This is a genomic window from Butyricicoccus pullicaecorum DSM 23266 (assembly GCF_900167005.1).
Lineage (GTDB): Bacteria > Bacillota > Clostridia > Oscillospirales > Butyricicoccaceae > Butyricicoccus > Butyricicoccus pullicaecorum.
In genome coordinates this window covers 1-461,373 of record NZ_FUXW01000001.1, presented here as the reverse complement: position 1 = coordinate 461,373, position 461,373 = coordinate 1, and the positions used below count along the sequence as shown (strand labels likewise).

Here is a 461,373-nt window from a genome sequence, read left to right as displayed (position 1 = left end):
CGTATCATCAACGAGCCGACCGCTGCTGCACTGGCTTACGGCGTTGATAAGGAAACCGAGCAGAAGATCATGGTTTACGACCTCGGCGGCGGTACCTTCGATGTATCCATTCTGGATATCGGCGACGGCGTTCTGGAAGTTCTGGCAACCGCTGGTAACAACCACCTGGGCGGCGACGACTTCGACCAGCGCATCATGAACTGGATGGTTCAGGAGTTCAAGAACAAGGAAGGCATCGACCTGTCGGCTGACAAGATGGCTATGCAGCGCCTGAAGGAAGCTGCTGAGAAGGCAAAGATCGAGCTGTCCGGCATGACCTCCACCTCGATCAACCAGCCGTACATCACGGCTGATGCAACCGGCCCGAAGCACCTCGAGCTGACCCTGACCCGTGCAAAGTTCAACGAGCTGACCGCAGACCTCGTTGAGGCAACCATGGGCCCGGTTCGTCAGGCAATGAGCGACGCTGGCCTGCAGTCCGGCGATCTGGCAAAGGTTCTGCTGGTTGGCGGTTCCTCCCGTATCCCGGCTGTTCAGGAAGCTGTTAAGAACATCACCGGCAAGGAAGGCTTCAAGGGCATCAACCCCGACGAGTGCGTTGCAATCGGCGCAGCAATCCAGGGCGGCGTCCTGGGCGGCGAAGTCAAGGACGTTCTGCTGCTCGACGTTACCCCGCTGTCTCTGGGCATTGAGACCCTGGGCGGCGTATGCACCCGTCTGATCGAGCGCAACACCACCATCCCGACCAAGAAGAGCCAGGTATTCTCCACCGCAGCTGACAATCAGCCCTCTGTTGAGATTCATGTCCTGCAGGGCGAGCGTGAGATGGCTGCCGGCAACAAGACCCTTGGCCGCTTTACCCTCGACGGCATCGCTCCGGCTCCCCGTGGCGTTCCGCAGATCGAGGTTACCTTCGACATCGATGCAAACGGCATCGTAAACGTCTCCGCGAAGGATCTGGGCACCGGCAAGGAGCAGAAGATCACCATCACCGCTTCTTCCAACCTGTCCCAGGAAGAGATCGACAAGGCTATGCGTGAGGCTGAGCAGTTCGCTGCTGAGGACAAGAAGCGCAAGGAAGAAGTCGATGCACGCAACAGCGCAGAGCAGCTGGTATTCCAATCTGAGAAGGCAATGAACGAGCTTGGCGACAAGATCAGCGCAGACGAGAAGAGCGCTGTACAGGCTGAGATCGATAAGGTGAAGGAAGCTCTCAAGGGCACCGACACCGAGATGATCAAGATGGCATCCGACTCCCTGTCCAAGAAGTTCGGCGAGATCGCACAGAAGATCTACGCACAGCAGGCTCCGCAGGGTGACCCGAACATGGGCGGCCAGCAGGCCGGCGGTGCGCAGGGCGCACAGGGCGACTTTGTGGACGCTGACTTCACCGAAGTGAAGGACGAGAAGTAAGACACACGGAACATAAGGCGGAAAGGATGTCCTGACATCCTTTCCGTTTTCCGCTGTCTATCCCACTGTGCGAGGTAAATCTACATGGCTGATAAAAGAGACTATTATGAAGTGCTTGGCGTGGCAAAGGGTGCGTCCGACGACGAGATCAAGAAAGCGCACCGCAAACTCGCCAAGAAATACCACCCCGACTTAAACCGCGACAATCCGGAAGCGGCTGAAAAGTTCAAGGAACTCAACGAGGCTTACGAGGTTCTGTCCGATAAGGACAAGCGTGCAAAGTACGATCAGTTCGGCTTCGCCGGTGTTGACCCCAACTACGGCGCAGGCCAGGGCGGCTTTGGCGGCGGCTTCGGCGGCTTTGACATGGGCGATCTGGGCGATATCTTCGGCTCGTTCTTTGGCGGCGGCTTCGGCGGCAGCTCGTCCCGTTCGCGCCGCAATGCACCCCAGCGCGGCGAAACCCTCCAGCAGCGCATCATGCTCTCCTTTGAGGAAGCTGCGTTCGGCTGTGAGAAGGAAATCACCATTAACCGCACCGAGTCCTGTGACGAGTGCGGCGGCACGGGTGCGGAAAAGGGTACTTCGGTCGAGACCTGCTCGAACTGTCACGGTTCTGGCGTCGTGATGCAGACCCAGCGCACCCCGCTCGGTATGTTCCAGACCCAGGGCGCTTGTCCGAACTGCCGCGGTACCGGTAAGATCATCCGCAAGCCCTGTAAGAAGTGCGGCGGCACCGGCAAGATGCGCAAGAGCCGCACGCTCAAGGTCAAGATCCCGGCTGGTATCGATGACGGTCAGTCCATCCAGCTGCGCGGTCAGGGCAACGCCGGCGTAAACGGCGGCCCGAGCGGCGACGTCATCGTCACCATCTCCATCCGTCCCCATCCGCTCTTCACCCGCGATGGCAACAACGTCATCTGCGAGATCCCGATCTCCTTCCCGCAGGCAGCACTCGGCGATACCCTGCAAGTGCCGACCATCGACGGCAAGGTCGAATACACCATCCCTGAGGGCACCCAGACCGGTACGGTCTTCCGCCTGCGCGGCAAGGGTATTCAGAACGTCAACGGACGCGGACGCGGCGATCAGTATGTGCGTGTCAACATCGAAGTTCCCACCCATCTGACCGACCATCAGAAGCGTCTGCTGCGCGACTTTGAGGCTTCCACCACCGATGAAAACCAGACCCAGCGCAAGGGTTTCTGGGATAAGGTCAAGGACGCATTCAAGGGCGAATAAGACAAATCCATACAAAAAGCAATCCCCCGATCGACGTTAGATCGGGGGATTTTTTTAACGCTCGCTGAGCGGAGTATACTCATGTTCTTCGGCAACCGTCCGATAAGCCGGGCGGATGATCTTGTCGACGTTGATAAGCTCTTCCAGGCGGTGTGCGCTCCAGCCGACGATACGTGCGATGGCGAACATCGGCGTGTAGAGTTCATACGGCAGGTCGAGCATGGAGTAAACGAAACCGGAATAGAAGTCCACGTTTGCACTGACGCCCTTGTAAATACGTCGCTCCTCGGCGATGACCTCGGGTGCGAGGTTTTCCACCATGGTATAGAGCGCAAAATCGCTGTCTCTTCCCTTCTCATGTGCGAGTTTTTCGACGAAGGACTTGAAAATCTGCGCACGCGGGTCGGAAATCGAATAGACCGCATGGCCCATACCGTAGATCAGTCCCTTCTGGTCGAAGGCCTGACGATTCAAGATCTTGCGCAGGTATTCCTTGACTGCCTCCTGATCGGTGGGATCAGATACATGCTGTTTAATATCGTCAAACATCTGCACGACCTTGATATTTGCACCGCCGTGCTTGGGTCCCTTGAGGCTGCCCATAGCGGCCGCGATGGCCGAATAGGTATCAGTACCCGACGAGGTGACAACGTGAGTGGTAAAGCTCGAGTTGTTGCCGCCGCCGTGCTCCATGTGCAGGACCAGTGCGAGGTCGAGCACCTGCGCTTCGAGGGGGGTATACTTCATGTCCGGACGCAGCATACGCAGAAAGTTACCGGCGGTCGAGAGCGTATCGTCGGGGTAATGGATGTACAGACTGCCGCCCTTTTCATAGTGATTGTAGGCGTGGTAGGCGTAAACCGCGATCATCGGGAATACCGAAATGAGCATCAGACACTGGCGCAGCACGTTGGGCAGGCTGATATCGTCGGCATTGTTATCGTAAGATGCGAGTGTCAGAACGCTGCGCGACATCTTGTTCATAATGTCGTGCGAGGGTGCTTTCATGATCACATCACGCGTGAAGTTGGTCGGCAGCGTGCGTCCCTTGGCCAGCAGAGACTTGAATGTCTCAAGCTCGGCCTTGTCCGGCAGTCGTCCGAACAGCAGCAGATATGCGGTCTCTTCGTATCCCTTGCGGCCATCCTTCAGGAAACCGCGCACCAGGTCTTTGATATCATAGCCTCGATAACGCAGTTCGCCCGGAATGGGTACTTTGACGCCGTCCACTTGCTTGCTGGAAATGATGGACGAAATATTGGTCAGTCCGGCCAGCACGCCCACGCCGTCCAGGTCACGCAATCCGCGCTTCACATCGTATTCCCGATAGAGTTCGGTCGGTATATTGGTATGTTCACGACAGACGCCCGCCAGTGTCTCGATCTCCGGTGTAACCGTCAGCATTCCTTCCTGCGGCATTCTAGTTCTCCTCCTTTTGTATCACATTTGCTCTTTTGTACTTTATCGTATGAATATATAATACCACGCGATATCGACACTTTCATCTCAAAACCATCACATTTTCGTGAATAAATTATGAACAAAAAACAAGCGGATGCATCAATACACCCGCTTGTCTAGACAAAATTGCAATTTTTATGCGATTTATTGCGCATCCTCCGCATCGTACATCTGCGCTCTGCGGCGCTTGGCGATGCGGAAACTGAGGTAAGTCACCGGCATGACGCACACGACCATACAGACCACAAACGAGACCAGCATAATCGCATAAGCCAGCGGCGAACCTTCTCCCCTGAGTGCGCGCAGAACACAGGCAATCAGACCGATGGCTGCTCCGGCGGCGACCGATTCCAGCAGATAGTGCTTCCACGGGAAGGTATCCGCCTCAGCGTATCCAGACTCGTCATCCATGAGTCCCTTGCGCCACAGCATGACAAGTGCTGCCAGGTTAACCCCAATGACTACGATCACTTCCAGACCGATATACCGGAATGCCTCAAACCCGGCCGGTACACTGCCGCTGTACAGCTTGAGAAACAGGTCAATCAACAGCCCCGCGTTAAACAGATAATAGGCGATGCGGTATACCTGTCCAACCTCGTGCACGATGCGTTCATCCACAACTTTTTTATGTGTCATCTTGGTGACCTCCTATCATTCTTCCCAAAACAGTTCGTCCAATGTCTTTCCCAATGTCTTGCAAATGGCGATACACAGGTTGAGGGTGGGATTATATCCGCCCGCCTCGATCAAGCCGATGGTCTGTCGGGTCACGCCCACGGCCTCGGCCAGCTGGGCTTGTGACAGATCCTTCTCAATTCGTGCGAGCTTGAGCCGTTTATTTTTCATGCGCTCACCTCTCTCTGTGCTTACAGTATAATCTTTATCTTCCATTATGTCAACTATATATTGCATTATAGTTTTTATATTTTGCATCTGTGTTTGATGGAACTTTTTTCCGCGTCCTATCGTCTATTGAAATAGAAAGGTGGGAGATCGATGAAAAAATGGTTTTTGGGACTGCTCGCTGCGGCACTTCTGAGCGGCTGTGCAGGCAATGCAGGCAATACGCAGACTGCGGACGAGATCGCGCAGGCACTGGACACGCAGGGGTTGACCGGTACGGTGGAGACCGCTTCACAGAGCCGGATACAGACCCTGATCGGTACGCCCTACACCTACACGACCGAGGACGGTGCACAGATCGGTGTGTTTGTCTATAAAGACACCGATGCGGCGCAGGCTGATGCTGCCTGTGTGAGTGCTGACGGAGCCGGATATGACCGGGAAAGTACTGACGGTACAGGATACAATGTACGAACCAGCTGGGCCGATGCACCGCATTTCTATCGCAAGGACAATATCATTTTGCGGTATATTGGCAGTGACGCGGATGTTTTAACGGCGCTGGAAGCCGTGTGTGGCGCACAGTTTGCGGGAAGTGCTGCGGAATAAAAGAAAGACCGTCTCGATGAGAGACGGTCTTTTTGTGTTTTGGGATTGCGCGTCTGCGGACGCGCTTTTTAATTCTTTTTTTAGTTGATTTTCGCAGAAGCGAAAATCAAAAAGGGGATTCCGTGTCCTGCGGGACACGGCTCAGGGCGCTGCCCTGAGAACCCGCAAACCTTTGAAAAGGTTTGATCGAAACTTCAGTGTCAGATTTCGTTCAGATCGTTCATTTGGGCTTGTTTGCGCAGTTGTTTTTCCAATTTTTTGCGTTCACGCAGCTGACGGAAGAACTTTTGCAATTCCTCGGTGCATTCCTGTTCCATTAGACCTGAAACGAGTTCGGGTTTATGATTATAGGGCAGGTCAAAGAGATTGACGACCGAGCCGCACGACCCGGCTTTGAGGTCGGGTGCGCCGTAGTAGACGGTCTTAATGCGGGCGTTAATGATCGCGCCGGTGCACATGGGACAGGGTTCAAGGGTGACGTACAGATCGCACTGGTGCAGCCGCCAGCCGCCCAGTTTTTTGCACGCCTTGTGAATGGCTTCGATCTCCGCATGGCCGAGCGCGTCCTTTTTGGTTTCCCGTCGGTTGCGTCCGCGTCCGACGATCACGCCGTCGCGCACCACGACGCAGCCCACCGGCACCTCGCCTTCGGCAGCCGCCTTGCGTGCGAGTTTGAGCGCGGCATTCATAAATTTTTCGTGTTCGGTCATGGTGTCCTCCTGTCGGTTTTTGCCTGACTATCATACCATATTTTTCGCATATCGGCCAGCCCATGCACATAAAAAAGAAGCATGGAATGGATTTTGAAACTGCGTTATACGCTCTGGGGACCGTTCACCGTCGTGCTCATCGCCGCAACCGGTCTCCTGCTCACCCTGCGCACTCGCGGGGTACAATTTTGGTGCGTCGGTCAGCTCTTGCGCCCGTCATCCACGCGCCGACAGGACGGCATCACGCCTTTTCAAGCGCTGTGCACCTCGCTGGGCGGTACACTGGGCGTGGGCAATCTGGCCGGGGTTGCGTCCGCACTCACGCTTGGCGGTCCGGGTGCGGTGTTCTGGATGCTGATCGCCGCCTTTCTGGGCATGGCGACCAAGTACAGCGAGCTTGTACTCGCGGTCAAATACCGCATCCGCACGCCTGAGCCGCTTGGCGGGCCAATGGTCTATCTGTCCCGCGGCGCGGGTCTGCCCGGTCTTGCAAAGGTCTTTGCGATCTGCTGTGTGATCTCGGCACTGGGCACGGGTGCCGCCGCACAGGGCAGCGCCATTGCAGAAGCGCTCACGCCCATCGTTCCCCTGCCCCGTGGTCTGATTGCGCTGTCTGTCAGTCTGCTCCTTCTGCCCATTCTGCGCGGCGGCGGCAAGCGCATTGCGCGCGCGTCAGCGGTACTCGTCCCGATCATGACTGTAAGCTACCTTGTGGCTGGCGGGTGGGTACTGATCACGCATGCGTCCGAAATTCCGTCTGCCCTGGCGCTGATCGTATCCAACGCGATGGAACCGCTTGCCTGCGGCAGTGGACTGATCGGTTTACTGACCGCGCGCACGATCTCGGACGGGTTTGCAAAGGGTATCTTTTCCAACGAGGCCGGTATGGGTTCTGCACCTATCGCACACGGCTCGTCGGACTGTGAATCGCCCTGTGCCGAAGGCATGCTGGGCGCGGTCGAGGTATTTGTAGACACCTGTGTCGTCTGTCTGCTGACCGCGCTGGTGCTGCTCACGACAGGCGCATGGCAGAGCGGTGCCGACGGTCTGACCATGACCACACGTGCATTTTCCACCGTTCTGGGCGATGCTGCACCGTGGTTTATCGGGATTACTGTGGTCTTTCTGGCGGTCTCGACCGTGCTGGGCTGGAGCTTTTACGGTCTAGCCTGTCTCAAGTGGCTGGGCGCAAGGCCGGCGCTGTTGTCGCTCTATCCGGTCGGGATCGTGTGTTCGGCCGCGCTTGCCGGCTGTATCCCACTGACCGCACTCCTGCTCGTCACCGACATTACGGCCGCCTGCATGTCCTTCCCCAACCTCATCGGCCTTTGGACGCTGTCAGGTGAGGTATCCACCGAAACACGGCGTTTTCTCGCTCGACGGAAATAAGATCTCCCATACGTGTATTCTGCCATCCCTCTGACCAAAACACAAAACTTGTGTTTTAAGGAGGGATGGTTTTTTATATCTTTTCGAGCAGCCGTACCTTTGCTGCGTCGTACTCTTCCCGACTCAGATATCCACGGTCGACCAGATCAGCCAGGATTTTGAGCTGTTCCACCGGGGTCGGCTCGCGTCCCTGCACAGTCTGCGGTACTTTTGCAGCCTGCAACGGCAGCTTGTCAAATTCCTTTTCGGGCATGAGCTGACGCAGGCTGTCCAGCGAGCTGTACGACAGTTTGAGCATGCGCCCGTCTGCCATCATAAGCTCGGTGTAGCGCGAATCATGTTCAATCTTCTCGGTGTGCACGGGTGTGACCGAAACAGCATCCTCCAGAAAGCCCACATGCGTCAGGTGCGGCCGCCAACAGGCGCCATAGTCAAACTCGACTTCTCCGCCCGAGGTGATATACTCGTGCGACAGTTCGCCCTGTGCCCGGTAATAAGTAATCGCGGACACCTTCCAGTGCCAGACCTCCAAAAATTCCGGCTTGCGCGCGTACAGGGTCGGTGGCTGGTAAAAATACAGGTCGTCACCCTCGCGCCACATGTCATATCGTCCGGACGGGCATCCAGCCGGTGGGTTTTCTCGGGAAAAGACGACCGAACAGTCCGGGCCGTCCCACAGGTCAAACAGTGCATGCGCGGATACAACATCGGGATATTTGGCAAAAAACGTACATGCGCGGTGCAGATCATGCGCCCTGAGTACAGCGGTCTGTTCCCCTGTCAGCATGACTTCAAATTTCGGCCACTGGAAGAACAGGTGGTCTCCCTCCTCTTTGACCGGCTCACGCACCGGCGGCGTGTGTTCCAAGCGGTAAGCAGTGCGCGGCAAGCGAATTTCGATCAGTCGGTCAAGGGCCTCAGGTTCAGAAAAATCATAAGGGTTGACCTCCGGAAACAACGCGAAAGCATCCGAATCGATACGCAGACGCACGCATCTATAATTGGAATTGACTTCCGGAAACTGTACGTATGTATTCGTGTCGACGGGCAGCTGTACGCCTGCATAGGGCAGCCACGACTGCCCCTCGAGGCAGTCCAGTTCAATCGTATCCCCAACATCACGGAACGCCGTGCGGCGATCATCGTACGCATTTCTCGCGGCGTACAGCCGTTCCTGCTGCACGTCCTTATCGGTTTTCTCTTCTCGCAGTCCAAACAGACCCATCATCTTACCTCCTCGTAAACGCAAAAAGCAGCGCCGAAAAAGGCGCTGCTTTTGCCATATCCGCCTGCACGCCCTTTTCGGGTGACAAAGCGGTCAAAAATTCTTGATTTGTGTAAAAATCATCCCATCATCTGACGGCGACGGGACAGATTCATGGTGCCATCCTGCATGGATGCCAGCTGATCGAGGCACTTACCGGTGCCGTAAGCGACGCACGAGATGGCTTCCTCAGCCACGTGGGTCGGGATGCCGGTCTTGGCTGCAATGAGCTTGTCAAAGCCCCAGATCAGCGAACCGCCGCCGGTCATAACGATACCGTTGGTCGAGATATCGCCGGTCAGCTCGGGAGGCGTGCGCTCGAGTACGGTGTGTACCGCCTCAACGATGGAAGTCGTGACCTCCTCGAATGCCTCGAGCACCTCGGTCGAGGTGACGGTAAAGGTGCGCGGCAGGCCGGTCATCAGGCAGCGGCCCTTGATCTCCATGGAAACCTCCTCGAGACGCGGATAGACACAGCCGATCTGCATCTTGATCTCTTCTGCCGTGCGCTCACCGATGAGCACATTGTGCTTGCGGCGGATGAATTTGATGATGGCCTCGTCAAACTTATCGCCTGCAATCTTGATGGACGTGGACTCAACGATACCGCCCAGCGAAATAACCGCAATGTCGGTCGTACCGCCGCCGATGTCGACGATCATGTTGCCGTTGGGCTGGGCAATGTCAATGCCCGCACCGATGGCAGCCGCAAGCGGCTCCTCAACCAGGAACACGCGCTTTGCACCAGCCTGCGTGCCTGCGTCGATGACCGCACGTTCCTCGACCTCGGTGATGATGGACGGAACGCACATAACAACATTGGGCTTAAACAGACGGAAGCCCATGACCTTGCGGATAAACTCCTTGATCATGCGCTCGGTCATCTCATAGTCCGAGATAACGCCCTCGCGCATGGGACGGATGGCAACAATATTGCCCGGGGTACGTCCGAGCATTTTCTGCGCGCTCTCACCGACCGACAGGATCTTGCCGGTCTGCTTATCGACCGCGACAACAGAGGGCTCGTTTAACACGACGCCCTTTCCCTTTACATAAACAAGCACGGAAGCCGTGCCCAAATCAATACCAATATCGCTTGAAAAAATCATACGGTGACAACCAGCCTTTTCACATTCTGCGGGCAAATGCCCGGCCTCTGAAGCAATATATTCTCAGCTATTTATATTATAACTGCATTTTGGGCAAATGCAAGACTCGACCGAAATTTTCACGAATTATTCACGATTCTGCGGGCTGTTTTCCTACATTTTTCGTCACTTTTTTGCAGATGTGGGCGTTTGTGCCAGGCAGAGGAAAAACACCTCGGACGCACCCATCTGTCGCAGGATATCCACGCAGGATGCGGCGGTCGAACCGGTCGCCAGCACGTCATCGACCAACACCACGCGCTTACCGGTCAGGTCACAGCCTGGGACGGGCGCATAGGTGCGGTTGGCATTTTGCCGGCGAGCCGCGGCATCCTTCATGCGCAGCTGGGACTTGCCAAACCACGCCCGGCGCATGGTACGCACACAGGGCAGACCGCTACGCGCAGCGGCGTGCTTTGCCAGCACGTGTGCCAGATTAAACCCGCGCTTCCACCAGTGTCCGAGCGTGGTGGGCGCGTAGGTGATGAGATCGGGCTGCCAGTCGGGCAGTTTGCGCAGCAGGCAAGCCGCGACCAGACCACCGCCCCACTTGCCGAGTGCTGGCTTGTCGTGGTACTTGCAGTCGATGAGCACACGGCGCACCTTGTCCAGATACAGGAGCGCGGCCGCGCTGTCGGATGCGCCCTCGACTGGTTTGCCCTGTTCGCTTCGGTATCGCTCGCGCACCTCCTGTGCACACGACGGGCACAAAAGACCGCTTCCGGTCAGTCCGGTGTGACAGAGCACACAGCGCGGCGGGAAGAATAAGTCAAACAGCTTCATACTTGTTCGGGGTCGATCATGCGCAGACGGGTGCGCAATGCCGAATAGCGCTTGTTTCGTGCGTTGGTCTTGACCATATACTCGATGGCGTCCCCATTGCCCACCAGCACGAGCAGACGCTTTGCGCGGGTGATCGCGGTATACAAGATGGAGCGCGTGAGCAGACGCCGGGACATGCCGTTCGACACAGCCACGACCACCGCCTCGAACTCACTGCCCTGCGCCTTATGTACGGTCATGGCGTAAGCAAGCTCGAGTTCGCCCAGCATATCATAGGTATAGGTGGCAAATTTGTCGTCAAAGCGCACGATCAGGCATTCCTGAGCCGGATAAATCTGCGTGATCTCGCCCACGTCGCCGTTAAACATGCCCGTACCGGTCTCCGAGCCGTCCAGACTTTCCCACACGATATCATAGTTATTGCGCACCTGCATGACCCGGTCACCCTCGCGGAAGATGGTGTCACCGAATCGCTTTTCCGGCTTACTGGTTGCAGGTGGGTTGAGGGCTTCCTGAAGCATGCGGTTGAGCGGAATGGTGCCTGCGCCCTGCCGTCTGGCCGGGGACAGTACCTGAATCTGACTGGGGTTCAATCCGTAGTAGCGCGGCAGGCGTTCCTTGCACAGCGAGACCACAGTCGCCATGATATCGGCCGCATTGTCCTTTTTCATCACGAAAAAGTCACCGTCCTTGCGCGACGGTGCGGGCATCTGTCCGAGATTGATGGCGTGCGCGTTCATAACGATATCGCTCTGCTGTGCCTGACGGAAAATTTCGGTCAGCGCGATGACCGGCACGCAGCCCGAGCCGATCAGATCGCGCAGGAAGTTACCCGGTCCGACGGGCGGGAGCTGATCGGCGTCGCCTACCAGTACCAGACGTGCGCCCTGCGGCATGGCCTCGATGAGCGCCTGCATGAGTACCACGTCGACCATGGATACCTCGTCGAGCACGACCACGTCGCATTCGAGCGGATTGGTCGCGCAGCGCTGGAACGCCAGTCTGCCGCCGTTGGCGTACCCGGCTTCGAGCAGGCGGTGGATGGTCTTGGCCTCCATGCCGCACAGCTCGCTCAGGCGCTTGGCCGCACGGCCGGTCGGTGCGGCAAGCAGGACGGTCAGGCCCAATGCCTCGTACAAGTCCAGCATGCCGCGCACAGTGGTCGTCTTACCGGTACCCGGGCCACCAGTCAGGATAGTCACGCCGTACTTTGCCGCTGCCACGATGGCTTTGCGCTGGAGCGGTGCATAGTCAATGTCGGAGTCAGCTTCCAGCGAGGCCAGCAACTCCTCGAGATCGAAGTCGTACTGGTATTCGCGCTCAGCCATCACACGCAGGCTGTTCGCCAGATAGTCCTCGGCCTCGTGCATGACGCGCAGATAGACCGCGTCACGGTTGCAGATGAACTCACGCACAAGCTGGCCGTTGCTCTCCAGCCGCATGATGCCCTCCTCGACGCGCTCGGGCTCCATGACGACATCGTCATCACTCAGCAGGTCGGCTGCCGCCTTGACCAGCTTTTCTACCGGAATAAAGGTGTGTCCGTTGTCTAGGTTAAAGCGCATGGTATACAGGATACCTGCGTCACACCGCTCGGGAGACAGTCTGGGAATATCCAGATGAGCGGCCAGCTGGTCGGCCATATAAAACTCGATGCCGTAATATTCATCACACAGCATATACGGGTTTTCGCTCAGTGCGTCGACTGCTGCCACGCCCAGACGCTTATAGAGCAACGGCGTGAGCGAGACCGGCAAACCGTTTTCGGTCAAAAAGTCCATCAGCAGGCGCATTTCGCTCATCTCGGTGAACTGTTTGCCGATATCCCGCGCCTTGCGTGCGGTGATGCCGCGAATCTCGGTCAGGCGCTCGGGTTCGTTTTGCAGCACGTCGAAGGCCTCCGCGCCGAAGGTCTCGGCGATACGCATGGCGAGCTTGGGACCGATGCCGCGGATGAGTCCCGAGCCGAGATACTCTGCCACGCCACGGGCGGACTCGGGCAGGCGGCGCTCGAAGCTGTTTGCCTGGAACTGCTCGCCATAAGAAGGATGGGTGATCCAGGTGCCGTTACAGATCAGCTCCTCGCCCAGTCCGAGATTGGGGATGATGCCTGTCACCGTGACCTCCTCGCCGTCCCGGGCGAGCAGGCGCAAGACGACATAGCCGTTTTCAGTATTTTGAAACACGATCTGTGTGACCGTGCCATAAATTGTTTGCTGTTCCTGCACGTTGTCGGTTTCCTTTCCAATCCTGTTCGGACTGCGTTCCGGAACAGGAGAAATCCTCGCATGTGGTGCCGGTATCCACCCAGATGACGGTCAGACCGGGCAGAAATGTCCGTTTGGCCTGATCGATCTGGCGCAAAAGCTGTTCGGCCTCGGCGCTGTCGGGATCGAGGTAGAGATACAGCTCAGCTTTGCCGCGCACGCACACTGTACTATGAAAGATTATATCATAGACTGTTTTCAAAATGCAAATCAAGCCGGCTGCCGCCAGCATGCCCACTGCGCACTGTGCAAAAAATCCCATGCGCCCGCACCTCCTTACCGCATCCTATGCGCCTTGGGTGCAGTGCGTGAAAGGATAAAAAAAGCCCCTGCCTTTCGGCAGGGACTTTGTATCTTGTCATTGTGAGGCAAGGAAACGAAAATTACTCGTTAACCTTAACAACAACGCCGGAACCTACGGTACGGCCACCCTCACGGATAGCGAAACGCAGGCCTTCCTCGATAGCGATCGGGGTGATCAGCTCAACGTCCATCTCGACGTTATCGCCAGGCATGCACATCTCGGTGCCTTCCGGCAGAGAGATAACACCGGTTACGTCGGTGGTACGGAAGTAGAACTGGGGACGGTAGTTGTTGAAGAAAGGAGTATGACGGCCGCCCTCTTCCTTCTTCAGAACGTAAACCTGACCCTTGAACTTGGTGTGCGGATGAATGGTGCCGGGCTTAGCCAGAACCTGGCCACGCTCGATATCGGTCTTCTGGATACCACGGAGCAGAGCACCGATGTTGTCGCCAGCCTCAGCGTAGTCGAGCAGCTTGCGGAACATCTCGATACCGGTAACAACGGTCTTGCGGGGAGCGTCCATCAGGCCTACGATCTCAACTTCCTCGGACAGCTTCAGGATACCACGCTCTACACGGCCGGTAGCAACGGTACCACGACCGGTGATGGAGAATACGTCCTCGACAGGCATCAGGAAGGGCAGCTCGTCGTTACGAACCGGATCCGGGATATAGGAGTCAACAGCGTCCATCAGCTCACGGATGCAAGCATACTCGGGAGCGTTGGGATCGTTGGACTCGCAGGTCAGAACGTTCAGAGCGGAGCCACGGATTACCGGAACGTCGTCGCCCGGGAACTCGTAGGTGGACAGCAGCTCACGGATCTCCATCTCAACGAGGTCGAGCAGCTCGGGATCGTCAACCTGGTCAACCTTGTTCATGAATACAACAATGTAGGGAACGCCTACCTGACGAGCGAGCAGGATGTGCTCACGGGTCTGGGGCATCGGGCCGTCAGCAGAGGAAACAACCAGGATAGCGCCGTCCATCTGAGCAGCACCGGTGATCATGTTCTTAACGTAGTCAGCATGGCCCGGGCAGTCAACGTGAGCGTAGTGACGCTTAGCGGTCTGATACTCAACGTGAGCGGTGTTAATGGTAATGCCGCGCTCCTTCTCCTCGGGAGCCTTGTCGATTGCGTCGTATGCCTGATACTCAGCATCGCCAGCCATTGCCAGAACCTTGGTGATTGCCGCAGTCAGAGTGGTCTTACCGTGGTCGACGTGACCGATGGTACCAATGTTAAGATGCGGCTTATTACGTTCAAATTTTTCCTTAGCCATTTGAGAAAGCCTCCTTGTGTGTTTTTGGAATCGCTCTTATTGCAAAGAACGATCATCTAGAATAAGAGTCCAGTGATAAGACTATTCTAAAATACTTTCGCAAAAAAATCAACTATTAGTTGTCGTTTTTATTGCGTGCGTCGACAATTTTATCCTGTACGGACTTCGGAACCTCAGTGTAGTGGCTCGGCTGCATGGTGTACTGGCCACGGCCCTGGGTGCTCGAACGCAGAGCGGTTGCGTAACCGAACATCTCAGACAGCGGAACTGCTGCGGAGATTGCTTCTACGCCGCCGCGCGGCTCCATACCCTGGATCTGACCACGGCGAGCATTCAGGCCGCCGATAACGTCGCCCATGTAGTCCTCAGGAACCATTACGTCAACCTGCATGATGGGCTCCATCAGAACCGGATCAGCCTTGCGCATTGCTTCCTTGAACGCCATAGAACCAGCGATCTTAAACGCCATTTCAGAGGAGTCGACTTCGTGGAAGGAGCCATCGTACAGAGTAACCTTGACGTCAACAACCGGATAGCCGGCCAGAACGCCTGCCTGCATAGCACCCTGGATACCCTGGTTAACAGGCTCGATATATTCCTTCGGGATGGCACCGCCGACGATCTTGTTGATGAACTCGTAGCCCTTACCGGACTCGTTCGGCTCAACGATGATCTTGACGTGACCATACTGACCCTTACCACCAGACTGACGAGCGTACTTCATATCGACGTTCGCGTCGCGGCGGATGGTCTCCTTGTAAGCAACCTGCGGCTCACCTACGTTTGCCTCGACCTTGAACTCGCGAAGCAGACGGTCAACGATGATCTCGAGGTGCAGCTCGCCCATGCCAGCGATGATGGTCTGACCGGTTTCCTCATCGGTGTAGGTGCGGAAGGTCGGATCTTCTTCTGCCAGCTTAGCCAGCGCGATACCCATCTTCTCCTGACCAGCCTTGGTCTTGGGCTCGATTGCAACGCGGATAACCGGCTCCGGGAAGTTCATGGACTCCAGGATGATCGGGTGCTTCTCGTCGCAGAGGGTATCACCGGTGGTGGTATTCTTAAAGCCTACTGCCGCAGCGATATCGCCGGAGTAAACCATGTCGATATCCTTACGGGAGTTAGCGTGCATCTGCAGGATGCGACCCAGGCGCTCGCGCTGACCCTTGGTAGCGTTCAGTACAGAGGAACCTGCACCGATGGTACCGGAGTAAACGCGGAAGAAGGTCAGACGACCTACATACGGGTCGGTCATGATCTTGAACGCCAGAGCGGAGAACGGAGCATCGTCAGAAGACGGACGCTCGTCCTCTTCCTCGGTGTCCGGGTTAACGCCCTTGATTGCAGGAACGTCGGTCGGAGCGGGCATGTAGTCAACGACTGCGTCGAGCAGCAGCTGAACGCCCTTGTTGCGGTAAGCGGTACCGCACAGTACAGGGATAATCTGTACGTTGCAGACGCCCTTACGCAGAGCAGCCTTGATCTCCGGGATGGTCAGCTCTTCGCCCTCGAGGTACTTCATCATGAGGTCCTCGTCGAGCTCAGCAACTGCCTCGAGCAGAGCATCGTGGTACTCCTGAGCCTGATCCATCATGTCAGCCGGGATGTCCTCATCGCGGACGTCCTTACCGAGGTCATCATAGTAAACCTCAGCGCGCATGGTGATCAGGTCGATAACACCCTTGAAGGTGTCCTCAGCGCCGATCGGCAGCTGAATCGGAACCGCATTACACTTCAGGCGATCCTTCATCATGTCAACAACATTGAAGAAGTCAGCGCCCATGATGTCCATCTTATTGACGAACGCCATACGCGGAACGTGATACTCGTCAGCCTGATGCCAAACGGTCTCAGACTGCGGCTCTACGCCACCCTTTGCGCAGAATACGGTAACAGAACCGTCGAGTACGCGCAGGGAACGCTGTACCTCAACGGTGAAGTCAACGTGGCCCGGGGTGTCGATGATGTTGATGCGGTGATCCTTCCAGTGACAGGTGGTAGCAGCGGAGGTAATGGTAATACCACGCTCCTGCTCCTGCTCCATCCAGTCCATGGTAGCGGTACCGTCATGGGTATCGCCGATCTTGTAGTTTACGCCGGTGTAGTACAGAATACGCTCGGTCGTAGTGGTCTTACCGGCATCGATGTGCGCCATGATGCCGATATTTCTGGTTTTTTCAAGCGAATACTCTCTAGGCATATTGGCTCTCCTTTCAAATTCCTGCCGCTAATTAATAACGGTAGTGAGCGAATGCCTTGTTTGCCTCTGCCATCTTGTGCGTATCCTCACGCTTCTTGACAGAGCCGCCCAGATTGTTGCAAGCGTCCATGATCTCGCCAGCCAGACGCTCGCGCATGGTCTTCTCGCTGCGTGCGCGGGAGTACTTGGTGATCCAGCGCAGACCCAGGGTCTGACGACGCTCCGGGCGAACTTCCATCGGAACCTGGTAGGTAGCACCGCCTACACGGCGAGCCTTAACCTCCAGAGACGGCATGATATTTTCCATCGCCTCGGTAAAAACCTCCAGCGGCTCACGACCGGTCTTGTCGCGAACGATGTCAAAAGCACCATAAACGACCTTCTGCGCGACACCCTTCTTGCCGTCGAGCATGATAGAGTTTACCAGCTTGGTGACGAGCTTGGAGTTGTACATCGGATCGGGCAGAACGTCTCTCTTGGGAACATTTCCTCTTCTTGGCACTTTACTTCCCTCCTTCATATAGAAATGATTTCATTGGTACTCGGCACATTCTTTTCGTGCCGTTTTGCGCCTGTCCGGGTTTTCACTCGGAAAAACAGGACAAAGCGGTGGGCCGGTCTGCTCAAGGTTTGGGCAGACCGAACGGTTGCTTTGTGAAGCTGTGAAAAGCTCTCAAAGACTTTGATGCAGACAAATTTCCGGCAGGTTTTCGTAGAGACCGAGGACGAGGGCGCGGGGTTTAAGCCGCGCAGTCATCTATCGAACAATACGGAAACGAAATGCGGATTACTTGCCAGCCTTCGGGCGCTTTGCGCCGTACTTGGAGCGAGCCTGCTTGCGGTTTGCAACGCCCTGGGTATCCAGAGTGCCGCGGATGATGTGGTAACGTACGCCAGGCAGGTCCTTTACACGGCCGCCGCGAACCATTACAACAGAGTGCTCCTGCAGGTTGTGACCGATACCGGGGATGTAAGCAGATACCTCCATACCGTTGGTCAGCTTTACACGAGCGATCTTACGCAGTGCAGAGTTCGGCTTCTTGGGGGTCATGGTCTTAACGGTGGTGCAGACACCGCGCTTCTGCGGAGCAGACTGCTCGGTGGTCTTCTTCTTCAGAGAGTTCAGACCAACCTGGAGAGCAGGAGCGGTAGACTTTGCAACAACGGTCTCACGGCCCTTACGAACGAGCTGGTTAAAAGTAGGCATTCTATTTCCTCCTTCTTTCAAAGATATTCTATATTAAACAGGCTGCCCTGTTTAATTAGCAGATTTGAGCAGGGTGACAACGGCAGCGCCGACATCAATGCCGGCGGCATCTCCGAGTTCAACCATCGTGGGAACTTCGGAAAGCTCGACACCCAGTTCGCAGCACAAGTCACGGATCGGACGGATCACACGCTGTTCGGCGTCATCAGCCACAAAAACGGTCTGCGCGTTTCCCTCGCGGATTGCCTTTTTTGACTGTTTTACGCCGACGACTTTTGCCGCCTGCGATAATTCAGAAAGCATATTCTAACCTCCTATACCGCATACTCCTACAGTATACCCCCCAAACGCCCCCAGGTCAAGCATTTTTTCTCGATTCCCTTTTTTTCACAAGAAAATCGCTCCAGAGACCGTCCGACCTGTCTATTTTTCCCTTTTCACTCTGATAAATACATGAATTTTTCAGGTTTTTTCAGGCGAATGCGGTCGGTTTCCGGGGTTTGTACCCGAGATCGACACAAAAACAGGGGTTTTGCAAACAGTATGCAGTTTGTCTGTCAGTTTAGAAAGAGCCCCGAAACTTAGGTTTCGGGGCTGTGCTGTTGCGTTTATGGAAAGCAGGTCAATCAGTCGAGATTGACGGTCTGCTCGTAGTGGCCTTCGCAGTACTCGCTCATACCGGAACCAGCCGGGATCAGCTTACCGATAATAACGTTCTCCTTCAGGCCGAGCAGCGGGTCAACCTTACCCTTGATCGCAGCCTCGGTCAGGACACGAGTGGTCTCCTGGAAGGAAGCGGCAGACAGGAAGGATTCGGTTGCCAGCGATGCCTTGGTGATACCCATGAGGGTCGGGCTGCAGGTTGCCAGCTTGAGATCGGTCTCGCCAGCGTCGATGCGTGCCTGTACCTCATTGTTGTAATCCTCGAACTCGAGCAGGTCGATGACAGAACCAGGCAGTACCTTTGCGTCGCCTGCGTCCTCAACCTTAACCTTGCGCATCATCTGACGAACGATAACCTCAATGTGCTTATCGTTGATGTCTACGCCCTGCTGACGGTAAACTTTCTGGACTTCCTTGATCAGGTAGTCATGAACGGCACGCGGATCGCGTACGCGCAGGATGTCGTGCGGGCTGAGTGCGCCGTCGTTGAGCTGCTCACCCTGCTCGACGTACTGACCATCCTCGACACGGATGCCGGAGGAAGAAGCCAGCTGATAAGAACGGGTGTCGCCGTTCTCGGTGTTGACGATGTTGACCGTCTTGAGCGTGGTGCGCTTGGACTCCTCGATGTTGACACGACCGGAGATCTCTGCCAGCGTTGCAACCTTCTTGGGCTTGCGTGCCTCGAACAGCTCCTCGACTCGGGGAAGACCCTGGGTAATATCCGAACCTGCGACACCACCGGTATGGAAGGTACGCATGGTCAGCTGGGTACCGGGCTCACCGATGGACTGTGCAGCGATGATACCGACTGCCTCGCCCAGGCCGCACGGATCGCCGGATGCCAGGTTCATGCCGTAGCAGTGGGTGCAGACGCCCTTGCGTGCGCGGCACTCCAGAACCGAACGAATTTGAATGCGGGTGATGCCCATTGCAATGATCTTGTCAGCGTCAGCCTCGGTCATCATGTGATCCTTGGAGATGACCAGATTGCCGTCGTTGTCGTACAGGTCGTCAACCAGATAACGACCGATGAGACGCTCGTGGAACGGCTCAATGGTCTGGTTGCCTTCCTTAATATCCTCAACCCAGATACCCTTGGTTGCACCGCAGTCGTCCTCACGGATGATGACATCCTGCGAAACGTCAACCAGTCGACGGGTCAGGTAACCGGAGTCTGCGGTACGCAGTGCGGTATCGGCCATACCCTTTCGAGCGCCTCGTGCAGAGATGAAGTACTCGAGTACGGACAGGCCCTCACGGAAGTTCGACTTAATCGGGATCTCGATGGTCTTACCGGAGGTAGATGCCATCAGACCGCGCATACCTGCCAGCTGACGAATCTGGTTGATCGAACCACGCGCACCAGACTCTGCCATCATGTGAATGGGGTTATAGCGCTCCTTCTTCATGTTGTCCTGAAGCTTTGCAGCAACCTTCTTGGTGGTCTCTTCCCACTCGTGTACAACCAGACGGTATCTCTCATCGTCGGTGATGAAACCGCGCTTGTACTTGCGGTCGATCTGTGCAACCTTCTTCTCGGACTCCTGAACCATCAGCTGCTTCTCGTCCGGAACCAGCATGTCGGCGACGGCTACGGTCAGTGCACCCTTGGTCGAGTACTTGTAGCCCATTGCCTTGATGGAGTCCAGAACCTCAGCGGTCTTGTTGAAGTCGTGTACACGGATGCAGCGGTCGATGATCTTACCGAGCTCCTTCTTACCGCAGGTAAACATGATCTCGAGATCGAGCAGATTCTCGTCGTTTCTCTCGACGAAGCCCAGATCCTGCGGGATGCGTGCGTTAAAGATCAGACGGCCAACGGTTGCGTCAACCACACGGGAGACGGTCTGACCGCCGATGACGCGGGTCATACGAACCTTGATCGGTGCATGGATGCCAACGACGCCGTCGTCGTATGCCAGCATAGCCTCGTCGGGCGATGCGAAGATCTTGCCTGCGCCCGGCTCGTCCGCCTTGTCGATGGTCAGGTAGTAAGAACCGAGGACCATATCCTGCGACGGAACGGTAACCGGCTTGCCGTCCTGCGGCTTTAACAGGTTGTTTGCCGACAGCATGAGCAGACGTGCCTCGGCCTGTGCCTCAGCGGACAGCGGTACGTGAACTGCCATCTGGTCGCCGTCGAAGTCCGCGTTAAATGCGGTACATACCAGCGGATGCAGACGGATTGCACGACCCTCGACGAGCTTGGGCTCGAATGCCTGGATACCCAGACGGTGCAGGGTCGGTGCACGGTTCAGCATAACCGGATGGCCCTTGATGACGTCCTCGAGAACGTCCCAGACCTCGGTCTTTGCGCGCTCGACCATCTTCTTAGCCGACTTGATGTTGGATGCCAGACCGTCCTTGACCAGACGCTTCATGACGAACGGCTTAAACAGCTCGAGCGCCATTTCCTTCGGCAGACCGCACTGCCAGATCTTCAGATCCGGGCCGACGACGATAACCGAACGGCCAGAATAGTCAACGCGCTTACCGAGCAGGTTCTGACGGAAACGACCCTGCTTACCCTTCAGCATGTCGGACAGCGACTTGAGGGCGCGGTTGTTCGGGCCGGTAACCGGGCGGCCGCGGCGGCCGTTATCGATCAGAGCGTCAACTGCTTCCTGCAGCATACGCTTCTCGTTGCGCACGATGATGTCGGGCGCACCCAGCTCGAGCAGGCGCTTCAGACGGTTGTTACGGTTGATGACACGGCGGTACAGGTCGTTTAAGTCGGAGGTCGCAAAGCGGCCGCCGTCCAGCTGTACCATCGGACGGATTTCCGGCGGGATGACCGGAACAACGTCCATAATCATCCACTCGGGCTTGTTGCCCGACAGGCGGAAGGATTCAACAACCTCCAGGCGCTTGATGATGCGCATGCGCTTCTGGCCGGAAGCGTCGCGGAGCTCATTGCGCAGCTCCACGGACAGCTTCTCAAGATCCAGCTGCTGCAGCAGCTTCTTGATGGCCTCAGCACCCATCATTGCCTCAAAATCCTCGTCGTACTTTTCGCGCATGTCGCGGTACTCGGTCTCGGTCAGGATCTGCTTGAGCATGAGCGGGGTGTCACCGGGATCGGTAACGATATAGTTTGCAAAGTACAGCACCTTCTCCAGGATGCGCGGGCTGATGTCCAGAATCAGACCCATGCGGGAGGGGATGCCCTTGAAATACCAGATGTGGGAAACGGGCGCTGCCAGCTCGATATGGCCCATGCGCTCACGGCGCACCTTGGCACGGGTGACCTCAACGCCGCACTTATCACAGATCTTGCCCTTGTAGCGTACCTTCTTGTACTTACCACAGTGGCATTCCCAGTCCTTGGTCGGTCCAAAGATGCGCTCGCAGAACAGGCCGTCGCGCTCGGGCTTCAGGGTGCGGTAGTTGATGGTCTCGGGCTTCTTGACCTCGCCGTAAGACCACTCACGGATCAGCTCGGGCGAAGCCAGACCGATTTTAATGGCATTGAACGTGTTATATCCCATAATTTAGAAAGCTCCTCCTGTATCCGCGTTATTCGTCAAAATCGCCGTCGCCGTAGTTGTCTTCTCCGGCGAAATCATCGTCTTCACCGGCTTCTACAGCTGCGCTGTCGAATGCGTCGAGATCGGTGTCTCCATCTTCCGCGTCGTTGATGGCAAAGCCCGCTGCTGCGAACTCCTCATCCGAACCGCTTGCCGGAACCTCAGCCATCGGACGGCCGAAATCTACCTCGTCGTCCTCGTCCTCGGACAGCTCGATGACTTCCATGTTCTCGTCGAGTACCTTGATATCCAGGCACAGCGACTGCAGCTCCTTAACCAGAACCTTGAAGGACTCCGGTACACCCGGCTGCGGAACGTTGTGACCCTTGACGATTGCCTCGTAGGTCTTGACACGGCCGGTGATATCGTCCGACTTAACGGTCAGGATCTCCTGCAGGGTGTAAGCGGCGCCGTATGCTTCGAGCGCCCAAACTTCCATCTCACCGAAACGCTGGCCGCCGAACTGTGCCTTACCACCCAGAGGCTGCTGGGTAACGAGCGAGTACGGACCGGTCGAACGTGCGTGGATCTTATCATCAACCAGATGGTGCAGCTTGAGGTAATACATATAACCAACGGTAACGCGGTTGTCAAAGCGCTCACCGGTACGGCCGTCGTACAGCCAGCTCTTGCCGTCTGCATCGTAGCCAGCCTTGACCAGCATTTCCTGAATGTCTTCCAGGGTTGCGCTGTCGAATACCGGGGTCTCGACCTTCCAGCCCAGCTTCTTAGCTGCAAAGCCCAGATGCACCTCAAGTACCTGACCGATGTTCATACGCGAAGGTACGCCCAGGGGGTTCAGGACGATGTCAAGCGGGGTGCCGTCTGCCAGGAAGGGCATATCCTCCTGAGGCAGGATGCGCGAGATAACACCCTTGTTACCATGTCGGCCTGCCATCTTATCGCCGACCGAGATCTTACGCTTCTGAGCGATGTAGCAGCGGACAACCATGTTGACACCAGGTGCCAGCTCATCGCCGTTTTCACGGGTGAATACCTTAACGTCAACGACGATACCGGACTCACCGTGCGGTGCACGCAGCGAGGTATCGCGAACCTCACGTGCCTTTTCACCGAAGATTGCGCGCAGCAGGCGCTCCTCGGCGGTCAGCTCGGTCTCACCCTTCGGGGTAACCTTACCGACCAGGATATCACCAGCGTGAACTTCCGCACCGACGCGGATGATGCCGCGCTCGTCGAGGTCGCGCAGTGCGTCCTCACCGACGTTGGGCACGTCACGGGTGATCTCTTCCGGTCCGAGCTTGGTATCGCGAGCTTCGGACTCGTATTCCTCAATGTGAATCGAGGTGTAAACGTCATCACGTACCAGACGCTCGTTCAGCAGAACGGCGTCCTCGTAGTTGTAACCTTCCCAGGTCATAAAGCCGATCAGTGCATTCTTACCGAGTGCGATCTCGCCCTTATCGGTCGAAGGACCGTCAGCCAGAACGTCGCCCTTCTTGACACGCTCACCCAGATCAACGATCGGACGCATGTTGATGCAGGTCGACTGGTTGGAGCGCAGGAACTTGGTCAGGTGGTAGGACTTCTCCTCACCGTTGTCGTAGCGGACAGCAACTTCGCGAGCGGTCGAACGGGTAACGACACCGTCGCCCTCGGCCAGCGGGATGATACCCGAGTCAACTGCTGCCTTGTACTCCATACCGGTTGCAACAACCGGAGCCTCGGTCTTGAGCAGCGGCACAGCCTGACGCTGCATGTTCGCGCCCATCAGTGCACGGTTTGCGTCATCGTGCTCCAGGAAGGGGATGAATGCGGTTGCGACCGATACCATCATGCGGGGCGATACGTCCATGAGGTCTACATCCTTGCGGTCAACCTCGATGATCTCGTCGCGCATACGGCAGGTGATACGCTCGTTCTTCAGGCAGCCGTTCTCGTCGAGCGGCTCGTATGCCTGACATACGATGAACTCATCCTCGACGTCAGCGGTCATGTAGCGAACCTCGTCGGTGACGCGGCCGGTTGCCTTGTCGATGATGCGATAGGGTGCTTCGATAAAGCCGAAGTCGTTGATGCGCGCATAGGTTGCCAGGTACGAGATCAGACCGATGTTCGGACCTTCAGGGGTCTCGATCGGGCACATACGGCCGTAGTGGCTGTAATGTACGTCTCGAACTTCCATCGATGCGCGGTCACGCGACAGACCGCCGGGGCCCAGTGCGGACAGACGGCGCTTGTGCGTCAGCTCTGCGAGGGGGTTGTTCTGATCCATGAACTGCGACAGCGGAGAAGAACCGAAGAACTCCTTGATTGCTGCGGTCACAGGACGGATGTTGATCAGCGACTGCGGGGTGACGGTATCCATATCCTGGATGGTCATGCGCTCGCGGATAACGCGCTCCATACGGGAGAAGCCGATGCGAACCTGGTTCTGCAGCAGCTCACCAACGCAGCGCAGACGACGGTTGCCCAGATGGTCGATGTCGTCGGTCACGCCTACACCGTTGCCGATGTTGAGCAGGTAACAGATGGTTGCCAGAATGTCGTCGACGATGATGGTCTTGGGGATGAGGTCGTGGATGCGGGTCTCGACCGTCTGGCGGAGCTCGTCGCCGGTCACGCCGGAATCGATGATCTCCTTGAGGACGGTGAAGCGAACCTTCTCCTTGATGCCCAGATCGTCAGCCGTCATACCGCCGAGGTAATCGCTGAAGTCGTTGACATCAACCATACCGTTGCCGAATACATGTACCGGACGGCCGTCGGAGGACTCCAGAATGACAGAGTTTACGCCGCGTGCAGCAACGTTGACCGCCTGCTCACGGGTCAGGATGGTGCCTTCCTCTGCCAGAATCTCGCCGGTCATCGGATCAACAGCCGGGGTCAGCAGCTTGCGGCCAACCAGACGGCGTGCGATATTCAGCTTCTTATTATACTTGTAACGACCAACCGCAGAAATGTCGTAGCGGCGGGTGTCGAAGAACATGGCATCCATCAGGCTGGTAGCCGACTCAACAGAGGGCGGCTCGCCCGGACGCATCTTCTTGTAGATCTCGATCAGTGCTTCCTCAGCGGTCTTGGACGGATCGCGCTCGAGGGTTGCCAGGATGCGCTCGTCCTCGCCGAACATCTCGAGGATCTCGGCGTCGGTCTTGACGCCCAGCGCACGGATGAGCGAGGTAATCGGAATCTTACGGTTTTTATCGATACGAACGTAGAATACGTCGTTCATATCGGTCTCGTACTCGAGCCAAGCGCCGCGGTACGGGATAACCGTTGCCGACAGGATTGCCTTGTCGGTCTTGTCGAGCTCACGGCCGTAGTATACGCCGGGAGAACGAACGATCTGCGAAACGATTGCGCGCTCCGCGCCGTTGAAGATGAAGGTGCCAGACTGGGTCATGCGCGGGAACTCGCCCATGAAAATCTCCTGCTCCTTGATCTCGCCGGTCTCCTTGTTGCGCAGACGAACGCGCACCTTGAGCGGGCATGCATACGTTGCGTCTCTTGCCTTGCATTCCTCGATGCTGTACTTCGGCTCGTCGAGCGAGTAATCAAGGAAGGTCAGTTCGAGGTTGCCGGTGTAGTCGGTGATCGCAGAGACGTCCTCAAAGACCTCGCGCAGGCCGGTGGCCAGGAACCACTCATAGGACTTCTTCTGGATTTCGATCAGGTTGGGCATCTCGAGGATTTCCTCGATGCGCGCGAAGCTCTTTCTTGTGGTCTTGCCGTGCTGTACGTCTTTCACCATCATGTTGAACCCATCACTCCGTTTCTGAATTTCCGTGGACTTCATACGCCCGGAGGCGTGGCTATTTTTTCTCAATAACTCTTGCGCTCTTTTGAAAAGCGTGCTATTATGAAGATGGTTATCGGAAAATTTATCTTCATTTCGATAAGCGATTTATTATACCATATTTTCCAAGGTATAGTCAAGTGTATTTTAGACAAAAATACAGACGGTTTTCTTGTGGAAACCGTCTTTTTTGTTGCATTTTCAGGAGGTATGAACTGTTTTGCGTCTTTCCCGTCCCCTTGCACTGGTCTGTGCAGCCATCCTGACAGTCTCTTCGGCTTCTGCACTGACCGCTACCCGTTCCAATCAAAACATCTACGTTTATAACCAAAAATCCGACCTTTCTTCCTACGATGTAAACGGAAATAATTACGTCCGCGCCCGCGATTTCGCCCGTGTCACCGGCTGCTCGCTCGTGTACGATCCGGACACCTCTTCCATCTCCCTGACTTCGGGTGAATCTTACGATGCATCGGTCGAGAGCAACCCGGTCGAGACTGCATCCAAGGCCTACGCCCGTCCGACCCTGCAAACGGTCTATATCAACGGCCAGAAAACCGATATTCAGGGATACAGCATCTCGGGCTATAACTACTTCAAACTGCGCGACCTCGGCCGTGCGTTTGACTGGTCGGTGGTCTACAACGGTGCGCAAAAGCGCGTCGAGCTCAACCCCGAACGTCCTTATTTTGAAAAACAGGGCAACACCATCGTCTATATGTATCACGCCTTCACCGAAGACCCCAACCTGCTCGCTGCACAGCCCGATCTGTACACATCCCCATGGAAGCTGCGCTGCGACATTCGCGATATGCGCGCACTAGGCTACGAGCTGATCTCGCTCGAAGATTACTACGAGGGCAAGACCGAAAAGGGTAAAAAATACTTTATCATCACGATCGACGACGGTTATATGAATAACTACACCCTCGCCTATCCGGTTCTGGTTGAAGAGAAGGCTCCGGCTTCCATCTTCACCATCGTGCGCGAGATGGAAAACGAGCAGGGCAACTACTTCACCTCCGCACAGGCCAAGGAAATGGAGGAAAGCGGCTATGTGAAGGTGTACAGCCACAACATCGATCACATCGACTGTACTACGGTCAGCGGCCCGGAATTCAACCGCGAGCTGGAACGTGCTTACGAGTCGCTGCGCTCGGTACTAGGCGCGAAGGAATTGTTCTTCGCCTACCCTTACGGCTCGTACAACACCAGCACCTACGTCAACGTCCGTGACAACGGCTTCCGCTTGCAGATGGTGCAGAAACGTCTGTTTGCGGCTGACGACCTGATCGTTCGCCAGAATGTATGGTACACCAGCAACATGGCATCGCTGGTCAAGAAAGCACCGAAAAACTAAAGACAGGAAAAGGGTGTGGACTATCAGTCCACACCCTTTTTTATTTCTGCTCCAGCACTGTCCCCTTCAACTCTTCCGGATCAATCAAGGTCGCGACATCGCGTAGCACTTGTTCTTGATCGAGTACCCAATGCTTGAAATCGCCGCCCGAATAAAAGACAAAACTTTCGCTTCCAAGGTGTACCTCGTAACTTTTCTCCTTTTCATGCACCGATATAATCAAATCAATATCCACTTGATGACTTAGGTTCATCTGGTAGTTGTACAAGGTCTGGCGCTGTTTGGCCTTGTGCAGCACATCCAAAATCGCCTGCTCATCAAAATTCTCAACGAATTTGTAGAGCCCCTCCGTTTCATCCGCATTTCGCGCGAGAAACATGCTAATCCACGTATCTTCCGTATCAGACACAATTGGCTTGGGAGAAAACCAATACACAATTACTCCGATCACAACGACCGCCAGTACACCAGCTTTAAGCCAAATTTTTTCGACACTCACGACCCAAACACCTCACACAGTATGCGATCAAAGGCCTGCCCGCCATGTTTGTTTCTAAGTTTTTCTTTGATTAGATTTTACCTCTTCGCTCTCTTCTCGTAAATTGTCAATTTGTATATATTCTTCAAATCCTTTTATGCAACATGACGCATCAATTTCCCCTTCACTTTCGCACATTCATAAAAAAAACCACGCTCCGATAACTCGAAGCGCGGTCTATCAATACAAGAAGAAAAATTAGAGCACCTGGGACAGGAATTCCTTGAGTCTGGGGTGCTGAGGATTTTGGAAGAAGGTCTCGGGGTCGTTCTGCTCTGCAATCACGCCGCCGTCCATGAACAGGACACGGGTTGCAACCGAACGCGCAAAGCCCATCTCATGGGTAACAACAACCATGGTCATGCCCTCGTCTGCGAGCTCCTTCATCAGGTTCAGAACCTCACCGACCATTTCCGGGTCGAGTGCCGAAGTCGGCTCGTCAAACAGCATCACGTCAGGGTTCATTGCCAGCGCACGCGCGATCGCGATACGCTGCTGCTGACCACCGGACAACTGCTTGGGGTAAGCATTCGCCTTGTCAGGCAGGCCGACACGCGCGAGCAGCTCGAGTGCACGCTTGTCCGCTTCTTCCTGGCTCATCAGACCCAGTTTAACCGGTGCCAGCTTGATGTTTTCCTTAACGGTCAGGTGCGGGAACAGGTTGAACTGCTGGAACACCATGCCCATCTTCTGACGCATCTTGTTGATATCGTTCTTGGGGTCGGTGATATCAACACCTTCAAAAGTGATGGTACCACCGGTCGGCTGCTCGAGCAGGTTCAGGCAGCGCAGGAAGGTCGACTTACCCGAACCAGACGGCCCGATGATAACGACCTTTTCGCCCTTTTCGATGTGCTCGTCGATGCCCTTGAGCACGCAGTGCGAACCATAGGCTTTTTCCAGCTTTTTAACGTCGATCACTTTCGCGCAGCCTCCTCTCAAAGATTGCCAGCAACTTGGTCATAATCAGAACGATGACCAGATAGATCAGCGCAAGGCTGATGTACGGTACCAGCGGCAGATAGGTCTTGCTGGCAATAACCTTTGCTGCCTGAGTCAGATCCTGTACCGAGATGACCATAACAACCGAGGTCTCCTTAACCAGGGTAATCATCTCGTTGCCCAGTGCGGGCAGAATGTTCTTGATTGCCTGCGGTACGATGATGTAGCGCATGGTCTGGACATAGTTCAGACCGAGCGAACGGCCGGCCTCCATCTGTCCCTGATCGACAGACATGATACCCGAACGGACGATCTCGGCAACGTAAGCGCCCGAGTTGATACCGAACGTAATGACCGCGCAGACGGTTGCCTCAGCCGAACCCAGCTTGGGCACCATGATAACAAAGCCCATCAGCAAGAGCTGAACCATGACAGGGGTACCACGAATGACCGTCAGGTACAGCTTGCACACTGCATTGAGCACGCGGAGTACAACACCCGGACGGGTGCGCTTGGAGTCGTGCGCCGAACGCACAACCGCAATGAGAATACCGACAACAATGCCCAAAATCAATGCGCCGAGCGCAATGATGAAGGTCGTCTTCAGGCCATTGAGCCAGAATACGCGCCAGCGGTCTTCAAAGACAAATGTCTGAAAAATCTGATAGATGATATTTTGCAGACCCTCAGGCAATCCCTGCACCCAAGCGGGCATGGTCGTTACCCAATCTGCAAACGTTACAAATCCCACCGATTCATACCTCCTTTTTTCTATTTCCGGGAAATGTTAAGGGACGGAACAAGGGGCGGCATGAGCCGTCCCTTGTTTTTGCTGCTATTTTTGTGCAAATTACTCGTGGATGTAGTTTGCAATGATCTCGTCGATGGTGCCGTCAGCCTTGAGCTCTTCCAGAGCGGAGTTGACCTGATCGAGCAGCTCGGTGTTACCCTTCTTGACAGCTGCTGCGTAATCCTCAACAGCGTACTCGGTGTCCAGAATCTTCAGCCCCTGGTTTGCCTCAACGTAAGCCTTTGCCGGCTCGTTATCGATAACAACTGCATCGATCTGACCGTTTACCAGAGCCTGGGTTGCAACAACACCGGACTCAAAACGCTGTACATGCTCCTCACCCAGGTCGCCGGTGCAGTAGATGTCGCCGGTGGTGCCGGTCTGTACGCCTACGGTCTTGTCTGCCAGATCCTCAACGGTTGCAATGGCGGAATCTTCCGGAACGATGATGGACTGGATACCGGTTGCGTAAGACTCGGTGAAGTCAACCTGCTCCTGACGCTCGGGGGTTACGGTCATGCCAGCCAGAACGATATCGATCTGATCTGCGCCCAGTGCCGGAATCAGGGAGTCAAACTCCATGTTGACGATCTCGAGCTCCTTGCCCAGCTTATCTGCAACTGCCTTTGCAATGTCAGCGTCGATACCAACAACGTTGTTGTTCTCGTCTACAGTCTCGTAGGGCGGGAAAGTTGCGTTGGTACCCATGCGCAGGGTGCCGCCCTCAGCGCTGGTGTTTGCCTCGGTGCCCTCGGTCTGGGTCTGGTCTGCGGTGCTGTCCTCAGCCGGGGTCTCGCTGCCGCCGCAAGCAGTCAGTGCGCCGGTTGCCAGCAGGGACATTGCGAGCAGTGCTGCTAACTTCTTCTTCATTGTATTTTCCTCCTTGATAACATCCTCAATGTTTGATCGAGTATTATTATACACCCATTTACATAAATTGCAACCGCTTTTTGCACAAGTTTTACCGCCAAAGAGACAGTTTTTACAAGGAATTTCCGGTCAAAATCGGCGTTTTTTACAAACATCCCTGGCTTTTTTCCGGAAACCGCATTTTTTCTGTATAAATATTCATTCGTTGTATTCTTTTCCTCACCGTATGCATGCACAAAAACCTATCCCTGCACCCAGTTTTATGATATAATGAGAAATATTCTGTAAAATACGCGCCGGAGGAGATCATGTTATTCAATTCTTATTTATTCATGCTGATTTTTCTGCCGCTGTGTACCGCAGGCTGGTATTTTTGCGCAAAGCGCGGCACGCCGCGTCTGGGCACGCTCTTTCTGTTGGCACTGTCCCTGTGGTTCTACGCCGCAAATGACGTGCGCGGTCTTATCGTCCTGCTCGTCAGCGCTGTGGTCAACTGGCTCATCGGACGCCGACTGACCCAATCGCCCAAAAAGCCGCTGCTGGTTTTTGGACTGATCTTGAACCTTGGCACGCTGGGTGTGCTCAAGTACACAAACTTTGTGCTCGAGAACGTGTCCAGCCTCACCGGTACCACCATCGGCCCGGTGTCCCTGCTGCTCCCGCTCGGCATCAGTTTTTTCACCTTCCAGCAGGTCGCCTATCTGGTCGACGCCTATCAGGGCAAGGCCGAGCGCTATACATTAGATGAATACGCGCTCTTTGTCTCCTTCTTCCCCTATGTCACGAGCGGCCCGATCGCATTTCACAGCGAGATCATCCCGCAGCTGCGTGACCCCAAGCGCCGCACGCTGGATTGGGAGAACATCGCACGCGGACTGACGCTGGTCAGCTACGGTCTGGCTAAAAAAGTTTTGCTGGCTGACACGCTCGGCAAGGCAGTGAGTGCCGCCTGGACCGATGTCGGCAGTCTGTCCACCTCGACCGCACTGGTCGCCATGCTGTCCTACACCTTCCAGCTCTGCTTTGATTTCTCCGGCTATTGCGATATCGCCACCGGTGCCGCCCGCATGATCGGTCTGGATCTCCCGCGCAACTTCGATTCTCCCTATCGTTCGTGCTCGATCACCGCATTCTGGAAGACCTGGCATATGACCATGACCCGCTTTTTCACCCGCTATCTGTACATCCCGCTCGGCGGTTCGCGCCGCGGATTTGTGCGCACCTGCATTAACACCTTGGTTGTCTTTCTGGTATCCGGTCTGTGGCACGGCGCAAGCTGGACGTTCATTATCTGGGGCGGTCTGCACGGTCTGGCGCTGACGCTGTCCAAGATTCGTGACCGCTACACCGACAAGCGTCTGCCCCGTCCGCTCGGCTGGTTCATCACCTTCCTGTTTGTCAATATCGCATGGGTCTTCTTCCGTGCACCCAGCCTGACCGCGGCGCTGACCTTCCTGTCCAAGTTCTTCTCCGGCTGGACACGCCTGCCCTATACCTTATATTCCTGCTTTATGACCACCGAACTCAAGGTCGTCAATCAGGTGCTCGGCCTGCAAAGTGAGACGCTCGGTCTGACCGCAACCGTCTTTTTCCTGGTTCTGTCGCTCGTGCTCTGCCTCATGCCGCGCAACGCACTCGACCGCACTCTTGGCGAGCGCTTCCAGCCGTCCGGCATCCAGCTGGCCGTATCGTCCATTCTGCTTGTCTGGGCAATCCTGTCCTTCACCGGAGTGAGCACCTTCCTGTACTTCAATTTCTAAAGGAGGCCAACCATGTATCGAAAGTATGTCCTTCGCCTGATCGGTGTGGTCGTCGGCCTGCTTTTGCTGTCCGCCGCGACCGTACTTGTGCTCGACCCGGCGTTCCAGTATCACCTTCCCCTGCCCGGCATCGAAGCGACCTACACCAATGAACGCTATCAGAATGCCGGTCTGATTAAAAATCAGGACTATGATTCGGTGTGCATCGGCTCGTCGGTCACCTCCAACTTCCGTGCAAGCTGGTTTGACGAGCGCTTCGGCGGAAAAACGCTCAAAGTCAGCTATCCAGGCGGTACATTCGCAGACTTTGACATCGCACTCGAAACCATCTACGCCACCCACGACATTGAGCGCGTTTACTGGAGTCTCGACCCCCGTCTGCTGGCTGCCGACCCGCAGGACAGCGAGTCCATGCCCACCTATCTCTACGACTTCAACCCGCTCAACGATATCCAGTATCTGCTGAATAAAGATATCCTGCTCGAGTCGTGTGCGCAGACCGTCCTGGCCACGCTGACCGGAACCCATACCGATCTGGACGAGGCCTTTGTCTGGGAGACCGAAAGCACCAAGTACGGCCTGGATGTCGCCATCGCGTCTTACGAGCGTCCCAAGGATATCGGATTCCAGTACGACCGCCATGTCTTTAACGAAGACCTGCGCAAGAATCTGGAAATCATTGATAAGTGGGTGGACGGTCACCCCGAGACCACCTTCTACCTCTATTTCCCGCCGTACTCGACGCTGTACTTTGACAGCATCAAGCGTCAGGGTCAGATTGACGCCATGATGTTCCTGCTCTACGATACAGCCAACCGATATAAGGATAAGGGAAACGTCAAGTTTTACAGCTTCATCGACCAGAACGCCATTACCACCAACTACGACAATTACACCGACATGGTGCACTACCGCAGCGAGGTCAACCGCTACATTGTCGACTATATGGCCGACAATCCGCCGCTTGACGCTTCGGGTGTCGAGGCGATGGCAAGCCATCTGCGTTCACTCATGGCAAACTACGACTTTGACAGTCTCTACCCCCCGTCTGTACAAGATAAATATAAGTAAACGCAAAAGGAGTGCCGCACAATCTCGTGCGACACTCCTTTTTGATAGGAAGTAGAAGTAATCGATTAGCGCTTGTTATAGTCGGGATGGGTCGGCATGAACCAGCCGCTGTGCTCGGTGTGCAGCAGCGTCTCGGCCAGTTCGGACAGCGGCTGTCCCAGGTACTCGCGATAGAGCGCCTGCACATCAGGGTTTTCATGTGAGAAACGCAGGTTTGCGACCTCGTCCAATCCGTACAGCACCGAGCCACGGCTGTATGCCAGTTCTTCGCCGTCGTGGATGGGCTGACCACCGCCGCCCGCGCAGCCGCCCGGACATGCCATGACCTCGACAAAGTCATATCGGACGCGCTTTTCACGCATGGCCTCGATCAGTCTGCGGGTATTGCCCAGTCCGCTGACCACTGCGACATGAATGGGCGTGCCTGCGATGTCAAAATCGGCTTCACGCCAGCCCTTGTCACCGCGCACGTCGCGGAAAGCATCGGCAGGCGGGTTCTCACCAGTGACCATATAATAAGCGGTACGCAGGGCAGCTTCCATAACACCACCGGTCGCGCCAAAGATCACACCCGCACCGGTGCCCGTGCCGAGCGGCGAGTCGCACGCCTCCTCGGGCAGATTTTTGACGTTGATCTGATCGGCACGCAGCATGCGGTCGACCTCACGTGTGGTCAGTACCAAATCGACGTCCTTGCCATAATCCTCATTCTGCATGGTGCTGAGATCGCACTCGGACTTTTTCGCCAGACAAGGCATGATGGAGATGCAGAACAGCTTCTTGGGATCAACGCCGATCTTCTTAGCAAACCAAGTCTTGGCCGTCGCGCCGAACATCTGCTGCGGCGACTTTGCCGAGGACAGAAGTGCGGTCATGTCGGGATACTGCGACTTGAGGAAGCGCACCCAACCGGGACAGCACGAAGTAAACATGGGACCGTTGCGCAGTGCGCCGCTCTTGAGGCGCTCGAGGAATTCTGCGCTCTCCTCCATGATGGTCAGGTCAGCCGAGAACGTGGTATCAAAGATATAGTCAAAGCCCATCCGGCGCAGCGCTGCGGTCAGACGTGCGACCGTCGCCTGCTCGGGTGCCAGACCAAAGGCTTCGCCCCAAGCTGCACGCACAGCCGGTGCAATCTGGACAACGGTCACGATATCCGGATCAGCCAGCGCGTCCAGCGCGCGCTGTACGTCGTCGCGCTCGCGCAGCGCACCGACCGGGCAATGGGTGATGCACTGGCCGCACAGGGCACAGTCGGCATCCTTGATGCGGCGGTTATACGATACGTCGATGGTCGAGCGGCCGCCCGAACCGGTCAGCTCCCAAATGCCGAGTGACTGCATTTTCTCACATACCTGCACGCAGCGCATACACTTGATGCACTTCTTGGCATCGCGGTACAGTGGGAAGGTAGTCGTCCACATGGCGTGGATGCCGTGCGGCAGGTCTTCCTCGTAGGGATTGACCAGAATGCCCAGATCATTCGCCAGTTCCTGCAATTTGCAGTTACCCGAGCGCACACAGGTTGCGCAGTGGCAGTCATGCTGGGACAGAATCAGCTCAACGTTAACTCTTCTGGTCTCACGAGCGCGGGGCGAGTTGGTATGTACGACCATGCCCTCACGCACAGGGTTGTTGCAGGCGGTCACCATACGGCGCTCGCCCTCGACCTCGACGCAGCACACACGGCATGCGCCGATCTCGTTTAAGTCCTTGAGGTAGCACAGGGTGGGAATGACGATCCCGGCCTGCGCCGCCGCTGCCTTGATGGTCGTGCCTTCGGGCACGGATACGGTGATTCCGTTGATCGTTACGTTTACCATCTTTCCTGTCTCCCTCCCTTGAAATTGCCGTAGCCAAAGTGATCGCATCGCAGGCAACGCGAGGATTCCTGCATCGCCTCGCCCTCGGTCATGCCGAGAGATGCCAGCTCAAAATCACACACGCGCTCGGCTGCCGGACGGCATCCGGGCTGTACGCGGCCGCAGGCCGGGGTGTTGGTCAGACGAGCAGGCGGAACGGTCACGTCTGCACTGATCTCGTGATGGAAGCCCAGGAATGCGTCGATGTTCGCCGCCGCGACCTTGCCGGCAGCAACAGCGCGAATGACGGTTGCAGGGCCGGTGACTGCGTCGCCGCCGGCAAAGACCTTGGACTTTTCCTTAACGAAGGAGTCGGGCAGCGCCGAGATCGCACCGCGCACAGTCGGGATACCAGCCTCCTCGAAGGTCTTGGAGTCGATGCCCTGACCGATGGCCACAACAACGATGTCGCAGGGCGTGTGCAGGTCGGGCAGACCGGCATTCACCGGACGCGGACGGCCGTCCTTGCCCACCGGGCCGATCTGCTGGGGACGGGTGACAATCGCGCAGACGTTGCCCTGTTCGTCGGCTTCAATGGCAACCGGTGCCTGAAGCGGCATGATCTCGCAGCCTTCCTCGGCTGCCTCGGCAATCTCGTCGGCCAGCGCGGTCATGTCCTCCACGCGGCGGCGGTACATACAGGTAACTGAAGCCGCGCCCAGACGGCGCGCGGTACGGGTTGCGTCCATGGAGACGTTGCCGCCGCCGATGACGACGACATGTTTGCCGGTAAAGTCGGGTGCTTTTCCGCTGCCGGTCGCACGCAGCAGTTCGACTGCCGATAGCACACCCGTGCTGTCCTCACCCGGAATGCCAATCTTTTTATCGTTCTGTGCGCCGATGGACAGATAAATTGCGTCAAATTCATCTTCCAGACGCTCAAAGGAGATATCTTCGCCAATGCTCACACCGGTATGTACCTCGACACCGGTGGACAGAATGCAGTCAATGTCGGCATCGAGCACTGCCTGCGGCAAACGGTAATCGGGAATGCCGTAGCGCAGCATGCCGCCGAGTTTTTCCAAACGGTCATAGACGACAACCTGATGGCCCATCAGCGACAGGAAATACGCTGCGGACAGACCGCCCGGGCCGCCGCCGATAACTGCGATGCGTTTGCCCGTCGAGGGTGCGCAGGCCGGAGCCGGAACCACACCCGCGTGCTCGACTGCGTAGCGCTTGAGACCGCAAATGTTGATCGGCGCGTCCACCATGCTGCGGCGGCATCTTGCCTCACAGGGATGCTCACAGACGAATGCACAAGTGCTCGGGAACGGATTGTCCTTACGAATGAGGCGTACCGCGTCGGCGTAGCGCTTTTCGTTGATGAGCGCGATATAGCCCGGAATATCCACACCTGCCGGACACAGAGAGACACAGGGCACCGGCTGAGTCAGTCCGGTGATACAGCGATGATTGACCACGTGCTCAACGTAATCCTCTCGGAAGCCCTGCACGCCGCGCAGCACCATCTCGGCTGCCTCGGCGCCAATGGCGCAGTCGGACGAAGCGGCAATGACGCGCGCGGTCTTTTCGATCAGGTTGATGGTTTCGAGGTTTGCCTCACCGTCGAGTACCGACTCGACCAGCCGGGTCAGCTGTCCCAGACCGATACGGCAGGGCGAACACTTGCCGCAGGTTTGCGCGTGGCACAGACGCAGGAAAGAGAGCGCCATGTCGACCGGACACAGTCCCGGAGGGCTGGCGGCAATGCGGCGTTCTACGTCACGGTAGAGCCCTTCCACCACGGTCTGTGCGCGGCTGGGCGTCTCGATGTACATTCTGCTCATAAGCCAAAGATTTCCCCTTTCGCTCTAAAATATTTTCTCTCCATTCTCGTTGTGATAAACAGAACACCGGCACAATCAGGACTCTGATCGGTCGGTGAACAGCGTAAAATGACTGCGCTGGAAATCCAGCAGTCCTTCCCGTTTCATACAGCTGAGCACCTGAGACAGGGCGCTGCGGTCAACAGACAGGTAGTCGGCCAGCTCCTGGCGGTTAAACGGAATATCAAAACTGGAACTGCCCTGCGCTTCGGCCTGATCGGACAGATAAGCGAGCAGTTTCTCTCGGGTCGTGCGTCGGGAAAGGTGATCGATCTTGCGGGAAAGCATCAGATTTTTGCCTGCAAGAATGTGCATGAGGTTGTTGACCAGACGCACATGGAATGCACAAACGTGGGTGCACATGGTCAGCGCCTGCGCAATGTTGATGAAGAGCACCTCACAATCCTCGGCTGCAATAACGCTCACGGTGAGCGGTGCGCCGGGTGCGCAGGCGTAGGATTCTCCGAACAAGTCGCCCGCAGCAGACTCGCCCAAAATACTCCGATTGCCCCAGAAGTCATCGCGCAGGATGACCGCTCGGCCGCTCAGCACCAGTCCCACACTCTGTACCCGCTCGCCCTCATGCCAGATCACCGCATCCTTCGGATAGGTACGGCGCACCGGCCGCAGACAGCCGAGCAAAGCCTCTATTTCCTGCTGTGTAATCCCTGCAAACAGGGCACAGTGCTGTAAACGCTCGATCATATCGCCCATCTCTCCCTCTCGCTCTGACCTGTTTTTCCCAGTATACCGCGTTCCCGCAGGCATGTAAAGTGATTTTTGACCAAATGGTAAAATTCTTTGTGAGAAACAAGCATTCATCTGTTAAATTTGCAACAAAGTCTTTGCAGCCGTGTGCAGCATCTATGCACGGTGCAGTCTCAAAATAGACAGTAAGATGCAATCGATTCCCCATTGTGAAAGACCTGACAAAGACGAACAAAGCCACCGGGCAAACCGGTGGCTTTGTCACAAGGATTTTAGAATTTGAGGATGATTCAGGGGGTAGAACATGTTCCCACGCGTTCATACAGTGGGAGCATATCAAAGAGGGGGATGGTCAGGAGTTGGCACGCATCCGATTCAAGGGGCTCCGGACGCCTCCTGACTACGGTTATTATTATATCATGTCTTTTTCTTTTTGCAAGCGCTATATAACCAAATATTCTCCAAAATTTTCGCGCACGTTTTTGTTATATTGTACAACTTTCGTGCATTTCCGCTGCTCATCCGCCATACGGGTATATCCATCGATAGCGCCACACGCAGAAAATGGACACGCAAAGCGCCAATCCCTCGGCAATCGGTGCGGCAAACCATACGCCCGTCACGCCAAACAGCGCTGCCATGAGGATGATACTGCCCGACAGGAAGAACAGCGTGCGCAGGAAAGACAGGAACGCCGAGACGCGTCCATTGCCGAAGGCGGTGAACAATGCCGAAGCAAACAGGTTGCATCCCTTACACAGGTAGCTCAGGCCGTAGCAGCGCAAGCCCTCGACCGCAAGCACATACACCGCGCTGCCTGCCGGTGTAAACACGGTTGCTAGCGTACCGCCGAACAAACGTGTACCCAGCGTCATACAAATACCGACACACAGGCATAACAGCACGCTCAGACGGAAAGTCTTGCGAATATTGGCCTTGTCCCCTTTTCCGTAGTTGTAGCTGATAAGCGGTGCAACGCCCATCGCATAGCCTAGACTGACCGCGACCAGCACGAAGTCCAAGTATAGCACGATCGCGACCGCGGCCACGCCGTCCTGTCCCAGCAGGCGCATCATGGTGATGTTAAACAAGAAGGTGGTCACGCTCTCGGATAAATAGCTGACCATCTCGGACGATCCGTTTGCCGCCGCGTGCGCCAGCTGCTTCCAGTTGCGGGTCGGACGCACCAGACGAAAAGCTGCCTTGGAGTAAAAGCGGAAATAGCACAGGCCGAAAATCGCCGGAATGCAGAAACCGATTCCAGTCGCGATGGCTGCGCCAGAGATACCCCATCCAAAGACGCCCATAAACACCAGATCGAGCACGACATTGACGATGCCACTGCCGACTGTCAGAATCAATCCGATCTGCGGCTTGCCTGCGGCCACGATCAGGGTCTGGAACTGGATTTGCAGCATGCTCATGGGCAGAAAGCAAACGACCGGGAATGCGTAACCGTAGCAGTACGGGAACAGCACGTCATTGGCACCCAGCATGCGGATGATCGGCCGCAGGAAAATGAGCACCAGAGCGGCAAAGGCAATGCCGATGACGATGGTGACCGACAGGACGAAGGAGAAAATCTCATTTGCTCCCTTCTGGTCGCCCTGTCCCAGTTTGCGCGAGACAATCGCGGTCGTACCCGTTCCGAACATGGTGCCCAGTGCAACCACAACACCCAGAATGGGATACACAACATTGATGGCTGAAAACGCCTCGGTTCCGACCAGATGCGACACCAGTGTACCGTCGACCACAGTGTACATGGACAGTACAATCATCATAACGATGGATGGCAGCGTAAAGCGCAGCAAAAATGCCGGTGTGATCGGGTGATCCATTGCATGTTTCACGGAGGCTCCTCCTTTTCTTTCTGTTCTGTCCTCCTATTCTACCATCTGCCGCTCTGCTTGAAAAGGGACAGACTTGCGGCGTACATGCAAAACCGCCTGTCCGTCTGTAACCGTGCAGGCTGTCAGAGCAAAGGCCAACGGACATGCCCACCCTGCGGCAAAAGGGGCCTGTATGCAGAACCCTCCGGCTTCCGGCTGGCAGCGCACCACACCGCTCATAATCAGTGCGTCCAGCTTGGCATCCCCAGTCACAGCAGGTTGGCTTTCTGCCAATCCGCTGCCGTCCCCGGCATCCAGCACGTAGCGCGTGGGCAGGCTGTCTGCGGTGTATCCTGCCGTGCGCAGCGCATACCACGACAGCGTGCGCTGGACGCGCAGACTGTCCCCCACCGGTTCAGCCACATCGATGCGCAGCGGCGCACAGCCGTCCCGCAGACCGTACAGCCGCAAGATGTCATCGGTCTGCACCCGGCATTCGGCCACAAAGCGCACGCCGTCACTCTGCACCTCGACCTGTATCTGTCCCACCGTCTGTCCTCGGTACGATACCTCCATGCGCCGCCCTCCCCTTTCCGCGCACACAAAAAGCGCGTATCTACTTCTCATAGATACGCGCTTACCGTTCTTTTTATGCCACCGAATAATCGCCCGAGATCAGCACCTTGGTGCGCTCGGTCGCCTGCAAGCCCGCCGACTGGGTCGTCGCCGTGTACAGGGCGTACAGGTCAAGCGCCTCGCCCTCGGACAGCTCACCCACCTCGGACAGGTTGACCAGTCCACGGCCGCCGCTCTCGACACAGGTCGCCGCACCGCTGCGCAGTACGACCTCTGCCCCGGCTGCGAGATAGACCTTCTGTCCCGCCGACAGGGTCAGCGACCGCCAAGTGCCGCTGTCCGCCGCCGTGCCGCCGCCTGCGGCCGACACACGCTTTAAAAAGGTCTCATCCGACGCAACCGCTGCCGCTGCCGCTGTGATGCTCTCGTTGAGCTTCTGCGACAGTTCATTGATGCGTGCCGACAGGGTATTGGCCTGTGCGTTTGCCGCGTTCTCAGCCGTCTGCATGGCCTTGGGCGTGATGACCGCATCCAGATAGCTCTGCGTCACCAGCGGATCGTCCGATGACCCGGACTGCGCCACCGCGAAATAACCCGACACCAGCAGGCAGACCATGAGCACGGCTGCCGTCGAGGTGATAAATCTCTGTTGTTTTATCTTCATCCCATTCACTCCGTTGTCTGTTTATCCCTGCGGCGCACCCGATGCGCCCAGTCCAAAGCTGACCGCCAGTGCCTGATCGATCCGCCGCATGTGATCTGCGTCCAGTGTACCCATTTTCTCGCGCAGACGCTTTTTGTCCAGTGTGCGGATCTGCTCCATCAGGACGACCGAATCCTTGGTCAGTCCGAACGAGCGCGCACCGAGCGAGATATGTGTGGGCATTTTTGCCTTGTTGACCTGCGAGGTGATGGCGGCTGCGATGACGGTCGGGCTGTATCGGTTGCCCACGTCATTCTGGACAATAAGTACCGGCCGGATACCGCCCTGCTCACTGCCGACCACCGGACTGAGATCAGCATAGTAAATATCTCCGCGTTTGACTTTATGTTCCACGCTGTTCAACCTCCGTTTTCTCAATAGGACTTTGTACTCCTATTTTCCCCGCATCGGAGGCAGATATAACCGTACCAAACCGGAATTTTTTAGGTGTCTTATAAGTACACACGCGGGATGCGGTGCGACACCGCGCACAGTACCTCGTAAGAGATCGTTCCCGCCGCTTCTGCGAGGGTGTCTGCGGTCACTGCCGCGTCACCGAATACGGTCACAACGTCGCCGCGTGCCGCCTTCACGCCCTCAGGCAGGCGCACCATGAGCATATCCATGCACACACGTCCGATGACCGGAACGGCCTGTCCGTCCACGACAACAGCCGCACGGCCCGAGCAGGCACGCAGATAACCGTCGGCGTAGCCGATGGCGACAACCGCCTCACGGATGGTCTCCTCGGTGCGGTAGGTGCAGCCGTAGCTGACCAGACGATCCTTTTCCAGCTCACGCACCTGCACGATGTGGGTCTTGACCGTCATGACCGGACGGACGTTGATGCGCACCGGATTTGCCGGGTCGGGCTGGTAGCCGTACAGGATGATGCCCGCGCGCACCATGTCCAGATAGCTGTCGGCATACTGCACAACACCGCCGCTGTTGGCACAATGCTTGATAGGCAGCGGCAGACCGGCCTGTTCCAGACCGTCGCAGACCTTACGGAACAGATCGAGCTGCTTGTGAGTGAATTCGATGTCCTCGGGCGCTGCCGTATCCGCAACCGCGAAGTGCGTAAACGCACCGCCGACCTCGATGCCGGGCAGCTTGGCGATCTCCAGCAGCTCGTCGATGGTCTGCTGGGTGCGGTTTGCCTGGAAGCCCAGACGGGACATGCCGGTGTCCAGCGCAAAATGTACCTTGATCGGCTTGCCCTCTGCGACAGCCGCCTGCGAGAACAACTCGGCGGTCTCACGGTCGTAGACCGGGACGGTGATCTCATGGCGCACGATGGCTGGCATATCAATGACATCGACATAGCCCAAAATAAGAATCGGCGTGCGGATACCTGCCGCGCGCAGCTCGAGTGCCTCGTCACCGGTTGCGACGCCAAAGTACGCCGCACCGCGCCGTTCCAGACAGTGTGCGACCGGCACTGCGCCGTGTCCGTACGCGTTTGCCTTGACGATGCACAGCACCGGACGGCCTGCATGTTTTTGGATGACGTCAAAATTATGTTCCAGAGCGGACAGATCGATCTCTGCCCATGCCCGGTTCTGATTCATTGCCATTTCGGTTCTCCTCGTTGTTCACTGGAATTGCTCAAAATACAGCGTCAGCTGTTTGTCCCCGTCGCAGTACAGTTCGGCACAGACCGGCGCCATGGTGTCAGGATTTATCCAGACGGTTTTGGCGATAGCCGGACTCTGGTCGGCGGTCTCGTAGTGCAGGCGCACTGCAGCGATGTCCCCGACCGGCTCGGTGCTGACCTCGGTCGGCTCACCCGTGCGCAGATCGTACAGCAGATCGGCGATTGCGTCCGCCGGTGTCAATCCGGGGATGTTGTCCCCGCTAAACATCAGCTCAGCCTCAGCATAGCGCAGCGTAAACGCGTCCGCATGCTCGCCCGAGATCTCGACCTGTACGCCCGCAATACTCTCCGGGGCAGTGATTGTCAGTAAATCGTTATCCTCTTTATTATACTCGTAATTGACCTCGTATTCCAGCGCAGAATCACCGAAATCTGATAAAATTTTAGCGTGTGTTTGCGCTGATTGTAACCCCTCATAATACGCACGCACGGTCTCCCCTGCCGGCGGGGCAGAACTGCCGCAGCCTGTGAGCAGAACGAGCAGCAAAACACACCCAAATAATCGCTTCAGCCGTCACCACTCCCTTGTATTGTACTCGTGCAGTACCTCGGGCAGGACACTCAGCATATCGGTCGGTGTCATGCCGTATTCACTCAGGCGATTGGCGCACACATCACCACAGCGTCCATGCAGCCATGCACCGACTCGCGCCGCGTCTGCCGGACGCAGTCCCTGACCGATGAGTGACAGAATCATACCGGCCAGCACATCGCCGCTGCCGCCCTTGGCCATACCCGGGTTTCCGGTCGTGTTACACGTCACCGTGCCGTCCGGCGCAGCTACGACCGTCCGGTGTCCCTTGAGCAGCAGCACACAGCCATAGCGCATGGCAAACGCCGCCGCGTCCTCTGCCGTCGGATGGTCAATGCCGGTCAGGCGTGAAAACTCACCCGCGTGCGGTGTCAGCACAACCGGGTACGCGGTACTGCACAACTTATCTATATGTCCGCCCAGCGCGTTTATGCCGTCGGCATCCAAAACGATCGGACAAGGAAGCGAGGTGAGTGCAGTCAAGGTCAGTTCCCGGAACGCCGCAAAGTGTCCCAGACCGGAACCGATCAGACAAGCCGCGCTGCGCTCGGCACGATGAAGCGCATCCTGCCAGCTGTCTTCGGTATAGGGATAGATGACAGGCTCGTTGAGTTTGACCGCCAGAATGGGATAGATGTCTGCGGGAACGGCCAGCGTCACAATCCCGCTGCCCATACGCACCGCACCTTGGGCGGCAAAGTACGGCGCACCGGTATAGCCGCTCGAGCCACAGAACGCCCACACCCGACCATAATCATTCTTGCTCGTCTCCGGCTTCCGGCCGGGCAGTAAGGCATCTACCTGTACCTTGGTAAAGCGCTCTATTTGCATCAAAAATCGCCCTCCAAAAAAATCCAAAAAAATTTTAAAAATAGTGTTGACAAAAAGGCCTGTTATAGATATAATAAAGAAGCTGTCAGCGAGAGTCAAGAAAAAACGACAGCGAACAACAAAAAATCGAGGTGTGGCTCAGCTTGGTAGAGCGCTTCGTTCGGGACGAAGAGGCCGCAGGTTCGAATCCTGTCACCTCGACCATCTTAACAGCATTCAGTAAATCTGGATGCTGTTTTTTCGTATCTGCATAATTTTCCGTCAGGATTCGAACCTGCTTTTAATCGCGCCGCGAGCCGAAACCACACCGAAGGTGCGTGTTTCGAATCCTGTCACCTCGACCTCGTCGCTGTGGACGTCGTATCCCTCGCAGCGACTTTTTCAAAGTCACTTCTCGCTCACTTTGTCACAGCTCCTCTTCCAACACGACCCGCTGCGCTGGGCTCGTGTCGGAGCCTATTACAGCATTCAGTAAATCTGGATGCTGTTTTTTCATTTCTGCATAAATTTTCGTCAGCATTCGAACCTGCCTTTCAATCGCGCCGCGAACCGAATTCACACAAGCGCCATTTTTGCGAATCAGGAGTCTTCCCGCATTGCCAACAAACAAAGCCAATGTTTTTTCTGATCGTGATATACCGTGATATCACAAAATCCAGCTTCTTTCAAAAAGCCCGACAGCTGCGCTTGGTTGAAAATTCGCAGTCCATCGATCGCAGACAACCACTTGTCATCTCCGGCCTTCATCCCATCCGACTCATTCACAATCAGGAATGTTCCACCCGGTTTTAAAATCCGATACACTTCCCGAAAACTTTCGGTCGGACCAGGCCAGAAATACACTGTTTCAAACGCGGTAACCAAATCAAATCTTGCATCCTCAAAAGGTAATTTGGACACATCCCCCTGCACAATGCGGCAGCGTCCTTTTTGTATCTCGCGCTGATTGACCCGTCTGGTTTTTTCCACGGAGATTTCTGAATAGTCCAGCGCAGTCACTTTAGCAGTCGGATATCTCTGCAAAAGTGCCCTGACATTTCGTCCACCGCCGCAGCCTAACTCGGCGATCTCCGCAATTCCTGTTTGCGGCAGATATTGCATTCCCCAATCCGCAACTTCAGCATGTGCACGATTCATACCGGCAACCATCCACCTGCCCAACAAACCTTCGGGCTTGCGGGTATTACCGAAAAATGATTTCAAAATTCCCATAATGACCTCCAAAAAGCATTTATAGTTAGTTATTACTAACTTATATTTACTATACCCTCTTCCCGCAGAAAAAGCAACTAAATGTACGCTGTATACGATGCGAACAATCTTTTGTGAACACTTTCAGCGTTTGCTGTCGATTTATAAATTCTTCTGCTATCTCTTGAACTTTTTCAAAAAAATGCTTGACAAATCACGTTTCCGCTTATATACTGTACTCAATTAAATTCCTAAACCGATGAAAAAGAAGAGTACCCGAAATTCGGATTCGCACAGAGAGCCGCGGCATGGTGGGAGCGCGGTCGAGGATGGTTCGGGGAATGGACTTTGGAGGGCAGATCGAACGGGTCAAATTTTGACCTCAGTAGTGAGACGGGGACTCCGCCCGTTATCAGTGGAGCCTGCATTGATCTCGATGCAGATTTGAGCGGACGTATTTCATACGTCAATCCGGGTGGCACCGCAGAGGTTTCAGCGCCTTTGTCCCAGAAATGTTCCTTGGGACGATGGCGTTTTTTTCATGCCTTCTTCCCGCAATCAACTGATTTTCAAAGGAGTGTATGATCATGACCAAGATTCCCCATCGCCTGTATTTGACCGAAGACCAGATGCCCAAGCAGTGGTTCAATCTGCGTGCGGTCATGAAGGAACAGCCCGACCCGATGCTGCATCCGGCAACCCTCCAGCCCATGACCGAACGCGATCTTTATCCCATTTTCTGTGAGGAACTCGCCCGTCAAGAGCTGGACGAAACCCATGCTTACATCGATATCCCGGAAGAAATCCAGGAAATCTACAAAATGTACCGTCCTTCCCCGCTGATTCGTGCCTATGCACTGGAAAAAGCACTGGGAACCCCGGCTAAGATCTACTACAAGTTCGAGGGCAACAATACCTCGGGTTCGCACAAGCTCAACTCAGCAGTTGCACAGGCCTACTACGCCAAGCAGCAGGGGCTGTCCGGCGTGACCACCGAGACCGGTGCCGGTCAGTGGGGCACCGCGCTGAGCGAGGCGTGCAGCTACTTCGATCTGACCTGTGATGTGTTCATGGTCAAGTGCTCTTACGAGCAGAAGCCCTTCCGCAAGGCAGTCATGCGCGTCTTTGACGGCAGCATCACCCCTTCCCCGTCCACGACCACCGAGGTCGGCCGCAAGATTCTGGCCGAGCACCCGGACACCACCGGCAGCCTGGGCTGCGCCATCTCGGAGGCCGTTGAAGCTGCTGTCAAGAGCAACGGTTCCAAGCGCTATGTACTGGGTTCGGTGCTCAATCAGGTGCTGCTGCACCAGTCCATCATCGGTCTGGAGAGCAAGATTGCCATGGAGCAGCTGAACGAATACCCCGACATTGTCATCGGCTGCGCGGGCGGCGGCTCCAACCTGGGCGGTCTGATTGCACCGTTCATGGCCGACAAGATCACCGGCAAGTCCAATCCCCGCATCATCGCCGTTGAGCCCGCTTCCTGCCCATCTCTGACCCGCGGCAAGTACGCATACGACTTCTGTGACACCGGCAAGGTCACGCCCATGGCACGCATGTACACGCTGGGCTGCGGCTTCATCCCCTCTGCCAACCACGCAGGCGGTCTGCGCTATCACGGCATGAGCCCGATTCTGTCCAAGCTGTATCACGACGGCTACATGGAGGCAGTCTCCTACGAGCAGACCAAGGTATTCGACGCTGCCGTCCTGTTCGCAAAGCGCGAGACCATCCTGCCCGCGCCCGAGTCCGCACACGCCATCCGCTGCGCGATCGACGAGGCACTCAAGTGCAAGGAGAGCGGCGAGGCCAAGACCATTCTGTTCGGTCTGACTGGCACCGGATACTTCGACATGGTTGCCTATGAAAATTATCTGAATGGCAACATGAACGACTATATCCCGACTGACGCCGATCTTCAGGTTGGTTTCAACTCCCTGCCCGACATCCCGCAGAACAAGAATATTTGATAGAAAAAGCGCACGGTTCAATAAACCGTGCGCTTTCGTTTTAATAAGATTTGATTGCCCGTCGATTGTAGCAGAACATACCGATGGACACACCACAGATGATGCAGTAGCCCAGAACGCTCAGCCAGTCGGGAATCTGACCGAACAGGAAGAATCCCAGAATGGCAGCAAAGACGACCTGTGAATAGTCGAAGACCGAGATTTCGCTCGCCGGTGCGTTGGAATAAGCCGCTGTGATCGAGAACTGACCGCCAGCCGCTGCAAAACCTGCACCCAACAGGCTGAGGGTCTGCGCCAACGTCATCGGCTCGCCGTGCATGAGCAGCCAGGGCACAACCGACAGGCAGGAAAAGCCAGAGAAGAAGAATACGATATATGCACCGCGCTCCTCACGCTGGCTGAGCGCTCGTACTGCCGTATACGCTGCACCCGCACACACACCGCCGACGAATCCCACCAGGGCCGGGAAAAATTCGGTCAAATCAAAGCTGGGCTTAATGATACACAGCGCACCGCCAAATGCGACGATGATCGCAGCCGCCTGCACCGGTTTGACCTTCTCATGCAGGAAGATCAGCGAGAAAATAATGGCCGCAAACGGCGACAGCTTGTTGAGCATAGACGCATCGGACAGCAGCAGATGGTCGATCGCATAGTAGTTACACAAAATACCGATCGTGCCAAAGCTCGCACGCACGATCAGAAGCGGTAAATTGCCCTTTCTCCAGCGAAATCCACCGCCCTGCCGCATTAAAATGATTAAGGCGAACACGAACGCAACTGCATTGCGGAAGAAACTTTTCTGCACCGGCGGCAGGTCACCCGCCAGCCGAACAAACGCATTCATCAGTGCAAAACAGAACGCTGAGCACAGAATAAACAGGATACCTTTGGTTCTTGAGTTCACGTTTCCCACACCCTCCCCGTGTTTTCATGGTATATTTTATCTATATGTATGATACCACGCAGATGTTTTTTTCTCAAGGCTCTTGCACGCCTTCTAAAAATCTGCTATAATATTTTAGACGCCGGTATGATGGAATTGGTAGACGTAGCGGACTCAAAATCCGCCGGTGGCGACACCGTGCCGGTTCGACTCCGGCTACCGGCACCATGAAAAAGACACCCAAATGGGTGTCTTTTTTGTTATCTTTTTCATCTTTTCAGCCCAAAAAGGCTACGATCAAACAGCTGACCAGTATCACCGCAAATAGGATTGCAAGGGTCACGGCACACGCCTTGCGCTTCTCTTCCGGCGTGGGTTCTCTGGATACAGGCATCTGCACAGAGTTGTTATAGCGATTCCGGTTTGCCTGGTTGCTTTCCTCCATCGCTTGCCGGTAATGGACATACCCATCCAATCCCTTGCCATAAAATCCATAATCATGATCGTCTGCCATCCTGCGCACCTCCCGTATCATCTCAGCATCGTGCTTGTGCTTTCATTATATGAAAAAGTATCGGAAAGGTCAAGACAGCAAAAAAAGAGGACAGGCCATGCCTGTCCTCTTTGCATATCCGATTGTGCTTCAAAAAGAAACTTACTTTGCCATGGAAGCAACTTCTGCTGCGAAGTCGTCCTGCTTCTTCTCGATGCCTTCGCCACGCTCGAAACGAACGCACTTGACCAGCTTGATCTCGCCGCCCAGTTCCTTTGCAACAGCTGCGATGTGCTGCTCAACGGTAACCTTGTTCTCCTTAACGAAAGCCTGCTGCAGGAGGCAGTTCTCCTCGTAGTACTTGCCAATACGGCCCTCAACCATCTTGTGGATGATCTGCTCCGGCTTCGGCTTAGCAGCAGTCTTGTTCTCCTCGAGAGCCTGAGCCAGCAGGATCTCCTTCTCCTTAGCCAGGGTAGCCTCGTCGACCTCAGACTTGTCCATGAATGCCGGATTCATAGCAGCAGCCTGCATGCCGATGTCCTTACCCAGCTCCTTAACGGTAGCGTTGTCCTTCAGGTTGTCGGAAACTTCCAGAGCAACCAGGGTACCAATAACGCCGCCCATGTGGTTGTAAGCAACGTTTACAGTGTTTGCGTCGAAACGAGCGAAACGACGGATCTGGATGTTCTCACCGATGGTCAGAACCTTCTCCTGCAGAGCGGTCTCAACGGTCAGCTCGCCCATCTTGCAAGCCTTCAGCGCGTCAACGTCAGCCGGGTTCTCCTTGATGATAACGGTAGCAACGTCGTTTACGAATGCCTGGAAGTCAGCGTTCTTTGCAACGAAGTCGGTCTCAGCGTTGACCTCAACGATTGCAGCGATGCCGCACTCGTCGCAAACCTTAGCGCATACAACGCCCTCAGCAGCAACACGGTCAGCCTTCTTAGCAGCCTTTGCCAGGCCCTTCTCGCGCAGCAGCTCGATTGCCTTGTCGAAGTCGCCGTCAGCCTCGGTCAGAGCCTTCTTGCACTCCATCATACCTACGCTGGTCATTTCGCGCAGCTTCTTTACGTCAGCAGCAGTAAAAGCCATTTTCAGTTCCTCCAAAAAGATAAATTTCAGTGCATAAAAAACGCAGGGTGCGACGACTGACCGGCGCGCCGGGGGCGTCGCGCCCTGCGAATTAAAAATTTCGAGAATCCAGTCTCTATACTGTTTTCAGACGGGTTTCGTCTTACTCAGCAGCAGCTTCCTTCTCCTCAGCTGCAACCTCGAGCTGCTCGCCCTGCTTGCCTTCCAGAACAGCGTTAGCCATGGTCTGGGAGATCAGCTTGATTGCACGGATTGCGTCGTCGTTACCCGGGATAACGTAGTCAACTTCGTCCGGATCGCAGTTGGTGTCAACGATAGCGACAACCGGGATGCCCAGCTTCTTAGCCTCAGCGATTGCGTTCTTCTCCTTGCGGGGATCAACAACGAACATAGCGCCCGGCAGCTTCTTCATTTCCTTAACGCCGCCCAGGTACTTCTCGAGCTTAGCGATCTCGAGCTGGAGCTTGATAACTTCCTTCTTGGGAAGCAGATCGAAGGTGCCGTCTTCCTGCATCTTCTTGAGCTGGTTGAGACGGTTGATACGGGTGCGCATGGTCTTGAAGTTGGTCAGCATGCCGCCCAGCCAACGTGCGTTTACGAAGAACTGACCGCAACGCTCAGCCTCTTCCTTGATAGCGTCCTGAGCCTGCTTCTTGGTGCCGACGAACAGGATGGACTCACCAGCAGCAGCGGTGTCACGAACGAAGAAGTAAGCCTCCTCCAGCTTCTTGACGGTCTTCTGCAGGTCGATGATGTAGATGCCGTTACGCTCGGTGAAGATGTAAGCTGCCATCTTCGGGTTCCAGCGGCGGGTCTGATGGCCGAAGTGTACGCCGGCCTCCAGCAGCTGCTTCATAGAAATTACTGCCATTTTTAGTTTCCTCCTTGGTTTTAACCTCCATCCCGTTTCATCTGACAGGCGGCAACCGCTCCGAGAGCGGCCACCCGCCGCGTGCATCGCGGGATGTGTGTACTCGTACTTTCATATACTATCATACCACCCGTGGCTTTGTCAAAGGGATTTTTACATTTTTCCCGATTTTTACGAAGAAAACCACTTCTTTGTCCGGGGAGTTGGGCAGGATGACGCATAGCGGACAAAAATGATGTCCTCGCCGATCTTTTCGACCGACTCCCACGGGATGACGGCATCGTCTCCCCGTCCCAACAGGCCGAGCACACCGGCGGTCTCGGGGACGATCAGCGCGGTGATCTGCCCGCTGTCCGGGTTAAACTGTATGTCACTGACATATCCCATCCGCGCCCCGTCACACAGGTTGATAACCTCCCGACAGCGCAGCTCGCTGAGTGTCACATTGTTCTCACAGGATTCCCGCATTACGATCCCTCCCCCGGCAATGCCTTTTCAAAGAAAGTGGTCGTGGACATGCCCGACGGCCGGTTGTACCGTCCGAGCAAAAACAGACTGTCCGGGTCACCGGGCGAAATGATATTGATGCGCTCCTCACAGGTCAGCGTGCAGCGAAATCCCATCTCTTTTAGAATGTCCTCGGTCTCGTCACTGTATGCACCATACGGATAAGCATAGCACTGCGGCGGCGTCAGACCGGATTCAGCAAGATAGGTCTGGGAAAGATGCGTGTCGTCAGTCAGCATCTGCCGGTATTCCTCGACGCTCTCGCTTCGCTTTTTCAGACAGCCCTTGCGCACACTGTCATCGTGCAGATCATAAGAGTGATTGCCGATCTCGAACACGCCGCTCTCCTGCATCTCGACCAACCGTCCAGCCGACAGATACGACCAATAGGCGTTTTCCTGTCCACTTTCGGTGTAGAGCGCGGTCTGTTCGCCGATGACCGACACAACTGCCTGCATATCCCGCTCGGCCAACAGCGGATAAGCGTATAAGTAGTTATTGTAGAACCCATCGTCAAAGGTAATCAGCACCGGTTTTGCGGGCAAGTCTCCCTTGCCGTCAACAAAGTCCACCAGCTCACTAATCGTCACAGTCTCATACCCATTGTGCTGCAAGTAGTCCAGATCGGCCTCGAGTGCCGCCGGACTGAGTACATACGATCCCGCCCGCGCCTCGTCCTTGAGGATACTGTGGTACATGATGACTGGCAGCTGTACCCCGCCCTGCTCCAGCATGGCCGCGACCCGCTCGTCCGCCCGGTGCAGATTCCACGCACAGATGCCGCCCAGCAGCGCGATGGTCACCGCCATCTGCATGACCAGCTTGCCCATTCCGGTTCGTTCCATTTCCTTCCCTCCTTTTTGTCCGGTTCCAGTGTATGCAGCCATCAGACAAAAAAGAAGCGCAGGATTTACCTGCGATTGAAGTCGTCGAAAAACTGCGGTTTTTCGACGATCAGACGTCCGCCGCGCAAAGCGCTCTGGACGAAGAATGCCCGAAACCGCGCATAAATGAGCGGATTCCGGCATTTTGCTGTGTAAAAAGTCACGCACGTGTCGCGACTTTTTACGAAATTTCATGTGCGCCACAGGCGCAGAGAACTTTTCCAAAAAAAGCAGAAGCGCAGGGTTTACCTGCGCTTCTGGGAATATACCATGGGAATATACCATATTATACGCCGACCTTGTAGGTGTCGATCGCCTGGCGGACGTTTTCCTTGTCGCTGTCCTTGCCGTACTTGTCGACCTTCATGCGGCTCTTGGGCTCGTGGTTGAGCGATGCTGCGCCGCCAACGCAACCGCCGACACAGGCCATGCCCTCGATGAAGTTCTTGTCCAGCTTGCCAAACTTGGCCTTCAGCAGTGCCGCCTTGCACGCCTCAATGCCGTCACAAGCCTCGGCCTTGACCTCAAAGTCCAGACCCTTCTCCTTGATGACCTCGAGCACAGCCTCGGTCAGGCCGCCCGAACGGCCAAAGATACGGCCAAAATAGGACGCATCGTTCATGGACGTTTCTTCCAGGCTTTCCATCTCGATCTCGCGTGCGTCGATCATCGCCTGAAGCTCCTCAAAGGTCAGCACGCTGTCAATCCACAGATCAACATTCGGCAGACGCATTTCGGCCTTCTTTGCCGTGCAGGGACCAATGAAAATGCACTTGACCGGGCTTTCTCCGCCCAGCTTGACAAACTTGCCGATCTCAGCCATGGGCGACAGATTGTGCGAAATCTTGTCTGCCAGCTCAGGTACATGCTTCTTGATGTAATCGACAAAGGCAGGGCAGCACGAAGAGGTCAAAAATCCCTTCTCGACCAGCTCCTCGGCTTCCTTGTCGGCAACCATATCCGCACCGATTGCAGCTTCGACCACATAGTCAAAGCCCAGCTGACGGATGGCCGTTGCAACCTGTCCGAGCGTCACACCGTCAAACTGTGCAGCGATAGCCGGGGCGACGATTGCGACCGTCTTATAGTTTTCCTTCTTATTGCGGATGATATTGATGGCATCGACCATAAACGACTTATCCATGATCGCGCCGAACGGGCAGGCATACGAGCAAGCGCCGCACGAGATGCACTTCTCGGGGTTGATCTCGGCCTTCTTCTCCTCGTTCATGTGGATGGCACCGACCTTACAGCTGCGCTCGCACGGACGAACGTGCTCGGTGATCGCACCGTAAGGGCAGACCTTGGCACAGCGTCCGCACTCGATGCACAGGTCAAAGTCGATGTGTGCCTTGCCGTTTTTCTTGGAGATCGCCTGCTTGGGGCAGGTCTTGATGCAGCGCTGCGAGATGCAGCCGCGGCAGGACTCGCTGACCATGTAGCGCTCGACCGGGCACTCGTCACACGCGATCTCAATGACCTCGATGATGTTCGGATTGCGGCGGTCACCGCCCATTGCCAGTCGTACACGCTCCTGTACAATGGCGCGCTCCTTGTACACGCAGCAGCGCATGGTCGGCTTGGGGCCGGGCGAGATGAGCTTGGGAATCTCGTAGTAGGATTCCATCAGCGTTCCCTCGTAAGCACGCTTAGCAACCGCCTTGAGCACGCGGTACTTGAGCAGCTGCACATCGGTTTCAAATGTTCTCATTGGTGGTTTCCCCTCTTTCGTAAAATCGTCAATTCTTTCCCCGAATCAATCAAATCATCCCTTATTCGGTGCGATACTGTGCCGCACCATCGCGGTACAGGTTACCGCCTACGCTGTCCATTGCCACAATGGCAGTAAATCCCTCGACGGTCAGCCGCTTGACCGACTCGCATCCCAAATCCTCGTATGCAATCACATCGAGTGCCTTGACGCTCTCTGCCTTGACCGCACCGGCGCCGCCAATAGCGACCATGTACACGGCACCGTTGCGTGCCATCGCATCGGCAACCGCCTGTGAGCGCACGCCCTTACCGATCATGCAGGTCAGACCGGCGTCGAGCAGGCGGGGCGAATAAGGGTCCATGCGTCCGGAAGTGGTCGGACCGACCGAGCCAATGACCTGACCGGGCTTTTCCGGGGTCGGGCCTGCGTAGTAGACCGCTGCGCCGTCCAGATCAAACGGTAAGGCCTGTCCCTCGTCCATCGCTGCGACAATACGCTTGTGCGCCGCATCGCGTGCAGTATACAGCGTACCGGTCAGCGTGACCGTATCGCCTGCCCGTAGCTTGGGTGCGAACGCTTTGAGGTCTTGGGTCTTTAAATCATAGTGTGCCATGCTGGTTCCTCCGTCATTTATTGCCGCGCAGCGCGCCCAGAAGCTGGGCAAGCGTGGGTTTCTCGCGCATCGGACAGACCGGTTTTTCTTCGGTATGTACCACAGGTTTTGCCTCGGTCTTGTGTACCGGTTTTTCCGGCTTTGCCGCCTGCGGCTTGGGCTCGGGTGCTGTGCCCGACATGCGTCCGCGCAGACCGGTCATAATCTCGTCCAGCTGGGTCAGTGCCTCGGCGGCCTGTGCATTTGCCTTGGCGTTCTCGCGCTCGGCTGCGGCCAGTGCCTGTCGGTAGGACTCCTTGGTGTGCTCAATCGCCGCGAGCAGTCGCTCGGCCATCTGCTCAGCCTCACCGACCAGTGAGCACGCATCGTGCTCAGCGCGCTGCTGAATCTCCTCAGCGCGGCCATGTGCGCACAGCTCGATCTCAGCCAGACGTGCACGTGCCTCATCGTACTCGGCGCACTTGGAAATCATCTCGGCATTGTCCGCACGCACGTGATCAAGCGCGCTCTGCGCCTCTTCCAGACGGCTCTTGAGCGTCTGAAGCTCCTGCTTTGCCTGCTCGGCCTCATCCTGTGCCTGACGCACCTGCGCCTTGAGCGAGACAATGGTCTGCTCCTTGGCCTGCTCTTCCTGCAGCATGCGGTCACGGTCGGCGATGAGCGCCTGTGCGGCGCGATCGGCTTCGTCCTTTTCCTGCAGGATGCGTGTACGCTCCTGCTCGGCCTTATTCAGTTTTTCTTCGAGTGCACTGCGGCGGTCGGCTTCAACCTCGATAAAGTCGAGCACGTCTTCCCGCCGGAACCCAAAGGGTGCTGTGCGAAAACCCATTTCCGATTGGCTCATAATGTTTCCTTCTCCGCATAGATTTATCTACATTCAGACAAGATTATTATAACAAAATGCTCTAAAAAACACAACTTAAATCTATTCCCTCGCGAAAATTCTGGTTTTTTTGCAGTCAAATTTCGGCTAGATGTATTGCAATTCGCAAGACACCATGCTAAACTGTAAAAATATAATCAACCTTTTTCGGAAAGCAGGGAAATCAATATGCTGACAGTCAATGACTTCCAGGAAGCAGCGGCCCGCCTGAAGAATGTCATCCACACCATTCCTCTGAGCACGTCCTGCACCTTTTCCGCGATGACCGGCGCGGAAGTTTATCTGAAATATGAAAATCAGCAAAAAACCGGTTCTTTTAAAGTACGCGGTGCGTACAACAAGATTATGAAGCGTTACATGGAGGGCAACCTCAAAGCGGTCGTCGCCTCCTCCGCTGGCAACCATGCACAGGGCGTTGCCTTTGCTGCTGCTTCGGTCGGCGTTCCGGCAACCATCGTCATGCCCCGCTCGGCACCCATCGCCAAGGTCGCAGCAACCGAGGGCTACGGTGCCAAGGTCGTGCTGCACGGCTCGGTCTATGACGAGACCTACCAGAAGGCCTGCGAGATCATTGAGCAGACCGGCGCAGAGCTCATTCATCCGTTCAACGACGAGGATGTTATGGCCGGTCAGGGTACGATTGGTCTGGAAATCCTGAGCGATCTGCCTACGGTTGACATGATTTTTGTTCCTGCCGGCGGCGGCGGACTGATCTCGGGTGTTGCTGCCTGTGTCAAGCAGATCAACCCCCGCATTCAGGTCATCGGCGTACAGGCCGAGGGCGCATCTGCGATTGTGGACTCCTTCCATCAGGACAGCATCCGTCCGACTGCAACCGCACACACCATTGCTGACGGTATCGCAGTCAAGGAACCGGGCGACCTGACCATGCAGTACATCAACCAGTACGTCGATCAGATGGTCACCGTATCCGATGCCGAGATCGCGTCCACCATTCTTATGCTGCTCGAGCGCACCAAGCAGGTCGTCGAGCCCGCAGGTGCCGCTTCCCTTGCCGCTGTTCTGAATCAGAAGGTAGACATCAAGGGCAAGAAGGTCGTCTGCGTTATGTCGGGCGGCAATATCGATGTATCCTTCATCCACAAGGTTGTCGAAAAGGGTCTGGTCACCCGTCACCGTCACATCAAGTTCTCGACCATCATGCCCGACGTTCCGGGTGCACTGGAGAACTTCGCACACATCGTGGCCGAGCAGAATGCAAACGTCATCCTGTTCAACCATGACCGCGTTGCTGCCGATCTGGACATTGACGAAGCCATCATCGAGGTCGTCTGCGAAGTCAGCGGCGATGAGCACGCAAACCGTCTGCTCAAGGCGCTCAAGAAGGGCGGCTACGACATTTACAGCAAGAAGCAGGGCGGCTACGAGCTGTTCAACAAGAAATAATTTTTGCGCATCACAAAAGCGGGATGCAGTCCGAAAACCGGATTGCACCCCGCTTATTTTTTACTTCTTTCCTGTCATGGAGTCGGTCGCGTTTTTCACGGCGTTGCCAGCATCCTTGGCCGCGTCGCCAACCATGTCGCCTGCGTCTCCGACCATATCACCCGCATTATCCGCCATATCCTTGGCATCCTGGGTCACTGAGCCGTCACTCGGTGTCTGATTGTCACCGACCATATTTTTATCCCCCTGCACGTTCGAACCGTTGTCGGGTGCGTTGGGCAGGTCGGTGGTATCGTTATTCTGTGCCGCATCGTTCTGCGTGGTCTGGTCGGTCATATTGTTATCCGGCTTGGTGTCATTCTGATTGCCGCAGCCGGCCAGCATGGACGTGAGCGCCAGCGCCAGCAGGACAGAAGATAACATACGCTTTTTCATCAAATCTCGCTCCTTCCTTTTTGCGCTAGTATATGTGCTTTGTACGCGCATTAACCGGAAGCGAGACCGGAAAAATCCTGTCAGATTTCCATATTTATTTTTTTGAGGTGGCCGAGCACCGCCGCGCAGACCAGACCAGTTGCAAAGCCCATCGGGATGGACAGCACGAGCAGGAAGGGCAGATAGCCCACCACGTCGACCGTGCCCAGCACGAGAATAGCCGCGCCGATCTGACCGATATCATGTGCAGCCGCGCCCGCAATTGAGATCCCCGGAATGGAAAAACACCGTCCCAGACCGTACAGCAGCACGCGCATGACCAGCATGGACAGCAAGCCGCCGAAGAGCGAGAACAGAAACGCAGTGACGCTGCCCATAAACACCGAGGACAGAATAACGCGCACCACAACGACCGCGACCGTCTCACGCAGCCTCAGACGCGTCAGGGCAAAGAGTGTCACGACGTTCGCAAGACCCAGTTTGATGCCCGGAACGGGCACGGCGGCCTGTAAGGGAAACATGTGCTCCACGAGGGACAGCACCAGTGCTGCCGCGACCAGCAGACCGCACAGTGCGACCCGTTTGCTTGTCTTCATTTATCCCTGCCTCCTCTCATCGTGCCACCGCGTCCACGGTCGTATCTTCACCGATCAGACGCACGACGACACGGGTAGGCAGACAGACCGCCATCTGACCGGCACGGGTGAGCGTGCCGGTGTGGACGCACACCTGATCAGGACAGTTGGACGAGGCAAAGCGTACGCTCTTGCCGTCCACCTCGATGACGTTCGTGATGTCTCCCGCTGTCAGCGTGATGGTGTCCTGATAGCCGTCGGCCAAGCGTATGGTCTTGACCACGGTATCGCCCTGTTTGATCTCACAAGTCAGGCTGTCCGAGGGCTGAAAGAGAAAGGGCAAGGTGATGAGTCCCGCCAGTGCCAGTACGACCGCACAGATCACAAAATCGCCCCAGCGCAATTTACCTTGCATCGATGTACCCTGCTTCCTCGCCCATAAAGGTATACTGCGGCAATACGTTCTCGGTCGGAATGATGCGCTTGTCAGAGGTGATAAAAACCGCCTTGATGTCGTGTTCTGCGCAGAATTCCAGCCCCTTATCCAGTCCCTTGACAAACAGACCGGTGGTCAGCGCGTCGGCCTTCGCCGAATCGGTATCGACAACGGTGACGCTGCGCAGGCCGTTATCGGTCGGATATCCGGTCGAAGGGTCAAAAATGTGATGGTATCGCTTGCCATCCTGCATGAAATACCGCTCATAATCGCCCGAGGTCACGACCGATTCATCGGTCATGGAGATCACCGCAACCGAGCTTGCACTGTTGTCCGGGTCGGCGATGCCGATGCGCCAGGTGCCGTCCTCGCTGTTGGGATTTTTTCCGATGCCGTAGATATTGCCACCCAGCTGCGCGAGTGCCTGCATGGTATCGCCTGCCATCCGGCAGATGGCTGCCGCATCATTGGCCGCCCAGCCCTTGCCGATGCCGCCGAGGTCAACCTGTGCACCGTTGAGCAGCTGCACGGTATTGTTTCCCAATAGCTGAATATTGCGCCAGCCGACCTTCTTAAGCGTCTCATCGATCTCTGCCTGAGTCGGTACATGTTCGTGATCGGTACCGATGCCCCACAGATCGGACAGCGGTGCAGTGGTCGGGTCGTATGCACCATCCGTCAGTTCGGCATACTGTACCGCGGTCTCGATCGCCTCGTAAAGCTCGTCCGACACGGTGACCGGCTGACCGTTCGCCGCGTTGAGCGCAGACAGCTCACTCTCTTCCCGCTGGCGCGACATGAGCTGATCCAGTCCATTGATATGCTGCTCGATCTCTACCCTTGTATCCTCGGCCGTCTTTTCGTTCTTGTCATAGGTCGTAACGGTCATAAAGGTATCCATCGCATAAAAGTCCGACTGACTGGACGCAGGCTCACAGCCGGACACCAAAAGCAATGCGCCCAGCATACCCGCGGCTAATAGTTTCTTCATCTTCACAACAGGGCCTCCGTATCATTTGCTGATGGGAATTAGTATATCACAACTTTTGACGAAAGACTATAAAAACCGTCCAATTTTCCCATATTCGTGCGGTTTTGTCCGCACATAAGACAAAGCGCGCAGCCTGACGGCTGCGCGCTGAAAAAACTTATACATAGAACAGAATGTCGCTGTATGTCGGGAAGGGCCAGTACTCCTTGGACACCAGGTTCTCCAGTTCGTCCGCCAGCTTTCTGGCTTCCTTCATTGCCGGCAGAACCTCGTCGCGGTAGTAGCGCGACAGCTTGCGCGCGCCCACGCCGCCGGGTGCGACAGCGAATGCCTCGGTCAGTACATCCTTTGCAGCCTCTACCTTGTGCGCCAGCACGTCCTGTGCAGCGGACAGCGCAGCGGTCTTGTCGGTGACCCGGCGTACCATCTCAACCTCAGCCGGAGCGTCTACGCCGATCTGCTTCTTGAGTGCAACACCCTCAGCCAGATCACGGGAGAACTTGGCACAAGCGGGCAGGATGAGCTTGCGCAGCATATCGAGCATGGTCAGTGCCTCAATGCGCAGAGTCTTTGCGTACTCTTCGAGCAGAATCTCCTCACGCGAGCCAACCTCAACCGGGGTGTAGACACCGTGACGGGTGAACAGCTGCAGGTTCTTCTTGTCGGTGTAGTGCGGCAGGGCATCGGGTGTGGAAGCCAGATTGGACAGGCCGCGCTTCTTAGCCTCAACCAGCCATGCGTCATCGTAGCCGTTGCCGTTGAAGATAATGCGCTTATGCGCCTTGATCTCGCGAATGATCAGCTCGGACAGTGCCTGCTCAAAGTTCTCGGCCTGCTCAAGCTCGTCAGCGAACTGGCGCAGCTCTTCTGCTACCGCAGTATTCAGGATGGTGTTGGTACATGCCACGTTGAAGGTCGAACCGGGCATACGGAACTCGAACTTATTGCCGGTGAAGGCAAAGGGCGAGGTACGGTTACGGTCAGAGGTATCCTTGGGGATGTTGGGCAGAGCGCTGACGCCGATGTCCATGTGGGTCTTCTCGGCTGCGTGGTAGGTCTTGCCCGATACCATCGCGTCAACGACTGCGCCCAGCTCGTCGCCGATGTACATGGAGACAACTGCCGGAGGTGCCTCGTGTGCACCCAGACGATGGTCATTGCCCGCGCTCGCTGCCGACAGGCGCAGCAGATCCTGATACTCGTCGACTGCCTTGATGACAGCGGTCAGGAACAGCAGGAACTGTGCGTTGGAGGACGGGGTGTTGCCCGGCTCGAGCAGGTTCTCGCCGCGATCGGTCGAGATCGACCAGTTATTGTGCTTACCAGAACCGTTGATGCCCTCAAACGGCTTTTCGTGCAGCAGGCAGACGAAGCCGTGACGGTCAGCGACGCGCTTCATGACCTCCATGGTCAGCTGGTTGTGATCGACCGCAATGTTGGTGGTCTCAAAGATCGGAGCCATCTCGTGCTGGCAGGGTGCAACCTCGTTGTGCTCGGTCTTAGAGTAGATGCCGAGCTTCCACAGCTCCTCGTCGAGCTCTGCCATGAATGCCTTGACACGCGGACGGATGGAACCGAAATAGTGGTCATCCATCTCCTGACCCTTGGGTGCGGGTGCACCGAACAGGGTACGGCCGGTCAGGATCAGGTCGGGACGCTTGGCATAATCGCTCTTGTTGATGAGGAAATATTCCTGCTCAGGACCGACCGTGGTGGTAACATGCTTGCAGTCCTTGCCAAACAGGCGCAGTACGCGGCAAGCCTGCTTGGAGATCGCTTCCATCGAGCGCAGAAGCGGGGTCTTCTTGTCGAGGATCTGGCCGGTGTACGAGCAGAATGCAGTCGGGATGCACAGGGTGTGATCCTTAATGAATGCATAGGAGGTTGGGTCCCATGCGGTGTAACCGCGTGCCTCAAAAGTCGCGCGCAGACCGCCCGACGGGAAGGACGATGCGTCCGGCTCGCCCTTGATGAGCTCCTTGCCCGAAAACTCCATGATGACCGCGCCTTCGGCACCCGGGGTGATGAACGAGTCATGCTTTTCCGCGGTGATACCGGTCATAGGCTGGAACCAATGGGTATAATGGGTCGCCCCCATCGAAATGGCCCAGTCCTTCATTGCGTTGGCCACGATGTTTGCAACCGTCGGGTCGAGTGCGGTGCCCTCCGTGATCGTGCTCTTGAGCGCCTTGAATACGTCTTTGGGCAGACGCTCCTTCATGACCGATTCGTTGAACACCATACTACCGAACAGTTCGGGTACTTTGCTCATGGTTTGCCTCCTATTTTTAATCCAAGTTCAAATTTTGAGAGACGGCCCCCCTTGGGCCGGGTGCGGTCTGCGTTTTTCTCGCGGCAGACCAACTATAAATTTCATTATATGCGCATTTTTTCCCTTTGTCCAGCGCAGAACCGCCCTGTGAACGCCGGTTTTCTGCAATCGACAAGGATAGCCGTTCCACGCCGCTCCTTTCTATGCAAAATGCAAAAAATCCATTTTTCCGACCCTTCTCTCCTCCGATATCCCCTCTTGACGCGCCTTGCCAAACCGTTTATCATGGTAATATCTCATATTTTCCGCCAAGGAGGCCATTTATGAAACTTTCTTTCACAAAAATGCAGGGCTGCGGAAACAGCTATCTCTATTTTAATTGCTTTGAACAGTCAATCAAAAACCCGTCTGAGCTGGCCATTCGCCTCTCTGAAGTGCACTTCGGCGTAGGCAGTGACGGCATCATTCTGATCTGTCCGTCCGAGGTCGCAGACGCAAAAATGCGCATGTTCAACGCCGACGGCAGTGAGGGTAAAATGTGCGGCAACGGTATCCGCTGCGTGGGCAAATACCTGTACGATTATGGCATGGTTGATGGCCGCACCGAGATCACGGTCGAGACGCTGTCGGGCATCAAGCACCTGACCCTGTACCCGGAGAACGGCAAGGTCGTTCAGGTACGCGTGGACATGGGCGCTGCCATCCTGACCCCCAGCGAAATTCCCTGTACCCTGCCCCAGCAGGCAGGCACCGATCTGACCGTAAATGGTGTGACCTACGCGGCAACCGCGGTCGGTATGGGCAACCCGCACTGCGTCCTGTTCCAGGAGGAGGATGTAGACGGTCTGGATCTCGAGAAGATCGGCCCGGACTTTGAGCACCACCCTGCTTTCCCCGAGCGCGTCAACACCGAGTTTATCAATGTACTGGGCGACCACGAACTCAAGATGCGTGTCTGGGAGCGCGGCAGCGGCGAGACCTGGGCATGCGGTACGGGCACCTGTGCGGCGGCAGTTGCAGCCGTGCTCAACGGTCACTGCCCCAAGAACGAGGATATTCTGGTACACCTGCGCGGCGGCGATCTGACCATCTGCTACACCGACGAGACCGTCTGGATGACCGGCCCCGCTGTCACCGTATGCGAGGGTACCATAGAATCATGATTCGTTATCTCTTTTTCGACCTCGACGGCACACTGACCGACCCCAAAGAGGGTATCACCAAGTCGGTGGCCTACGCACTGGACAAGGTATGCGGCATTCAGGTAGACGATCTGGATACGCTGACCGCCTACATCGGTCCCCCACTCGTGACCGGCTTTATGGAGAATCACGGCGTAGACCGTGAGACCGCGCTCAAGTGTCAGGATGCCTACCGCGAGCGTTTCCGCGTAGTCGGTCTGTTTGAAAACCGTCTGTTCCCCGAGATGCCCGGACTGCTGGCCGATCTCAAGGCACAAGGCTACGTCCTGTGTACCGCGACCTCCAAGCCGCAGGACTTCGCCGTGCGCATTCTGGATCACTTTAACCTGTCCCAGTACTTCACCCTGATTTCGGGCGCGACCATGGACGGCACGATCTCGACCAAATTGCAGGTCATTGAGCACACGCTCGCGCAGCTCGGTCATCCCGACCGCGACAGTGTCCTGATGATCGGCGACCGCAGACACGACATCGAGGGCGCACACGCGGCACAGGTGCGTGCGGTCGGTGTTCTGTTCGGTTTTGGTTCGCGCGAAGAGCTCGAGCGCGCAGGCGCGGATGCCATTGCACCCACCATTGGCGACCTTCCCGCAGTCATCGCAGGCTTTGCCGACTAAGTTTATCTTCCCGCCGGGTTTTCCAGTGAAAACCCGGTTTTTCTTATGCGAAAAATCTTCCGAATATGCAGAAAACCGCAGTCTATTCAGACTGCGGTTTTCTGTACAGGGGTATCAGGTGCCGCTTGATCACGGCAATTTTAAGAAGGAGAGTTTTGGAGAAACGAATTTCTGAGTCACGCAGATTTACTGCATCTGTCGTGCCGGCATGACAAAAGCACGGAACAGAGGCAATTCCCGTGTATGGGAGATCGCATACTGTGCCCGGCATTCCGGACAAAACATTTGGTTATACAGAGCGATCTTACGGAAGCGATCCTCGGCCTGGCCAGTCAGATCCATTGTGTGAACATGATTACAGCGAAAGCGTACTTCGTACAGCATATGTGCGACCTCCTATATCTTAGATTTCATTAACTCGATTATATCCAAACATTTTTCGACATTCAACGGTATTATGCACAAATATCGATGTATTTTACAAGTATTATTTGTATCAGATGTCAATATTTTACACATCCTTTACAAAGATGCACCGAAAAAGTTATATTTTTCAGGTGATATTTTCTTGCAAAAAGTTACGAAATTTTTAGACTTTTGAGTCATCTTTTCCGTATATATCGAATTTTTTAGTTTTTGATATATGAAATCGATTCCATATATTCTGTGAAATCATTGCAAAAAAGAGCCGCCAATTCAAGGCGGCTCTTGATTTTCGCCGTATTTTTCGCAACACAGCGGCAATTCTTTATATGAATTGATTTTTTATGCCTGTGCGGTGATGGTGACCGTACCAGCCTCGGTTACAACATCAAAGCCAACCAGAGCCTTGAACAGGTCTGCTGCGGCGTAAGTCGTGCCGTCTACGATGTACGGTGCAACGCCATACTGTGCGGGAGCGGTCATGCCAACTGCATCCTCGATCTTGGTGGTCGAAACGTAGTTGTCGGTACCGATCTCCAGCGTCATCGAACGGGTGTCGTTCTCAACGGTAACGTACTCCTTGCCGTCCTTCTGCTCATAGCTGACCGTGCATCCCAGAGCCTCTGCTGCTGCGCGAACGGGTACAACTGCAACGCCGTCCTTCATCTCGCCCTTGACTTCCAGGGTCTTGCCGCCAGCAACAATGGTCAGCTCGGTGGTCTCAGCAGCGGTCTGCTCGGTCTCACGGGTTGCCTGGGTCTCGGTAGCGGTCTCCTCGGTTGCTGCTGCCGGCAGGATGACAACCTTCTGGGTGTAAGCCTGACCCGGATAGCTCATTGCAACGATGTCGTACCATGCCAGGAAACGGGTGCCCTCGGTCAAGTCAGCCTTGGTTACGATGTTCTTGGTCTTGTAAGGTGCGTAAGTGGTCTTGTCGTCCATGCGGATGATCATGCTGCCGTCTGCGGTCAGAACCTCGGTCATGCCCTCTTCGTTGGTAGAAACCGTGCCAACCTCGTGCAGGGATGCCGGGGTATTCTCACCCACGCCAACCAGAATCAGCTCGCAAGCCGACTGCGGCGGCAGGCTGCGGGTCATTGCCTTGGAGTAGTATGCGTAAATCTTGTCGCCTTCCTTGATGTCGGACAGTGCTGCGGCAGCACCGGTCTCGTTGTTTACGATCAGGGTGTCTGCGCCCAGGTTGAGCTGGATGTCCTGCTCATCGGTGGTCTTGACCAGAATCGAGGAAACGGTCTCGCCGTCCATGTTGATCTTGCTGACGGTTGCCATCGAACCGGTGCGGAAAGACTCCTTGACCTGCGGAACTGCGGTGGTCGTGGTCTCGGTTGCGGCGGTGTTATCGGCTGCCGAAGCGGTGGTCTCTGCTGCGGTCACATCTGCTGCAAATGCTACGCTGCTGCACGCCAGTACGGCACTCAGGCCCATTGCTAAAATCTGCTTCTTTTTCATAATCTTCGTCCTCCTTTGGATTCTCTTGTTAGGTTAGACGCAGGCTCTCTCCAAAAGTTCCAGGTTTTTCCCATTCTTTTGAAAAAAATTTTTATACGTCCATTCCGTCCGGCACCTGCACGCTGCCGCTCTGGCTGCGCAGGGCAGCGCTGATCGAAATGGCATAGGTCGAGGTGCGACCGCCGATCGGCATGTTTACATAAATGCGGCCGGTCTGCTGGCTGAACACACCGCCCTGCTCGGTCGCGCTGTAATCGACCTGCTTGAGCACGACGTTGGAACCGCTCACCAGCTCATTCAGCACGCTCGGCATAAAAGAAAACGCATATCGTCCATTTTGTGCACTCACGTCCATGACCGCACTGACCGGAATGCGGGCATCTGCCGTGCCCAGCGTCACCGGCTGTGCCGCCTTGACCGTTTTTCCGTTCTCGTAGCGATAGAGCGTACCGTTTTTCTGGTACAGTCCCATGATGAGCGTGCCATCCTGCCGCAGTTCAGCCGAGAAATCCTGACCGTCTACGGTCAGTGTACCGCTGCACGCAGCCTCGTTATAAGCATTGTCGGTGATGGTTGCGGTCAGATCGTAGGTGCGCGCACCCGACTGGGCATTCTGCATGCGTATCTGATCGTATGCCTGACAGCTCTGGAACAGGGTCAGCGTATCCGATGCCTTGCTCGCGCTGACGCTGCCGCGCTCCACGAGCGCTTCGAGCAGCATGTCTGTTCCGTCCGCCGTCGGACGGCTGAGTGCGGTGTAGCTCATGGCAACCACATGGTCACGCAGGAACGGGTCGGTGTCACAGTTGACCTCGTCAATTACCCCCAGCTTTTCGGCGTAGTCCAGCGCGGTCTTATAAGTATATCCATTTCCGTCCTCGTATCCCAGTGCACGCAGCAGGAAAGTCGCGTATTGCTGTGCGCTGCACGTATCGCGGGTGCCGAACTTGGTGTCGCTGACACCGACGGTCAACTTGTTCTCGTACAGCCAGCCGATATAGGGCGCCGCCCAATCGGGTACGTCGGTAAACGGAACGTCATAGTTTCCGGCCATCGCTGCATCTTCCTCACCCAGCAGGCGCACCAGCATAATAGCAGCCTCGGCGCGGGTAGGCGTGCGGTCGAGTTCGTAACCGTTCTGCGTACCAACGAGCAGTCCCATATTTTTGAGCGCATCGGCACAGTGTGTGAAGTTAGCCGCACCGGCCATACCAGTCAAAGCAGCTGCGGCCAGCACACCTGCGGTCGCTCTGCGCATCCATTGTTTCATGCGGAAAAGTTCCTCCTTGTCCTGTTTTTCTTCTCCATTGTATCACAAGCCCTCTGTTTCTGACAAAATAAATTTTTCCAGCCATCAAACCACAGGCAATCGGACATGCTGTAAGCATTGGAGGGATGACGATGAATCTGCAAAAATGTGCGGTGATCGGCACCGGTTTTGTCGGTGCGACAGCCGCTTACACACTGGCGACGAGCGGTCTGTTCTCCGAGCTGATTCTGCTCGATGTCAACCGTGCCAAGGCCGAGGGCGAAGCCGCCGACATCAGTCACGGTGTCTCTTTTGCCCAGCCCTGTGCCGTGCACGCCGGTGATTATCAGGACCTCAAGGACTGCGGTCTGGTCATTCTGGCCGCCGGAGCCAACCAAAAACCGGGTGAAACCCGCATTGACCTGCTGCACCGAAACGAAGTGATCTTAAAGAGCATTCTGGATGCCGTGCTTGCCGTCGCACCCGACTGCATTCTGCTCGTGGTGTCCAATCCGGTCGATCTGCTCACCTATCTGGCACAAAAGCTGTCTGGACTGCCCGCCTGCCGGGTCATTGGTACGGGAACCGTGCTGGACACTGCGCGGCTCAAATATCTGGTCGGTCAATATTTGCAGGTAGACAGCCGCAATGTGCACGCCTTCATCATCGGCGAGCATGGAGACAGCGAACTTGCTGTCTGGTCGTCGGCCAACGTGTCGGGCATGGATTTACCCGACTACTGCCGCATTGCGGGCAAGGAATTTTCGCAGTCGGTGCTGGATGACATCTACCAAAACGTGCGTGACGCGGCCTACCACATCATCGAGGGCAAGGGCGCAACTTATTACGGCATCGGTATGGCGGTACTGCGCATCGCACGCGCCATCGTGCGCGGAGAGCGCTCGGTGCTTCCGGTGTCCTCGGTCATTCAGGGACGATACGGTGTGGACGAAATCTGTCTGGGACTGCCGTCGGTTCTTGGCAAAAACGGCATCGAGACCGTGCTTGATCTGCCGCTCAGCTACGAGGAGCGCAAGCGGCTGGAATCCTCAGCGGCCAAGCTGCGCACCCTGCTCGACCAAATGAAGATCTGAACAGACGCAAAAAGAGACCGTCCAGATGGACGGTCTCTTGTGCTTGCAAAAAATCTTACTTTGCAGGAGTTGCAGGGGTCAGCTGGGTAGCCGGAACGGACTCAGCGGTCTTGTCAGCTGCTGCAGCCTCGTCCTTCTTCTCCTCAGCCGGCTTTACCTCGGTTGCCGGAGCGGTCTCGGTGGTGACGACCTCTGCTGCGGTCTCAGCCTCAGCGGTCAGCTCTTCCAGCGTCTTGTAGGTGTCCAGATCGGTCGGGTACTTGACCTCAACTGCGTCGCCAACCTTCTTGGTAGCCATGTTCATCTGCATGGTAACGTCGACCTTCATGCCCAGCATCTCCATGGTCATTGCCATGTCAGCCTTCTCGTCGTACAGACCGCCGTTCTTGAAGGTGACCTCAACGTCAGCCTTGCTCAGATCCAGAGCCAGCTTGAACATATCCTCGGTCAGGCCCTGTGCCTTCATTTCCTCGGTCAGCTCAACCTGCGTGGTCATCTGGCTGAACAGCTCGGTGAACAGGCCGTTGAATGCCTCGGTGTTGTAGCTCATCTTGTAGGTGTTGCCATCCTGCGAGATGCTGTCTACCATGCACAGCGGCATCGTGGTCATACCGGTCAGCTGCTGCATATCGAAGCCCTTGAGTGCAGTCTTAAGGTCAAGATCCTGCTTCATCTTGGAGCCCATCATGTTGGTGTATGCAACGCCGTCCTTGACGTACATTTCCATCGGAACGTCCATCTTCTCGGTCTTGCCGTCCTCGGTGGGTACGTTTACGGTCAGAGAGCCGGTCATAGCCATCTGCATCTCTTCGAGCTTGGCCGGGTCAGCCTTAACCTGTACGTTGAACTTACCTGCTGCATCAACGCTCAGATCTTCAACCTTCATGTTCATGGTGAAGTCAGCGGTTGCGTCAGCCGAGGTGGTTGCAGCAACAGCCTTGTAAGCCTCGTTGAAGTTGCGCAGTGTCTCAAAGGTCTTCTGCACCGGAGCTGCCTTCTCAGCGTCAACAGCCTTGTCGCCCACCAGCTTGGTCAGCAGGTCGGTCTCGCCGGACTTCGGAGCGACAGACAGTGCGGTGTAGCTCATTGCAACAACATCGTCACGCATGAAGTCGTCAGCGTCCATGTTGAACATATCGACTACGCCCTTCTCGGTTGCGAAATCGATTGCCTTATCGTAAGTAAAGTCGCCGCCCTCTGCATCGGAGTAGCCCAGTGCGCGCATCAGGAAGGTGGTGTACTGCTGTGCGGTGCACTTGTTGCCCGGCTCAAAGGTGGTTGCGGTTGCGCCGGAGGTCAGACCCTCATTGTACAGCCATGCAACATAGGGCTTTGCCCACTCGTAGCCGTTGTCCAGATCGGTGAACGGGAACTTGTCTGCGTTTGCCTCATAGTAAGTCTTGGCCTCTGCCTCCTTACCCAGCAGGCGAACCATCATGGTTGCAGCCTCTGCACGGTCGGGAGCGCGGTCGAGATCATAGCCTGCCTCAGAACCCTGGAACAGACCCAGATCCTTCAGAACATCTGCGCTGGAAGTAAAATTAGCGGCAGAAGCGCCCGATGCCAGCATAGCGGCTGCGAGCGAACCAATTACCATGGACTTCATTACTTTTTTCATTTCCAATCATCCTCCTTCAGGATACCTATGGGATATTATAGCACTTTACCCAAAGAAAGCAAGGCGAGCGGGCCTTTTTTCGCATTTGTTCATTAAATTTTTACAAAGAAACAGGAATGAATCAGATATCTTTTAGGACATCTGTCATTCCTGTTCTCAGTTTCAGAAACTATTTTTAGATATTTTTACGGCGTGTTGGAAATCTTGATGTAGCTCGAATAGCCGCTCGGCAGAGAAAATGCCGGTACATCTGTCGTTTTTACCGTCTCGGTCGACACGCTGTACATCACATCGTGAAGCGTCATATACAGCGAGCTGATGGCCGGGATTCCCTTGTCGTCGAAGGTCAGCTGCGCCGCACCCTCAGACAGCGTCATGGTATAGGTCTGTCCCTTTTGCGTGATATCGCCAATCAGGCTGCGTGCCGGCATGGGCGTCATCACAAGCGACAGAATGTTGACATCACGCAGGAAGGCTGCAACCTGATCGTCACGGTAATCGCCTGCCGTCCAGGGCGAAATGGAAATGCCGCTGCTGTCGCGCAGGACAATGACCTGCTGAGACACCGAATGACCGCCATTTAACGCAATCGACAGCATGCCGTCCAGGCGCGAGCGGTTGCCCTCGTTGATGAGCGTGCCGTGCAGGCTCATGCTGTTGCCCTTGCCGTCATCCAGAATGGCGGCAAACACGTCGCTCTGATACGGTGCACTCGCCTGTACCTGATTGGTCAGCGCAGTAATCTGAGCGGTCTCGGCGTGTACCGACTCGGCCTTTTTCGCGTCCACCGCACCGTCCTGCACCAGCTTGCCGAGCAGGTCAGTCTCGCTGCCCTTGGGCTTGAGCTCCAGCGCCATACGGCTCATCTGTGCCGCATCATCTCGACGGAAATCGTCTAGATCGCACGAGAAATTGTCGATCAGACCCACACGCATACCAAACGACAGCGCGTTGTCATAAGTAAAATCACCCGTCTGATCGGAATACCCCAGCGCACGCAGCATGAGCGCGGTGTACATCTGCGCGGTGCACGGCGACTCAGGCTCAAACTTGTCATAGCTTGCACCGCGAATCATCCCGCGATGGTAGAGCAGATTGACATACGGTTTCTGCCAGTCCTGTAAATCGGTAAACGGTGTTCCGGCAGCCTCCTTGGCCTCCTCCTCCAGTCCCAGCAGACGCACCAGCATAACCGCTGCCTCCGCACGGGTGCACGGCTCTTCCAGCTCGTACACCGGACGGCCAAAACGGTCTACACCTGCGCCCTGAAACAGTCCCAACTCATACAGCACGTCTGCACTCGCGGTGTAGTCCGCCGTGGGTGTGTTTTCTTCCACCACCTCTTCGGGCGGCGGAGTCATCTCGGACACCACTGCGCCCGCCGAACTGGTCAACAGTCCGACAGCGCAAAGTCCTGCAAGCAGTCGTCTCATTGACTTCCTCCTGTCACTTGTTCATCACAACCAGATGCGGATAAGCGATATCAATGCCTTCCTGATCAAAGCGCTTCTTGATGCGGCGCATCAGATCGGCACGCATGGCAAAGGTCGTACCATTGTCCTTGCCCCACAGCAGTGCACGCAGGACAACCGCCGAGTCGGCCAGCTCATTGACACGCACGGTTACACGCGGTGCGCCGTTTGCCTTGGCTTCCTCGGTACGCAGGTCCAGATAATCGGGATGTGCACCCACCTCGTCAGCCAGCACAGCCAGCGCCTGATCGACGTCGGACTCGTATGTGATGCCGATATCCAGCGTCAGGCATACATTCTTGTCGCCGTAGTCGGCATTCTCCACGATGGCTGCGTTCATGGTGCTGTTCGGGATGATGACACGCTTGTTTTCAATCGTGCGCAGCACGGTATGCCGCAGGCTGATTTCCTCAACCGTACCCGCGACACCCTGAGACACGACGTTCACAACGTCTCCGATCACAAACGGTCGGAATGCCAGAATCATCATGCCGCTGGCAATGGAGCCCAGCGCTTCCTGTCCGGCCAGACCAAAGACAACAGCCAGCACACCACCGGCTGCAAGCAGCTTAGTCATGGCCTCATTCAAGCCGGGAATGCTGGAAACGATGATGGCAAAGGCGGCAAAGTAGATCAAAAACAGCACCGGATAGCGCAGAAAGGCGGCAAGCGTCGCGCCCGACTTGTTGATCTCCTTCATGTGGTCGATCACTCTGCGGAAGATGCGGTTCGTGATCTTGACTGCAATGAGCATGATCAAAATCGTAACGACAATCAGCAGCGCCTTGCCCAAAAAGATGCCAAACGTATTATCATTGAAAAAATCATACAGCACCGACCACCAGGATTCGGGCAGCGCGGATTCCGCCATATCTCCGACCGCGCTGGTCACAGCCTCGGCAGCATCCGATACGGTATTGGTTCCGGTCTCCATAATTGCGTCCTCCTTTTCTCTTGATAGCGCGAGAGCCGCGCAATATCTGCGCGGCCCTCCTCTGACAGATCGTTTTTAAACTTAGTATGCGATGCCCCAGACGATCATCTTCTTGGCCGGCTTGCCGCAGATCGGGCAAACGTCGTCCAGGTGTTCCTGTTCGAAAGGCATGCAGCGGGAAGGCATACCGGTCTCCTCCTTGACCTTTTCCTCGCAGGCCAGATCGCCGCACCACATGGACTTGACAAAGCCGGTGTGCTCCTTGAGGATGTTCTTCATGTCCTCGATCGAGTGTGCTACATAGGTGTGCTCCTCGCGGTTCTTGAGCGCCTTGTCAAACAGTGCCTGCTGTACCTCGTCGAGCAGCTTGGGCACAACGGTGGTCAGATCCTCGAACTTAACAACGGTCTTCTCGCGGTTGTCGCGGCGAACCAGAACGCACTGGCCGTTCTCGATATCACGCGGGCCGACCTCGAGACGGAGCGGGAAGCCCTTCATCTCGTACTCGGCAAACTTCCAGCCGGGGCTGTTGTCGGTGACGTCGATCTTGGTGCGGATGCCAGCCTGCTTGAGCATCTCGTACAGCTCGGTTGCCTTGTCGATGACGCCCGGCTTGTGTGCTGCAACCGGGATAACAACCAGCTGGAAGGGAGCGATCTTGGGCGGCAGTACCAGACCCTCGTTGTCACCGTGGGTCATGATGATCGCACCGATCAGACGGGTGGATACGCCCCACGAAGTCTGATACATGTACTGGAGGGTATTGTTCTTGTCGGTGAACTGCATGTTGAATGCGCGTGCAAAGCCATCACCGAAGTAGTGCGACGTACCGGACTGCAGTGCCTTACCGTCGTGCATCATTGCCTCGATGGTGTAGGTATCCTCTGCACCTGCGAAACGCTCCTTGTCGGTCTTCTGACCCTTGAGCACCGGGATTGCAAGGTAGTCCTCACAGAAGGTCGCGTAGGTATTGAGCATGCGCATGGTCTCCTCGCGTGCTTCCTCCTCGGTTGCATGGACGGTGTGACCCTCCTGCCACCAGAACTCACGCGAACGCAGGAACGGACGGGTGGTCTTCTCCCAGCGAACAACCGAGCACCACTGGTTATACAGCTTGGGCAGGTCACGCCAGGAACGAACGATCTTCGCGTAATGCTCGCAGAACAGGGTCTCGGAGGTCGGACGGACGCACAGACGCTCCTCGAGCTTCTCCGAACCGCCATGGGTAACCCATGCGCACTCGGGTGCAAAGCCCTCTACGTGGTCTGCTTCCTTGAGCAGCAGGGATTCCGGGATAAAGATGGGCATTGCCACGTTCTCGTGACCGGTCTCCTTGAACATGCCGTCCAGAGTCTTCTGGATGTTCTCCCACAGAGCCTGTGCATAGGGGCGCATAATAACGCAGCCCTTGACCGACGAGTAGTCGATCATCTCAGCCTTCTTGACGATGTCGGTATACCACTGGGCGAAATCGACATCCATGGACGTGATCTCAGATACCAGTTTCTTCTTATCTGCCATTTGTGCAATCACCTTTTCTGTAAATTTAGGAATCGTGCGGCAAGCCTTTGGGCAATGCCGCACGCGGAATGCCTGATTGATTCTTACTTACACAGGCGGGACTTCACTTCATATTCCAGCTTCTCGACGAATTCAGCGATGGGCATGACAGTGGTCTTACCATCACGACGGTCACGTACAGCGACCTGGCCTGCCTCTTCTTCCTTATCGCCCAGTACCAGCATGTACGGTACCTTCTCAAGCTGTGCCTCGCGAATCTTGTAGCCAATCTTCTCGTTGCGCTCGTCAAGCTCGGTGCGGAAGCCCTTGTCCTCGAGCTGACGCTGAATTTCTTCCGCATATGCGCGGTTACGGTCGGTCATGGTCAGCAGCTTAACCTGTACCGGTGCCAGCCAGGTCGGGAACGCACCAGCGAAGTGCTCGGTCAGGATGCCGATGAAGCGCTCGATGGAACCGAAGACTACGCGGTGAATCATAACCGGACGGTGCTTCTGGTCATCCGCGCCGGTGTACTCAAGCTCAAAGCGCTCGGGCAGCTGGAAGTCCAGCTGAATGGTGCCGCACTGCCAGGTACGACCCAGGCAGTCCTCCAGATGGAAGTCAATCTTCGGGCCGTAGAATGCGCCGTCGCCCTCATTGATTACGTAATCCTTACCCATTTCCTCCAGTGCAGCCTTCAGGCCGTTGGTTGCCATCTCCCAATCAGCCTCATCACCCATGTGATCTTCCGGCATGGTGGACAGCTCAATGTGGTACGGGAAGCCGAACATGCTGTATACGTCATCGATCAGCTTGCAGACGCCCTTGATCTCGTCCTTAATCTGCTCACGGGTCATAAAGATATGCGCATCATCCTGAGTGAAGCAGCGTACGCGCATCAGGCCGTGCAGAGCACCCGACAGCTCATGACGATGTACCAAGCCCAGCTCACCGACACGCAGCGGCAGCTCACGGTAAGAGTGCGGCTGATTCTTATAGACCAGCATACCACCCGGGCAGTTCATGGGCTTGATAGCGAAATCCTGCTCATCAATGACCGTGGTGTACATGTTGTTCTTATAGTGATCCCAGTGACCCGAACGCTCCCACAGACTGCGGTTGAGCATGATCGGGGTAGAGATCTCCTGATAGCCCGCCTTGCGGTGAATCTCACGCCAGAAGTCAATCAGGGTGTTCTTGAGGATCATACCCTTGGGCAGGAAGAACGGGAAGCCCGGGCCCTCGTCCATCATAGTAAACAGACCCAGCTCGCGGCCCAGCTTACGATGATCGCGACGCTTTGCCTCCTCGATGCGCTGCAGATATGCATCCAGCTCATCCTTCTTGGGGAATGCGGTACCGTAAATACGCTGGAGCATCTTGCGGCTCGCGTCACCACGCCAGTAAGCACCGGTAACCGAGGTCAGCTTGAGCGCATTGCCCTTAACACGACCGGTCGAATCCAGGTGCGGACCAGCGCACAGGTCGGTGAACTCGCCCTGCTTGTAGAAGGAGATGACTGCATCCTCGGGCAGATCGTCGATGAGCTCTACCTTGTACGGCTCTTCCTTCTCTTCCATGAGCTTGCGTGCCTCGGCGCGCGGCAGCTCGAAGCGCTCGAGCGGCAGCTTCTCCTTGCAGATCTTCTTCATCTCTGCCTCGATCGCATCCAGGTGCTCCTGGGTCAGCGAGAACGGCAGGTCGATATCGTAATAAAAACCGTTATCGATCGCCGGGCCAATGGCCAGCTTTGCCTCGGGATACAGGCGCTTAACTGCCTGCGCGAGGATATGAGAGACCGTATGACGGTAGGTATCACGGTATTCCGGGTTTTCAAACGTGTACTGATTGTCAGACATAATGGTTCCATCCTTTCTGTGGCTTTGGGGCGAACAAAAAAGCCCACCCCCAAATCGAAATTGATTTCAGGGGTGAGCTTGTAAAACCCACGGTTCCACCCTGCTTGCAGCCATGACAACATGCCGCGGCTGCCGCTCGGAGCCCGTAACGAGGGCGATTCGGCACAGGATACTGTAATTTTCCCCTGTGCGGCTCAGGAACCGGTATGCCGTTTTCTCCAGCCCGATGTCCGCTTCCAGCCACGGCGGACACTCTCTGTCAGGCCGCCTGTTAGAATCCGGCGGTTTCCTTCAAAGCCTTTTCGATATGAAATCTTATAATGATGATACACCAGCGCACCGCCTTTGTCAACCAGACACCTGCCCAAAAACCGGTGTCAATTCAGGCAAAAGCAGGGCATTTTTCCAAAACTTTACAGATTATAGCGAGTCTTGAGCGTGATGCCGGTGTAGCAGAAGGAGTGCTCGGGCCGTCTGCCGTAGAGAATAAAATCGCGCAGCAGCATGAGCGGCCGGCTGCCCTGCTCGCGGGCGGTCTGGTCAATCAGAATGCTGATCGTACCCTGCCGCAGCTCGTCGATGTTCTGCGGGGTCACGTCGTAGGCGATGACGCGCACCTTTCCGTCCCGTCCGGCCTCGCGCAGTGCCTCGCACACGCCGTGCTGACCGTTGGCGGCGACGTAGATACCCGCAAGGTCGGGATGCTCTGCCAGCAGGTGTTGTGTCAGTTCATACGCGCAGTCATCGCGGTCAAAACATGGCTGGATAGGCAGCGTCATGATGCCGGGCGCAATGCAGCGCAGTTCCTCGGAAAAGCTCGTGCAGCGCATGCGGTGTCCGTCATTGCGCAGATGTCCGGTGATCGTTGCGACCTTTCCGTCCTGTGCGACCATCAGCGCCATCAGTCCCGCTGCCGTGCGGCCTGCACGGGCGTTATCCTGTCCGACAAAGCACATGCGCCTCGACTGCGGCAAATCGGCGTTGAACGTCACGACCGGAATGCCCTGATCGGCAATCTCGTTGAGCTTTTCGCAGATAATCGCATCATCTGCCGGTGTGATGGCCAGACCATGAATGCCCATCTCCATCAGTTCATCGAGGTACAGCATTTCCTGTATGGCATCCACCGACTCCATGGTGCGGATAACAACCTCCACGCCCTCTTTTTGCAGCGCACGCGCGGCCTGCTCGGCACCTTCCACAACGATTTTCATGGTTGGTGTCTCAGCCGACTGCACGATAATACCAATTTTGATCTGCTTGCGGCTGCGCGCCAGTGCCTGACCGACCGCATTGGGGTGATAACCCAGTTCCTCGGCAATTCTGCGCACCCGCTCGGCGACTTCCGGGCTGACGCGTCCGCGATCATGCAGCGCACGGTCTACCGTTCCGCGCGATACGCCTGCGATCTCAGCGATTTGTTTGAGCGTCACTGCCATCGCGACCCTCTCCTCCTTTTTCCCTTCTCTTTCCCTACGCCTCTTCCTTCTCTTCCGGTGCGTTCTGCTTGGCCTGCGCAATGCGCTCTTCCAGCACACGGATAAACTCTTTCTTCTCCTCGTCATTGGCAAACGCGCTGTTGGGCACAATCAGACCTGCCAGATCGTCCAGATACAGATACACCTGACGCGCTGCCTCTGTCACGCGCTTAAAGCTCGCGTACGGATGCAGGGTGTCCTCGCTCTCACCGATGAGCTGCACGCCTTCATCGGTCAATTTGAGCGTTTTCGGACCGCAAATGTGCTTATTGGTTGCGCGTCTGAGGGTCATGTGCACATGCTTGTGCACCTTGCGCTTGTACATTTTCGGACCGCCCAAGAAACAGGCAACCGCAAGGATCAGATACACCGCAACGCTGACAGGCGTCAGCGAATTGAGCGCGTACATCAGTCCGGTACCGCCGACGATGACCAGTCCCGCCAGAATGATGCTCATATTCCGGATAGACTTCTGGGTCAGCGGGTCATGATCGATAAAGTATATATTGTAGTCCACAAAATCCTGTGGCGTGATGACATAATTCAGTTCCATTTTTACTTCTCCGCAACTCCACTTCTTCGTTTATGTACCATGTGCCGCAATTCGGACAGAAATTCTGCCCGCTCGCTCTCGCCCCGGACAAATGCCGACGGCGGAATGACCACGGTCTGACGGTCTCCGTAGCTCAAAAACAGATATCCGTCCTCGTCTCCGATTTGCTCAATGCTGTCGTACAGCAGAACGTTGGTCTCCTCTCCATCGTTGATGTGCAGACCGTCCTCCTCTACGCTCGTCACGGCGGTGTAGGGTGTAATGCGCGGCGCGTACTTCTTTTCGGCAGTCTTGCGCATGCTGTCGCGCATCCACTGCGGAATGAGCACCCAGGCACAGACAGCCAGAATGGCGAACGGTATAATTGCAATCAGGCCAATCCGTCCAACGGCTTCAAGCAGTACGCCAACCAGCAGAATGCCCAGGCTGATCAGCCAGCGCATCCAGAAAATACGCGACGCGATGGCACGATCGTGCGCCACATGATATTTTTGATAGGCCAGGTACTCTTCCGGCCCAATCTCATAGCGATATTGCTGCAGCACAGTGTTCTCCTCCTTGCTCGTTCTGCCTTTTATGATACCATAACGTCCGCTTAGATGCAACGAAAAGAGCCGACCATTCGGTCGGCTCAGGTCGTCGGAAAACTGCGGTTTTCCGACGAATCAGCGTCCGCCGCGCAAAGCGCTCTGGACGAAGAACACCCGAAACCGCGCATCAATGAGCGGTCCCGGGTGTTTCGCTGTGCAAAAAGCCACGCACATGTCGCGTCTTTTTGCCAAAATCACACACGCCCTGCGGGGCGTAAGTGTTTTTAACAGTCAAAGAGCCGACCATTCGGTCGGCTCTCTTGGTGTCATTTTTGACTCGATATGTTCGGTTAGCAGGTCGCTAAAATTAGAGACCAGTGTGCTCCTTGATGTATGCGCGAGCCATCTTTGCGTACTCGAACGGATTTGCCTTTGCAGGATCCTGCTCAGCCTCGACCATGATCCAGCCTTCGTAGCCAGCCTTGTCGAGCAGCTCGAATACGTCGTCGAACTGTACGCAGCCGTCCGGATCACCCGGTACGGTGAATGCGCCGTTGCGGACAGCGTCCAGGAAGGACCAGTGCTCAGCACGAACCTTCTCAACGATCGGCATACGCATGTTCTTGAGGTGTACGTGACCTACGCGGTCAGCGAACTTCTCCAGCATCTTAACCGGGTCCTCGCCAGCGAAGGTGAAGTGGCCGGTGTCGAAGCACAGGAATACGTACTTGGGATCGGTGTTCTCCATCAGGCGGGTGGTCTCCTCAACGGTCTGTACCACGGTGCCCATGTGATGATGGAAGCAGGAACGGATGCCGTACTGCTCGAGGGACAGCTTGCCCAGCTTGTTCAGACCCTCGCACAGACGAGTCCACTCCTCATCGGTCAGTACGCGCTTGTTCTCCATGTCCAGAACGGAAACATCAGTCTTGCCCTGGATCGAACCGGACTGCTCGGAGATGTTGATTGCAGTTGCGCCAACATACTTCAGGTACTCCAGCTCCTTGATGAACTCAGCCTCAACCTCTTCGTACGGCTTGTCAACCAGGAAGGAAGAGAACCACTTGGACGCGATGGTCATACCACGTACGTCCAGCATATGCTTGAGGACAACCTTGTCCTCGGGATACTTATGACCGACCTCGGAACCGGTGAAACCAGCCAGTGCCATCTCAGAGACACACTGCTGGAAAGTGTTTTCGTCGCCGAGATCCCACATATCATCGTTGGACCAACCAATCGGGCACATACCGAGTCTTACTTTCTTGGGATCTAACATTTTTCATACCTCCGTAATGAAATTTGCAACCACCACGCAGAGAGCGCAGCGCAAGCTCTTCATGTTTCTATTGTATAAGACTGCACCACAAAAGTCAACTATCTTATAGCAAAGGTACCCAAATTTTCTTACGATTTAGACAAAAAGTACTCAGACACGCGCAACGCCGGTACGAACCGCAGCATCTGCAACGGCTTTGGCAACAGCACCCGTAACACGCGCGTCAAAGGCCAGCGGCATGATGTTATCCGCCGACAGTTCTTCGTCGGTGATGACGTGCGCAATCGCATAAGCTGCCGCCATTTTCATCTCTTCATTGATGTCCGATGCACGCACGTCAAGCGCACCTCGGAAGATGCCCGGGAAGGCCAGTACGTTGTTGATCTGGTTGGGGTAGTCCGAACGACCGGTGCCGACAACGGCTGCGCCGCCCTTCTTGGCCTCGTCCGGCCAGATCTCGGGTACCGGGTTTGCCATCGCAAAGACCATCGGGTCCTTGGCCATGGTCGAAACCATCTCGGCAGTCAACACGCCCGGTGCCGACAGACCAAAGAACACGTCCGCACCCTTGACCGCATCGGCAAGGGTACCGGTCATGTGGTCGCGGTTGGTGATCTTTGCCATCTCTGCCTGTGCCGGATTGAGGCGCTCGTCGCCCTCGCATACGATGCCGAAACGCTCGCACATGATAACGTTCTGCACGCCCAGGAACATCAGGAACTTGGTGACCGCGATCGCTGCCGCGCCGCAGCCGTTGACAACCAGCTTGATGTCCTTAAGGTCACGACCGGTCAGACGGCAAGCGTTGATCATCGCAGCCGCACAGCAAACTGCCGTACCATGCTGGTCATCGTGGAAAATCGGAATGTCGCAAACTTCCTTCAGACGGCGCTCGATCTCGAAGCAGCGCGGTGCCGCGATATCCTCCAGATTGACACCGCCGAACGAACCGGAAATCAGCTGGATGGTGCGCACGATCTCGTCTACATCCTTGCTCTTGACGCAAAGCGGGAAGGCATCCACGTCAGCGAAGGCCTTAAACAGTGCACACTTGCCCTCCATGACCGGCATGCCGGCCTCCGGGCCGATATCACCCAGACCCAGTACCGCCGTACCGTCGGTGATCACCGCAACCAGATTGTGACGGCGGGTGTATTTATAGCTCAGGGACGGGTCATCCTTAATCTTGAGGCAAGGCTCGGCAACACCCGGGGTGTAAGCGATCGACAGATCCTCACGGTTCTCAACCGGGCAGCGTGCAACGACCTCGATCTTTCCGCCCCACTCTTCATGCGCCAGCAGCGCTCTTTCCTTTGCGTCCATTTGCGAAACCTCCGTTTTGCGTGTTGTAATGTATATCTCTATTTTACCGCACCACGCCGCGTTTGCCTAGAGAAAATACGCCTCAATCGCTTTTTCTTCCGGCATATCCGACACGCCGCATTGCACAAAGACTTCCCTTCTGCTACAATACAAATAGAGGAACTTTCCTCTTATTTTCCTCGTCTATCTGCATATAAAGGAGATGACGCACGATGAAACGAACCAAACTTTTATTCATATTCTGCCTGCTGCTCGCCGGATTGACCGCCTGCGGCCCTAAGGACACAGCGGAAAATCCGTCCACGCCGCCCGATCAGTCCCAGTCGACGACCGACCAGCAGACCACAGACGATTCCCAGTCCACTCCCAGCACCTCTCAGCCCACCGACATTCCCGAAGACCCCAACGCAATCGACTTCTTTGACTGCGGTGTGCTCGATCTTCCAAATTCCGGTGAAACCACCGGTCGGGAAAACTTTGAAGAATTTCTCAACGTAACCGGTGTCGGCAAGTCTGCAACCATCCAGATCAAACAGTACACCACCGAAGGCGACCCCATCGTCTCCACCCTGTCCTGCGATGGTACTGCCTACACCTTGAAGACAGACAACAGCGCCGACAAATTCGCTGCGGAATCCGATCGCGGTGTCAAGGAGACTTCCTGGAAACGTCTGGTCATCACCGAAACCACGAAAAATGATACCCTCTATCAGGTCTTCCGTCTGACCAACCTCGACGAAGGCGCAGTTACCGGAGAAACGCCCGATGGCGATGACGTCTGCACCCTCTTCCAGGAACCCTTCGAAGATTAAATCCCGCCCGCAGCCGAAATTGAAGCTTTCGCTCAAGCCTTTCTCGAAAGGCTTGCGGGTTCTCAGGGCAGCGCCCTGAGTCGCATCCCGCAGGATGCGAAATCCCCCCTTTGATTTTCCCGTCCCCCGCAAGGGAAAATCAACCAAAACATAAAAACAAAAGGGATGTCCTGACGGACATCCCTTTTCTATTTGACTTAGAGCCTACGCCCCAATCAATTACTTACGAGCGATAGCCTTCTTAACAGCTGCTACGATGTCAGCTGCAGTCAGGTTGTACTCTTCCTGCAGGAAGTTCTGTGCACCAACCTGGCCAAAGCGGTTCTGTACACCAACCATCTCCATCGGTACCGGGCAGTTCTTTGCTACAACCTGTGCAACAGCAGAACCCAGACCGCAGTTTACCTGATGGTTCTCAGCGGTTACGATCGCACCGGTCTCCTTCGCGGAAGCTACGATCAGCTCCTCGTCGATGGGCTTCCAGGTGAACATATCAACAACCTTAGCCGATACGCCCTCAGCCTCCAGGGCTTCCTGAGCCTTGAGTGCCTCGTCTACCATGATACCGGAAGCGATGATGGTAACATCCTTGCCTTCCTTCAGGGTAACGCCCTTGCCGATCTCGAAGTCAGCACCGTCGTCGTAGACCTTTACGATGCCCTTACGAACCATGCGCATGTAGGAGAACTTCTTGGACTCTGCCAGCTTCTTGGTCAGGCAGTGAATCATAGCGTAGTCGGTCGGATCGATAACAACTGCGTCCGGGATGGACATGTACAGTGCGCAATCCTCAAACGGCATGTGGGTACCGCCGTTGTATGCAGCGCATACGCCGGGGTCGGAACCGATGATATGTACCGGCAGCTTTGCGTATGCTGCGGACATGAATGCCTGGTCGAATGCACGGCGGGAAGCGAAGCAGCCGAACGAGTGAACGAAAGCGGTCTTGCCGGCAGCGGTCATACCAGCTGCAACGCCGACAGCGTCAGCCTCAGCGATACCAGCGTTGAAGCACTGGCCGGGGAACTCCTTCTCCAGCTTCGCGGTGTTGATGCAGTTGTACAGGTCGCAGTCGATGTGTACGACGTTGCGGTCTGCCTTCATCATCTCTTCCATGGCGGTTACGTAACCGTCACGATTTGCACGGGAATCCTTCTCGTGCTTGCCAATCAAAGTAAAGCTCATTGTTCGATACCCTCCTTACTGTGCCTTGACCTTGGCGAGCTCTGCCTCTGCAAAAGCGATCGCCTCGTCCCACTGCTCCTTGCTCGGCTGCGAGGAGTGTGCGCCGGACGGCTCTGCAAAGGTGCAGCCCTTGCCCTTAATGGTGTTGAGCACGATGCAGGTGGGCTTGCCGGTAACCTGGTAAGCAGCCTCAACAGCGTCGTAAACCTGCTCTACATCGTTGCCGTCAGCAACATCGATGACGTTCCAGCCAAAAGCGTCGAACTTTGCGCCGATGCCCTTGCCGTGGCTCATGATGTCGTCAACCGAACCGTCGAGCTGACGCTTGTTGGAGTCTACGAAGCAAACCAGATTGTCCAGCTTGTAGTGTGCAGCAAACTGAGCTGCCTCCCAAACCTGACCTTCGTCGCACTCGCCGTCACCAACGAATACGAATACATGATTGGTACGGCCGTCAACCTTGTTTGCCAGTGCAGCGCCGGTTGCGGTGGACATACCCTGACCGAGAGAACCGGTGGTCAGATCAACGCCCGGAGTCTTGGTGCGGTCGGTATGGGACGGGAAATTGGTATGGGGCTGGTTGAGGGTATAAGCCTGCTCGAGAGGATAGAAGCCCTTCAGACCCAGGGTTGCGTACATAGCCGGGCCTGCATGACCCTTGGACATAACGCACCAGTCACGATCTTCCCAGCGGGGATTCTTGGGGTCAACCTTCATAACGCTGCCGTACAGTACAGCCAGAGCCTCTACAACGGACATGGAACCGCCGACATGGCCAAAGCCAAGCGAGCCGATGGTCTTCAGAGCCTCAACTCTGATTTCCTGGGCAAATACGCGCAGTTCCTTCATTTTTTCTGCTTTCTGCATTGCATACACCTGCCTATAATTACAGTTATTCATGTGAAAACCGGCCAAACCGCCTTTGGGTCTGCCGTTTTCTCCTTCTCACTACTTGTAGTCTATCATCGTTCTGGCTAAATTTCAATGCTGAGTTGGGGATTTTTCTGAAAAATTTTTTGTTACTTTGGTCACATTCTGATTGACTTTTATTTTCGAGCATTCCCAAAACCTCTGTGAAAAGCGTGCTTTTTCGCCCGATTCCGACCAAAAAATACCCCTTGGAGAAACATGCCGATTTTCGCCCGAATTCTGGTTGCTTTTTCGTTATTTTCTGATAAAATTATAAGCAGGGTTGTTTTGTTTTCTACGGCCTTCCGACTAATCCCGTCGGGAGCCGACAGCTGTATTTCTGTGCGCTTTGCGTCCGGCCATACGCGCGCGCAGATTCTTTACACATAAACCATGGCCAATCAGAGAATTTGGGATTGTGAAAAGCCATGCGCTTTCATCACACGGACATTAGGAAGAAAAGGGAGAATATATGAAAATCAGTCGTCTCAACTCGATCGAGCAGTACGTTATCTCGAAAGAGACCGTTTCCATCGATGAACTCTGCGAGGTCTTCGGTGTATCCAAGAATACCATCCGCCGCGACCTCAACGACCTTGAAGCACGCGGCCACATCGCCAAGGTTTATGGCGGCGTTACCACCGTCGGCTCGCCCGGCGCTGTCCCCATGCCTGTGCGCACCAACTTGAATTCCGCTGACAAAAACCAGATTGGTATGCTCGCCGCTGCCGAAGTACAGGACGGCGATACCATTTTCCTCGACTCGGGCTCGACGACCGTCTGCCTGCTGCGTTACCTGTCCGGCCGCAAGCGCGTGACCGTAATCACCCACTCGCTGGGCGCAATGAGCGAGGCTTCCAAGTACGATAACCTCAGCCTCATCTCGCTCGGCGGCATTTACAGCAGTGCTACCGACTCCTTTACCGGCCTTTCTACCTTTGAAATGCTGTCCGGTATGACCATCAACAAGGCATTTATGGCTGCAACCGGCGTTTCGCTCGAGAGCGGCATGACCAATACCACCTTCCTCGAAGCAGAGATCAAGCGCGGCGTTGTACAGCGTGCTTCGTCCATCTATCTGATGGCCGACTCGTCTAAGCTGGACAAGTCCGCTGTCATCTCCTTCTGCCAGCTTCAGGATCTGACCGCGTTCATCACCGATCGCCGTCCGCCCGAGAAATATCTGCATTTCTTCTCGGAGAACAACATCCGCGTGCGCTACGACCGCTGATTTACTGTCGATCGCTCACCGATCGCCGGTAGTCTGTCGGCGTACAGCCGTAGACTTCGCGGAATCTCTTGATAAAGTAGCTTACATTATCAAAGCCCACGCTCAAACTGATTTCCAGGATGGGCAGATCGCTTTCGCGCAGCAGACGCGAGGCACGCTCAATGCGCAGAAAATTGACGTGCTGCACCAGTGTTCTGCCCAGATTTTCCTTGAAAAAGCTGCAAAAGTACTGTGGAGACAAGCCAAACTGTGCCGAGACATCGGCAAGACGCAGGCGTTCGGTACAGTGCTCGCTGAGATATTCCACGATCCGGCGCAAAAGCTGTACTTTATACTCCTCACCCGACCGCTGGGCACGCTGTTCCAACTTTCCCGCGGCGGCCAACTGGCCAATCAGGTACAGCAATGCAGACTTGACCAAAAGTTGATATCCAAACGGCTGATCCGCACATACGCGGATCATTTTTTTTAGCTCTCGGAACAGTTCCTGCCCAAGCGCAGTCTCGTGCGACACGTAGGCCGGCAGCCGCAGGCCGCCTTCCTCCAGAGGCGCAAGCAGCTCACTTTGCGCAATGTCCGTCCGCCGAAACTGTAAAAAGTCCAGCGGAAATACAAACGCGCGGAATAAATTGTCCACACCGCCCCGAATTTCGTGCAATTGTCCCGAGGACACAAAAAACACGTCGCCTTCCTGCCCTGCATATCGGTGGTCGGCAATGGTCACCATGACCGTTCCGCGCAATACCGTGATAATCTCGGTCTCCGGATGCCAGTGATACGGCACCAGATCGGAGTCCTGCGCCTGCGGCGCCGAATAAATCTGAAACGGGAACCCCTGCGTTCCATGCTCTCGCTTTTCTCTGCGTGCGGCGTCCACGTCCTGCACTCTCTCCTTCCCTGTCTGATCGGCTCAGAAATACAAAAATCTTAAAATCGTGTTATTACACAGGAAGATACTGCAAGCATCCTCCCTGACATTTGACTATAATTATACTCAAGATGTACCGGAAAGACAAGATACAAGCCGGAAAACCCGGCTCTCCCTTTCTCCTTCTCACCCTTTCTCACCCTTATCTTGTCCCGGTCACGCACACCGCCCGCACCACGACTTTCGGAACTTTGTACGGAATTTTGTGGTATTGCCTGTGCAAAATGTCAAAATAGTTTGATATTTTCTCCAAAATTACGCAAAAGCGTTGATGATTTTTGGGTATCATGCTATAATGACTGTAACCGAGTATCTATGAATACTCCTCCCTGCGGCGGGCTTTTACGGCACGCGTGGGACTATTTTTTCTGGAGGTATGTGCTATGTACATTGATAAGCAAGTCAAGCGTGGCTACAACGAGTATATTCGCCTGGATGAGGGCATCGGCAAGGACGCTATGATGGACGTCGCTCTGCTCGTCATGGAGGACGGCGACACCTATTCTTTCAACGAGGCCGAAAAGGAACTCGCTTGCCTGGTTTTTGACGGCAAGTGCACCTTCGAGTGGGAAGGCCAGTCCTACGATGTAGACCGTCCCAATCCCTTCGATTACAATCCCTCTTGCCTGCATGTCTGCAAGGGCGTCGAGGTCAAGATCACCGCACACGGTCCCTGCAACATCTACGTGCAGAAGACCCTCAACGAGAAGACCTTCCCGAGCAAGATGTACAAGCCGGAAGACACCGACACCTGGGCACGCGGCAATCAGGGCGAGCTGATGGGCTGCATCAAGCGTGATGTTCGCACCTGCTTCGACCTCGACAACGCGCCCTACTCCAACATGGTTCTCGGCGAAGTCGTTAACCTGCCGGGCAAGTGGTCTTCCTACCCGCCGCACCATCATCCGCAGCCTGAGTGCTACTTCTATCGCTATGACAAGCCGATGGGCTTCGGCGCTGGCTGGGGCAACGGCGAGATCTACGAGACCCATCACAACGGTCTTGCAATCATCACCGACAAGATGCACTCTCAGGTCACCGCTCCCGGTTACTCCTGCTGCTACGCTTGGGGCATCCGCCATCTGCCGGGCGATCCGTGGGACAAGACCCGTATCGACGACGAGGAGCATCTGTGGCTGCTCGAGGACGATGCCAACGATCACATCTGGCATTGCCCGACCGGTAACTGATTTTCGTTTCCCTTTTTCACCAACCATATAGATTAAACCGTTTCTTTTTTAGGAGGAATGATTGACATGAAGCACATGGAAACCGTTCGCCTGACTGCAAGCCAGGCTCTGGTTCGCTTCCTCGAGAACCAGTACGTCAGCTACATCGACATGGACGGCAACGAAGTTGAGCACAAGTTCGTCAAGGGCATCTTCATGCTGCCCGGCCACGGCAACGTTGTTGGCTTTGCAAACGGCGTAGAGCAGGAGCTCAAGGACATGGTCGTTTACCAGGGCAAGAACGAGCAGGGCATGGCTCTGGCTGCAATCGGCTACGCAAAGCAGATGCGCCGCAAGCAGATCTTTGCCTGCACCTCTTCTGTCGGCCCCGGTGCCTGCAACATGGTAACCGCTGCCGCTACCGCTACCGCAAACAACATCCCGGTTCTGATCCTGCCGGGCGACATCTACGCTTCCCGTCAGCCTGACCCGGTACTCCAGCAGATGGAGCAGCCGCACAACCTGACCATCTCGGCACATGACGCATTCCAGGCTGTTACCAAGTACTGGGGCCGCATCAACCGTCCCGAGCAGGTTATGACCGACATGATCTCGGCTATGCGTGTTCTGACCGACACCGCAAACACCGGTGCTGTTGCAATCTCCCTGCCGCAGGACGTACAGGCTGAAGCTTACGACTACCCGGTTGACTTCTTCAAGAAGCGCGTATGGCGCATCGACCGCCGCCCGATCACCAAGTATGCTCTCGAGCAGGCTGTTGAAGTCATCAAGAACGCAAAGAAGCCCCTGCTGATCTGCGGCGGCGGCGTTCGTTACGCTGAGGCTCACAAGGTATTCAAGAAGTTCGCTGAGGACTTCGGCATCGCATTCGGCGAGACCCAGGCCGGTAAGTCGGCAATCGAGTGGACCCATGAGCTCAACCTGGGCGGTCTGGGCATCACCGGCGGCATCGCTGCAAACAAGCTGGCGCACGAGGCTGACGTTGTTATCGGCGTTGGTACCCGTTACACCGACTTCACCACCGCTTCCAAGTGGCTGTACCGCACCGATGCAAAGTTCGTCAACATCAACCCCTCCGAGTTCCAGGCTTACAAGATGGACGCTACCCCGGTTGTTGCTGACGCAAACGAGGCTCTGACCGCAATCGGCGAGGAGCTCAAGAAGATCGGCTATCACACCGACGCTGCTTACGCTGAGGCTGTTGCTGCTTACCGCAAGGAGTGGTTCGACGAGGTTGATCGTCTGGATCACGTTGTTTACACCGACAAGGAGTCCTTCACGCCTGAGATCAACGACGCAAACCGCGAGTGCGTTGAGAAGTACATCGAGGACACCGGCTGCAAGCTGTGCCAGACCACCGTTCTGGGTACCATCAACCGCATGATCGACGACAACGCAATCGTTGTTGCTGCTGCTGGCTCGCTGCCGGGCGACATGCAGGGTCTGTGGCGTGCACGCAAGACCAACACCTATCACATGGAGTACGGTTACTCCTGCATGGGTTACGAGATCGCTGCTGCTCTGGGCGCTAAGATGGCTTGCCCGGATCAGGAAGTTTACTCGATGTGCGGCGACGGCTCGTTCGATATGCTGCACTCCGAGCTGATCACCTCCATCCAGACCGGCCACAAGATCAACGTTATGCTGTTCGACAACGCTTCCTTCGGCTGCATCAACAACCTGGAAGTTGGTCAGGGCAACGCTTGCATCTGCACCGAGAAGAACATGCTCGAAGAGGGCGTGACCAACGGTATCCACAAGGGCAAGGTCATCCAGGTCGACTACGCTGCAATCGGCGCTGCTTACGGCTGCAAGACCTACACTGTTAAGACTCAGGAAGAGCTGGAAGCTGCAATCGAGGACGCAAAGAAGCAGACCGTTTCGACCCTGATCGATATGAAGGTCCTGCCCAAGACCATGTCTGCTGGTTATGAGAACTGGTGGCGTGTAGGCGTCGCTGAAGTTTCCACCAAGCCGGAAGTTCAGGCCGCTCGCAAGGCAATCGAAGATCATCTGTACGAGGCTCGTCACTATTAATCCGAGCATCCATCCAGAAATAACAGAAGGGTGTGGGAGCAATCCCACACCCTCTCTTTTTTTGACGCAAAAATAAAACCTGCCGAAAAGGCAGGTTTTTTTCTGTCTTACAGACGCTTGCTGCGCGTGCTCTCATCAAAATGCTCGATCAGCTCGACCATCTCGCCGCTCGGGCCCTTGAAGAAGATGTTGCGCAGACCGCCGAACAGGTTGGGCAGCTCGATCGGCTCTTCGGTGCAGAACTCACCCAGACCCATAACGCGCATCTCATTGACAACCAGCGGCAGGTTGGCAACCTCAATCGCAAAGTGCGGGATGACACCCTCACCTGCGGGCATCTTGCCGTCGCCCGGCTGAATGAGCTCGATCTCAAAGTTGGTCAGGGTCAGCATGGCCAACTGATTGATGCCGGTCGGCTTCTGTACGCTGTCGCGCATGGTGCATTCTGCACCCAGAGTCTCATAAAATTTGATAGAACGCTCGATATCGGTCGTATAAATTGCAATATGTGCCAGTCTCAGATAACTTCTCATATTAGGGACTTCCCTTCTTAATAATTCTCTTTCCCTATTTTACCACATGACCCTGCACTTGTAAAAGCAAAATGTAGCTTTTTTCTCAATATTCAACCGCCTGAATGGCCGGAAATTCTTCCATCATATTCATCAAATCGCCCGCGTCAAAATGCAGCGGCAGACGAATCTGCAAATCCATCGACACATTGCCGTTGCCTTCCTTCTTGGCCTTGATGTTCATGATCTCAACGTTGTACATCCGCAGTCTGCTGCGCAGTTCGGTCATCGCCCCCGGCTCGTCGCGCATGACGATGTGGAAGCACTCGGCCGACACGGCGTTCTTGAGAATGGGAGAATCGCGATGGATGAACGCCTGCACCAGGAAAATCGCCACCGTTCCGGCGATGCCCATGACATACAGTCCGCCGCCGATGGCCATACCACAGCCTGCCGTGCCCCAGATACCAGCCGCGGTGGTCAGTCCGGTGACCGTCGACTGATTGCGGCGGAAAATCATGCCTGCGCCCAGAAAGCTGACACCCGATACAATGCCCGCGGCGACACGCGAGGGGTCGAGCTTGACGGCCTCGCTCACCACGTCGAAATACGCATATTTTGATACAATCATCATAAGCGCCGAGGCGATAGCGACGATAAAGTGTGTGCGCAGACCGGCTGATTTGAGTCGGTTGAGTCGTTCGTAGCCGATGGCTGCGCCGCACGCGCCTGCCAACGCCAGACGGAACAAAAATTCCAGGTTCAGTCTCCAATCAATCGCTGTAATCATAATAATTATGTACGCTCCCTTCTGTGATACAAGGCCGCGTCCGCAGTCTATTGTAATATTATAGTAAAATATATGTAAAATATCAATACATAAATTTTACAATTAGAGGGATTCGTCCACAGGCAAAAAAACGCACGCCGGACTGGCTCCAGCGTGCGTTTGTGATTACTTAGCTTTATGCTTCGTCGTCTTCGTGACGAACGATTGCGATGGACAGCTCGTCGAGCTGCTTCTGCTCAACCGTGCCAGGTGCATCCATCATCAGATCCTGTGCATTCTTGTTCATCGGGAACGGAATGATCTCACGGATGGACTCCTCGCCAGCCAGCAGCATAACCATACGGTCAACACCAGGCGCGATACCTGCATGCGGAGGTGCACCGTAGCAGAATGCGTTGTACATTGCCGGGAACTTCGCCTTAACAGCGTCCTCACCCAGACGTACCAGCTCGAATGCCTTGACCATGATCTCGGGGTCATGGTTACGAACCGCACCAGAGGACAGCTCGACACCGTTGCAGACCAGATCGTACTGGAATGCGGTGATGGTCAGCGGGTCGACCTCGCCAGCGTGTGCCTTGTCCAGAATCTCTGCGCCGCCGTTGGGCATAGAGAACGGGTTGTGGCAGAACTCCAGCTCGCCGGACTCCTCGCCGATCTCGTACATCGGGAAGTCAACGATCCAGCAGAACTCATAGCGCTCGGTATCCATGTGGTTCGGGCACATTGCACCCAGCTTGCTGCGCAGAACGCCAGCAGTCTTCTGAGCAACGCCCTTCTTGCCAGCGGTCAGGCCGACAAAGGTGTTCGGCTTGAGGTCGAGTGCTGCGATGATGGCATCCTTCTTGTCCTGCAGGAACTTTGCGATACCGCCGGCAATCTCGCCCTTCTCGTCGAGCTTGAACCAGTAAGCCTTATTGCCCGACTGTACCTCAACATCTGCGCACAGCTTGTCGATCTGCTTGCGGGTTGCGGTGAAGTCGGTAACCGGAATAGCCTTGACGACATTGCCCTCAAACGGGCCGAAGCCGCAATCACCGAGCAGCTCGGTCACGTCGGTAACGGTCAGGTCGATACGCAGGTCAGGCTTATCCGAGCCGTAGGTCTCCATGGCCTCGGTGAACGGAATGCGCTTGAACGGTGCGCTCGATGCAACGTTGTACTTGCCGTACTTTGCAAAGATCGGCGGCAGAACGTCCTCCAGAACGGCAAATACGTCGTCCTGATTTGCAAATGCCATCTCCATATCCAGCTGGTAGAACTCACCGGGCGAACGGTCGCCGCGTGCGTCCTCGTCGCGGAAGCAGGGAGCAATCTGGAAGTAACGGTCAAAGCCCGATGCCATCAGCAGCTGCTTGAACTGCTGCGGTGCCTGCGGCAGCGCGTAGAACTTGCCCGGATGCTTACGGGACGGTACCAGGTAGTCACGTGCGCCCTCAGGAGAGGAAGCGGTCAAAATCGGGGTGGTGATCTCGAGGAAGCCGTGCTCGGTCATCGCAGCGCGCAGAGCGGCAACAACGTTGCAGCGCAGCACGATGTTGTTCTTGACCTCCGGGTTGCGCAGGTCGAGGTAACGGTACTTCAGACGCAGGGTCTCATCGGCCTCGCGGCTGCGGCCAACCTGGAAGGGCAGCTCATTGTAACGGCAGCGGCCGAGAACTTCGATCTTGGTCGGAACGACCTCGATGTCGCCGGTTGCCATCTTGGGGTTCTTGCTGTCGCGCTCGCGTACAACGCCCTCAACCGAAATGGTGGATTCCTTATTGAGTCCCTTGATGGATGCCAGCATCTCCTCGGTCTCAAGAACGACCTGAGTGGTGCCGTAGAAGTCGCGCAGGATGACAAACGCCAGGCTGCTGCCGACCTCACGCACGTTTTCCATCCAGCCGACGATCTTTACCGTCTGGCCGACATGCTCCATACGCAGGTCATTGCAGGTGTGGGTTCGAGACTGAAACATAATACACTTTCCTTTACATTGAAATTCGTCTTATCGATCCAGAATGACCGTACCGGCTGCACGTGCAGCAAGGCCGTCACGAATGCGCGCAAGCGCTTCGTCAAAGCCGGTGTTGGTCTGTTCGCCGGTCGCGAGCTCCTTGAGTGCGACGACGTTATTTTTGATCTCGTCCTCGCCCATGAAGATAACATAGGGGATGGCGAGCTTATCCGCGTAGGTGATCTTTGCCTTGAACTTCTTCTTTTCGCAGTGCAGCTGGACGCGGATGCCGTTGTCACGCAGACGGGTTGCCAGCTCGATGGCCGGGCCGACCTCGTCGGTCATGGGCAGAATCATGACGTCGGCGGGAGATGCCGGCGGGTTCTGATTGAGGTAATCCTTGTCCTGCAGGACGAAGAACAGGCGGGTCAGACCGATGGAGATGCCCACGCCGGGCAGCTTCTTATCGGTGTAGTACTCGGCCAGGTTGTCGTAACGGCCACCCGAGCAGATCGAACCGATTTCCGGGTGATCGAGCATGGTGGTCTCGTAAACCGTGCCGGTGTAGTAATCCAGACCACGTGCGATGGTCAGGTCGATCTCAAAGTGATCGGCCGGAACGCCGAAGCCTTCCATGTAGGTCGCAACCGTGGTCAGTTCAGAGATACCCTGATCGAGCGTCTCGTTCTTGCCCTCGTAACCCTTGAGTGCTTCCAGAATGCCCTGGGTACCGCCCTCAATGGTGATGAACTTGAGAATCTCGTCTGCCTGCTCGCTGGTTGCGCCGCAGTCCTCGGTCAGGATCTCACGTACCTTGTCCGGACCAATCTTCTCGAGCTTATCGATCGTGCGCATGACGTCGCTCGCCTTGTCGGATAGGCCGAGCATAGCAAAGAAGCCGTTGAGCACCTTGCGGTTGTTGATGCGGATCTTAAAGCGCTTGAGACCCAGACGGGAGAAGGTCTTATAGATGATGGACGGGATCTCGGCCTCGTTGATGATGTCGAGCTGACCGTCGCCGATGATATCAATATCCGCCTGATAGAACTCGCGGAAACGGCCGCGCTGGGCACGCTCGCCGCGGTAAACCTTGCCGATCTGATAGCGACGGAACGGGAAGGTCAGCTGTCCGTAGTTGAGTGCTACGTACTTTGCCAGCGGAACGGTCAGGTCGAAACGCATGGACAGGTCGGTATCGCCCTTCTGGAAGCGGTAGATCTGCTTTTCGGTCTCACCGCCGCCCTTGGCAAGCAGGACTTCGGACGCTTCGAGCACCGGGGTATCAAGCGGATAGAAGCCATAGAGCGCGTAGGTCTCGCGCAGGGTCTGCATGATGCGTTCCATCTGCTCCTGAGCCGCCGGCAGAAGCTCCATAAAGCCGGACAGTGTTCTGGGTTTGATTTTTTCCATCTGTACGAAAAACTCCTTCTGACTATCATTTTACCCACTGCTGGAACATGCAAAATGCCGCAGGACGCGGCATAAAAAGAGGCGCACCCGAACCCGCCGGGGCGGGCGGGTACGCCGGATGTCCGTTTGAATCAGCGGGACTTGGGATTTACAATATTTCTCCAATCGAGATCGCCGCGATCCAGGCCGAGAATGAGCATTTCTGCGGTCGCCGCGTTGGTTGCGATCGGGATATTATGCATGTCGCACAGGCGCGCGAGCACATGGATGTCGGGCTCGTACTGGCTGTTGGACATGGGATCACGGAAGAACAGGACGAGGTCGATCTCGTTGTACGAGACGCGGGCAGAAATCTGCTCCTCACCGCCCTGCATACCCGGGAGATATCGTTCAATTTTGAGACCGGTTGCCTCTGATACGAGTTTGCCCGTGGTACCGGTCGCGCACAGGTTGTGCTTTGCGAGGATGCCGCAGTATGCCATGCAGAACTGCACCATGAGCTCTTTCTTTCGATCGTGTGCGATCAAAGCGATATTCATAACTCTGTTGGTCTCCTTTCTAGTCATACCTTATAGCCGCATGAGCGGCAGGCGCTCTCCTTCCAGGCGGCGCGCAATGTTGCGGTAGGCCTGGGCTGCGCCCGATTTTTTATAGCTTACAACACTCTTTCCGCTGCCGGCGCAGGCGATCACGTCCTCATCCTCGGGGATGATTCCGAGCAGCTGCAAACCGGAAGTGTCGATTGCATCGTCAATGTTAGCGGCGACGCCGTAGCGCACCAGGCGTGGACGCACGCGGTTGACGACCAGACGAATGCGCATGATGCACTCGTCCTCCATCCGTCTGGCGACGCGCTCAGCGCCGCGGATGGAAGCGGGGTCGGGCATGGTCACGACAATGCCCTGGGTCGCGATCTGTGCATAGAGCGACAGCTCGGCGGGCAGTCCTGCCGGCCCGTCAATGATGACGTAGTCGTAACCGTCCTGCTCGGTCTGCTCGGCCAGACTGCGCATTTGGGACGCGGTCAGGTCGGGAAGATCGGCGGGTGCGGTCAGCAGGTACAGACCGCCGGTCGTCGGATGGGCGGCTGCCGCATGGGACAGCGATACCGTACCGCGTGCCACATCGGCAAACGTGAATACGGCCAGTTCGCTCATGCCGAGCACCAGATCGAGATTGCGCAGACCACAGTCGCCGTCCACAACCAGCACCTTTTTCCCTAGTCCTGCCAGCGCGGTCCCGACCGCAGCTGTCAGAGAGGTTTTTCCTGTGCCGCCCTTACCGGACGCAACCAAAATGATCTTGCGCATACTTCCTCCGAATGATTTCACACCTTACATTCAAGTATAAAGCAAAAAGCGGTCTGTGACAAGCCTATGGCGGTGTATTTTTACAAGTTTTTTCCGACATCCACCGAAACAAACCTTGGTCTTTTCCACAAGGGGTGTACAAACGACAGATTTTGCTCCGGACACATAGAAGCACCTGCAAGATATCCCATCTTGCAGGTGCTTTTGATCTTCCGTCTGCGCGGAATTTTTTACTTTTGCAGGGTGTACTCGGCGGGCACCGACTCCATCTCTCCTTCGCCCTGGAAGTAAGCGTCGAAGATATCGCGGGCAACCGGTGCGACCTCCGAACCATGTCCGGCGCACTCGCCGACGATAGCGACTGCAATCTCCGGATCGTCTGCCGGTGCAAAACCGATAAAGACCGCATGGTCGTTGGTATTGCCGTCAAAGTCCTTGCCGCCCGTGTGCTGTGCGGTACCGGTCTTGACCGCAATCGAAATCGGGTAATTTGCAAAGGTACGCGCTGCGGTACCGCCTTCGTCGGCAACCGACTGCATGGCGCTTACAACGGTCTGCAAATTGCTGGGGTCCACGTCGAGCTCCTGTGCAACCTTGGGCTCGTTCTCCATAACCGTACGGCTGTAATCGTACGACTTAACGCTCTTGATCAGCGTCGGCTGATAGCGGGTACCGCCGTTTGCCAGCGTTGCCGCATAGACAGCCAACTGGAGCGGGGTGATGGTGTTATCACTCTGACCGATTGCAGCCTGTACCACGTCACCGGGCTGCCACTGGTTGAGCAGCGGGTTGTTTTCCAGCATCTGTGCACGGTAGGTCGGGCCTGCGGCCGAACCGGCAATCTCTCCGACCTCGATGCCGGTCTTCTGACCGAAGCCGAACAGCTTAGACCACTTCTCAATGGTCGCACCGCCCAGCATGTAGCCAGTCTCGTAGAAGTAGATGTTACACGACTTCTGAATGGCCTTGGTCAAATCCTCGGTACCGTGCCAGCCCAGGCAGGTAAAGGTACGGGAGCTGAATCTCGTGTAATAGTGATTACAAACCATGATTGTGTTGGGGGTGATGACACCCTCTTCCAGACCAGCCAGTGCAATCATGGGCTTGAAGGTCGAACCGGGCGGATAAGCCATCTGGAAGGCACGATTGCGCGTCGGCTCGAGCGGATTGTCATTGATGGCCGCCGAATCCTCGAGGAAGGTTGCCTGGCTGTACGTCGGGTAGTTGGCTGCTGCCAGCACTTCGCCGGTGTCGACCTTGACAACGACTGCCGCGCCGCCGCGTGCACCCGAAATCTGCGAGAGGACGTTTGCCAAGGACTCCTCCGCAACCTTTTGCAGCTCGATGTCCAGCGTCGTGATGACGTTGTCACCTGGCTGCGGCGCGGTGGCCTCCATCGTACCCGTAACCTCACCGGTCACGTCGGTGTCCACCATGCGGCTGCCCTTCTTGCCGCGCAGGTACTCTTCCATGGACATTTCCAAACCGCTCTTACCAACGATATCGGTCATGGAATAGCCCTTGTCCTTGTACTTGTCCCAGTCTTCCTTATAAATAATGCCGGTACGTCCCAGAATCTGCGCTGCGCAGTCGGTTTCGTACTTGCGCACGGTCGAGGTCTCGATATTGACACCCTTGAACAGGCTGCTGCGCTCCTTGATCTCGGCAATGAGGTCCATCGGAACGTCCTCGACAAAGATGAACGGATTGGTGCGCGAGAAACCTGACGTCGACATGCGATAGCGCTGTTCCAAAATCCAGCGTGCATTGGACGGGGTGTAGGAATCGCTGATGTTGTAATACGATTTGAGCACTGCAAGCACGCTCGGCGCGTCCAGCTCCTTGGCCTCGCTGACACCGTACTTGGACTTGAGTCCCAGCTTATCCTGACCGGACGATGTACCGTTCTTCTCGTCGATAAACGAGGTCAGCGTGGTGTATACCGTATCATCTGCACTGCACGTGAAGGTGTACGGCTCCTGCTGGGTGATGGGTAGTGCGGTCGGCACGTCCACACCCGCCGAGATGACCAGCTGCACAAGCTGCAGCAGGATGTCATTCTGGTTGTCAAAATCCCAGTAAGCGTAGTCAAAGCGGATGGAGTAAACCGACTCGTTGGTGACCAGCGGCCGACCGTAACGGTCGAGGATCTCACCGCGTGCCGCCGAGACAACGCTCGTCGAAGTCAGGTGACGCTCGGCTTGCAGGCGGTACTGTTCACCGTTGATGATCTGCAAAGAATATAGACCGGCGGCTGACACGCCGCACAGCAAAGCAAGCACGACAAAGAGTGCAAGCAATCGATGTAACAGCTTTGTCTTGTTATCCATAGGGTAAAAAACCTCACTTCATACGGTCAAACCGCCGTGCCATGGTGCGCACGGGCAGGTAAATAAACGGGGACAAAACGATCGCGGCCAGAATCTCGCCGTACATGGATTGCAGGAACGGCAGAATCGGGTAGGATACGCGAACCATCGCCGACAGCACAAACTGCAAGCCGCGCAGAATGAGCATGCCGCCTGCGGTCAAAAGCAGATGCGACGGCCAGATGCGGCGCAGATAGCGTCCGCTGATTGCACCCGCAAAGGTGGCAAACAGCATAAAGTAGAGCGGCAGCAGGCCCTCTACGCCAGTGCCCGCCAGATCGTACAGAATGCCGGTGATCAGACCGATGGCCGCGCCGACGGCCGGGTTTTCCATGAGCGCAACCGCTGCGGGCACGCTGAACAAGAGATCCAGACGTGCACCGAACAGTTTGAGTCCGCCGAGCGGAGTTGCCGTCTCGAGCAGATAGAGTACGATCAGAAAAATGGTGTAGGAAACGATCTTATAGGTCGTAGTGCGGTCTCTCTGCATGGCGCATCACTCCGCTGCGGCATCGGCTGCCGCCTGATCGGTGGACTGTACCTGTCCCGAAGTCACGTCGGTGATGACGTACACGTCGGTGACCGTTGCCGGATCGACAAACGGACGAATGACTGCATAGTTATCCATGCCGTTCTCCTCGATCATGACGCGCTCAACCGTGCCGATCATAATACCCTTGGGGAAGATACCGCCCTCGCCCGAGGTCTGCACGGTGTCGCCGATGACGACATCGCTGTCCTTGCCCAGATAGGACAGGCGCAGCATGCCGCTGCCCATCAGCTCGTAATCACCCTGTGCAATGCCGCTCTCGCGGGTACGGGTGACCAGCGCACCGGCGTGCATGTTGGTGTCAAGCACGGTGGTGACCTTGCTGTAAGTCGGTGCAACCATGGATACATAGCCGACCATGCCCTCAGCCGTCACAACCAGATCGTTCTCGGACACACCGGCGAGCGATCCCTTATCGATCGAGATCGTGGTCGCCCACTGTCCGGGAGAACGCGCGATGACCTCGGCCATATCATAGTGGAAGGTCGGGTTCGCCTCGACCAGACCGGTCAGCACGCGCAGACGCTCGTTCTCGTCCAGCGCAACCTGTGCGTCACGCACCTGCTGCTCGAGCTCTGCAACCTTTTCGCGCAGCTGCTTATTCTCGGCCTCCATCTCGTCGTAGTTCTGGAAGTGATCGACCAGATGGCCGACCTTGTTCGTCACGACCGATACGCCTTTCTGCAGCGGCGACAGCACGGTGCCGACCGCCGCCGAAACCGGCGAGTCCTGTCCGGCTGCCCCGGTATAGGCAGCAAGACCGAGACAAACTGCCGCGATCAGCAGAATGACCGTCAGCAGTCTTGTGGTAAAGATATTTCGCAAGTGGGATCCCCTCTCCTAAAATCAGACCAGCTTTGTCTGGCGCATCCGCTCATACAGACGGCGCACCGGCAGGCCCATAACGCTGTAATAATCTCCCTCAATACCCTGGATGAACCGTGCGCCGGTACCCTGGATACCGTATGCGCCCGCCTTGTCCATGGGTTCGCCCGAGGCGACGTAGGACGCGATCTCCTCGTCGGACAGATCGGCAAAGCGTACGCGGGTTACGACCGTGTCGGTCAGCATACCCTGACCGGGGACGTAAAGCGCAAGGCCGGTCATGACCTCGTGCGTGCGTCCGGACAGCAGTCTCAGCATCCGGCAGGCATCCTGTTCGTCTGCCGGTTTGCCCAGCGCCTGGCCATCCAGCACGACCAGCGTATCCGAGCCGATCACAGCGGCCTGCGGGTGCAGGTCTGCGACCGCCCGTGCCTTGCCCGCGGCCAGTCTGGCGACTTCCTCGACCAGATCGGCGCCCGGGCGCAGTCCCTCGTCAATGTCGGCCGGACACACCGAAAAATCCGGTGTGATCAGCCCGAGCAGCTCCTGTCTGCGCGGGGACTGTGAAGCTAAAATCAGTTGCATTTACAGTAATTGCTCCTTTTACATTCCCATATCCGTTTTATTCGACACCGCGTCCGTACAGTCCGCGGGTAAAGCCGTCGGCAAAGGTCACTTCCCTGCCCTCGGTGTACGCCTGCCAGATCTCGCCAGCCCGCTCGGGTGACTCGGTGGTCAGGCAGATGCGTCCGAGCTGTGCGCCGACCTTCTTCCAGTCGTCCTTATCGGCCAGATACAGCGGCTTGCTGTTGAGCAGCGTGTTGCGGCAGCCGAACTCGGGCAGAAGCGCAAAGCGCTGGCCGGTGCGGTCGGTCAGGGTGGTAACGCCCTGCTTGCAGCTGCACTTGCCCGTCTTGCGCCGGATGGCACAGTTTTCAAAAATCATCAGCGGCAGATGGCCGTAGACCACCATTTCGGTCTGGATGGGCTTGTCGATGTCGCGCAGCTGTGCCGTGCGCAGTTCGAACGACAGCGTCTGTCGAACGACACCCAGCTCAGCCAGAGCATCGAGTGCCGCGCCGTTGCATACGTTAAGACCAAAGCCGCCGTGCACGGTAAATCCCTTACGCCTAAGCAGCGGCAGCTGTCCGACGTTCATCGCGCAGGCAATCTGCACACCGCAGTCGCACACGATATCCAGCATGCGCTCGATTTCGGGCTGCTCGGCATCGGTATAGATGCGCGGCATGTGCACCGCGAGCGGCATACCCGCAGCGAGCAGAGAACGCACGGTATCCGGTTCCCCGGCAAGCTCTGCGAGCGGGACGTAGACCGTCTGGGGCTTGTGTGCCTGCATGGCAGGGGTCAGCTGAGACAGCTTGCGTATCTCTAAAGTATACCCCTCGAATGCGGCGTTTTTGTGTCGATTGTGTGAAGTTTGGAACTGTTTCCAAGTTCTCTTAGGCGGCAGGCCGCGCAGCATGGCGACCGTGTTCAGCGCCGTGCGGCGCAGCGCGTTGATACGCGAGGCCGGAACCATCAGACCGTCGGGCAGGTCAATAATGAGATCGTCGTCCGGGTTTGCGACATAGAACGGCGTACCACCGGTCTTGACCAGATTTTTGACCAGCATGTCGCGGGTGGTCGGACGGTTCTTGGCCTGCTCGACCGGTTCATGGTCAGCGGTACCCGCATCGTGGTCTTCTCCGTCGGACACGCCGAGTGAAATGCCGTCCGGTGTGACCGTACAGGACATGGTGACCGGTACGAGCGGCGCTTCCTTGCCCTCGGCAAAGCGGTGTGCCGCTTCCTCGTAGAGCGACTTGACCTCGCTCATGGGCAGATCGGTCTTGGTGCCGAACATTTTGTCGTCCACCTTGCCGGTCAGATAGCCGTCGGTGAAGCCGTCACGCGAGAAGACCTTGCGCAAAACTTCGTTTTCTTCCTTGGTCGGGCCGCGCTGCTCGCGCAGCAGATCGGCGTAGATCTTGGTGACAATCGCGCTGTACTCCGGACGCTTCATGCGTCCTTCAATCTTGAAGGACGACACACCCATCCGGGTCAGGGTCGGAATCCACTTAGCCGCGCACAAGTCCTTGAGCGAGAGCGGATATCCCTTTTTGCCGGAGTCGTAGGTGTAGGGCAGACGGCAGGGCTGGGCACACAGGCCGCGATTGCCCGAGCGCTGACCGATGACCGACGACATGTAGCACTGACCCGAGTAGCACATGCACAGCGCACCGTGCACAAAGACTTCGGTTTCCACGCCCGCCTCGCGGGTGATCTTCTCGATCTCGTCCAGCGTACACTCACGCGACAGTACAACGCGGGAAAAGCCCAGTTCCTTGGCTTGCAGCGCACCGTCCAGCGTGTGAATGGTCATCTGGGTGGACGCGTGCAGCGGCAGGTCGGGTGCATGCTCGCGAATGAGCCGTGCCAGACCCAAATCCTGCACGATGAGCGCATCTGCGCCCGCTTCGTTCAGAAATCGCACGTCCTCCATGGCTTCGGACAGCTCACGGTCGAGGGCGACGATGTTGAATGTAACGTTGGTTTTGACCCCGCGGGTGCGGCAGTAGACAATGGCCTCGGCCATCTCCTCCCGCGAAAAGTTCTTTGCGCCACGGCGGGCATTGAACGTGCCAAAGCCCAGATAGACGGCGTTTGCACCGCTCTGCACGGCTGCGCGCACGCCCTCAAAGGAACCAGCCGGGGCTAATAATTCGGGCATTACTTTCCGCCTTTCTTCTTTTTCCCGCGCGGTGCCTGGGACTGGTTGATCTGAATTTGACGGTTGAGCTCGGCCTTGACCTTCTTAAGCTCAGCCTGCAAGGTTTGCATCTGTGCATCCCGCTCGTCCGGCTGCTCGTTTACCGATTCAGCCGCCGGTGCAGGCTGCTCTGCTGCCTTGTGTGCATTCTCCAGTTCCTGTTTGAGGCGTTCGATCTCGGCCAGATCGCCTGCATCGTGCTGCGGTGCAGCCTTCTTCTCGGCCTCTAACGTCTCCAGGTGTGCGCGTTTGACCTCTTCCTGCAAGCGATCGATCTCAGCGTGCAGCGGTTCGGGGTCTTCCATGTTGTTGTAATCCTTCTCCAGCTGACGCAGGCGGGTCAGCTCACGGCGCAGCTCACCGATCTCGCCGATCTCTCGTCCAGCCAGCTGAATCTTCGCCTTGGACAGCTCGGCCTTGACATCGGTCAGCTCCTTGTTCAGCTGCTCAAACTCAACGGTCGGGCGCACGTCGTGGTACGAATCGCGCAGACGCTGCATCTCATCGCGCAGGCGTGCGTTCTCGTCGGCCTGACTGCGGCGCTCGTCCAGTGCTGCCTGCAGCTGACGAATCTGGGCGTAGAGCGGTGCCGGATCGTTGCGCTTGAGGCGCTCGTCCAGCTCCTCGATCTGCGCTTTGAGGCGGCTGTTCTCTCCGACCTGCTTCTCCTTGGTGTCAAGGGCATTCTGCAGGTTGCGAATCTCATTGCGCAGCGGCTCGGGGTCGTTCTCGACCAGCTTGTGCTTGAGTCCTTCGATCTCTTCCTTGAGCTGAATGTTCTCGCTGACCTGCTTTTCCTTGGCATCGAGTGCGTTTTGCAGGTTGCGAATCTCGGCGTAGAGCGGTTCGGTATCGGTACGCGCGCCGCGCAGAATCTCGATCTCCTCATTGAGCGACTCGATCTGCTTGTTGAGCGCGTCGATCTGATCCTGTGCCTCGGCCGACTGGGTGGATTCCTTGACATGCAGTGCGTCGAGTGCAGCGTTCAGTTGTTCGATCTCGCTTTGCAGCGAATTTTCCTGCTCATGCACCGCAGCAGCCTTTTCGGCCTGTGCCTGTGTCAGCTCCTCGCGCAGCTCCTGTGTCTCGCGGGTCAGCGCCTGAATGCGCATCTGCAAGGCATCCATATCGGACAGTCTTGCCTTGGCTTGGTCACGATCACGGGTCAGCTGGTCGATCTGGCCGTTGAGTCTTGCCATCTCGGCATCGGACTCGGCGCACACGCTGTCATGCAGATTGTGTGCGGTGTCCAGCTCCTTTTCCAGCCGCTTGATTTCGGCCAGGAGCACGGCCGGGTCTTCATCCGGACGCGCACGGCGCATGGTGTCGAGCTCGTCCTGCATCAGGCCCAGCTCGCTCTTGCTTTTGGCGAGTGCTTCCTGCTGCTCCTGTGCCTGGTTCTTGTATTCCTCGCACTGATGGCGCAGCTTGACGGCCTCGTCGGCCATGTTCAGGGTTGCCAATACGCCGGTCGAAAACGTCGTATTGCCAACCAGTTTCTTGGCCTCTGCGATCTTCTGATCTGCCAGGGCCGCGATCTCTTTCATGTATGCTTCGGGTTCGTCCGCGACCAGCGAGAATTTCTGGCCTGCGATTGTTACGGTGAGACGGTTTTGCATCCCGATCTTCCTCCCTGTTAGTTGCATTGGTATACAGCATATTATTATAACACAATTCCTTTTGCCCCGCACGCAAATTTCCGCAAAATACCAAGAATTTGTGATTTTGCATGCACACTGCTGTTACCGCCTGTCCGGATGCGTCAACATCCACAAGCCGGCCCCAGATATGGCCTGCTCTCTTGTTTCTGCCGCCCGCTTATGATAGAATAAATTTATCTATCTACTACTTTATTAAAGGAGTCTTTTCCCATGTCCACTCGTTCCGATGCGCGCCGTCTGGTGCTCAAGATCGGTACCTCTTCGCTGACCTATCCCAACGGAAAACTGAACATTCGCTGCATCGAACATCTGGTGCGCGTCATCTCTGATCTGCACAACCGAGGATTTGAACTTGTCCTGGTCTCGTCCGGTGCGGTCGGTGTCGGTCTCAACAAGCTCGGCATCATGGATCGCCCGCGTGATATGCGCATGAAGCAGGCTGCCGCTGCGGTCGGTCAGTGCGAACTCATGCACATCTACGACAAGATGTTCCTCGAGTACGGCGTGACCGTCGCGCAGGTCCTGCTGACCCGCCACAATATCGCATCCGCCGAACACTACGCCAACGTCGAGGGCACCTTTGACGCCCTGCTGACCGCCGGTGTCGTGCCCATCGTCAATGAAAACGACGTTGTTTCCACCGAGGAGCTCAGCCGCGTTGAGACCTTCGGTGATAACGATACCCTGTCGGCCGTCGTCGCACAGCTGTGCAAGGCCGATCTGCTCATTATCTTCACCGACATCGACGGTCTGTACAGCGACAACCCGCGTGAAAACCCGGACGCGCAGCTCATCTCCCGTGTCGAGGCCATCAACGACGATCTGCGCAAGATCGCGGGCGGCCCGGGCACCAAGGGCGGCACCGGCGGTATGGCGACCAAACTGTCCGCTGCCGAAATCTGTATGGAAAACGGTGTCTCCATGCTCATCACCAAGGGCGACCGCGCCGAAGTGCTCTACGATATCGTAGACGGCAAGAAGGTCGGTACCCTGTTCAAGCGAAAGTTCAAGAGAAAGAAGGTTTGATCCCCATGCGCGATCTCATGACCATCGCCGAGGCTGCCAAAGCGGCCAAGTCGGCGGTTGCCAAGCTGGATACCAACGCCAAAAACGCCGGTCTGCACGCCATTGCCGACACGCTCCTGGCGCATACCGACGAAATCCTGTCCGCCAACCGTCTGGACATTGAGGCCGGACGGGAAAACGCTCTGAACGAAGGTCTGATTGACCGTCTGACCCTGACCGCAGACCGCATCGCCGGGATCGCCGAGGGCTGCCGTCAGGTCGCCGCCCTGCCCGACCCCATCGGTGAAGTGCTGTGGCAGCGCACCCGTCCCAACGGTCTGCGCATCGGTCTGCGCCGTGTACCCATGGGTGTCATCGGCATCATCTACGAAGCCCGCCCCAACGTCACCGTGGACGCTGCCGCACTGTGCTTCAAGGCCGGTTCGGCCTGCATCCTGCGCGGCGGCAAGGAGGCCTTCCACTCGTCCAAGTGTCTGTCCGACCTCATGCGTCAGGCGCTTGCAGACTGCGGTCTGCCGCAGGACGCCATCAATCTGGTCGAGGACACCACCCGCGAGAGCGCAAACCAGATGATGAAGCTCAACGGCTATCTGGATGTGCTCATCCCGCGCGGCGGCGCCGGACTCATCCGCGCGGTCGTGCAAAACGCGACCGTCCCGGTCATCGAGACCGGCACGGGCAACTGTCATGTCTACGTCGATGCCTCTGCCGATCTGGACATGGCCGCTCGCATTCTGGTCAATGCCAAGTGCCAGCGCATTTCGGTGTGCAACGCCGCCGAAAGCCTGCTCGTGCATCGCGATGTTGCCGAGGCCTTCCTGCCCATGGCACAGAAAGCACTCGCACCCGACCACGTCATCCTGCACGGCTGTCCGCGCACGATGGAGATTCTGGGCGACAGCATCGTCCCCGCGACCGAGGACGACTATGGCCGGGAATATCTGGCGTATGAGATTTCGGTCAAGGTGGTGGACTCCATCGACGAGGCCATCGCACACATCAACCGCTACAACACCGGACATTCCGAATGCATCGTGACCGAGTCCTACGCCGCTTCCCAGCAGTTTACCGACGAGGTCGACGCAGCAGCCGTCTATGTCAACGCTTCTACCCGCTTTACCGACGGTTTCGAGTTCGGTTTCGGCGCTGAGATCGGTATTTCCACTCAGAAGCTGCACGCACGCGGCCCGATGGGTCTGGAAGCACTGACCTCGCAGAAATACGTCATTTTCGGCAACGGACAGGTGCGCTGACATGGAACGTGAATTCAAATGGAAGGCATCCGCCCAGCAGTTTGACGCGCTGTGTCAGTCGCTCGGACTGCATCCCCATCCGCAGACCATCCTGCACATGGACGCGATCTACTACGACGATGCCGCACACAGTCTGCGCGACCGAAAAATCGGTCTGCGTCTGCGCAGTGAGAATGGCCGCCGTGTGTGCTGCATGAAGCTGCGCACCGAGGCGCAGAACGGTCTGCACGTGCACGAGGAATACGAGTGCGCTGCCGACACGCTGATCGACGGCCTGCAAAAACTGCCCGCGCACGGCGCATCGGCCGAGCTGTGTCAGCATCTGGCACAGTCCGAGCTTATTCCCATCGCGCACGTCTGTTTTGACCGTCAACCGGTCATGTGGACGCAGGACGGCTTCTCTGCCGAGCTGTCGCTCGACATCGGAACGCTGGCGAGCGGTTCGCAGTCGGTACCGTTCTGCGAGATCGAGTGCGAGTACAAAGAAGGCGACGCGGATGCGTTCCAGACTGCCTGCGAAGCACAGGCTGCACGCTTTGCACTGACCCCGGAACCGCTGTCCAAACTGGCGCGTGCACTTTCGTTGTCAAAAGTATGAAAATGTACCGGCCAAAACAGCGTTTATTTTGGTAAAGTTATAAAATCTTGCAAGATACCCCCGTTATCCTTGCAGTTTGAGCGGTGTCATTGTATAATGATTGCGTTGTATACGGAGGTCTGCACCCGTCGAATGTGAGGTATGTTTTGGCAGACAATTCCAGCACTTCCCGGCAAAAGCCCGGGAAAAAGTCCATTGTTTTCCTGTGTATCCTGACCGTTTTGGTGATCGCGTACGAGTTGTTTGTGAGTTTTGGACAGGAGATCATCTCCGATCCCATGCAGCAGCAGACCACCGTACATTTCATCGACGTGGGACAGGGTGACTGTTCGCTGATCGTGTCCGGCGGTGAAGCTGTGCTCATGGATGCAGGTCTGACGGCAACTTCCGATCAGGTGATCGCCTATCTGAAAGAGGCAGGCGTGACCCATCTGGTCGCCGCAGTCGGTACCCATCCGCATGAAGATCACATCGGCGGCATGGCAGCTGTGCTGGAAGCGTTCCCGACCGACGTACTCTATCTGCCCGCGCAGACCGCACTGACCGCCACCTATTCGGCCATGCTGGACGCTGCCGAGCAGACCGGTGTGTCGGTACAGGTTCCGAGTCCCGGACAGGTACTCGAGTTCGGCAACCATGCCAGTCTGACTTTTCTGGCACCCGCGCCCGATGACACATTCGACAATGTAAACAACGATTCCATTATCTCCATGCTTGCCGCGGACGACTTCCGCGTGCTGTTCACAGGAGACGCCGAAGCGCAGGCCGAAGAAGCAGTGCTGGCTTCGGGCGCCGATCTTTCCTGTGATGTGCTCAAAGTCGGACACCACGGCAGCGACACCTCGTCCACCAATGCGTTTCTGGATGCCGCATCGCCCAAAATCGCGGTCATTTCCTGCGGGAAGTACAACGATTATGGTCATCCGCACCCCGAAACACTCGCCCGTCTGGCAGAACACGGTGCATCCGTGCACGTCACTGCCGATTCGGGCACCTTCCGCTATCCAACCCCTGTCAACTAATAAAGGAGACAACGCCACATGAGAGAACAGGCAGTCGTTGACCGGTTCGAAGGCGATTTTATCATTCTGGAAACCGATCACGGTATGATCGAAATTCCCCGCAGCCATGCACCCGTTATGGCCGGCGAGGGCATGGTCGTCTGGTACGAGGGCGACCGCATTCTTGAAATCGACGAAGAGGAAACCGCTCGGCGCGAGGCCATGACCCGCCGCCGCTTCGAGCGGATTTTAGGAAAGAAATAAATCTAAACCGCAAAGGAATGAACCCCAATGAACCAGAAAAAGCCGTTTGTTACCCTGGAGCAAGTTCAGGAAATAGTCAAGAAGTACCCCACTCCCTTCCACCTCTATGACGAGAAAGGCATTCGTGAGAACGCACGCCGCATCAAGCAGGCATTTGCTTGGAATCCAGGCTTCCACGAGTATTTCGCTGTCAAGGCTTGCCCCAATCCCCGCCTGCTTCAGATTCTCAAGGAAGAGGGCTTCGGCTGCGACTGCTCGAGCTACACCGAGTTGCTGATGAGCGAGGCAGTCGGTCAGGTTGGTGAGGACATCATGTTCTCGTCCAACGTGACCCCGGCTGAGGATTTCGCACTGGCTGCAAAGCTGGGTGCAATCATCAACTTCGACGACATCACCCACATCGACTTCTTTGAGAAGATCGCTCCGTTCCCGGAGACCATGTCCTGCCGCTACAATCCGGGCGGTGACTTCAAGATCGAAAATGAGATCATGGATACCCCGCAGGATGCAAAGTACGGCATGACCCGTCCCCAGCTGACCGAGGCATACCGCAAGCTGATGAGCAAGGGTGTCAAGCACTTCGGCCTGCATGCGTTCCTGGCTTCCAACACGGTCGCAAACGAGTACTACCCGGTGCTGGCACGCCTGCTGTTCCAGACCGCAGTCGAGCTGCACGAGGAGACCGGCGCACATATCGCGTTCATCAACCTGTCCGGCGGCGTTGGCATCCCCTACCGTCCTGAGCAGAATGCAAACGATATCATGGCCATCGGCGAGGGCGTTCGCAAGGCATACGAGGAGGTTCTCGTACCGGCTGGTATGGGCGACGTTGCCATCTACACCGAGATGGGCCGCTTTGTTATGGGCCCCTACGGCTGCCTGGTTGCAAAGTGCCTGCACCATAAGCACACGCACAAGGAGTATGTTGGTCTGGATGCCTGCGCTGCAAACCTGATGCGTCCGGCGATGTACGGCGCTTACCATCACATCACCGTTCTGGGCAAGGAAGACGCGCCCTGCGATCACAAGTACGACGTGACCGGCGGCCTGTGTGAGAATAACGATAAGTTTGCCATCGACCGCATGCTGCCCGAGATTGACGACGGCGATTATCTGGTCATTCATGACACCGGTGCACACGGTTTTGCAATGGGTTATAACTACAATGGCAAGCTGCGTTCGGCTGAAGTCCTGCTGCGTGAGGACGGTACGACCGAGCTCATCCGCCGTGCAGAGACCCCCGAGGATTACTTCGCAACTCTGGACGTAACCGGCGTATTTAAGAAGTAATTTCCCGCCCGCAGGCGAAAATCGGGATTCTCAAGGGACGAGTCCCTTGAGTCCATCCAAGTGAAACTTGGTCGAGCCCGCAGGCTCGAAGCTCTCCTTTTGATTCCGGTCTTTTGACCGGAATCAACCAAAACAAACATCCATACAGCCGCCCATTCGGGCGGCTGTCTTTCCTTTCCCACAACTTCAAAGGAGTGCATTTCCTTGTCTCTGACCTTCCAAAAAGCCCAACTGTCCGACCTTGACCTGCTCGTCCAGACGCGCCTCACCGTCCTGCGTGCCGCAAACAAATTACCGTCCGATACACCGCTTCCACAAGTTGAAGAGCAATCGCGCATCTACTATGCCGACGCGCTGGCAGATGACTCACACACTGCCTATCTGGTCTTTGACAGTGATCGCTGGATTGGTGCGGGTGGCATCAGCTATTTTCGCGTTATGCCCACGGTGGACAATCCGACCGGTCAAAAGGGATACTATATGAATCTCTATGTTGCGCCGGAATACCGTCGGCAAGGTATCTGCACCAAGCTACTCGATCTGCTGACAGCCGATGCGCACGCCCGCGGCGTGACCTTTCTGACGCTGGAAGCGACTACAATGGGTCGACCGGTGTACGAGCGGTATGGGTTCCGGGCGATGGAACACGAGATGGTATTGCAGGAAGATATTTAAAAAGACCGTCCCAAATTGGGACGGTCTTTTTTGTGAGCGGCCAATGGCCGCGGGGGAAATTGCGCCGTCTGCGGACGGCGTTTTGGTTTTAGTTTAAGTTGATTCCCGGGTCGGACACCGGGAATCAAAAAGGAGTTCCGGACTCTGCGGAGTCCGGCTCAGGGCTCTGCCCTGAGAACCCGCAGCCTTTGAAAAGGCTGGCGAAACTTTCAGTAAGGGGTGCCGTGGTGGGTTTTACAGCAAAGCGACGATTTCACGCATGAGCGTCTGGAACTGCTCGCCGCCCTTTGCTGCCATTTCCTTGACTTCTTCATCCGACAGTGCATTTCCGGTCACACCCGCGGCCATATTGGTAATCATGGACACCGCGAGGACCGGCAATCCGCAATGTGCAGCCGCAATGCTCTCAAACACAGTCGACATGCCCACCGCATCGCCGCCCATCGCACGGAACATGCGGATTTCCGCCGCTGTCTCATACTGCGGGCCATTCACGCCGACATACACGCCATGCCGCAGGGACAAACCGCAATTTTTCGCGGCCTGATCGGCCAGATCACGCAAGTCCTTCGGGTAAACGTGACACATATCATTAAATCTTGGACCAACACGGTCATCGTTTGGACCGGTCAACGGGCTCTTTCCGGTGAGGTTGATATGGTCGTCAATCACCATAAAATCACCTACCGAAAAGTCCAGGTTGATACCGCCTGCTGCGTTGGTCAAAATGACCGTTTTAATACCCAACAGCTTGAATACCGGGATGGGATAAGACACCTCAGCCGGGGTATAGCCTTCATACCCATGCAATCGACCCTGCATGCACAAGACGGTCTTGCCGGACAACTCGCCCAGCACCAGTCGGCCTGCATGATCGGGTGCCGTGGAACGGCAGAAGTGCGGAACTTCACCGAACGGAACGGTCACCGGGTCTTTGAGTTCATCGGCCAGTGGGCCCAGTCCCGAACCGAGCACCAATGCGACACTCGGGATTCTCCCACCGAATGCACGGCTGAGAAACGCCGCACTTTCTCTCATCTTTTCATACATAAATGACCGCTCCTTTCCGGGTTTTACTTACAGCTGTGCGCGAATTGCGTCGGTTGCACGCTGTGCTTCGAACTTGACCTTCTCGATATCGATGGTCTTGTATTCGCCGTCCTGATACAGCACCTTGCCGTCAACCATGGTCAGACAGACGTCACTTCCCTGTGCCGAGTAAACCAGATTGGTCGTCCAGTCGTTAACCGGCACCATCCAGGGCTCGTCGACGTTCAGCACCGCAAGGTCAGCCTTCATGCCGACACGGACAAGACCGCTGTCATCGCGTCCCTGCGAGCGCATACCGTTGACCGTCGCAGCGGCCAGCGCCTCAGCCGGGGTGACAACGGTCGGGTCATGGGTTGCACCTTTGTATACATTTGCGAACAGGAACATCTCTTTGAAAAGATTGAGGTTGTTGTTGGAAGCAACGCTGTCCGTACCCAGCGCAACATGGATACCGCGCTTGAGCATTTCAGGTACGCGCGCAAAGCCGCTCGCAAGCTTCATGTTGCTGACCGGGCAGGACGCAACAGTCACACCGCGACGCTCCAGAATGGCAAAATCGCTATCATCCAGCCAGACGCAGTGCGCTGCCGTGGTCGGCTGATCGAACAGACCCAGCTTTTCAAAATATGCTGCGGGCGTCATGCCGTGACGTGCCTTGCACTCTTCGTGTTCGCTCTGGGTCTCGGACAGGTGAATGTGCACACGTGCATCAACCTGCTTGGCATGCTTTGCGACTGCCTCGACCATCTTGGGCGTGGTCGTGTACTCACCGTGAATGCACAGGTCAATCTTCAGTCTGCCATCACCTGCGTTCTGATAACGCGCAAGCAAGTCGCAATTGTCCTTGTAGGCGGCAGTCTGCTCGTAATCGCTGTCGTCAAAGACGGTCAATCCACGGCTCAGGTTGCACTTAATGCCCGATTCCAGAATGGCATCGGCCATGGTCTGGCTGAAAAAGTACATGTCAGTAAACGATACCGTACCAAAGCGCAGCATTTCGGCAATGGCCAGACGGGTTGCCGGTGCGACAGCTGCGTCGCTGAGCTTGTCCTCAAACGGGAAAATACGCTCGTTCAGCCAGCGCTGCAAGGACAGGTTCTCACCGTAACCGCGCAGCAGAGTCATGGGCGCATGCGAGTGCGCGTTGACCATACCGGGCATGAGCAGCTTACCCTTACCGTTATAAGTCTCACCAAAATCCTCGGTCGGACGCTCGGAACCGATATACGCGATCTTGTCCGCCTTGACGCCTACGTACTGGCCGTGCTTGACGGTAAAATCATCGGCTAAAATCGAAATATTTTCAAAAAGCATGACGATCAATCCTTTCTTTGTATCCATGATATCACAAAACGCGCGGCACTGACAAGTGTGTGCAGACGGATGCAAAAAATCCCGTGTATCCATTTGGATCACGGGATTTTGTTTCTTCAGGAAGCAGTGCGTGTGTAATGCGAAATCGGCAGATTGAGCAGAACAATGGCTGCCAGCACAAGCGCCATACCACCCAGCCGTCCAACGTCCAGCGGTTCACCAAAGAGCAGCATACCGACCAGCGCAGCGACAACCGGCTCCACGCAAGCCACGATGGAAGCCTTGCCCGCGTCCACCCGGGTCAGTCCCTTGGTGTACAGCAGATAGGGCAGGACAGTGCACAGCACGCCGCCACACAATGCCATAATGATCGTCTGCGGCGAGGAAAACACAATGCGTGCGGCCTGCACCGGCTGCGAGATGGGCAAAACACCGATGGCTGCAAACAGCATGGTGTAGGCCGTGATGGTACGGGAATCATAATCGCGCAGGGCAAATTTGCCAAAGACGGTATAGAGTGCATAGCCGATGCCCGAGGCCAGACCGAAGGCCAACGCCGCCGGATGCACCGACAAACCGCCCGAAAATGCACCGGTTGCCAGTCCACAGCCCACGACGGTCAGCGCCAGTGCACCGATCTTACGTCCGGTCAGCTTTTCCCCGAACAGCACGGCAGAAAACAGCATGACAAACACCGGCGCGGTGTACAGCAGCAATGCGGCAAGGCCGATGGTCGAGCGCTCGATACAGGCAAAGTAGCAAGAATTGAAAAATGCCAGACTGATCATACCCGTGCCGACAAAATACCACAGATGCTTCCAGGTCTTGAGCTTCAGCGCGCGGCGATCACGCACAAACAGCCAAAGCCACATAACAACAGCCGCACACGCGGTGCGCACGCCGACCGCCTGCGGCGAGGTCAGTCCCGCAGCCGAAAGCACCTCAAAAAACAGCGACAGCAGACCCCAGAGGGCACCCGCTGCCGCGATCATGGCGTAATATTGCTTCATACTCGATCCGCTCCTCTTTCGCTCTGCATTTTATTATAGCAGAGTGGTAAAGGAGTGTCAAACCCAGCGCAAGATCTCCTTCTTCATTCGTGAAATAATGCGCTTTTCCAGGCGTGAAATGTACGATTGTGAGATTCCCAGAAGGTCTGCGACCTCCTTCTGGGTCATGCTGCGCCGTCCGCCCAGTCCAAAGCGCAGACAGATGATTTGCTTTTCCCGCGGCGGCAGCTGAGACAGTGCCTGCCGGAGCAGTTCGCGGTCCACGTCGTCCTCAATCGGTCGAATGACGCTGTCCGGCTCAGTGCCCAGAATGTCCGAGAGCAGCAATTCATTGCCGTCCCAGTCCGAGGACAGCGGCTCGTCAAACGATACCTCGGCGCGCTGCCCGGACACCTTACGCAGATGCATCAAAATCTCATTTTCGATGCACCGGGAAGCATAAGTCGCGAGCTTGACATTTTTGTCGGTCTTATAGGTTCCGACCGCCTTCATCAGACCGATCGTTCCGATGGAAATCAAATCCTCCACGCCCACACCGGTGTTCTCAAACTTGCGTGCAATATACACCACCAGACGCAGATTGTGTTCAACCAGCGCGTCCCGCGCCTCGGGGTCTCCCGCCATCAGCCGGGCGATGCAGTCGGCCTCGTCCTGTCCGGTCAGTGGCGGCGGCAGCACCTCGGAGCCACCGATGTAATAAATGCCCCCGCTGCACAGCGCACGCAGGCGCGCCAAAATCCGTCTGAGCCACTTTTTCATTGTCCGCCTCGCTCCTTTCAAACACCGATGAGTCCATCGTACCGTCCGCCTGCAATCGGCTGCGCACTGATTGCCGCCAACCTGCAATCGGTCTTTCCCGCGTCCATGTGCACCTCGTCCAGCCGGAACGCGAGCAGCAATCCGCTGTTCTGTCCGACCGCTCGGTAAGGCAGCAGACAAAACCGGGTGCGCCACGCGTCGGGCAGACTGGCCATCTGGTCGCCTGCATTGTCCGACCGCAATCCGCTGACCACGCCTGCAAGCTCGCTCGGCAGCAGCCGTGCCGCCGCGTATCGATCGAGCAGCAGCGCAGGCCGTCCAGTAACCGGCTCGCACAGGGTGTTGCCCGTGTCACACAGCAAGTGCACGGTCGTCCGCTTTCCGGCAAAGGTCAGCTCCGCCTGTGCGCTCGGACGCTCGGCTCCGTTCTGTCCGGCTGTGCCGCGAAACAGCAGCCCGCTCGCGCACCAGCACAACAGCGCAGACGGAATGACCACGCGCAGCGGCACATCCAGATAGTACGCACCTCCGACGCGCAGCATAGCACCGGTCGCCTGACCGAGTGCCATCACCGCACCCGCGCAGGCACAGGAGACCAGACCGAATACCACCGAAACGCGCACAAGCCGACCTTTGCAGGGTGCAAACACCAGCGCGACCATGCCGATCCCAGCGGCCAGCTCGCACAGACCGTTCTGCAAAAAGGTAGTCGCAGGCAGAACGGCGCACACGGCATAGGCCGCGCCCACCGCCGCACCGATGAGCAGACGCACCCGCGGGACAAACACCCCGGCAATCCGCGCGGTGGCAAGCAGGAGCAGATAGTCCATTGCCAGATTGACCGCTGCAAGCACATCGAGATAAATGACCATGCTGTCCCTCCCTGCTCTCTATGATAGCAGACCGGACGGGCAGATTTTGTCCAACGGGTGACCGGGCAAAAAAATTCCCCGACAGGGAAATCTGTCGGGGAAAGATGTTTGTGTTAGACCAGTGTCATGGGAACGGTCAGCTGATTGCCGTTCGACAGGACGAGCACAATGTTCATCGTACCGGTGCGTCCAAAGACCAGAGGCTCCAGAGCTGTGCGGTACAGAACCACCTGATTGCCGCTGATGATGTACTGGGTACCCATGGCAAGCTGACTGCCGTCGAGCAGGACTGCCTGCACGACAACACTCGAGTCAATGTTGATGTTGATGGTCACATTCTGGTTGGCTGCGTTGCCTGCGGTCGCGCTGAAGGTCACCGCCTGGGTTGCAAGGCTAGCCAAGCCCGAATTCGAGGACGAAGACGAACCGCTGTTAGACGAGCTGCTGCCGCTTCCAAGGTAGATGGTCGCGGTCGGGTTGATGCCCGTGCTCATAATGACCTGTAGGGTGTACGTTCCGCTGGACAGACCGCTGAACGCATTCGACAGGATGCGGATGGAACCGGTGACCGGGTCATAGTCATACTGATAACCCGCCTGCAGGACACGGTCGCCCAGCATAACCGAGCGCACGGTAGCGTTATCCTCGGACACGATGGCAAGTACCACATCGCCAGCATAAGGCAGGTTGACCGTGGCCGGGGTCAGCGTGTGATTGGGCTGACTGCGGTCAACCGAGACCGACGTCCCCTGAATGGTCGCCGACATACCCTTGTTGAACGAGTAGGTCTGCGGCTCAATGGCACTGACCGCACCGTTTGCCTGGAAGACTGCATTCTGAATGGTACCAGTGCCCTCGATGGTTGCTGCCCCCTTAACAGTTAGCGACTCGACAAAAGCGCCTGCCGACAGGCTCAGACGGTTTGCATCCTGCAAGGTGACCTTGCCAAAGCGGCCATTCAGCGTCAGCGGCATATTCTTATCGCCGTAGACGTTGATCTGCTTGAGTCCGGAGGCGCCAGCCTGCAAGCTGGTCTGGGTCAGTCCGGCGGTGGTCATGACCGTGACCTGATCGATGTTCGTCGTACCAGCCGAGGTTACTTTCACCTCGCGTCCGGTAAAGGGCGAGCTGATATACAGTTCGGGGGCGGTGACGTTATTCAGCTGAACCGTGCCGCCCGCTGCAATCAGACGACCCTTGACGGTCACGTCAGACAGGGTCACTGCCGACTGGTTGAGTCCCTCGCTGATGTACAGATTGCCCGGAATGGTCACGCCAGACAGCGTGCACGCGCTCGTGATGGTCACGTTTTTGGTGTCCGAATTGAGAGACGAACTGTTATAGGTCGCGCCGGCCTGATCTAAGATCGTACCGGTGAAATAGTACAGAATCTTCGCCGCCTCGGCGCGGGTCACGCTGCGCTGAGGCTGGAAGGTGCCGTCGGTGTAGCCCGACACATAGCCGTTGTCGACCGCCCACTTAATATACAGTGCGCTCCAGGTGGCAATCTTGGACTTGTCGCTGAAGGACAGCTGGCTGGGTGTGACCGTTCCGGCATCGACCTTGCACAGTCTGCCCAGAATGGTCATGGCCTGCTCACGGGTGATGGCCTTGTCCGGGCCCATCTGGGTGCTGGACAGACCAGAGATATAGCCGTACTTGACCGCGATGCGCACCGACTCATAGTACCACTGGTCGGAGTCGACATCTTTATACTGGCTCACGTCGGCCTGCTCGGTGAACCCGAAAGCGCGGTTGATGTAGCGCATGAACTCCGCACGGGAGATCTCAGCCGTGGGCGTGAACTCACCTTTGCCGTTGGCATTGATGACACCATGTGCGCTGAGTGATCGGAAATATGGCTCCGACCAGTGGCCGGTGATATCATCTGCTGCAAAAGCCGCCGTCACAGCGCAGCTGCACACAAGCAATATGGTCAGCAAGCTGCGGGCGATTTTTTTCATCATCATAGCGTTCCCTCTCTTTCCGGTTGCTGGAATGATAGTTCATTATAGCAGTTTTCGTGATCGATTTCCAGTCTAAAGCGGCGATTTACACACTGCGTGTGTAGCGCACGAACTGTCGCCCCTTGCGGCTGACACCGCCAAGCTCGACAATGCGGGCACGCCCCAGACCGCGCACGGTGATGCGGTCGCCGGGTGCAACATCGGCATCGGGCTTGAGGCACTGCATCTGGTTGAGGAAGACCGTGCCCTTGTCGATGCGCTCCTGCATCTGCGCACGGGACAGGCGGAAGATGAGCGCGGCCACGCTGTCCAGCCTGAGAGACGCCACCGAGCCTTCCCCGTCCTCCTCATTGACCTCGGGTGAACGGAAATCGGTCAGCGCAATCTGACTGAGCATGACGCGCTTGCGTCCGGCTCGCAGAAAGTTCATCAGAATAAATTCTGCCATGTCCTCGGTGACAAAAAGCTCAGCACCATCGTCATGCAACAAGATATCGCCGACCACCGCGCGTTCGATGCCCAGACCCATGAGTGCACCCAGATAATCACGATGGGACAATGTATCTGCTGGACTCTTTTCGGCGCGCAGCAGCGCAAGCGGACTGTTTTCCGGCTTGATCGCGTCCTCAGCGGTCAGGTAGTCGGGCAAAAACAGCGCCATCACACGCTCGGCATCCGGGTAACCGCCCCAAAACACCGTCTGCGCCGTGATTCCAGTCTCGCGTGCGGCCTTGACGCACAGCGTGCGTTCGCGCAGATCGAGAAAGCGCGTGTGGGTCAGGTACGATCGCTCTTGGCTGACCTCATACTTATCAAAAAACTGCTGAAGCAGCATTTTATCCTCTGCTGTCTGCGCGAGTGCGCGCACAGCCTGTTCGCGGGTTTTCATACATTCCTCCTGATTCCGGCTGTCTGCACAAACCGGACTTTTTACCATTATACCACACTAAGCGCGAATTTTAAAAGGACGCCTTCAAGCTGGCAATTTTTTCTATGCATCACTCTACCATGTGTCCCTCAATTGTTATATAATAAAGTATACAAACTGACAGGATTGTGAGGGGATTTCGGATGGAAGATCGTTTGACTGCGGAAGCCATCACACGGCATCTGCACACCACACGCCTCGGACGTAAATTACTAATCGAGCCGTCTGTCGACTCGACCAACACCCAGGTCAAACAGCGCTTCGGCAATGAGGACGAGGGTTTTGTCCTACTGGCCGAGGAACAGACCGCCGGACGCGGTCGACTGGGGCGACAATTTGTGTCCCCGGCAGGCAGCGGACTATATATGTCCATTGTACTGCATCCCGATTTACCACTCGAGCGCATTTCCCTGCTTATGCTCATCTCGGCTGTCTCGATCTGCGAAGCACTTGAGCACCAGTGCGGCATCTGGCCGAAAATCAAGTGGGTCAACGATGTCTTTCTCCGCGGATACAAGTGCGCGGGTATCCTGACCGAGTCCTCCTTCTCGACCGGCGGCAGCAAACCGGACTTTTCGATCGTTGGTATTGGCGTGAATCTAAAATTTGACCGTGAGGCTTATCCTGAACTTGCAGACATCGCAGGCGGTATCTGGGACGAAACCCACCATTTACCTACCCGTGCACAACTCGCAGCATCCATCCTCAATGCGTTTGAACCGTGGTATGATAAGCTGCTTGCCGGAGAAAGTAAGGAACTATTGCAGGCATACCGCAGCCGTATGAATTGCCTGCGTAAGCGTATCATGGTCAGCTCTCCACAGGGACAGTATCCTGCAACCTGTGTGGATCTGACCGACGAGGGTAATTTGGTGATTATCGATCAGAATGGCACACAGACCATTCTGCGTGCCGGTGAAATCAGCGTCCGGCTGTGACACTTCCAAACCGCCAGACCCATTCCCGCCCGCAGCCCGTAGGCCACTATCCTCGTTCTCGCGCTGAGCGCGAATAAAACGAGTGTGCGAAATAAAGCTTTCGCTCAAGCCTTTCTCGAAAGGCTTGCGGAGTCTTGAGGCAGAGCCTCAAGTCGCCCGTCGCAACGGGCGAAATCCTTTTTGATTTTCCCGATCTCCCACGAGGGAAAATCAACGAAAATAAAAAAAGAAAAGCGCGACCCGCAGGTCGCGCAATCTCTGAAAAGACCGTCCTGTCGGACGGTCTTTTCCTTTTGTTTGTTTTAGTTGAAACCCGGGTCGTACACCGGGTTTCAAAAGGGAATTTCGCCATCTGCGGATGGCGACTCAGGGCTCTGCCCTAAGAACCCGCGGCCTTTTGAAAAAGGCCGGCGAAAGCTTCAATTTTTCCGTTTTTCCGGGTTATCCGCGCTGTCGAAAAAACAGACTTACGGCTTAAACCTCCATAATAATCGGCAGGATCATCGGGCTGCGCTTTGTTTTCTTAAACAAATAATTACTCAGCGCACTCTTGAGTGCACTCTTAATACCATTCCAATCACGCACGCCCTCGTCTAAGCAGCGATCCAGAGCCATTTGCGACTGAACGCGCAACTCTTCCATGAGATCTTCGGCCTCACGGACATAGATGAAACCTCGAGAAACAATATCCGGGCCAGCGATGACCACGCCGCTCTCCTTATCGATCGTGACCACGACAACCAACAGGCCATCCTCGGCCAAATGTTTACGGTCACGCAGAACGGCTGCGCCGACATCACCAATACCCAATCCATCGATCAGAACACGACCTGCCGGAACCATCGGGCACAGGCGTGCCGAGCGATCATCGATCTCAATCGGACGGCCGATCTCGGTAATGATGACATTGCGCGGATCGACGCCCATCTCCTCGGCCAGAGCTGCGTGCTTTTGCAGCATGCGATGCTCACCGTGTACCGGGATGAAATACTTCGGTCTGCACAGACCAATCATCAGCTTCTGCTCTTCCTGGCAAGCGTGGCCAGATACATGAATGGCTGCATTGCGATCATAAATGACCTCTGCGCCCTTGCGGTACAACTCGTTTACCATGTTAGAGACCGACTTCTCGTTGCCCGGAATCGCCGATGCCGCAATCAGAATGCGGTCACCGGTCACGACCTCAACCTGCTTATGGCTGGAATACGCCATGCGGTAGAGTGCGGACATGGTCTCGCCCTGCGAACCGGTAGACACGATGCACAGTCTGTTCTGCGGATAGCGGTTGATCGTGCTCACGTCGATGAGCACCTTACCGTCGTCGTGCAGATAACCGAGTTCCTGTGCAACCTGGGTGATCTTCTCCATGCTGCGTCCGCAGACTGCGACCTTTCGTCCGAAACGTGCGGCGATGTCCAGAATCTGCTGGAGGCGGCTGACGTTGGAAGCAAAGGTTGCGATGATGATACGCTGGTCACAGTTCTTAAAGAAATTCTCCAGCGACTGACCAACAACCTTCTCACTGGGCGTATAGCCGCTGCGCTCGACGTTGGTCGAGTCACTCATCAGCGCCAGAACGCCCTCGCGTCCGAGTTCACCAAAGCGTGCCAGATCGATCATCTCACCGCTGACCGGGGTCAGGTCGACCTTGAAGTCACCCGTATGGATGATCGTGCCGAGCGGCGTGCGGATGGCCAGTGCAACCGAGTCCGCGATCGAGTGGTTGGTGTGAATGAACTCGATGGTGAAGCATCCGAGCTTGATCACATCGCCAGCCTTGACCGTGTTCATGCGCACCTTCTCGGGCATGCGGTGCTCTGCCAGTTTGGTCTGGATGATGCCGCAGGTCAGGCGAGTGGCGTAGATCGGTGCATTGACTTCGCGCAATACATACGGGATTGCACCGATGTGATCCTCATGGCCGTGGGTGATCAGATAGCCGCGCACCTTCTTCTGGTTGCGCTTGAGGTAGGTCGTGTCCGGAATCACCAGGTCTACACCCAGCATATCGTCGTCCGGGAATGCCAGTCCACAGTCGATCACTACAATGTCGTTGCCATACTCGATGACCGTCATGTTCTTGCCGATCTCATTGAGACCGCCGAGCGGTATAATCTTCAGTTTTTCTTTCATAACTTCGATATCACTTTCCTTTGTCGTTTTACAATTTGGTTGAATCTTCATACGCCGGTCTTTCCGGCTTTCTCTCTTGTGACGAGGCCGCATCTTCGCGCCTCAAAATACCATCAAAAAAAATGGAACGGGTTGCTCCCAGAAAGCAGGCTCTCACAGCCCGCCCTTTCCGCACCGTGGGGGCAAACACTGTGTTTACTATAACACGTTTCCGCCGATTTGTACAGTGGGGTGCGTCCGCGCGTGGTCGACACAGACCGTCAGGCATGCCATAAAATCCGGCGGCTGACGCTCCGTTTTGTTACCGTTCTGTTACCTAAAATTTCGACAAGCATAAATCTAAAAAAAATCCAGTTACAGAATGGTTAAAATTTTTGAAATTTAAAGGCGATTTCTGTTATATTTATTTTATATATTACTATTTGTAATCGAATTTCAATTTTTTTCAAAAAATCATTTGACAAAGCTGGGTGAGGCGGGTATGATAGCACCTACGGATTGGTAACAAACCGGTTACAATCCAAGTTTTTTGTCCATTTATGCGTATTCAGACGCACAAACCAAGAAAAACGAGGAGATTTTTTGTATGAAAATTCGATGTATGAAAACCATGAGACGCTTCGCTGGTATGCTCGCCATCGGCTGTGTGCTGAGCACCGGAAGCGCTCTGGCTTATACCACCACGACGGAGAACGGCAGCGCTGCGGATGCAGTCATGGCGGCTCTCCCCTACGGCTACCTGTCGGCTTCCGCCGAGACCGTTGTTGACTCGGCCAGCGCGACCGAAGACATGCAGGCAGCTAAGAACCAGGTCGAGGAGGAAGAGCGTCAGGCACGCGAGGCAGCGGCTGCGGCAGCAGCAGCGGCAGCGGCTCAGGCACGCATCAACCAGCTGGTGAACGGCTCGGTCACTCCGCACTCGATCAGCAAGAGCAGCTCTCTGGCAGCTGACTCTGTCATCAAGAACAACTTCAAGAAGCTGGGCAACTACCGCCTGTCCTTCTACTGCCCCTGCGCAACCTGCAACGGCCGCTCGGATGCCAAGACCAAGCTCGGCACCAAGATGGCAGAAGGCCGCACCATCGCAGTTGACTCCCGCGTCATCCCGCTGGGCAGCCGCGTTTACATCGACGGCTACGGCGTATTTATCGCCGAGGATACCGGCGGCGCAATCAAGGGCAACCGCATCGATGTCTGTGTCGCAAATCACAGCCGCGCTTACCAGTTTGGCATTGATTATGCCGATGTTTACCTGATCGGTTAAGTTACAAATAAGTTACAAAATTTAGCCGTTTTTATATATTTTCAACTTTTAGGGCGTTCAAAACGCCCTTTTTTCATTATTTACAAAGAAAACTTGCATTTTATGGAATCTTGTGCTATACTATATGCAATTGTGAAACGAACGGCAGCCCATTTGCCGGCGTCGCAAGGCGGCGTATCCCACCAGTTTAAGAGGAGAATTTTATGAGATTTCTGAGCGTGAAAACAATTGTGCGCGGCGCGTCTGCGCTGGCGCTGTGTGCCTCCCTCAGCCTGGGCACCGCACTGGCTTACAACGGTGACCCCGAACTCGCATATACGACCCCTGCCCCCAAGGCAACCACTTCCACTACCGCTGCTGCCACCACAAAGACACAGCCTGCCAAGGCAGCCGCTCCGGTGATCGCAGCTTCGGCCTCTACCGACCGTCTCCAGCAGCTCATCTCGGGCGAGATCGTGACCCGCACGGTTGAAAAGCTGGACGCACTGGCAGCAGATGCCCAGATCACCCAGAACTTTAAGAACCTCGGTTCCTTCCGTCTGTCCTTCTACTGCACCTGTGAAAAGTGCTGCGGCGCTTACGCCACCGGACTGACCAAGTCAGGCACCACCGTGACCGAGGGCCGTACCATCGCAGTTGACCCCAAGGTCATCCCGCTGGGCAGCCGTGTTTACATCGATGGTTACGGCGTATTCATCGCAGAAGATGTCGGCAGCGCGATCAAGGAAAACAAGATCGACATTGCCGTCGGCAATCACGAGCAGGCACTCAAACTCGGCATCGACGAGGCAACCGTTTACCTGGTTGCCGGTGCTTGATCTATCCCGAATATGTGCAGTTTTAAGGACGCTTATGCGTCCTTTTTTCATGCTCGTATTTTTCCGAAACCTGACCCTGTTTTTTCACCTTCTCTTACATTATATATAAAGGTATTCACCCGCCTTGACACCTGTCGACCTGCCTTGCACGCAGGCCGTTTTTCTGTTATAGTATAAGGTATCGAAAACGAGGTGAATGTATTATGAACGCTGCCACGCGCCGCGAACAAATTTTGCAGCTGCTGAGCCAGTCGAGCGGCCCGCTGTCCGCTACCGCGATCGCTTCCCGCTTTTCGGTCAGCCGACAGATCATCGTCGGCGATATCGCCCTGCTGCGCGCCGCAGGCGCAGACATCACCGCAACGCCCCGCGGCTATCTGCTTGAGCGTCCAGAGGCGCAAAACCACCTTGAAATCAACATTGTATGCGAGCACGCAGATGACCGTCTGGCCGAAGAGCTGTACACCGTGGTCGACCTGGGCGGCGCCCTGATCGACGTGACCGTCGAGCATTCGATCTACGGGCAGATCTGTGCCCCCTTGCATATCTACTCCCGTTTTGACGCAGACGCCTTCCTGAGCAAGCTGGAGCGCGAGAACGCACGTCCGCTGTGTAATCTGACCGGCGGCATCCATCTGCACCGTCTGCGCTGCCCAAACGCCGAAGTACAGGCACGCGTCTTGCAGGCACTCAAGGACAAGGGATTTCTGCTCGAACGCTGACTGCACAAAACTGCCCCGCCGGGCAGTTTTTTTATTGTCTCTTTTATATCTTGACAGCTATCTTGATAACTGATATGATAGATTGCAGTCAGAGTCATCTGGCTGGTTGTCAAATATCTGTTGTCACACAAAAAAGGAGTCTTTTTCTATGTCCAGTCAAAAGCTGTACCGCATGGTCGTCGCAGCCCTGCTGTGCGCCGTCGGTATCCTCATCCCCATGTTCTCCCCCATTAAAATCAGACTCGACCCGGCATCCTTCACGCTGGCCAGCCATGTCGCGCTGTTCCTCGCAATGTTCGTCTCTCCCGGTGTCGCAGTTGCGGTATCCATCGGCACTACGCTGGGCTTCTTCCTCGCAGGCTTCCCGATCACGGTTGTTCTGCGTGCTGCCAGCCAGATCGTCTTCGCCGTCGTCGGCGCGCTCTACCTGCGCCGTCATCCCGACCTTGCCCTGCATCCCACCCGTCCGCAGACCCTGCTGTTCAGTTTCCTGATCGGTATTCTGCACGGTGTCGGTGAAGTCCTCATCATCCTGCCGTTCTACTTCGGTGGTTCTATGGCAGCATACGAGGCAAAGGGTTTCTTCGTCAGCGTCGTCCTGCTCGTCGGCGTGGGCACAGTCGTTCACTCCATGGTCGACTACGGCATTGCATCGGTCATCTGGTCGCCGCTGCGTCAGGTCATCCGTCCGAGCGCGCTGTGCGACACTTCCAAGCAGGCATAAATCGCCCCATCAAAAAAGCACTTCCAATCGGAAGTGCTTTTTTTCATGCAAATAGAAGACCGGCGCAGCGATGATACGCCGCGCCGGTTTCCCCTTCTCTTACTTTTTCTTGCCTTTTTCTGATATGATGCAAAATTACTTCTTGAGTGCGTTTACGTAAGCGAGAATGACCTCGATGGAATTCTCGACGCCCAGACGACCGGCATTGATGCACAGATCATAATGGTCGCTCTTGCCCCATACCTTACCGGTATAGTAGTTGTAATAGGTCGAGCGCTGCTTATCCATCTTCTCGAGCGCTGCGCGCGGAGACTTGCCGGACAGCTCATAATCGTCATGGGTCTGGATGCGCTGCAGGCGGTCATCTACCGAACCGGTGATGAAGAAATCAAAGCGATTTTCGTACTCGCGCAGGACATGGTCTGCGCAGCGTCCAACCAGAACGGCCGGGCCGCTGTCTGCGATCTCACGAATGATGTTTGCCTGTGCCAGGAACAGCTGGTCGGTTAGGGACATGCCATTAAGACCGGTAGAGCCAAACATGGTCAGCGAATAGAGCAAGCTGTTGGTTGCACGCTTGTCGAGCTGCTCGAACAGATCCTCGCTGAAGCCGCTCTTCTTTGCAGCACGGGAAATCAGCTCCCGATCATAGAATGGAATACCCAGACGAAGCGCGAGCTTGCGTCCGATCTCGCGGCCACCCGAGCCATACTGTCTGCCGATAGTAATAATGAGATTGTTTGCCATAATGACCCCTCCATTCTATGTGAAACTTGCATAATGTTTCTGTCATCATTATGGCACACATTATGCAAGTTGTCAACCGAAAGCAAAAATTTTTTCACACGCACCGGTTTCTGTAACAGATGCGTGTGAAAAAAGGTGGATTATTCGCCTTCTACAAGCATTTTGCCAACTTTATAGATATCGCCTGCACCCATAGTCAGCACGAGGTCACCCTCGCCTGCTTCCCGTCTGAGGTAATCGGCAATCTCCTCAAACGAACCCAAGCTGACTGCGCCCGGGATCTCGCGTGCCAGATCGTCGGACGAAATGCCGATCGTGTTCTGCTCACGTGCAGCGTAGATCGGTGCAAGCACGGCCTGATCGCACAGCTTGAGCGCTTCCACAAACTCTGCGAACAGCGCCTTGGTACGCGTATAGGTGTGCGGCTGGAATGCACAGAAAATGCGCTTGAAGTCCATCTGGCGTGCGGTGTTGAGGGTCGCACGCATTTCGGACGGGTGATGCGCATAGTCGTCCACGACCAGCGCGCCGGTGGACATACGTCCGGTCAGCTCAAAGCGACGGGACGAACCCTTAAACTGTGCCAGACCAGCAGCGACCAGCTCACCGCGCACTTCAAGGAAGGAAGATACTGCGCAGCACGCCAGTGCATTCATCATATTATGACGGCCGGGTACCGACAGGTTAACATGGGTGTACAGCTCGTTGTTCACCAGCACGTCGAACGAGTAATAACCGTTATTCAGCGTGACATTGGCCGGACGGACGTTAGCCGTGGGTGCGGTACCAAAGGTCATAATCTTGCGATCAATGCCCTGTACCGCCTGCATGGCGTTGTCGTCGTCCGCGTTGACAACGACCAGACCATTGGCCGGGGTCAGCTGACAGAATGCACGGAACGAATGGATGATATCGTCGAGATCCTTGAAGAAGTCCAGATGGTCAGCTTCCACGTTGAGCACAACCGCGATGGTCGGCGCAAAGGACAGGAAAGAATTGCAGTACTCGCAGGACTCTGCGACAAAGCACTCGTGACCACCGATGCGCAGCGTGCCGCCGATGGCGGGCAGATTGCTGCCGACCATGACCGTCGGGTCAAGTGCAGCCTGCATGGCAATAAGCGTCATCATAGACGTGGTGGTTGTCTTACCGTGGGTACCCGACAGGCAAATAACATCCTGGTAGTCGGTCATCAGGCAGCCCCACGCCTGTGCGCGCTCCATAACCGGGATGTTCAGCTCGTGCGCACGGACGATCTCCGGGTTATCGTCGTGTACGGCAGCCGTGCGGATGACGAGGGATGCACCCTCGACATTCTCTGCCGCATGGCCATAGTGAATGACTGCGCCCAGACGCTCCAGACGTTCGGTGACAGCCGAGTGTGCACGGTCGGAACCGGTGACCGGTACACCCATACTCAAAAGCAGTTCACCGAGCGAATTCATCGAGACACCGCCGATTCCGACAAGGTGAATGGTTTTTTTATGTTCAATAAAGGGCTTGATGGACAATTCCATGCGCATAGCCTCCAATTTATGATAAATATAGATTTGGTCTATGTATTATTATATGAGAAAGCAGACAGAATATCAAGCAGGAACATCGCTGCGGCATCCAAACAAAACCGTGTAAAGGAGACATCTTTTATGGAGATTACCGAGATCAAATTCCGCCGCTTTCCCAGACAGGGACGGCTGCTTGCCCTGGTATCGGTCACATTCGACGACGTGTTCGCCGTGCACGACATCAAGGTCATCGCGGGTGACGACCATCTGTTCCTCGCCATGCCCGCGCGGCGCACATCAGACGGACGATATCACGACATCGTGCATCCCATCGGCCCGCTCGTACGCCGGGAACTGGAACGTCAGGTGCTTGCAGAGTACCGCCGACTGACCGAAGCGCACGCCGGATAGACAGTTTGGCTTGCAACCTGCTCCGGAATGCGCTAAAATATACATGCTTTTAAATTTTGAAGGAGTAGAATGCAATGCGCGTTATGATCTTATCGGTGACCGCGGGGTTTGGTCACCACGCGACCGCAAAGGCGGTTGCAGATATGCTGCGTGACAAAGGGGCAACCGTAGAAACCGTCGATGTTTACACTTACATCAGCAAGATTGTCAAGGAAACCATCGACAAGGGCTATCTGTTCACCTCCAAGCACACGCAGGAACTGTATCGACTGGTCTATCTGCTGGCGGAAAACCGCGGCAGCGGCTATTTTTCCACCCGCATGTCCATCATCAACATCGTCAACGCGCTGGGCGCGACCAAATTTGCCCGCGTGGTCAACGATTTCGCACCGGATGCCATTGTGTGCACCCACGTCTTCGCCGCGCAGCTGGTGGACGACCTCAAAAAGCGTTCGCTGCTGACTGTGCCCACCATCGGCATCATCACCGACTACACCCTGCATCCTTACTGGGAGGAAGTGCCGCGCATCGAGTACATCGTGACGGCGAGCGAACTGCTCACCCATCGCGCGGTCAAAAAGGGCATCGAGGCCAACCGCATCCTGCCCTTTGGCATCCCGATTCATCCCAAGTTTAACCAGCCGATCGCGCAGCAGGATGCACGCGAACAGCTGGGTCTGGAACCCGACCGTCCGACCATTCTCATGATGGGCGGCAGCATGGGATACTCGGACAACAAAAAACTGATTTTGCAGCTTGGTCTGTGCGGTATTCCCTTCCAGCTGCTTGTCGTCTGCGGCAACAATAAAAAACAGTACGCCGAGATGGTCAGCATGGCCGACACGCTCACCGGCCCGTGCACGCTGCACCCGTATGGCTTCGTGACCAACGTTGAAGTCATGATGAGCGCCGCTGACTGCATCATCACCAAACCCGGCGGTCTGACCGTTTCCGAGGCGCTGGCTAAGAACCTGCCCATGATTCTGGTCAATCCCATTCCCGGACACGAGGAACGCAACGTGGAATTCCTGCTCAACAACGGCATGGCCTGTCTGGTCACCAAGACCTTCCCGGTCGATGAAGCGGTCTATCACCTGTTCATGAGTCCCCAGCGTCTGCGCACCGTGCGCGAGACCATGCATGCCATCGCGCATCCCGATGCCACCGAGCGGCTGTGCAACTTCATCCTGAACGACCTTATCCCCTGACTGCATCTGCGCCGTCCACACCCTGTGGACGGCGTTTTTCTGTTTCCGAATTTTCCTGCCGATCGCTGAAATCCACACGGCTCGGTCATTGACCCAGAGCGCACGGCGCAGTATAATTAGATTAGCAAATAAAACTAATTATGCCGGAAAGAGGGTTCCGGACTATTTGCAAAGAGAGAGTTTGAGCATTTCAGGCATATTGGGCCTATGAGGAGGAAGTCAATTATGGAACTAAAAGATGTGATTCAGCATCCCTATCTGCGTACTGACAGTTACGGCAAAATTTTCCTGTACTGTACCCCGAACGACTGCGCATGCGTACCGCGCCACACCATCCAGATGTCCGAGCCCGTCCGCCCCGACGTACTTCAGCAGGCGGTTAAGGCTGCGCTGCTGCGTTTTCCGCATATGATGATCGGCATTGAAGCCACCGACACCCAGCTGCGCTATCGCATCAACGTAGCAGACCCGGTCGTTCTGCCCTTCGACGGTCTGTGGAAGCGCTACTGCATCGGCACCGAGGACACCAACGGCTTCCTGTTTCTGGTCGGCTATCAGGACGACAAGATCTACATGGAATACCAGCACAGCACCTCTGACGGTCGAGGTTTCGAGGAGTTCATCCGCTGCGTACTGTTTAACTACCTCAAGCTGTGCGGCAAGCCGGTCGAGAACGACGGCACCGTGCGCGGCCTGGACTCGGTCTACACCATCGAGGAGAGCGAAGACGCATACAGCCATCTGGCAGACAGCTACTCGAGCGAAGGCATCTATCAGAAGCCTGCCGCGCTGCACGCCGAGGAGCTGACCGACGTAGGCGACCAGCCCGAGGTCATCACCGAGGTCACCTTCCCCTTTGAGCAGCTGCACAAGGCAGCCAAGTCCATGGGCGCCAGCCCGCTGAGCGTCATCGCACCGCTGTTCAGCCGTGCGTTCCGTCAGAAATTCGGCAAGGACTCGGACGCGCCGGTCATCTCTCAGATTCCGGTCGATCTGCGTCCGTATGTGCCCAGCGCGACGACTCGTTACTTCATCTGCTTCCTCGACCTGCCCTACGAGGCATCGTACGACGATCTGCCGCTTGAGGAAGTCTGCCGCCGCACCAAGACATTCTTAAAGGAACAGATGCTGCCCGAACGTCTGCTGTTCCGTGCCAAGCGCGCAAGCGATGTGTGCCGCGAACTGCACGAGCGCGACATCCCGCTCGCAGAAAAGGAAGCCGAGGCTTCCAATCTGTCCAAGAACTTCGTACTCGAAGACAGCTTCCTCATCACCAACGTCGGCGAGTTCCGTCTGCCCGAGTCCATGAAGCCCTACGTGCTCGACTACGGTGCGGTTCTGCCCTGTGCAAGTCAGCCGTGTGCGATGCTGGTCTCGTCCTACAACGGCAACATGAAAATTTCCATTGCCCAGCGCGGACACGACCTCGATCTGCCGACCATGTTCAGCAACTATCTGGCATCTCTCGGTGTTCATACCCGTCTGTACAGCTATCCTTTCCGCGTTACCTGGTACGACGGCATGACGGCTTCCAAGGCATACCGCCTGTAAGTCCTCTAAATACAAAAATAAAGCCCTGCATCCCGGTCCGATGCAGGGCTTTTTGCTTTACTTTGCCAAATGTTCGCCGTCGTAGCGGGTGACGTGGAACATGTAGCGCTTGGTCTTGGCCGGGAATCCCAGCTCACCGAGCACATCAACCAGATGATTCATCAGGTCGGGGCGTTCATCGCGCTGGGACAGCGAAATTTTGAGCGTATCGCGATAGGAGCTGACCAGCACGCCGAGCGGCTGATGGGCGCACGGCAGGATAGCGCCGTAATCCTCGATGTACTTCTCCATGCTGACCGGTACACGGAAGGGGCCGATGTTGGTCAGGATGAAGCTGTCTCGGCGGATATAATTACGCGCCTGTTCGCGCATCATCTGTTCCTTTTCCGCGATGGGCATGTCGGCCTGATGGCCGTCCTGTACGCGCTTTGCGTTCTTGAGTGCCCAGAAGGCTGCGTGCGGCAGTGCGCGCTGGGTGTCAAAGTACTCACTCATACGGCGTGCTGCCTCGACGACCGGCAGTTTGAAATACTCGTAGTGGAACGGCAGGTCGAGCAGCGCGACAAAGAAGCGCACGGTTGGCGTGCGGATATAAGTGCGCAAATCCATAGGAACCTCGGCGACGATATTGTCCGTGCGGTCGGTTCCGACGTAGTAGGTACGGTAGAGAGCATGACACAGTGCCGCCATGAGCAGGGTCAGGGGCGAAATATCATTGCTTTTTACGAATTTATGCAGCTTGGGGAACGAAATTGTGATTTCCGCCGTCCACTCGTTTTCATCTTCCATGTTGTCGAACTCGGGCAGGTGCAGCGCGGGCACATCGGGATAGTGATTCTCCGACGACTGCTGTGCCTTGCGCAGCTTGATAAAGCCGTCCTCGTTCTCTTCCTGCTGATAATCGGTATCCAGCGTGCGGATAGAGCCGTCATTCTCGACCGGCTTGCCGCACAGCTTGAGATAGTAATAGAGCACACACTTGATGAACTCATTGAAGCCGCGGCCATCCGAAGTACAGTGCTGATACTCCATGTAAATGGTCTTGTCCTTGTAGCCGCAGGTAAACAAATAGCCGTTGTTATCGTCCGAACCGATGTAATAGGGCGAGATATCGTCAAAGGGCAGCACGACCGGCGGCTTTTCGAGCAGACGATAGCGATACTGCTTGTCGCCGCGGGTCAGTCCAAGACCCATCTGCGGAAAGCGCAGCAGAGCGATCTTGAGCGCCTCCTGCAGCGTATCCGGCTGAACGGTTTCGGTCATGCGAATGATGTGTCTGGGTGCTGTGGTCAAATCACAGTGGGTGGCATACATAAAAATACAGCCATAGCTGTCCACGTCGAGCAAATGGTTAATTGCATGGTTGCGCATATACAGATTCATAACGAAACTCCTCATGTCCCTCCCGGGTGACCGGGTTATATGTCTTCTCACTACCTTGCTGGGTTCTCGATTTGGATACAATATTCATGCACCGCTGCACAGACACAAAACCTGTGCAATCGGATACTTTTATTATAGCTCTGCCCGCACAATTTCGCTACATGCCTTCGGACAAAAAATATATGGTTTCAATTATGCATTTTTGTTTCTTTTGTCTTGTCATTTTACATAAAATAAACAAAACCAGTCCATTTTGGACTGGTTTTGTACGATCTTGTCACTTTGTTTTCACATTTGTCGAATCAAAGTCGTTACACCACTTTTGCGCTCTTATGCGTTCGCCTCGACCGCCTGCGCGATCACGCGATAAGCCTCAATCAGGCGTTCTTTCGACCATGCGGCGTTTGCCGGACTGGTCGACGGCAGACAGACGGCCTCGATGCCGGTCTTGTCCTGACACAGCTTGCGGTAGTATTTATGCGAGGTCGCACCGGTGCAGAAAATCGCCTTGACCTGGGTCTGGGCGATCAGCCAGGGCAGGTCGTTGGGCTCAGGATTGCGGATGGACGTGTCGCTCGCGCCGCGAATCTCACAGGCCGCCAGTGTGTCCCACATGGCGATATGATGGCGCAGCGCAAGACTGCGCTTTTGCTCGATGGTCTGGGGCGCTTCCTCCCCAAACACGGCCGCCAGCACCGGCCAGAACCGGTTCTGCGGATGGCCGTAGAAAAATGCCTGCTCACGTGACTTGGGACTGGGAATGGAACCCAGAATGAGTACCCGGGAGTCGGGTGCAAAGAGCGGCGGGAAATTGTGGGTGACGCGGGTATATTCCATTTATGTCTCCTCCTCGATGACCTTCAAAAAGGCACGGAAGGCCGACGGCAGGGCATAATCGCCGCGCAGCGCGGACGGCGTTACCCAAGTAAGGTCTTCCACCGGCTCGGACAGCTCGACGTAGTAGCCGGTCATGTGCCACTCGATGTGTGTGAAAATGTGCTTTGCCGGACGCAGCGACAGCATGCGCTCCACCTTCCAGCCGTCAGCCGCGAGTTGGTCGCGCAGAGCAGACGGTTCGAGCGGGTGCTCGTAGGCCGGAAGCTCCCACATGCGCGCCAGCAGACCGATGTCCGGTCGCTTGCGAATGCCGACCAGACCGCCGCAGCGCGGCAGCAATACCGTGCGATGCACGACCGTGCGCGCCTTCTTGGGTGTGCGCACCGGGATGCGGTCGGTGGTCTGTTCGTGGCAGGCGCGGCACAGGTGCATGAGCGGACAGTCTCCGCAGCGCGGTGCACCGTTTGGAATGCACACGACCGCGCCCAGCTCCATCATCGCCTGATTGAACGCACCCGGGCGGTCGTGCGGTATGATAGCCGCCACCTGCGCCCGCATGTCCTTTTTGACCTTGGCATCGTCAATCGGACGCTCGTCGCCCGTAATGCGTGCGACCACGCGCAGAACGTTGCCATCGACTGCCGGTTCTGCAATGTCAAAGGCGATGGACGCTACCGCGCCCGCGGTGTAATCTCCGATTCCCGGCAGTTTTAAGAGTGCAGCATGGTCTGCTGGCATCTGTCCGCCGTAGGTGTCGCAGATGACCTGCGCTGCCTTGTGCAGGTTGCGCACCCGGCTGTAATAGCCCAGTCCCTCCCACAGTTTGAGGTAGGTTTCCTCAGGGGCATCAGCCAGGTCACGCACAGTCGGGCAGGCAGACAGAAACCGCTCATAATAAGGAATAACCGCCTCGACTCGCGTCTGCTGCAGCATGATCTCGGACAGCCAGATCCGATAGGGATCGCGCGTCCTGCGCCAAGGCAGGTCGCGGTGTCCGGCATCATACCACGCGAGCAGCGGTTCGGTTACCGCTCCGGTCACTTGAGCAGCGTGGCGCTGTCGCCCACGTAATACATGGTGAAGGTCGCGTTTGCGACCTCGGTGCCGTCGGAGTCGGTCACGTCCACGCCGTAAACCGCCGTCGTGCGTCCGACCTTGATCTCACGGGTCTTTGCAATCAGGGTCTTGCCCTGCTTGCCCGGACGCAGATAGTTGATGGATGCGTTGAGCGTCACACCCACGCGGCCATAGGATGCCGCTGCCGTGCCGGCTGCTACGTCACACAGCGCAAAGATTGCACCGCCGTGCGCATTGCCGAGCGGATTTAAATTATCGGGCTTGGCGGGCAGCTCGATCTCGGCGTAGCCCTGCCGGATATGGTTGACACGCAGTCCCATCAGTTCGTTAAAGCCTCCGTTCTCCTGTCGCTGACGGAGATAGGCCAATGCATCTGCCATATTTGTACATCCTTTCTCATTGGGTAATTTTTTCAGATTGGTGCTATCATATCATATTTTACCCCCTGCTTCAACTCTTCTACCCGCTTCATCCGCCTGATTTTGCTGTCTTTTGCCCCATTCTGCGCAGCTGACAGAAGCATCCGCGAGAACCGGGCGAGTTTTGTTGCTTTTCACATTGACAGAACGGTTAGGTTTAGCTTACAATAATGCATGAGAAGTTAACCTATGGCAACAAAATGGAGGAATCGAAAAAACATGAAAAAAACGCTTGCGGGACTGAAGCCCGGGCAGTCCGGTGTGGTGGACGGCCTGACGGCTGCGGGGGCAGTCAAGCGGCACTTCCTCGATATGGGCATCACCAAAGGCGTGCGCATCACGGTTGAGCGCATCGCGCCCTTCGGCGACCCGATCGCGGTGCGCCTGCGCGGATATAGTTTATCACTGCGGCGGGACGAAGCCGCCAAAATCGAACTGGAGGGTTAAGCCGTGCATACACTTGCAATCATCGGCAACCCGAACAGCGGCAAGACCACCCTGTTCAACCGTCTGACCGGTTCCAACCAGCACGTTGGCAACTGGCCCGGTGTCACAGTCGATCGAAAAACCGGTCACATCAACTATCAGGGCAAGCGCACCGACGTGGTCGACCTGCCCGGTATCTATTCGCTCTCTCCCTACACCCAGGAAGAGATCATTGCGCGCGAGTTCGTGCTGTCCGACGAGCTGGACGGTATTTTGAACATCGTAGACGCAACCAATCTGGAACGTAACCTGTACCTGACCATGCAGCTGATTGGTTTGGGTCTGCCCATGGTCATCGCGCTCAACTTCATCGACGACGTTGAGTCACAGGATATTCATATCGACTGCAACAAGCTGCGCGAGCGGCTGGGCGTGCCGGTCTATCCGATCTCGGCACGACGCGGTCTGGGCATGGACGCACTGCTCGAGGCGGTCACAGGCGAAATGCAGCCGCCCACCCATCAGCCTGCCTACCTGCACGGTGTGGGCGCGGCCATCCGGCGCGGTGCCGAAATTCTGGAGCAGACCAACATCCGTGCGTGCAGCCGTCCGTTCTACGCGGCCAAGCTGCTCGAGGACGACCCACAGATCGTCTCGCACGTCCAGCTGTCGCTCGAACAGAGACAGGAAATGGACGATCTGGCCGACGCGCTCAGCGCACACGAAATCGGACACGATCACGAGATGATGTTCGCGGATGCGGTCTATGATTACATCGAAGGCGTGGTGCGCGACAGCGTCCGCAAGCCTGCTCATCCCAAGCTCACCCCGACCGAACGCATTGACAAGGTCGTGATCAACAAATGGCTGGCTGTCCCCATCTTCATCGCCATCATGGCGCTCATGTTCTGGACAACCTTCGGCCCGGTAGGCGAATGGCTCAAGGGTATTTTTGAGACACTCATTCAGGGCAAGTTATCTCCCTGGTTGGAAAGCGCCCTGCTTGCAGCCGGTGCGTCCGACTGGGTCATCGGTCTGGTCTGTGACGGTATCATCGGCGGCGTCGGCGGCGTCGTCTCCTTCCTGCCGCAGATCGTCCTGCTGTTCTTCTTCCTGTCCATGCTGGAAGACACCGGCTACCTCGCGCGCATCGCGTTCATCATGGACACGCTGCTGCGCCGCATCGGCCTGTCGGGTAAGTCCTTCGTGCCCATGCTCATGGGCTTCGGCTGCACCACCCCGGCGGTCATGGCAGCCCGCACGATGGAAAACGAGAAGGATCGCCGCATGACCATCATGCTCACGCCCTTCATGTCCTGCGGTGCAAAACTGCCGGTCTATTCGCTCATCGCGGCCGCTATCTTCGGCGCAAACGCCGGTCTTGTCATCATCAGTCTGTACGTCTTCGGCATCCTCATGTCGATCTTTGCCGGTTTCGTACTCAAAAAGACCGTCTTCCGCGATGTATCCTCGGGCTTCGTGCTCGAACTTCCTCCTTACCGCCTGCCTACCTTCAAAGGCACGGTGCGCGGCATGTGGGACAAGGCCCGCGACTTCATCACCAAGGCCGGTACGGTCATTTTCCTGATGTCGATCGTCATCTGGGTCCTGCAAAACTTTACACCCACCTTTGCGGTCGCGGCTTCGCCCGAGACCTCCATTTTGGGTGTGTTTGGTCGCTTCATCGCTCCCATCTTCGCCCCCTTGGGCTTTGGCGAGTGGCAGGCTTCGGTCTCTCTGCTGACCGGTCTTGTCGCGAAGGAGGCAGTTGTCTCGACGATGAGCGTACTGTATGGCGTATCGGCCAGCGCCGATCTGAGCGCGATTCTGTCCGGTGTATTCTCTCCGGTCGCCGCCTACGCCTTTCTGGTATTCATCCTGCTGTACATGCCCTGCATGTCGGCTTTCGCAACCATCAAACGTGAACTTGGCGGCTGGCGCTGGGCGCTGGGTGCCGCAGCCTTCCAGACCTGTCTGGCCTGGCTGACCGCGTTTGTCGTATACCACGTCGGTATGCTTCTGTTCTGATCTTTGGAGGTGGACTATGCGGCAGATCCATGAATCTGGCGAAAATTATTTGGAAGTCATCCTGGACATCCAGCATGAGCTGGGCGTTGTGCGCTCGGTCGAGATCGCGCGGCGCGTGGGCGTATCCCGCGCATCGGTATCTAAGGCACTGAGCGTGCTGCGCGATATGGGACTGGTCGAACCGGCCTATTACGGTGAGGTCGTGCTGACCGAAGCCGGTCTGGAACACGCACGCGCAGTGCGCCGCCGGCACGACCTGCTGTGCCAGTACCTGCGCGATGTGCTGGGTGTCTCGCCTGAGGTCGCCGAGCATGATGCCTGCCGCATCGAACACGTTGTCTCGGACGAGCTGATCGAGCGCCTGGAAGCGCTGCTCGCCGACGGGACTGGCACAAATATGCGCACAAACGAGGAGGAATCCCAATGACGCAGCTGATCGCCGCCGATATGGACGGCACCCTGCTGGACAGTCAGAAACGGCTGTCGCCCGACCTGTTCCCGCTCATCCGTACGCTTCGCGCACGCGGCATCCGCTTTGCCGCGGCCAGCGGGCGGCAGTATCACAACCTATACGCGACCTTTTCCGAGATCGCCGACCAAATGCTGTTCATCGCGGAGAACGGCGCGGCGGTCTATGACGGCACCGAGTGCCTGTTTGCCGACAAGCTGCCCGCGTCCTACTTTGTCGGCCCCATCCAGACCATCCGCAGCCTGCCCGGTGTCAACGTCGTCCTCTGCACCCATGACGGCGCGTTCATCGAGTGCGATGACGACCCGGTTTTCGTGCGCAACGCGCACATGTACTATGAAAAGCTGGACGTCGTGCCCGATCTGATCGCACACCTCGAGCACCAGCCCGCATTCAAGCTGGCTGTGTTTGAACAGGGCAAGGCCGAGACCGGCTGCTGGCCGGTGCTGCGTCAGTATGAGGACAAGTTTGCCGTCGTACTGTCAGGCGCGGACTGGGTCGACCTGATGAACCCGGAAACCAACAAGGGTTCGGGTCTGCACCGCATGGCGGACTATCTGGGTATCCCGATTGCCGACACCATGGCTTTCGGCGACTACCTCAACGACCTCGAGCTGCTGCGTGAGGCCGGTTTTGCCTGCGCGATGGAGAACGGTCACCCCGATCTCAAGCGCATGGCAGACTGCACCGTCCCGTCCAACGACGAAAACGGTGTTGTCCGTGCCATCCGCGCACATTTCAATCTGTAATCTTTGATCTACGGTACGCATTCGCGTGCCGTATTTTTTTGCCCGGTGTATTCTGTCGATTTTCCACTTGACAAGACAGCAAAAAAGTTTACAATAAATATGTCTTAGCAGAGTAGACTGCTGCGCGTGAAGTGCCGCCGGAACGGGGAGTTGTCCGACGGACGAAAGGAAAGATTCCTTCCTGCGGTGCAGCTGTCGCATCCCGCTGCACACAATTTAAGAGCGGTTACACCTCTTGAAATGCGTGCACTCGAATTTTCTGGAGGTGTATTTTTATGGAAAAACAAAAAAATGTGTTTCGCCGCTCCCTGGACGAACTCAAGTCCCCTCGCGCACTGGTCATCACGGCCATGCTCATCGCACTCAACCTTACGATGGACCTGTTGGGTCTGAAAATCTATCTGACCCCTGAGCTGCGTGTCTCGGTCGGCTTTGTGTGCAACGCCTCGGTTGCCATGCTCTACGGCCCGACCGTCGGCATGATGACCGGCTTCTCGACCGACGTGCTCGGCTTTCTGCTCAGCCCCAACAACAACGCCGGTTACTTCCCCGGCTACACCATCACCGCCATCGTCGGCGGCCTGCTCTACGGTCTGTGGCTGTATAAGGGACGCCCATCCATCCCCCGCTGCATCGTCGCAAAACTGTCGGTCAACATCGTCTGCAACCTGTTTCTCAACACCCTTTGGAGCGCTCTTCTGTACCAAAAAGGCTTCTGGGTATTGCTCCCCGGCAGACTATTTAAAAACCTCATCCTACTACCCTTAGAGGTACTGATCTTGTGGGTTGTAGCAAATATTGTGCTTCGGCAATTCCGCAGAGTATTTTCCGGCTCTGTCAGTTCCTAAACCTTTAAATCCCCCGAAAGAGACAATCGGGGGATTTTTCGACCTCTTTTTTGACTTTTTACCCGTTACCTACTTTACAAATAGTAATAATGTGAGTATAATATATATACTTTTATGACGGAGTTTGACGAAAATGGCAAGTGATTTTGCGAGAACCCTTGCGCTGCTGCGCCGCGAAAAGAAAATAAGTCAGCGCACGGCCGCAAGTGACCTTGGTGTCTCTCAGGCACTGCTGAGCCATTATGAGAACGGGCTGCGTGAGCCTGGTCTCAGCTTTGTCGTGCGCGCAGCCGATTACTACGGCGTTTCCTGCGACTATCTGCTTGGTCGATCGATGGCGCGTGACGGTTCCTCGGTTCCGGCTGCCCGCATGCATGATGCGGCTTCCGATGAGTCGGGCGATCCCGAGAACGCCATCCAGCAAAGCCGCCGTCTGGTTGTCAATTCGGTTGCTATGCTGTTCGAGGTCGCAGAAAAGACCGGTTCAGAACAGCTGTCGAACGAGATGTATAACTATCTGTCTATGGCGATCTATAAGGTATTCCGCTACCTGTACGCAGCCGATCCCGGCGGCGTTGAGGAAGCCTTCCGCACGGCAAGCGAGCACTTTGACGGCCTGTGCAATGCGCACATGAGCCTGTCCGAGCTGCGTATCCGCGCCGCGGCGAAGGGTGAAGGCGGTTTCGGCCTGACCCGCGAGGAGATTCGTCTGCCCTCGCTTCAGCCCTCCGATCTTGCCCGCGCATTCCCCAACCTGTCCTCGTCCATGCTGACCCTGCTGCAGGCCGTTGCAGACCGCATCACGCCGCAGGATGCAGCGAAAACCAGCGCAGAAAAGCGCAGCAAGTAAGCTGTAAAGTTTTTTGTCCAAATTCTAAAAAAATCGTTGACACCACTCGGTTTTCATGGTATTATAGTTTACGTCGCTGAGGTGAGCAGCTCACCGAACCGAGTGGACCGAGAAAACGCTGGTATAGCTCAGTTGGTAGAGCAGCTGATTTGTAATCAGCAGGTCGGGGGTTCAAGTCCGTCTACCAGCTCCAAATCTCGAAGCGCAACTGCATATGGGAGGTTTCCCGAGTGGCCAAAGGGAACAGACTGTAAATCTGTCGTCTATGACTTCGGTGGTTCGAATCCACCACCTCCCACCATTTTATATAAAGATACTCTGCTGAGTATCTTTTCTTCTCTCAAATTCCCCAGCACTGTCCAGCCGGACAGGACAACTTGATATGGGAGGTTTCCCGAGTGGCCAAAGGGAACAGACTGTAAATCTGTCGTCTATGACTTCGGTGGTTCGAATCCACCACCTCCCACCAAAAAGAAACAGATACCATTCGGTATCTGTTTCTTTTTGCTTGTGGTGGATTCGAAAGCCGGCTCTTGACAAAGCGCCGGTGGCGCTTTGTAACCGGCGTGGCTTTCCCGCAGGAAAGCGAATCCACCACCTCCCGACATCTCACCTATACTACCGTTCTTCTTTGGTAATCCCCTAAGCCTCACCTCACACCGCCGCCTGTCACCGGCCACGACCTTCCCGCAGGAAAGCGAATCCACCACCGACCGGCACCTCACCTATACTGCCGTTCTTCTTTGGTAATCCCCTAAGCCTCACCTCACACCGCCGCCTGTCACCAGTCACGACTTTGCCATAGGAAAGCAAACACACCACCTCCCGGCACCTCACCTATACTGCCGTTCTTCTTTGGTAATCCCCTAAGCCTCACCTCACACCGCCGCCTGTCACCAGTCACGACTTTGCCATAGGGAAGCAAACACACCACCTCCCGTCACTTCATCCACACCGCTCCCCTCTTCCCCTCACCTTGCACCACTACGTCTTTCATCATTCCCCTATAACAAAAAACAGACGCAGGAGTCTTTCTCCTGCGTCTGTGTGCTATTACCAGATATGCGTCATCGTTCGAGGAATAGCCATGCCTCCAGCCCCATCAAACAGGCTCCCGCAATCAATACCACCTGAATAGACGGTACCATAAAAACAGCAAGACGAATCACGGTAAAACCTCCTTTAGTAAGCTAGAAATGTTGGTAACTCCAGTGCAATGCAGCACATCCAGACAGCAAACAAAATCACGATCGGCAGTTTTTCCAGCCGTTTTCCCGCTCGGGTATCAACTCCAAACAATCTTGCTACAAGCAGAAAACACAGCCATCCAACCGCCGCGCCCAGCGTGTTCAATATCAGGTCATCCACAGAGGTTGCCCGATAGGTAAACAGCTGGTTGATTTCAATGAACAGGGACATACACAGCCCCAAACCGATGGTTCGGCTTGGGCTGCGCCATCCACTCCAAAACAGGGGAACCAGAACGCCCAGCGGTACAAACATTACAAGATTGCCAACAATCTGGATCACACTTCCCACCACATCATTCGTGGTCAGAACCTCCGCGATATCATGGAACGGAATCAGTGACAGATTGATTGTACGTGCAAAATCTCGAATGATGATAAAATTCGTAGGCGTGCCGCCGGTGAGCTGAATCACAAAATACCAGTACACTGCCAGCAAGATCACGCCTGCCGCTGTATTAGTTCTGCGTCTCATCTCACATCCCCTACTTTCCAAACATTACTGTGCGTTAAACAGCTGGTTGATCAGCTCGGTCGGCATTTTACCTTCCGGATAGAACAGACTCTCCTTGGTTGCCCAAGTCTCATTTCCCTGATGATTCTCAATCATAGCCGAGATCGCAAGACTATTCTCATACGACGCGGTCTGTGCCAGGAATCCGCTTCTGGAGCTCATGGTTCCAGTAATTGCAGATTCCAAAAGCGCATCAATCGTAGCCGGATCGGTCACCGTGATGGTGTGCGCTTCTATGAAGCGATCCTGTCCATACTCGCCGTACTGATTCATGTAGTCGTAATATTCCTGCTCATCGTATTGGGTAATTTCAACCGAATTCACATTTTCATGCGTGAGCTCTACCGGCTCTACTCCTGTCAAACGCTTGATCAGCGTCAAGGTATCGGTATCTGCTGCGTAAACCATCAGGTCTGCACTATACAGGGCTCCGCGGTTGTCTTCCGGTCTTTCCGCCCATTCGTTTTCAATCGTCAGCTGCATAACCGGGAATTCTTTCAGGTGCGCTTCCGCATTCGCGATCTGATCGGCGCGCAGCTGGTCAATGACTTCCTGAATCTCATTGCGCGAGATCAGCGTCGCCTGCGGCAGCGTACCTTCGGGTGCTGCACTGTTTCTCACTTCCAGACGCGTCACACCTTCCTCATTCGTCTCAGTAATTTGAAGCGTCTGAAGCGTAGAATACTGCTTGAGATACTGCTCACTAGTCACCAGATCGACCATCTGATTCTCGATGACCTTCTGCGGAACTTCAGAATAGCGGCGCGATACACGGTTGCCGTTCTTCAGTGTATAGTAAATCGTATACGTGTGACTGCTGCCTTCGACTTCAAGGTCGCCATTGTTTGCAACCGACAGCTCAGCAAGCTGATGAATCTTCTCGATGCTCTCGGCATCAGTCAGCTGATTCTTTATATCGTCCTGATAATTATAATTCCAGTCAATGTTATAGTACGGACTTTCAATCGATGCCGATGCAATATCATCTACATCCGGAATATAGCTGTCATAACCAAAGACATCGTTCTTGATGCCGGCTACCACAACAACAGCCAAGATCGCCAGTACAATCATCTGCTTCCAGTGGTGCAGGAGTGCCTTAAAGTCAAAGTCATAAATGATCTCAACAACCATGTGACACAGAACCACACCAAAGACCAGACCAAACCACATACCACCAGACGAACCGGTAAAGATCGCTGTAAAGATCAGGCTGAACGCAAAGCCTGAGAAGATGCACATGAACCACTTGATCGGCGCCTTGACACGTCGGAACGAAACCGCCATGCCTGTGTTTTCACTCTTGCGGCGCACAAACAAGAAGTAGCTCAGTACACCCAGCACGATGGTCAGAACGACCGGGTAAAGCAGAATGGCCATGCCGCCTGCGGTATCCATCGCCGTGCTGGTAAACAGCGGAACGCTCATCGTATGCGAATGCTGCATGGTTGCGAGATAATTGCACATCGGGCTGCCGTACAGGACAAGGGTCTGCATCAGCGGAACGGCAGAGCTAAAGGTCTCATAGAACATTGCCTGATAGCACTGTACCATAACCATCAGCACCGGAATACCCAGCTGTGCCCAAATGCCCAGCAGGACGGTGATGATGGTGTTACCGGTCAGCACCGTGCACAGGACTGCAACCGTGTAATTGAGCAGGAAATACGCAATGTTGCCCAGAATGCTCTGTGCCAGCAGCGCTCCTGTAATCTGGCCGCCCAGGCCCATTGCACTGACAAAAATCAGTCCAATGACCAGCACGATCAAATAAAACGGCAGTACCAGCAGAACACCGCTGATATAATTGACCGCGAACAGCTTACCGCGGCTGATCGGCAGTGCGTGGTAGAAATCCACCTGACGGCGATCATGCAGGTAGCGGAACATCGCAACACCGCACAGGGTCGCCAGCACGATCAGCACAAGCTTGATAAACGGACTGTCAAACGAGATGACCTGTGCAATATTGTTCTGTGTATTTTTCAGCACATCTGCAGCCGTGAACACATAATCCGGTTCGGCTGCAAGCTCGAGCTGCACCCGGTAATTCTGTTGGATGGCAAAGATCGGCAGCAGCAGACCGGCCAGACAGCCCAGCACGCTCAGTGCAATCGCCCACATGCGGCTTGTCATGTTGTGCCGCACCAAGGACTTAAAGGAGAAGTTTTTTGAGGTCATAACCTGCCACCTCCGTTTCGCTGATAAAGATTTCTTCGAGCGTCAGCGGGAGCATCTCATAGAATGCAGGCTGAAGCACAGTCATGCGCTCTTCCAGCTGCTCGCGGGTACCGCGGGCGGTGATGGTATAGAGCGAACCGCGCTGTTCGCGCTTGAGCACCTCGATACCCGCAAACGGGTCGCCCTCGGGCGGCTGGCGCAGGATGAGCTGTACCTTGTGCAGTCCCAGCTTCATATCATCCAGGTCACGCGAGAACAGGATACCGCCGCGGTGCAGCAGGCCGACATGATCGCAGATGTCCTCGAGCTCACGCAGGTTGTGCGATGCGATGACCGGCGTCAGTCCGCGGTCGGCAACATCGCCCGCAAACAGTCCCTTGATGGTCTGTCGTGCAACCGGGTCGAGTCCGTCGAAAGTCTCATCACAGAACAGATAATCGGTACATGCACTCAGGCCGCAAATGACCGAAACCTGCTTCTTCATGCCCTTGGAAAACGTCCGAATCTTACGGTTTCCGTCCAGTCCGAAACCATCCATCAGCATGCGGTAACGTGCCTCGTCAAAGTTCGGATAAAAGGTCTTATAATAGTTTTTCATATCATCCGGTGTACTGTTCGGAAAGAAAAACTGTTCATCAGAGATGTAAAAGCAGCGCTTCTTGATCTCCTCATTTTCATATACTTCCTGCTCGTCGATGCGTACGATGCCCTCATCAGGTGCGAGGATACCGGCCAGCATACGCAGGAACGTCGATTTGCCCGCGCCGTTCGAACCGATCAGACCAAAAACCGATCCCTCATGGATTTCGGTGTCTACATGGTCGACGGCCAGCAGCGTGCCAAATTGCTTGGTTGCTTTTTCTGTACGAATCACTTGTCTTCCCCCTCCCCTGTCAGCCATTGCACAAGCTGTGCGTTTGAAATGCCCAACTCACGCGCTGTACATGCCAGTTCGGTCAGTTGCTGTTTGAGTTCGGATACGCGACGCTCACGCAGAGCGCCTGCGTTTGGCGAAACAAAGTTTCCCTTGCCTTTAACCGAATAGATCACACCTCGATTTTCCAGCTCACTATATGCTCGCTGAATGGTATTCGGGTTGATCGATAGCTCGGCCGCCATTTGGCGCACCGACGGCAGTTGACTGTCGACTTCCAAAACGCCGTGCACTACCATCTGCTCGATCTCATCCACGACCTGCTCATAGATCGGTCGTCCGTCTCGATAATTGATCCCCAGCATTGCGCGCCTCCTTTCTTCTGTTGTGTATTAACTGTACTATTCATCTTAGTACAGTCAAAGTATAACAGTTTTATGCTACAAAGTCAATAGGCAACCGGCGCGATTTATGATATGATATCAGTAAACATGAAAAACGTCCTTTTCCATCACAGGAGGCACATAAAATATGGTACAAATCGGCAATGAATGGGATGAAATCCTGAAAGACGAGTTCCAATCGGACTACTATGCACAGATTCGCGAAACGCTCAAACAGGAATATGCGTCCCACGAAATCTACCCGCCCATGCAGGATATCTTCAACGCCCTGCGGTACACCTCGTATTCCGATGTCAAGGCCGTTCTGCTCGGTCAGGACCCCTATCACGGCCCCGGTCAGGCGCATGGCTTATGCTTCTCAGTGCGTCCAGGTGTCGCTCCCCCACCCAGCCTGCAAAACATCTTTAAAGAACTGCAAAGCGATATGGGACTGCCCGCTCCGCACTCCGGCTGCCTGATTCCGTGGGCAAAAGAAGGCGTGCTGATGCTCAACACCACCCTCACCGTGCGCCGCGGTCAGGCAAATAGCCATAGCAAAATCGGCTGGACCAAATTCACCGACGCGATTATTCAAAAGCTTAACGACCACGAACAACCCATCGTATTTTTGCTTTGGGGCAGTAACGCTCGCAGCAAAAAAGCACTTATTACTAATCCCAATCACCTGATTTTGGAGACCGTCCACCCGTCTCCCCTATCCGCACATCAAGGCTTCTTTGGCTCCCGCCATTTCTCCCAGTGTAATGAATTCCTGATGGCACACGGCATCGCTCCCATCGACTGGACACTCGAATAAACCACCGCACCCCCAATTAAAGTTTCGATCAAACCTTTTCAAAGGTTTGCGGGTTCTTAGGGCAGAGCCCTGAGCCGTGACCCGCAGGTCACGGAACTCCCCTTTTGATTCCCGGTGTCCGCCCCGGGAATCAATCAAAAATAATAAAGAAGCGCGTCCGCAGACGCGCAATCCTAAAACAAACAAAAAGAGCGCAGCAAGTTGATGCCGCGCTCTTTTTATATCATATACTCGGATATTCTCACTTCATACTTCCCTTGGTTCCCCAAGTGTCGTACTCTCCCCACGACAGATAAACGTCATCCGCCGTCAGACCGGTTTCCTTCTCCATCAGCTCAAAGACTGCCTCGGTAAACGCCTTCTTGTTTTCAAACTCCGCAGTCTTATAGCAGCGCACGTCGACAAACGCAAGATCGCGCTTCTCTCCGGCAAAATACATGGTGTGTCCCTCGGAAAAATCCACCATCAGCGCCTTCTCACTCTTACCCGGAATCAGGCTGATCTTTTCTCCCAGACCACTCTTGATTGCATCCTTCTGCTGGTCACTCAGCTTCTTTGTCAGATTCACACAAATATACGGCATATTTTTTGTTCACCTCGTCGTGTAGATTTACCTCTATTATACCTTTTTACCCAACGACACGCAAATCTTTTTGAATCATTTGTAAATCTTTTTCATCAATACAGGACGAACGCATACTTTTGTGCTATGATAGACACACGGACATTGTATATCCGCATTTTGGAAACCGAAGGACTGAAGCACGATGGATATTAAGTGTACGCAAAATATTTTTAAAAGTTCAAACGGTCGATCCAACGTGGCGTACTATATCCTGATGCCCGAAGGCGTAGAACTGCGCGGCATTGTACAGATCTCCCACGGCATGTGCGAGTACTTCTCGCGCTATACCGTGTTCGCAAAATATCTGTGCTCGCTCGGATTCATCGTCTGCGGCAATGATCACATTGGTCACGGCGCATCTGCTGCCCGCTCGACCGAACTCGGATTTTTCGCTGTACGGGACGGCTGGAGCTTCCTCACCGAGGACATGAAAACCCTGACCGATATCATGCAGACCCGTTTTCCCGACCTTCCCTATTTCGTACTCGGTCACTCGATGGGCTCGCTCATTACCCGCCTTTACCTGACCGAAGTCGGAGACCGCCTCACCGGCTGTATCCTCAGCGGTACTGCCGGCCCCAATCCCTTCGCACGCACCGGCGTGCGTCTGGCAAATTCGGTCGCCCACTCCAAGGGCATGACCTATCGCTCGGCGTTTCTCTCCAATCTCGCATTCAAAAGCTATAACCGCCGCATTCCTGACCCGCAAACGACGTTCGACTGGCTCAGCCGTGACAAGAATATCGTCCAGATGTTCCAGTCGGACGCAAAATGCAACTTTGTGTTCACTGCGGCCGGATTCCGCGACTTATTCACCCTGGTCGAGCGTGCAAACTCCTCCAAGTGTTTTAAGTCCACCCCGCACGACCTGCCGCTGCTTCTGATCTCGGGCGACCGCGATCCGGTCGGCGGATACGGAGAGGGTGTGCGCCGGGTGGCGCGGCTGTATCAGGCTGCCGGACAAAAAGATCTGGATGTCATCTTTTATAAGGATGGCCGCCACGAGATTCTGAACGAAACCAATCACCTGGATGTCTTTGGAGATATCTCCCGCTGGCTGGAAAAGCACCTGCAATCTGCCGAGGCATCCGCGCCCGAAACAGAGGAGGATACCCCAGATGTTGACTGTGACGATTGAACAGTTACCCGATCAGCCGTTTACCGTACTCGGTATGGTGCGCGGCAGCACGGTACAGTGCAAGAACTTTGGCCGCGACTTTATGGCAGGCCTCAAAAACCTGGTCGGCGGCGAGATGGAAGGATACACCGAACTGATGAACGAGGCGCGTGATATCGCAACACAGCGCATGGAAGAACAAGCCGCGCGTCTGGGTGCCGATGCCATCATCGGCGTGCGCTACAACTCTTCCGAGATCGCACAGGGCGCTGCCGAGGTCATGGCCTACGGCACCGCAATCAAATTCCGTTAAAAAAAGACGCTCATACGAGCGTCTTTTTTCTTGTCCTATTTTACTTGGTCCACTGCGCCTTTGCTGCACCTTTCTCAAACTTCTCGAGGAAGCCCTTGACATTGGCCGCAATGTCGCCGCCAAAGACTGCCGAACCGGCTACGATGACATCGGCACCAGCTTCGATGCACTCGACCACGTTGTTCTGCTTAACGCCGCCGTCGATCTCCAGCTCGCACTGATAGCCGCCGTCCTGAATGGCCTTGCGCAGCGCACGAATCTTGTCCATGCACTCGGGAATGAAGCCCTGACCGCCAAAGCCCGGCTCTACCGTCATCAGCAGGATCATATCGCACTCAGGCAGCAGCTCGATTGCGGTCTCAACCGGCGTTGCCGGCTTGATGACGCATGCTGCCTTGATGCCAGCCGCACGAATCTTGCGCAGCTGCTCACGGGTGTCACCGTTTGCCTCACAGTGCACGGTAATAATATCCGAACCTGCCTTGATAAAATCGTCCAGATACTTGTCCGGGTCGGAAATCATCAGATGTACGTCGAGCACTGCGTCGGTCGCCTTGCGCAGCGACTTGACCACCGGTGCACCAATGGTGATATTGGGTACAAAATGGCCGTCCATAACGTCTACGTGTACATACTCCGCGCCTGCGTCTACTGCGACCTTAATGTCACGCTCGAGGTTTGCGAAGTCCGCCGACAAGATGGACGGAGAAAGCTTGATCTTCATGGGAATATTCCTCCTTTGTATGCTCCGGTCTGACAGCCTGTGCGCGTGCGCCCGACTGTCCCGGTAACCGCCTGTCGGCGGTCGCTCTCCTGCGATTCGGGTCTTCTCCCCCAAATCGCTCATATCCTTTGATTAAATTATACACGATTCCGGCGTAATTTCAACGACGTTTCGTCAGATTATCGCTTGCGCCATGCCCCCGGTTCGGGGTATGATATTAGTATGAATTTCCGCTGTTTCCCGTAATTTTTTGGTTATTTAACCAATATCGACACGGCCTCAAACGGCGGAAGCCCGAACAAAATCCACTTTTTGCATGAAGGAGTCCGAAATGGCAGTTTATCGTTGTTATTCCGAGAAGCGTCCCGGCTTTGACGTCGAGGCGCACGGTCTGTTTGACAGCCTGCACAATCTTCTGGAGATCGAAGCCCTGACCGGCGTGCGCTATCTGTGCCGCTATGATGTCGAGGGCGTGGACGAGGCAATCTATGCCAAGGCCAAGAACATCGTATTCTCCGAGCCGATGGCCGACGTGTGCTACGACGAGACGTTCCCCGCGTCCGAGGGTGCGCACACCGTTCTGGCTGTCGAGCCCCTGCCCGGTCAGTTCGACCAGCGCGCCGATTCCTGCGCACAGTGCATCCAGCTGATGGCTCAGGGCGAGCGTCCGGTCGTCGCTGCCGCAAAGGTCTATGTGCTCGAGGGCGAGCTGTCGGATGCTGATCTGGACAAGATCCGCGGTTACCTCATCAACCCCGTCGAAGCCCGCGAGGCATCGATGGACAAGCCCGAGACCCTGCATGCTGTTTACGAGATCCCGACCGAGGTCGCATCGGTCGAGGGCTTCATCCACATGGATACCGCTGCCCTGGACGAGATGCAGAAGTCCCTCGGTCTTGCGATGGATCTCGACGACCTGACCTTCCTCCAAACCTACTTCCGCGACGAGGAGCACCGTGACCCGACCATCACCGAAGTACGCATGGTCGACACCTACTGGTCTGACCACTGCCGCCACACCACCTTCCTCACCCAGATCGACAACGTGACCTTTGAAGATCCGATGGTACAGGAAGCTTACGACCGCTATATGGCTGCCCGCGTCGAAGTATACGGCGAAGAAAAGGCTGCAAAGCGTCCGGTCACCCTCATGGACATCGCAACCGCTGCCGCAAAGGTACTCAAAAAGCGCGGCTACCTCAAGAACCTCGACGAGTCCGAGGAGATCAACGCCTGCTCGATCAAGGTTACCGTTCAGGTGGACGGCAAGCCCGAGGAATGGCTGCTCATGTTCAAGAACGAGACCCACAACCATCCGACCGAGATCGAACCCTTCGGCGGTGCGGCTACCTGCCTTGGCGGCGCCATCCGTGACCCGCTGTCCGGTCGTTCCTATGTCTATCAGGCAATGCGCGTAACCGGTGCCGGTGACCCGACCGTTCCGCTGTCCGAGACCCTCCCCCACAAGCTGCCCCAGCGCAAGCTGTGCACCACGGCTGCCGCTGGTTACTCCTCTTACGGCAACCAGATTGGCCTTGCAACCGGCCTGGTACACGAGTTCTACCATCCGGGCTATGTTGCAAAGCGCATGGAGATCGGCGCGGTTGTCGGCGCGGCTCCGATCGAGAACGTCATCCGTGAAGTACCCGAGCCGGGCGATATCGTCATCCTGCTCGGCGGTAAGACCGGCCGCGATGGCTGCGGCGGTGCAACCGGTTCGTCCAAGAAGCACACCGAGGCTTCCCTCGAGACCTGCGGTGCAGAAGTTCAGAAGGGCAACCCGCCCGAGGAGCGCAAGCTGCAGCGTCTGTTCCGTGACCCTAAGGTTACCCGCATGATTCGCCGCTGCAACGACTTTGGTGCTGGTGGTGTATCGGTTGCCATCGGTGAGCTGGCTGACGGTCTGGACATCGACCTCAACGCAGTACCCAAGAAGTACGACGGTCTGGACGGCACCGAGCTGGCCATCTCCGAGTCTCAGGAGCGTATGGCTGTCGTTGTCCGCGCCAAGGACGTAGACGCCTTCATCGCTGCCGCTGCACGCGAAAATCTGGAGGCTGTCGTCGTCGCAAAGGTCACCGACCTCAATCGTCTGCGCATGACCTGGAACGGCAAGATGATCGCGGACGTTTCCCGTGACTTCCTTAACACCAACGGCTGTGCAAAGCATGCCGATGCCATTGTTCCCGCAATGCCCATCCCGGACGCTGCAAACCTGCCCGACGGCGACACCCCGCGTGAGAAGATCCTGCATCAGATGTCCTCACTCGGTATCTGTCTGGAGCGCGGCCTGACCGAGCGCTTTGACGGCTCGATCGGTGCAAACTCCGTCTTTATGCCCTTCGGCGGCAAGAACCAGCTGACCCCGGCACAGGTCATGGCAGCTACCCTGCCTGCACTGAACGGTCAGTGCTCGACCGCTTCCGTTATGGCCTTCGGCTTCGATCCCTACTACACCGAGCAGAACCCCTTCCTTGGCGCTTCTGCTGCCGTTGTTGAGTCGGTTGCCAAGCTGGTTGCTGCTGGCTGCGACTACAAGACCGCTTATCTGACCTTCCAGGAATACTTCGAGCGTCTGGGCCGCGATCCGCACCGCTTCGGCAAGCCGCTATCCGCCCTGCTCGGTGCATATAAGGCACAGGAAGAGCTGTGTCTGGCTGCAATCGGTGGTAAGGACTCCATGTCCGGTTCGTTCGATGATATGGACGTTCCGCCCACGCTGGTTTCCTTCGCAATTGCACCCGAAGAGGCAACCAACCTGATCTCGCCCGAGTTCAAGGCAGCTGGTCATCCGGTCTACCTGTTCGACGCACCTTACACCCCGGACGGTGCACCCGATTATCAGGCCATCAAGCCCATCTGGGAGGAGATCACCGACCTCATCCATTCCGGCAAGATCGTATCTGCTTGGGCGCTGTCGGTCGGCGGTGTATCCGAGGCTGTCTGCAAGATGACCATTGGCAACGACATCGGTTTTGCATTTGACGATATGTTCCCGAGCGAAGCACTCTTCCTCAAGAACTTCGGCGGTCTGGTCGTCGAGGCAACCGAGGAACTGCCCGCTTACTGGAAGATCGGTACCACCATCGCACAGCCCGAAATCGTACTGGGCACCGAGACCATCACTTTGGGTGAGCTCAAGAACGCGCTGGAAGGCACGCTGGAGTCGGTATTCCCGACCAAGGCACCGGCTTCCGACGACAAGCTGCACACCATTTCCTACACCGAGCGCAATGTTGCAGCACCGGCAGTTAAGTCCGCAAAGCCCCTCGCGGTCATTCCGGTCTTCCCGGGTACCAACTGCGAGTACGACACTGCTAAGGCAGTCGAAAACGCAGGCGGCGCAGCTGAGATCATCGTTGTCCGCAACTTCTCTGCCGACGCACTGGCACAGTCTGCTGCACAGCTGGAAGAAGCCATCCGCCGTGCACAAATGGTCATTATCCCCGGTGGTTTCTCGGGCGGTGACGAGCCCGACGGTTCGGGTAAGTTCATCGCTTCCTTCCTGCGTAACCCCGGCATCAAGGACGCAGTACACGAGCTGCTGCGCAAGCGTGACGGCCTGATGCTCGGTATCTGCAACGGCTTCCAGGCACTGATCAAGCTGGGTCTGGTTCCCTACGGCGAAATCCGTGATCTGGACGAGACCTGCCCGACCCTGACCTTCAACCTCATCGGCCGCCATCAGTCGAGCTACGTCACCACGCGCGTTGCATCGGTCAAGAGTCCGTGGCTGTCCTCCTGCCAGGTCGGTGACCTGCACTCCATCGCTATCTCCCACGGCGAGGGCCGCTTCGTAGCGCCGCAGGCTGAGATCGAGCGTCTGGAGGCAAACGGTCAGATCGCATTCCAGTACACCGATCTTGCAGGCAATCCGTCCATGGATATCGCATTCAACCCCAACGGCTCCATGTGCGCAATCGAGGGTATCACCTCGCCTGACGGTCGTGTCCTCGGTAAGATGGGTCACACCGAGCGCTTCAGCCCGTATGTGGGTAAGAATATCTACGGCGAGAAGTACCAGCCCATCTTTGAAAACGGCGTGAAGTACTTTAAGTAAGACTGTTTTCCCGTAAAAAAACGAAAACAACCGATTTTGTCGATTGTTGTAAGATTTTATAGTACAAGAGGACACTTTCACAAGTGTCCTCTTGTTTTCTCTCATTCACAATCATCATACGCCAACATGAAAAGGGACAGACTTTCGTCTGTCCCTTTTGCTCACTAACTTACCAATCACATGGTACGTTTCACGAAATTTAGCTTGCCGGACGAACCAGAACTTCTTCGGTCTCGCCGAGCATAATCGACTTCTCGCTCGGACGCAGTTCACCGGTATTCTCGTCACGACCCTGGAGTACAAACTTTGCATCTGCCTGACCGATGGTCTTAGATGCCTCTACCGAGCCTTCCCAAATCGGATCGCTGGGCTTGCGGTAACGGTTGAAGATAACGCCGAGCTGGGTGTCGCCTTCGTCCATCCAATCGGTCATCATGTTCCAGTCACCTGCGCTGTCGCCAAAGACCATCAGCGGGCCTGCGCCGGCATACTTGGGAGCGATGAAATTGGTGATGATCGTGCTCTTGCCAGGGCCCTGGGTCTGCGCATATTTGCCTTCGCCGCCCCAATCGTAATCATACTCATTGATGTAAACGCCGTTCTCGTCGAGCTTGTTGCGCATTGCAAAGATATGGTCTTCCGGTACGTCATAGCCCATTACCTTGCTTGCTGCAAGCACGGTATCAATCGGAGATGCCGAGACGATGTAAACGTCAATGCCGTTTGCCATCAGGGTATGATACAGGTCGAGCAGTTCATCGGTGAAGGTCAGGCCGGTTACGAAGCTAACCGACAGGACACCAGACTGACCCGGCTGTTCAATAGGCGAAGTCCAAGTTTCCTCTGCATAGCGGCCATAGTTTGCCCAATAGGTGTGCGATGCCGTTGCCAGCTTCTGTACTTCATCCGGCGTCATACCGGTGAACAGGTAGGTAACCCACGGATAGGATACTGCATGGTCAAAGTTGTCACCGATCGAGCTGTACATATAGCGCAACTTTGCCGCGAAATCCTGATACTGATTGGTTGCATGGATGTACGACAGATCCTTAGTACCCTTCATTCCCTTGTAATTTTCATACAGCCAGGTGTAATCGCTCGTGATATCTGCAATCAGCGTCTCGGGCGTTACGGTCTTGCCGTCCAGGCTCTTGCCCAGTTCCTTCTTGAGGTCGGGAATACCGGTTGCCAGTACGTCGGGCAGCTGCTCCGGGGTCATCTTGAATTCCAGGTTCTCAATCTGATAAACCAGAAGCGCTTCCTGAATATCGAAAATAACCGAAGTGTTATCGAAATCAAATACGACGTACTTACCCTTGTTGGCATTTGCATCGATTACAGCCTGAATGCGTGCACGCGTTGCAGGTGCCCAGTTGCCCTGAATCAGCTTGGTTGCATCTGCCTTGTACGAGCTGGTGGAATCAATGGAGATAGTCGAGCTTGCTGCATCCCAAGACAGACCAAAATCAAGGATTTCTGCCAGATCGCGCAGCTTGTAATAGTTGCTGCCGTCGATCTCGTAGCCTTGTACCGCTGCTGGCTGCTTGTCAACCGTGACCTTTGCCGTTGCAGCCTTGTCCGCTGCAAACGCTGTGGTCAGTGACGTCATGGCTAGTGCGGCGCCCAATCCCAGGGCAGCGAGTCTGCGCATTCTCTTGTCACTCATCAATGTTTCCTCCTTTTTTACATCTGGATGTACTTCCCGTCCACAGAGGACGACAACATAAAAAGCAGACATATTTCCTCAGCTGCTTTTCGGATACCTAATGATATCACCGGCAACCAAAAAAGGCAAGCATTTTGTCTATTTTCAGCAAAAAGACAAGTTTATCGCGTCAATTTTATGTATATTGTACATAGTTTCCGCGTTTTTTGTTACACTTCTCTGCATAAACTTTCGCTGCCTCTTGTCACAGCCAAAAGCATACGCTATACTAAAATCATCTACATATTGAAAAGGAGGAAATTTTGATGAAACACCCAAACCGCGCGACCGTTTTGTGCTGTAATCTGAACGGCACCAAAGCTGCCAAAATCAAGATGGCTGCGGTCAAACTGGGACTGCGCATCCATACGGTATCGCCGGATGAATTTACGCTTCCGCTCGGTCGTCTGGTCGGTCTGCCCGCATACGCCGACGCTGAACCGCTGGAAGGGGAACTCTTTACGCAGGAAATGCTGATCTTCCATAATTTTACCGAGCCGCAGCTCGATGCCTTTCTGGCGGAGATCCGCCGTGCAGGCGGCGTGCGCCTCAAGGCGGTCGTTACCCCAACCAATGCGTCCTGGTGTATCAGTGCGCTCTACCACGAGCTGGAAGCCGAACACGCGGCAATCCAGCAGCAGCGTCAGGCACACGACGAAAACAAATAAAAAAAGAAGCGCTTCGGCGCTTCTTTTTTTATTTGCAAGTATGAACTTACTTTGCGGAGTTTGCAGCTGCCATACGACGAGCCTTAGCCTCCATACGCTCACGGGTAACGTCCATCAGGACTGCCAGGATGATAACCAGGCCGAGTACCAGGTTCTGGAGCGCAGTATCAAAAGACAGCAGAGTGAAGCCGTTACGCAGAACACCGATGATCAGAACGCCGACCATAGTACCTGCCATGGTGCCCTTGCCGCCCATGAAGGATGCGCCGCCGATGATGCAGGCTGCGATTGCGTCGGTATCGTACGGCTGGATTGCTGCGGCACCATTACAGATACCAGAACGACCGGTGGTATAAACACCAGCAATTGCCGCCATCAGACCGGAGAAGGTGTAGCAGAAAGTCAGAACGTTTGCGGAGTTGATACCGGACAGACGAGCTGCTTCCGGGTTACCGCCAACACAGTAGATCGAACGACCCAGAGTCGTCTTGGTCAGGAAAATGTGCATTACAATGTACAGAATGATAACAAAAATAAATGCAATCGGGAAACCACCGACATCCGAACCACCGAACCAAGCCGTAGTCTCCGGGAAGCCCGAAACGATCTGAGAACTGGTAACCAACAGAGCAGCGCCCCACAGAACGTTCTTCATACCCAGAGTAGAAACGAAGGGATGAGGCAGATGCAGGCGGGTGAGCAGCAGGCCGTTGATCAGGCCGATTGCAGTACCAGCAACCAGTGCAACGATAACCATAACAACGCCATTATCTGTAATACCCTTCTGTAGCAGCATGCCCATCAGGCACGAGCAGAAAATTGCGTTTGCACCAACCGAAAGCTCAATGCCAGCAGTAATCAAACAGAGCAGCATACCAACCGAAACAAATGCATTAAATGTGCACTGTTTGAAAATACTCATAATATTGTTATAATTCAAGAAGTTCGGCGAAGCAATTGCCAGAATCACACACAGAACTACCAGTGCAGCCAGGGTACCAAGCGATACACCATTGCCGCCTTTTTTCTTTGTCATCGTCTTAGCCATCTAATGTTCCTCCCCATGCAGCCTTCATGATATCTTCCTGATTGAAATGTTTGCTGTCTCGGTCAACCGTCGCCATAACCTTACCGCCGCGCATAACGACAACGCGGTCGCTCATGCCCAGGATCTCGGGCATTTCCGAAGAGATCATAATGACGCACTTGCCGGCCTTGACCAGGCTGTTCATGACGTTATATACTTCGACCTTTGCACCGACGTCAATACCACGAGTCGGCTCGTCAAAGATAAAGATGTCTGCGTCCGCATTCAGCCACTTACCGATAACAACCTTCTGCTGGTTACCACCAGACAGCTGACCAACGATCTCATCGATCGACGGGGTCTTGATGCGCAGGGACTTGATGTGTTCCTGACCAGACTCTACGATCTTCTTCTCGTTCAGGAAGGGACCATTACAAAAACGCTTCATGTTTGCAAGGATCAGATTGGTACGAATGGTCTGTGCCAGAACCAGACCCTGACCCTTACGATCCTCGGTGAGGAACGCAATGCCATTGTTGATGGCCTGACGCGGATTCTTAATGCTGACTTCCTTGCCATGGATGTAAACCTTGCCGCCATCAATCGGATCTGCACCGAAGATCGCGCGCATGGTCTCGGTACGGCCGGCACCAACCAGGCCCGCAAAGCCCAGAATCTGTCCGCCGTATGCCTCAAAGTCAACACCAAAGAGTACGCCGCCCTCCTGCAGGTTCTCAACCTTCAGAACCGGCTCGGCACTCTTCTGACCGAACTCCTTGGGGAACTGATTGTCCAGGCTGCGGCCTACCATTGCGGTAATCAGCGAGTCATTGTCCCAATCCTTGGTGTCTCGGGTCTCGATGAACTCACCGTCACGGATAACGGTAACACGGTCACACAGCTCGAACAGCTCTTCCAGCTTATGAGAAACGAACACGATGCCGATGCCGCGTGCCTTCAGGTCACGGCAGGTCTTCATCAGCTGTTCGACTTCCTTCTCGCCGAGGGACGAAGTAGGCTCGTCCATGATAATCATCTTCGCATCGATCAGGACTGCCTTTGCAATCTCAATCATCTGCTGAACGCCCATACCGAAGGTACCCGCCGGCTTGTGCGGATCGATGTCCTGGCCCAGAGACGCCATGACTTCCTTTGCCTTCTTATGCATGGTGGGATAGTCAAGCAGACCACCCTTTTTGATCCACTTGTTGATAAAAATGTTGTCGGTAATGCTCAGAAGGGGCTCGATGTTCAGCTCCTGGTATACGCAAGCGATACCTGCAGCAGCGGACTCGTTGGGGTCCTTGAACTTTTTGAGCTGGCCTTCTACATAGATTTCGCCTTCATCAGGCTGGTGTACACCAGTGAGCACCTTGATCAGCGTGGATTTACCCGCGCCATTCTCACCGATCAGACCCAGAATCTCACCGGGCTTGACGTTGAGGTGCATGTTTTTCAGTGCGACGACGCCAGGGAAAAGCTTCACCGCATTTTTCAATTCTACTACATATTCACTCATCGATTCATCACCTGTTCTTCTCCGAGATGGGGGTGCGGAGCAAATTCTCGAAAATCGCTCTCGGCGCGATCTTAACCGTCCCCTTTACTGGACACGGCTGTCGCTCCGTCCATAGAAGTTTTTCAGGAAGCAGACATAAAACTCCCGCCCCAGCCCTCAGGCCCAGGGCGGGAGTGCTCTCTCTAATTAACTGTCGAGAAAAAGTGTGTACGCTGGATTAAATTATGCCAGGTAGCCCTTCAGGGTGTCCATGCGCTCCTGAGCGTTGTCCAGAGTTACAACGTCTGCACCAGAGTCGATGAAGTCCGGGATATCGGTAGCGCCGTCGAGCTTCTGTACAACAGCCTCAACAGACTTGTAACCCATCTCGTAGCCCTGCTGTGCAACAGACATGGTCAGCTCGCCCTTCAGGATGGACTGACATGCAGCCTGGATGCCGTCAAAACCGAGGTAAATGGTGTTTGCATAGTTCGGGTTTGCCTTACCGGTACGAGCAGCTGCCATAGCCATATCATCGTTGTTTGCACAGATGATTGCGATGCCGTCCGGGAACTTCTGCATGATTGCTTCCATGCAGTTTACAGCCTTATCAGCGGTAGCCTCAGCGTACTGGGTCTCTTCCTCGAGGAAGTCGCCGCCAGCCTCTTCGATACCAGCCATGTAACCAGCCTTACGAGCCTCGTTGGTGGAGTCGCCCTGTACACCGCAAATCTCGATTGCCTTAATCTCTTCCCAGCCAGCAGCCTTTGCAGCTTCTACTGCAGCAGCGCCGCCCAGCTTACCAGCTGCTTCGTTACCGGTACCAACGAAAGTGAAGACTTCGGGAGCATCGATATCGGTGTCAACTGCTGCGATCGGCTTAGTCTGGCCCGCAATCTTAGTCTTAACCATATCAGCCTGCAGCGGAGCAATAACAAAGCCATCATTGGAGGCATTGCTCAGTTCGGTCTCAATCATGCCCAACTGCTCATCATAAGCAGTCTCAGAGGAAGCGCCCTTAACTTCAACTTTTACATTCGGATGATCCTTGCCGTAAGCCTCAGCACCAGCCTTTACATAACCCCAGTACTCGGAAGCGGTGGTCTTCAGGATGACGCTAATGTTGTAGTTGCCGTCGCCAGCCTCAGCGGTGGAGGTGTCAGCGCTCTCAGAGCCCTTGGTGTCCTCAGTCGTGGTACCGCCGCAAGCTGCCAGAGACAGAGCCATAGAACCGACCAGCGCTGCTGCCATTAACTTCTTCACTTTCATAATGCAAACCTCTCTTTTCTTCACGCGCCCCGCTTTTGTGCGGAACGCTAAATTTACCCCTGTGAAATACACAGGTCATTGTCTATATTTTAAGTCCTCCACCGGACGCTGTCAAGGAGATTGTGCACTATTGTAAGTATGCTTAATTTTCGATTCTGACTTTGTGGAATTCGATTAAGAAATTTACAATTCCGATTTATTTTTTATGTGCCTTGTGCCTTTTCTCTTTTCTTCTCGGCAATCTCAATAAATTTTTGAATATATTTTGATGTTCTTTGTATTGTTCTCTGTGTCTTTTGTTGTGACCTTTCTGCTTGCATTTTTGTCACCCCTGCTCTAAAATAAAAAAGACAACACACAATTCTGCGTTTTTTCGCCTCACTTCCCCAACAATCACCATTTTCATTGTGCAAGTTGCACATTAACGTTTCATTTTTTTTGTACTCTTTGACTGACGTCATTTCGTACAAAGACAAATTGCACAAAATACTTCAGACAGAAATGAGGAATATGACCATGAAACTCGGTATTAAGACCTGCACCCTGGATATGCCCTACGAAGAAATGCTTGACTTCTGTGTGCGTGAACGCATTTCCTGCCTGGAAATCGGCACAGGCAACTGGTCAAGCGCCCCGCACATCGATCTTGACACGGTCGTTTCGAACAAATCTGCACGCACAAAATGGTACGACGCGATGCGCTCGCGCGGCCTGTCTCTGTGTGCACTCAACTGCTCGGGCAATCCCCTTGCATATAAGAAGGATATGGAAGTCACCCAGAAAACCTTCCAGCTCGCTGAGCAGCTCGGTATCCATAAGATTGTTATGATGAGCGGTCTGCCTGCCGGCTGCCCGGGTGACCGCACCCCGGTTTGGGTCACGACCTCCTGGCCGCCCGAGACACAGGACATCCTGCGTTATCAGTGGGAGGAAGTCGCCATCCCCATGTGGCGCGACATCGTGCGCATGGCTGCCGACTGCGGCATTGAAAAGATTGCACTGGAAAACCACGGCATGCAGCTGGTATACAATCCGGAAACCTGCCTGCGTCTGCGCGAAGCAGTGGGCAGCGACCTGATCGGTATGAACCTTGACCCCTCACACCTGTTCTGGATGGGCGGCGATCCCATGGAAGCCGCGCGTGTACTTGGTGAAGCCGGTGCACTCTATCACGTCCACGGCAAGGACTCCCGCATGGAGCGCCGTCTGATCGGCCCGAACGGTGTACTCGACACCAAGGGCATCAATGATTTTGCAAAGCGTTCGTGGAATTATGTCGCTGTCGGCGCCGGTCACGGCGTACAGTGGTGGCAGGAATTTTTCTCGGTCGTTCGCATGTGCGGCTACGACGATGTGGTCGCGCTCGAGATGGAAGATCTGACCATGTCCATGCTCGACGGTCACATCGCTTCGCTCCGTGCCCTGCGTGAGGCACTTGTGCTTTAAACAAAATTGCACATTGCACACTCTAAGCTGCCTTTTCTGCCGTTCTACACCCCATCCTTTGCCTAAAAATACGCCCGGAATTTTGGTTAAGCTTCCGATTTTACACGAAAAACATTGACCAGAGCGCACAAGTTGCGTATCATTAAGTAAGAGAGTCAACCAACTGTATCAGTTGGAAAAAAACGCTGGAAAGGACGTTGAAATCTCATGTTAAATATTGGTGTTATTGGCTGCGGCGCCATTGGCCGCGATCACATCCGCCGTCTGCATGACCTGGTACCGGGTGCAGAAGTTGTTGCTTGCGCGGATTATTTCCAGGAGGCTGCTGACAAGGTTGCAGCACAGTATGGCATTCGTGCATACGCATCTGGCGAAGAGCTGATTGCCGCTCCCGAAGTACAGGCGATCCTGATCACTTCTTCTGACGACTCCCACGCTGGCTATGTCCTCGAGGGTCTGAAGCATGGCAAGTACATCTTCTGCGAGAAGCCCCTGGCTCTGAACGCAGCTGACTGCGAGAAGATCATTGAGGCTGAGCTCAAGCATGGCAAGCGCCTGGTACAGGTCGGCTTCATGCGCCGCTACGACCGTGGCTACGCTGAGATGAAGCGCATCATCGAGTCCGGTGAGCTGGGTGCTCCCCTGATGATCCATGCATGCCATCGTAACGTTTCCCAGGGCCCGGGCTTCAAGACCGAGATGGGTATCACCAACGTTGCAATCCATGAGCTGGACATCTGCCGCTGGCTGCTGGGCGACGAGTACAAGAGCGCACAGGTTCTGAAGGTTCGTCAGAGCTCGCTGAGCAACAAGGGTTACGATAACCCGCAGATCGTTCTGCTCGAGACCCAGAACGGCTGCCGCATCGACGTTGAGGTACAGGTTGCTGACGGCTACGGCTACGACATCCAGTGCCAGGTTGTCTGCGAGAAGGGTACCATCAACCTGCCCGATCCGTACGCAGTTGTTAAGCGTGCAAACGCAACCCGCAGCTTCCCGATCCTGACCGACTGGAAGGATCGCTTCATCGAAGCTTACGACATCGAGATGACCGAGTGGGTTAAGTCCGTTGAGAACGGCAAGCTGACCGGCCCGTCCTCTTGGGATGGCTATGTTGCTTGTGTTGCAGGCGATGCCCTCAACAACTCCCGCGGTAAGGGCGTATTTCTCCCGGTTGAGACCATCGAGAAGCCCGAGCTGTACCGCTAATCGTACACATTATTTATGCAGATCGATAACAACCCGCTGGCCATCCAGCAGAATGAGCTCGATCAGCAGGGCAAAAAGCAGGAAGCGTATGAAATGAAGATGGAATTTCTCCGTCAGGTACGCGAATCCGGCGATCACTGCCCATGCAAGGAAGCCTGTCCCCATCACGGCAACTGCTTTGAATGCGTGACCATTCACCGTGGTCATCGCGATCACTTGCCGATGTGCATGTGGGATATGGTCAATGAGCGTTTGGCCGCGCTGTCCCACATGACCGAGGGCACGCTGCGCCAGTATGAGGACGAGCATGAATAAGCATTAAAAAACCGCCCATTCGGGCGGTTTTTTTTCTTGTCTTTATGGCTTACTTAATGCCGATGTCTGCAACATGGGTCAGGCCGCAATTTGCCTTGGCCAGACTGTGCGCCGGCTTTTCGGCATGCAGCGCGATGGTGTGATCGGCCATCGCGGCACCGACAGCCAGTTCCCCGGTGTCCGCGTTGACACCGCTGGGCAGGTCGATGGCAAATACCATACCGAACGAACGGCACAGCATGGTGGTCGCTGCGCGTGCCACGTCGGACAGTTCTCCGTGGAAACCAGTGCCATACACCGCATCAATTGCAGCGTCTGCATCGAAAATCCAGTTGATCTGATCCATTTGCAGCTCCTCGATCGGCCAGATCGGGGTCTTTTCGTCCAGCTTTGCAAAGTTCGCCCGCGCCTGCTCGCTCTTGGGCTCACCCTCGACCAGAATGACCGCTGCACGCACACCGCGCTCGCGCAGATAACGCGCTGCAACCAGTCCGTCGCCGCCATTGTTACCCTTGCCGACAAAAATCGCTGCTGTGCGCAGTACCGGCTGCTTCTCCTGCACGAAGTCTGCCACCGCACGGCCTGCATTCTCCATCATCTGTTCGTAGCTCAGGCCGCCCTCGGCTGCCTTGCGCTCAATTTCCTTCATCTCGGCTGCTGTTACCGTCATAGCTCCAATGCTCCTTATCACATCGTTTCTGTTTGGTTTAGTATACCGCACCCGCGAAAAAATCGCAAGCGTGCTCATCTATGCTTGACAGCCATTCGGAATACCCTACAATAAATATATACTCATGCTGCGTACCAAAGGGGTGATAACATGAAACGTCGTGTCATAACCATCGTGCTGGCCGTTCTGGTTTTGATTCTCTTATTTGTCCCATGCTCATTTACCCTGTTTACCAGCGAACAGACACTGACGCAGCCCAGCGGCTGCACACTGCGTGAACACAATCAGGGTGCTTCCCTCATTCCGATCGAGCTTTCTGCCGAGCAAGCCGCAGACGTAGGACAAACGCTTCGCGATATGACCTTGCATTTCCGTGGTCTGACCCGCCGCATCACGTCCGAACCGCCCGCAACCTTATACGAACTGTCTCTCTGGCACGAAGATGACCAAACTTTTACCGTCTGGGTCGATCGCAAACATCTTTATCTTCCCTTGCGTGCAGGATTCTTCGTCTGTTTTTCTCCTGCATCCGGTACGGATACGTTATTTTCAGCTCTTTCCCGTCTGCATGCCGCCGCATAACTTTTTGGCCGTCCCCTGTCGGACGGTCTTTTTGTGTCCTGCAACGGGCACAATCACGATTTTTGCACAGTTTTTCCGGCTGAATTTTTCCATGTAAATTTACCGGACAGCCGTTGTAAAACCCGGAAAAAGTCTTTATAATTTATGATGTATGTAAATTTATCGGATCGAGTAACCGTTATATAGAAGGAAGGGCCTAGATTATGAACAAAATTGGATTCGACAACGACAAATATCTGTCCATGCAGTCCGAACACATCAAAAAGCGCATCGCACAGTTCGGCGGCAAGCTCTATCTGGAGTTCGGCGGCAAGCTGTTCGACGACTACCACGCTTCCCGCGTTCTGCCCGGCTTCGCACCCGACAGCAAGGTGCGCATGCTCGCGCAGATGGCCGACCAGGCCGAAATCGTCATCGCCATCTCGGCTGGCGACATCGAGAAGAACAAAGTCCGCTCGGATCTGGGCATTACCTATGATGTCGATGTACTGCGTCTGATCGACGCATTCCGCGGCATCGGTCTGTATGTCGGTTCGGTCGTCATCACCCAGTACGCAGGTCAGGCTGCTGCCGATGCGTTCAAACGCCGTCTGATCGCACTGGGCGTCAAGGTCTACACCCACTACCCCATCGCAGGCTATCCGAGCAACGTACAGCTCATCGTCTCCGACGAGGGCTACGGCAAGAACGAGTACATCGAGACTTCCCGTCCGCTCGTTGTCATCACCGCTCCCGGCCCTGGCTCGGGCAAGATGGCAACCTGCCTGTCCCAGCTCTACCACGAGTACAAGCGCGGTATCTCGGCTGGCTACGCGAAGTTCGAGACCTTCCCCATCTGGAACCTGCCCCTCAAGCATCCGGTCAACCTCGCTTACGAGGCTGCAACCGCTGACCTCAACGATGTCAACATGATCGACCCCTTCCACCTCGAAACCTACGGCGTGACCACGGTCAACTACAACCGTGACGTTGAGATCTTCCCGGTCGTCAACGCAATCTTTGAGAAGATCGCAGGCGAAAGCCCCTACCACTCTCCCACCGACATGGGCGTCAACATGGCCGGCAAGTGCATCATCGACGACGATGCTTGCCGTGAGGCATCCTGCCAGGAGATCATTCGCCGCTATTATCAGGCGCTGTGCGACAAGCGCGACGGCCGCAGCGACGATACTGCCATTCACAAGCTCGAACTGCTCATGCAGCAGGCTAAGGTCTCCATCGAAGACCGCCCGGTTGTTTCCGCAGCGCTCAAGCGCTCGGAGGAGACCGACGGCAATCCGGCTGCTGCCATCGAGCTGCCTGACGGCACGATCGTGACCGGCAAGACTTCGTCCCTGCTCGGCGCGTCCTCGGCTGCGCTCATCAACGCACTCAAGCACCTGGCACACATTCCGGACAACCTGCCGCTGCTGCCCGCGCTCATCATCGAGCCCATCCAGCAGCTCAAGACCCAGGGTCTGGGCAACCACAACCCGCGCCTGCACACCGACGAAGTGCTGATTGCGCTGTCCATCTCGGCAACCACCAACCCGGTCGCAAAGCTTGCACTCGATCACCTGTCCGGTCTGCGCGGCTGTGAGGTACACTCCTCGGTCATTCTGGCTCAGGTAGACGACAACGTCTTCAAGAAGCTGGGCATGAACCTGACCTGCGAGCCCGTTCATCAGACCAAGAAGCTCTATCACAAGTAATTTCACAAAAAGTAAGCGCTCAGAGCACCGAATCCGGTGTCCTGAGCGCTTTTTGTTTGATATGGGGCAGTTATTCCAGAAATTTGCCTTTATAAAAGTTTTTCTTTCCGGTTTTTTGTGCGGTCAGACGAAAGATCACACAGCCGTCCGGACATACAATGGTTTTGCTGTACGTACCATCGCCGCCGACGTTCTGCAAATCGCCGCCGCTGCGCACCGCTTCCATCAGGGGAAACAGCATCAGCATGGTCTTAGAGCAGATCCCCTGTCCGTCTGCATTGACCGGACAGCCATACGTACAGGTATACCGATCACCAATTTCTTCGCCGTTGCGGCAATAGTGTTCGGTCTGTGTGCCACGCAGAAAGCCTGTGACTTCCACCGTGAACACATATTCCTCATCGTACCATTTTTTCATAAACCTTGCTCCGCCCCTTTCTTTTACGCCTTTTCGTTCTGCGCCGCGATCTTTTCCGCCAGTTCGTTCAGATAGACCCAGCGCTCCATTTTATATTCCTGCTGACGCTCCAGCTCTTCCTTCTGCGCGAGCAATTCCTGCAATTTGACGTAATCGTTAGCCGCACTCGCGATTTGCTGTTCGCACGTCTCAATCTTTGCAGCCAGCTGCTCAAGTTCCTCGTCGATGTGGTCGAACTCTCGCTGCTCGTTGAATGAGAATTTGAGCTTTTGCGGTTTGTTTGCCGGTTTCTGTGCCTTCTCGGTCTTTTCGGTCTTGACCCGCTCGGCTTTTTCCGCCGGGACGCGCTTGTCCAGATAATCGGAGAAATTGCCGGTATACTGGCGTACCTCGCCGCCGCGGCAGACCTCGAAAATCGAGTGCGCGATCTTATCCAGAAAATAGCGGTCATGGGATACCGCGAGCACGATGCCCGGGAAGGATTCCAGATAATCTTCCAGAATGGTCAGCGTTTCTACGTCCAAGTCGTTGGTCGGCTCGTCGAGCAGCAGGACGTTGGGCGCTTCCATCAGCACTGACAGCAGATACAGACGGCGCTTTTCACCGCCCGACAGCTTACCGATGAACTGATGCTGCAAGTCGCCCGAAAACAGGAACTTTTCCAGCATCTGCGAAGCCGTGAACGTACCTTCCGGGGTCTCGATGCGGTTTGAGATATCGCGAATCCAGTCGATGACCCTTGCATTCGGGTCAAGTTCGCGTCCCTCCTGCGAGAAGACACCCAAACGGACGGTCTGACCGGTTTCCACCGTACCGCTGTCTGGCTGGACACGTCCGGCGATGAGGTTTAGCAGAGTCGTTTTGCCCGCACCGTTGACACCGACCACGCCGATGCGATCATCGCGGGACAGAATGTAGGAAAAGTCCGAGATCACCGTCTGGCCGCCATATACTTTGGTGACGTGGTCAAGCTCGATGGTCTTGCGTCCCAGTCTCCCGGAAAGTGCGGACATCTGCACCCGCTCGCGCTCGACCGGCGCGTCCTGATCGCGCAGCGCCTCATAGCGCTCGATGCGGTCACGGCTCTTGGTACCGCGTGCGCGTGCGCCGCGCATGATCCACTGGTATTCCCGGCGCAGAATGGCCTGCCGTTTGCGTTCGCCTGCCTGCTCCATCTCCAATCGCTCGGCTTTCAGTTCGAGATAACGTGCGTAGTTGGCCTCATAGCTGTACAGCACGCCGTCCTCCAGCTCGACAATGCGATTGACCACGCGATCGAGGAAGTAACGGTCATGGGTAATCAGAATCAGGCCGCCGTGGAAGCGAATGAGGTAATCTTCCAGCCATGCCGCCATCTCCATATCCAGATGGTTGGTCGGCTCGTCCAAGATCAATAGATCAGACGGGTGAATCAGTGCGGATGCCAGTGCCACGCGCTTGCGCTGACCGCCGGACAGCGTGCCGATCTTCTGGTCATGGTCATTCAGTCCCAAACGGGTCAGCATGGTGCGCGCTTCATACTCTGCGACCGTGCGGTATTCGCTCGGCAGATCGCGGAACACCTGCTCTAACACGGTTGCGTCCGCGTCCATGTCCGGGTTCTGCGGCATGTACGACACCTGTACATTGGGAAATACCTGCACCGTACCGCTGTCCGGCTCCTCTGCACGCGCCAAAACGCGCAGCAACGTGGATTTTCCCGTACCGTTGATGCCAATGATACCCACCTTGTCCCCGGTATCCAGATAAAGGGAAGCGTCCCGGATAAGGCGCTTCATCCCGTAATTTTTTTCAATATGCTCGGCTGCTAAAAGCATAGTACAACTCCTTTCCGTGCACGCTCATTATACCACAGCCCGGTTAAAATTTGAATGCAAAACCCTCATTCCCGCCTCTGTCCCGGAATTTACCCAAAAGTTCATCCATTTTTTTGCGATGAACCAGAATTTTTTGCCGAAATGCACAAAACCCACTAGCATATAGATGGGATATTTGCTATAATAAATGTACCATGACAATCATATATGCAAAAAGGATTGGTGAAAATATATGAAATTAAATCTGGAGAGTTTGGAGAACAAACTGGCCTGGGAAAGCTACCGCATGCCGCAGTATGACATTCCCGCAATGGCAGCGCGCACCAAAGCCGCTCCGACCTGGCTGCATTTTGGCGCTGGCAGCATGTTCCGCGCATTTCCGGCCGTTCTGGCACAGCGTATGCTGACCGCTGGTCTGACCGATACCGGTATCATCTGCTGTGAGGCGTATGACGAGGAACTCATCGACGCTTGCTATCGCGCACACGACAACCTGTCGCTTGCTGTAACCCTGTACGCAGACGGCCGCCTGAAGAAGGAAGTCGTCGGCTCGATTGCTGAGGCGCTGACTCTCGGTACCGACTACGACCGTGTCGCTGAAATCTTTGCCGCTCCTTCCTTACAGATGGTTTCTTTCACCATCACCGAGAAGGCTTATCCGCTGCGCGACAACGATAAGAACCTCTATCCCGATGTCGCACACGACATGGAGAACGGCCCCAAGGGCACCCAGAGCCTGATCGGCCGCGTCATCTCGCTGTGCCTGCACCGTATGCACACCTGCGGCAAGCCCATCGCACTGGTATCGATGGATAACTGCCAGAACAACAGCATGCGTCTGCGCTGGTCGATGATGGAAATTGCCTATGCCTGGAAGGCAGCAGGTCTCATTGACGACGCAGAGCTGTCTTACCTGTCCGAGCAGGTTGCATTCCCGATCACCATGATCGACAAGATTACGCCCCATCCCGATCCCAAGATCGCCGAGCACCTGGCTGCTGACGGTCTGGAAGGCATGACTCCCTGTGTCACCGCTAAGGGCACCATATACGCACCCTTTGTCAATACCGAACAACCGCAGTACCTGCTGATCGAGGACAACTTCCCGGTTGGTCATCCGCCGCTTGAGCAGCTCGGCGTCATCTTCACCCGCAGCGACATCGTGCTCAAGACCGCAATGATGAAGGCCTGCACCTGCTTAAACCCCAACGACACCACCCTCGCAGTTTACGGCTGCCTGCTGGGCTACACCAAGATCAGCGACGAGATGCAGGACAAGGATCTTGTTAACCTCATCACCCGCATGAGCGAGATCGAGGCAATGCCCATGGTTTCCGACCCCGGCGTTCTCGACCCGCACGAGTACCTGCATGAGGCACTGGCTGTACGCTATCCCAACCCCTTCATGCCCGACACCCCGCAGCGTATCGCAACCGATACCTCGCAAAAGCTGGCAACCCGTTTCGGTGTCACGCTGCAAGGCTACTACGATTCCCCCCTGCCCAAGTATCGCGTCTGCAAGCTCAAGTACCTGCCGCTGGCACTGGCTGGCTGGCTGCGCTACCTGATCGGTGTGGATGACAAGGGTGAGGCCTTTGAACTGAGCCCCGACCCCAACCTGAAAATGCTGCAGAAGCATCTGGAAGGCATCAAGCTGGGTACCGAGAAGGTCACCGAGGCACAGCTCTACCCGATTCTGTCCTCCAAGCCCATTTTCGGCGTCAACCTGTACGAGGTTGGTGTGGCTGAAAAGGTCACCGAGTATTTCCGCGAACTGATTGCAGGTCCGGGCGCTGTCCGTCAGACCCTGCACAAGTACTGCGGCGACAACTAAATCTTATCTGCAACGCAAAAGACCGCTCGAATACGAGCGGTCTTTTTTGCTGTCGTTTTTAGTGCAGAGCGTTCTCATACGCCTGTGCAGTGCGTGCGTCAAAGCATACCAGAAGGACGCGCTCGGGCACCGCATGCGTTTGCAGAAAGGCTCGAATCTCGCGCACCGCGATTGCGGCTGCACGATCAAGCGGAAAGTGATAGACACCGGTGCTGATGGCCGGGAATGCTACCGTGCGGCAGTCGTGTTCTGCTGCGAGAGCAAGGCAATTGCGATAGCAGTCCGCGAGCAGGTCATCTTCCCCGCTCTGTCCGCCGTGCCAAATCGGTCCCGGTGTGTGGATGACGTACCGCGCAGGCAGTCGGTATCCGCCGGTGATCTTGGCCTGTCCGGTCGGGCAGCCGCCCAGCGTGCGGCACTCTGCCAAAAGTTCCGGGCCTGCCGCACGATGGATGGCACCGTCCACACCACCGCCGCCCAAAAGGCTTGTGTTAGCCGCGTTGACGATCGCGTCAGCCTGGATCTTGGTGATATCGCCCTGAACGATCTCGATTCTTGTCTGCATCACACCGACCTCCCATTGTACTTTATGTTCAGTATACGCCGCGCACGTGCTGCTTGTCAAAGGCACATCGGTATGGTAGGATAGAGAAAACATTGCAAAGAAGGTGTAATATGCACGATATCATCCAGCACACCGAACGGCGCTTCCGGTGGCTTTGTGCGATCGGTATTCTGGCTATCGCTGTTTACGCAGGGATTTACGCAATCGGACTCGGCGTACGAACCCCTGTACTGACCATCTTGTTATTTGCGGCATTCATCTGGCTGCTGCTGTTCGGAAACGGGATACTACATATACTGCACAAGTTGATTGGTGATACGACTGTGATACGCAAAGCGCTCTTTATTTTGCTGTCCGCGGTCGTGTGCCTGTCCATCCTCGCAGCGTCGGCTGTCTTGCTGTTCATCCCATTTTTCCTGCCCGAGCAAAAGATCGTCGAGCAGGATGGGACATCGTACGTGATGCAGGCCGAACTTGAGAGATGGGAAACCGTGGGATTTTCCTATCACAAGCGTGTTTTTCTGCTGTTTTACGAGCGCCAGCCGTCCTGGTCGGACACCGATTACACGCGCTGGCAGGAAAGTTAATCATTGGAAAGGAAGCGATTTTGTGCAAAAGATGACATATACCTGCTGCAAATGCGGCTGCAAAAAGTTCACACATCACACGTTTTACGGTGCAAAAGGGTCGATGGCTGCACTTTTCGACATTCCAAACGGGGAGTTTATCACCATCAGCTGTGCAAACTGCGGTTACACCGAATTTTATCTGAAAAAGACCGAGAGCGGCAAAAATATTCTGGATTTTTTGTCTGAAAACTGATTTTTCCTCTTTGACATTTTCCCACAGGCTCTGTATAATATGAGTTGATATGCGGATATCGTTCCGCTCCCGTCGTGCCGCTGATTTTGGCACGTCGGCCCTATTTTTTCTTTGATCTATGAAAGGAGTCACCAAAACCCATGTCCATAGTACTGTCCTACCGTGCCCTGCGCGATGAGCCCCTGTCCGCAGACGAGGCCGCGGCCATCGATATTGTGATCGCACGGTACCAGTCCGATTTCGAGTACCGCGAAGCGGCTGACGCATTCACGGTGAACCCCAGCGACCCCAACGCTTCCGAAGTCATCTTCTCCGGCACGGTCTGCCTGCCCGCAGAGGATGCCGAGTCACGCGACTACTGGATGTGCTGTCTGACCGATATCCGCCGCATTCTGGAGGATGCAGATTGGACCGTCTCGCAGGGCGACACTGCGCTCGACTGGGATGAGGACGACGGCTGGATGCTCCCTGAAACATAAAAACAAGACCGCCTTTGCTCTAAAAGGCGGTCTTTCTGTTAGGATTCGGTTTGTGAGACGCTTCGGTTGACCAGGAAGATACCGACGCAGACCAGAACGAGTGCGATTCCGGCGGCGGGGCCGAATACGCCCTGTTCACCGAGCAGCAAGGCGGACAGGAACACGCCGCAGACCGGGTTCATAAAGCCGTAGATCGATACCCGGCTGACCGGGTTGTGCTGGAGCAGCACCGCCCACAACGAGTATGCCACCGCAGACAGCATGCCGAGATAGCCGAGCAGCAGAAAAGCTGCGGGTGAGGTCGGATAGATGCGTCCACCGCCGATGAGACCGACGGCAATCAGCACCAGACCGCCCCACACGAACTGATAGCCGCTCAGCGTGACTGGAGATTCCCGTTTTGCGTACTGCTTGACCATGACCGACGAGATCGCGTAGGCCAGCGAGGAGATCAGGACGAAGCCCTCACCGTTCCACTGCATGGAAAAGTCCAGTGCTCCGCCGCGTGTATTGATGAGCACGACACCGGCAAAGCCCGCAACACAGCCGAGCAGCTTGGCGGCGGTCATGCGCTCCTGACGCAGGACGATGGCCGAAATCAGGATGGAGAAAAAGACGTTCGCCGAGACGATGATCGACGACTTGACGCCTGATGCGTGCGCGACACCGATGTAAAAGAAGATGTACTGCGTAACCGTCTGCACGAGGCCGAGTTTTAAGATCATCGACCAAGATGTAGGTTTTGGTATGAGCCAGCGACGTGCACCGATGCTGCCGATGCACAGCGCGAGCAGTCCGGCCAGTGTAAAGCGCAGTCCGGCGAACAGCAGCAGGCTGGGCGTGTGGTCTCCCGCGATGCCAAAGAGGCGATAGCCGATCTTGACGCACGGGAACGCGCTTCCCCACAGCATACAGCACAGCATGGCCAGCAGTCCGACCACGACCGGCTGCGTCAGAAATGCCGTCTGTTTGGATTTTGATTGCATGAATGTTTGTCTCCCTTATTTGTGATTCTTAACCCCAGATCTCCAGCGCTTGCTGGTAACAGGCCAGGCGATCGGGCCAGTTTTTTGGTGCGGGTGCGGTCTCGTCCCCGACTGTGATGGATGTTCCGTCCGCGCTGACCGTGTACTCTGCACCCTGGACGATTTTACCCAGTGCATCGTCTGAGATCGTCCAGCCGTTGATCGCATACTGCGTCGCCAGAAAGACTTCGACTGTATTGCCACGCTTCTTGGCGTATGTATTGGGGTTGGGGTCGGGTGCCGTCTTGCCCACGCTCCACTCCCAGCAGGCCGATTCCCACGGATAACGTTCAGCGATGTAAGATGCGGTATCCGCACCGTCAAAATCGTCCCCCATCGCCTGCAAGAAGGCCAGCTGCTCGCTGCGGTGGGTGAGCTGCAAATAGCCTGCGCCGCGATCGTTTGTACTGCATCCATGGGCAGCGTAATAGTCCTCACCGCCCTCTTCCAGCGTCAGACGCCCTTTCCCGCTCTCGCTCGCCGCCGTTGCAAAGAACATCGTGAGGCTTGGGCGGGATGTGATCTTGTACTTGCGCAGCAGATGATTAAGCTGCCAGACCTCCCCGAACGAGGTATCCCCCTGCCATCCAAAGTCGCGCAGCTGACCGCCTGTGATGGGGTACCATGCCATGCGCGCAAACCACAGCAAGACCAGTGCTGCCGCCGCACCGGCCAGTATCATGCGTCTGCGCTGCATGATTTGCTTCTTTTGGGCTTTGGATACCCGCTTTTTCGCAGTCGTTCCGGTCTTTGATCGGGTTGTTTTTCCGGTTTTGGAAGCGCTGGGCATCTGCATCCCCTCCCTTCGCATAGTTCCAGTATACGAAGTTTGTCCTATATTTGTCAACCATTCAAAGGAGGCCATCCCTATGGATTCCGCAAAGCGTATCGCCGTCATCGGCGCAGGCGGTAAGACCACCACCCTATCCAAACTGGCTGATCTGCACCGCACAGCACGGGTTCTGTTGACCACGACCACCCATATTTTCCCCTTTTCCCCGCCAGTGTGCGACCGGTTGTGTATCGCGCCGACCGCTGAGGAAATCACGCAGGCGCTTGCGCAGCCGGGTGCCGTCTGCGCCGGCGTTCCGTCCAAAAATGGGAAACTGACGGGGTTGTCAGAAGAGATTTTGCAAGCTGCAAGTCAAAGTGCGGACTGGATTTTCTACGAGGCCGACGGTGCCAAGTGTCTGCCGCTCAAGCTGCATGCGGACACCGAACCGGTGATTCTGCCGGAGACAGCGCACTGCTTTATCGTAGCAGGTTTGTCGGCGTGGGGCAAGCCGACCTGCGAGGTCATACACCGGTATCAGTTACGGGAAGATTGGGCGCAGAATCCGGGACGTTTGGTAGATAGTGCGGTGATTGCAGACTGTGTACGCGATGCGGTCAATGCGTGTGGGCTGCCGCATGCGCATTTGACCGTGCTGCTCAATCAGGCTGACACAGTGACGGAAAAAGTGGAAGAGATTGCGGCTATGGTACGGGAATTGGAAGCCGAGGAGTTAACATGCAAAACATGCAGTTTGCGGGAGGATAGCGATTTGGCTAGGGTCTTGTCGCTGGAAGGCATCCTATAAAAACCAAAAAAGAAAGACCAACCGAATCGTTGGTCTTTCCAGAAATTGCGCACTCTGTGGAGTGCGCTTTTTGTTTCTTTTCAGGTTGAAACCCGGGTCGTACACCGGGTTTCAAAAGGGGATTTCGCTGTCTGCGGACAGCGACTCAGGGCTCTGCCCTGAGAACCCGCAAGCCTTTCGAGAAAGGCTTGAGCGAAAGCTTCAATCAGGGGTGCGGTGGTTTAACGATACCTTTGATAGGTTTCCGGGTCATCGAGGTCGACAAGCGTTCTTTCTTCCGTCCAATCTACGAAAACTGTTTGCTCGGCGTACTGTCGATACACCCGTTTTCCGCCCTGATCACCAGTCAGCGTCATCAGCTCCAGTAAAAATCGTTTTGGAAAGACACACGGGCTGGACGGTCGATCTTGAATCTTGGGAACCGTGATTTTGTCCGTATCCAGGCATGTTTTGCACAGGGTGTGGACAAGCTCGACGGTCAAGAACGGTTGGTCGGCGTTCAAGAACATAGCTGCTGTCATCCGTTCATCCACAGCCTGTGCACCGGCTGCGACCGAATGCCCCATACCGAGCGCGGCATCGGGTGACGGGACAACCTCGAAACCGTGCTTTTGGGCATAGTCCTTGATTTCCGGGGTATTGGTAACCAAAACGCGCTGATCGAAGGGCAAATCTGCAATGAGATCGACCGGATAAGTGAAAACCGGCCGACCGTTCAAGGGCAGCAAGAGTTTGTCCTGTCCCATTCTCCGGGACAATCCGGCAGCCAGCACGACTGCGGCGATCATCCGACCACCTCGAACAGCACATCGATCATACCGCCGCAGATCATCCCTGATTTTCCGGCCTCACCATTGGACATATTGAAAGTCAGCAAACAGGGCTTGCGCTCCTGTTTGAGCGTCTCCGCCTTCTGGCAGACCTCATATTCCGCGAGTCCACCGCCGACCGTGCCCAGTTTATGCCCGTTGTCCATGAAGAACATGCGTGCACCCATACCGCGCGGTGCCGAACCCTGCTTGCGCACGACAGTTGCCATAATACCTGTCTGACCCTCTGCCAGCGCGGTCAGCATGGCCTCAGACAGTCCGGCATTGGCGCTGCCGCGCCGGGTCTGGATGAGTTCACCCACGATGGCTACCGCGATTTCCTCCGGTGTCTCAGCGCCAATCGACAGGCCGATGGGTGCGTGCACCTGCGAGAGCTGTTCTTCGGTCACACCCTCGCTTCTGAGCAGGTCAAAGACCGCTTTGTTTTTGCGCTTGCTGCCAATCATGCCGACATAGGTGCAGGTGTGCCTCAGCACCTCACGCAGGCATACCGTATCGGCAGCATGGCCGCGCGTTACGATGACAACCGACAGATCGGGCAGGCTCTCCCAATCCAGATGGACAAGCAGGTCGGTGAAATCCCGGCAGACGACTTCGTCCGCCTCGGGAAAACGAGATGGTTCAGCAAACTCCGGGCGATCGTCGGCCACCAGCACCCGATAGCCCAGCATTTTGCCCAGCTTGACCACGGGCATAGACACATGACCGCCGCCGCACACGAGCAGTGTTTTCTGTTGACACAGCGTTTCGCAGAGCACACGCGCACCGGTTTTGCGGTCAGTACAGATAAATGGCGGCTTGCATGCGGAAATGTCCTCTGCGGCGTCCACAAACGGCACCCCGTCTACCACATTCCGGCTCTTTCCCATGTCGTCGCCGTCCAGAACGGTCATGCGGCACACCGTATGGCCATCCAAAATGGCCTGTGCCAGCTGCTGATAGCTATTTTCCTGCATAAAACATCCCTCTCAGATGGTTAGATGGTGAAAATTCTGTGCAGTGACGCCAATGTCCGACAACAGCGCACGCAGCGCCTCCTCTGCTTCAGTCGGTGCACTCCACGCAAGACCGCACCCGGCTGTGATCTCGCGCGGCACCGGAATCAAACGCCCGGAAACATCGTGCTCACGGGCTGCTTGCTCGGTTTTCATGGCTGCTGTCGTTGTGTGGAAGGTCACCACCACACGCGGTGATTTTTTTCTGAGCATGCTTGACCTCCTTCACGCACCGATCAGCGCACGAATGGCACCGATGGCAGTATCGATCTCATCCTCGGTGTTAAAGTACGAGAACGAAAAGCGCACAATGCCCTGTTCTACCGTGCCCAGCGCATAATGCATGAGCGGTGCACAATGCGCACCCGCGCGGGTGCAGATGCCGTAATCCTCGGTCAGCGCGTCGGCCACTGCGCCTGCGTCCTCGCCTGCGAGGTTCATCGCAACGACCGCCGTGCGCAGCGGTGCGTCCATATCGCCGTAGACGATCACACCGGGCAGGTCACGAATGCCCAGATAAAAGCGTCTTGCGAGGGCTTCTTCCCGTTCCCGGATGGCATCCAGACCGGTCTGCGCGATAAAATCCAGACCGGCAGACAGACCGGCAATGCCGGTCGCGTTCATCGTACCGGCTTCCAGCCGTTCGGGATAATCGGCTGGGTGATGGCGGTCAAAGCTGTGAATGCCGCTGCCGCCGACCTTGAGCGGACGGATCTCCACGCCCTCGGCCACGCACAGTCCGCCCGTACCCTGTGGGCCGAACAGTCCCTTGTGACCGGTAAAACACAGAACCGAAATGTTCTGCTCTTTCATGTTGATGGGCAGCACACCGGCTGACTGCGACGCGTCCACGACAAACAGTAGACCGTTCTGCTGACAAAATGCACCGATGCGTGCGAGGTCCAATCCGTTGCCCGTGACGTTAGAGGCATGGGTACACACCACGGCACGGGTATTCTCGCGCAGCGCGGACGCAAAATCGTCGTAGCAGATGCGTCCCTGCTCATCTGCGGGTAAAATGGTCAATTCCAGTCCCTGATCTTGCAGCAAGAAGAGCGGACGGAGCACCGAATTGTGCTCAAGCGCGGTCGTGATGACGTGGTCACCCGGTGCAAACAGGCCAAAGATGGCCGTGCTCAGCGCATCGGTTGCATTATAAGCAAAACACACCCGCGCGGGGTCATCCAAACCAAACAGTTCAGCCAGCTGGGTGCGGCAATGGAACACCGACCGGCCGGCCGCAAGCGACAGCGGATGACCGCCGCGTCCGGGAGAACCCAGTGTGTCAAAGGCTTCACTGACCGCCTGCTTGACCGCAGGCGGCTTCAAAAATGAGGTTGCGGCAGAATCAAAATAGATCAAGGCAGCGAACTCCCTTCTGCATGGACAGGTGCAGGATGGCTTCGAGCACACCGCCCGCAATGTTGCGTGCCTTGTCCGAAATGGTATCGCAGTTGTCCTTCTGTTCCATGCGCGGGTCGATATCGGCAATCTTAAGTCCCTTCGTGACCGCGTAACCCGGTCGAATCAGACCGCGCAGCACACCGTCCAGCGTCGCATAGACCGGGGTCTCGCCGACCATGGCGATGACTTCACTCTTGTGCACCACGCTGCCGATGTCCACGGTCTGACCCTGTGCATCGGTCACCAGCGTAAGCGCACCGTCCGCCGGTGCGTGAATGACGCGCTCCTTGGCATAGCCGCCGATGAGTCCAGGAACACCGGTATTCGGGATAGCAGCGCCCGTGTACAGGATGCGTCCCAGACTGTGACCGCGCATGGTCTCGATGACCGAGTCCACATCCTCACCCGCCGTAAAACCGGGGCCGAGTGCGACCGTGATGCAGGCCATATCCCGCGTCGTACCCAGATTGCGCTTTGCCAGAATGGCATCGACCACGACGGTCGGATTTAATTTGCGGATGCTCTCGCCGGTCTCGTCCACGATGAGCGGCACTTCCCCGTTCTGCCAGACACGCTCCATCTGGTCAAGCGAATCGATCTTGCGGCAGGTCACGCCTTCAACCGTCGTCACGCCATCATAGACTGCTTCGGACAGGGCAGCACGGCGACGGATGGCCGACGGCTGTGCGCACTCGGTGAGCAGTACACGAAAGCCGCTGTTCACCAGTCGCACAATGGTACCGGTCGCGAGGTCGCCCGCGCCGCGTACAATGACACAATTTGTCACGGACGAATCACCTTCCCTGCGTTTGCCATGGTTTCCGCGATCACGTACATATTGGTCACCGAGCCGACCGCCAGCTTGTCTGCCAAACCGTAATGGTTGAGGCAGGTGCCGCAGGTCAGAATCTCGGTGCCGTTCTGTGCGAGCACCTTGAGGTCTTCCACGGTGTCCGCACCCTCGCACGACAGTTTTGCACCGCCGTTGTAGAGCAGGACGGTTGCGGGTGCCTCGTCCAGCTGGGTCAGCGCGTAGACAAAGCCCTTCATCAGTGCAGCGCCCAGCGTATCGTCACCGGTGCCCATGCAGGACGAGGACAGAACAACGACGGTCGGGCCTGCCGGAGCAGGCGTGCAGCACGGAACCGGGTCAAGGTCAGGCAGGATATTCGCCAGTGCCTCACCGGCATCGTTCATGACTGCCGACAGCACATCACTGCTGACCGGCTGAATGAGAATGCGCCATCCGCCGTCGATCTCGCTCGACTCGGCATTGAGGCCCATCTGACGTGCCATTTTCTCGACGTTCTGACGGGCGATATCGTTGTCGACCATGGTGATGACCGGCGTACCCTGTTCCTTGATCGCGTTTTTGGTGTCAATGACCGGCTGCGGACAAGCCTTGCCGCGTGCGTCTACAATCGTTGCCATACTGATGAACTCCTTTTTATTTGATATCGAATCACATTCAGGTTTTACCCTTCTACGATGATTTCCGCGTCCATACGCGGGATAAACTGACCAATTTTGCCGCAGGGCAGGCCGATGGAAGCGATTTCCGCGACGAAATCGTCGGCTTTGTCGGCATCTAGCGCGAACAGCAGACCGCCCGAGGTCTGGGGATCGAACAAAATCTCCTCGTCTGCGAAGGACAGGCCGCGCAGTTTGACCCTGCCCTCGGCAAAGTTGCGGTTGCGCTGGGCAGCAGCGGTCAGATAGAAACCGTCGGCGTAGTCTCGCGCCTCGGGAATGACCGGAATGCCTGCCATGTGCAGACGTGCGGTCAGGTCAGGACGGGTCATCTCGTGCAGATGACCGAGCAGGCCGAAGCCGGTCACGTCGGTGCAGGCGTGCACCGGGTAACGGTCGGCAATCTCGGACGCGTACTTATTGAGCGTGGTCATGGACTTGACCGCCAGCGCGAGTGCCTCGTCCGAGGCCGCGCCCATGCGTGCCGCCGTGCAGGTCAGACCCACGCCGAGCGGCTTGGTCAGGACGAGTGCATCCCCGACGTGTCCGGTATTGTTGGCGCGGATGCGGTCAGGGTGGATGGTACCGGTCACCGACAGACCGTACTTGACCTCGCTGTCGGCAATCGAGTGACCGCCCGCGAGCGAGCCGCCTGCCTCGATGACCTTCTCGCTGCCGCCCTGCAAGATGCGTCCCAAAATGTTGAGATCCATCTGCTCGGGGAAACATACGATATTGAGCGCAGTGCGCACGGTGCCGCCCATGGCGTACACGTCGCTGAGTGCGTTGGCCGCGGCAACCTGACCGAAAATATACGGGTCTTCCACCATCGGTGGGAAAAAGTCCAGCGTCTGCACGATGGCGAGGTCATCGGTCAGGCGATAGACCGCCGCGTCGTCGCTCGACTCGGTACCGATCAGCAGGTTGGGATCGGTCGGCCGCGGCAATTTTTCCAGCACTCTCGCCAGTGCCGCAGGCCCGAGCTTTGCCGTACAGCCGCCGCCTCTGCAAAATTGAATCTGCTCCACAGACTCACACCCCTTCAAAATATCGTGCCGCAAGGTCTAGCAGCGCTTGCTTGCCTGCCTTTTCAAACGCGCGGTAGCGTGTCAGCAGGTCACGTCCCTCGTTCGTCAGCACCGCACCGCCGCCGCGTGCACCGCCGATGCGGCGCTCGATGAGCGTGCATCCCAGGCAGGCCTCGCTGCCCTTGACAATATTCCACGCCTTGTTATAGCTCATGCCCATCTCTGCCGCGCTGCGGCGCAGCGAGCCGTACTTCTCAATGCCCTCCAAAAGCTGGGCAATGCCCGGACCGAAGGCCTTCACGCCGTCCGACAGGATACGCAGCGTCGCGTCGGCTGTAATCTGATGTGCCATTGTTGGGTCTCCTTTCCGATCAGGTGCGGGCGCACTCGCCGTCGGTATTCAGCAGCAGCCGCAGGCCGTGCCCAATCACATCGATAAACGCGTCCATGCTCTCGCGCACCGCCTTGGGGCTGCCGGGCAGGTTGACAATCAGCGTGCGTCCTCGGATGCCGCTGGTTCCCCGGCTGAGCATGGCACGACTCGTAAACTGCATACTATACGCGCGGATGGCCTCGGCAATGCCCGGGACTGCACGGTCGATCACATCTTGCGTGGCCTCCGGGGTCACGTCACGCGGTGCAAAGCCCGTGCCGCCGGTCGTGAGCACCAGATTGCAGCCCTGTTCATCGCACATGCGGCGCATGGCCTCGGCCAGCTGTGCGCGGTCATCCGGGACGATCTCAGTGCACACGACCTGATAATCGTTCGGCAGACGCTCTGCGATGGCAGGGCCGCTCAGGTCCTCGCGCTCGCCCATCGAGCCTTTATCGCTCGCCGTGATGATACCAACCTTGTACACCAGGTGCATTTCGTCGCCCTCGGCAATCTCGCCGCCGTGCAGCACACGCGCAAACACGCCTTCACGGGGCATGATGCAGTCGCCCATGCGCTGGAAAATCTCGCAGCCGTGGTGACACTGCTTGCCGATCTGGGTGATCTCGAGCAGTACCTCACCGCAGCCCAGACGGGTGCCAACCGGCAGACGTGCAAAATCAAAGCCGTCGACCAGCAGATTTTCACCGAATGCGCCGTCCTTGACCGCCGCACCGCGTGCGTTAAATGCCTGTACTTTATCGTAAGAGAGCAGGCTCACCTGACGGTGCCAGTTGCCTGCATGTGCGTCACCCTCCACGCCGTAATCGACGCGCAAAGTCGCCTTGTGAACATTTTCTTTCTGTGTGCCGCGTGCCGGACTGGTACAGACGGCAATGACCTTTCCCATATTATCCTCCAATTCCATTCATCGTGCGGTCGGCGGTATCGTGTTCGCTAAAGTGGTGACCGGTCGGCTTGCCATAAATCGCCCGCTCGATCGCCGCTTGCATGCCCTCTTTGCCGTCCCGCAGGTAGGGCTTGAGATCCAGCCCGTCGGGCTGTGCCAGACACAGGCGCAGCATGCCGTCGGCTGTCAGGCGGACACGGTTGCACGAAGCGCAAAAACGGTCGTGCACCGCACCGATCAGGCCGAACACACCGCCGTCCTGCCAGCCATAGCACACGGCAGGGCCGTTGCCCAGCTTGCCGCCTCGGAAGGGTGTAAATCCCGGCATGGCCTTTTGGATGATGTCCAGCACCTCGGCGTTGGACAAGCCCTGACGGCTGGCACCCAGTCCGACCGGCATGAGCTCGATAAAGCGCACCGGGCAGTCGTGTTCGCGGCCGAACCGCACCAGATCGACGATCTCGTCGTCGTTGAACCCGCGCACAGGCACCACATTTAGTTTGACCCGCATGCCGGCTTTCTGTGCAGCCTGCAGGCCGGAAAGTGCGTCTTTCAGCTTGCCGCACCGGGTGATCTCGGCGTATCGGTCGGGGCGCAGCGTGTCCAGACTGAGATTGACCCGACTGATGCCTGCATCGGCAAGTGCCTGCGCCTGACCCGGCAGCAGCAGGCCGTTTGTGGTCAGGGTGACCTCTTCAATGCCCGGAATCTCGCCCAGCATACGGGCGAGCGTGGGCAAATCGTGACGGCACAGCGGTTCGCCGCCGGTCAGCTTGACCTGCCGCAGTCCGAGCTGTGCCAGCGCACGCACGACCTCGGTGATCTCTTCAAAGCGTAAAATTTCCTCATGCGGCAAAAACGGTACGCCCGTCTCGGGCATGCAGTACCGGCACCGCAGATTGCAGCGGTCGGTCACCGACACGCGGACATAGGTGATGTTTCGTCCCAAGCGGTCGATCATCGCGCCGCCTCCTCTCTCTTGTTACTTGCCAAAACCGCAGTTCGGGTAGGTGCACACCGGGCAGTTCAGGCACAGGCCGCCCTCGCCCAGTGCGGCCAGATCGTCAGCGGTCACCGGGTCACAGGCTGCCAGTCGGGGCAGAACCAGATCAAAAATGGTGCGTTTTGCGTACATGACGCAGCCGGGCAGGCCGCAGACCGGCACACGGTTTTCTCCATAGTAGGACAGCAGGAACATGGCACCCGGCAGAACGGGTGCGCCGTAGCTCACGATGTCCGCACCGGTGTTCTTAATGCCCAGCGGGGTCTTGTCGTCCGGGTCAACGCTCATGCCGCCCGTGCACACGACCAGTTCAGCACCCTGTTCAATGAAGTCCAGAATAGCCTCAGTCAGACGTGCCGGGTCATCTCCCACGCGGCGCACGCCGACGGTCTCCATGCCGTACTCTGCCAGCTTGTTCTGTACGACCGGCGAGAACTTGTCCTCGATCAGTCCCTTTTCCACCTCGTTGCCGGTGACCGCAATGGCAGCACGACGCAGACGGTAGGGCATCAAGCGGAACAGCGGCTGGTCGCCTGCGGCCTGCTCGGCCTTTTTGAGCTTTTCTTCGGCAATCACCAGCGGAATGACGCGGGTACCCAAAATCTTGTCACCCTTTTTGACCGGCGTATTGCCGTGACGCGAGGCAATCATGACCTCACCGGCACCATTGACCGCCTTGAGACGTGCGGTATCCACCTTGAGCAGGCCGTCACAGTCGGCGGTCAGCTCGACCTTGCCTTCCTTGACTGCGCTGCGCACAAAGTGCTCGGTGCCGCACAGGTCGGCCAGTCGCTCGGCAGCCTCATTTTCGTGCAGCATGCCCGGTGTTTTCTCCCAGACGAACAGGTTTTCCTTGCCCATCGAGAGCAGAACCGGAATGTCCTCCTCGGTTACAATATGTCCCTTGCGGAATCGTGCGTCCTTATATTCTCCCGGAATGATCTGGGTCAGATCGTGGCACAGCACATGGCCGACTGCGTCCTCGGTTCGGATGGTCTTCATCGTGCAATACGCGCTCCTCTCATGCTCGTTTTCTTCATTTTATCATCCGGTCAAATGAAAAGCAACCGTTATTTGCCTCATGGGATAACGCGCAGTCCATCCAGAGACAAAAAAGAGGAGAGCTGCCCGTTCGGGACAACTCTCCTCATAACTTTTAACAGGGTTATTTCTGCTCGCCGTCGGCATTTTCAGCCTGCTGCGCCTGCGCCGCAGCCTGTGCAGCCTTCTGGCGCTCCATCAGCTCGTGCTCGAACTTTTCCAGACGTGCCATCATGTCCTTGGCCTGTGCAAATCCGGCTTCTGCCGCCTTGCTCATCCAAGCCTTGGCCTCGACCAGGTTACGGCCTACGCCGTCACCGTTCCAGTACAGTGCACCGACGTGATACTGCGCCGGGACGTGTCCAGCCTCTGCCGCCTTGAGTGCCCACTCGAACTCCTTTGCGCTGTCCTTGGGTACACCCTTGCCCTCGCGGTACATCTGAGACAGGTGGAAGCCTGCCGGTGCAAAGCCTGCCTCAGCAGCCTGCTCGTACAGGTGAGCCGCCTTCTCGGGGTCAGCCTCGATGCCGACACCGTTCAGGTACATAAATGCCAGATTCATCATGGATTCCGGGTTTTTCAGCTCCGCGCCGCGCTCGAACCAGTGACGTGCCTTGTCATTGTCGGCCTCTACGTGGTCACCCTTGGCGTAGCACAGACCGAGTACACCGGCTGCCGGGCCGCTGCCCGCATTTGCTGCGACTTCCAGCATACGCAGGCCGGTCTTCTCGTCCTGCTGAATGTCCTTGCCCTCAATCAGGCGCAGACCGGTGTACAGCAGACCTGCCGGGGTTGCACCGCGCACGGTGTCGCGGCGGGTCTCAAGGGTCTTGAGCAGTCCCTCAGCGCGCTTGTCGCCCGCTTCCTTGGACTTCTTGGCCCACTCACACGCATCTTCCATGAGCACGAGTACCTTCTCAGGCTCACGCACACCGAGGGTGCGCTTCCACTCGAGCAGTGCCATCTCGCGCATTGCGTTTGCGTTGCCGTTCTCAGCCAGCGGACGCAGCAGGCTGTCCGCCTTGTCCAGATCACACAGACCTTCGTCCTTGGCGTCGCGATATGCCATGCCAAGATACATAGCGCCGTTGTCGTCGCCCTGATCGTATGCCTTCTGGTACCACTCCATTGCGGTCTTCATGTCCTTTTCGAGCGTCTTACCCTCTTCGTAAGCAACGCCCAGCAGGATCATAGCACGTGCGTTGCCAGCCTCGGCCGCACGGCGATAATATTCGATGGCCTTGGGCATATTCTTCTCGGTGCACATGCCGGTCTCGTTGGCCATACCCAAAAACAGCATACCGCGCGGGCTGCCCTGCTCAGCTGCCTTGGCATAATACTCGAGTGCCTTCTTGGGATCGGCTGCAACGTCGCCCTCGCCCTTTTCATAGTACTGGCCGAGTGCTGCGGTTGCCTCCGCGATGCCCTCCTCGGCGCACTGTTCGTACAGTTCCATTGCCTTCTGGTGGTCGCCTGCCTTGGCAGCCTCGACAGCCTCGACAAAGCGGTCACCACCGCCGCCCTGCAGACGGATGATATCGGGCAGCATCTTCTTTGCCTTCTCAAAGCCCTGCGCCGATGCCTTTTCCAGCCAGTTGCGCGCACGGCCGAGCATTTCGGACTGCATTTCCGGGTTCAGATCGCGAGCGCGCTCCAGATACCACAGACCCAGATCATACTGTGCCTGCGCGTAATCCTGCTCAGCCGCACGGGTGTACCAGTGTACGGCTGCGACCGGGTCCTGCTCACAGCCGAAGCCACGGCGGTAAGCCGATGCCAGCAGGAGCTGTGCACGGGCGTTGCCCTGCTCTGCCGACTTGAGATACCAGGAGAATGCTTCCTCGGGACGGGGTTCAAACTCGCCCTCGCCGCCGTTCTCGCACAGAACGCCTGCCGAGCACTGCGCGCGGACATGTCCGAGCTCTGCCGCCTTGGTGTACCAGCGCAGCGCCTTGGTGTAGTCCTGACGCACGCCCTCACCATTTTCGTAGCACAGACCCAGATTGAACGCTGCCGGTGCCGAACCTGCACCTGCCGACTGGCGGAACAGGAAAGCTGCATTCTGGAAGTCGCCCTTCTTATAAGCTTCAACGCCCTGGCGCATCCACTCGTCGCGCTCGCTCTCCTGCAGGTTGTCCAGCAACTGCTGTGCCTTTTCGTGACCCTGTGCCGCGGCAGCCTTAGCCAGCGGAATGGCCTTATCAAAGTTGCGGTCTACCAGATCGCCCTTGCTGTACAGCAGTGCAAGGTTGAACTGTGCCGAAGCGTCGCCCAGATCGGCCGCCTTGCCCAGCCACTCGACTGCCTTCTCGCCATTGGGCTCAAAGCCCAGGCCCTTGACGTACAGCGTACCGATAAACAGCATCGCACGCGGATAACCCAGCTTAGCTGCTGCCATGGCGCAGTCAAAGCTGCGCTGGAGCGAGCGCTCTACGCCCTTACCGGCGAAGAACAGCTGGCCGAACTCAAAGATAGCTGCCGGCATGCCGCCCTTTGCGGCATCGCCCAGCGCCTGCAGAGCGGTGCTGTAATCGCCGCGGTCGCGTGCTGCGATACCTTTTTCATAGAGTGCGTTTGCCTCTTCCTCCGGGATCTTGAGGGTGGACTGGACCGGTTCAGCCGGCTGCTCCTCCACCTTCTCAAACATCGCACGGACTTCTGCGATCTTGGTCTCAGCCTCGCTGTGACCAAACTCCTTGGCCTGTTCTAACAGATCGAGCGCCTTGTCGTACTGCTGCGCTTCGAGCTGATCGAGTGCGTCCTCATAGAACGCACGCGCTTGTTTTGCACGTTTTTTCTGTTTTCTCTCTTCCGAATTACCAAATGGCCATATCATGCTTTTCGTTCCTCCTCACAGCGGACGCGCACACCCGCTGGTTGTCTAGCTTTCATTGTACCACAAGCCCGCCCGTTCCACAAGAAAACACAGCCTCTTTTTTCCGTCCTGCATTTTCTTTCATGGTTTCCTGCATTTTACTCCCATTTTAGCGATTTGTTTCCGTTGTTTTTGACTGTGAATTCAAACGTTTCCTTCGTCTATTCGCATTTTACATAAATTTTGGCCTTGCGATTTGGCCGTCACAAGCTTTGTTTTACTTGAAAGTTTCCCTGCATTCCTGTATAGTAATGTTAATGAAATCGGTGCAAAAAATATTTTTTTGTCAAAACCAAAGATTGTGAGGCGTCCATTATGAACAAACATACCCCGCACGACGCGACGGCGATCTTCCAGTACGAGGGAATTCCCGCCGCCAATCAGCTCGTTCCGCTTGGACTTCAGCACGTTGTCGCGGCTGTCGTCGGCATCGTCACCCCGTCCATCCTGGTAGCCAACACCTGCGGCATCGAAGGAGCAGATCGCACCCTGCTCATTCAGGTTTCCCTGCTCGTCACCGCACTCGCTACCCTGCTCCAGCTGTTCCCGATTTTCGGGCGCATCGGTTCCCGTCTGCCCGTCATCATGGGTATCAGTTTCGCCTATGTCCCCACGCTTCTGGCCATCGGCGGACAGTTCGACCTGCCCACCATCCTGGGCGCTGAGATCGTCGGCGGTGTCGTCGCCATCCTGTTCGGCATCTTCGTCAAGCAGATCCGCGTTCTCTTTCCGCCCCTCGTCACCGGTACCGTTATCTTTACCATCGGCCTGTCGCTCTATCCCACCGCAATCAAGTATATGGCAGGCGGTGCGGGCACCGAAGGCTTCGGTTCGCCCCAAAACTGGTTCGTCGCCATCCTTACCCTGCTCGTTGTTACCGTTCTGAGCCACTTCTGCAAGGGTGTCCTCAAGCTCGGCGCCATCCTCTTCGGTATGATCGTCGGCTACATCGTCGCTTACGCGATGGGCATGGTATCCTTCGCTGAAGTTGGTGCTGCTGGCTGGTTCAACCTGCCCGCTCCCATGCACTTCGGCATCACCTTCGAAGTCAGCGCATGCGTCTCGCTCGCGATTGTCTACATCGTCAACGCAGTTCAGACCATCGGTGACCTGAGCTCGACCACCATGGGTGGTATGGACCGTATGCCCACCGACAAGGAGCTGTCCGGTGGTATCATCGGTCAGGGCGTTATGAGTATCGTCGGCGCAATCTTCGGCGGTCTGCCCACCGCAAGCTACAGCCAGAATGTCGGTATCGTTACGGTAAACCGTGTCATCAACCGCGCAGTCTTTGCCTTCGCCGCAATCGTTCTGGCAGTCGCAGGTTTCGTACCCAAGATCTCCTCGATCCTCACGACCATTCCGCAGTGCGTCATCGGTGGTGCAACCATCTCGGTTTTCGCAACCATCACCATGACCGGCGTGCGCATGATTACCTCGGACGGTTTCTCCATGCGTTCGAGCGCTGTTGTCGGCCTGGCAGTTGCCATCGGCGTCGGCATCACCCAGGTACAGGGTTCGCTCGGCGGTTTCCCGACTTGGGTTACCACCGTATTCGGCAGCTCTCCGGTTGTCGTTACGACCATCGTTGCGATCCTGCTCAACCTGATCCTTCCCAAGGAAGAAGCAAAGAAGTAAATAAAACCGATTTCTCAAAGTCCCGCTTCGTACAAGCGGGACTTCTTTTATCCCCAAAAAACAATGCAAAAAGACCGCTCCCTATCTTGGGAGCGGTCTTTCTTTATGCGATTTCTTTACTTGGGCGTATACGGGGTATCCTCGAGCGGCAGCGAAGTTCTGAACTTGCCATCCAGCTTGTAATATGCACCCTGTACCGCGGGAGCGGTCGGAATAGAGGTGATCTCACCGATACCGACAGCGCCGCAGGCCAGGTCGGGCTTGTTCTTCTCGACCAGGATGGCCTCAACGTCCGGGGTCTTGTTGGCGCGGAACAGACCGAGTTGTCCGAGCTTCAAGGTCGGCTTGCCATCCTTGAGCGGGAAGCGCTCGGTGAGCGCATAGCCCAGACTCATGACAACGCCGCCCTCGATCTGACCTTCGCAGGCGTTGGGGTTGATCGCACGGCCAACGTCATGCGCTGCGACAACCTTTTCCAGCGTGCCATCCTCGTTGAGCAGTACGACCTGGGTTGCATAGCCGTAAGCGACATGGGAAACCGGGTTGGGCTTGTCAGCGCCCATCGGGTCGGTCTTTGCCAGATACTCGCCATAGAACTCCTGACCTTCCAGATCGGCCAGCGTACCATTGCCGCGTGCCTCAACCAGCTGCTGGCAAGCACGGCGGCAAGCCTCGCCGGTAACCAGCGTCTGACGGGAACCCGAAGTGACGCCAGAATCGGGTGCGGTGTTGGTCTGTGCTGCCACGTAAACCGTGTTCTCAGCCGGCTCGCCGGTAGTCTCGCAGACAATCTGGGTCAGCACAGTGCCCAGACCCTGACCGATGCACGATGCACCGGAACGAATGTGAATCTTGCCATCTTCTACGGTCAGGCGGCAGCGTCCCCAGTCGGCCAGACCGACACCGACACCGGCATTCTTCATTGCACAGGCGATACCGGCACGCGGATGGGACTCAAAGACATCCTTGACCGCTTCGAGCGTTTCAGCCAGTGCGGTGCCCTCGAAGGCAATCTGTCCGTTGGGCAGTACCTGTCCCGGACGGATGGCGTTGCGGTAACGAATCTCCCAGGGCGAAATGCCGACCATCTCTGCCAGCAGATTGAGGTTGCACTCGGTGGCAAAGCAGGTCTGGGTGACACCGAAGCCGCGGAACGCGCCTGCGGGCGGGTTATTGGTATAGACAGCCGTGCCGTCAATGTCGATGTTCTGGTAGTTATACGGGCCAGCCGCATGGGTGCAGGCACGCTGCAGAACCGGACCGCCGAGCGATGCGTATGCACCGGTGTCCGAGACAACCTTGACGCGGGTGCCGACCAGAATACCATTCTCATCGCACGCGGTCGTGCACTCAATGGACATCGGATGACGCTTGGGATGGATGAGCAGCGACTCTGCGCGGGTCAGCTTGACCTTAACCGGACGGCCGGTCAGGTAAGCCATGAGCGCTGCGTGATGCTGTACCGACATATCTTCCTTGCCGCCGAAGCCGCCGCCGACCAGTGCGTTGACGACGTGTACATGCTCTGCGGGCAGTCCGAGCATCAGTGCGCATTCGTGCTGCGTGGTATATACGCCCTGGTCGGACGACCAGATGGTCACCTTGTTCTCGTTGCGGTCAAAGTCCGCAATCGCGCACTCAGGCTCCATAAACGCATGCTCGGTAAACGGGGTCTCGTAATGACGGGTCACGACGTACTTTGCATTTGCAATCGCCGTGTCCGGGTCGCCTCTCTTGAGCTTCTCATGCGCCAGCACGTTGCCGCCGCGATGCACAAGCGGTGCGTCCTCCTTCATGGCCTCATGCGGGTCAAAGACCGGTTCCTTGACCTCATAATCGACCTTGACCAGCTTCTTGGCCTGCTCGACTGCTTCCAGCGTCTCGCCGCAGACCAGCGCGATGGCATCGCCCAGATAATGGGTGTAGCCCAGAATCGGAATCAGGGTATCCCAGTCGTGCTTGATATGGCCGATCTTATTTTCGCCCGGAATGTCGGCAGCGGTCGCGATGCGCACGATGCCGGGCACCTTCTCAGCTTCGCTCGTATCAATGCCGCGCACGATGGCACGCGGATACTCAGCACGGACAGCCGAAGCGTACAGCATGCCCGGAAATTCCATGTCGTCGGTGTACAGGCCGGTGCCCAGTACCTTCTCACGCACGTCGATGCGATGGATATGCTGTCCACCGATACCGGTGATGGGCGGAACTTCGGGAATCTTACCGCCACCCCGCTTGATTTCTGCTGCGAGTTCTACCGCGTCGATGATCTTCTTGTAGCCCGTGCAGCGGCAATAGTTGTTGCGCAGCGCAAAAGCGATCTCGTCGCGGGTGGGATTCAGATTCTGGTCAAGCAGCGCCTTGGCACAGATAACCATACCCGGGATACAGAAGCCGCACTGTACTGCACCGGCCTGGCCGAACGCGTAGACATACAGTTCCTTTTCCTCGTCGGTCAGACCCTCGACCGTCTGCACGGTCTTACCGTCCACGCGGGACAGCTTCTGTACACAGCACTTGGTGGGCTTGCCGTCGATGAGCACGGTACAGGTACCGCAGGCACCCTCCGAGCAGCCGTCCTTGACCGACTTGAGTCCGAGTTCGTTTCTCAGCACATCCATCAGGCGCTTGTCCTGTTCGGACTGATAAATCTTGCCGTTGATTGTCAGCGTATACATGATTTTCACCTCATTTTATCACGCGGGATGTACCGTCCGCGCCCGGTCTCGACCAGTTTGCCGTTCTGCACTGCGTGTACGCCGCTCAAAAATACATCGCGCACCGAGCCCGCCGTGCGGAATCCCTCAAACGGGGTATAATCACAGTTATGATGCTGATTTTCCGCCGAGATGGTAAAATCGGCCTTGGGGTCATAGATGACAATGTCGGCATCCTTGCCCACGTCCAGACTGCCCTTGCGCGACCACACGCCGAACATCTTGGCCGGATTCTCGGCCAGCATCTGGCACAGTGCGGTGACCGGAATGCGTCCGGACGCGACTGCTGCGGTGTACATGACGGTCGGACGGTGCTCGATGCCGGGCATACCGTTGGGAATCTTGGTGAAGTCGTCTCGTCCCATCTCCTTCTGTCCCTTGAAGTTGAAAGAACAGTGGTCGGTGGACAGAATGTCGATCTCGCCGTTTTCCAGTGCCTGCCAGAGTGCATCCTGATCGGACTGCGGACGCAGCGGCGGCGAGCAGACATACTTTGCGCCCTCGAAATCGGGCTTGTTGTACACTTCTTCGGTCAGGGTGAAGTACTGCGGACAGCTCTCGACCAGTACCTGCTGGCCGCGCTCGCGTGCCGCGCGAATCTCGCTCAGGCCGTCGGCGGTGGACAGGTGGACAATCCACGCCGGTGCGCCTGCCAGATCGGCAATGCGCAGGAAACGGGACACCGCTTCGCCCTCCACGATGGACGGACGGGTACGCGGATGCCATGCCGGGCTGGTGTGTCCGGCTGCGACTGCCTTCTCGCGCAGGCGGTCGAGCACCGGGCCGTTTTCACAGTGTACGCCCAGAATGCCGCCGATCTCGCGCATCTCGCACAGCAGATCGTACATCTCACGGTCGTCTACCATCAGAGCGTCATAAGCATAGTACGCCTTGAACGAGGTCACGCCCGCGTCTGCCATCTCGTGCAGCTCGCGGCGGGTCTGCTCATTCCAGTCGGTGACTGCCATGTGGAAGCCGTAGTCACAAGCACACTTGCCGTCGGCACGCTCGTGCCATACGCGCAGCGCGTCTTTGAGCGTGCCGCCCTTGTCCTGGGTGGCAAAGTCAATAAGCATGGTGGTACCGCCTACCAGCGCAGCTTCCGAGCCGGTCTTAAAGTCGTCGGCAGTCACCGTGCCCGAGACCGGCATATCCATGTGGGTATGTCCGTCGATAAAGCCCGGGAATACCAGGCAGCCGGTCGCGTCGATGTTGTGATCTCCCGACAGGCCAACGCCTACCTTCTGAATAATGCCGTTTTCGATCAGCAGGTCACCCGGGCGCGTCTCCGCGCCCGTGACCAGCGTACCGTTTTGAATACAGGTCGTCATGGTTTGCTCGCCTCCTCAGCCAAGCACGACATCGATCGCACGACGCAGTTCCTCAGGCAGCAGGGCGAAATCGGTGCCAACCTGGCCATGCCAGCGGTACTTCTCGCGGCCAAGGAAGCCGTCGTTGGTCGAATCGTTGAAATCCTCCTCGCAGGAGAACAGGGTGAATTTGTCCTTATAGGGAATGATGCCGATCGGGCACAGGCAAGCGCAGTTGCCGCACTCATTGCAGTAAGCATCAATATGAATGGCCATCTTGAGTTCGGGGATGGGATAGTTTGCACGGTTGGGGCAGACATCCACGCAGTTTCTGCACTTGTAGCAAGCCTCCGGGAAGGATTCCGGACGTGCCGGACGCGGACGATCGGCCTTCTTGTGGTAATAGTCATCGGCAACCAGTGCGTCGCACAGTGCGGTGAGCTTGGCAACGTCTACCTTGGACGGAACGCTCTCGGGCATTGCCTTTGCCAGACGGGTCAGGTTCTTGTAGCCGCCTGCCTTGAGCAGCAGGGTTGCCACGGTGACCGGTGCGATGCCGCAAGCGACAACGTCGGTGATGTTGTGCAGGTCAATACCGCCCGAGAAGGAGATCGGCAGCTCGCCGTCGAACGCCTCGCTCAGGATGCGGGCAACGTTGATCGCCAGCGGGAACAGCGGCTTGCCCGACATGTACATTGCATCGCCAGCCAGCTCGCCGCGGCGAATCTGAACCGGGAAGGTGTTGGTCAGCTTGACGCCGAACTCACGGCCGCAGGCCGCAGCCTTCTCGCGCAGACGGTCGAGCATTGCGATCGCGTCGTCCAGCTTGAGGTCGTGGTCAAAGTGGGTGGTGTCGAAGGAAATATAGCCGTAGCCCAGGTCTTCGAGCAGAGTCTTAACGCGCTCGTAGCCAACAAGGGTCGGGTTGCACTTAATATAGGTATGGAAGCCCTTCTCGGTCAGCAGATAGGACGCAATGCGCTCGATCTCGTCTGCCGGGCAGCCATGCATGGTGGACAGGGTGACAAACTGGGTCACGCACGGGTCAATGCTGCGCACAAAGTCCGCGTCTACATGCTCGAACAGGTTGAGGTGCGAAAGGGTCCAGTCGATGCCTTCCTTCCAGGCATCGGTACCCGATGCGTCGCGCATTGCATTGAGGAAACCGTCTACGGTCGGGCTCTGGATGCCCTCGAGGTTATAGCCCACGCTTGCGTGGAACTGGAACTTGTCGTCCAGACCGAACTCACGTGCCAGCAGGTGCAGGATAATGTAAGCGCGGATGTACTCGTCGCGTGCGCCCTCGATGGTCAGCTCGGTGCTCCACTCGATATTGTACGCCTCGTCGCCCGTCCAGATACAGGGCTTCTGGATGCCCAGCTGCTCACCGTACAAAATCTGTACGGTCTTGAGCTCGAACACACGCGCACCAGCGCCGAAACCTGCGATCAGGTTCTGTGCCAGCTGGGTGTGCGGGCCGGCAGCGGGGCCAACCGGGCAGGACAGCGGACGGCCGGCCATGGTCATGCCAAGGTCGGGTACACTGTCTGCGACCGGAACGTGATACAGCTCTTTCTTCTCACGGAAGTCGTGCAGCGAAGTGGTCAGCAGCTCCGCAAAGGGGATTGCTCTCATCTTGTCACTCATATTTTTCTCTCCTTCTCAAATCTCCATCGCAATGATGTGGTTGCTCTATGCTCTCTTCCATTCAAACAACAAATTTAGTGTGCGCCGAGCGACTTCCACAGTGCATCTGCCTGTGCACGGCACTCGTGCTGGATCTTCTCCTCGTCAATGCCGACAAGTTCACGATCCTGCATCAGGACACGGCCGCCGCAGATGGTGGTTGTTACGTTGTGGCCGTTCATGCCGAAGGTGATGTGACCGTTGATGTTGTCCGGGCCCAGACGGGTCATCGGACGGTAATCGGACACGATCAGGTCGGCGCGTGCGCCCGGACGGATGACACCGCAGGTATCTCCGAAATGGCGGTCGGCCAGCTTAGCATTATTGACAAAGGCCATATCCATGACTTCGCCGAAGCCGATGGACGGATGCTGGTTCATGTGCTTGACCAGCACGTTTGCAGTCTTGACCGACTCCAGAATATCCGAGGTGAAGCCGTCGGTGCCAAGGCCAACGGTCACGCCTGCACCGAAGAGCTTGAGGATATCGGTCACGCCAACCGCATTGCCCATGTTGGACTGGGGATTGTGTACGACTGCCGTGCCGGTCTCGGCCAGCATGCGGCGGTCTTCGTCGGTCAGGTAGACGCAGTGACCGCAGATGGTCTGCTCACCCAGAATGCCGTGACGTGCCAGACGGTGTACAACGGTCTCGTGATAGGTCGCGCTGCAATGGTCGCGATCGTATGCGCCCTCGCAGACGTGGATGTGGAAGCCTGCGTTGGTGTGCTCACGCGCAAAGGCCATGGTCTCCTCGGAGATGGTGAACGATGCATGCATGCCGCACATCGCCGCCAGCAGGCCGGACTTGTCGGTCTTGCAGTAGTTCTCGAAGCGCTCATTTTCCAGAACGCTCTGACGTGCCTTTTCCGCACCGTCACGGTCGGAAATCTCATAGCACAAGCAGGCGCGCACGCCCAGGGTGGTCGCTGCCTCAGCGATCTCGTCCAAGCTGCCCTCGATCTCGCCAAACGAAGCGTGATGATCGAAAATAGTGGTCACGCCCGAACGGATACCCTCGATGAGGGTCATGTACGCTGACATGCGGGTCATGGGACGCATCAGGTGACGGTCAATGTTCCACCAGGTACCCTCGAGCACGCCGGGGAAATCGGTTGCGCAGTTGCCCGGAATGGACAGACCGCGTGCGAAAGCCGAATAGATATGATGGTGCGCGTTGATGAAGCCGGGCAGGATGATACCGCCCTTGGCGTCGATGCGTTCTGCGTCGGGATGCGCCTGCTCCAGTGCAGCCGCCGTGCCGACTTCCAGGATCACGCCATCCTCAAACAAGACTGCACCCTGTTCCACCATCGGCTGCGCGGCATCCCTGGTCAAAACTGTGCCATTTGTCAATAGCTTTTTCATATTGCCTCCTCTTTTCTCCGTTTCTCACAAATTACTCTTCCATTTATTAGCGTTTTCTACCGAAAACAAAAAGGACGCAAACCCTTCCGGGCTCGCGTCCTCTAAAAATCAGCCGTTTCGAATCTCTCGAATGACCATTTGCGTGCAATAATCGAAATAGGCGTCAATATCGAACGCGGCCGGATCGATCAGGTACTGGAACGACGCACCCTCCATCATGGAGGTCATGACCGCCGCCAGCATTTCCGCCCGCTCATCTGGGACCTGAAATTCTTTGAGCATACTTGCAATTTTGCCCCGCCATACGCGGAACGAATCAACAAACGCCGCCTTGACCGCCTCGTCCACTCGAGCCTGTACCCAGAAATCGAGCTCTGCGAAGTCGTATCGCTGTTCGTTGACGATGAACTCACGTTTTTGTCCCCAAAAGACGCCGATGCGTTCAGGAAGAGAACTGCCGCAGCTGGACAGAAGTGCTTCCTGCAACTCCGCGCAGCGGTCAAAGACCTTCTTTTGCACGGCGAGCATCAGCTCGTGCTTGGATTTAAAATAATAATGAATGTTGGATTGGAACATCCCGGCTCGCTCGGCGATCAGTGCCATGCGTGTGCCGCTGATTGTCTTTTCATAGACCACATCGAACGCTGCATCCAGTATGCGTTCTTCGGTGTTTTCTTCACGGGCGTATTTGCCTTCTGTCATAGGCCTCAGTCTCCCTGCGCGCTATATTTTTGGTCAGATAACCAAACTTATATTTTCTTTAGTATACCTGTTTGACAAGCCTCTGTCAAGCGGCGGGGCACAAATCATAAAACCGGTTTTGTGGAAATACACCAGATTTTGAACGGAGAGAGATAATACTTCTTGTAAATAACAGGGGTACAGGGCAAAAAAATGGCCTGCAAGATTAGCTTTATTGTACCAGACATGATAGAATAGAGTTACAATAAAATATTCTGAGCATATCACTCCTCAGAAGGAGAGGGTCGGGATTTTTTCTCCTGTCCCTACAAGAAAGGCGGTGAGGATATATGCTCCCGAGCAACGAAAACCTACCACCCCATCTGCGCATCATTTCCAAGCGTGCCCGACTGGAGATCCCGGTCTCCGAGATTCACTTTATCGAGGTCTTTGACTGGAAATGTATTGTGCATTGCAACGCAGGCGTACAGCATGAAACCAACATGCCGCTCAAGGATATCCAAAACCGTCTCCCTTCCGGACAGTTCATCCGCTGCAACCGCAGCTTTCTGGTCAACCTCGACCATGTCTCTTCGGTTGAAAAGGACGCGCTGATCACCGACGGCGGAGCATCTGTCCCCATCTCCATCCGGAGCAGACCCGAAGTTCGGCGTATCTGCGCGGATTATTTTTGGCAAAAGGCAGATATCACCTGATAACCGGCATGGCTCCGGTTTCATGGCCGGAGCGTCTCTATTTCTCAATCGCCGGTTTTCGCAGCACAAAAAAAGACAGCCCTTTGGCTGTCTTTTTATTTTGTAATATTGTAAGATTACAGGTTCTCGGTGAAGAACTTCTGCAGAGCCTCGCAAGCTGCTGCCTCGTCCTCGCCCTCGACGGTGATGTGCAGTGCATCGCCCTGCTTTACACCCATACCCATCAGGCTCATCAGACGGGTTGCGTCAACAGCCTTGCCGTCCTTGTGCAGGGTAACCTTGCTCGAAAAGCCCTTAACAACCTTAACCAGCTGGCCTGCCGGACGAGCGTGGATGCCCAGTGCGTCCTGAATCGTGTAATCAAACTCCTTCATATTCCTGGTACCTCTCTTTCAGAATCTGTCCCCGAAGGTTAGGGGGTATTCTTATTGTACTGCCTGATGACCATTCCGTCAATGCTGACAGGCAATTTCTCCGCGCGATCTGCGATAAAATTTTACAAAAAACCATAACTTTTGTATCACATCCTATGTTATAATAAAAATATACCAAAAATGTACCACAAAGTTTTCAACCCCATTTCATTCGATAAAGGAGATGTATCCCCCTGAATACCGATACACCGCTTGTCAGCATTATTATCCCGGTTTACAACGCCGCTCCCGACCTTGCAACCTGCATCGAGAGTGTGCGCCGCCAGCGCTATCAAAATATCGAAGTTCTGCTGGTCAACGACGGCTCGAGCGACGCGAGCCTGCAAATCTGCCGCATGTACGCCCAGCGCGATCCCAGGTTCTGTGTAATTGACAAGGAGAACAGCGGCGTTTCCGCGACGCGCAATCTGGCCATTGAACGCGCGCGCGGCAAGTACCTGCAATTTGTCGACAGCGACGACTGGCTGGACGCAAACGCCACCCGCCTGCTCGTCGAACGCGCCGAGGAGACCGGCGCAGATTTGGTCATCTCCCACTTCTGCCGGGTCGTCGATGACAAAATCTCGGTCTATGGATTTTTGCAGTCCACCCGCGTCATGGATCAGCGTCTGTTCGCTCGTCATCTGCTCGACGAACCGGCCAGCTTTTACTATGGCGTCATGTGGAACAAGCTCTATCGGCGTAACCTCATTTTAGAGCACGACATCCGCTGCAACGAGGCCTTGCAGTGGAGTGAGGACTTCCAGTTCAATCTGGAGTATATTCGTTACGCGCAGACCTTCTGTGCCCTGCAAACACCCATCTACTATTATCGCAAGCGCGGCGGCAGTTTGACCGGTGCGCTCACAATTGGACGCACTTTGACCACCAAACTCAATCTTTTTGAGTATTATCGCGCACTTTATACCGGTCTTGGACTGTACGAACAGTTCAAGCCGCAGATCTACCGCTATCTCATCGCCTCGGCAAAAGACAACTGAATTTTGTTTTTTCTGCGAATTTTCGTCCGAACCGCTTGTCCTCTGGCAGTTTTTGTTATAGAATAAGATAAGTTTCAAGACTTACACGCGCAGGCGTGTTTGATTGAGGCGAAAAGGGAGGACAATCAATGATTCCAGGATATCAAACAGTTGACCACGACAAGATCGAGCGCATGCTCGCAGCGCGTCTGGAAGCTTTGGGGATTCCGGCTGAGGCGCTCGAGGAGCCGGTCGGCGATGGTACACTGCGTCAGCTCGTTTGCGATCTCATTGCAGACACGCTTGCAGAGGCGAAGGCCGCTGCGCAGCGTGATTTGTATAACCGTCAGCGCGCCGGACGCATCGCGGCTCAGAAACAAGGGGTAAATCTGGGTCGACCGAGCAAGAAGTGCTCGGACAAGCGCTTTTCCAAAATTCGTGATCTGTACGAATCGCATCAGATTTCAGCCGAAGAAGCTGCCCAGAGACTGCATGTCTCGGTGTCCACCTTCTACCGCTGGCTGCGCGAATCCCGCGAACACGACTAAAGACAAAAACGCCGCACCGATTGGTGCGGCGTTCTGTTTTTATAGGAAAGTTGAAGAAATAAAAAAAGACCCGAGCCTGAGGCTCGGGTCTGAAAAGCAATCTTTTAGTTGATTCCCGGGTCGGACACCGGGAATCAATTGGGGATTCCGCCGTCTGCGGACGGCGGCCAGGTTCCACCTGGACGGGCCAGGCTACGCGCCTGGACTGCGCCGGGCCGCAGGCCCGGACCCAATATAATCCTTATTTGCTCGTCAGCGGAACATCGTTATAGATATAATCGTTAAGCTGCTGGGCAGCCTGTTCCACGTCAAAGACGATATACTGTCCCTGACTGCCGCCGTAGCTCCATGCACCATCAACCGGAATGCGTCCGTGTTCGATGGTCGGCATACCGTGTTTGAGCATACCGATTGCAAGACCGGTAATTTGGGTCAGCGACAAATCCGAGGTTACGTATTTGAGCATTTTGGGTGCGAGCTGAATGAGCTCTGGAACGGACAGGCCACGGATACGGTCAAACATGGCTTCCAATACGATGCCCTGACGCTCCACACGGCCCCAGTCATCGCCCGTACCGCCCTTACGGATACGGCCATAGCTCATCGCCTGAATGCCATTGAGCATCTGCTTGCCGGATTTCTCGACCGGGCACTCGGGTGCACCGGCTGCACGGCAATACTCACCGATAAACTTGTTGAGCTCCTTGATCTCGTTCTCCTTGACGTCGATCTCAACGCCGCCCAGTGCGCCGATGAGGTTGGCCATCTGCGAGAAGTCGACCTGCACAAAGTGCTCAATATTCAAATCAAAGTTCTGGTTGATCGTGCGGATGGCCAGCGCCGGTCCACCGTAGCTGTACGAGTGGTTGAGCTTGGCCTCTCCGTGTCTATCGATTTCAACCTTGGAGTCGCGCATGAGCGAGGTGATCTTGACCTTGCCGCGGCTGCTGTCCAGTGACAGAACCATCATGCAGTCCGACCGTCTGGTGCCGTCGTTATCCGCGTCGACACCGAACAGCGCGATATTGGTCACGCTGCTGTCGCCCTTGTCACCCACTGCAAGGTCAGCGCCTCGCAGCGACTCGGTGTCCCGGTTATACTGAAGGCCGGTGATGAGCCCAAAGCCTGTCCGCACGCCGAAAAACAGCACTACGGCCACGACAATCAGGGTCAGCCAGCGTCGTATCATCCGGAACAGCCGCCGCGCACTCATCTTACTGATCCTCGAAAGCCATGTCGATGTAGGCCTGAGTGACCTCGATCAGACGCAGCGTATTGGTGTAGTGAACGTGACCAACCGGCATACCAGCGGTAACGGTGATGATATCACCCTGCTGTACCTTGCAAGCCTCAACAGCTGCGCGAACAGCCTGAGTGTACAGCTCGGTACCGGAGTTAACCTGCTTGATCAGCACCGGGGTAACGCCCCAGGACATGGTCATGCGGTGGAAGGTCTTCTCACAGTAGGTTGCACCAACGATGCTGGTGCCCGGACGGAAGGAAGAAACTGCGTAAGCAGTGGAACCGGACTGAGTAACAGCAACGATGCACTTTGCACCCAGGTCAGCAGAGGTGGTGCAGGTTGCGTGTGCGATCGCATTGGTCTTGCGCTCGCCCTTCATGTTCATTTCCTTGAACTCGTCACGGGTAACGCGGCGGCGATCATAGTGAATGGTTGCCTCAGCGTTGGATGCGATCAGGGACATGGTGCGAACGGTCTCAACCGGATACTTACCGACAGAGGTCTCACCGGACAGCATGATAGCGGAAGTGCCGTCGAATACTGCGTTTGCAACGTCGGAAACCTCGGCGCGGGTTGCACGCGGATTCTTGGACATGGAGTCCAGCATCTGGGTCGCAGTGACAACGCGCTTGCCGTTTGCAATTGCGGTCTTAATCAGGTGCTTCTGAATCTCAGGCAGCTCGTAGAACGGTACCTCAACACCCAGGTCGCCGCGGGCAACCATCAGACCTGCACACTCGGACAGGATCTCACGGATGTTGTTTACGCCTTCCATGTTCTCGATCTTTGCGATGATCTGAACATCCTCCTGGCCGTACTCCTTCAGGATCGCCTTGATGTCAAGGATGTCCTGCTTGGTGCGGGTGAAGGAAGCTGCGATGAAGTCAATGCCCTGCTGCAGACCAAAGATGATGTCTGCGCGATCCTTCTCGGATACGAAAGGCATGTTCAGCTTGATGCCCGGAACATTGATGGACTTACGGTTGGAGAGCGGGCCGCCGTTGAGCGCCTTACATACGATATCGGTGCCGTCCTTGATCTCCTGAACCTCAAACGCGATCAGACCGTCGTCGATCAGGATGCGGGTGCCGGGCTGTACGTCTCTCGGCAGACCCTCGTAGGTGATGGAAACGATGCTCTCGTCGCCCTCAACCTCACGGGTAGTCAGAGTAAAGGTCTGGCCGTCCTGAATCTCGATCTTGCCGTTCTTGTAAGTCTTGGTGCGGATCTCGGGACCCTTGGTGTCGAGCATGATACCGATGGGCAGGCCCAGCTCTGCACGGCACTCCTTAACCAGATCCATTCTCTGCTTGTGCTCTTCGTGCGAACCGTGGCTGAAATTCATACGGGCAACGTTCATACCCGCCAGCATCATATCCTTGAGTACCTGCTTGTCATCGGTTGCAGGGCCGAGCGTACAGATAATTTTTGTTCTGCGCATCATAAAAACATCTACCTCACTTCGTTATAAACAAATCAACAAAAACCGTACAATAAAATTATTTTTTAACCTTACACATTTTATCATTTTACCGCGTTCTTTGCAATGTATTCCTCAGCGTTCGCGCATACAAACTTTCATTTTTTCCACCTTGTTGAAAATTCCCCTGCTTTGGCTGGGTCGATTCGTGAATTTTGCCTCTTACGCACTTGCCACTTTTGCACGATTCGGGTATAATAAAGATATCTTTTGATTACATTTTGAGACATAAATTTCTGAAAGGAGACCGGAAATATGTCCAACTCCCCTGTTTTGGTGATTATGGCTGCCGGTATGGGTTCGCGCTACGGCGGCCTCAAGCAGATCGATCCGCTCGGTTCGAACGGTCAGATCATTCTCGATTATTCCATCTATGACGCGTATCGCGCCGGCTTCCGCCGCGTGGTTTTCATCATCAAACCCGAGCTGACCGAGGCCTTTGAACAGGCCATCGGCAGCAAGGCGCGCCGCTTGATGCAAGTCGATTACGTTTATCAGACGCTGTCTGCAATTCCGGACGATTTAACCGTTCCCGAAGGCCGTGAAAAGCCGCTCGGCACCGGTCACGCGGTCTACTGCATCCGCGACACGGTTGACGCTCCCTTTGCTGTCATCAACGCCGATGATTTCTACGGCGCTGACGCATTCCAGAAGATGTACAACTTCCTGTCCGAGGCTGCCGACGACGACAAGTACCGCTACTGCATGGTTGGTTACGCTGTCGAGAATACCCTCACCGAAAACGGTACGGTTTCCCGCGGTGTGTGCACCACCGATGCCGACGGTTTCCTGTCCGACATCATCGAGCGCACCAAGATTGCCCGCGAGGCTGACGGTGTCATCCGCTTCACCGACGGCGAGGGCGGCGAGATCGCGCCCGGCACCCCGGTTTCCATGAACCTCTGGGGCTTCACCCCCTCCTTCCTGCGTGAGCTGGACGCGCAGCTGCGCGACTTCTTCGCCGGCAAGCTGCTGACCGATCCCATGAAGGCCGAGTTCTATCTGCCCGCAGCGGTCGATACCCTCATCCGTCAGGGTAAGGCAACTGCCAAGGTGCTGACCACAAGCGCAAAGTGGTTCGGCGTCACCTATCAGGAGGACAAGCCCACCGTACAGCAGGCGCTGCGCGCGATGACCGAAGCCGGACAATACCCGGAGGATCTCTAAACGCCTATGAACACCAACACTCCCGTCGATTTCAGCGTATACTTCACCAAGCTGCGCGATAATATGGAAAACGGTCTGGATGATGCCTTTCAGTCGGTGCATAACGTATCGGTCGAAGGTCGCCTGACCGCTCTGCACGCCTGGTTCGAAAGCTACGCCGAGCAGAAGGTACTCGGCCTCATCTCGGTCGGCGCATCCACCCTGCACAGCAACGAACACCGTCTGCTCTTCTCCGTCCCCCATCTGGACAAGGACACGCTCGAAGACTGGTGGCAGTACGCGCTGACCCTCCAGAAAAATCTGGTCAAGCCCGACCCGCACCACCTGTTCACGCTCATCAGCGTCGTTCTGGTCTGCCGTGAATGTGACCCGGCCGCGCTGCGCCGTCTGCGCCGCTATGCCAGCGAGGTAAACTACCGCGCGCCCGAGAGCGGCTGGTCGTCCATCCGTATGGCTGTCGTCGATGCCTCTTCCGGCAAGATTCACGCCAACCGTCTGGGCGCTCCGCTCGTCAACCTCCTCCGTCCGGCTCTTCCCTGATTTTTCCCCGTTTTTTCCCCGTTTACCCTTGCAAAGCATACATTTTTGTGCTATGATGACAGATATGCAAATGCGCCCTTTCCTGGGCCTGACTCGAGATAGAATCTAAAGCAATAGTTTCGGAGGAATGAAAATGGGTACCCTGAAGTTAGTCCTTTCCATCGTGGAAGTCATTGCCTGCGTATTCCTGACCGTCGTCGTCCTGCTCCAGCAGGGTGCTCGTCAGGGTCTGTCCGGCTCGATCGCCGGCGGCGCAGACACCTTCTTCGGCCAGTCCAAGGCAAGCAATATGCAGCGCACGCTGTCCCGTCTGACCACTGCCATCGGCGTCATCTTCGTCGTCATCGCAGTCGTTATGAACTGTATCTGACATGAAGCTGCTTCTTGCCGTATTCTTCGCCGCGTTCGCCGTATGCGCCCTGCTCGTCATCTTCTTCCAGATGAAGTACGGCCGTCTGACCGGCCCGAACAGCGAAACGGCCAAACTCGGCACGGAATCCCCTGCTGCTAAGAAATGCCGCCATTATGCGGTGTGCAGCGCAGCGGCCGCAGCCATCTTCCTGATCGCTGCCTGTGCCATCGGCGCAACCCTGCGCTAACGAATAAGAGTCAAAAAAATACCCCGTCTGGCATGCCAGACGGGGTATTTTTTAGTTCGTCGAAAAACTGCGGTTTTTCGACGAACCAGCGTCCGCCGTGCATAGCACTCTGGACGAAGAATGCCCGAAACCGCGCATAAATGAGAGATTCCGGGCATTTTGCTGAACAAAAAGTCAGGCACATGTCCTGACTTTTTGTGCCATTGCAAACGCGCTGCGGCGCGAGGAGACTTTTTCGACAATCTGAAATACCCTATCCTGAGATCAGACGAGATATTTGCATTTCAAAAATAATTTTTTCATCCGTTCCGCTCGGCAATCCATCGCTTAACCGCTTTCCACTCCGCGGGATGATAACAAGCCAGACCATCTACGTCCAGCGCTTCGCCATCCGGCCAAATGAGCGGCTCTCCGGTCTCGAGCGTGTGCCCAAAAGCCGCAAGCGATACCCAGCGCATGCCGATCACCTCGCTGCCCGGTGCGAAGGCCTGTCCCGGTTTGCGGTCGTACAGGAAAACATACGCCATCTCGTCATCCAGTCCGCCATCCGGCCGCGCGTAACGCTGGTGACAGGGCGCATCCAGCATGGTCAAATCATCCGGATCGACCACCAAACCACATTCCTCCCGCGCTTCCCGCACAATCGCCTCGCGCGGCTGCTCACCCGCACCGATGTGACCGGTCGCCGCCTGATCATACCGTCCCGGATACAGCGGACGGTCGAGCGCACGGCGCTGGAGCCACACGCCCGGCACACCGTCCTGCGTTTCCAGTACCCACAGGTGTACGACTGCGTGGCGCAGCCCCTGACGATGCACGACTGTGCGCGGCTGGTCACCACATGCGCGTCCCTGCGCGTCCAGAATGGTCAAATACTCGCCGTCTATTGCACGCCGTCCGGCAATCAAGTTAAGTTTTTCTGTCCGCGGCAGCTTCTTGAGCGCCGCTTCATAGCCCAGCGCCTCCGAGCGATCATCAAACACCTCGCTGAACGCCAGCTTGACCGGCGCACGTCCACGCGTGTACTTGGCACCTCGTCCACTGTTGTGCGCTGCGAGCCGCGCAGTCAGGTCATTTGTCCAGCCGGTGTACAGCGTGCCGTCTGCGCACTCTAATATATATACGTATTCCATGCGTATTTCCTCAGCAATTCCAATCTACCTGCACCGGGTCTGCTTCATCCGGCACCATGACCTGTTCCAGCGTCTGCGATAGGCGCTCAAACTCAACATGTGCACGACTGTCATAGTCGGCTGCCGACCGTTCTAGGCCTAACTCGTGATATGCCGCAGCGGCCGCGCCATAAAAACAAAATCCCAGCGCATTGGTCGGCGTCTGAAGCACACCGCAAGCGGTCACGATCGCCCGCGCTGCCGCCTGCGCCGCCGGTTCGATCATGCGCTGCGCCAGTCCTCTCCCCTCCCGCAGTTGTTCTTTCAGCTGCTTTTGGGTCGCTTTCCCTTCCAGACATGCCTGAACCGTGTCCAGCAGTTGACTTAGACAAAGGTCTGTCGGATCAGCTGCCTGCGCAATCGGCAGATACCAGTTCTTTACACAGTCTGCCGCCCAACGCGCAAGGGTTGTCTTGCTCTGGGTTTCAATCTGCCGCATGAGTGTCACGATCTCCGTATCATCGGCCTTGCCCAGCATTTTCCTCAGTTTTGCCATGCACTTTCCCTCTTTTCTGTCACAGAAAACAAAAAGACACCTTCAGGTGTCCCTACACAACAGCTCTTAACCTCGCAGCACTGCACAAACAGCACACTGTACTTCTTCCCTTTTCTCTATTACCTATTCCTTCCAAAAATCCCGGGCAGGCAGAGGAAGTAAGTGAAGAGTGAATAGCGAATATGTAATAAGTAAAAATCCCGAACGCTGTCGCATTCGGGATTTTTGGTGCAGATGGTGGGACTTGAACCCACACGCCCTTGCGAGCACTAGCACCTGAAGCTAGCGCGTCTGCCATTCCGCCACATCTGCATTTTTTCTTTTGGGGCGTCGCTATCAGCAACATCATTTATTATACACGCTTTTTATGAAATTGCAAGCATTATTTTTCAATTTGTCGAAAAAATTTTTTGAAGGGTTTTCCGCTCCCTCATCGTCAGTATCCGACCATCGGGTATTTAGTCACTTACCACAGTGTAAGAGAACGGAAAATCCATCTTTTCGCACGGAAATCCAACCGAAAGTGAGGTACCAAAGCCCACAAATGCTTCTTCCTGCCAGTTTTCTCCCTGTGCGCCATACGCTCCCGCTGTGCCGTCGTGGAGCAAATATACCGTAAAAGGTTTTCCGGTATGCGCTGTAATGCGCTCGCTCAAATAACGGTCATAGGGCTGAGGTACATGTCTGAGCTTGCCATATCCGCCGCGCGACACAAAACAGCCCTCGTGTACATAGTTCGCGATGCTGATGACCGCCGTATCACAGACTGCACCACGTGCAGTCACGGTATCCAGCATTTCCAGCACGGTGCGCTCGATAAAATCAGACAGCGCATACGCAGCCTCACGCTCGGCGCAGTCGCTCTCACACTCCCACTGTGTCCACTCGGAAGCCTTGCGCATGCAGGTATGCACCACGAAGTTTCCGTCCTCACGCAGCACATATCCGCGCTTGACATAACTGTGACCGAAGTCAAATACCAGCGCATCCTTGCCCAGAAACGCCGCGTACTTGGCCGCACCAATGAGCGAAATCACTGCCGGGTGTGACGACAGGCGCAGTTCAATGCCCGAAAGTCCGCGAGATTCCAGATTGCGGCGCACAGCCTCGGTCAAAATCGCTCCGATCGGCCCGTGCAGCAGTCCGCCCGCCAGATAAAACCGGCGAATGCCCTGCCAAAATGCCCAGTGCTCCGGGGCCCAGTCCGACCGCTCACAGTGTTCCTGTCCGCCCTTGAGCGTCCAGAAAATCGAGCCGATATCATCTGCAACCTGCGCAACCAGCGCACGCGCGGAAGAAGCGTACTTGGGATCGATCAGGCAGTCCACGAATCGTGCCTGCCAGTCTCCATCATTCTCCAGCCCCTGTGCCGCCAGATATTCACACACAATGTGATGAATGGCCTTGGAAGAACAGCGCGTTTTAGCCGTGTCGTCCGCACACAAAATAGGCAGCTTATTGAGTGAAGCATGCAGCATCAGATATCCGTCTTTCAAAAATGGATTCACCATCTGGTTCACCGTCCTATGCACTGCCCAACCGGGTCAATTCGGCCTATTTTCGGCCATCCTTCCTAAATTTGAATAGACAAAACGGCGCGTTTACACACGCCGCCCAGCTATCATTCTTTCAATTATCCCTGTCTTTTACAGGGTTCAAGTCTTGTCCAAACTGCTGTGCAAAAACAACTTGCGATGCCGTTTCAAAAAGACTTGTTTTATAATCTTGGTGCGGGTAACAGGACTTCAAAACACTACTGTGTTTTGAATGTGAAATCCCGCAGGGTTCAAGTCCTGTCTGGACTGCTGCGCAAACACAACCTGCACTACACACTCGAAAAGACTTGTTATGAAAAATGTGGTGCGGGTAACAGGACTTGAAAACACTACTGTGTTTTGAATGTGAAATCCCGCAGGGTTCAAGTCCTGTCTGGACTGCTGCGCAAACACAACCTGCACTACACACTCGAAAAGACTTGTTATGAAAAATGTGGTGCGGGTAACAGGACTTGAACCTGCACGTCTGGGACACCAGAACCTAAATCTGGCGCGTCTGCCAATTCCGCCATACCCGCATATTGTTTTTCTATTATACGATATCCGCCGCCATTTGTCCAGCACCGAAACCAAAAAACCATTCCGCCGTTCTTCTTTCCTCACCCTATTTTCTCCCAAAATACAAAAAACGCGGGAAAATCCCGCGTTTCTCGACATTTTTATCCTTATACTTTCACCTGATCGGCTATCCCGTGCATGCTATCCTTGCGAAAACCCGGATGTTTGAACACCTGAACAACCAACGGAATGACCATCAAAATCCAGACGATCGGCTCGGCGATGATGACACCAAAATATGCCAGTTTGGGTGTCAAGAACAGTACAACTGCCACTTTGCCAAAGAGCTCAATCCCACTCGACAGAAGCGGTGTCCAGCGATCACCCACACCCTGAAGCGCATTGCGCAGAATGGAAATTGCTGCCGTGACAAAGTAAAACAGCGTATCGACCCGCAGATACAGACTTGCGGTATCGATCACCTCCTGGTTTTCCGTACCGGTCACCATGCGGATGAGCATGGGCACTATGGTATAGCTGAGCACGATCACAACCGCACAAGCTGTCCACGCAATGCACAGCGCCAGCCAGAGACCCTTGCGAATACGATCGGGACGGCGTGCGCCGAAGTTCTGACTGCAATAGGTCGCCATGGTCGCACCCAATACCGACATGGGCAGCATAAACAACTCTGTCAGGCGACGCGCCGCCGTGTGTGCGACAATAATGCTCTCACCAAAGGTATTGATGACACCTTGAAGCACGACCGAACCGATATTAACCAGGCAGTACATGAGCGCCATGGACAGACCAGCGCCATACAGCTGGGCAGCCATGTGACGTGTGACGCGGAAGTCCGCACCGTGCGGCCACAGTTCCGGGTACTTGCGATGGGCATAGACCAGACAGCACACAACTGATACTGCCTGCGCTGCAACGGTCGCCAATGCTGCACCCTGCACTCCCAGCTGGAACACACCGACACACAAGAGGTCAAGTCCAACGTTGAGCACCGAGGCGAGTACCAGAAAGATCAGCGGCGTTACCGAGTCACCCACCGCGCGAAGTGTGGCCGCCGAGGCGTTATAGAGCATGGTTGCCAGCATGCCGAGCAGAATGATACGAAAATAAGCTGCCGACTGTGCGAGCAGGTGCTCAGGCGTGTTGAGCAAGCGCAAAATCTGCGGCAGAAAGGCTACTGTGAGCGCAGTGAGCGTGAGCGCAGTCACAACGGCAAGCACAAAGATCGAACCCACCGACCGACGCACTTCGTCCCGGTCTCCGGCACCAAAATAACGCGCCGGAATCATGGCAAAACCAGTCGTGAGTCCTGTCATCATACCGATGACCAGACTGTTCAGCGAGCCGGTTGCACCGACTGCCGCCAGCGCGGTATCGCCCAAAAAGCTGCCCACGATGCGCGTATCCGCCAGATTGTAGAATAACTGAAACAGATTACCGATCAAAATCGGAATGGCAAAGCCCACGATAAGCGGTAAGGGCTTGCCCTTGGTCAAGTCTTTCACGTTGTCCCATCCTTTGGTCTAAAGTCAAAAAAAGTGTCGGCTGAAACCGACTGTATCAGTATAAGCGCATTGTCTTTCGCTTTCAATATGCGATTTTACCGAATTTTTACAGTTTTCCAACCACGATACGCACACGCTCGTTTTCCAGCGTTATATACAAATATGTTTCTTTATAATTGTGTAATACGTCCAGGAAACGCACGCACAGTTTCTCGACATTTTGTACAAGAAACGCATTGTATTTTTGTGCTATCTGTATATAATTAAAAATGTAATCAAGAAAAGCATCCAATACAAAATATATACTTCTACACAAGGAGGCAACCATCATGGGCAAGAAGCTTGATTTACTGGCCGAAGGATTTTTCTACGCACTGGCAAACGCGAACCGCATGACCCCTCCGGTTGTGGACGAGTATCTGCGCCGCGCAAAGTAAATATTTGCAACGAAAGCACTGATTTCCAGCAAAAAGTCAGTGCTTTTATTTTGCTCTTACGCAAAAAGTCATGCCTTTATCTGGCATGACTTTTCTTTTGGTACGTTTTTTATTCTTTATCCGGTCCAACATCGAACGCACCCGCGTTCTTCTGTTCCAGCACGCGGATCATGTGGTAAAACAGGTCGCTGATGGGCGTGGGTACACCATATTCCCGTCCCAGACGGGACAGCGTTCCCGAAAACATTTCTACCTCAGTCGGTCTGCCCGCCTCAATGTCCTGCAAGGTGGACGGCTTGCCCCACGCGGGCACGCACTTTGCCATTTCGCGCTGGCGGATGAGGTCATCCTCACCCAGATCGACGCCCATACGCTGCGCCACCGCGATGACCTCCCGGCAGGATGCCTCGCGAATCCAGTTCGCGTCGTTTCCGTCCTCGTACCACGCAGCATAGGGAATGCCCAGAATGGCCGCAGACTGATTTTCGCTGACGTTTGCCATGTACTTGGCCCACTTAATCCGAATCATATCGTCCGGATTTTCGTAGTGCAGTCCAGCGCGGTCGAACAGTTCCTGCACCCGTGCGACGCGGTCGCTGATTTCGTGGTTTTTAGACTCACCGAAATAATAGGTGCCCAGATTGGGGTCGTAGGTGCACACGCCGTTCTGCATGAGAACAGCGCGGCGCACCATGCCGTAAATCACATGCTCCCAGCCGTAAACCTCTGCAATCATCTTCTCGGCGCTGATACCGTTGAGAAAGGGCAAAATAATGGTATTCTCCCCCACCTGACCGGCAATGTCCTGAATTGCCTGCTCAAGTCCGCCAAATTTAACGGTTACGATCACAAGGTCGGCCGGTGTGGTCTGCTCGCCCGGTGATACGATCTGAAAATGGCAGTTTTCACCGTTGATGGTCACGCCCTGCTGCTCCAGTCGTTCCCGGCGTGCACCATCCGCGATGACCCGGAAATTCTCATAACCAACCGCGCGGCACAATTCCCGCGACAGCGAGCAGCCAATGCCGCCCAATCCGATCAGCGCTACCGTTTTGATCTGTTCCATCTGAAACGCCCCCTAAAAAGTCATGTTTTTCGTCTTATTGTATCATATCCTGTCTGTGCTGACAACGCGTATTCACGTCTGTCCCTTTTAACACCACGTATTTTGTGATATACTTTGTAGTATATTGGCTGATTGCAGCCTTTTTCCACTCATCAGGCGGGTTCTAGCTTCCCGCCGTACATTTTGGAGCGATTGACCGATGAAAAAACTTGTTATTGGCATTTTAGCCCATGTCGACGCGGGCAAAACCACGCTGTCCGAAGGGCTTTTATATCTTTCCGGTGCGCTGCGCCGCCGCGGACGTGTCGACCACAAGGACGCATTCTTGGACACCGACGCGATTGAACGCGAGCGCGGCATCACGATTTTTTCCAAGCAGGCCGTCTTCCCGCTCGGAGACGACGTGCAGGTCACCCTGCTGGACACTCCTGGTCACGTGGACTTTTCCGCTGAGATGGAGCGCACCTTGCAGGTGCTCGACTGCGCCATTCTGGTCGTAAGCGGTACCGACGGCGTACAGGGACACACACTGACGCTGTGGCAGCTGCTCGAGCGGCGCGGCATTCCGACCTTCCTGTTCGTCAACAAGATGGACCTGCCGGGCGCCGACCGCACCGCGCTGCTTGCCGACCTGCAAACCCAGCTGTCCGACGGCTGCATCGACTTTTCGGACACGCCGGACGCGCTCTACGAGGCGCTTGCGACCACCGACGAGGAACTGCTCGACCGCTATCTTGCAGGCGAGATGCCGACCGACGCGCAGATTGCCGGTCTGATTGCCTCCCGCCGTGTTTTCCCCTGCTTCTTTGGCGCGGCGCTGCCGCTCGATGGCGTACAGGAATTTCTGGACGGTCTATCCCGCTTTGCGCGCATCCCCGACTATTCGGGCGACTTCGCCGCCCGCGTCTTTAAGATTACCCGCGACGAACAGGGCGCTCGCCTGACCCATTTGAAGGTCACAGGCGGCAGTCTGACCGTGCGCAGCGCGATTTCGGGTGAGACTCGCGGCGAGAGCTGGCAGGAAAAGGTCAGCCAGATTCGCATTTACTCAGGTACGCGCTTTCAGACCACCGACCGTGCCGATGCAGGCACGGTATGCGCGGTAACCGGTCTGACCCAGACCTATCCCGGTCAGGCGCTGGGCGCCGACCCGGGTGGTGAAGCCGCTGTGCTCGAACCGGTTCTGACCTATCGCGTGCTGCCGCCCGACGGCTGTGACAGTCATACCTTGCTGCAAAAACTCCGTCTGATCGAGGAAGAAGACCCGCTTTTGCGTGTGCTGTGGAGCGAAGCGCTCGAGGAAATCCACATTCAGCTCATGGGACAGGTGCAGCTCGAGGTACTCACCCGCCTGCTCGACGAGCGGTTTGGTCTGGCGGTCACCTTCGATCAGGGCAATATCGTATACAAGGAGACCATCCAAAATGCGGTCATCGGCATCGGTCACTTTGAGCCGCTGCGCCACTATGCCGAGGTGCATCTGCTGATCGAACCTGCCGAGCGCGGCAGCGGCATCACGCTGGACACCCGCTGTCCGGCTGACCAGCTCGACCCGTCCTATCAGAGACTCATCCTAACCCACCTCGCCGAGCGCGAACACCCGGGTGTACTGACTGGTGCGCCGCTGACCGACGTGAACATCACAGTGCTGGCCGGACGGTCGCACGTCAAGCACACCGAGGGCGGCGACTTCCGGCAGGCGACCTACCGTGCGGTGCGTCAGGGATTGATGCAGGCGGACAGCGTGCTGCTCGAGCCGTGGTATGCCTTTACGCTGCGCGTGCCGCAGGGCAATGTTGGCCGCGCAATGACCGACATCCAGCGCATGAGCGGTACTTTTGAATCTCCCATCCAGCAAGGCGAGTTTGCCGTGCTGACCGGTGAGATTCCGGTTGCATCAGCACGCGGCTACGCCGCCGAGGTCACCGCATACACCAGCGGACGCGGTCAGCTGTCATGCACGCTGCTCGGCTATCGTCCGTGCCATAACGCCGATGCAGTCATCGAGGCTGCGGGCTACGACCCCGAGCGCGATGTGGACAACCCGACCGGCTCGGTCTTCTGCTCGCACGGTGCGGGTTATCTCGTTCCTTGGAACGAAGTCCCCGCGCACGCGCATGTCGATTCCGGTCTGTCTCTCACGCCCAAGGACGAACCTCAGCGCACGCCGCAGCGTGCAGCGGTCTGGTCGGGCGGTAGCGGTCTAGACGCCGAACTGGAAGAAATCTTTGTGCGCACTTATGGCCCGATCAAAAACCGTGGATTGGACGCATTCCGGCAGAGCCTCAAGCGCACCCCGCCGCCCTCGGTCGACAATCTCTCACGCGTCAAGCCTGACGACTATCTGCTGGTTGACGGCTACAACATCATCTTTGCATGGGACGAGCTCAAAGCCCTCGCCGACGACGATCTGGATGCTGCCCGCTCGGCGCTCATCCACCTGCTGAGCAACTATCAGGGCGTCAAAAAATGTCACCTCATTCTGGTCTTCGATGCCTACCGTGTCAAGGACAATCCCGGCTCGATCGAGAAGGTGCACGGCATCCACGTGGTCTACACCAAGACCGCCGAGACCGCCGACATGTACATCGAGAAAGCGTCCTATGATCTGTCTCGCGCCCACCGCGTCAAGGTCGCGACCTCGGACGGTCTGGAACAGGCCATCATTCTGGGTCACGGCTCCGAGCGCATGACGGCAAACGAACTGCTCTGGGAAGTTCGCGCCGCCTGCCAGCAGATCGAGGACTTTCTGCGCCATCAGTGACCTTACCCTATGCCAAATGCTTATAGCACACGGTGCTTTTCGATGAAAATCGCATCGGGCTTGACCACGTTCCGGGCTGCACGCTCAATTTCTCCAATTTTTCGCACGCGCTGCCGGTCAAAGCAGCTCGGTAAGCTATGACAAACCGGATGTGTTCCGGCTATTCCGTTCGGTTATACCCCCTCTATTGACATTCGTCAGGCCGCGGGCTATCATAAGGCTAACCAATCAGTTCAGTGCCCATCCACATGGGATGGGATAATAGGAAATCGGGTGCAAATCCCGAGCGATCCGGTCACTGTGAAACGGGAGCGTCTCCGTAAAAGCGCCATTGTCCGACGGACGAGAAGGCACGGAAATGCTGTGAACGTAAGCCAGGAAGCCTGCTGAACTGTGCTGGTGGGAACTTCCGCAGAAAGCGTCCCGCCGGCCGGTGCGCCGATCTGTGGTGCCGGTCTGCCTGCTTTTGCCCTGTTCTCACCGAACAGGGCTTTTTTGTGCCCCAAATCGACAAAAAATCAAAGGAGATCGATCACCCATGAACCTCGGAAAACGCCTGTTAGCCGGCGCACTCGGTCTGTGTCTGGTCTTTTCGCTCACCGCCTGCGGCGGCAGCAGCCAAAACACGCAATCCACCACGCCTGCTACGTCCGAGACGACGACGCAGTCGTCCGGCTATCCCCTGACCATCACCACCTACAACTACGCACGGCAGCCGGTGGAAGAGACCTTCCAAAAGGCGCCCGAGCGCGTATGGGCACAGGGTCAGGATAACATCGAGATCCTGCTCGCACTCGGTCTTGCCGACAAGATCGTAGGCGCATGCGGCCTGGACGGTGCAGTCCGCGCCGACTTGCAGGATGAATTTGAGACCATCAACTATTATGATACCTTCCCCGGCAAGGAGACCGTGCTCGGTCTTCAGCCCGACTTCATCACCGGCTGGTACAGCACCTTTGACGACAAGCGCATGGGTGATGTTGGCTTCTGGCACGAACGCGGCGTGAACACCTACATGGCGCTCAACAGCGCATGTCGCGGTTCGTCGACCGACGCGCCCCAGACGATCGCCGAGGAGATGGAAGACATTATGACGCTGGGCAAGATCTTCGGCGTAGAAGATCGCGCACAGCAGCTTGTGGACGAGATCCAGGACGAACTGGTCAAGATCCAGGACTATGTAAAGGACAAAGAGCCGCCGCGCATCGCCGTTCTGGAGGATGAGGGTGACAGCTACCGCGTGTACAGTCACACAACGCTGGGCGGCAACGTCGCGGAGCAGGTGGGTGCCGTGCTTGCCGTCGGTGCAGACGACAACACGGCGAACATCTCGGCCGAAGAATTGATTTCTGTCAACCCCGATGCCATCTTTATGGTCTGGTATGAGGGCTATACGGTCGGTGAGACCGACTACGCAGGCGATCAGGTGGTCGAACTGCTCACCAAGGACCCCAAGTTCGCCTCGCTCAGCGCGGTGCAGAACGGCAAGGTCTTCCCCATCAACCTGTCGGGCATCTATTGCAGCGGCATGCGCACGCTGGACGGTGTGCTGGACTTCGCGCAGGCACTCTACCCCGACCTGTACCCGGATGCCAAATAAGCCATGAAACAAAACGGAATACTTCGCGGTCGACCGACCTATCTGTTGGTCATCGCGCTTCTGACTGCTGCCGTCCTGCTCTCGCTTGCGGCAGCGGTCACCCTGGGCTCGGTAGACATCTCCATCGGAGAGGTCTACCGCGTCATTTTGTTTAAAACCTTTGGACTGGGCGACCCGGCGGTCTACGGCACAGGTGCGGTCAGTGACATTGTGTGGTTTGTCCGTCTGCCCCGGCTGGTACTCGCCGTCGGCGTAGGCATGTGTCTGTCGCTTGCCGGCGTGGTCATGCAGGCCATCGTGCGCAATCCCTTGGCCGACCCCTACGTGCTCGGTGTATCCTCGGGCGCGTCGCTCGGCGCTTCCCTCGCCATTCTGACCGGTGTGGGTACCGGTCTGCTCGGCGCAAACGCGCCCGGTGTACTGGCATTCATCGGTGCATTCGCCGTGTCAGTCGCCGTGGTCGCACTGGCAAACCTCGGCGGACGCGCCAACGCGGTCAAGCTGCTACTCGCCGGTACCGCGCTGTCGTCGGTGTGTGCAGCCTTCTCCAACTTTCTACTCTACCTGTCGGCAAGCGCCAACGCCGCCCAGACGCTCATGCGCTGGACGATGGGCAGTCTGGCCGGTGCCGAATGGCCGACCAACATCCCCATTCTGGTCATCAGCCTGCTCGGACTGCTCTTTTTCTGGAGTCAGTTCCGCACGCTCAACCTCATGCTGCTCGGTGACGACACCGCGCTCACGCTGGGCGTCGATCTGCACCGCAGACGGCTTGCCTATCTGCTCGTCGCCTCTCTGCTGGTCGGCTGCGCGGTCTACACCGCCGGGCTCATTGGCTTTGTCGGTCTGGTCATCCCGCACATCGTGCGCATCCTGTTCGGCTCCGACCACAAAAAGATCGTGCCGATCTCGGCGCTGCTTGGTGCCATCTTCCTGTTGTGGGCAGACGTGCTCTGCCGCGTGCTCATTCCGGGTGCCGAGCTGCCCATCGGCGTGCTCACCGCCATGATTGGTGCACCCTGCTTTATCTGGCTCATGATACGCCGCAAATACGGTTTTGGAGGTGGAGACTGATGGAAATTCGTACCGATGACCTGCACGCCATGCTGGGCGGCACGGAGATTCTGCACGGCATTGACTTTACCGCCGGTGACCGCTCGCTGGTCGGCGTGATCGGCCCCAACGGATCGGGCAAGTCCACGCTGCTCAAGTGCATCTACCGCGTGCTCAAGCCATCCGAGGGTGCGGTTTTTGTGGACGGTCAGCCGCTTTCCGAATACCGTGTCCGCGACTCCGCCAAAAAGATCGCCGTGCTTGCGCAGCACAACTTCTATAACTTCGAGTTTACCGTGCAGGATGTCGTGCTCATGGGACGTGCACCGCACAAACGGGCGCTGGAACGCGACTCGGCAGCCGATTTCAAGATCGTGCATGAGGCGATGGAGCGCGTTGGCGTTGCCTCGCTGCGTGACCGCTTGTTTTCCACCCTGTCCGGCGGTGAGCAGCAGCGCGTCCTGCTCGCCCGCGCACTGGCTCAGCAAACACCCTGTCTGATTCTGGACGAGCCGACCAACCATCTGGACATCAAATATCAGCTGGAACTGCTCGACCTGGTGCGTAGTCTGGACCGCACGGTCATTGCCGCCATCCACGATCTGAACATCGCTGCTATGTACTGCGATACCATTTTTGTCATGCAGTCCGGCCATATCGTCGCCGCTGGCGCTCCGCGCGACGTACTCACCCGCTCGCTCATCCGGTCGGTGTACGAAGTGGACGCCGACGTGTTCACCGACTCCGACGGTCTGCTGCGCGTGCTGTTTTATCCGCAGTCTCTTGTGTAGAATCGGTCTTCTTGTCGATTGCAGTATGCTTTCGTCTTATCCTGTGATATGATAAAGGAAACTCACATCTCCCACGGAGGCCGTTTTTATGAAACTCGCTTTGATCTTTCCCGGTATCGGCTACCACGCGGACAAGCCGCTGCTCTATTACAGCACGCGACTGGCACGCAATGCCGGATTTGACACCCGCACCATACAATATGCGCCATTCCCCGACGATGCGCTGCGTTCCAGAGAGCGCATGCTCGCATGCGTACGACAGGCGCTGGACGCTGCCGAAGCACAGTTCGGCAGCATTGACTTCACCCAGTGCGAAGAACTGCTCTTTATCTCCAAGAGCATCGGCACCGCGGTTGCCTCGCTGTTTGCCGACCGGCACGGCCTGACACCGTTCCACTTTTACTTTACCCCTGTGGATGCATCCCTGCCACGTTTACAGCCGCGCGGCATCGTATTTCACGGTACCGCCGACCCGCTGGCAACCACCGAGCTGGTCGCTGAGACCTGCCGGGAGAAGGAACTGCCGCTGCATCTGACCGGACATGGCAATCACTCGCTGGAAACCGGACAAGTGCTCGATGACGTGCGTGAGCTGCGCCATGTCCTCGAACTCTGTGAGCATTACCTGAAAACACTGTAAAAAACACCCCGGAACCGATTGGTTTCGGGGTGTACTTTTTTGAGATACAAAAAGAAAAGACCCGGAACATCCAAGTCTTTGTATCCATTGTTCTCTTCTTATCAAAATGTTACATCAATCTGCATTGCCCGTTTAGTCCGGAACATACACAATCAATTCCTTCACTTCACAATGAAACAAACCGCAGTACCGATCGAGCGTGCTCATTGTGAAATTATGATTATGTTTCAGGCGAGATATCTCCGCAGGATTGAGCATATATTCATATTCCAAATTATATGTACTAATTCCTCTTTCCTTCATCAAATTCCAAAATGGCTGCCACGAAATCATTGCTTTCTCCTGCTTCCGGTATATGCTGAAACCTACTCCTATTTACATCATAGAACAATATATTACATCTATGCAAGTTATTTTTTCATCGTGGTTGCTATATATTGGATTCACAGAGCTGTACATCTCTAGAAATCAATAGCAAAGGAGAACCATTATGGGAAAATCCGATAAAGTCAAAGAGCTGCAAAAGACCGACCAAAATTTTGTTGCTATGATGGACACCATGGAGAAAAGTCTGGATAACGCGATCGCATCGCATCAAAGCCATTTTGAGAAGAGTATCCAGGATTTTTATACGGGTGACTCCTTCAAGCACATTACCGTTCTGGAGAGCGGCGCACACCGCGATTACCAAATGCAGATGGACTTTACCATGTCCAACATCAGTGACGTCATCCGTATGACGGGCGAAGAAATTTTCGGTAAGAGCAGCTCATCTGAAAAAACACCGGAGCAGCAGAGCATTATCGATCCGCTCCAGCCCTACTATGATTGCGCCGTCAAGACGGCTACCGCTGCGCTTTCTAATGTACTTACGCTGCTTTCCTGGAGTCAGTCGGCTGAGTATATGATCGAGGAGCAGCATGTCTCTGTCGGACCGGGTATGACCCTGCATCTGCTGCTCCTCAACAAAGCCTTCCAAGGACAGACCAGTACCGATTCCAAAACCGTTCTGCAAAATTATATTGAGTACAAAATTATTTTTTCCCCGGAGCTCGGCAGCGCACAAGTCAATGTGCTCTATTTGCAGTCGCAGCTTACAGCCATGAACAGAAGTTTGGAGAAAAGCTCTGAATTCCAGGAAAAATTAAACGCACTCATGTTCAGCGATGAATATTGTGAAGAGGATATCGACGGCCCACTGCACAAAAAAGCAGCCAACTACGAGATTTGCCTCACCGATTTGAGAAATGCAATGATGCAGGCTCGTGCAGCCACGCTGGCGCTCCTGAAAGACTCCAGTGCCGATGGGCCGTTGACTTCCTGCCCGCATGCAAAGCTCAAAGAATATTTGGAAGGCAAGGGATTTGTATGCGCGTAATCGAACGTGTTCGTAACTTCATCAAAGATCCGCTCAATCGGGATAAAATCACCTTTTTGATGCAAAAGCGCGGTGGCTGGGAGCGCTGGTTTCAATTGGAGCTTGCATACTGGATCGCACACGACTTCAAGCAATATAAAGTCGAACTGGAAACACACGACTATGTTAATGGTGCGCTTCGGACAGATATATTGCTGACAAAAGGCACTGAATACAAAACCGCCGTCGAACTGAAATGCGAGCAGGCGAATGCTGACTCCAACCGATTTGTCCAGTCGGTATTCAATGACATTGAAAAAGCACAGCAGCTTTCATCCTCTATTACTGCGTTTACCGCAGTTGCCTTAATCCAAAACCCGGACACCATGGAGGTTGCAGATCAAATGCTGACCACCCTCACTGGGCAGCGCCCTGAGCTTATTTCTTTTGACTATGAAGGCTTTGATCTTCCCGGACTGTTATATTATAGCATTGTCCGGTAACCTGGCTGTTTCCTACGATATCTTCATATTTCACAACTCAAAGGACGACGATCACGGTCGTCCTTTCTTTATGTCTATTTTCTCGCACACAGCACCAGCAAGATTTCGCTCAAATTTTCCAAGGTGAATTGTGCGCCAGCACAAGAGAAGGTGGCCAGGGCCATTCAAATCCCTCGAAGAAAATAAAAAAAACCGGAACAAATTGTTCCGGTTTTTTTGGCGGAGAACGAGGGATTTGAACCCTCGCGACGCTTTCGCGCCCTACTCCCTTAGCAGGGGAGCCCCTTCACCACTTGGGTAGTTCTCCATTTTCACTTGTTCCGCCAATTAAAAATTGGCGGAGAGGGTGGGATTCCTTTTTCTGCGGAAAAAGCCACGGCGGTTGAAACATGCCACAGGCATGTTTCCAAGAGCCGCCTTTCGAATCCTATTTTATATTCCGCCAATTAAAAATTGGCGGAGAGGGTGGGATTCGAACCCACGCGCCCTTTCGGACAAACGGTTTTCAAGACCGCCTCGTTATGACCACTTCGATACCTCTCCGTATCACGTGTCCAATAAGCAGGTTCTATTATAGCATCGACCCTACCCCTTGTCAAGCACTTTTCTTTTTTATCTACATTTTACTTTTCCTGCCGGTTCGCCTTTACATGATTCCGGTATGATAGAATGTACAAAATTCGCGGTCTGCCTTGCCCTCACCGCGCAAAACCGATATACTAAATTTAGGTTTTCTGAAAAACCAAAATCCGCTCACGAATGAGGAATGCTGCCATGCCTACAATTTATTGTGTAGAAGACGACGTAAATATCCGCGAACTGGTACTGTACGCCCTGCGCGCTTCGGGCTTTGAAGCCGAAGGATTTGACAGTGCCGGACCGTTCTTTGAGCGCGTGGAAGAATCCTGTCCCGATCTTGCCCTGCTCGACATCATGCTGCCCGGTATGGACGGACTGACCATTCTGCACACGCTGCGCAACACCCCGCGCACGGCTTCCCTGCCGGTTATCCTGCTGACCGCCAAGACCGCCGAATATGACAAGGTACGCGGTCTGGACGACGGCGCAGACGACTATCTGTGCAAGCCCTTCGGGGTCATGGAGCTCATGTCCCGCATCAAGGCTGTTCTGCGCCGTGCTGCGCCCATGCAGCCCGCTTCCAGTGCGCTGACGCTGGGTGAGATCACGCTGGACACCGCCCGTCATACGGTCGAGGCTGCCGGTCAGCCGGTCGTATTGACGCTCAAGGAGTTCGATCTGCTGCACTACTTAATGGAGAACGCCGATATCGTACTCTCCCGCGAAAAGATCATGGAAGCCGTCTGGGGCTTTGGCTTTGAGGGTGAGAGCCGCACGGTGGACATGCACATTAAGACCCTGCGTCAGAAGCTGGGCACGCCCAGTGCACAGATTCAGACCGTGCGCGGCGTCGGCTACAAGATCGGAGCCGAGCCCAAATGAAAAAACAAATCTACCGCCGGATGCTGGCGTTGGCCATCCTGATCGCCCTGCTCACCAGTGGTGCCATGCTCGCGCTGCGTGTCCGGGACGGTCTGCATGAGCTGAGCGAACAGACTTCCCGTCAGGCTGCAATTGCTGCCGCCGGATATCTGGCCGCTGCCGATCCCGATGAGGCGCTGCACGCAATCGGCAACTCTGACACCTCGCGTGTGACCATGATTTCTGCCGACGGCACAGTGCTGTACGACTCCAACGCCGATGCCGCTACGATGGAAAATCATTCCAATCGCCCGGAGTTCGAAGCCGCTCGCGAGACAGGTACCGGTGAGGGCATCCGCATCTCGTCCACGCTCGACGAGCTGACCTGTTATGTCGCGCTGCGTCTGCCGAGCGGCGACGTGCTGCGTGTGGCCAACACGACCGACCTGCTTGTCCGCTCGCTGATCGACACCATTCCGGCTATGATCGTGGTCATCATTATCATCTGTCTGCTGTCGGCCTTTGTCTCGGCTCGTCTGACTGAGCAGCTCGTCCGCCCGATCAACGCCATCGACCCCACCAAGCCGCTCAAGACCGATGTATACGACGAGCTGACTCCGCTTTTGCGTCGACTCAACGCGCAGAATCAGCAGATCTCTCTGCAAATCGCCGCGCTGCGCCGCAAACAGATCGAATTTGATGCCATCACGGCAGGCATGGACGAAGGTCTGATTTTACTTGACGAGCACCTGTCCGTTCTGACGTGCAGCCGTGCTGCCCGCCGTCTGCTCGACGCGCCGGTCGCACCCGGTTTACCGCTCGATTCCTTTGAGTGTGACGAAGCCATTCTGCACGCCGCGCAGATCGCGCAGGCTGGTGAATCCACCGTCTACACCTTAGAGCGTGCCGGCAACCAGCTGCGCCTGTCCTTCAGCCCGGTGCACGTCGATGACGGCATTCGCGGCGTGGTCATGCTGGTGCTGGACATCTCCTCGCAGTACGCTGCCGAACAGTCCCGCCGCATGTTCACCGCAAACGTCACCCACGAGCTCAAAACCCCGCTGACCTCGGTACTGGGCTACGCCGAGATGATTCGTTACGGTCTGGCCAAGCCCGAGGATGTGCCCGGTTTTGCCTGTCGCATCCACGACGAGGCCGCCCGCCTGCTCGCGTTGGTCGACGACATTATGAAGCTGTCCCGTCTGGATGAAGGCCGCGGCAGTCTCAACTTTGAGGACATCGATTTGTACGAGCTGGCAGGTTCGGTGTGCGAGCGCATGAGCGACAAGGCGGCAAAGCATCAGGTACGCTTTGCCATGCACGGTGCGCCCTGCGTCATCCGTGGTATTCCCACCATGGTCGACGAAGTGGTCACCAACCTATGCGACAACGCCATCAAGTACAACCGTCCGGGTGGCACGGTGGACATCGAGCTCAAGAAAACCGCGTCGGGTGTCACCCTGCGCGTGGCCAACACCGGTGCTGCCATCCCGGCCGACTCCATCCCCCACATCTTCGAGCGCTTTTATCGCGCCGACGCTTCGCGCTCGCATGAAGTTCCGGGCACCGGCCTGGGTCTGTCCATCGTCAAGCACATCTGTGAGATTCACAGTGCGGTCATTTCGGTCACGTCCGAATCTGACAACACGGTATTTACTGTGCAGTGGCCGTCCGATCCCGGGGTGATGATGTGATCCCGCATGTCACAGTCTGTGAGGCATTGGTCACCCAGCTGTCACTCGATCAGTGCGAAACTCTGCTCTGTCCGTCCCGGTTGGATGCCCTGTCGCGCATCAGCCACCCGCAGGCGCAAGCTGCGTCCCTGACCGGTGACCTGCTGTTGTGTGCTGCTGTGCGTCACGTTCAACCGGATACCGCGTTCCCGCTCGTGCGGGCCGCACGGCCGTCCGGACAGCCCTATCTGACGGACTTTCCCGACCTGCACCTGTCCATCTCGCACAGCGGCGACCAAGTAGTCTGTGCGGTCGCGGATGTGCCGGTCGGCATCGATCTGGAACTGCCCCGCCCGGTGCGTCCCGGACTTGCCGCGCGATGGTTCGATGCCGACGAGCAAGCACTGATCGCACGCGATTCGTCTACTTTTTTCGATTTGTGGATGGTCAAGGAAGCCGTGCTCAAGGAAACCGGCTGCGGACTGGCACACGGTCTGCGCGAGGTTTCGGTCGCACTCGACCCACTTCCTCACCTGACGCGTCCGGTCTTTGGACAGTTACACGCAATCGCACGCGTTCGGCTGTCCTGCGGCCATCACGCCATGCTATCTGTTCCCGGAACGGTCTCGCCTGCCGTAACCGTCCTCTCGCCTCATATCACAGATTTTTTGTAAGTATTTACCGTCTGCACACAAATGCAGACGGTTTTTTTCAGCATTTTGCCTTGAATTACCCGGCTGAGATTGCTATAATATGGTTAGTAAACTATGTCGGCTGCCCGGAGCCGGTTTCCGGCCGCGCGGAGCACGTCCGGTATCTGGAAGTCTTAACGGAGGGTTTCTTATATGAAAAACATCTTGTTTGTCGCATCCGAATGCGTCCCGTTCATCAAGACCGGCGGACTGGCCGACGTTGTCGGCGCGCTGCCCAAGTCTCTTGACCGCGAACAGTTCGACGTGCGCGTCATCATCCCCAACTACATGGCCATTCCCGAGCGTTACCGCAACAATTTTGAGTACGTCTCACATTTCTATATGGATCTCGGCGGTCTGGGTTCGGTTTATGTCGGCATTCTGACCTATCAGCTCGACGGTGTCACCTATTACTTCATCGATAACCAGTACTATTTCGGTGGCCCCAAGCCGTACGGCGACATCCACTGGGATATTGAGAAGTTCTGCTTCTTCTCCAAGGCTGCACTGTCCATCCTGCCGACCATCGGTTTCCATCCCGATGTCATCCACTGCCACGACTGGCAAACCGGTATCGTTCCGGTATTCCTGCACACGCTCTTTAAGGATAACCCGTTCTATCACGGTATCCGCACGATCATGACCATTCACAACCTGCGCTTCCAGGGCATCTGGGACATTCCCACCCTCAAGCTGTACACCGGCCTGCCGGATTGGGTCTTCACCCCCGACCGCATGGAGTTCAAGCGCGATGCCAACATGCTCAAGGGCGGTCTGGTCTTTGCCGACCGCATCACCACGGTTTCCGACACCTATGCCGGTGAGATCCAGTGCGAATTCTACGGCGAGGGTCTGGACGGTCTGCTGCGCGCCAAGAGCGGCACGCTGTCCGGTATCGTCAACGGCATCGACTACGACATCTACAATCCGGCAACCGACAAGGACATCGACACCCAGTACAGCACCCGCAACTACCTCAAGGGTAAGGCAGCCAACAAGGCAGCATTGCAGAAAGAACTCGGCCTGCCCGAAGATCCCGACACCATGCTCATCGCTATGGTCACCCGTCTGACCGACCAGAAGGGTCTGGATCTGGTCAACTGGATCATCGGCCGACTGGTTGAATCCCGTGTGCAGCTGGTTGTCGTTGGTACCGGCGATCCGCGCTACGAGGGTCTGTTCCGCCACATGCAGGACGTAGAACCCGACAAGGTACGCGCTTACATCGCATTCAACGAGGGCTTCGCGCACAAGGTTTACGCCGGTGCGGATGCTATGCTCATGCCTTCGCTCTTTGAGCCTTGCGGCCTGACTCAGCTCATCTCGCTGCGCTACGGTACCGTGCCGATCGTCCGCGAGACCGGCGGTCTGCGCGATACCGTCCAGCCGTACAACGAGTATGAGCAGACCGGTACCGGCTTCTCGTTCTGCAACTACAATGCCGACGAAATGCTGTTCACCATCTACTATGCAGAGCAGACCTACTACGACAACCGCAAGGCATGGAATAATATTGTAAAACGCGGCATGCAGCAGGACTTCTCTTGGAACAGCTCGGCACGCAAGTACGAGGCACTGTACAACGAACTTTGCAGCTTATAAAACCGGACGTTTTCCCGGTTTTACCTCCTTCCCTATCCCCTTACATCACGTTTGACAGGCAGGGACGGCAAAAAACGCCGTCCCTGCCTGCATATCTATTTCCTGTTTCCTGCGATTACATTTTCTGAAATTGCAGGATTTTTTATTACAATCCAGTTACCTTTCTTGACATGCCTCCTGCCCCGCCCTATACTGTCACTGTATTAACATAATTCATACAGTTTAGCGAAAAGGTCTAAAAAAAGAAGTGAGAGGAGACTTTCCCATGCCAAAAATGACCGACAATCCATCCCCTGTCAACCAGCAGGATGTCACGCCGGAAGCTGACAAGGCGCAGAAGAATACCGCTCCCGTCCGCAACCGGTATGCCGATACGATGAACAAGCCTCACCGCAAGCTCCCCAAGCCGCTGCGGATTGGTCTGACCGTGCTGATTCTGGCCGGTCTGATTGGCGGCGGTGTGTATGTAGTCAAGAAAACCGGCCAGTCTGACACCGAATCCACCATCCAGACCGCGGTCTCCAGCCGCGGATATCTGGAAACCTACATCGAGGGCAACGGCTACACGGCTGCCAAGACCCGCGCCGAACTGGGTAAGGATATCAAGGGCAAGGTACTGACCATCAACGCACACACGGGCGACACGGTCAAGACCGGTCAGGTTCTGATGACCATTGACCCTGCCGAGACCCGCAAGGAGCTCGAACAGGCACAAACTGCACTCAACGAGGCACAGAAGAGCGTCAACGAGGCCAACAAGACCCTCAGCGAACTGGTCGTCACCGCCCCCTTTACCGGCCGTCTGCTGCCGCCGGGTGAAGTGACCTCGGAAAGCACCACCCAGACGACCAGCGGCGAGTCCACCACGACCCCGACCAGTCCGGAAGAAGTCAAGATTCAGAAGGGTGACGACGTGGCATCGGGCACCGTTCTGGGTACGTTGGTTGACGACACCAACATGCGTCTGGAACTCTATTACAGCTACGCATACATTGATAAGCTCAAGGTCGGCCAGACCGCGTCCATCTCCATTCCTCAGACCATGGGCTCGGTCACCGGCACGGTAGAAAAGATCGACCGCATCGAAAAGATCTCCAACGAAGGCGGCCGACTGTTCCGCGCAACCGTCACCTTCCGCAACCCGGGCACGCTCAAGGCGGGTATGGACGCGACTGCAACCATTGCAGCCGACGGTCTGAACATCGCGCCAACCGGCTCGGGCAAGCTCATGTACAGCCGCGAGACCAAGCTGACCGTCAAGGCGGCAGGCAAGGCGACTGCGAACTGCGCACCCAGCTATCAGAAGTTCTCGGCTGGCCAGACCATTCTGGCGCTTTCGAGCGAAGAGGCGACCACTGCGCTGCAGACCGCACAGCAGCTGGTACAGACCCGCCAGGAGACCGTTAAGGAACTCAACGAGCGCATCGCCAAGTGCACGGTCGTTTCCCCGATCGACGGTATGGTGCTGTCCATGAACGCTACCGAAGGACAGGAGCTTCTGGGCGACACCCCGCCCTGCGTCGTTGCAGATACCGATAACATCGTCATCAACGCTGACATCTCCATGAGTGATGTGGCCAGCGTACAGCCCGGTCAGCCGGCGTCCATCACCATGAACCTCGGCACCGATACCCTCACCTTCACCGGCACCGTTCAGTCGGTCGGTCTGGAAGCCAACAAGAACAACAACAGTCAGGGCTCTATGCCCACCTTCCCGGCAGTGATCTCGGTCGATCCGGTCGAGGGTCAGACCCTGCGTCCCGACTTCTCGGTTGAGTACCGCATCACCACCGCACAGTCCGAGGACTGCATCATGGTTCCCTCGACGGCTGTCGTCAACACCAACGACGGTGTCGCAGTCTTTGCACAGCCCGCAGAAGGCCAGACCTTCGAGAACACCCTGCCCATCCCCGAAGGCTCGGATGTGCCCGACGGCTTTGTACTCGTTCCGGTACAAATCGGTATTTCCGACTCCCAGAACACCGAGATCGTTTCCGGTCTGGACGAGGGCGTGACCGTCTTCCTCGCAGGCCCACAGGATCAGTATGACCAGAACAATATGGGCGGCTCGGCCATCGCGGTCGGTTAAAAGGAGGGCGAGACATTCATGTTTTTCCGCAAACACAGTCCACCGCCTCCAGCCGAGTTTGATGACTCCCTGCTCATCGATGTGCAGCATCTGAGCAAGATTTATCACGAAGGCAAGGAAAACGAGGTGCGGGCGCTGGACGATATCTCGCTCGCCGTGCCCTGGGGACAGTTCCTGTGCATTCTGGGCCAGTCGGGTTCGGGCAAGTCCACGCTGATGAACATTCTGGGCTGTCTGGATATCCCGACCTATGGCATCTATCGTCTGGGCGGTCAGCCGGTCAACGAAATGCGTCCGTCCACCCTGTCCGGCATCCGAAACCGTGAAATCGGCTTCATCTTTCAGGGTTTTAACCTCATTCCCGCTCTCACTGCGCTGGAAAACGTCGAGCTGCCGCTCATCTACCGCGGCATGCCCAAGGCGCAGCGCCGTGAACTGTCCATTACCGCACTCGAGCAGGTTGGCCTCGGCCACCGTCTGCACCACCGTCCGGCTGAGATGTCAGGCGGTCAGCAGCAGCGCGTCGCCATCGCACGCGCAGTCGCGGCCAAGCCGCCGATCATTATGGCCGACGAGCCGACCGGTAACCTGGACTCGGCCTCCGGCCGCGAGATCATGGAACAGCTGTCCGCACTCAACCGCGCCGGCACGTCCATCATCCTCATCACCCACGACAACCACCTCGCCGAAATGGCCGAGCGCATCGTCACCATTCAGGACGGTCACATCGTATCCGACCGTCCCGGAAAAGGAGGACTGTCATGAACTGGCTGCAAACCATCCGCATGGCGCTCAAGGCCATCTCGAACAACAAGGTGCGCTCCTTCCTGACCATGCTGGGCATCATCATCGGTGTCGGCGCGGTCATCTCGCTGGTCGCGTCCATTCAGGGCATGGCCACCCTGTCCCGCCTGCAATACGAGGCCATGGGCACCAATAAAATCACGATCTACGGCAATGGCCTCAAATCTGCCGACTGGAACGATCTGGAAGATACGCTGAGCATCGACCTGAAGGACCGCGTCAAAGGCTGGTCTCCCCAGCGCACCTACTATGACTGGCAGTCCAAGGGCGTGCAGTATCGCTCTAAGGTCCTGGCCAACCAGAAGTACACCACCAACATCTACTTTGGTAATCAGGATTACAGTACGGTCACCAACATGCGCATTGTATCCGGCCGTGACATCAGCGCCGCCGACTGCGCCCGCAGTTCGCGTGTGTGTATCATCGGTGAAGCCGTGCGCAAATACTTTTTCGGTGCGATGAGCCCGCTCGGGCAGCACATCCGCATCGGCGGCAAGAGCTTCGAAGTTATCGGCGTATACGCCGGCAAATACGGCGGCAAGCTCAACACCGGTGACCAGCTGGTCGTACTGCCCTACACCCTGCAGCCGCTGATGATGGAAGTCAGCGTCTATGACAGCCGCAACTACATCATTCAGGCACAGACCAAGGACGATATTCAGCCTATCGTCGACACAATCAACGGAAAATTCAAGTCCCGCGCAGGCAGCAACGGTTATTTTGAATGTAATTCCGATGCACAGTTCCAGGAACAGGCGCAGGCATCGAGCAATCAGCTCGCACTGCTCGGCGGTGGCGTTGCAGCCATCTCGCTGCTGGTCGGCGGCATCGGCATTATGAACATCATGCTGGTCTCGGTCACCGAGCGTACCCGAGAAATCGGTATCCGTATGGCGATCGGCGCACGCAGACGCGATATCATCGGTCAGTTCCTAGTCGAATCGGCAGCGGTATCCTGCTGCGGCGGCCTCTTAGGCATCGCGCTGGGCTGTTTCGGCTCGGCGGTCATCGGTAACCTGCTCATCAAACAGCAAACCGCTGCCATGTCCGGCTGGATGCCCGACATCGAACACTTTACCGTCCTGCCCTCGCTTCCGCTGGTTCTGGGCGCGTTCCTGTTCTCGGCGCTCTTGGGCATCATCTTCGGCCTGTACCCCGCAAACAAGGCAGCCAAACTGCAGCCGGTTGACGCGCTGCGCACGCAATAATTGAAGGAGGAAAGATATGGTTAGACGATCTTTTGTCTGCCTGTCCCTGTCGCTCGCGCTGCTTGCGGGTACGGCCGGGGCGGCATTTAAAGATATTACCGACGAAAATCTGGCACAGGCAGCGGCTTCGCTCGACGCACTGGCCATCATGGAGGGTGATGGCGTGGGCAACTTTGAACCGAACCGCAGCCTAACCCGTGCCGAGTTCACCAAGCTCGCCGCAGCTTCGCTCGGCGTAGGCGACGCAACCGCCTACCAGAGCTACACCCTGTTCCCCGACGTTCTGTACACCCACTGGGCGTCGGGCTACATCGCGGCCATGGTCAAATCGCCCGATCTGGCCAAAAAGCAGATCATCCGCGGCAACGCCGACGGTACCTTCACCCCGGAAAAACCGGTCACCTACGGTGAGGCGTGCACCATGCTGCTGCGCATGCTCGATTACACCACTGCTGACGTCGGCCCCATCTGGCCGAACGACTATGTCGTCAAGGCACAGTCCCTCGGACTGACCAAGGGTGCCGCTTCGCACGGCGTCAACGATCCCATCACCCGCGCGGATGCAGCCATTATGCTGCGCAACACGCTGCGCACCCCGACCAAGGGCGGCGAAAAGCTGTACACCGCGCTGTCCGGCTCCACACCGGTCGAAAACTCCATCCTGCTCGCGACCCCCGAGACCGATTCCTCGCTTCAGGCCGGTCAGCTGCGCTTCTACGAGGGTGGCCAGATCGTCACCCGCCCGGCAGCAAATTCTCTGGACAGTGCGCTGGTCGGTGCACGCGGCGTGGTCCTGTTCGACAAGACCGCAACAAGCAAGGTCAAGTCCTTCCTGCCCGAGGTTTCCGAGCGCGAGACCTACACAGTCGTACGCGCCGAGCGTCAGCAGATCGTCACTAAGGAAGGCGGTCAAATTGCTGTCGGACGCAAGGTTCCGGTTGTTGTGCAGGGCGCTCTGCAGGACTACATCGAAGCATGGTTTGATATCCGTCAGGGCCAGAAGGTCAACCTCTACTACGATAAGGACCACAATCTGGAACTCATCGCAGTCGACAACGCATTCGTCTCGGGCGACAGCTACGTCTGGGGCGTCGATACCGTGGCCATCCCCAAGGGCTACCGTGTCGAGCGCAACGGTGCGACCATCCAGGAAGGCGATATCCAGAAGTACGACGTCGTCACCCTCGATCCGACCACCCAGACCGCTCTGGTATCCAACACCCGCATCACCGGTGTATATCAGGAGGCAACCCCGTCCTTCCGCTTCCCGGAAAAGGTCAAAGTACTGGCAACCGAGTTCCCGGTCTCCGAGAAGGCCGCTCCGACCTTCGACAACACCGAACTCGGCAAGAAGGTCACGCTGCTGTTCGATGTCAGCGGTCAGGTACGTGCGGCAGTGCCCGAGAGCGAACTGTCTGCATCCATGAATGGTATCGTCACCGCAACCACCGAGAACGAGGTCACCGTGCAGCTGTTTAACGGTCTGACCATCAAGGGCCCGGTTGAAAAGGCAGTCAAGAGCGTGGCTGTCGGCCAGATGGTACGTCTGTCGCAGGATACGAACGGCAACCTGCGCGTCACCGAAGCGACCCGCACCACCACCAATCCGGGCGACTGGATCGTCTCCCGCGGTGTTCTGGGCAGCAAGCCGGTCGCACCCGATGTACAGGTCTTTGAGCGCGTTTCGGACAATGGCCCGCTCAATCCGCTCAAGCTCGAGGATATCAAGAACGATGTCATCTCCGGTAAGAACATCGAGACCGTCGTCACCGACCCGTCCGGTACGGTTACCGCCCTCATCATCCGCGACGCAACCGGCGAGAGCTGGGTATGGGGTCTGGTTGAAGGCGCATCGGTTGTCGTAGAAGAGCGTGTTGTCGGCGGTGATCCCAACGTCGAGGGCAGCGGCATCGTCATCCCGATCTACGACTACAAGGTCAAGATCACGACCCTTGAGGACGGCAAGCCCAAGACCTACACCATCGACGTTGTCGATCAGGTCGACGATCTTGTGGGCAAGCCCACCCCGCTCGGTCTGCCGCGTGCAGCGCTGTCCAACACCGGTGAGATGAACCTCATCTCTAAGAAGCCCATCCGCGTCGGCGCAGTCACGCTCCAGGCCTTTGACGGCTACCAGAGCGTCAAGACCGATGCCGGTGTTTATCCGATCGCAGACGATGTGCCGGTCTTTGTATCCCGCACCAACCAACTCATCACCCTGCGTCAGGCCAAGGCCGACTACGATGCGTTTGTACTCTATGCCGACGCACCGCTGTCCGAAGGCGGACGCATCTGCATGATTTCGGTTTCCTAACGTCCTCCTCACGCCATTGCATAGACAGAAAAACCCTCCGTACCATGCGGTACGGAGGGTTTTTCCTTTGGTTTGCATTCAGAAAGTATCGTGTTGTTTACTTCAGGTAGCCATTGAGGGTGTCCAGACGTGCCTGTGCATTCTCAGGCGTGATGATGTCTGCACCGGAGTCTACAAACTTTTCGGGCGTCTGGCCTGCAACTGCATTGCAAGCGGTCTCTACTGCCTTGTACGCCATGTCATACGCATTCTGTGCAACCGACATGGTCAGCTCACCCTTCAGGATGGATTCACAAGCCGACTTGTCGCCGTTGAAGCCCATGAAGATGGTATTCTCATAAGCCGGATTGCTGGCTGCTGCACGTGCTGCTGCCATTGCCATATCGTCGTTATGTGCACAGATGATTGCAACACCTTCCGGATGGGTCTGCATGATGGCTTCCATTGCATTGACCGCACGGTCAGCTGTTGCATCCGCGTACTGGGTCTCATCTTCCAGGAAGTCGCCGCCGCTCTCCTCGATGCCTGCCATGTAGCCGGCCTTACGCGCCTCGCTGGTCGCCTCGCCCTGTACACCACAGATCTCGATTGCCTTGATCTCGGTCCAGCCGGCAGCCTTTGCAGCCTCTACGGCAGCCTGTCCGCCCAGCTTTGCTGCAGCTTCGTTACCGGTACCGACAAAGCTCAGAACCTCCGGAGTGTCCGGAATATCGCTGTCAACCGCAATGATCGGTCGGGTCTCGCCTGCAACCAGCGTCTTGACGGTCTCAGCCTGCAGCGGTGCGATGACGTAAGCATCATAATCCGCCGTGTTAAGATCGGTCTCGATCATCGTAATCTGCTCTTCAAAAGCGGTCTCAGAAGACGGTCCCTTGACATCGACCTGAACGCCGTGCTCTTCCCCATAGGCCTCAACGCCAGCCTTGCAGTACTGTCAATACTCAGCTGCCAGCGTCTTGAGAATTACGCTGACCTTCTTGGCCTCACCGCCTGTGGCCTGCTCGGTGCCAGTGGATTCCGCAGTCGATGCAGAGTCGTCGGCAGGAGTCTCCTCTGCGCCACCGCCGCACGCGGTCATCGTCAGTGCCATTGCACCTGCCAGTGCTGCTGCCATCCATCTCTTCTTGTTCATCTCAACATCTCTCCTCTGTCTTCTCTTGTGGTTTGTTTTTGACACTCTTTTTCTCGTAAGAAAGCACAATTTTGCATGATATATTCCCTATTTTTTCATGCATTCTGCTTTTTCCTGATGACCCTATGATAACTTCCCGGGGCACAAAAGAAAATGAGGAATCTTGCTGTGCGTTTTGTAAATCTTGCTCTCTTCCGCCGGTGATAGACAAATCCTCTAATTTTTATCGTTTCCGTTTGTGCAAAACGTTCCGGATTCTTGATGGACCTTGCACATTCTTTTTCAATCTTCGCACAAAGCACACAAAAAGCGCGGTGCCACCCGGACACCACGCTTGTAAAATCTATGATTTGAGCCAGTCCTCAGACCGGATAGCGCCGGAAGGCACTCGGAGACAGTCCCACCCGGTTGCTGAATGCGTTGGTAAACGTCGTCACGTTCTGATATCCGACGTTTTGTGCGATGATCTTGACCGGAAGATCGGTCGTTTTGAGCAAATGCTTCGCCCGGTTGATGCGCACCAGAATAATGTACTCATGCGGCGAGTATCCGCACTCACGCTTGAACAGTCGGGAAAAATGGTACTGACTCATGTGCACACACTGCGCAACGTCGGCCAGCGAAATGGGTTCGGGATAGTGCTCACGGATGAACTTGGCCGCGATTGCAACCGGAGAGCGTGCCTCGTCCTGCTCCTCTGGCGCCGGACTGTCATCGAGCAAGGCGGTCAGCAATCCATTGAGTTTGTGCGACAGGCGCACCTCACCTGGTAGCTGCTCATTGCGGCAGGCAAACACCATCTCATACAGTCGCTCCTTGATCTCAGCGGCATTGGTCGAGTCAAAGACAAACCCTTTCTTCTGCTGGATAATCTGGTCATAAACTGGTCTGTGTTCGCACCGTCCAGATGCAGCCAGACAAATTCCGCGTTGCCGATTGTGTGGTACTCATGCGGCTTGTGACAGTTGAGCATGCCCACCTGTCCGGCTCCGGCGACCATGGTTTTGTCCCCACTCGTGACCGACAATCGACCGTCACAAATGTAAAACACCAGATAGTTGTGATAATCCTCGCGTTCAATGCGATAATCAAAATCGGTGTAGTAATATCCGCACGAGGTCATGTAGTACAGCATGCGGTGCGCCATGTCCGACGGCGTCTGAAAATACAGATCCGATCCCGATACCGTTCCGCGTTCCTTGCCCAGCATTGCTCGCACCCCCTTGATCAAAAATTCAAAACTCATTTTCTGTCATTATATCCCCTTCTAACTTTTCTGTCAATCAAGCATTTATTTCTTTGATTTTCTCTGTAATTTCATACTTTTACCAAATATTTTCAAATCGGTAAAAACAGCAAGAAATCCAAAGTGATGCGCAAGTTATCCGATTTTCTTTCCCTTGGCGCAGGACTATAATAAATGCAGATTTTAACCGATGACCGCGCGCCGGACGGGCGCATAGAGAGAAAAGATAGGGAGGAAACCGACCATGACTTCGAGAGAACGTGTCCTTGCCGCCATCAACCACCAGCAGCCCGACCGTGTACCGATCGACTTCGGCGCAACCGGTCAGACCGGTATCAGCGTTTGCGCGCTCTATCGTCTGCGTGAATATCTGGGACTGCCGAAAAAAGACCTGGATGTCTTTGAAATGGTGCAGATGCTGGGCGTTGTAGATGAAGATCTGCGCAAAATCATGAAATCCGATGTCATTGGCATGAACCATCCCGAAGACAGTCTGGGCATTATGAACACCGGTGCAAAAAAACGTTTTGTCATGCCCGACGGCACGCCGACGCTCATCAACGCAGGCAACGAATTTGACATCCTGCCCGACGGCGGCGTCAAGATGTACCCGCAGGGTGACCGCAATGCACCCCCGTCCATCTACATGCCCTCCGGCGGCTATTTCTTCGATATCATCGACCGTGCTCCCGAATACGACGAGGACAATCTGACCCCGCGTGAAGATTTCAAGAACTTCTTCTCGGTCATGAGCGACGAGACCGCACGCTACTATGAAAAGGAGTCTAAGCGACTGTTCACTGAGACCGACTACTGCGTGATCGGCAACCTGGCTGGCGCCGGTTTTGGCGACCCGGGTGCCATCCCCGCACCCTTTGAGAAGCACCCGCAGGGTATCCGCAAGTTTGACGAGTGGTGCATGGCACAGATTCTCTATCCCGAGTATGTACAGGAAGTCTTCGAAATGCAGACCGAGTTCATGCTCAAGAATCTGGAAATTTACAAGCAGGCAGTTGGCGATAACATCCAGATTTGCTGGGTCAGCGGCACCGATTTCGGCACGCAGAACGCAGAATTTATGTCTACCGACATGTTCCAGCAGCTGTACAAACCCTATTACAAGCGCGTGTGCGACTGGATTCACCAGAACACCAACTGGAAGACCTTCTTCCATACCTGCGGCTGTGTCGTCAAGCTGCTCGACGACTTTGTCGACATGGGTATGGATATCATCAACCCCGTGCAGCTGTCCGCCAAGGGCATGGACGCACGCATGCTCAAGGAAAAGTACGGCGACAAGCTGGTATTCTGGGGCGGCGGCGTAGACACGCAGGACATGCTGCCCAACGGCACCCCGGAGGAAGTCGCAGCACAGGTCACCGAGCGTCTGGATATTCTGTCCAAGGGCGGCGGCTATGTCTTCAACACCATCCACAACATCGTCGGAGACACCCGCGCTGAAAATATCTGGGCGGCTTTCCACGCCGTACATCAGTACAACGAAACGCATTTCGGTCGATAAAACTTTCTGGTACTTTTATCTTCTTCTATTTCCCCAGTAAAAACCGGTCTCCATACGGAGACCGGTTTTTTTATCGCATTTGTATAAAAAGAGACCCACTCATAAGCGAGTGGGTCTCTCCTGTTATTCGTTTATGAACGTGTTTGTGCAGTCAATCAGCGTACCAGATCGTACAGAACTGCGAGCATCTTTGCGCATTCTTCACGGCTTGCCGATACCTTGGGATCGAAGGTGTAGCGGCCATTGGTGACGTTGCCATCAATGATGCCAGCCTGCTGCATGACAGAGACCGGAGTCTGTGCCCAGCCGGAAATCAGGTTTGCATCTGCAAAGATCACCGGTGCATTCTTAGCAGGCAGGGTCTTGCCAGACGACTGTACGTAGCGGTAGATCATGGTTGCCATCTCTTCACGGGTAATACGCATGGTCGGTGCAAAGTTGCCGCCATCCGTACCGGTGGTGATGCCGCGATCTGCTGCCCATGCAATGTACGGTGCACTCCAGCGAGACAGCGGAACGTCCGGGAATCTGGACGAGGTATAACCGGTCACATTCGCGCCGGCAACGCCTGCCAGCATCTTGACGAACTCTTCACGGGTGACATACAGCGTAGGCTCAAAGTAGCCGCCGCCCGTGCCGTTGATGATGCCAAGAGATGCCAGCTTATTGATGTAAGTTGCACTCCAGCGAGAGGACGGAACATCAACAAATGCGTTGTAGGTCGGGGTAGTCGTTGTGCTGCCCGAACCGGTCTTGAGCGTATCGGTGGTGATAAGGAAGGTACCGAGTGCATCGGTGGTGAAGGTGACCTTCTTCTTGGAGGACGAGTAATCGGCCTTCATATCGGTGACGTAAGTCGGAGCTGCTGCGTAAACATCAGCTGCACCATAGACCGTGCTGCCACCGTAGGTTGCCAGCCAGGTCTTGTCGCCATTACCGATGCGGTAGACCTTGACATCCGAGGACTTTTCGCCGCTCTTGAGCTTGTAATCAAAGGTGACTTCAACCGAGCCGCGGCCAAGGTCGATGACATCGCTGCTACCGTCCTTGATGAGCAGGACGTACTGATCGTCGTCTTCTTCCTCGAGGTAGAACTCGATATTGGTCTTGTCACATGCGTCGTAAATTTCAGCCAGTGCACGATAATCGAAGGTTACAGTGCCCTGATTGGTGGTCAGCTTGAGGCCGGTATCCTCGTCCGCGATCTTATCAAGCGAGCTGCGCGGGACGGTGATGGTGGTATCATCGACCGACTTGGAGGTCTTGACATCGAGTTCGATGTAAGTCTTGTCGGCATCCTCGCGCTTTGCTTCCTTCTTGTTCTCGTCGAGTGCATCGGACAGGGCCGAAGACGAGAAAGTGACCGTTGCGCTGCCGTTCTTGACAGAGGGGGTCTTGTCGACGGTGGTGGTGGATACACGGTCACCGTTTACCTTGGAGGTGTCAGACGAAGACGAACCAGAGGACGAAGAGGAAGAACCTCTGTACGCATCAAAATCAACATCAATGTAATATTCGTTTGCTCCCGAGCTGCTGGTTGCGAAATACAGGCGGTCACTATTGTCCGAATCATCATCGGTATCAAACCACAGCGTAAAGCTGGTACCACTCAGATTATCCAGATAGAAATCGCCGATATAACGTCTGGAATTGTTCAGATCGCTAATTTTCTTCCAATCGGTGCTCTTTCCGGTAGACGAGACATACAGATCCTGAATGTTTTTGGATACACCATCCAGATAGACATCCAGATCAAAGCCGATCCAGTAGTCCTTGCTGCCATCTACAGTCTGACGATTCAGATAATCGTCTGCATCTGCATTCAGATCAAGATATCCTGTACCTCGACGAACAGACAAATCATATCTGCTTCGGTTGCTATCGTCAGATGCCTTGCTGGCAGACATTCGGAGACCTTCTTCTGCCTTGATCGTCAGCGTGCCCTTCTGGACGGTGACAGCATAATTCTTGCTGTTGCTTGTACCGGTGATATCATATGAACCAACCGCAGAAGTGCTCGTTGCCTTGGTGGTTAGCGTAACGCCCAGCGCATCCTTTGTATCATTGTAAGCCAATGCCCCAGTCGGAACGGTAAACGTCAAAGTCGGAATGGCATCGCCCTTGGTAATGGTCTTGTTATCTGCGGTGACAGTAACAGGTTTCTTTGTAATTTCAAACGTTGTGCTTGCAGAACCATGCTTTGACCCATCTTTACTGTCATAATATGCCGTTACCTGATATTTTCCCACATCCTTAGGCATTGTGGTCAAAACATCCTTTGTGTCCTGCGGATTCGGCTGTACTCTACGGTATTCATAGCGAACGGTCGCATCAGCTTCAACAGGCTGATCATCTACTGTGATAGTTGGTGCCGTAATCGCATCGCCATATACATTGGTTTCGGCTGGCTGTGTTGCAAATTTAACTTCGGTACCTACTGTTTTAGCAGGACGAACGGTTACTTTGATATCCTTGGTCAATTTGCCGCCGTCGTACGTTACCGTTACATACTCAGTTGTCTGCGCCTGAATGGTTTCCTTTGCCGTAATCTTATTGACTGCAAAGTCCAGATTTGTGCTGGAACCACTCTTTGCTTCTACTGTAATCTTATCGGTTACGGTCACTTCGTCTCCATACTGGTCAAGACCTTTGACAAACAGTTCCGCAGACTGTTTTGCCTCCAGCGTCAAACCATCCGTAACATCTTCGCTGCTCGATGTGCCCTTGTTCCAAACCTCTGTAATAGATTTCAGTTCACTTGCCGCACGCGAAACGGTCAAGGTAGCAGAGCCGCTTCCTGTAATGGAACCTTTCGCGCCCGCTTTAATGGTATAAGTACCCGCTTTGGCTTTCGCACTAACGGTTACTTTACCATCCTGCGATACCGTTACATCTCCTTGCTTTCCGTCTGTTGTCTCAACAGTCCATGCAACCTGACTTGTAATGTCATGCTGCTTTCCTTCGTCAGAATATGCTTTGACCGTAACATCCGGTGTCGCTGTACTTCCGTTTACCGTGACCGTTGATTGAGAAAGTTCAACTTCCTTTATCTCGTTAGATGTAACTGCGGCTTTCTCTAGCGTAAGCGTTGCTTTTTCACCTATTCCAGGTGTTGAGCCTTCTATATCTGCTGTCACCGTGACAGTATCTTCTACGGCATCCGCCTGAACCGTCACAACGCCTTTATTATCAATGGTTACCTTACCCGTGTTTTCAGATTTTGCCGGTTTTACATTCCATTTAACTTCCTTTTCTTGCGTGACAGGCTCATCAAATGCGTTCAAAAATTTGACTGTAAAAGCCTCCGTTGTTGCGCTTCCACTTTCCGGAATGGTCAATTTTGATTGACCGCCCGAAACTATTACCTTGAACACCTCTTGTTCCCCTGTGCGTTTCACTTCCAAAACATCAAACGCTGATGCATCCTCATTGTTTATCCTTGGCCTAATGGTATATGTTCCTGCCTTAGCTTTCGCATCAACCGTTACAACCCCATCTGCACCTACTGTTACATGCCTTGCGTCTCCTCCGTTTGTTGCCACAATCTCCCATCCAAGGTTTTCAGTAATCTCGGTGTTTCCATCCTCGTCCGTGAATACCTCAACTTTAATATCTTGTGGTGAAATGATTCCGTCTACGGTAACTTCTGATGGCGTAATGGTAACCTTCTTTATGTCTGCTGCACTTAACGAAGTGATTCCGCCTCCTTCGCCGCCCTCGCCCGGTGTACCTGCCCAAACAACAGGCTGCGTTGTATTCGGCTCTCTCGCAAACGCCATCGGCGCGCTGGTCGCAACCATTGCAACCGCCAGCCAGAAGGCGAGCGCACGTTTTGTATACGAACTCTTCATAGATCATTCCTCCTTCTTTGAGCTCGAAACGAAGGCGCGTCCCTTGCACACGCACTTCAAAAGTCTCTGTCTTGCTGTTATCCTTATTATAGGCGTATCCCTGGTCGGTGTCCAGCGAATTATGGTTAAAATTCAGTTAATATTTACAATTACACTCTCAAAATGCGTCTCATTTTGCAGCAAAAGACCCCACCGGGTTTTTCCCGGCAGGGTCTTTCGAGAGGTCAGAAAATCTGTATTTTTGCTTACGCACCCAGGCACAGCGGAGAGAATACAACGTATGCCAGGCACATAATAGCCAGAACGAAGGCTGCAACGTACTTGCCGTTCTTCCACGGAGTCAGATCGACAGCCTGCGCATCGTGCAGGACGAAATCGGTCTCACGCGGATGTACCTTGACGATAATTGCCATGATGATCATGTCAATGATAAACAGGAACGCGGTGAAGTACAGATAGTGGGTGTTCTCGAGGACCGGAATCTGATAGCGCAGATAGAACTGCAGCAGGAAGTAGAGAACAACGTGGATCGGAATAACGATCTTTGCAGCGATCGACGGAACCCTCTTCCAGAAGAAGCCGCACAGCAGGCAGACAAACAGCGGGGTGTTGAATGCAGCGAATGCAGAGTTTACGGTCGTGGTGATACCGCCCATGTACATGAAGAACGGAGACATGACGGTCGAAATGATCGCAACGATGGTACCGAAGTTCTGGCCAACCTTTACCATGTGCGCGTCGGTTGCGTTCGGGTTGAACATCGGACGGTGAATGTCCAGCGCATAAATGGTGGAAGCGGAGTTCAGAATGGAGTTAAACGACGACAGGATTGCGCCGAACATAACAGCTGCGAAGAAGCCGAGCAGCCACTTGGGCATAACGTCTGCAACCAGCATCGGGTATGCAGTATCGCCGTTGCCCCAGTCGGTAACCTCGGTGTACAGCAGGCGTGCGATGACACCCGGTACAACGATGATCAGCGGGGTGAGGATCTTGAAGAAACCTGCCAGAACAGCACCCTTCTGTGCTTCCTTCAGGTTCTTTGCACCGAAGGTACGCTGGATGATGGACTGGTTGGTTGCCCAGAAATACATATTGTTGACCAGCAGGCCGGTCAGCAGCAGCGGCCAGGGCAGGTAAGGCTCGTTGAGGTTGGGTGCGTCGATCGCGTTGAGCAGGGTCTTATCGGTGTTCAGGAATGCATCCAGACCTTCCATGAAGCCGCCGCCATGCGCTGCGCCCAGTGCGATCAGACCGAAGATCGGTACGAGCAGACCGCCGACGATCAGGCCCAGACCGTTGATCGAGTCAGAAACTGCGATCGCCTTCAGGCCGCCGAAGATTGCGTAAATGGAACCTGCGAATGCGGTTGCGACACAGACAGCAGCGATTGCCCAGAAACGAGCGGAACCTGCGTCCATACCGAACTGCGTAACAAAGACCTGATCGATGCCGAAGATGTTAACGAATACCTGTGCGCCGGCGTACAGTACGTTCGGCAGCATGATGATGATGTAAGAGAGCAGTACAATGAAGGAAACCAGACGGCGGGTACCTGCATCATAGCGCTGCTCGAAGAACTCCGGAACGGTGGTCAGACCGGTCTTGAGGTACTTCGGCATCAGTACGAATGCCAGGATAACCAGCGCGATGGCCGAGGTAACTTCCCAGCCCATCGGGCTCATGCCGATTCGTACAGCCTGGCCGTTGTTGCCGACCAGCTGCTCTGCGGACAGGTTGGTCATGAGCAGAGAACCTGCGATTACCGGGCCGGTCAGTCCGCGACCTGCCAGATAATAACCATCCTGCGTGTCCAGATTGTCACCTCTGGTCTTCCACCAGGAGATGATTGCGACAAGCGCGGTGAAGGCCACGAATGTCACAGCTGTGAACATAAGATTCATGCTTTCATCCTCTTTCTACACACATTGTCCCGTCGGGCAAGGCGTCCCGTCCGGTCTTTTTGGTTCGTCCCGTGTGCACTCCCCAGTAACTGCACGAGACGAAAACAGGGGTTTCCTGTCGCCTTTTGGATGTTTTTGACCTGTCGTTCATGATTCGTTTACAATTCCGACACGTCTTATTCACAAGTTCAATTATATCCAGTTGTGCCCGTGAACGCAATAAAAAATCCATTTTTCACCATATTTTTAGATATTATCACAAATTTCCCAATTTCTTTTTGTGCAACTTATCTGTATTCTGCGTGCCCGTGAACAAATTGCATAAAAAACAGGACGCTCAAAAGCGAGCGTCCTGTGCATTTTGGTTGAATTTAGATGTTATAGCGAGTTTTTATGAGGATATCCGTGTACATTTGCGAGCATGTCGGCTGTTTTCCCTCGATCAGGTACTCATACAGCAGCTGCGGCGGCTGTGTTCCCTGCACACGGGCGTTCTGATCGATGACAAATTCGATCTTGTTCTCGGCCAGGTCGATGCGATTCTGGGGCGTCAGGTCGTACGCGACCACGCGCACTTTGCGTCCCATCTTCTCGATCGCCTCGCACGCACCGTGCTGGCCATGCGCCGTGACATAGATCACATCCAGGTCTTCATGCTCTTCCAGCGCACGCAGCGTCAGCTCATACGCATAATCATCGCGGTTAAAGCAGTGCTGTAAGGGTAAAAGCTGGATATCCGGTGCAATTTTTGCCATTTCCTCGGCGAAACTGACATATCTTGCGCGGTGACCGTGGTTATTGGGATAGGCGGACAGGGTCAGCACCTTACCGCCTGCCGGCAGCATGGAGCGCACCAGACCGGCCGCTGTGCGTCCACCCTGTGCATTATCCATACCGACAAAACACATTCGGCGGCTGCGCGGCGCATCGCCGTTGACCGTAATAACCGGAATGCCCAGATCGACGACACGATCGAGTGCGGCATAGATTTCCGGGGAATCGCTGGGTGTGATCGCCAGACCCTTGATTCCTTCCTTGACCAGTGCCTCAATCGCGTCCAATTCCTGCTGTTCGCCCAGCGATTCCAGCTTGCGGATGACCACATCCAACCCACGCGAGCGCAGCTTGGCTGCCGCCTCCTCTGCGCCCTCGGCCACGGTCTGCATGGTCGGTGTCTCTACCGATTGAATCAAAAATCCAATTTTTACGCTTACTTTTGCGCGTGCAAGCGCCCGTCCGGCCTGATTTGGTTCATATCCGAGTTCAGCCGCGATCTGCCGGACACGCGCCTCGACCTCCTCGTTGACGTGGCCGCGGTTGTTCATCACGCGGTCGACCGTACCGCGCGAGACCCCGGCCAACTCGGCAATCTGCCGCAAGGTAACTGCCATTTGTTCTCTCCCTCTCAAATTTCACTTCTCTGATCTACCAAAAATGTGCCCGTGCACATAGAATGACAAACGCACAGTCTATCATTCTGTGCATAGTATGATATCACATGTCTTTTGCCTAGCATATCACAACTTTCGTACAAATGCAACCGAATTTGCCGCTCAAATGATAGGATAATCTTGTTTTTTGGGACTATGTGCAGGCACACAGAAACCGGGCGGAACCGCAGTCCGTCCGGTCTGTTCCTTTACTCTTAGCCGAAAAAGCGCTTGATCTCAATTTGTGCATTTTCGACCGAATCCGAGCCGTGAATGAGGTTTTCGGTCGTACAGTGGCCAAAATCTCCGCGGATTGTGCCCGCAGCAGCGTCCTCAAACTTGGTCGCACCCATCAAAATGCGCATGCCGCGCACGGCGTTCTCGCCCTCGACCACCATCGCCAGCACCGGGCCGCGGGTCATATAGGCAACCGTGTCCGGGAAAAACGGCTGATCCACAATGTGTGCATAATGCTCACGCAGGATGGGTTCGTCCAGCGTAATCATCTTCATCTGTTCGATTCGGTAGCCCTTTCGCTCGATGCGTGACAGGATCTCACCGATCAATCCACGCTCCAATGCATCCGGTTTGAGCATAATATAGGTGCGCTCTCTTGCCATCTGTGTAACTTCCTCCTTTATTTTCCTGCCCCGCTTAGACGCATCATCTGCCCGGGACAGCTACATACTAACTAAATTATAACAGATGTTTTTAGATAATTTGTGAATTTTTTGTGTACGCATCTGCTTTTTATTTGACGTTTTCAACAAAGACATGTACAATAATTTCATAGAACTGATTGGAGGGTTCCTTATGGCATTGTTCGATAAACTCGATGACCTGCGCGGCAAAGCGACAGAAATGATGCAGACCGGCGTAGACAAAGCGACCGAGATGATGCAGGCAGGTGTTACCATCGCCAAGCTCAAGACCGACAACATCGCGGAAGAGGACGCAATGCGCCGTGCTTATCTCGCCATTGGCAAGATGTACTTTGAACTGTACGGCGAATCCCCTGACCCGGCTTTCGCGACCGAATGTGACCGCATCCGCGCATGCAAGCGCCGCATTGCAGAAAATAACCTGCGTCTGGCCGAGATGAAGGATACACCGGAGCCGCCGGTTCCGCCCGCTCCCCCGGAGCCGCACCCCGTGCCCGAGGACGAACCGGTCCCGTTCGAGGCCGAAGAAGCGATCATCCCCGACGAAGACCCCACCTATACCGAACCCGAACCCGTTCCCTTTGAAGAGGAAGAAATCGCGGTCGATGAGCTCAAATAAACACAGCAGCCCCGCTAGGTCAGCCGATCCAGCGGGGCATTTTTGTGTAAAACTACGTTTTTGCGCGTGGTGAACCGCTATGATAAATCATGCAATATTCTGCATAGGGCATCTGCGGGCTGGTATGGGTCTCGGTCAGGACAAAGCCGAAATGCTCGTACAAAGCCACGTTATCTTGGGTAAATGTCTCAAGGACGACGTCCACTCCCTGCTCCTTGGCACGATCCAGCACAGGCTGGATGAGCGCACGACACACCCCCGTGCCCTTGGCCTGCCGTGCAACCGCAAGCTGGCTGATGTGGTAAGCTTTTTCGGTGTATTTCCGGTGCCAGTTGACCGCGTGGATTTGAGCAATGCGTCGATTGCGTGCCAGCAGCAAACGACGATCATGAGTCGGAAGGTGTAGCACATCCCACCCCACTTGCCCTGCACAGATCAGCTGAGCCAGAGGATTCTCCGATTCAGGACCATCCACTCCCAGCAAACCGCTCATATGGTCGTCATATAGCCATACTTCATGCTGCGTACAGTAAAACGTCATCTCTCGCCGCGTCATCCGCAGCAGCACCTCACGCGGTGCCTGCATGCCCTCGCGCAGGAATACAAAATGCTCGGTCTGCCAAAATCGATCGACCAAGAATTCTGCCATCGCTGGCACATCGGCGCGCCGTGCCTTTCTCATCACTGTCACCTCTCCTGTTCATCTGGGGTCTTCCACCAGCTCAAATCGGTATTTTTGGTTCACTTCCGGGTACTTTTCGTGGTCAACTTCGCTTGCAAACATGTCGTAGGGACGTACATAGAAGCCGTAATCTCCATACAGCGCCTGATAGACCACCATATCCTCGCCGGTCTCCGAGTGGCGCGCAATCAGCACGACCTGATACAGCTTGTTCTTAAAATGACGGTACCGCCGTCCCGGGTAAATGGTTCTCATAAGGTTCCTCCTAGTCATGATCGTGGGGATGGAAGCCGGATAGCTTGGGGTCGAGCAGTTCGGTGCCGCGCCGTACTGCCGCCGATCCATAGCGGTCTTTCAGACTGTCCATCGCCCGCTCAATGCGCTCAAATTTGTCTCGTTTTTCTGCGGTTCCGTCCAAATCCAGCTGTAAACTCACCTGATCGGCTGGTACCAAATCTCCTGCCGTCACGCCCAGCGTGCGGATGGGCAGCTTCCACTTGTAATGCCGCGCGAGCAGTCCACGGGCGTGCTCCATCAATTCGCGTGCCAGCCAAGTCGGCGGTGTGAGCTGGCATTGTCTGGTGTGCGTAACCAGCTGAATATCGCGGATGTACAGCGATACGCTGCCCGCGCACATGCCATGCCGCCGCAGGCGGTGGGCAACGTTCTCACACAGCGGCCACAGCACCAGATCGGCATCGGCCGGGGTTCGGATATCACGCGGCGCGGTGATCATATTGCCGATAGATTTGGCCTGTTCACGGTTGACATACTCGGCAACCGGGGTCTCATCCCGTCCGTTGGCATAATCGTGCAGGGTCGGCCCCATGCGTCCGAGCAGCATTTGCAGGGCTGCCGGGTCGGCTGCTGCCAGCTCGCCGATGGTGTGGATACCGATGCCCGCGAGCTTGGCTGCGGTCGCCTTGCCCACGTACAGCAGGTTGCCCACCGGCTGCGGCCAGACCAATTCCCGATAGTTTTCGCGGGAAAAGATGGTCACGGCGTCCGGCTTCTTGTAGTCGCTGCCCAGCTTGGCAAAGATTTTGTTGAACGATACGCCGATGGATACCGTCAGTCCCAGTTCCTCTTTGACCCGCGTGCGGATGGTCTGGGCAATGGTCTCCCCGTCTCCGAACAGTTCCCGACTGCCGGTCACGTCCAGAAAGGCTTCGTCCAAGCTCATCGGCTCAATCTGGCTGGTGTAGTCCAGGTAAATCTGGCGTACCGCCTGAGAAAACCGGTGGTACTCGTCGAAATGCGTGGGCACGATGACCAGATCGGGACACTTTCGCCGCGCCGACCACAGCGTTTCCGCCGTGCGGATGCCGTACTGCTTGGCCAGCGGATTGGCTGCCAGCACGATGCCGTGCCGTGCCTGCTCGTCGCCGCCCACGGCGACCGGCTTGTCTGCGAGGGTCGGGTTGTTGCGAATCTCCACCGAGGCGTAAAACGAGTTCAAATCACTGTGTAAAATGGTGCGATCGGCCATCTGCCTTCCCTCCTGTCCGGATTTTATGCATCTATCATACCATATCAGGGTGACGGATGCAAAAGAAAAATCGCACAGGTGTTCGGAAATCCCTGTGCGATTTGGCAGATCCTATTTTAACCAGCGGTTGCGATGGAGGACGGACGGCGGTGCGCCATTGCGCGCAAAGCGAGCGCCAGCCCGGCCATAATGAGCTGCTCGAGCGGAATGGCCGCCCAGACACCGTTGACGCCCATGAAAAGCGGCAGGATGAGAAGCAACAGTACGATCATCACTGGTTCCCCATAAACCAGAATATAGGCGTAGGTGTTATAGCCCGTTGAATAGAAATAGGCGATCGTGACCCGGATGACCGCGATGCCCAGATAACCGACGGCGATGATGCACAGGATGTATGCAATCATCTGCGCGGTGTCGGTCGATGCGCCGAAGATCACCGGGAACCAGTCGCGTCCGACGATGGTCAGCGCACCGAACACAACCGCTGCGCCCAGCGCGATGGTGTACGCGGTCTTGCAGATAAAGCGCACATCCCTGATGCGTCCCTCGCCCAGATACAGACTCATGGTCGGCTGACTGCCATCGCCCACGCCCTGCAAGATCAGCTGAATGACCACCGCGACATAGCTGACCACGGCATAGGCTGCAACGGCGCGCTCGCCGCCGTAGCGCACAGCGCCGAGGTTCACAAACATAATGACCAGATTGGGCGACATGGTCAGTCCAAAGGGTGACAGACCGGTCGCAAGCGTGCGTCCCACCGCCCAGCGCGTCGGACGGATCTGACTGCGCGGGACGTGACGTTCGGTAAAAATGAGCACGATGAGGCACAGAAGCGCGGTCACGCCCTGACCGATGATGGTCGCAAGTCCCGCACCGTACATGCCCCAGCCCAGCACGCCAATCATGGTGGCATCGAGCACGATGTTGGTGACAAAACCCGCCATCATGGCGCACATAGCAAAGAGTGAGCGTCCTAAATTGCGGAAAATAGGTGCAAGGCCAGTGGAAAAGACCTGAAAAAACGTGCCCAGAATGATGACTTGAATGTATTCCAGACCGCGATCGTAGACCGCGCCCGTCGCACCAAACAGGCGCAGCAAGGTCGGATGAGCAAACCACAGGCCAACCAACAGCAGAACACTGGACAGGGCGAGCATACACACGGTTGTTCCAAGATAGTGCTGACGCTCTTCTTCCTCTCCGCGTCCGAGGCAGATGGACATGTGAATGGAGCCGCCCATACCAATGCCCGTTCCGACCGCTTGCAGCAAAGCGGTCATGGGATAGGCGATATTGATACCCGCAAGACCACTGTCACCAATATACTGCCCAACAAAAAAGCCGTCTACGATGGCATAGACACCGGAAAATGCAAACGCGAGCACAGCAGGCAGCATGCTGCGCAGGTAGGCTTTCATCATACGCTGTCTTCCTCCTCAAATCCTGTACGTAATGCATCAATAAGCTGTTTATAGGTACGCAGCATGACCGCGCGATCATCGGGCGCAAGCTGTCTCATCGCCTTGCCCTCCCACTCATACATCGGTGCAACCTGCGTCTTGGCATACGCCAAGCCGGATTCAGTCAGCCGCAATACCTTGGTGCGCTTATCCTCGGGTGACGGCAAGCGCTCGAGATAGCCCTCTTTGACCAATCCGTCCACAATGGTGTGGATGGTCTGCTTGGGCAGATAGAGCCGATCCTGCAAACTGCGCAATGTACACCCAGTTTTCTGCTGAAACCACAACGCTTCCAGCACGGTCAGCCGATGGATGGACACCCCATGTGCGCGACACCAGTCGGCATATACCTGATTGAGCTCACACCAGAGCTCATAATGTTCCATTACCTCTTCGTGCAGCATCTCGCTTGCCCTCCTTATTTCGTCCGATTTCGGACTAATTCTATCATGTCCATCTGTCGCTGTCAAGCGCTGTCTGCTTCTGGTTTTTGCAACCATTTTCTGGTATACTGAAAGCATAAAAAAGACTACGATAAGAGGGATACCCATGCAGGATGCACGCTATTATCATCACCCCGACGAGCGCAGCTTTGACGCGACCGTGACCGGATGCCGCGCCTACAAGGACGGTTTGTTTGCCGTCACGCTGTCCGACACCCTATTCTACCCCGAAGGCGGCGGTCAGCCGGGCGATACCGGAACGCTTTCAGGTGTTCGTGTGACCGATACCCGCCTGTCCGGGGACGAAATCATTCATGTATGCGAGACAGAACTGCCCGTCGGACAGACCGTACACGGTGAACTGGACTGGGAACGCCGGTTCCGGCACATGCAGTGCCACACGGGCGAGCACATCTTTTCGGGCATCGCGCACGAATTGTACGGCTGCAATAACGTGGGCTTTCACCTGAGCCGGGACTGTGTGACCATCGACTTTGACCGGGTTTTGACCCCCGAACAGCTGGCAGAGGTCGAACGCCAGACCAACGAAGCGGTCTTTGCCGATGTGCCGACGGTCATTTCCTACCCGGACGCGGACACGCTGCACACGCTGAATTACCGCAGTAAGAAGGAGCTGACCGGCACGGTGCGCATCGTGGAAGCCGGTGGACGGGATGTTTGCGCCTGCTGTGGCCTGCATGTCGCACGCAGCGGTATGGTCGGCTGCGTCAAGGTCGGCACCCAGACACCTCACCGCGGCGGTATCCGTCTGACCCTGCTCATCGGCTGGGATGCTGTGCGCGATTACGACCAAAAACAGAAGAGTGTCACCGAGATTTCGCACATCTTGTCAGCTAAGCCGCACGAGGTTGCACAGGCAGTCGAACTCATGGCATCGCGCAATGACCGCTATAAAACCGAGGTCATCGCCCTGCATGAACAGATTTTCCGACTTAAAGCCGCCCTGCTGCCCAGCAATCAGGATCGCCTGTGGAGTTTTGCCGAGAACCTGTCTCCGGTTCAGATTCGCCAGTTTGCCGATATTCTGGCCGAACAGACCGGATGGGCAGCGGTGTTCAGCGAAGCGCCGAACGGCGGATATCAGTACGCAATTTGCAGCCATAGCGTGGACGTTCGCCCCATCTGTAAGGAACTCAATCAGGCGCTGAACGGACATGGCGGTGGCAAGCCTGCCGTCGTTCAGGGCGCTGTTCAGGCATCCCAGAGCGAAATCGAAACCTTCTGCCGAAATCTCTCGATCGATCTCCGCACCCAACACTAAAGTTTTCGCCAGCCTTTTCCAAAAGGCTGCGGGTTCTCAGGGCAGCGCCCTGCGTCGCCGTCCGCAGACGGCGAAATCCCCTTTTGATTTTCCCGTCCCCCGCAAGGGAAAATCAACTAAAACAAAAATGAAAACGCGACGCGCACGTCGCGTCATCCCCCGCGGCCATTGGCCGCTCACTAAAACCGTTTCCACTTTGGAAACGGTTTTTTCTCCCCCCAATTCCCTTACCACGCACAAATCCTTTACAAATTGTGCCTTGATTTCCATATTTGTTTCTGCTATACTGTTTCAATCATAAAATCGATCAAGGAGAGAATTTGTATGAAAATCGCCATTTTATACGATAGCGCAACCGGAAATACCGCTTATTTGGCCGAAGCTCTGCACAAGACTTACCCGGACGCTGCACTGTGCACACCGGATACCTGCTCGGTGACAGATGCTGACTGCGTCCTGCTCGGCTTCTGGACGGATAAGGGCACCTGCTCGGACAAGCTCAAGGCTGTCCTGCCCGAGCTTTCCAGAAAGAAGGTATTCCTGTTTGGTACGGCTGGTTTCGGTGCGTCCGACAGCTATTTCTCCCAGCTCATCGACCGCGTCAAGGCCGAACTGCCGGCTGACTGTCAGGTGATGGGCTGGTACATGTGTGCCGGCCGCATGGACGAGGGTGTTCGCCGTCGCTATGAGCAGATGTGTGAGAACCCGGAGACCCGTGAAAAGGGTGAAATGCTGCTGCGCAACTTTGAGGCAGCGGCAGCGCATCCGAATGCGGATGATGCGACGGCGCTGGTAGAGCGCTGCCGAGCTGCGCTTGGATGATGAAATATGCAATAAAGAAAGACCGCTTGGAAACAAGCGGTCTTTTTTGTGTTGCGCGTCTGCGGACGTGCTTTTGGGTTTATTTTTAGTTGAAACCCGGGACGGACACCGGGTTTCAAAGGGGTGTTTCGAGCCTGCGGGCTCGACCAGGTTCCACCTGGACGGGCTCAAGGGACGCGTCCCTTGAGAATCCCATTCTATTGGTGCGGTGGTGGTTACTGCATTTCGTAATAATGCGCGTAAATGCCATCCTTTTCGAGCAATTCCTCATGGGTACCGCGCTCTGCGATGCCATTATCCGCAACCACCAGAATTTCATCCGCGCCGCGAATGGTCGACAGACGGTGTGCAATGGTGATCGTGGTACGATTCTTAGCCAGTTCGGTCAAGCTCTGCTGAATCCATCTCTCACTCTCGTTATCCAGTGCGCTGGTCGCCTCGTCCAGAATGAGGATGGGCGGGTTTTTAAGGAACACACGTGCAATGGAAATACGCTGTTTCTGACCGCCCGACAGGCGTGTGCCACGCTCTCCGACGAAGGTATCGTAACCATCGGGCAGGCTCTGGATAAAGTCGTGAATGTTTGCCTTACGGGCAGCGTCCACGATCTCTTCCATGCTCGCGCCCGGTTTACCATACGCGATATTTTCGCCAATCGTACCGCAGAACAGATACACGTCCTGCTGAACAATACCAATCTGGCTGCGCAGGCTTTCCAACGTCAGTTCGCGCACGTCCTGACCGTCGATGGTAACACGACCGCCGGTGACATCATAAAAACGCGGCAGCAGCGAGCAGATGGTAGTCTTACCGCTGCCCGAGGGGCCGACCAGGGCAATAGACTTTCCGGCCGGGATGGTAAACGACACATCGGTCAGCACCGGCGTATCGTCATCGCTGTAATGGAAGGATACATTCTCGTAGCATACCGTACCGCGCACGTTCTCCAGCGGCTTTGCGTTCGGTGCGTCCTCGATGTCGGGTTCGGTGTCCATGACCGCGCGGAATCGACGGAAACCGGACAGACCCTTCTGCATCATCTCGGTCAGCTCGACCAAAATCTGGATGGGGCTGATGAAAATACCGATATACAGGGCGTACATGGCAAGGTCGGAAGCCTGCATCTGTCCCTTGGCAATCAGGTAGCCGCCAAACACCAGCGTAACCAGATACATCATGCCCTGGAAGAACAGGTTGCTGCTCATAAATCCGCCCATGCAGCGGTAGTTTGCCTGTTTGGAGGTCAAAAAGGCATGGTTGCTCTGGCGGAACTTATCGCGCTCGATGTTCTCGTTTGCAAACGACTGCACGACGCGGATGCCGGACAGCGTATCCTGCAAGCTGGCGTTGACATCACCAATCTTGCGTCGGTTGTCCAGAAAAGTCTCCTGCATACGGCGATTCTGGCGCATGGAGAATGCGAACATCAGGACGACAAGAATGATGAGCGGGATGGCAAGTCGCCAGTTGATGAGGAACAGGAATACAAACGAGCCGATGATCTTGACGAGCGAAATAAACAGGTTTTCCGGACCGTGGTGAGCAAACTCCGAGATGTCGAACAGGTCGGACACCAGTTTACTCATCATCTGACCGGAATTATTCTGATCATAATAAGAGAAAGACAGCTTCTGATAGTGGTCAAACAGCTGCTGGCGCATGTCGCGCTCCATGTTCGCGCCCATCATATGACCCTGATAGCTGACGTAATATTTGCACGCACTCTGCACAACATACATCAAAAACAGGCCGATGCCGATGGGCAGCAGTGCCTTGAGAATGACCGCACCCGGCTGAGTAAACAGCGTTCCGGTCAGTGTGCGCAGGATCTGCGGATAGGCCAGGTCAATAAGGCTGATGACCATCGCGCAGATGAGGTCAAAGAAAAAGACCGCGCGATAAGGTTTATAGTATCGGATAAATGATTTTAAAGTATCCACGCAAAAACTCCTTTCGGTAATTTAGTCGCAAAACGCAGCAAAACAGCCTCTCTTGCTCGTGCAAAAGAGGCTGAAAGCGCGTCGTTTCCGGACGGATACGATTCTTAGCCCTCGTACTCGTCTTCGTTTTCCCAGTTGTGCCAAACAGACTGTACGTCGTCGTTGTCCTCGAGGTTGTCGAGCAGCTTGCGCATCTTCTCCATATCCTCAGCAGACTCCAGACGGATGTAGTTCTGCGGAACCATCTCGATCTCGGCCTCGATGAAGGTCAGCCCTGGCCCTCGAGTGCCTCACGAACGGTACCGAAATCAGCGGGAGAGGTGTAAATGGTGAAGGTCTGCTCGTCGGCCTGGAAGTCCTCAGCACCGGCATCCAGTGCCAGCATCATAACCTCGTCCTCGTCCTTGTCGAGTTCTTCACGGTCAACGATCATAACGCCCTTCTGGTCAAACTGCCAGCCGACACAGCCGGTTGCACCCATGCCTGCGCCGAACTTATCGAGCAGGTGACGCACGTCAGCTGCGGTACGGTTACGGTTATCGGTCAGAGTCTCGACGATAACAGCGACACCGCCAACGCCGTAGCCCTCGTAGTTGATTGCCTCGTAATCTACGTTGCCGTTTGCGCCCGAGTACTTGTCAAGCATACGCTTGATGTTGTCGTTGGGCATGTTGTTTGCCTTTGCCTTTGCGATGACGTCGCGCAGGCGGCCATTGATATCGGGATTGGGCGAGCCGCCTTCCTTGATGGCGATCGCCATTTCACGGCCGATCTTGGTGAAGATCTTGGCCTTCTTTGCATCATTTGCGCCCTTACGCTTGGCAATATTATGCCACTTGGAATGTCCGGACATTGTATCGATACGCTCCTTATTCATGTAATGTTATCCTTTAGGATTTTATCAAATATTTGGATGCTATGCAAGGGTTCCGGCAAAAAATTATTGCATAATCCGGTGAGAAGCCGCCCATACTACGGGTGAACCAATCGAAAAGAGGTGATTTTGATGTCTAAGAATCCGAAGGCAGCAAACCAGAAGTCCAGTCAGCAGTCCACGCAGAAGAAGACCGAGTCCTGCACCAATCAGAACGGTATGTCTTCTTCCAACCAGAACGGCATGAATTCTTCTAACTGCCGATAACGTGAAAGAGAGCCCGCGCGGTGTGCATCCGTGCAGACCGTATGGGCTCTCGGTTACTTATGCTTCGGGCTGCGCAATGACGTCATAGAGCGCGTTGATGCGTTCGTAGCGGCCTTTGAGGTACAGCCAGCCGAACAGCGCTTCCAGCGCGGTAGCGTACGCGTACTCGGCCTTGGACGCAGCCTTGGGCACGCCGTGCACCTTGGTATTGCGCGCGCGGCGGAAGACGTCGGACTCCTCCTCGGTCAGCATCGGCAGAATCTTCTGCGCCGCTTCGTACTGTGCCGAGGCGCGCACGAGCGCGACTGTATGGCTGTGCAGATTGCGTGCGGTGGTCAGTCCCCCGGTGACCAGACGGCCGCGCGTCAGAAGCTCATAGACGCAGTCACCGACATGTGCCAGCGCGAGCGAGGACAGACGGCCGATGTCGGCGTCGTCCATGGTAAAATGCAGGTAATCGTTCAAATTCCATGCCCTCCTTTGGGTCGTTACCATTATACCGTATCCCAGGGCAAAAAGAAAGAGGTCTGCCGCAGCAGACCTCTTTTCACTTTGCAGATTTCAGGGACGAAAATTACTCGCCCTTGGGTGCCTCTGCTGCCGGAGCAGCCTCAGCGGCCTTGGCTTCCGCTGCAGCCTGTGCCGCAGCTCTAGCCTTCTCGGCCTGTGCCTTCATCATGGCATCGAACTTTTCCTTCTCTTCCTTGGTCGGGATGGGTTCGATTGCATTCTTCGGGCAAGCCTTGGTGCACATCTTGCAGTTCTTGCACTTGTCATAGTCGATGACTGCGACGTTGTTGACTACATGGATGGCATCGAACTTACAGGTCTTTTCGCACTTCATGCAGCCGATGCAGGCATTGGTGCAGACCTTCATTGCCTGAGCGCCCTTGTCGTGGTTCATGCAGTTAACGTGAACCTTCTTGGACTTGGGAACCAGATCAATGAGCTTCTTCGGGCAAGCAGCAACGCACTTGCCGCAGGCAACGCACTTCTCAGAATCTACGACAGCCTTGCCGTCTACGATGTGGATGGCATCAAATGCACATTCCTTTACACAGGAGCCCAGACCCATGCAGCCGAATGCACACTCCTTGGGGCCGTTTGCAACGCGCATTGCAGCGTTGCAGTCCTGAAGGCCCTCGTACTTTGCCTTGTCGATCGCATTGCAGCCACCGTTACAGTGAACATGTGCGACCTTGGGCTCAGCGGTGTCCGCCTCAACGCCCATAACCTCAGCGATCTTGGCAGCAGCCGCAGCACCGCCGACCGGGCAGCCGTTAACCGGAGCCTTGCCCTCAACGATTGCAGCAGCCAGACCGTCACAGCCCGGGTAACCGCAGCCGCCGCAGTTTGCACCCGGCAGGCAGTCACGCACGAGCGGTACGCGCTCGTCGACCTCGACAGCGAACACTCTCGCCGCGATACCGAGCAGCAGCGCGAACACGACGCCCATGACAAACAGCACGAGCACCGCGGAAACAATATTCATAGTATCCATTATTCTCGATTCCTCCCTCGCTTACTTGAAGACCTGCAGGCCGGAGAAGCCCATAAAGGACATAGCCAGCAGAGCAGCGGAAACCAGCGCAATCGGGAAGCCCTCGAAGCACTTGGGGCACTTGGAGGTCAGATCCAGACGCTCACGGATGGAGGCGAACAGAACGATCGCCAGCGTGTAGCCGACACCAGCGGCAACGCCGTAAACAACCGAGCCGATGAAGGAGTATCCGTTGTCGATGTTGCTGATTGCAGCACCCAGTACGGCGCAGTTGGTGGTGATCAGAGGCAGGAAGATGCCGAGCGCGGAGTACAGCGCAGGCATGGACTTCTTCATGAACATCTCAACGAACTGTACGAGCGTTGCGATAACCAGGATAAATGCAATGGTCTGCATGTAGCCCAGGTTCAGGGGGTCCAGGATGAAGTACTGGACAGCCCACGATACAGCGGAAGCCAGCGCCATGACGAAGATAACCGCCATGCCCATGCCGACTGCGGTATCGGTCTTCTTGGATACGCCGAAGAACGAGCAGCAGCCAAGGAACTGAACCAGGATGTAGTTGTTGACCAGGATCGCGGCGATTGCCAGCGACAGAATATCGGTCAGGCCCATAGAAGCAGGTAATGCAATAGACATTTACTTGCCCTCCTTTCCGGACATGATCTTCTGAATTGCAGCCAGGATAAAGCCCATGACCAGGAAGCCGCCTGCGGGCAGGATCATCATGGTTGCAGGATAGTCCACCAGGCCGGGGATCTGGATGCCCTTGTCGCCGATGATGCCAGCAGCGATGGTGCCAGCGCCCAGCAGCTCACGGAAGAAGCCCATGAGTACCAGAGCGAAGGTGAAGCCCAGACCCATGCATACGCCGTCGAGCGCAGAGGGCAGAACCTTGTTCTTAGAAGCATATGCTTCTGCACGGCCGAGGATGATACAGTTTACAACGATCAGAGGCAGGAACAGACCGAGGGAAGCTGCCAGAGACGGGATGTATGCGTTGAGCAGCATCTGAATCAGGGTAACGAAAGTTGCGATGATGGAGATGAATGCTGCAATACGGATCTTATCCGGGATGAACTTACGCAGCAGCGAGATAACCACGTTCGAGCAGATCAGAACGACGGTTGCCGCCGCGCCCATGCCGATTGCGTTGGACAGCGAGGTGGTCGTTGCCAGCGCAGGACACAGACCGATGGTCTGCATGAATACCGGGTTGTCGAGAAGGACGCCGGCTTTCAAACGTTCTGTAAATTTCATAGTGTTCTAGCCCTCCTTCTTAACCCAGCGTCGCAACGTATGCGGCTGCGGTGTTGACGCCGTCGGTGACAGCGCGCGAGGTGATGGTCGAACCGGTGATGGCGTTGATGGTACCGCCGTCCTTGGTGACCTGCAGCTGACCGTCAGCCGGCTGGCCCTGGTACTGCTTGATCCACTCAGGATCGGTCTGGGACTTTGCGCCGAGGCCCGGGGTCTCGCCGTGTGCGGTGACCTTTGCACCTGCTACGGTGCCGTCGGTGCTGATACCAACGATCATGGTCAGCTCACCGCCGAAGCCCTTGGGGTTGACCTGTACGCAGTAGCCTGCGTCCTGGCCATCAACGGTTGCCTTGTAAACGCCGGAGATGGCAGCAGCCGAACGGCCTGCCGGCAGGGTAACGCCTGCGGCTGCGACGTCCTCTGCGCTCAGAACGACGCCGAGGTCTTCAAACTCTGCGCCCGGAATGATCTCTTCCATCGCAGCGTTACGGGTGTTAATGTCATTCTGCTCGATGAGCGGCGCGGTAACCTGATTGACCACGCCCAGAAGCAGTGCACAGACAAAGGTAATCAGGCCCAGTACAACGATCAGGCGGCCAATGCCTTCGCCCTTTTTGGTTTCGCTCATAATTACTTGGCCTCCTTCTTATCCAGTGCATAGCCGAACTTGCGCGGATGCGTCTTCTTGTCGATGACCCAAACGAGCGTGTTCATCAGCAGGATGGAATACGATACGCCCTCCGGCAGACCGCCGAAGTAACGGATGAATACGGTCAGCAGACCGCAGCCAACACCGAAGATAATCTGACCCTTCGGGGTGACCGGGCTGGTAACGTAGTCGGTTGCCATGAAGATGGCGCCCAGCATCAGACCGCCGGACAGCACCTGGCTGAGCATCCACTCGAAGTGACCCTGTCCGCCAAGCGGGAAGATAAAGGTCAGAACAGCAACGGTCAGGATGTAAGCGGCCGGGATGTTGATGGAGATGACCTTGCGCCATACCAGATATGCGCCGCCGATGATGAGGGCGAGTGCCGAGGTCTCACCGATCACGCCGCCGGTCTGGCCGAGGAACAGGTCGAGGAAGTTTGCGTCAGGCAGTGCACCGTTCTTAAGCTGTGCAAGAGGGGTAGCGGTCGAGATCGCATCGGTAACGGTCACGTTGCCGAACAGCGGGAGCTCTGCGCCTGCGCGGGTCCAGGTGGTCATGAGTGCCGGCCAGGAAGCCATCATAAATGCACGGCCAGCCAGTGCCGGGTTCATGAAGTTCTTGCCGATACCGCCGAACAGCATCTTAACGATGATGACGGAGAACGCACCGCCGATGACCGGCATCCAGATAGGTGCCGAAACCGGTACGTTGAAGGCAAGCAGGATGCCCGTAACGACAGCGGACAGGTCGCCGGTCGTGCCCGGCTGATGGAGCAGCTTGTTGTACAGCCACTCAAAGAAAACACAGGAAATAACGGTTGCCACCGTGATCACCAGCGCACGTGCGCCGAAGGTGATGACAGCCACGACCAGTGCGGGAAGCAGGGCCAGGCACACATCAGCCATCAGGCTTCTGGTATCATCGGCCGCCTTGATATGCGGCGAGGAGGTGACAACGACTTTGCTCAGATCATACATCAGTTTTTACCCCCCTTACTTCTTCTCGGCTTCAGCCTTCGCCTTTTCAGCGTCAGCCTTTGCCTTCTCAGCCGCACGCTTGGCCTGGATCTTGCTCTTGGTCAGGCGGAACTGTGCAACCAGCGGAATACGAGCCGGGCAGACGTATGCGCAGGAACCGCACTCGATGCAGTCCATTGCACCGCACTTGACGCTCTCGTCGAGGTCGTTTGCCTTGCCGTAAACATTCATGTAAATGGGCAGCAGGTGCATGGGGCATGCCTCGATGCACTTACCGCAGCGGATGCACTGCGGATCGGCAACGCGCTTGTCCTCGTCCTCGCAGAATGCCAGGAATGCGTTGGTGCCCTTGAAGACCGGGATGTCCAGAGAGAACTGTGCAACACCCATCATCGGGCCGCCCATGAGCAGCTTGTTCGGTGCAGCCTTGAAGCCGCCGCAAGCGTCGATCAGCTTCTCAACCGGCGTACCGATGCGAACCTCGAGGTTCTTGGGGGTCGCAACTGCCGAACCGGAAACGGTGACGATACGGCGAACGACCGGCATACCGGTGGTAAAGCGGCGGTAGATTGCGCCGGTGGTGTCCACGTTAAATACTGCGCAGCCTGCGTCAGCCGGCAGCTTGCCAGACGGTACTTCACGACCGGTGCAGGCATTGATGAGCTGCTTCTCTGCGCCCTGCGGGTACTTACACTTGAGCGGATACAGATGCAGACGCGGATCATCCTTAATCAGTTCCTCGATCTTGGCGAACGTGTCCTGCTTGTTGATCTCGATGCCGATGATACCGGTCTGCGCACCGATGATGTCACACAGCATCTTCAGGCCGCCGACAACCTCTTCGGGACGCTCGAGGAGCAGACGATGGTCGCTCGTGATGTAAGGCTCACACTCGGCAGCGTTTACGATGACCGTATCCGCAACACCGATGGCACCCTTAATCTTGACGTGGGTCGGGAACGTTGCACCGCCATGACCGACCATACCAGCCGTCCAGATGAGGTTGATGCGCTCATCATTGGTCATGGATGCGAAATCGTAGGGATGCACCGACTCATGCAGGCGATCCTCGCCGTCATTCTCGATGACGATGGACATGACCTTGCTGCCGTTCGGATGCAGGCGCGGCTCTACCGCGACGACCTTACCGGAAACGGTCGCATGAACCGGAGCGCTGACGAAACCGCCGGCTTCCGCGATCATCTGGCCCATGTCAACGATGTCACCCTTCTTTACAATCGGCTTGGCCGGAGCGCCGATGTGCATGGATACCGGCAGGATTACCTGCTCGGGAGTGGGCATCGCCTCGATGGGCTTGGTGTTTGTTGCAGCCTTAAATCCGGGGTCAGAATGTGTGCCCGGATGAATGCCGCCACGAAACGTGTACACCATTTAAGATTCACCTCTCCAAATATTTTGTGTACTTCCACGGGCGTGCAGGCCGGAAATGCCACCGGCTCGCACGCCCGTTTCGTTTGCTTTACCTCTCCATCCCCCGACAATGCGCGGAATACGAGAAGATGATATCTCGTAATATCACAACTTAGATTATACTAAGAAAACCCCATAAGAATCAACTGTTTTAATCAAAAAACTTCAATAAAATACCGTGGTTTACCCCCTCAAAGTGTTAACCAAGGCAAACAATTCGTCAATTTTCACAAGAATGCCGCAAAAAATCGCCTTCCAGCCTGTTCGCAGCCCTCCAAATAAAAAATCCTGCATCCGTACCGAATGCAGGATTGAATCCGTGTATACGCACAAAACCTCATGCTGTGCCCATTGATTACAGGACAGAGAGTTCGGTTTCCTCGAGCGGGTAGCCGTCCTCGACGAACTTCGGCGCACGCAGAATGGCGGGGTCTTCGGGCAGATCGTCCGCTATCGTCACGCGCACGGCCTTGCCCTCAGGTGCACCGACCAGCGACACACCGCCGCCGTGACGCATGGCAATCTCGCACACGGTCGGCAGTCCCAGACCGGGCGTATGCCCCTCGATGACCGGCGGCAATCCGCTCGCCGTGCCCACGCGCGCACTGGCTGTGCACAGTGCCTGGAAGGCCTCCTCGGACAGCACCATACCATCGTCGGCCACCTCAAACCAGACATGTCCGGGTGCACCGCCCCAGCGCACGGTGATCTGACTGACACCGGGTGCCAAAATCGCATTGGTCAATAGATGATAAAGCGCCATGCGGATGCCGTCCATCTCGCACACCGCGGTCAGATATCGCCCTTCCAGCTCGATCGGGATGGTCGTACAGCGTGCGGCAAAGCGTACCGTGTCCGCGCACAGTGCACCGATCTCGCAGCGCTGCATGGTGCGCGGCAGCGTGGTTCTGCCGTCGAGCTGCTCAATCTCATGCAGCAGACGGCACATGCGCAGCACCGACTTCTGTCGTGCACGCGGCTCGTCCAGTGCCAGAACGGACAGCGCCGCTCTCAGACGCTGTTCTACCAGCTGGTCGCGCAGCAGCGGACCGGTCTGTGTTTCAGGTTCTATATATATGAGATGACCTTCCGGTCCCGGACAGATGGTAATGGTCACCGTGTGCCCGTCGATCACGTCGCGTGTGCGCATGGTCTCACCGCGGGCAATGGCGATGCGCACCGTGCGCGCAGCCAGCTCGCCGAGCACCTCGTAGATCGGCCGCAGCGCGGGCTGACCCAGCAGATCTTCCGCCCGGTCGGTCTGCGCAATAATGCGCCCGGCATCGTCCACCCGGACAAACGCACGGTCGGAGGCATCGAGCGCGTCGAGCATCTGCCGGACAGACCATTCCTGCCCATCCAGAAAATCTCTGAAATCCATATCCAGTTTTCCTCCAAGATTTTTGGCATCCCGCGCACCGCACAAAAATAAAAGGTTATTTTTGTGCAACTTGAATATGCGCATTTTATGCACTATTTTTGCGTAATATTTGGGTAAATTGATTACGTTGATACTATTATAACACGGGCGCTGTGTAGTTTGCAAAGAATATCCTGGAATTTGGCGGCCAAATTTGACAAATCTTTCACATAACAGGGATTGCGAAAAGTCGGGGGTGTGTTGTATAATAATTTCGGCAATGTTGAATACTTGGATTGTTAATAGGAGGAATATTGCAATGGCTATCAAAGTAGGTATCAACGGTTTTGGCCGCATCGGTCGTATGGTTTTCCGCGCTGGTCTGAAGAACCCGAACATCGAGTTCGTCGCAGTTAACGATCCCTTCATGACCCCCGACTACATGGCATACATGCTCAAGTATGACACCATGCATGGTCGTTACGACGGCACCATCGAGTTCACCGACGACGCTATCATCGTTGACGGCAAGAAGGTTCAGTTCTTCGCTGAGATGGATCCCAAGAACATTCCGTGGGGCAAGGTTGGCGCTGACTACGTTGTTGAGTCCACCGGCGTTTTCCTGACCAAGGAGAAGGCTCAGGCTCACATCGACGGCGGTGCTAAGAAGGTTATCATGTCTGCTCCTTCCAAGGACGACACCCCGATGTTCGTTATGGGTGTTAACCAGGACGCTTACACCAAGGACATGACCTTCGTTTCCAACGCTTCCTGCACCACCAACTGCCTGGCTCCGATCGCTAAGGTTCTGGACGAGGCATTCGGCATCACCGAGGGCCTGATGACCACCGTTCACTCTGCTACCGGCACCCAGAAGGTTGTTGACGGCCCGTCCAAGAAGGACTGGCGCGGCGGCCGTGCTGCTACCGGCAACATCATCCCGTCTTCCACTGGTGCTGCTAAGGCTGTTGGCAAGGTTTACCCGAAGCTGAACGGCAAGCTGACCGGTATGTCCATGCGCGTTCCGACCCTGGACGTATCTGTTGTTGACCTGACCTGCAACCTGGCTAAGCCCGCTAAGTACGAGGACATCTGCGCTGCTATGAAGGCTGCTTCTGAGAAGCCGCTGTCTGAGGGCGGTCTGAAGGGCGTTCTGGGTTACACCGACGAGGACGTTGTTTCTTCCGACTTCCTGGGCGATCCCCGCACCTCGATCTTCGACGCTAAGGCTGGCATCCAGCTGACCGACACCTTCGTAAAGGTTGTTTCCTGGTACGACAACGAGTGGGGCTACTCCAACAAGCTGCTGATGCTCATCGAGCACATGGCTGAGGTTGACGCTAAGTAAGTTCCTCCCGACAATCGATTTTTCAAAAGGCGCTTCCGCTGGGAGCGCCTTTTTATCGTCTCTCTCCCCGGCGTACACAAAAATCTGCCGGTCTGTCTCACTTTTTCATATCTTTCGGAGGCCTCCATGCGCTATCATTCCCTGCGCGCATTCGTCCACGGAGAACCGGTTCTGTCCGCCTCTCTGGTCTGCGCGGTCATCTCCATGTTTTTCGCGCCGCCTTCCGCGGCTTATCTTGGTTACATAGACACCCGCGTGCTCATCCTGCTGTTCTGCCTGATGGCGGTCGTGTCCGGCATGCAGAAATACGGTGTGTTCGACCTGCTCGCGCAAAAGCTGCTCGCCGGACGGCACGCCCTGCGCACCATCGTCCTGCTCCTGACCCTTCTGCCCTTCTTTACCTCCATGGCCATCACAAACGACGTCGCGCTCATCACCTTCGTCCCCTTCGCCATTCTGGTACTCGGTCTGGTCGGTCAGCGCGCGCTGCTCATCCCGGTCATCGTCCTGCAAACGGTCGCGGCAAACCTTGGCAGTATGGTCACACCGGTCGGCAACCCGCAAAACCTGTTCCTGTATGCCAGCTATGAGCTGTCCGCTGGTCAGTTCTTCGGCGTGGTTCTGCCCTTTGCACTGGTCAGTCTGGTCGGCGTCGCTGCACTGGCACTGTGCCGCAAAAGCTGCACCCTGCAAGTCAGCTTCGCTGAGCCCAAGCAAATTACCGACGGCAAGCGCGTGACCTTCTTCGGTGTGCTGTTTATCCTGTGCCTGCTCACCGTCTTTCATGTGCTTCCCGATCTTGCCCTGCTTGGACTGGTCTGCCTGTCGCTGCTCCTGATCGACCGCGACATCTTCCGCCGCATCGATTACGGTCTGCTGCTGACCTTCGTGTGCTTTTTCCTGTTCGCGGGCAACATCGGCTCGCTGGACGGCGTGCGCACCAGCTTGCAGAACATCGTCGGCAGCTCTCCCCTGCTGGCATCCCTGGCCGCCAGCCAGATCATCAGTAACGTCCCGGCTGCTGTCCTGCTACGCAGCTTCACCGAAAACTGGCAGGCGCTGCTGCTCGGTGTCAACATCGGTGGTCTGGGTACGCCCATCGCTTCGCTGGCCAGCCTGATTTCGTTCCGCTTCTATGCGCACACGCCTGAGGCCAAACCCGGTCGTTATCTGGCCTGGTTCACCCTCATCAATGTTGTGGGACTGGTCATTCTGGTCGCACTGGCTTGGGTGCTTGGGTATCTTGGCTGACTTCATTGAAAAAGACGCTCCGCATGGAGCGTCTTTTTTCATGCCCGAAAGTCAAATAATTCTCTGGGGTTCAGTTCTAATACTTCGCATAAGCGAAAAATGACATCCAGCGAAACACCGACTGTCGCCAATTCGATCGCACTCATATGGCTCCGGTCAATGTCCAAAAGCTCTGCCAACTGCATCTGTGTATATCCACGATCTTTTCTGTAATACGCGATATTCAAACCCAGTTTTCGATAGGACTCTCGATAGTTTTTATCCATTTGACTCACCTCATAACGATAGTATGGGGAAAGCCTTTCTCATTAAACCTTTTATCACACATCTTTTGACTGTTGACACAAGTCATTATATGCGCTATGATAGAGAAAACTGAATTCAGGTTATTTCAAAAAGAAAAAGGAGCAGGGAATCTCATGAAAAACACAAATGAAAACACGCATAAAAAAGCCTGGTACAAAAAGTGGTGGGTCTGGGTCGTCATTGTGATCATCGCAGCCGCAATCGCTTCTTCCGGCGATTCGAATTCGGATAGTTCTGTAACCGAGCCACAGTCTACCGCATCCTCGGAATCTTCTGCAGCCAGTCAGCCCGCTGTCACAGAAGAGACTGCACTCGCTATTTCAGCAAAAGACCTGCTGGATGCTTACGACAACAACGAAGTCAATGCAGACAACCAGTATAAAGACAAATTATTGTCCGTTACCGGCGTCATTTCGGATATTGGTGTCGTTTTAGACCAAACTTACATCTGCATCAATGGCGGCGGAGACTTTGAAATTCTGTCCGTACAATGTTATTTTGCAGACGAAACAGAAATCTCAGAAAAAGTAGCCGCACTGTCCAAAGGTCAGACCGTCACCATCACCGGCACTTGCAGCGGCCAATCGCTCAATGTAGAATTAAAGGACTGTATCATCGGTTAAGAACCGACAAAAAATCCCGGATCAAAACGATCCGGGATTTTTCTTTTCTATCAATATTAGATTTCACCGCACTGGATGGCCGCGATAGCGTCCTCAATCGTGCGATGACCGAGCGATACTGCGCCCATAGCCTCGGCACGCTTGCCAACCTCGTACTTATCCAGATTGACCGAGCCCGACAGGCACTGGGTGGTGACATAGACCTTAGTACCGCTGTGGATGAGCTTCTGGACAACCTTTTCCAGACGAATCGGGATACCGCCCGAGCCGTAGCCCTCAATGATGACCTTCTTATAGCGAGACAGGAAGGTGATAATGGACGGGTCGAGGTCGGGTACCAGCTTGAGCAGCACGAAATCCGAGTCGATATCCTCGACGAACTCGGGCTCACCGCCCAGCTTGGGCACGATATCCAGACGGACATTGCCCTCGCGGTCGATCGTACCGGCAAGCGGTGCGTTGATCGAGCGGAATGCGTTCATGCTCTCGCAGTCCACCTTGACCACGTGGTTGCCGCGGATAATCTGTCCGTGCAGCACGGCAGCGACACCAACATAACCCGCACGAATGACGCGGAAGGCGTCGAGCAGGTTGCGCTCGGCATCCGAACCGGGCACGCCGATGGGCTTCTGCGCACCGGTCAAGATAACCGGCTTGTTGAGGTTGCGCAGCATGTGATAGAGCAGCGCCGACGTATAGCCCAGCGTATCGGTACCGTGTGCGATGACAAAGCCATCATACAGATCATAATTTTCACGGATGATGCCGGCCAGCTTGACACGGTCTGCCGTTGTGATATCGGTCGAGTCGATGGAGAACGGATTCTCTACGACGACCTTGCAGATCTTGGGCAGCTCGGGTAAAAACTCGATCAGCTGCTCACCGGTCAGCGAGGGTGCCAGACCACGTCCGGTCTCACGACAGGCGAGCGTGCCGCCGGTCGCAATCATAAGTACATGTTTGAGTGACATAATGCGTTACTTCCTTCCGGAGAAAAATGCGAGTTTAGCGATAGCTGCGCGACAGAATGCCGATGACGTCATCACGGGTCAGCTGCTTGGCATCGACGCGGAACAGACCGCCCATATCAGCGAATGCATGGTCGGCGTACTTGCCGAAATCACCGTTTTCCATGCCGTAATCGCTCATTTTCAGGTTATCGACACCGCACTGCTTTTGCAGTTCGGCCAGAGCCGCGACAAAATCACCGTCTGCGCGGCCGAGAGCGTGCGCCATGTGGGCAAACTTGTCGGCGCAAACGTCGGCGAACAGTTTATAGTATTCGAGCGAAATCATAATCAGACCAGCGCCGTGCGGCAGCTTGGGATGGAAGCCGGACATAGCATGCTCAATGGCGTGCTCAGACGTACACGAGGACAGGCTCTCGACAAAACCAGCTAGGGTGTTCGCCAGCGCGACATCGGCGCGCGCTTCGGCATCCGAACCATCCTGTACCGCACGGGGCAGCGACTTGCCAATGAGCTCGATCGCCTTGAGAGAATACATCTCGCTTACCGGGCTTGCGATGGTCGCCAGATAGCCCTCGCAGGCGTGGAACAGTGCGTCAAAGCCCTGATATGCGGTCAGGTGCGGCGGTACAGTCATCATAAAATCGGGATCGACGATGGACAGCGTCGGGAAGGTCTTGTCATTACCGCCGCCAATCTTTTCCTCGCCGTTGGTGACGACCGTCCAGGGGTCGGCTTCCGTGCCCGTGCCCGCAGTCGTCGTAATCGCCACGATCGGCAGGGGCTGATTCTTGATCTTCTGACCCTTACCCGATCCGCCGTAAACGTAGTCCCACCAATCGCCGTCGTTGGTGGCCATAACAGCCGCAGCCTTTGCGGTATCGATGGACGAGCCGCCGCCCAGACCAACGACAAAGGTACATTCCTGCTCGCGGGCGATGGCAGCGCACTCGCGCACGTTCTCGATGGTGGGATTGGGCTGTACATCGCGGTATACGGTCATCTCATGACCGGCCTCAGCCAGTGCCGCACAGACTTTATCAACATAACCGAGCTTTGTGGTGGACGAACCGCCGGTGATCAGCAGACCGCGGCCTGCCGGCAGCGGTGCGCGGGACAGCTTCTTGACGCTGCCTGCACCGAAAAAGATGCGGGTCGGCATATAGTAACTGAAGTTTTTCATCGGAAGACTCCTTTTCAGACGCGTGGGTTTCAAAAGGTGGGCTGGTGATAAAAAACAGCCCGACACTATTATTATAACAGACTGCCGAGCGAATAAAAAGAGGGGCAAATGTAGAACTTAAACGGTTCTTTTTGTACAAAAATAAGCCCGAAAAGTCCTTGACGGTACCCCTATCCGGTGGTAATATAATACCAACAAAAGAAATGAGGTGAAAACAAAAGCTACTTACCATCTTCTCATTATTTGAAATCTTACTGAAAGGGGTGAGTCCCATGGTATCAGAAATTGAACAGGAGTTCCGTACCGCGCGGCTCGCCGGTGCCCACTAAGCCGAACAGCCGACGGAAACGACGTTCTCTGGGAGCATTCCGATGGGCATACTGATGAGTATGGCTCCGGCAGACTACGCGCCGATGGAAAGTTTTCGATAAAGACCCTGGCAGATAGGCCAAAGATCGAGGCGCTGCGGAGAAACGGAACAAAAGGGCACAATTGAATAGTTTGAAATAACAAGGGCTGCACGGGTGTGCAGCCCTTTTGGGAATCCCTCGTTTTCCATTACAAAGGGCGCACCGTTCCTCCTTCGGTGCGCTCTTTTTATGCCTTACCCCAGCGGGTGCGCACGCTCCCATGCGCGCAGCTCCTTCCGACGCAGAACGAAGTCGGGCAGATAGCGCATCCCCTCGGCATAAAAGTCCGCGCTGTGATTTTTCTGACGGATGTGGGACAGTTCATGCACCACGATGTAATCGCGCAGGGCTTCGGGCAGCAGCATAACGCGAAAAGAATAGCAAATGCGGTTCTTGGCCGAGCAGCTTCCCCACCGGGTCGCAGCTGCCGTGATTCGCACACCGGTCGGCTGAACGCCCATGCGCGCCGCCCAGTGCGCCGTCCTGACCGGTAAATCCCGCTCGGCCTGCTCGGTGAGATTGGCAATCTCATCCGCGGTCAGGATGTGCCGCTGCGCTGCCCGGGCGGTCTGCCGCGCGATCTGGGTCTGTACCCAGTCCTGATGCTGATACAAGATCTGTTCGGCCTGCGCTTTGGTCAGTCTGCGTCCGCCGCGCACCTCGACCTGTCCCTGTGCATTCACCCGAATTTGGATGCTCTTGCGCTTTGAGCGGATGATGGTATAGGCAAACGGCAGAATCATAGGTGTTCTCCTCTTTCGGACAGACAAAAAGCCCGCTCCCAAGCGGGCTTTCTTTGATGTACAGATTTACGGTTTCTGTCTGCGGTAATTGCCGTTGTCAAACGGCTCATAGTACGACAGATTGAGCATCCAGCCCGAGTCGAACTGTGCTGCGTAGCTGCTGGCAAGCTCGGCCGCCTTGTCCTTGGCCAGTTCAAACAGCTCGATGACGCTCTCGGTGCACACGACATCCGGGTTCCACAGGTTGCGCCACGGCGAATGCGACTCGTTGAGCGCATCCCACTGGGGCAGGCCGGTCTTGATGTGCGAGGTCAGCAGCGGACCCTTGCCCAGCAGTCGCTCGACCGTACGTGCCGGTCGGCTCAGGCCGCGTCCGCCCTGATAGAACAGCCGCTGGCAGGCCAGCATCTCGGCAAATGCCGGGCGCAGCTCGCTGGTCGGCACGTCCACGCGCAGCACGCAGCGAATGAGGTGATGCAGGATGACCGACACGACCGCGATCTCCTGGTCGTTCATCTGATAGGCTGCGGTGGGCAGGTGCAGGTGATCGCCCTTGTAGCGGTCATACAGTGCGCAGTCAATATCGGTCTCGATCTGGCAATGGATGGCCGAGGCATTCTCTCCGGGCATGGCGCGGATGCACTCGTGCTCCTGATAATATACGTAAGGATGAATGGTACTGTCCAGTGCGTAATGGCACAGGAAGCCGTAAAAATAGGCGGATGCGATATCATGGCTTTCATCGGTCAAGCGGTTGACCGACTCGGCAAAGACGGTAAACAATGCGTCGGTGCGTTCCTCATGCAGCCGGTTGCCCAGCTTGTGCAGCGGACTGCCGGCGTATACCTTGTGGAAAAAGAGCGGGTCGGGCCCTTGCAGACCCCAACGGAATACCGCAGGATGCAGAGCCGCAGCGCGCTGGGCAGCAGCCGGGAATACGGCAAGCGCCTGTTCGCCCAGCAGATCATGGGTCATAAAGTCCGCCATCTTCATCATTCCTTTCACACGATTTCTATGCACTCTATTATACAGGATGAAAGGGCGTACGGAAAGAGCGTGTGCAAAAAATAATGTATTTTTCCAGATATTCCCCGTTTCTCTTCGCTGTGCGCATCCCCAGTCTCCGACACCAGCTGAACTGTTTTGTCCGTGTTTTACAAATCCTTCATGCTTTCGCGCAGGCGATGGTGTATAATGATATTATAGGGTAATGTGTCGGCCAGACCGACACCCTGATACATACGAGAATAAAGGTGGGAATCCCAACATGAGCAATAAAAAAATCCTGATCGTCGAGGACGACGAGAATATCCGCGAGCTGCTGCGCCTGTACCTCGAGCGCGAGGGCTATGACATTTCCGAAGCGGAAAACGGTGCGATTGGTCTGTCCAAGTGGAAGGCAGAAAACCCCGATATGATGCTGCTCGACGTGATGATGCCGGTCATGGACGGCTGGCAGGTCATCCGTGAAATCCGTGACTCGGGCTCGAGCATGCCGGTCATCATGATCACGGCCAAGGGCGAGACCATGGACAAGGTATCCGGTCTGGAGCTGGGTGCCGACGACTATATTGTAAAGCCCCTCGAGATGCGCGAGGTCGTCGCCCGCGTGCGCGCTGTGCTGCGCCGTCTGTCCCCCGACGACAGCGGCAAACTGTCCTTTGACAACCTCATCATTGACAAGCAGGCTTACGAGCTCATCATCGCGGGCAAGCATGTGGACGCTCCCCCGAAGGAGATTGAGCTTCTGTACTTCCTCGCGCAGAGTCCCAACCGCGTATTCACCCGCGCCCAGCTGCTCGACGACGTGTGGGGCTTTGATTACTTCGGCGATACCCGCACGGTCGACGTACACGTCAAGCGTCTGCGTGAAAAGCTCGAGGGCGCGTCGGACAAGTGGGAACTCAAGACCGTCTGGGGTGTCGGCTACAAGTTTGAGACCAAAAACTGACCGCATACCAGGGGGAATCCAAGTTGAAACGAAGCTTTTTTGCAAAAAATTTCATTTCCTCGGTCATTTTGATTCTGGTGGCCTTTGGACTGGCCGGCGGCGCGTTCTTCTATCAGATGGATCGCTATTCCAAGTCGGAAAAAGAGTCCCAGCTGTCCGCGACCGCGGAATCGATCTCTGAGCTGACCAGTCTGGCGGTACAGACCGGTGACAGCCTCAATGTCGCCGTGCTCGATGCCTCGCTGCGCACCACCGCCAAGCAGAACCAAATGAGCATCATCCTGACCGACCTGTCGGGCAATATCCTGCTGCGCGTCGATCCCGACACCGGCAGTTACCGCAACAGCGGCACCATTCCCCAAAAGGTCGTCAATGCCATCACACGCGACAGCGTCTATTCCTCGGTGGGCACGCTCGGCTCGGTCTTCTCGGAAAAGCACTACATCGTCGGCGCGCTGTGTGAAGACAGTGCGGGCAAGGATCTCGCGCTGGTGCTGATCGCCGCGAGCAGCGAGCGTGTGGTCGGTGTCCTGCAGGAAATCACCCAGATTTTCCTCATTATCATCATCATTTCGCTGGTCGGTGCGCTGGTCGTCTCCTACTTTCTGTCTAGCCGCATGACCCGTCCGCTCAAAACCATGGCAAACGCGGCCAAAGAATTTGCAGCCGGTGATTTCAGCGTGCGCGTCCCCGAGGACAACCACTGCGACGAGATCGACGAGCTTGCCACCTCGTTTAACAACATGGCACGCGATCTGGAACAGCTCGAGGAGCTGACCCAGGGCTTTATCGGCAACGTATCCCACGAGTTCAAGACCCCGATGACCACCATCAGCGGTTTCGTCGACGGTATGCTGGACGGCACCATCCCGCAGGATCAGCAGCGCAAATATCTGGTTGTCATCTCCGAGGAGGTCAAGCGCCTGTCCCGCATGACCATGAGCATGCTCGCGGCGGCAAAAATCCAGTCGGGCGAGCTCATCATCAGCCCGGTTCCCTTCGACTTCTCGGAAATGGCAAGCCAGATTCTGCTGTCCTTTGAGCAGAAGATCACAGCCAAGAACATCGACGTCGAGGTCGACTTTGCCGACCGCCTGATGGTCATGGGTGACCGCGACCACGTCTTCCGTGCGGTCTACAATCTGGTGGACAATGCGGTCAAGTTCATCGACGACGGCGGCAAGCTGCGCGTCACCGCTTACCCGGCCGGCGCATTCTGCGAGTTCTCCATCTGCAACACTGGCGGCGGTATCGCGCCTGACGATATCCCGCACATCTTCGACCGCTTCTACAAGACCGATCGCTCGCGCTCGCGTGACCGCTCGGGTGCCGGTCTGGGACTGTACATCGTCAAGAATATCATCAACCTGCACGGCGGCGATATTTCGGTGCGCTCGGACGGCGGTGAGACCGAGTTTTCCTTCACCCTCCCGCTCGCACCCGTCACCAAACCCAACAAGAAATAACGTACACTGCCCAAGGCTTCGGCCTTGGGTTTTGTGTGAAAAAACGGTTATGTAAAAAAGCGAGAATTCACGGAATATTCATATTTGTGACAACAAAGTATCACAATCCGTGCGTACAATAAAGACAGATCAAAGGAAAGGGTGTTAGATCATGGATCTTCAGAATAAAAACAATTCCAATAACAATCCCTGGGAAAGCAACGATACATCTTCTCAGACCACACAGAATGAACCCACCACCGAACACGACGCATTCCATCCGGTTGAGGACGACGCACAATATCCCGACCAGCGCGTCTTCGAGCAGCCGTCGGACATTGCTTCCGACCGCATGGATACCCAGCCCCGACCGCTCAATCCCGAGCAGTCGTACCACACCAACACCGGTGCACAGCAGTCGTTCGATCCGAACGCACAGCAGCCCATGAACCAGCCGTCTCACCCGGCTTACGCAACCTATCAGGAGTGGATGCATCAGGAAGACAAGCGTGCTGCCAAGCATGCCCGCAAGCTTGCCCGTGCAGAGCGCCGCAAGAACCGCAAGTTTGGCCGCAAGCCCGTTCTGATCGCCGGTTCGATCGCCGCAGCCTGCGTCCTGCTGGTCGGCGGTATCGCCATCGGCAGCTCGATGAGCGGCGGCGCGGACAACAATTCTTCCTCGGTTTCGGCGACCTCGGTCAACTCCAACCTGCCGTCGGTCAACATCTCCAGCCCGACTACGACCTCCAACTCCACCAATGACGGCCTGTCCGGCGAGGAGATTTACGCCAAGGTTTCCCCCTCGGTTGTCTCCATTCAGGCGGTCAACCTGACGAGCGGTGAGGGCGGTACCGGTTCGGGCGTCATCATGAGCGCGGACGGCTACATCATCACCAACAACCACGTCGTTGTCGATGAAAACACCGGCGTACAGCAGGACAAGATCACCGTTTACATGTCGGACGGTACTTCCTTCCCGGCTGAGGTCATCGGCCTTGATGAGCAGACCGACCTTGCAGTCCTCAAGATCGACCCGGCAGGTACCACCCTGACCCCGGCAGAGTTCGGCGACTCGAATTCTTTGCTGGTTGGTGAAGAAGTTTACGCCATCGGCTCCCCCGGTGGTCTGGATCTCGCCAACACCATCACCGGCGGCCATATCTCGGCGCTCAACCGTGACATCACCATCGATGACCGCGTGATGAGCCTCATCCAGACCGATGCTGCCATCAACCCCGGCAACTCGGGCGGTGCGCTTATCAATAAGTATGGTCAGGTCATCGGCATCACCTCGGCAAAGCTGGGCATCAGCTACTATGAGGGTCTGGGCTTCGCAATCCCGATGGACACCGTAAAGCCCATCGTTGACGAACTCATCCAGAACGGCTACATCGCCGGTCGTCCGCAGATCGGTATTTCCGGTCAGAACGTTTCCGAGCAGCAGTCGGCAGCCTACGGCATCCCGCAGGGCGTGCGCGTCATCAATGTTGACTCTCGCTCCAACGCAGCCGCAGCCGGCGTACAGGCAAACGACATCATCACCGGCATCAACGGTACCGAGGTCACCGACATGGACGGTGTCAACGCGGTCAAGGATGAACTGTCCGCAGGCGACAAGATCACTCTGACCCTGTACCGCATGTCCACCGGCAAGACCTTCACGGTTTCCTTTGCACTGAACGATCAGCACGACCTGCAGGGCGATGACCCGGCACTGACGCAGGAAAGCGAGCAGAACCAGTACAGCCAGGGTCAGGACGGTCAGCAGTACTACAACCAGAACCCCTTCAACTACTTCTTTGGCTGGTAAACCTCTCTGAACCATATAAATAGAAAAACCGCTCCTCAAACAGGAGCGGTTTTCTTTGGCCTGATTACAGTTTTCGGCATTTGATGCCGTAGTTTCCCCGACTGCCCGGTTCATATCCCCGGTAAATCTCATGCGGAACACCGTCGATCTCTACGGTATCATCCTCTAAAAAGCGGCAGGTGTGACCGTTTTCCCGGCAATACCGCTCGATCGCCTGCTGTGCGTCCGCGACCGTCGGATAGGTGGATTTGTCATAGGTCACCCAGAACGATGGATGCAGCCATTTCATAGAGAATCCCTCCTCACAGCTCGGTGAATTTCAGGAACCACCCGGGCACATAGCCGTAATAGACACCCAGCTCGACCCGGTGTTTGACGCCGTTCATCAAAACAATGGCCGGTTTGTCGCGCTCAATAAACTGATAGTCGATGTGGTTTTTGATGCAGTAGCGCTCGATTTCGATGCAGAAAGCTTCGATTCCCTTGGGGCAGTCGTCCAGATCAACGATCAGACTGGCCGGCATGACCGTCGGCGTGCGCGTCCCCAGTGCGCCATTGAGCGCCTTAGCCATGCGTCGCGCCATGCTGTATTCGACCGTCCACAGGACGGCGAGCAAGATGAGGTTGAACAGCAGGCAGCGCTCCAGCACGTCAAAACCGGTCAGGCGGAAGAGCAGCCACCACAGAAATGCCGGAAGCACCCAGATATATCGCGCATTGAGACCGGACAAGTATGGTGTCGCCGGTCTGCGGCGCGGCGGTCGGCGATGCCACGCCATCAGCAGCACACCGGCCAGCATGTAGAGTACGGTCATGCATGGCAGCAGGTTCATCCAACGGGCAGAGATCGCGCTGTCCCCGAAGCTGTACACGGCAAAGAGCGCGGACACCATCAGGGCAAGTCCCAGACTGATACCGGACAGCAGCTGACTGCGGCACAGCTGCAAAAATCCCTTCATAACGTCCCCTCCTTCAGTCGCTCACGCAATTCTCTGGCATATTTGCGGGAGATATAGACATATTCTTGATTTGCCAGTCTGGCACGGATAAGGCCATTGGGCAGGGGTTCAAAACACTCGATGCGGTCTAAGTTGACCAGCACCCCGCGTGCGGCCTGCACAAAGCTCTGCGGTAGCAGACGCTGCACCTGATAGAGCCGTTCGGGCAGCGTCAGCACGTCGTCCATCGTGCACACGCGCAGCACTTCGCCCTCGGTCTCGATGCAGCAGACGTTCTCACAGTCCACCGGCACGGTCTGATCTCCCTTGCGGCACAGCAAGCGCACCGCGCGAAAATATTCCTGTTCCAAGTACCGTACCAGTCGGTCGGTCGCTACATCCTGCGCATGCAGGTGCAGGACGGCGTACTCCTCGGCCTCGGCCGGGATGCGTTTTTGCAAGACCTTCATGTGCACATTCCCCCTGTTCTGGCTTCAGTATACAGTCTGGCGTTCCCATGTGCAAGTCCTGCGCGGTAAGCGGTCATATAGCGCCGGTAAGTGGTCAAAGTGTTGAGGAAACAGCTGGTTTTCGTGCAGTTTTTTCGCAGTCCGACAAAAACCAAAAAATTTTTTAGACTTTCGGAACTTTTTCCGGCAACTGCGCGTCTTAATATTAGATAGAATTCGATGAAAGGAGCTGATCGGGTATGAACCGTGCCCCCATTATCCTGGGCATCGCGCTGATCATTGCAGCGATTGCACCCGGACGTGCACAAACGACAGCAACCGCAGCACCCACCGAACAAAACGCGGTCGTGCAGCAGATTCCGCTTGATGCGGCACAGCAATCCTCTACTTCCCTCAAAACCGCCGACGGTTTGATGGAAGGTTTTACCTACTCCCTGACTTTTTCCCAGCCTGACGGGCTGACCGGCGAGCTGACCAGCGTGCAGAGCTATCCCAACCAGTGGGACAGCGCCGAAGTAGATCGGCTGAGCACGGCACAGGCGATCGAGATGACCGGCAAATGGGACAGCGTGCCCCAGGCCACCAATCTCACCCTGGAAACACCCGGCAAGGACATCGAACGGGTGGAAGTTGAATTTGATCCCAATACCGCCTACGACCCGAAAACCGGTCTGCCGATGACCGAGTTATCCAACTACTCGGTGCAGAGCGTCAGCATGATTCCCTCGGAAGACGGTGAAGTGACCGCCTGCTCGTTCCCGGTCTCCTTTCTCTCTCCCGACGGAGAGCAGGACTATGACCAGGTCTTCTGTATCATCCATATCACCTTCCGCGACGGCGACAGCTGCGATATCGGCTGCGCGCTGACCCGAAAGGCTTAAATTCCACATTGCCAATCTTCTCCTCGCCCGGGGTATGCGATTTCTTTCGTGTGCTCCGGGCTTCTTTCTGCCTTTTGAGGCTGAATTGCGTGCAGATACTTGCCCTGCGCATCAAAACGCGGTACACTAAGCAAAATAAGAACGTTTCACGGGAGGATTCCGAATGAATAGTTATGAACGTATTTATGCCGTCGTGCGCAGTATCCCGCGCGGAACGGTTGCAACTTATGGTCAGGTTGCCCGTCTGGCAGGCAATCCCCGCTGGGCGCGCGTGGTCGGCTATGCACTGCATGTCAATCCCGACCCGGACGGCATCCCCTGTTATCGCGTGGTCGACCGCAACGGCTGTACGTCGAGTGCCTTTGCCTTCGGCGGCAGCGATATTCAGAAAGCATTGCTGGAAGCCGACGGCATCCCCTTCCTGCCCGACGGTCGAGTCGACCTCGCCGCCTGCCAATGGAACCCAAATCAGGAAATCTTATAATCCGTGCAGGAAATGAGGTAAAAAACTTGTAAAAATATGTCGCGCCGTGTATAATGATTAGACGGATAGAAACTAGTATCAAAAATTATAAGTAAGGAGAAAAACACATGAGCGCAACAATTTTTGCGGTTCTGCCTCCGATTATCGCAATCGCGCTTGCGCTGATCACCAAAGAGGTTTACTCCTCTCTGCTGATCGGTATTTTCGCAGGTGCATTGTTATTCTGTGGCGGCAACCCGCTGCACGCGACCGAGACTACGTTCTCGATCATGGGCAGCAAAATCAGCGACAACATTGGCATCCTCATCTTCCTGGTCATGCTGGGTATTCTGGTATCCCTCGTGACCAAGTCGGGCGCGTCCCGCGCCTACGGCGAATGGGCATCCCACGTCATCAAGAGCCGCCGCGGCTCGCTGCTGGCAACCTCGTTCCTCGGCATGTTCATCTTCGTCGACGACTACTTCAACTGCCTGACCGTCGGTACGGTTATGCGTCCGGTTACCGATAAGTACAAGGTTACCCGCGCAAAGCTGGCCTACATCATCGACGCGACCGCAGCTCCCGTGTGCATCATCGCACCGATTTCCAGCTGGGCAGCTGCCGTCACCTCCTCTCTGCCCGAGGATGCAGGCATCAATGGCTTTACTCTGTTCCTGAGCACCATCCCCTTCAACCTCTACGCACTGCTGACGCTGGCATTCATTCTCTGGCTGATGATCGCAGACGTTGACTTTATGGCGATGGGCAAGTACAACAAGAAAATTCTGGAGAGCGGCAAGATCGACTCGACCGGCGAGGAATCCACGGTCATCTGTGGTTCGGGTTCGGTTAAGGACCTCATCATCCCCATCCTGTTCCTGATCGTTGCCTGCATTTCGGCGATGATCTACTCGGGCGGCGGTATTCACGAGCTGTCCTTCGAGGCGATTTCCAACGCATTCGCAAACTGCTCGTCCTCCGACGCACTGGTTCTCGGCTCCTTTGCCGCACTGGTCTTCACCTTCCTGATGTACGTTCCCCGCGGCATCCTGACCTTCAGCCAGTTCTGTGAGTCCTTCACCGCTGGCTTCAAGGCAATGGTTCCCGCAATCTTCATTCTGACCCTTGCATGGACGCTGTCCGGCATCTGCTCGGATGATTACCTTAACCTGCGCGGTTTCGTTGCTGGTTTTGTGAATCCTGAGTCGGCCATCGGTCTGTTCATGCCCGCACTGTTCTTCCTCATTGCACTCGGTCTTGCATTTGCAACCGGTACTTCCTGGGGTACGTTCAGCATTCTGATTCCGATTGCTGTCAGCATTTTCGGCGCAAACGAGATGCTCACCATCACGGTTGCAGCCTGCCTTGCAGGCGCAGTCTGCGGCGACCACATCTCGCCCATCTCGGATACCACCATTCTGGCTTCCGCTGGCGCACAGTGCCACCATATCGACCACGTTTCCACCCAGATCCCCTACGCGCTGTCCATTGCAGCAATCAGCTTTGTCGGCTATCTGGTTGCCGGTCTGTCGCAGAACGGCTGGGCTGGTCTGGCAGTCGGCGCGGTTCTCATGGTGATCTACGCTACTGTAATGACCCGCATGGCGAAAAAGGAAGCGCAAAAGTAATGTTGAAGCTTTCGCTCAAGCCTTTCTCGAAAGGCTTGCGGAGTCTTGAGGCAGAGCCTCAAGTCGCGCTCCGCAGAGCGCGAAATCCCTTTTTGAAACCCGGTGCCCGCCCCGGGTTTCAATTAAAACAAACAAAAAAGGAAAGACCAACCGAATGGTTGGTCTTTCCAGAGATTGCGCCGTCTGCGGACGGCGCTTTTATTTTTCTTTTTGGTTGATTTTCGCAAAGGCGAAAATCAAGAGGGGTTTCCGGACTCTGCGGAGTCCGTCTCAGGGCTCTGCCCTGAGAACCCGCGGCCTTTTGAAAAAGGCCGGCGAAAACTTTATTTCGCCTGCGGGCGGGAATTACAGGCGTTCTGCCACAGCGTGCGCCTGATTCTTCGCCTGTTCCAGAATTCCTTCCACGTCCGCGCCGTCAATATCCAATCCTTCTGCCTCCACGACATCGAGTTCCGGAATGCCCAGCATACGCAAATTAGTTTTCAGGAATCGTGCGGCAAAGTCATCTTCCCGTGCTGCGCCCTGCGAATAAATACCGCCCTTGGTGCCGAAAAATACCGCGTGTTTCGCCTTGCACAGGCCAATCTGCGAACCGTCTTCCCCATACTTAAAGGTCAGGCCAGCCGCGCAGATATGCTCAATATAGGTGTGCATGGCTGCTGGGAAGGTTCCCTCCCAGAACGGTGCCGCAAGGACGATCAAATCGGCCTGCTGAAACTGCACCGCCTGCGCAAACCACGGATTTGTCCAGTCCTGCTTGGCGACTGCCGCGTCTCGCTCGGCCAAAGTGTCCCCAAAGAGCGGAACCAGACGCAGTGTATTTAAATCCGCGATTTCCACCGTGCAACCGGGTTTTCTCGCGGTCAATGTATCCAAAAATGTCTGTGCCAGCATGCGTGTGCGTGACTGCGCTCCGCGAATGCATCCATCTACAAATAAAACGCGCATATTTTTTGACCTCCTTGTTCTCCCTCCACTTTAAGACAGATCAATCTGTCTGTCAAGTCCGGTCTCTCGAACGGTAAAACTGTACCATCTGCTGAAAATGGTCGATTTCCCGCCCTCTGCCCTTGCAGCAAACGGTGTTTTAGACGTATAATGAAAACCGAATGAAACCAAACGTCCTAAAAATAGGGCCAAATGAAAGGGGGCGCGTCACGGATGGTAACCAACCTGACCGAGGGACAACCCGGTAAAATCCTGTGGCGTTTTGCGCTGCCTCTGCTGTGCAGCGTAGCATTTCAACAAATGTATCAAATTGCGGACAGCATGATCGCCGGCCAGTGCGTCGGCGGTGCAGCGCTCGCCGCGATCGGCGTATCGTATCCGGTCACCATGCTGTTTATGGCGGTCGCGACCGGTCTGAATCTGGGCTGTTCGGTTGCAGTATCCCAGCTGTTCGGCGCACGTGAGTACGACCGCATGAAAACCGCGGTCTCGACCTCCATCCTCGCCAGCCTGTGCATCGCGGTGATCCTGACGCTCGGCGGTCTGCTTTTCTGCACCGACATGCTGCGCGGTCTGGGTACCGAGGACTACATCTTTGCCGACGCAGACCAATATCTGCGCATCTACTTTTACGGCATGATCTTCCTCTTCCTGTACAACATCTGTACCGGTATCTTTAACGCACTCGGCGACAGCAAAACGCCGCTCTATCTGCTCATCGGCTCGTCGGTCGGCAACGTCATCTTAGACTACGTCTTGGTTGCTTTCTTTGACCTCGGCGTGTCCGGTATCGCCTGGGCGACCTTCCTTGCGCAGGGTGTGGCATCCGTTCTGGCCTTTGTCATCCTGCTGTCCCGTCTGCGCGGTCTGCAAAGTGCACCGTTCCGCCGTTTTTCGGGCAATATGCTGCTGCGCGTCGCCTATCTGGCCGTTCCCAGCATTCTCCAGCAGAGCTTTATCTCGGTCGGCAACCTGTTCATTCAGTGGCTGGTCAACGGCTACAACTGGGAGATTGTTGGCGGTTATTCGGCAGCTATGAAGCTCAATAACTTTGTGATCGTCGGTCTGACCGCCATGGGCAGCGCAATTTCCAGTTTTTCCGCGCAGAACATCGGTGCAGGACGCTATGATCGTGTCACCCAGGGACTCAAAGCCGGTATGAAAATTTCGGTCGCAGTCGCGATCCCCTTCTCTCTGCTGTTCGCGCTGGGCGGCTCGCTCGTGATGCGCCTGTTCGTCGGTGCCGGTGAGACCGGTGTCATCGCAGCCGGTGCGCTGTTTTTACAGGTCGTTACCCCGTTCTACGCCATGATTTCGCTCAAACTCAGCGCCGACGGCGTACTGCGCGGTGCGGGTGCGATGGGGCCGTTCATGGTCTCGACCTTCTCCGACCTCATCCTGCGCGTGGTGCTGGCTTACGTCTTCTCCATCGTGTTGGGTCTCGGTGTCATCGGCATCTGGCTGAGCTGGCCGGTCGGCTGGCTGATCGGCACAGTGGCCTCGCTTCTGTTCGTCCGCTCGGGCATCTGGAAGCAGAAAAAAGCATAAACTCTTCCCTCCGGTGTCATGCTAATGCAGGCAGAGGAGGGATTTTTTCTTGATTCGTATGGAGAATATCTGTAAAATATATGACAGAGGACGTGTCCGCGCGGTGGACAAGGTGAACGTGACCATCGCACCGGGAACGTATACGGCCATTTTGGGTGCGTCCGGCTCGGGAAAGTCCACGCTCATGCACCTGATCGGCTTGCTCGACCGTCCGACCAGCGGTGAATACTGGCTGTGCGGTCAGCCGACCTCGGATTTATCTGCACGCAATCGGGCGGCACTCAGCCGCGCACACATCGGCTTTGTCTTTCAGAGCTTCAGTCTGGTACCCGGCATGGATGCGCTGGAAAACGCCGCGCTTCCGCTGGCCTTCCGCGGTGTCTCGCGGGAAAAACGACTGGACTGTGCAGCCGATGCGCTGTGCATGGTCGGTCTGGGTGCACGCCTGCACCACACGCCCGAAATGCTGTCGGGCGGACAGCAGCAGCGCGTCGCCATCGCCCGTGCGCTGTGTACCAACCCCGACCTGCTGCTCGCCGACGAGCCGACCGGCAACCTCGACCCACGCGCGGCGCGCGAAATTCTGGACTTATTCGACCGTCTGCACGCGGACGGGCGCACGATTGTCTGGATCACCCACGACCAACAGGCGGCAAAACGAGCCGAACGACGAATTTTAATGCACGAGGGCAAATTGTGCCCGGAACAGGAGAATCAGAGATGAATCGACGGGACAAACATAACTACTATCTGGACATGGCGGACGTCGCACGCGAGCGCGGCACCTGCCTGCGCCGCAACTATGGTGCGGTCATCGTCAAAAACGATGTCATCGTTTCGACCGGCTACGTCGGCGCACCCCGCGGACGCGCCAACTGCATCGATCTGGGCACCTGCATCCGTCAGAAGATGGGCATTCCGCGCGGCGAGCGGTACGAGTTCTGCCGCTCGGTACACGCCGAGGCCAACGCCATCATCCACGCGTCCCGTGAACAGATGCTGGGCGCAACGCTCTATCTGGTCGGACGCGAGGCATCCACCGGTGAACTCATCCCGGACGCCAACTCGTGCACCATGTGCAAGCGCATGATTATCAACGCCGGTATCGCACAGGTCATCATCCGCCGCGACATGGATACATACGACATCATTGACGTGCAGCAGTGGGTCGATCACGACGAGTTGCTCGCCGGTGAAATGGGGTATTAAACCATGTTCCTGCTCCAAGGTATGGGCATGATTCTGGCCAATCTGCTGGCCATCGGTATCATTGTCCTGGTGGCCTGGCTTTTCCTGCGGCGCGGGCCGGTCACAGAGTCCAAGCTGCGCCGTATGGTCAAGGCCGATTCCATCCCGGCGCGTGACGTTTTGCCGTGCGGCGGTGATTTGGGCGCGATGGGTGCGCTTTTACGTGCGCTCGATCTGGGTGGTCAGCCGCGTGACCTCATCCGTGCGCTGATGGTGGACTGGGTACAGCAAAAGGCGGTTTTCACCCGCTCGTCCCCCAAGAAAAAGCTGCGTTCGTTCGGTGCAGACGTGCAGCTCGAGCTGTATTTTCCCGAGGAATCCCCCGCGCTCTCGGGCACTGCCGCCTTGCTCTATGACGCGGTACGCAGTTGGGCGGAAGAGGACGGCAGCTTGCAGCAAAGCGAACTCTATCAGGCCGCACGAAATGATGCACAGCGTGTGGATAACATTGTGCTTCAGCTCGTCCACGAAGGCCGCCGCAGTCTGCGCGACAAGGGCGGCTGTGCACCCGAGGCCAAAAAATCCAAGTTCGGCCTTTCAGACGACAACCGTGAACTGTACACGCCCAAGGGCATTCGCCTTGCCCGGGAGACCGCGGCCTTTGTGCACTTCGCATCGTCCGACCTCTGCGGACAAGCCGCTGTTTTGGCCGCCGCAGCTGGAAAAATTGAACAGGATGACCCGGCCTGCGTGCTGGCAGACGCAATTTTCGACGGTATGACCGCTGGAAAGCAAGTTTCTCGTTGACTTTTTCTGACAAACCGTGCTACAATAAAATATGCAAGGGAGCTTTTAGAAAAGCTGAGAGGAAAGCTATGCGCTTTCGACCTTACCTGATTTGGATAATGCCAACGTAGGGATGCACAAGCGGTTTTTGCGCGCGTTCCGTGCGCAAAGCGCGGAATCAAACGAAATACCAAAGGGATGCCCTGTGTGGGGTATCCCTTTTTTCTATGCGTTCGGCAAATAAAGGGAGGAAATACCATGAAAAAAGTATTAACCATTGCGGGCTCGGATTGTTCGGGCGGCGCTGGCATCCAGGCCGACCTCAAGACCATGTCGGCGCACGGCGTATTCGCCATGAGCGTCATCGTCTCGGTTGTCGCCGAGAACACGGCGCGTGTCATTTCCATCGAGGACATCTCGCCCAAGGTCATCGAGGACCAGATGGACGCGGTGTTCGAGGACATCTTCCCCGATGCTGTCAAGGTCGGTATGCTGTCCACGCCGCCCTGTATGCAGGCAGTCGCGCGCAAGCTGCGCCAGTATCAGCCCAAGCATTTGGTCATTGACCCGGTCATGTACGCCAAAAACGGGGCGCCGCTCATGAACCCGGATGCGGTCGGTGCACTCATCGAGTACATCCTGCCCCTGGCCACCGTGCTCACCCCCAACATTCCCGAGGCCGAGTGCATCGCCAAAATGGAAATCCACTCGGTTTCCGACATGGAGGAGGCTGCACGCCGCATTCACGCGATGGGCTGCAAAAACGTACTGGTCAAGGGCGGTCATGCAGTCGGCAACGCGCTCGACGTGCTCTACGACGGTCAGTCCTTCCACCACTTTGAAAACGAGCGCATCGACACCAAGAACACCCACGGCACCGGCTGCACGCTGTCCTCTGCCATCGCGTCCAATCTGGCACTCGGTCACGATGTAGTCAAGGCGGTCGGTCTGGCCAAGGACTACGTCACCGAGGGCATCCGCCACTCGCTCGCCATCGGCAAGGGCTGCGGTCCGTTAAACCACTTCCACGCGTTCTTTTCTGAGGAGGATTAAGCCATGAAATCGTCAAATTCTACCCGCAAACTGGCACTCGCCGGTCTGCTGACCGCCATCGCTGTTGTCGGCGGCATGTTCTCCATCCCGATCGGTGCAGCAAAGTGCTCGCCCGTGCAGCACATGGTCAACGTCCTCGCCGCCGTCCTGCTCGGCCCCTGGTACGCAGTCGGCTCGGCCTTTGTCACCTCGCTCATCCGCAACCTGATCGGCACCGGCAGCCTGCTGGCCTTCCCCGGTTCCATGGTCGGCGCTCTGCTCGCCGGTCTGCTCTACCAGCGCATCCAGCGTCTGCCGTCCGCTTTCGTCGGTGAGGTTTTCGGCACCGGTATTCTGGGCGCCATGCTGTCCTACCCCATCGCAGTCCTGCTCATGGGCAAGACCTCGGCGCTCTTCGCCTTCGTGCCCTCCTTCCTGCTCAACACGGTTGCCGGTTCCATCGTCGCCGTGCTCGTCATCTGCGCACTGGAGCGCACCAGCGTACTCAAAACGCTGCGCGTCAGCCTGCGATAAGTCCAAAAGGAGCGTTTTCCCATGAAATTTGATGCAAAAATGCTGACGCTGTACGCGGTCACCGACCGTTCCTGGCTGCACGGCCGCACGCTGGCCGAAGTGGTCGAGGAAGTCATCTTAGGCGGTGCCACCATGGTACAGCTGCGCGAAAAAGACAAAACACCCGACGAAATCTTAGCCTCAGCGCGTGAGATCGCGCCCGTCTGCAAGAAATACGGCGTACCGTTCATTATGAACGACTCCATCGAGCTTGCCCGTGCGGCAGGCGCGGACGGTGTCCACCTCGGTCAGAGCGACGTACCGGGTGACAACGTGCGCGAGCTGGCCGGTGACCTGATCCTGGGTCTGTCAGCCAACACGGTCGAGTCCGCCAAACGTGCACAGGCGCTGGGCGCCGATTATCTGGGCGTCGGCGCGGTCTTTGGCACGACCACCAAGCACGATGCCCGTCATCTGTCCCCAAAAGCCCTGCGCGAGATCACCTCGGCAGTCGATGTGCCGGTAGTCGCCATCGGCGGCATCAGCGCGGACAACATCTTGCAGCTGACCGGCTGCGGCATGCAGGGCGCGGCAGTCGTCTCCGCACTGTTCGCACAGGAAGACCCCAGACAGGCCGCACGCGATCTGCGCGACAAGGCCGAACGCATGAGACAGGAGGATACAGACAATGAAAACAACTGAACGCATGCTGGCTGCGACCACCGACCTCTGGCAGGCCTACTACGACCATCCGTTCGTGCTGGGCATCCAGAACGGTGACCTCGACCACGAAAAATTCCGTTTTTACACCATTCAGGACTATTTATACCTGCTCGATTACGCCAAGGTGTTCGCCATCGGCATGAGCAAGGCCGACGACCCGGACGTGATGCACGTCTTTGCCCAGTACATCGCGCAGATTATGGATTGCGAAATGAACATCCACGAGGGCTACATGGGTACGTTCGGCATCTCGCGTGAGGCGCTGCGTCAGGCTCAGCCCGCACTCGCCTGCCGTTCCTACACGTCCTACATGCTGGCCTGTGCGCAGGCTGGCGGCCCGGTCGAAGCACTGACCGCCATTCTGGCCTGTGCGGTCAGCTATGAGCACATCGCCCGCGAGATGGTGCGCCGCAAGCCCGACTGTCTGCACGATGCCTTCTACGGCGCATGGGTGACCGGCTATGCCTCCGAGCGCTACGCACAGGAAAACGTCACGCTGTGCGAACTGGTCGACCGACTGACCGCAGACTACACCGAGGCCCAGACCCAAAAACTCATTGATATTTTCCGTACCTGTGCGCGGTACGAGAAGGGATTCTGGGACATGGCCTGGAAGATGGAACAGTAAGATGCTGGAATTTCGTCATGTGACCTTTCAGTATGAGGTCGAGGACTTCAACATCATCGATGACCTGTCCTTCCACATTGCTCCCGGTGAGTTTGTATCCATCATCGGCGCGTCCGGCTGCGGAAAATCCACCATTTTCCGCCTGACAAACCAGCTTCTGCCCATGAAATCGGGTGAAATTCTGGTCGGCGGCAAGGATATCCATGCACAGAAGCGCTACTGCGGCTATATGCCGCAAAAAGACCTGCTCTTTCCCTGGCGTACGGTCGGGCAGAACCTGCGCCTGCCGCTCGAGATTCGCGGCGGTCTGTCGAATGCCGAAATGGAAGCCCGGGTGGACGCTGCGCTTGCACAGGTCGGTCTGGCAGATGCCAAGGACAAAGCGCCGAGCGAGCTGTCGGGCGGTATGCGCCAGCGCGCGGCCTTTGCACGCACGGTGCTGACCGACTCCGAGCTCCTGCTGCTCGACGAGCCGTTCTCGGCGCTCGACTTTCTGACCCGTATTTCCATGCAGGAATGGCTGCTCGGACAGTGGGAAGCCGACCGCAAGACCGTGCTGTTCATCACCCACGACGTCGAGGAGGCGATCTTTCTGTCCAGCCGCGTGCTGGTCGTCGAGGAAACACCCATCCGCCGCCTGACCTCCATCGAGGTTCCTGCCGGCTATCCGCGCACACGCGCCTGTCTGCGTGACCCGCGCATGATCGAACTGCGCGAACAGCTCATCGATCTGCTCAGAAAGCGGGGTGTCCAATGAAAAACACCTGTAAAAATCAGCTTCCCGCACTCATCGTGGTCTTTGCCCTGCTGATTTTGTGGCAAATGGGCGCGATGCACATGAATGCGGCCTACATTCTGCCCTCTCCGACCCAGATCTTGCAGAAATTGTGGGAACTGCGCGTCCCGCTCTTCACCGCTCACCTGCCTGCCACCATGCAGGTAACCGTCATTGGTCTGGCCATCTCCATCGTCTTTGGTCTGGCGCTGGCTATCCTGATGGACGCATACCCGGCGGTCTCGCGTGCCATCTACCCCATCGTCATCACCTCCCAGACCATCCCCACCACCGCCCTTGCTCCGCTCTTTGTGTTGTGGTTCGGCTACTCTATCTGGAGCAAGGTGCTCGTGACCGTGCTCATCACCTTTTTCCCCATCACCATCACGGTCTATGACGGTCTGCGCTCGGTGCGCGTGGAGATGATCGAGCTGCTCGAGACCTACGGCGCAAGCCGCATTCAGATTTTCCGCAAGCTCAAACTGCCCGCCACCCTGCCCTATTTCTTTTCCGCCCTGAAAATGGCCGTTCCCATGTCCATCGTGGGCGCGGCGATCGGCGAATGGCTGGGCGCACAGGCCGGTCTGGGCTACTTCAGCCGCCGCATGATCACCCAGCTCGACGGCGCAGGTGTCTTTGCCCCCATCGTCGTGCTGTCGGCGGTCGCCATCCTGCTCGTCTCCATACTCGCCCTGATCGAAAAAAAAGTCGTGCATTGGCGGGGCGAACAATAATAAAATCTATTGAAAGAAGGCTTTCCCATGAACATCAAACGTATGCTCGCCGCTGGTCTGGCGGCCACGCTGCTCGCGCTCACCGGCTGCGGCAGCACCTCGTCCGACGCGCAGACCGACACGCAGTCGGCTGATAGTCTCAAAACGGTCAATGTCGTGCTCGACTGGTACCCCAACGCCGTCCACTGCTTCCTGTACAACGCCATCGAAAAGGGATATTACGCCGAGGAAGGTCTGGACGTGCAGCTCCAGTTCCCGGCCAACGGAAATGATGCCCTGTCTCTGGTCGCTGCCGGTCAGGCACAGCTCGGCATCTACTATCCCATGTACGTCATCGAAGCACGCGCCGAACAAAATGTCCCGGTCAAGTCCATCGGTGCGGTCTGTCAGGAACAGCTGAGCGTCGTGCTGTCGCTCAAAGAAAAAAACATCACTTCTGCTGCGGACTTTACCGGCAAGACGGTCGGCTACGGCGGTTCTCCCCTGTCTGAAGCGCTGGCAAAGACCATGATGGAAAACGCCGGAGTCGATCCGTCCACAGTCACCATGACCGATGTCGGCATGGACCTGATGAGTTCCATGACCACCGGTCGGGTGGACGTGACGCTGGGCTGCATGCTCAACCACGAAGTGCCCCAGCTCGAAGAAGAGGGCTTTGAGGTCAACTACTTCAAAATGTCCGACTACGGCGTGCCCGCCGACTATGAACTGGTCTTTGTCTCCAACGACGATACCATCGAAAACGATCCCGAACTGCTCCGCGCCTTCCTGCGTGCCAGCAAAAAGGGCTTCGAAGACATGAAAAACGACCCTGACGGCTCGCTCGACCTGCTGCTCAGCCGCCAGAACGCCGAAAACTTCCCGCTGACCCGCTCGGTCGAGGAACAGTCCATGTCCATCCTCCTGCCTGCCATGGAGCACGAAGACGCTCCCTTCCTCAGTCAGGAACCTGCGGTCTGGCAGAACGACATCGACTGGCTGACCGAAAACGGTATGATTCACAACGCAGTCGCGGTCGACGACGTGATGGTCGACTTGGACGCATAAGCCTCCCACCTGCCGGAACACTCCGGCAGGCGTTTTTTTATCTCCATCCATCGACCGTTTTTTCCGTATTGCGCACACGCCTAAACGCCCTTATAATGAAGACAGCGAAACCCCCGCTTTGTCCATCTTACGAGGAGGTAATCTTGCATGAAACGCACTCTGTGTTCCGCTCTGGCCTGCCTGATGCTGCTGCCGACTTCGGCGCTCGCCGTGCAGGCAACACCCAACCACCAGCCCATCGTCCGCAATGGACAGGAAGTCTCGCTGGCGGGCTACGAGATCGATGGCTATACCTATTTTAAACTGCGCGACGTTGCCACCATCTTGAATGGCACCGAAAGTCAGTTTTCGGTCGACTACGATGGCACGGGCATTTCTCTCACGACCGGTCAGCCCTACACCCGCGTGCAGGGCGATCTGGCACCCATCCCGGACGGCACGGTCGCAGAGACTGCGCTCATCTCCCTGCCGCTGACCGTGAACGGTCAGTCGGTTACGCTCACAGCCTGCGAGGTCGGCGGCTTTAACTATCTCAAACTGCGCGATCTGGGCGAAGCGCTGAACTTCCCGGTCGATTACGAGGAAGCTACGCACACCATTTTACTCGGTGCGCATGCGATGCCGGCCGAGGCGGTTCTGGAACTCGTAAATAAAGCACGCGCCGCGCAGGGCGTGGACGCGCTGACGCTCGATCCCGATCTGTGCAAGGCGGCTGCTATCCGCGCCGAAGAACTGGGCACCTACTTCTCGCACGATCGTCCGGACGGAACCTCGTGCTTTACCGTTTTTGAGGAAGTCGGGATCAAATCTTACCACGCCGCAGGCGAAAACATCGCCAGCCGCTACGCCGACGCAAACGCGGTCATGAACGGCTGGATGAACTCTCCCGGCCATCGCGCAAACATCCTGAGCGAGGATTATTCCCGCATCGGTATCGCCCGCTCGGGCAGCGCCTGGGTCCAGCTGTTTTTGGACTGACAAAAATTTTTGTAAAATCAGGGAACCTTTCCGAATGCACGCCGTCTAATCTATCAGAAACCAAGAAATTCACCCCCTGATGCCCCACCGGGCAACGAAAGGAGAACCAAATATGATGTTTTTGAAGAGAACCGCGGCTGCCATTCTGGGTGGCGCGATCCTGTGCTCGGGCGCTGCATTCGCCGCAAATGTAAACACCGTTTCTGCTGAGCAGCCGGTTGCTGATACCGCTGTGAGCACCGACGTGACCGCGCAGGAGACCCCGGCAGTTCTGGCTGAGCGCAACCTGTACTACGGCAAGATCACCGAGATCACCCGCGACGAGCAGACCGGCGCAGTCACCAGCCTGCTGATGGAGTCCGAGAGCCACGGCGCGTACGTCTTCCACCTCGACGAGAGCACCCTGCTGCTCGACAGCGGTGCAGGCATCCGCACGACTGCGGACAAGCTGGCAGTCGGTGACGGTATCTACGTCTTCCACAGCCCCATCGCTACCATGAGCATTCCGCCTCAGAGCTTTGCCGAGGCCATCGTGACCAATATGCCGCAGGATGCAGGTAGCGCAATGCTGCACACGGTCGAGGCGGTCAAGAAGAATGAGGACGGCAGCGTGACTGTCACCACCGACCGCGGCGGTCTGCAGCTGACCATCGCCAAGGATGCCGTATACGGCGACTTCAACGGCCGTCAGATCATGGGCGCGGACGACCTGCGCGTCGGCACCCGCATCTTCGCATGGTATAACGGGGTTGAGCAGTCCTACCCTGCAAAGGCAACCACCAACCATGTTGCAGTTGCACCGGCAAAGGCACAGGAAAACATGACCATTTCGGTCGACGGCACCGCACTTGAAGTGACCGCAAAGATCGAGAACGGTACGCTGATGGTTCCGGCCAGCGCTGCCGGCAAGGCACTCAGCCTGACCGCGTCCTACGAGAAGACCGCTGAGGGCGAGAAGGTTACCCTGAAGAACGACAAGACTACCATGGTCATGGACATCGGCTCGGATTCCTACCTGGTAGAAGGTGATATGGTTCTGAGCTACGGTGCAGCAACCGTCATTGAAGACGGTGTCACCTGGATGCCTGCACAGGCACTGGCCGATCTGGCAGATGCCGATCTGTCGCTCGCAACCGGCGCTGTTGCATTCACCACCGCAAAGTAAATACCTCTCACGGAGGCGCTCGTCCTGATACGGGCGTCTCCTTTTTTGCATAAAAAAGAACCGGACAAGTCCGGTTAGAGTCGTCGCAAAACTGCGGTTTTTCGACGATCAGACGTCCGCCGCGCAAAGCGCTCTGGACGAAGAATGCCCGAAACCGCGCATAAATGAGCGTTTCCGGGCATTTTGCTGTGTAAAAAGTCACGCGCATGTCGCGACTTTTTACCAGATTTTATACGCGCCACAGGCGCAGGCAATTTTTTTTTGCACAAAAAGAACCGGACAAGTCCGGTTCTTTTGCATTTACTTTTTGCGCTTGCGGCTGATCTTGTTGTGCTGAATGTGGTATGTAATGCGCGGCATCAGCCAGTCGGGTGCCAGACGGTGGGCTGCCAAGGTGGCTTTCATGCCCAAGCCGGGAATGATGACCGCATGACCGCGCAGCATGTCGCGCACTGCGATCTTGGCGCATGTCTTGGCATCCATGCCCGGCAGCGCGAACTTGACTTCGGCCACGTCGTTGAACTCGGTCTTGACCGGTCCCGGACAGAGCGCCGAAATCTGCACGGCGCTGCCCTCCCGCCGCAGTTCCTCGCGGATGGCCTCGGTCAGGCGCAGAACATAGCTCTTGGTCGCGTAGTAGGTCGCCATGAGCGGTCCGGCCATAAATCCGGCAGACGATGCGACGTTCAAGATATAGCCACGATTTTTAAGTCGGAAATCGTGCAGGAACAGCTTAGTCAGGATGTGCACCGCAACGATGTTGGTGCGGATCATCTCCAGATCCCGGTCGAGCGAAGTCGCGGCAAAAGAGCCGCACATGCCAAAGCCTGCGTTGTTGACCACGATCTCCAAGTCCTCGCTGCGTGCGCGGCAGTAAAGCATCTTGCACTGCTCTGCGTCCGACAGGTCGGCTTCAATAATGCGGCATTTTACGGTCAGCTCGCGCGAGAGCGCCTCCAGACGGTCTCTGCGACGTGCGACCAATATCAGTTCGTAGCCCCGTGCGGCCAGCTCTCGGGCGATCTCCTGCCCGATGCCCGACGAGGCACCTGTAATCAGTGCTTTCACTTGTCTTCCTCCTTCCGATCACGGGACGGGCAGGCGCTGCTGCACCCGCTGCATCCACCGCAGCCGCCACAACCGCCGCCCTGCTTTCTCTGGGCGCGGATAATCTGCCAGGCCAGCAGCGCAAGCGCCGCGATCACACCCAGCACCATATAATCTATCATGGCTTATGCCCTCGTTTCTTTCAGATTGCTTTCATCATAGCGCATTTTGCGCCAATGGTCAATTCGTCTTTCTGTCCAATTATTCTTTTATTTTACCCGGTCGGTGTTATAATAGTAATAAACATAGACAAAGGAGGGGCGCGTTATGAACGAACTCGAGACCAGGCTCTACGCCCTGCTCGCTCGTCCCATGCGGGCGGAAGAACTCAAAAAATATTTGCCCGCCTATTCCAAGCAGCAGATCCGACAGGCACTCGACCAGCTGACAAACGAAGGTAAGATCCTCAAAAACAAGAAGAATCGCTATGCCCATGCCGAGCATTACGGCTGTCTGACCGGCGTGTTCCAGGCCACCGAGCGCGGATACGGCTTTGTGACACCCGAAACACCCGACGAAAACGGGGATGTCTTTATTCCGCCCTATGCCACCGGCAAGGCATGGCAGGGCGACCGGGTACTCGTCCACCTGACCGACTCGCCCCGCGGCCATAAGCGTGAGGGCGAAGTTATGCGCATCCTGTCCCTGTGCACCGACGAGATCACGGGTACGGTCATGCAGCGCGGCAAGACGGTCTTTGTCCGTCCGGCCTCCAAAAAATATCCCGACCTCATCATCCCCAAGAACCGTACCCTTGACGCTCGCTCGGGCGACCGTGTGGCCGTCAAGGTCATGTTCCGCGGTGACGGACGGCTTTCCGCACAGGGTGCAATCACCCAGATTTTCGGCCGGAACGGCACCATGGAGGCATCCATTGCCGCCATTCTGCACGAAAACGGCATCACCGTTCCCTTCCCGGACGAGGTACTGCGTCAGGCCGATGCTTGCGGCGATACCGTAGACCCGGCAGAAGCGGCACGCCGCATGGATTTGCGTGAAAAACTCATTTTCACCATCGATGGCGACGATGCCCGCGACTTTGACGATGCCGTATCGTTAGAGCCGATGGAAAACGGTCACATGCTGCTCGGCGTGCACATCGCTGATGTGTCCCACTACGTCACCCCGGGTTCCCCGCTCGACGATGAGGCCTACCGACGCGGTACGTCGGTCTACTATCCCGGCCACGTCGTGCCCATGCTGCCCGTTGCCCTGTCGAACGGCATCTGTTCTTTGAATCCCGATGTCGACCGTCTGGCGTTCTCGGCCTTCCTCGAGGTCGACAAGGACGGCAGATGTCATAAGTCCCAGTTTGCCAAGACGGTCATTCGCTCCAAGGCACGCATGACCTACCGCAAGATGAACGAAATCTTTGACGGAAACGAGGAGCGCCGTGCCGAATACGCCTTTTTGACCGAGACTGCCGACCGCATGCACGCGCTGTCGCAGGCTATGCGCCGCAGACGCATGGAACGCGGTGCACTCGACCTCGATCTGCCCGAAGCCGAGATTTTGACCGACGAGAGCGGCGAACCGGTTGAGGTATCCTTCCGGGCACGCGGCGATGCCGAGAAAATGATCGAGGAATTCATGCTCGCGGCCAATGAGGCGGTTGCCGGCTATATGACCCATCGGAACAATCCGACCGTCTACCGCGTCCACGAGAGCCCTGACCCGGAAAAACTGCGTGTCTTCGCCCAGTTTGCCCGTCCGTTCGGCTATCGTGTGGATGCCTCCAAGCCGAACGACACCGCACAGCTGCAAGCCGTGCTGGACGGCGCTAAGGACGATCCCCGTCAGCGTGCCCTGCCTACCCTGCTGCTGCGCTCGCTCGCACGCGCACGGTATGATGCCGAATGTCTGGGACATTACGGCTTGCAGGCCAAGGAATACCTGCATTTTACCTCGCCCATCCGCCGCTATCCCGATTTGGTTGCACATCGTATGCTGTTTAAGGCTATCTCCGGCCAACAGTACACCAAATTCGACTGGGTATTCTGCGAAGAGGCGGCTTCCCAGTCCACAACCCGCGAATTTGCAGCCGACACCGCCGAGCGCGACATCGACAAGCTGTATCTGGCCGCCTATATGGAACAGTTCATCGGTCAGGACTTCGACGGCGAAGTCTCCGGCGTGACCTCCTTCGGCCTGTTCGTCTCGCTCAAAAACGCAGTCGAAGGCCTCATCCGCGTGGAAGATCTGCCGGGTGACGACTACGAATTCGACGACCAGAAAATGATGCTCATCGGCCGCCGCTCGCGGGTACGCTATACGATGGGCACACCCATGCGTGTCCGTCTGACCGCCGCATCCCGCGTCACCGGTCTGATCGATTTTATCCCTGCCCCAGAAAGGAACTGACCCCAAATGCCCGGACTCATCTTGGAGGGCGGCACCTTCCGCCCGATTTTCTCCAGCGGCGTCATGGATGCGCTGCTCGATCACGACCTTATGTTTGACTACGTGATCGGCGTCTCTGCCGGTATCACCGACGGCTTCTCTTATGTCTCCCGCCAGCGCGGGCGCAATCTGGAGGTCGCCCGCCGCTTCCGCAACGACAAGCGCTATCTGTCTCCCGCAAATCTGCTCAAATGCCGCTCAATTTTTGGTTTGGATTTCGTCTTTGACACCATCCCAAACGAGCTCCTCCCCTTCGACTGGGATACCTTCCGCGCCTATCAGGGCAAGATTTTGGTCGGTGTGACCAACGCCGAGACCGGTCAGTGTGAATACCTGGACGGCAAGGATTTGGATGAAAAGTGCACCATGCTGCGCGCCACCTGCTCGCTGCCGGTCTACTTCCCACCCGCTCGCATTGGTGACAAAATCTACTACGATGGCGGTATCTCGGATTCTATCCCCATCCGCAAGGCGATTGCCGACGGAAGCCGGAAAAACCTGATCGTCCTGACCCAGCCCAAGGGCTATCGGAAGAAGATCAAACGGCGTGACCACGCTGCCGCGGCGGCATTGCACCGTAAATTCCCGGCAATGGCTGAAGCGATTTTGAATCGACCCAAGATGTATAACGATACCGTGTGCTTTTGTGAGCATCTTGTGCAGTATCAGCCGCAGAATACGGTGTTGCTGCAGCCGGAAACCCCGATCAATTCGTTTGAATCCGATGTGGATAAACTAGTCGCGGCGTATGACGAAGGATATCGACTGGCGGAAGAACGAATGGATGAGATCCGAAAGCTGTTCGATTAACCACCGCACCCATAATGAAGCTTTCGCTCAAGCCTTTCTCGAAAGGCTTGCGGAGTCTTGAGGCAGAGCCTCAAGTCGCCCGTCGCAACGGGCGAAACTCCCCCTTTGATTCCGGTCACAGACCGGAATCAACTAAAAAGAACAAAAAAAGCGCGACCCGCAGGTCGCGCAATACTCTGGAAAGACCAACCGAATGGTTGGTCTTTCCTTTTTGTTTGTTTTGATTGAAACCCGGGACGGACACCGGGTTTCAAAAGGGGATTCCGCGCTCTGCGGAGCGCGTCTCAGGGCTCTGCCCTGAGAACCCGCAGCCTTTGAAAAGGCTGGCGAAACTTTCAATGATTGGTGCGGTGCTAAGATTAGCCGCCGAACACCTTAATCATAAAGCCAGCAGCGATAGCCGAGCCAATAACGCCTGCGACATTCGGACCCATTGCATGCATGAGCAGGAAGTTTGCCGGGTTTGCCTTCTGGCCTTCGACCTGCGACACACGCGCTGCCATCGGGACAGCCGACACGCCTGCCGAGCCGATCAGCGGGTTGATCTTACCGCCGGACAGCTTACACATGACCTTACCGAACAGCAGACCGCCAACAGTCGACAGCATGAACGCCAGCAGACCCAGAATGATGATCTTGATGGTATCCCAGGTCAGGAAGGTGGAGGCAGTGGCCTTACAGCCGACCGACAGACCCAAGAACACGGTAACGATATTGACCATCGCATTCTGTGCGGTATCCGACAGGCGATCGGTCACGCCGCACTCACGGAACAGGTTGCCCAGCATGAGCATACCAATGAGCGGTGCAGTCTCGGGCAGCAGCAGGATGACAAAGATCGAAACCACGATCGGGAATACAATCTTCTCGGTCTTGGAAACCGGGCGCAGCTGCTCCATCTTGACTTCACGCTCTTTTTGCGTGGTCAGTGCGCGCATAAGCGGCGGCTGGATGAGCGGAATGAGTGCCATGTACGAATATGCCGCGATGGCGATGGGCGGCAGATACTCGGGTGCCAGCTTGGACGCGGTCAAGATGGCCGTCGGGCCGTCTGCGCCGCCGATAACACCGATGGCTGCTGCAACCTTATCCGGGAATCCCAGTGCCAGCGCGAGCAGGAATGCCGAGAAGATACCAAACTGTGCGGCAGCGCCGAGCAGCATGGACGACGGACGTGCGATCAGCGGGCCAAAGTCGGTCATTGCGCCGATTCCAAGGAAGATAATAGACGGATAGACCGCGTACTGAACGCCCTGATAGAACACCCAAAACAGGCCAACGTTGCCATTTCCATCGGGTGGGTTGAGCAGTCCGGTGAGCGGGAAGTTGGCCATCAGTACGCCGAATGCGATCGGTACGAGCAGAAGCGGCTCAAATTTCTTGACAATACCCAGATACAGCAGGACGCACGCTATCAAAATCATTACAAGGCTGCGCGGATCGTCCGCAAAGGCTGCAAATCCGGACTCTACCAGGATTTTTTGCAGCGTTCCAATGAAGGAGAATTCCATACCATGTATCCCCCTTTATGCCAGCGTGCACAGCGTCATACCGGTCTCGACCGGGCTGGCCTTGGACACACAGACTGCCGTAACCGTGCCGTCACGCGGCGCGCAGATCTCGTTTTCCATCTTCATCGCTTCCAGAATAAACAGAATCTCGCCTGCCTTGACGGCCTGACCGGCCTGACATCTGATATCCAGAATGGTACCCGGCATGGGCGCTGCGACGACCTCGCCCTTGCCTGCCGGTGCAGCAGCTGCCGGAGCGGCGGCAGGTACAGCCGGTGCCTTGGGTGCGGGTGCAGCCTGAACCGGTGCGGCTTCGCCAGCGTATACAGCGGTTGCCTGACCGCGTTCTACTTCTACTTCATATTTTTTTCCGTTTAAGGTGACTACATATTTCATGGTGACGCTTCCCCCTGTGTCAAAGTGCCTTGATCTTCTTAAAAATCAGTTCCGAGAGCGGAATACCGGTCTCATGGCTGACGATCGCCATAATGCAGGCTGCGGTCTTTTCGTCCACATCGATCAGCATGACCTCGCCGCCATACGCACCGCCAGCGGGTTCGGGTTCGGCTTGCGGCGCGGGTGCTGCCGGTGCGGCAGGCTTTGCCGACGCTGCTTTTCTTCCGCGGCTCTCAACCATCTGCACACAGCGTGAGATCAGCGGAATAAACGCACACAGCACCGCCAGCATGATAAAAACGATGACAATACCTGAAATGGCAATCAGGAAGGATTCACCAGTCAGATTTCCCAGCATGGCTTATCGCACCTCCTCGATGGTGTACGAAGTCACCAGTGCACGCCTGCGCTCACGCTCCTCGAAATACTGCTCGGCAGGCTGCGGGAATACAATATAGGACAGTACATCCAGATCGCTCTCTGCAAGGTCTCCCAGCGCTGCCTTGGCTGCCGAGAATTCCGGTTCCAGCGTCTCGGCATAGCGTCCGGTCACCATCGGCTGGTCGCCCAGCACCTTTCGAATCAGTTCGGGATTGATCTCACCCGGCGCCTTGCCATACTCACCGTGGATATACGCCTTGATTTCCTTGCCAATATTCTTATAGCGCTCACCCAGCAGCACATTCACAGTGGCCTGTACGCCAACCATCTGGCTCATCGGGGTGACAAGCGGCGGATAACCCAAATCAGCGCGCACGCGCGGTGTCTCCTCCAGCACAGCTTCCAGCTTATCAATCGCGTTCTGCGCCTTGAGCTGCGCCACCAGATTGGACAGCATGCCGCCCGGAATCTGATAAACCAGCGCATCGGTCTTGGTGGACAGTACATAGGGGTCAAACGTTCCGTTTTCCAGGAACTTTTTCTGAATGGGCTCGAAGTAATCATTGACTTCCTTCAAAATCTTGCTGTCTACACCGCAGTCATAGCCCATCTGGGACAGCGTGTAGACCATCGCCTCGGTCGTCGGCTGGCTGGTACCGCCCGAGAAGCAAGCCGTTGCCGTATCGATACCGTCCGCGCCAGCCTCGGCCGCCTTAAGATAAGTCATCGGTCCAAGGCCGGTCGTCGCATGGGTATGTACGAAAACGGGCAGCGACACCGCCTGCTTGAGTGCGGTGACCAGATCGAAGCATTCCTTCGGACTCATAATGCCGGCCATATCCTTGACGCACAGTGACTGACAGCCCATGCGCTCGATCTCCTTGGCCAAGCCCACATACATCTCCAGGTTATGGATGGGAGAAATCGTGTAACAAATCGTGCCCTGCGCGTGTCCGCCCGCTTCCAGGCAGGCCTCCACCGCAGTCTGAATATTGCGCAGGTCGTTGAGCGCATCAAAAATACGCACGATGTCCATGCCGTTCTCAACCGATGCACGCACAAAACGGCGCACAGTATCATCTGAATAGTGACGATATCCCAGCAGGTTCTGTCCGCGCAGCAGCATTTGCAGCTTGGTATTTTTCATGTGCTTCTTGATGATCCGCAAGCGCTCCCACGGGTCTTCATGCAGATAACGCAGGCAGGCATCGAAGGTCGCACCGCCCCAACACTCGATGGAATGGTAACCCGCCTGATCCATGCGGTCTAAAATACCCTCAAAGTCAGATGTCGGCATGCGGGTCGCCATCAGCGATTGCTCGGCGTCACGCAGCACGGTCTCTGTAATCTTCATTTTCATGGTGAATCGTCACATCCTTTGCCGTTCTCTCCGCAAGATTCTATGCAAATCTCACTTAATTTTATCATAGCACAATCCCGCGCAAAGTAAACCTTTTTATGCAGCTCTGCCAGAAAAAAGATTGTTTCTTTCTATTATATTATGGATATCGCTGTAACTTTTCTCTTCTCTGTTGACTTTCTGCCCCAAATGCGCTATGATAATGAGACTGCGTACAATCGCTCTATACAGATTATTTTTCGCAACACGACACTTTTTTGCGGGATACATCGCCGGTATCCAAAGTTGCTGTTATAAACCTCTGTATCTTGCGGTAACGAAACTTATTTTTATAGGTCTCTGTAGCTCAGTTGGATAGAGCGACCGCCTCCTAAGCGGTAGTACGATCGCCCGCCAAAAGTTGTAAAAAATTGAATATTTCTGTATATGCCTCCGTAGTTAAATGGATATAACAAGCCCCTCCTAAGGTGGCGTTACAACATACAACTCAGAAAAACTCAGTACGGGATTGCAGTTCGACTCTGGTCGGGCTATAATCATATATTAGACACGTCCATATAGCTCAGCTGGATAGAGCACTCGCCTCCTAAGCGAGGGGTCGGAGGTTCAAATCCTCTTATGGACGCCAGCTCATAACGCCGAAAGCCTTTGTTTTCAAGGGTTTTCGGCTTTATTTGTTTTCAGTCGCAGATGAGCACCGCATCTGATCTTAGAGCTATGATTACTCAAAAAAATTTTTGTAGCACCACAAACAGACATCGAACTCTAGTGAAAAAACAAAATTTCCAGCTAATCATTAGCAAGAAAAAGCCTGTTTTTGCTAATCAGAAAGGCATTCCTGCTAATCAGAGCCAAAATGGTGCAAAAAACCTTGCTAATTAAAAAGGTGGCTGTTGCGTGTTCTACGTCGTTATGCCAAATACAATCTAATATTTTTTCGTTTACATAGAGTGTTTATTTCTCCCTTATTAGGGAGTGAATAGACACTCTTTTTTTGTTTCCAGACTGCTTCTGAAGCGACTGGAGGAAAGGAGGTATTTGAATCATGAAAACGCAATATGCCGCTGATAAACCAAGCGACTGTCGATACTGCTACTACTGGAAAAACAAAAGGACAGGATGCAGTCTGGGCAAAGCAAACTGTTACTATCGGATTTTATCGCCGCCTAAACTTAAAAGCGATTGCGATGGATGCCCTTATGGGCGAGCGCAGCCCTGCATTGGGTGGTGTACGAAAAAGCTCTTGCGTGAGGTCATCGGAAAGGGGTGATGGAAAATGAAGTGGCGATTACTGGCGATGATCCTTGTTTGCTGTCCTTATCGTATCAGGGATGGCACTCTTAAAATGGCTCCTCTGAGCACAGAAAGATTATTCAGGAAAAAGGCGGTGAGGAGGAGCAATGTATGATTATTTCTACGGACAGCAGGCAGAGCTATTTTCATTCTATCGGGTTCCCAAAGTTCTGTTTACAGACGAAAAATTCTCGAATATATCTTCTGATGCAAAACTGCTCTATGGTATTATGCTTGATCGTATGAATTTATCGGCAAAAAACGGATGGGTGGATGAACTTGGTCGGGTCTATATCATATTCACGATTGAAGAAATTAAATGCGCACTTGGATGTGCAGAGAAAAAAGCAGTAAAGCTCTTGCATGAGTTGGAAAATAAATGTGGCTTGATCGAACGCAAACGTATTGGACTGGGGAAGCCCAATTATATCTATGTAAAAAACTTTGTGGATAACTCTGTGGAAAGACAATTCTTGAATTGTCAAAAGGACAATTCTGGAACTGTCGATAAAACACTTCAAGAGTTGTCAAAATCACAAGGTAATAATACTGATATTAAAGATACTGAGTATAGTGATACTGATCCTATCCTATCTTCCGATTTTTCTGGAAGGGATGTGGAAAAGGATGAGGAATTTCAGAGCTACTATCAGTATTTTTATGAAGAACTTGAAATGGACTATCTTTTCAGGGAATTTCCCTATGATAAAGAAGTCCTGGAAAGCATTTTGGAAATATTGGTTGAAACCGTATGTAGCAAACGAAAGTTAATTCGGGTAGCCAGTGATGATAAGCCAGCTGAGGTTGTACGAAGTCGTTTGATGAAGTTAAATTCCGAGCACATTCGCTATGTACTAGACTGCTTTAAGGACAACACAACCAAAATCCGCAACCCTAAACAATATGCTCTTGCTGCTTTGTATAATGCGCCAGTTACGATAGACATAAAAATTGACGCCGATGTACGGCATGATATGGCTTCTGGGTTGATTTGAAAGGTGGTGATATAGAAATGAGAGAAACAATTAGGAAAGGTAAGGTGATGATTTTTGGCAAAAGCAACCGTCATGGCAGTAGTTAACCAGAAAGGCGGAACAGGAAAAACAACTACCTGCGAGAATCTGGGAGTTGGTTTGGCAATGGAAGGTAAAAAAGTGCTTTTGGTAGATACCGATCCACAAGCATCGCTCACTATTTGCCTCGGTCATCCTGTTCCGGATCAGCTTTCTCCAACATTATCGGATATGATGGGAAAAATCCTTTCAGAGCAGCCTATTGCTCCTGGCGAAGGCATTCTGCATCATCCGGAAGGTGTTGACTTGATGCCTGCCAACATTGAGTTATCCGGTTTGGAGGTATCGTTGGTTAATGCTATGAGTCGAGAAACTATTCTCAAGCAATACCTGGATACCGTAAAACAGAACTATGATTTCATTCTTCTGGACTGTATGCCCTCTTTGGGGATGCTTACAGTTAATGCACTGGCTGCGGCAGACAATGTACTGATTCCAGTTCAGGCGGCATATCTCCCTGCGAAAGGCTTGGAGCAGCTTTTACAGACTGTCAATAAGGTGCGCCGCCAAATTAATCCGAAGCTGCGAATTGAGGGCATTTTGCTGACAATGGTAGATAGTCGCACGAATTATTCCAAAGACATCAGTAATCTGATTCGGGAAAATTATGGTGGCAAACTCAAAGTTTATAAGACAGATATTCCCCGTTCGGTTCGTGCTGAAGAAATCAGTGCAGAAGGAACCAGTATTTTCAAGCATGATCCGAAAGGCAAAGTAGCCGATGCCTATCGAGTATTGACGAAGGAGGTGTTGAGCAATGCCGAAAAAAGGCGGAAACATCAGCTTGAGCAGCTACGATGATATTTTCCAGACCGACCAGTCACGAGAGGAAGCTCAACAGGAACGAGTGCAGGAAATTCCACTTTCTGAACTCCACCCTTTTAAGGGACACCCCTTCAAAGTGCTGGATGATGAAGCCATGCAGAAAACCGTCGAAAGTATCGCACAGTTTGGTGTTATGACTCCTGCAATCGCCCGTCCCCGTCCGGAAGGTGGATATGAGATAATCGCTGGACATCGCCGCCACCATGCTTCTGAGCTTGCTGGCAAAGACACCATGCCGGTGATTGTACGGGATATGGATGATGATGCAGCTACAATTTTGATGGTAGATTCCAATCTGCAAAGGGAAACACTCCTCCCCAGTGAGAGAGCTTTTGCTTTCAAAATGAAATTGGATGCAATGAAGCGCCAGGGTATGCGCACTGATTTAACTTCGGTGCAAGTTGCACCGAAGTTAACGACCGCCATCATAGGTGAAGAAAGCGGAATGAGTAGTGACAATGTAAAACGCTATATTCGACTCACAAATCTCATTCCTGAGCTGTTGGATATGGTAGATGAAAAGAAGATCGCCTTTAACCCTGCGGTCGAAATTTCTTATCTGAAACCAGAGGAACAGCAAGACTTTCTGGAAGCAATGGACTATGCACAATCCACCCCTTCTCTGTCCCAGGCGCAACGTCTGAAAAAATTTAGCCAGGAAGGAAAATGCAGTTTGGATGCCATGTGTGCAATCATGTCTGAGGAAAAAAAGGGTGAATTGGATAGGGTAACAATTAAACATGATGTACTTCGTAAGTATTTCCCCAAATCTTATACCCCAAAGCAAATGGAGGACACCATTATAAAACTGCTCGAACAATGGCAGCGAAAACGTGAGAAATCTATGGAGAGATAAGGAGGACGCATAAATGTTTACAGAAAAAGAAATGAGCGATGCTTTGAAATGGCTATTTGATCTGTTTCAGCTGGAGGACTATGAAGCGTACGATGAAGAAGAAGTCGGCTGTGCTGCCTTGTGTCTGCCGGAAGTTTGTATGGCTCTGCGAGATAGGGCAGAAACACCGTATGAGTACGTCGTAAAAACCAATATCGACCGTGGATTCGAGTACCGTGGCAAGGAACTGTTCATGCAGAGAGCTTGTCTGATTTATTCGGATATGGAAATCGGCATTTACGACATGACCGATACTTCCTATAATCGGGAGCTGTGGCTGCTGGAAGATATGAGTTTTGCTCTGGTACACAACGTCAGCATGGTCATCAAGTCCGGTGACTTCTACTATGCTACGGAGTATCGCTCGATTGTGAAACTGCTGAAGGAAAGAGACGACCTGTTCTTTACACCGGAAAGTCTGACCGAGGAACTGGAAGAAATGTGTATTCCCCAGTGGGAAAACGAAGCGACTATTTATGAGCTGTAAGGCTTGTGGATAGTCGCTTTTGTTATATCCGAAAGAAATGGAGGTAGATGTATTTGAAAGAATATGACATCAAAATCACCGAAACCCTCGAAAAGACGGTAACTGTAAAAGCAGAATCAATGGAAGCTGCACAAGCAAAAGTTGAGGAGGAATATTACAATTCCGAACATATCCTCGATTCCGAAAATTTTACCGGTGTGGATTTTTCGGCAGAAGCTGAACGTGAAATTGTGCAGGAACAGAAAGAACAGCTGGATGTTTTGCTCGTCAAGCCGGGAATGTATCCCCAGGCGGTTCAGATAGGCGGCGAGCTGGAAGATTTGCAGAAAGCTGTTGGCGGCGATATAGAAGCGGTCTATCCCTACAATGAACCGGTGGCATTGATCGTTAATGACGAAGGAAAGCTGAATGGTAGCGAACTGAACCGGGCTTTACGGGATAATGAAGGACAGATTTATGACATTGTCGCCGGTGATTTTCTGGTTGTCGGTTTGGGTGAGGAGAACTTTGCTTCCCTCTCTCCTGAACTAATGGAGAAATTTGAAAAAGAGTTCCATCAGCCGGAAATGTTTGTCCGTATGGGGCGTAGTATTATGGCACTTCCCTTGCCGGATGACAAGGTGAAAGCTGCGGATGCCCCTCTGAAATCAGAATCCATTCCTCAAAAAAGCAGTCCTGACAGGGATGTTCTTTAAGGAGGTATGAGATGCCGGGGAAAACAGTTGGAGAGTTAATGGAAGAAATGCGAATAAAGGCAGGTGCCAAAGAATATCATGGACATTCTTATATGGACTTGCAGAGATTTGCCGATGATACCAGGCACATGATTATTTTTGATGTTCTCACGAATGATTCGCCTGTGGGTTGGAAAGGCGAGCGAACCAGGCTGTATCTTTCCCAGACCGGTTATGAGAAGGCTTTGGAGAGTCAGCAAAAAGGTCAGATTAAAATTATCAGTCATGCCAATGTCAGAAATGGCAATTTGCATTATGAGCATAAGGAACAGGTTCGTTGATGCTAGAATTCTCATTATGAGGAGGTGATAAGAATTGCAGGAAGAAGTAGAAAATAGAACAGTCAATTTGGCAATCAGCACTTCTCGGTTGACAGTGCGGACGATTATTGCGGGTATCCGCAAATATTTGCAGCACCGTGAAAAGGTGAAAGCCCGAAAAGGTAGAGATCCAGCTGTTCACGGCAAACAGTCGGTCAAAAAGCTGTTAGGACAGAACCAGGGGGCTGCCAATGCAGAAATTGAAAAAGAAGGCATCAAAGACTTTGAACGTCTTGCCAAAAAATACGGCGTGGATTTTGCTGTAAGAAAGGATAAAACAGTTGATCCTCCCCGCTATTTTGTGTTTGTTCGTGCAAAGGATTCGGATGCTTTGGATGCAATCTGCAAAGAGCATCAGGCAAGGACAATGACCAAGGATAAAAAGCCGAGTGTGCTGGCACAACTCAGTAAATTTAAGAATCTGGTGGCGTCGCTGCCCAAGAAGATTCGTGAAAAGAAACAGGAGCGTGATTTATGATAGATACAAGAAAAATCAAAAAGCTCCTGATTCTGAATATCCCATATATCATTGTGGGATTGATTGCAACAAATATCGGAGAAGCATGGCGTATGGCTGAGGGTGCAGACAGTTCTGCAAAACTCCTCAGCCTTTTTTCTACGCTCTCTGTTGCATTCGGGAATCCTCTGCCGAGCTTTTACGCACTTGATTTGCTCATTGGTATTGTCTGCGGTGCCAGTTTACGGCTTGCAGTATATCTGCGAGGAAAAAATGCAAAAAAGTACCGCCACAATGTTGAGTATGGTTCTGCACGTTGGGGAACCGCCAAAGATATTGAACCTTTTATGGCTCCAAAGTTTGAGGACAATGTGATTCTCACAAAAACAGAACGATTGATGATGAGTAACCGTCCGAAAAATCCTGCCAATGCCAGAAATAAAAATGTTTTGATTGTTGGCGGTTCCGGTTCAGGTAAGACAAGATTTTGGCTCAAACCGAACCTGCTTCAGATGCACAGTTCGTATGTAGTTACAGACCCCAAAGGCAGTATCGTCATCGAATGTGGCAATGCCCTTTTGAAGAACAACTACAACATCAAGATTTTCAATACTATCAACTTCAAAAAGTCGATGCACTATAACCCGATGGCGTATATCCACTCGGAAAAAGATATTTTGAAATTGGTGACTACACTGATCGCCAATACAAAAGGAGATGGAAAAGCCGGGGATGAGTTTTGGACAAAGGCAGAAACCCTGCTCTACTGTGCGTTGATCGGATATATCCACTATGAAGCACCTGTGGAGGAGCAGAACTTCTCTACTTTGATTGAGTTCTTGAACGCAATGGAGGTGCGTGAGGACGATGAGGAGTTTCAAAATCCTGTGGATATGATGTTTGAAGCATTGGAAAAGAAAAAGCCTGACCATTTTGCCGTCCGCCAGTATAAAAAATATAAATTGGCTGCGGGCAAAACAGCAAAAAGTATTTTGATTTCCTGTGGCGCTCGTCTGGCTCCTTTTGATATTCAGGAAGTCCGGGATGTAACTGCCTATGATGAGTTGCAGCTGGACACTTTGGGTGATAAAAAGACTGCCCTATTTCTCATCATGTCAGATACGGACAGTACCTTTAATTTCCTGATCTCCATGATTTACACCCAACTTTTTAACCTGTTGTGTGAGAAAGCAGATGACGTGTACGGCGGTCGCCTTCCTGTTCATGTGCGTTGTCTGATTGATGAAGCTGCCAATATCGGGCAGATTCCCAATCTGGAAAAACTGGTTGCCACAATCCGAAGTCGTGAAATTTCCGCTTGTCTGGTATTACAGGCACAATCTCAGCTGAAAGCAATCTATAAGGACAATGCGGATACCATCATTGGCAACATGGATTCCCGTATCTTTCTTGGCGGCTCTGAACCTACTACTCTGAAAGAGCTGAATCAGGCGCTTGGGAAAGAAACCATTGATACGTTTAACACATCAAACACCAGAGGTAACAGTCCGTCTTACGGAATGAATTATCAAAAACTCGGTAAAGACCTTGCTTCCGTGGATGAGCTTGCGGTACTCGATGGCAGCAAGTGCATCTTGCAGTTGCGTGGTGTGCGACCATTTTTGTCGGACAAATATGATCTCACGCAACATCCGAACTTCAAATTAACCGCAGACTACGACAAAAGAAATGAATTCAAGATCGAAGAATTTCTCAGCCATCGCTTACGCCTAAAAGCAGATGATAAATTTGTCGTAGTGGATGCGGATTGACCATAAGCAGAAAGGAGCTGAGCGGATGAATGATTTGAAAACTGTGTCTGCACTGGTTAAACAGATTCTTGAAGATGATGTTGGTGCCAGGAACAGCGATAATGTGCTCTATTTGGAAATTCTTCGATACTATTCCGCAGAAAAAGGGATTGATCTGTATCGCCTCTCGGTGCCTGATTTCCTGATGAAACTGGAACAGAAAGGTTTTCCGGCATTTGAAACGGTTAGGCGTAGCAGGCAAAAAGTACAGGCGACTTATCCTGATTTAGCTGCGACTGGTGCTGTAGGAGCTTTTCGAGCAAGGAACGAAAAAGTGTATCGGGAGTTTGCCAAGAGTGAGGTGTAATATCTGCACAAAGAAAATTGGAAGGTGGTGGTGATATATATGACTGTGTAAAAATGCATGGTGTAACATCTGTAATCTTATCCCTCCAACCGCAACAGCGGTCTACGGAGGGGTTTTTTGTACTCAAAATTCATAATTCAAGATTTAGGAGGATAAGTATATGGCATTTTTCGGTTCCGCAGTTGACGTTTTGAAGGTGCTGGTCATCGCTCTTGGTGCTGGTCTGGGTATCTGGGGTGCAATTAACCTGCTTGAGGGTTACGGCAATGACAATCCGGGAGCAAAATCCCAAGGTATGAAACAGTTGATGGCAGGCGGCGGTGTTGCTCTGATCGGAACTACACTGGTTCCGCTGCTTGCGAACCTGTTTTCTTAATTATCGGAGAAAATCCGACAGGTGGCGAAAGCCGCCTGTTTACATATAGGTGACTATATGAATCTATCAATATGGAGGAATTTGAAAATGGCTGAATGGCGTCTTTACGGAAGTGACAGAAAAGATAGGTTTGAAAAGGAACTTGTTCCCGATGAACTGGCATATACGCTCATGTGCTACCAGAAGGAGTTGGGAATGGAGTTTGGAGTTCCTGAACTGCTGGAACTGGAGAAAATCAAGGCACTGACATTGATTGCGGAAGCGATCAATGATGCACCGGAGTTTTTGCTGGACAATGTAGGGCGTGCAGTAAAGGAAGGTATTTTCAGTTCTGTACCGGAGGCTCTGGAATCCATTGCCGATGCAATTCTTGATCAAAACACATAATCAATTTCAGAAGGCGGCATTTGCCGCCCTTACATAGCCAGGTGACTGTTATTCGGTTACCTGGCTATTTTCATATCCTCAGACTTTCGGCAGGTGCACATGGCGAAGGGCTGGGAATTTCATCAACCTATTTTTATCACAAGGAGGAAAACGTATGGCATTCTTCAACAGCGCAGTAACCGTTCTTCAGACTCTGGTAGTCGCACTTGGTGCTGGTCTTGGCATCTGGGGCGCAGTCAACCTGCTTGAGGGCTACGGCAACGACAATCCGGGAGCAAAGTCCCAGGGCATGAAGCAGCTCATGGCAGGCGGTGGTGTCGCTCTGATCGGAACTACACTGGTTCCGCTGCTTTCCGGTCTGTTCGGTTAAGAGACAGAACGTTCACAAGTTAGGAGGGGGTGGTCAATGGCACAGTCTTTATTTGAAGTGGTAAAGCAATCTGTTACCACAATAGCTGCCGCAGAACATTATGGGATTGAGGTAAATCGGAGTGGGATGGCAAAATGCCCATTCCACTCCGACCAATCCCCCAGTTTGAAGCTGAACAACGAGTATTATTACTGCTTTGGATGCGGTGCAACAGGTGATGTGATTGACTTTGTTGCCCGATTGTTTCAACTCAGCAATAAGGATGCAGCTGAAAAGATTGCCGCAGATTTCGGACTTCAGTATGACAATCATGTTCCGTATGTTCTGCCAAAACGAACAGCCACAGCTGCTCAAATTCAAAAGCAGCGGGAGCGGTATACTTTTGGTGTGCTGGTTCGCTATCACCGTCAGCTGCAAGAGTGGTTGGAAATGTATTCGCCTGAAAGTCCGGAACAGGAGATTGATCCCAGATATGTAGAAGCAATTCATCAAAAGGATTATGTAGAATACCTGATGGACACGATTCTTTCTGGCGATCCGGAAGAAAAAACATCCATTTGTGCAGAACGCAATCCGGATATTCGGAAAATTGTCCACCGCCTTTCGCAGCTATCAAATGAAAATAAACAATTAAAAGATGAATCATTATCGAGATAACAAGGAGGAAAACGTATGGCTTTTTTTACTTCCGCAGTTGGTGTTCTTCAGACTTTGGTCATTGCACTCGGTGCCGGTCTTGGCATCTGGGGCGCAGTCAACCTGCTTGAGGGCTATGGTAACGACAATCCGGGAGCAAAGTCTCAGGGGATGAAACAGTTAATGGCGGGCGGCGGTGTCGCTCTGATCGGAACCACACTGGTTCCGCTGCTTTCCGGATTGTTTGGCTAAACAGAAAAAGGAGGTAATCGCCTTTGGACTTCATACTCCAACAGATCACAGACTGGCTGAAAGAAATGCTCATCAGTGCCATTATAGGGAATCTGTCGGGGATGTTTGAGTCCGTCAACAATCAGGTTGGCGAGATAGCAACCTCCGTGGGCAGAACTCCGGCGAGTTTCTCGCCGGAAATTTTTGCTATGGTTCGCAACATCTCCGAATCAGTGATAATTCCCATTGCAGGGTTGATTCTCACATTCATAGCCTGCTATGAGCTGATTCAGCTGATAATCGACCACAACAACCTTGCTAATTTTGAAACCTGGATTTTTTTCAAATGGATTTTCAAGACCTTTGTTGCGGTCATGCTCATCACCAACACATTTAATATCACAATGGCAGTTTTCGATGTGGCACAACACGTTGTAAATGCAAGCGGCGGTATTATCGCCGGTAATACCGCCATAGATGCTTCTGGACTGGAAGCGTTGGAAGAAACACTCCAGGCAATGGACTTAGGTCCGCTGATTGGCTTATTGCTGCAATCTTTTGTTGTGCAGATCACGATGTCTGCCCTTGCCATTATCATTTTTGTCATTGTTTATGGCAGAATGATTGAAATATATTTAATGGTGAGCCTTGCACCCATTCCGTTCTCAACTTTTGCAAACCGTGAACAAAATCAGATCGGGCAGAACTATCTGCGTTCTTTGTTTGCTCTCGGTTTTCAGGGCTTTTTAATCATCATCTGTGTTGGTATTTATGCGGTACTGGTACAGTCCCTTGCATTTACAGATGATATTATTGCGGATATTTGGGGTATCATGGGCTACACCGTATTGCTCTGCTTTACCCTGTTTAAGACAGGAACGCTTGCAAAGAGCGTATTCAATGCACACTAACAGAGAGGAGGTGTTTGTTTGGCAGCATATATCCCTGTCCCTCGTGACCTGACGAGGGTAAAATCCAAGGTGTTCTTTAACCTGACAAAACGGCAGCTCATTTGCTTTGGGGCAGCGGCGCTCATCGGAGTGCCGCTTTTCTTTTTGCTCAAATCTTCTGGCAATGTCAGTCTAGCAGCATTGGGCATGATTATCGTCATGCTTCCGTTGTTCTTCCTGGCAATGTACGAAAAAGACGGGCAGCCGCTTGAGGTTATCGCACACCACTTTATTCAGGCGAAGTTTGTTCGCCCTAAAATCCGACCATATCAGACTGACAACTACTATGACGTACTGCTTCGTCAGTACCAACTCGAAAAGGAGGTAGAACGCATTGTTTTTCCAGAAGAAAAACCAGGCAAGAGAAATAAAAATGCCCGCCCATCTCAATCGGAAACAGCAGAGAGAAATTAAAGCTGTTGTCGAACGGGCAAAAAAGGATAGTGGTGTTCCGCAGACTGCCCAGCAGTCTATCCCATTTCAGAGAATGTTCCCGGATGGGATTTGTCGTGTAACAGACAGTTATTACACCAAAACCATTCAGTTCCAGGACATCAACTACCAGCTGGCACAGCAGGAGGATAAAACTGCCATTTTCGATGAATGGTGCAGCTTCCTGAATTTCTTTGACAGTTCCATTCACTTTGAGTTGTCCTTTATGAATATGGGGACTGATGCGGAGAGCTTTGAAAAAAGTGTCCGTATCCCGTTTAAGAAGGACGAGTTCAATCCCGTTCGTGCGGAGTACAGCCAGATGCTGAAGAAGCAGCTTGCTCAGGGAAATAATGGCTTGACCAAAACAAAATATTTGACTTTCGGTATTGAAGCAGAGTCCATGCGTCAGGCAAAGCCGAGACTGGCTCATATTGAAAATGACCTTCTCAACAATTTCCGTCGCCTGGGCGTCATTGCAACTCCGATGGATGGTAAAGAGCGGCTGCGCCTGATGCACGCTATGTTCCACATGGGGGACGACGATAAGTTTTTCTTTGACTGGAAGTGGCTGGTGGAATCCGGGCTTTCTGTAAAGGACTTCATTGCCCCTACCGCCTTTGCGTTCAAAGGAAACCGCACTTTTCAGATGGGTAGTCTGTATGGCTCCATGTCCTTTCTGTCTATTACGGCATCCGATCTCAGCGACCGGATGCTGGCAGATTTTCTGGATATGGAATCCAGTCAGATTGTCACCATGCACATTCAGTCGGTAGACCAGACCGCTGCTATCAAAACCATCAAGCGCACCATCACAGAGCTTGACCGCAGTAAGATTGAGGAGCAGAAAAAGGCAGTTCGTGCCGGATATGATATGGACATCATTCCGAGTGACCTTGCTACCTATGGAAGGGATGCCAAGGCACTGCTGAAGGAGCTGCAAAGCCAGAATGAGCGTATGTTCATGGTCACGTTCCTCATTATGAATACCGGACGTACTGAGCAGGAGCTGGAAAACAACGTGTTTCAGGCACAGAGTATCGCTCAGAAGCACAACTGCAATCTGCGACGCCTGGATTTTCAGCAGGAGCAGGGACTGATGAGCAGCCTGCCCCTGGCGCAGAATCTGATAGAGATTCGCCGTGGACTGACTACCAGTTCTACGGCTATTTTTGTGCCGTTTACCACACAGGAACTGTTTCAGAGCGGCGGCGAAACGCTCTATTATGGTCTGAACGCACTGTCTAACAACCTGATTATGGTGGACAGAAAGAAACTCAAAAATCCAAACGGACTGATTCTGGGTACTCCCGGTTCCGGTAAGTCCTTCAGTGCAAAACGAGAAATCACCAATGCCTTCCTGGTAACGGACGATGATGTCATTATCTGTGATCCCGAAGCGGAATATACTGCCCTGGTTCACAAGTTCCATGGACAGGTCGTGAAAATCAGTTCTTCCAGCACCAACTATATCAATCCGATGGATATTAACATCAATTATTCAGAGGATGATAATCCGGTGGCATTGAAAGCTGATTTTATCCTGTCTCTCTGTGAACTGATTGTAGGCAGTAAGGATGGATTGCAGCCGGTCGAAAAGACAGTTATTGACCGCTGTGTGCATCAGATTTATCAGCGGTATTTTGATGATCCAAAACCGGAAAATATGCCCATTCTGGAGGACTTGTACAATGCCCTTCTGAAACAGGAAGAAAAAGAAGCGCACCATGTTGCAACTGCCCTTGAAATCTATGTTAAAGGTTCTCTGAAGGTGTTCAATCACCGAACCAATGTAGATATTCAGAACCGTCTGGTGTGTTACGACATTAAGGAACTGGGCAATCAGTTGAAAAAAATTGGGATGCTGGTTGTACAGGATCAGGTCTGGGGACGTGTCACCCAAAACCGTAATGCAGGAAAATCTACTCGATACTATATCGACGAGTTCCACTTGCTGCTCAAGGAGGAACAGACAGCAACCTATTCCATTGAAATTTGGAAGCGATTCCGTAAATGGGGCGGTATTCCGACCGGCATCACCCAGAACGTAAAAGACCTGCTTCGCAGTCCGGAGATTGCCAACATCCTGGAAAATTCGGACTTCATCTATATGCTCAACCAGGCAAGCGAGGACAGAACCATTCTGGCTCAGCGCCTGAATATCTCTCCCCATCAGCTCTCCTATGTCACAAATTCCGGTGAGGGCGAAGGACTTTTGTTTTATGGCAACGTGATTCTTCCGTTTGTTGACCGGTTCCCGAAGGACATTGAGCTGTACCGTATTATGACCACCAAATTGTCTGAGGTATCCAAAGAAAAGGAGGGGTAATAGATGGCGAAAAGACCTACCCGACTCCGTTTTACTGAGGATGATTTGTCCAGCGATGCGGTAAAAAAGGCTGCTGCAAAAGCGGAAAAAGCCGCATCGAAGGCAGAAAAGGCAGTGGATAAAATCACTCCAAAGAAACACCGCAAGCTGCGGCAGGAAGCTGATGTTTCCGCTAGCAGAACTGCAAAACTTCGTTTTGGCAAGGCAAAGGCAGATGATATTCCCCCAAAGCCTTCCGGTATCAAACGAACGGCAACTCATGCACCGGTAGATACCCTGTCTGCGAATGTCCACAAATCTATCTCTCGATATGAAGATGATAATGTGGGCGTTCAGACAGCCCATCAGACAGAGCTTGGTGCGGAAACTGCTTGCCATGTTGCCGATCATGCGGTTTACAGTCATAAGCTGAAAGCCTATGACAAGGCAGAAAAGCTGGTGAGCAAATCAGATAAGGCAAATGTGAATGCACTGTTTGAAAAGTTCAAAAAGGACAATCCCAATGCTTCTTCCAATCCTCTTTCACGATGGCAGCAAAAGCATAACATCAAGAAAGAATATGCCGCAGCACGAGCCGGAAAAGGTGGAAAGGCTACGGCAAAGGGTGCAGAAAAGACTGCAAAAGGAGCAAAAAGTCTGACACAGAAGATTACCGATTTTTGTGTGTCACACAAGACAGCATTGCTCTGGGTTCTGGCAATAGGACTGTTATTCATGGTCATATCCGGAATGTTTTCCTCCTGCTCAACCATGTTCCAGGGCGGTACGCAGGTAGTATTGGGAACCTCCTTTACTGCGGAAGATGAGGACATTCTGGGGACAGATGAAGATTATACGGCTTTGGAAAATGATTTGCGAAGCCAGGTAGACAATATTGAATCCACCCATCCGGGATATGACGAATACCGTTATGCTCTCGATGAAATCGGACACAACCCCTATGAGCTGGCATCTTATTTGACGGTTGTCTTTGAGGATTATACCCGTGAAGAAGTGCAGGCAACTTTGCAACAACTTTTTGAACAGCAGTATGAACTGATTCTGGAAGAAGAAGTGGAAATCCGAACAAGAACAGAAACCAGAACCGGCACTCGAACGCACACTGACCCGGAAACCGGAGAGACTTGGGAAGAAGAATATGAATATGAGGTGGAAGTCGAATATGAATATTATATTCTCAATGTCACCTTGCGAAATTATGGTCTGGGTAATGTGATTCGTTCATCAGGATTGAGCGCAGATCAGCTAGAACGATATGAAGTGCTGCTGGAAACCTTGGGGAATCGCTCCTATTTGTTTGGTGAAGATGTTTCCTCTGCCCCTGGAGGAGGTGGTGAATACACCGACTATGATATTCCAGGTGAAGCACTGACGGATACTGCCTTTGCCAACATGATACGGGAAGCCGAAAAATATCTCGGTTATCCGTATGTCTGGGGTGGTTCTTCCCCTTCTACCAGCTTTGACTGCTCCGGATTCGTCAGCTGGGTTATCAATAACTGCGGCAATGGCTGGAGTGTCGGCAGACAAACTGCGAACGGGCTTAAAAATCTCTGTGCTATTATCCCGCCTTCCGAAGCGAAACCAGGAGATCTGATTTTCTTCCAGGGAACCTATGGCACATCGGGCGCTTCTCATGTGGGCATTTATGTGGGCAATGGGATGATGATTCACTGCGGCGACCCGATTTCTTATGCTTCCATTGAAACAAATTATTGGCAGCAGCACTTTTACTGCTTTGGCAGAATCCCTTAAGCTGCCGGAAAGGAGAACTATGGGCGCAAAATTAGAAAGGCTTGGTGCTGAACTTGCAAAGGCACGAAAAAAGAAAGCGGAATGGGATTCCAGAGTAAAGGATTTGGAGCGCAGATACCGTGAGGAGGAAAACTCCGAGATTCACGAGATGGTACACGCTGCGAACCTGACCCCTGACCAGCTTTCCGAACTTCTTAAAATGTTTGCGGAAGATTCCGCACCGAAGCCGGAAACGATTCAATCTGTAAAAGAGGAGGAAACTACACATGAAAATTAAATATCTGGGCGCTACCTGTATGGCGCTGCTTTTGAGCATCGGGATGTTTTCCACAACGGCATTTGCCTATGCTTCTGAGGCTCCTGCTGAAACTACGCAGGAGCAGACAGAAGAAACCGTACCGGAAACCAGTGAGCCGATGGAGCCGCTTACTCCGGATGGCAATATGACACTGGTGGACGATGAGGGGGAACATCCTTCTGTGGGGAAACAGTTCATCACTGTTGTAACGAAAACCGGCAATTATTTCTATCTCATTATCGACCGTGATGATGAAGGTAAAGAAACGGTTCACTTCCTGAACCAGGTAGACGAAGCTGATCTGATGAAACTGATGGATGAAGGAGAACTGGAGCAACTGAAACCTGTTGAGGAAACCAAGCCAACTCCTGAGCCGGAAACCAAGCCGGAGACTGATACTGAAGTTCAAGAACCAGAGCCGGAGCCGGAAAAGAAACCCAATGTTCTTCCTGCTATTTTGACTATTCTCCTGCTTGCCGGTGGCGGCGGCTTCTATGCTTTCAAAAAACTCAAGGGTAAGAAAGCAGAAAAAGCCCAGGAAAAGCCTGATCCGGATGCCGATTATGTCGATGAGGAAGATTACGGGTATGAGGAATCCGATAACCAGTCTCCAGATGAGGATGATGCGGAGTATTTGGATGAGGAAGATACCAACGAGCCGGTGTAAATGACTATCGGCGGACAGCCTTCGGGCTGTCTTACATAGCAGTCTTACATTTCGGTGTATGGCTGCTTTTTTATTTTTCAGAAAGGAGCAGATGCAAATGAAATTAGTATTGGCTGAAAAGCCATCAGTGGCACAAAGTATTGCAAAGGTACTGGGTGCGACAAAGCGTGAGGATGGATACCTGGAGGGAAATGGTTATGTGGTCAGCTGGTGTGTGGGGCATCTGGTGGAGCTGTCACAGCCGGAAGCCTATGACGAGAAATATAATAAATGGGCGTATGCAGACCTCCCTATTTTTCCGGATCAGTGGAAGTATCAGGTGTCTGCCAGCACCAAAAAGCAGTTTGGAATTCTCAAAAAACTGATGGCAAGAAAAGATGTAGAGAGCCTTGTGTGTGCGACAGATGCCGGACGTGAGGGTGAACTGATTTTCCGTCTGGTTTATCAGCAGGCTGGATGCCGAAAGCCCTTTGAAAGGCTCTGGATTTCCTCTATGGAGGATTCCGCTATCAGAGAGGGCTTTGAGCAGCTGAAACCGTCAACAGAATATGATGCTTTGTATGAAGCGGCATTATGCCGGGAGCGAGCCGACTGGTTGGTTGGAATTAACGCTACCCGGCTTTTTTCAACCCTTTATGGACAGACGTTGAATGTGGGACGGGTTATGACCCCTACTCTGGCAATGGTCGTGATGCGTGAAGCTGCAATCTCAGCTTTTAGACCGGAGCCTTTTTATACAGTAGAGCTGGCTTTTCAGGACTTCACTGCGTCTGGCGAGCGGATGAAGCAAAAAGTTCTTGCGGATGATGTTGCCCGGAAGTGTGTTGGTTCGGTTCTGAATGTCACAAAGGCAGAAAATAAGGAAAAATCTGAAAAGCCGCCTGCCCTGTATGATTTAACTTCTTTGCAGAGGGATGCAAACCGGGTGTTGGGATTCACAGCACAGCAGACACTGGACTATACCCAGAGTCTATACGAGAAAAAGCTGGTCACTTATCCCCGTACTGACAGCCGTTATCTGACAAGTGACATGAAGGATATGCTTCCGAAATTGATAAAGTCGCTTTTCAACATTTTCCCTGTGGAGGATGTGAAAAACGTTCCGGTTCATGCGGAGCAAGTGATCAACGATAAGAAAGTTTCTGACCACCACGCAATTATCCCCACCAAAGAAACTCTAAAATTCAGTCTGGAGGAACTGCCTAAAGGCGAACAGGCGATTCTTCGACTGATTGCAACCCGCCTGTTTTGTGCGGTCGGTGAGCCTTTCCGGTACAACGAAAGCGTGATTGAACTTTCGGATGGAAATTATATCTTTTCTGCCAAGGGCAAAACAATAGTACAGTCTGGATGGAAAATTTTCTCCGGAAAACCTGCTGATAAGGATAAAGAGAGTGAAAAGCAGCTCCCTTCGCTTACCGTTGGTGAGGGCTTGAGTGTTCATTTTGCTGAGGTAAAAGAAGGAAAAACGTCACCGCCCAAGCATTTTACAGAGGACACCCTTCTGCAAAGTATGGAAACTGCTGGTGCAGATGAAATGCCGGAAGATGCGGAACGTAAGGGACTGGGGACACCGGCGACTCGTGCTGCCACGATTGAAAAGCTGGTACGAATCGGCTTTTTGGAACGTAAAGGTGATAAGAAAACCAAGCACCTGATTTCCACCCATAAAGGAACCGCTCTGGTAACCGTGATGCCGGAACAGATTCAATCTCCATCCATGACCGCTGACTGGGAAGCAAAGCTGCTCATGATTGAGCATGGAGAATATGACAGCAATGCTTTTCTGGAAGAAATTCAGGATATGATTTCCGCACTGGTGCAGACCTATGAAAAGGTAAAAGGGTCAGATGTGCTGATGGCAAAGGAAGTGCAGACGGTGGGGGTTTGTCCTGTCTGTGGCAGCTCCGTCACAGAACGGCAGAAAGGATTTTTCTGTTCCAAAAGAGAATGCCATTTCGCCTTATGGAAAAACAGCCGTTATTTCGAGAGCATCGGAAAAAGCCTGACATCAGCGGTGGCACAAAAGCTCCTGTCCAATGGAGAGGTTAAGCTCAAAGGATGTAAATCTGCTAAGACCGGCAGAATGTACGATGCAATCGTTGTGATGACAGTAACGGAGGAAGGTAAACCGCAGTTTAATATGAATTTTGAGAACGGAGGAAACAGTAAATGATGAATGAGTTTAATCCGGATGGCAAGGACATTCGGTTCATTGACAGCCATTACAGAGATTTGTTTCGCATCCCGGATGGCGGAACGATTCAGGTACACTACTCCGATGATTCGGTAGTCATTAAGCCCTGCAAGTTTATTGATGAGTACCATACACAGATTGGAAACAATGTGTTCCACATCTGCCAGTTTGCAGAACTCCTGGAGCGTAACGGAAGCTATTGTCAGGCGGAGCCGGAAATCATGGGTGATGAAGCTGCATGGCAGGTTGGGCGAGATCAGTATCTTGCAATCCAGACCTGTGAAGATGGTTATGACTATACGCTCTTTGATAAAGAATTTCATGAGATTGATGGCGGTCAGTTGGACAATCCAGAGCTGTCTATGCTGGAAGCACGAGCTGAAATTCTGGCTGGATTTGGACTTCAGATGAGAGAACTGCGAGTACAAGTATATGAAGAAGTCATGGAAAAAGCAGAGGCTGTTGAAGCTGTAAATGCTTCTTTGCTTGACCTGGCAAAACAAATTGACCAGTTCTCTGATGAGTACGATCACTATGAATATGCTGACAGAGTTGATGATAAAAAGAGCAACATTGTTGAGATTTATCATGATCTCACAAATGGAAACACTGCTCCGTACCGGGATTTTTTAGAACAGGTTATTGAAGATTCGGATGAAATTTCTGTGGTACAGGCAGCAACACAGTTAAAGAATGAGTTGGATAAGGCGGTTTCTCGACCTAAAGAATCCGTAATTGATCAGTTAAAACAGATTTCGGGACAGACAGTACCATCTAAAATGTCGCACAGCTTCAAGGAACCCGAAAGATAAGGAGGATAATCTATGTCACAGGAAAAGATTGAACGTTGGAATGAAGTCGATGGCAATCTCGGTAATGAGGAAAAGCTGCAAGCGTTTCTGGACAGCACCACGGATGCGTATGCGATTTTGCAGCTGCGCCGTACAGACGAAACAGTTTATGAACGCTTTGAATCCTATGAAGCCCTGAAACATCAGGGAAAAGAGCCGGACATTGACCATTATGATGTGATCTATATGGCTCCGCTCTCCTCTTATACTGACCAGATTGCCATGCTGGAAGGACTGTACACAAAGTTTAATGTGGAGCGTCCGGAGGATTTCCGGGGGCACAGTTTGTCTGTCAGCGACATCGTGGCACTGAAAACTGATGCTGTGGTATCTTTTCATTATGTGGATTCTATCGGTTTTCAGGAGCTTCAGAGCTTTATGAAGCCGGAGAATTATCTGAAAAATGCAGAGATGGCGATGGAGGACGATTATGGGATGCTGGATGGCGTTATCAATAATGGCAAAGCACCTGCCACGGAAGAACGTTCTTCTGTCCTGGCACAGCTGAAAGAACAGCCTGTTCTGGATAGTCCCCATAAACCGCCCAAAGCTCACTCAGAGAGGGAGATGGAATGATGGATTTAACCATTGATGAAAAAATGCTAATACTCTTATACAGTCCGGGAACCAGAATGGGGCTGTATGGAGCATTGCAGCAAATGAAAGAACAGCTTGAGGAGGATGAAACAGAACTTTTGGATTTGACCAATTCTGTTTTACAGAAATTATCTGATATGGATGATGAAGCCTTTGAAAAGCTGAATCTTTCTCTGAATTTATGAAGATTGGAGGGAAACAATGAATCCGAAAGAGAGGTATTATTCCGGTGTGGCAAGAGAGACAATCCATAGAATCACTGCCAACCGAGAGAACTGGACTTCTTTTCTGGCGACGATGGCTCGAAACTATGATTTCACCTATCCGGAACAGGTGATGATTTATGCACAGCGTCCCAATGCTACCCTGTGCAAACCTTATGAGGAATGGAACACAGAGCAGTATCGACGCTATGTGAAAAGGGGTTCCACTGGTATTGCCCTTTTTGTGATGAACCAGGATAAACCGTACCTGCGGTATGTCTTTGATGTGGCGGACACAGGTGTGCGTCGTTCTTCTCCGTCAATTACATCGTGGAGAGTGACCGATGAAAACCGCCGTTTTATAATGGATGAGATGGAACGTGTCTTTCAGGTTCCGTCAGAGGGAATTTTGGAATATCAGCTGGAAAATATCGCAATCAACCTTGCCAGAGAGTATTGGGACGATTTCAAAAAGCCGATCCTCGACATCGTTGCAGATAGCTTCCTGGAGGAGTATGATGAATATAACATCGAGGTAGCATTTAAGACCGCAGTGGCAAACAGTGTCTCCTATGCGATGTACAGCCGTATTACCGAGAATCCGGATAACTATTTTGAGCATGAAGATTTTCAAAATGTATTCGACTTTAATACCCGTCAGACGGTAAATGCTCTTGGTACGGCGGTCAATGCAGTCAGCTCTCGAATGTTTGGAGAAATCGAAAAAGCCATAGAAGCCTTTGAACAGACAAAAACCGTGGAAAGGAGCCATGATTATGAAAGAAATGACTTACACACAGGTCGGGGATTACCGGATTCCGGACATCGAACTGAAGAACACCGAAACGAAACCGTTGGGCAAGTACGGCAGAATGCGGAGGGCGTTTCTGCAAGAGAACAATCCGATGTTGCTGAACGACCTGATTCTCAGCGAGCAGCTGTTCCCGCATCTCCAGGAGATCGACGAGACAGCGCACCGCAGAGTGGAGCAGTTGATGATAGAACTGCTGGAGAAGAATCCGGCACCGGACAAAGCAACACAGCAGGTGGCATGGGTGCAGCACATGAACAGCCTGAAAGCACAGGCAGAGGAAATCGTGACAGCGGAGCTTATCAACAGCTGAGTTTGAACCTTTTCCTTTCAAAATCAGAACAAATCAGCTTTATTGACGAAGCAGAGAGCAAAACGCTCTCTGCTTTTTCTTTATCTGAAAATCAGATCGACCAGGTGCTCACTGTTGGCGGAAATGAAGCTAATCTCCGAATGATGGTGGCACTGGAATATATGAAAGGAAAATCCACAGAGGAGATTGCAAAGCGTCTGCCTGAACTCTATCGTGGCAGCAATGGCTTTAAATTGGATGGGCATGAGGTTAGCGCATGGTTTGATGAGCAGTGTATTCATCTTGCTAGAGGAAAGACTGCCTGTTTTGCACCGTCCAGACAGATCGTATCCTGGCAGGAAGCCGCCGAGCGTATCGGTAAGTTGCTGGAGAATGGCGAGTACGCAACCAATGTAGAGCTGGTGGAGGCTCCGGGTTATGAGCGAACAAAGATCGCAGAATCTTTTTGGTATTTGTATCATGATCTTTCTGATAATGCCAGAGAACAAGGCTTCTTCCCGTCTTTACAGGAAGTCCGTAGCGTGGGATTTCCGGCAGAAACGGCAGAGCTGGCTCAAAAGTTGAATGACAGTCAATTTAGAGCCGGACTGAAAGCTGAATATCAGAACTTTTTACAGGCACACAATGAGGATTCTTCTTTGCTGCGATTCCATTATCATAAGCTGGAACGCCTGGCACAGCGGCTGGAGGAGCTTGATCTGCCGCTCAGAGAATACCAGAGCAGTATGACCATGCCCCCGATTGTCCGTCAGTTCATTACCGATGATGAAATCAATGAATCCCTGTCCGGAGGCAGTGGTTTCTCCGGTGGAAAAGTCCGTATCTATGAATATTGGCAGGAAGAACATTCTGCAAAAGAAAAGGCGGATTTTTTGAAAAATGAGTATGGGACAGGCGGTCACTCTCATGCCCTTTCCGGTGCTTCTGGCAGTGGTGAAGATCACGATGCCAAAGGAATCCGATACACCAAAAGCGGCTGTGACAAGGTTCAGCTATCCTGGACACAGGTTGCCAATCGCATTGATTCCTTGATTAAACAGGAACGTTATTTTGACAAGGATGCTCTGGAACAGTATCAGCAGGAACAACAAGCTGTGGAACAGGACAATCCTACTGAACCTGAAGATTGGGAACAGATAGATGAAGCTGTTATTCGTGAAGCACTGGAACAGCGCAGTATGGAAGAAAGTCCATTCGTCCAGCAGGTTATGCGAGATGCAGAAGCCATTGCTGCTGAAGAAGAATCCTATGAGCGATTTAGCGTGATTAAAACGGAAAACGGTTATGCTGTCTGGGATGATATTCGGGATGAAATCTATGTAGATGATGAGGGTATCAGCGAGGAATTCACCAGTGAGTGGCAGGCAAATGATTATTTGCAGGAGGTCAAAAAGGCGGTTTTTGCAAAAGAATCTGCGGAGTGGCTGTACAATGAACGCTCTAAATTTGAAGCAACACAGGAACCGGCATATCAAGTGGGCGATGCTGTCTTTCTGGAGGGAGAAGTATACAATATCACTGCCATTGGAACTACTGATGTACAGTTGCTGCCGCCAGGAATGGTGTACCCAATTTATCGGGCAGAAAGCAAAGAGAATTTTGAACGTCTTTTAAGACAGGATGAACGCAATACCCGATTTGTTTCAGGTGCAGAGCCGGAAAAAACCGTTGTCGTGTCCGAGCCGGAGCATTTTATTGACCACTACTATGTGGTAGAAGATTTACAGGTTCGAGGGGCGCTTCAGCTCAAGGAGTACAGTACTTTTGAGGATGCACTGAGAGCCTATCATGAATTGCCTTCCACGCAGATGAAAGCTCTGGGCGCTATGAATACGGCGCAACCTTTTCCGGGCAGTTTGGACTTTATGCAGTGCAAGGACGGTCAGGATACCATTATTGAGGACTATAAAAAGGTCGCAGGGTGGGAGCATCCCGAAGTCCTTGAGGTTATCCACAAGCTCGAAACTGCGATTCAGACAAAGGAAATTCCGGATATTCCAGCAATCAATTTCCACATCACAAATGACCATCTTGGTGAAGGCGGAGCGAAAGCAAAATTCAGAGCCAATATGGATGCAATCCGTGTCCTAAAAGAATTGGAGTTTGATGGGCGAAATGCTACTCCGGAAGAACAGGAAATCCTTTCCCAATATGTCGGTTGGGGTGGACTCTCAGATGCTTTTGATGAAAACAAGGCAAACTGGGCTGAGGAGTTCAGAGAACTCTATACAGCCCTGTCTCCGGAAGAATATGCGGCAGCACGAGCCAGCACCCTGAATGCCCACTATACCAGTCCTACCGTTATTCGTGCCATCTATGATGCGGTCGGACAGATGGGATTTGAAACAGGAAATATCCTGGAACCTGCAATGGGTATCGGTAACTTTTTCGGGATGCTTCCTGACGCCATGCGAAACAGCAATCTCTATGGAGTGGAGTTGGACTCCATCAGTGGGCGTATCGCTCAGAAACTCTATCCTAACGCTGAAATCAAGGTGGCAGGCTTTGAAACTACGGATCGCCGGGATTTTTATGATTTGGCGGTCGGCAATGTTCCGTTCGGCAACTACAAGGTTTCGGATAAGCCATATGATAAGTTGGGGTTCTCTATTCATAACTATTTTTTCGCAAAAACGCTCGATCAGGTTCGTCCGGGCGGTGTGGTTGCATTTGTGACCAGCCGTTTTACGATGGATTCTAAAAACTCTGATGCCAGAAAATATATGGCACAGAGAGCGGAACTTCTGGGAGCCATTAGATTGCCCAATACGGCATTTAAGGCAAACGCCGGTACAGAGGTTGTATCTGACATCATCTTTCTTCAAAAGCGTGACCACCCCATCGACATCATGCCGGACTGGGTGCAGCTGAATACTACACCGGACGGTTACACCATGAACAGCTACTTTGTAGAGCATCCGGAAATGGTTTTGGGAGAACTTTCTATGGAAAGTACCCAATATGGTAAGGATGATCTCACAGTCCGTCCCCGTGAAGATATGGAGCTGGCTGACCTTCTTCATGAAGCTGTTACCCGGATCGGTGGCACTTATGTTCCTGCGGAGCTAACTGAAGAAGCAGACAGCCAGGAAAAAGAACAGATTACCATTCCTGCCCGCCCAGACGTGAAAAACTTCTCTTACACGGTCGTAGACGGTGAGGTATATTTCCGGGAAAACTCTGTCATGCGGTTAGTGGAACTCAACGACAAAGCCAAAGAACGTGTCAGCGGCATGGTGGAACTTCGCCGCATTGTGAATGAACTGATTGAATATCAGCTGGAGGACTATCCAGATGATATGATTCAGGCAAAACAGGCAGAGCTGAATACTGCTTATGATGCGTTTACCGCAAAAAATGGGTTAATCAACAACAGAGCCAACAGTCAGGCTTTTGCTGATGATTCCAGCTATTATCTTCTGTGTTCACTGGAAAACTTGGATGAGGACGGTCATCTCAAGAGCAAAGCGGATATGTTTACTAAGCGTACCATTAAACCGGAACGTAAAGTGAACAGCGTGGATACACCGTCTGAAGCACTGGCGATTTCTATTGGTGAGCATGGCAAGGTGGATTTGCCCTATATGGCAGAACTGCTGGGGACTCCCGGTGAATATGATTCCATTATAACTGAGCTGCAAGGTGTGATTTTCAAAGACCCGATGGCTCCGGATGACCCTGTTTCAGGCTGGCAGACAGCTGATGAGTATCTCTCCGGCGATGTACGAAGTAAGCTCAGGATTGCACAGATGGCGGCACAGAAAGACAGTTCTTTTGAAATCAATGTGCAGGCACTGGAAAAGGCGCAGCCAAAGGATTTGGATGCTTCTGAGATTGATGTCCGTCTGGGCGCAACTTGGATTGACCCTGCCTATATCCAGCAGTTTATGCAGGAAACTTTTGAAACCCCGTATTATCTCCGCCGCACGATTGAGGTCAAGTTTTCGGAACTGACAGCAGAATGGAGAATCAACGGAAAGAGTTCTCCGAGCCAGAATGATGTGGCAGCATACACGACCTATGGTACGGAACGTGCCAACGCCTACCGTATTTTGGAGGAAACTCTGAATCTGAAAGATATTCGTATCTACGATACCATTGAGGATGCGGATGGCAAGCAGAAGCGTGTGCTGAACAAAAAGGAAACTACTCTGGCACAGCAGAAACAACAAGCAATCAAGGATGCGTTCCGGGACTGGATTTGGAAAGACCCGCACCGCCGTGAAGCACTTGTAACCAAGTATAATGAACTGTTTAACTCCACCAGACCTCGTGAATACGATGGCAGCCATATCCGATTTGGTGGCATGAATCCCGATATAACCCTTCGGGAACACCAGCGAAATGCCATTGCCCATGTGTTGTATGGTGGGAATACCCTGTTGGCACATGAGGTTGGTGCTGGCAAAACCTTTGAAATGGCGGCTTCCGCTATGGAAAGTAAACGCCTGGGACTGAGCCAGAAGGCATTGTTTGTTGTTCCCAACCATCTGACCTTGCAGTGGGCAAATGAGTTTCTTCATCTGTATCCCAGTGCCAAACTTCTGGTGGCAACCAAAAAGGATTTTGAAACGGCAAACCGCAAGAAATTCTGTGCGAGAATTGCCACCGGTGACTATGATGCAGTCATTATCGGTCACAGTCAGTTTGAAAAAATCCCTCTTTCTCCGGAACGTCAGGAGCGCCAGCTGCGGGAACAGATTGATGAGATTGAGGGAGCGATTGCAGAACTCAAATATCAGAACGGCGAGAATTTCACCATCAAACAGATGGAGAAAACGAGAAAATCCCTGCAAACCAGACTGGATAAACTTCTCTCTACTGACAGAAAGGATGATGTTGTTACCTTTGAACAGCTGGGCGTTGATCGGCTGTTTGTAGATGAGAGCCACGCTTTCAAAAACCTCTTTTTGTACACAAAAATGAGGAATGTCGCTGGTCTTTCCACTTCGGAAGCACAGAAATCTTCGGATATGTTTATGAAGTGCCGCTATATGGATGAATTGACCGGCGGGCGTGGCGTTATTTTTGCAACAGGTACTCCCGTATCGAACTCCATGACGGAGCTTTATACGGTTATGCGATACCTTCAGTACGGGACACTTCAAAAGAAGAATCTGACCCATTTTGACTGTTGGGCATCTACCTTTGGTGAAACAACCACCGCTATTGAGTTGGCTCCGGAAGGAACCGGCTATCGTGCCAGAACCAGATTTGCAAAGTTTTTTAACCTTCCGGAACTCATGAATATGTTTAAGGAAGTTGCGGATATTAAAACCTCCGACCAGCTTCATCTCCCAGTGCCGGATGCGAAATTTGAAACGGTTGTTGTGCAGCCTTCTGATTATCAGCAGGACATGGTAGCAGACCTTTCGGAACGTGCAGCGGCGGTTCATTCCGGTATGGTTGACCCATCCGAGGACAATATGCTCAAGATTACCGGCGATGGAAGAAAGTTGGGGTTAGATCAGCGTTTAATCAATCCACTGTTGCCGGATGACCCAGAAAGTAAGCTCAATGCCTGTGTGCAAAATGTGCTGCGGATTTGGGAAGAAGGAAAGGCTGACAGACTGACCCAGCTCCTGTTCTGTGACCTCTCCACCCCGAAAAACGATGGCACGTTTAATGTCTATGATGACATCAAGGCGAAGCTGATAGCAGCCGGTGTGCCAGAGAAAGAAATTGCATTTATTCACGATGCAGATTCTGAAGCAAAGAAAAAAGAACTGTTTGCAAAGGTACGTACTGGTCAGGTTCGTGTGCTGATGGGCAGTACACAGAAAATGGGAGCCGGAACAAACTGCCAGGATCGCCTGGTGGCGCTTCATCACTTGGATGTGGGCTGGCGTCCCTCTGATATGACCCAGCGAAATGGTCGAATTATCCGTCAGGGCAACCAAAACAAGGAGGTGCAGATCTATCAGTATGTAACCGAGGGAACTTTTGATGCGTATCTTTATCAGACACTGGAAAACAAGCAAAAATTCATTTCTCAGATTATGACCTCGAAATCGCCTGTCCGTTCCTGTGACGATGTAGACGAGCAAGCTCTGTCCTATGCCGAAATCAAGGCTCTGTGTGCCGGAAATCCGCTGATTAAAGAGAAAATGGACTTGGACATTGATGTGGCAAGGCTTAAGGTTCTAAAAGCTGACCACCAGAGCCAGCAGTACCGCATGGAAGATAAACTCCTGAAATACTTCCCTGCGGAGATTGAAAGGCAGACAGGCTATATTCGTGGCTTTGAAGCAGACATCCAAACGGTTACAGCTCATCCCCAGATTGCGGAAGGATTCTGCGGTATGGAAATTTTGGGCAAGCACTATACGGAAAAAGAGGATGCCGGTGAAATGATTCTTGCCGCCTGCAAGGAGATGAAAACGACCGAGCCAATCCCTCTTGGCAGTTATCGTGGCTTTCAGATGGAACTTTCCTTTGATAGTTTCCGGCATGACTTTGATATTACCCTGAAAGGCGCTGTAAGCCATCGTGTATCGCTTGGAACTGATGCCAGGGGAAATATCATCCGACTGGACAATGCCCTCTCCAGCATCCCTGAGAAGCTGGAGAAAGCCCATGAACAGCTCACCAATCTTCAAAATCAGCAGGAAGCGACCAGAGCGGAACTGGGGAAACCCTTCCCGCAGGAAGCGGAGCTTGCTGAAAAAAGTGCTCGTCTGGCAGAACTGGATGCGGCTCTTAATATGGAGGACTCCATGCCGGAGCGTGAGGAAGCAGAACAGGCGGATAAACCTTCTGTGCTGGCAGATCTGAAAGCCAAGTCAGAGCATATTCCTCCGTATCGGGCATCTGGTGGGCGTGAGGAGGTGCTGTAATGGGCAGACGGGATCAGGATGTTCACTTCCTGGCATCGAAAGAGGAAGTGCAGCGAATCCATGAAAAAATGAATGAGCTGGGTATCCGGAGCATGGGGGCATATCTCAGGAAGATGGCTCTGGATGGATACTGCATCAACCTGGATTTACAGGATGTGAAAGAGCTGATTTCCCTTCTGAGGAGATGCAGCAACAACCTGAATCAGTATGCTAAAAGAGCCAATGAAACCGGCAATATTTATGAGTCAGACATCAAGGATTTGCAGGAACGATTGGAGGAAATCTGGACAGATATGAAGGAGGTGCTGGTGCGACTGTCCAGTATTCAGTAATCATAAAAAAGGGCTGTGGCAACAAAATTGCCGCAGCCGTACATATTGACATCGTTGTGTTATCAGCTGTAAGGCAGTACAATAAAAACAGAAAGGGGTGTGTGACCGTGAGAATCCTTGGTTTTTTCGTGAAGATTATCTTAAAACTGATTGCATTGCCGGTATTACTGGTTTTAGGTGTTGTTTGCTTGTTGGCGAAAATCGCCTTTGAGCTATCGTCCTTTTTTATAGGCGCACTGATTCTGTACATCATCGGTTGCAGTATTTATTGTGTCTTTCAATCTCTGTGGTTGCAGCTCGCCCTTCTTGTGGGAATCGGCTTGGCGGTCTATGCAGCATTGTTTCTCTTTGTTGTATTTCAGGAGATTGGAGAAAACATAAAGGAAAATCTTCGTGATTTTATTTTTTCATAAGAAAATATGTTGTAAGGCTGCCTGCGGGCAGTCTTATTTTTGTGCTGCTTAGGAGGCTTCAGCGTTTGGCGGTGGAATTGTTCACAAGTTTATGGTATGATTTAACTGAGTAAAGTGAACGATAAATTCGTATTTGTGTATTTGTGGAGGTGTTGATTATGGAAAATACTAAAAAGAAAAATTGGATGATAGCAATCTCTGTTGCTATTATTTATTTAGCAGTTAGTATTCTTTTTGATTTGTGGTTTTTTTCTTGGATCATATGGGTCGCATATGCAATTTATAGATTTATTGTAAGATAGTCAACTTAAGGTGAAGAATGAGAATATACAAAGTATTAAAAGATAAAAAACGATATCTTGATTTATTGCTTTTGGCAGATGAACAAGAAGATATGATTGACCGCTATCTTGAAAGAGGTGCAATGTATGTACTTGATGATAACGGCATAAAAGCGGAGTGTGTTGTCACAAGTGAAAGCGATGATATTTTAGAAATCAAGAACATTGCCGTATTCCCGGAATATCAAGGTGTGGGCTATAGAAGAGCATTGATTGAATTTATTATTCGAGAATATAACGGAAGCTATTCTGTCCTGCAAGTTGGGACAGGTGACAGCCCATTAACGATTCCCTTTTATGAAAAGTGCGGCTTTGTAAAATCGCATACGATAAAAAATTTCTTCATAGATAACTATGACCATCCAATCATTGAATGTGGTGTTCAGTTAACGGACATGGTATATCTACAAATGAAACTTTAAGTACACTCGACACAATCAAATATGAAAAACTAACCGTTGATCTACACCGCCGTGTGTGAAATCAGCGGTCTTTTTGTCTTTGCCCTTATATTCAATAGGGTATCATGACAGACTTAATAAGTAATTAAACTGCTTGCGGGCATTTTGAGAGGATGGTGAACCAATGGCGGCAACAAGATTGATCGCCCTTCATATTAACAAGGGTAAAACGGTAGCACAGTGTCTGGCAGATCGTACTGATTATTCCCAAAATGCTGCGAAAACAGAAGATGGAAAATATATCAGTTCTTATGAATGCGATCCTAAAACAGCCGATGAAGAATTTCTTCTGACAAAGAGGCAATATCAACATATCACCGGCAGACAGCAGAAAAATAACATCATTGCCTATCAGATACGCCAGTCATTTAAGCCGGGAGAGATTACTCCAGAAGAAGCCAACCAGGTCGGATATGAAACAGCAATGCGTTGGACAAAAGGAAAACACGCCTTTATCGTGGCGACACATATTGATCGTTCCCATATCCACAACCACATCATTTATAACTCGACTTCTTTGGACTGTACCCGTAAATTCAAGAATTTTTTCCTTTCCGGGCTTGCGGTTCAGCGATTAAGCGATATGGTTTGTATTGAGCATGGATTATCAATCATAGAGCCAAAGCCATACCGGGAACGGATCAAGAGAACGACATTTCCCAGAAAGCGTACCAAGCGTGATGAGTTGTGTGCGGCAATCGACCAGATATTAAAAAAGAAACCAAAAGATTTTTCCGATTTTGTTCTTCAGCTTTCAGAGCTTGGGTATGAATTTAAGGATGGAAAGCAACCGGCTTTCCGGCATAGTGGGGAGAAGCGATTTATTCGTCTGCGCTCTCTTGGAGAGGGATACAGTCAGGAGGATATAATTGCAATTCTGTCCGGTAAGTCTGTTCAGAAAGCATCCAGAGCAAGCAACCAGGTTCATACTCAAAGAGAGTTTAATCTGCTGATAGATATTCAGGCGAAGATGGCAGAAGGTAAATCAGCGGGATACGAGCGGTGGGCAAAAAAATATAACCGCAAAGAAGCTGCCAGGACAGTTTGCCTTTTGAAAGAAAAAGGTATCGGTAATTATGAAGAATTGACTGCTTTGACAGAGCAGCTCAGCCACCGATTTGCGGAGCTATCCGATACGATTAAAGCCAATGAAAAAAGAATGGTTGAGATTGGAGCATTACAGACACACATCAACAACTATTCCAGAACCCGTCCGGTATATGAAGCTTATCGAAAATCTGGATATAGCAGAAAGTTCTTTGAAGAACATCGAGAAGAAATTCAGCTTCATAAAGCTGCCAAGCAGGCATTTGACCAGCTGCCGGATAAGAAAGTTCCGTCCAGAAAAACCTTAAACGAGGAGTTCTATCGGTTGTCAGCAGAGAAGAAAAAAGCCTATGCTGAGTATCGACAAGTCCGAAAAGATATGCAGGAATATCTGACTGCAAAACAGACTGTGGAGCATATTCTGGGCATTGACAGGAAGAAACGAGAAGAAAAAGAAAAGCAGCGAGAAGAAGAAAATCGACAGTAGAATAGAAACAGCCATAGGCAGCCCTGTTCCTGGGTTAGCCTATGGCTTCTTTTTTATTTTTCGTATGGTTCTGCACTTTCAGCCATTTTAATGATTTCTTCATCAGCGATTGTTTGCGGATTATATTCCAGAACATAGCTGACTTCCGGAGAATCCGTCCAGCATAAATAGCCACGACTCTTTGTTTTATAAAGTGCGGCATCCCAGTCCTGAATTTTCATTTGTTCACAGCTGTTGGCGGATTCAGGGTTAAAAAGAACGTTGAGGGCATCTATATTCAGACCGGTTATCTCGTTGGGATCAGCCTCGTAATAGGTGGTTTTGAGGATATGGTAATTGATATTTGCATCTTCTTTTCCGTTGCCGTACACCAAAGTTGCCGCCACTTCTGTTTTGGATTGTTTCTTGAAGTCATCACCTAAAGCGTTTTCTACCCGCTGTACCATTTCATCAACATCAGATGATGCGGTATCCGCTGGCTTTAATTTTACCAACCAAAATGCAACTGCAATCAATAAAATCACTACAATAACTGGAATAAATAAATTTCGTTTTTTCCCCATGGTTCCTCCTGCCTCTTACTGACTGGCTATTCTTCAGCAGCCAGATTGATAAATTTTTTCCCTGATTTTTGGACATACCCAAAGGTCTGATATGCTCCGCCGGAAGGATGCTCTACATACAAAATCACTAAGTCAGAGCGGTCTACCATTACCCGGTTTCGGATTTGAAAAGCAGATTTGTAGTGTGTCGTTGCCGCCTGTTCGCAAATCTCAATCTCGTCATAATAGTCACGAAATGAATCTTCATTATCACGAAATTCGGCGGTCGGATACGGCATGACCCAGATCAAAGCACTATTATCGTCCCGAATTCTTCTTTTGCATCTGCGTATGGTTGAGGATACGAGCTGGTCGAATTCACCGTCACGTCCGACCAGAAATTCAATATATTCTTCTCGTTTTAACAAAGAGCTAATAATTTCCTCTAACTGTGATTCTATGTGAAGTGGATTGTCGATTTGCCTGTGTCCGAAAAAGCTGACCGAAAATATATTCATAAAATCTCCTCCGCAGGAAAGATTAGTAATGTAATCACCAATGATTTTCTATATTCATAATTATACTACCAATTAAAAGGAGAAGAAAGCATAAATTGACTTTAGTATTACCAATGTCGTCTCCTGATTCGTAATAAAATAATTATGGAAGGGAGGAGATGTAGTGGTTGATATGCCATACGAAGATTTTATCCGCACTCGCATTACGGAATTGCGTATTGCAAAAGATGTTTCTGAACACCGGATGAGTTTGGATTTAGGAAAAAGCGGTTCTTATATTCGTGGAGTAACCAGTGGTGCGGCTTTACCCTCACTTAGAGAACTTTTCAATATCATGTCGTATTTTGATATGACACCTTCAGAGTTTTTTGCACCATTGGAGAATAATGACACTCCCTATCGTAAGCTCTGCGAACAGCTGCGGATGCTCAGTGATGAAGATTTAGAGAAAATCTCTACTTTTATAAACTGGATCACATAATATATGGGTATAAAAAATTAACCTGAGTAGTTTTATGGCTACTCAGGTTTTCTGTTTTAATACTATCAATCAAAGAAGATGGAGGCATAAATTAATTTTATATCACATCGCAGGAGTCTAAATTTAGGGAATAGTCGTTCGTACATCTATTGAACAAAGAGTTGTGCAGCTCTGTCTATGACATATATTTCTAAATACTTCTAAATGAATTGTATAAACGCAAAAAGAATATCAAGAACACACGAAACTTTTTTAGAATGCGCTTATCTTTCGTTGAATTGTGTAGAAAAAAGTGGTATAATACTAAAGAAATCATAATTTTAGAGGTGGCAAATGGAAGTTAGTTATAAAAAATTATGGGTCATGCTTGCAAATAGAGAAATGAGTAAAGCGGAATTGAGAAAATTAGCAGGGATCTCCCCTGCAACTTTTACCAAACTTCGACGAAATCAAGAAGTTTCGCTATCCGTATTGCTTAAAATAGCAGACGTGTTAGATTGCGATGCGGGGGATATAATAAGTTTTATTAAGGAAAATAAGCGTGAGGAATGTAATGGTTATAAAGAGTAGGTATCATTTCATTTCTTACCATAATACAAGGGTGTGAAATAATTTAGAATACACGTTAATGGGGGATAGGGAAAATGGTTAATGGCGATATATATAAACAAATAGAAGAACATATAAGAGGAAGAAAGTTTGATCAAAGCAATGCGATTAAGATTCAAGAGGTTAAGGCGCAGGTTTATAGTTTAATTAATGGGAACAGGACTCAATTAAAAAACGTATATGGCCTTGGCTGCTTTATAACCGATTCCACTATGATGTCTGATTCAGAATTATTGTTGGCAATCTTGAAAAATTGTGATGAAGAGGTGCTTTTAGGTTTAGAAATAGAGTTTGGGAAGAAATCAAAAATATCCGAAATAATAAGAGAAAAGATACTTAATATTTCCGCCCCCAAAAATGAAAATACTGAAGAGACAATTACAACTTTGGAAAGCATGTTAAAGGAAAGCGAAAAAGTTAATAACAAGTTGTACTCGCTCGTTTGTAAATATATGGACGAGAGGGGATTTCAAAGCGATGCGGAATTTTATAATTCTATTTTTATGTCTCGTCAGAATTTTGCCCGAATACGGAATAAAGCAGCTAATATTGGCAAGGAAACAGTGTTGTGGATAATATGTGGATTGGGATTGAATTATATACAAGCTTATCAAGTTCTTAGTGCAGCGGGTTATATGTTTAAACCAAATGATAAGAGAGATGTTATTATTTCATACATTACGAAGAATATTGAGGGGTATGATCTTGACTTGGTAAATGAAGTGTTGTACCACTTTGGATTAAGAACTTTTTTTGATAACTAATATTGTAAATAGATAATTGACGTATCCGTACTCTGTATATGCTAAACTTAATCCGTAAAGGAGATGATTTTAGTGTGAACAGAATTATTCTTATTAGAGATTGCGCTTTGGATAAAAAAGGGAAAAAGTATATTAAAGCTACCATACCCTACAATGGCAATATAGTTAATGCTAGTGAAACAATAGTTTCAGGTGTTATAGTTTCAAGTGTTTATGAAGAATACTGCGATATAACGGAATTGCTGATGAATCAAATTGTAGCTTCTGCAATGCTTGATGTTTCAATGAAGAATATTTATATTGTAGATTCTAATACCTTACAGAATCCTAATAAAACATATTCCTCGAAGACAATTCGGTACTTTGTGAGAAAAAGAAAAGAAAATGGTGACATTTTTCTATTTGTTGGGAATAATAGAACATCTCGATTGATTGCAAAGTTATGGGGATTTAAACAGGTGCACTTGTTATAAAATGTAAATAAAGAACAGTATTTAAATGAACATAAAAGGGGGAGAATCGAGATTGAATAGAAAACCTCATATTCAATCATTGTCAGAATTCAAAAGAGGGATAAGTAAGGACTTAATTTGCACTAATGATCAGGTTCAACATAATGTTAGGAGTGATACTGGTCTGATAAACACATTATCTCCTCTAAAAAATGGAAATAATTCATCGGTGAGCATTTCTTCCAGAAACAACATCTTGAACTTTGCCCACCCTGTCGATGCCGCTATTATCAAAACATTGGATAATCCGGCTATCAACACAATATTTAATAAAATAGTTCAAACGGGTATCGATGCAACATGGGGATTATCGTTAGCTACAGGTATTCATGTTGGACCGAATACATATCCGGAACTATACAAGATTGTTATTGAGTGTGCCGATAAGCTTGGAATACCTATTCCTTATGTGGTTATTTCCGATCAGATAAAGGGAATAAATGCGTGTACTGCGGGAACGAATCAGTTTTCGTTTATTGCGATAAGTAGTATGCTTCCACTGATAATGAATATAGAAGAACTGAAATTCATAATCGGTCACGAATGTGGGCATTTGGCATTGGGACACGTTGTGTATCACACTGCTATCAATATGGTTGGTTCTGTTAGTGAATTGCTTCCGATTGTGGGGGATGTAATTTCAAAAACAATCACATTTCCCCTGAATGCTTGGAGTAGACGATCTGAAATATCCGCTGATAGAGCCGGACTTATTTGCTGTGAAGACATTGAAATTGCAGCAAAAAGCTTACTAAAATTAGAGGCTGGATTACTTAATATTGACGAAATTGACATTGATACTTATGTAAATGAAAGCAATACTGTGTTGCAAAATACCATGTTAGGAAAATTTGGTGAAATAACCATGTCTCACCCAATTATTCCTAAAAGAATTAAGGCGTTACAACTTTTTAGTAACTCGATTGTATATATAAAGGCATTGGGTATCAAGTCGGAAGCATCGAATTCATTATTGACAGAGGAAAGACTGTCTGCTGAAACAGAAAAAATTATTGAAATTATGTAGGAGGTAATTTATTCATGAACGAGCGGAAAATGGATGAACTCATAGCTAATGTTGACTCAGTTTTAAATAAAAGTAAAGCTAGTAGTTCACCGAACCAAGATAAAATCAATCTTTTTATTTTAGGACAACCACATCACAATTTGTTTAAACTCATCTTTGAATCATGTTCTTTTACTCCAAAGAACACACTGGAGGGTTACTTTGTAAAAGCATATAAATGTGATATTTATTATGGAGATTCTGAAAGACTGTATCATTTGGATAGCAGCGAAAAGAAGGAAGTTGACTATTCATATGTGACAAATGTTCTATCAACATTCGATAATGTCATTAACAACTTGAGGTTTGAATACACAACAAATCAAGTATGGGCTAAAGACATCAATATTCACTTAATTGTTTCAGATAATGATTATGCCGATGTTGATTGGAATTTTATCAATAAAAATGCAGATTATGTCCTTTTTTCACTTTCGGCAACAGCATTGTTGTCTATGTGTGAAAGAAAAATTTTGCGTACCATTTTATTACCCAATATGGGTAATGAATTAGGTATCTTATTAACAAACGACAACATGATTTTATCAGATGATAGAGGGTTTATAGAGACTTCTTTGACAAAGGTGTTTGGAGACTATTCTTCCCCTATCTTCCGTTTCCCTGATGTAGATGAAGAAAGATTGGCGTATTTTTTGAAAGAGTTGCCCCAAAAATCTGCGAAACTAATCGAGAAAAGGCAAAAAAGAGCAAGAAAAATTGAATTAAATGAGCTTTTAACAGAGCTTAAACTTCAAATTGAAGTTCTTTCATCTGATAATGAAAAATTGGACGATGCAATTGAATTACTCAGTGAGAAGTTGCAGAAGTTGCCGGATCGGAAAGAATCAGCATTTCGTAGAGCAAGAATGAAGTATACATCTAAACTGCGAATTGAGTTGTCCGAAGCTGTTTCAGTTTTCCATCAGGAATTTAACGAAGCTTTAGAAAAGGAAATAGCTTCAAACAATGATGTGCAAGAATTGGAAGCTATCATTCCTAACTATATTAAGAAACAATGGGAAAGTGAAGCTAATGTTTTGTTTGATCGTGTACAGTCATATTCTGAATCCATTGGAATTGAATTAAAAGATTATATCAATGATGATATTATTTCGTATATTGCCGATGGCATTTCAGAAGATTTTGCAAACTATGTTTTTGGCTTGACAAAAATGTATATGAAAAAGCAACCTAAGAGTAATGGACCCGTTATTCAAGTCAAAAGCTTTGATTTTGAGTTGCCGAAAGACAATTCTAAATTGAAGAAATATGGTGTTGTGGCATCTGGCGTCGCACTGGTAATGTTATCTCATCCGATTGTTGGAATTGCTGTCGCTGTCCTTGGGTCAAAAAAAGTAGAAAAAGAAAGCGAAAAGAAATTTGTTTCTACTAATAAACAGGCTTTACTGGATGCTTCATACAGGATGTGTAGTGATTATCACAGTGAAATGGATTTATGGATAGATCAAATGATCAAGTTTATTGAAAGTCATTTTGAACAATGTATAGCCGAATGCTATCATCAAGTTATTGACATGATGATAGAAGCAGTAAAAAATAAACAGCAAGATTTTTCAAGCCATGATGAAGAATTGGGCGAGTTAAATCGGTTAAAGAATCAAATCGAAGCAGAAATAAATGAGGCAAATTAGACAAATTGAGGGAGGAAATGGAAATGGCATTTATTAATCAAGAAACAAAAAACAAACTGGAAGCCATTGCAAAAAACATGAGAAACTATGCTGTTCTCGTTGATGAACCGACAAAAAAAGGTGATGTCGGTATGGGAATGCCCACGGAAGCTAAGATCTTCCGTGAAAATGCTGATGATGTCCAGAACGGTGTTTTCAAAGTGCTCGTTATGGGTAAATTCAAAAACGGAAAGAGCACATTCATCAATGCCCTTGTCGGCAAAGTAATGATGGCTGCTCGTGCCACTGCTTGCACCGCTGTAATCGCTACTGTAGAATATGGTAACGATACAGACAATGTAAAGGTTGTATATTCCGACTCGTCTGATTCTAAAAAAATGACACTTCGCCAGTTTACTGATGAATTTGCTCTTTCAGAAGAAGACCAGCAATATATTGAAGATGGCGGTCGGCTTGACAGGTTCGCAAATGTGTCTCATGTAGAAATGCAGAGTAGGGATGAAATCTTTGCTGATGGTGTCAGACTCATTGACTCTCCCGGTCTTGAAGAGGCAACAGCTCGAACTAGGGCTACAAATGAATTTGTACCGAAAGCTAATGCCATTATCTTTACACTTTCTGCAACGAGTCTGTTCTCCTCTGCCGAAAAAGAATATATTGCAGCAAATTTTGCTGGAAAGAGTATGCGCAATGTATTCTTTGTTGTCAACCGAATTGATAATTTGACAGAAGGGCAGCTTGAAGCAAGTGTTATGCCTTCTGTCCGCATGGGATTGGCAGACGTATTTACTGATCAAAACGGACGCTTTGACGATGTTTTATATAGCAAGCGTGTTTTCTTTACCAATGCGTATGGCGCTCTGTGTGCACGAACTGGCGAGCAATATAAGATTATTCTTGGTAAGAAAGAGGTACCTGTAGATATTGATATTGAAGATACTGGTATGTTGGAGTTTGAAAATTCCCTGCGTGAATTTTTGAACTCTCCTGACAGAATCAACGCTACATTTAATTCAACACTGCAAAATATGGCAAATACATATCAGTTGGCATCAAGAAGTGTGGAAGCTGCAAAAATTGTGCGAAGTCAAAGTAAAGAAGAACGACAGATTAATGCAGCGAAAGCACAAAAGAGATTGGATGAAGCAATGCAGGATGTTGAGCACATCAAGAGCGTTGTTAGAACATCAGCCACCACAATTGCCAATAAAACATATCTGGACTTGCTTTCATTTGTGCAGAATGATATTCCACGTGAATTTGCCGCAATCGCTTCAGGTGAAGCAAAAAGAGTCAAGTTTGGTATGGGACAAATGTTAAAACTTGCAACTGCTAACCTTTTTAGAAAAAGTGAAAAGATAGAAGAAGTATATCAGCCTTTTTTAGAATCGGTTCAAAATTACACTAAGTCTCAGTTGCAAAATTGGAATGATAGAGTTCCTACCGTTATTGACCAAGACATCCAAGACATGGAAGCCGAACTTGATACGAAAATCTCTGATTTTGCATCAAATCTTGTGGCGGCTGAGAATATGTTTACATACGGTACAGAAAAAGGTGCAGGACACGGTAATGACGAGGGTTTGAAGACTGGAATTCAAAATATCATTGCTTTTGTAGGCAATCGTGACTATAGCTTTATGATCGAAAACACGGCAAAGGGTGGTACGGATTGGATGACCTTTGCTAAGCGTTTTGCTGCACAGGCAGGTATTGACATAGCCCTTGCAGTACTAACCGGAGGTTTGTTTATTCCTCTTAAACTGTTCCTTGAAGTTGTCAGTACGGGATATCGTGCAAACAGAATGGCTAATGACATTATTATAAACCTTGGTAATGAGGCTTTTGCTGGTCTTTTAGCAAATATAAAAGAAAGAGAAGTTGAATTCAAGGAACAAATTATTTCTGAGTTTGATAATCGTGGTATAGAGATTGCTGCTGCCGCAAGTGGATTGGCAAATGATTATCAGAAGAGTATGGACAAACTCCTCAATGAAAATAAAATGAGTGATGCCGAGATGAAGGCTGAAAACGAACGTGCTGATTCTACACTTGCTCAAATGCGAGATTGTATTGATGCCATTCATAAAGAGCTTTATGGACACACGCCCACAGAAGAAGAGTTTTTGAAATTGGCGAGAAACGAAAAAAAGAAATAATATTCCTCAATTAGGATTTGGGAGGTCAAGAAATGACACTTGAACAAGAGTTTCAAAAGCAGTGGACAAGCTTAAGCAACTATTTGAATTCTGAAATTATAAAAGCAAATAACGGAGATGTTGATTGGAACAGAATTCAGTCATTGTTTGAAAACGAAAAAAGGAAGTGGTTTTTGCCTGGGCAGTACAATAACGCCTGGTTTGAAAAATTGAAAAGAACCGACCCTGAAGTTGCTCAAAAGTTTGAAGACGCTCTTAAAAGTATAAAAATCAAATTAATTCAACAGGAAATCAAGAGTTCTCCGGTTATTGTAGTCGGAGCAGTAGTCATCGGGGTAGTTTTGGGGTTTGGCGCAGGTAAGATCTTTATGCCAACTTTATTATCCACTCTGATATGCACGATTGGAGGCGGAGTGATCGGAGTCGCTATTGGAGCAACTATATGGTCTAAAAAGAAAAACGAAGCACTTGAAGCACTTTGCTCGACCTTTTTAGAGCATCTTAACGAAGAGGGTGAAGTACTTGCCCGTATAATTTCCGGGGTAAATTAAAGTGGTGCAACAAAGGGCAAGCCTACCAGCTTGCCCTTTGTTTATAATAGGCTCCAATTGTAAATGAGTAGTTTACATGTTTTATATTAATATATTGTAGAATAAGGACAGTAATACATGGTTGTGGTGGTATTGTTACTATTCCGTTTAACCATATCCAGATAATCTATTAGAAAGGAGCAATGATATACTGTAGCAATGGTATATCACGGATGCAGATATGAACATGAAACCATCGGTACAGGCGGCTGTAAAAAATGGTGAATTATTAAACAAAAAAATTATTGCCAGATGCCAAGAAGTTGACGATACAATTAAAGCAATAACTCTTGCTTACGATCAGCCAGTCAGTGAAAAGTGTTCTTTTGTTATTTCTTTTGTTGGAAGGTTCAAAACTGGAAAATCATCTTTAATCAATGCCTTGATAGGCACTGAAATATTACCTACAAAAGCAACAACTGCGACATCAGTGGTAACAAGAGTTTTTTATGGAAAGATTCCGAAGTGTTGGCTAAGAACAAAAGACACAGATCAAGAGATTAGTATTGAGGAAGGAAAAGACATTATTCTTACTTATAAGGTCACGGATGTACAAAATCCAGTTGAGGTCATCTTTGAGTTGCCGATACCATGGATTAAGGGAAATATAGAGTTAAGAGATACCCCTGGAATGGATGATAGTTCACAAGATGGTAAATTAGAAACAATTGCGTTAAATGCTTTAAGAGATACAGATTTGTGCATTTGCGTTTACGATGCAAGCACAATGATTAGTGAAAAGGAGAGAGAAAGAACCCAGGCTATACATAAGATGATGTCTGGCAACCTTGTTTACGCTGTTAATTGCACAAATAGACTTAATTCTATTGAAAGTGTAAATCAGGTTGAGCAACTTGCAGAAAGCTTCTTTGGTGCCTTGCACTATTCGATACCTGGAATGGGGAAATATTATTTAATGTGTTCTGCACCCAAAATGACAGAATTGGATGGCTTTGATAAATGGCTTCAAAATTTTGTCAGCCAAAAGAATTTACCGATGCTTAATAAAGTAAGAAAAAAAACGGGCAATGGACAAGTTGTATTTTATCGGGAGGAATTTTCCGTTGAGGCAAGTAACTATGTTGAGCAAATAAAGCAACAAATTATTTATTTGAGTGGTATGCACGAAGAGGTTCTGAGACAGATGCAGAGAGCAAACACTCAGGCTGCACAAGCTGAAGTTGCCGAGTTTAATCGAAGGGTTAGCAACTTGGAAAATGTCTTTACTGAGATTACCTCCAGTTTCATCGGAAAAATACAAGAATGTAAAAACAAAGGAAACGATTATGAAGATAGTACCAAATCAGTAACTCAGGAGTATTTTGTTGAACGATATAAATCAATTATTGGCAATTACGGAAGTTATTTTTCTAAGAATGATGTTCAATTTATTAGACAAGCATTCCAAAGCGTTTCTTTTCCCGGTCTCCATAAAAAATCAGTTAAGGCTACAAGTGGAGAAAAAAATGGCTGGACAATTGCAGGTACGGTGATTGGAACTATTATTGCTCCAGGTGTCGGAAGTGTGATTGGTGCAGCGTTAGGAAGAGGAATTGGCGCATCGGATACTATAGTTGACGACTCTGTGGATAACACGATGAGTTTTATCAGAAATACGATTGTTCCGTTGATGAAAAGAACTATCAATAGTAGGATTTCCACAGTGAATAGAGAGATTAAAAACAAGGGAAATCGGGAATGCCATAGTGGTTTAGAAACTCTAATTTCTGAAACGATTTCTATACAGCGGATGCTCAGTCAATATTGATATCTGACACTTTTACTTACATCTTAAAACGGTAGATTGCAATCTGTTTCAAAGATGTAAATGAGGAGTTGACACACTTTATATTTCCTCCTGATAAAATCATAGCATCAAACAAAGGAGGTTGGGGTATATGTTAACAGTTAATAAGTCATCAAAATCCTATGCAATTATCGAACAAAAAGCAGGCAGCAATCTCGCTATGCAAGGCCTTTCCGGATTGCTCGGGTTTCCTTTTACAACGATTGCCGATGTGGGGGCAGTTTTTACCCATTATGGTCCGATGATTAACGATATTCGTAAAATCTATGAACTGCCTGAGATCAATACAAAGGCTCTCCGACCTATTCTTGAAGGTTGTAGCGAAGAAATTTTATCAGATTTGCTGTTCGATAAGATTGGCGGTCAAATCCCAATTTTAGGAATTCCTTTTAATATGATGTGTGCAAAAGCAATGACTTGGAGATTAGGGATTCTCTTTACTATGTTGGCTGCAAGAGGACAGGAAGTAAATGTAGAGAATACAAGAAACGCTACTATTCTTATTCGAAAGATTTTTCCTCAAACGAAGACGTTCTCTTTTTCCAAACCTTCCATTGTTATATTTGAAAAATTGGTAAACACAATGGAGGATGAAACTGTCGAGGACTTTAATAGTAAGGTTATGAAAATTCTGAATAATCTAGACTGAGAGGAGTACAAAAATGATTGAGCTTAAAATTCAACTGGATGATATTGACTATAGCGGTATTGCAGAGCTGGCAATGCCTGTCGTAAAGGAGAAACTAGGTGAAAATGGCGGTTTTTTCGGTGGACTTATTGGTAATCATGTTCCAGAGTCGGCACTTAACGGAGCATTCAATGGTTTTCTCAAATTTCTCTCACCAGAACAAAGGGATGATATTGCTTTGAGCCTTATTAATAAATATGAGGATAAAATCGTAAAGTTACTTCAAAACACCGCTTCTGATAAAGGCGTAAAAATTACTGTTAAATCTTTATCTGCGAACAAAGCAGATAAAAAAGAGACACTATAATTTTATTGGAGCATCATAAATATACAAAACATTTTCAACAGGGGTAGGAGGAGATGGAATGGGGAAATCGGTATTTAACCCTGAAAAGATGTATACTTACATCAAAGGATTCGCTACTGCTCTGCATATGGAGCAAACTTTGAAAGCACTATCCTATGCAAGAGAAAAGCATCAGGGGCAATTCAGAAAAAGCGGTGATCCGTACATTGTACATCCACTGACAATGGCTTGTGATGCCTTGAGTATGGGAATCAAAGATGATAATACGATTGCCACTATTCTGCTCCACGATGTGTGTGAGGATTGCGGTGTTTTGCCCGAAGAGCTTCCTGTGAACGAGGATGTTCGGCGTGGCGTGCAGCTCATGACTTTTATCGTAATGGAGGGAGAAACGAAGGAGATGGCTAAGAAGCGGTACTATAACATGCTTATCCAGAGTAAGGAAGCTGTTATCACTAAGCTCATCGACCGCTGTCATAATGTTTCCAGCATGGCAGGCACATTCTCTGTTGAAAAACTGAAATCTTACATAGCTGAAACAAGAACTTATATTCTGCCTTTGCTGAGAAAAGCAAAGGATTGTTATCCCGAGGAATCAGACAGGTTATTTACGTTGAAATATCATATTACCAGTGTTGTTGATGCGATTGACTTGACTATGCAAGCCTACGAAAGAAAGGATTAACTTATGGAAATGAAATGTAAAAAATGTGGGTATAAATATGTATCGGCACCGGATCGTTATTGTGTTAACTGCGGGTATCACTTCGACTATATTGAGAGAGAAGAAACACTGGATATTCAGACAATGAAACAAATGCCAAATCTCCTTTACATCCGCACAGGAATGTGCGCTATTTGTGAAAAGGGTGAAACAAGAAAAGGGTTGCACGCTTACGCAAGTATTACAAACAAAGGGGTTCTTATTGAGGTGTTTGAAAAATTCCAGTATGGCTTCCTTGCGAATAAGAAGTGGAGGTTTAAAGAAAACCCCCGCATTTTGTTACCGTATGACCAACTGGAAATCATTCGTGGCGATTATAATGGAAAACAGGTATGTTACTATTGCTATAAGACACCTCAAGCAGGTGAATTAAGACTGAATTTCAATGCAGATGGGAGCATTTCCAGCAAGTTCAATTTAAATGAGGAAATGAAAATCCTGGCAGAAAAATTTATGTCGTTATAGATTATACATATGTATCCAGATAAAAAATAATGGTCTTGGAGGGGAAAAACATGGACTATTATTTGGAAAGATTTCTTAAAGCGCAGGAGCACAGTTATAATGCAGCTCTACAGGAAATTAAAAGTGGTTGTAAGCAAACACATTGGATGTGGTACATCTTCCCACAGCTTAAAGAACTCGGTCGTAGCTCAACAGCTCAATATTATGGTATAAAAGATCTCGAAGAAGCAAAACAGTACCTTGCGCATCCCGTTCTCGGAGCCAGGTTGAAAGAGATCAGTGAAGCATTGCTCACACTTAATACAGATAATCCATATAGCGTTATGGGAAGTATTGATGCATTAAAATTGTGTTCGTCAATGACTCTATTCGCAGAAATCGAAGGATATGATTCTGTCTTTGGAAAAGTGATTTTCAAATTTTATAGTGGAAAACGTGATATTAAGACAATCGAAATATTATACAGCAATCATAACTGAAAAGCATGGACTAAGAGAAGGAGCTTCATAAAAGGAGGGGTGGATTATGGGTCGAATAATTGATTTCATTGAACATTTATCAGAACAGGCGAATAACCAGAAAAAAGTCAGGATTGCCGAAGCGTGTAAAACTGGCGATGCAATGGCCATGTACGAAATGGCATATATGATGCGGAGCCAGTGTAATCCAGAGGAAATTGAACTTTTGGAACGGTATGAGGATGAGCCTTCACAGGAGAATGCTGAGAAGCTATCTACACGGAAAAACCTGAGTTTAATGGCAAAAGCCTATATGATGTGGGCAGTTCGAGCTGCTTTGTACGGTTCTGCGGATGCAGCAGAATTGATTGAGAAGTGTTCACTTTATAAGAAACTAGCCTATATCCCCTATGATATGTTTACCGGAAAAAGTAAAGATTACATAAGTATTTGGAAGAGTACTGTCCTTTATGAGATTGGCTTTATCGATGTACCGCAGGAGTATGAAGAATGCTGCTTGTCTTATGACGCAGATAAAAGAATTTATGATCTGCACTATTTGAGCGATTATGAACCACCAGACGAGTACGGATTTGGAGCAGAATGGGAGTATGACGATATCTATTTTGACGAATTTTTTTGCCGCCTGTCAGAAAAGCCTTAACTCTAACACAGAAAAAGCAAAATTCACCAATTAAAGTGACCCCGTTGACTGCATCCTGCAAGGAGGGAGTCATAATGAATTTTTATGAGATTCCATGCGATGAAATCGGCTACTTTCGTGAAGAATATGACTTCCTGAGTAATTTTTATCCAACGAAGGTATTATTTGATGGTATTATATACTACAATTCGGAAGCGGCTTATCAAGCACAGAAATGTTTACAACAAACAGACAAAGAGCAGTTTGCGCTTTTATCTGCCGATGAAGCTAAAAGACTTGGAAAAAAGGTAGAGATGCGACCGGACTGGGACGATGTAAAATTTAAGATCATGAAACGAGTTGTGTATGAAAAATTTACACAAAATCCAACACTTGCACAAGACTTGTTGGATACAGGGGATCGAATATTAAAAGAGGGAAACTACTGGAAAGATTTATATTGGGGTGTGGATTTAAAAACTGGTGAAGGTGAAAATAATCTCGGTAAAATTCTCATGTCTTTAAGAGATTATATCCGACAAAACGGAATATCTGATGTATCCTCCTGTTATCATTCTTTATCGGGTCCGTTTGATGGGATATGGATCAGCGATCAGGACATTACACTGTCAGGGTGTGAATGTATCGTTAACGCTACCAATGAGGTGTTGTTCGGCAGTGGTGGTATTGACGGTGCAATCTATCGTGCAGCTGGTCAGGAATTAAGGGAAGAATGCGCCACACTCGGCGGATGTCGAGTGGGCGAGGCAAAATTAACGAAGGGATACCGATTGAAAGCGAAGTATATTATCCATACAGTCGGTCCCAGATATCCCTCTGAGAATTGTCGTGAAAATTTAGCAAAATGTTATGCGGCAAGCTTGGATTTGGCGAGAAAGTATGACATTCACAGCATTGCGTTCCCGTCAATCTCCACTGGAAAATTTAGTTATCCAAAAAAGGAAGCTAGTGAGATTGCTGTAAAATCTGTACATACCTGGATAACGGAAAATGATGATTATGATATTAAAGTTGTCTTTTCCTGTGTTGATCCTAAACTATATGAGTTGCTTTATACAAGGTTGTGCTGCCTATAGAAAGAATGTGTATTTATGATAAACGCAAAAATTGGTCTGATCAGTGATTTGCATTTATATAAAAAGACCACTAACATTGAGCGAGCACTTTCAAAACTTCATGACATCGAACTGCTCTTGATAGTTGGAGATATTGCAGATCGAGCAGAAGAAAAACAATACGATATGTTGCTCACATTATTAAAAGAGCAATTTAATGATGCGGCAGTTTATTGTGTGAGCGGAAATCACGATAATCCTGCAAGAGATGATACGAATTACAGGTTGTTTGAGAGAAAAGTAAATAATGAATATCCTTCGCTTATTGATGATTGTGGAGCGTTTTATAAATGTATCAATGAACATATTGATTTGATCGGATTGAATCCTACATATTGTCAAAAGCAATTCTTCTTTCCAGACAAGGGTCGTCAGTTGGAATTTTTACAACAAAGTCTCAACAGAAGCTCCTGTAATTATCATATTATAATGTGTCACCCCCCTCTCATTTTGCATAATCCCCAGAGAACAACAGATATGACACCCTACATTGTGGCGGAACAGGATAAGCGATTTCAAGGAATACTCGATATGAATAGAAATGTAATATTAGTATCAGGGCATACCCACCTCTCTCCTACTGTAGAGTTTGATGATACACACAACAACATGTATATTAACGATGGAAGCATTTGTCCCACAGTTCAGAAAGATGGTAGCGGCAAAATTCAGCAAGGAAATGTGATTTTACTTGAGATATGCAGCGAGGGGCTGTTTATAACAGTAAAAGGGGTTCATACAGACAAAATTTTTATGGAAAAGTTTGTGGGGATTTAAAATAAGCGTTTCTGGAGGTAAATATGGAAGAAAACAGAGCTTTTTTTGCACCAGAATTCAAATTTCGAATTATCAATGAAGATATCAACAGATCCGATTGCCAATGTATCGTAAGAGAGCTTAATCAAGCAGCGAATTTTCAAGAGGAGGATGGAAAACTAATTAGAGAATATGTTAGTGGTTGCACCCTTATCAAAAATTCCTGTGAAAAACCAGACTATATCATAAACACAGCCGCACCTTATTATGAAATGGAAGATGAAGACTCATTGTTAGAAAATTGCTATTTAAGTTGTCTGGAGATAGCAAATGAGAATCACATTCATAGCATTGCGTTCCCTTTGCTCTCGACTGGTACGCACGGTTATCCAATCTATGAAGCCGTTCCGATTGCATTTTTTGCTGCTCGTAAATGGCGATATGCACATTGGAATAGCCCTATGGAAGTAATTTTTTGTTGTGAAGAACAGATTGCTTTCGATATGATGTGTCTGCACCTCAAAGTATGGCAAAAACTTTATGCAGGATTTCTAAGCGAATACCTCCCTGAATGCCGCATGAAAGTGATCCGACAAGATATTACAAATCTGGAATGCGAGTGTATTGTAAATTCTGCTAACACTAAACTGGCTGTTAGTGGTGGATTAAATGGTGTGATTCATAGAGCGGCAGGGTCGGCACTTCAAGAGGAATGTCAAAAGCTGAATGGATGTCGGATCGGCGAAGCTAAAATTACAAGAGGCTATCATCTGAAGGCTAAGTATGTAATTCACACTGTCGGACCTGCCTATGGAACACCTGATGCAGAAGGATTGCTGAAAAAATGCTATTACAATTGTTTGGAAGTTGCCAGAGAAAATGATATCCATAGTATTGCTTTTCCGATGATTTCAACCGGAAAATTTGCTTTTCCTAAAGCTGCTGCGGCTAAAATTGCTTTTACATCAGTTCTTGACTGGCAGAAAAAGAATTACTGCTACAATATGGAAATTGTGTTTTGCTGCTTCGAACCAGATTCTTTTGATTTCATATCTAGACATTTACATAATTGGAAATATAACGATGAAAACCGGCGAAGCGAGACACAAGGACTTGTTTTCCACTGTCAAAAGTTGCAATTTTACCCGGAAGATGAAAAACTTATGGCGGAAATGTCTGTAAGAGAGCGGATTGAATATAGACGTAAGCTCAAAGATATGGGAAGATATATTGTTTTGGAGGAGAAATAAACGCATAGGTAATTGCATGATACCTTTGGAAAATCCATCTGGACGCAGGAAAAGACGAAAATAGCTCAATGAGAGTATTGAGTTTGCGAAAAGAATTTGAAAATACTTGAGGAGTGAGAAATGAATATGAAACCAGTTATCATAATGGGGCATCTTATTATTCCTTCCGGAACTGAGCAAATTTATCCACGTACTTATGAAGGGAATATGCGCATTCGCTCTGTAATTGTACCAGAAAGTGTTAAAACCATTGGAGTGCGTGCCTTCGCCAATTGTAAAAATTTAACCAGCATCACACTATGCGAGGGCATTGAAACCATAGAATCCAATGCTTTTACTGGCTGCACTAAATTAAAAAGTATCCAGCTTCCTGCCAGCATCAAACAGATCACGGGTTGGGCTTTTTACGACAGTGGATTGCAGAAACCGGTTTTGAGTGCAGATGGTCGTATTCTGGTTTGTTGCCCTCAGGCTGCTGCGGGGACGGAATATAGTGTTCCTAAAAGTGTTCGGGAAATCGAAATGCAGGCATTTGTAGAACTGCATAATCTGCAACGGGTAATCTTGCCGGAAGGATTACAGGTTATTCGAGAAAGAGCGTTTATTGCCTGTGGTTTTGAGTCCGTATCATTACCTAAAAGTATAAAGCATATTGAAGCAGGAGCATTTTATGATTGCGAAAAACTAAAAGACGTAACTGGATTGCAAAAAAGTGATCCGGTGGAATATGCAGATGAATTTTGGCGGATACAGGGAAAACGATTAACTATGCCATGCGGGACGGATCAGCCACAGATACGCCATTGGGACGAATCAGAATTCCAGAGTATTGCCCGAAGGTGTGCAGAAGCTGATGCCTCAGCTATGTATCAAATGAAGGAATATTTCTACCATAAATCACTGCAATATCCGGACGTGATCTTTTATGCAAGGGCAGCAAACTTTTGGCTGTATCGTGCTTATCAATATGGAAATCAAGAAGCAAAAATGTTTTTAGCAAAATGGGTTGATGCTCATCCAGGACAACGACTTCGTACTGTGAGATTATCAAACAGTCTTGGTGGAACATTGCAAGGATATTTGCTGAATGCCATGGGATTTTTGGATTTCGAGGAAGAACGTGAGTATACCCTCCATTGCGTGGACAAAGAAGGTCTTGTTCTCGTTGACAGCTACGAAAGCGAAGATGGTCCCGACGAAGATGGCTATGGGAGTGAAATATATTATGACTGGTGGTTCGTTGATGATTGTTTAAACTTCATTCCGGGAGCACCGATTCTTCACAGTTATTCTTCAAATGATATGAGGAGCAAAAGTGCGGAACAAAAACTTTCCGACATACATGAACAGACAGTAAAGCTGAGGAAACGAAAAATTGTCGAATAGATTGGAAGTTAATATTATCTGATTTTTGATAGAAAAGGGTTGGTAATAGTAGAATGATTGGTTTTATTCATACGAATGAGCATAATGTACCAAAATACTATATAGGTATTATTTTATGCTCGATTTTAAGCGTATCTATTTACATTTGGAGTCTCTTAAGTGCTTCGGAAAACGTTTCCTTTTTTAACCGTGATGTTGGGTTCTACTATATATTCAAATACCTTTATCTGGCAGTATTCGGTGTGTTGGGGAATTTGCTTTATAAAAATAAAGTTAAAACAAAATATTGGGGGATTGCTGCGATTGGTGCATTAATTCTTTATTGTTTTATCATAAACAACCTGTTTTGCTATGATTATTTATATGCTATTAAAGAATTATGTCTTTCTTTGTGGTCGGTATTTACCTATTTATTTGGTAGCAAAATTATTAGAATCAATCGAGATAAAGGCAAAACTCAATATATACTTGGAATGGGAATTTATTTTGCGCTGCTTACACTTGCTATTTTCTTAATTGAAAATATGCTCATTCCCTCAGAGTTTTATCGGCGAGATTCTGTTGAAATGATTTTTATGTTTGTTATTGGAATTGCCTCGTGGCGTATAATAGAAAAGCAGCATTGTATAGAGAAAAGCATTTTAGAACTCAGCATGTTTTCCGCATTAAGTTTTCTAGCAATATTTTGGAAGCATGAAAGAATATCGAATATCATAAGTAGCCTGATAAATCCTATCTCGTCCGTCCCTATAGATAATTTGCATACTGATAATTGGATCGGATATCGTATGAGTTTGGCTTGGAATGCCTGGTTTGGCGATATGTCTCCTTTTTTAGATGATACATTTTACGTCAACGTAGATAACTGTTCGTTCTTTTGGATTAAATACCAAAAAGGTTGGTTGCCGTTTATCGTTGCTTTTTTAGCAGGAATACTTTTACTATACTTTGTTGCAAGAATTTCAAGGAGCAGCAACATCAGGAAAAACTCCTTTGCACAGATCCTTTTGGTATCCATCTTTTCTCTTTGTGCATTAGGATATTTAGCAGAGCTGTTTTTGATAACATCCACAGATATTGGCGCATTGCTTCTGCGGAACCCAGGGGAAATATTACTGCTATGGATGTTGTTTGGTTTCGCTTTAGGAGATGACAAATATGAAGTCGAGAGCAATCGAAAGAGAATTGCTAAAGATTAAAAAGAGAGAAAACCAGATATTAAAAAAGGCAACAAATAAAGATAATCCGTTATGGAAAACAAAGTTGGAAGAAAAGATTCCTGATAAGGTCATCATTGGCTTGGAAAAGATGTTCTGCAAAGCATTCTCTCTTATTTTTGAAAATGGAAATATGCTTATTGAAAAAACATATGATAAAGAATCGTTTGAGAAAGACTTTAAGATTAAAGATTACGCAATAGATCTGAAAGGCGGTAAACGAGAAATCAAAAACATGAAAAGAGATGCGGCTATGGGGAATACACTGAACATGGCTTTTTCAACAGCGGAGGGTATTATTTTAGGAGCACTTGGTATTGGTCTGCCGGATATCGTTATTTGGGTTGTGGTTCTGCTTCGAGGTGTTTATGAAACAGCACTTAAATATGGATTTGATTATGCATCGCCTGTAGAGAAGATGTTTATATTAATGATGTTGGAAACATCTATGTCAACAGGAATAAATTGGAGTGAGCTAAATACAAAAGTTAATGACTTTATTGAACAGGAGACAATAGTAAATCCAACAGAAGAAGAAATACGAAGACAAATCCAATCAACTTCTAACACCTTTGCAACGGATATGCTGGTGATGAAATTCATACAGGGATTACCTGTGATAGGTATTGTTGGTGGTGCAATGAACCCAGTGTACTATGGCAGAATTATGTCATATGTACAATTGAAATATCGAAAAAGATATTTGGAAGGAAAGGTGAAAAACTATGATAGAAAATTATTTTGATTGGGTTGTAGATATGAATGAAGTGAGAATGAATAAACAAGAATAGAGTAAACTGGACGATATAAGGAGATATATGTATGAATAAAACATTGAGAAAAGCACTATTGCTGGAACGTTGTCGAAAAGGTGATAGTAAGGCAATGCTTAAAATGTCAGAATACGGCGATGCAAAGATTGCAAATATGTGGCTTGTACGGGCAGTTTTATACGGAAATGAAGAAGCTAGAGAAATTCTTCGTTGTAATCCCTCACGTGCTTCCGATACACTCATTCCAATCGAGAATTTTATTCCGGGAAAGAGTATGGTAGGGTGCAGCAGAACTTATAGTGCAGAAGAACTGCTGGAAATTGGTTTTGACAATTTGCCAAATTTGCAAAAATCGTATCTTTTGATGGGGCTGTCAAACGAAAGGGTACTTCTTTTGGCAACAGATACCGAACCTGAATCGCCGGGCAAGGATGTGTTCGGGGATCGAACATATTACAATTATTATACTTATGATGAATTTTTCCATCGAATCTCCAAAAAAACATGTGAGGATAATCCTATTTTTGCATATGGATTAGGCGTTGCATATTTTGAAGCGCATAAGCATCTTCCAGATCTGCGGATTGATTGGCTAGTAGAGGATGGCATCATTAAAATGTAAATACAAAAGTTGATAACTTTATTGAACAGAAGACAATAGTAAATCCAGCAGATGAAGCAATGCGAAGGCAAATCCAATGGTCTTCTAACTCCTTTGTAACGGATATGCTGGTTATAAAATTCATACGAAATATTGGAAAAGATATTTGAAAAGGGAAAATAAAAATGAAAGAGAATTATTTTGATCATGTGAATCGAATACAAACTTTGATTCAGGATCGAGCTTGTTTTCCTCCAGCCGATGAAGAATTTAAAACATCGCCAAACCTGGTTCAAAAATGTAGAGAGGATGGTTCAATTTGTCCATTTTATGGTGATACCGTTGTGTTTCAACTTCCAAAAAGTATGAAACAATATCTTTCTTCTATCCAAAAATCGCTTTATCAGGAGCATGGAAAATTCCTATCAGAAATACTTCCGGAGGAATCACTGCACATTACACTACATGATCTAAGCGCATCAACAAAAAAAAGTGAAATAACACCAAAGATCGAATCACACGATAACGTTATAAAATCATTCTTGCCTTCTCTAAAAGATAAAGGAACTATCAGCCTTGTTGCAAAGGGTATGGTAAGTATGGTAGCAAGTTCCATTGTAATGCTGTTTGAGCCGGTCGATGAGCAGGTTCATAATACTATTCAACAGATGTATGAGTCTGTTGATGAAATATGTCCCCTTCCTTATCCATTGACACTTCATTGTACGCTTGCATACTATAAACCAGGCACATATTCTCCGGAAGAATGGAGCAGTCTGTATAAATTTATCAGCCAGTGGAACAGTCAAAATTCAGATGGAATTCGATTTGCTCTGGATAGCAACATGATTGATTATCAATTTTTTTGTTCTATGAAAAAATATGAAAGCATAGTTAGTTAAGCGTTACGGAATCCTTTTTTGCATAGTTCAAAAGAAAGAATTCTCTGACAAGTTCTATAAAACACTTTCTCCAATTTTTCAAAAATTCTAAATTTGATATACCTCTCGGTGTCTGGAAAATGTGTAAATCAGCACAACACCCACCTCTTTTGGCGATCTTAAAAACATTCATAACACAAAATCGAATCGGTGATCCATTAAAAATATACTCTCTAAAACCGAAGGTGCAGCCGACATTGAAGATGTCGTTCAAAGGGGATTGGGGATGCTCCCCCAACAAGCAAATTTGCGAAGAATGACCCAAAGGGAAATTCGAGAAAATGAGTGAACCTGTACAGGTTTACACTGCTTGCCAATTTGTGAGATTATGAATTTAGTATCGAGAATAGGGTACACCTAAATTTTGCAATGCTGCAACCCTATCATCGTTGCATGGATGAGTTGAGTATATTGCACTGAGAAAACCATCATGCGGAACATCTGAGATATGTTGGTCTAATACCGTCGCTAATTCAAGACCAAAACCAATTTTATAAGCAAATTCATCAGCCAGATACTCATTTTGTCTCATAGACCACATCAGAAAAAGCATACAGAACTTTACCCATAACCAAGAAAGTGCTGTTGATATTCCTGCGAAAACTGCGGTAATTATACCCATTACACCACTACGAGAGCATATTGCGAACAGCCCCATGATTGCAGAAAAAATCCAGTAGGATATTTTGATTAACAGGAGGCACCCGGATATAAATATATTGCCCCCGCCAATCAATAATTGGATAACAGTATGTCCGTATGAGAGATGTCCGATCTCATGGGCGAGAATTCCAAGTATCATATCATCGGAGAGTAAAAGCAATCCGTCAGTTATGCATAGTGTTTGCCTACCTAGAGCAAATGCATTTGGAGCAGGATCATGGATAATCTTCACTTTCACTTTTTTAGGACAGTATGATGTGTTCTCTTTTGCTTTATCTAAAACATATTGAACCAGCGGGACAACTCGAAGTTTTATATCTACTCTTTTTATATCGCTTGCTCCTGCGAAGGCAGCCAGGCACATTTCGCCTAATGGGGATAAGCTGATAGCTACTGTGAAAAAGTAAATACAAATCAGTTCAACAATGCTTCCTGACGAACCGAACACAGCAACAATCAGCAGAATATTAAGAGTAAAGAACAGAAGAGTTCCTAAGTTTGAGAAGCGAACAATTCTGCCTACACGATGCCAAATATCCATAATGCACCCCCCTTTTATCGTGTTGTTGGTTTGAGCTTGCATTGTTTAATTACTCAAATGTAAAGAAATCTTTGTTTCGCTCTTTGAACAGAGCAAAGACAGTCTCTAACACAAATTCGTTTTCAACACCAACATATTCTTCTGTTTCATCGTCAATTTCTTTCAGCTGCAAAATAACAACTTGCCCATCCGAATCTCCAATAGGAAGCAGGACAACATATTCGTTCTGGCGATACGGTATTAAGTCAAGAAATTCAAATTCAACTTCGTTCCCATTCTCATCATTCAAAGTTATAATGTTGTCTTCATCCATGTCGTCGTTCCTTTTCTTAATATAAATAATTATCGTTGATAATGATGCCTAATAGTTCAAAGAGATTATCCTTTTTGGAAAGAATGCATTTTTTCATGGCTTGTTTAATTTGTTCCGTTGAAATGCTATCAGGCAACATTTCCCTTGGGACACCATGACCGAATTGCCGAAAATACTGTTCTTCGATTTCATAATACTCATTATCAATTTTCGGTTCAGGTGTATTAAGGAAGCTATTCATAAAATCTGCAACGCTCTTGTTTTTGTCCATTGTATGCACCTACCTTTCTCTGCTCAAGACCCTAACATGATTATCTGGTCTAATAGAATCAATCATTGAAGAAAAAATACCAAACGCTGTAGGAAAGAAATTTGCTAATAGCTCTAATTTGCCTTGGTCTCCCATAGACGCTTCAAAAAAGTGGGCAAAGGCTTCTGCTTGTAGATTGCCCGGTCTCGTCCAATAGTTCCTTGAGTGACCATAATTTCCGTGCAATTGACCATTTGTTGTCGCATCAATTAAGTCCGAGAAGGAGTGAGCTGAATCCTGCCTAATACGGGTCAGAAAAGCAGTTTGCTTTTCCACTGGAAGATTGTTATATAAGCTCAGGATTCTTTGTCCGTCCTCAACCAGTGCCTCAGCAAATTCTGGAGTATTGGATAGATTGCTCCGATAGTTGCACGAAGCATGGTCGATCATGTGAGCAAGCTCGTGGAAATAAGTTGTTCCTGCACCTCTTGGATTTGTCATATCAGAAGCTGCATTGTAGTAGACTCCTCGTGAATGCCCTATATAATTTCCCGGTGAGTAATGTGCTGTCTGATCCGGTGGATATTCAGAATCTTGTATCATCAGTTTACCAGCGAAATGGTCAAACACTTCTCTGACATTCTGCTCTGCATTTTCATGGCGTTGTGATATAACAGCGATATATCCGTCTGGTGTGCTACCTTGGGTTAGCACGCCAAGGCAATACTGATAAGACGAATTACCAACATTAGGTGTTTGCAGACCCTGGAGGAAAGAATTTCGTGCAGAAGGAGTGTCCAAATTAACATTATCATATTCTTGTACACTTTTGGCAAGTGAAGCAACGTATTTTTCGGCCTGAAGCATAATCTGTAAAATATCATTCAGGGCTTTGTTGCAATCTTTTACGATAGTTCCCAGCTCATCGTACTTCTTGTCATTCCATCCAATTCCCAATTGCTGATATTTCATCTTCACAGAACTTCTTGTAGTTTCGATAGAAGAAATGGAGGTCCGCATATTTTTCAGTATTGTCAGTAATTGAGTTGCATCAGCATTTACGTTGCTCAAACACTCACCTCCTCATTTGTTAATCATTTCGAGTGTAGCTACCTGTTACTAAAACCGGGATATATGTATCAAGCGATTGAGCTGCAAGTGTTCGATGTCGCCCATCACTCTGAAATACATAATAAGAACCTACCTGCGCAACCTGGACAGGATTATTGTAATAGCTACGAATGGTATCATCTAACACTGGGTTTTGTGAAAGCTCATCCAAAGACATTCCTGACTCAGTATTTTGACGAACATCTTGGATGTGCGAAGCTCGCCTTAGAATGTTTTCTCTCGACCATCCCTCTCGACCATTCCGTGTCCAAAATCCTTCCGGGTTCCCAAGTTCTCGGTCACTGAGATAAACTCCTTCAATATCCCTTGCTCTAACGTATACGAGTTCTGGATTTTCATTTCGAGAAAAGGTATAGTTCCCGTTCTCCCAATAATCTCGATATTCTTCATAGTGATTTCCACGGGAAAAATATCGTTCAGCTGATAGTCTGTCTTGAACAAATGCAAGATTAGAACCAAAGGTATTTGACTCAAAGGTGGTTGTATCTGCACTTGATGGTGTAACAGCAAAACTACTGGTCTGAGGTGTGCTTGCAGATATTCCATTTGTAGATCCTAGTTGAACACTTTCGTATTCACTAAGGCTCTTGGCGAGTAAAGCCACATATTTTTCTGCTTGAAGCATAATTACCAATATGTCATTGAGAGCCTTGTTGCAGTCTCTTACAACCACGCCCAACTCGTTGTATTTTTTATCTTGCCATCCAGCACCTAACTGTTCATATTTCATCTTTACAGATTTTTTGGTAGTTTCGATGGAGGAAATGGAATCCTGCATTTTTTTCAGCATTGCGAATAGCTGAACGGAGTCAGCATTTACCATACTCATTTCATCACCTCCTGGCAGCGGATTTTGTGAAGTGCAAAGCGGCGATGTGTCAGGAAAGTCTGACACATCACTGCTTCGGCAAGATTTAATTTAGAGAGGAAAGAAATTGTTCCAACTCAGCAGCGGTCGGTGCAATGTACGGTTTCATCTGGTAAGTATCCTTAACACCGTCTGTGAAGTATACGCTCCTTTCTTTTTTCGTTTTGTTGGTTCATTTTCGCCAGTGTGTTCGTGTCGTTTGCTGTGACGAGAACGCAACATAGACACAAAGAAAACACAAGGGCGAGCTTGCTCGTTTATATACCCTTGTGTTTTCGACTGGATATGTTAAGGTAACAAACAGTAAATGACACGTTACAGACTGCAAAATGTACCAACTGAAAAAAGAAAGAATACCGTTGTGTGCTTTATTTCTCGATCAGCTTTTCAAACATGAGGAAAGGTTTTTATAAAAAAAGAGTAGTTACCGTTTTTTGGTAACTACTCTTTTCCTTTTTTAAGGTTTAAAGTCCTGGAAGTTTAGGTGTTTTGGGTATTGGTGGTGTAGGTAGCTGCAAGCTTTCCAATTTTTGTTGAATTGCTTTAAATTCAGGGGTTTCTTGGTGTTGATTTTGAACCATTTTTTGCTCTATTCTCTCCAAAGTCGGTTGAATTTCTTTCCCTGATACTTTACGATTTAATTCTCTTTCTAAGGTCTCTTTCGGACTAATGGAAGGCGTTTCTAAACTTGAATAGAAGTTTCACTCCTTCTCTATTATAAAGCCTTATATCGCTAAATAAGCCCGTTTTATGAAGGGTTTCTAAGCTGAAATGAACGGGTTTACACCCGGCCTTGACCTCCGCCCGCTGTCCCGCTGAATGGGTGGACAAGGCGGCCAATCCCTCAAAGTGCTTGGACGCTCTCTTTCTGATTTTGGAGCGTTTCTTTTCTAAAAATTGAAATGGGCGGGAAGCCATTTTAGGGCTTTCCCGCCTTGATTACTTTTTAGCAAAGACGGGCGTGACTGTCAACGGCGGCGCATGAAATGCGCCGTTCATCTTGACCGTTGACTGGCTCGGCTGGCTTTGCTATCTTCCTGACAAATGGGAATGTCTAAGATAGTAAAGACGTCCCACATGCAACTCTTTCTTTTATTGCGGAAACCGTATCTTTAATTGTGAATGTAGTTGTGTCTATGACATTTGATTCATATATCCCCAAACCGGAAAATTGCTCCCACATTGTTTCCACTAATTCAATATTTGTTTTTCTATCTAATTTTGAGCGTTCCACAGCTCGCTTCATAGTTTCTTTTTTACTCGCTCTTAATACAATATAGTGTACCTCGTAATCTTCTTGGGCAAGAGCTTTCCATGGCTCCAAAAACCATGGCCCGACAATCCCATCTACAATTACATCATATCCGCCACGAGCATATCGCTTTGCAGCTTCTAAAAAGGCTTCAATGACAACCAGATTTTGCTTGTTGGATTCTGGCAAATGTGGTGGTATTGCGCCTTTGCTTAAGTAATGAAAAAAGTCATCGGTGTGCATATGCACTGATTTATCCATATCTGATTCCTTTGCGACAATTGACGCAGTTGTTGTTTTTCCTGTCCCCGGTGAGCCTGTAATCACAATAATTCTTCCTTGATTCATCTGTATTTTCCCTCACAATTTGAATTTATCACTTTGTTCCTGCCTGCTCAATCATCTTCTTCGCAAACTGGTTTTCCCTGACCCTGATTGCCCACCAAGTAAAAAAGCGGTTGGCGATTCAACCGCTTTTTTACTTGAACCAATTCTTCTAAATTATCATTTAAGCGATTCTCAAACTGTTTGTCAGTAAAATTGACTATATTTGCCATATTAAGCCACTTTCTCTTTATTCAAAACTTGTTTTGAGTAACGATTCATTGACCGCCAATACTCATGAACGGCTTGTAATTCTTCTAAAGAATAATCAAAAAGATTTACACGTTTTGCAAGCTTTAATTGGTTTAATAAATTGACTTCCAATAATTGAGAGTCATTTTTATTTAATTCATGGTTCAAAACATAGTTTAATACTCGATTATAAACGCTTGCCGATAATTCGTTAATGATCTCTATTTCAAATGTTTTTTCATACGTAACTGCCATTTCATTTTCACTCCTTTTAAAGTTTGTCAGGTAAATATTTCCGTATATATTCTTCTAAGGCTTGATCCATAACTTCTTTTACGTTTCCGCCATTCTTTGCTGTTTCGATTTTTATGATATGGTGCAAGTCAGCACGAACACGAACCGTCTTATCTCCCATTATATCTTTTTTTGCACTGATTGGTGTATCATTTCGTTTTGCTTTTTGTGCGCCTAAATTTCCCACAATCACTCACTTCTTTCTATTTCTTCTTATTCTTATTTTATCATCAACAATCACAAATCACAAGTGATTTGTGATTAATCACTTGTGATTTGTGATTCTATTCTTTTTCGTTTTCTAATTGAATGATTCGCTCAAGCATTTCAAAAAATACGTTCTCATACATGGATAAAACTTTTTTGTCATAGCCTTTGTGTTCTGTAATTCCGTTTTTAGACCAGGTACTTACTTTATTACTTCGCTTGATAATATTTTGGAAAACCAAGTTATCTTCTTTATGTTGCTTGTACAGTTCTTCCAGGTTTGATTTTATCGTTGCGCTGTCCGTATCAACTAAATAAGGAACAAAACCGATCATATCTAGTCCAGGGTTAAACTGTTCTTGTAAATCAATCAAATAGGAAATATAGTTTTGAATGTTGTTTGTACTTTCTTCTTCTGCTTGTAAAGGGATCATAACGTAATCACTTGCCACGATTGCATTATTTGTATAAACGCTTGGCGTTGGTACAGTATCAATAATAATGAGATCATAGTCACTTTTTAAAGGTGCTAAAAGAGTAGCAAGCAATCTACTTTCATTTTCAAAAGTCCATGAGCGAGTTAATTTTGGCAGTAACATCAAATCAAACGTGCCAGGGATCAAGTCTAAATTATCAGTCAAATGAACAATAGAAGAAGCCAAGTTTCCATTTTTCAGTCCTTCATAAAAATTAACACGTGGCAATTCTACCTTAAATGTTTTTGCTAAGTCTTTTGTCAATGTTGCTTGTAAGTCCTTATCGATCATTAAAACTTTTAAATTAAATTTGTCTGTCAAGTAAGCAAACATAGTCGATAATTTTGACTTTCCAACACCACCTTTAAAATAATTGTTTAAGATAACAATCGCTTCATTTTTACTGTTTAAAATACGTCTTAATTCTTCAAGTATTTTGAGTTCTTCCTTCTCCATAACTACGCCCCATTCTTTTTTTGTATAGTAATATTGTATCATTAGGAATCACAAATCACAAGTGATTTGTGATTAATCACTTGTGATTTGTGATAAGTGATTTGTGATTAATATATAAAAGCCCTCTTTAAAGGGCTTTTATGCTTATTTTGAAAAAGAGATAAAATCAATATATCCCTTTTCTCCGATTTTTACAACGGCATTGTAGGACTTTCTATCTTTCGTTTTGATTCCTTTTACCAGGGTTTCTTTTCCCTCTAGTAATTCTTTTACATTTGTTTTGGTGAGTTTTTTCTTTCTAAAATGTTCAGCTAAAGTGAAGGTACATTCAGGATAATTTGAACAACCATAAAACGATTTTTTTAATACAATATTGTTGCCACACTTAGGACATTTTCCTACAAGGGGTCCCGAGCGCTTAGTGGGAATTTGTACCCCTTATCGATACAAATTCCCCGTAGGCGCTAGGGACCTCTTTAGCTCCTTGGAAGCTGTCAGTAGTATACCTAATAATTTATCTACATTCCCTTTAGTAACGTGTAACTTTCCAAATTTACAAAAGCGACTCATAGAATTATTTCCTCCCGTTAAATAATAGATAACTATTAAAAATAGACAATACTTGCTCATAAGTAACGGTACTTAAATTGTTTACTTTGGCGTGTTTCATTGCTTGATGAAACTGATTTTTAGTAAACAGTTGACGATATTCTCGATTGACCCATTTTGAAACAAAGTACGTATATAGCTTCCAATATTTATCTGGAACATCTGTGGTATGGCGGGTAAGTTTTATTAAGACACTGTTTACTTTTGGTTTAGGATGAAAGCATTCCGCTGGCAGCTTAAGCAATTGCTGAATCGAGACTTGAGTGTGCAAGAGCAACCCTAGTGTTCGGTGAATATCCAAGGTACGCTTGTAGAATCCTTCTTCAACAATCAGATAGATGTCAGACGCATGGCTTTCAAAAACCACTTTTTTAATAATTTGTGTGCTTAAATGGTAAGGAATACTCCCAACAATTTTATACCTCTGTTTGTTAGGGAATTGAAACTGTAGAATATCTTGGTGAATTAAAGTGACACGAGTATTCAGTTTTAATTTTTCTGACGATAAGTTGAATAGATGACTGTCTAATTCAATAGACGTTACCTGTTTACTTATTTTAGCCAGTTTCGTCGTTAAATGCCCTTTACCTGTTCCAATTTCGTAAACGGTATCGGTTTCTTTTAAATTCAATTGTTTTATTATTTGGTTGAGTACTTTTTCACTCGTTAAAAAGTTTTGAGAATATTTTATATTTTTGTTCATGTAATCACTCCTTCTTAATTACAAATTTTTAGCATCTAATTTAACTTCAATTCCTATTATACAAAATTTTAAGATACTGCACTATCAACACACTCTTAAGTTTGCTTCTAAGTCTTATTTCCATAACTTCTTTCATTTGGGAATAATTCAAGCTGGCGAATCATATAATGTGTACTTGGAATGTAATCAAAATAAAACAATAGTGCTAGATATAAACTCCATGGAATTGGGCGTGTCCGATTTTCGTAGGCACTATAAGTTTGTCGTGAAATACCAACAGCCGAAGCAATTTCTTCTTGTGATGCACCAACTTTTCCTCTGAGTGCGGGTAACTCAATCGCCAATTGAGTGGCCAAGTTCTCTTTCTCATCTTTACTAAAATTCCAAAACTGCTTATAAGCATCTCGCCCTACAAATTGAATCAATAAATCTCCTCCTGGGTATACTCTTTCGTAGAGTACATTACTCCACGAAAAAACACCGCCAAACACTGAAAACTCAGCATTATTTGACGGTGTTGACAATTTATTTGACGGCTAATAAATCAGAAAGCCGTTGCATATTTTCTCTTTTTAAATCCATGGATGGGTGTACATAGCGATTCATTGTAATATTCACGCTGGCATGACCCAATATTTCGCTGAGACTTTTTACATCGAATCCAAGCTCTATGCACCTTGTAGCAAATGTATGACGTAACGAGTGATAATTTGCGGAGGTGATTCCGCTGTTTTTCAATACCTTCTTAAAATGATTTTGCATGGTTCTTGGTTCTAATGGATTCTGATCGCTATTGGTTAGGATGTAGCCAGTAGAAGAAGCTTTGTGTGCTGTAAGAATAGTCATTAAGCCATGGGGTACTGGAATAGTACGGATGGAGCAAGCACTTTTTGGTGTGGTAACAACAATCCTTGTCTTGTATTCACTGTTGGTTCTATCTTGGATTCTCTGGAGCGTTTGATGCACGTGGATTGTGTAATCTGAGAATGAAACATCTTCCCATCGTAACGCACAAATTTCACCTACTCTGAGACCAGTGAATAAACATACTAATATACCAATATTGCAGGAATCAAGATTAGAATACAAGTATTGGCATAATTTTTCCTGTTCAGCACGACTCAAAACTCTCATTTCCTTCGTTTGACGTTTTATCTGTATAGATCGTGCGTCACAAGAAATGGCTTTCCCGTTTCGGGTGGCAAATTGTAAGACATTTCGAATTAGAGATAAAATATCTGAAACAGTTTTAGAGGAAAGTCCATTCTCCTTTAATCCACCAGAAACAAGGAAAAAATTACACTGCGTTTCAATAAACTCGTGTGTTATATCACGCAATTGTTTGCTTCCGAACACAGGAAGTATATACGAGCTGAGAAGATTCCTATATTTGTTGCTTGTAGATTCCTTCACTTTAGGACATATAGCTTGAAACCATTCCATAGCAACCTGTTCAAATTGATCTGAGCTAATTTCTGGATCGACAGTGACAGAATTACTCGTGCACGAACTTTGACTGATAAGTTTTGCCTTGACTTCTCGATATGACTTTGCATAAACATAACCGTAATTGGCTTTGCCTGTAGAAGATCGGGACTTAATGTATCTTCCTTCCCATCTGCCGTCTTTCCTTTTGTAAATATTTTCTCCTTTTCGTGCCATAAGGTACACCTCCTTCAATATGACTATAATTCTGACGGCAAATTGTGACTTTGGAACTTTCTAAGATGGATTTTTGTGCAAAACCTCGTGTTTTATGTCCCTAACATATTGACAAACAGTGCGACAATTTGTAAAATAAAGATATAAACTAAAAAAAACAGAGAAGAATGCGATTCGTGGAGTAATGTACTCTACGAATTTTTTATTTTAAAGAACCTCAAGATAGCTCATATTGTCGTCTTGGGGTTCTTTTCATTCTATCATTTAATGCAATCTGCCTATAAAATTTTATCATATTGCATTTATAAATGCAACTTGCACCCGATGTTGGTTGTTGAGATTTTTGGTACATTTTATAATGTATAGCAGAATCATACACAGCATGGAGGTGATTGAAACGCAACCGGAAATTGATTACGTTAAGATTGGTCAGCGCATTAGAGCTGCCCGACTGGAAAAGGGTTATAGTCAGGCTGATTTGGGTGCGTTGGTTGGTTGCTCGAACAATCATATGAGCCATGTTGAAGTTGGACAGACGAAAGTTTCTTTGGCAATGCTTCTAAAACTGGCATTCGTCTTGGAAAAGAACTTTGACTATTTTTTACTGGATACCCCATATGCAAAATGCGACAGCATCATTGATAATGAGATTGCTGCAAAACTGAAAAAGTGTAATGTAACAACATTGATAACCGTAGGAAAGTTGATTGATGTCTTGATTGACCAGCAAGAGATGATAAAAAAAGCGGAGCTTGATTGATATAATGAAAAAGAAGCCCATTGACGGTACAGAGTGAACTGCTATGGGGTTCTTTTTTGCAGCACAATATACTGATTCTTTAAGAAGCAAAAAGTCCACCAGTCATGATGCACTACGCATCGTACTGGTGGACTTTTTCTGTAAAGATATAAAAATAGATATTCATATATCGCCATAACCAATGTCGTTATCGTAGGCATGAAGATCTTCTTTCAGGAAATCTGCTTTACGAATATACATCGAATTTACCAGCTCTCCTTTTTCGTGGAGCAGGCTGAATTTGTAGTCTAATAATGCTGCCGGTACATAGAGCATTTTAGCCGTTTCAAAAAATGTGTGTTCCGAAAGGCATTCCAGGACTTTCCCATCTTCTAACAGAAGCTCCGCCGCAAAGAAGTTTGCTTCATTTTCTTCGATTGATCTATCATCAAAAACTTCCATTTCTTGAAAGCCGTGCATCATAGCGATTTTTGTATGCAGGACAGCGTGTCCTAATTCATGTGCGACTAATATACGCTCCAGGATACCGTTCACATTGTGATCTATCACGATATTCTTTTGTCTGGACTGGTAATAGAAGAAGCCCTTCAATTTCTTCTGTAAATCGTAATAGTGGATTTTGATACCTAACAGCTGACATAGCTCGTAAGGGTCTCTGGTGTGATATTTTCGCACAAGCTTATCGACAGTTTCAATGATATGCTCTGCCGTTTTCATTTGCTTCACCTCCGAATCGCACACAGAAAACATATTCTGTGCTTGAGGATTTTACTCTTTATCTTTATGCTTTCTGTATTTCTTCGGAGTGTACTTTTCCCGTGCTGTTTTCTTAGAGTCCATATAAACTGACATAATCGCCTGGAAGAATACATCTTTTGCGTCCTCGTCCAATTCTCCACCGGCAAACAGAGAATTTACACGACCCAACACTTCCTGAGCTTCTTTTGCTCCTTTTGAACCGAAGTTTTCCTTTGCCTCTAAAATAAACATATCCTGATCTATATGGCTCTGGCTATCCGTTTCAGATTCGTCCAAAAGATAGGACACAGAGATATGCAGTGCTTCAGCAAGTTTTCTGATGTTGCTTTTTCTGGGGAGTGTTCCGAGCTGCTCATAGGTGTAAAGGGATCTTTCGGAAATGCCGGTCATCTGGGCAAGCTCCGTTTGAGATAGGTTCATAGCCAAACGAGCTTCTTTAATTTTTTCTCCAAATGTCATGGTAGTATCCTTCCTTTCAAAAAATATTTATTCGTAACTTCCGATTATTTGTTGACAAACTTCTGGAAAATGCTATAATAAGAATCATAACAGAAGTTTTAATTCCACTTAATTATATATCGGAACTTTTATAAAGTCAAGAACTTCCGATTTCACTTCTGTTATTTTAATCAAATATCGGAAGTTATAGTCATTCTTGTCCCATGGTATTTGTTTCCCTTTAGCCAAGTGACAGGAGTTAGAAAGGAATTCTTATTTTATGGATTAGGCTGAAAGGAGATTCTGAATGAGCAGATATAATACACAGGTATTAAGCAGTATTCGAATGCTTTGCCGGATGCAGAACATTGACGAGAAGGTTCTGTATGAAAGAGCAAAGCTGATTTTATCCATATATCGAGAGGTGTGCTGGTCTACCATTGATCGTGCGAATGATGTATGTGATACCCTTATTTGTACTTACGGTGACAGCTTAGATGGTGCATTGATTTATCTGGAGAACTTTGCTCCGGATGAAGCGAGAGAACGATTTGAAGAACGCATTCGCAGCTTATTTGAGACAAAGTGGATCATTGAACTGGTAGATATGGCTATGTTGAAAATCAGAGAATATCCAGATAAAGGCGCTCTGTACTGTGAGATTATCTCAAAGGCATATCTCAACCGCTTCAAGTACAGGGAATCAGAAATGCTGGAGGTTTTGAATATGGAACGCAGCACCTACTATGACCGAAAGAAAGAAGCGATACTGTTATTTGGTCTGTCACTTTGGGGAACAGCCATTCCTAAATTGAAAGATTTCCTGGAAAGTGCCCGGGAGGAAGAAGCATTGTGTTATTGTGAATGCTAAGACAGGATTTTAGTCCGACTAAAATCCGATGAAAATACGACGGTTCCCCTACTGAAAGTCCGACTTGTCCAGTGTTAAAATGGCTATGCTGGGAGATAGCGGCATAAAATTGAATAGAGAGAGTTACGCCTCGTGCCTGTAATGGGTACGGGGCTTTTTTTATACCTGCCTATTTTCCCCCATAATTAACACAAAGGCATGAACGAGAGCTTGGAGTAATTTACTCCGGCTCTTTTTTTATGCCTGCAAGGAGGACAGGCAGATGGCAAAGGGTATTGAGAATCGGGCACGATCTCCTCCCGCTGTTTTTGATTTTGCAACTTCACAAATTCAAAAACACGGAGGAACGAAAATGTATTACGACTTGGTTGAAAGCGGAAAAAGAATTAAAGCCTTGAGAAAGGAACATGGGCTTACACAGGAACAGCTTGCGGAGCAGTTAGGTGTTGCCGCAAACACCATTGCACGAATTGAAACCGGCAACAGAGGTATCTCTATTGATTTGGCAATCGAACTGGTTGTGCGCTTTGAGACAACCCTTGATTACATATTTTTAGGTCGTGAATAACCTCAAAACTATACCTACGAGGCAATAAAAACTTGCATGAGGAACAGGTACAATTTAGATACAGCCAAAGAAAATCGGCTGCTTGATCCTTGAAAACTGAATACACAGTCATCGAATACGTTCCTGTTGCCGGTGCGAGAGCATCAGCCACATCAGCGGTACGCCGAGACGTATCGGATAGAGAAACAGAACGACTTTCTTCTATAAATTAAGCGCTTGTCTCTCTCCCGATGCCAGCGATCAATACTGGCTTGTAAATATTGGGTTGCTCCCAATACGGCCATGAAAGCAACAGGATTAAAGATACTTCTCTACGGAGCTGGCGGAGAACCCGGCAGAGGTTAGATTCCTATGGAACTGATTCGCAATCAGTCGTTCGGTGATTCCCTGAGGGCGTAAGCCCTCTTTCCCAGGGGTGCGTGGCAAATATGGGACACATAGACTTTTGGACTGACTGCCTGATTCCTTTCTGGCAGTCAGTTATTACATAGCCAACGAAAGGAGGTCATGGCACATGATGAAAGAAAATTGGGTATATTGCCGTGGTGATATTTATTGCGCCAAGCTGGACCCGGTAGTTGGGTCGGAACAAGGCGGCATCCGTCCGGTTATCGTCATTCAGAACGATACCGGTAATAAACACGCTCCCACATTGATTGTGGCAACGGTCACCACCAGAATCCATAAGAAAGCGAATATGCCGACGCACTTTGTTATTTACGACAATCCTGCATTCAAAGAAGCGTCCGTTGTTCAGCTGGAACAGATTCGTACCATTGATAAAAGCAGGATTGATAATTACTTAGGTAAGGTAACGCCCCGTGAAATGGTAGCGATTGAGAAAGCCTTATCTGTCAGCCTGGCAATGGAACAGCTGAAAAAGCGTTCCCCAAAACATAAAGCAAAGAGAGCGAAGGAGTGAACATAAATGTTTGAAGAAAGAATCGCTGCCATGAATCAGCGCACCGAAGAAGCGATGGCTGCTAACGCAGTTCAGTTTGATAAGAGAACCTATACGGTTGATGAGATTCAGGATATTCTGGGCATCAGCAGAACCAGCGCATACAACCTTGTGAAAAAGAAAGTTTTCCATAGCGTCCGCATCGGTGGCAGTATCAGAATCTCCAAAAAGAGTTTTGATGAGTGGTTGGATCATCAAATGTAAGATTTGTCAAGGGCGTCGTACAACCCGGCGACAAACTTCAAAACATATTGAGAGTTCGATAAAATGTAGCCATGACAAGAAACACATGGCTACATTTTTTACATAGGAGGTTGTACGATGGCGGAAATGAGAAAACGCACGAGTATGTCTGTTCTGGAAATGGGCAGGATGCTCGGTCTTGGTAAAACGGAGTCATACTGGCTCATTAAGAAGAATTACTTCAAAACCATTCTTGTCGGCAACACCATGAGGGTGATGATCGACAGCTTTGAAGAATGGTATGCCAATCAGTTCAAATACCAGAAGGTCGATGGAACCCCTCCCGGCGAGGAATTGAAGAAAACTACATATTCAATGGAGGAGCTTGGACAGCGCCTTGGGCTGAAAGAAGCGACTGCTTACGAACTGGTTGCCAAAGGGCATTTTGATGTGGTCGATGTCCTGGGCAAGCGCAGAGTGACAAAGGAGAGCTTTGAAAGATGGTATGCTTCTCAAACCGATTACCGCACGGTAGAGGATCAGGAACTGGATGCAGATATTATGGCATCCACCTACGGTCTGCCGGAAATGGCAAGAATGCTTGGGGTACATCGTCAGACCATTTACTATATCGTTGCCAATGAAGATTTTGAGCTTATCAAGGTTGGCAGGTATAAGCGAGCTACCAAAGAGAGCTTTGAAAAATGGTATCACAATCAGACCCGCTACCAGTTAGCGGAAGATAGACAGGAAAGGAGCTGATTACATGGCATCTATCGTTAAGAGAAAAAAGAAGTATTCTGTGGTTTATACATACACCGATGAGAACGGCAACAAGCGTCAGAAGTGGGAAACCTTTGAAACGAATGCCGAAGCAAAGAAAAGGAAGTTGCAGGTTGAATATGAGCAGGAGTCCGGAACCTTTATTCCCCCTTCTGCTAAAACCGTCAATGATCTTTTGGATGAGTATATGTCAATCTATGGTGTGAACACCTGGGCGATGTCTACCTATGAAAGCAGAAAGAGCCTGATTGCAAACTATATTCGTCCCCTCATCGGTGATATGAAGCTGGAGGATGTCACGCCGAGAATCATGGACAAGTATTACCGAGATTTGCTTTCTGTCAAAGCGGTTTCTTCTAAGTATGTAAAAGCCCGTACAGAATATCTGACTCCGCATACTGTCCGAGAGGTTCACAAGACATTGCGAAATGCTTTCAATCAAGCGGTCAAGTGGGAATTGATGACCAGAAACCCTGTGGAGCACGCTACGCTGCCGAAAGAAGAACACAAGACCAGGGATATCTGGACAGCAGAAGTGCTCCAGAAGGCTCTGGAAGCCTGTGACGATGATATTCTTCGTCTGGCTATTAACCTTGCCTTCTCCTGTTCCCTGCGAATGGGCGAGCTTCTGGGGCTTACCTGGGACTGTATTGACATTTCCCCCACCAGTATTGAACTTGGTCAGGCAAGCATCTTCGTTGAAAAGGAGTTGCAGAGAGTAAATCGTGAAGCGATGGCAGATCTGGACGGTAAGGACATCATGTTCAAGTTCCCACCGACCTTCGCCAGTACGCATACCGCATTGGTTCTCAAAACTCCTAAGACCAAAACAAGTGTCCGCAAGGTGTTCTTACCGAAAACCGTAGCGGAAATGTTGGTACAGCGAAAGGCTGACATCGAAGAACTGAAAGACCTTTTCGGTGACGAGTTCGTAGACTTCAATCTGGTTTTCTGTTCTTCCAATGGCAAGCCGATTGAGGGGCAGGTTATCAACCGTGCTTTCAATAAGCTGATTGAGGAGAAGGGACTGCCGAAAGTGGTTTTCCATAGTCTCCGACATTCCAGTATCACTTACAAGCTGAAGCTGAACGGCGGCGATATGAAATCCGTTCAAGGCGATTCCGGTCATGCACAGGTCAAGATGGTAGCGGATGTTTACTCCCATATCATCGACGATGACCGCAGACTGAACGCTGAAAGAATGGAAGCTGCGTTCTACTCAGGCAGACAGGCAACGCCTGAGCCGGTTCAACCAGCCGCAACGGAAAGCTCCGCTGATGATAAAGAACTTCTTCTGAAGCTTCTGCAAAATCCGGAAATGGCAGCACTCCTGAAGTCGCTGGCAAAAACATTATAGTAACTGCAAGGGCAGATCCTTTTACATAGCTACAATAGCTGTAAAAGGGTCTGCCCTTATTTTTTTGTTATGGAGGTCAACGAGTATGGATAGAATCTTTATGGACGAGTATTACGAGCATCTGAGAGCTGACAATATCGAGGCATTTTCCAAGGAAAGGAACGACGAATATGTTGGCAGAGCTGAGGAATACAAAGCAGCAAAGTCGGCATTGCTTGAAGGATTGGGACTTGAGCATTTGTTTGACCATAGCCATGAACTGACTCCGAAAGAGAAAGAAATATGGATGCTGTTCGATAGGGTTGATGTAGCAGAGCTTCTTGCAAGGGATGCTTTTGCCAAGGGTGCTTATATGCTCGGCGCTGAGGATAGAGAGATTATGCTGAAATAAAAAAAGACCTGCTTCGGCGGGTCTAAATTACATAGAATCATTGAGTCTGAAAAACCTTTGAAATTCTTAATAATTCTGGTTGAAAAATTCATTTTGAAATGATATATAAAACAGACTGAAATCTGTGTCTAAGGACACCCGCACCCTCACACGAGAATGAATAGGATTTCCTATCATTTCGCATCACGAGAAGTTACATAGTGACATTTACTTGCACTTGCAACGTCCACCAAAAATCGAAAGACTTGCTAATTTCGAGCCAATCGGACGGTGTAAAATCCCTCTGAATTAGCTATCACAGCGTAGTATCAGATGGGATTTGAAATGCTGAAAAACCTTGTATTTCCAAGCATTTTTAAGCATTAGATGCCACTTCCCGATGTCGTATCGGGTCTACTCCTAAGGGTTAGTTGTGAGTTCGATTCTCGCCGGGGGTACCAAAAAGGAGTCAAAACAATTGTTTTGACTCCTTTTTTCTTTTTTTGCAATAAATTTCCTAATTGCATAATCTCCCTTTTGTTTGAATATTTTGCCTACGCCCTCCATTTTGATTTAGTCACTAAATCTGACGTCTGCCTACATTTGCCTACATTTAAACAATTTCAGTCTCTCTCAAGCACTCTCAATCCATCTCTTTCAGCAATTCAGTCAACAGATCCGGATGTGTTTTGAGTAATGCCTTGATGCGCTGCACGGTATCTGCATCCACATGCTGTTCTTGTTCTACATTACCTACTTTTGCAAAGAAACCAGCATCCATCTCCTGCGCTATCAGCTTACGATCAGCATCAAATCCGTGTGCGTATGTATCAGTTACCATACGAGCCTCAGCATGACCTGTATCGCCCTGAACAGCCTTAATATTACCGCGACTCAATTTGAGTTTTAACGAAGTACTACTATGCCGCAAGCTGTGAAACACCACTGGACGCAGCTTATTTTTTGCAATAAAGTTATAAAACTTCTTGTCGATGACTCTCTGTTCGTAAGGATTCCCGTTGATCTGTGCCACGACTAAATCCCGATCACAATATCTATCTCCCATCTTCTGTTTATGCTCTTCCTGTTGCGCCTTAATATTTCGCAGCTCTTCCACAACAGCGTTAGGAAGATATATCGTCCGATTACTGCTGTCTGTCTTGGGCGCTTTGAGTACTAACGTCGTCGTGGCCTGTTTAGGCATGATGCTAGGGAATTTGTATAGAATCGTACTTCTATTGACTCGTTCTAACGCTTCAATGCTATTATTGTTACAACGATGCAACTCCCGATCTACTCGCAAATATGCGGCTCCTCCGTTAACTTCTTCATCTGAAATATGGACATTACGCCATTGTAGCCCTAGGATCTCTCCAAGCCGCATGCTGCACCCCAGTGCAAGGTACAGACACAGACGAAGAGGCTGTTCTTCACAAGCCGATAGAGCTTCAATTGCTTCATCATCAGACCACACTTCCCGCTTCTTTGACTTTGCCGTCGGGAGCGTTGCACCCATCGTAGGATTAACCGATGTATACTCCCATACCACAGCCTTTCCAAAAGCACTTTTGAGCAACTTATGTATGCGACTAACGGTATGGGCTGTAATTTTTGCTCCTGTATCCATATGACCAGGCACCACAACTGCCGGTCGATCTAAGAGCATTGTGTAATAAGTATCCATATCCCGAACTGTAAGTGAGCGTACGTAGCGGTCTCCGATATAGGGCTTAATATAATTTTTGATAAGTCCTAAACTCATAGAATAATATGAGTTTCCCCTCTTTTTCAACCCGTAGTTCTCCACATATTCGTCCAAGAAATCGCTAACCGTAATCTCTTGCTTGGCCTCCCGAACCGTACCTTTTTTAATTTTAACTGGCGGCTCGAAGGTACCATTCTTTTTCGCCAATTTAATCTGCTTATCTCGAATTATAGCTTCATCTTCTGATTTGAATGTCTCTGTGCGCGGAGAAGTTTCCCCTGGACAACGATATGAAACTTGATATCGGTTACCTCTTTTTCGTATAGCCATTGACTTTTTCCTCCCAAGTATTATGATTGTAACTATAAAAGCACTGCCCACCATCAAGCAGCAGGCAGTGCTTACCACGAAAAATCAGGCCCTGAGGTCTGTTCCCTCCTTTAGAAAACAAATAAAGTTTTCTTTTGGGATACGGTAATGGTTCCCCAGTTTCAGCGCCTTAATCTTCCCGCTGTTAACGAGGTGATAGGCTTTATTGCGACCAATCGATAAGGTATCTGCAATATCCTCCACCGTAAGGACAAAAGGCATAGACTCGAAGTTTGTATACATCATAAGTAAAATTCTCCTTTCTATTATATACTTTTAAATAATACATACCATTTTTTGCCAAATTTTGCGCCTAAATTTCTGAGGACAGCCCAATTCCGCAATATCCTCGCTTTTGCATTTCACCTATGCGTTTTTGCACCGTTACATTGGGCATATTAGACAACTTTTCTGCCAGCAATCGTGAAAAGTTAATTTTAGAAATACCGGGCCATCCTTGTTCTTCTGCATAATTCAAATATGCAGAATAGAGGTCTTCGGTTGTAACCCATCTATCCTCGCCCAAAACACAATACTCTGATATAAACCGCTCAATAGAATAAGCACCTTCTCTAGCATCTCGCGACGCATACTCCTCCGGTATTGGCACTCTGGTTACTGCAAATTTTCTTTGAAACAGGTCTTGATATGCCTTCATTGCCTGTGCCACTATATAAGCAGATTCTTCCAGAAGAGATTTATAAAGCTGAGGTGTTGCTTCCCGCTCGGATACTGGATTGGAAAACGGAATAACCACCATACGATTCAACAGCGCTTTTTCATTTGAAATATTGGTTATGCGTAGTGGATGGTTTCCCGCAAATAAGAGTAATGGCTTACGATAAATCGTTCGGCTATTTTTATATTTAGCTTCCACCTTGATTGGATCATCTCCTACGATTTGCTTAATTACGCCCACTGCAATTGAGGGTAATGGAGAATCAGGAAGATCTAAACATGTTGCCAGCATCTTTCCTTCTAATGTAGATGTTGTAAAACGATTGGAAAAGTCATGAACACCAGCCATGCTTACTACCTGTTCTCTTCCTAGTAACTCTTCTAAAAACCGACCAAACTGTGTTTTTCCTGTATTAGAGGCTCCCAGTAATACATAAAACACTTTAGCTTCATACCCCGTCATTGCAAGAGCTACAAGTTCTAACAACTGTTGTCTCACATTTAAATTTTGACTATCAATCTGAGCAACAAAATTTTCAAATGTAGAACCATAAAATGCTTCACAAACTTCATATGCAGTAACATTTAGGTATGTAAAGAAGCCGTCTTCAGGCTTATGTGGATAAACTTCACCAGTTAACAAATTTAGCGTTCCATCCAATAAATTAACGGTATGGGGCGGAGGCTCCAACTCTTTACTCTGCTGTATCTGAGGATTGGATAGAAGCATATTATATAATTTTTGATATTCCCTAGTAGTCAACACATCTCCACAACCACTGCTATCCAACAGCTCTCGCTGTCGAACAATGCACGCTCTAGGAGATAAGTGCTTCCAACAAGGCTGTATAAACTCGAAAAGCTCTTCACGATAAACCATAAGTGTCATATTATCAATTAAAAATTTCTCTAGCTTATTTAAATCTTGATTTTCTCGACTTCTCCCCAACCCCTCACTAATATCAGGAGGGGTTGGGATAACAAATCTAGGTCGAAAAAGACTTTCTACCTCACTTTGACTTAATACTTCACCTTGAAGAATACAATTTTCCTGAATTTCCTTCAATTCTACAATCTTTTTAGAATCTTCCTTACTTTCTAAAATGCCCCAAAAATAAGGTTCTCCACTGGATAACACTGTATAGTCTTGAAAATCAAGAAGATTATCTTCATTACTATTTGGACAAAGCAGTAATGGACACATTCTATCCCCTGCATCCAATACTTGCATTGGATTCAATTTACTAGAATCGATTATATCCTCAAGACTTCCTGTTGGCATCAGGTTAAAATGATATAGATTAGAGGAATACTCTTCATCTTTCAAGGTCATAAACTTCATATGTCTCATGATTTTGATCACTCTCCCTAATTTGTACACCAGTGGCATTCTTCAGCAATAGATCGCCTTCATATCCATAAAGCTTCATATATTCGCTATCCATCGAATAACATACGACTCCAATTTCCGGTGTAAAACGAGCTTTAATACAAAGCGGCATTGTTTTACCGGTATTACTGTCCCGGGACGAAACGGCACAGATAGCCAAACATGTGAGGTCATACGTCCCCTCCAGCGACGAAGAAAGTGCCTTCCACTCCGCATCTGTCCGAACAAACTCAGCTGATCTTTTATATTCTTTCCCTCGTTGCAATAAAAGATATCCATCGAAACTTTCCTCATTCCAAAACTTACCAGAATCGTAAAGCCACAACTTGACTATCTCAAACCTTCGCCCATGTGTGACAAAGACAGGCTTTTGATCTGGTATTGTGCAAATGCCAAAGCTATACGATTTGTTGTGCATAATCCCAAGAGAAATGTCGTTTACCAATTTCTGCATTGTGTTGTTCATATAAATTCCTCCTCAACGGCGAAATCGCTCGCCATAATTTTCTATAGACTAACACATAATTTTTGCCTTAGCTTGCAACAAAAAAATTTTTTAAGGACTGAATAAAAAAATGCATTTCACCCCTACTTCTGATTACCAGCATACCTACGAAAACGCAATGAATGATATCGTAACATACTGGAATCAATTTCCTAGAGAGGATATCCATCTCAAAAAGAAATCAGATCAACGTTTCAAATGGCTTTCTATCTATCGCAATACAGTTCAAGCCCATTGGGAGCCTATTAGTCCTCAATGGCTGCATTGGTTGCATAAAAGTAGCTTTACTAGTACTCAAAATGCAACTCCCGACCAGCAAGATTCTAATATTGATTCACAGAATATTGAAGATTTTTTCTTTCCTGCACTGAACAAAACGAATACCGTTATCGAACACCTAACTGCGATACTTCCTGATACTGCCAATGTTAATAAAATTCTTTCTGTATTGGTTGCTGCATATATGGCTCGAAGCAATCCAATTCCCTATGAAGAAAATATTGATGGAAAAGGTCTCTACTCAATTTTAGTGGACGACCCCCATAACCTCCCCCCAAGTAAATGCCGAACGTACGCGCAAGTATTTCTCCCTCTTGAACTAAATCATGCCGGGCTCAAAGCACAAAAAATGCAGGATCTTGCAGAGTCTCAACCCCTTTTCAGGCATGCTCTGTATCTAGATATTTTCCTAAACGGAATTATTCATGAATATCAAGCGGGTCGCTGTGATATTCATGCATCCGTATATTTGTTTGAAAGTAAATCAAACTTGTTAAAGCTCTATTTTAGATATGATCTTGACGATTTAATGTCATTATCAAAAAATGATCTTTATGAAAAACTCAACGCCGCATTGTGTAAAGATTTATATTATCCTTTAGGTTATATACCCTTTGGTATACGCCTACTGTACATGCTATGTATTAAAGAAAGTGATACTAAAGAATCGGCAGATAAACTATTTAAGGATTATTATGGCGATTTCAACGGTGATAATATGCTATTTTCCCCACTAGAGATGGCTAATCTCTCTGATCTCGGCTATAATGCATCTCCAATTGATGATAATAACGAGGGTGAAAACGAAGAGGATGATAAGGATGACGAAGATGATGACGATGACAAGTCTGAAGCAATCTTCCTGCTGGATCACTTGACAAAATATAATAAGCAATTTGATTTACTACTTCACACTTACGCTGTGTTAGGTAAGGTTATTACGCCTTCCGACGCTAGTAGTAAAACCATTGCTCATGCCATCGACAATTCTGCTGCAATACTAAAAGAACTAGATAACTTAATTGCTAAATCAAATGATTTAAAAAAAGCCGTACAAACACTAAAATCATCTCGGGCAGATGGACAAATGGGCAAAGACAAATCTTAATTTTCCCTAATTAGGCAAAAATGGCTGCTGTATGTTGGATTTTTCTGTTTTATACTGCCCATCTGCCCATTCGCCCAATGGAAATCAGTGATTAGCAAATCTCTTCAAATCACTACGCTTAACGCGCCAGAGCTTGCCAATACGAAATGCCGGAAGTTCTCCCGAATGCACCAGTCGATAAAATGTACTTTTCCCAATGCAAAGGAGATTCATAACTTCTCTTGGAGTTAAAAACTCATATTCAACATCCAACATTTCCTCGTCTTGTTCGCAAGTGATATCAAAATATTTCATAAAAATTCCTCCTTAACTTCTCATAACGAATAAAATGTATTTGTGCTCTTTATAGCTTGTTTAGCGTTATTTTGTCTCTTTCATATCATATATTATTTAATAGACAGACCGTTATCCCCGTAATTCCAGTGATTTACGAGAATAATGGTCTGTCTTTTTATTGGAGAAAATTTCGCAATTCTGCTTACTTTTCTCTAAAAATTTATATTTACGAGTCCAAAAAGGAGGAATTCAATATGCTTTATGTTATTTTATCAGCTATCCGCAGCGTACTGTGGGAACTGGCACAGAAGCTATTTCGCGTATATCAAACCGTGTGAACTGATTACTGTAAAGGAGCGTGATCCCAAATGATAAACTGAATTTTTCGCCCAGCAAGATCTGGGCTATTGTCATTGCCGGTGCAGCTACGGCTTTATGTGCCGCGATTGATCTAATTTTACAGGAGGATAACTATGACAATACTGACTATCGCACCAAATAAAAAACCTGTTGTACAAGAAATAGATGGCCGTCTGGAAACCATGCAATCCCTTGTGGGAGGCATAATCCAGGCGGTCTATCCTTTTGAAGAACCTGTCGCCGTAATCTGCAACGATGAAGGTAAGCTGCTCGGACTGCCTCCTAATCGTGTTCTCCGTCACCCGGAGACAAAAGAGGTGTACGATATTCTCTGCGGCACGGTGTTTCTGTGTGGTGCTCCACCGGAAAGCGAATCCTTTGTAAGCTTAACTGCCGACCAGCTGGAGCGATATCAAAAAATGTTCTCTAGCCCGGAACTATTTTTGAAAACTGAGTATGGTCTTATGATATTCAGAATGGAGGAATAATGTCTATGGAACCGATGGCTACTTGTGTTTTATGCGGCGAAAACTTTGCCGAAAGCCAGAGCATTTATCTGGATGATGACTGTCTGTGCCCCACTTGTGCTGAGGAAAGAACCGTGCTCTGTGCTCAATGTGGAGAACGCATTTACAACGATGATAACGCTGGTGATGCGCGGATTCCATTATGTGAAAGCTGCTATGATCGCAGCTATGTCACTTGCAACGACTGCGGCAGAGTCATTCATCTGGATGATATTTACTATGCAGAAACCGATGAAGATGATGATACCCCTTTGTGCTACGACTGCTATACCCGCTCGTCTTTGGAACGGGTAATTCATGATTATAACTATAAGCCAGAACCAATTTTCTATGGAGAAGGCCCCCGCTATTATGGGATAGAGTTGGAATTAGACAACGGTGGTGAAATCCGCAAAAAAGCCGCATCCTTGCTCGAAGTCTCCCAAAGCAACGGAGCTGAGACCCTATATTGTAAACACGATGGGTCTCTCAATGACGGTTTTGAATTGGTAACCCATCCAATGGCGCTGGACTATCACAAACAGGAAATGCCCTGGCAAGCTATTTTGCAGAAATGTGTAGAATTAGGCTACAGCTCTCATCAGGCTGGAACCTGTGGGCTTCATATCCATGTAAGCCGCAGCGCGTTCGGAGTGCTCGAAGAACAGCAGGATGCCTGTATTGCCCGAATCCTCTACTTCTTTGAAAAGAATTGGGAAGAACTGCTCAAGTTCTCTCGAAGAACAGCTCTCCAGCTAGAACGCTGGGCTGCTCGGTATGGATACAAGGAGCAACCTATGGATATCCTCGACCATGCGAAAAAGGGCTATCACGGCGGCAGATATACCTGCGTAAATCTCCGAAATCATGATACTATTGAATTTCGTATGTTCCGAGGCACGCTGAAATACAACACTCTAATTGCCACATTGCAGATGGTTGATCGCATCTGTGATATGGCTCTTTCTCTCTCTGACGAGGAGTTAAAAGCCATGTCTTGGACAACCTTTGTCTCCGACTGTCATCAGCCTGAACTTGTGCAATATCTGAAAGAACGCAGGCTTTATGTAAATGAACCTGTAGAAAGTGAGGTAGAACTCTAATGTGTTGCTTATTCGGTCTTTTCGATTACGGCGGCTTCCTCAGCGATCTCCAGAAAAACAGAACACTGTCTGCTTTAGCAAAAGAGTGTGAGATTCGAGGGATTGATGCTACCGGAATCGCCTATAACACCGGTACATCCCTTCATATTTTCAAAAAGCCGTTGCCCGCTCACAGGCTTCGATTTCGCATTCCACACGGTGCTTCTGTGGTGATGGGTCATACCCGAATGACCACTCAGGGAAGTGAGAAGAAAAACTACAATAACCATCCCTTTCGTGGAAAGGCTGGTGGAACGGACTTTGCCTTGGCTCACAACGGTATGATCTATAACGATGCTGACCTGCGCCGAGCGCGTAAGTTGCCCCACAGGAAGATCCAAACAGATAGTTATATCGCGGTTCAACTCATCGAAAAACAAAAAGCCCTCAATCTGGATACGCTGCGCAATATGGCAGAACAGATTGAGGGCTCTTTTTCTTTTACGGTACTGGACAAAGCAAACCATCTGTACCTGATTAAAGGCAACAATCCCCTATGCATCCTTCGTTACCCCAAAGCAGGTCTTCTCATCTATGCTTCTACGAAGGAAATTTTAGAAAAAGCAATGCCCAATATGCACCTTCCTTCAGAGGCTCCAGAGCATATTCCACTGGACAGTGGAGAGATCGCTAAAGTTGACTGCTCTGGTCAAATCACACGCACAAAATTCAGTATGAACCATCTATGGCTCAACCGTTTTCCTCTCCGTGGAATTACTTGCTGCCGGAATGGACGAGCCAAACGATATCATCCACCTCTAACAACCGCAGAAGACATGCTGTATTTGGAGGATTTGAAATCCGTCGCCAGTAGCTTTGGCTATTCTTCAGAAGATATAGACCATCTATTAGCCCTCGGACTCACATTCGATGAGATCGAATCGTACTTATATGAGATAGATCTGTAAGCTTTATCGAATATAGTGATTGTGCCAAAGGTCGAATATATGTCATTAGGGTACACGCTATTGACATGGCAAAAAAATATCCCATTAGGGTCAATTCTCAGCTTTTGACATATGCCATATGCAAAGATGACCCTAATGGGAATTTCTTTCATGCATCAAAGGAGAAATAACAATTGAAGATCGGATACATTCGTGTTAGCACACGCGAACAGAACACCATCCGCCAGGAATATATGATGGAAGCACTGGGAGTAGATGAAGTTTATATCGACCGGATGAGTGGAAAGAATACCGATCGTCCGGAATTAAAAAAGATGTTGGATTATGTACGTAAGGGCGATACTGTTATTGTTGAGTCTATCAGCCGCTTTGCAAGAAATACGCGCGACCTTCTAGGGCTAACAGAACAGTTGACAGCCAAAGGTGTAGAGTTTGTTTCTCAAAAGGAAGCAATCGACACAACTACCCCCACTGGGAAATTCATGCTGACTGTATTTGGAGCTGTTGCTGAGCTCGAGCGGGAATATATCCTCCAGCGTCAGCGCGAAGGTATTGCAATTGCCAAAGCACAGGGCAAATATACCGGCCGCAAACCAATCCAACATCCAGATTTTGAAATGGTGGTCAAACGCTGGAGAAACGGCGAAATTACCGCTGTTGAAGCGATGAAACGCCTTAACATGACTTCCAGCACTTTTTATCGCCGAGTTCGGTATCTCCATAAATAACGCAAAGACAGTCCATTCCTATATTTGAAGGACTGTCTTTTTTTGCCATCATATCTTTCTATCCGAGATTTTTGGTGATAAACTGAATATAATAGTCACGCCGGTGGAGGTGAGCCCCATGCTTCAAGAGATTCAGGTTTTGCACCAATCGCCAAAGAGCCTGATTACGCTCATGCTGAATACGGAAACCGGCCAGCGGGTCGTATCAAAGGTGCTGCGCGGCGAGCATCCAGTCTATGAAAATTTACGGGCAATGAATCATCCCTATCTGCCAAAGATTTTCTCCGTAGAATATCGTGACGGAAAAACTTACATAATCGAGGAATATATCGAAGGTGTATCCCTGCAACGTGTCTCTCTTTCCGAGCGGGCATTAACCAAGGCCTTTCTCGAATTATGTCAGGTACTGGAATTTCTTCACGTACACAGCATTCTTCACCGAGATATCAAGCCCGATAACCTACTATTGGCATCGGATGGACACATTCGCCTGATCGACTTTGATGCCGCTCGTCAGCCAAAAAACGATCAAGTACAAGATACGCATTTACTGGGCACACGCGGATATGCACCGCCAGAACAGTACGGTTTTTCGCAGACCGATGCCCGCACCGATCTCTATGCGCTGGGAGCTACGTTTCGTCAATTACTGGGGCCAATCTCTCGCCGTGGAAGATGGAAGCACATTTTGCGAAAATGTACTGCACTTGACCCTAAAGATCGCTATGCATCGGCTGCGCAGATCCGTCGTGCGGTATATCGAGGCCGACTTTTTCGTTGGATCATCCGTCCAATCTGTTTATCGTGCGCAGCATTGTTTACATTCGTATGTCTTTCAGTATTTCTTGATCCCTCTTCCCGCGTCACTATGCTTTCTGTATTAGGAATGTCAGATACGCAAGTCTGGCAAGATGACCAGATCGATACCGCAGCGCTGCAAAAAGCCATTGCAGATGGTACCGCTCCCCTGATGTACGAATACGCCGGAACAGAAGTATTAAATGCCTATGATTTGCTGAAAGCAGAAAATCCAGACCTGTTGATTCTCTATTCTGGTTATATGGATACGGATGGTGCACTGGTATTCGGCTGTCTGAACGCTACATTTCTCATCAGGTACGGCACTTATGCATATAAGGGATTACACAGCCTCGTAAAGGTCACAAAGGATCAGATCATAACGCCCATTACAATCGATGAATATGACAATTATGCACCTGCGGTAATCGCGATCTATGCAGCCATCGAGCAGATGCCAAAATCTGACTAAAAGAAATCCGCTGACCCAAAGTCAGCGGATTTTCTATTCTAATACTTCGATTTCATGGTCATAAAGAAGTTCATTGGCATCAATAATAGACATTTTTTTGCTGAAAGCAAAGAGCAACAGTGCATCGCGGGGATCTCGCGGATAAAGTTCCCGATGACCTGCTTGTTTAAGAAGGCTCTGTGTTTCTCCAACTGTCAATTGCAAACCGAAAGCCAACGCAATTACCTTGTCGCGAGAAGGGAATTTCTTTCCCGAGAAAATCTGATACACATAGGCTTTATTCAGATTAGAATGACGCACAACATCCGCTCGTGTCAATTCTTTCCGCTCCAGCCATTCCTGCAGATACTCCGGCAGAGTGCATATCTGCATTTCATCTCGGTTTTTTTCAAAGTAACTTACAATATCATCAGCCATCTGGATTTCATGCGTGAGTTCATCCGTATTTTTCATCTTTTCTGATCCCTCCCGCTCCATAATAACATTATTATAACGCAAAAAGGTTAGCTGTTGGCTAACCTTTTTTGTTGGAAGATTTGATATCTTTTTAATAAAAGATACTCAAAGTAAGGGGGCAGAGAAAATGAATACAAACGAATTTCATCAGGAATCAACAGGAACCAAAAATATCAGCGATTTTGCAAAAACTCAAAATGACAATAAATCCGGTTGTGCCGCAACAGTTATGATTCTCTTAGTCATTAGTCTTCTGGTTTGGTTTATTTTCTTCCGCAGCACAGCCCCCAAAGAGGTCACTACAGAAATGCTAGAGTCTGGCATTGTCGAAGCAATTACCCAAAAAGAAATCATACGGCAATTAGAAGATGCAAATTTTCATTATTATCTGGATGATATCGAAACCATTGAAGTAGCCGTCTATATGCCAAATCCAATCAGCCAGAATCCAGCGGCTCAGCAAACAGGTAGCCGATATGAGGTGCAGGATGGATACGCTTATCCTGTTAAAATGTCATTAGAGTTGCATCTTACATTGTATGATATCTATGGAGAGTCGTTTGAAAGCAATCCAATTGATATTGATGTATCTGGTATTATTGTCTATGTAACAAATGTAGATACATATGCATTTCGAAATGTAGAAATCGAATACGAAGAGGACTTCCAAAGTTTCCTGGATTTGGTTGAACTAGCTGCTTGGTGGCAATAAATCGCTGGATTATGGCTGTTACGATAAGACAAAAGCAGAGGCCGCAACGGAGATGCCCCCCGCTGTGGCCTCTACTCTATTCTCATTAAAAACAGTTTCAGTATTTCCTCTGCCAACTTGAGTTCCCGTGGTGTACACCGTTGGAGTAAGTCGAGAACTGCTGATGAGTCACCCGGCTCGTACCCTGTTCCAAACAGGATATACTCCATCGGCAGATGCATAGAGCGTGATAGCTTAATTAATGTATCAATAGACATCTGAGATGTGCCAACCTCTAACTGACCATAATATCCCGTTCCGATATCTGCTAACTCAGACATTTTTTCACGCGTTAGGCCCAGCTCTTGCCTCCGCTTCCGTAAACGCTGACCGATTTCGCTCAGTTGCTGCTTCTCCATTATGCTATATCACCTCTTTTTTGTTATTGTAAAGGGTGATTCACCGTGTTAAAATATGTTATAAGATATCATATTTTATTATCTTATGTAGGGCCGAGGTGATAACTATGTATTGCAGATTCTGTGGCGCAGAAAACTCAGATGAACATCAATACTGTAAAAAATGTGGAAAATCGTTAGCTATTGCAGAAGCTTCCTCCAGTGATAACGTGAATCTACCGCCCAAACAGCAAGACGCAGCATTAGATAAAAACACCTGTGATCATGGTGTTATTTGTCCCAATTGCCATTCTGGCGCGGAATTCTGTCATCCCATTGTCAAAACAGATATAACGACTTCTGGAGGATATAGCTTTTGGGATGGCTGCTGTGGCATGATTCTGTTAGGGCCAGCAGGACTTCTATGTGGTGCCTGTGGGCAAACAACAACGAAAATTAAAAGTGCCACTTGGTGGGTCTGCAAGAATTGTGGTAAAGAATTTATGGCAACACATTCTGCCATGGAGCAGGCCAGCGTTTCCATGCGCAGTTCAGCAATATATACTGCAATTATCGGTGCATTTTTATCAATGGATGTTCAAACGGAAAAGCCAATATGGATTATTGCCATTTTGATTCTTATCATTTTAGGACTTTGGGGTTCTATCGCTTTAAGGATTGAGGAAGTAACTGGTCGGCCTGTGGAAAAACTCTTACCTGAGCATGAGGTCACAGCTTTCTGGACCCGAATTGCAGCATATAGCATTATCAGCCTGATTGTAGGTCTGCTATTCGGTCTGGCAATGAGCGAATGAAAAAATCTGTCTATCAATATCTTATGCTTTTAGGGCGCGTCACAGGTTGCCACCAAATGCCAGAACGAAGCTTTTTCCTCAGAGGATATCAATTTCCCGTTTGTGCTCGATGTACCGGTGTATTCATTGGTCAAACATTAGGCATTGTATCAAGTCATTTTTTTCTATTATCAAAAGACTGGATTAGCTTTCTCTGCTTTATCATGTTTCTCGATTGGTATTTGCAGCGAATGAAACTATTGCTTTCCACAAATATACGACGTTTTGTTACCGGAAGTCTATGCGGCTATGGCTTGGGACAAGCATATTTTCAAATCATATTATATTTTATAAAATGAGGTGGAAAAATGGGAACACCATGTAAAAAATGCGGATTTATACTAGATGATGACGCACAATTTTGTAGCAAATGTGGCACAAAAGTGGTTGCTTTTCGCTGTCAAACGTGCGGCAAAATAATTCCTGACGATTCCAGCTTTTGCCCGATTTGCGGCGCACCTACCACTATCGCGAAATCGCAAACGACAACGGAAACTTCTGGACCAATAACATCGCCAAATGAAAGTTCAGCTACACAAGCAATTCCAGTATTCCAAGAGACGGCACCATCCTCTCCCAAGTCTCCAAAGCGGGAAGCCGAAGAGGCATCATTTTCCTGCACATATTATAATCTTTTGAACGCTTTTACAGAAATAACGTCCAAATTATATAGTGACCACATTCTTATCAGCAAACGATTGGGTCGTAATACAGTAAAATGCGAAACATTGGCTGAAATTCCTTACTCTGATATCGCAGGTACAGCTGTGCAGACCAAGCATTCTCCTCTTATAATTACACTTTTCGGAACTCTTCTTGCACTGACAGTTTGCATTCCTTTTTCTAAAAATGGTGGAGTGCTTATCGCCTTTCTGGTCTTTATTTTGACTATTGCAGGAATCTGGCGTTATTCCTTCCAAATTCGTCATCTAGAATTAGTGATCACGGAGAAAACAGGAAAAGAAACTTGTATTCCATATAATACAAAAGCCGATTTAGTCAAAATTCAGTCACTTCTTCAAGGCAAGCTTGAAAGGAGAGTCCTTTCCGAAAGCGCTTTACAACTTATCATCGAAAAAAGAACTCCTTATTATTATCGACAATTCAACAATATTACATCTGTAAAACAAAGTAATTTCAACTGGGCTGCTTTCCTCTTTGGTCCTATCTTCTGTTTCTATCGTAGCGGAGGCAAATTATTCCGCGAGTTTTTTCTCACTTTTTACATTTTACTCGGAACATTCTCCATCGTGTTTTCTGTGTTCACGACTCTTTTTGTTAAGAATGCAAATGATATTGTATTACCTTGGGGTATCACGTATATTGTCTTAGCAATCGCTTTATTTATCTATTATCTGTTCTGTACCATTCGTTGTGGCAAACAATTCAATCAGCACTACGCACAATATTGTCAAACACAACTTGCAATATATCCGCAGAAAAAAAAGCAAAATGAGACTTCTATTCCCAAGGCGATTATTGCTTCGATTGTAATAGGGCTTTATGTTGGGATTGTAAATGCAATATGCGCCTTGCTGATTGTTAATTCCTGTATAGGCTTGTTATTTGGAGGTCTGAACAGATATGACCTTCCTTTCCACGATACTGTCAGCATACCTATAAACGACACAGATAATCAAAATATAGAGCCAGTATCTGACGCTATCTCACTGTCAGACTATATAGGAACATGGTATGTCACCAGTGCAGATGATAATGGAGCCTTTTCAGCAAGTACTTATACAGATCTGTTAGGCTTAGAATTAGAACTCGTAAAACTGGATTCTGAATACTATGCTTATCTGTATAGCACTTTGGATACTTCATCTTCCCCCGCATATCAAAGTATAAACGGAGATACTTTACTGCCGATTATACAGGATACAGATGACACATGGAAAATCCGATATGATGAGGTAAATTCAGCTACCGGAGAAAAAGTTGGACAAGCTGTACTTACATTATCGATCAATCCATTAGGAGAGGTTTATGCAGAAATTTCCAGTACATCTATCTATGAAATGAATCGAACAAAGCTTTTCAACATTTCTGAATGGCAGGATGGGCAATATCTATACTACGATAAAAACAACTCATATAGTCATGACTTTGATGGCACTTATCCCATGCCCGCATTGCTATGCGAGTCAAGTCTGCGCGAATGTGTGTATGGTACATGGTATTCGGGCACTGGATCATCGGCTGAACGTACGCAAATTGATCCAAGTAATATTTATGTCCGATCCGCAAAATGGGAGCTTTATCGCGACAATTCATTTTATATGAACTTTAGTTATAAATCAGATCCTTCTATGACACATACACTCTGCGCACCGTATTTGGCCGATGAAATCAGTATAGATGGCAGGTCCTATTACAAAGACTTTGTCTCTGCTAACGCAAGTGCCTCCTATCTGCCATCAGCAGATGCTCTGCAATATTTTATTGCACATTGCGACACAGAATACTTTACAGAAGCTGATATCCAGACATTTGACGCAGATATGTGCCGGATTGCACGCAACAGCATCTATGCTCGTCTGGGACGCAAATTCGATTCGCAGGATCTCACCCTGTATTTCGAGCAATATGATTGGTATATTCCTGTAATTGATCCCGAGGATTTTTCTGAGGAGATGTTAAATCAGTATCAAATTGCCAACAGAGATTTGATTGTTACATTTGAAACCAAAAAAGGATATCGATAATATGAAACATTTCTTTCGCATCTTGCTCGTCGCAAGTCTTTTAAGCCTTGTCGGATGTGCCCCTCACGCTTCTACTGACACTGCCCCGGCAAGCTCCACATCAATAGCCACTGAAAGCAGTGAGTACGTACAAATCGAACCAACTCCGCCTACCACAACGGAAAGCTCTTCTGTGAATAACAGCACTGTTGTAGACGAGCCGCAGACTGATACAGTAGCCGAAAAATCTGGCAATGATTATACAATCGTCATTGATGCCGGTCACCAAGAAAAAGGCAATCATGAAAAAGAACCAATCGGCCCTGGGGCCAGCGAGATGAAAGCAAAAGTATCAAGCGGAACCAGCGGCACGGCGAGCGGGTTGGATGAATATGAACTGAATTTACAAGTTGCGTTAAAACTCCAGCGCGAATTGGAAAACCGGGGTTACCGCGTAGTTATGGTACGCACATCGAATGATGTAAATATCAGTAACGCTGAGCGTGCCGCGATCGCCAATGATGAGAATGCAAATGCCTTCATTAGGATTCATGCCAATGGTTCTGAAAATCCGGCTGCCAAAGGTGCTATGACAATTTGTCAGACAAGCGATAACCCCTATAATGGTTATCTTTATCAGGAAAGTAAGCAGTTGTCCACCTTAGTGCTGGATCATTTGGTCGCTGCGACAGGCTGTGAAAAAGAGTATGTCTGGGAAACCGATACTATGAGCGGCATCAATTGGTGCAATGTTCCAACCACTATTGTGGAAATGGGATATATGTCAAACGCCGAGGAGGATTTACTCATGGCTACCGACGCATACCAAGAAAAAATTGTAACCGGAATTGCCAATGGCATAGATGAATTTTTAACCTAACCGTACGACAAATCTCATATGTAAAATACTGTCTATTAACATTCTTGAACTACTACAGCTGTCTCATGTATTTTTTGCGTGAGACAGCTATTTTCAAACAATTAACTTTCGATTTTTCAACATCCAATGATTCTATCCTGCCTATTGTATATACGAACAATCGTCTATGGAATATAACGCTCATCTCATGATCCTCACCTATATCGAATCTCATATATTCCTTTTATCATTGCAAAGAGTATACACAAATGATAAAGTATTAAATATAAAGACTTTGTAACCACTGCCAAAGAAATTTTACTGACATCTGATGAAGGACGGTGATACACATGCGTTATAAAATTGCCTCTTTCAATATGAAAAATTGGGGCAGAAATCCCTCCCGAGACTTTGAGAAAATTTCCGATATAATTGTCGAGGAGGATCTTGATATAGTTGCATTTCAGGAAATATGGAGTGAAGGAGCTGGAGTTAAAAGATTACTGCAAGAAGATGTAAAGCACCAACTTTATAATTGGGATCTGCATTGGGCTGTTCCTCGAGAAACAAGAGATCTGACAAAAATTGAAGAAACAATAAGCAGACGAAGTGAAGGATATGCATATATTTGGAACGCACGCAAATTCAAGCTAACAGAGACTACTACACTGCAAGGAGCTATTCGAAAATATGAACCTCGCATTGTACAAAGACATGCATCAAGTTTTGTTCGTGCACCGTATTATATCCGACTTCAACCTTTATACGGTGGTTTTTTTGATCTACGCTTACTGAATATCCATATCTACCATGGCGGAAGTTCTACTTGGTCCAATATCGAAAAGCGTAAGCAAGAATATGCTACGCTAGTAAAAGAAATATATCCCGAAGTTAGTCAACGGAGATATGGAGACTTTCGTCCTGCATATACCATTGCAATGGGTGATTACAACTTAAATATTATTCGTCCGAATATAACAGATTTACCTGACGATAAAGGAGCATTTTTAAACGTAGATGAAGAAATTATAAGCATTCCTCAATATGGAATCGTTCAAACTTTTCAAGATCAAAAAACAACTCTCAAATCGAAAGAAAATGGCTATGCCAATAATTTTGATCACTTTACATATAGCCCTGATCATTCATCTTTCTCCGATGTTTCCTTTCAAGTTATTGATGCAGTTGAAAAGTATTGTGATGGCGATTTCTCATATTATTTGAAAAACATATCAGATCATCTTCCTATAGTGATGGAAATTGAACTTTAATTGGAAGGGGAAATATATGCTCATGAAAGATGGATACGGTATTTACACAATCGAAGAAAAGAAGAAGGCCGCATATGCACTGAATCTATGCACAGTTTCAGTCTCACAAATCCTTCATTACAACGATATCAATGTATTAGAGCAAGAGTATACTGCTATCTTAAACAATTTAAATTTAGAGCAAATTCCTAAAGATGAAGCTCTTTTAAATGTACTCAAGCAAATTTTAGATGTCATAACTTATTTCCGCATCTCAGAAGGCGACCAAAAAATGGTGGATCTCGAATATCAGCACAGAATAAAAACTGCCATCTGGTCTGCAATTCCGAGTGTAGGTGTAATCTTTGCTACCAGCAACCCAATCGCGCTAGGACTTACTTTAGCAACTCAAGTGGGTACTGGGTATATGAATTACCGTCGCAATCGAGCTGAATATCAATTGGGGAAAGAAAAAGCGGAATGGCAATTAAAAAGAGCTGCAATAGATCAACTGAATGGGCTAAGTAAAGAACTTTTTGAAACATCGTGGCGACTTGCTGGAGAATATGAATTTCCCGATGAATATCGTCTGACAGATCAACAAATCCATGAATATGATGAATTTTTACTAGAGGAAAATTCGATTAAACGTTTTAATAAGCTTTACTCTTTAAAAAATAAGTTTGATGTATATCCTCCATTCTGGTATCAATTAGGAAGTACAGCCAATAGCATTTATCGGAACAATTCCTTTGGCTTAGACGCGCAGTGCAAAGACGAATATCGCCGACATGCTATTAACGCCTTTGAAAAATATCATGAATTAAACCGTTTCAGCATTTTACGACATGACATCTTAACGTCTTCTTGGGCACTGGAGTATATTGATCTTTTAGATCTATCTCTGGACGATGAAAAGCAGAAAGCTCATGAGCTCGTAAAATTAGCCGAAGAATATTCCGGCAATGCAAATGACATACTAGAACTATGTGCATATGCATATTTAAAAATCAATGATCGCAAAAACGCTGCAAGACTTTTTAATATTCTAGTCAATAATGACTATAACCTTGCAGTGAATGCTAAAATATTAAGTGCTATCTACATTCAGAGCTCTCGAGACAAAAACACAAGAGAAGATGCCCTGCGTGCCTATAAAATGTTAACTCTAATTGTCGATCCACAATATATCCTTCCAATGCCAAGTCTAAATATTGATCTACAAAGTTGGATGCCTGCATGGGAAGAACAGCCAATCGAAGAGCAAACCACGCCGCCTCCCGGTGAAGATTACAGTGAATTGAAGGCTTTAATCAGTAGCCGTCACAAAATTCTCGAACAGGATTCAAAAACGAAAGAAGCTCTAGAAAATTTTCTAAAAAATTATGCTTCCAAAGTTGCTGAAAAATCTATCATTGGTATGATTCAATCACCCATTGTTTTATTTACTACCTGGGGCATTCATTTTATATCAGGCAACCAGGGAGTAGGTATTGCCTATAATAACATAGACTTCTGTAAAACCACAGTGACAAGAACGAAAAATGGAACTCCACATGGCACTTATCTTTGTACAAAAGGAAAAAACGCACAATACCATCTAGATATAGATAATCCTGAAAACTTTCTCGAATTGTTACAAACAGCTTCCAAACTACCAGCCGCACCTACGGATACCATCGAGGCAATACAAAATATGCCACAGGCAGTCAAACTTACATACAGTAAACTGTTAGTCCTATTCAGTCAACAATGTGAATTAGATTGGGTGGAAACTATCCGATTCGCACATGATTTGCAAATGGATGAAAAAAACTTTGAGTCATTTATGGTATATGCTCACGGATCTCATGTTGACGATGAATTGTCTTCTTTAATCACAGAACTAAAATCGTTATCTCCTTATCCGAATGAAGAGAGTATTGCTTATGCATTAATTCAATCGATGGTCGCTTTAATTCAGTTTTCAAGCGGGCGGTGCCAAGATCTTACAGTGAGAGAAACCAACTATATTGATCAAATTGCTGGAATGATTGGAATAAATAAAGAAATGGTCGATAAATTTATTCCTGTCTGCCAGATTCCTTATCGTATTCTACGACAAGATATTACGGAAAAAGAAATTTCCAAGTTAGGTCAGGGACTATCAACTGTTGCCGCCGGTGTTGGCGTACCTATTATAACAGTTTTAGGAGCCTCATTTTTATATGCAAATGTATGGTGGTTTATGTTTATCCCCGGAATTGGCACTGTAATCGCAGCTAGTGTGTTAGGAATTGCTGCTGTAACCAAATTGTTTGGCGCACGTAAAAAAGGAGCTGAACGCATGAGTAAATCCAAATCGGAACAGCTTTCTACGGCAAAGAAAAGTTATCTCTCTTTGTATAAAAAAGCTAACGCCCTTCCAGTTGAAAATTTTTCATCTCTGGTCCTCAAGGCTGCTGCAAAAACAGATCCTTCAATTGAAGAGTATATAAGAATCCAAGCAAGCATGGCATACCCGTACAATAAATAAAAATACTATGATATCATCCTACACTTCTGCCTACAAAGACAACGGTACTGGTTAATTTTATTCAACGAAGATCTAAAATTCGTTAACAGCCACATCCTAGTAATCTCTTATGACGCAAAAGGACTATCAAAGAGCCATATAATTGGCTGAAAACGACTGAATAAAGATATGTACCGTACTCCTAAGCGACAGGCCACTGGTTCGAACCCAGCCGGGGGGTGCCAAAAGCACCGCTGCAAGCCATTTTTTGCTGGTTTGCAGCGTTTTTTATTTTTCTTCTCCCGGCCTGCCGCTCGTTTGAGGCCGGGAGAATTTTATGCGCTGCTATGTATATCCTGCTAAGAAGAAACGAACGATTTCCACGTTCCTGCTAAGAAAAATCCCATCTTTGCTAATTGGAGTTTTCGGACTTACCTGCCGCCCGGTGCCGCCGAGAGCAGCGCAGCCAGGGTATTTGCCAGTTCCGGCGACTGCCGGAGCTGTTCCACCAGGGCCTCCAGATCCAATGTGGCGGGAGCCTGTTCCCTGGGTTCTTCCGGGGGATGGACCTCCCGAAGATTGGGATTGGCATAGAAGGCGCTCTCAAACTTCTGGGCGTTGATCTTGCGGTCCTCGTCCAGGATATGGGCATACACGCTGGTAATCATGTCGATCTCCGCATGGCCCGTGTCGCCCTGCCTTCTCCCGCAGCTTCTCAAACTCCTTCAGGATGATGCGGTCCTCACAGGGTCGGCCGTTGGGCAGCGCCACTACCAGGTCATAATCCTGATACTCGTCACCGAGAAAGCCCCGCAGCTCATCCTGGGCTTTCTTCCATTCCCGCAGGATGTAGGCCAGCGTCTTGGGCAGCCATACCTTGCGGATACTGGAGTCCGTCTTGGGCTTTTTCAGGATCACTCTGGTGCTGGTGTTGGGAAACAGCGGCGTAAAGATGTGGTAGACGTCCTTCTGCCCCAGCATCTCAATGGCCCGTTTGGAGGCCCGCGTCAGCTCCTTGTCGATATAGACATAGGCATTGTCATCGGCAATATCCTCGTCGGAGATATGGACATTGTTCCAGGTCAGCCCCAGGATCTCGCCCATCCGCAAAGAGCAGGCAAAGGACAGGTTCATGGCCACATAGAGCTTGCTGTCCGTACACTGGTCCAATGCGGTGCGGATCATATCAGCGGTCCAGATGTCCCGCTTCTTATACTCCGTCTTGGGCAGGATCACATTTTCAAAGGGGTTCTTGGAGATCAGCTCCCACCGCACCGCCTGCTTGAACGCGCAGCGCAGGAGTTTGATGATCTTCTCAATAGTGGAATTGGTCACAAAGTCCGTCTTTGCGTGATGGGTCCTGGTATTCACCGCAGGGGTTTTCTGCAAAGTCTGGATGTACTTGTCCACTACTCGCGGGGTGACCTCCTGCACCTTCATATACCCGATGATGGGGTTGATGTAGTTGGCGATCAGCGAGTTTTGGCTGTCGTACATGGAAACGCCCCACCGCTTTTCTCCGTAGAGGGAGACGAAGTCCAGCAGGAACTCCGAGATACTTTGATTGCTGGGCGGGAGAAAAGACCGGGTGGTTTTCTGATTCTCTATCTCCGCCTTGCGCTTCAATGCGTCCTGGTAAGAGGTGCGGGTCTCCCATTTCTGCCGGGTCTCACCGTTCTCGTCCGTATAGTTGTAGACAATGGAATAATTCTTTTTGCGTTTGATAATCGAAGCCATAACGATACTTCCTTTCTAAGTCATAGGTCGAGCGACTCCAGCCACTCATCGAATGACCGCTTGGAAATGCGTATGGCGTTGCCAATTCGTACAATTTTGAAGTGTCCTTCCTTCACGAGAAGATAAGCGGATGTTCGGCCAATACCCAGGATTTGAGTAATGTCCTCCACCGTATAAGTTCTTCGCTCCGGGGACTCCTTCTTCGTACCGTTCCATGCTTGTGACATGGCAGCCCCCTTTCTAAAACAAGAACGGCGCGTTGAAGGAAAGTCATAACTTGCCTATCCTCATTCTAACGCGCCATTCCGGGTTTGTCTGCTGCTAATCAAAAAGTTTATGAATTATCCATAAACTTAAAAGCAACAGGATTGCTTAAAAAGAAAGAGGCAGAAAACGGATGGCTGCTGGCCGCAGCTCCACGGGAATTTCACCCCGGCCCATGCTGATGGGTGCGCCGCGCAATGCTTTGAGGGCGTTCAACGCGGGAGTCTCATTATCCTGCCTGCGCGTCCTCGCCCACAGGATGCCACACCTGTTTTGCGGCCTGGTGTTCGTCGCTCTCCTGTTTGGTAGGGGTCCCGTCCTGCGGACTTGCAACAGGGTCATGGCGCACCGGCCGACCGGCTCCACGCAGACAGATCGTATCCGTCTGCCTTATGCTGCGCCGGAGGCCTCCCGCCGGGCTTTCTTTGTAAAGGAGCTATAACGAGACGCCGCGTGGAAAGGGGAACACGCAGCGCCCGGCCCTGGATCAGCTCAGGTCAAAATCCAGGATGGAGATAATCAGCTTTGCTTCCAGCCGACCGCGCAGATCTTCGTCCACCTGGGGACGGGGATAGCCGTCAGGGCCATAGCTCGTCCGTGTAGACAGCGCGGCGATGTAGCCGGAATAGTGCCGGACTACCCGGCTCACCGCTTCGGGGTTGCCTCCGACAGCGGCGGCGATCACCGGATAAGGGATCAGCGACGCCCGCGTGCACGCAGATTTAATCATCCGCTTCACCTCCCATCAGCTCCTTCAGCAGCCGATAGGCTTTTTGCCTGCGGGTATTGACCGTCCGGCGGGCCATGTCCATGTACTTGGCGATCTGTTCATCGGTCATCCGCAGGAACCAGTGCATCATAAAGATTTCCCGGTCCTTCTGGGACAGCCCCAGAAGTGCCTCGGCCAGCCGGTCGTCCTCGATCAGGATCACAGCGCCCTTCACAGGGAAGGTCGTGTACTCCCACGAGTAGCGGTCATAAACCGCAAGCTAGGCCATTGCATCCTCCGGCAGCTCGCTGAGTGAGACCTCACGCCGGCTCCGTTTCCGAAGCTGCGTGTAAGCGTTCATTGCTTCATTCTTGATGGATCTCTTGCAATAGCTGTCAAAGGCGTGCTGCTTATGCTCGTAGTGGCGGTCAGGTTTCAAGTTCTCACCTCCCTTCGTGCCGGGAGGCAGTTTTTTTCTTCCCCTTTCGCTCACTACTCGTTCACGAGTGGTCCGGTTTGGCCGGTTTTCGGGATCTATCTGAAAAAATTTTTTGCCGCTCATACTTGGCTCCTTTCGTTTCGTTCGGGTTGATAGGCCGGAACGAAACGGGGCGGGGAGCGGTAGCCCACGCCCAGGCACTCAAAGAGACGGGGTTTGCGAAATATGAGCCACAGTATATAAAAAGCGAGCCACGACTCACTTTCATGAGCGTGGCTCGCTGTTGCGTTATTGGAATGTTTTTCGTAGTGGCATGGGCATTCGCCGCTTAAGCGGTAAACCCCGCCTTATTTTGACCTCCTCTGTATTGGCACTCTCATTTATATCGCCCTTTACTTCAGAATTATGAGTTATAACTCACTTGATATGAGCTTTATGGTTATTTATATGAGCGGAAGTACACCCTACAATGATGTAGAGGTGATGTGTAGTGAACAATCGCTGGATCTATTTGCATGGAAGGTGCGGTCAGAACGGAAGCGGCAGCATCTGACGCAAAAACAGTTAGCTGAACGCCTCGGTATGAACCCCCGCACGATCATAGATTTGGAGACCTGCCAAAGTAATCCGAAATTTGAAACGGTGGTCCTTGTCGCCAAAGAATTGAATATCAGCGTGGATGCCGCCATTTTCCCGGAAATGGTAAATCAGACAGTCTCGAAAACAGTCGTGGACTTCTTTGCCGGGAAAAGCGAAGCAGAGATTGAAAAATATATTGCGCTCTGCAAGCAGGCGGAAGCCTTCCAGAAAGACGAGTAACGCGGTCGGGTTCGATGTGCCCGGCCGCGTTACTGTTTCACCCGTTTGCTATGCGGGCAGATCATTCTTTTCTTGTTTTATAGGCATCGCGCAGACGCTCGAAGGACTCCTGGCTGATGACATGCTCCATCCGGCAGGCATCCCTTTCCGCCGTTTCCGGGTCTACGCCGGCTTCAATCAGTCGGTCAGTAAAGAAGCGGTGCTTTTCGTAGATCTGCTCCGCCACTTCCCGGCCCACATCAGTCAGGTGCAGGAAATAGTCGCTGTCCATCGTCAGGAAGCCCCCGTCCCTCAGGGTCGCCACCGCATGGCATACGCTGGGCTTTGTGACCTCCAGGTGCCGGGCCACATCTACGGAGCGCACCATACCCGTTTTCTTATGGAGAACAAGGATAGTCTCCAGATAGGCCTCCCCGGACGCACGGAGTTTCATTTGAACCTCCTTTACTGAGTAAGTCTCCAGCCGATGGCCTCCTGCCTGGCTGATACAAAGTCGGCATACAAGCCCTCCCGTTGGATCAGCTCCGCATGAGTGCCGCACTGGACAATATGGGCGTCATTCAGCACGAGAATCTGGTCGGCGTTCCGAACGGTTTTCAGACGGTGGGCAATCATAATAATGGTCTTGTCATGGGTCAGTGCCTCAATCGCCCTCTGCAGTTCGTCCTCATTCTCCGGGTCAACGCTACTGGTGGCCTCGTCAAGAATGATGATGGGCGCATTTTTCAGCATGGCGCGAGCGATGGAGACACGCTGCTTTTCACCGCCGGACAGAGTCCCGCCGCCCTCACCGATCACAGTGTTATAGCCATCCGGCAGAGCGGAAATAAAGTCATGGCAACAAGCCTTTTTTGCGGCCTCCACCACTTGCTCATGGGTGGCGTCCGGGCAGCCAAACTTGATGTTGTTCTCAATCGAATCGACAAAGAGGTACACGTTCTGGAACACCATAGAAATATTCTTCATCAAGCTGTCCAGTTTGAAATCCTGCACATACGTACCGCCAATGGTGATCTTCCCGGCGTTCACATCCCAAAAGCGGGCAATCAGATTGCACATAGTTGTTTTGCCAGCGCCAGAGGGGCCGACTATCGCCGTTGTTGTCTTTTCCGGGATGGTAAAGCTGACTTGATCCAGTATTTTGCGGTCTGCGTAAGAAAAATCCACCTTGTCAAATACGATCTCGCTGGACTTCGGCGTAATATCGGTGCCTTCCTCGTCCATTATCGGCGTATCGTCAATGGAGTTCGCCGTATCCATCGAAGCCGCCAGCATTTGCAGCAGAGAAGCCATATTTCCGGCGTTTTCCAGATCATTGAACACCATGAAAGAGGCGATCACCAAAATCAGGCCGTAGGCCAGCGACAACGATCCGTTCAGCCAGAACCAAACCGATGCCAACAGCAGCAGGACACTGAACACCCGGACAACCACCTGCTTGATGGCGTCATAAGGGACGCTGGCCTTTGTGAGTTTCAGGTTATCCATGCAGCTTGCCCGAATGGCACCGCCGATGGATTGCGTGCTGTCCCGTTCCAGGCCAAAGGCTTTGACAATCCCCATGCCTTGGATGTACTCCAACACGGACTCCACAAGGGACTCCTGTGTATGTTGGCGCACACCGCTCAGAGCCGCTGACTTGCGGAGCGCCAGTTCTGCCGCAGCGAGGTAAAGCAGGACACCGGCAGCGGCCACAAGGCCAATCTGCCAATCGAAGATCAGCAGGACGATGACAAGGGCCACCGAGTTAAAAAAGCCGCCCAGCACAGATACCAGGACACGGGCAGCCGAGTTTTCTACATCGCCCAAAGTGGTGGTGACAATGGCCGTGATGTTCCCGATGCTGTTCTTGTTGAAGTAGCCCATCGGGATGTAGCGCAGGCGATCTCCGATGTGGATGCGCTTCTCCGCTACCATGCAGTAGCCGGTTTCCGTCTGCTCCATTGTGGAGAAATAGGTCGTGATGATGCGCCCAATGAGAGATACGGCCATGATCCCCAGCGAAATCCAAATTACACTGCTGTCCCGGTTGTCAGATACCAGCGCGCTGATCACTACAAAGAGAGCGGCAAACTGCAAGGCAGAAAACAGCCCGGACAAAAACGCAAACAGCAGGGATTTCTTCAGCAACCCCTTCTTGCTGCCTGCAAAGGCAAAGACTTTTTTCAATGTTCCATACATCTGACAACACCCCCTTACATCTGGTCTTTCGCGCCAATATGCGCCTGCCACATATCCCGATAGAGGGGGAAGGTTTCCAACAGTTTCTCATGCGTACCCTGTGCGTGGATGGTTCCATCCTTCACAACAACGATATTGTCCGCGCCGGTGATGGTGGACAGCCGGTGTGCAATCACGATCAGGGTCTTGCCGACGGTCAAAGCGGAAATGGCCTTTTGTACCAGTGCCTCATTCTCGGGGTCAATGTAGGCAGTTGCCTCATCCAAAATGACAACCGGCGCGTTCTTCAGCATGGCGCGGGCAATCGCAATCCGCTGACGCTCCCCGCCGGAGAGGTGGGAACCGGCGCTGCCGACAACCGTATCATAGCCATTGTCCAGTTTTCGGATAAAGGCATCGCAGCCGCTCTGTTTGGCAGCCTGTTCCACTTCCTCATCTGTGGCGCCGGGCTTTCCCATACGGATGTTTTCCCGGATACTGCGGTTGAACAGGTAGTTGTCCTGGGACACATAGGAAATCTGGTCTGCGATCTCATCCAGCGGAATATCTTTCAGCTCATACCCGCCCAGCGTAATGCTGCCGGAGGTGACATCCCAATACCCGGCGATCAGCTTTGCCACCGTCGATTTGCCGGAGCCGGACGGCCCCACAAGAGCGGTCATGGTGCCGGGCCGGATGGTCAGGCTCACATCATGCAAGACTTCTGTTTCCCCATCGTAGGAGAAGTACACATGGCCCAGGGAGATGCTTGTGTCCGCCAATTTGACCGGCGTATCTTTATGGTTCAATTCCTCTGCGTTTAGGAGCTGACTGATTTCCTCCACATTTGTCCCCAGTACAGCCAGATCGTCCGTAAAGGTGAACGCCGCGATAATCGGCCCAACAAGGCCCAGAGAGAAAATCACAATGGACAGGAAGGTGGAAAGTTCCAGGCTTCCGGAGAGCCAGAACACAAAGCCGCAGGGCAGTACGCAGATCAGCACCGAGGGCAGGATGGCGTTATAGGCGCTCATGGTTTTCTGATTTTCCCGCATCCAGTCCACATAGTAGTTGGCGTTGTAATTCACCGCGTCAGAATATTTTTTGTAGGAACCGGCGGATTGGCTGAACGCTTTCACCACCTCAATGCCTCCGATATATTCCACGATGGCGTCTGCCATCTGCTTGCCCGCCTTGACTGCGCCCTCCCACTTGACGGGATAGTTTTTCATACCGGCGGACATAACCACAAGGCCCACCACGAGAGTGACAAGGGACAAAAGCGCCATACGCCAGTCCAGAATAAGCAGGTACACGACAATCACAATGGGAACCAGCACATTTGCGGTCATTTCCGGGATCAGGTGTGCAAAGGTCGGCTCCATTCCCTCCACCCGGTCAACAATCGTCGTTTTATACTGTCCAGAGGGCGTATCCAAAATCGTCCCCATTGGCACACGGGCAAGTTTCTCGGTAATGTTCTCCCGCAGATCGCGCAGCGTGTAATAGGTTGCTGCGTGAGAAATGACTGTTGAAAGATTGGCGAAAACAACCTTTCCCAAATAACCGCACAATGCAACGATACAGGCCGTCATATAACTGGAAAAATCCTGCTCTCCCGACAGCATCAGTGTGACAATATGCGCCACGCAGAAATAGGGCACCATCTGGCAAGCCACGCCTAATACCGCAAGGATAATGCTGCCGATGAATTTTCCATGATAAAGTTTGCCCCATCCCCATAAGACGCCTATGGGTGACTCCTTCTTTTCTTCTTTCACTTTACAGATACCCCCTTTATGAAATAGTTTCTAATTTTTTCAAGACCGGCCTCATCCATTTGAAATTTGTCGATGATGGAACCGTCCTCAAAATGGACAATATCCGTACAACAATCTAAAAGCAGCTCAAGATCATGGGTAATGACATACAAGGTAATGCCTGCATCCCTGACTTGTTTCAAGACATTGGCAACCTCTTTCATGTGTTTGTAATCAAGACCGCTGGTCGGTTCGTCAAAAAATAAGATAGAACGCTTGGATGCGATTGCCGAGGCAATTGCTACCCGCTGCTTTTGGCCGCCGGAAAGGGACATAGGGTGTCTGTCTTTGAAGCCGATTAAATCTAACTCGGCAAGGATTTCCTCAGCCCACTCCTGATTTTCCTCCTCCATACTGATCAGGACTTCATCCAGCACAGTTTCCGTGAAAAGCTGGTGATTGACTTCCTGCATCACCATGTAGCAGGTATTTAGTCTGTCTTTAGGCCGATAAGTTCTGCCGTTCCAGATCACCTCACCGCAGCGCTTTTCAAGGCCGCAGAAACACCGGGAGAAGGTGGACTTTCCAGCTCCATTATTCCCGATGATCCCGACAATACGATTTGCGGGGATTTTACTTTCCCGGATGTGCAGCGTTTCCGGTTCGTTTTTGTAGGCAAAGCAGAAATTGCGAAGTTCCATTTGCTGACCGGCCTGGGGCAATGCTTTCGGCGGCAACAAATCTTCAAGAATAAAGGTACGCAGCCCCAACTTGGCTCTCTGTTGCTCCGTCAGGCTCTCAAACTCCGCTGCGGAGTAATCTTTTTCCACCTTTCCGCCGGTAATATAGATAAAACGATCCGCAAGACCGCGCAGATAGTAGAGCCGATGCTCTGACACTATAATTGTTTTCCCCTGCGACTTCCAAAACGCAAGTATTGCTCTCAGATCGAGGATAGAGGAAGCATCCAGGTTGGATGACGGCTCATCCATAACCAGCACATCCGGCTCCATGATGGATACCCCGGCACAGGCAATTTTTTGCTTTTCCCCGCCGGAGAGATGAAAGATATTGCGTCCCATCAATTTCTCCAGGCGGAAATCCCGGATGGTCTTATCTAATCGTTCCCGAATACTTTGCTCCGGCTGGCCGAGATTTTCACACCCGAATGTGATTTCGCTGGTTGTGTCCACATTGAAAAATTGTGAGCGGGGGTTTTGAAACACGCTGCCAACCGTTTTCGCGGTATCATAAAGGGGCTGTTCCGAAACCTTTGCCCCATTTACCCACACTTCTCCATTCATTTTTCCTTCATAGTAATGGGGAATCAGACCGTTGATCAGCCTGGTAATTGTCGTTTTTCCACAGCCGCTTTCGCCGCAAAGTACGACGCATTGACCGTCCTCTACGGTCAGATTTATATCATAGACTCCACCAGCGTTCTCGTTTTCTTCTCCATAAGAGAAAGTCACATGGTCAATCCGTATCATAGGTTCACCCCCTTCCGTCAAAAAGAAATCTGCTGCTGAAACAAAAACAAGGCAAAACAGATAACGCAAAACAGAATCGCAATCAAATCTTGAACATGGAAACCGATCTGGCACACGTTTGTACGTTTAACGGGGGCTCCAAGCCCCCGTGTCAACGCAGCAGCAGAAAGTTCATCACCAATCTTCACAACGGACACCATCAAAGGAACAAGGCGATATTCCACCATCAGGAAAGGATTTTTCCCGCCGAATCGTATGCCCCGCATTTTCATTGCATCCCGGATGGCCTGATATTCTTCGCTGATGGTTGGGAAAAAGCGAAAAATGACAGACATTGGAATCACGATTTTTTCCGTGATGTGCATACGCTCCATTGCGCCGATAAACTCACTGACCGAAGTGGATGAGATCAGATAGGCACCTGTCATAATGCCGGGCGCAAACCGCGTCATGATAGATGTCACTGCCAGCACGATGAACGAGAGTAATCCGCTCAAACTCGTAAGGGCAATCCGTTCCAGTATAAAGCAAACCGCATATAGCACCAGATATTTTCCTGCTGTTTTGAAACGGCGTTCCGACAAAATCAGAGCAAAGGGGACAAGGCTTAGACACGGCTTGACGATGTTCATAATTCCTTCGTTACTGGTACTGAACATCAGTGTTGTAATCGTCAGCAGCAGAATGAGCTTTGTCCGGGGATCAAGCAGGATTCCTTTTCTTTTTTCGGTTGTTGCTGAAAATGATAGCCCGTTCATCACACAATGCCCGCTTTAGCAAAATGCTTTTTCAGAAGCGCCTTACCTAAAAGTCCGCCCAGGATCGCAAAAATGAAGATTCCGGCGATTACCAGAATAATGCTCCACATAGGCATAACAGCCATTACCCTGTCAGCGTATTCCTCACCAAAGCTGGCCGCAAAACTGGCCCAGGAATCCTCAACCATGAAATACATGGGGATATATGTACCAACCATCCAAAGGCTGAACACCGCATACCCGATCAGGCTCTTCTTGGCGCTTTTATAACCGCCGGATTTCAAGATCAGATCTCCCAGCAGCCCAAAAATCACGCCCATCGGTACGCCCCAAAATCCCATGCCAGTCAGCCCCATCAGCAGGCCGCTTAAAATTCCCATAATTGTAACCATGCCAAATTTTTTAACTCTGGTCAGGAACAGCATGAACGGGATGCCGGTAATCAAAGACCACAATGCTCCGAGGATCGGCAAAAAGATAGGTACAAAGCCGATGGGAATGGCGACACAGCAGCCAATCACAAAGTAGAGAACGGTGAACAGGCCGAGGTTAATCAGGTCTTTTGCTTGTAACTTGTTACTCATAACGAATACCTCCATTCATTTGCTGGTTAGCGTTTTCTAACCTCTCTATAAGATACCATAGTTAGCAGTAGCTCTCTACAACCAATCATCTTTTTGGCTCCAAACAGCAACGAGTTTTTTTATTGACTGACTTCGTTCGCAATTCTATAATATAATTAAAATCCAAAGCTATGAAGCGGGCAATCGAATGACAGGAGCAAAAAATGAAGATTGATGATATTATTAGAAAATATATTGAAATACCTGGGATTTCACTAAAGCGCAGCAATTATAGCGCGGAGCTGCTCTTGAACGGGAAAGAAGGAAAGGGCTCCATGACCTTTTTCCCGCTCTTTCCTGGAATTACTGTTGCTTACATCTTTGTAAATTCACCCACTTGGACAGCGCCGAATTTTTGCGGAAATGGCTCCGTAGAAAAAGGCCCATTACTTGTAAACTACTGTGTAACTGGTCGTTGCGAAATGATTTTGAACAACGAAAACTTTGTTTATGTAAAGGACGGTGAAATCTCTCTAACAGAACGCTTTGCTCAAAAACAATATGTCTATCCCCGCCGCATATACGAAGGAATGGAATTTTTTGTTGATATTGATACCCTGACAGAACAAAGCACATGGGTGCAAAAGGAATTTGCCATTGACTTTCATAGAATTGTTGACCGCTTTTGTCCTGAAGGGGGCACCTATATTTCATCTGTTCTCCCCGAGGGCGAAGAAATATTAACAAAACTTTGGGGATTATTTGATATTCCTGTCCCATATTCGATTTCACAAATGAAAATATACACATTAGCACTGTTTTCTCTATTGCAAAACATCAACGACATACCGCCATCACAAGCCTGCACTTTTTTCACAGAAACACAGGTAGATATTGCAAAGCGGGTAGAAAGGATCATTACTTCTGATCTGCGTCAACATCATCCGGCCTGGGAACTTGCCGCGCAGTTTTCTGTTAGCGAAACCAGCTTAAAAAATTACTTCCGCGGCGTTTTTGGGCAAAATATATCTATTTATCTACGAGAAGTCAGAATGAAAAAAGCTGCAGAGTTACTGACTTCTACAAGATTGTCCGTTGCAGAAATAGCAGAGCTGGTCGGCTATATGAATCAAAGCAAATTTGCATCAGTTTTCAAAAAGCAGTTTGGCCTCTCGCCGCTGGAATACCGGCGGTCAAAGAATTTGGAGAACAGATAAAAGTAAAGGCGGTATTATCACCTGTTAAAGGCAATAATACCGCTTTTACTTTAGATTTCTTCTCAGTAACCAGCCAAAATCTCCGTTTCAAATTGTAGTATTGATAGGGGGGAGAACGAAGGAAAGGTTACGATAGCAAGCACAGCCAGTGAGTACCCACTGGTGGATTTTCGGTTTAGGGGGACCCCCTGCCCCTAAACACAAAAATGCTTGCTGGGATAGTCCCAGACCCTTATGAGAACGGAGGCGGTGCGGCATGGCAAATCGAAAGCGGAATATCCAGATGAAATTCTGGGTCACAGAGGAGGAGAAACGGCTCATTGACGAGAAAATGGCTCAGCTTCCTACAAAGAGGTATGGGGCGTATCTGCGCAAGATGGCGATTGACGGATATATCATCCAGGTGGACACCACCGACATTAAGGAAATGACAAAAGCCCTGGGCTCCATTGGCCGGAACATCAATCAGATCGCCAAGCGGGTCAACGCCGGAGGCCCTACCTATCAGGCCGACATGGAGGAAATCCGGGAGAGATTGGAGCAGATATGGCAGTTACAAAGACACATCCTATTAAGTCAACGCTGAAAGCGGCCATTGACTATATCTGCAATCCCGACAAGACGGATGGAAAACTGCTGGTGTCCTCCTTCGGCTGCACCGCAGAGACCGCCGACATTGAGTTTGCCTGGACCCGCCGCCACGCCATCGACAAGGGAACGAACCTGGGCCGCCACCTCATCCAGGCGTTTGAGCCTGGGGAGGTCACACCGGAGGAAGCCCACCGGATCGGCATGGAACTGGCGCGGGAGGTCCTGGGCGGCAAATATGAATTTGTCCTCACCACTCACATTGACAGGGATCACGTCCATAATCACCTGATCTTCAATGCGGTCAGTTTCCAGGACCACCGGCACTACCACTCCAACAAGAGAAGCTACCATGAAATCCGCCGTACCAGCGACCGTATCTGTAAAGAGCATGGCCTGTCCGTCATTGTCCCCGGCCAAGACAAGGGCAAGAGCTATATTGAGCATCAGGCGGAACAGAACGGCACCAGCTATAAGGCGAAGCTCCGCTCCGCCATCGACCGGCTTCTGCCCGGCTGCACCGACCTGGAGGACCTGCTCCGCCGCCTCCAGCGGGAAGGGTATGAACTGAAACGGGGCAAGTACATATCTGCCAGAGCTCCGGGTCAGGAGCGGTTCACCCGTTTGAAAACCCTGGGCGCCGACTACGCCGAGGAAGCCCTGACCTCCCGGATCGCTGGCAAGCCCAGTCCTTACCGCCAGCCGAAACAGCGCACCGGGAGGCCCAGCCTGCTCATCGACATCCAGAACAATATCAAAGCCCAGCAGAGTGCCGGCTACAAACATTGGGCAACTATTGAGAACCTAAAGCGGGCAGCGGAAACGCTGAACTTCCTGACGGAGCATGGCATTGGAAGTTTAGAGGAATTGTCCGAGCGGTGCGATGGAGCGGCAGCCGCCACCGCCAGGGTAAAGGCGGATCTCCGAGCAACCGAAAAGGAAATGGAGCGGCTGACCATCACCATGAAACACGCTGCCACCTACCGCCAGCTCCGGCCCCTGTATGAGGAATACCGCCAGTCCAGAGACAAGGAGAAGTTCCTCCGGGGGCATGAGGGCGAGATCATCCTGTTCGAGGCGGCGGCAAGGGAGCTGAAACGGTTGAACGCCGTACCCCTGCCCGCCGCCCAACGGCTCCGGGCCGAAATGGATGAACTCACCGCCAGAAGGACCGCCCTGCAATCGGAATACAGGAAGGCTCAACAGAAAGAACGGGAGTACGACACCCTCAACCAAAACGTCCGTATCTTATCTGGAACGGTCAGAGGATGTTGTACTCCCGAAGGAAAAATCGAATGAACTCGAATAAATGAAATAATCAGCCCAGTTGCCAACGGGCGCTCTCACTCTGGAGTTCCACCATACGGCGGTAGAGGCCTCCGCACTCCATCAGTTCCGCAGGCGTACCCTGCTCGGCCACACGGCCGTTTTCCAGCACTACGATGTGGTCGGCTCCTGCCACGGTGCGCATCCGGTGGGCAATAACCAGCACCGTCTTGCCTGCCAACAGGCGGGAGAGCGCACCCTGCACCTTTGTCTCGTTTTCCACATCCAGGCTGGCAGTGGCCTCGTCCAGCAGGACGATAGGGGCGTTCTTCAAAAGCGCTCGGGCGATGGAGATGCGCTGTCGCTCTCCGCCGGAGAGTTTTGCGCCGTTTTCCCCGATGGGGGTATCATATCCCTGGGGCAGGCGGCAGATGAACTCCCCGCAGTTGGCGGCCTCGGCCGCGGCCCGCACCTCATCGTCGGTGGCGCCTCGCTTGCCCAGACGGATATTCTCCATCACCGTGTCGTCAAAAAGCACCACATCCTGAAACACCATGGAGTAATCGGTCAGCAATGCCTCCGGGTCCACTGTGGAGATGTCCACGCCGCCTACCTTGATGCTTCCCTCTGTTACATCCCACAGCCGGGCAGCCAGTCGGGCGCAGGTACTCTTACCGGACCCGGAAGGACCCACCAGGGCAGTCACTTCGCCCTCCCGGGCGGTAAAGCTCACACCGTCCAGCACTTTTTTCTTGTCATAGGCAAACCCCACATGGTCGAACTCAATATCGTAGCCCTTGGGCTGAAACACCTCTGCACCCTCAGCCGTGGGGGTGTCGTAGATCTCGTTCATGCGGTCGGCGGATACTTGGGACACAAACATCTCAGCGATGAGAGCCAGGCTCTGGTCAAAAGGCGCATACACGCGGGTAATAACCAGCAGGAACAAAAACAGCAGCATGAAGTCAATTTGCCCGGAAAGAATCAGGCCGGCTCCCACCAGAATGGTGGTAGCTACCCCCAGGCGCATGATGACGCTGGCCGCATTGACGAAAATGCCGGTCCCCAGCTCGCCCTGGATGGTGACCTTCTCATGGTCGTCGATCTTCTGATTGAGCCCGGCCAGATAGCGCTCCTCCTGATTGGTGGCGCGGATCTCCCGTACATTTTCCAGAGCTTCCTGAATGCCGTCGGAGACGCGGATCGCAGCTTTTTTCGTCCGCTCAGAGGTCCGGGCGGAAATCCTCCGGGTGCCGAACAGCAGACCGAAGGCCACCGGCACACCCCACAGGCAGGCGATGGCCAGCCGCCAGTCATACACCAGCAGGCACACCGCGATAATCGCCGTGGAGAGATAGGCCCCGTACAGATAGCCCAGCACATGGGACCAGACATGTTCCATGCGGTTCACATCGCCCATAATGGTCTCGGTCAGATCCGCCAGATCCCGCTTGCCGAAGTAGCCCAAAGGCAGTTTGCGCAGCCGCTCCGCCAGACTGAGACGGGTGGATCTCACCTCGTTATAGACCAGTCCATAGGTGGCGTAGTACTGCTGAAGATGAGTCACAAAGGAAAGGATCAGGAATACAACCACCAGCCCGAGCAGGAGGGCTGCGTTGGGCAGCGGCTGGTCGTCTGTAAAGGTTCCCATCAGGCCGTACATCAGCAGATACAGGATGCTCATGCCGCCCATGACGACAAGGTTGACGATGACCGTCCAGAAGGCTCCCTTTTTGACATTTTTTACGCCCTGGTCGGTGAGGGCATATTTCCTCTGAAAGTTTTTGCTGAACATATTCTTCACCCCTCTCTCACTGTTCGCTGGTGATTTTCCACTGGACCGCCTTGTTGTAATCCGCCCACATCCGGGCATAGAGGCCGCCGGCGGCAGTCAGCTCCTGATGGGAGCCCTGCTCCACGATGCGTCCCTCCTCCAGCACCAGGATCTTGTCCGCACCCACCACAGTAGACAGGCGATGAGCGATCATGATAACGGTGCGGCCACGGGTCAACTCGGTAAACGCCTTTTGGATTAACGCCTCGTTCTCAGGGTCAGCAAAGGCGGTGGCTTCATCGAGAACCACGATGGGTGCATCCTTCAGGATGGCCCGGGCCAGGGCGATGCGCTGCTGCTCGCCGCCGGAAAGATAAGTCCCCTCGGAGCCGATCAGGGTGTCCATGCCCTGGGGCAGTTTCTCCAGAATGTCCTCACACTGGGCGGCCTTCAACGCCGAGAGCACCTGCTCCCGGGTGGCGTTGGGACGGGCAGCCCGGACATTCTCCAAAATGGAGGCTTTGAATAGGCGGCTGTTCTGGAACACAAAGGCGATCTGATCCATGAGTACATGGGGATCGATCTGCCGCACATCTACGCCGCCCACCTTCACTACGCCGGAGGTGGCGTCCCAGAAGCGGGGGATCAGGCTGGCAGCGGTGGTCTTGCCGCCGCCGGAGGGTCCTACCAGGGCTACGGTCTGTCCCGGCTCCGCTGTGAAGGACACATGGGAGAGGGCGAAGGTCTGGGCCCCGTCGTAAGTAAAGCTCACATCTTCAAATTCTACACGGCTGCTTCCGGGGGATTGAGGGTGTTCAGGCACTTTCAGTTCCGGGGCGCACATGACCTGGTCAATGCGCCCCAGCGCAGTACTGGCCAGCATCATACCGGATGCGGCAAACATGATTTTGGCAAGCGCGGTGGAAATGATGGCGGAGAACACTGCGTAAAAGGCGAAGTTTGTAATAAATCCCGCAAAGTCGCCGCCGGCCAGAGTTCCGGGAGCCAGGAAAAGAGCCGCAGGCACCAAGAACACAAAAGCGCCCTCGGTAAAGGTCAGATTGATGGACTGGGGCACACGACACACATCGCCCTGATAGTGCTCCGCTTTGGAACTGTAATCCTCAATGGCCTCCTGAAAGGCTTTGAAGGAATAAACGGTCTGCTGGAAAATCTTGACCACCGGTATGCCCCGGACATACTCGGTGCCCGCCTTGGTCATGCGATCCTGGGCTGCCTGATACTCTGCCATCAGTTTGGCGTTTTTGCCGCCCATCATGGAGAACATGGCAATCATGGAAATCACCGCCGCCAGCAGGCAGGCCGCGCCCATCCGCCAATCAAAGACGAACATCAGCACCAGCATGGACACAAACAGGGTGATGGTGCCTACGATGTCCGCCAGATTGTGGGCAAGCAGGGTCTCGGTATCGGCCGCCGCCGCATCCAGCCGTCCCCGGATGAGACCAGAGGCGTTGGAGTCGAAGAAGCCCAGAGGGGCTTTCATCACATGGGCGACGCCCTGCTTGCGGATGTTAGCCGCTGTGCGGAAGGCCGCCAGATGGGTACACATCAATCCTGCAAAGTACAAGACGATGCCGGCCACCGCAAAGGCAAACGCCAGCCAGCCGTATTGTGCGATGTCCTGCGCCCGGGTCCAGTCCGGCGCTACGGCAATCAGATCCCGGGCCACCAGCCAGATACAAATGTAGGGTGCCATGCTCAACAGCATGGACACCGCCGACAGGGCCAGCCCCAGGAAGGTCAGCCCCTTGTGACTGCCTGCGTAGTCCAGCAGGACCGCAACATCACTCTTTTTCTTCTGCTTCATGGAAAAACCTCCTTCTTCAAGTTAGTAATAACTAACTAATATTCAAAAAAGATAGGGGTCATCCCCCCATCAATTTCAGCCATCCACCCGTGTAGAAAGTTCGGAACTGTTCTACATCCCGCAGGGCCTGCTCTTTCGGCATATCATGTACGACGATCTCAAAAAGGCCGTTGAACATTCCGCTGGCGATGATGTGGCAAAGAGACTGGCTCAGTTCCGGGACCTCCCGGCCCAGGCGGCGGAGAACATCCATGTAACGGAGCGTGTACTCCACCTCCACCTCTACCATGTTGTGGACAAAGTGCTCGTAGCTGGTGCCCTCGGCCTTGCACAGCAGCAGCTTCACCGGCTCCCGGTGATCGCAGATATAGTCCAGCATCCAATGGACACACTGACTGGACTCCAGCCCCATGTGCTCCGGCTGCTCCTGCTCCGGCAGTTCAGAAAAGGAAGTCTGCGCCTCCATGAACCGCCCCATCAAAGCGGCGGCGTGTGGCTCCACGATGGAGGCAAAGAGTGCTTCCTTGCTGGAGAAATAGCCGTAGAACGCACCAGTAGTTACCCCGGCATTTTTTACAATCTGCCGCAGAGAAGCCCCTTGAAAGCCCTTGTCCAGAAATTCGCTCATGGCTGCCTCTTGGATTTTTTCCAGAGTGACATTAGATTTTTCTTCCATAGGACTCCTCCTCATAACAGCGTTATATAACACTGTTATAATACGACTGCGGCGGTAGTTTGTCAAGTGGAATACAAAAAGAGCCCAGCGCATACGCGCTGGGCTCTGTCAGGAAACTTTATTTTGTTTTTTCTGGGGCAGAGCAGCCATGCTATGGAAACTTACTCCAAGAGTAGACAGGTTGTGGAGCATGGCGGAGGTGGTTGGAGGCAGGATGCCTGCCACGCCAAGACCGATCAGCGCCCCATTGAACCCAATGACAAAGCGGTAGTTGTTCTGGATGCGGTACATTAAGCCCATGGCCAGCTGCCGCAGGCGCACCAGCTCCCACAGACTGTCGGCAGCAATGGTGATGTCGGCGATCTCCCTGGCAATGGCCGCCCCGTCACTGATGGCGATGCCGGCGTCCGCCTCAGAGAGGGCCGGAGAGTCGTTGATGCCATCCCCCACCATCAGTACGGTGTGCCCCTCCCGCCGCATAGCAGCCACATACTCAGCCTTATCCGCCGGGAGAACTCCGGCCCGGAAGTCATCTACCCCCAGTTGCTCCGCAATGGAAGCGGCGGTACGGGGGCTGTCCCCGGTCAGCATCACCAGTTTTTTTACGCCCAGATTTCTTAGGGCAGATAGGACCTCCCGCGCCTCCTCTCGCAGAGGATCGGAGATGCAGATTACGGCGGAGAGCACCCCGTCGATGGCCAGATAGAGCTGGGAGAATTCAGGGGGCAGGGCATCAAATTTGTTTTCCTCACCCTCGGGAATCACGCACTTCTCGTCCTCGAAGATGAAGTGGGCGCTGCCAATGCACACTTGCTCTTCATCCACTGAGCTGGCAATGCCGTGAGCAACCAGATACTCCACCTTAGCATGGCGTTCTTCGTGGCTCAACCCCCGGCGTTTGGCCTCCTCTACCACAGCGTTTGCCATAGAGTGAGGGAAATGCTCCTCCAAACAGGCGGCAAGACGCAGCATCTCCGCCTCCTCCATACCATTGAAGGGGATGACGCGGGCCACCCTGGGGCAGGCATGGGTGAGGGTACCGGTCTTATCAAAGACAATGGTATCGGCGCTGGCCACAGCCTCCAGGAACTTGCCGCCCTTGACCGTGATGTGCTCCCGCCCCGCCTCCCGCATGGCAGAGAGCACCGCCAGGGGCATGGCCAGTTTCAGGGCACAGGAGAAGTCCACCATAAGTACCGACAAGGCCCGGGTCAAGTTCCTGGTGAGTGCAAGGCTCACCAGGCTGCCGGCAAAGGTATAGGGTACCAGTTTGTCTGCCAAGTTGGATGCTTTGGCTTCGGCGGCGGACTTCATCTGCTCGGAACGCTGGATCATCTCCACGATCTGGTCATAGCGGCTCTGGCCGGAGGCCTGCTTTACCTCCAGCACGGACTCGCCCTCCTCCACCACAGTGCCGGCATAAACCGCGCCGCCGGGCCGCTTGGCCACGGGGACGGATTCGCCGGTGAGGGATGCCTGGTTGACGGTGATCTCTCCCTCCGCCACCACGCTGTCCAGGGGGATGACGCTTCCGGCTCGAACCACGACCCGGTCGCCGGGTCTGATCTGGCCGATAGGGGTGAGCACTTCACCAGCCTCGGTTTTCAGCCATACCCGATCCACATGGAGAGACAGGCTCTCTGCCAGGTCGGCTACGGACTTTTTCCGTGTCCAATCCTCCAGCAGTTCACCGATCTCCAACAAGAACATGACAGTGCCGGCAGTACCGAAGTCCCTGCGGCAGACGGAGATCCCGATGGACAACGCATCCAGCATCTCCACCTTGATCTGACGATGTCCCAGACAGCGCAGACCTCTGTGCAGAAAGGGGATCATGTGCCAAACAATCCGGGCGATCCGCAGCGGGGCGGGCAAAAACAGGGCAGCGGCTGCTTTCACCGCCACCTTGCCTACCAGCTTCTCTTGGAACTCTCGGTTCAGAGTCCGGGTGCTGTGGCCGGACAGAGTGACAGACGACTCCGCCCCGGCCCAGGTGAACGCGCCGAGGGCGGAGAGGACAGCTTCCCGGTCTCCCGTATAGGTCACGATGACGCAGCAGGTGCGCTCATGGACCACGGCCTCCCGGATCCAGGGCTGTCCCTTCAGCCAGGTTTCCAGCAGATCCGCCTGGCGGATCGTCATGTTTTTTTGCCGGAGCCGCAGACGCATCCGGCTCCGGCTCTCGTGTACGATGGTTGCTCTCATGCAAGTCTCCTTTCATGAAAAAAGGAGCCGTTTTCCGGCTCCCTTCCGCAGTTTTTAGGCTTCCTGACCTTCCACCTGAGCCTCGGCTTCCTTGGCGTCCCGGGCCTCGTTGATGTCCTTGGCAGCGGCCAGAATGTCGGCGGCGTTCTCCTGAACAGAGGTAACGGTCTCCATTACGCTCTCCTTCATCCGCAGACCTGCGGCAGTGATGTGAGTATAAGCCTTCTTGGCATCTTTGCTGGTAAGCAGTTTTAAGCCGGCAGAGCCAAACAGGGCGCCGCCTACAAAGCAGGCCAGTCTGACATAGTGTTTCATCATGGGAACCTTTCCTTTCGCTCTATGCTTATTTGTGTTTGTAGCCCGTAATCATCACCATGACCATGCAGATCACGGCGCCCCAGGCCCAGAAGCGATGTTGTTTCATTGCGATCTCCTCCTGCTCGGAAACAAACGCGTCCCGCTGTGTGCTGAAATAGTATAGCAGATGGGATGCCCCGTGTATCACCCAATCGGACGGTGTTGTGCCGGTTCAGACATTTTTCGATACACGGTCGGCGACATACCATACTGCCGCCGGAAGGCGGCGGAGAACTGGCTGGCACTGCTGTATCCCACGGACTGGGCTACCCCCAGCACGCTGAGGGAGGAGTCCCGCAGCAGCTCCGCCGCGCGCTCCATCCGCCGCTGCTGCAGCCAGGTGTGGGCCGGCAACCCGTACAGGCGACGGAACCCCTCCTTGAATGTAGTTGCAGAGAGGCAGGCACGGCGGCTCAAGGTCGAGATGGAGAGAGGTTCGTCCAGATGCGCCTCCATGTATCGGCGGGTTTCTGCCAGGGTCCGGGTCAGCTCCTGATCCAGCACCGGGGCCATTTCCGCCGCTGGTTCCCCCTGGGCAGATAGCAGATACAACAGTTCCACCGACTTCCACACGCACCAGCGTGCCCGCTCGCTCTGGGGCAAACGATCCAGGTCAGCGAAGGCCGCCTGGCTCCAGGGAGAGGAACCCTCCACGGCGCAGCCGCCCCGGCTGGCCATCCACCGCCGCACTTGCTCCGTGTTCAAGGCCAAACCGCCCAGCAGGTCACAAATGGCTTTTAGACTCGCCCGGGCACCCCGAGCGTCCACCGCCACCAGCACACCCTTTAAGCCGGTCTCCACTCTGGCATCGGTCAGATGGGAAATGTCGGTGAGGAGAAGCACCTGCCGGGTACCGAGCCGCAGAACCGACCCACCCCGCCGGGTCAGGGTGATTCCTCCAGCGAGGCAGAACAATACCTCAAAGTGCAGAGGCTCCAGCCGAAGGGGCAGAGGAAGTGTCCTCTCGCACAGAGAAAACAAGCAGGCCCGCGCACCAGGCATCACTTGGGTCCATTCCCCCTGTTCTGATAAACATTCTGCCAGCATCCGCTTGCCTCCCCTCTATTGATCTGTGTCTCAGATACTTATCGGCCAAACAGCCCTTTCTTCTGCCAAGACTCCTTCCGAATCTCCCCCACATCATAGCCAGTAGCGGAAATAGCCGCCTGTAAAGCCTCTTGATCCAGTTCCGTTTCCGTGATTACCACAGTCTCTTTTTTACTCCGAGATGAGGTGACCTTCTTCACCGGAAAGGCTTTCCGCACCGCATCGTTCACATGGCTCTCGCACATACCGCACATCATGCCGTCTACTTGGATTGTGTATTTCCACATCTTCTGTCCCTCCATTCTTCTTAAAGTCCGTTTCGCTGGTTCCAGCATATACGGTACACTTCATCAGAAGCATCCCAATAGTTGAATAGTAAGTCAAATGCTGTGCTCAGCCGCACCATTTGCCGCTTTTTATGAGATGCCACTCGGTTCTTCGTTTTCCAAAAGGCTGCTGTTTTCCCGCATCGCCAGAACGCAGAGCCAATGCTTTTTTGCATTCCGATTTATGATGATCTCAGAAAAACCTGCCTCGGTGAGAAAACGGGCAAGTTGGTCTCCATCGAAGATCCTCATCCCATCAATGACAGAAAGCCACTTGCTGGCGTGGGGATCTTCTCCGTCCGACTCATTGACGATCAGAAAGATGCCGCCCGGCCGCAGAGTGCGGTACACCTCCCGGAAGCTCTCCGTAGGACCAGGCCAGAAATATACCGTTTCAAATGCGGTCACCAAATCAAATGCACCATCCTCGAAGGGAAGGCAAGACACATCTCCCTGTATGATACGGCAGCGCTGGCTTGCAGCCCCTTGCGGTTAACACTCTTGGCCTTTTCCACAGATATTTCTGAATAGTCTAAGGCGGTGACAGTCGCAGCAGGATATTTTCGTAAAAGGGCTCGGATATTCCGCCCACCACCGCAGCCCAACTCCGCAATCTCGGTGGGACCTGTTTCGGGCAAATGGCTAAGGCCCCAATCCGCGAGGGCAGCATGGGCATGATTCATGCTGCCCACCATGCACCTGCCCAGCAATCCTTTCGGCTTGCGGGTATTGTTGAAAAAAGCCTTTAATATTCCCATAACCGCCTCCGTGATTCGAAATTGAGGTTAGCATAAACTAACCATAATGCATTATAAATTTTTTTTTGCAGAAAAGCAATATACAAGTATGCTATCATGCTATTTTCCGCTGTGGGAAATGTGGAAAACGGCCGCTTCACCGATGGAAAACAAATATTCACGGCCCGATGGAAAAGCTGTAAGCTTTCCCACAGCCCGCAAACATTGTTTCCCACAGCTCCGCCCCTTTGACCGTTTACACACATTCCCACAGCGCCTACTACTGCTACTGAAAATGAGCGCCATCACCGAAATGATGATGGCGCTCATTCTTTATCTCCGTATCCTTCTTCAGCAAGATTAAGTATATTCTTTTTTTCTTTCTGCGCATAGCGCATGGTCCAAGTGGCATTCAAGAATCTGTGAAAATCCAGTAATATCAACGGCTTGTAAGCAAGGCTTTTATCCAAATACTACTTCAGCGGTGAGTAAATGAGGCCACAACGAGATAAACCGTGTCAAAGGCCAGCAGCATCCACAGGGCGGGATTGCTCCACACGCCGCTACTCCCGCCGGCCTGACTTCTCTCGCGCTTCCGTCCCCGTCTTTTCAGCAGCAGGCGGATCCCTCCTGTCACTGCGATCACCACCGAGACAAACACCAGAGCCAAGGTAGCCAGGGCACCAGGAGTGCCCGCCTGGCGCAGTAGCGGCAGCGCCACAGCAATGCTGTTTCCGGCGATGTGCAGTCCGATGGACGTCCCCAATCCGTAGTGCAGGGCCGCATAGCCGAAAATCAATCCGCACCAGAAGGCGGACAACCCCTGATAGAGATCGTGGTGCATCAGCCCGAAGCACAGGGCCGACAGTAAAATGGCCTGCCGCGCCCCCCCTGGCAGCAAGCGGCGCAGCACCACTCCTCGGTAGATCAGTTCCTCAAGGACAGGACCGACTATACAAATATATATTGCCAGCAGCGGTGTGGCGATTTCTTCTCCCACTGCCGCCGCTTGGGCGGTGAAGCCAACCAGGTTCCACACCCGCTCTAGAACCGGAGTAAGTACCATGACGGCAAGATTTCCACTCAGCGCCACACTTATGAGAAAAACCAGCGTGCCCAAAGAGGCCTTCTGGGAAGAGAAGTGAGGGGCTTCGCCGCTCACTAGTGAGGACCAGAGCAGGGGGATCGCCGATGCCACCGCGCAGCTAAGGAGCAGCACGATACCCTCCGGCAAGCCGGGAACAGAAGACAAAAGTTTTTGCAGTAACCCAAACAGCACGCTGTATGCGAATAAGCTGCACCACAGCCATGTCAAGCTGTGTAGCGGGGGAATCTTTTTGTTCATAACAACCTCCCATGCGGCCTTGGCCGCAAAATTTGTCCTAATTATAGCATATTCCCGTCGATTTGCAAGCAGCTTTAACAAATTTTAAGCTTTTTTTAAAATAGCTCCATCACCAAACGCACGGCTGCCGAGCTCATTCAGTACATCGAGGTTTGTCCTGCGGTCAAGGAGAACAGAATCACCAAAACTGCATTGGATCCTTTGAGGTACCGGATTGCCGGAAAATCCCCGAGCGGGACATTCTTTTGGAAACGAGAAAAGGCGTAGCATTAAGCTACGCCCCCGCACAGATCTCTATAATAAACTTGGAAATAAAAAAATGCGGAGTATCATCAGCAGACCTTTTCAGATCCTTTAATGATACTCCGTATGGTGTGTTTGTCAAACGAAAATGTGAGCAAAAGGGCCCCAAAAAAGTGAGCACCTTCAGCACCAGATTTCATGTCGTGAGCAATGTTTTTCCCAAGTACCAAATGCTCACCTTTTGAGTACCCGGAAAGATGAGGGCCTTTTGCAAGAGTGAGTGCCCTGGGGGCCTAATGCTCACATTTGAAATTCACGGATCAACTTTTCTCCTTTCCGCATTTTGAAGAATAGCGGATTAAAATACCAGCAGTAAGAATCATGATACACAAACCGGATATGAAGAACCAAACATTTACACCTACGTTTTCTGCTATCGGGCTGCTGAAAAGCAAGCCAATCGGCATTGTAACAGAAGAAATTAAGGTAAGTACCGAAAATGCCCTCCCCATTTTTTCAGGGGATATGGTTTCCTGCATATAGGCAGTCAATGGGATTGTATGGACATTACCAGAAGCCCCTAAGCAGATACAGCCTCCCGCAAAGAAAAACCAGCCTACATAAGTAGGCGGTATGATACCGCAAAGCAGCGACATCATTCCCATTCCAAACAAACCGATGAACGAAACTCTGATTTTACGATTTATCTTCAGCACACTGGAAAATAAAAGGGAAGATGCCATCATACCGATTGCAAAAGACAATTCCACAACGCTGCCATACATTGCCGATAATTTAAAATAGTCACTTGTCATGAGCGGATAAAAGGAAGATAGTGGCGCATAGAAGAACATACAAAGAGCCTCTGCAATCACGACATAAAACAATTTTTTATCTTCTTTGAATACCTGCAATCCTTCTTTTATCTCTGCGATAAAATGCTGTTCTTCTTGCGCTGTTTTTTCAAGTTTTGGGATTTTAACAACAGCTAACGCAATACTTGCTAAAATTGCTCCTGCTACATCACTCATTAAAACGACCGACATCGGGAAAATCGCATACAAAGACGCACCGATTACCGGTCCCAATAAAAATGAGCCGGAATTGAGAAGCTGCATCCACCCATTTGTTTTTACTAACTGGTCTTTTGGTACAAGCTGCGGGATGATCGACTGTATTGCCGGCTGCTGGAATGTGCTTCCAATTCCTCTCACACACAGCATAACAAATACTGTCCACACAGGCAGGTCAAAAAAGAACAGCAGTCCTGCATAAATCAGTGCAACTGCACCCATTGCCATATCCGAAAAAATAGAGATAAATTTTCGGTTATAACGGTCAGCCGCAATTCCAGCCAGCGGACTGAATAAGGTCATTGGGAGATAGGCAACAAGTCCTGATATTCCCAGCATTAACGGCGAAGATGTTTTTTCGGCAAGCCACCAAATCAGAGCAAACTGAACACCGTGACTTCCCAACATTGAAACTGCCTGTCCCAATGCTACAATCATAAACTGTGATTTCCATTTTTGTGTTTTTTCCATATCAAATTGTCCTCTCATTTTCAAAATAGTTTTTCAAACAGGGGACAATATCAAGTGTGATAATCCCCTTATTATACTGCTGCCGACATCAAGCCACCTCCCTTCAAAAGATTTTGATTTTTGTTTTTATAACATGGCTTCCAGATATTTTTTTAATCCGTCACGATATTTTTTTGTAAGCGTCAGATATTGCTGTTGTTCCTCCGCCGTCCATTCATTCCAGATTTTATTCTCAATCTCATGCAAAGGCATTATTTTTTCTGCTGAAAATTTCTTTCCCTTTTCCGTTAGACAGAGAATGGTATTTCTGCCTTTCCCTTGTTCCAGATAGACAATTTCCTCTTTTTCTAATTTGCGAATGGCTGAATTGATTGTCTGGCGACTGATACCTGTAAGCTTACTGATTTCACTTTGCAGGCATTGTCCGCCTTTCTCACAAAGGACATACAGAATATTTTGAACGCTATCTGAAATACCCATTTTTACAGCCACTTCGTGGTATAAAGCGTTGATCTCTCCTGCTAAATAGGTGTATTGTCCCGTTTCTAAATAGTGCAAAATCTTCCTCCTCCTTTTATATGTCTGATTTCGTACATTCTTATTATATCCGATTTCGTACATAAGTCAATAGTTTTTTATTTTTAAGGAATAATGTGGCTGCTGTCTATCAAATTCTTATGTGTTACTTTACCACACATGAACATTGGAGGCAGGGTTGTCCTGACCGTAACCTTCCAGAAGGTTGATGCCGCCCCACACGCACAGGCCGCCGCCCAGGGCGATGACCAGAGTCTGCAAAACGTCGATAGCGTTAGTAAAAAAGCTCATATTCACATTTCCTTTCGTTCAGTTGAATTGTTGGGTTGAAGGTCGGTGGCTTTCAATTCGTACAGATCGAAAGGCTCGTCCGGCTTCACAATGGCCGGTCTGCGTTTCATGTACCGTTCAATGTCAAAGGTGTTTTTCTTGTCGGCGTCGGCAAGGTACTTGTAGCGGGGATGGCGGGTTATATCAAACTTGTCGCTGAAAAACGGCCGCACCCCTCGAAGCTGCAAGATACACTTGCCTCCGTCCATCACCGCGATCTCGTCCTGGGTCATCAGCTCCTTTCCTAATTTCTGATAGTTGAGGCCGTGGGAAACCTGGCTGCCCCGGTTCTCGGATTGACCCACGCTGTCGATGGTCTCCTTGCCCAGCAGCTCCGAGATTTCTTTCAGGGTGGATTTCTCCTTGCCTCCCAAAAACAAGGTGGTGTCGCAGTTGCCTACAATGGTATCCGCGGCGTCCTTGTAGATGGTCTTTAACTGACTTTGGGACTGCAAAATAATAGAAGTCGAGATTTCCCGGCTCCGGATGGTGGCGATCAGCTTGTCGAAGTTGGGTATCTGCCCGATATTGGCGAACTCGTCCAGGAGGCACCGCACATGGACGGGCAGCCTGCCGCCGTACACGTCGTCCGCCTTGTCGCAAAGGAGATTGAATAGCTGGCTTTGCAGCATGGCGATAACGAAGTTGAAGGTGGTGTCCGTGTCGCTCATAATGAGGAACAGCGCCGTTTTCCGGTCGCCCAGGGTATCCAGCTCCAGTTCGTCGTCCGACATGATCTCCCGCAGCTCCGCAATATCGAAGGGGGCAAGGCGGGCGCCGCAGCTGATCAGGATGGATTTCAGGGTCTTGCCGGCGGCCAGCTTGAATTTGCGGTACTGCTTCACGGCGAAGTGGTCCGGGCGCTCCTTCTCCAGCTTGGCAAACAGAATATCCACGGGCGACTGAAATTCCTCGTCGTCCTCTCTGGCCTCCGATGCGTTGATGAGCTCCAGCAGCGTGAGGAAGTTCTTTTCTTCCGGCTCCGCCTCGTACCAAATGTACCCAATCAGGGCGCAGTACAAAAGCCGCTCGGCCTTGACCCAAAAATCTTCGGAGGATTTTTCTCCGTCGCCTTTGGTGTTGGCGATGATGACATTGACCAGTTTGAGGATGTCTTTCTCTGACCGGATATAGGCGAAGGGGTTGTATTTCATGCTCTTTTTGAAGTTGATGGTGTTGAGGACCTTGATGCGGTACGGCTCATAGATGACCTTCCCGCGGGCATCCCGCATGGGCTTTCCGTTCTCGTCCAGCTTGGGGGCGCCCCGGCGAAGCATGGTTCCCACCTCAGACAAAAGCTGCCCTTTGGGATCGGTGACCACATAGCTGCTGTGCATCTGCATGAGGGAGGGCTTGACGAAGAAACGGGTCTTGCCGCTGCCGCTGCCGCCGATGACCAGGATGTTTTTGTTTCGGGCGTACTTGGGATTTTTCGGGCGGCTGGACATGGTGAGCTTTTCCGTCTGGGTCAGCGGGATGTTCCGGTCGGGGACCGGATCGACATAGGGCGTAATATCCGCCGCCGTGCCCCATGAAGCGTTTTGTCAAGTGCTATTTTGAGTTATTGACGCACAATCAAGGTGAAAGCGCGAAAGTGCAAAGCGCAAAGGGTCTGCACTTTGCGTTTTCAGCTTGCGGGTTCGGGCGGCTGCTTCTTCTTGATGAAGTTGTACCATTGACCGCCGACGCGCCTTGCGCCCAAAATGCCGCCCATGTTGCGCTTGGCGTTCTGCACCGTTCTCTCGGATATTCCGGCTTCGGCTGCGGCCTTTACAATGTCCTCGCTGGCAAGCTCTTTCCCGTCTGCAAGCAAGTCCAGTATCAGCCGTTCCGCCTGTTCGGTCTTGGTGGCGGTGTTCCCGCCCGCGCCGGATAGCAGCTCGTCGGCAGTAATGTCATATTCGCCTATCCATGAAAAGCCTGTTTCCGGGTCAAGGCAAAAGGCTATGGGCTTGCCCTCCGGCGCAAGGGAAGATTTGTCATGGACGATTACCCGCACATTCGGCTCCCGCTTCACGCGCCCGATCAGCAGGACGCTACGGGCGGCGGCTCGAAAGTCGATAGAGCCTAAGCCCCGGTAGGCGCTCTGCCCTCCGGCAGCTTTGTTGAGGTGTCCGATAAGAATAACGGCGCAGCCGGTACGCTCGGCAACTTCGGCAAGCCTGCGGAACATGGGGCGCACTTCATTCGCCCGGTTCATGTCGGTTTTCTCGCCCATGTACGCCTGTATGGGGTCAAGGATTATCAGCCGCGCCCCGTTCTGCGTGATTGCTTTTTCTATACGCTCGTCAGATAGGGTAAGTTCCTGCTTGGCTTCGTCAATGACAAGAACGCGGTCAAGGTCTGCTTCGGCTTCTATCAAGCGGGGCTTGACGGTATCGCCCAGCCCGTCCTCGGCGGTCTGGTAAATCACTTGGAATGGCGGCAGGGGCTTCATGCCCGGCAGCGTTCCCCCTGTGGTGCAGGCGGCGGCAAGGCGCAGGGCAAAGGTGGTCTTGCCCTCGCCGGGGTTGCCCTGCACAATGGTTACTTTCCCAAAGGGGATATACGGCTCCCATAGCCATTCAACAGCTTGTGTGTCAACCTCGCTCATGCGGATAATCTCAACCGTTTCTTCCTGTGGCGGCGGCTCTTTCAAGCCGTAAACGGCTTCCCGCAAAAACTTCCCGTCTGTGATTTCCGCCCGGTGCTGCAATACTTCGTTCCAGTCCTTGTAAAGCGGCACAAGGCAGTGGACGGTGTAGCCCTCCGGCATGAGCTTCACAAGGCGGCTGCAAGCGTCGTTCCCGGCTTCGTCACTGTCAAGGCAGAGGTAAACGGTCTTGATGTTCGGACGGTCAGAGAGAAAGCGGAGCAGGGCTTTTTCTCCCACGCCGCCCAATGACAGGTAGCTTTGCTTCTGCCATTCCTTTTTGAACAGGCAGAGGAAAGAGAGCAGGTCAACGGGGGCTTCAAAGACAAAAAGCCTTTCGCCCTCGCCCCGGTAGCAGAAGTTAAAGGCTTTGTCGCTGCCTTTCACATCAAGCCGGAAGTTTCCTGCCGTTCCCTTGCTGTGGGCGTAGCGTGGTATTCCGTCCCCGTCCCGCCCCACGAATACGGCGTTGTGGTGGGCTGCGTCCTCGTAAATATCGCCGCTGGCAAAGAAAAAGCCCGTCACATCTTCATCAATGCGGCGGGCTGTGGTGAGGTAGTTCCTCGCTGTTCGGTTGTCGGGGCTGCGGGGCGGCAATCGGAATTGAGGGGAGTCCTGCGGCGGCGCGGCTCCCTTTTCTCCTGTGAGAAGTTCAACGGCTTCGGTAAAGCTCTTGCCGAAAAACTCCATGACAAAATCAACGGGGCCGCCGCCCTTGCTCTGGCTGTGGCGATACCACTTGTTGCCCCGGACGGTCAAGCTGTCGTGCCGTTTCCATCGGTATTCCTGTCCGGCGCGTTCCAGCGGTTCCCCCTGCGATTGCAGGAACAAAACAAGGTCGGCTTGGTTTGCCCGGTCTATTTGTTCTTGGGTATAGTACATGACTGATACCTCGCTTTCTGTGGTTGAATTATTCATAATTCTTGAGTATAATGAAATTGACAAAATCAGTATTGGAGAGGGGAACAAGAGTGAAAAAACTTATTTTAGGTATAGCAGTTATGGCAATCGGTGCTATCAGCACAATTTCTATCATTGTTGCGACAGTATTATCTCCGTTAAATCCGTACTCTTACAATGGTATTGGCGGATGGTATGGTTGCCTTTTAGGAATGGATTTAGTTATGCCATTTACCATTTCTATCATTGTTGCGATTATCGGATTGGCGATTGCAGTATGGGGAGTATTTGACAAGAAAAATTAGGGCTATTACCTCTCCTCTAATTGAACAGCGTAAAGGACGGACAGCTTGCCCGTCCTTTTCTTTATCTCTCCTGTTCGTGCCGTTTGGTGCGGGTCTGCGTCTGTTCCGGCTGGTCGGCGCGGAGTGCAATATCCACGCACCTGCGGATATTTTGAAGTTCGGAAAGGTCGCTGCGGGTGCCTTTCAGCTTGGCGTATTCCGTTTCCCTCTGTGTTTTGAGGGCGGCATATTCTTTCTCCCATGCGGAGATCGGCAGGGTTTTCACACCCTCCGGCAAATGGGCATGGAGATAGCGGTTTGCCGCGTTCCAAAGGGTCAACTCGGCGCGGCGGGCTTCCGCAAACTTCTCCTGTTTTCCTTTCCAGCGGATTTGCCGGTACTCGTCTTGTACGGGCTTGTAGGTCTGATAATTCCTGCCGTACTCAATGAGCTTTTGCAGCTCTTTCATGCGCTGCTCGGCGGTTTTCATTCCCGCCCGGATAGCGTCGGCCTGTTCGCTGACAGAGGAAAGGGCTGCGTCCAGCTCGTCAAGGGTAGAGATACCATGCTCGTAAAGATAGTTGACCGCCGCCGCTACGGTTTTCAGTTCGTCGGCTGCGTGCTGCCTTTGCCAACTCTGCGAATACTTCCGGCTCTTTTCTCTCTGAACGCTCAAATACTTCATCAGCAGATTTGCAAGGCCGGGGGATTGTTGTGGTTGCTCCGGGGCGGTTTCCCGCGCTTTGAACAGGTCGGCAATCCACTCTTTGAGCTTCCCAACCTGCGCCCGGATTTCCCGGATAAGGCGGTTTGCCTTTTGGATATTGCGGTTCAGTTCGCCTTTCTCGGTGACTATACCTTTCTTCTCCATCTGGCAAGCCGCCACACCCATGTGGACGGTAGGCAGCTCGTCAATGCCGCGCTCGGCGTTGCTGCGGTGGTCGATACGCTGCGGGATTCCGGCTCGTTCAAGGTAGGCGTTTGAAATATCCGCCCATGCCTTACGCCACAAGAGGGCGTTGCCCTTGTCGTTCCAGCCGGTCAGGTCAACTTTGTGGGTCTTGTATCTGCCACTTGGCAAGCGGATACGCTCGCCGTTTTCATCGAGGTCATATTCCTTTCTGGACTTCGCCGCCCACGCGCCGCGCTCGTCAAGGGGGCGCATGGTGAGCATGATGTGACAATGGGGATTGCCTTTGCCGGTGTCGTGAATGGCATAATCAACGCACATTCCTCTGGAAACAAATTGAGAGGAACAGTATTCCCGGACAAGCCGGATCTGTTCCTCTCTGGATAACTCTATGGGGAGTGCCGCGTCAATCTCTCTGGCAAGCTGGGCGTTCCCGGCTTTCTCGTAAAGCTCCACGCTGTTCCACAAGGTTGAACGGTCAGAGAAAGAGGGCGGAGCGTGGGTCGGCAGCATGATTTCTGTATGGACAACACCGCCTTTGCGGGTGTAGTCGTGGGTCATTCCGTCCCACTCATTTGTCAGCTTTTCGCCGCTTCGGTAGGCGGCAGCGGCAACGGCTGATTTGCCCTTGCCCCGGCTGACAATGCTGATGTTACAATGATAAATGGCTATGGGTATCACCTCCCGGATAGGATAACAAAACCCGCAAAAATGGTACAGACGCCAAAGGCGGGTGTACTGTTTTTGTGGGTGTGCAGAGATAGCCGCGTAAGCGGCGCAAGGGGTGCAGCCCCTTGTTGCGGCAAAGCCGCCATATCGGAGCGCGGGGAAAGTTCCCTGTGCGGAGATAAGCCCTCGGCAGAGCGCACACGCCCGCAAGGGTGTATAAGTGCGCCCTTTGTTCCAAAGGGATTATTCGCTTTTCCCGCCCTCGGTGCGTTTTTTCAGATAAGCCCGCGCTTCCTCGCTCGTCAGGGCAAGCCGGAGAAAGGTGGCGGCTTCCTCGTCGGTCATGCTCTTGGCTTCCGGCACAATGCTCTCAAAGACCGCGCCCCGGACGATCAGCCGGTGGCTGCGCGTCCGGCGTTCCTCTTGGGACAGCTTTTGCCGCAACACCTTTTCCCGGTTTTCAAGCTGTCGGATTTTCTTCTTCCCGTCCTCAATCTCGGCGGTCAGTTCCTCGCGGGTTTTCTCTCTTGGTTTCGTCATGGGTGGTCGCTCCTTTCTGCCTATCGGCATAGAAAAAGGACAGTCGATTTTCTCGGCTGTCCCTTGTGGGTAATTTATTAGTTTTGCTACACTTGTCTTTTCGTAAGAAAAATGGATTTATTTTTCGTATCAACTTCAAATGTCGTTTCCGATGTGCGAATAAATTCGGCTCCTATGGGAGCAGTGATATATTCGTAAACATCCTTGTCCAATTCATAGCACACTTCACCAAGCGACATCAATACAATGTTTTTCATATCTGAATTATAATGTTCATCTTCGTTTCCTGCCAAAAATGTCCATCCGCTGTCTGCTGGATTATTTGGCTCACGTCTATACATAAAGCCTACTTTCCAACCTTCCTCTACAATTCTTCTTGAAACGAGTGCACCTTGATTCATAAGTGTGCGTATGTTTTTAATTTTATCATACTGACTTTTATGATTCAAAAAAGTATTCCTCATTTCATCGCTGACAGGAATGTTAGTGCCGAGGCTTTCTATATTTGCGTCCCATTTATTGTTGTCCTCTGCCTGATGCTTCAAAAGCACAGCCAAATCCAATAATTGTTCTTCTCCGCACTCAATATGAGTACGAACCTCTTTGCACATATTCTTTCCAGCGTTGTCAAAGACAAACACCCGCACCGTTCCATCTCGATAAAGCAGAAGTTTCATAGCACCCATTTGGGCTTCATCATCATAAAACATCATAAAAGGCGGCAACTTATCATTGACATACCATTCAAATTCTGTTCCATCTTTGCTGTTCATAAAATAGACAGCCCCATTTTCTTCCAAATCGCTGAATTTTACCTGCGGCAAATATCGTTCCTTGTTCTGTTCCATAATAGTTTTAATTTCATTTAAAATCATGTTCATAATAAACTGCTCCATTTCGTATTATCCGTTGTAATTGTCATCTCTATTTCAAGATTTATCGCTCTATTTCTTTGAGAAAATTATAGCACAAACCTATGAACAAATCTACATTATTTCAGCCTGTCGGCGGCGTTGTTTTCTCTGGCAAACCGTCGCGCCGCTTCCCGCCTTTCCTCGCTGTATGGGGCGGTCAGACGGAAAGAGAAACGACCTTTCTCAATATCAAACTCCATACAGCCCGTTTCGGGGTCTGCGTCGGTCTGCTGGCAGATCGACGGATAGCGGCGGCTGTAATCAAGCAGCCGTTTCTTCAAGGCGGTGTTGTGGGTGCGGATATGGATAAGCGGGTCTTTCTCGTCAAACCAAATGTCGGTGGTCTTTTCCTGCTTGGTAAGCCCTGTTCGCATAAATGCTCCTTTCTGCGCCCTCTTTTGGAAAGAGGGGCATTTTTGAGGGATTTTTCCCGGCTCTTGACTTGGGGAAAATGGGGATTTTCAAATGGAACCCGCCCCAATGAACCATTCTTCGTCCGGGCGGCTCCTATCGCGTGATTTCCGTTTTTTCCGGCTCTTGACCGTCAGACGCGGATAAACGCGAACTGTCGGCAAGCACCAGTTTGAGCAACTTGTCGCGGAATGTTTCTGTGCTGCTGTGATTGAAAAATAACTCTGCAACAATGGTCTGCCCGTTCCTCTGGGTCGTGATGATACTGTCGGGGGTCTGTTCTGCCATAGGCGGCTCCTTTCTTTGGGCGTAAAAGAGGGATTTCCCGTAGTTCGGAAAATCCCTCTTGGTTGACGGTTATTCTGTTTTACTGTGTGGGCTGTGCGGCGGCTGCCTGTGCCTTTCTCCTTGCCCGGTATTCCCGCGCTTTCATGCGGTCATACTCCCGCTGCTTTTCAAGGTTTCGCGCCCGGTACTCCCTTGAATACTGCCGGTGGTATGCGCGGCTCTTTTCCTTTTTGGCTTCTTCGATTTCCTCCCGCATTTGCCGGATTTCCTGCTCGGTCGGCTCTGCAAGCTGTGTCACTTCGTTCTCAAACTTGCCGATATAATTGAAATATATGCTGATGTGCTGGATTGCGTATCTCGCCCTTTTCTGGTCGCGCTCATGCACTTCAATCCGGCTGATAAACTCGTTGAGAATGGCGGGTGTCAGGTCGGTAAAGGCAGCATGGCGTTCCGTCAGCTTCAAAAACTTCTGCGCCCGTCCTCCCGCGTTCTCGTAAGCGGATAGCTGCTCTTGGAGCGTGGCAAGCTCCGTTTTCAGCGCGTAGTATTCTTCTGAATACTTCTGCGACATCTGCTCATAGCGGTCTTGCGGGATTGTGCCAAGGGCATTGTCCTCATAGAGCTTGTTCAGCACCTTGTCGATCTGTTCAAGGCGCGTCGTGATTTGGGGGATACGCTTCTGCTGTTTCTTGGTCTTGTCGGTCTGCTGCATGGCAAGGCTCTTTTTCACTAAGGCTTCAAACTCCGCCCGGTTGCTGATAGCGTAGTCCTCGATTTTCTTCAGCACTTCCGCGACGGTCTGCATGAGCAAATCCGCGTCAATGATGTGCGGGGAATTGCATTTGGGGTTTTTGGCTTTCCCCTTGTGGTACTCGCTGCAATAGGCAACATGACGCTTGCCGCCGTTTCGATAATCTATGCGAATGTGCATTTTTGCGCCGCAATCCTTACAGAAAAGCAAGCCCGACAAAGGGTGGATTTCCCCGTCCCCGTTGGGGCGTTTGACGGGCGCATTTTCCAAAATCCGCTGTACGGTTTCAAAGTCGGTGCGGTCAATAATCGGCTCATGCACATTTTCGGTTATCTGCCATTGGCTCCGGTCTACATAGTGGTTCCGCTTGTCGCGGAAGTGCTTTGTGGTCTTGAAGTTGACAACATCACCGCAATACTCCTGCCGCGTGAGGATATGGGTCAAGGTGGCTTTGTTCCACTTATAGCGGTTGGCCTCATTGAGCGCCCTGTTTTTGCAGGTTCCCCGCCCGCGCTCTTTCATGTAGAATGTGGGCGTTGGGATTTGCGCCTGCGTCAGATATACGGCGATTTGGTTTCGGTTTTTCCCGTCCAGAAACAGGCGGAAAATCAAACGGACAACTCCTGCGGCTTCCTCGTCGATTATCCAAAAATCCTTGTTGTCCGGGGATTTGACATAGCCATAGGGGGCTTCGGTGGCAATCGGCTTTCCACTCATGCCCTTTGTCTTAATGCCGGTCTTTACTTTCTTGCTGATGTCCTTTGCGTACCACTCCGACATGATATTGATAAAGGGCGCAAACTCCAATGTGTCGGGCTTCTCGCTGTCTATCCCGTTGTTGACCGCGATAAAGCGCACATTGTTCCGTCTGAATATCTCCATCGCGTTGCCGACTTGGAGATAGTCGCGCCCCCAGCGCGTCAGGTCTTTCATAATGCAGACACCGATTTTCCCGTTCTCCACATCGTCCATCATGCGGGAGTAGGCAGAACGGTCAAAAAACCTGCCGCTTTCGTCATCGTCAATGTAGTGCCGGATATTGGTTAAGTGCTGCCCTCTGGCATAGTTCTCCAAAAAGATTTTTTGGTTCTGTATGCTGTTGCTCTCACCGCCGTCCCTGTCCTCGTCGCCCACGGAAAGGCGGGAGTAAAGGGCGGTAATTTTGCTATAATCAGTCATGTGCATAACCTCCTGTGCGTCCATATAGGCGTCCTTTACACTTAAAATTATGCACTCCATCGGGCGCTACCGTACTCGATGCCCTTGCGGTATTTGCGGGCGTTTTTCCCTTTGGCGTACACCGCCAGCCGGACGATGACCGCCCCGGCGATACCTGCCAGCAGGTCCAACGGATGCAGGCTTGGTGCCGCATAAGAAAACGCCTCTGTAAAGCCCTGGCTCAAATGCAGGAACTTTTCAGAGGCGTCAAGGCCGGGCGCAAGGCGCACCGCCTGGCAGAGCTTGTCAAAGAGATACACGAACAGCAGATACGGGAGGTTGGGGATCAGCTTTTTTTTCCAGTCAACCGTCATAATTCCACACCCCGGTCTTTGGTCTTGACCTTCTCCCGCTGGCGGTGCTGGGCTTTGGACTGCTGTTTCGCCTGCTCCAGCTCCTTGCGGATGGAGGGCTTTTTCTCTTTCTCCAGGTTCTTTGCGGAGAACTCCCGAAAGGCTGCCGTGATAACGTCGGCATCCCGGCCCTTGAAGAACACCAGGTAGCGGGGTATATCGCCGCTGGTGTCCTTTTTCAGCGCGAAGTCAATGCCGTACTTCTTGGCGGTGGCGGAAAAGGCCCGGATGTTCTGGTCGGTGATCTCGATGTTTGAAACGCCGGTGTTGTGCTTCATAAGCTGCCGGAGGGTCTGCTTGCCGTGGTGCAGCTTGGTCTTGTGGCCGGTCACGCCCTTCTGCATCTCGTCCAGCACTTTTTTCATGGCCTGTTGCAGCATCCCGGCGGAGAGCTTGGTGGCCTCCACACAGAGGGCAACGGTGCGCTGGGTGACTTCTTCCTGCATGAGTGATTACCTCCTTTCTCCGCTGCCGTACAGGTCGTGGTTCACCAGGGACGCATAGTAGCTGTCGATGGTGGCCGGGGCGTTATACAGGGCAGCCAGCAGATATTTCTTGATATTGCGGACATAGGTGGTGTTCTCCCGCATACGGTCCAACACATACTCGATGTGAGAACTGTTTAGCTTCAGGAACCGGGATTTCACCACCTCCGCCGGATAGTCGTCCCCGGCAATGCGGATCGTCTCCCTGCGGGAACAGACGGTATCCACCATGAGCTCCACCAATTCATTCAGCATATCCCGATCCAGCCGGTCATCTCGGCATAGATAGTCATACTCGATATTCTCCAAAATCAGTTCCCGATAGTTCTCTCGCTCCCGCATCCAGTCCCGTCCAGCCCTGTTGCCCCCTGCGGGGGTTTGGGGGCTTGATTGGATAGGATTTGATCCTTCCGTACTTGATGAATCAGTATTTGATATTTGGTTACTTGATCCTTTAGTATTTAATTGTGCGGGGTTTTCCTGTTCAGGTTTTCCCAAGACAGGAGAATCCAAGACTGGTTTTACCTGAACTGGATTTTCCCGTTCAGGTTTTCCCGGTTTAGGTTCCGGCGGTCTGGGCTGCTCCAAAATCGTGTACTCGATGCTGCCGAGCCGCCCGTTGGCGTTACGGACTCTTTCACGGATAATATACCCCGCATCTTCCAGCTCCCGAACCGTAGCACAAATGCTGTCCACTCCATCCCGGCATATCCGGGCAAGGCCTTTGGTGGTGTAGTCCCAGTCCTCCGGCAAAGACAGCATCATGGAGAGCAGCCCTTTGGATTTCAGGGACAGCCCCGCATTTCGCAGGTGGTGGTTGGACATCACCGTGTAGTCACGGGTTTTCTCAATGCGAAATACCGCCATGTTATCACCTCCTTTCGGCGGTCTAAAAAGTGTTGATTTTTGGGTCCCTATGCCGCCTGGACACCCCGGAGGGGAAAACCTATGGGCGGCGACCTTTCGGTTGGTTGTGGGAGAAGAAATATTGGATTTTCGACTCCTTTAGGGGCATTTCTAGGCATGAAAAAACGCCATAGGCTTTGGCTCATGGCGTTCGACACGATATTCAATTTTTGCACAAACATTATCTTCGTAGCGCTATTATCGAGTATGGCATTTTAGTTTTTTGAATTAAATTGGTTTATAATCGTAGGAAATTGACTTTACATCATATACTTTTGTGCTAGTGCACTTGAATACACTGGGATCAAAAACTGCCAAATTGAACCCCTGTTTGCGCATGGTGCTTCCATACTCAATCCCATCGTAACCTTTGCTTCGGATAAAATCACTAATGTACTGGGTCGGGAGATAATCTAGTACATTGTCGTTTCGCAAAGGTTTTGCGATCTCCTGTGCAATCATTTTTAGGTGCTCAATATTTACGGCATACTGAGTCAAATCAAAACCATAATCAATGCCAATAAACGGACTAATGCGATCAATGTTAGCAAGATTAATGACTTCAATATCTTTCAGTAGTTTAAAACTGCCTACTGTAACATAGTCATACACACCGGCTCGAATTTCATATAGTGTCGTTTCTTTTTCATCAGCGAGATACAATATGCTAATTCCAACAGGATTAACACGCCCACCCCTTGCTTTGTCATCTGGAGGTGGCCCCATCTCAGTGCGTCTGTATCCTTTTTCATCATGACAAATCCTGGAACGATATAAAGTTTCTCCCTTACGATGTGTTTTTACTGCACACCGCAAAAATGTAAAAAGTCGCTCTGTATTGATGTAGTCACTATGAAAACGGTTTTTTCTTTTTATTCCTTCTACAAAGTCAGACCAGCAGTTATTCTTCAAAATAGAGTTCTCCTCTAAGTAATCACGATCTTGACTTTGCTTAATTCCCACAGGACTATCAAATAGTTCTGGTTGATCTTCATATCGACTAGAACAAATTTTTGTAATCAGACGATATATGACGTCTGGTTTTACGGAAAAAATATTCCAATTATTATAAAGAATATTTTTAATTAGATCCGTTTGACCACGAGGAAATCCATCTGGCAATTCGGAAACAGGAGAATATATGTCCAATAATCCATCAAGAAGTTCGGCTATTGTTGTATCTTTGCCAATTTCATAAACTGGAACATTATGTTTTCCGCAAAAGTCACAGTCTCCTGTTTTTTTGTTGCCGTTGATGATTGCTTTAATTTCAGCATCAGCAAAACAATTACTGCAACAGAACATCCTTACACCTCGCTTAAGTATCTACCCATCAATTCGAGGTGATGCATGAGAGAAAGTTTTTTGACTGTTCCCAGTCCTGGATAAGACTGCTGTTCGTAGTGCTGCAAAAAGATTTTCAAACCTTCAGTCAATTGAACCGGGTGAGGGTCGGCGTTATACCATTCAGCAAGTTTTGAAACGGCTTGATAAAACTTCAACGCCGGGTTAGTAATATCTTCATTAGAATCAGAAACAAAGTGCCTTACTCTCAAAGATCCATTATTCGCAAAATACACAATATGGATTGCTACAGCATAAGGTGCAAAACCAGCCTCTAAATATTCATTGCCAACAACTGAATAGTCGGAAAATCCAACAAATCCATCTTCTTTATAATACAAATGGTCATCTGAAAAGAATTCGTCAACAACATCCTGATAATCAGCATTACGTTCCTGCTTTTCAAATTTATCGTCAAGCAAAACTTTATGGTGTCGAACTTTGCGTCTAAAAACGCTTTCATCTGGCATTAAGGCAAAGCGAGGGACTACTTCCCCAAAAGCAGTTTCATATAAATCTAAATAGTCTCGATCAGTATTTATCACAAGGAGATCCTCTTTATTGACTCCATGTTTGTCCCAATGCTTCAGCAATGCCCTCGCATTTCTTTGCATTATCATAGATTTTATTATTATTGGATTTTCATACTGATCTGCAAAGCGCTGTTTATAGCCCGCTTCTTTGGTTTCTTCTTGAACATCTTGCCAATCGGACATAAATGTACCCACAGCAGGATTACGAATTACAGAAAGAGGATGATTCGTTTTAATGAAATCAGCCATAGTGTTCACAAGGGTAGGGGACAATTTAACAGGCTCGATGATTGGAATAACATAGTCTCCAAGTAAATTGTTGTTGGCAAGTTCACGTAATGCAAGTAATTCGTATTGCCGACCTCGCAAATAAGGAAAATACATATTGACTAACCTCCGTACTTCTGTTTTAGAAATTCACGAAGCTTTTCCATTTCGGATTTAGATGGGTTTGCAAAGTAAAAAAGAGATTTCAATTCATATGGAATTTGCGCCAAAGTGCTTGTCTCAATGCGGTTTCTGCATTTCAATTGTTTTAATGACATTGCATATGCGTCTAGAATTGGAATGTTAGAAAATTGATTAAGACATTCACCATAGTAAAACGCTTGAGATGTTTCTGGAAGTTTACCATAATATTCGAGCAGAATGCGTTCGAATTCTTGTTTGTGTAATATCTTGAATATAGTAGTATGGTCTAAACTAGAGTTATTTTCGACTGGTTCTTTCCGTAGCTTGGCGCTTATGGTGTTTTTTGATGTTAGGACATAAATCCCGACGGGAGTATCATCAAGAATTGTTCGGGCTCGTTCATACTGACCTTCAGAAGTTACTACACAGACATGATTGAATCCTTTGTAGTAATCTCGAAGCTGTGTTTCAAGACGGTCAAATGTATCTAATTCGGTCTTAATTTCATAAACAACAGCTTTTCCGTTTATTAAAATAAAATCAGCCTTTGACTTGCTTATAGGAATCTGTGTTAATGCGGTTGTTGTATTTATACTATGTCGTCCAAGTAAAAGTTTATTGAGCAATGTGTTTTGGTAGAAGTATTCGTTCCTATATGACTTAGACATAAAGTGATATATCTCACTTATTAATGTTCCATTTTCTAAATTTTCAGGATCATTTATAAATCTCTTGATTACTGCACCATATGTGACATTGTTACTTGAACTTGATCTAAGCATATCGAGAAAGACATTTTGGGTGAAAAACCGATTTAAAATAAGGTTATTTTCCGGCAAACAATCACCCTCTTTCAATACTTATAATAATCCATTTTTATTATACCACAAATGCAAACTATTTGGTACCCATTTATATACACTTTTTATAGGACAAAATTTTTCGCCTACATTGACCAATCTAAAAAACAATATTCAAATATAGATACACAAAAGCCGCTGTAAGCTAATAGCCTACAGCAGCTTTTGCTTTTATTCTGTTTCGTCGTCCAACCCCTCTGCCTTCAGCCAATCTTCAAAAGACTTCCTGGAGATGCGGATCATGTTGCCGATGCGGATCGTCTTGAACGCTCCGGAGTTGGCTAGCTTATAGGCCGTAGCGCGGCCGATACCGAGAATGGCTGCGATGTCATTCACGGTGTATGTTCTGCTTTGCGGCGTTCCTTTTTCGTTGGGTGTGTTGGTACTCATAAGATTATCCTCCATCTGTGCTAACAGCATTTTGAAATGACCCCTGGAAGCCCTCTGTCACAAGGGGTTCCTGCTAATACCTTGCTAATACGACATTTGAAAAGCCGTTGTAAGGCAGCATATTTCAGGGGAATTTGTGCAAATTGACCTGCCTCCAGGCAGCACAATTTGCGAAGAAACAATATGGGAAGATATGATATGAACAATTTACGAAGTGGTACGCCGTACTCCTAAGCGGTAGGCCGGAGGTTCGAATCCTCTCAGGGACGCCAAATCAAAAAACTGAAAGCACCCTACTATGGTGCTTTCAAAAAATCAGAGAACGGTGTGATTTCATAGTCACGCCGTTCTCTTTTTTCGTCGTTTATTTTCCTTTTATCCTTCTGCAATCTGTATTCGTAAATATATTTGTATCTCCCGCAAAAAGAAAGTCGTCATCCGCAGTACATTTTCGTGCTGCAAATGACGACCTTCTTGCAATTCATCAAGTTATTGATATGTCATGATCTAATCATCCCTGATTTTCCTGTGCATCGGGCAGTAATCTGACTGCAGCCAGTCGATGGAAAATGGCCGCAAACACCAGCGCAAATGTCACGCCCAAAACGGTATCCACAATACGCAGGATGACCGCTCCATGCAGTCCATAAATTCCGGTTCCCAGCATGAGTGCACCAAAGCAGTTCATTGCGGTCTTATAGCGATAGTCCACGCAAAATCCCAGACACAGACCGCCCAGCGGTCCCATCAGCATGTGCATGGATTCCGGTAAGATCTGGTACAGGACAAAAAATGCACACGAGCCGGCAATCGCGCCCACAATACGCTGCCAAAAACGGGTCGCTGTGCTGCCGCAGTACGGATATTCCGACAGCAGCGAGGCGCAGGCAAAGCCCATCCACATAAAGCGCTCCACGTCAAACACCTGTCTGGCAGTCAGAATCAGGCTCACACCGAGTGCCATACGCAGCTGCCACAGATGCGCATGCGTGGTCAGGTCAAACTTTCGGATTACATGATGAAAACGGACGGTTTTGTGCTGATGACGATGCTTGAAAAACAGAATGGCACCGCAGATGACGTATCCCACGATGGCCAAAAGTACACGCCGGACGAGATCTTCCCCGAATACCGGGTTTCCGGTCAAATAAATGTAAGCAAAGTTGTACAGGCCGCCGTTTCCCATTTCAGGCCGCTGCGTGGTCATGTAGAGCAGCGCGAAAAAGGCTGCAAAGTGCAGCGGAATCAGCAGTACCGGTGGCAGCACTGCAGCCAGACTGGGCACAAATACCAGGATAGCCAGCACGGCTGCCAATGTAATCAGGGAGTCCCCGACACAATATTCAAAATTGACAAAACGGATGCCCAGCATCATACAGAACAATGCGACAGCCAGTGGGGTATTATTCGCACCGAAAATACCGGACAACAGGCTGATAAACACGATGGCAAATGCCACGATCAGTGCCGAGCGCACCGCCATTGCCACCCAGTAATATGTTTTCTCCTTCCTTGTCTCACACGCGGCAATTTTCCGCTTGAGTATGGAAGGGTCCATCTGCAACGCATCATAAAACTTCATGGTCAAGTGTCTTTTCCTGTCCTTTCTCAATCTGTGCAGCCAATCTGTCTGCGTAATACATAAATGCCTCAAAATCCTCGCGCGAGCTGCGCCATAGGTCATAAAAAGGCTGCAAAATGCTCTCATATCCTTTTTTGAGCTCGGCAAGACCGGTTTCAGTGATAAACAGCTGATAGCTGCGCTCGTCCGTCGTCTGCCGCTCTTTGCGGATGCAGCCCTTCTCATAGAGCGACTTGAGGCACCGGCTCACCGCCTCTTTCTTCATACCGCTGCTCTGGCTGAGCAAAACGGGCGTATTCTGCTCCGGCTTGAGATACAGATGCGCCAACAGCTCACATTCACTGGCTGTCAGCAAAAATTTACGCACGGGCAGCAGCGAACGCATGATTTTTTGCATCTGCTGCTGATAGTGCATCATATCAGTCCATTCCATGTTGTCTTTCAGTCCTCCAGCATTTAGTTAACTTTGTTAAGTATAATTCCTTCTTCTCGTCCTGTCAAGTGATGGGCTATATCCCGGTTTTGCCAGCTTTTCAACGGGCATAAAAATACCCGTCCAGTTCCAGTTTGAAACCAGACGGGTATCTTATTTTTATCTCAGTGCTATGCTTCGCTGCCCCACGGGATCATATTGACCACCAAAGCGGTGATAATGCCGATCGTAGTGTCCAAAATACGATTCAGGGCAAAGCTCACCGGACTTGCATCGGCCTGATGGGTGACCGTGACGCACAGAAAGACCACGCACATCAGAAATGTGCCCTTTTCCTGTCCAATCCAGACCGAAAATTTGATAATCGGGATGAGCAGGAGCGACAGCACGGCATAACGCAGCACCTCGACCGGAATATAAAAGACATACCGCTCAAAGAGCAAAAACAGCATGCCCCAGATGCCGCCGATGATGGTCGCAATCTCGCGGTTTTTGGCCTGCCAGATGCTGTCCTGCTGGCTGCGCTGCATGCACAAAATGGCTGCGATCGCCGCGTAAAACGGCACGCCGGTCTTTCGGATGGTGTCGAGGACGAAACACAGAAAGACCGCAATGACGGTTTTCCAGATGCGTCCTCCAACCCGAACCGGAAAGCCCATCATATTTTCTGATAGCTGCCCTTGAGGGTGTAGCTGTCCAGAATATGACCGTCCATCGCGCGGTGCAGCTCATTGAGCAGGAAACCGGGTGCAAGGTCGAGCGTGCAGTCGAGGGCGTAGACGTGCAGCTCGTAGATGTGATCGCGGTCGGGCGGCATCATGCCGCCGTAAAACGACGATTGCGCACGGCTCTGGCTGCCGCCCTGCATGCTCGTCCAGCTGTTGCTTCCCTGCACAAAGTCGGTCGCGGTCTGACTCTCGTTCTCGTGCAGCTCGGTGCGCGTGATATTGGCAGCCAGCCAGTGCATCCAGGCAAAACCACCGGTTACAGGATAAGCGTCCTTATCTTCCAGAACCAGGGCAAACGATACCGTTCCCTCGGGTGCCTCCTCGATCTTGAAGGGCAGCGAGTACGTAGGCATACCGTGATCGTTAAACTGGGTGCCATGTCCGCCAAAACGGTGATCGATCACACCGTCAATAATACCTTTGCTTGTCACAAACATAATAAAATACCTCCATGCGGTTTTTGCTTGTCAACATCATAACCGCTTGGAGGCTTTCTGTAAATTACCCACTTTTTTGTTGGTATCATCCGGGCAGGATGCCCTTTTCGATTAGCACATCTTCTTTGCCGTGAGATTTGAGGTACTTAATCCCGATTTGCTGCATGATTTTAAGTGCTTCGAGCAGTTCTCTTCCCTGCTCCTCGGTCAGCGAATACTCGACCCGCAGCGGATAGCCGTCAAAGGTCTTTTTCTCCACAAAACCATAGTCAATCAGCTCTTTGAGGTGTTCGAGCAGCATTTTTTGTGTGATTCCGTCAATGTCCTTTTCCAGTCTGGACAGTGAAGTCGGACCCAGCCGCAGCCGCCACAAAATGATCGGCTTCCACTTTCCCTTAATCATATCATGCACCAGCTCCAGCGGGCAGGTGAAGGCATCTCGCATTTTCAAGGTCAATCCCTCCTTCTGCTCTTATGATATCCGAACGCTGGCACAAATGCAATGAAAACATGTTGCATTTGGGTCTTTTTTATCCTTCGAGAGACACAATCCGCGTACACAAATGATCGAGCAGCGCACTGTTATGGCTGACAATGACCAGTCCGATGTCCCGCGCCTGCGCTTCTTCGAGCAAAAACTGCCACAACTGCGCCTGTGTGACCAGGTCAAGCATGGCCGAGATCTCATCGCACAGCAGGAACTTGACCGGTACGGCCAGCGCACGCGCAATGCAGAAGCGCTGCAATTCTCCACCCGACAGCTCCCGCGGGAAGCGGTCGAGCCACGCAGGCTGGATGTGCAGTGCGTCGAGCAATCGCTGGTCGATCGGCCCGGCCTCGGTCAGCGACTGCCGCAGACGAATGCGCGGGTCGAGCGCCAGTTCGGGATGCTGCCAGATCATCTGCACTGGGCACGCGCCCGGATAGTCGGACAGCAGCTTGCCGTCCAGCGTGACCGTGCCGCGCTTCGGCTGCATATATCCGGCGAGCAGCTTGCACAGCGTGGTCTTTCCTCTGCCGCTCGGCGCGAACAGTCCCACCCGCTCGCCGCTCTTGACCGTCAGGTTCACATCATCCAGCACGGTTTTATGTCGGTATCCAAAGTCAATCTGGCTTGCTTGCAGGATCATGTCTCGTCCTCCCCATCATACAGGCAGCGGATGTGTCCGGTATCGGTCTGGCGGTACGGAATATGCGCACGCTTGCGGCAATCCGCGCGGCAGATGGGACACCGGGGCGCAAACTGGCAGCCCTGCGTGATCTCTCCCGGATAGGGCTGGGTGCCCGGAAGCGTGTGAAAACCATTCTGCGGCAGCGCCTGCCACAGTGCGCGGGTGTAGGGATGGCGCAGGCGGTCGGGTGTGGTCTGCTCAATGGTCTCGCCTGCGTACAGCACGACGATCTGATCGGCAACCGTCAGCGCAAGTTCCAGATCGTGCGTAATGAACAGTACCGCCGCGCCAGCCTCGGCCAACTCGCGGAAATGTCCGAGCATACGCTTGGCCGACCGTGCATCCAATCCGGGCGTCGGCTCATCCGCAACGACCAACCGGGGACGCTCCATCGCAGCAGTCGCAATCAGCACCCGGCGCGCCATACCGCCCGACAGCTCGAACGGATACATCTGCTCGGTCTCCTGTCCCAGTCCGTACCGTTTGAGCGCCTCACGGCATTTCTGTACGGCCTCGGCTGTCCGACTGCCCCGTCGAATCTGTGCACCAACCTGCATGAGCGGGTCCAAACAGGTCGTGCCCTGCGGAACGAGCACGATCTCCTGTCCGCGCAGCGCCTGTGCCCGTTTTGGCGTCAGCGGCTGCCCGGCATACAAAATGCGTCCGCTCATGTGGCTGTTATAGGGCAGAAGTCCCAGAATGGCGTGTGCCAGCAGGCTTTTGCCCGAACCGCTCGCACCCACGACCGCGACCACCTGACCGCTCGATACGGTCAATGACAGATCGTGCAGGACGGTCAGTTCGCGCTGATGCAGGCCGGTAGTATACTGGGTAAACGAGAGCGACAAGCCCTCGACGCGTAAAATGTCTTGCACTGTGTCCTCCCTCCTTACCGCTGTGCGCTGGACGGGTCGAGCAGCCGTCTGAGCCGGTCACCGATGGACGCGAACAGCAAAACGGTCAGCATGAGCGCCAGACCGGGGAACAACGCCAGCCACCAACGTCCGGTCGTCAAATATCGCATACTTTCGGACAGGATCACACCGATCGCGGGCTGTTCGGGCGGCAGTCCAAAGCCCAAAAAGGTAATGCTGGCCTCGTGCAGGATGGCGTGCGGGAACTGGAGCACCAGTCCGACGACAAACTGCGGAAGCAAATGGGGCAGCATGTGGCGCTGGATGACGCACCAGCGCGAGACGCCCAGCTTGCCCGCGGTCAAAATATACGGTGCCTGCCGCAGCTGGATGACCTCGCCGCGGATGACACGGGCGAGCGACGGCCAGTGACTGAGCGCCACACCCGCGACTACGCCAGTCAGTCCCCGTCCGAATGCCAGCGCGATGAGCATGACGAGCAGAATGTGCGGCACACCCATGGTCAGGTCGATCAGCCAGCTGATCACCGCGTCCGCCCGTCTGCCGAGCGTCGCGGCAGCCAGTCCGAGCACAAGCGCGAGTACAGCACTCACGCCAGCGGTCAGCAAGCCGATGCGGATGCTCAGTGACAGTCCGGCCAGCGTGCGTGCCAGCATGTCACGCCCCAGCCAGTCGGTGCCAAAGAGAAAATGCGCACTCGGCGCGGTATTTTTGCGTGCAAAATCGGTCACAAGTGCCTCGTCCGACAGGATCATACCGGAAACCGTGACCAAAATCAGCACCAAGACTGCCGCACCCAGCGTAAAACAGGTCTTTTTTCGTTCGTTCCAAGCCTTCATAGACCGCGTGCCGCCCCCCTTCGGATTCTCGGGTCGATCACGCCGTACAGCAAGTCGGCAATCAGATTGCCCGCAAAGACCACTGCGGCTGTGATGACCGTAATGCCAAGCAGCAAGGGCAGGTCACCGCCCAGCCCGGCGGTCACGGCTGCCTGTCCCAGTCCCGGATAGGAAAAGACCTGTTCGACCAGCACCGAGCCGCCGATGATCTCACTGATCGAGCCAAATTGCAGCGTCAGTGCGGGCAGCGCCACGCCGCGCAGACCGTGCCGGAGCACGATCGACCGGGTGGATTCTCCCCGTGCACGGGCGAAAAAGACGTAATCGGACGCCAGAACGTCGATCATCTTTTCCCGCGTGTGCAGGGCGATATTGGCAACGCCCGTGATGCTGAGCGTCAGCACAGGCAAAATGGCGTGTCGGACGCGGTCGGCCACACTGACTGCTGCCTGTTCCATGCCGATGGGCACAGACAGACCGATGGGCAGCCAGCCCAGCCAGACCGAAAAAATCAGCATCAGCACGATGGCCAGCCAGAACGCCGGGGTGCTGGAAATGAGCAGACAGTAACCCCGAATCAGGCGGTCGGGCAGCCGTCCATGAAACGCTCCGGCAAGTACGCCGAGCGTCAGTCCCAGCACACCGGACAGCAGCCATGCAGCAGTCAAAATCCCAACCGACGCGGCCAATCGCTGTCCGATCACGGTCAAAACCGGCTGTCGGTACAGGAGAGACGTTCCGAAATCGCCGTGCAGCACGCCGGACAGCCAGTTCAGATAGCGTTCAGCGGCTGGCGTGTCCACGCCCCAATAGGCGTTCAGCTTGTCGATCTGCTCGGCACTCATCGAGCCAAGCGCGGTCTGTCCGATGTTGGTCTGCAAGGGGTCAAGCGGAGACAGCGACATGAGCACAAAGGCTGCCAGGCTGACGCCGAGCAGCAAAACTGCCATGCGAATCAGTTTTTTCCCGGCAAACTGCAAACGGTGCTTCATGTCCTTCCTCCTTTATTTGCTCCAAGTCCACGCGTCCACGTTGTTGACCAGCGACCAGCCGTGACCGTGCGGGTGAATCTTCTGCTCGGCAATCTGCAAGCCTTCGCGCACCCAGTACAGGTGATCGACGTTGACCAGCCAGACCCACGGGATGTCGCCATCCTGGGTCACACCGGTCGTGCCGTCCCACTGAGCCTTCTGCCACAGGGCATAGGCAGTTTCCAGATCGTCACTTGCCAACGCTTCGTCCATATATTGGTCGACGGTCGGGTTGGAATAGGGCGAGTAGAGCGCGGTGTCCGAGTCCTCGCGGGTGTGATAAATGTTATAAAGTTCCATCGGCGTGTGCGCACCCCAGCCCCAGACAAGGGGTTCGGACAGGGCACGGTCATAGGCGGTATCCCAGCCCACGCCTTCAATCTGTACCGAAATACCGAGTTCGGCCATCTGGTTTGCAAAATCAGCCGCCAGCGCCTGACGTACCGAGTCGTCACTTGCGTACAGGATGGTCATTTCTGCCTTGACGCCGTCCTTTTCGCGCACACCGTCCGCGCCCATCGTCCAGCCGGCCTCGTCGAGCAGCTGCATGGCAGCTTCGGGGTCGTAAGAAACTTCGGACGCATCGCTGTACCACGGCATCTGGTCGCACACGCTGTACGCCGGGGTGCCGTGACCGGCGAGCACGTTGTCGATCATCTCCTGACGGTCAATGCCCAGATTGATCGCGCGGCGCACGCGCACATCGGCGGTCAAGTCATTGCCCACCGTGCGGCCCTGCGCGTCGGTCGTGCGCGGCGTGGCAGGCAGGTTGAGTCCGCGGTTGTCCACCGTCTGATAGGCTTCAAGCGAATACCCGCTCACGGTCTGGTCAGCATAGGTCGCGGACGTGTAGGACACGTCCACCTGTCCGGCCTGTGCAGCCAGAAACGCTGCATCCTCCTCCATAAACAGGATGGTGACCGTCTTCATCTTGGGTGCTTCGCCGTAGTAGTCGGGGTTAGCCTCCAGAATGACCTGCTGGCCGCGGTCCCACTGCTTGAGCATGTATCTGCCCGAACCGATGGGATTGGCACCGTAGGTCGCACTATCGTAAGCATGCTCAGGCAGGATACCCACGACCGCCATGGTGTACGGCCAGATGGAAAAGGCCTGATTCATGTGGAACTGCACGGTCGTGTCGTCGATGGCCTCGGCAGAATCCAGCATAGTGAAATCGCTCACCGTGCTCTGTTCCTTGACTGTGTTATAAGTAAATGCAACGTCGGACGCGGTCAGCGGCTCGCCGTCGGTGAACTTGACGTCGTCCCGGATGGTGACCGTCCAAGTCAGACCGTCTTCCGACACGGTGTAGCCGGTCGCAAGGTCGTAACCGATGGTCAGATCGGGATTTGTGACCGTGAGCGTGCTCTGAATGAGCGGCTCGTGGACGTGTTCGCCCGCGCCCCAGCCGTAAGCCGGGTCAAAACCGGCAGCCGGTTCGGAATTGACATCGAGCGCGATCACAACCGCATCGTCTGCATGGGTCGTTTCCTGCGTAGTCGGCTGTGCGCCGCAGCCTGCAAGCAGGCAGAGCATCAAAAACAGGGATAGAATCTTGCGGATTTTCACGCGTTTTCCTCCTTATTCAGCGCCTGCCGTACAGCTTGGGCGACGGTATCATAGGACAGTCCGGTTTTCCGTGCGATGGCGGCCACGTCCTCAAATTCCGGTTTCACATGGGTGATGCCAAAGCCCTCAGCTACCTTGACGCGCACTCTTCCCCAGGCTGTGGATACTTCACGCGCGGACGGCTGCAAAAAATATTTTTCACAGCGGCGCACGCGCAAACCGTTGGTGGTGGTCAGAGCAAGTACCCGCTCGGCCATGCGTGCGGTGTCCTTGTCCTCGCACAGCACGGTCAGCACCTGACCGGCTCTGCCCTTCTTCATCGTGCCCGGAACGGTGTACACGTCCAGTGCACCCGCGGCAAGCAGCTGTTCGCAGGCCAGCGCCAGCGCTTCGGCGGACAGATCGTCCAGATTGCAGACAAGCTCGGTGATGGTGCCGTTTGTCTGTGCTTCGCTCTCGCCCAAAAAGGCGCGGATGCAGTTTGCCTGCTCCTCAAATTGCTTGGTACCGATGCCGATACCCACCTTCTGGGTGCGCATGACCGGCATTTTTTCGAACGCGTCGGCAAAATGGGTCAGCAGAGCCGCACCGGTCGGGGTGCACAGCTCGCCCTGCACGCTGCCGCTATAAACCGGAACCCCAGCCAGCAGATTGGCAGTTGCCGGTGCGGGTACAGGCATGACGCCGTGTGCGCAGCGCACCGTGCCGCTTCCCACATGTACCGGAGAGACGACCACGCGGTCGACACCCAGAAGGTATATTGCGTAGCATACGCCGGTCACGTCTGCGACTGCATCCAGCGCACCGACTTCATGATAATGCACGTCGCCCACCGGGCAGCCGTGCGCCTTGGCCTCGGCCTGTGCAATGGCATCATAGACCGCACGGGCGTGCTGCTTGACTGCGTCCGGCAGATTCAGACCGTCGATGACTTCCGCGATATGACCGGGCGTTGCATGGTGGTGATGGTGGCCGTGTGCATGGGTATGATCGTGATGGTGGTCATGTTCGTGGTCATCGTGATGATGGTCGTGGTCATGATGATGCTCGTGGTCATGGTCATCGTGATGATGATGGTGATGCTCGTGATCGTGCTCATCGTGGTGGTGATGATGGTGTTCATGTTCATGATCGTCATGATGATGATCATGGTGGTGGTGCTCGTGCTCATGCGCGTCCGGCTCGTGTTCCTCTTCCCCGTGTACGGTCACGCGCATGTGCGTACCTGCGATACCGCAGGTCTTAGCCGGTTCGGCAGTCACCTGCACGCCGTGCAGACCCAATTCCTGCATTTTCTGCAAAAATGCGGGCTGATCGTCCAATAATTCATAGAGTGCAGCCATCAGCATATCGCCCGCTGCACCCATATTGCATTCCAAATACAGCGTTTTCATTGTCAGTCCTCCAATCCTTCCATCTGGTTGATGCGGCTGGCCAGATAGCCCGCGCCGAATCCGTTGTCAATGTTGACCACACTGCACCCGGATGCGCACGAGTTGAGCATGGACAGCAGTGCGGACAGGCCGCCGAAGCTCGCACCATAGCCCACGCTGGTCGGCACGGCAATCACCGGACAGTCGACCAGACCGCCGATGACCGAGGCCAGCGCGCCCTCCATACCGGCAACCGCAACCACGCAGCGTGCGTCCATGAGCTCGTCCAAACGGGACAGCAGGCGGTGCAGCCCGGCGACGCCCACGTCGTACAGGCGCACCACATGATTGCCCAGCACTTCGGCCGTCAGCGCAGCTTCCTCCGCAACTGCCATGTCGCTCGTGCCGCCGGTTGCGACTACGATCTTGCCCCGGCTGGCGTGTGCGTCCGGGTAGGCGATGGCAAGGCGCGGAATAGGGTGATAGTCGACCGGGATAACCTGTGCGACCGTCTCCGCCGGCTGCGCATCCAACCGGGTGATGAGAATGTTTCTGCATCCGCGCTCGCCCATGGTTCGCGCAATGCCGATGATCTGTTCGGCGGTCTTGCCCGCGCCGTAAATCACCTCGGCTGCACCCTGGCGCACGCTGCGGTGAAAATCCACCTTTGCGTATCCCAAATCCTCAAACGGTTGGCGTTTGAGAGCGGTCAGCGCCTGTTCCGGCGTGGTATTACCGTCTGCAACCTGACGCAGCAGCTGCAAAATCTCGTGTTTGTTGTCCAAAATCGACGCTCCCCTCTTATCTCGACGCGCGGCGCGGGGTCAAATCGAGGACAACCGCGTCAAAGTCCGCACCCAGTGCGGCGATGATCTGTTCGTATCGTGCGGCCGCCTGCGCCAGCTGCGCCGCAGTCATCTCCAGCCGTGCGGTATTGCCCGCAAGCCGGACGCGGAAGTCGGTGAAGCCCAGTTCTGCGAGCGCCTGCTCGGCACGCTCGATTTTGGTCAGCTTGTCCTGTGTAATCGGGGTTCCGGTCGGCACGCGGGTCGCAAGACAGGCGTATGCAGGCTTGTCCCAAGTAAACAGATCAGCCTGTCTGGACTGTTCGCGCACCTGCGCCTTGGTCACGCCGCACAGGCGCAGCGGGGACAATACCGAGAGTTCCTTGAGCGCACGCATACCCGGTCGGTCGCTCGCGTCGTCCGACGCGTTGGTGCCGTCGAGCAGGACGGTATAGCCATCTGCACGGACGCGCTCCCACAGCGTTGTAAACAGTGCGTGTTTGCAGTGGTAGCAGCGGTCAGCGCCGTTCTCCACGGCCTTGGGTACTGACAAAATATCAACCTCGATGACGGTCATCGGAATGTCCAGCTGCTCTGCCAGCTTTTTGGCGTCCTCCAGTTCAAAGGCGGGCTGGAAGGCGCTGTGTACATAGTAGGCGCGCACGTCACAGCCATACTTTTTGGCTGCCCACAGCACGAATGCCGAGTCGACACCGCCCGAAAAAGCGACTGCCGCCCGGGGATATTGGGTAAAAAAGGCTTGTAAAGTCATAAAAATCACCCTTTCATAAAAAACAAAAGGCATCTGCTCTCGATTGCTCTGAGCCCACGCCTCCTTCATCTGCGTTCCTTTGCCATAGTTCTGATATCAGAACTATGGTTCTATATTCGACTTTATTATACCATACCGGCAGACAAACATCCAAGAAGAATCTTCGGCGTGTGCGCCGTTCATGGCATCATTGCGAAAAAAACGAATCACAGCTATTTCGCTGTTATGATACCATATAGAGTGCACTCCATGTCAATCCCCTGGCCTGCCGAAAGGCGTACAAATACCGGGTTTGAACACACAAAAACCGCCCTTTTTGGGGGCGGTTTTCACTTATGCCGACTGTACGGCATTCCGTTAGGCTTTCTTATGATACTTGCGAACCAAATAAACCACCAGCGCACCAATGCCAATGATCGCGACGATGTTAAGTATGGTGATCAAAATACTGTATCCATCCAGTGCCACGTATGTCATCCCGGTTCATCCCTTTCACAGGTATCGTTTTATGGCTCTATTATATCCTATGGTTTTGGTCTGTGCAAGTGCGGGATTTACGCGCTCAGGTGCAGAGAGCCGCGGATCTCCTCCAGTGCGCCCGGGTGCAGCTCGACGGCCTGCACGTACCGGTCAGGAATCTTGGAGCAGTTTTCAATGCCGAAGTCGGTCACCGGTCGGAAACCGAAACGGCTGTAATAAGCCGGGTCACCCACCAGAAAAGCAGCGCGATAGCCCATATCTGCTGCCCGCGTGAACGCCTCGCGCAGCAATGCGCCGCCGATGCCCTGACCGCGCAGGTCTGCACGCACGCACAGCGGAGACAGATACAGTGCCGTGCACGCGCCCTCCTCGGTCTGTACAGTGCGCTCGGTGAGCAGTACGTGACCGACCAAATTGCCGCCCTGCTCTGCGACCAGCTCAAGCGCCGGGACATAACCACGGCTGCTGCGCTGGGCGATCACCCAGTCCTGCTCGCACCCGTCCGAGATGCGCGACTGCGCAAACGCCTGCCGGATCAGCCGGTAAACTGCGCGATAATCCCCAATTTTGATTTGCCGAATGTGCATAGTTCCTCCCTTTTGCATCCCCCTCGGATGCGTCAAAAAAACGGCACAGCGACGCGCGCTATGCCGTTTGTCGATGGACTTTATTATAGCACATTTTCGCCCGCTTGCAAAGTCAAAGCATGGGGGCAAAGAGGCGCAGAATGGAGGCCGCGATCGAGGCCAGCCACGGAACACTGCGGAACCACTCGTCATCGATCTGACGGCTCAGTCCCATGGTGTCGAGCACGTCGTCGCGAATCTCGCTGATGGTCTCGCCGCCATACAGCACGGTGCCGCACTCAAAGTGCAGGAAGAACGAGCGAAAATCCATGTTCATCGTGCCGACAACTGCAACATCATCGTCCGAGAGGATCATTTTGGCATGCAGGAAGCCCGGTCGATACTCGTAGATTTTAACGCCTGCCCGGTGCAGCTGCTGGTAATACGAGCGCGTGACGCGGTAGACCAGCTTTTTGTCCGGGATACCCGGTGTGATGATACGCACGTCGATTCCCGACTGGGCAGCGACGGTCAGCGCGGTGATCATCTCGTTATCCAGAATCAGATAGGGCGTTGTGATATAGACGTACCGCTGGGCGCGGTTGATGATGTGCATGAACACGGTCTCGCCAACGTTGCGGTCGTCGAGCGGACTGTCGTAGAACGGCTGCACATAGCCGTCACCCGAGCGCACAACGGTCGGCATATAGCGGTCACGATCAAAGAAGCGGTCTTTGGTCGTGTACTCCCACATTTGCAGGAACATCTCGGTCATGTTGGCGACACCCGGGCCCATCAGACGGACACCGGTGTCCTTCCAATGGCCAAAGCGTATGCGCTCATTGATATACTCATCGGCCAGGTTGATGCCGCCCATAAAGCCAATGTTACCGTCCACGACGCAGATTTTGCGGTGGTCACGGTTGTTGAGGTAGGTATTCAGGGTGGGAATGAAGCGGTTAAAACGCACGGCGTGGATACCCAGCGAGCACAGGTATTTGTCATAGCTGTGCGGGAGTGTGCCGAGGCAGCCCGCATCGTCATACATGACGCGCACTTCACAGCCTTCCCTGACCTTGCGAACCAGGATATCCAGCAGGGTATCCCACATTTTACCGGGTTCGATGATGAAGTACTCCATAAAAATGAAGTGCTCCGCCGATTCCAGTGCCTCACACATGGCGGCAAACTGCTTTTCACCAACCGGATAATAGGTCGTTGCGGTATCTCCCCAGACCGGCATAGCGCTTTCGTTCTGGATATACCGTGCGCCGCGGGTATAGCGCGGCAGTGCGGCAGCCATCTCCTCGCTTGCAGGCGGTTCGGGAACGGCAGAAAAATCCGGATGGCGCAGACGCTGACGATGACGAGCGCGATTGCGATTGAACGGGGTATTGCCCCAAAACAGATAAAACAATCCGCCGAAAATCGGGAAGAGTAAAATCAGTACAATCCAGGGGATTTTATATGCTGGATTATCATATTTTCGAATCAGCCAGATGACAATAATTGCACTGAGGATGGTGCACATGCGATAGACCCACATCCAGCTCAGGCTGACAAAGGCAATCACACAGATCACTACGGCCGCCTGAACTGCCAGCAAAACACCGCCGACAAAGCGCCGGTCAGCGATCAATTTCTGTAACTTTTTCAGCATAACCCCTCCAAAACCATTATTTTTCTCCTGATATCATCATAAACCGACATTTGTCAAAAGTCAATCAAACCCGTGTAAAGTCTGTTTAAATTCCCCTCCGGCGCTGCATTCCCGGTAAGAGGTGGTTTTTTCGTTGTAATTTCCCGCCGCTCTGCTATAATGGAAGAAGAATTTCAATTTCTGCCGGGAAAGGCAGAGGCAGAAGGAGCTGTGACCATGCTAACCCACAATAAAGTCCCTAAATCCGAGCTTGATGCCCGTTTGTCCGCTCTGCGTGCGGCACTGACCGCGCGTGACCCGGCCTGGGAAATGGTACTCATCAACAACAAGATCAGTTTGTACTATCTGACCGGAACCATGCAGGATGGCGTTCTGGTCATCACCCCCACCGAGGCGACCTTCTGGGTACGCCGCTACTTCCCCCGTGCGCAGGAAGAATCCCTGTTTGGCGATCTGCGCCCGATGAAGTCCTTCCGCGTGCTCGAAGGCAGCTATTCTGTCCCCGCCTGCGCTTATCTGGAGTGCAAGACCGCGTCGCTCGAATGGCTGGGAATGGTGCGCAAGTATCTGCCCTTTGCCGACTACAAGAACATCAGCCCGATTCTGGCCGATCTGCGCGCGCACAAAAGCGCATACGAGCTGGACTGCATGCGCCGCGCCGGAGCTATCCATGCCGAAGTACTCGAGCGCGTCACGCCCGGTTTGCTGCGTGAAGGCGTGAGTGAGGCCGTGCTGTGCGCGGACATCTACCGTGCTTTCCTCGAGCGCGGTGCAATGGGTATCTCTCGTTTCAATCAGCTGCTCGGTGAAGATGTCGCCGGTCTGTGCGCGTTCTCGGAAAACGGTCTGCGCGTGACCGCGTTCGACGGCCCGGACGGCAACGCCGGTACCTGCATCGCAATGCCTGCCATCGGCGACAATCGCCGCCTGCTGCAAGAGGGCGACCTCGTTCTGCTGGACATCCCGTCGGGCGTGGACGGTTACCACACCGACAAGTCGGTCGTCTACTTCTACGGTGATCTTGACCGCCACCCGGCTGCCGATCGCATCCGCCGCGCTTACGCCTTCTGTGCCGAGTTCGAGCGCAAGGTCGCCGAGCGTATGGTTCCCGGCGCAATTCCTGAGGAAATCTTCCTGGAGCTGTGGCCGACCATTCCCACAGAGTTTGCCGAGGGCTTTATGAATGGCGGCAAGTTCCTGGCGCACTCGATCGGTCTGGTCATGGACGAGGCTCCGGTTATCGCACGCGGATTTAAGGCTCCGCTGGAAGCTGGTATGACCTTTGCGTGTGAACCCAAGATCGCCCTGCCGGGTGTCGGTGTGGTTGGCACGGAAAATACGTATGAGATCGTCGCACAGGGCGCCGCTCGCTCGCTGACCGGAAATATTCTGGATTTGCAGTGCATTCGGGAGTAAACCCCGCCGTCAGGCGAAATAAAGTTTGGATCAAACCTTTTCAAAGGTTTGCGGGTTCTCAGGGCAGAGCCCTGAGTCGCACTCCGCAGAGTGCGAAACTCCCCTTTTGATTCCCGGTGTCCGACCCGGGAATCAATCAAAACATACATAAGAAAAAGACCGTCCTTTGGGACGGTCTTTTTTATGAGCGCACTTTGTGCGCGGAGAATTGCGCGTCTGCGGACGCGCTTTCATTTTTTATTTTAGTTGATTCCGGTCAAAAGACCGGAATCAAAAAGGGGATTCCGTGTCCTGCGGGACACGTCTCAGGGCTCTGCCCTGAGAACCCGCAAGCCTTTTAAAAAAGGCTTGAGCGAAAACTTCATTTAGAGCACCGGCTTAGTTGCTTCCAGGCCGCTCAAGTATTTCTTCTCGAAATACTCAACCGCCTCACGGAACTCGGGTGATGCCTTATACGCATGCTTACTGAAATCGTGCGTATCAAAGCCCTTCTTGCCCTCTGCCAGCTGAATGGTATAAATCGCGATATTCGAGCAGTGGTCGCCGATCTTCTCCAGATCGTGTACCACCTCGAGGAACGGCAGACCGGTCTGAATCGAACACAGTCCAGCGTTCAGTCGTTCAATGTGACGATTCTTAAGGATAGCCTTGAGCATATCGACGACTTCCTCAATCGGCTCTACCTGACGTGCAATCGAAGCCGACTGCTCCAGATAACCGTTTACAGTCTTTTCCAGCAGCTCGCTAACGGCGTCAGCCATAATCTTGAGCTCGGCTGCCGCCTCTTCAGAGAAGTGACCGCCGGTCTCACGCAGCGAAGTGACTGCGTCGAAAATGTTCTGCTCATAGTCGCCGATCTTCTCGAAGTCACTCAGCGAGTGCAGCATCTCGGCGTGCTGACGGCGCAGGCCGCCCGGAAGATCGGAGCGAATCTGTACCAGATACTTGGCAATCTCAACCTCTGCACGGTCGAGGAAGCTCTCATGTTCGAGGAAGAGTTCCGCATTCTGCTGCACATTGCTAAACAGCGGGTCCATTGCAAGCGCATAGTTGCTGAGCGCTGCGGTACCCATGTCTGCGATGCAGTGCTGTGCCTGATCGAGTGCGATGGAAGGCGTTGCCAGAAGGCGCGGCTCCAGCTTTGCCAGCGGGTCTGCCTTCTCCTCCTGTGCCGGGATGGTGTGCTCGGCCAGGAAGACCAGAACACGGGTAAACGGCAGGAAGAGCAGCGTCACAACGACGTTAAACAGCGTGTGGAAATTTGCGATGCCGGCCTTGTCGATGGCCTCGCTCCAGAAACCAAAGCCGACCGTATACTGAAACGCATAAACTGCGGTCAGGAAGATGATCGAACCAATGAGGTTAAAGTAAAAGTGTACCATTGCCGTACGGCGTGCATTCTTGCTGCCGCCGATGGACGACAGGAACGCGGTGATACAGGTACCGATGTTCTGACCAAGAATAATCGGGATCGCAGCCGAATAGGTAATAGCACCGGTCGTAGACAGCGCCTGCAGGATACCGACCGAAGCCGAAGACGACTGGATGATCGCGGTTACACCCGCGCCGACCAGAACGCCCAGGATCGGGTTGGAAATGGCAGCGAAGATCTGCGAGAACTGCGGCATATCGGCAAGCGGCGCAACCGAGCTTTCCATGGTCGCCATACCGATGAACAGCACGCCGAAACCGATGAGAATGTCAGCAATGCTGCGGCGGCGCTTGCTCTTGCTGGTCATCAGCAGGATAATACCGATCAGCACCATGATATACGCCAGATTCTTGGGCTTCAAGATCTGCATGAGGAAGGTATCCCCCATCGTGCCCGAAGAGTCCAAACGTAAAATCTGTGCGGTGATCGTGGTACCGATGTTCGCGCCAAGGATAACACCGACCGACTGCTTGAGGGTCATAATACCCGCGTTTACAAAGCCGACGACCATAACCGTCGTAGCCGAAGACGACTGGATAACAGCGGTTACAACCATACCCATGAGCAGCGCCGAGAAAATATTGCCCGTCATCTTTTCGAGCGTCTTCTCCAGCTTTGCACCGGCAGCCTGTTCCAGGCCGTTGCCCATCGTCGTCATGCCGTAAATGAACAGTGCCAGGCCTCCGGCCAGCTGCACAATGTTCATCAAATCAAACCCCATGATTTACTCTCCTTCTCTGATCCGGTCTTTTGATTTGTTTCGCATTTTTCCGATTTATTTTCCTCGAATTTTACCAACTTAATTATATCTTTTTACTTTTCAAGATGTCAACCTATTTTCGCAAACTTTGTTCTTACAAAATTTACAAATCTTTTTCCTTGCGCAATCTCCGGGAGGTGCATTTTATGCAAGATTCTGTTATACTGATTTCGACCGCAATCGAGCCCGGCGCTCGCTCGTCCAAACGCACCGCGTCCACGCTGTACGGGGATGCGCTGGCACGTGCCGGAGTGTCCGGCGTCCTGTATGCAGGCGGTGATCCCATCGCGCTGGCTGGCCGCTGCGACGGGCTGCTGTTATCGGGCGGCGGCGATCTGGAGCCCGCACTTTACGGCCAAACACCGCAGTCGCACCGGCTGTCGCTCGACCCCGTTCGTGACACCGAAGAACTGGCGCTGCTGCGCGCGTTCTGCGCCCTGCGCAAACCGGTTCTAGGTATCTGCCGCGGCATGCAGGTCATCAACGTCGCCTTCGGCGGCACCCTGCTCCAAGAAGTCGCCGGTCACGACGGCATTCCCCACCCGGTCACAACCGTCGCCGGGACGCACACCGCCCGCCTGACCGGCGGGTTCTTCAAAGCGAGCAGTTACCACCATCAGGCAGTCGGGCAGCTCGGGCACGGTCTGTGCGCCGCGGCCTACGCCGCCGACGGACTGATCGAAGCGCTGGAACACCGCTCGCTGCCCATTCTGGGCGTGCAATGGCACCCCGAGCGCATGATTCCCGGTCTGTGTACCGATGTCCCGGCCGATCACAGTGCGCTCTTTACTTATTTTATCCAAAGGAAGCCCAAACCATGAAAAATTACCGCGTCGTCAACCTGGAACTGACCTTACCCGCCGTGCGCGACATGCCCGAGCGCATCACCCGCGAGGTGCGGCAGGCGCGTGCGCATCAGATTCGCGTCATCAAATTCATCCACGGTTACGGCTCGACCGGTCGAGGCGGCAAACTGCGCCTGGCAGTCCGTCAGACACTGATCCGCGCCGCGCAGGCCGGACAGATTGCCTGCTGCATCCCCGGTGAAAAACTGTCCATCTTCGACGCAGACACCCAGCGTGCCCTGCGCCTGTGTGATGAACTGCGCCGCGACCCCGATCTTGACCGGCACAACAACGGTGTGACCATCGTCGTTCTATAATTTTTATCCCGCAACAAAAAAGAAAGAAGGCTTTTCCCATGCTTTGGCTTGTTATGGCTGTATTATCCGCATTTTTTGCCGGTCTGACCGCTATCTTAGCCAAATGCGGCATCAAACACACCGATTCCGATGTCGCAACCGCCGTCCGCACGCTGGTTGTCCTGATTTTCTCCTGGATTATGGTGGTGATCGTCGGTTCCCTGCCCACGCTCTCGTCCATCGCGCCCCGCTCGCTGCTGTTTCTGGTGCTGTCCGGACTGGCGACGGGTGCGTCCTGGCTGTGCTATTTTAAGGCACTTTCCCTCGGTGACGTGAACAAGGTCGTACCCATCGACAAGTCCAGCACCATCCTGTCGGTTCTGTTCGCCATCGTCTGCTTCTCCGAGACCGCACATCTGGCCGTTAAATTCATCGGCACTGCGCTACTGGCCGTCGGCATTTTCCTGATGATCGAGAAAAAGCAGTCATCCACCGTCCAATCTGCGAACAACCGCTGGATGCTGTACGCTGTCGGCTCGGCTGTCTTTGCCGCGCTCACCTCCATTTTGGCCAAGGTCGGTATCTCGGAAGTCGAATCCAATCTGGGCACGGCCATCCGCACCTGTGTCGTACTCATCATGGCATGGCTTGTCGTCTTTCTCAAAGGAAAACAGAGCGAAATCCGCAAAATTGACCGGCACGAGCTCATCTTTATCCTGCTTTCCGGTCTGGCGACCGGCGCATCCTGGCTGTGTTACTACTACGCCATTCAAAACGGCATCGTCAGTGTGGTTGTCCCCATCGACAAACTCAGTCTGGTCGTCACCGTCGCTTTTTCCTACATCTTTTTCCACGAAAAACTCAGCAAAAAAGCCTTCCTCGGTCTGTGTCTCATGGTCATCGGCACGCTTGCGATGGCCATTTGGAGCTAAAAAAATACCTCCCGCACGGTATCTTGCTTGCCATGCGGGAGGTTCTTTTATATTTGGTTTAGTTCAGGAAATCCTTGAGTTTCTTGGAGCGGCTCGGATGCCGCAGCTTGCGCAGTGCCTTGGCCTCGATCTGGCGGATACGTTCACGAGTAACGTTGAACTCCTTGCCAACTTCCTCGAGGGTACGGGTGTGACCGTCCTCAATGCCGAAGCGCAGACGCAGTACCTTTTCCTCACGAGGCGTCAGCGTCTTGAGCACCTCGACCAGCTGCTCCTTGAGCAGCATGAAGGATGCTGCCTCAGCCGGTTCGGGCGCATCGTCGTCCGGGATGAAGTCGCCGAGGTGGGAGTCCTCCTCCTCACCGATCGGGGTCTCGAGCGATACCGGTTCCTGTGCGATCTTGAGGATATCGCGCACGCGGTCAACCGGCATGTTCATCTCGGCTGCAATCTCCTCGGGAGACGGGTCATGACCCAGCTCCTGAAGCAGCTGGCGGGATACGCGGATGACCTTATTGATGGTCTCAACCATGTGTACCGGGATACGGATGGTACGCGCCTGGTCTGCAATCGCACGGGTGATCGCCTGACGAATCCACCAGGTTGCGTAGGTCGAGAACTTAAAGCCCTTGGTGCAGTCGAACTTCTCAACCGCCTTAATCAGACCCAGATTACCCTCCTGAATCAGGTCCAGGAAGAGCATACCGCGGCCAACGTAGCGCTTTGCAATGGATACAACCAGTCGCAGGTTGGCCTCTGCCAGACGCTTCTTGGCACGCTCGCCGGCCTTAACAGCCTTATTCAGCGCGGCAATCTCGTCCGCGCTGACTGCAACCGCACCCGGCTGGGTCATTGCGTCCAGCTTCTCAGCTGCCTGATTGCCCTCGAGCATCTTCTGTGCCAGGTCGATCTCTTCCTCAGGGGACAGCAGGTCAACCTTACCGATCTCCTTGAGGTACATACGTACCGGGTCGTCGATTGCGAAGCCCTCGGCAAGCGCCGACGTGTCCACCAGCTCTTCTTCGGGCACTTCCTCGACTGCCGATGCCTCGAACTCTTCGTCGTCGTCACCGAGCGGTACGTCGAGCACGCCTGCCCCCTCGATCTCAATGCCCTCGTTCTCGAGCATCTCGTAGACCTTATCGATCTGGTCGGTCTCAAGCTCCAGCGGCGACAGCGTATCCGCAATCTCCTTGAGGGTCAGTTTACCGTTCTTCTTACCTCTTGCCATCAGATCCTTGACGACCTGCATCTGCTGCGCGAGCTGTTCTGCACTTGCCATATCTTATTTGCCTCCCATTTTATCTGCTTTCATTTTGGAATAGGTGATCATCGGGTCTTCCCCACCGGATGTCGCGGCCTGCTCCAGCTGCCGCTGGGTGCGCCGCTCGTCCATGATCTTTATGTAATCGTCGAGTGCCTTCTGCCGCCGCTCGGAACCCTGCGGACGGGATAAAATCTCGGACAGCAAGGCAAGCTCTCCGTCATCCAGGTAACCCTCATACCCGCTGACCGATACCGGCGCGCCTTGCTGTTCCAGTTCCAGCGCACGGGCGTAAATCTTTGCGAGTACAGGGGCGGAAAAATCCTCCGGCCGCAGGCGCTGGGCCAGCGGGGCTAAGAGGGATGGATCGGTAAAAATCAGACCCAGAATGCCTTCCTCTGCACGTCCCGCGCGGATGTCGGGATAGTGTAAAGCGCGATCCTTGGGCTGTGCGTTCTGCACGGCGGCGCGAATGGCGCGGTGTTCTGCCGTGCGCTCGCGTTTGTTGCGCTGACCGATGGCGCGTTTGACCTCGATTCTGAGTGCGTCGGTTGTGACACCGGCCATCTTGGCTACGCGTCCCATGTAGACTTCGCGCTCGATCTCGCGCGGAATGGCCGCCAGCATCCAGGCTGCCTGCTTGAGAAACTCGATGCGCTGGTCGTCCTCGGTCAGGTCGAACTTTGCCGCAATCTGTTCCAAGCGGTAGGCATTATGCCCTTCGCTCTGCTCGATCAGCCTGCGGAACGCCTCGGCGCCCTTGGCCTTGATGAACTCATCGGGGTCCTTTGCGCCCGGAATGCGCAGGACGTTGACCTGCAAATCGGCACGCTTTAAAATATCGATGGCACGCTGGGCGGCGGCTTGTCCGGCACCGTCCGCGTCATACGAAATGATAATCTTTTTGGTGTAACGCGCGATCATACGCGCCTGTTCGTCGGTCAGGGCGGTGCCAAGACTGGCAACCGCACTGTCGAACCCGGCCTGATGCAGCGCAATGACATCCATATAGCCCTCGGCTAAGATAAAATAGTCATTCTGCGTCTTTTTGGCCAGATTGAGCGCAAACAAATTGCGTCCTTTATGGAAAATCCGGGTGTCCGGGGAGTTTAAATACTTGGGTTTTGAGTCGTCCATGACACGGCCGCCGAAGGCGATGACCTGTCCGCGCACGTCGATGATCGGAAACATGACGCGCCCGCGGAACTTGTCATAGATCGCGCCCTTCTCGTTCTTGACCACCAGACCGGCGTCCAGCAGTTCGTCCTTGGTGTATCCCTTCTTCTGCATCGCGTCCATCGTTGCATGGAAGGAGTCGGGCGCATAGCCCAGACCAAAGCGGTTCATGGTCTTGCGGGACAGTCCGCGTCCGGCAAAGTAGCGCTGTACCGGCGTGTACTCCGGCCGCCACAGGGTATCGTAGTAAAATCGCGCCGCGTCCTTCATCAGCGCTAATAAGCGCTCGCGCCGGCGCGCGGTGCGCGGGTCGATGGTGTCCTGCGGGACTTTCAGGCCGCAGCGGTCGGCCAAAAACTGTACCGCGTCGCGAAATTCCAGTCCCTCGGCGCGCATGACAAAGTTAATCACGCCGCCGCCCGCACCGCAGCCAAAACAGTGATAAATCTGCTTGTCGGGCGAGACCGAAAACGACGGGGATTTCTCGTTGTGGAACGGACACAGGCCAAAATAGTTGGCACCCTGCCGTTTGAGGCTGACATAGCGCGAGACCACATCTACAATGTCACTGCGTGCAGTCAGCTCGTCCAAAAATGCGTGATCGATCGGCATTGTGTCCACCTCCCTTGAAAAAATATGCTATGTACGGTTCCAGGAGCGCGGCAAGAAGAGATCCTTACAGCACGCAATGGCGTAGCGGTCGGTCATCGAGGCCAGATAGTCGCACACGATGCGTGCGCGGCTGTCGCCGTCCTCGGTCAGCCGCTGATAAGCCGCCGGAAGCGTATCGAAATGGTTGATATAGTGATCGTACAGGGTGCGCAGCATCCACTCGGCGCGTGCGTCCTGCGCGGCCGACTGGCCGTCATACACCCGCTCGAACAGGAAGCGTCTGAGCGCCAGCATGGCCTGTTCGGTCTCGGCATCCATGCCGATTTCGCGGTTTTTCACCCCGTAATCGATGACCGCGCGCACCAAGGTATCGATGCGCTGGCCGTGGGTTGCGCCCAGCGTGTTCTGGATGTCCTGCGGGATGTCCCGCTCGGCCAGAATGCCTGCGCGAATGGCATCGTCGATGTCGTGATTGACGTAGGCGATGCGGTCGGCAAAGTGAATGAGCCGACCTTCCGGGGTCTGGGCGTGCCGCCCGCCTGTGTGGCACAGGATGCCGTCCCGCACCTCGTGCGACAGGTTGAGCGGTTCAATCCGGCGCACCATGCGCACGCTCTGCTCGTTGTGGCGAAAGCCCTCGGGACAGACCGCGTTCAGCGCACGTTCTCCGGCGTGGCCGAGCGGCGTGTGCCCCAGATCGTGCCCGAGTGCGATGGCCTCGACCAAATCCTCGTTCAGCCGCAGCGCTCGCGCAATCGTCCGCGCGATCTGCGAGACCTCAAGCGTGTGCGTCAGCCGGGTGCGGTAGTGGTCGCCCTCGGGAGAAATGAACACCTGTGTCTTGTTGGACAGTCGCCGGAATGCCTTGGAATGGATGATCCGGTCGCGGTCACGGGCAAAACAGGTGCGGATGGGACAGGGCGCAATGGGCTGTTCCCGACCAAGTGAGCGGTCGGAAAAGGTCGCCCAGTCACACAGTAAACTGTGCTCCAGGGCTTCGGACTGCTGACGGATGGTCATGGTCTGCGCCTCCCTTCCGAAAAAATCTCTCCATAATATATATACGCAATGGATGGCCGAAAAACTTTTTTTCCAGCCCATTTTTTCGGGATTTTTTTATCTTTGTACAGGTTGTACAAGGAGACTCGCTTTTTCGATGGAATGTCCGGTTGTCCTGACGGTGATTTTGCTCAGCGGATGCGTCGTCCGCGGAAGGCAACCTCCATCTCCTCGGCGTAGACCGTACCTGCGGTTGCGTCGGCCAGGGCCGCGTTGAGTGCATCCAGACCGCCGACCGGCTGGATGACGGTCAGCGTCACGTCCGCACCGTAGTCGGTGTCCTCAATCGTGCAGTCATGCGCAGGCAGTACCTGCTGCACAACGCCGAGCAGATTGTACGGGCATGCGATGAGCAGGGTGGAAAACCGGCTCATCTGCTGGATTCCTGCGGCAGCGACCGCGATCTGTGCGCCCTTGGTGTAGGCACGCACCAGCCCGCCCGTGCCCAGCAGAATGCCGCCGAAATAACGGGTCACGACACAGCACACATTGACCAGTCCCTCGTGCCGCAGCACGTCCAGCATGGGCATGCCCGCCGTACCCTGTGGCTCGCCGTCGTCCGAATAGCGCATCAGGTTGCCCTCGCGCAGGATGTAGGCATAACAGTTGTGCGTCGCATCCCAGTAAGTTTCGCGCATTTCCTTGATTTTGGCGGTTGCCTCCTCCGGGGTCTCGACCCGCCACAGGCGGCCAATGAACTTGGAGCGCTTTTCTACAAAGCTATCCTCTGCGTAGGCTTCAAACGGAATAAAATAGTCCTTTTCCTCTGCTGTCATGCCTCTTCCACCCGATATTTCTGCATCTGTCCACACAATTTATCGTCCACAATGACGGTCACGAGCGTACCGGCCTCGCCGTACTCGATGGACTTGACCTGACCTTCTCGGTGCAGCACGTCGAGCGCTGCGCCGTCGCTGTACGGAATGCACAGGTGCATCTCGTGCTTGCCGCGTCCGAGTGCCTTCTCGATCGCTGCCAGCAGCGCCTCAGTGCCCTCGCCGGTCTTGGCCGAGAACAGCACACCGTCGCGTGCGGCCGGCAGTTCGTCGCACTTATCGGCCTTATTGTAGACCATCACGCGCGGAATCTCCTGTGCGCCCAGCTGCTCGATGACCTTGTCTACGGTCGCAGCGTGAATCTCCCAGTTGGGATCGGACACGTCCACGACGTGCAGCAACAGATCGGCGTAAGCCAGCTCCTCGAGCGTTGCCTTGAAGGCCGATACCAGATGGTGCGGCAGCTTGCGAATAAAGCCAACCGTGTCGGACAGCAAAATTTCCTGGGTGTCCGAGATGCGCTTTTTGCGCGTGGTCGGGTCCAGGGTGTCAAACAGGCGGTCATTGGCCTCGATGCCCGCGTCGGTCAGCAAATTGAGCAGCGTGGACTTGCCCGCGTTGGTATAACCCACGATGGCAACCAGCGGCAGCTCGGTCTTTTTGCGCTGGCGGCGCTGAACAGCACGCACCTGTCTGACCTGCTCGAGATCTTCGCGCAGCTTGTCAATGCGTCTGCGGATGTGTCGGCGGTCGGACTCCAGCTTGCTCTCACCGGGGCCGCGCGTACCGATACCGCCACCCAGTCGGCTCATGGCATGACCCAGACCGGCCAGACGGGGCAGAATATACTGATACTGTGCCAGCTCGACCTGTAATTTACCCTCACCCGTGCGGGCACGCTGGGCGAAAATGTCCAAAATGAGCGCCGAGCGGTCGAGCACGGTCTTGTCGGTCATCTCCTCGAGCACGCGCATCTGCGAGGGTGAAAGCTCGTTGTCAAAGATGATCAGGTCGGCCTCGTTGGCCTCGGCCAGCTCCTTGACTTCCTGCGCCTTGCCCTCACCGATGAAGGTACGCGCATCGGGCGCCGGTCGGGTTTGCAGCGTCATCGCCACGGTCTCCGCGCCTGCGGTCTCGACCAGTGCCGCAAGCTCGGCAAGTGTCTCCTCGTCGGCGTTCTCATCCATGCCGAAACTGTGGCATCGCAGGCCAACCAGCACGGCGCGTTCCTTTTTCGGCTTGTCAAATTCCATTTCCATCATGTGCTACACATCCTTTCCCGGTCTGTGTCGGTCTCGATTGGCTCCCCTTCCGGGTCGTCCCCTCTTGACAAATTGTTCTCGCTCTATTATTGTATTAAGTACATGGTACAGTAATACACAAAAGGGCAGACCGTCCCCCGTCCGGTCTGTGCACCAAACAGAAAGGAGATCAACCCATGAAACGACTTATTTCCGGTCTGCTCACCGCGGCGCTGTGTCTTGGCAGTGTGCCGACCGCGCTGGCCGCCACGACGACCCAGACGGTCACGGCTGGGGCTTCGTCCGACTTGACAAATGCCCGCCGCGCCGATTTACAGACCCTGCTGGATACCCTCGCCCAGCATCCCGACCTGTACCACGCAAACAGCAAACAGGTTTTTGATTCCAAGGCGGCCGAGATCCAGTCCGGTCTGGCGCAGATGTCCGACGTCGACTTTGCCCTTGCTCTCTGCGAACTGGCCGCACTGGCGCAGGATTCACACACGAGCGTGTCCATCGGCTCTCAGATCAGCGGTCAGGTGCGCGTGCTGCCCATCGGTGCAACCGTGGTCGACGAGGGCATTCTGCTCACCCGACTGCCGGAAGCAAACAAATCCGCGCTAGGCGGCATTCTCACCGCAATAAACGGTGTATCCATGGACGAAATCTACCAGAAGATGATGCCCATGTTAGGCGGCGATAATGCGGTCTATCAGCACCGGAAATTCTCGCAGGCGTTTTATATCTATGAAATTTTAGCCCATTACGGCGTATTGTCCGACCCGAACGGCATTGAGTTGACCATTCAGCAGGGTGACCAGGTGCAGAAGATCACCGTGGACGCGGTCGACCGCACCACCCTGTCCAAAATGCAGCTTGCACGTCTGGAACGCAAGGCTCCGGCAACGGCTCCGGACAAAAAGAAACTCTATTTTGCAAAAGCGCTCGATGCGCGCACGCTGTACATCCAGTACAACAGCTGCAAGGAAGACCCCAAACTGCCCATGCAGACCTTTACCCAGCAGGTTGTCGACCAGCTGGACGACAAGGGCTATGATCGAGTCATCCTCGACCTGCGCGGCAATGGCGGCGGCTCGGACGGTGTCATCATCCCGCTGCTGCATGTGCTCGAAGAGCGGCACAAACAGGACGGTCTGGCGTTCTACACCTTGATCGGCTCGGGTACCTTCTCGTCCGCACTCATCAACGCGGTAGAGTGCAAGCAGGCAGGCGCAACCATAGTCGGTACGCCGTCCGGCGGCAGCGTCGATCACTTCGGCGCGGTGCGTCCGTTCACGTTGGAGCACAGCGGCTTGCAGGTGAGCTGCTCGACCAAGTTTATCGACCTCGCCCCGCTGCTCCCGGCAGCACAATCCTATGACGTGCAGCCGTTCGAGCCCGATGTGCTCGCACCGCAGACCCGGACAGACTACCTTGCAGGTGTTGACTCGGCTGTGCAGGCCATTCTGTCCCGCACCGATGATGCCGGACAGCCGGCGGCAAACCTCAGCCGCGGCGCACTGGCCGTACAGCTTGGTCGGGATTACGCCGCACGCACGGGCACTGCACTCAATAACCCGGACACTTCGTTCGGAGATGTGTGCATCATCGCTTACGATGCACCCTATATCAGCTGGGCGGCGCACGCCGGTCTGATGTCGGGCGACAGCGCGACCGTCTTTGCCCCGAACCGTGCGGTCACCCGGCAGGAACTGGCCGTCGTGCTCTCGCGGTACGCTGCGCTGTGCGGTCATCCGCTGACGGCGGACGGTGCAGTGACCATCACCGATAATGCCTCGATCGCCTCCTGGGCACAGGATGCCGTGCAGGCGCTGGTCAGCCGCAAGGTGCTGACGCTCACAGACGGCGCGTTCGCCCCCAGCCAGACCGTGACACCGACGCAGGCTGACGCGGCAGTCCGCGCGCTCGATACGCTTATGGATCAAATGTAAGTTCGACTGTTTTGGAAGCCCGCCGGGATGCGTCCCGGCGGGTTCTCTGTTTTTTCCGTTCTCAGCAATAGAAAAGCCATCGATCACGAGCGCAATCGATGGCTTTGCATTACTTGTCCAGATTGAAGCGCTTCTTGAAGCGATCAACACGTCCGCCGGTATCTACCAGCTTCTGCTTACCGGTGAAGAACGGGTGACACTTCGAGCAAACGTCAACGACGATGTTCTCCTTGGTGGAGCCAGTCTCAATGACATTGCCGCAAGCGCAACGAATGGTCGTCTGCTTATAATCGGGATGGATGCCCTGCTTCATGTTGTTTCACCTCTTTCCGGTTATGCCTTACAGTCGTAAAAATATAATATCATACCTTCCACGAGATTGCAAGCATTATTTGAATTTTTTTGCTGGAAAAACTTTATTTTTTGTAGACAAGATCGGCCTCTGTCCATCCTTTGAGGACGGGCTGCATGGAACGCGCAATCTTCTTAGCGCCTTCCAGGTCGTGCAGCAGGTAGTTACCGCACTCAATGCGGCTCACGCCGGGCACGTCGCCAGTGAAATCGACGACAAAGTCCATGGTTTCCTGCACCAGACGGATGGCGTCCGACGGCTTCATGTCGCGCACGAGGAAGTAGAAGCCGGTCTGGCAGCCCATCGGGCCTGCGTAGATGATCTGATCGGCAAAATCCGAGTTGCGCACGTAAGTGGCAAACAGATGCTCAAAGGTGTGGGATGCTGCGGGCTCGAGGTACACGCCGCCATTCGGGGTGACCATGCGCACGTCGTAGGTGGTAATGTCCCCGTCGATGCGCGAGGTGTACATGCCCGGGGTCAGCAGGTCGTGATTGACCTCAAAACTTGCGATTCGCTTCATAATGAATACGCTCCTTTGCTGATTTGCGTTCTGATTGTATTATAATTCGCCGCGTGCAAAATGACAATCGATTTTTTACGGCAGAACCGATACGATGGTATCATGCACCTGATCGGGCAGGCTGCGCACCTGTTCCCGGCTCAGATCGGCGGTCGGAACGGGCGGATGGATGGTGACGCGCACGGTCGCCGGACGAATCCAGAAGCCCTGCGCCTCCATCAGGCGATAGGAACCGTCAATGGTGACCGGTACGATGGGCGCACCGGCACGGGTGGCAATGCGGAAGGCACCGCCCTGAAACCTGTGCATCGGGCCGCCGCGCGAGCGTGTGCCCTCGGGAAAGATGGACACGCTGCGTCCGCTCTCGAGCAGGCGTTCCCCGTCCACAATGACCTGTGCACCCGCTCGGGGTGACGAGCGGTCGACGAACAGGCAGTGCAGATGGCGCATCCAGGCGCGTACAAAGGGCAGCTTTGCAAGCTCCTGTTTGGCAATCAGTCCGTGCGGTTCGTGCAGAACGGTCAGCAGGATGGGAATGTCAAAGTTTCCCTGATGGTTGGCGACGTAGACCGCCGGTTCGTCGGGCAGGTTATCCTGTCCGGTGACCTCGACCTTTGCCCCGGCCAGCCGCAGCAGTCGCCGCGCCCAGCGCCGGACAATGCCCTGCACCAGCTCGTCGGCGTGGGCATTCCGTCCGCGCTTCTCCAGCCACCAAATATAGCCGCTGACCGGAATTGCAGCCAGCAAATACAGCCAAAAATACACAAACCAGATCACAGTCCGCATGGTTTTTGCTTCCTTACTGCGCCTTGGGCGCTAAATTTTTGATTTCCTTTTGATAGATTCGAGCCAGTACCGCGTAGGAAATCACAACCGCGATGTACTCGGCAAACGGGAAGGCATACCAAGTCGCACCCAGACCGAAGAAGTAGCCGAGCAGGGCTGCAACCGGCAGAATGATGCACAGCTGACGGCAGAACGAGACGACGAGCGACGCCAGACCGTGGCCGATCGCCTGAAAGACAGTCGAATTGATGATGCCGAAGCCCGCACCAAGAAAGGACAGGCTGATGATGCGCAGCGCGGGAATGCCGGTCTCCAGCATGTCCGCAGTTGCTGCCGGGTCATTCGCCGGGGTAAAGAGCATAATCATCTGCGCAGGGAAAATCTGGAAAATGACCGTGCCCACGCCCAGAATGACCAGTGCCGAGATCAGGGTAATGCGATAGGCGCTGAGCAGACGATGTCGGTCGCGTGCGCCGAAGTTGTAGCCCATAACCGGCAGTGCACCCTGATTGAGTCCAAAGACCGGCATGAAAATAAAGGTTTGCAGCTTAAAGTAAACGCCCAGAATGGTAACTGCAGTCTCGGAGAACTGAATCAGGATGGCGTTCATGCCTGCCGTCAGTACCGAGGACAAACTCTGCATGATGATACCGGGCAGACCAACCTGATAAATTGCACCGATCATGCGCAGATTGGGCTTCCAGCCGCGCATACGCAGCGCGAGTACCTTCTGATGGACGAACACGCCCCACAGACCAATCAGCATACCGACGACCTGACCGATGATGGTTGCGAGCGCCGCACCGCGGATGCCCATCTCGGGGAACGGGCCGATGCCGAAGATGAGCAGCGGGTCCAAAATGATGTTGACGATCGCACCGGTCAGACCCTGACACATCGGAATGATCATATTACCGGTCGACTGCTGAATCTTCTCGCACATGATGGAGACCATGACAAAGATACTCAGTCCCACCGCGATGTGCGAATAGCTGACCGCCTGTTCAAGGACGGCTGCATTCTCGGTAAAACCAGCAAGGAACGGACGGCTGCCCAAAAATCCCAGCAGGATAAACACGATACCGCCCACAATGGACAGTACCACGCCGTGTTCGGCCGCATTGTCGGCCTTTTCCTGATCCTTTGCTCCCAGGCAGCGCGCGATCAGCGAGTTGACACCGACACCGGTACCGACCGCAATTGCGATGACCAGCTGCTGAAGCGGAAAGACCAGAGAAACGGCGGTCAGTGCACTGGCCGAGTATCGTGCGACGAAAATACTGTCGACAATATTGTAGAGCGCATTGATGAGCATGGAAATCATAGCCGGCAAGGCCATGCTGAAGATGAGCGGTCCCATGCGCATGGTGCCCATTTTCTGTTGCGACTGCAAAAAAATCCCTCTTTCTGAAATATAACTGTTTACCTGTCCCCCAGACAGGCGCAATGTCTATTCTACCCGACGAGCTGACGCTTTGCAAGGGCGGATTTCCTCAATTTTTGATTTCTTTTGTCAAGGTTCGATCTTATTCGCCCGATTGACGCGCGATGAACTCGGGACGCAGCTTGGAGTACATGATCTTCTGTGCGCTGTACAGTCCGGAGTAACCGGAGAACATGTACGACACTGCGCAGCCCAGCGCAAACAGCAGCAGACCGTCGCCGCCGAACAGCTCATAGGCCAGCAAAATGGAGGTCAGCGGGCAGTTGGTCACGCCGCAGAACACGGCGACCATACCCACACCGGCTGCAAACGAGCCGGACAGGCCGAGAAAACCACCATAATAGCATCCGAAGGTCGATCCGACAAAGAACGCCGGAACGATCTCGCCGCCCTTAAAGCCCGCACCCAGCGTCAGTGCGGTCAGCACCATCTTAATCAAGAATGCCGCCGGGTGCGCGTAGCCGGTGAACGCACGCCAGATCACCTGCATGCCCGCACCGTTGTAATCCCGTGTGCCGAGCAGCAGCGTGAGCACGACCACGATGCAGCCGCCCACGAATACACGCACGTAAGGATGGGGCAGATAACGCGCATACAGACGCTGAATGATGCCGAACACCTTACAAAACAGCACCGCGACCAGTGCGCACAGCAGGCCGAGCACGATGACCTGACCGAGTGCCAGCGGGGTCAGCTGCGGAATGCCGTAGACCAGAAACGCTTCGGGCACGCCGCCCAGCGCACGCGCGGTCATCAGGGCAACCAGAGAGGCCAGCAGGCATGGGAACATCGCCGCGTAGTACATGACGCCCACGCTCACGACTTCCATGGCAAACACGGCTGCCGCCAGCGGTGTACCAAACAGAGCGGAAAAACCTGCCGCCATGCCGCACATCTTGAACACACGCTCGTCCTTGTCGTCCAGACGCATCAGACGGCCAACCGAGGCCGAAATTGAGCTGCCCAGCTGGAGCGCTGCACCCTCTCGGCCGGACGAACCGCCGAACAGATGGGTAAGCACGGTTGCAATGATGATGAGCGGTGCGGTGCGCAGCCGAATGGGCGCATTATCGCGCACCGAAATGAGCACCAGATTAGTGCCTCCGTCGCGCGCCATGTCGCACGCGCGATACATCCATACAATGAAAAGGCCGATGACCGGCAATCCAAACAGAATATAAGGATATTCTCCGCGCCACTCGGTCACGACCGCAATCGCGTGGTGAAATCCCACACCGACCACGCCGACCACGACACCAATCAGGCACGAAAAAAAGATCCATCGTATAAAAGTCCATGCATTCCGCACGGTACGATGGGAAACGCCGTCGGTCATCTGCTTCCAGAGTCCTGTCTGCTGTTCGTTCTGCTCTACCTGTTCATCCATTTCATCCATTCTGTGCGCCCCCTCTCTTCCGACCGTCCCGGCTGTCGCGATTTCCCCCGCCGTCGGTCTTTTCCCGGCATATCTTGTGCTTTCATCGTATCATATTCGCCTCAAACTGGCAAGATATGTCTGCCTGCAAGCACAAAGAAAAACCCGCTCAGACAAGAGCGGGTTTTTTTCAGACGCATCGAGCGTCAGTCTTACTTGTGTGCCGAAACTGCGGTATCCTTGAGTACGACGTCGTGTGCGCCGCCCTCGACGATCGAGGTCGCGGAAACCAGCGTGATCTTTGCCTTCTCCTGCAGCTCGGAGATGGTCAGCGCGCCACAGTTGCACATGGTCGAGCGAACCTTGTTGAGCGTCAGGGTGACGTTATCCTTCAGCGAGCCGGCATACGGTACATAGGAGTCAACGCCCTCCTCGAAGGACAGCTTCTGCGCGCCGCCCAGATCGTAACGCTGCCAGTTGCGCGCACGTGCCGAGCCTTCGCCCCAGTACTCCTTCATGAAGGTGCCGCCAATGTTGACCTTGTTGGTGGGCGACTCGTCGAAACGGGAGAAGTAACGGCCGAGCATGATGAAGTCTGCACCCATTGCCAGCGCCAGGGTGACATGGTAGTCGTGTACGATACCGCCGTCCGAGCAGATCGGGATATAGATACCGGTCTCCTTGTAGTACTCGTCGCGTGCTGCTGCAACCTCGATGACTGCGGTTGCCTGGCCACGGCCGATACCCTTCTGCTCACGGGTGATGCAGATGGAGCCGCCGCCGATACCGATCTTGACGAAGTCTGCGCCAGCCTCTGCCAGGAAGCGGAAGCCCTCGCGGTCAACGACGTTGCCTGCACCGACCTTTACGGTGTCGCCGTAGTGCTCGCGAATCCATGCGATGGTGCGAGACTGCCACTCAGAGAAGCCTTCCGAAGAGTCGATGCATAGTACGTCAGCGCCAGCCTCGACCAGTGCCGGTACACGCTCAGCGTAGTCACGGGTGTTGATACCCGCGCCAACGATGTAGCGCTTGTCCTTGTCGAGCAGCTCGAGCGCATTTTCCTTATGAGAATCATAGTCCTTACGGAATACCATGTATACCAGATGCTGATTCTCGTCTACCAGCGGCAGGGAGTTGAGCTTATGATCCCAGATGATATTGTTTGCTTCCTTGAGGGTGGTGTCTGCCGGCGCCGTAATGAGCTTTTCAAACGGCGTCATGAAGCTCTCAACCTTTTCCTCGGTGGACATACGAGAGATGCGGTAGTCACGGCTGGTTACAATGCCGAGCAGCTTGCCGGTTGCGGTGCCGTCGTCGGTAACTGCGACGGTCGAGTGACCGGTCTTCTTCTTCAGTGCCAGAATGTCTGCCAGGGTCTGGTCGGGCTTGATGTTGGAGTCAGAAACGATAAAGCCAGCCTTGTACGCCTTGACGCGTGCTACCATTGCGGCTTCGCTCTCAACCGACTGCGAGCCGTAGATAAAGGAAATACCGCCTTCTCGTGCCAGTGCGATTGCCATCTTGTCATCGGAAACTGCCTGCATGATCGCAGAGACCAGCGGGATGTTCGCATACAGTGCGGACTGCTCGCCTTTCTTAAACTTTACGATCGGCGTGCGCAGACTTACGTTTGCCGGTACGCACTCAGAGGAGGAATATCCCGGTACCAACAGGTACTCGCTGAACGTACGAGAGGGTTCGGAAAAATAATACGCCATAATGTCTTCTCCTTTACCGCATATTGCTGATTTTTGTTATGTATCATTATACCGTTTTGTACATCCAAAGTAAACCCGCGTTTTGTCAAAATTTGCGGGTGAAAGCGCCCTGTCAGGCTATGCAAAACGCCGTTGGGCATTCAACCAAACAAAAATCCGACCGTTTGCTTACGCCTTTTCGCCTTGCAGACTGTATCGGATGCGATCCTCGATTACCTGGCTCGGGTTATAAACTCCATTTTCCGGCACTTCCTGCGAGGGAACAATATCCAAATAAGCCAGATGATTGACAAACTCTGAGGGGACATCTTCGAAGATGAGCAGCGTTGCGTTGTACTCGGTATCCTCGACTACGGTTGCGGGATAGATCGTCCCACTATCCGACACCAGAAAAGCCGCACCGGGCGGGGTATTCTGATCACGCACATAGATGACCGGCGTGGTACGGCAGACAACCGACAGCGCCTGCGGGTAATAGTACGCCGTGTACATGATGCTCGACTGGTTCTCGTCCTTACTGTCTTCCCAGATGACCTGGCGCTCCAATTCGCCCCCGATTTTCTCGGAAATCGCAGTCATACGCTCGGTGTAATAGTCACTTCGTATATCATGTACCTTTTGACTGAAATAAAACAGCGGTATGGCAATTAAAATTACCATCAGCAGCGCCTGCGCAATATGTCCTTTGTGATCTTTCAAAATTGTCATATCAATCCGCCACCTTCTATGAACTGCTGTCCATCTTTATTTTATTGTATCAGCCCGTTCATCAAATGTACATCCCGATTTCTCACAATTTATTGCTTTATTTTTTCACACAGACCTTGCGACATCGATGTCAGACGCATATAATCAGTAAAAAGACTTGTTTTACCGGTTAGGAGGATGTGTTTTGCCGACTTGCAGCGCGTGTCAGTTTTATGTCAGCAGGCGGAAGCGGTCAGAGAGCAATGATCGCGTTTTGGGGCATTGTACCATGCCGAGAATTAAGATTCGCCGACCGGATGCTCCGGCCTGCTTGCGCTTTGTCCCAAAGGACTTCCGCCCGCAGGCGAACTAAAGCTTTCGCCAGCCTTTCTCGAAAGGCTGCGGGTTCTTAGGGCAGCGCCCTGAGTCGGACTCCGCAGAGTCCGAAATCCCCTTTTTTGATTTTCCCGTCCCCCGCAGGGGAAAATCAACTAAAATTTAATTTTTAGCGCTCGCCGCAGCGAGCAAGACTCTTTGCGCGCAAAGCGCGCTCATGAAAAACGCCTAAAGCGTTTTTCCCATAGCGGCTGACGCCGCACCCCCGTTCTCCGTTCATGACTTGGCCGAACGAGTCGGCCACAGCCTTACGGGAAAATACCCCACCGGGGTATTTTCTGATTCCGCAAGGCTCCTTAGAAGGAGAACGAAGGCCAAAGGATGGACAACCTACGGTTTGCCTCCATCGCTAAAAAATATTCCACCGGAATATTTTTTACGGTACGCTCGAAAATCGCGTACCGCCGCTCACCTCGAGCACGCACGCCTACGGCGTATTTTAAGGCGCGCTCTCGTCCCTTTGTGACCCCGTTTTCCCTTTCCGTCAGATGTACATTTCAGCCGCCGACAGGGTGAGAATGTACGAGCTCCGCACAGCGGGTGCGAACTGTCCGGCGCTCCCGGTTGTGCTGGGACTGCGTTGTGACAATATACTTTGGGGAACGACTGCGAGCCAAGTAAAGGTTTTGTACGGTCAGG

The 461,373-nt window shown here is 52.8% G+C and carries 451 protein-coding genes, 10 tRNA genes, 8 pseudogenes, 3 riboswitches and 1 other annotated feature (1 of these 473 only partly in view); of the genes and pseudogenes, 198 read left to right on the top strand and 271 right to left on the bottom strand.

The features are described from left to right. A protein-coding gene (dnaK, locus tag B5D52_RS02295; RefSeq protein ID WP_016147562.1) for a molecular chaperone DnaK crosses the window boundary here: on the top strand, positions 1-1,413 show its 3' portion. It extends 426 nt beyond the left edge of the window; the window shows 1,413 of its 1,839 coding nt (coding positions 427-1,839); its start codon lies off the left edge, out of view; it ends in the stop codon at positions 1,411-1,413. Positions 1,414-1,497: 84 nt separating this feature from the next. Next, complete coding sequence (dnaJ, locus tag B5D52_RS02290) at positions 1,498-2,655, top strand: molecular chaperone DnaJ (RefSeq protein ID WP_016147563.1); 1,158 nt, start codon at positions 1,498-1,500, stop codon at positions 2,653-2,655. A 54-nt stretch (positions 2,656-2,709) separates the two neighbouring features. Here the strand turns inward: dnaJ and B5D52_RS02285 are convergent, their stop codons facing one another. The 3 genes from B5D52_RS02285 to B5D52_RS02275 all read right to left on the bottom strand — a co-directional run bounded on the left by B5D52_RS02285 (position 2,710) and on the right by B5D52_RS02275 (position 4,965). Beyond that, a complete protein-coding gene (locus tag B5D52_RS02285) occupies positions 2,710-4,074 on the bottom strand; it encodes a citrate/2-methylcitrate synthase (protein WP_016147564.1) in 1,365 nt (454 codons plus the stop codon). Positions 4,075-4,260: 186 nt separating this feature from the next. Further along, a complete protein-coding gene (locus B5D52_RS02280) occupies positions 4,261-4,755 on the bottom strand; it encodes a DUF6773 family protein (protein WP_016147565.1) in 495 nt (164 codons plus the stop codon). Between the two features lie 15 nt (positions 4,756-4,770). Then, the gene (locus B5D52_RS02275) at positions 4,771-4,965 is read right to left on the bottom strand and encodes a helix-turn-helix transcriptional regulator (protein ID WP_016147566.1); all 195 of its coding nucleotides are present in this window, start codon (positions 4,963-4,965) and stop codon (positions 4,771-4,773) included. Positions 4,966-5,115: 150 nt separating this feature from the next. Here B5D52_RS02275 and B5D52_RS02270 point away from each other — a divergent pair, with 150 nt between their 5' ends. Next, positions 5,116-5,571, top strand: a complete 456-nt coding sequence (locus tag B5D52_RS02270; protein WP_016147567.1) for a lipoprotein — start codon at positions 5,116-5,118, stop codon at positions 5,569-5,571. 200 nt (positions 5,572-5,771) lie between these two features. Here B5D52_RS02270 and tadA read toward each other — a convergent pair whose 3' ends face one another. Then, entirely contained in the window at positions 5,772-6,281 is a 510-nt protein-coding gene (tadA, locus tag B5D52_RS02265) for a tRNA adenosine(34) deaminase TadA (RefSeq protein ID WP_016147568.1), read from the bottom strand. An 81-nt stretch (positions 6,282-6,362) separates the two neighbouring features. On the opposite strand from tadA, the gene B5D52_RS02260 reads away from it, so the two are divergent. Beyond that, positions 6,363-7,670 (top strand): alanine/glycine:cation symporter family protein, encoded by a 1,308-nt coding sequence (locus B5D52_RS02260; RefSeq protein ID WP_016147569.1) that lies wholly within the window; start codon positions 6,363-6,365, stop codon positions 7,668-7,670. A gap of 73 nt (positions 7,671-7,743) precedes the next feature. Here B5D52_RS02260 and B5D52_RS02255 read toward each other — a convergent pair whose 3' ends face one another. The 12 genes from B5D52_RS02255 to rpoB form a co-directional block, all read right to left on the bottom strand. Beyond that, complete coding sequence (locus B5D52_RS02255) at positions 7,744-8,919, bottom strand: SHOCT domain-containing protein (RefSeq protein WP_178139588.1); 1,176 nt, start codon at positions 8,917-8,919, stop codon at positions 7,744-7,746. Positions 8,920-9,014: 95 nt separating this feature from the next. Then, a complete protein-coding gene (gene mreB, locus B5D52_RS02250; RefSeq protein WP_040332527.1) occupies positions 9,015-10,043 on the bottom strand; it encodes a rod shape-determining protein in 1,029 nt (342 codons plus the stop codon). Positions 10,044-10,208: 165 nt separating this feature from the next. Further along, complete coding sequence (locus B5D52_RS02245) at positions 10,209-10,865, bottom strand: ComF family protein (protein WP_016147572.1); 657 nt, start codon at positions 10,863-10,865, stop codon at positions 10,209-10,211. Next, entirely contained in the window at positions 10,862-13,093 is a 2,232-nt protein-coding gene (gene recD2 / locus B5D52_RS02240) for an SF1B family DNA helicase RecD2 (RefSeq protein ID WP_016147573.1), read from the bottom strand. The genes B5D52_RS02245 and recD2 overlap by 4 nt, the downstream gene beginning before the upstream one ends. Beyond that, positions 13,035-13,394 carry a hypothetical protein gene (locus tag B5D52_RS02235; protein ID WP_016147574.1) on the bottom strand — a complete coding sequence of 120 codons (360 nt, stop codon included), beginning with the start codon at positions 13,392-13,394 and terminating at the stop codon, positions 13,035-13,037. Before B5D52_RS02235 ends, recD2 begins: the two co-directional genes overlap by 59 nt. A 121-nt stretch (positions 13,395-13,515) precedes the next feature. After that, positions 13,516-14,718, bottom strand: coding sequence for an elongation factor Tu (gene tuf / locus B5D52_RS02230; RefSeq protein ID WP_016147575.1), 1,203 nt, complete (start codon positions 14,716-14,718; stop codon positions 13,516-13,518). A 115-nt stretch (positions 14,719-14,833) separates the two neighbouring features. Continuing rightward, entirely contained in the window at positions 14,834-16,918 is a 2,085-nt protein-coding gene (gene fusA, locus B5D52_RS02225) for an elongation factor G (RefSeq protein WP_016147576.1), read from the bottom strand. A gap of 31 nt (positions 16,919-16,949) precedes the next feature. Next, positions 16,950-17,420, bottom strand: a complete 471-nt coding sequence (rpsG, locus tag B5D52_RS02220; RefSeq protein WP_016147577.1) for a 30S ribosomal protein S7 — start codon at positions 17,418-17,420, stop codon at positions 16,950-16,952. Positions 17,421-17,705: 285 nt separating this feature from the next. After that, the gene (gene rpsL / locus B5D52_RS02215; RefSeq protein WP_016147578.1) at positions 17,706-18,125 is read right to left on the bottom strand and encodes a 30S ribosomal protein S12; all 420 of its coding nucleotides are present in this window, start codon (positions 18,123-18,125) and stop codon (positions 17,706-17,708) included. Between the two features lie 51 nt (positions 18,126-18,176). Further along, positions 18,177-18,428, bottom strand: a complete 252-nt coding sequence (locus tag B5D52_RS02210) for a L7Ae/L30e/S12e/Gadd45 family ribosomal protein (protein WP_016147579.1) — start codon at positions 18,426-18,428, stop codon at positions 18,177-18,179. 323 nt (positions 18,429-18,751) lie between these two features. After that, positions 18,752-22,279 carry a DNA-directed RNA polymerase subunit beta' gene (rpoC, locus tag B5D52_RS02205; protein WP_016147580.1) on the bottom strand — a complete coding sequence of 1,176 codons (3,528 nt, stop codon included), beginning with the start codon at positions 22,277-22,279 and terminating at the stop codon, positions 18,752-18,754. Between the two features lie 28 nt (positions 22,280-22,307). Next, complete coding sequence (gene rpoB, locus B5D52_RS02200) at positions 22,308-26,078, bottom strand: DNA-directed RNA polymerase subunit beta (RefSeq protein ID WP_016147581.1); 3,771 nt, start codon at positions 26,076-26,078, stop codon at positions 22,308-22,310. Positions 26,079-26,298: 220 nt separating this feature from the next. Between rpoB and B5D52_RS02195 the strand changes: the two genes are divergently transcribed. Then, complete coding sequence (locus B5D52_RS02195) at positions 26,299-27,438, top strand: polysaccharide deacetylase family protein (RefSeq protein WP_016147582.1); 1,140 nt, start codon at positions 26,299-26,301, stop codon at positions 27,436-27,438. A 40-nt stretch (positions 27,439-27,478) separates the two neighbouring features. Here B5D52_RS02195 and B5D52_RS02190 read toward each other — a convergent pair whose 3' ends face one another. From B5D52_RS02190 to B5D52_RS15855, 5 genes are all read right to left on the bottom strand, one after another. Beyond that, positions 27,479-27,937 (bottom strand): hypothetical protein, encoded by a 459-nt coding sequence (locus B5D52_RS02190; protein WP_016147583.1) that lies wholly within the window; start codon positions 27,935-27,937, stop codon positions 27,479-27,481. A gap of 237 nt (positions 27,938-28,174) precedes the next feature. Then, positions 28,175-28,897 carry an amino acid ABC transporter ATP-binding protein gene (locus tag B5D52_RS02185; RefSeq protein WP_016147584.1) on the bottom strand — a complete coding sequence of 241 codons (723 nt, stop codon included), beginning with the start codon at positions 28,895-28,897 and terminating at the stop codon, positions 28,175-28,177. Continuing rightward, the gene (locus tag B5D52_RS02180; RefSeq protein ID WP_016147585.1) at positions 28,884-29,669 is read right to left on the bottom strand and encodes an amino acid ABC transporter permease; all 786 of its coding nucleotides are present in this window, start codon (positions 29,667-29,669) and stop codon (positions 28,884-28,886) included. The genes B5D52_RS02185 and B5D52_RS02180 overlap by 14 nt, the downstream gene beginning before the upstream one ends. Positions 29,670-29,768: 99 nt before the next feature. Beyond that, on the bottom strand, positions 29,769-30,578 hold the full coding sequence (locus B5D52_RS02175; RefSeq protein WP_016147586.1) for a basic amino acid ABC transporter substrate-binding protein: 810 nt from the start codon (positions 30,576-30,578) through the stop codon (positions 29,769-29,771). Further along, positions 30,575-30,814: a hypothetical protein gene (locus tag B5D52_RS15855; protein ID WP_087370216.1), complete on the bottom strand. Its 240-nt coding sequence runs from the start codon at positions 30,812-30,814 to the stop codon at positions 30,575-30,577. The genes B5D52_RS02175 and B5D52_RS15855 overlap by 4 nt, the downstream gene beginning before the upstream one ends. A gap of 96 nt (positions 30,815-30,910) precedes the next feature. Here B5D52_RS15855 and B5D52_RS02170 point away from each other — a divergent pair, with 96 nt between their 5' ends. Next, the gene (locus B5D52_RS02170) at positions 30,911-32,338 is read left to right on the top strand and encodes an MBOAT family O-acyltransferase (RefSeq protein WP_178139587.1); all 1,428 of its coding nucleotides are present in this window, start codon (positions 30,911-30,913) and stop codon (positions 32,336-32,338) included. A gap of 12 nt (positions 32,339-32,350) precedes the next feature. Then, positions 32,351-33,409, top strand: a complete 1,059-nt coding sequence (locus B5D52_RS02165; protein ID WP_016147588.1) for a phosphoheptose isomerase family protein — start codon at positions 32,351-32,353, stop codon at positions 33,407-33,409. 65 nt (positions 33,410-33,474) lie between these two features. Here the strand turns inward: B5D52_RS02165 and B5D52_RS02160 are convergent, their stop codons facing one another. From B5D52_RS02160 to B5D52_RS02115, 10 genes are all read right to left on the bottom strand, one after another. Next, positions 33,475-35,232, bottom strand: coding sequence for a [FeFe] hydrogenase, group A (locus B5D52_RS02160; RefSeq protein WP_016147589.1), 1,758 nt, complete (start codon positions 35,230-35,232; stop codon positions 33,475-33,477). Then, positions 35,226-37,061, bottom strand: coding sequence for an NAD(P)-binding protein (locus B5D52_RS02155; RefSeq protein ID WP_016147590.1), 1,836 nt, complete (start codon positions 37,059-37,061; stop codon positions 35,226-35,228). The genes B5D52_RS02160 and B5D52_RS02155 overlap by 7 nt, the downstream gene beginning before the upstream one ends. A 75-nt stretch (positions 37,062-37,136) precedes the next feature. Beyond that, positions 37,137-37,805, bottom strand: a complete 669-nt coding sequence (locus tag B5D52_RS02150) for a Crp/Fnr family transcriptional regulator (protein WP_196801226.1) — start codon at positions 37,803-37,805, stop codon at positions 37,137-37,139. A 521-nt stretch (positions 37,806-38,326) separates the two neighbouring features. After that, positions 38,327-39,661 carry an MATE family efflux transporter gene (locus tag B5D52_RS02145; protein WP_016147592.1) on the bottom strand — a complete coding sequence of 445 codons (1,335 nt, stop codon included), beginning with the start codon at positions 39,659-39,661 and terminating at the stop codon, positions 38,327-38,329. A 33-nt stretch (positions 39,662-39,694) separates the two neighbouring features. Beyond that, the gene (locus B5D52_RS02140; RefSeq protein WP_016147593.1) at positions 39,695-40,216 is read right to left on the bottom strand and encodes a hypothetical protein; all 522 of its coding nucleotides are present in this window, start codon (positions 40,214-40,216) and stop codon (positions 39,695-39,697) included. Between the two features lie 73 nt (positions 40,217-40,289). Continuing rightward, positions 40,290-40,880: a hypothetical protein gene (locus B5D52_RS02135; RefSeq protein ID WP_016147594.1), complete on the bottom strand. Its 591-nt coding sequence runs from the start codon at positions 40,878-40,880 to the stop codon at positions 40,290-40,292. A 21-nt stretch (positions 40,881-40,901) separates the two neighbouring features. Continuing rightward, a complete protein-coding gene (locus tag B5D52_RS02130; RefSeq protein WP_016147595.1) occupies positions 40,902-41,273 on the bottom strand; it encodes a type II toxin-antitoxin system PemK/MazF family toxin in 372 nt (123 codons plus the stop codon). Between the two features lie 98 nt (positions 41,274-41,371). Then, positions 41,372-42,496 carry an alanine racemase gene (alr, locus tag B5D52_RS02125; protein ID WP_016147596.1) on the bottom strand — a complete coding sequence of 375 codons (1,125 nt, stop codon included), beginning with the start codon at positions 42,494-42,496 and terminating at the stop codon, positions 41,372-41,374. A gap of 18 nt (positions 42,497-42,514) precedes the next feature. Then, complete coding sequence (locus tag B5D52_RS02120) at positions 42,515-43,063, bottom strand: hypothetical protein (protein WP_016147597.1); 549 nt, start codon at positions 43,061-43,063, stop codon at positions 42,515-42,517. Positions 43,064-43,090: 27 nt separating this feature from the next. Further along, positions 43,091-43,939, bottom strand: a complete 849-nt coding sequence (locus B5D52_RS02115; protein ID WP_016147598.1) for an NAD(P)H-hydrate dehydratase — start codon at positions 43,937-43,939, stop codon at positions 43,091-43,093. A 127-nt stretch (positions 43,940-44,066) separates the two neighbouring features. Between B5D52_RS02115 and B5D52_RS02110 the strand changes: the two genes are divergently transcribed. Further along, positions 44,067-44,143 (top strand) — tRNA-Pro (locus B5D52_RS02110). A 375-nt stretch (positions 44,144-44,518) separates the two neighbouring features. On the opposite strand, the gene B5D52_RS02105 is transcribed toward B5D52_RS02110, so the two are convergent. Beyond that, the gene (locus B5D52_RS02105) at positions 44,519-45,151 is read right to left on the bottom strand and encodes a class I SAM-dependent methyltransferase (protein WP_016147599.1); all 633 of its coding nucleotides are present in this window, start codon (positions 45,149-45,151) and stop codon (positions 44,519-44,521) included. Between the two features lie 229 nt (positions 45,152-45,380). Then, positions 45,381-45,642: a binding site (T-box leader), on the top strand. A gap of 75 nt (positions 45,643-45,717) precedes the next feature. Between B5D52_RS02105 and B5D52_RS02100 the strand changes: the two genes are divergently transcribed. Next, complete coding sequence (locus B5D52_RS02100) at positions 45,718-47,103, top strand: TrpB-like pyridoxal phosphate-dependent enzyme (RefSeq protein ID WP_016147600.1); 1,386 nt, start codon at positions 45,718-45,720, stop codon at positions 47,101-47,103. A gap of 40 nt (positions 47,104-47,143) precedes the next feature. Here the strand turns inward: B5D52_RS02100 and B5D52_RS02095 are convergent, their stop codons facing one another. Then, a complete protein-coding gene (locus B5D52_RS02095) occupies positions 47,144-48,010 on the bottom strand; it encodes a DMT family transporter (protein WP_016147601.1) in 867 nt (288 codons plus the stop codon). Positions 48,011-48,130: 120 nt separating this feature from the next. Between B5D52_RS02095 and B5D52_RS02090 the strand changes: the two genes are divergently transcribed. Beyond that, a tRNA-Leu gene (locus B5D52_RS02090) sits at positions 48,131-48,217 on the top strand. 49 nt (positions 48,218-48,266) lie between these two features. Here B5D52_RS02090 and B5D52_RS02085 read toward each other — a convergent pair. The 5 genes from B5D52_RS02085 to B5D52_RS02065 all read right to left on the bottom strand — a co-directional run bounded on the left by B5D52_RS02085 (position 48,267) and on the right by B5D52_RS02065 (position 51,800). After that, positions 48,267-48,503 carry a hypothetical protein gene (locus tag B5D52_RS02085; RefSeq protein WP_016147602.1) on the bottom strand — a complete coding sequence of 79 codons (237 nt, stop codon included), beginning with the start codon at positions 48,501-48,503 and terminating at the stop codon, positions 48,267-48,269. 141 nt (positions 48,504-48,644) lie between these two features. Then, positions 48,645-49,577: a translation elongation factor Ts gene (tsf, locus tag B5D52_RS02080; protein WP_016147603.1), complete on the bottom strand. Its 933-nt coding sequence runs from the start codon at positions 49,575-49,577 to the stop codon at positions 48,645-48,647. Positions 49,578-49,719: 142 nt separating this feature from the next. Continuing rightward, the gene (gene rpsB / locus B5D52_RS02075; RefSeq protein ID WP_016147604.1) at positions 49,720-50,448 is read right to left on the bottom strand and encodes a 30S ribosomal protein S2; all 729 of its coding nucleotides are present in this window, start codon (positions 50,446-50,448) and stop codon (positions 49,720-49,722) included. 171 nt (positions 50,449-50,619) lie between these two features. Further along, positions 50,620-50,916: a PRC-barrel domain-containing protein gene (locus B5D52_RS02070; RefSeq protein ID WP_016147605.1), complete on the bottom strand. Its 297-nt coding sequence runs from the start codon at positions 50,914-50,916 to the stop codon at positions 50,620-50,622. Continuing rightward, on the bottom strand, positions 50,916-51,800 hold the full coding sequence (locus B5D52_RS02065) for a polysaccharide deacetylase family protein (RefSeq protein WP_016147606.1): 885 nt from the start codon (positions 51,798-51,800) through the stop codon (positions 50,916-50,918). Before B5D52_RS02065 ends, B5D52_RS02070 begins: the two co-directional genes overlap by 1 nt. A gap of 32 nt (positions 51,801-51,832) precedes the next feature. Here B5D52_RS02065 and B5D52_RS16305 point away from each other — a divergent pair, with 32 nt between their 5' ends. Next, positions 51,833-52,144: a hypothetical protein gene (locus tag B5D52_RS16305; protein ID WP_207651140.1), complete on the top strand. Its 312-nt coding sequence runs from the start codon at positions 51,833-51,835 to the stop codon at positions 52,142-52,144. Here B5D52_RS16305 and B5D52_RS02060 read toward each other — a convergent pair. From B5D52_RS02060 to B5D52_RS02050, 3 genes are all read right to left on the bottom strand, one after another. Further along, positions 52,126-53,550 (bottom strand): 4Fe-4S dicluster domain-containing protein, encoded by a 1,425-nt coding sequence (locus B5D52_RS02060; protein WP_016147607.1) that lies wholly within the window; start codon positions 53,548-53,550, stop codon positions 52,126-52,128. The two genes, B5D52_RS16305 and B5D52_RS02060, sit on opposite strands and share 19 nt — an antisense overlap. 61 nt (positions 53,551-53,611) lie before the next feature. Further along, the gene (locus B5D52_RS02055) at positions 53,612-54,166 is read right to left on the bottom strand and encodes a FumA C-terminus/TtdB family hydratase beta subunit (protein WP_016147608.1); all 555 of its coding nucleotides are present in this window, start codon (positions 54,164-54,166) and stop codon (positions 53,612-53,614) included. A 13-nt stretch (positions 54,167-54,179) separates the two neighbouring features. After that, on the bottom strand, positions 54,180-55,010 hold the full coding sequence (locus B5D52_RS02050; protein ID WP_016147609.1) for a hypothetical protein: 831 nt from the start codon (positions 55,008-55,010) through the stop codon (positions 54,180-54,182). Positions 55,011-55,217: 207 nt separating this feature from the next. Between B5D52_RS02050 and ilvA the strand changes: the two genes are divergently transcribed. Further along, a complete protein-coding gene (gene ilvA / locus B5D52_RS02045; protein ID WP_016147610.1) occupies positions 55,218-56,456 on the top strand; it encodes a threonine ammonia-lyase in 1,239 nt (412 codons plus the stop codon). A gap of 60 nt (positions 56,457-56,516) precedes the next feature. On the opposite strand, the gene B5D52_RS02040 is transcribed toward ilvA, so the two are convergent. From B5D52_RS02040 to B5D52_RS02020, 5 genes are all read right to left on the bottom strand, one after another. Further along, positions 56,517-56,891, bottom strand: coding sequence for a hypothetical protein (locus B5D52_RS02040; RefSeq protein WP_016147611.1), 375 nt, complete (start codon positions 56,889-56,891; stop codon positions 56,517-56,519). Between the two features lie 80 nt (positions 56,892-56,971). Beyond that, positions 56,972-57,487, bottom strand: a complete 516-nt coding sequence (locus B5D52_RS02035) for a Gx transporter family protein (RefSeq protein WP_016147612.1) — start codon at positions 57,485-57,487, stop codon at positions 56,972-56,974. A gap of 16 nt (positions 57,488-57,503) precedes the next feature. Beyond that, entirely contained in the window at positions 57,504-57,881 is a 378-nt protein-coding gene (locus B5D52_RS02030; protein WP_016147613.1) for a NusG domain II-containing protein, read from the bottom strand. Next, the gene (locus B5D52_RS02025; protein WP_242825643.1) at positions 57,871-58,893 is read right to left on the bottom strand and encodes an FAD:protein FMN transferase; all 1,023 of its coding nucleotides are present in this window, start codon (positions 58,891-58,893) and stop codon (positions 57,871-57,873) included. The genes B5D52_RS02030 and B5D52_RS02025 overlap by 11 nt, the downstream gene beginning before the upstream one ends. A gap of 157 nt (positions 58,894-59,050) precedes the next feature. Beyond that, positions 59,051-61,165, bottom strand: a complete 2,115-nt coding sequence (locus B5D52_RS02020; protein WP_016147615.1) for a glutamine synthetase III family protein — start codon at positions 61,163-61,165, stop codon at positions 59,051-59,053. Between the two features lie 323 nt (positions 61,166-61,488). Between B5D52_RS02020 and dapF the strand changes: the two genes are divergently transcribed. Beyond that, complete coding sequence (gene dapF, locus B5D52_RS02015) at positions 61,489-62,328, top strand: diaminopimelate epimerase (protein WP_016147616.1); 840 nt, start codon at positions 61,489-61,491, stop codon at positions 62,326-62,328. Next, positions 62,325-62,984: an HAD hydrolase-like protein gene (locus tag B5D52_RS02010; protein ID WP_016147617.1), complete on the top strand. Its 660-nt coding sequence runs from the start codon at positions 62,325-62,327 to the stop codon at positions 62,982-62,984. Before dapF ends, B5D52_RS02010 begins: the two co-directional genes overlap by 4 nt. Positions 62,985-63,170: 186 nt before the next feature. On the opposite strand, the gene B5D52_RS02005 is transcribed toward B5D52_RS02010, so the two are convergent. From B5D52_RS02005 to B5D52_RS01995, 3 genes are all read right to left on the bottom strand, one after another. Then, positions 63,171-63,368, bottom strand: a complete 198-nt coding sequence (locus B5D52_RS02005; protein WP_016147618.1) for a hypothetical protein — start codon at positions 63,366-63,368, stop codon at positions 63,171-63,173. A 381-nt stretch (positions 63,369-63,749) separates the two neighbouring features. Beyond that, a complete protein-coding gene (locus tag B5D52_RS02000; RefSeq protein ID WP_016147619.1) occupies positions 63,750-64,877 on the bottom strand; it encodes a stalk domain-containing protein in 1,128 nt (375 codons plus the stop codon). 91 nt (positions 64,878-64,968) lie between these two features. Continuing rightward, positions 64,969-66,147: an S-layer homology domain-containing protein gene (locus tag B5D52_RS01995; RefSeq protein ID WP_016147620.1), complete on the bottom strand. Its 1,179-nt coding sequence runs from the start codon at positions 66,145-66,147 to the stop codon at positions 64,969-64,971. 131 nt (positions 66,148-66,278) lie between these two features. Between B5D52_RS01995 and B5D52_RS01990 the strand changes: the two genes are divergently transcribed. Continuing rightward, a complete protein-coding gene (locus tag B5D52_RS01990) occupies positions 66,279-67,220 on the top strand; it encodes an L-lactate dehydrogenase (RefSeq protein ID WP_016147621.1) in 942 nt (313 codons plus the stop codon). A 55-nt stretch (positions 67,221-67,275) separates the two neighbouring features. Here the strand turns inward: B5D52_RS01990 and B5D52_RS01985 are convergent, their stop codons facing one another. From B5D52_RS01985 to B5D52_RS01940, 10 genes are all read right to left on the bottom strand, one after another. Further along, positions 67,276-68,838, bottom strand: coding sequence for an S-layer homology domain-containing protein (locus B5D52_RS01985; protein WP_016147622.1), 1,563 nt, complete (start codon positions 68,836-68,838; stop codon positions 67,276-67,278). Positions 68,839-69,023: 185 nt separating this feature from the next. Beyond that, the gene (locus B5D52_RS01980) at positions 69,024-70,271 is read right to left on the bottom strand and encodes a hypothetical protein (protein WP_016147623.1); all 1,248 of its coding nucleotides are present in this window, start codon (positions 70,269-70,271) and stop codon (positions 69,024-69,026) included. Between the two features lie 13 nt (positions 70,272-70,284). After that, positions 70,285-71,244 (bottom strand): mechanosensitive ion channel family protein, encoded by a 960-nt coding sequence (locus tag B5D52_RS01975; RefSeq protein ID WP_016147624.1) that lies wholly within the window; start codon positions 71,242-71,244, stop codon positions 70,285-70,287. Positions 71,245-71,325: 81 nt separating this feature from the next. Continuing rightward, positions 71,326-72,765 (bottom strand): proline--tRNA ligase, encoded by a 1,440-nt coding sequence (gene proS, locus B5D52_RS01970; RefSeq protein WP_016147625.1) that lies wholly within the window; start codon positions 72,763-72,765, stop codon positions 71,326-71,328. A gap of 83 nt (positions 72,766-72,848) precedes the next feature. Continuing rightward, positions 72,849-74,603 (bottom strand): threonine--tRNA ligase, encoded by a 1,755-nt coding sequence (thrS, locus tag B5D52_RS01965; protein WP_016147626.1) that lies wholly within the window; start codon positions 74,601-74,603, stop codon positions 72,849-72,851. Positions 74,604-75,016: 413 nt separating this feature from the next. Continuing rightward, positions 75,017-76,042, bottom strand: coding sequence for a LacI family DNA-binding transcriptional regulator (locus B5D52_RS01960; protein ID WP_016147627.1), 1,026 nt, complete (start codon positions 76,040-76,042; stop codon positions 75,017-75,019). Positions 76,043-76,076: 34 nt separating this feature from the next. Next, the gene (locus B5D52_RS01955; RefSeq protein WP_016147628.1) at positions 76,077-76,634 is read right to left on the bottom strand and encodes a YcxB family protein; all 558 of its coding nucleotides are present in this window, start codon (positions 76,632-76,634) and stop codon (positions 76,077-76,079) included. A gap of 2 nt (positions 76,635-76,636) precedes the next feature. Further along, positions 76,637-77,179 (bottom strand): YcxB family protein, encoded by a 543-nt coding sequence (locus B5D52_RS01950; protein ID WP_016147629.1) that lies wholly within the window; start codon positions 77,177-77,179, stop codon positions 76,637-76,639. Between the two features lie 352 nt (positions 77,180-77,531). Continuing rightward, the gene (iolE, locus tag B5D52_RS01945; RefSeq protein WP_016147630.1) at positions 77,532-78,443 is read right to left on the bottom strand and encodes a myo-inosose-2 dehydratase; all 912 of its coding nucleotides are present in this window, start codon (positions 78,441-78,443) and stop codon (positions 77,532-77,534) included. Positions 78,444-78,593: 150 nt separating this feature from the next. Then, positions 78,594-79,766: an NAD(P)-dependent malic enzyme gene (locus tag B5D52_RS01940; RefSeq protein WP_016147631.1), complete on the bottom strand. Its 1,173-nt coding sequence runs from the start codon at positions 79,764-79,766 to the stop codon at positions 78,594-78,596. Between the two features lie 212 nt (positions 79,767-79,978). Between B5D52_RS01940 and B5D52_RS01935 the strand changes: the two genes are divergently transcribed. After that, positions 79,979-80,578 (top strand): DUF4362 domain-containing protein, encoded by a 600-nt coding sequence (locus B5D52_RS01935; protein WP_016147632.1) that lies wholly within the window; start codon positions 79,979-79,981, stop codon positions 80,576-80,578. Positions 80,579-80,797: 219 nt separating this feature from the next. Here B5D52_RS01935 and B5D52_RS01930 read toward each other — a convergent pair whose 3' ends face one another. Both B5D52_RS01930 and B5D52_RS01925 read right to left on the bottom strand, forming a co-directional pair. Continuing rightward, complete coding sequence (locus tag B5D52_RS01930; protein ID WP_016147633.1) at positions 80,798-81,763, bottom strand: transketolase family protein; 966 nt, start codon at positions 81,761-81,763, stop codon at positions 80,798-80,800. Between the two features lie 15 nt (positions 81,764-81,778). Continuing rightward, positions 81,779-82,612 (bottom strand): transketolase, encoded by an 834-nt coding sequence (locus B5D52_RS01925; RefSeq protein ID WP_242825625.1) that lies wholly within the window; start codon positions 82,610-82,612, stop codon positions 81,779-81,781. A 532-nt stretch (positions 82,613-83,144) separates the two neighbouring features. Between B5D52_RS01925 and B5D52_RS01920 the strand changes: the two genes are divergently transcribed. After that, the gene (locus tag B5D52_RS01920; protein ID WP_016147635.1) at positions 83,145-83,903 is read left to right on the top strand and encodes a DeoR/GlpR family DNA-binding transcription regulator; all 759 of its coding nucleotides are present in this window, start codon (positions 83,145-83,147) and stop codon (positions 83,901-83,903) included. A 1-nt stretch (position 83,904) separates the two neighbouring features. Here the strand turns inward: B5D52_RS01920 and B5D52_RS01915 are convergent, their stop codons facing one another. Further along, positions 83,905-84,789, bottom strand: a complete 885-nt coding sequence (locus B5D52_RS01915; RefSeq protein ID WP_078689094.1) for a helix-turn-helix transcriptional regulator — start codon at positions 84,787-84,789, stop codon at positions 83,905-83,907. A 425-nt stretch (positions 84,790-85,214) separates the two neighbouring features. Here B5D52_RS01915 and B5D52_RS01910 point away from each other — a divergent pair, with 425 nt between their 5' ends. Further along, the gene (locus B5D52_RS01910) at positions 85,215-86,021 is read left to right on the top strand and encodes a 5-deoxy-glucuronate isomerase (RefSeq protein ID WP_016147637.1); all 807 of its coding nucleotides are present in this window, start codon (positions 85,215-85,217) and stop codon (positions 86,019-86,021) included. Positions 86,022-86,096: 75 nt separating this feature from the next. Beyond that, complete coding sequence (gene iolD / locus B5D52_RS01905) at positions 86,097-88,058, top strand: 3D-(3,5/4)-trihydroxycyclohexane-1,2-dione acylhydrolase (decyclizing) (protein WP_040332796.1); 1,962 nt, start codon at positions 86,097-86,099, stop codon at positions 88,056-88,058. A 107-nt stretch (positions 88,059-88,165) separates the two neighbouring features. Here the strand turns inward: iolD and B5D52_RS01900 are convergent, their stop codons facing one another. The 12 genes from B5D52_RS01900 to B5D52_RS01845 all read right to left on the bottom strand — a co-directional run bounded on the left by B5D52_RS01900 (position 88,166) and on the right by B5D52_RS01845 (position 102,152). Next, on the bottom strand, positions 88,166-88,591 hold the full coding sequence (locus B5D52_RS01900) for a VOC family protein (protein ID WP_016147639.1): 426 nt from the start codon (positions 88,589-88,591) through the stop codon (positions 88,166-88,168). Between the two features lie 85 nt (positions 88,592-88,676). Further along, complete coding sequence (locus tag B5D52_RS01895; RefSeq protein ID WP_016147640.1) at positions 88,677-89,360, bottom strand: MgtC/SapB family protein; 684 nt, start codon at positions 89,358-89,360, stop codon at positions 88,677-88,679. Positions 89,361-89,535: 175 nt separating this feature from the next. Beyond that, the gene (gene aspS, locus B5D52_RS01890; RefSeq protein ID WP_016147641.1) at positions 89,536-91,320 is read right to left on the bottom strand and encodes an aspartate--tRNA ligase; all 1,785 of its coding nucleotides are present in this window, start codon (positions 91,318-91,320) and stop codon (positions 89,536-89,538) included. Positions 91,321-91,350: 30 nt separating this feature from the next. Next, positions 91,351-92,709: a histidine--tRNA ligase gene (gene hisS / locus B5D52_RS01885; RefSeq protein ID WP_016147642.1), complete on the bottom strand. Its 1,359-nt coding sequence runs from the start codon at positions 92,707-92,709 to the stop codon at positions 91,351-91,353. A gap of 131 nt (positions 92,710-92,840) precedes the next feature. Continuing rightward, positions 92,841-93,248 carry a methylglyoxal synthase gene (locus B5D52_RS01880; RefSeq protein ID WP_016147643.1) on the bottom strand — a complete coding sequence of 136 codons (408 nt, stop codon included), beginning with the start codon at positions 93,246-93,248 and terminating at the stop codon, positions 92,841-92,843. Positions 93,249-93,278: 30 nt separating this feature from the next. Further along, positions 93,279-94,019, bottom strand: a complete 741-nt coding sequence (locus B5D52_RS01875) for a nucleotide-binding protein (RefSeq protein WP_016147644.1) — start codon at positions 94,017-94,019, stop codon at positions 93,279-93,281. A gap of 230 nt (positions 94,020-94,249) precedes the next feature. After that, a complete protein-coding gene (locus B5D52_RS01870) occupies positions 94,250-96,349 on the bottom strand; it encodes a penicillin-binding transpeptidase domain-containing protein (protein ID WP_016147645.1) in 2,100 nt (699 codons plus the stop codon). Positions 96,350-96,362: 13 nt separating this feature from the next. Then, positions 96,363-96,878 carry a hypothetical protein gene (locus B5D52_RS01865; protein WP_016147646.1) on the bottom strand — a complete coding sequence of 172 codons (516 nt, stop codon included), beginning with the start codon at positions 96,876-96,878 and terminating at the stop codon, positions 96,363-96,365. A 6-nt stretch (positions 96,879-96,884) separates the two neighbouring features. Next, a complete protein-coding gene (gene mreC, locus B5D52_RS01860) occupies positions 96,885-97,763 on the bottom strand; it encodes a rod shape-determining protein MreC (protein ID WP_016147647.1) in 879 nt (292 codons plus the stop codon). 21 nt (positions 97,764-97,784) lie between these two features. Beyond that, positions 97,785-98,348, bottom strand: a complete 564-nt coding sequence (locus tag B5D52_RS01855) for a Maf family protein (protein ID WP_016147648.1) — start codon at positions 98,346-98,348, stop codon at positions 97,785-97,787. A gap of 37 nt (positions 98,349-98,385) precedes the next feature. Further along, on the bottom strand, positions 98,386-100,494 hold the full coding sequence (locus B5D52_RS01850) for a U32 family peptidase (RefSeq protein WP_016147649.1): 2,109 nt from the start codon (positions 100,492-100,494) through the stop codon (positions 98,386-98,388). Continuing rightward, complete coding sequence (locus B5D52_RS01845) at positions 100,494-102,152, bottom strand: cell division protein ZapA (protein ID WP_016147650.1); 1,659 nt, start codon at positions 102,150-102,152, stop codon at positions 100,494-100,496. Before B5D52_RS01845 ends, B5D52_RS01850 begins: the two co-directional genes overlap by 1 nt. Positions 102,153-102,404: 252 nt before the next feature. Between B5D52_RS01845 and proB the strand changes: the two genes are divergently transcribed. The 7 genes from proB (at position 102,405) to B5D52_RS01810 (ending at position 108,301) form a co-directional block, all read left to right on the top strand. Further along, positions 102,405-103,220: a glutamate 5-kinase gene (gene proB / locus B5D52_RS01840; protein ID WP_016147651.1), complete on the top strand. Its 816-nt coding sequence runs from the start codon at positions 102,405-102,407 to the stop codon at positions 103,218-103,220. A gap of 5 nt (positions 103,221-103,225) precedes the next feature. Further along, positions 103,226-104,473 (top strand): glutamate-5-semialdehyde dehydrogenase, encoded by a 1,248-nt coding sequence (locus B5D52_RS01835; protein WP_016147652.1) that lies wholly within the window; start codon positions 103,226-103,228, stop codon positions 104,471-104,473. A gap of 1 nt (position 104,474) precedes the next feature. After that, positions 104,475-105,071, top strand: coding sequence for a CYTH domain-containing protein (locus B5D52_RS01830; protein WP_016147653.1), 597 nt, complete (start codon positions 104,475-104,477; stop codon positions 105,069-105,071). 146 nt (positions 105,072-105,217) lie between these two features. Next, positions 105,218-106,093, top strand: a complete 876-nt coding sequence (locus tag B5D52_RS01825; RefSeq protein ID WP_016147654.1) for a ComEC/Rec2 family competence protein — start codon at positions 105,218-105,220, stop codon at positions 106,091-106,093. An 18-nt stretch (positions 106,094-106,111) separates the two neighbouring features. Next, entirely contained in the window at positions 106,112-106,336 is a 225-nt protein-coding gene (locus B5D52_RS01820; protein WP_016147655.1) for a DUF3006 domain-containing protein, read from the top strand. Between the two features lie 27 nt (positions 106,337-106,363). Then, on the top strand, positions 106,364-107,626 hold the full coding sequence (locus tag B5D52_RS01815) for a diaminopimelate decarboxylase (RefSeq protein WP_016147656.1): 1,263 nt from the start codon (positions 106,364-106,366) through the stop codon (positions 107,624-107,626). Between the two features lie 204 nt (positions 107,627-107,830). Next, complete coding sequence (locus B5D52_RS01810; RefSeq protein WP_016147657.1) at positions 107,831-108,301, top strand: GNAT family N-acetyltransferase; 471 nt, start codon at positions 107,831-107,833, stop codon at positions 108,299-108,301. A 234-nt stretch (positions 108,302-108,535) separates the two neighbouring features. Here the strand turns inward: B5D52_RS01810 and B5D52_RS01805 are convergent, their stop codons facing one another. The 7 genes from B5D52_RS01805 to B5D52_RS01775 all read right to left on the bottom strand — a co-directional run bounded on the left by B5D52_RS01805 (position 108,536) and on the right by B5D52_RS01775 (position 116,162). Next, the gene (locus B5D52_RS01805) at positions 108,536-109,351 is read right to left on the bottom strand and encodes a purine-nucleoside phosphorylase (RefSeq protein WP_016147658.1); all 816 of its coding nucleotides are present in this window, start codon (positions 109,349-109,351) and stop codon (positions 108,536-108,538) included. A gap of 27 nt (positions 109,352-109,378) precedes the next feature. Beyond that, positions 109,379-110,665: an amidohydrolase gene (locus tag B5D52_RS01800; RefSeq protein WP_016147659.1), complete on the bottom strand. Its 1,287-nt coding sequence runs from the start codon at positions 110,663-110,665 to the stop codon at positions 109,379-109,381. Between the two features lie 116 nt (positions 110,666-110,781). Beyond that, entirely contained in the window at positions 110,782-111,675 is an 894-nt protein-coding gene (locus B5D52_RS01795; protein ID WP_016147660.1) for an EamA family transporter, read from the bottom strand. 57 nt (positions 111,676-111,732) lie between these two features. Further along, complete coding sequence (gene sigE, locus B5D52_RS01790; RefSeq protein ID WP_016147661.1) at positions 111,733-112,434, bottom strand: RNA polymerase sporulation sigma factor SigE; 702 nt, start codon at positions 112,432-112,434, stop codon at positions 111,733-111,735. Between the two features lie 17 nt (positions 112,435-112,451). Continuing rightward, entirely contained in the window at positions 112,452-113,306 is an 855-nt protein-coding gene (locus B5D52_RS01785; protein ID WP_016147662.1) for a sigma-E processing peptidase SpoIIGA, read from the bottom strand. Between the two features lie 113 nt (positions 113,307-113,419). Beyond that, on the bottom strand, positions 113,420-115,276 hold the full coding sequence (locus tag B5D52_RS01780) for an S-layer homology domain-containing protein (RefSeq protein WP_016147663.1): 1,857 nt from the start codon (positions 115,274-115,276) through the stop codon (positions 113,420-113,422). Between the two features lie 82 nt (positions 115,277-115,358). Further along, positions 115,359-116,162, bottom strand: a complete 804-nt coding sequence (locus B5D52_RS01775; protein ID WP_016147664.1) for a YlmH family RNA-binding protein — start codon at positions 116,160-116,162, stop codon at positions 115,359-115,361. 182 nt (positions 116,163-116,344) lie between these two features. Here B5D52_RS01775 and B5D52_RS01770 point away from each other — a divergent pair, with 182 nt between their 5' ends. Further along, entirely contained in the window at positions 116,345-117,139 is a 795-nt protein-coding gene (locus tag B5D52_RS01770) for a biotin--[acetyl-CoA-carboxylase] ligase (protein ID WP_016147665.1), read from the top strand. Positions 117,140-117,613: 474 nt separating this feature from the next. Here the strand turns inward: B5D52_RS01770 and B5D52_RS01765 are convergent, their stop codons facing one another. Then, complete coding sequence (locus B5D52_RS01765) at positions 117,614-119,323, bottom strand: ribonuclease J (RefSeq protein WP_413813317.1); 1,710 nt, start codon at positions 119,321-119,323, stop codon at positions 117,614-117,616. 550 nt (positions 119,324-119,873) lie between these two features. On the opposite strand from B5D52_RS01765, the gene B5D52_RS16660 reads away from it, so the two are divergent. The 4 genes from B5D52_RS16660 to B5D52_RS01745 all read left to right on the top strand — a co-directional run bounded on the left by B5D52_RS16660 (position 119,874) and on the right by B5D52_RS01745 (position 122,800). Beyond that, positions 119,874-120,536 (top strand): 3D domain-containing protein, encoded by a 663-nt coding sequence (locus tag B5D52_RS16660; protein ID WP_278246317.1) that lies wholly within the window; start codon positions 119,874-119,876, stop codon positions 120,534-120,536. Positions 120,537-120,739: 203 nt separating this feature from the next. Continuing rightward, entirely contained in the window at positions 120,740-121,354 is a 615-nt protein-coding gene (locus tag B5D52_RS01755; protein WP_016147668.1) for a 3D domain-containing protein, read from the top strand. Between the two features lie 203 nt (positions 121,355-121,557). Beyond that, entirely contained in the window at positions 121,558-122,076 is a 519-nt protein-coding gene (locus tag B5D52_RS01750) for a transcription repressor NadR (RefSeq protein WP_016147669.1), read from the top strand. A gap of 148 nt (positions 122,077-122,224) precedes the next feature. After that, positions 122,225-122,800, top strand: coding sequence for a hypothetical protein (locus tag B5D52_RS01745; protein ID WP_016147670.1), 576 nt, complete (start codon positions 122,225-122,227; stop codon positions 122,798-122,800). Positions 122,801-122,935: 135 nt separating this feature from the next. On the opposite strand, the gene B5D52_RS01740 is transcribed toward B5D52_RS01745, so the two are convergent. After that, positions 122,936-123,547: a cytidylate kinase-like family protein gene (locus B5D52_RS01740; protein WP_016147671.1), complete on the bottom strand. Its 612-nt coding sequence runs from the start codon at positions 123,545-123,547 to the stop codon at positions 122,936-122,938. Between the two features lie 140 nt (positions 123,548-123,687). After that, positions 123,688-125,064 carry a UDP-N-acetylmuramate--L-alanine ligase gene (gene murC, locus B5D52_RS01735; RefSeq protein WP_016147672.1) on the bottom strand — a complete coding sequence of 459 codons (1,377 nt, stop codon included), beginning with the start codon at positions 125,062-125,064 and terminating at the stop codon, positions 123,688-123,690. A 129-nt stretch (positions 125,065-125,193) separates the two neighbouring features. On the opposite strand from murC, the gene B5D52_RS01730 reads away from it, so the two are divergent. The 3 genes from B5D52_RS01730 to B5D52_RS01720 all read left to right on the top strand — a co-directional run bounded on the left by B5D52_RS01730 (position 125,194) and on the right by B5D52_RS01720 (position 128,222). Then, the gene (locus tag B5D52_RS01730; RefSeq protein ID WP_040332532.1) at positions 125,194-125,463 is read left to right on the top strand and encodes a SpoVG family protein; all 270 of its coding nucleotides are present in this window, start codon (positions 125,194-125,196) and stop codon (positions 125,461-125,463) included. Between the two features lie 74 nt (positions 125,464-125,537). Then, positions 125,538-126,671 (top strand): MGDG synthase family glycosyltransferase, encoded by a 1,134-nt coding sequence (locus B5D52_RS01725; protein WP_016147673.1) that lies wholly within the window; start codon positions 125,538-125,540, stop codon positions 126,669-126,671. 225 nt (positions 126,672-126,896) lie between these two features. Beyond that, positions 126,897-128,222, top strand: a complete 1,326-nt coding sequence (locus tag B5D52_RS01720) for a hypothetical protein (RefSeq protein WP_016147674.1) — start codon at positions 126,897-126,899, stop codon at positions 128,220-128,222. Positions 128,223-128,279: 57 nt separating this feature from the next. On the opposite strand, the gene B5D52_RS01715 is transcribed toward B5D52_RS01720, so the two are convergent. The 4 genes from B5D52_RS01715 to B5D52_RS01700 all read right to left on the bottom strand — a co-directional run bounded on the left by B5D52_RS01715 (position 128,280) and on the right by B5D52_RS01700 (position 131,899). Further along, positions 128,280-129,605, bottom strand: coding sequence for a hypothetical protein (locus B5D52_RS01715; RefSeq protein WP_016147675.1), 1,326 nt, complete (start codon positions 129,603-129,605; stop codon positions 128,280-128,282). 330 nt (positions 129,606-129,935) lie between these two features. Beyond that, positions 129,936-130,442: a DNA-deoxyinosine glycosylase gene (locus B5D52_RS01710; protein ID WP_016147676.1), complete on the bottom strand. Its 507-nt coding sequence runs from the start codon at positions 130,440-130,442 to the stop codon at positions 129,936-129,938. After that, entirely contained in the window at positions 130,443-131,483 is a 1,041-nt protein-coding gene (gene mutY / locus B5D52_RS01705; RefSeq protein ID WP_016147677.1) for an A/G-specific adenine glycosylase, read from the bottom strand. After that, the gene (locus B5D52_RS01700; RefSeq protein WP_016147678.1) at positions 131,480-131,899 is read right to left on the bottom strand and encodes a PaaI family thioesterase; all 420 of its coding nucleotides are present in this window, start codon (positions 131,897-131,899) and stop codon (positions 131,480-131,482) included. The genes mutY and B5D52_RS01700 overlap by 4 nt, the downstream gene beginning before the upstream one ends. A 258-nt stretch (positions 131,900-132,157) precedes the next feature. Here B5D52_RS01700 and B5D52_RS01695 point away from each other — a divergent pair, with 258 nt between their 5' ends. The 9 genes from B5D52_RS01695 (at position 132,158) to B5D52_RS01655 (ending at position 137,777) form a co-directional block, all read left to right on the top strand. Further along, complete coding sequence (locus B5D52_RS01695; RefSeq protein ID WP_016147679.1) at positions 132,158-132,385, top strand: FeoA family protein; 228 nt, start codon at positions 132,158-132,160, stop codon at positions 132,383-132,385. 3 nt (positions 132,386-132,388) lie between these two features. Then, positions 132,389-134,392 carry a ferrous iron transport protein B gene (gene feoB / locus B5D52_RS01690; protein WP_016147680.1) on the top strand — a complete coding sequence of 668 codons (2,004 nt, stop codon included), beginning with the start codon at positions 132,389-132,391 and terminating at the stop codon, positions 134,390-134,392. Between the two features lie 16 nt (positions 134,393-134,408). Then, complete coding sequence (locus tag B5D52_RS01685; protein ID WP_016147681.1) at positions 134,409-134,819, top strand: metal-dependent transcriptional regulator; 411 nt, start codon at positions 134,409-134,411, stop codon at positions 134,817-134,819. Next, a complete protein-coding gene (locus B5D52_RS01680; protein ID WP_016147682.1) occupies positions 134,816-135,610 on the top strand; it encodes an HAD family hydrolase in 795 nt (264 codons plus the stop codon). The genes B5D52_RS01685 and B5D52_RS01680 overlap by 4 nt, the downstream gene beginning before the upstream one ends. 106 nt (positions 135,611-135,716) lie before the next feature. After that, positions 135,717-135,820, top strand: a riboswitch (THF riboswitch). Positions 135,821-135,885: 65 nt separating this feature from the next. Continuing rightward, positions 135,886-136,458 carry a folate family ECF transporter S component gene (locus B5D52_RS01675; protein ID WP_016147683.1) on the top strand — a complete coding sequence of 191 codons (573 nt, stop codon included), beginning with the start codon at positions 135,886-135,888 and terminating at the stop codon, positions 136,456-136,458. Positions 136,459-136,591: 133 nt separating this feature from the next. Next, positions 136,592-137,308: a helix-turn-helix domain-containing protein gene (locus B5D52_RS01670; protein WP_016147684.1), complete on the top strand. Its 717-nt coding sequence runs from the start codon at positions 136,592-136,594 to the stop codon at positions 137,306-137,308. Positions 137,309-137,425: 117 nt separating this feature from the next. Next, a tRNA-Thr gene (locus B5D52_RS01665) sits at positions 137,426-137,501 on the top strand. A gap of 23 nt (positions 137,502-137,524) precedes the next feature. Next, positions 137,525-137,609: transfer RNA gene (locus B5D52_RS01660), tRNA-Tyr, on the top strand. 83 nt (positions 137,610-137,692) lie between these two features. Next, positions 137,693-137,777: transfer RNA gene (locus B5D52_RS01655), tRNA-Tyr, on the top strand. Between the two features lie 713 nt (positions 137,778-138,490). Here B5D52_RS01655 and B5D52_RS01650 read toward each other — a convergent pair. The 4 genes from B5D52_RS01650 to B5D52_RS01635 are packed head-to-tail and all read right to left on the bottom strand — an operon-like array spanning position 138,491 to position 142,489. Continuing rightward, positions 138,491-139,030 carry a VanZ family protein gene (locus B5D52_RS01650; RefSeq protein ID WP_016147685.1) on the bottom strand — a complete coding sequence of 180 codons (540 nt, stop codon included), beginning with the start codon at positions 139,028-139,030 and terminating at the stop codon, positions 138,491-138,493. Between the two features lie 24 nt (positions 139,031-139,054). After that, complete coding sequence (locus tag B5D52_RS01645) at positions 139,055-141,250, bottom strand: ABC-2 transporter permease (RefSeq protein WP_016147686.1); 2,196 nt, start codon at positions 141,248-141,250, stop codon at positions 139,055-139,057. Next, entirely contained in the window at positions 141,225-142,124 is a 900-nt protein-coding gene (locus B5D52_RS01640; protein ID WP_016147687.1) for an ABC transporter ATP-binding protein, read from the bottom strand. Before B5D52_RS01640 ends, B5D52_RS01645 begins: the two co-directional genes overlap by 26 nt. Beyond that, a complete protein-coding gene (locus B5D52_RS01635; RefSeq protein ID WP_016147688.1) occupies positions 142,121-142,489 on the bottom strand; it encodes a GntR family transcriptional regulator in 369 nt (122 codons plus the stop codon). Before B5D52_RS01635 ends, B5D52_RS01640 begins: the two co-directional genes overlap by 4 nt. A gap of 166 nt (positions 142,490-142,655) precedes the next feature. Here B5D52_RS01635 and ung point away from each other — a divergent pair, with 166 nt between their 5' ends. After that, positions 142,656-143,324, top strand: a complete 669-nt coding sequence (gene ung, locus B5D52_RS01630) for a uracil-DNA glycosylase (protein WP_016147689.1) — start codon at positions 142,656-142,658, stop codon at positions 143,322-143,324. Positions 143,325-143,565: 241 nt separating this feature from the next. Here ung and B5D52_RS01625 read toward each other — a convergent pair whose 3' ends face one another. After that, positions 143,566-143,892, bottom strand: coding sequence for a tautomerase family protein (locus B5D52_RS01625; RefSeq protein WP_162608121.1), 327 nt, complete (start codon positions 143,890-143,892; stop codon positions 143,566-143,568). A gap of 253 nt (positions 143,893-144,145) precedes the next feature. On the opposite strand from B5D52_RS01625, the gene B5D52_RS01620 reads away from it, so the two are divergent. Together B5D52_RS01620 and B5D52_RS01615 are read left to right on the top strand one after the other, a co-directional pair. Continuing rightward, entirely contained in the window at positions 144,146-145,087 is a 942-nt protein-coding gene (locus tag B5D52_RS01620; protein WP_159446496.1) for an alpha/beta fold hydrolase, read from the top strand. Further along, positions 145,068-145,379, top strand: coding sequence for a YbjQ family protein (locus tag B5D52_RS01615; RefSeq protein ID WP_016147692.1), 312 nt, complete (start codon positions 145,068-145,070; stop codon positions 145,377-145,379). Before B5D52_RS01620 ends, B5D52_RS01615 begins: the two co-directional genes overlap by 20 nt. Before the next feature lie 40 nt (positions 145,380-145,419). On the opposite strand, the gene rpe is transcribed toward B5D52_RS01615, so the two are convergent. Next, positions 145,420-146,103: a ribulose-phosphate 3-epimerase gene (rpe, locus tag B5D52_RS01610; protein ID WP_016147693.1), complete on the bottom strand. Its 684-nt coding sequence runs from the start codon at positions 146,101-146,103 to the stop codon at positions 145,420-145,422. Between the two features lie 331 nt (positions 146,104-146,434). Between rpe and B5D52_RS01605 the strand changes: the two genes are divergently transcribed. Continuing rightward, positions 146,435-150,163, top strand: coding sequence for a phosphoribosylformylglycinamidine synthase (locus B5D52_RS01605; protein WP_016147694.1), 3,729 nt, complete (start codon positions 146,435-146,437; stop codon positions 150,161-150,163). A 199-nt stretch (positions 150,164-150,362) separates the two neighbouring features. Here B5D52_RS01605 and B5D52_RS01600 read toward each other — a convergent pair whose 3' ends face one another. Further along, entirely contained in the window at positions 150,363-151,829 is a 1,467-nt protein-coding gene (locus tag B5D52_RS01600; RefSeq protein ID WP_016147695.1) for an HAD family hydrolase, read from the bottom strand. A 305-nt stretch (positions 151,830-152,134) separates the two neighbouring features. On the opposite strand from B5D52_RS01600, the gene B5D52_RS01595 reads away from it, so the two are divergent. Further along, the gene (locus B5D52_RS01595) at positions 152,135-152,536 is read left to right on the top strand and encodes a DUF3783 domain-containing protein (RefSeq protein WP_016147696.1); all 402 of its coding nucleotides are present in this window, start codon (positions 152,135-152,137) and stop codon (positions 152,534-152,536) included. Positions 152,537-152,582: 46 nt separating this feature from the next. Here B5D52_RS01595 and B5D52_RS01590 read toward each other — a convergent pair whose 3' ends face one another. The 4 genes from B5D52_RS01590 to B5D52_RS16300 form a co-directional block, all read right to left on the bottom strand. Further along, positions 152,583-153,584: an ABC transporter permease gene (locus tag B5D52_RS01590; RefSeq protein ID WP_016147697.1), complete on the bottom strand. Its 1,002-nt coding sequence runs from the start codon at positions 153,582-153,584 to the stop codon at positions 152,583-152,585. Next, positions 153,577-155,082 (bottom strand): sugar ABC transporter ATP-binding protein, encoded by a 1,506-nt coding sequence (locus B5D52_RS01585; protein ID WP_016147698.1) that lies wholly within the window; start codon positions 155,080-155,082, stop codon positions 153,577-153,579. Before B5D52_RS01585 ends, B5D52_RS01590 begins: the two co-directional genes overlap by 8 nt. A gap of 222 nt (positions 155,083-155,304) precedes the next feature. Then, positions 155,305-156,330, bottom strand: coding sequence for a sugar ABC transporter substrate-binding protein (locus B5D52_RS01580; RefSeq protein WP_016147699.1), 1,026 nt, complete (start codon positions 156,328-156,330; stop codon positions 155,305-155,307). A 203-nt stretch (positions 156,331-156,533) separates the two neighbouring features. Next, positions 156,534-156,743: a hypothetical protein gene (locus B5D52_RS16300; protein ID WP_143287734.1), complete on the bottom strand. Its 210-nt coding sequence runs from the start codon at positions 156,741-156,743 to the stop codon at positions 156,534-156,536. Positions 156,744-156,846: 103 nt separating this feature from the next. Here B5D52_RS16300 and B5D52_RS01575 point away from each other — a divergent pair, with 103 nt between their 5' ends. From B5D52_RS01575 to B5D52_RS01565, 3 genes are all read left to right on the top strand, one after another. Beyond that, positions 156,847-157,776, top strand: coding sequence for a sugar phosphate isomerase/epimerase family protein (locus B5D52_RS01575; protein WP_016147700.1), 930 nt, complete (start codon positions 156,847-156,849; stop codon positions 157,774-157,776). A 207-nt stretch (positions 157,777-157,983) separates the two neighbouring features. Further along, positions 157,984-158,985: a Gfo/Idh/MocA family protein gene (locus tag B5D52_RS01570; RefSeq protein WP_016147701.1), complete on the top strand. Its 1,002-nt coding sequence runs from the start codon at positions 157,984-157,986 to the stop codon at positions 158,983-158,985. A 15-nt stretch (positions 158,986-159,000) separates the two neighbouring features. Continuing rightward, positions 159,001-159,300, top strand: a complete 300-nt coding sequence (locus B5D52_RS01565; protein ID WP_016147702.1) for a hypothetical protein — start codon at positions 159,001-159,003, stop codon at positions 159,298-159,300. A gap of 49 nt (positions 159,301-159,349) precedes the next feature. On the opposite strand, the gene B5D52_RS01560 is transcribed toward B5D52_RS01565, so the two are convergent. Then, positions 159,350-159,970 carry an NAD(P)H-hydrate epimerase gene (locus B5D52_RS01560; protein WP_016147703.1) on the bottom strand — a complete coding sequence of 207 codons (621 nt, stop codon included), beginning with the start codon at positions 159,968-159,970 and terminating at the stop codon, positions 159,350-159,352. A 150-nt stretch (positions 159,971-160,120) separates the two neighbouring features. On the opposite strand from B5D52_RS01560, the gene B5D52_RS01555 reads away from it, so the two are divergent. Both B5D52_RS01555 and B5D52_RS01550 read left to right on the top strand, forming a co-directional pair. Further along, entirely contained in the window at positions 160,121-160,552 is a 432-nt protein-coding gene (locus B5D52_RS01555) for a hypothetical protein (RefSeq protein ID WP_016147704.1), read from the top strand. Between the two features lie 203 nt (positions 160,553-160,755). Next, positions 160,756-162,243: a DUF1846 domain-containing protein gene (locus tag B5D52_RS01550; RefSeq protein ID WP_016147705.1), complete on the top strand. Its 1,488-nt coding sequence runs from the start codon at positions 160,756-160,758 to the stop codon at positions 162,241-162,243. Between the two features lie 70 nt (positions 162,244-162,313). Here B5D52_RS01550 and B5D52_RS01545 read toward each other — a convergent pair whose 3' ends face one another. The 4 genes and pseudogenes from B5D52_RS01545 to B5D52_RS16800 form a co-directional block, all read right to left on the bottom strand. Next, complete coding sequence (locus tag B5D52_RS01545; RefSeq protein WP_016147706.1) at positions 162,314-162,661, bottom strand: TIGR04076 family protein; 348 nt, start codon at positions 162,659-162,661, stop codon at positions 162,314-162,316. Positions 162,662-162,684: 23 nt separating this feature from the next. Further along, positions 162,685-162,912: pseudogene (locus tag B5D52_RS16810) on the bottom strand (ABC transporter C-terminal domain-containing protein); the annotation flags it as partial. Positions 162,913-163,248: 336 nt separating this feature from the next. Next, positions 163,249-163,572 (bottom strand): annotated as a pseudogene (locus B5D52_RS16805) (ATP-binding cassette domain-containing protein); the annotation flags it as partial. 171 nt (positions 163,573-163,743) lie between these two features. Beyond that, positions 163,744-164,439 (bottom strand): annotated as a pseudogene (locus tag B5D52_RS16800) (ATP-binding cassette domain-containing protein); the annotation flags it as partial. Between the two features lie 271 nt (positions 164,440-164,710). Between B5D52_RS16800 and B5D52_RS01535 the strand changes: the two are divergent. Beyond that, positions 164,711-166,312 (top strand): mannitol dehydrogenase family protein, encoded by a 1,602-nt coding sequence (locus tag B5D52_RS01535; protein WP_016147708.1) that lies wholly within the window; start codon positions 164,711-164,713, stop codon positions 166,310-166,312. 58 nt (positions 166,313-166,370) lie between these two features. Here B5D52_RS01535 and B5D52_RS01530 read toward each other — a convergent pair whose 3' ends face one another. Then, positions 166,371-166,877, bottom strand: a complete 507-nt coding sequence (locus tag B5D52_RS01530; RefSeq protein WP_016147709.1) for an O-acetyl-ADP-ribose deacetylase — start codon at positions 166,875-166,877, stop codon at positions 166,371-166,373. Between the two features lie 110 nt (positions 166,878-166,987). On the opposite strand from B5D52_RS01530, the gene B5D52_RS01525 reads away from it, so the two are divergent. The 3 genes from B5D52_RS01525 to B5D52_RS01515 all read left to right on the top strand — a co-directional run bounded on the left by B5D52_RS01525 (position 166,988) and on the right by B5D52_RS01515 (position 168,178). After that, positions 166,988-167,464 carry a hypothetical protein gene (locus B5D52_RS01525; RefSeq protein ID WP_016147710.1) on the top strand — a complete coding sequence of 159 codons (477 nt, stop codon included), beginning with the start codon at positions 166,988-166,990 and terminating at the stop codon, positions 167,462-167,464. Between the two features lie 31 nt (positions 167,465-167,495). After that, positions 167,496-167,699: a zinc ribbon domain-containing protein gene (locus B5D52_RS01520; protein WP_242825644.1), complete on the top strand. Its 204-nt coding sequence runs from the start codon at positions 167,496-167,498 to the stop codon at positions 167,697-167,699. Positions 167,700-167,839: 140 nt separating this feature from the next. Continuing rightward, the gene (locus B5D52_RS01515; protein WP_016147712.1) at positions 167,840-168,178 is read left to right on the top strand and encodes a hypothetical protein; all 339 of its coding nucleotides are present in this window, start codon (positions 167,840-167,842) and stop codon (positions 168,176-168,178) included. A gap of 38 nt (positions 168,179-168,216) precedes the next feature. On the opposite strand, the gene B5D52_RS01510 is transcribed toward B5D52_RS01515, so the two are convergent. Next, positions 168,217-169,164 (bottom strand): DMT family transporter, encoded by a 948-nt coding sequence (locus tag B5D52_RS01510; protein WP_016147713.1) that lies wholly within the window; start codon positions 169,162-169,164, stop codon positions 168,217-168,219. A gap of 28 nt (positions 169,165-169,192) precedes the next feature. Continuing rightward, entirely contained in the window at positions 169,193-169,900 is a 708-nt protein-coding gene (locus B5D52_RS01505; protein WP_078689091.1) for a hypothetical protein, read from the bottom strand. A gap of 172 nt (positions 169,901-170,072) precedes the next feature. Between B5D52_RS01505 and yqeC the strand changes: the two genes are divergently transcribed. Then, a complete protein-coding gene (gene yqeC, locus B5D52_RS01500) occupies positions 170,073-170,783 on the top strand; it encodes a selenium cofactor biosynthesis protein YqeC (RefSeq protein ID WP_016147715.1) in 711 nt (236 codons plus the stop codon). A 221-nt stretch (positions 170,784-171,004) separates the two neighbouring features. On the opposite strand, the gene B5D52_RS01495 is transcribed toward yqeC, so the two are convergent. The 12 genes from B5D52_RS01495 to B5D52_RS01440 form a co-directional block, all read right to left on the bottom strand. Continuing rightward, positions 171,005-171,571, bottom strand: a complete 567-nt coding sequence (locus B5D52_RS01495) for a nucleotidyltransferase family protein (protein ID WP_016147716.1) — start codon at positions 171,569-171,571, stop codon at positions 171,005-171,007. Further along, positions 171,568-172,569 carry an XdhC family protein gene (locus B5D52_RS01490; RefSeq protein ID WP_016147717.1) on the bottom strand — a complete coding sequence of 334 codons (1,002 nt, stop codon included), beginning with the start codon at positions 172,567-172,569 and terminating at the stop codon, positions 171,568-171,570. The genes B5D52_RS01495 and B5D52_RS01490 overlap by 4 nt, the downstream gene beginning before the upstream one ends. A 12-nt stretch (positions 172,570-172,581) precedes the next feature. Then, complete coding sequence (locus B5D52_RS01485; protein ID WP_016147718.1) at positions 172,582-172,821, bottom strand: putative Se/S carrier protein; 240 nt, start codon at positions 172,819-172,821, stop codon at positions 172,582-172,584. 12 nt (positions 172,822-172,833) lie between these two features. Then, positions 172,834-173,970 carry an aminotransferase class V-fold PLP-dependent enzyme gene (locus B5D52_RS01480; RefSeq protein ID WP_016147719.1) on the bottom strand — a complete coding sequence of 379 codons (1,137 nt, stop codon included), beginning with the start codon at positions 173,968-173,970 and terminating at the stop codon, positions 172,834-172,836. Next, on the bottom strand, positions 173,957-174,799 hold the full coding sequence (yqeB, locus tag B5D52_RS01475; RefSeq protein WP_016147720.1) for a selenium-dependent molybdenum cofactor biosynthesis protein YqeB: 843 nt from the start codon (positions 174,797-174,799) through the stop codon (positions 173,957-173,959). The genes B5D52_RS01480 and yqeB overlap by 14 nt, the downstream gene beginning before the upstream one ends. Next, positions 174,796-175,443: a sulfurtransferase-like selenium metabolism protein YedF gene (gene yedF / locus B5D52_RS01470; RefSeq protein WP_016147721.1), complete on the bottom strand. Its 648-nt coding sequence runs from the start codon at positions 175,441-175,443 to the stop codon at positions 174,796-174,798. Before yedF ends, yqeB begins: the two co-directional genes overlap by 4 nt. Before the next feature lie 44 nt (positions 175,444-175,487). After that, complete coding sequence (gene selD / locus B5D52_RS01465; protein ID WP_016147722.1) at positions 175,488-176,510, bottom strand: selenide, water dikinase SelD; 1,023 nt, start codon at positions 176,508-176,510, stop codon at positions 175,488-175,490. Between the two features lie 4 nt (positions 176,511-176,514). Further along, entirely contained in the window at positions 176,515-176,862 is a 348-nt protein-coding gene (locus B5D52_RS01460; RefSeq protein ID WP_016147723.1) for a winged helix-turn-helix domain-containing protein, read from the bottom strand. Positions 176,863-176,881: 19 nt separating this feature from the next. Beyond that, the gene (locus B5D52_RS01455) at positions 176,882-177,793 is read right to left on the bottom strand and encodes an MOSC domain-containing protein (protein ID WP_016147724.1); all 912 of its coding nucleotides are present in this window, start codon (positions 177,791-177,793) and stop codon (positions 176,882-176,884) included. A 1-nt stretch (position 177,794) separates the two neighbouring features. Further along, positions 177,795-178,754: a GTP 3',8-cyclase MoaA gene (gene moaA, locus B5D52_RS01450; protein WP_016147725.1), complete on the bottom strand. Its 960-nt coding sequence runs from the start codon at positions 178,752-178,754 to the stop codon at positions 177,795-177,797. 21 nt (positions 178,755-178,775) lie between these two features. Beyond that, positions 178,776-179,798 carry a molybdopterin-binding protein gene (locus tag B5D52_RS01445; RefSeq protein ID WP_016147726.1) on the bottom strand — a complete coding sequence of 341 codons (1,023 nt, stop codon included), beginning with the start codon at positions 179,796-179,798 and terminating at the stop codon, positions 178,776-178,778. Between the two features lie 163 nt (positions 179,799-179,961). Beyond that, complete coding sequence (locus tag B5D52_RS01440; protein ID WP_016147727.1) at positions 179,962-182,673, bottom strand: SEL1-like repeat protein; 2,712 nt, start codon at positions 182,671-182,673, stop codon at positions 179,962-179,964. A gap of 354 nt (positions 182,674-183,027) precedes the next feature. Between B5D52_RS01440 and B5D52_RS01435 the strand changes: the two genes are divergently transcribed. Continuing rightward, positions 183,028-184,350, top strand: a complete 1,323-nt coding sequence (locus B5D52_RS01435; RefSeq protein WP_016147728.1) for a uracil-xanthine permease family protein — start codon at positions 183,028-183,030, stop codon at positions 184,348-184,350. A gap of 116 nt (positions 184,351-184,466) precedes the next feature. Here B5D52_RS01435 and xdh read toward each other — a convergent pair whose 3' ends face one another. The 5 genes from xdh to B5D52_RS01410 form a co-directional block, all read right to left on the bottom strand. Next, positions 184,467-187,028: a selenium-dependent xanthine dehydrogenase gene (gene xdh, locus B5D52_RS01430; RefSeq protein ID WP_016147729.1), complete on the bottom strand. Its 2,562-nt coding sequence runs from the start codon at positions 187,026-187,028 to the stop codon at positions 184,467-184,469. 5 nt (positions 187,029-187,033) lie between these two features. Beyond that, positions 187,034-188,398, bottom strand: a complete 1,365-nt coding sequence (gene hydA / locus B5D52_RS01425) for a dihydropyrimidinase (RefSeq protein WP_016147730.1) — start codon at positions 188,396-188,398, stop codon at positions 187,034-187,036. Between the two features lie 15 nt (positions 188,399-188,413). Beyond that, positions 188,414-190,024, bottom strand: coding sequence for a hypothetical protein (locus B5D52_RS01420; protein WP_016147731.1), 1,611 nt, complete (start codon positions 190,022-190,024; stop codon positions 188,414-188,416). Between the two features lie 74 nt (positions 190,025-190,098). Beyond that, positions 190,099-191,430 carry a putative aminohydrolase SsnA gene (ssnA, locus tag B5D52_RS01415; RefSeq protein ID WP_016147732.1) on the bottom strand — a complete coding sequence of 444 codons (1,332 nt, stop codon included), beginning with the start codon at positions 191,428-191,430 and terminating at the stop codon, positions 190,099-190,101. 108 nt (positions 191,431-191,538) lie between these two features. Further along, positions 191,539-192,132: a TetR/AcrR family transcriptional regulator gene (locus B5D52_RS01410; protein WP_016147733.1), complete on the bottom strand. Its 594-nt coding sequence runs from the start codon at positions 192,130-192,132 to the stop codon at positions 191,539-191,541. A gap of 329 nt (positions 192,133-192,461) precedes the next feature. Here B5D52_RS01410 and B5D52_RS01405 point away from each other — a divergent pair, with 329 nt between their 5' ends. After that, positions 192,462-192,827 (top strand): LytTR family DNA-binding domain-containing protein, encoded by a 366-nt coding sequence (locus B5D52_RS01405; protein WP_016147734.1) that lies wholly within the window; start codon positions 192,462-192,464, stop codon positions 192,825-192,827. A gap of 116 nt (positions 192,828-192,943) precedes the next feature. Here the strand turns inward: B5D52_RS01405 and B5D52_RS01400 are convergent, their stop codons facing one another. Then, positions 192,944-193,201 (bottom strand): HPr family phosphocarrier protein, encoded by a 258-nt coding sequence (locus tag B5D52_RS01400; RefSeq protein WP_016147735.1) that lies wholly within the window; start codon positions 193,199-193,201, stop codon positions 192,944-192,946. 227 nt (positions 193,202-193,428) lie between these two features. Here B5D52_RS01400 and B5D52_RS01395 point away from each other — a divergent pair, with 227 nt between their 5' ends. Next, entirely contained in the window at positions 193,429-194,241 is an 813-nt protein-coding gene (locus B5D52_RS01395; RefSeq protein WP_330392180.1) for a glycosyltransferase family 2 protein, read from the top strand. Between the two features lie 128 nt (positions 194,242-194,369). Beyond that, on the top strand, positions 194,370-194,768 hold the full coding sequence (locus tag B5D52_RS01390) for a helix-turn-helix domain-containing protein (RefSeq protein ID WP_016147737.1): 399 nt from the start codon (positions 194,370-194,372) through the stop codon (positions 194,766-194,768). A 241-nt stretch (positions 194,769-195,009) separates the two neighbouring features. On the opposite strand, the gene B5D52_RS01385 is transcribed toward B5D52_RS01390, so the two are convergent. Beyond that, entirely contained in the window at positions 195,010-195,957 is a 948-nt protein-coding gene (locus B5D52_RS01385) for an LCP family protein (RefSeq protein WP_159446495.1), read from the bottom strand. A gap of 25 nt (positions 195,958-195,982) precedes the next feature. After that, positions 195,983-197,455, bottom strand: coding sequence for a pyruvate kinase (pyk, locus tag B5D52_RS01380; protein WP_016147739.1), 1,473 nt, complete (start codon positions 197,453-197,455; stop codon positions 195,983-195,985). A 291-nt stretch (positions 197,456-197,746) separates the two neighbouring features. Here pyk and B5D52_RS01375 point away from each other — a divergent pair, with 291 nt between their 5' ends. The 4 genes from B5D52_RS01375 to B5D52_RS01360 all read left to right on the top strand — a co-directional run bounded on the left by B5D52_RS01375 (position 197,747) and on the right by B5D52_RS01360 (position 199,797). Then, the gene (locus B5D52_RS01375; protein ID WP_016147740.1) at positions 197,747-198,658 is read left to right on the top strand and encodes a nucleotidyltransferase family protein; all 912 of its coding nucleotides are present in this window, start codon (positions 197,747-197,749) and stop codon (positions 198,656-198,658) included. Positions 198,659-198,664: 6 nt separating this feature from the next. Beyond that, complete coding sequence (locus B5D52_RS01370; RefSeq protein ID WP_016147741.1) at positions 198,665-199,198, top strand: DUF8052 family protein; 534 nt, start codon at positions 198,665-198,667, stop codon at positions 199,196-199,198. A 133-nt stretch (positions 199,199-199,331) separates the two neighbouring features. Next, positions 199,332-199,568, top strand: a complete 237-nt coding sequence (secG, locus tag B5D52_RS01365; RefSeq protein WP_016147742.1) for a preprotein translocase subunit SecG — start codon at positions 199,332-199,334, stop codon at positions 199,566-199,568. 1 nt (position 199,569) lies between these two features. After that, on the top strand, positions 199,570-199,797 hold the full coding sequence (locus B5D52_RS01360) for a hypothetical protein (RefSeq protein WP_016147743.1): 228 nt from the start codon (positions 199,570-199,572) through the stop codon (positions 199,795-199,797). 299 nt (positions 199,798-200,096) lie between these two features. On the opposite strand, the gene B5D52_RS16735 is transcribed toward B5D52_RS01360, so the two are convergent. From B5D52_RS16735 to B5D52_RS01320, 7 genes are all read right to left on the bottom strand, one after another. Continuing rightward, positions 200,097-200,930: a GIY-YIG nuclease family protein gene (locus B5D52_RS16735; RefSeq protein WP_016147744.1), complete on the bottom strand. Its 834-nt coding sequence runs from the start codon at positions 200,928-200,930 to the stop codon at positions 200,097-200,099. Between the two features lie 10 nt (positions 200,931-200,940). Further along, entirely contained in the window at positions 200,941-201,465 is a 525-nt protein-coding gene (locus B5D52_RS01350; protein ID WP_016147745.1) for a putative immunity protein, read from the bottom strand. A gap of 226 nt (positions 201,466-201,691) precedes the next feature. Beyond that, a tRNA-Leu gene (locus tag B5D52_RS01345) sits at positions 201,692-201,777 on the bottom strand. Positions 201,778-201,923: 146 nt separating this feature from the next. Further along, on the bottom strand, positions 201,924-202,976 hold the full coding sequence (locus B5D52_RS01340; RefSeq protein WP_016147746.1) for a hypothetical protein: 1,053 nt from the start codon (positions 202,974-202,976) through the stop codon (positions 201,924-201,926). Between the two features lie 479 nt (positions 202,977-203,455). Continuing rightward, a tRNA-Leu gene (locus B5D52_RS01335) sits at positions 203,456-203,539 on the bottom strand. Positions 203,540-203,686: 147 nt separating this feature from the next. After that, on the bottom strand, positions 203,687-205,045 hold the full coding sequence (locus B5D52_RS01330; protein WP_016147747.1) for an MATE family efflux transporter: 1,359 nt from the start codon (positions 205,043-205,045) through the stop codon (positions 203,687-203,689). A gap of 546 nt (positions 205,046-205,591) precedes the next feature. Further along, complete coding sequence (locus tag B5D52_RS01320; protein ID WP_016147749.1) at positions 205,592-206,548, bottom strand: ketopantoate reductase family protein; 957 nt, start codon at positions 206,546-206,548, stop codon at positions 205,592-205,594. 199 nt (positions 206,549-206,747) lie between these two features. On the opposite strand from B5D52_RS01320, the gene B5D52_RS01315 reads away from it, so the two are divergent. The 5 genes from B5D52_RS01315 to B5D52_RS01295 all read left to right on the top strand — a co-directional run bounded on the left by B5D52_RS01315 (position 206,748) and on the right by B5D52_RS01295 (position 213,396). Beyond that, a complete protein-coding gene (locus B5D52_RS01315; protein ID WP_016147750.1) occupies positions 206,748-209,312 on the top strand; it encodes a translation factor GTPase family protein in 2,565 nt (854 codons plus the stop codon). Positions 209,313-209,531: 219 nt separating this feature from the next. Next, positions 209,532-209,717: riboswitch (cobalamin riboswitch) on the top strand. A gap of 133 nt (positions 209,718-209,850) precedes the next feature. Then, positions 209,851-210,912 carry an ABC transporter substrate-binding protein gene (locus tag B5D52_RS01310; protein ID WP_016147751.1) on the top strand — a complete coding sequence of 354 codons (1,062 nt, stop codon included), beginning with the start codon at positions 209,851-209,853 and terminating at the stop codon, positions 210,910-210,912. 3 nt (positions 210,913-210,915) lie between these two features. Then, a complete protein-coding gene (locus tag B5D52_RS01305) occupies positions 210,916-211,986 on the top strand; it encodes a FecCD family ABC transporter permease (protein WP_016147752.1) in 1,071 nt (356 codons plus the stop codon). After that, positions 211,986-212,756 (top strand): ABC transporter ATP-binding protein, encoded by a 771-nt coding sequence (locus B5D52_RS01300; RefSeq protein WP_016147753.1) that lies wholly within the window; start codon positions 211,986-211,988, stop codon positions 212,754-212,756. The genes B5D52_RS01305 and B5D52_RS01300 overlap by 1 nt, the downstream gene beginning before the upstream one ends. A gap of 88 nt (positions 212,757-212,844) precedes the next feature. After that, complete coding sequence (locus B5D52_RS01295; RefSeq protein ID WP_016147754.1) at positions 212,845-213,396, top strand: alpha/beta hydrolase; 552 nt, start codon at positions 212,845-212,847, stop codon at positions 213,394-213,396. A 132-nt stretch (positions 213,397-213,528) separates the two neighbouring features. Here the strand turns inward: B5D52_RS01295 and B5D52_RS16795 are convergent, their stop codons facing one another. Further along, positions 213,529-213,699, bottom strand: coding sequence for a helix-turn-helix domain-containing protein (locus B5D52_RS16795; protein ID WP_413813318.1), 171 nt, complete (start codon positions 213,697-213,699; stop codon positions 213,529-213,531). Positions 213,700-213,886: 187 nt separating this feature from the next. On the opposite strand from B5D52_RS16795, the gene B5D52_RS01285 reads away from it, so the two are divergent. Together B5D52_RS01285 and B5D52_RS01280 are read left to right on the top strand one after the other, a co-directional pair. Further along, the gene (locus B5D52_RS01285; RefSeq protein ID WP_016147756.1) at positions 213,887-214,774 is read left to right on the top strand and encodes a hypothetical protein; all 888 of its coding nucleotides are present in this window, start codon (positions 213,887-213,889) and stop codon (positions 214,772-214,774) included. Next, positions 214,765-215,256 (top strand): hypothetical protein, encoded by a 492-nt coding sequence (locus B5D52_RS01280; RefSeq protein ID WP_016147757.1) that lies wholly within the window; start codon positions 214,765-214,767, stop codon positions 215,254-215,256. Before B5D52_RS01285 ends, B5D52_RS01280 begins: the two co-directional genes overlap by 10 nt. Before the next feature lie 217 nt (positions 215,257-215,473). On the opposite strand, the gene B5D52_RS01275 is transcribed toward B5D52_RS01280, so the two are convergent. Continuing rightward, a tRNA-Ser gene (locus B5D52_RS01275) sits at positions 215,474-215,563 on the bottom strand. 147 nt (positions 215,564-215,710) lie between these two features. Further along, a tRNA-Ser gene (locus B5D52_RS01270) sits at positions 215,711-215,799 on the bottom strand. Between the two features lie 231 nt (positions 215,800-216,030). On the opposite strand from B5D52_RS01270, the gene B5D52_RS01265 reads away from it, so the two are divergent. The 8 genes from B5D52_RS01265 (at position 216,031) to B5D52_RS01230 (ending at position 227,078) form a co-directional block, all read left to right on the top strand. Continuing rightward, a complete protein-coding gene (locus B5D52_RS01265; RefSeq protein WP_016147758.1) occupies positions 216,031-216,717 on the top strand; it encodes a response regulator transcription factor in 687 nt (228 codons plus the stop codon). Beyond that, positions 216,714-218,390: a sensor histidine kinase gene (locus B5D52_RS01260; RefSeq protein WP_016147759.1), complete on the top strand. Its 1,677-nt coding sequence runs from the start codon at positions 216,714-216,716 to the stop codon at positions 218,388-218,390. The genes B5D52_RS01265 and B5D52_RS01260 overlap by 4 nt, the downstream gene beginning before the upstream one ends. Further along, entirely contained in the window at positions 218,387-219,043 is a 657-nt protein-coding gene (locus B5D52_RS01255) for a 4'-phosphopantetheinyl transferase family protein (RefSeq protein WP_016147760.1), read from the top strand. Before B5D52_RS01260 ends, B5D52_RS01255 begins: the two co-directional genes overlap by 4 nt. A gap of 171 nt (positions 219,044-219,214) precedes the next feature. Then, positions 219,215-220,663: a glycogen synthase GlgA gene (gene glgA, locus B5D52_RS01250; protein WP_016147761.1), complete on the top strand. Its 1,449-nt coding sequence runs from the start codon at positions 219,215-219,217 to the stop codon at positions 220,661-220,663. 265 nt (positions 220,664-220,928) lie between these two features. Beyond that, positions 220,929-222,752, top strand: a complete 1,824-nt coding sequence (locus B5D52_RS01245) for an efflux RND transporter periplasmic adaptor subunit (RefSeq protein WP_016147762.1) — start codon at positions 220,929-220,931, stop codon at positions 222,750-222,752. Between the two features lie 18 nt (positions 222,753-222,770). After that, positions 222,771-223,517 (top strand): ABC transporter ATP-binding protein, encoded by a 747-nt coding sequence (locus B5D52_RS01240; protein ID WP_016147763.1) that lies wholly within the window; start codon positions 222,771-222,773, stop codon positions 223,515-223,517. Beyond that, positions 223,514-224,764 carry an ABC transporter permease gene (locus tag B5D52_RS15850; protein ID WP_016147764.1) on the top strand — a complete coding sequence of 417 codons (1,251 nt, stop codon included), beginning with the start codon at positions 223,514-223,516 and terminating at the stop codon, positions 224,762-224,764. The genes B5D52_RS01240 and B5D52_RS15850 overlap by 4 nt, the downstream gene beginning before the upstream one ends. A gap of 16 nt (positions 224,765-224,780) precedes the next feature. Next, positions 224,781-227,078 carry an S-layer homology domain-containing protein gene (locus B5D52_RS01230; RefSeq protein WP_016147765.1) on the top strand — a complete coding sequence of 766 codons (2,298 nt, stop codon included), beginning with the start codon at positions 224,781-224,783 and terminating at the stop codon, positions 227,076-227,078. Positions 227,079-227,175: 97 nt separating this feature from the next. On the opposite strand, the pseudogene B5D52_RS01225 reads toward B5D52_RS01230, so the two are convergent. The 5 genes and pseudogenes from B5D52_RS01225 to B5D52_RS01215 form a co-directional block, all read right to left on the bottom strand. After that, positions 227,176-227,994, bottom strand: a pseudogene (locus tag B5D52_RS01225) (sugar ABC transporter substrate-binding protein); the annotation flags it as partial. An 18-nt stretch (positions 227,995-228,012) separates the two neighbouring features. Further along, a complete protein-coding gene (locus B5D52_RS16440) occupies positions 228,013-228,210 on the bottom strand; it encodes a hypothetical protein (protein ID WP_016147767.1) in 198 nt (65 codons plus the stop codon). Between the two features lies 1 nt (position 228,211). Beyond that, positions 228,212-228,421, bottom strand: a complete 210-nt coding sequence (locus B5D52_RS16295; RefSeq protein ID WP_178139585.1) for a hypothetical protein — start codon at positions 228,419-228,421, stop codon at positions 228,212-228,214. A 151-nt stretch (positions 228,422-228,572) separates the two neighbouring features. Next, a complete protein-coding gene (locus B5D52_RS01220; RefSeq protein WP_051113154.1) occupies positions 228,573-228,944 on the bottom strand; it encodes an AraC family transcriptional regulator in 372 nt (123 codons plus the stop codon). After that, a complete protein-coding gene (locus B5D52_RS01215; RefSeq protein WP_051113155.1) occupies positions 228,938-229,420 on the bottom strand; it encodes an AraC family ligand binding domain-containing protein in 483 nt (160 codons plus the stop codon). The genes B5D52_RS01220 and B5D52_RS01215 overlap by 7 nt, the downstream gene beginning before the upstream one ends. Before the next feature lie 280 nt (positions 229,421-229,700). Between B5D52_RS01215 and B5D52_RS01210 the strand changes: the two genes are divergently transcribed. Further along, positions 229,701-230,978 carry a uroporphyrinogen decarboxylase family protein gene (locus B5D52_RS01210; RefSeq protein ID WP_016147769.1) on the top strand — a complete coding sequence of 426 codons (1,278 nt, stop codon included), beginning with the start codon at positions 229,701-229,703 and terminating at the stop codon, positions 230,976-230,978. A 155-nt stretch (positions 230,979-231,133) separates the two neighbouring features. Here the strand turns inward: B5D52_RS01210 and B5D52_RS01205 are convergent, their stop codons facing one another. The 4 genes from B5D52_RS01205 to ndk all read right to left on the bottom strand — a co-directional run bounded on the left by B5D52_RS01205 (position 231,134) and on the right by ndk (position 238,783). Further along, the gene (locus B5D52_RS01205; protein ID WP_016147770.1) at positions 231,134-234,829 is read right to left on the bottom strand and encodes an S-layer homology domain-containing protein; all 3,696 of its coding nucleotides are present in this window, start codon (positions 234,827-234,829) and stop codon (positions 231,134-231,136) included. A 245-nt stretch (positions 234,830-235,074) separates the two neighbouring features. Continuing rightward, positions 235,075-236,733 (bottom strand): solute:sodium symporter family transporter, encoded by a 1,659-nt coding sequence (locus tag B5D52_RS01200; RefSeq protein WP_016147771.1) that lies wholly within the window; start codon positions 236,731-236,733, stop codon positions 235,075-235,077. Between the two features lie 371 nt (positions 236,734-237,104). Beyond that, entirely contained in the window at positions 237,105-238,124 is a 1,020-nt protein-coding gene (locus B5D52_RS01195; protein WP_016147772.1) for a LacI family DNA-binding transcriptional regulator, read from the bottom strand. Between the two features lie 254 nt (positions 238,125-238,378). Continuing rightward, positions 238,379-238,783, bottom strand: coding sequence for a nucleoside-diphosphate kinase (gene ndk / locus B5D52_RS01190; RefSeq protein ID WP_016147773.1), 405 nt, complete (start codon positions 238,781-238,783; stop codon positions 238,379-238,381). 193 nt (positions 238,784-238,976) lie between these two features. Between ndk and B5D52_RS01185 the strand changes: the two genes are divergently transcribed. Next, positions 238,977-239,444, top strand: coding sequence for a hypothetical protein (locus tag B5D52_RS01185; protein ID WP_016147774.1), 468 nt, complete (start codon positions 238,977-238,979; stop codon positions 239,442-239,444). Positions 239,445-239,496: 52 nt separating this feature from the next. Here B5D52_RS01185 and B5D52_RS01180 read toward each other — a convergent pair whose 3' ends face one another. The 5 genes from B5D52_RS01180 to B5D52_RS01160 form a co-directional block, all read right to left on the bottom strand. Then, positions 239,497-240,126 (bottom strand): GNAT family N-acetyltransferase, encoded by a 630-nt coding sequence (locus B5D52_RS01180; protein WP_016147775.1) that lies wholly within the window; start codon positions 240,124-240,126, stop codon positions 239,497-239,499. 18 nt (positions 240,127-240,144) lie between these two features. Further along, positions 240,145-240,381: a DUF1653 domain-containing protein gene (locus B5D52_RS01175; protein WP_016147776.1), complete on the bottom strand. Its 237-nt coding sequence runs from the start codon at positions 240,379-240,381 to the stop codon at positions 240,145-240,147. Between the two features lie 10 nt (positions 240,382-240,391). After that, positions 240,392-241,615 carry a DNA polymerase IV gene (gene dinB / locus B5D52_RS01170; RefSeq protein WP_016147777.1) on the bottom strand — a complete coding sequence of 408 codons (1,224 nt, stop codon included), beginning with the start codon at positions 241,613-241,615 and terminating at the stop codon, positions 240,392-240,394. A 116-nt stretch (positions 241,616-241,731) separates the two neighbouring features. Next, positions 241,732-243,039 (bottom strand): MATE family efflux transporter, encoded by a 1,308-nt coding sequence (locus tag B5D52_RS01165; protein ID WP_016147778.1) that lies wholly within the window; start codon positions 243,037-243,039, stop codon positions 241,732-241,734. Next, complete coding sequence (locus tag B5D52_RS01160; RefSeq protein ID WP_016147779.1) at positions 243,036-243,482, bottom strand: MarR family winged helix-turn-helix transcriptional regulator; 447 nt, start codon at positions 243,480-243,482, stop codon at positions 243,036-243,038. The genes B5D52_RS01165 and B5D52_RS01160 overlap by 4 nt, the downstream gene beginning before the upstream one ends. A gap of 145 nt (positions 243,483-243,627) precedes the next feature. Here B5D52_RS01160 and B5D52_RS01155 point away from each other — a divergent pair, with 145 nt between their 5' ends. Next, entirely contained in the window at positions 243,628-244,803 is a 1,176-nt protein-coding gene (locus B5D52_RS01155; RefSeq protein ID WP_016147780.1) for an alanyl-tRNA editing protein, read from the top strand. A 36-nt stretch (positions 244,804-244,839) separates the two neighbouring features. On the opposite strand, the gene B5D52_RS15845 is transcribed toward B5D52_RS01155, so the two are convergent. Beyond that, positions 244,840-245,073, bottom strand: a complete 234-nt coding sequence (locus B5D52_RS15845) for a hypothetical protein (protein WP_143149451.1) — start codon at positions 245,071-245,073, stop codon at positions 244,840-244,842. A gap of 54 nt (positions 245,074-245,127) precedes the next feature. On the opposite strand from B5D52_RS15845, the gene bilS reads away from it, so the two are divergent. Then, complete coding sequence (bilS, locus tag B5D52_RS01150; RefSeq protein WP_016147781.1) at positions 245,128-245,625, top strand: flavodoxin family protein BilS; 498 nt, start codon at positions 245,128-245,130, stop codon at positions 245,623-245,625. Positions 245,626-245,840: 215 nt separating this feature from the next. Here bilS and B5D52_RS01145 read toward each other — a convergent pair whose 3' ends face one another. After that, positions 245,841-247,565 carry an ABC transporter ATP-binding protein gene (locus B5D52_RS01145; RefSeq protein ID WP_016147782.1) on the bottom strand — a complete coding sequence of 575 codons (1,725 nt, stop codon included), beginning with the start codon at positions 247,563-247,565 and terminating at the stop codon, positions 245,841-245,843. Between the two features lie 104 nt (positions 247,566-247,669). Continuing rightward, positions 247,670-248,418 (bottom strand): annotated as a pseudogene (locus B5D52_RS01140) (YebC/PmpR family DNA-binding transcriptional regulator). A 153-nt stretch (positions 248,419-248,571) separates the two neighbouring features. On the opposite strand from B5D52_RS01140, the gene B5D52_RS16655 reads away from it, so the two are divergent. Beyond that, on the top strand, positions 248,572-248,706 hold the full coding sequence (locus B5D52_RS16655; protein ID WP_016147784.1) for a hypothetical protein: 135 nt from the start codon (positions 248,572-248,574) through the stop codon (positions 248,704-248,706). 57 nt (positions 248,707-248,763) lie between these two features. Here B5D52_RS16655 and B5D52_RS01135 read toward each other — a convergent pair whose 3' ends face one another. The 8 genes from B5D52_RS01135 to B5D52_RS01100 form a co-directional block, all read right to left on the bottom strand. Further along, on the bottom strand, positions 248,764-249,171 hold the full coding sequence (locus B5D52_RS01135) for a Mini-ribonuclease 3 (protein WP_016147785.1): 408 nt from the start codon (positions 249,169-249,171) through the stop codon (positions 248,764-248,766). Positions 249,172-249,280: 109 nt separating this feature from the next. Continuing rightward, positions 249,281-250,207 (bottom strand): RnfABCDGE type electron transport complex subunit B, encoded by a 927-nt coding sequence (locus B5D52_RS01130; RefSeq protein WP_016147786.1) that lies wholly within the window; start codon positions 250,205-250,207, stop codon positions 249,281-249,283. 21 nt (positions 250,208-250,228) lie between these two features. Continuing rightward, positions 250,229-250,846 carry an electron transport complex subunit RsxA gene (gene rsxA, locus B5D52_RS01125; RefSeq protein WP_016147787.1) on the bottom strand — a complete coding sequence of 206 codons (618 nt, stop codon included), beginning with the start codon at positions 250,844-250,846 and terminating at the stop codon, positions 250,229-250,231. After that, a complete protein-coding gene (gene rsxE, locus B5D52_RS01120; RefSeq protein ID WP_016147788.1) occupies positions 250,847-251,467 on the bottom strand; it encodes an electron transport complex subunit RsxE in 621 nt (206 codons plus the stop codon). Between the two features lie 19 nt (positions 251,468-251,486). Beyond that, entirely contained in the window at positions 251,487-252,095 is a 609-nt protein-coding gene (locus B5D52_RS01115) for an RnfABCDGE type electron transport complex subunit G (protein WP_016147789.1), read from the bottom strand. A 2-nt stretch (positions 252,096-252,097) separates the two neighbouring features. Next, on the bottom strand, positions 252,098-253,096 hold the full coding sequence (locus tag B5D52_RS01110) for an RnfABCDGE type electron transport complex subunit D (protein WP_016147790.1): 999 nt from the start codon (positions 253,094-253,096) through the stop codon (positions 252,098-252,100). 15 nt (positions 253,097-253,111) lie between these two features. After that, positions 253,112-254,488: an electron transport complex subunit RsxC gene (gene rsxC / locus B5D52_RS01105; protein WP_016147791.1), complete on the bottom strand. Its 1,377-nt coding sequence runs from the start codon at positions 254,486-254,488 to the stop codon at positions 253,112-253,114. A gap of 394 nt (positions 254,489-254,882) precedes the next feature. Then, positions 254,883-255,908, bottom strand: coding sequence for an ATP-binding protein (locus tag B5D52_RS01100; protein ID WP_016147792.1), 1,026 nt, complete (start codon positions 255,906-255,908; stop codon positions 254,883-254,885). A gap of 298 nt (positions 255,909-256,206) precedes the next feature. Here B5D52_RS01100 and gap point away from each other — a divergent pair, with 298 nt between their 5' ends. Beyond that, the gene (gap, locus tag B5D52_RS01095; RefSeq protein WP_016147793.1) at positions 256,207-257,235 is read left to right on the top strand and encodes a type I glyceraldehyde-3-phosphate dehydrogenase; all 1,029 of its coding nucleotides are present in this window, start codon (positions 256,207-256,209) and stop codon (positions 257,233-257,235) included. 126 nt (positions 257,236-257,361) lie between these two features. Beyond that, positions 257,362-258,486 (top strand): SLC13 family permease, encoded by a 1,125-nt coding sequence (locus tag B5D52_RS01090; protein WP_016147794.1) that lies wholly within the window; start codon positions 257,362-257,364, stop codon positions 258,484-258,486. 38 nt (positions 258,487-258,524) lie between these two features. Here the strand turns inward: B5D52_RS01090 and B5D52_RS01085 are convergent, their stop codons facing one another. Then, the gene (locus B5D52_RS01085; protein WP_016147795.1) at positions 258,525-258,752 is read right to left on the bottom strand and encodes a helix-turn-helix domain-containing protein; all 228 of its coding nucleotides are present in this window, start codon (positions 258,750-258,752) and stop codon (positions 258,525-258,527) included. A gap of 153 nt (positions 258,753-258,905) precedes the next feature. Between B5D52_RS01085 and B5D52_RS01080 the strand changes: the two genes are divergently transcribed. Continuing rightward, complete coding sequence (locus B5D52_RS01080) at positions 258,906-259,415, top strand: OB-fold protein (RefSeq protein WP_016147796.1); 510 nt, start codon at positions 258,906-258,908, stop codon at positions 259,413-259,415. A 56-nt stretch (positions 259,416-259,471) separates the two neighbouring features. Here B5D52_RS01080 and B5D52_RS01075 read toward each other — a convergent pair whose 3' ends face one another. From B5D52_RS01075 to B5D52_RS01060, 4 genes are all read right to left on the bottom strand, one after another. Next, entirely contained in the window at positions 259,472-260,386 is a 915-nt protein-coding gene (locus B5D52_RS01075) for an asparaginase (protein WP_016147797.1), read from the bottom strand. A 34-nt stretch (positions 260,387-260,420) separates the two neighbouring features. Next, positions 260,421-261,566: an iron-containing alcohol dehydrogenase gene (locus B5D52_RS01070; RefSeq protein WP_016147798.1), complete on the bottom strand. Its 1,146-nt coding sequence runs from the start codon at positions 261,564-261,566 to the stop codon at positions 260,421-260,423. Between the two features lie 604 nt (positions 261,567-262,170). Further along, positions 262,171-262,719, bottom strand: a complete 549-nt coding sequence (locus B5D52_RS01065) for a M48 family metallopeptidase (RefSeq protein ID WP_016147799.1) — start codon at positions 262,717-262,719, stop codon at positions 262,171-262,173. 66 nt (positions 262,720-262,785) lie between these two features. Beyond that, positions 262,786-263,715 (bottom strand): zinc dependent phospholipase C family protein, encoded by a 930-nt coding sequence (locus tag B5D52_RS01060; protein WP_078689084.1) that lies wholly within the window; start codon positions 263,713-263,715, stop codon positions 262,786-262,788. Positions 263,716-263,986: 271 nt separating this feature from the next. Here B5D52_RS01060 and B5D52_RS01055 point away from each other — a divergent pair, with 271 nt between their 5' ends. The 3 genes from B5D52_RS01055 to B5D52_RS01045 all read left to right on the top strand — a co-directional run bounded on the left by B5D52_RS01055 (position 263,987) and on the right by B5D52_RS01045 (position 267,925). Next, positions 263,987-264,670, top strand: coding sequence for a response regulator transcription factor (locus B5D52_RS01055; RefSeq protein WP_016147801.1), 684 nt, complete (start codon positions 263,987-263,989; stop codon positions 264,668-264,670). Between the two features lie 23 nt (positions 264,671-264,693). Continuing rightward, positions 264,694-266,136: a sensor histidine kinase gene (locus B5D52_RS01050; RefSeq protein WP_016147802.1), complete on the top strand. Its 1,443-nt coding sequence runs from the start codon at positions 264,694-264,696 to the stop codon at positions 266,134-266,136. A 151-nt stretch (positions 266,137-266,287) separates the two neighbouring features. Continuing rightward, on the top strand, positions 266,288-267,925 hold the full coding sequence (locus tag B5D52_RS01045) for a S1C family serine protease (RefSeq protein WP_016147803.1): 1,638 nt from the start codon (positions 266,288-266,290) through the stop codon (positions 267,923-267,925). Positions 267,926-267,989: 64 nt separating this feature from the next. On the opposite strand, the gene B5D52_RS01040 is transcribed toward B5D52_RS01045, so the two are convergent. From B5D52_RS01040 to B5D52_RS01030, 3 genes are read right to left on the bottom strand one after another with little or no spacing between them, the layout of a single operon-like run. Continuing rightward, positions 267,990-268,214 (bottom strand): DUF4318 domain-containing protein, encoded by a 225-nt coding sequence (locus B5D52_RS01040; RefSeq protein WP_016147804.1) that lies wholly within the window; start codon positions 268,212-268,214, stop codon positions 267,990-267,992. Between the two features lie 13 nt (positions 268,215-268,227). Beyond that, a complete protein-coding gene (locus B5D52_RS16200; RefSeq protein ID WP_016147805.1) occupies positions 268,228-268,884 on the bottom strand; it encodes a DUF4318 domain-containing protein in 657 nt (218 codons plus the stop codon). Then, positions 268,881-269,333, bottom strand: a complete 453-nt coding sequence (locus tag B5D52_RS01030; protein WP_016147806.1) for a LytTR family DNA-binding domain-containing protein — start codon at positions 269,331-269,333, stop codon at positions 268,881-268,883. Before B5D52_RS01030 ends, B5D52_RS16200 begins: the two co-directional genes overlap by 4 nt. Before the next feature lie 239 nt (positions 269,334-269,572). Here B5D52_RS01030 and B5D52_RS01025 point away from each other — a divergent pair, with 239 nt between their 5' ends. The 4 genes from B5D52_RS01025 to B5D52_RS01010 all read left to right on the top strand — a co-directional run bounded on the left by B5D52_RS01025 (position 269,573) and on the right by B5D52_RS01010 (position 272,523). Next, complete coding sequence (locus B5D52_RS01025) at positions 269,573-270,214, top strand: hypothetical protein (protein WP_016147807.1); 642 nt, start codon at positions 269,573-269,575, stop codon at positions 270,212-270,214. 163 nt (positions 270,215-270,377) lie between these two features. Next, a complete protein-coding gene (locus tag B5D52_RS01020; RefSeq protein WP_016147808.1) occupies positions 270,378-270,698 on the top strand; it encodes an MGMT family protein in 321 nt (106 codons plus the stop codon). 107 nt (positions 270,699-270,805) lie between these two features. After that, a complete protein-coding gene (locus B5D52_RS01015) occupies positions 270,806-272,305 on the top strand; it encodes a Na+/H+ antiporter NhaC family protein (protein WP_016147809.1) in 1,500 nt (499 codons plus the stop codon). Next, the gene (locus B5D52_RS01010) at positions 272,305-272,523 is read left to right on the top strand and encodes a hypothetical protein (protein ID WP_040332536.1); all 219 of its coding nucleotides are present in this window, start codon (positions 272,305-272,307) and stop codon (positions 272,521-272,523) included. Before B5D52_RS01015 ends, B5D52_RS01010 begins: the two co-directional genes overlap by 1 nt. A gap of 127 nt (positions 272,524-272,650) precedes the next feature. On the opposite strand, the gene B5D52_RS01005 is transcribed toward B5D52_RS01010, so the two are convergent. Then, positions 272,651-273,253 carry an FMN-dependent NADH-azoreductase gene (locus tag B5D52_RS01005; protein WP_016147811.1) on the bottom strand — a complete coding sequence of 201 codons (603 nt, stop codon included), beginning with the start codon at positions 273,251-273,253 and terminating at the stop codon, positions 272,651-272,653. A 213-nt stretch (positions 273,254-273,466) separates the two neighbouring features. Between B5D52_RS01005 and B5D52_RS01000 the strand changes: the two genes are divergently transcribed. The 13 genes from B5D52_RS01000 (at position 273,467) to B5D52_RS00940 (ending at position 284,370) form a co-directional block, all read left to right on the top strand. Continuing rightward, positions 273,467-274,801 (top strand): MATE family efflux transporter, encoded by a 1,335-nt coding sequence (locus tag B5D52_RS01000; RefSeq protein ID WP_016147812.1) that lies wholly within the window; start codon positions 273,467-273,469, stop codon positions 274,799-274,801. Positions 274,802-274,859: 58 nt separating this feature from the next. Continuing rightward, positions 274,860-275,525, top strand: coding sequence for an ABC transporter ATP-binding protein (locus B5D52_RS00995; protein WP_040332831.1), 666 nt, complete (start codon positions 274,860-274,862; stop codon positions 275,523-275,525). Further along, positions 275,522-276,010, top strand: a complete 489-nt coding sequence (locus B5D52_RS00990; protein ID WP_016147814.1) for a deoxycytidylate deaminase — start codon at positions 275,522-275,524, stop codon at positions 276,008-276,010. The genes B5D52_RS00995 and B5D52_RS00990 overlap by 4 nt, the downstream gene beginning before the upstream one ends. A 3-nt stretch (positions 276,011-276,013) precedes the next feature. Beyond that, entirely contained in the window at positions 276,014-276,796 is a 783-nt protein-coding gene (locus tag B5D52_RS00985; RefSeq protein ID WP_016147815.1) for a hypothetical protein, read from the top strand. Between the two features lie 25 nt (positions 276,797-276,821). Next, positions 276,822-276,927, top strand: a riboswitch (TPP riboswitch). 106 nt (positions 276,928-277,033) lie between these two features. After that, on the top strand, positions 277,034-277,828 hold the full coding sequence (gene thiD, locus B5D52_RS00980) for a bifunctional hydroxymethylpyrimidine kinase/phosphomethylpyrimidine kinase (RefSeq protein ID WP_016147816.1): 795 nt from the start codon (positions 277,034-277,036) through the stop codon (positions 277,826-277,828). Positions 277,829-277,831: 3 nt separating this feature from the next. Next, positions 277,832-278,341 carry an energy coupling factor transporter S component ThiW gene (thiW, locus tag B5D52_RS00975; protein WP_016147817.1) on the top strand — a complete coding sequence of 170 codons (510 nt, stop codon included), beginning with the start codon at positions 277,832-277,834 and terminating at the stop codon, positions 278,339-278,341. A gap of 21 nt (positions 278,342-278,362) precedes the next feature. Further along, entirely contained in the window at positions 278,363-279,022 is a 660-nt protein-coding gene (thiE, locus tag B5D52_RS00970; RefSeq protein WP_016147818.1) for a thiamine phosphate synthase, read from the top strand. Continuing rightward, positions 279,009-279,671, top strand: a complete 663-nt coding sequence (gene tenA, locus B5D52_RS00965; protein WP_016147819.1) for a thiaminase II — start codon at positions 279,009-279,011, stop codon at positions 279,669-279,671. Before thiE ends, tenA begins: the two co-directional genes overlap by 14 nt. 1 nt (position 279,672) lies before the next feature. Next, entirely contained in the window at positions 279,673-280,428 is a 756-nt protein-coding gene (locus B5D52_RS00960) for an ABC transporter ATP-binding protein (protein WP_016147820.1), read from the top strand. Continuing rightward, a complete protein-coding gene (locus B5D52_RS00955; protein WP_016147821.1) occupies positions 280,425-281,180 on the top strand; it encodes an ABC transporter permease in 756 nt (251 codons plus the stop codon). Before B5D52_RS00960 ends, B5D52_RS00955 begins: the two co-directional genes overlap by 4 nt. 27 nt (positions 281,181-281,207) lie before the next feature. After that, positions 281,208-282,227 (top strand): ABC transporter substrate-binding protein, encoded by a 1,020-nt coding sequence (locus tag B5D52_RS00950; protein ID WP_016147822.1) that lies wholly within the window; start codon positions 281,208-281,210, stop codon positions 282,225-282,227. Positions 282,228-282,374: 147 nt separating this feature from the next. Next, the gene (locus B5D52_RS00945) at positions 282,375-283,205 is read left to right on the top strand and encodes a CAP domain-containing protein (protein WP_016147823.1); all 831 of its coding nucleotides are present in this window, start codon (positions 282,375-282,377) and stop codon (positions 283,203-283,205) included. A gap of 112 nt (positions 283,206-283,317) precedes the next feature. Further along, a complete protein-coding gene (locus B5D52_RS00940) occupies positions 283,318-284,370 on the top strand; it encodes a stalk domain-containing protein (RefSeq protein ID WP_016147824.1) in 1,053 nt (350 codons plus the stop codon). Positions 284,371-284,377: 7 nt separating this feature from the next. Here the strand turns inward: B5D52_RS00940 and B5D52_RS16290 are convergent, their stop codons facing one another. The 3 genes from B5D52_RS16290 to B5D52_RS00930 form a co-directional block, all read right to left on the bottom strand. Further along, positions 284,378-284,578 (bottom strand): hypothetical protein, encoded by a 201-nt coding sequence (locus B5D52_RS16290; RefSeq protein WP_207651138.1) that lies wholly within the window; start codon positions 284,576-284,578, stop codon positions 284,378-284,380. A gap of 92 nt (positions 284,579-284,670) precedes the next feature. Next, positions 284,671-285,438 (bottom strand): SDR family NAD(P)-dependent oxidoreductase, encoded by a 768-nt coding sequence (locus B5D52_RS00935; RefSeq protein WP_016147825.1) that lies wholly within the window; start codon positions 285,436-285,438, stop codon positions 284,671-284,673. After that, positions 285,435-285,599, bottom strand: a complete 165-nt coding sequence (locus B5D52_RS00930; protein ID WP_016147826.1) for a FeoB-associated Cys-rich membrane protein — start codon at positions 285,597-285,599, stop codon at positions 285,435-285,437. Before B5D52_RS00930 ends, B5D52_RS00935 begins: the two co-directional genes overlap by 4 nt. 145 nt (positions 285,600-285,744) lie before the next feature. Between B5D52_RS00930 and rnr the strand changes: the two genes are divergently transcribed. Then, complete coding sequence (rnr, locus tag B5D52_RS00925) at positions 285,745-287,838, top strand: ribonuclease R (protein ID WP_016147827.1); 2,094 nt, start codon at positions 285,745-285,747, stop codon at positions 287,836-287,838. Positions 287,839-287,844: 6 nt separating this feature from the next. Further along, the gene (locus tag B5D52_RS00920) at positions 287,845-288,687 is read left to right on the top strand and encodes a patatin-like phospholipase family protein (RefSeq protein WP_016147828.1); all 843 of its coding nucleotides are present in this window, start codon (positions 287,845-287,847) and stop codon (positions 288,685-288,687) included. Positions 288,688-289,046: 359 nt separating this feature from the next. Here B5D52_RS00920 and B5D52_RS00915 read toward each other — a convergent pair whose 3' ends face one another. The 4 genes from B5D52_RS00915 to B5D52_RS00900 are packed head-to-tail and all read right to left on the bottom strand — an operon-like array spanning position 289,047 to position 292,329. Next, positions 289,047-290,198, bottom strand: coding sequence for a sodium ion-translocating decarboxylase subunit beta (locus B5D52_RS00915; protein ID WP_016147829.1), 1,152 nt, complete (start codon positions 290,196-290,198; stop codon positions 289,047-289,049). Between the two features lie 15 nt (positions 290,199-290,213). Next, complete coding sequence (locus B5D52_RS00910; RefSeq protein WP_016147830.1) at positions 290,214-290,594, bottom strand: biotin/lipoyl-containing protein; 381 nt, start codon at positions 290,592-290,594, stop codon at positions 290,214-290,216. Positions 290,595-290,613: 19 nt separating this feature from the next. After that, positions 290,614-290,952 carry an OadG family transporter subunit gene (locus B5D52_RS00905; protein WP_016147831.1) on the bottom strand — a complete coding sequence of 113 codons (339 nt, stop codon included), beginning with the start codon at positions 290,950-290,952 and terminating at the stop codon, positions 290,614-290,616. 3 nt (positions 290,953-290,955) lie between these two features. After that, positions 290,956-292,329, bottom strand: a complete 1,374-nt coding sequence (locus tag B5D52_RS00900) for a pyruvate carboxylase subunit B (RefSeq protein ID WP_461949953.1) — start codon at positions 292,327-292,329, stop codon at positions 290,956-290,958. A 557-nt stretch (positions 292,330-292,886) separates the two neighbouring features. Here B5D52_RS00900 and B5D52_RS00895 point away from each other — a divergent pair. The 32 genes from B5D52_RS00895 (at position 292,887) to B5D52_RS00745 (ending at position 323,857) form a co-directional block, all read left to right on the top strand. Beyond that, positions 292,887-292,963 (top strand) — tRNA-Arg (locus B5D52_RS00895). 430 nt (positions 292,964-293,393) lie between these two features. Further along, entirely contained in the window at positions 293,394-293,615 is a 222-nt protein-coding gene (locus tag B5D52_RS16285) for a hypothetical protein (RefSeq protein ID WP_040332537.1), read from the top strand. A 120-nt stretch (positions 293,616-293,735) separates the two neighbouring features. After that, complete coding sequence (locus tag B5D52_RS00885; RefSeq protein ID WP_016147834.1) at positions 293,736-294,623, top strand: DUF6017 domain-containing protein; 888 nt, start codon at positions 293,736-293,738, stop codon at positions 294,621-294,623. 72 nt (positions 294,624-294,695) lie between these two features. Further along, positions 294,696-295,502: a ParA family protein gene (locus B5D52_RS00880; protein ID WP_040332538.1), complete on the top strand. Its 807-nt coding sequence runs from the start codon at positions 294,696-294,698 to the stop codon at positions 295,500-295,502. Next, on the top strand, positions 295,459-296,382 hold the full coding sequence (locus B5D52_RS00875) for a ParB/RepB/Spo0J family partition protein (protein ID WP_016147836.1): 924 nt from the start codon (positions 295,459-295,461) through the stop codon (positions 296,380-296,382). Before B5D52_RS00880 ends, B5D52_RS00875 begins: the two co-directional genes overlap by 44 nt. A 13-nt stretch (positions 296,383-296,395) precedes the next feature. Further along, complete coding sequence (locus tag B5D52_RS00870; RefSeq protein WP_016147837.1) at positions 296,396-296,908, top strand: hypothetical protein; 513 nt, start codon at positions 296,396-296,398, stop codon at positions 296,906-296,908. A 53-nt stretch (positions 296,909-296,961) separates the two neighbouring features. Then, the gene (locus tag B5D52_RS00865; protein ID WP_016147838.1) at positions 296,962-297,603 is read left to right on the top strand and encodes a DUF3846 domain-containing protein; all 642 of its coding nucleotides are present in this window, start codon (positions 296,962-296,964) and stop codon (positions 297,601-297,603) included. 11 nt (positions 297,604-297,614) lie between these two features. Continuing rightward, positions 297,615-297,923 (top strand): DUF5720 family protein, encoded by a 309-nt coding sequence (locus B5D52_RS00860; RefSeq protein ID WP_016147839.1) that lies wholly within the window; start codon positions 297,615-297,617, stop codon positions 297,921-297,923. A gap of 34 nt (positions 297,924-297,957) precedes the next feature. Then, complete coding sequence (locus tag B5D52_RS00855) at positions 297,958-298,440, top strand: PcfB family protein (RefSeq protein WP_016147840.1); 483 nt, start codon at positions 297,958-297,960, stop codon at positions 298,438-298,440. Next, a complete protein-coding gene (locus B5D52_RS00850; RefSeq protein ID WP_016147841.1) occupies positions 298,437-300,191 on the top strand; it encodes a VirD4-like conjugal transfer protein, CD1115 family in 1,755 nt (584 codons plus the stop codon). The genes B5D52_RS00855 and B5D52_RS00850 overlap by 4 nt, the downstream gene beginning before the upstream one ends. A gap of 25 nt (positions 300,192-300,216) precedes the next feature. Further along, positions 300,217-300,537, top strand: coding sequence for a hypothetical protein (locus B5D52_RS00845; RefSeq protein WP_016147842.1), 321 nt, complete (start codon positions 300,217-300,219; stop codon positions 300,535-300,537). Between the two features lie 160 nt (positions 300,538-300,697). Then, entirely contained in the window at positions 300,698-300,913 is a 216-nt protein-coding gene (locus B5D52_RS00840) for a Maff2 family mobile element protein (RefSeq protein WP_016147843.1), read from the top strand. Between the two features lie 87 nt (positions 300,914-301,000). Further along, the gene (locus tag B5D52_RS00835; protein ID WP_016147844.1) at positions 301,001-301,300 is read left to right on the top strand and encodes a hypothetical protein; all 300 of its coding nucleotides are present in this window, start codon (positions 301,001-301,003) and stop codon (positions 301,298-301,300) included. A gap of 154 nt (positions 301,301-301,454) precedes the next feature. Further along, positions 301,455-301,670, top strand: coding sequence for a Maff2 family mobile element protein (locus B5D52_RS00830; RefSeq protein WP_016147845.1), 216 nt, complete (start codon positions 301,455-301,457; stop codon positions 301,668-301,670). A 36-nt stretch (positions 301,671-301,706) separates the two neighbouring features. After that, entirely contained in the window at positions 301,707-302,327 is a 621-nt protein-coding gene (locus tag B5D52_RS00825) for a CHC2 zinc finger domain-containing protein (protein WP_016147846.1), read from the top strand. Positions 302,328-302,342: 15 nt separating this feature from the next. Continuing rightward, a complete protein-coding gene (locus tag B5D52_RS00820) occupies positions 302,343-302,558 on the top strand; it encodes a Maff2 family mobile element protein (RefSeq protein ID WP_016147847.1) in 216 nt (71 codons plus the stop codon). A 23-nt stretch (positions 302,559-302,581) separates the two neighbouring features. Further along, positions 302,582-303,448: a VirB6/TrbL-like conjugal transfer protein, CD1112 family gene (locus B5D52_RS00815; protein ID WP_016147848.1), complete on the top strand. Its 867-nt coding sequence runs from the start codon at positions 302,582-302,584 to the stop codon at positions 303,446-303,448. Between the two features lie 18 nt (positions 303,449-303,466). Beyond that, positions 303,467-303,901: a PrgI family protein gene (locus B5D52_RS00810; RefSeq protein ID WP_016147849.1), complete on the top strand. Its 435-nt coding sequence runs from the start codon at positions 303,467-303,469 to the stop codon at positions 303,899-303,901. Then, positions 303,861-306,248, top strand: a complete 2,388-nt coding sequence (locus B5D52_RS00805; RefSeq protein WP_016147850.1) for a VirB4-like conjugal transfer ATPase, CD1110 family — start codon at positions 303,861-303,863, stop codon at positions 306,246-306,248. The genes B5D52_RS00810 and B5D52_RS00805 overlap by 41 nt, the downstream gene beginning before the upstream one ends. A gap of 3 nt (positions 306,249-306,251) precedes the next feature. Next, positions 306,252-308,003 carry a C40 family peptidase gene (locus B5D52_RS00800; RefSeq protein WP_016147851.1) on the top strand — a complete coding sequence of 584 codons (1,752 nt, stop codon included), beginning with the start codon at positions 306,252-306,254 and terminating at the stop codon, positions 308,001-308,003. 19 nt (positions 308,004-308,022) lie between these two features. Then, on the top strand, positions 308,023-308,280 hold the full coding sequence (locus B5D52_RS00795; protein WP_016147852.1) for a DUF4315 family protein: 258 nt from the start codon (positions 308,023-308,025) through the stop codon (positions 308,278-308,280). Next, positions 308,270-308,968 carry a DUF4366 domain-containing protein gene (locus tag B5D52_RS00790; RefSeq protein ID WP_016147853.1) on the top strand — a complete coding sequence of 233 codons (699 nt, stop codon included), beginning with the start codon at positions 308,270-308,272 and terminating at the stop codon, positions 308,966-308,968. The genes B5D52_RS00795 and B5D52_RS00790 overlap by 11 nt, the downstream gene beginning before the upstream one ends. Positions 308,969-309,065: 97 nt before the next feature. Beyond that, a complete protein-coding gene (locus B5D52_RS00785; RefSeq protein WP_016147854.1) occupies positions 309,066-311,144 on the top strand; it encodes a DNA topoisomerase 3 in 2,079 nt (692 codons plus the stop codon). Then, positions 311,141-311,977, top strand: coding sequence for an LPD16 domain-containing protein (locus B5D52_RS00780; protein WP_016147855.1), 837 nt, complete (start codon positions 311,141-311,143; stop codon positions 311,975-311,977). The genes B5D52_RS00785 and B5D52_RS00780 overlap by 4 nt, the downstream gene beginning before the upstream one ends. Before the next feature lie 12 nt (positions 311,978-311,989). Then, positions 311,990-312,592 carry a YodL domain-containing protein gene (locus B5D52_RS00775; protein WP_016147856.1) on the top strand — a complete coding sequence of 201 codons (603 nt, stop codon included), beginning with the start codon at positions 311,990-311,992 and terminating at the stop codon, positions 312,590-312,592. Beyond that, positions 312,589-312,798 (top strand): transposon-transfer assisting family protein, encoded by a 210-nt coding sequence (locus tag B5D52_RS00770; RefSeq protein WP_016147857.1) that lies wholly within the window; start codon positions 312,589-312,591, stop codon positions 312,796-312,798. The genes B5D52_RS00775 and B5D52_RS00770 overlap by 4 nt, the downstream gene beginning before the upstream one ends. A 16-nt stretch (positions 312,799-312,814) precedes the next feature. Then, the gene (locus tag B5D52_RS16430) at positions 312,815-320,776 is read left to right on the top strand and encodes an SNF2-related protein (protein WP_016147858.1); all 7,962 of its coding nucleotides are present in this window, start codon (positions 312,815-312,817) and stop codon (positions 320,774-320,776) included. Next, on the top strand, positions 320,776-321,108 hold the full coding sequence (locus B5D52_RS00760) for a plasmid mobilization protein (RefSeq protein ID WP_016147859.1): 333 nt from the start codon (positions 320,776-320,778) through the stop codon (positions 321,106-321,108). Before B5D52_RS16430 ends, B5D52_RS00760 begins: the two co-directional genes overlap by 1 nt. Positions 321,109-321,209: 101 nt before the next feature. Continuing rightward, a complete protein-coding gene (locus B5D52_RS00755) occupies positions 321,210-321,521 on the top strand; it encodes a hypothetical protein (RefSeq protein ID WP_016147860.1) in 312 nt (103 codons plus the stop codon). A 158-nt stretch (positions 321,522-321,679) separates the two neighbouring features. Continuing rightward, a complete protein-coding gene (locus B5D52_RS16790) occupies positions 321,680-321,823 on the top strand; it encodes a WxxxWxxW domain-containing protein (protein ID WP_016147861.1) in 144 nt (47 codons plus the stop codon). 17 nt (positions 321,824-321,840) lie between these two features. Then, the gene (locus tag B5D52_RS00750; protein WP_016147862.1) at positions 321,841-322,284 is read left to right on the top strand and encodes a GNAT family N-acetyltransferase; all 444 of its coding nucleotides are present in this window, start codon (positions 321,841-321,843) and stop codon (positions 322,282-322,284) included. Between the two features lie 163 nt (positions 322,285-322,447). Further along, positions 322,448-323,857, top strand: a complete 1,410-nt coding sequence (locus B5D52_RS00745; RefSeq protein WP_016147863.1) for a relaxase/mobilization nuclease domain-containing protein — start codon at positions 322,448-322,450, stop codon at positions 323,855-323,857. A gap of 53 nt (positions 323,858-323,910) precedes the next feature. Here the strand turns inward: B5D52_RS00745 and B5D52_RS00740 are convergent, their stop codons facing one another. Further along, complete coding sequence (locus B5D52_RS00740; RefSeq protein WP_016147864.1) at positions 323,911-324,420, bottom strand: hypothetical protein; 510 nt, start codon at positions 324,418-324,420, stop codon at positions 323,911-323,913. Between the two features lie 26 nt (positions 324,421-324,446). Next, positions 324,447-324,917 (bottom strand): hypothetical protein, encoded by a 471-nt coding sequence (locus tag B5D52_RS00735; protein ID WP_016147865.1) that lies wholly within the window; start codon positions 324,915-324,917, stop codon positions 324,447-324,449. 172 nt (positions 324,918-325,089) lie between these two features. Here B5D52_RS00735 and B5D52_RS00730 point away from each other — a divergent pair, with 172 nt between their 5' ends. The 23 genes from B5D52_RS00730 (at position 325,090) to B5D52_RS00620 (ending at position 345,863) form a co-directional block, all read left to right on the top strand. Then, positions 325,090-325,398 (top strand): helix-turn-helix domain-containing protein, encoded by a 309-nt coding sequence (locus tag B5D52_RS00730; protein ID WP_040332539.1) that lies wholly within the window; start codon positions 325,090-325,092, stop codon positions 325,396-325,398. 333 nt (positions 325,399-325,731) lie between these two features. After that, complete coding sequence (locus B5D52_RS00725) at positions 325,732-325,968, top strand: helix-turn-helix domain-containing protein (RefSeq protein ID WP_016147867.1); 237 nt, start codon at positions 325,732-325,734, stop codon at positions 325,966-325,968. A gap of 74 nt (positions 325,969-326,042) precedes the next feature. Further along, a complete protein-coding gene (locus tag B5D52_RS00720; protein WP_016147868.1) occupies positions 326,043-326,771 on the top strand; it encodes a hypothetical protein in 729 nt (242 codons plus the stop codon). Positions 326,772-326,845: 74 nt separating this feature from the next. Further along, positions 326,846-327,244, top strand: coding sequence for a hypothetical protein (locus B5D52_RS00715; RefSeq protein ID WP_040332540.1), 399 nt, complete (start codon positions 326,846-326,848; stop codon positions 327,242-327,244). Positions 327,245-327,296: 52 nt separating this feature from the next. Continuing rightward, entirely contained in the window at positions 327,297-328,310 is a 1,014-nt protein-coding gene (locus tag B5D52_RS00710) for a M48 family metallopeptidase (protein ID WP_016147869.1), read from the top strand. A gap of 14 nt (positions 328,311-328,324) precedes the next feature. Further along, positions 328,325-330,001 (top strand): hypothetical protein, encoded by a 1,677-nt coding sequence (locus B5D52_RS00705; RefSeq protein ID WP_016147870.1) that lies wholly within the window; start codon positions 328,325-328,327, stop codon positions 329,999-330,001. Positions 330,002-330,024: 23 nt separating this feature from the next. Continuing rightward, positions 330,025-332,160 carry a dynamin family protein gene (locus tag B5D52_RS00700; RefSeq protein ID WP_016147871.1) on the top strand — a complete coding sequence of 712 codons (2,136 nt, stop codon included), beginning with the start codon at positions 330,025-330,027 and terminating at the stop codon, positions 332,158-332,160. A 32-nt stretch (positions 332,161-332,192) separates the two neighbouring features. Continuing rightward, positions 332,193-332,711 (top strand): hypothetical protein, encoded by a 519-nt coding sequence (locus tag B5D52_RS00695; protein WP_016147872.1) that lies wholly within the window; start codon positions 332,193-332,195, stop codon positions 332,709-332,711. Positions 332,712-332,937: 226 nt separating this feature from the next. Beyond that, positions 332,938-334,518 carry a dynamin family protein gene (locus B5D52_RS00690; protein WP_159446494.1) on the top strand — a complete coding sequence of 527 codons (1,581 nt, stop codon included), beginning with the start codon at positions 332,938-332,940 and terminating at the stop codon, positions 334,516-334,518. A 130-nt stretch (positions 334,519-334,648) separates the two neighbouring features. Then, complete coding sequence (locus B5D52_RS00685; protein WP_016147874.1) at positions 334,649-335,206, top strand: hypothetical protein; 558 nt, start codon at positions 334,649-334,651, stop codon at positions 335,204-335,206. Between the two features lie 13 nt (positions 335,207-335,219). Then, positions 335,220-335,552 (top strand): hypothetical protein, encoded by a 333-nt coding sequence (locus B5D52_RS00680; protein ID WP_016147875.1) that lies wholly within the window; start codon positions 335,220-335,222, stop codon positions 335,550-335,552. A gap of 58 nt (positions 335,553-335,610) precedes the next feature. Then, complete coding sequence (locus B5D52_RS00675) at positions 335,611-336,237, top strand: HD domain-containing protein (RefSeq protein ID WP_016147876.1); 627 nt, start codon at positions 335,611-335,613, stop codon at positions 336,235-336,237. Between the two features lie 3 nt (positions 336,238-336,240). Then, positions 336,241-336,741: a hypothetical protein gene (locus B5D52_RS00670; RefSeq protein WP_016147877.1), complete on the top strand. Its 501-nt coding sequence runs from the start codon at positions 336,241-336,243 to the stop codon at positions 336,739-336,741. 50 nt (positions 336,742-336,791) lie between these two features. Next, entirely contained in the window at positions 336,792-337,220 is a 429-nt protein-coding gene (locus B5D52_RS00665; RefSeq protein WP_016147878.1) for a DUF1810 domain-containing protein, read from the top strand. A gap of 46 nt (positions 337,221-337,266) precedes the next feature. Next, the gene (locus tag B5D52_RS00660) at positions 337,267-337,863 is read left to right on the top strand and encodes a hypothetical protein (RefSeq protein WP_016147879.1); all 597 of its coding nucleotides are present in this window, start codon (positions 337,267-337,269) and stop codon (positions 337,861-337,863) included. A gap of 74 nt (positions 337,864-337,937) precedes the next feature. Then, entirely contained in the window at positions 337,938-338,939 is a 1,002-nt protein-coding gene (locus B5D52_RS16425; RefSeq protein ID WP_016147880.1) for a macro domain-containing protein, read from the top strand. Between the two features lie 15 nt (positions 338,940-338,954). Beyond that, a complete protein-coding gene (locus tag B5D52_RS00650; RefSeq protein WP_016147881.1) occupies positions 338,955-339,755 on the top strand; it encodes a metallophosphoesterase family protein in 801 nt (266 codons plus the stop codon). 23 nt (positions 339,756-339,778) lie between these two features. Beyond that, on the top strand, positions 339,779-340,984 hold the full coding sequence (locus B5D52_RS00645; RefSeq protein WP_016147882.1) for a macro domain-containing protein: 1,206 nt from the start codon (positions 339,779-339,781) through the stop codon (positions 340,982-340,984). A gap of 126 nt (positions 340,985-341,110) precedes the next feature. Further along, positions 341,111-342,370 carry a leucine-rich repeat domain-containing protein gene (locus B5D52_RS00640; protein WP_159446493.1) on the top strand — a complete coding sequence of 420 codons (1,260 nt, stop codon included), beginning with the start codon at positions 341,111-341,113 and terminating at the stop codon, positions 342,368-342,370. Between the two features lie 53 nt (positions 342,371-342,423). Further along, on the top strand, positions 342,424-343,569 hold the full coding sequence (locus tag B5D52_RS00635) for a hypothetical protein (protein WP_016147884.1): 1,146 nt from the start codon (positions 342,424-342,426) through the stop codon (positions 343,567-343,569). Continuing rightward, positions 343,529-344,332 carry an EcsC family protein gene (locus tag B5D52_RS00630; protein WP_016147885.1) on the top strand — a complete coding sequence of 268 codons (804 nt, stop codon included), beginning with the start codon at positions 343,529-343,531 and terminating at the stop codon, positions 344,330-344,332. The genes B5D52_RS00635 and B5D52_RS00630 overlap by 41 nt, the downstream gene beginning before the upstream one ends. Positions 344,333-344,409: 77 nt before the next feature. Then, the gene (locus B5D52_RS00625; RefSeq protein WP_016147886.1) at positions 344,410-344,982 is read left to right on the top strand and encodes a hypothetical protein; all 573 of its coding nucleotides are present in this window, start codon (positions 344,410-344,412) and stop codon (positions 344,980-344,982) included. Positions 344,983-345,146: 164 nt separating this feature from the next. Next, complete coding sequence (locus B5D52_RS00620; protein WP_016147887.1) at positions 345,147-345,863, top strand: DUF1868 domain-containing protein; 717 nt, start codon at positions 345,147-345,149, stop codon at positions 345,861-345,863. A 373-nt stretch (positions 345,864-346,236) separates the two neighbouring features. Here the strand turns inward: B5D52_RS00620 and B5D52_RS00615 are convergent, their stop codons facing one another. The 14 genes from B5D52_RS00615 to B5D52_RS00540 all read right to left on the bottom strand — a co-directional run bounded on the left by B5D52_RS00615 (position 346,237) and on the right by B5D52_RS00540 (position 355,903). Then, the gene (locus B5D52_RS00615; RefSeq protein ID WP_002588966.1) at positions 346,237-347,106 is read right to left on the bottom strand and encodes a zinc metalloprotease HtpX; all 870 of its coding nucleotides are present in this window, start codon (positions 347,104-347,106) and stop codon (positions 346,237-346,239) included. A gap of 49 nt (positions 347,107-347,155) precedes the next feature. Continuing rightward, on the bottom strand, positions 347,156-347,419 hold the full coding sequence (locus tag B5D52_RS00610) for a DUF1292 domain-containing protein (RefSeq protein WP_002304397.1): 264 nt from the start codon (positions 347,417-347,419) through the stop codon (positions 347,156-347,158). Between the two features lie 16 nt (positions 347,420-347,435). Continuing rightward, the gene (locus B5D52_RS00605) at positions 347,436-347,690 is read right to left on the bottom strand and encodes a hypothetical protein (protein ID WP_002588965.1); all 255 of its coding nucleotides are present in this window, start codon (positions 347,688-347,690) and stop codon (positions 347,436-347,438) included. Between the two features lie 9 nt (positions 347,691-347,699). Next, a complete protein-coding gene (locus B5D52_RS00600) occupies positions 347,700-348,740 on the bottom strand; it encodes a hypothetical protein (RefSeq protein WP_002304399.1) in 1,041 nt (346 codons plus the stop codon). A gap of 19 nt (positions 348,741-348,759) precedes the next feature. After that, on the bottom strand, positions 348,760-349,629 hold the full coding sequence (locus tag B5D52_RS00595) for a hypothetical protein (protein WP_002578944.1): 870 nt from the start codon (positions 349,627-349,629) through the stop codon (positions 348,760-348,762). A 1,093-nt stretch (positions 349,630-350,722) separates the two neighbouring features. Further along, entirely contained in the window at positions 350,723-351,268 is a 546-nt protein-coding gene (locus tag B5D52_RS00585) for a P-loop nucleotide/nucleoside kinase family protein (protein WP_002304402.1), read from the bottom strand. Positions 351,269-351,315: 47 nt separating this feature from the next. Continuing rightward, positions 351,316-351,477: a hypothetical protein gene (locus B5D52_RS16780; RefSeq protein WP_002304403.1), complete on the bottom strand. Its 162-nt coding sequence runs from the start codon at positions 351,475-351,477 to the stop codon at positions 351,316-351,318. Between the two features lies 1 nt (position 351,478). Further along, positions 351,479-351,751 (bottom strand): antitoxin, encoded by a 273-nt coding sequence (locus tag B5D52_RS00575; RefSeq protein WP_000301765.1) that lies wholly within the window; start codon positions 351,749-351,751, stop codon positions 351,479-351,481. 16 nt (positions 351,752-351,767) lie between these two features. Next, entirely contained in the window at positions 351,768-351,977 is a 210-nt protein-coding gene (locus B5D52_RS00570) for a peptide-binding protein (protein WP_000527318.1), read from the bottom strand. Positions 351,978-352,074: 97 nt separating this feature from the next. After that, positions 352,075-352,929 (bottom strand): ParA family protein, encoded by an 855-nt coding sequence (locus B5D52_RS00565; RefSeq protein ID WP_002594335.1) that lies wholly within the window; start codon positions 352,927-352,929, stop codon positions 352,075-352,077. 144 nt (positions 352,930-353,073) lie between these two features. Beyond that, positions 353,074-353,358, bottom strand: a complete 285-nt coding sequence (locus B5D52_RS00560; protein ID WP_073459356.1) for a topoisomerase C-terminal repeat-containing protein — start codon at positions 353,356-353,358, stop codon at positions 353,074-353,076. Positions 353,359-353,503: 145 nt separating this feature from the next. After that, the gene (erm(B), locus tag B5D52_RS00555) at positions 353,504-354,241 is read right to left on the bottom strand and encodes a 23S rRNA (adenine(2058)-N(6))-methyltransferase Erm(B) (protein ID WP_002292226.1); all 738 of its coding nucleotides are present in this window, start codon (positions 354,239-354,241) and stop codon (positions 353,504-353,506) included. Between the two features lie 107 nt (positions 354,242-354,348). Beyond that, positions 354,349-354,732: a helix-turn-helix domain-containing protein gene (locus B5D52_RS00545; protein WP_099323097.1), complete on the bottom strand. Its 384-nt coding sequence runs from the start codon at positions 354,730-354,732 to the stop codon at positions 354,349-354,351. Positions 354,733-354,766: 34 nt separating this feature from the next. Next, a complete protein-coding gene (locus B5D52_RS00540; RefSeq protein ID WP_002304408.1) occupies positions 354,767-355,903 on the bottom strand; it encodes a tyrosine-type recombinase/integrase in 1,137 nt (378 codons plus the stop codon). A gap of 382 nt (positions 355,904-356,285) precedes the next feature. Here B5D52_RS00540 and B5D52_RS00535 point away from each other — a divergent pair, with 382 nt between their 5' ends. Next, on the top strand, positions 356,286-356,663 hold the full coding sequence (locus tag B5D52_RS00535; protein ID WP_002578940.1) for a helix-turn-helix domain-containing protein: 378 nt from the start codon (positions 356,286-356,288) through the stop codon (positions 356,661-356,663). Positions 356,664-356,825: 162 nt separating this feature from the next. On the opposite strand, the gene B5D52_RS00530 is transcribed toward B5D52_RS00535, so the two are convergent. Together B5D52_RS00530 and B5D52_RS00525 are read right to left on the bottom strand one after the other, a co-directional pair. Further along, positions 356,826-357,380 (bottom strand): ImmA/IrrE family metallo-endopeptidase, encoded by a 555-nt coding sequence (locus B5D52_RS00530; RefSeq protein WP_002304410.1) that lies wholly within the window; start codon positions 357,378-357,380, stop codon positions 356,826-356,828. Positions 357,381-357,431: 51 nt separating this feature from the next. Then, the gene (locus tag B5D52_RS00525) at positions 357,432-357,881 is read right to left on the bottom strand and encodes a helix-turn-helix domain-containing protein (RefSeq protein WP_002304411.1); all 450 of its coding nucleotides are present in this window, start codon (positions 357,879-357,881) and stop codon (positions 357,432-357,434) included. Positions 357,882-358,167: 286 nt separating this feature from the next. On the opposite strand from B5D52_RS00525, the gene B5D52_RS00520 reads away from it, so the two are divergent. The 7 genes from B5D52_RS00520 (at position 358,168) to B5D52_RS00490 (ending at position 362,974) form a co-directional block, all read left to right on the top strand. Then, the gene (locus B5D52_RS00520; protein ID WP_002304412.1) at positions 358,168-358,731 is read left to right on the top strand and encodes a hypothetical protein; all 564 of its coding nucleotides are present in this window, start codon (positions 358,168-358,170) and stop codon (positions 358,729-358,731) included. A 262-nt stretch (positions 358,732-358,993) separates the two neighbouring features. Continuing rightward, a complete protein-coding gene (locus B5D52_RS00515; protein ID WP_002304413.1) occupies positions 358,994-359,299 on the top strand; it encodes a helix-turn-helix transcriptional regulator in 306 nt (101 codons plus the stop codon). A gap of 517 nt (positions 359,300-359,816) precedes the next feature. After that, entirely contained in the window at positions 359,817-360,221 is a 405-nt protein-coding gene (locus B5D52_RS00510; RefSeq protein WP_002304415.1) for a type II toxin-antitoxin system PemK/MazF family toxin, read from the top strand. 6 nt (positions 360,222-360,227) lie between these two features. Next, complete coding sequence (locus tag B5D52_RS00505; protein WP_002304418.1) at positions 360,228-360,464, top strand: helix-turn-helix domain-containing protein; 237 nt, start codon at positions 360,228-360,230, stop codon at positions 360,462-360,464. A gap of 117 nt (positions 360,465-360,581) precedes the next feature. Continuing rightward, positions 360,582-361,205, top strand: coding sequence for a helix-turn-helix domain-containing protein (locus B5D52_RS00500; RefSeq protein ID WP_002304420.1), 624 nt, complete (start codon positions 360,582-360,584; stop codon positions 361,203-361,205). Positions 361,206-361,209: 4 nt separating this feature from the next. Next, positions 361,210-362,583: a site-specific integrase gene (locus B5D52_RS00495; RefSeq protein WP_002304423.1), complete on the top strand. Its 1,374-nt coding sequence runs from the start codon at positions 361,210-361,212 to the stop codon at positions 362,581-362,583. An 85-nt stretch (positions 362,584-362,668) separates the two neighbouring features. Continuing rightward, positions 362,669-362,974 (top strand): hypothetical protein, encoded by a 306-nt coding sequence (locus tag B5D52_RS00490; RefSeq protein WP_002304425.1) that lies wholly within the window; start codon positions 362,669-362,671, stop codon positions 362,972-362,974. A gap of 622 nt (positions 362,975-363,596) precedes the next feature. Here the strand turns inward: B5D52_RS00490 and B5D52_RS00485 are convergent. The 4 genes from B5D52_RS00485 to B5D52_RS00470 form a co-directional block, all read right to left on the bottom strand. Continuing rightward, on the bottom strand, positions 363,597-364,988 hold the full coding sequence (locus tag B5D52_RS00485; RefSeq protein WP_016147888.1) for a site-specific integrase: 1,392 nt from the start codon (positions 364,986-364,988) through the stop codon (positions 363,597-363,599). Positions 364,989-365,072: 84 nt separating this feature from the next. Continuing rightward, positions 365,073-365,273, bottom strand: a complete 201-nt coding sequence (locus tag B5D52_RS00480) for a helix-turn-helix domain-containing protein (protein ID WP_016147889.1) — start codon at positions 365,271-365,273, stop codon at positions 365,073-365,075. Positions 365,274-365,340: 67 nt separating this feature from the next. Further along, positions 365,341-367,047 (bottom strand): DNA primase family protein, encoded by a 1,707-nt coding sequence (locus B5D52_RS00475; RefSeq protein WP_207637498.1) that lies wholly within the window; start codon positions 367,045-367,047, stop codon positions 365,341-365,343. After that, the gene (locus B5D52_RS00470) at positions 367,022-367,561 is read right to left on the bottom strand and encodes a hypothetical protein (protein WP_016147891.1); all 540 of its coding nucleotides are present in this window, start codon (positions 367,559-367,561) and stop codon (positions 367,022-367,024) included. Before B5D52_RS00470 ends, B5D52_RS00475 begins: the two co-directional genes overlap by 26 nt. A gap of 157 nt (positions 367,562-367,718) precedes the next feature. Between B5D52_RS00470 and B5D52_RS00465 the strand changes: the two genes are divergently transcribed. Continuing rightward, a complete protein-coding gene (locus tag B5D52_RS00465) occupies positions 367,719-368,987 on the top strand; it encodes a hypothetical protein (protein ID WP_147535108.1) in 1,269 nt (422 codons plus the stop codon). A gap of 84 nt (positions 368,988-369,071) precedes the next feature. Here the strand turns inward: B5D52_RS00465 and B5D52_RS00460 are convergent, their stop codons facing one another. After that, positions 369,072-369,281: a helix-turn-helix domain-containing protein gene (locus tag B5D52_RS00460; RefSeq protein ID WP_016147893.1), complete on the bottom strand. Its 210-nt coding sequence runs from the start codon at positions 369,279-369,281 to the stop codon at positions 369,072-369,074. A 455-nt stretch (positions 369,282-369,736) separates the two neighbouring features. On the opposite strand from B5D52_RS00460, the gene B5D52_RS00455 reads away from it, so the two are divergent. From B5D52_RS00455 to B5D52_RS00435, 5 genes are all read left to right on the top strand, one after another. Next, positions 369,737-370,111 (top strand): DUF3846 domain-containing protein, encoded by a 375-nt coding sequence (locus B5D52_RS00455; protein WP_016147894.1) that lies wholly within the window; start codon positions 369,737-369,739, stop codon positions 370,109-370,111. Between the two features lie 5 nt (positions 370,112-370,116). Continuing rightward, the gene (locus B5D52_RS00450) at positions 370,117-371,232 is read left to right on the top strand and encodes an amidoligase family protein (protein ID WP_016147895.1); all 1,116 of its coding nucleotides are present in this window, start codon (positions 370,117-370,119) and stop codon (positions 371,230-371,232) included. Beyond that, the gene (locus B5D52_RS00445; protein ID WP_016147896.1) at positions 371,232-372,179 is read left to right on the top strand and encodes a class II glutamine amidotransferase; all 948 of its coding nucleotides are present in this window, start codon (positions 371,232-371,234) and stop codon (positions 372,177-372,179) included. The genes B5D52_RS00450 and B5D52_RS00445 overlap by 1 nt, the downstream gene beginning before the upstream one ends. Positions 372,180-372,352: 173 nt before the next feature. Continuing rightward, positions 372,353-372,907 (top strand): recombinase family protein, encoded by a 555-nt coding sequence (locus tag B5D52_RS00440; protein WP_016147897.1) that lies wholly within the window; start codon positions 372,353-372,355, stop codon positions 372,905-372,907. A 118-nt stretch (positions 372,908-373,025) separates the two neighbouring features. After that, positions 373,026-374,177 carry a serine/threonine protein kinase gene (locus B5D52_RS00435; protein WP_016147898.1) on the top strand — a complete coding sequence of 384 codons (1,152 nt, stop codon included), beginning with the start codon at positions 373,026-373,028 and terminating at the stop codon, positions 374,175-374,177. Between the two features lie 33 nt (positions 374,178-374,210). Here B5D52_RS00435 and B5D52_RS00430 read toward each other — a convergent pair whose 3' ends face one another. Beyond that, positions 374,211-374,630, bottom strand: a complete 420-nt coding sequence (locus B5D52_RS00430) for a helix-turn-helix domain-containing protein (RefSeq protein WP_016147899.1) — start codon at positions 374,628-374,630, stop codon at positions 374,211-374,213. Between the two features lie 130 nt (positions 374,631-374,760). On the opposite strand from B5D52_RS00430, the gene B5D52_RS00425 reads away from it, so the two are divergent. Continuing rightward, a complete protein-coding gene (locus tag B5D52_RS00425) occupies positions 374,761-375,345 on the top strand; it encodes a hypothetical protein (protein WP_016147900.1) in 585 nt (194 codons plus the stop codon). Between the two features lie 71 nt (positions 375,346-375,416). Here the strand turns inward: B5D52_RS00425 and B5D52_RS00420 are convergent, their stop codons facing one another. Further along, a complete protein-coding gene (locus tag B5D52_RS00420) occupies positions 375,417-375,743 on the bottom strand; it encodes a helix-turn-helix domain-containing protein (protein WP_016147901.1) in 327 nt (108 codons plus the stop codon). A gap of 107 nt (positions 375,744-375,850) precedes the next feature. Between B5D52_RS00420 and B5D52_RS16185 the strand changes: the two genes are divergently transcribed. The 6 genes from B5D52_RS16185 to B5D52_RS00390 all read left to right on the top strand — a co-directional run bounded on the left by B5D52_RS16185 (position 375,851) and on the right by B5D52_RS00390 (position 383,887). Beyond that, positions 375,851-376,537: a zinc-ribbon domain-containing protein gene (locus tag B5D52_RS16185; protein WP_016147902.1), complete on the top strand. Its 687-nt coding sequence runs from the start codon at positions 375,851-375,853 to the stop codon at positions 376,535-376,537. Then, the gene (locus B5D52_RS00410; protein WP_073993798.1) at positions 376,534-376,875 is read left to right on the top strand and encodes a DUF2085 domain-containing protein; all 342 of its coding nucleotides are present in this window, start codon (positions 376,534-376,536) and stop codon (positions 376,873-376,875) included. The genes B5D52_RS16185 and B5D52_RS00410 overlap by 4 nt, the downstream gene beginning before the upstream one ends. Positions 376,876-376,884: 9 nt before the next feature. Continuing rightward, complete coding sequence (locus B5D52_RS00405) at positions 376,885-379,284, top strand: zinc-ribbon domain-containing protein (RefSeq protein WP_016147903.1); 2,400 nt, start codon at positions 376,885-376,887, stop codon at positions 379,282-379,284. Continuing rightward, entirely contained in the window at positions 379,259-380,143 is an 885-nt protein-coding gene (locus tag B5D52_RS00400; protein ID WP_242825627.1) for an N-acetylmuramoyl-L-alanine amidase, read from the top strand. Before B5D52_RS00405 ends, B5D52_RS00400 begins: the two co-directional genes overlap by 26 nt. A 329-nt stretch (positions 380,144-380,472) precedes the next feature. Further along, positions 380,473-381,393, top strand: coding sequence for an exonuclease/endonuclease/phosphatase family protein (locus B5D52_RS00395; RefSeq protein ID WP_016147905.1), 921 nt, complete (start codon positions 380,473-380,475; stop codon positions 381,391-381,393). 22 nt (positions 381,394-381,415) lie between these two features. Further along, positions 381,416-383,887, top strand: a complete 2,472-nt coding sequence (locus B5D52_RS00390) for a hypothetical protein (RefSeq protein ID WP_143149449.1) — start codon at positions 381,416-381,418, stop codon at positions 383,885-383,887. A gap of 410 nt (positions 383,888-384,297) precedes the next feature. Here B5D52_RS00390 and B5D52_RS16775 read toward each other — a convergent pair whose 3' ends face one another. The 6 genes from B5D52_RS16775 to B5D52_RS16415 all read right to left on the bottom strand — a co-directional run bounded on the left by B5D52_RS16775 (position 384,298) and on the right by B5D52_RS16415 (position 387,015). Further along, complete coding sequence (locus B5D52_RS16775; RefSeq protein WP_413813315.1) at positions 384,298-384,534, bottom strand: hypothetical protein; 237 nt, start codon at positions 384,532-384,534, stop codon at positions 384,298-384,300. After that, positions 384,470-385,603, bottom strand: a complete 1,134-nt coding sequence (locus tag B5D52_RS00385) for a site-specific integrase (RefSeq protein ID WP_016147907.1) — start codon at positions 385,601-385,603, stop codon at positions 384,470-384,472. Before B5D52_RS00385 ends, B5D52_RS16775 begins: the two co-directional genes overlap by 65 nt. Before the next feature lie 20 nt (positions 385,604-385,623). Then, positions 385,624-385,830 carry a helix-turn-helix domain-containing protein gene (locus tag B5D52_RS00380; RefSeq protein ID WP_003510854.1) on the bottom strand — a complete coding sequence of 69 codons (207 nt, stop codon included), beginning with the start codon at positions 385,828-385,830 and terminating at the stop codon, positions 385,624-385,626. Positions 385,831-386,354: 524 nt separating this feature from the next. Continuing rightward, the gene (locus B5D52_RS00370; protein WP_016147909.1) at positions 386,355-386,597 is read right to left on the bottom strand and encodes a helix-turn-helix domain-containing protein; all 243 of its coding nucleotides are present in this window, start codon (positions 386,595-386,597) and stop codon (positions 386,355-386,357) included. Beyond that, positions 386,590-386,811 (bottom strand): RNA polymerase sigma factor, encoded by a 222-nt coding sequence (locus B5D52_RS16420; protein ID WP_242825628.1) that lies wholly within the window; start codon positions 386,809-386,811, stop codon positions 386,590-386,592. Before B5D52_RS16420 ends, B5D52_RS00370 begins: the two co-directional genes overlap by 8 nt. 45 nt (positions 386,812-386,856) lie before the next feature. Then, the gene (locus tag B5D52_RS16415; protein ID WP_242825629.1) at positions 386,857-387,015 is read right to left on the bottom strand and encodes a hypothetical protein; all 159 of its coding nucleotides are present in this window, start codon (positions 387,013-387,015) and stop codon (positions 386,857-386,859) included. Positions 387,016-387,450: 435 nt separating this feature from the next. Between B5D52_RS16415 and B5D52_RS00360 the strand changes: the two genes are divergently transcribed. Next, the gene (locus B5D52_RS00360) at positions 387,451-387,834 is read left to right on the top strand and encodes a helix-turn-helix transcriptional regulator (RefSeq protein ID WP_242946527.1); all 384 of its coding nucleotides are present in this window, start codon (positions 387,451-387,453) and stop codon (positions 387,832-387,834) included. A 61-nt stretch (positions 387,835-387,895) separates the two neighbouring features. On the opposite strand, the gene B5D52_RS00355 is transcribed toward B5D52_RS00360, so the two are convergent. From B5D52_RS00355 to B5D52_RS00330, 6 genes are read right to left on the bottom strand one after another with little or no spacing between them, the layout of a single operon-like run. Further along, positions 387,896-388,267 carry a metal-dependent transcriptional regulator gene (locus B5D52_RS00355; RefSeq protein ID WP_016147913.1) on the bottom strand — a complete coding sequence of 124 codons (372 nt, stop codon included), beginning with the start codon at positions 388,265-388,267 and terminating at the stop codon, positions 387,896-387,898. Between the two features lie 11 nt (positions 388,268-388,278). Next, a complete protein-coding gene (locus B5D52_RS00350) occupies positions 388,279-390,015 on the bottom strand; it encodes an ABC transporter ATP-binding protein (protein ID WP_016147914.1) in 1,737 nt (578 codons plus the stop codon). Positions 390,016-390,029: 14 nt separating this feature from the next. Beyond that, positions 390,030-391,775, bottom strand: coding sequence for an ABC transporter ATP-binding protein (locus B5D52_RS00345; protein WP_016147915.1), 1,746 nt, complete (start codon positions 391,773-391,775; stop codon positions 390,030-390,032). Continuing rightward, on the bottom strand, positions 391,772-393,244 hold the full coding sequence (locus B5D52_RS00340) for an ABC transporter ATP-binding protein (RefSeq protein ID WP_016147916.1): 1,473 nt from the start codon (positions 393,242-393,244) through the stop codon (positions 391,772-391,774). Before B5D52_RS00340 ends, B5D52_RS00345 begins: the two co-directional genes overlap by 4 nt. A 17-nt stretch (positions 393,245-393,261) precedes the next feature. Further along, the gene (locus tag B5D52_RS00335; RefSeq protein ID WP_016147917.1) at positions 393,262-394,002 is read right to left on the bottom strand and encodes an energy-coupling factor transporter transmembrane component T; all 741 of its coding nucleotides are present in this window, start codon (positions 394,000-394,002) and stop codon (positions 393,262-393,264) included. After that, positions 394,002-394,586: an MptD family putative ECF transporter S component gene (locus B5D52_RS00330; RefSeq protein ID WP_016147918.1), complete on the bottom strand. Its 585-nt coding sequence runs from the start codon at positions 394,584-394,586 to the stop codon at positions 394,002-394,004. Before B5D52_RS00330 ends, B5D52_RS00335 begins: the two co-directional genes overlap by 1 nt. 203 nt (positions 394,587-394,789) lie before the next feature. Here B5D52_RS00330 and B5D52_RS00325 point away from each other — a divergent pair, with 203 nt between their 5' ends. From B5D52_RS00325 to B5D52_RS00315, 3 genes are all read left to right on the top strand, one after another. Further along, a complete protein-coding gene (locus B5D52_RS00325; protein ID WP_016147919.1) occupies positions 394,790-395,782 on the top strand; it encodes an AraC family transcriptional regulator in 993 nt (330 codons plus the stop codon). 256 nt (positions 395,783-396,038) lie between these two features. Beyond that, entirely contained in the window at positions 396,039-396,368 is a 330-nt protein-coding gene (locus B5D52_RS00320; RefSeq protein ID WP_016147920.1) for a plasmid mobilization protein, read from the top strand. Beyond that, on the top strand, positions 396,329-397,669 hold the full coding sequence (locus tag B5D52_RS00315) for a relaxase/mobilization nuclease domain-containing protein (protein WP_016147921.1): 1,341 nt from the start codon (positions 396,329-396,331) through the stop codon (positions 397,667-397,669). The genes B5D52_RS00320 and B5D52_RS00315 overlap by 40 nt, the downstream gene beginning before the upstream one ends. A 19-nt stretch (positions 397,670-397,688) precedes the next feature. Here the strand turns inward: B5D52_RS00315 and B5D52_RS00310 are convergent, their stop codons facing one another. The 9 genes from B5D52_RS00310 to B5D52_RS16765 form a co-directional block, all read right to left on the bottom strand. After that, a complete protein-coding gene (locus B5D52_RS00310; RefSeq protein ID WP_016147922.1) occupies positions 397,689-399,431 on the bottom strand; it encodes an ABC transporter ATP-binding protein in 1,743 nt (580 codons plus the stop codon). A 16-nt stretch (positions 399,432-399,447) separates the two neighbouring features. Then, positions 399,448-401,241, bottom strand: a complete 1,794-nt coding sequence (locus B5D52_RS00305; protein WP_016147923.1) for an ABC transporter ATP-binding protein — start codon at positions 401,239-401,241, stop codon at positions 399,448-399,450. Positions 401,242-401,299: 58 nt separating this feature from the next. Further along, positions 401,300-401,917 (bottom strand): TetR/AcrR family transcriptional regulator, encoded by a 618-nt coding sequence (locus B5D52_RS00300; protein ID WP_016147924.1) that lies wholly within the window; start codon positions 401,915-401,917, stop codon positions 401,300-401,302. Between the two features lie 108 nt (positions 401,918-402,025). Next, positions 402,026-404,122 (bottom strand): heavy metal translocating P-type ATPase, encoded by a 2,097-nt coding sequence (locus B5D52_RS00295; protein ID WP_016147925.1) that lies wholly within the window; start codon positions 404,120-404,122, stop codon positions 402,026-402,028. A 54-nt stretch (positions 404,123-404,176) separates the two neighbouring features. Next, complete coding sequence (locus B5D52_RS00290) at positions 404,177-404,440, bottom strand: DUF6110 family protein (protein ID WP_016147926.1); 264 nt, start codon at positions 404,438-404,440, stop codon at positions 404,177-404,179. 183 nt (positions 404,441-404,623) lie between these two features. Beyond that, entirely contained in the window at positions 404,624-405,526 is a 903-nt protein-coding gene (locus B5D52_RS00285; RefSeq protein WP_016147927.1) for a helix-turn-helix domain-containing protein, read from the bottom strand. 38 nt (positions 405,527-405,564) lie between these two features. Beyond that, complete coding sequence (locus B5D52_RS00280) at positions 405,565-405,813, bottom strand: heavy-metal-associated domain-containing protein (protein ID WP_016147928.1); 249 nt, start codon at positions 405,811-405,813, stop codon at positions 405,565-405,567. Positions 405,814-405,942: 129 nt separating this feature from the next. Then, entirely contained in the window at positions 405,943-406,299 is a 357-nt protein-coding gene (locus B5D52_RS16770; RefSeq protein ID WP_413813314.1) for a class I SAM-dependent methyltransferase, read from the bottom strand. Beyond that, entirely contained in the window at positions 406,257-406,610 is a 354-nt protein-coding gene (locus B5D52_RS16765) for a class I SAM-dependent methyltransferase (protein WP_016147930.1), read from the bottom strand. The genes B5D52_RS16770 and B5D52_RS16765 overlap by 43 nt, the downstream gene beginning before the upstream one ends. A gap of 142 nt (positions 406,611-406,752) precedes the next feature. Between B5D52_RS16765 and B5D52_RS16280 the strand changes: the two genes are divergently transcribed. Then, positions 406,753-406,953 carry a hypothetical protein gene (locus B5D52_RS16280; RefSeq protein ID WP_143287932.1) on the top strand — a complete coding sequence of 67 codons (201 nt, stop codon included), beginning with the start codon at positions 406,753-406,755 and terminating at the stop codon, positions 406,951-406,953. Between the two features lie 114 nt (positions 406,954-407,067). Here the strand turns inward: B5D52_RS16280 and B5D52_RS00270 are convergent, their stop codons facing one another. The 6 genes and pseudogenes from B5D52_RS00270 to B5D52_RS00240 form a co-directional block, all read right to left on the bottom strand. After that, on the bottom strand, positions 407,068-407,934 hold the full coding sequence (locus B5D52_RS00270; protein WP_016147931.1) for a CPBP family intramembrane glutamic endopeptidase: 867 nt from the start codon (positions 407,932-407,934) through the stop codon (positions 407,068-407,070). Between the two features lie 563 nt (positions 407,935-408,497). Continuing rightward, positions 408,498-409,721, bottom strand: coding sequence for an MFS transporter (locus B5D52_RS00260; protein WP_016147932.1), 1,224 nt, complete (start codon positions 409,719-409,721; stop codon positions 408,498-408,500). A gap of 126 nt (positions 409,722-409,847) precedes the next feature. Next, a complete protein-coding gene (locus B5D52_RS00255) occupies positions 409,848-410,279 on the bottom strand; it encodes a MarR family winged helix-turn-helix transcriptional regulator (RefSeq protein WP_016147933.1) in 432 nt (143 codons plus the stop codon). Positions 410,280-410,426: 147 nt separating this feature from the next. Continuing rightward, positions 410,427-410,549: pseudogene (locus tag B5D52_RS00250) on the bottom strand (Maff2 family mobile element protein); the annotation flags it as partial. 2 nt (positions 410,550-410,551) lie between these two features. Continuing rightward, positions 410,552-412,129: pseudogene (locus B5D52_RS00245) on the bottom strand (VirD4-like conjugal transfer protein, CD1115 family); the annotation flags it as partial. Positions 412,130-412,215: 86 nt separating this feature from the next. Further along, positions 412,216-414,102 (bottom strand): AAA family ATPase, encoded by a 1,887-nt coding sequence (locus B5D52_RS00240; RefSeq protein ID WP_016147936.1) that lies wholly within the window; start codon positions 414,100-414,102, stop codon positions 412,216-412,218. A gap of 89 nt (positions 414,103-414,191) precedes the next feature. On the opposite strand from B5D52_RS00240, the gene B5D52_RS00235 reads away from it, so the two are divergent. Then, positions 414,192-414,425 carry a hypothetical protein gene (locus B5D52_RS00235; protein WP_016147937.1) on the top strand — a complete coding sequence of 78 codons (234 nt, stop codon included), beginning with the start codon at positions 414,192-414,194 and terminating at the stop codon, positions 414,423-414,425. A 61-nt stretch (positions 414,426-414,486) separates the two neighbouring features. On the opposite strand, the gene mobQ is transcribed toward B5D52_RS00235, so the two are convergent. The 28 genes and pseudogenes from mobQ to cls form a co-directional block, all read right to left on the bottom strand. Then, complete coding sequence (gene mobQ / locus B5D52_RS00230; RefSeq protein WP_040332548.1) at positions 414,487-415,995, bottom strand: MobQ family relaxase; 1,509 nt, start codon at positions 415,993-415,995, stop codon at positions 414,487-414,489. A 231-nt stretch (positions 415,996-416,226) separates the two neighbouring features. Further along, positions 416,227-416,523: a DUF3847 domain-containing protein gene (locus B5D52_RS00225; protein WP_016147939.1), complete on the bottom strand. Its 297-nt coding sequence runs from the start codon at positions 416,521-416,523 to the stop codon at positions 416,227-416,229. A gap of 86 nt (positions 416,524-416,609) precedes the next feature. Next, positions 416,610-417,404 (bottom strand): DUF2185 domain-containing protein, encoded by a 795-nt coding sequence (locus tag B5D52_RS00220; RefSeq protein ID WP_016147940.1) that lies wholly within the window; start codon positions 417,402-417,404, stop codon positions 416,610-416,612. Positions 417,405-417,514: 110 nt separating this feature from the next. Continuing rightward, on the bottom strand, positions 417,515-417,811 hold the full coding sequence (locus B5D52_RS00215; RefSeq protein WP_016147941.1) for a hypothetical protein: 297 nt from the start codon (positions 417,809-417,811) through the stop codon (positions 417,515-417,517). 133 nt (positions 417,812-417,944) lie between these two features. Further along, positions 417,945-418,136 carry a transposon-encoded TnpW family protein gene (locus tag B5D52_RS00210; RefSeq protein ID WP_016147942.1) on the bottom strand — a complete coding sequence of 64 codons (192 nt, stop codon included), beginning with the start codon at positions 418,134-418,136 and terminating at the stop codon, positions 417,945-417,947. Positions 418,137-418,215: 79 nt separating this feature from the next. Then, positions 418,216-420,090 (bottom strand): recombinase family protein, encoded by a 1,875-nt coding sequence (locus B5D52_RS00205; RefSeq protein WP_016147943.1) that lies wholly within the window; start codon positions 420,088-420,090, stop codon positions 418,216-418,218. Positions 420,091-420,122: 32 nt separating this feature from the next. Then, positions 420,123-420,419, bottom strand: a pseudogene (locus B5D52_RS00200) (conjugal transfer protein TraG); the annotation flags it as partial. Then, complete coding sequence (locus B5D52_RS00195) at positions 420,416-420,904, bottom strand: PcfB family protein (RefSeq protein ID WP_016147945.1); 489 nt, start codon at positions 420,902-420,904, stop codon at positions 420,416-420,418. The pseudogene B5D52_RS00200 and the gene B5D52_RS00195, both read right to left, overlap by 4 nt. A 6-nt stretch (positions 420,905-420,910) precedes the next feature. Then, positions 420,911-421,810 (bottom strand): DUF6017 domain-containing protein, encoded by a 900-nt coding sequence (locus B5D52_RS00190; protein WP_016147946.1) that lies wholly within the window; start codon positions 421,808-421,810, stop codon positions 420,911-420,913. Positions 421,811-422,077: 267 nt separating this feature from the next. Beyond that, positions 422,078-423,154 (bottom strand): RES family NAD+ phosphorylase, encoded by a 1,077-nt coding sequence (locus B5D52_RS00185; protein ID WP_040332549.1) that lies wholly within the window; start codon positions 423,152-423,154, stop codon positions 422,078-422,080. Between the two features lie 2 nt (positions 423,155-423,156). After that, on the bottom strand, positions 423,157-424,110 hold the full coding sequence (locus B5D52_RS00180) for a sce7725 family protein (RefSeq protein WP_016147949.1): 954 nt from the start codon (positions 424,108-424,110) through the stop codon (positions 423,157-423,159). Positions 424,111-424,115: 5 nt separating this feature from the next. Then, positions 424,116-424,976 (bottom strand): sce7726 family protein, encoded by an 861-nt coding sequence (locus tag B5D52_RS00175; protein ID WP_016147950.1) that lies wholly within the window; start codon positions 424,974-424,976, stop codon positions 424,116-424,118. Positions 424,977-425,168: 192 nt separating this feature from the next. Next, positions 425,169-425,387: a helix-turn-helix domain-containing protein gene (locus B5D52_RS00170; protein ID WP_016147951.1), complete on the bottom strand. Its 219-nt coding sequence runs from the start codon at positions 425,385-425,387 to the stop codon at positions 425,169-425,171. Between the two features lie 511 nt (positions 425,388-425,898). Next, positions 425,899-426,969 (bottom strand): FUSC family protein, encoded by a 1,071-nt coding sequence (locus B5D52_RS00165; RefSeq protein WP_016147952.1) that lies wholly within the window; start codon positions 426,967-426,969, stop codon positions 425,899-425,901. Further along, the gene (locus tag B5D52_RS00160; protein WP_016147953.1) at positions 426,956-427,402 is read right to left on the bottom strand and encodes a MarR family winged helix-turn-helix transcriptional regulator; all 447 of its coding nucleotides are present in this window, start codon (positions 427,400-427,402) and stop codon (positions 426,956-426,958) included. The genes B5D52_RS00165 and B5D52_RS00160 overlap by 14 nt, the downstream gene beginning before the upstream one ends. A gap of 170 nt (positions 427,403-427,572) precedes the next feature. Continuing rightward, a complete protein-coding gene (locus B5D52_RS00155) occupies positions 427,573-428,064 on the bottom strand; it encodes an FUSC family protein (protein WP_016147954.1) in 492 nt (163 codons plus the stop codon). Further along, positions 428,061-428,567, bottom strand: coding sequence for a YbhB/YbcL family Raf kinase inhibitor-like protein (locus tag B5D52_RS00150; RefSeq protein WP_016147955.1), 507 nt, complete (start codon positions 428,565-428,567; stop codon positions 428,061-428,063). The genes B5D52_RS00155 and B5D52_RS00150 overlap by 4 nt, the downstream gene beginning before the upstream one ends. An 85-nt stretch (positions 428,568-428,652) precedes the next feature. After that, positions 428,653-429,018: a winged helix-turn-helix transcriptional regulator gene (locus B5D52_RS00145; RefSeq protein ID WP_016147956.1), complete on the bottom strand. Its 366-nt coding sequence runs from the start codon at positions 429,016-429,018 to the stop codon at positions 428,653-428,655. Between the two features lie 79 nt (positions 429,019-429,097). After that, on the bottom strand, positions 429,098-429,697 hold the full coding sequence (locus tag B5D52_RS00140; RefSeq protein WP_016147957.1) for an ABC transporter ATP-binding protein: 600 nt from the start codon (positions 429,695-429,697) through the stop codon (positions 429,098-429,100). Then, a complete protein-coding gene (locus B5D52_RS00135) occupies positions 429,694-430,614 on the bottom strand; it encodes an ABC transporter ATP-binding protein (RefSeq protein ID WP_016147958.1) in 921 nt (306 codons plus the stop codon). Before B5D52_RS00135 ends, B5D52_RS00140 begins: the two co-directional genes overlap by 4 nt. 14 nt (positions 430,615-430,628) lie before the next feature. Beyond that, a complete protein-coding gene (locus tag B5D52_RS00130; protein WP_016147959.1) occupies positions 430,629-431,453 on the bottom strand; it encodes an ABC transporter permease in 825 nt (274 codons plus the stop codon). Next, positions 431,450-432,445, bottom strand: coding sequence for an ABC transporter permease (locus B5D52_RS00125; protein WP_016147960.1), 996 nt, complete (start codon positions 432,443-432,445; stop codon positions 431,450-431,452). Before B5D52_RS00125 ends, B5D52_RS00130 begins: the two co-directional genes overlap by 4 nt. Positions 432,446-432,457: 12 nt before the next feature. After that, complete coding sequence (locus B5D52_RS00120) at positions 432,458-434,053, bottom strand: ABC transporter substrate-binding protein (RefSeq protein WP_016147961.1); 1,596 nt, start codon at positions 434,051-434,053, stop codon at positions 432,458-432,460. Beyond that, a complete protein-coding gene (gene larC, locus B5D52_RS00115; RefSeq protein WP_016147962.1) occupies positions 434,050-435,447 on the bottom strand; it encodes a nickel pincer cofactor biosynthesis protein LarC in 1,398 nt (465 codons plus the stop codon). The genes B5D52_RS00120 and larC overlap by 4 nt, the downstream gene beginning before the upstream one ends. Positions 435,448-435,449: 2 nt before the next feature. After that, positions 435,450-436,211, bottom strand: coding sequence for a nickel pincer cofactor biosynthesis protein LarB (gene larB / locus B5D52_RS00110; RefSeq protein ID WP_016147963.1), 762 nt, complete (start codon positions 436,209-436,211; stop codon positions 435,450-435,452). Positions 436,212-436,227: 16 nt separating this feature from the next. Next, positions 436,228-436,983, bottom strand: coding sequence for an ATP-dependent sacrificial sulfur transferase LarE (gene larE / locus B5D52_RS00105; RefSeq protein WP_040332846.1), 756 nt, complete (start codon positions 436,981-436,983; stop codon positions 436,228-436,230). Between the two features lie 554 nt (positions 436,984-437,537). After that, positions 437,538-438,050 (bottom strand): GNAT family N-acetyltransferase, encoded by a 513-nt coding sequence (locus tag B5D52_RS00100; protein ID WP_016147966.1) that lies wholly within the window; start codon positions 438,048-438,050, stop codon positions 437,538-437,540. 112 nt (positions 438,051-438,162) lie between these two features. Beyond that, a complete protein-coding gene (gene cls, locus B5D52_RS00095) occupies positions 438,163-439,689 on the bottom strand; it encodes a cardiolipin synthase (RefSeq protein WP_016147967.1) in 1,527 nt (508 codons plus the stop codon). A 216-nt stretch (positions 439,690-439,905) separates the two neighbouring features. On the opposite strand from cls, the gene B5D52_RS00090 reads away from it, so the two are divergent. Beyond that, the gene (locus B5D52_RS00090) at positions 439,906-441,105 is read left to right on the top strand and encodes a M24 family metallopeptidase (protein ID WP_016147968.1); all 1,200 of its coding nucleotides are present in this window, start codon (positions 439,906-439,908) and stop codon (positions 441,103-441,105) included. 365 nt (positions 441,106-441,470) lie between these two features. Here B5D52_RS00090 and B5D52_RS00085 read toward each other — a convergent pair whose 3' ends face one another. Next, on the bottom strand, positions 441,471-443,258 hold the full coding sequence (locus tag B5D52_RS00085; protein ID WP_016147969.1) for a Na/Pi cotransporter family protein: 1,788 nt from the start codon (positions 443,256-443,258) through the stop codon (positions 441,471-441,473). Positions 443,259-443,443: 185 nt separating this feature from the next. Here B5D52_RS00085 and B5D52_RS00080 point away from each other — a divergent pair, with 185 nt between their 5' ends. The 3 genes from B5D52_RS00080 to B5D52_RS00070 are packed head-to-tail and all read left to right on the top strand — an operon-like array spanning position 443,444 to position 445,370. Beyond that, a complete protein-coding gene (locus tag B5D52_RS00080; protein WP_016147970.1) occupies positions 443,444-444,118 on the top strand; it encodes a gamma-glutamyl-gamma-aminobutyrate hydrolase family protein in 675 nt (224 codons plus the stop codon). Continuing rightward, positions 444,115-444,459: a hypothetical protein gene (locus tag B5D52_RS00075; RefSeq protein WP_016147971.1), complete on the top strand. Its 345-nt coding sequence runs from the start codon at positions 444,115-444,117 to the stop codon at positions 444,457-444,459. Before B5D52_RS00080 ends, B5D52_RS00075 begins: the two co-directional genes overlap by 4 nt. A 38-nt stretch (positions 444,460-444,497) precedes the next feature. Next, complete coding sequence (locus B5D52_RS00070) at positions 444,498-445,370, top strand: EamA family transporter (RefSeq protein ID WP_016147972.1); 873 nt, start codon at positions 444,498-444,500, stop codon at positions 445,368-445,370. 58 nt (positions 445,371-445,428) lie between these two features. Here B5D52_RS00070 and rpoD read toward each other — a convergent pair whose 3' ends face one another. The 5 genes from rpoD to hflX form a co-directional block, all read right to left on the bottom strand. Beyond that, positions 445,429-446,652 carry an RNA polymerase sigma factor RpoD gene (gene rpoD / locus B5D52_RS00065; protein WP_016147973.1) on the bottom strand — a complete coding sequence of 408 codons (1,224 nt, stop codon included), beginning with the start codon at positions 446,650-446,652 and terminating at the stop codon, positions 445,429-445,431. 3 nt (positions 446,653-446,655) lie between these two features. After that, positions 446,656-448,422: a DNA primase gene (gene dnaG, locus B5D52_RS00060; RefSeq protein ID WP_016147974.1), complete on the bottom strand. Its 1,767-nt coding sequence runs from the start codon at positions 448,420-448,422 to the stop codon at positions 446,656-446,658. Positions 448,423-448,449: 27 nt separating this feature from the next. Beyond that, positions 448,450-449,442 (bottom strand): deoxyguanosinetriphosphate triphosphohydrolase, encoded by a 993-nt coding sequence (locus B5D52_RS00055; protein WP_016147975.1) that lies wholly within the window; start codon positions 449,440-449,442, stop codon positions 448,450-448,452. A gap of 170 nt (positions 449,443-449,612) precedes the next feature. Further along, positions 449,613-450,257, bottom strand: a complete 645-nt coding sequence (locus B5D52_RS00050) for a YigZ family protein (protein ID WP_016147976.1) — start codon at positions 450,255-450,257, stop codon at positions 449,613-449,615. Continuing rightward, positions 450,254-451,519: a GTPase HflX gene (gene hflX / locus B5D52_RS00045; protein ID WP_016147977.1), complete on the bottom strand. Its 1,266-nt coding sequence runs from the start codon at positions 451,517-451,519 to the stop codon at positions 450,254-450,256. Before hflX ends, B5D52_RS00050 begins: the two co-directional genes overlap by 4 nt. A gap of 176 nt (positions 451,520-451,695) precedes the next feature. On the opposite strand from hflX, the gene B5D52_RS00040 reads away from it, so the two are divergent. Continuing rightward, on the top strand, positions 451,696-453,450 hold the full coding sequence (locus B5D52_RS00040; protein ID WP_016147978.1) for an S-layer homology domain-containing protein: 1,755 nt from the start codon (positions 451,696-451,698) through the stop codon (positions 453,448-453,450). A 109-nt stretch (positions 453,451-453,559) separates the two neighbouring features. Here B5D52_RS00040 and rpmE read toward each other — a convergent pair whose 3' ends face one another. From rpmE to B5D52_RS00005, 7 genes are all read right to left on the bottom strand, one after another. After that, positions 453,560-453,763: a 50S ribosomal protein L31 gene (rpmE, locus tag B5D52_RS00035; protein WP_016147979.1), complete on the bottom strand. Its 204-nt coding sequence runs from the start codon at positions 453,761-453,763 to the stop codon at positions 453,560-453,562. A gap of 103 nt (positions 453,764-453,866) precedes the next feature. Continuing rightward, on the bottom strand, positions 453,867-454,325 hold the full coding sequence (locus B5D52_RS00030; protein WP_016147980.1) for an S-ribosylhomocysteine lyase: 459 nt from the start codon (positions 454,323-454,325) through the stop codon (positions 453,867-453,869). Between the two features lie 75 nt (positions 454,326-454,400). Continuing rightward, positions 454,401-455,111, bottom strand: a complete 711-nt coding sequence (locus tag B5D52_RS00025; protein WP_016147981.1) for a lysophospholipid acyltransferase family protein — start codon at positions 455,109-455,111, stop codon at positions 454,401-454,403. 13 nt (positions 455,112-455,124) lie between these two features. Further along, entirely contained in the window at positions 455,125-456,504 is a 1,380-nt protein-coding gene (locus tag B5D52_RS00020) for an MATE family efflux transporter (protein WP_016147982.1), read from the bottom strand. 133 nt (positions 456,505-456,637) lie between these two features. Further along, positions 456,638-457,951 carry a chloride channel protein gene (locus B5D52_RS00015; protein ID WP_016147983.1) on the bottom strand — a complete coding sequence of 438 codons (1,314 nt, stop codon included), beginning with the start codon at positions 457,949-457,951 and terminating at the stop codon, positions 456,638-456,640. 191 nt (positions 457,952-458,142) lie between these two features. Then, positions 458,143-459,651, bottom strand: coding sequence for an IMP dehydrogenase (locus tag B5D52_RS00010; protein ID WP_016147984.1), 1,509 nt, complete (start codon positions 459,649-459,651; stop codon positions 458,143-458,145). Between the two features lie 168 nt (positions 459,652-459,819). Beyond that, positions 459,820-460,359 (bottom strand): hypothetical protein, encoded by a 540-nt coding sequence (locus tag B5D52_RS00005; RefSeq protein ID WP_016147985.1) that lies wholly within the window; start codon positions 460,357-460,359, stop codon positions 459,820-459,822. Positions 460,360-461,373: the final 1,014 nt, after the last annotated feature.

Bases quoted from the DNA above. Each gene is read 5' to 3' on its own strand.
- dnaJ (WP_016147563.1), top strand. From the start codon at position 1,498: ATGGCTGATAAAAGAGACTATTATGAAGTGCTTGGCGTGGCAAAGGGT.
- B5D52_RS02285 (WP_016147564.1), bottom strand. From the start codon at position 4,074: ATGCCGCAGGAAGGAATGCTGACGGTTACACCGGAGATCGAGACACTG.
- B5D52_RS02280 (WP_016147565.1), bottom strand. From the start codon at position 4,755: ATGACACATAAAAAAGTTGTGGATGAACGCATCGTGCACGAGGTTGGA.
- B5D52_RS02275 (WP_016147566.1), bottom strand. From the start codon at position 4,965: ATGAAAAATAAACGGCTCAAGCTCGCACGAATTGAGAAGGATCTGTCA.
- B5D52_RS02270 (WP_016147567.1), top strand. From the start codon at position 5,116: ATGAAAAAATGGTTTTTGGGACTGCTCGCTGCGGCACTTCTGAGCGGC.
- tadA (WP_016147568.1), bottom strand. From the start codon at position 6,281: ATGACCGAACACGAAAAATTTATGAATGCCGCGCTCAAACTCGCACGC.
- B5D52_RS02260 (WP_016147569.1), top strand. From the start codon at position 6,363: ATGGAATGGATTTTGAAACTGCGTTATACGCTCTGGGGACCGTTCACC.
- mreB (WP_040332527.1), bottom strand. From the start codon at position 10,043: ATGATTTTTTCAAGCGATATTGGTATTGATTTGGGCACGGCTTCCGTG.
- B5D52_RS02245 (WP_016147572.1), bottom strand. From the start codon at position 10,865: ATGAAGCTGTTTGACTTATTCTTCCCGCCGCGCTGTGTGCTCTGTCAC.
- B5D52_RS02235 (WP_016147574.1), bottom strand. From the start codon at position 13,394: ATGGGATTTTTTGCACAGTGCGCAGTGGGCATGCTGGCGGCAGCCGGC.
- tuf (WP_016147575.1), bottom strand. From the start codon at position 14,718: ATGGCTAAGGAAAAATTTGAACGTAATAAGCCGCATCTTAACATTGGT.
- fusA (WP_016147576.1), bottom strand. From the start codon at position 16,918: ATGCCTAGAGAGTATTCGCTTGAAAAAACCAGAAATATCGGCATCATG.
- rpsL (WP_016147578.1), bottom strand. From the start codon at position 18,125: ATGCCTACTTTTAACCAGCTCGTTCGTAAGGGCCGTGAGACCGTTGTT.
- B5D52_RS02210 (WP_016147579.1), bottom strand. From the start codon at position 18,428: ATGCTTTCTGAATTATCGCAGGCGGCAAAAGTCGTCGGCGTAAAACAG.
- rpoC (WP_016147580.1), bottom strand. From the start codon at position 22,279: ATGGGATATAACACGTTCAATGCCATTAAAATCGGTCTGGCTTCGCCC.
- rpoB (WP_016147581.1), bottom strand. From the start codon at position 26,078: ATGAAGTCCACGGAAATTCAGAAACGGAGTGATGGGTTCAACATGATG.
- B5D52_RS02175 (WP_016147586.1), bottom strand. From the start codon at position 30,578: ATGAAGAAGAAGTTAGCAGCACTGCTCGCAATGTCCCTGCTGGCAACC.
- B5D52_RS02170 (WP_178139587.1), top strand. From the start codon at position 30,911: ATGCTGATTTTTCTGCCGCTGTGTACCGCAGGCTGGTATTTTTGCGCA.
- B5D52_RS02165 (WP_016147588.1), top strand. From the start codon at position 32,351: ATGTATCGAAAGTATGTCCTTCGCCTGATCGGTGTGGTCGTCGGCCTG.
- B5D52_RS02160 (WP_016147589.1), bottom strand. From the start codon at position 35,232: ATGGTAAACGTAACGATCAACGGAATCACCGTATCCGTGCCCGAAGGC.
- B5D52_RS02155 (WP_016147590.1), bottom strand. From the start codon at position 37,061: ATGAGCAGAATGTACATCGAGACGCCCAGCCGCGCACAGACCGTGGTG.
- B5D52_RS02150 (WP_196801226.1), bottom strand. From the start codon at position 37,805: ATGATCGAGCGTTTACAGCACTGTGCCCTGTTTGCAGGGATTACACAG.
- B5D52_RS02140 (WP_016147593.1), bottom strand. From the start codon at position 40,216: ATGGAGGTATCGTACCGAGGACAGACGGTGGGACAGATACAGGTCGAG.
- B5D52_RS02135 (WP_016147594.1), bottom strand. From the start codon at position 40,880: ATGAAGATAAAACAACAGAGATTTATCACCTCGACGGCAGCCGTGCTC.
- alr (WP_016147596.1), bottom strand. From the start codon at position 42,496: ATGGCAATGAATCAGAACCGGGCATGGGCAGAGATCGATCTGTCCGCT.
- B5D52_RS02115 (WP_016147598.1), bottom strand. From the start codon at position 43,939: ATGCAAATAGAGCGCTTTACCAAGGTACAGGTAGATGCCTTACTGCCC.
- B5D52_RS02105 (WP_016147599.1), bottom strand. From the start codon at position 45,151: ATGGGAATTTTGAAATCATTTTTCGGTAATACCCGCAAGCCCGAAGGT.
- B5D52_RS02100 (WP_016147600.1), top strand. From the start codon at position 45,718: ATGACCAAGATTCCCCATCGCCTGTATTTGACCGAAGACCAGATGCCC.
- B5D52_RS02085 (WP_016147602.1), bottom strand. From the start codon at position 48,503: ATGGCAGACGATCATGATTATGGATTTTATGGCAAGGGATTGGATGGG.
- tsf (WP_016147603.1), bottom strand. From the start codon at position 49,577: ATGGCTTTTACTGCTGCTGACGTAAAGAAGCTGCGCGAAATGACCAGC.
- rpsB (WP_016147604.1), bottom strand. From the start codon at position 50,448: ATGGCAGTAATTTCTATGAAGCAGCTGCTGGAGGCCGGCGTACACTTC.
- B5D52_RS02070 (WP_016147605.1), bottom strand. From the start codon at position 50,916: ATGCGGGAATCCTGTGAGAACAATGTGACACTCAGCGAGCTGCGCTGT.
- B5D52_RS02065 (WP_016147606.1), bottom strand. From the start codon at position 51,800: ATGGAACGAACCGGAATGGGCAAGCTGGTCATGCAGATGGCGGTGACC.
- B5D52_RS16305 (WP_207651140.1), top strand. From the start codon at position 51,833: ATGCAGCCATCAGACAAAAAAGAAGCGCAGGATTTACCTGCGATTGAA.
- B5D52_RS02060 (WP_016147607.1), bottom strand. From the start codon at position 53,550: ATGAGAACATTTGAAACCGATGTGCAGCTGCTCAAGTACCGCGTGCTC.
- B5D52_RS02055 (WP_016147608.1), bottom strand. From the start codon at position 54,166: ATGGCACACTATGATTTAAAGACCCAAGACCTCAAAGCGTTCGCACCC.
- B5D52_RS02050 (WP_016147609.1), bottom strand. From the start codon at position 55,010: ATGAGCCAATCGGAAATGGGTTTTCGCACAGCACCCTTTGGGTTCCGG.
- ilvA (WP_016147610.1), top strand. From the start codon at position 55,218: ATGCTGACAGTCAATGACTTCCAGGAAGCAGCGGCCCGCCTGAAGAAT.
- B5D52_RS02040 (WP_016147611.1), bottom strand. From the start codon at position 56,891: ATGAAAAAGCGTATGTTATCTTCTGTCCTGCTGGCGCTGGCGCTCACG.
- B5D52_RS02035 (WP_016147612.1), bottom strand. From the start codon at position 57,487: ATGAAGACAAGCAAACGGGTCGCACTGTGCGGTCTGCTGGTCGCGGCA.
- B5D52_RS02030 (WP_016147613.1), bottom strand. From the start codon at position 57,881: ATGCAAGGTAAATTGCGCTGGGGCGATTTTGTGATCTGTGCGGTCGTA.
- B5D52_RS02025 (WP_242825643.1), bottom strand. From the start codon at position 58,893: ATGAAGAAACTATTAGCCGCGGGTATGCTGGGCGCATTGCTTTTGGTG.
- B5D52_RS02020 (WP_016147615.1), bottom strand. From the start codon at position 61,165: ATGAGCAAAGTACCCGAACTGTTCGGTAGTATGGTGTTCAACGAATCG.
- dapF (WP_016147616.1), top strand. From the start codon at position 61,489: ATGAAACTTTCTTTCACAAAAATGCAGGGCTGCGGAAACAGCTATCTC.
- B5D52_RS02010 (WP_016147617.1), top strand. From the start codon at position 62,325: ATGATTCGTTATCTCTTTTTCGACCTCGACGGCACACTGACCGACCCC.
- B5D52_RS02005 (WP_016147618.1), bottom strand. From the start codon at position 63,368: ATGCTGTACGAAGTACGCTTTCGCTGTAATCATGTTCACACAATGGAT.
- B5D52_RS02000 (WP_016147619.1), bottom strand. From the start codon at position 64,877: ATGAAAAAGAAGCAGATTTTAGCAATGGGCCTGAGTGCCGTACTGGCG.
- B5D52_RS01995 (WP_016147620.1), bottom strand. From the start codon at position 66,147: ATGAAACAATGGATGCGCAGAGCGACCGCAGGTGTGCTGGCCGCAGCT.
- B5D52_RS01990 (WP_016147621.1), top strand. From the start codon at position 66,279: ATGAATCTGCAAAAATGTGCGGTGATCGGCACCGGTTTTGTCGGTGCG.
- B5D52_RS01985 (WP_016147622.1), bottom strand. From the start codon at position 68,838: ATGAAAAAAGTAATGAAGTCCATGGTAATTGGTTCGCTCGCAGCCGCT.
- B5D52_RS01980 (WP_016147623.1), bottom strand. From the start codon at position 70,271: ATGAGACGACTGCTTGCAGGACTTTGCGCTGTCGGACTGTTGACCAGT.
- B5D52_RS01975 (WP_016147624.1), bottom strand. From the start codon at position 71,244: ATGGAGACCGGAACCAATACCGTATCGGATGCTGCCGAGGCTGTGACC.
- proS (WP_016147625.1), bottom strand. From the start codon at position 72,765: ATGGCAGATAAGAAGAAACTGGTATCTGAGATCACGTCCATGGATGTC.
- thrS (WP_016147626.1), bottom strand. From the start codon at position 74,603: ATGTCTGACAATCAGTACACGTTTGAAAACCCGGAATACCGTGATACC.
- B5D52_RS01960 (WP_016147627.1), bottom strand. From the start codon at position 76,042: ATGGCAGTGACGCTCAAACAAATCGCTGAGATCGCAGGCGTATCGCGC.
- B5D52_RS01955 (WP_016147628.1), bottom strand. From the start codon at position 76,634: ATGGAACTGAATTATGTCATCACGCCACAGGATTTTGTGGACTACAAT.
- iolE (WP_016147630.1), bottom strand. From the start codon at position 78,443: ATGTTAGATCCCAAGAAAGTAAGACTCGGTATGTGCCCGATTGGTTGG.
- B5D52_RS01940 (WP_016147631.1), bottom strand. From the start codon at position 79,766: ATGGACGCAAAGGAAAGAGCGCTGCTGGCGCATGAAGAGTGGGGCGGA.
- B5D52_RS01935 (WP_016147632.1), top strand. From the start codon at position 79,979: ATGAAACGAACCAAACTTTTATTCATATTCTGCCTGCTGCTCGCCGGA.
- B5D52_RS01930 (WP_016147633.1), bottom strand. From the start codon at position 81,763: ATGAGCTTTACTTTGATTGGCAAGCACGAGAAGGATTCCCGTGCAAAT.
- B5D52_RS01925 (WP_242825625.1), bottom strand. From the start codon at position 82,612: ATGAAGGAACTGCGCGTATTTGCCCAGGAAATCAGAGTTGAGGCTCTG.
- B5D52_RS01920 (WP_016147635.1), top strand. From the start codon at position 83,145: ATGAAAATCAGTCGTCTCAACTCGATCGAGCAGTACGTTATCTCGAAA.
- B5D52_RS01910 (WP_016147637.1), top strand. From the start codon at position 85,215: ATGTACATTGATAAGCAAGTCAAGCGTGGCTACAACGAGTATATTCGC.
- iolD (WP_040332796.1), top strand. From the start codon at position 86,097: ATGGAAACCGTTCGCCTGACTGCAAGCCAGGCTCTGGTTCGCTTCCTC.
- B5D52_RS01900 (WP_016147639.1), bottom strand. From the start codon at position 88,591: ATGAGAAGTTATCTGAGACTGGCACATATTGCAATTTATACGACCGAT.
- B5D52_RS01895 (WP_016147640.1), bottom strand. From the start codon at position 89,360: ATGATTACAGCGATTGATTGGAGACTGAACCTGGAATTTTTGTTCCGT.
- aspS (WP_016147641.1), bottom strand. From the start codon at position 91,320: ATGTTTCAGTCTCGAACCCACACCTGCAATGACCTGCGTATGGAGCAT.
- hisS (WP_016147642.1), bottom strand. From the start codon at position 92,709: ATGGAAAAAATCAAACCCAGAACACTGTCCGGCTTTATGGAGCTTCTG.
- B5D52_RS01880 (WP_016147643.1), bottom strand. From the start codon at position 93,248: ATGAATATCGCTTTGATCGCACACGATCGAAAGAAAGAGCTCATGGTG.
- B5D52_RS01875 (WP_016147644.1), bottom strand. From the start codon at position 94,019: ATGCGCAAGATCATTTTGGTTGCGTCCGGTAAGGGCGGCACAGGAAAA.
- B5D52_RS01870 (WP_016147645.1), bottom strand. From the start codon at position 96,349: ATGGATAACAAGACAAAGCTGTTACATCGATTGCTTGCACTCTTTGTC.
- B5D52_RS01865 (WP_016147646.1), bottom strand. From the start codon at position 96,878: ATGCAGAGAGACCGCACTACGACCTATAAGATCGTTTCCTACACCATT.
- B5D52_RS01855 (WP_016147648.1), bottom strand. From the start codon at position 98,348: ATGCAACTGATTTTAGCTTCACAGTCCCCGCGCAGACAGGAGCTGCTC.
- B5D52_RS01850 (WP_016147649.1), bottom strand. From the start codon at position 100,494: ATGCCCGAATTATTAGCCCCGGCTGGTTCCTTTGAGGGCGTGCGCGCA.
- B5D52_RS01845 (WP_016147650.1), bottom strand. From the start codon at position 102,152: ATGCAAAACCGTCTCACCGTAACAATCGCAGGCCAGAAATTCTCGCTG.
- proB (WP_016147651.1), top strand. From the start codon at position 102,405: ATGTCCACTCGTTCCGATGCGCGCCGTCTGGTGCTCAAGATCGGTACC.
- B5D52_RS01835 (WP_016147652.1), top strand. From the start codon at position 103,226: ATGCGCGATCTCATGACCATCGCCGAGGCTGCCAAAGCGGCCAAGTCG.
- B5D52_RS01830 (WP_016147653.1), top strand. From the start codon at position 104,475: ATGGAACGTGAATTCAAATGGAAGGCATCCGCCCAGCAGTTTGACGCG.
- B5D52_RS01820 (WP_016147655.1), top strand. From the start codon at position 106,112: ATGAGAGAACAGGCAGTCGTTGACCGGTTCGAAGGCGATTTTATCATT.
- B5D52_RS01815 (WP_016147656.1), top strand. From the start codon at position 106,364: ATGAACCAGAAAAAGCCGTTTGTTACCCTGGAGCAAGTTCAGGAAATA.
- B5D52_RS01805 (WP_016147658.1), bottom strand. From the start codon at position 109,351: ATGTATGAAAAGATGAGAGAAAGTGCGGCGTTTCTCAGCCGTGCATTC.
- B5D52_RS01800 (WP_016147659.1), bottom strand. From the start codon at position 110,665: ATGCTTTTTGAAAATATTTCGATTTTAGCCGATGATTTTACCGTCAAG.
- B5D52_RS01795 (WP_016147660.1), bottom strand. From the start codon at position 111,675: ATGAAGCAATATTACGCCATGATCGCGGCAGCGGGTGCCCTCTGGGGT.
- sigE (WP_016147661.1), bottom strand. From the start codon at position 112,434: ATGAAAAAGTGGCTCAGACGGATTTTGGCGCGCCTGCGTGCGCTGTGC.
- B5D52_RS01785 (WP_016147662.1), bottom strand. From the start codon at position 113,306: ATGGTCATTTATCTCGATGTGCTTGCAGCGGTCAATCTGGCAATGGAC.
- B5D52_RS01780 (WP_016147663.1), bottom strand. From the start codon at position 115,276: ATGATGATGAAAAAAATCGCCCGCAGCTTGCTGACCATATTGCTTGTG.
- B5D52_RS01775 (WP_016147664.1), bottom strand. From the start codon at position 116,162: ATGAAAACCCGCGAACAGGCTGTGCGCGCACTCGCGCAGACAGCAGAG.
- B5D52_RS01770 (WP_016147665.1), top strand. From the start codon at position 116,345: ATGGAAGATCGTTTGACTGCGGAAGCCATCACACGGCATCTGCACACC.
- B5D52_RS01765 (WP_413813317.1), bottom strand. From the start codon at position 119,323: ATGAAGATTCAACCAAATTGTAAAACGACAAAGGAAAGTGATATCGAA.
- B5D52_RS16660 (WP_278246317.1), top strand. From the start codon at position 119,874: ATGAAAACCATGAGACGCTTCGCTGGTATGCTCGCCATCGGCTGTGTG.
- B5D52_RS01755 (WP_016147668.1), top strand. From the start codon at position 120,740: ATGAGATTTCTGAGCGTGAAAACAATTGTGCGCGGCGCGTCTGCGCTG.
- B5D52_RS01750 (WP_016147669.1), top strand. From the start codon at position 121,558: ATGAACGCTGCCACGCGCCGCGAACAAATTTTGCAGCTGCTGAGCCAG.
- B5D52_RS01745 (WP_016147670.1), top strand. From the start codon at position 122,225: ATGTCCAGTCAAAAGCTGTACCGCATGGTCGTCGCAGCCCTGCTGTGC.
- B5D52_RS01740 (WP_016147671.1), bottom strand. From the start codon at position 123,547: ATGGCAAACAATCTCATTATTACTATCGGCAGACAGTATGGCTCGGGT.
- murC (WP_016147672.1), bottom strand. From the start codon at position 125,064: ATGGAATTGTCCATCAAGCCCTTTATTGAACATAAAAAAACCATTCAC.
- B5D52_RS01730 (WP_040332532.1), top strand. From the start codon at position 125,194: ATGGAGATTACCGAGATCAAATTCCGCCGCTTTCCCAGACAGGGACGG.
- B5D52_RS01725 (WP_016147673.1), top strand. From the start codon at position 125,538: ATGCGCGTTATGATCTTATCGGTGACCGCGGGGTTTGGTCACCACGCG.
- B5D52_RS01720 (WP_016147674.1), top strand. From the start codon at position 126,897: ATGGAACTAAAAGATGTGATTCAGCATCCCTATCTGCGTACTGACAGT.
- B5D52_RS01715 (WP_016147675.1), bottom strand. From the start codon at position 129,605: ATGAATCTGTATATGCGCAACCATGCAATTAACCATTTGCTCGACGTG.
- B5D52_RS01710 (WP_016147676.1), bottom strand. From the start codon at position 130,442: ATGGAATATACCCGCGTCACCCACAATTTCCCGCCGCTCTTTGCACCC.
- B5D52_RS01700 (WP_016147678.1), bottom strand. From the start codon at position 131,899: ATGGCAGATGCATTGGCCTATCTCCGTCAGCGACAGGAGAACGGAGGC.
- B5D52_RS01695 (WP_016147679.1), top strand. From the start codon at position 132,158: ATGAAAAAAACGCTTGCGGGACTGAAGCCCGGGCAGTCCGGTGTGGTG.
- B5D52_RS01685 (WP_016147681.1), top strand. From the start codon at position 134,409: ATGCGGCAGATCCATGAATCTGGCGAAAATTATTTGGAAGTCATCCTG.
- B5D52_RS01680 (WP_016147682.1), top strand. From the start codon at position 134,816: ATGACGCAGCTGATCGCCGCCGATATGGACGGCACCCTGCTGGACAGT.
- B5D52_RS01675 (WP_016147683.1), top strand. From the start codon at position 135,886: ATGGAAAAACAAAAAAATGTGTTTCGCCGCTCCCTGGACGAACTCAAG.
- B5D52_RS01670 (WP_016147684.1), top strand. From the start codon at position 136,592: ATGGCAAGTGATTTTGCGAGAACCCTTGCGCTGCTGCGCCGCGAAAAG.
- B5D52_RS01650 (WP_016147685.1), bottom strand. From the start codon at position 139,030: ATGAGACGCAGAACTAATACAGCGGCAGGCGTGATCTTGCTGGCAGTG.
- B5D52_RS01645 (WP_016147686.1), bottom strand. From the start codon at position 141,250: ATGACCTCAAAAAACTTCTCCTTTAAGTCCTTGGTGCGGCACAACATG.
- B5D52_RS01635 (WP_016147688.1), bottom strand. From the start codon at position 142,489: ATGCTGGGGATCAATTATCGAGACGGACGACCGATCTATGAGCAGGTC.
- ung (WP_016147689.1), top strand. From the start codon at position 142,656: ATGGTACAAATCGGCAATGAATGGGATGAAATCCTGAAAGACGAGTTC.
- B5D52_RS01615 (WP_016147692.1), top strand. From the start codon at position 145,068: ATGTTGACTGTGACGATTGAACAGTTACCCGATCAGCCGTTTACCGTA.
- rpe (WP_016147693.1), bottom strand. From the start codon at position 146,103: ATGAAGATCAAGCTTTCTCCGTCCATCTTGTCGGCGGACTTCGCAAAC.
- B5D52_RS01605 (WP_016147694.1), top strand. From the start codon at position 146,435: ATGGCAGTTTATCGTTGTTATTCCGAGAAGCGTCCCGGCTTTGACGTC.
- B5D52_RS01600 (WP_016147695.1), bottom strand. From the start codon at position 151,829: ATGAGTGACAAGAGAATGCGCAGACTCGCTGCCCTGGGATTGGGCGCC.
- B5D52_RS01595 (WP_016147696.1), top strand. From the start codon at position 152,135: ATGAAACACCCAAACCGCGCGACCGTTTTGTGCTGTAATCTGAACGGC.
- B5D52_RS01590 (WP_016147697.1), bottom strand. From the start codon at position 153,584: ATGGCTAAGACGATGACAAAGAAAAAAGGCGGCAATGGTGTATCGCTT.
- B5D52_RS01585 (WP_016147698.1), bottom strand. From the start codon at position 155,082: ATGAGTGAATATGTAGTAGAATTGAAAAATGCGGTGAAGCTTTTCCCT.
- B5D52_RS01580 (WP_016147699.1), bottom strand. From the start codon at position 156,330: ATGAAAGTGAAGAAGTTAATGGCAGCAGCGCTGGTCGGTTCTATGGCT.
- B5D52_RS01575 (WP_016147700.1), top strand. From the start codon at position 156,847: ATGAAACTCGGTATTAAGACCTGCACCCTGGATATGCCCTACGAAGAA.
- B5D52_RS01570 (WP_016147701.1), top strand. From the start codon at position 157,984: ATGTTAAATATTGGTGTTATTGGCTGCGGCGCCATTGGCCGCGATCAC.
- B5D52_RS01565 (WP_016147702.1), top strand. From the start codon at position 159,001: ATGCAGATCGATAACAACCCGCTGGCCATCCAGCAGAATGAGCTCGAT.
- B5D52_RS01560 (WP_016147703.1), bottom strand. From the start codon at position 159,970: ATGACGGTAACAGCAGCCGAGATGAAGGAAATTGAGCGCAAGGCAGCC.
- B5D52_RS01555 (WP_016147704.1), top strand. From the start codon at position 160,121: ATGAAACGTCGTGTCATAACCATCGTGCTGGCCGTTCTGGTTTTGATT.
- B5D52_RS01550 (WP_016147705.1), top strand. From the start codon at position 160,756: ATGAACAAAATTGGATTCGACAACGACAAATATCTGTCCATGCAGTCC.
- B5D52_RS01545 (WP_016147706.1), bottom strand. From the start codon at position 162,661: ATGAAAAAATGGTACGATGAGGAATATGTGTTCACGGTGGAAGTCACA.
- B5D52_RS01535 (WP_016147708.1), top strand. From the start codon at position 164,711: ATGAAATTAAATCTGGAGAGTTTGGAGAACAAACTGGCCTGGGAAAGC.
- B5D52_RS01530 (WP_016147709.1), bottom strand. From the start codon at position 166,877: ATGCAGACAAGAATCGAGATCGTTCAGGGCGATATCACCAAGATCCAG.
- B5D52_RS01525 (WP_016147710.1), top strand. From the start codon at position 166,988: ATGCACGATATCATCCAGCACACCGAACGGCGCTTCCGGTGGCTTTGT.
- B5D52_RS01520 (WP_242825644.1), top strand. From the start codon at position 167,496: ATGACATATACCTGCTGCAAATGCGGCTGCAAAAAGTTCACACATCAC.
- B5D52_RS01515 (WP_016147712.1), top strand. From the start codon at position 167,840: ATGTCCATAGTACTGTCCTACCGTGCCCTGCGCGATGAGCCCCTGTCC.
- B5D52_RS01510 (WP_016147713.1), bottom strand. From the start codon at position 169,164: ATGCAATCAAAATCCAAACAGACGGCATTTCTGACGCAGCCGGTCGTG.
- B5D52_RS01505 (WP_078689091.1), bottom strand. From the start codon at position 169,900: ATGCAGCGCAGACGCATGATACTGGCCGGTGCGGCGGCAGCACTGGTC.
- yqeC (WP_016147715.1), top strand. From the start codon at position 170,073: ATGGATTCCGCAAAGCGTATCGCCGTCATCGGCGCAGGCGGTAAGACC.
- B5D52_RS01495 (WP_016147716.1), bottom strand. From the start codon at position 171,571: ATGATCGCCGCAGTCGTGCTGGCTGCCGGATTGTCCCGGAGAATGGGA.
- B5D52_RS01490 (WP_016147717.1), bottom strand. From the start codon at position 172,569: ATGCAGGAAAATAGCTATCAGCAGCTGGCACAGGCCATTTTGGATGGC.
- B5D52_RS01485 (WP_016147718.1), bottom strand. From the start codon at position 172,821: ATGCTCAGAAAAAAATCACCGCGTGTGGTGGTGACCTTCCACACAACG.
- yedF (WP_016147721.1), bottom strand. From the start codon at position 175,443: ATGGCAACGATTGTAGACGCACGCGGCAAGGCTTGTCCGCAGCCGGTC.
- B5D52_RS01460 (WP_016147723.1), bottom strand. From the start codon at position 176,862: ATGGCACATCAGATTACAGCCGACGCGACGCTGCGTATCCTGTCGGAC.
- B5D52_RS01455 (WP_016147724.1), bottom strand. From the start codon at position 177,793: ATGGGAAAGGTCATTGCCGTCTGTACCAGTCCGGCACGCGGCACACAG.
- moaA (WP_016147725.1), bottom strand. From the start codon at position 178,754: ATGATCGACCGCTTGGGACGAAACATCACCTATGTCCGCGTGTCGGTG.
- B5D52_RS01445 (WP_016147726.1), bottom strand. From the start codon at position 179,798: ATGAAGACCATCCGAACCGAGGACGCAGTCGGCCATGTGCTGTGCCAC.
- B5D52_RS01440 (WP_016147727.1), bottom strand. From the start codon at position 182,673: ATGATATGGCCATTTGGTAATTCGGAAGAGAGAAAACAGAAAAAACGT.
- B5D52_RS01435 (WP_016147728.1), top strand. From the start codon at position 183,028: ATGAACAAACATACCCCGCACGACGCGACGGCGATCTTCCAGTACGAG.
- xdh (WP_016147729.1), bottom strand. From the start codon at position 187,028: ATGTATACGCTGACAATCAACGGCAAGATTTATCAGTCCGAACAGGAC.
- hydA (WP_016147730.1), bottom strand. From the start codon at position 188,398: ATGACGACCTGTATTCAAAACGGTACGCTGGTCACGGGCGCGGAGACG.
- B5D52_RS01420 (WP_016147731.1), bottom strand. From the start codon at position 190,024: ATGAGTGACAAGATGAGAGCAATCCCCTTTGCGGAGCTGCTGACCACT.
- ssnA (WP_016147732.1), bottom strand. From the start codon at position 191,430: ATGAAAAAGCTATTGACAAATGGCACAGTTTTGACCAGGGATGCCGCG.
- B5D52_RS01410 (WP_016147733.1), bottom strand. From the start codon at position 192,132: ATGACAGAAGGCAAATACGCCCGTGAAGAAAACACCGAAGAACGCATA.
- B5D52_RS01405 (WP_016147734.1), top strand. From the start codon at position 192,462: ATGCTCCCGAGCAACGAAAACCTACCACCCCATCTGCGCATCATTTCC.
- B5D52_RS01400 (WP_016147735.1), bottom strand. From the start codon at position 193,201: ATGAAGGAGTTTGATTACACGATTCAGGACGCACTGGGCATCCACGCT.
- B5D52_RS01390 (WP_016147737.1), top strand. From the start codon at position 194,370: ATGATTCCAGGATATCAAACAGTTGACCACGACAAGATCGAGCGCATG.
- B5D52_RS01385 (WP_159446495.1), bottom strand. From the start codon at position 195,957: ATGATACGACGCTGGCTGACCCTGATTGTCGTGGCCGTAGTGCTGTTT.
- pyk (WP_016147739.1), bottom strand. From the start codon at position 197,455: ATGATGCGCAGAACAAAAATTATCTGTACGCTCGGCCCTGCAACCGAT.
- B5D52_RS01375 (WP_016147740.1), top strand. From the start codon at position 197,747: ATGTCCAACTCCCCTGTTTTGGTGATTATGGCTGCCGGTATGGGTTCG.
- B5D52_RS01370 (WP_016147741.1), top strand. From the start codon at position 198,665: ATGAACACCAACACTCCCGTCGATTTCAGCGTATACTTCACCAAGCTG.
- secG (WP_016147742.1), top strand. From the start codon at position 199,332: ATGGGTACCCTGAAGTTAGTCCTTTCCATCGTGGAAGTCATTGCCTGC.
- B5D52_RS01360 (WP_016147743.1), top strand. From the start codon at position 199,570: ATGAAGCTGCTTCTTGCCGTATTCTTCGCCGCGTTCGCCGTATGCGCC.
- B5D52_RS16735 (WP_016147744.1), bottom strand. From the start codon at position 200,930: ATGGAATACGTATATATATTAGAGTGCGCAGACGGCACGCTGTACACC.
- B5D52_RS01350 (WP_016147745.1), bottom strand. From the start codon at position 201,465: ATGGCAAAACTGAGGAAAATGCTGGGCAAGGCCGATGATACGGAGATC.
- B5D52_RS01340 (WP_016147746.1), bottom strand. From the start codon at position 202,976: ATGGTGAATCCATTTTTGAAAGACGGATATCTGATGCTGCATGCTTCA.
- B5D52_RS01320 (WP_016147749.1), bottom strand. From the start codon at position 206,548: ATGGAACAGATCAAAACGGTAGCGCTGATCGGATTGGGCGGCATTGGC.
- B5D52_RS01315 (WP_016147750.1), top strand. From the start codon at position 206,748: ATGAAAAAACTTGTTATTGGCATTTTAGCCCATGTCGACGCGGGCAAA.
- B5D52_RS01310 (WP_016147751.1), top strand. From the start codon at position 209,851: ATGAACCTCGGAAAACGCCTGTTAGCCGGCGCACTCGGTCTGTGTCTG.
- B5D52_RS01305 (WP_016147752.1), top strand. From the start codon at position 210,916: ATGAAACAAAACGGAATACTTCGCGGTCGACCGACCTATCTGTTGGTC.
- B5D52_RS01300 (WP_016147753.1), top strand. From the start codon at position 211,986: ATGGAAATTCGTACCGATGACCTGCACGCCATGCTGGGCGGCACGGAG.
- B5D52_RS01295 (WP_016147754.1), top strand. From the start codon at position 212,845: ATGAAACTCGCTTTGATCTTTCCCGGTATCGGCTACCACGCGGACAAG.
- B5D52_RS16795 (WP_413813318.1), bottom strand. From the start codon at position 213,699: ATGAAGGAAAGAGGAATTAGTACATATAATTTGGAATATGAATATATG.
- B5D52_RS01285 (WP_016147756.1), top strand. From the start codon at position 213,887: ATGGGAAAATCCGATAAAGTCAAAGAGCTGCAAAAGACCGACCAAAAT.
- B5D52_RS01280 (WP_016147757.1), top strand. From the start codon at position 214,765: ATGCGCGTAATCGAACGTGTTCGTAACTTCATCAAAGATCCGCTCAAT.
- B5D52_RS01265 (WP_016147758.1), top strand. From the start codon at position 216,031: ATGCCTACAATTTATTGTGTAGAAGACGACGTAAATATCCGCGAACTG.
- B5D52_RS01260 (WP_016147759.1), top strand. From the start codon at position 216,714: ATGAAAAAACAAATCTACCGCCGGATGCTGGCGTTGGCCATCCTGATC.
- glgA (WP_016147761.1), top strand. From the start codon at position 219,215: ATGAAAAACATCTTGTTTGTCGCATCCGAATGCGTCCCGTTCATCAAG.
- B5D52_RS01245 (WP_016147762.1), top strand. From the start codon at position 220,929: ATGCCAAAAATGACCGACAATCCATCCCCTGTCAACCAGCAGGATGTC.
- B5D52_RS01240 (WP_016147763.1), top strand. From the start codon at position 222,771: ATGTTTTTCCGCAAACACAGTCCACCGCCTCCAGCCGAGTTTGATGAC.
- B5D52_RS15850 (WP_016147764.1), top strand. From the start codon at position 223,514: ATGAACTGGCTGCAAACCATCCGCATGGCGCTCAAGGCCATCTCGAAC.
- B5D52_RS01230 (WP_016147765.1), top strand. From the start codon at position 224,781: ATGGTTAGACGATCTTTTGTCTGCCTGTCCCTGTCGCTCGCGCTGCTT.
- B5D52_RS16440 (WP_016147767.1), bottom strand. From the start codon at position 228,210: ATGAACAAGAAGAGATGGATGGCAGCAGCACTGGCAGGTGCAATGGCA.
- B5D52_RS01215 (WP_051113155.1), bottom strand. From the start codon at position 229,420: ATGCTGGGCAAGGAACGCGGAACGGTATCGGGATCGGATCTGTATTTT.
- B5D52_RS01210 (WP_016147769.1), top strand. From the start codon at position 229,701: ATGACTTCGAGAGAACGTGTCCTTGCCGCCATCAACCACCAGCAGCCC.
- B5D52_RS01205 (WP_016147770.1), bottom strand. From the start codon at position 234,829: ATGAAGAGTTCGTATACAAAACGTGCGCTCGCCTTCTGGCTGGCGGTT.
- B5D52_RS01200 (WP_016147771.1), bottom strand. From the start codon at position 236,733: ATGAATCTTATGTTCACAGCTGTGACATTCGTGGCCTTCACCGCGCTT.
- B5D52_RS01195 (WP_016147772.1), bottom strand. From the start codon at position 238,124: ATGGCAGTTACCTTGCGGCAGATTGCCGAGTTGGCCGGGGTCTCGCGC.
- ndk (WP_016147773.1), bottom strand. From the start codon at position 238,783: ATGGCAAGAGAGCGCACCTATATTATGCTCAAACCGGATGCATTGGAG.
- B5D52_RS01185 (WP_016147774.1), top strand. From the start codon at position 238,977: ATGGCATTGTTCGATAAACTCGATGACCTGCGCGGCAAAGCGACAGAA.
- B5D52_RS01180 (WP_016147775.1), bottom strand. From the start codon at position 240,126: ATGAGAAAGGCACGGCGCGCCGATGTGCCAGCGATGGCAGAATTCTTG.
- B5D52_RS01175 (WP_016147776.1), bottom strand. From the start codon at position 240,381: ATGAGAACCATTTACCCGGGACGGCGGTACCGTCATTTTAAGAACAAG.
- dinB (WP_016147777.1), bottom strand. From the start codon at position 241,615: ATGGCCGATCGCACCATTTTACACAGTGATTTGAACTCGTTTTACGCC.
- B5D52_RS01165 (WP_016147778.1), bottom strand. From the start codon at position 243,039: ATGATGAAAGCCTACCTGCGCAGCATGCTGCCTGCTGTGCTCGCGTTT.
- B5D52_RS01160 (WP_016147779.1), bottom strand. From the start codon at position 243,482: ATGCTGCACGAAGAGGTAATGGAACATTATGAGCTCTGGTGTGAGCTC.
- B5D52_RS01155 (WP_016147780.1), top strand. From the start codon at position 243,628: ATGCAGGATGCACGCTATTATCATCACCCCGACGAGCGCAGCTTTGAC.
- B5D52_RS15845 (WP_143149451.1), bottom strand. From the start codon at position 245,073: ATGGAAATCAAGGCACAATTTGTAAAGGATTTGTGCGTGGTAAGGGAA.
- bilS (WP_016147781.1), top strand. From the start codon at position 245,128: ATGAAAATCGCCATTTTATACGATAGCGCAACCGGAAATACCGCTTAT.
- B5D52_RS16655 (WP_016147784.1), top strand. From the start codon at position 248,572: ATGTCTAAGAATCCGAAGGCAGCAAACCAGAAGTCCAGTCAGCAGTCC.
- B5D52_RS01130 (WP_016147786.1), bottom strand. From the start codon at position 250,207: ATGGATACTATGAATATTGTTTCCGCGGTGCTCGTGCTGTTTGTCATG.
- rsxA (WP_016147787.1), bottom strand. From the start codon at position 250,846: ATGTCTATTGCATTACCTGCTTCTATGGGCCTGACCGATATTCTGTCG.
- rsxE (WP_016147788.1), bottom strand. From the start codon at position 251,467: ATGAAATTTACAGAACGTTTGAAAGCCGGCGTCCTTCTCGACAACCCG.
- B5D52_RS01115 (WP_016147789.1), bottom strand. From the start codon at position 252,095: ATGAGCGAAACCAAAAAGGGCGAAGGCATTGGCCGCCTGATCGTTGTA.
- B5D52_RS01110 (WP_016147790.1), bottom strand. From the start codon at position 253,096: ATGTATGATCTGAGCAAAGTCGTTGTCACCTCCTCGCCGCATATCAAG.
- rsxC (WP_016147791.1), bottom strand. From the start codon at position 254,488: ATGGTGTACACGTTTCGTGGCGGCATTCATCCGGGCACACATTCTGAC.
- B5D52_RS01100 (WP_016147792.1), bottom strand. From the start codon at position 255,908: ATGGATTTCAGAGATTTTCTGGATGGGCAGGAATGGTCTGTCCGGCAG.
- gap (WP_016147793.1), top strand. From the start codon at position 256,207: ATGGCTATCAAAGTAGGTATCAACGGTTTTGGCCGCATCGGTCGTATG.
- B5D52_RS01090 (WP_016147794.1), top strand. From the start codon at position 257,362: ATGCGCTATCATTCCCTGCGCGCATTCGTCCACGGAGAACCGGTTCTG.
- B5D52_RS01085 (WP_016147795.1), bottom strand. From the start codon at position 258,752: ATGGATAAAAACTATCGAGAGTCCTATCGAAAACTGGGTTTGAATATC.
- B5D52_RS01080 (WP_016147796.1), top strand. From the start codon at position 258,906: ATGAAAAACACAAATGAAAACACGCATAAAAAAGCCTGGTACAAAAAG.
- B5D52_RS01075 (WP_016147797.1), bottom strand. From the start codon at position 260,386: ATGTCACTCAAACATGTACTTATGATTGCGACCGGCGGCACGCTCGCC.
- B5D52_RS01070 (WP_016147798.1), bottom strand. From the start codon at position 261,566: ATGAAAAACTTCAGTTACTATATGCCGACCCGCATCTTTTTCGGTGCA.
- B5D52_RS01065 (WP_016147799.1), bottom strand. From the start codon at position 262,719: ATGATTCTGCCGTTTGCCTATACCATCATCCGCTCAAAGCGCAAGAGC.
- B5D52_RS01060 (WP_078689084.1), bottom strand. From the start codon at position 263,715: ATGATGAAGATGGCGGACTTTATGACCCATGATCTGCTGGGCGAACAG.
- B5D52_RS01055 (WP_016147801.1), top strand. From the start codon at position 263,987: ATGAGCAATAAAAAAATCCTGATCGTCGAGGACGACGAGAATATCCGC.
- B5D52_RS01045 (WP_016147803.1), top strand. From the start codon at position 266,288: ATGGATCTTCAGAATAAAAACAATTCCAATAACAATCCCTGGGAAAGC.
- B5D52_RS01040 (WP_016147804.1), bottom strand. From the start codon at position 268,214: ATGAAATGGCTGCATCCATCGTTCTGGGTGACCTATGACAAATCCACC.
- B5D52_RS16200 (WP_016147805.1), bottom strand. From the start codon at position 268,884: ATGAAGGGATTTTTGCAGCTGTGCCGCAGTCAGCTGCTGTCCGGTATC.
- B5D52_RS01030 (WP_016147806.1), bottom strand. From the start codon at position 269,333: ATGAAGGTCTTGCAAAAACGCATCCCGGCCGAGGCCGAGGAGTACGCC.
- B5D52_RS01025 (WP_016147807.1), top strand. From the start codon at position 269,573: ATGAACCGTGCCCCCATTATCCTGGGCATCGCGCTGATCATTGCAGCG.
- B5D52_RS01020 (WP_016147808.1), top strand. From the start codon at position 270,378: ATGAATAGTTATGAACGTATTTATGCCGTCGTGCGCAGTATCCCGCGC.
- B5D52_RS01015 (WP_016147809.1), top strand. From the start codon at position 270,806: ATGAGCGCAACAATTTTTGCGGTTCTGCCTCCGATTATCGCAATCGCG.
- B5D52_RS01010 (WP_040332536.1), top strand. From the start codon at position 272,305: ATGTTGAAGCTTTCGCTCAAGCCTTTCTCGAAAGGCTTGCGGAGTCTT.
- B5D52_RS01005 (WP_016147811.1), bottom strand. From the start codon at position 273,253: ATGCGCGTTTTATTTGTAGATGGATGCATTCGCGGAGCGCAGTCACGC.
- B5D52_RS01000 (WP_016147812.1), top strand. From the start codon at position 273,467: ATGGTAACCAACCTGACCGAGGGACAACCCGGTAAAATCCTGTGGCGT.
- B5D52_RS00995 (WP_040332831.1), top strand. From the start codon at position 274,860: ATGGAGAATATCTGTAAAATATATGACAGAGGACGTGTCCGCGCGGTG.
- B5D52_RS00990 (WP_016147814.1), top strand. From the start codon at position 275,522: ATGAATCGACGGGACAAACATAACTACTATCTGGACATGGCGGACGTC.
- B5D52_RS00985 (WP_016147815.1), top strand. From the start codon at position 276,014: ATGTTCCTGCTCCAAGGTATGGGCATGATTCTGGCCAATCTGCTGGCC.
- thiD (WP_016147816.1), top strand. From the start codon at position 277,034: ATGAAAAAAGTATTAACCATTGCGGGCTCGGATTGTTCGGGCGGCGCT.
- thiW (WP_016147817.1), top strand. From the start codon at position 277,832: ATGAAATCGTCAAATTCTACCCGCAAACTGGCACTCGCCGGTCTGCTG.
- thiE (WP_016147818.1), top strand. From the start codon at position 278,363: ATGAAATTTGATGCAAAAATGCTGACGCTGTACGCGGTCACCGACCGT.
- tenA (WP_016147819.1), top strand. From the start codon at position 279,009: ATGAAAACAACTGAACGCATGCTGGCTGCGACCACCGACCTCTGGCAG.
- B5D52_RS00960 (WP_016147820.1), top strand. From the start codon at position 279,673: ATGCTGGAATTTCGTCATGTGACCTTTCAGTATGAGGTCGAGGACTTC.
- B5D52_RS00955 (WP_016147821.1), top strand. From the start codon at position 280,425: ATGAAAAACACCTGTAAAAATCAGCTTCCCGCACTCATCGTGGTCTTT.
- B5D52_RS00950 (WP_016147822.1), top strand. From the start codon at position 281,208: ATGAACATCAAACGTATGCTCGCCGCTGGTCTGGCGGCCACGCTGCTC.
- B5D52_RS00945 (WP_016147823.1), top strand. From the start codon at position 282,375: ATGAAACGCACTCTGTGTTCCGCTCTGGCCTGCCTGATGCTGCTGCCG.
- B5D52_RS00940 (WP_016147824.1), top strand. From the start codon at position 283,318: ATGATGTTTTTGAAGAGAACCGCGGCTGCCATTCTGGGTGGCGCGATC.
- B5D52_RS16290 (WP_207651138.1), bottom strand. From the start codon at position 284,578: ATGCGCGTGACTTTTTACACAGCAAAATGCCCGGAAACGCTCATTTAT.
- B5D52_RS00930 (WP_016147826.1), bottom strand. From the start codon at position 285,599: ATGATAGATTATATGGTGCTGGGTGTGATCGCGGCGCTTGCGCTGCTG.
- rnr (WP_016147827.1), top strand. From the start codon at position 285,745: ATGAACGAACTCGAGACCAGGCTCTACGCCCTGCTCGCTCGTCCCATG.
- B5D52_RS00920 (WP_016147828.1), top strand. From the start codon at position 287,845: ATGCCCGGACTCATCTTGGAGGGCGGCACCTTCCGCCCGATTTTCTCC.
- B5D52_RS00915 (WP_016147829.1), bottom strand. From the start codon at position 290,198: ATGGAATTCTCCTTCATTGGAACGCTGCAAAAAATCCTGGTAGAGTCC.
- B5D52_RS00910 (WP_016147830.1), bottom strand. From the start codon at position 290,594: ATGAAATATGTAGTCACCTTAAACGGAAAAAAATATGAAGTAGAAGTA.
- B5D52_RS00905 (WP_016147831.1), bottom strand. From the start codon at position 290,952: ATGCTGGGAAATCTGACTGGTGAATCCTTCCTGATTGCCATTTCAGGT.
- B5D52_RS00900 (WP_461949953.1), bottom strand. From the start codon at position 292,329: ATGAAGATTACAGAGACCGTGCTGCGTGACGCCGAGCAATCGCTGATG.
- B5D52_RS16285 (WP_040332537.1), top strand. From the start codon at position 293,394: ATGCCGCTGATAAACCAAGCGACTGTCGATACTGCTACTACTGGAAAA.
- B5D52_RS00885 (WP_016147834.1), top strand. From the start codon at position 293,736: ATGTATGATTATTTCTACGGACAGCAGGCAGAGCTATTTTCATTCTAT.
- B5D52_RS00880 (WP_040332538.1), top strand. From the start codon at position 294,696: ATGGCAGTAGTTAACCAGAAAGGCGGAACAGGAAAAACAACTACCTGC.
- B5D52_RS00875 (WP_016147836.1), top strand. From the start codon at position 295,459: ATGCCGAAAAAAGGCGGAAACATCAGCTTGAGCAGCTACGATGATATT.
- B5D52_RS00870 (WP_016147837.1), top strand. From the start codon at position 296,396: ATGTTTACAGAAAAAGAAATGAGCGATGCTTTGAAATGGCTATTTGAT.
- B5D52_RS00860 (WP_016147839.1), top strand. From the start codon at position 297,615: ATGCCGGGGAAAACAGTTGGAGAGTTAATGGAAGAAATGCGAATAAAG.
- B5D52_RS00850 (WP_016147841.1), top strand. From the start codon at position 298,437: ATGATAGATACAAGAAAAATCAAAAAGCTCCTGATTCTGAATATCCCA.
- B5D52_RS00845 (WP_016147842.1), top strand. From the start codon at position 300,217: ATGAATGATTTGAAAACTGTGTCTGCACTGGTTAAACAGATTCTTGAA.
- B5D52_RS00840 (WP_016147843.1), top strand. From the start codon at position 300,698: ATGGCATTTTTCGGTTCCGCAGTTGACGTTTTGAAGGTGCTGGTCATC.
- B5D52_RS00835 (WP_016147844.1), top strand. From the start codon at position 301,001: ATGGCTGAATGGCGTCTTTACGGAAGTGACAGAAAAGATAGGTTTGAA.
- B5D52_RS00830 (WP_016147845.1), top strand. From the start codon at position 301,455: ATGGCATTCTTCAACAGCGCAGTAACCGTTCTTCAGACTCTGGTAGTC.
- B5D52_RS00825 (WP_016147846.1), top strand. From the start codon at position 301,707: ATGGCACAGTCTTTATTTGAAGTGGTAAAGCAATCTGTTACCACAATA.
- B5D52_RS00820 (WP_016147847.1), top strand. From the start codon at position 302,343: ATGGCTTTTTTTACTTCCGCAGTTGGTGTTCTTCAGACTTTGGTCATT.
- B5D52_RS00805 (WP_016147850.1), top strand. From the start codon at position 303,861: ATGCCCGCCCATCTCAATCGGAAACAGCAGAGAGAAATTAAAGCTGTT.
- B5D52_RS00800 (WP_016147851.1), top strand. From the start codon at position 306,252: ATGGCGAAAAGACCTACCCGACTCCGTTTTACTGAGGATGATTTGTCC.
- B5D52_RS00795 (WP_016147852.1), top strand. From the start codon at position 308,023: ATGGGCGCAAAATTAGAAAGGCTTGGTGCTGAACTTGCAAAGGCACGA.
- B5D52_RS00790 (WP_016147853.1), top strand. From the start codon at position 308,270: ATGAAAATTAAATATCTGGGCGCTACCTGTATGGCGCTGCTTTTGAGC.
- B5D52_RS00785 (WP_016147854.1), top strand. From the start codon at position 309,066: ATGAAATTAGTATTGGCTGAAAAGCCATCAGTGGCACAAAGTATTGCA.
- B5D52_RS00780 (WP_016147855.1), top strand. From the start codon at position 311,141: ATGATGAATGAGTTTAATCCGGATGGCAAGGACATTCGGTTCATTGAC.
- B5D52_RS00775 (WP_016147856.1), top strand. From the start codon at position 311,990: ATGTCACAGGAAAAGATTGAACGTTGGAATGAAGTCGATGGCAATCTC.
- B5D52_RS00770 (WP_016147857.1), top strand. From the start codon at position 312,589: ATGATGGATTTAACCATTGATGAAAAAATGCTAATACTCTTATACAGT.
- B5D52_RS16430 (WP_016147858.1), top strand. From the start codon at position 312,815: ATGAATCCGAAAGAGAGGTATTATTCCGGTGTGGCAAGAGAGACAATC.
- B5D52_RS00760 (WP_016147859.1), top strand. From the start codon at position 320,776: ATGGGCAGACGGGATCAGGATGTTCACTTCCTGGCATCGAAAGAGGAA.
- B5D52_RS16790 (WP_016147861.1), top strand. From the start codon at position 321,680: ATGGAAAATACTAAAAAGAAAAATTGGATGATAGCAATCTCTGTTGCT.
- B5D52_RS00750 (WP_016147862.1), top strand. From the start codon at position 321,841: ATGAGAATATACAAAGTATTAAAAGATAAAAAACGATATCTTGATTTA.
- B5D52_RS00745 (WP_016147863.1), top strand. From the start codon at position 322,448: ATGGCGGCAACAAGATTGATCGCCCTTCATATTAACAAGGGTAAAACG.
- B5D52_RS00740 (WP_016147864.1), bottom strand. From the start codon at position 324,420: ATGGGGAAAAAACGAAATTTATTTATTCCAGTTATTGTAGTGATTTTA.
- B5D52_RS00735 (WP_016147865.1), bottom strand. From the start codon at position 324,917: ATGAATATATTTTCGGTCAGCTTTTTCGGACACAGGCAAATCGACAAT.
- B5D52_RS00730 (WP_040332539.1), top strand. From the start codon at position 325,090: ATGCCATACGAAGATTTTATCCGCACTCGCATTACGGAATTGCGTATT.
- B5D52_RS00725 (WP_016147867.1), top strand. From the start codon at position 325,732: ATGGAAGTTAGTTATAAAAAATTATGGGTCATGCTTGCAAATAGAGAA.
- B5D52_RS00720 (WP_016147868.1), top strand. From the start codon at position 326,043: ATGGTTAATGGCGATATATATAAACAAATAGAAGAACATATAAGAGGA.
- B5D52_RS00705 (WP_016147870.1), top strand. From the start codon at position 328,325: ATGAACGAGCGGAAAATGGATGAACTCATAGCTAATGTTGACTCAGTT.
- B5D52_RS00700 (WP_016147871.1), top strand. From the start codon at position 330,025: ATGGCATTTATTAATCAAGAAACAAAAAACAAACTGGAAGCCATTGCA.
- B5D52_RS00695 (WP_016147872.1), top strand. From the start codon at position 332,193: ATGACACTTGAACAAGAGTTTCAAAAGCAGTGGACAAGCTTAAGCAAC.
- B5D52_RS00690 (WP_159446494.1), top strand. From the start codon at position 332,938: ATGAAACCATCGGTACAGGCGGCTGTAAAAAATGGTGAATTATTAAAC.
- B5D52_RS00685 (WP_016147874.1), top strand. From the start codon at position 334,649: ATGTTAACAGTTAATAAGTCATCAAAATCCTATGCAATTATCGAACAA.
- B5D52_RS00680 (WP_016147875.1), top strand. From the start codon at position 335,220: ATGATTGAGCTTAAAATTCAACTGGATGATATTGACTATAGCGGTATT.
- B5D52_RS00675 (WP_016147876.1), top strand. From the start codon at position 335,611: ATGGGGAAATCGGTATTTAACCCTGAAAAGATGTATACTTACATCAAA.
- B5D52_RS00670 (WP_016147877.1), top strand. From the start codon at position 336,241: ATGGAAATGAAATGTAAAAAATGTGGGTATAAATATGTATCGGCACCG.
- B5D52_RS00665 (WP_016147878.1), top strand. From the start codon at position 336,792: ATGGACTATTATTTGGAAAGATTTCTTAAAGCGCAGGAGCACAGTTAT.
- B5D52_RS00660 (WP_016147879.1), top strand. From the start codon at position 337,267: ATGGGTCGAATAATTGATTTCATTGAACATTTATCAGAACAGGCGAAT.
- B5D52_RS16425 (WP_016147880.1), top strand. From the start codon at position 337,938: ATGAATTTTTATGAGATTCCATGCGATGAAATCGGCTACTTTCGTGAA.
- B5D52_RS00650 (WP_016147881.1), top strand. From the start codon at position 338,955: ATGATAAACGCAAAAATTGGTCTGATCAGTGATTTGCATTTATATAAA.
- B5D52_RS00645 (WP_016147882.1), top strand. From the start codon at position 339,779: ATGGAAGAAAACAGAGCTTTTTTTGCACCAGAATTCAAATTTCGAATT.
- B5D52_RS00640 (WP_159446493.1), top strand. From the start codon at position 341,111: ATGAAACCAGTTATCATAATGGGGCATCTTATTATTCCTTCCGGAACT.
- B5D52_RS00635 (WP_016147884.1), top strand. From the start codon at position 342,424: ATGATTGGTTTTATTCATACGAATGAGCATAATGTACCAAAATACTAT.
- B5D52_RS00630 (WP_016147885.1), top strand. From the start codon at position 343,529: ATGAAGTCGAGAGCAATCGAAAGAGAATTGCTAAAGATTAAAAAGAGA.
- B5D52_RS00625 (WP_016147886.1), top strand. From the start codon at position 344,410: ATGAATAAAACATTGAGAAAAGCACTATTGCTGGAACGTTGTCGAAAA.
- B5D52_RS00620 (WP_016147887.1), top strand. From the start codon at position 345,147: ATGAAAGAGAATTATTTTGATCATGTGAATCGAATACAAACTTTGATT.
- B5D52_RS00615 (WP_002588966.1), bottom strand. From the start codon at position 347,106: ATGGATATTTGGCATCGTGTAGGCAGAATTGTTCGCTTCTCAAACTTA.
- B5D52_RS00610 (WP_002304397.1), bottom strand. From the start codon at position 347,419: ATGGATGAAGACAACATTATAACTTTGAATGATGAGAATGGGAACGAA.
- B5D52_RS00605 (WP_002588965.1), bottom strand. From the start codon at position 347,690: ATGGACAAAAACAAGAGCGTTGCAGATTTTATGAATAGCTTCCTTAAT.
- B5D52_RS00595 (WP_002578944.1), bottom strand. From the start codon at position 349,629: ATGAGTATGGTAAATGCTGACTCCGTTCAGCTATTCGCAATGCTGAAA.
- B5D52_RS00585 (WP_002304402.1), bottom strand. From the start codon at position 351,268: ATGAATCAAGGAAGAATTATTGTGATTACAGGCTCACCGGGGACAGGA.
- B5D52_RS16780 (WP_002304403.1), bottom strand. From the start codon at position 351,477: ATGGCAAATATAGTCAATTTTACTGACAAACAGTTTGAGAATCGCTTA.
- B5D52_RS00575 (WP_000301765.1), bottom strand. From the start codon at position 351,751: ATGGCAGTTACGTATGAAAAAACATTTGAAATAGAGATCATTAACGAA.
- B5D52_RS00565 (WP_002594335.1), bottom strand. From the start codon at position 352,929: ATGGAGAAGGAAGAACTCAAAATACTTGAAGAATTAAGACGTATTTTA.
- B5D52_RS00540 (WP_002304408.1), bottom strand. From the start codon at position 355,903: ATGGCACGAAAAGGAGAAAATATTTACAAAAGGAAAGACGGCAGATGG.
- B5D52_RS00535 (WP_002578940.1), top strand. From the start codon at position 356,286: ATGGAGGTGATTGAAACGCAACCGGAAATTGATTACGTTAAGATTGGT.
- B5D52_RS00530 (WP_002304410.1), bottom strand. From the start codon at position 357,380: ATGAAAACGGCAGAGCATATCATTGAAACTGTCGATAAGCTTGTGCGA.
- B5D52_RS00525 (WP_002304411.1), bottom strand. From the start codon at position 357,881: ATGACATTTGGAGAAAAAATTAAAGAAGCTCGTTTGGCTATGAACCTA.
- B5D52_RS00520 (WP_002304412.1), top strand. From the start codon at position 358,168: ATGAGCAGATATAATACACAGGTATTAAGCAGTATTCGAATGCTTTGC.
- B5D52_RS00515 (WP_002304413.1), top strand. From the start codon at position 358,994: ATGGCAAAGGGTATTGAGAATCGGGCACGATCTCCTCCCGCTGTTTTT.
- B5D52_RS00510 (WP_002304415.1), top strand. From the start codon at position 359,817: ATGAAAGAAAATTGGGTATATTGCCGTGGTGATATTTATTGCGCCAAG.
- B5D52_RS00505 (WP_002304418.1), top strand. From the start codon at position 360,228: ATGTTTGAAGAAAGAATCGCTGCCATGAATCAGCGCACCGAAGAAGCG.
- B5D52_RS00500 (WP_002304420.1), top strand. From the start codon at position 360,582: ATGGCGGAAATGAGAAAACGCACGAGTATGTCTGTTCTGGAAATGGGC.
- B5D52_RS00495 (WP_002304423.1), top strand. From the start codon at position 361,210: ATGGCATCTATCGTTAAGAGAAAAAAGAAGTATTCTGTGGTTTATACA.
- B5D52_RS00490 (WP_002304425.1), top strand. From the start codon at position 362,669: ATGGATAGAATCTTTATGGACGAGTATTACGAGCATCTGAGAGCTGAC.
- B5D52_RS00485 (WP_016147888.1), bottom strand. From the start codon at position 364,988: ATGGCTATACGAAAAAGAGGTAACCGATATCAAGTTTCATATCGTTGT.
- B5D52_RS00480 (WP_016147889.1), bottom strand. From the start codon at position 365,273: ATGATGTATACAAACTTCGAGTCTATGCCTTTTGTCCTTACGGTGGAG.
- B5D52_RS00475 (WP_207637498.1), bottom strand. From the start codon at position 367,047: ATGAAGTTTATGACCTTGAAAGATGAAGAGTATTCCTCTAATCTATAT.
- B5D52_RS00470 (WP_016147891.1), bottom strand. From the start codon at position 367,561: ATGAACAACACAATGCAGAAATTGGTAAACGACATTTCTCTTGGGATT.
- B5D52_RS00465 (WP_147535108.1), top strand. From the start codon at position 367,719: ATGAATGATATCGTAACATACTGGAATCAATTTCCTAGAGAGGATATC.
- B5D52_RS00460 (WP_016147893.1), bottom strand. From the start codon at position 369,281: ATGAAATATTTTGATATCACTTGCGAACAAGACGAGGAAATGTTGGAT.
- B5D52_RS00455 (WP_016147894.1), top strand. From the start codon at position 369,737: ATGACAATACTGACTATCGCACCAAATAAAAAACCTGTTGTACAAGAA.
- B5D52_RS00450 (WP_016147895.1), top strand. From the start codon at position 370,117: ATGGAACCGATGGCTACTTGTGTTTTATGCGGCGAAAACTTTGCCGAA.
- B5D52_RS00445 (WP_016147896.1), top strand. From the start codon at position 371,232: ATGTGTTGCTTATTCGGTCTTTTCGATTACGGCGGCTTCCTCAGCGAT.
- B5D52_RS00435 (WP_016147898.1), top strand. From the start codon at position 373,026: ATGCTTCAAGAGATTCAGGTTTTGCACCAATCGCCAAAGAGCCTGATT.
- B5D52_RS00430 (WP_016147899.1), bottom strand. From the start codon at position 374,630: ATGAAAAATACGGATGAACTCACGCATGAAATCCAGATGGCTGATGAT.
- B5D52_RS00425 (WP_016147900.1), top strand. From the start codon at position 374,761: ATGAATACAAACGAATTTCATCAGGAATCAACAGGAACCAAAAATATC.
- B5D52_RS00420 (WP_016147901.1), bottom strand. From the start codon at position 375,743: ATGGAGAAGCAGCAACTGAGCGAAATCGGTCAGCGTTTACGGAAGCGG.
- B5D52_RS16185 (WP_016147902.1), top strand. From the start codon at position 375,851: ATGTATTGCAGATTCTGTGGCGCAGAAAACTCAGATGAACATCAATAC.
- B5D52_RS00410 (WP_073993798.1), top strand. From the start codon at position 376,534: ATGAAAAAATCTGTCTATCAATATCTTATGCTTTTAGGGCGCGTCACA.
- B5D52_RS00405 (WP_016147903.1), top strand. From the start codon at position 376,885: ATGGGAACACCATGTAAAAAATGCGGATTTATACTAGATGATGACGCA.
- B5D52_RS00395 (WP_016147905.1), top strand. From the start codon at position 380,473: ATGCGTTATAAAATTGCCTCTTTCAATATGAAAAATTGGGGCAGAAAT.
- B5D52_RS00390 (WP_143149449.1), top strand. From the start codon at position 381,416: ATGAAAGATGGATACGGTATTTACACAATCGAAGAAAAGAAGAAGGCC.
- B5D52_RS16775 (WP_413813315.1), bottom strand. From the start codon at position 384,534: ATGATTACCAGCGTGTATGCCCATATCCTGGACGAGGACCGCAAGATC.
- B5D52_RS00385 (WP_016147907.1), bottom strand. From the start codon at position 385,603: ATGGCTTCGATTATCAAACGCAAAAAGAATTATTCCATTGTCTACAAC.
- B5D52_RS00380 (WP_003510854.1), bottom strand. From the start codon at position 385,830: ATGTCACAAGCATGGAACGGTACGAAGAAGGAGTCCCCGGAGCGAAGA.
- B5D52_RS00370 (WP_016147909.1), bottom strand. From the start codon at position 386,597: ATGATTAAATCTGCGTGCACGCGGGCGTCGCTGATCCCTTATCCGGTG.
- B5D52_RS00360 (WP_242946527.1), top strand. From the start codon at position 387,451: ATGGTTATTTATATGAGCGGAAGTACACCCTACAATGATGTAGAGGTG.
- B5D52_RS00355 (WP_016147913.1), bottom strand. From the start codon at position 388,267: ATGAAACTCCGTGCGTCCGGGGAGGCCTATCTGGAGACTATCCTTGTT.
- B5D52_RS00350 (WP_016147914.1), bottom strand. From the start codon at position 390,015: ATGTATGGAACATTGAAAAAAGTCTTTGCCTTTGCAGGCAGCAAGAAG.
- B5D52_RS00340 (WP_016147916.1), bottom strand. From the start codon at position 393,244: ATGATACGGATTGACCATGTGACTTTCTCTTATGGAGAAGAAAACGAG.
- B5D52_RS00335 (WP_016147917.1), bottom strand. From the start codon at position 394,002: ATGAACGGGCTATCATTTTCAGCAACAACCGAAAAAAGAAAAGGAATC.
- B5D52_RS00330 (WP_016147918.1), bottom strand. From the start codon at position 394,586: ATGAGTAACAAGTTACAAGCAAAAGACCTGATTAACCTCGGCCTGTTC.
- B5D52_RS00325 (WP_016147919.1), top strand. From the start codon at position 394,790: ATGAAGATTGATGATATTATTAGAAAATATATTGAAATACCTGGGATT.
- B5D52_RS00320 (WP_016147920.1), top strand. From the start codon at position 396,039: ATGGCAAATCGAAAGCGGAATATCCAGATGAAATTCTGGGTCACAGAG.
- B5D52_RS00315 (WP_016147921.1), top strand. From the start codon at position 396,329: ATGGCAGTTACAAAGACACATCCTATTAAGTCAACGCTGAAAGCGGCC.
- B5D52_RS00310 (WP_016147922.1), bottom strand. From the start codon at position 399,431: ATGTTCAGCAAAAACTTTCAGAGGAAATATGCCCTCACCGACCAGGGC.
- B5D52_RS00305 (WP_016147923.1), bottom strand. From the start codon at position 401,241: ATGAAGCAGAAGAAAAAGAGTGATGTTGCGGTCCTGCTGGACTACGCA.
- B5D52_RS00300 (WP_016147924.1), bottom strand. From the start codon at position 401,917: ATGGAAGAAAAATCTAATGTCACTCTGGAAAAAATCCAAGAGGCAGCC.
- B5D52_RS00295 (WP_016147925.1), bottom strand. From the start codon at position 404,122: ATGAGAGCAACCATCGTACACGAGAGCCGGAGCCGGATGCGTCTGCGG.
- B5D52_RS00290 (WP_016147926.1), bottom strand. From the start codon at position 404,440: ATGATGAAACACTATGTCAGACTGGCCTGCTTTGTAGGCGGCGCCCTG.
- B5D52_RS00285 (WP_016147927.1), bottom strand. From the start codon at position 405,526: ATGCTGGCAGAATGTTTATCAGAACAGGGGGAATGGACCCAAGTGATG.
- B5D52_RS00280 (WP_016147928.1), bottom strand. From the start codon at position 405,813: ATGTGGAAATACACAATCCAAGTAGACGGCATGATGTGCGGTATGTGC.
- B5D52_RS16765 (WP_016147930.1), bottom strand. From the start codon at position 406,610: ATGGGAATATTAAAGGCTTTTTTCAACAATACCCGCAAGCCGAAAGGA.
- B5D52_RS16280 (WP_143287932.1), top strand. From the start codon at position 406,753: ATGGAAAACAAATATTCACGGCCCGATGGAAAAGCTGTAAGCTTTCCC.
- B5D52_RS00270 (WP_016147931.1), bottom strand. From the start codon at position 407,934: ATGAACAAAAAGATTCCCCCGCTACACAGCTTGACATGGCTGTGGTGC.
- B5D52_RS00260 (WP_016147932.1), bottom strand. From the start codon at position 409,721: ATGGAAAAAACACAAAAATGGAAATCACAGTTTATGATTGTAGCATTG.
- B5D52_RS00240 (WP_016147936.1), bottom strand. From the start codon at position 414,102: ATGTACTATACCCAAGAACAAATAGACCGGGCAAACCAAGCCGACCTT.
- B5D52_RS00225 (WP_016147939.1), bottom strand. From the start codon at position 416,523: ATGACGAAACCAAGAGAGAAAACCCGCGAGGAACTGACCGCCGAGATT.
- B5D52_RS00220 (WP_016147940.1), bottom strand. From the start codon at position 417,404: ATGAACATGATTTTAAATGAAATTAAAACTATTATGGAACAGAACAAG.
- B5D52_RS00215 (WP_016147941.1), bottom strand. From the start codon at position 417,811: ATGCGAACAGGGCTTACCAAGCAGGAAAAGACCACCGACATTTGGTTT.
- B5D52_RS00210 (WP_016147942.1), bottom strand. From the start codon at position 418,136: ATGGCAGAACAGACCCCCGACAGTATCATCACGACCCAGAGGAACGGG.
- B5D52_RS00205 (WP_016147943.1), bottom strand. From the start codon at position 420,090: ATGGACGCACAGGAGGTTATGCACATGACTGATTATAGCAAAATTACC.
- B5D52_RS00195 (WP_016147945.1), bottom strand. From the start codon at position 420,904: ATGCAGGAAGAAGTCACCCAGCGCACCGTTGCCCTCTGTGTGGAGGCC.
- B5D52_RS00190 (WP_016147946.1), bottom strand. From the start codon at position 421,810: ATGGCGGTATTTCGCATTGAGAAAACCCGTGACTACACGGTGATGTCC.
- B5D52_RS00185 (WP_040332549.1), bottom strand. From the start codon at position 423,154: ATGTTCTGTTGCAGTAATTGTTTTGCTGATGCTGAAATTAAAGCAATC.
- B5D52_RS00180 (WP_016147949.1), bottom strand. From the start codon at position 424,110: ATGTATTTTCCTTATTTGCGAGGTCGGCAATACGAATTACTTGCATTA.
- B5D52_RS00170 (WP_016147951.1), bottom strand. From the start codon at position 425,387: ATGAGTACCAACACACCCAACGAAAAAGGAACGCCGCAAAGCAGAACA.
- B5D52_RS00165 (WP_016147952.1), bottom strand. From the start codon at position 426,969: ATGAAGTTTTATGATGCGTTGCAGATGGACCCTTCCATACTCAAGCGG.
- B5D52_RS00160 (WP_016147953.1), bottom strand. From the start codon at position 427,402: ATGGAATGGACTGATATGATGCACTATCAGCAGCAGATGCAAAAAATC.
- B5D52_RS00155 (WP_016147954.1), bottom strand. From the start codon at position 428,064: ATGATGGGCTTTCCGGTTCGGGTTGGAGGACGCATCTGGAAAACCGTC.
- B5D52_RS00150 (WP_016147955.1), bottom strand. From the start codon at position 428,567: ATGTTTGTGACAAGCAAAGGTATTATTGACGGTGTGATCGATCACCGT.
- B5D52_RS00140 (WP_016147957.1), bottom strand. From the start codon at position 429,697: ATGATCCTGCAAGCAAGCCAGATTGACTTTGGATACCGACATAAAACC.
- B5D52_RS00130 (WP_016147959.1), bottom strand. From the start codon at position 431,453: ATGAAGGCTTGGAACGAACGAAAAAAGACCTGTTTTACGCTGGGTGCG.
- B5D52_RS00125 (WP_016147960.1), bottom strand. From the start codon at position 432,445: ATGAAGCACCGTTTGCAGTTTGCCGGGAAAAAACTGATTCGCATGGCA.
- larC (WP_016147962.1), bottom strand. From the start codon at position 435,447: ATGAAAACGCTGTATTTGGAATGCAATATGGGTGCAGCGGGCGATATG.
- larE (WP_040332846.1), bottom strand. From the start codon at position 436,983: ATGACTTTACAAGCCTTTTTTACCCAATATCCCCGGGCGGCAGTCGCT.
- B5D52_RS00100 (WP_016147966.1), bottom strand. From the start codon at position 438,050: ATGCACATTCGGCAAATCAAAATTGGGGATTATCGCGCAGTTTACCGG.
- cls (WP_016147967.1), bottom strand. From the start codon at position 439,689: ATGCTGAAAAAGTTACAGAAATTGATCGCTGACCGGCGCTTTGTCGGC.
- B5D52_RS00090 (WP_016147968.1), top strand. From the start codon at position 439,906: ATGCTAACCCACAATAAAGTCCCTAAATCCGAGCTTGATGCCCGTTTG.
- B5D52_RS00085 (WP_016147969.1), bottom strand. From the start codon at position 443,258: ATGGGGTTTGATTTGATGAACATTGTGCAGCTGGCCGGAGGCCTGGCA.
- B5D52_RS00080 (WP_016147970.1), top strand. From the start codon at position 443,444: ATGCAAGATTCTGTTATACTGATTTCGACCGCAATCGAGCCCGGCGCT.
- B5D52_RS00075 (WP_016147971.1), top strand. From the start codon at position 444,115: ATGAAAAATTACCGCGTCGTCAACCTGGAACTGACCTTACCCGCCGTG.
- B5D52_RS00070 (WP_016147972.1), top strand. From the start codon at position 444,498: ATGCTTTGGCTTGTTATGGCTGTATTATCCGCATTTTTTGCCGGTCTG.
- rpoD (WP_016147973.1), bottom strand. From the start codon at position 446,652: ATGGCAAGTGCAGAACAGCTCGCGCAGCAGATGCAGGTCGTCAAGGAT.
- dnaG (WP_016147974.1), bottom strand. From the start codon at position 448,422: ATGCCGATCGATCACGCATTTTTGGACGAGCTGACTGCACGCAGTGAC.
- B5D52_RS00055 (WP_016147975.1), bottom strand. From the start codon at position 449,442: ATGACCATCCGTCAGCAGTCCGAAGCCCTGGAGCACAGTTTACTGTGT.
- B5D52_RS00050 (WP_016147976.1), bottom strand. From the start codon at position 450,257: ATGACAGCAGAGGAAAAGGACTATTTTATTCCGTTTGAAGCCTACGCA.
- hflX (WP_016147977.1), bottom strand. From the start codon at position 451,519: ATGATGGAAATGGAATTTGACAAGCCGAAAAAGGAACGCGCCGTGCTG.
- B5D52_RS00040 (WP_016147978.1), top strand. From the start codon at position 451,696: ATGAAACGACTTATTTCCGGTCTGCTCACCGCGGCGCTGTGTCTTGGC.
- rpmE (WP_016147979.1), bottom strand. From the start codon at position 453,763: ATGAAGCAGGGCATCCATCCCGATTATAAGCAGACGACCATTCGTTGC.
- B5D52_RS00030 (WP_016147980.1), bottom strand. From the start codon at position 454,325: ATGAAGCGAATCGCAAGTTTTGAGGTCAATCACGACCTGCTGACCCCG.
- B5D52_RS00025 (WP_016147981.1), bottom strand. From the start codon at position 455,111: ATGCGGACTGTGATCTGGTTTGTGTATTTTTGGCTGTATTTGCTGGCT.
- B5D52_RS00015 (WP_016147983.1), bottom strand. From the start codon at position 457,951: ATGGATGAAATGGATGAACAGGTAGAGCAGAACGAACAGCAGACAGGA.
- B5D52_RS00010 (WP_016147984.1), bottom strand. From the start codon at position 459,651: ATGGCGTATTATTTTTCCGAACCCTCTCGTACGTTCAGCGAGTACCTG.
- B5D52_RS00005 (WP_016147985.1), bottom strand. From the start codon at position 460,359: ATGACAATTTTGAAAGATCACAAAGGACATATTGCGCAGGCGCTGCTG.